Annotated in this window: 424 protein-coding genes, 4 tRNA genes, 3 rRNA genes and 1 riboswitch (2 of these 432 only partly in view); of the genes, 199 read left to right on the top strand and 232 right to left on the bottom strand. The window is 69.4% G+C overall.

Going from position 1 to position 453,832, the window contains the following annotated elements; all coding sequences use genetic code 11:
- From dqs_RS02360 to dqs_RS02340, 5 genes are all read right to left on the bottom strand, one after another.
- Positions 1-695 carry the 5' portion of an OmpP1/FadL family transporter gene (locus dqs_RS02360; protein ID WP_065339552.1) on the bottom strand. 589 nt of this gene lie to the left of the window's left edge, so only the first 695 of its 1,284 coding nucleotides appear in the window; its start codon is at positions 693-695; its stop codon lies beyond the left edge, outside the window.
- 101 nt (positions 696-796) lie between these two features.
- Positions 797-1,201, bottom strand: a complete 405-nt coding sequence (locus dqs_RS02355; RefSeq protein ID WP_011764201.1) for an acyl-CoA thioesterase — start codon at positions 1,199-1,201, stop codon at positions 797-799.
- Entirely contained in the window at positions 1,198-3,234 is a 2,037-nt protein-coding gene (locus dqs_RS02350; RefSeq protein ID WP_065339551.1) for a 3-hydroxyacyl-CoA dehydrogenase NAD-binding domain-containing protein, read from the bottom strand. Before dqs_RS02350 ends, dqs_RS02355 begins: the two co-directional genes overlap by 4 nt.
- Positions 3,231-4,541 carry an acetyl-CoA C-acetyltransferase gene (locus tag dqs_RS02345; protein ID WP_236778723.1) on the bottom strand — a complete coding sequence of 437 codons (1,311 nt, stop codon included), beginning with the start codon at positions 4,539-4,541 and terminating at the stop codon, positions 3,231-3,233. Before dqs_RS02345 ends, dqs_RS02350 begins: the two co-directional genes overlap by 4 nt.
- Positions 4,542-4,780: 239 nt before the next feature.
- Entirely contained in the window at positions 4,781-7,252 is a 2,472-nt protein-coding gene (locus dqs_RS02340; protein ID WP_065339550.1) for an acyl-CoA dehydrogenase, read from the bottom strand.
- 257 nt (positions 7,253-7,509) lie between these two features.
- On the opposite strand from dqs_RS02340, the gene dqs_RS02335 reads away from it, so the two are divergent.
- Positions 7,510-10,317 carry a choice-of-anchor I domain-containing protein gene (locus tag dqs_RS02335; protein WP_065339549.1) on the top strand — a complete coding sequence of 936 codons (2,808 nt, stop codon included), beginning with the start codon at positions 7,510-7,512 and terminating at the stop codon, positions 10,315-10,317.
- A 42-nt stretch (positions 10,318-10,359) separates the two neighbouring features.
- Here the strand turns inward: dqs_RS02335 and dqs_RS02330 are convergent, their stop codons facing one another.
- Positions 10,360-10,845 carry a hypothetical protein gene (locus tag dqs_RS02330; RefSeq protein WP_065339548.1) on the bottom strand — a complete coding sequence of 162 codons (486 nt, stop codon included), beginning with the start codon at positions 10,843-10,845 and terminating at the stop codon, positions 10,360-10,362.
- Positions 10,846-10,933: 88 nt separating this feature from the next.
- On the opposite strand from dqs_RS02330, the gene dqs_RS02325 reads away from it, so the two are divergent.
- On the top strand, positions 10,934-11,548 hold the full coding sequence (locus tag dqs_RS02325) for a Crp/Fnr family transcriptional regulator (protein WP_011764195.1): 615 nt from the start codon (positions 10,934-10,936) through the stop codon (positions 11,546-11,548).
- Positions 11,549-11,563: 15 nt separating this feature from the next.
- Here dqs_RS02325 and dqs_RS02320 read toward each other — a convergent pair whose 3' ends face one another.
- The 5 genes from dqs_RS02320 to dqs_RS02300 all read right to left on the bottom strand — a co-directional run bounded on the left by dqs_RS02320 (position 11,564) and on the right by dqs_RS02300 (position 16,607).
- Positions 11,564-12,766 (bottom strand): ammonium transporter, encoded by a 1,203-nt coding sequence (locus dqs_RS02320; protein WP_011764194.1) that lies wholly within the window; start codon positions 12,764-12,766, stop codon positions 11,564-11,566.
- A 185-nt stretch (positions 12,767-12,951) separates the two neighbouring features.
- Positions 12,952-14,340, bottom strand: coding sequence for a sensor histidine kinase (locus dqs_RS02315; protein ID WP_065341611.1), 1,389 nt, complete (start codon positions 14,338-14,340; stop codon positions 12,952-12,954).
- Positions 14,330-15,016 carry a winged helix-turn-helix domain-containing protein gene (locus dqs_RS02310; RefSeq protein ID WP_011764192.1) on the bottom strand — a complete coding sequence of 229 codons (687 nt, stop codon included), beginning with the start codon at positions 15,014-15,016 and terminating at the stop codon, positions 14,330-14,332. The genes dqs_RS02315 and dqs_RS02310 overlap by 11 nt, the downstream gene beginning before the upstream one ends.
- A 152-nt stretch (positions 15,017-15,168) precedes the next feature.
- Positions 15,169-15,369: a hypothetical protein gene (locus dqs_RS02305; protein WP_011764191.1), complete on the bottom strand. Its 201-nt coding sequence runs from the start codon at positions 15,367-15,369 to the stop codon at positions 15,169-15,171.
- Positions 15,370-15,488: 119 nt separating this feature from the next.
- Positions 15,489-16,607: a CobW family GTP-binding protein gene (locus dqs_RS02300; RefSeq protein ID WP_065339547.1), complete on the bottom strand. Its 1,119-nt coding sequence runs from the start codon at positions 16,605-16,607 to the stop codon at positions 15,489-15,491.
- 434 nt (positions 16,608-17,041) lie between these two features.
- Between dqs_RS02300 and dqs_RS02295 the strand changes: the two genes are divergently transcribed.
- The 4 genes from dqs_RS02295 (at position 17,042) to dqs_RS02280 (ending at position 21,111) form a co-directional block, all read left to right on the top strand.
- On the top strand, positions 17,042-17,677 hold the full coding sequence (locus dqs_RS02295) for a LysE family translocator (RefSeq protein WP_065339546.1): 636 nt from the start codon (positions 17,042-17,044) through the stop codon (positions 17,675-17,677).
- A 22-nt stretch (positions 17,678-17,699) separates the two neighbouring features.
- Positions 17,700-19,511 carry an ABCB family ABC transporter ATP-binding protein/permease gene (locus dqs_RS02290; RefSeq protein ID WP_011764188.1) on the top strand — a complete coding sequence of 604 codons (1,812 nt, stop codon included), beginning with the start codon at positions 17,700-17,702 and terminating at the stop codon, positions 19,509-19,511.
- An 81-nt stretch (positions 19,512-19,592) separates the two neighbouring features.
- Positions 19,593-20,489 carry an NAD(P)/FAD-dependent oxidoreductase gene (locus dqs_RS02285; RefSeq protein ID WP_065339545.1) on the top strand — a complete coding sequence of 299 codons (897 nt, stop codon included), beginning with the start codon at positions 19,593-19,595 and terminating at the stop codon, positions 20,487-20,489.
- Positions 20,490-20,550: 61 nt separating this feature from the next.
- Positions 20,551-21,111, top strand: a complete 561-nt coding sequence (locus dqs_RS02280; protein WP_011764186.1) for a hypothetical protein — start codon at positions 20,551-20,553, stop codon at positions 21,109-21,111.
- A 16-nt stretch (positions 21,112-21,127) separates the two neighbouring features.
- Here dqs_RS02280 and dqs_RS02275 read toward each other — a convergent pair whose 3' ends face one another.
- A complete protein-coding gene (locus dqs_RS02275) occupies positions 21,128-22,909 on the bottom strand; it encodes a sensor domain-containing diguanylate cyclase (protein WP_157108130.1) in 1,782 nt (593 codons plus the stop codon).
- A gap of 108 nt (positions 22,910-23,017) precedes the next feature.
- Between dqs_RS02275 and dqs_RS02270 the strand changes: the two genes are divergently transcribed.
- The 3 genes from dqs_RS02270 to dqs_RS02260 are packed head-to-tail and all read left to right on the top strand — an operon-like array spanning position 23,018 to position 28,042.
- A complete protein-coding gene (locus dqs_RS02270; protein WP_011764184.1) occupies positions 23,018-24,784 on the top strand; it encodes a cation:proton antiporter domain-containing protein in 1,767 nt (588 codons plus the stop codon).
- On the top strand, positions 24,750-26,711 hold the full coding sequence (locus tag dqs_RS02265) for a sensor histidine kinase (RefSeq protein ID WP_084018167.1): 1,962 nt from the start codon (positions 24,750-24,752) through the stop codon (positions 26,709-26,711). Before dqs_RS02270 ends, dqs_RS02265 begins: the two co-directional genes overlap by 35 nt.
- On the top strand, positions 26,708-28,042 hold the full coding sequence (locus dqs_RS02260) for a sigma-54-dependent transcriptional regulator (protein WP_065339543.1): 1,335 nt from the start codon (positions 26,708-26,710) through the stop codon (positions 28,040-28,042). Before dqs_RS02265 ends, dqs_RS02260 begins: the two co-directional genes overlap by 4 nt.
- A gap of 8 nt (positions 28,043-28,050) precedes the next feature.
- On the opposite strand, the gene pdeM is transcribed toward dqs_RS02260, so the two are convergent.
- From pdeM to dqs_RS02240, 4 genes are read right to left on the bottom strand one after another with little or no spacing between them, the layout of a single operon-like run.
- On the bottom strand, positions 28,051-28,719 hold the full coding sequence (pdeM, locus tag dqs_RS02255; protein ID WP_065339542.1) for a ligase-associated DNA damage response endonuclease PdeM: 669 nt from the start codon (positions 28,717-28,719) through the stop codon (positions 28,051-28,053).
- A 2-nt stretch (positions 28,720-28,721) separates the two neighbouring features.
- On the bottom strand, positions 28,722-31,484 hold the full coding sequence (locus dqs_RS02250; protein WP_065339541.1) for a ligase-associated DNA damage response DEXH box helicase: 2,763 nt from the start codon (positions 31,482-31,484) through the stop codon (positions 28,722-28,724).
- A gap of 52 nt (positions 31,485-31,536) precedes the next feature.
- Positions 31,537-33,180: an ATP-dependent DNA ligase gene (locus dqs_RS02245; RefSeq protein ID WP_065339540.1), complete on the bottom strand. Its 1,644-nt coding sequence runs from the start codon at positions 33,178-33,180 to the stop codon at positions 31,537-31,539.
- Positions 33,177-34,220 carry a ligase-associated DNA damage response exonuclease gene (locus tag dqs_RS02240; RefSeq protein ID WP_065339539.1) on the bottom strand — a complete coding sequence of 348 codons (1,044 nt, stop codon included), beginning with the start codon at positions 34,218-34,220 and terminating at the stop codon, positions 33,177-33,179. Before dqs_RS02240 ends, dqs_RS02245 begins: the two co-directional genes overlap by 4 nt.
- Before the next feature lie 296 nt (positions 34,221-34,516).
- On the opposite strand from dqs_RS02240, the gene dqs_RS02235 reads away from it, so the two are divergent.
- The 7 genes from dqs_RS02235 (at position 34,517) to dqs_RS02205 (ending at position 41,655) form a co-directional block, all read left to right on the top strand.
- Complete coding sequence (locus dqs_RS02235) at positions 34,517-35,416, top strand: transporter substrate-binding domain-containing protein (RefSeq protein WP_065339538.1); 900 nt, start codon at positions 34,517-34,519, stop codon at positions 35,414-35,416.
- 296 nt (positions 35,417-35,712) lie between these two features.
- Positions 35,713-36,450 carry an amino acid ABC transporter permease gene (locus dqs_RS02230; protein ID WP_011764176.1) on the top strand — a complete coding sequence of 246 codons (738 nt, stop codon included), beginning with the start codon at positions 35,713-35,715 and terminating at the stop codon, positions 36,448-36,450.
- A gap of 1 nt (position 36,451) precedes the next feature.
- The gene (locus tag dqs_RS02225) at positions 36,452-37,132 is read left to right on the top strand and encodes an amino acid ABC transporter permease (protein ID WP_011764175.1); all 681 of its coding nucleotides are present in this window, start codon (positions 36,452-36,454) and stop codon (positions 37,130-37,132) included.
- 31 nt (positions 37,133-37,163) lie between these two features.
- Positions 37,164-37,892, top strand: a complete 729-nt coding sequence (locus tag dqs_RS02220) for an amino acid ABC transporter ATP-binding protein (protein ID WP_011764174.1) — start codon at positions 37,164-37,166, stop codon at positions 37,890-37,892.
- 125 nt (positions 37,893-38,017) lie between these two features.
- Entirely contained in the window at positions 38,018-39,115 is a 1,098-nt protein-coding gene (locus dqs_RS02215; RefSeq protein ID WP_065339537.1) for a type II asparaginase, read from the top strand.
- A 136-nt stretch (positions 39,116-39,251) separates the two neighbouring features.
- Positions 39,252-40,652 carry an aspartate ammonia-lyase gene (gene aspA, locus dqs_RS02210; RefSeq protein WP_011764172.1) on the top strand — a complete coding sequence of 467 codons (1,401 nt, stop codon included), beginning with the start codon at positions 39,252-39,254 and terminating at the stop codon, positions 40,650-40,652.
- A gap of 28 nt (positions 40,653-40,680) precedes the next feature.
- Positions 40,681-41,655, top strand: a complete 975-nt coding sequence (locus dqs_RS02205) for an asparaginase (protein ID WP_065339536.1) — start codon at positions 40,681-40,683, stop codon at positions 41,653-41,655.
- A gap of 9 nt (positions 41,656-41,664) precedes the next feature.
- Here dqs_RS02205 and dqs_RS02200 read toward each other — a convergent pair whose 3' ends face one another.
- Positions 41,665-42,549: a PEP-CTERM sorting domain-containing protein gene (locus dqs_RS02200; RefSeq protein ID WP_011764170.1), complete on the bottom strand. Its 885-nt coding sequence runs from the start codon at positions 42,547-42,549 to the stop codon at positions 41,665-41,667.
- A gap of 144 nt (positions 42,550-42,693) precedes the next feature.
- Positions 42,694-43,635 carry an HTH-type transcriptional regulator CysB gene (cysB, locus tag dqs_RS02195; protein ID WP_011764169.1) on the bottom strand — a complete coding sequence of 314 codons (942 nt, stop codon included), beginning with the start codon at positions 43,633-43,635 and terminating at the stop codon, positions 42,694-42,696.
- 105 nt (positions 43,636-43,740) lie between these two features.
- Here cysB and dqs_RS02190 point away from each other — a divergent pair, with 105 nt between their 5' ends.
- The 8 genes from dqs_RS02190 to dqs_RS02155 all read left to right on the top strand — a co-directional run bounded on the left by dqs_RS02190 (position 43,741) and on the right by dqs_RS02155 (position 52,931).
- A complete protein-coding gene (locus tag dqs_RS02190) occupies positions 43,741-44,520 on the top strand; it encodes a sulfite exporter TauE/SafE family protein (RefSeq protein ID WP_011764168.1) in 780 nt (259 codons plus the stop codon).
- A 52-nt stretch (positions 44,521-44,572) separates the two neighbouring features.
- Complete coding sequence (locus dqs_RS02185) at positions 44,573-46,255, top strand: nitrite/sulfite reductase (protein WP_065339535.1); 1,683 nt, start codon at positions 44,573-44,575, stop codon at positions 46,253-46,255.
- Positions 46,248-46,778 carry a DUF934 domain-containing protein gene (locus dqs_RS02180; RefSeq protein ID WP_011764166.1) on the top strand — a complete coding sequence of 177 codons (531 nt, stop codon included), beginning with the start codon at positions 46,248-46,250 and terminating at the stop codon, positions 46,776-46,778. Before dqs_RS02185 ends, dqs_RS02180 begins: the two co-directional genes overlap by 8 nt.
- Positions 46,775-47,545: a phosphoadenylyl-sulfate reductase gene (locus dqs_RS02175; RefSeq protein WP_065339534.1), complete on the top strand. Its 771-nt coding sequence runs from the start codon at positions 46,775-46,777 to the stop codon at positions 47,543-47,545. Before dqs_RS02180 ends, dqs_RS02175 begins: the two co-directional genes overlap by 4 nt.
- Positions 47,546-47,672: 127 nt before the next feature.
- The gene (cysD, locus tag dqs_RS02170) at positions 47,673-48,587 is read left to right on the top strand and encodes a sulfate adenylyltransferase subunit CysD (protein WP_065339533.1); all 915 of its coding nucleotides are present in this window, start codon (positions 47,673-47,675) and stop codon (positions 48,585-48,587) included.
- A gap of 413 nt (positions 48,588-49,000) precedes the next feature.
- Positions 49,001-50,281 carry a sulfate adenylyltransferase subunit CysN gene (gene cysN / locus dqs_RS02165; RefSeq protein WP_011764163.1) on the top strand — a complete coding sequence of 427 codons (1,281 nt, stop codon included), beginning with the start codon at positions 49,001-49,003 and terminating at the stop codon, positions 50,279-50,281.
- A gap of 49 nt (positions 50,282-50,330) precedes the next feature.
- A complete protein-coding gene (locus dqs_RS02160; RefSeq protein WP_065339532.1) occupies positions 50,331-50,735 on the top strand; it encodes an RNA-binding S4 domain-containing protein in 405 nt (134 codons plus the stop codon).
- A 252-nt stretch (positions 50,736-50,987) separates the two neighbouring features.
- A complete protein-coding gene (locus dqs_RS02155; protein WP_065339531.1) occupies positions 50,988-52,931 on the top strand; it encodes a sensor domain-containing diguanylate cyclase in 1,944 nt (647 codons plus the stop codon).
- A 3-nt stretch (positions 52,932-52,934) separates the two neighbouring features.
- On the opposite strand, the gene dqs_RS02150 is transcribed toward dqs_RS02155, so the two are convergent.
- From dqs_RS02150 to dqs_RS02135, 4 genes are all read right to left on the bottom strand, one after another.
- Positions 52,935-53,807 (bottom strand): AEC family transporter, encoded by an 873-nt coding sequence (locus dqs_RS02150; protein WP_011764160.1) that lies wholly within the window; start codon positions 53,805-53,807, stop codon positions 52,935-52,937.
- A gap of 101 nt (positions 53,808-53,908) precedes the next feature.
- Complete coding sequence (hslU, locus tag dqs_RS02145) at positions 53,909-55,240, bottom strand: ATP-dependent protease ATPase subunit HslU (RefSeq protein WP_065339530.1); 1,332 nt, start codon at positions 55,238-55,240, stop codon at positions 53,909-53,911.
- A 34-nt stretch (positions 55,241-55,274) separates the two neighbouring features.
- Complete coding sequence (gene hslV / locus dqs_RS02140; protein ID WP_011764158.1) at positions 55,275-55,811, bottom strand: ATP-dependent protease subunit HslV; 537 nt, start codon at positions 55,809-55,811, stop codon at positions 55,275-55,277.
- A 31-nt stretch (positions 55,812-55,842) separates the two neighbouring features.
- On the bottom strand, positions 55,843-57,012 hold the full coding sequence (locus dqs_RS02135) for an STAS domain-containing protein (protein ID WP_041642225.1): 1,170 nt from the start codon (positions 57,010-57,012) through the stop codon (positions 55,843-55,845).
- Positions 57,013-57,213: 201 nt separating this feature from the next.
- Between dqs_RS02135 and ybgC the strand changes: the two genes are divergently transcribed.
- From ybgC to dqs_RS02035, 20 genes are all read left to right on the top strand, one after another.
- Positions 57,214-57,681: a tol-pal system-associated acyl-CoA thioesterase gene (gene ybgC, locus dqs_RS02130; protein ID WP_065339529.1), complete on the top strand. Its 468-nt coding sequence runs from the start codon at positions 57,214-57,216 to the stop codon at positions 57,679-57,681.
- Positions 57,678-58,352, top strand: coding sequence for a protein TolQ (gene tolQ / locus dqs_RS02125; protein ID WP_011764155.1), 675 nt, complete (start codon positions 57,678-57,680; stop codon positions 58,350-58,352). The genes ybgC and tolQ overlap by 4 nt, the downstream gene beginning before the upstream one ends.
- A gap of 18 nt (positions 58,353-58,370) precedes the next feature.
- Complete coding sequence (locus dqs_RS02120; RefSeq protein ID WP_011764154.1) at positions 58,371-58,784, top strand: ExbD/TolR family protein; 414 nt, start codon at positions 58,371-58,373, stop codon at positions 58,782-58,784.
- The gene (locus dqs_RS02115) at positions 58,781-59,623 is read left to right on the top strand and encodes an energy transducer TonB (protein WP_065339528.1); all 843 of its coding nucleotides are present in this window, start codon (positions 58,781-58,783) and stop codon (positions 59,621-59,623) included. The genes dqs_RS02120 and dqs_RS02115 overlap by 4 nt, the downstream gene beginning before the upstream one ends.
- A gap of 46 nt (positions 59,624-59,669) precedes the next feature.
- Positions 59,670-60,953 carry a Tol-Pal system beta propeller repeat protein TolB gene (gene tolB, locus dqs_RS02110; RefSeq protein ID WP_011764152.1) on the top strand — a complete coding sequence of 428 codons (1,284 nt, stop codon included), beginning with the start codon at positions 59,670-59,672 and terminating at the stop codon, positions 60,951-60,953.
- Between the two features lie 39 nt (positions 60,954-60,992).
- Positions 60,993-61,511: a peptidoglycan-associated lipoprotein Pal gene (gene pal / locus dqs_RS02105; RefSeq protein ID WP_011764151.1), complete on the top strand. Its 519-nt coding sequence runs from the start codon at positions 60,993-60,995 to the stop codon at positions 61,509-61,511.
- Positions 61,511-62,230 (top strand): tol-pal system protein YbgF, encoded by a 720-nt coding sequence (ybgF, locus tag dqs_RS02100; protein WP_065339527.1) that lies wholly within the window; start codon positions 61,511-61,513, stop codon positions 62,228-62,230. The genes pal and ybgF overlap by 1 nt, the downstream gene beginning before the upstream one ends.
- 10 nt (positions 62,231-62,240) lie before the next feature.
- On the top strand, positions 62,241-62,903 hold the full coding sequence (gene queE / locus dqs_RS02095) for a 7-carboxy-7-deazaguanine synthase QueE (RefSeq protein WP_065339526.1): 663 nt from the start codon (positions 62,241-62,243) through the stop codon (positions 62,901-62,903).
- A 28-nt stretch (positions 62,904-62,931) separates the two neighbouring features.
- A complete protein-coding gene (gene queC, locus dqs_RS02090; protein WP_065339525.1) occupies positions 62,932-63,618 on the top strand; it encodes a 7-cyano-7-deazaguanine synthase QueC in 687 nt (228 codons plus the stop codon).
- 14 nt (positions 63,619-63,632) lie between these two features.
- Positions 63,633-64,724 carry a YeeE/YedE family protein gene (locus tag dqs_RS02085; protein ID WP_065339524.1) on the top strand — a complete coding sequence of 364 codons (1,092 nt, stop codon included), beginning with the start codon at positions 63,633-63,635 and terminating at the stop codon, positions 64,722-64,724.
- A 60-nt stretch (positions 64,725-64,784) separates the two neighbouring features.
- A tRNA-Lys gene (locus tag dqs_RS02080) sits at positions 64,785-64,857 on the top strand.
- A gap of 316 nt (positions 64,858-65,173) precedes the next feature.
- Positions 65,174-65,539, top strand: coding sequence for a response regulator (locus tag dqs_RS02075; protein WP_011764146.1), 366 nt, complete (start codon positions 65,174-65,176; stop codon positions 65,537-65,539).
- 7 nt (positions 65,540-65,546) lie between these two features.
- Positions 65,547-66,815: a methyl-accepting chemotaxis protein gene (locus dqs_RS02070; protein ID WP_011764145.1), complete on the top strand. Its 1,269-nt coding sequence runs from the start codon at positions 65,547-65,549 to the stop codon at positions 66,813-66,815.
- Positions 66,816-66,817: 2 nt separating this feature from the next.
- A complete protein-coding gene (locus tag dqs_RS02065) occupies positions 66,818-67,126 on the top strand; it encodes an STAS domain-containing protein (RefSeq protein ID WP_011764144.1) in 309 nt (102 codons plus the stop codon).
- Positions 67,127-67,139: 13 nt separating this feature from the next.
- Positions 67,140-69,335, top strand: a complete 2,196-nt coding sequence (locus dqs_RS02060; protein ID WP_011764143.1) for a chemotaxis protein CheA — start codon at positions 67,140-67,142, stop codon at positions 69,333-69,335.
- Between the two features lie 37 nt (positions 69,336-69,372).
- Positions 69,373-71,547, top strand: coding sequence for a methyl-accepting chemotaxis protein (locus tag dqs_RS02055; protein WP_065339523.1), 2,175 nt, complete (start codon positions 69,373-69,375; stop codon positions 71,545-71,547).
- A gap of 21 nt (positions 71,548-71,568) precedes the next feature.
- Positions 71,569-72,111 carry a chemotaxis protein CheW gene (locus tag dqs_RS02050; protein ID WP_011764140.1) on the top strand — a complete coding sequence of 181 codons (543 nt, stop codon included), beginning with the start codon at positions 71,569-71,571 and terminating at the stop codon, positions 72,109-72,111.
- 66 nt (positions 72,112-72,177) lie between these two features.
- The gene (locus tag dqs_RS02045; protein ID WP_065339522.1) at positions 72,178-72,768 is read left to right on the top strand and encodes a chemotaxis protein CheD; all 591 of its coding nucleotides are present in this window, start codon (positions 72,178-72,180) and stop codon (positions 72,766-72,768) included.
- 5 nt (positions 72,769-72,773) lie between these two features.
- The gene (locus dqs_RS02040) at positions 72,774-73,598 is read left to right on the top strand and encodes a CheR family methyltransferase (protein ID WP_065339521.1); all 825 of its coding nucleotides are present in this window, start codon (positions 72,774-72,776) and stop codon (positions 73,596-73,598) included.
- A 26-nt stretch (positions 73,599-73,624) separates the two neighbouring features.
- Complete coding sequence (locus dqs_RS02035; protein ID WP_065339520.1) at positions 73,625-74,722, top strand: protein-glutamate methylesterase/protein-glutamine glutaminase; 1,098 nt, start codon at positions 73,625-73,627, stop codon at positions 74,720-74,722.
- A 7-nt stretch (positions 74,723-74,729) separates the two neighbouring features.
- Here the strand turns inward: dqs_RS02035 and dqs_RS02030 are convergent, their stop codons facing one another.
- The 11 genes from dqs_RS02030 to dqs_RS01985 form a co-directional block, all read right to left on the bottom strand.
- Positions 74,730-75,272 (bottom strand): Gx transporter family protein, encoded by a 543-nt coding sequence (locus tag dqs_RS02030; protein ID WP_011764136.1) that lies wholly within the window; start codon positions 75,270-75,272, stop codon positions 74,730-74,732.
- Positions 75,253-75,648, bottom strand: coding sequence for a NusG domain II-containing protein (locus tag dqs_RS02025; protein ID WP_011764135.1), 396 nt, complete (start codon positions 75,646-75,648; stop codon positions 75,253-75,255). The genes dqs_RS02030 and dqs_RS02025 overlap by 20 nt, the downstream gene beginning before the upstream one ends.
- Complete coding sequence (gene rapZ, locus dqs_RS02020) at positions 75,645-76,523, bottom strand: RNase adapter RapZ (RefSeq protein ID WP_065339519.1); 879 nt, start codon at positions 76,521-76,523, stop codon at positions 75,645-75,647. The genes dqs_RS02025 and rapZ overlap by 4 nt, the downstream gene beginning before the upstream one ends.
- A gap of 72 nt (positions 76,524-76,595) precedes the next feature.
- On the bottom strand, positions 76,596-77,513 hold the full coding sequence (locus dqs_RS02015) for an MBL fold metallo-hydrolase (protein WP_011764133.1): 918 nt from the start codon (positions 77,511-77,513) through the stop codon (positions 76,596-76,598).
- The gene (locus dqs_RS02010) at positions 77,510-77,695 is read right to left on the bottom strand and encodes a DUF1289 domain-containing protein (RefSeq protein ID WP_011764132.1); all 186 of its coding nucleotides are present in this window, start codon (positions 77,693-77,695) and stop codon (positions 77,510-77,512) included. The genes dqs_RS02015 and dqs_RS02010 overlap by 4 nt, the downstream gene beginning before the upstream one ends.
- On the bottom strand, positions 77,692-77,889 hold the full coding sequence (locus dqs_RS20400) for a DUF1289 domain-containing protein (RefSeq protein WP_084018165.1): 198 nt from the start codon (positions 77,887-77,889) through the stop codon (positions 77,692-77,694). The genes dqs_RS02010 and dqs_RS20400 overlap by 4 nt, the downstream gene beginning before the upstream one ends.
- A 50-nt stretch (positions 77,890-77,939) precedes the next feature.
- On the bottom strand, positions 77,940-78,557 hold the full coding sequence (locus dqs_RS02005) for a 2-hydroxychromene-2-carboxylate isomerase (RefSeq protein WP_084018163.1): 618 nt from the start codon (positions 78,555-78,557) through the stop codon (positions 77,940-77,942).
- A gap of 137 nt (positions 78,558-78,694) precedes the next feature.
- A complete protein-coding gene (locus dqs_RS02000) occupies positions 78,695-79,828 on the bottom strand; it encodes an acyl-CoA dehydrogenase (protein ID WP_065339518.1) in 1,134 nt (377 codons plus the stop codon).
- 192 nt (positions 79,829-80,020) lie between these two features.
- Positions 80,021-81,232 carry an acetyl-CoA C-acetyltransferase gene (locus tag dqs_RS01995; RefSeq protein ID WP_065339517.1) on the bottom strand — a complete coding sequence of 404 codons (1,212 nt, stop codon included), beginning with the start codon at positions 81,230-81,232 and terminating at the stop codon, positions 80,021-80,023.
- A gap of 76 nt (positions 81,233-81,308) precedes the next feature.
- Positions 81,309-81,776: a PaaI family thioesterase gene (locus dqs_RS01990; protein WP_065339516.1), complete on the bottom strand. Its 468-nt coding sequence runs from the start codon at positions 81,774-81,776 to the stop codon at positions 81,309-81,311.
- A 129-nt stretch (positions 81,777-81,905) separates the two neighbouring features.
- Positions 81,906-82,349, bottom strand: a complete 444-nt coding sequence (locus tag dqs_RS01985) for a MerR family transcriptional regulator (RefSeq protein ID WP_011764126.1) — start codon at positions 82,347-82,349, stop codon at positions 81,906-81,908.
- A 141-nt stretch (positions 82,350-82,490) separates the two neighbouring features.
- Here dqs_RS01985 and dqs_RS01980 point away from each other — a divergent pair, with 141 nt between their 5' ends.
- The 3 genes from dqs_RS01980 (at position 82,491) to dqs_RS01970 (ending at position 85,907) form a co-directional block, all read left to right on the top strand.
- The gene (locus tag dqs_RS01980; protein ID WP_011764125.1) at positions 82,491-83,519 is read left to right on the top strand and encodes an MBL fold metallo-hydrolase; all 1,029 of its coding nucleotides are present in this window, start codon (positions 82,491-82,493) and stop codon (positions 83,517-83,519) included.
- Positions 83,520-83,559: 40 nt separating this feature from the next.
- Positions 83,560-85,389 carry a PHA/PHB synthase family protein gene (locus dqs_RS01975; RefSeq protein ID WP_011764124.1) on the top strand — a complete coding sequence of 610 codons (1,830 nt, stop codon included), beginning with the start codon at positions 83,560-83,562 and terminating at the stop codon, positions 85,387-85,389.
- 68 nt (positions 85,390-85,457) lie between these two features.
- Entirely contained in the window at positions 85,458-85,907 is a 450-nt protein-coding gene (locus dqs_RS01970; RefSeq protein ID WP_065339515.1) for a putative toxin-antitoxin system toxin component, PIN family, read from the top strand.
- Positions 85,908-85,938: 31 nt separating this feature from the next.
- Here the strand turns inward: dqs_RS01970 and dqs_RS01965 are convergent, their stop codons facing one another.
- From dqs_RS01965 to argS, 7 genes are all read right to left on the bottom strand, one after another.
- Positions 85,939-86,820, bottom strand: coding sequence for a helical backbone metal receptor (locus tag dqs_RS01965; protein WP_157108127.1), 882 nt, complete (start codon positions 86,818-86,820; stop codon positions 85,939-85,941).
- An 8-nt stretch (positions 86,821-86,828) separates the two neighbouring features.
- On the bottom strand, positions 86,829-87,353 hold the full coding sequence (locus tag dqs_RS01960) for a hypothetical protein (protein ID WP_179948007.1): 525 nt from the start codon (positions 87,351-87,353) through the stop codon (positions 86,829-86,831).
- Positions 87,354-87,537: 184 nt separating this feature from the next.
- On the bottom strand, positions 87,538-87,957 hold the full coding sequence (locus dqs_RS01955; protein ID WP_011764119.1) for a PilZ domain-containing protein: 420 nt from the start codon (positions 87,955-87,957) through the stop codon (positions 87,538-87,540).
- Positions 87,958-88,040: 83 nt separating this feature from the next.
- Positions 88,041-88,829 carry an SDR family oxidoreductase gene (locus dqs_RS01950; protein ID WP_065339514.1) on the bottom strand — a complete coding sequence of 263 codons (789 nt, stop codon included), beginning with the start codon at positions 88,827-88,829 and terminating at the stop codon, positions 88,041-88,043.
- A gap of 28 nt (positions 88,830-88,857) precedes the next feature.
- Positions 88,858-89,505: a thiol:disulfide interchange protein DsbA/DsbL gene (locus dqs_RS01945; protein WP_011764117.1), complete on the bottom strand. Its 648-nt coding sequence runs from the start codon at positions 89,503-89,505 to the stop codon at positions 88,858-88,860.
- Between the two features lie 79 nt (positions 89,506-89,584).
- Entirely contained in the window at positions 89,585-90,169 is a 585-nt protein-coding gene (locus tag dqs_RS01940; RefSeq protein ID WP_065339513.1) for an SPOR domain-containing protein, read from the bottom strand.
- Positions 90,170-90,185: 16 nt separating this feature from the next.
- On the bottom strand, positions 90,186-91,949 hold the full coding sequence (gene argS, locus dqs_RS01935; RefSeq protein WP_065339512.1) for an arginine--tRNA ligase: 1,764 nt from the start codon (positions 91,947-91,949) through the stop codon (positions 90,186-90,188).
- A gap of 149 nt (positions 91,950-92,098) precedes the next feature.
- On the opposite strand from argS, the gene dqs_RS01930 reads away from it, so the two are divergent.
- The 8 genes from dqs_RS01930 (at position 92,099) to ubiT (ending at position 103,067) form a co-directional block, all read left to right on the top strand.
- The gene (locus dqs_RS01930; protein WP_148268705.1) at positions 92,099-92,518 is read left to right on the top strand and encodes a hypothetical protein; all 420 of its coding nucleotides are present in this window, start codon (positions 92,099-92,101) and stop codon (positions 92,516-92,518) included.
- Between the two features lie 181 nt (positions 92,519-92,699).
- Positions 92,700-94,769 (top strand): TonB-dependent receptor domain-containing protein, encoded by a 2,070-nt coding sequence (locus dqs_RS01925; RefSeq protein WP_065339511.1) that lies wholly within the window; start codon positions 92,700-92,702, stop codon positions 94,767-94,769.
- Positions 94,770-95,012: 243 nt separating this feature from the next.
- Positions 95,013-96,542 carry a ubiquinone biosynthesis regulatory protein kinase UbiB gene (ubiB, locus tag dqs_RS01920; RefSeq protein WP_065339510.1) on the top strand — a complete coding sequence of 510 codons (1,530 nt, stop codon included), beginning with the start codon at positions 95,013-95,015 and terminating at the stop codon, positions 96,540-96,542.
- A 96-nt stretch (positions 96,543-96,638) separates the two neighbouring features.
- Positions 96,639-98,759, top strand: a complete 2,121-nt coding sequence (rocD, locus tag dqs_RS21220) for an ornithine--oxo-acid transaminase (protein ID WP_065339509.1) — start codon at positions 96,639-96,641, stop codon at positions 98,757-98,759.
- A 196-nt stretch (positions 98,760-98,955) separates the two neighbouring features.
- Positions 98,956-100,419, top strand: a complete 1,464-nt coding sequence (locus tag dqs_RS01910; protein WP_065339508.1) for a high affinity choline transporter 1 — start codon at positions 98,956-98,958, stop codon at positions 100,417-100,419.
- Between the two features lie 190 nt (positions 100,420-100,609).
- Positions 100,610-101,623: a ubiquinone anaerobic biosynthesis protein UbiU gene (gene ubiU, locus dqs_RS01905; protein ID WP_065339507.1), complete on the top strand. Its 1,014-nt coding sequence runs from the start codon at positions 100,610-100,612 to the stop codon at positions 101,621-101,623.
- A gap of 14 nt (positions 101,624-101,637) precedes the next feature.
- Entirely contained in the window at positions 101,638-102,534 is an 897-nt protein-coding gene (locus tag dqs_RS01900; RefSeq protein WP_065341607.1) for a U32 family peptidase, read from the top strand.
- A 14-nt stretch (positions 102,535-102,548) separates the two neighbouring features.
- Positions 102,549-103,067, top strand: a complete 519-nt coding sequence (gene ubiT / locus dqs_RS01895; protein ID WP_065339506.1) for a ubiquinone anaerobic biosynthesis accessory factor UbiT — start codon at positions 102,549-102,551, stop codon at positions 103,065-103,067.
- Positions 103,068-103,098: 31 nt separating this feature from the next.
- On the opposite strand, the gene dqs_RS01890 is transcribed toward ubiT, so the two are convergent.
- The 7 genes from dqs_RS01890 to dqs_RS01860 all read right to left on the bottom strand — a co-directional run bounded on the left by dqs_RS01890 (position 103,099) and on the right by dqs_RS01860 (position 109,762).
- Positions 103,099-104,130 (bottom strand): hypothetical protein, encoded by a 1,032-nt coding sequence (locus dqs_RS01890; protein WP_169823500.1) that lies wholly within the window; start codon positions 104,128-104,130, stop codon positions 103,099-103,101.
- 179 nt (positions 104,131-104,309) lie between these two features.
- Positions 104,310-104,885, bottom strand: a complete 576-nt coding sequence (locus tag dqs_RS01885) for a TMEM165/GDT1 family protein (RefSeq protein WP_065339504.1) — start codon at positions 104,883-104,885, stop codon at positions 104,310-104,312.
- 8 nt (positions 104,886-104,893) lie between these two features.
- Positions 104,894-105,067, bottom strand: a riboswitch (yybP-ykoY riboswitch).
- Positions 105,068-105,141: 74 nt separating this feature from the next.
- A complete protein-coding gene (locus tag dqs_RS01880; protein WP_065339503.1) occupies positions 105,142-106,974 on the bottom strand; it encodes a family 2A encapsulin nanocompartment cargo protein cysteine desulfurase in 1,833 nt (610 codons plus the stop codon).
- Positions 106,949-107,875 (bottom strand): family 2A encapsulin nanocompartment shell protein, encoded by a 927-nt coding sequence (locus dqs_RS01875; RefSeq protein ID WP_011764103.1) that lies wholly within the window; start codon positions 107,873-107,875, stop codon positions 106,949-106,951. Before dqs_RS01875 ends, dqs_RS01880 begins: the two co-directional genes overlap by 26 nt.
- A 117-nt stretch (positions 107,876-107,992) precedes the next feature.
- On the bottom strand, positions 107,993-108,226 hold the full coding sequence (locus dqs_RS01870) for a helix-turn-helix domain-containing protein (protein WP_011764102.1): 234 nt from the start codon (positions 108,224-108,226) through the stop codon (positions 107,993-107,995).
- On the bottom strand, positions 108,223-109,185 hold the full coding sequence (gene epsC, locus dqs_RS01865) for a serine O-acetyltransferase EpsC (protein WP_065339502.1): 963 nt from the start codon (positions 109,183-109,185) through the stop codon (positions 108,223-108,225). Before epsC ends, dqs_RS01870 begins: the two co-directional genes overlap by 4 nt.
- Before the next feature lie 64 nt (positions 109,186-109,249).
- A complete protein-coding gene (locus dqs_RS01860) occupies positions 109,250-109,762 on the bottom strand; it encodes a rhodanese-like domain-containing protein (protein ID WP_084018161.1) in 513 nt (170 codons plus the stop codon).
- A 704-nt stretch (positions 109,763-110,466) separates the two neighbouring features.
- Here dqs_RS01860 and dqs_RS01855 point away from each other — a divergent pair.
- The 10 genes from dqs_RS01855 to dqs_RS20630 all read left to right on the top strand — a co-directional run bounded on the left by dqs_RS01855 (position 110,467) and on the right by dqs_RS20630 (position 118,551).
- Positions 110,467-111,552, top strand: coding sequence for a VanZ family protein (locus dqs_RS01855; RefSeq protein ID WP_065339501.1), 1,086 nt, complete (start codon positions 110,467-110,469; stop codon positions 111,550-111,552).
- Positions 111,553-111,574: 22 nt separating this feature from the next.
- Positions 111,575-111,895: a (2Fe-2S) ferredoxin domain-containing protein gene (locus tag dqs_RS01850; protein ID WP_011764098.1), complete on the top strand. Its 321-nt coding sequence runs from the start codon at positions 111,575-111,577 to the stop codon at positions 111,893-111,895.
- A 9-nt stretch (positions 111,896-111,904) separates the two neighbouring features.
- Positions 111,905-112,576, top strand: coding sequence for an alpha/beta hydrolase (locus dqs_RS01845; RefSeq protein WP_011764097.1), 672 nt, complete (start codon positions 111,905-111,907; stop codon positions 112,574-112,576).
- A 30-nt stretch (positions 112,577-112,606) separates the two neighbouring features.
- Positions 112,607-113,218: a glutathione S-transferase gene (locus dqs_RS01840; protein WP_041643092.1), complete on the top strand. Its 612-nt coding sequence runs from the start codon at positions 112,607-112,609 to the stop codon at positions 113,216-113,218.
- 70 nt (positions 113,219-113,288) lie between these two features.
- A complete protein-coding gene (locus dqs_RS01835; RefSeq protein WP_179948006.1) occupies positions 113,289-114,275 on the top strand; it encodes an ATP-binding cassette domain-containing protein in 987 nt (328 codons plus the stop codon).
- Positions 114,276-114,409: 134 nt separating this feature from the next.
- The gene (locus dqs_RS01830) at positions 114,410-115,165 is read left to right on the top strand and encodes a nuclease-related domain-containing protein (RefSeq protein WP_065339500.1); all 756 of its coding nucleotides are present in this window, start codon (positions 114,410-114,412) and stop codon (positions 115,163-115,165) included.
- A 336-nt stretch (positions 115,166-115,501) separates the two neighbouring features.
- Positions 115,502-115,765, top strand: a complete 264-nt coding sequence (locus tag dqs_RS21250) for a DUF4031 domain-containing protein (RefSeq protein WP_418202061.1) — start codon at positions 115,502-115,504, stop codon at positions 115,763-115,765.
- A gap of 58 nt (positions 115,766-115,823) precedes the next feature.
- Positions 115,824-116,795, top strand: a complete 972-nt coding sequence (locus tag dqs_RS20390) for a thymidylate synthase (RefSeq protein WP_084018157.1) — start codon at positions 115,824-115,826, stop codon at positions 116,793-116,795.
- 11 nt (positions 116,796-116,806) lie between these two features.
- On the top strand, positions 116,807-117,619 hold the full coding sequence (locus dqs_RS20635) for a hypothetical protein (RefSeq protein ID WP_157108126.1): 813 nt from the start codon (positions 116,807-116,809) through the stop codon (positions 117,617-117,619).
- Positions 117,616-118,551 carry an alpha-glutamyl/putrescinyl thymine pyrophosphorylase clade 3 protein gene (locus dqs_RS20630; protein WP_157108125.1) on the top strand — a complete coding sequence of 312 codons (936 nt, stop codon included), beginning with the start codon at positions 117,616-117,618 and terminating at the stop codon, positions 118,549-118,551. The genes dqs_RS20635 and dqs_RS20630 overlap by 4 nt, the downstream gene beginning before the upstream one ends.
- Before the next feature lie 4 nt (positions 118,552-118,555).
- On the opposite strand, the gene dqs_RS20385 is transcribed toward dqs_RS20630, so the two are convergent.
- From dqs_RS20385 to dqs_RS01820, 3 genes are all read right to left on the bottom strand, one after another.
- The gene (locus dqs_RS20385) at positions 118,556-119,644 is read right to left on the bottom strand and encodes an ImmA/IrrE family metallo-endopeptidase (protein ID WP_084018155.1); all 1,089 of its coding nucleotides are present in this window, start codon (positions 119,642-119,644) and stop codon (positions 118,556-118,558) included.
- Positions 119,645-120,174: 530 nt separating this feature from the next.
- Positions 120,175-120,531: a hypothetical protein gene (locus dqs_RS20625; protein WP_157108124.1), complete on the bottom strand. Its 357-nt coding sequence runs from the start codon at positions 120,529-120,531 to the stop codon at positions 120,175-120,177.
- A gap of 73 nt (positions 120,532-120,604) precedes the next feature.
- Positions 120,605-120,808, bottom strand: a complete 204-nt coding sequence (locus tag dqs_RS01820; RefSeq protein WP_065339498.1) for a hypothetical protein — start codon at positions 120,806-120,808, stop codon at positions 120,605-120,607.
- A gap of 108 nt (positions 120,809-120,916) precedes the next feature.
- On the opposite strand from dqs_RS01820, the gene dqs_RS01815 reads away from it, so the two are divergent.
- From dqs_RS01815 to dqs_RS01805, 3 genes are all read left to right on the top strand, one after another.
- Entirely contained in the window at positions 120,917-121,192 is a 276-nt protein-coding gene (locus tag dqs_RS01815) for a hypothetical protein (protein ID WP_065339497.1), read from the top strand.
- Between the two features lie 39 nt (positions 121,193-121,231).
- Positions 121,232-122,017, top strand: coding sequence for an ABC transporter permease (locus dqs_RS01810; RefSeq protein ID WP_065339496.1), 786 nt, complete (start codon positions 121,232-121,234; stop codon positions 122,015-122,017).
- A 124-nt stretch (positions 122,018-122,141) separates the two neighbouring features.
- The gene (locus tag dqs_RS01805) at positions 122,142-123,437 is read left to right on the top strand and encodes an esterase-like activity of phytase family protein (RefSeq protein ID WP_065339495.1); all 1,296 of its coding nucleotides are present in this window, start codon (positions 122,142-122,144) and stop codon (positions 123,435-123,437) included.
- Positions 123,438-123,497: 60 nt separating this feature from the next.
- Here dqs_RS01805 and dqs_RS01800 read toward each other — a convergent pair whose 3' ends face one another.
- On the bottom strand, positions 123,498-123,953 hold the full coding sequence (locus dqs_RS01800; protein WP_065339494.1) for a DUF4124 domain-containing protein: 456 nt from the start codon (positions 123,951-123,953) through the stop codon (positions 123,498-123,500).
- A 47-nt stretch (positions 123,954-124,000) separates the two neighbouring features.
- Complete coding sequence (locus dqs_RS01795; protein WP_065339493.1) at positions 124,001-125,641, bottom strand: Na+/H+ antiporter; 1,641 nt, start codon at positions 125,639-125,641, stop codon at positions 124,001-124,003.
- A gap of 99 nt (positions 125,642-125,740) precedes the next feature.
- On the opposite strand from dqs_RS01795, the gene dqs_RS01790 reads away from it, so the two are divergent.
- Positions 125,741-127,843 carry an ATP-dependent helicase gene (locus dqs_RS01790; RefSeq protein ID WP_065339492.1) on the top strand — a complete coding sequence of 701 codons (2,103 nt, stop codon included), beginning with the start codon at positions 125,741-125,743 and terminating at the stop codon, positions 127,841-127,843.
- 188 nt (positions 127,844-128,031) lie between these two features.
- Here dqs_RS01790 and dqs_RS21055 read toward each other — a convergent pair whose 3' ends face one another.
- Together dqs_RS21055 and parA are read right to left on the bottom strand one after the other, a co-directional pair.
- Positions 128,032-128,901, bottom strand: coding sequence for a hypothetical protein (locus dqs_RS21055; protein ID WP_236778722.1), 870 nt, complete (start codon positions 128,899-128,901; stop codon positions 128,032-128,034).
- On the bottom strand, positions 128,902-129,564 hold the full coding sequence (gene parA / locus dqs_RS01780; protein WP_065339491.1) for a ParA family partition ATPase: 663 nt from the start codon (positions 129,562-129,564) through the stop codon (positions 128,902-128,904).
- A 140-nt stretch (positions 129,565-129,704) separates the two neighbouring features.
- On the opposite strand from parA, the gene dqs_RS01775 reads away from it, so the two are divergent.
- Complete coding sequence (locus tag dqs_RS01775; protein WP_065339490.1) at positions 129,705-130,529, top strand: arylamine N-acetyltransferase family protein; 825 nt, start codon at positions 129,705-129,707, stop codon at positions 130,527-130,529.
- A 15-nt stretch (positions 130,530-130,544) separates the two neighbouring features.
- Here dqs_RS01775 and dqs_RS01770 read toward each other — a convergent pair whose 3' ends face one another.
- The gene (locus tag dqs_RS01770) at positions 130,545-130,991 is read right to left on the bottom strand and encodes a c-type cytochrome (RefSeq protein WP_084018153.1); all 447 of its coding nucleotides are present in this window, start codon (positions 130,989-130,991) and stop codon (positions 130,545-130,547) included.
- Positions 130,992-131,058: 67 nt separating this feature from the next.
- Between dqs_RS01770 and dqs_RS21000 the strand changes: the two genes are divergently transcribed.
- Positions 131,059-131,373, top strand: coding sequence for a hypothetical protein (locus dqs_RS21000; protein ID WP_065339488.1), 315 nt, complete (start codon positions 131,059-131,061; stop codon positions 131,371-131,373).
- Between the two features lie 90 nt (positions 131,374-131,463).
- Here dqs_RS21000 and pstS read toward each other — a convergent pair whose 3' ends face one another.
- Positions 131,464-132,507: a phosphate ABC transporter substrate-binding protein PstS gene (pstS, locus tag dqs_RS01760; protein ID WP_011764073.1), complete on the bottom strand. Its 1,044-nt coding sequence runs from the start codon at positions 132,505-132,507 to the stop codon at positions 131,464-131,466.
- A 293-nt stretch (positions 132,508-132,800) separates the two neighbouring features.
- Between pstS and dqs_RS01755 the strand changes: the two genes are divergently transcribed.
- Positions 132,801-133,373, top strand: a complete 573-nt coding sequence (locus dqs_RS01755) for a hypothetical protein (protein WP_011764072.1) — start codon at positions 132,801-132,803, stop codon at positions 133,371-133,373.
- Between the two features lie 35 nt (positions 133,374-133,408).
- On the opposite strand, the gene dqs_RS01750 is transcribed toward dqs_RS01755, so the two are convergent.
- Positions 133,409-134,671, bottom strand: a complete 1,263-nt coding sequence (locus dqs_RS01750; RefSeq protein WP_065339487.1) for a sensor domain-containing diguanylate cyclase — start codon at positions 134,669-134,671, stop codon at positions 133,409-133,411.
- On the bottom strand, positions 134,668-135,447 hold the full coding sequence (locus dqs_RS01745) for an EAL domain-containing protein (protein WP_011764070.1): 780 nt from the start codon (positions 135,445-135,447) through the stop codon (positions 134,668-134,670). Before dqs_RS01745 ends, dqs_RS01750 begins: the two co-directional genes overlap by 4 nt.
- 303 nt (positions 135,448-135,750) lie before the next feature.
- On the opposite strand from dqs_RS01745, the gene dqs_RS01740 reads away from it, so the two are divergent.
- The gene (locus dqs_RS01740) at positions 135,751-136,329 is read left to right on the top strand and encodes a DUF4142 domain-containing protein (protein WP_065339486.1); all 579 of its coding nucleotides are present in this window, start codon (positions 135,751-135,753) and stop codon (positions 136,327-136,329) included.
- A gap of 10 nt (positions 136,330-136,339) precedes the next feature.
- Here the strand turns inward: dqs_RS01740 and dqs_RS01735 are convergent, their stop codons facing one another.
- A complete protein-coding gene (locus dqs_RS01735) occupies positions 136,340-137,437 on the bottom strand; it encodes a patatin-like phospholipase family protein (RefSeq protein WP_065339485.1) in 1,098 nt (365 codons plus the stop codon).
- A gap of 94 nt (positions 137,438-137,531) precedes the next feature.
- Here dqs_RS01735 and dqs_RS01730 point away from each other — a divergent pair, with 94 nt between their 5' ends.
- On the top strand, positions 137,532-138,860 hold the full coding sequence (locus dqs_RS01730) for a patatin-like phospholipase family protein (protein WP_065339484.1): 1,329 nt from the start codon (positions 137,532-137,534) through the stop codon (positions 138,858-138,860).
- A 24-nt stretch (positions 138,861-138,884) separates the two neighbouring features.
- On the opposite strand, the gene dqs_RS01725 is transcribed toward dqs_RS01730, so the two are convergent.
- Positions 138,885-139,352 (bottom strand): hemerythrin domain-containing protein, encoded by a 468-nt coding sequence (locus tag dqs_RS01725; RefSeq protein ID WP_011764066.1) that lies wholly within the window; start codon positions 139,350-139,352, stop codon positions 138,885-138,887.
- Positions 139,353-139,567: 215 nt separating this feature from the next.
- On the opposite strand from dqs_RS01725, the gene gcvA reads away from it, so the two are divergent.
- Together gcvA and dqs_RS01715 are read left to right on the top strand one after the other, a co-directional pair.
- Positions 139,568-140,563, top strand: coding sequence for a transcriptional regulator GcvA (gcvA, locus tag dqs_RS01720; protein WP_065339483.1), 996 nt, complete (start codon positions 139,568-139,570; stop codon positions 140,561-140,563).
- A 70-nt stretch (positions 140,564-140,633) separates the two neighbouring features.
- On the top strand, positions 140,634-141,107 hold the full coding sequence (locus tag dqs_RS01715) for a DUF3291 domain-containing protein (protein ID WP_065339482.1): 474 nt from the start codon (positions 140,634-140,636) through the stop codon (positions 141,105-141,107).
- 56 nt (positions 141,108-141,163) lie between these two features.
- Here the strand turns inward: dqs_RS01715 and dqs_RS01710 are convergent, their stop codons facing one another.
- The gene (locus dqs_RS01710; protein WP_065339481.1) at positions 141,164-142,306 is read right to left on the bottom strand and encodes an ABC transporter substrate-binding protein; all 1,143 of its coding nucleotides are present in this window, start codon (positions 142,304-142,306) and stop codon (positions 141,164-141,166) included.
- Positions 142,307-142,481: 175 nt separating this feature from the next.
- Between dqs_RS01710 and dqs_RS01705 the strand changes: the two genes are divergently transcribed.
- Entirely contained in the window at positions 142,482-143,075 is a 594-nt protein-coding gene (locus dqs_RS01705; RefSeq protein ID WP_011764062.1) for a TetR/AcrR family transcriptional regulator, read from the top strand.
- Between the two features lie 31 nt (positions 143,076-143,106).
- Here dqs_RS01705 and dqs_RS01700 read toward each other — a convergent pair whose 3' ends face one another.
- The 3 genes from dqs_RS01700 to dqs_RS01690 all read right to left on the bottom strand — a co-directional run bounded on the left by dqs_RS01700 (position 143,107) and on the right by dqs_RS01690 (position 145,918).
- Entirely contained in the window at positions 143,107-143,910 is an 804-nt protein-coding gene (locus dqs_RS01700) for a DUF3025 domain-containing protein (protein WP_065339480.1), read from the bottom strand.
- A 247-nt stretch (positions 143,911-144,157) separates the two neighbouring features.
- On the bottom strand, positions 144,158-145,369 hold the full coding sequence (locus tag dqs_RS01695; RefSeq protein WP_472233782.1) for a ferredoxin reductase family protein: 1,212 nt from the start codon (positions 145,367-145,369) through the stop codon (positions 144,158-144,160).
- 237 nt (positions 145,370-145,606) lie between these two features.
- Entirely contained in the window at positions 145,607-145,918 is a 312-nt protein-coding gene (locus dqs_RS01690; RefSeq protein ID WP_065339479.1) for a DnaJ family domain-containing protein, read from the bottom strand.
- A gap of 207 nt (positions 145,919-146,125) precedes the next feature.
- On the opposite strand from dqs_RS01690, the gene dqs_RS01685 reads away from it, so the two are divergent.
- Genes dqs_RS01685 through nusB form a run of 7 tightly spaced genes read left to right on the top strand, consistent with a single transcriptional unit; the run spans position 146,126 to position 152,356 of the window.
- Positions 146,126-147,370 (top strand): nitronate monooxygenase, encoded by a 1,245-nt coding sequence (locus tag dqs_RS01685; protein WP_011764058.1) that lies wholly within the window; start codon positions 146,126-146,128, stop codon positions 147,368-147,370.
- 43 nt (positions 147,371-147,413) lie between these two features.
- Entirely contained in the window at positions 147,414-147,737 is a 324-nt protein-coding gene (gene cutA, locus dqs_RS01680; protein ID WP_011764057.1) for a divalent-cation tolerance protein CutA, read from the top strand.
- A gap of 54 nt (positions 147,738-147,791) precedes the next feature.
- Positions 147,792-149,609 (top strand): protein-disulfide reductase DsbD, encoded by a 1,818-nt coding sequence (dsbD, locus tag dqs_RS01675; RefSeq protein ID WP_041643068.1) that lies wholly within the window; start codon positions 147,792-147,794, stop codon positions 149,607-149,609.
- Positions 149,610-149,667: 58 nt separating this feature from the next.
- Positions 149,668-150,282 carry a riboflavin synthase gene (locus tag dqs_RS01670; RefSeq protein ID WP_065339478.1) on the top strand — a complete coding sequence of 205 codons (615 nt, stop codon included), beginning with the start codon at positions 149,668-149,670 and terminating at the stop codon, positions 150,280-150,282.
- A complete protein-coding gene (gene ribBA, locus dqs_RS01665) occupies positions 150,279-151,370 on the top strand; it encodes a bifunctional 3,4-dihydroxy-2-butanone-4-phosphate synthase/GTP cyclohydrolase II (RefSeq protein ID WP_011764054.1) in 1,092 nt (363 codons plus the stop codon). Before dqs_RS01670 ends, ribBA begins: the two co-directional genes overlap by 4 nt.
- A gap of 51 nt (positions 151,371-151,421) precedes the next feature.
- Complete coding sequence (gene ribH, locus dqs_RS01660) at positions 151,422-151,892, top strand: 6,7-dimethyl-8-ribityllumazine synthase (protein WP_011764053.1); 471 nt, start codon at positions 151,422-151,424, stop codon at positions 151,890-151,892.
- Positions 151,889-152,356 carry a transcription antitermination factor NusB gene (gene nusB / locus dqs_RS01655; protein WP_011764052.1) on the top strand — a complete coding sequence of 156 codons (468 nt, stop codon included), beginning with the start codon at positions 151,889-151,891 and terminating at the stop codon, positions 152,354-152,356. The genes ribH and nusB overlap by 4 nt, the downstream gene beginning before the upstream one ends.
- Before the next feature lie 84 nt (positions 152,357-152,440).
- Here nusB and dqs_RS01650 read toward each other — a convergent pair whose 3' ends face one another.
- From dqs_RS01650 to paaG, 17 genes are all read right to left on the bottom strand, one after another.
- Positions 152,441-153,784, bottom strand: coding sequence for a DEAD/DEAH box helicase (locus dqs_RS01650; protein ID WP_011764051.1), 1,344 nt, complete (start codon positions 153,782-153,784; stop codon positions 152,441-152,443).
- A gap of 443 nt (positions 153,785-154,227) precedes the next feature.
- Entirely contained in the window at positions 154,228-154,503 is a 276-nt protein-coding gene (locus dqs_RS01645) for an HU family DNA-binding protein (protein WP_011764050.1), read from the bottom strand.
- A 477-nt stretch (positions 154,504-154,980) separates the two neighbouring features.
- Entirely contained in the window at positions 154,981-155,742 is a 762-nt protein-coding gene (locus tag dqs_RS01640; protein WP_011764049.1) for an ABC transporter ATP-binding protein, read from the bottom strand.
- On the bottom strand, positions 155,742-157,535 hold the full coding sequence (locus dqs_RS01635) for a branched-chain amino acid ABC transporter ATP-binding protein/permease (RefSeq protein WP_065339477.1): 1,794 nt from the start codon (positions 157,533-157,535) through the stop codon (positions 155,742-155,744). The genes dqs_RS01640 and dqs_RS01635 overlap by 1 nt, the downstream gene beginning before the upstream one ends.
- A 65-nt stretch (positions 157,536-157,600) precedes the next feature.
- Complete coding sequence (locus tag dqs_RS01630) at positions 157,601-158,638, bottom strand: branched-chain amino acid ABC transporter permease (protein WP_011764047.1); 1,038 nt, start codon at positions 158,636-158,638, stop codon at positions 157,601-157,603.
- Positions 158,639-158,761: 123 nt separating this feature from the next.
- Entirely contained in the window at positions 158,762-159,907 is a 1,146-nt protein-coding gene (locus dqs_RS01625; RefSeq protein WP_011764046.1) for an ABC transporter substrate-binding protein, read from the bottom strand.
- 125 nt (positions 159,908-160,032) lie between these two features.
- Positions 160,033-161,235: a 3-oxoadipyl-CoA thiolase gene (gene pcaF / locus dqs_RS01620; protein ID WP_065339476.1), complete on the bottom strand. Its 1,203-nt coding sequence runs from the start codon at positions 161,233-161,235 to the stop codon at positions 160,033-160,035.
- Between the two features lie 46 nt (positions 161,236-161,281).
- On the bottom strand, positions 161,282-161,926 hold the full coding sequence (locus dqs_RS01615; RefSeq protein ID WP_011764044.1) for a TetR/AcrR family transcriptional regulator: 645 nt from the start codon (positions 161,924-161,926) through the stop codon (positions 161,282-161,284).
- A gap of 59 nt (positions 161,927-161,985) precedes the next feature.
- On the bottom strand, positions 161,986-163,053 hold the full coding sequence (gene paaE / locus dqs_RS01610; protein ID WP_011764043.1) for a 1,2-phenylacetyl-CoA epoxidase subunit PaaE: 1,068 nt from the start codon (positions 163,051-163,053) through the stop codon (positions 161,986-161,988).
- A 32-nt stretch (positions 163,054-163,085) separates the two neighbouring features.
- Positions 163,086-163,577 carry a 1,2-phenylacetyl-CoA epoxidase subunit PaaD gene (paaD, locus tag dqs_RS01605; RefSeq protein ID WP_065339475.1) on the bottom strand — a complete coding sequence of 164 codons (492 nt, stop codon included), beginning with the start codon at positions 163,575-163,577 and terminating at the stop codon, positions 163,086-163,088.
- 59 nt (positions 163,578-163,636) lie between these two features.
- On the bottom strand, positions 163,637-164,407 hold the full coding sequence (paaC, locus tag dqs_RS01600; RefSeq protein ID WP_011764041.1) for a 1,2-phenylacetyl-CoA epoxidase subunit PaaC: 771 nt from the start codon (positions 164,405-164,407) through the stop codon (positions 163,637-163,639).
- A gap of 11 nt (positions 164,408-164,418) precedes the next feature.
- Positions 164,419-164,706, bottom strand: a complete 288-nt coding sequence (gene paaB, locus dqs_RS01595; protein WP_011764040.1) for a 1,2-phenylacetyl-CoA epoxidase subunit PaaB — start codon at positions 164,704-164,706, stop codon at positions 164,419-164,421.
- A 101-nt stretch (positions 164,707-164,807) separates the two neighbouring features.
- Entirely contained in the window at positions 164,808-165,803 is a 996-nt protein-coding gene (paaA, locus tag dqs_RS01590; RefSeq protein ID WP_065339474.1) for a 1,2-phenylacetyl-CoA epoxidase subunit PaaA, read from the bottom strand.
- 57 nt (positions 165,804-165,860) lie between these two features.
- Positions 165,861-167,183, bottom strand: coding sequence for a phenylacetate--CoA ligase PaaK (gene paaK / locus dqs_RS01585; protein ID WP_011764038.1), 1,323 nt, complete (start codon positions 167,181-167,183; stop codon positions 165,861-165,863).
- Positions 167,184-167,258: 75 nt separating this feature from the next.
- Positions 167,259-167,729, bottom strand: coding sequence for a hydroxyphenylacetyl-CoA thioesterase PaaI (gene paaI / locus dqs_RS01580; protein WP_011764037.1), 471 nt, complete (start codon positions 167,727-167,729; stop codon positions 167,259-167,261).
- Positions 167,722-169,269: a 3-hydroxyacyl-CoA dehydrogenase PaaH gene (gene paaH, locus dqs_RS01575; RefSeq protein ID WP_011764036.1), complete on the bottom strand. Its 1,548-nt coding sequence runs from the start codon at positions 169,267-169,269 to the stop codon at positions 167,722-167,724. Before paaH ends, paaI begins: the two co-directional genes overlap by 8 nt.
- A 3-nt stretch (positions 169,270-169,272) precedes the next feature.
- Entirely contained in the window at positions 169,273-170,076 is an 804-nt protein-coding gene (gene paaG / locus dqs_RS01570; RefSeq protein WP_065339473.1) for a 2-(1,2-epoxy-1,2-dihydrophenyl)acetyl-CoA isomerase PaaG, read from the bottom strand.
- 288 nt (positions 170,077-170,364) lie between these two features.
- Between paaG and paaN the strand changes: the two genes are divergently transcribed.
- The 4 genes from paaN (at position 170,365) to dqs_RS01550 (ending at position 174,283) form a co-directional block, all read left to right on the top strand.
- Positions 170,365-172,029 (top strand): phenylacetic acid degradation protein PaaN, encoded by a 1,665-nt coding sequence (paaN, locus tag dqs_RS01565; RefSeq protein WP_065339472.1) that lies wholly within the window; start codon positions 170,365-170,367, stop codon positions 172,027-172,029.
- Between the two features lie 193 nt (positions 172,030-172,222).
- A complete protein-coding gene (paaY, locus tag dqs_RS01560; protein WP_065339471.1) occupies positions 172,223-172,831 on the top strand; it encodes a phenylacetic acid degradation protein PaaY in 609 nt (202 codons plus the stop codon).
- Positions 172,832-172,836: 5 nt separating this feature from the next.
- Positions 172,837-173,181: a cupin domain-containing protein gene (locus dqs_RS01555; protein ID WP_179948005.1), complete on the top strand. Its 345-nt coding sequence runs from the start codon at positions 172,837-172,839 to the stop codon at positions 173,179-173,181.
- A 121-nt stretch (positions 173,182-173,302) separates the two neighbouring features.
- A complete protein-coding gene (locus dqs_RS01550; protein WP_065339470.1) occupies positions 173,303-174,283 on the top strand; it encodes an MBL fold metallo-hydrolase in 981 nt (326 codons plus the stop codon).
- A 55-nt stretch (positions 174,284-174,338) separates the two neighbouring features.
- On the opposite strand, the gene dqs_RS01545 is transcribed toward dqs_RS01550, so the two are convergent.
- Positions 174,339-174,773: a hypothetical protein gene (locus dqs_RS01545; RefSeq protein ID WP_011764030.1), complete on the bottom strand. Its 435-nt coding sequence runs from the start codon at positions 174,771-174,773 to the stop codon at positions 174,339-174,341.
- Between the two features lie 279 nt (positions 174,774-175,052).
- Here dqs_RS01545 and dqs_RS01540 point away from each other — a divergent pair, with 279 nt between their 5' ends.
- From dqs_RS01540 to dqs_RS01485, 12 genes are all read left to right on the top strand, one after another.
- Positions 175,053-176,867 carry a serine hydrolase domain-containing protein gene (locus tag dqs_RS01540; protein ID WP_011764029.1) on the top strand — a complete coding sequence of 605 codons (1,815 nt, stop codon included), beginning with the start codon at positions 175,053-175,055 and terminating at the stop codon, positions 176,865-176,867.
- A gap of 13 nt (positions 176,868-176,880) precedes the next feature.
- Complete coding sequence (locus dqs_RS01535) at positions 176,881-177,822, top strand: hypothetical protein (RefSeq protein ID WP_065339469.1); 942 nt, start codon at positions 176,881-176,883, stop codon at positions 177,820-177,822.
- The gene (locus tag dqs_RS01530; RefSeq protein ID WP_065339468.1) at positions 177,815-178,969 is read left to right on the top strand and encodes a beta-ketoacyl-ACP synthase III; all 1,155 of its coding nucleotides are present in this window, start codon (positions 177,815-177,817) and stop codon (positions 178,967-178,969) included. Before dqs_RS01535 ends, dqs_RS01530 begins: the two co-directional genes overlap by 8 nt.
- A 12-nt stretch (positions 178,970-178,981) precedes the next feature.
- Entirely contained in the window at positions 178,982-179,377 is a 396-nt protein-coding gene (locus dqs_RS01525) for a DarG family dialkylresorcinol biosynthesis protein (RefSeq protein WP_065339467.1), read from the top strand.
- Positions 179,378-180,382: a BtrH-related acyltransferase DarH gene (gene darH, locus dqs_RS01520; protein WP_065339466.1), complete on the top strand. Its 1,005-nt coding sequence runs from the start codon at positions 179,378-179,380 to the stop codon at positions 180,380-180,382. It begins immediately after the preceding gene.
- A 7-nt stretch (positions 180,383-180,389) separates the two neighbouring features.
- The gene (locus dqs_RS01515) at positions 180,390-181,313 is read left to right on the top strand and encodes an ABC transporter ATP-binding protein (protein ID WP_065339465.1); all 924 of its coding nucleotides are present in this window, start codon (positions 180,390-180,392) and stop codon (positions 181,311-181,313) included.
- A gap of 102 nt (positions 181,314-181,415) precedes the next feature.
- The gene (locus dqs_RS01510; RefSeq protein WP_011764023.1) at positions 181,416-181,643 is read left to right on the top strand and encodes a type II toxin-antitoxin system Phd/YefM family antitoxin; all 228 of its coding nucleotides are present in this window, start codon (positions 181,416-181,418) and stop codon (positions 181,641-181,643) included.
- Positions 181,640-182,062 (top strand): type II toxin-antitoxin system VapC family toxin, encoded by a 423-nt coding sequence (locus tag dqs_RS01505; protein WP_065339464.1) that lies wholly within the window; start codon positions 181,640-181,642, stop codon positions 182,060-182,062. Before dqs_RS01510 ends, dqs_RS01505 begins: the two co-directional genes overlap by 4 nt.
- Entirely contained in the window at positions 182,059-183,315 is a 1,257-nt protein-coding gene (locus dqs_RS01500; protein WP_236778721.1) for an ABC transporter permease, read from the top strand. The genes dqs_RS01505 and dqs_RS01500 overlap by 4 nt, the downstream gene beginning before the upstream one ends.
- Positions 183,316-183,332: 17 nt before the next feature.
- Positions 183,333-183,605: a phosphopantetheine-binding protein gene (locus tag dqs_RS01495; protein WP_065339463.1), complete on the top strand. Its 273-nt coding sequence runs from the start codon at positions 183,333-183,335 to the stop codon at positions 183,603-183,605.
- Positions 183,602-184,669: a beta-ketoacyl synthase N-terminal-like domain-containing protein gene (locus dqs_RS01490; protein ID WP_065339462.1), complete on the top strand. Its 1,068-nt coding sequence runs from the start codon at positions 183,602-183,604 to the stop codon at positions 184,667-184,669. The genes dqs_RS01495 and dqs_RS01490 overlap by 4 nt, the downstream gene beginning before the upstream one ends.
- Positions 184,666-185,325: a hypothetical protein gene (locus dqs_RS01485; protein ID WP_065339461.1), complete on the top strand. Its 660-nt coding sequence runs from the start codon at positions 184,666-184,668 to the stop codon at positions 185,323-185,325. Before dqs_RS01490 ends, dqs_RS01485 begins: the two co-directional genes overlap by 4 nt.
- On the opposite strand, the gene dqs_RS01480 is transcribed toward dqs_RS01485, so the two are convergent.
- From dqs_RS01480 to dqs_RS01465, 4 genes are read right to left on the bottom strand one after another with little or no spacing between them, the layout of a single operon-like run.
- Positions 185,322-186,077: a DUF2894 domain-containing protein gene (locus tag dqs_RS01480; RefSeq protein ID WP_084018149.1), complete on the bottom strand. Its 756-nt coding sequence runs from the start codon at positions 186,075-186,077 to the stop codon at positions 185,322-185,324. The genes dqs_RS01485 and dqs_RS01480 overlap by 4 nt on opposite strands.
- Positions 186,070-186,714: an OmpA family protein gene (locus tag dqs_RS01475; protein ID WP_011764016.1), complete on the bottom strand. Its 645-nt coding sequence runs from the start codon at positions 186,712-186,714 to the stop codon at positions 186,070-186,072. Before dqs_RS01475 ends, dqs_RS01480 begins: the two co-directional genes overlap by 8 nt.
- A 2-nt stretch (positions 186,715-186,716) precedes the next feature.
- On the bottom strand, positions 186,717-188,921 hold the full coding sequence (locus tag dqs_RS01470) for a DUF802 domain-containing protein (RefSeq protein WP_065339460.1): 2,205 nt from the start codon (positions 188,919-188,921) through the stop codon (positions 186,717-186,719).
- A gap of 51 nt (positions 188,922-188,972) precedes the next feature.
- Complete coding sequence (locus tag dqs_RS01465) at positions 188,973-189,728, bottom strand: DUF3348 domain-containing protein (protein WP_065339459.1); 756 nt, start codon at positions 189,726-189,728, stop codon at positions 188,973-188,975.
- A gap of 204 nt (positions 189,729-189,932) precedes the next feature.
- On the opposite strand from dqs_RS01465, the gene dqs_RS01460 reads away from it, so the two are divergent.
- Positions 189,933-190,688 carry a hypothetical protein gene (locus dqs_RS01460; protein WP_065339458.1) on the top strand — a complete coding sequence of 252 codons (756 nt, stop codon included), beginning with the start codon at positions 189,933-189,935 and terminating at the stop codon, positions 190,686-190,688.
- On the opposite strand, the gene dqs_RS01455 is transcribed toward dqs_RS01460, so the two are convergent.
- The 3 genes from dqs_RS01455 to dqs_RS01445 form a co-directional block, all read right to left on the bottom strand.
- Positions 190,664-191,071, bottom strand: a complete 408-nt coding sequence (locus tag dqs_RS01455; protein WP_065339457.1) for a hypothetical protein — start codon at positions 191,069-191,071, stop codon at positions 190,664-190,666. The genes dqs_RS01460 and dqs_RS01455 overlap by 25 nt on opposite strands.
- Positions 191,072-191,157: 86 nt before the next feature.
- Positions 191,158-191,748: a hypothetical protein gene (locus dqs_RS01450; RefSeq protein ID WP_065339456.1), complete on the bottom strand. Its 591-nt coding sequence runs from the start codon at positions 191,746-191,748 to the stop codon at positions 191,158-191,160.
- Positions 191,749-191,873: 125 nt separating this feature from the next.
- Entirely contained in the window at positions 191,874-192,215 is a 342-nt protein-coding gene (locus dqs_RS01445; protein WP_065339455.1) for a hypothetical protein, read from the bottom strand.
- Between the two features lie 173 nt (positions 192,216-192,388).
- On the opposite strand from dqs_RS01445, the gene dqs_RS01440 reads away from it, so the two are divergent.
- The 4 genes from dqs_RS01440 to dqs_RS01425 all read left to right on the top strand — a co-directional run bounded on the left by dqs_RS01440 (position 192,389) and on the right by dqs_RS01425 (position 195,497).
- A complete protein-coding gene (locus dqs_RS01440) occupies positions 192,389-192,829 on the top strand; it encodes a DUF3106 domain-containing protein (protein ID WP_065339454.1) in 441 nt (146 codons plus the stop codon).
- A complete protein-coding gene (locus dqs_RS01435; RefSeq protein ID WP_065339453.1) occupies positions 192,826-193,452 on the top strand; it encodes an RNA polymerase sigma factor in 627 nt (208 codons plus the stop codon). The genes dqs_RS01440 and dqs_RS01435 overlap by 4 nt, the downstream gene beginning before the upstream one ends.
- On the top strand, positions 193,430-193,708 hold the full coding sequence (locus tag dqs_RS01430; protein WP_065339452.1) for a hypothetical protein: 279 nt from the start codon (positions 193,430-193,432) through the stop codon (positions 193,706-193,708). The genes dqs_RS01435 and dqs_RS01430 overlap by 23 nt, the downstream gene beginning before the upstream one ends.
- Before the next feature lie 163 nt (positions 193,709-193,871).
- Entirely contained in the window at positions 193,872-195,497 is a 1,626-nt protein-coding gene (locus tag dqs_RS01425) for a B12-binding domain-containing radical SAM protein (protein ID WP_065339451.1), read from the top strand.
- Positions 195,498-195,642: 145 nt separating this feature from the next.
- Here dqs_RS01425 and dqs_RS01420 read toward each other — a convergent pair whose 3' ends face one another.
- The 6 genes from dqs_RS01420 to dqs_RS01395 all read right to left on the bottom strand — a co-directional run bounded on the left by dqs_RS01420 (position 195,643) and on the right by dqs_RS01395 (position 202,311).
- A complete protein-coding gene (locus tag dqs_RS01420; protein ID WP_157108123.1) occupies positions 195,643-196,920 on the bottom strand; it encodes a TolC family protein in 1,278 nt (425 codons plus the stop codon).
- Positions 196,917-197,231 carry a DUF3240 family protein gene (locus dqs_RS01415; RefSeq protein WP_011764004.1) on the bottom strand — a complete coding sequence of 105 codons (315 nt, stop codon included), beginning with the start codon at positions 197,229-197,231 and terminating at the stop codon, positions 196,917-196,919. The genes dqs_RS01420 and dqs_RS01415 overlap by 4 nt, the downstream gene beginning before the upstream one ends.
- Positions 197,228-200,332, bottom strand: coding sequence for an efflux RND transporter permease subunit (locus tag dqs_RS01410; protein ID WP_236778720.1), 3,105 nt, complete (start codon positions 200,330-200,332; stop codon positions 197,228-197,230). The genes dqs_RS01415 and dqs_RS01410 overlap by 4 nt, the downstream gene beginning before the upstream one ends.
- Positions 200,329-201,432: an efflux RND transporter periplasmic adaptor subunit gene (locus dqs_RS01405; RefSeq protein ID WP_084018147.1), complete on the bottom strand. Its 1,104-nt coding sequence runs from the start codon at positions 201,430-201,432 to the stop codon at positions 200,329-200,331. The genes dqs_RS01410 and dqs_RS01405 overlap by 4 nt, the downstream gene beginning before the upstream one ends.
- A gap of 71 nt (positions 201,433-201,503) precedes the next feature.
- On the bottom strand, positions 201,504-202,025 hold the full coding sequence (locus dqs_RS01400) for a cytochrome b/b6 domain-containing protein (RefSeq protein ID WP_084018145.1): 522 nt from the start codon (positions 202,023-202,025) through the stop codon (positions 201,504-201,506).
- A 13-nt stretch (positions 202,026-202,038) separates the two neighbouring features.
- Positions 202,039-202,311: a PepSY domain-containing protein gene (locus tag dqs_RS01395; protein WP_011764000.1), complete on the bottom strand. Its 273-nt coding sequence runs from the start codon at positions 202,309-202,311 to the stop codon at positions 202,039-202,041.
- A 154-nt stretch (positions 202,312-202,465) separates the two neighbouring features.
- On the opposite strand from dqs_RS01395, the gene dqs_RS01390 reads away from it, so the two are divergent.
- The 12 genes from dqs_RS01390 to dqs_RS01335 all read left to right on the top strand — a co-directional run bounded on the left by dqs_RS01390 (position 202,466) and on the right by dqs_RS01335 (position 213,461).
- The gene (locus dqs_RS01390; protein ID WP_011763999.1) at positions 202,466-203,122 is read left to right on the top strand and encodes a response regulator; all 657 of its coding nucleotides are present in this window, start codon (positions 202,466-202,468) and stop codon (positions 203,120-203,122) included.
- A complete protein-coding gene (locus dqs_RS01385) occupies positions 203,119-204,510 on the top strand; it encodes an ATP-binding protein (protein ID WP_065339449.1) in 1,392 nt (463 codons plus the stop codon). The genes dqs_RS01390 and dqs_RS01385 overlap by 4 nt, the downstream gene beginning before the upstream one ends.
- A gap of 122 nt (positions 204,511-204,632) precedes the next feature.
- The gene (locus dqs_RS01380) at positions 204,633-204,917 is read left to right on the top strand and encodes a phosphopantetheine-binding protein (protein WP_011763997.1); all 285 of its coding nucleotides are present in this window, start codon (positions 204,633-204,635) and stop codon (positions 204,915-204,917) included.
- The gene (locus dqs_RS01375) at positions 204,917-205,570 is read left to right on the top strand and encodes a COG4648 family protein (protein WP_065339448.1); all 654 of its coding nucleotides are present in this window, start codon (positions 204,917-204,919) and stop codon (positions 205,568-205,570) included. The genes dqs_RS01380 and dqs_RS01375 overlap by 1 nt, the downstream gene beginning before the upstream one ends.
- A gap of 16 nt (positions 205,571-205,586) precedes the next feature.
- A complete protein-coding gene (locus tag dqs_RS01370) occupies positions 205,587-206,936 on the top strand; it encodes an AMP-binding protein (protein ID WP_065339447.1) in 1,350 nt (449 codons plus the stop codon).
- Positions 206,933-207,244: an ApeI family dehydratase gene (locus dqs_RS20995; RefSeq protein ID WP_011763994.1), complete on the top strand. Its 312-nt coding sequence runs from the start codon at positions 206,933-206,935 to the stop codon at positions 207,242-207,244. The genes dqs_RS01370 and dqs_RS20995 overlap by 4 nt, the downstream gene beginning before the upstream one ends.
- Positions 207,241-208,173 (top strand): LpxL/LpxP family acyltransferase, encoded by a 933-nt coding sequence (locus dqs_RS01360; RefSeq protein ID WP_065339446.1) that lies wholly within the window; start codon positions 207,241-207,243, stop codon positions 208,171-208,173. Before dqs_RS20995 ends, dqs_RS01360 begins: the two co-directional genes overlap by 4 nt.
- Complete coding sequence (locus dqs_RS01355) at positions 208,170-208,748, top strand: LolA-related protein (RefSeq protein ID WP_065339445.1); 579 nt, start codon at positions 208,170-208,172, stop codon at positions 208,746-208,748. The genes dqs_RS01360 and dqs_RS01355 overlap by 4 nt, the downstream gene beginning before the upstream one ends.
- Complete coding sequence (locus dqs_RS01350) at positions 208,745-211,156, top strand: MMPL family transporter (protein WP_065339444.1); 2,412 nt, start codon at positions 208,745-208,747, stop codon at positions 211,154-211,156. The genes dqs_RS01355 and dqs_RS01350 overlap by 4 nt, the downstream gene beginning before the upstream one ends.
- A complete protein-coding gene (locus dqs_RS01345; RefSeq protein ID WP_084018143.1) occupies positions 211,153-211,854 on the top strand; it encodes an alpha/beta hydrolase in 702 nt (233 codons plus the stop codon). The genes dqs_RS01350 and dqs_RS01345 overlap by 4 nt, the downstream gene beginning before the upstream one ends.
- 84 nt (positions 211,855-211,938) lie before the next feature.
- A complete protein-coding gene (locus dqs_RS01340) occupies positions 211,939-212,754 on the top strand; it encodes a polysaccharide deacetylase family protein (protein ID WP_065339443.1) in 816 nt (271 codons plus the stop codon).
- The gene (locus dqs_RS01335) at positions 212,751-213,461 is read left to right on the top strand and encodes a class I SAM-dependent methyltransferase (RefSeq protein WP_011763988.1); all 711 of its coding nucleotides are present in this window, start codon (positions 212,751-212,753) and stop codon (positions 213,459-213,461) included. Before dqs_RS01340 ends, dqs_RS01335 begins: the two co-directional genes overlap by 4 nt.
- Positions 213,462-213,483: 22 nt before the next feature.
- On the opposite strand, the gene dqs_RS01330 is transcribed toward dqs_RS01335, so the two are convergent.
- Both dqs_RS01330 and dqs_RS01325 read right to left on the bottom strand, forming a co-directional pair.
- A complete protein-coding gene (locus dqs_RS01330) occupies positions 213,484-214,839 on the bottom strand; it encodes a GTPase/DUF3482 domain-containing protein (RefSeq protein WP_065339442.1) in 1,356 nt (451 codons plus the stop codon).
- A 67-nt stretch (positions 214,840-214,906) separates the two neighbouring features.
- On the bottom strand, positions 214,907-216,385 hold the full coding sequence (locus tag dqs_RS01325; RefSeq protein ID WP_084018141.1) for a DUF2868 domain-containing protein: 1,479 nt from the start codon (positions 216,383-216,385) through the stop codon (positions 214,907-214,909).
- Positions 216,386-216,511: 126 nt separating this feature from the next.
- On the opposite strand from dqs_RS01325, the gene dqs_RS01320 reads away from it, so the two are divergent.
- Positions 216,512-217,240, top strand: coding sequence for a ferredoxin reductase (locus dqs_RS01320; protein ID WP_011763985.1), 729 nt, complete (start codon positions 216,512-216,514; stop codon positions 217,238-217,240).
- A 195-nt stretch (positions 217,241-217,435) separates the two neighbouring features.
- On the opposite strand, the gene dksA is transcribed toward dqs_RS01320, so the two are convergent.
- From dksA to dqs_RS01295, 5 genes are all read right to left on the bottom strand, one after another.
- Positions 217,436-217,861 (bottom strand): RNA polymerase-binding protein DksA, encoded by a 426-nt coding sequence (gene dksA / locus dqs_RS01315; RefSeq protein ID WP_041642196.1) that lies wholly within the window; start codon positions 217,859-217,861, stop codon positions 217,436-217,438.
- Positions 217,862-218,143: 282 nt separating this feature from the next.
- Positions 218,144-218,629 carry a bacterioferritin gene (gene bfr, locus dqs_RS01310; protein WP_011763982.1) on the bottom strand — a complete coding sequence of 162 codons (486 nt, stop codon included), beginning with the start codon at positions 218,627-218,629 and terminating at the stop codon, positions 218,144-218,146.
- 157 nt (positions 218,630-218,786) lie between these two features.
- On the bottom strand, positions 218,787-220,208 hold the full coding sequence (adeC, locus tag dqs_RS01305; RefSeq protein WP_269465818.1) for an AdeC/AdeK/OprM family multidrug efflux complex outer membrane factor: 1,422 nt from the start codon (positions 220,206-220,208) through the stop codon (positions 218,787-218,789).
- Positions 220,205-223,363, bottom strand: coding sequence for an efflux RND transporter permease subunit (locus dqs_RS01300; protein ID WP_011763980.1), 3,159 nt, complete (start codon positions 223,361-223,363; stop codon positions 220,205-220,207). The genes adeC and dqs_RS01300 overlap by 4 nt, the downstream gene beginning before the upstream one ends.
- 11 nt (positions 223,364-223,374) lie before the next feature.
- Positions 223,375-224,577 (bottom strand): efflux RND transporter periplasmic adaptor subunit, encoded by a 1,203-nt coding sequence (locus tag dqs_RS01295; protein ID WP_011763979.1) that lies wholly within the window; start codon positions 224,575-224,577, stop codon positions 223,375-223,377.
- 213 nt (positions 224,578-224,790) lie between these two features.
- Here dqs_RS01295 and dqs_RS01290 point away from each other — a divergent pair, with 213 nt between their 5' ends.
- Positions 224,791-225,435: a TetR/AcrR family transcriptional regulator gene (locus dqs_RS01290; RefSeq protein WP_065339441.1), complete on the top strand. Its 645-nt coding sequence runs from the start codon at positions 224,791-224,793 to the stop codon at positions 225,433-225,435.
- 28 nt (positions 225,436-225,463) lie between these two features.
- On the opposite strand, the gene dqs_RS01285 is transcribed toward dqs_RS01290, so the two are convergent.
- The 3 genes from dqs_RS01285 to dqs_RS01275 all read right to left on the bottom strand — a co-directional run bounded on the left by dqs_RS01285 (position 225,464) and on the right by dqs_RS01275 (position 228,360).
- Entirely contained in the window at positions 225,464-226,747 is a 1,284-nt protein-coding gene (locus tag dqs_RS01285; protein ID WP_011763977.1) for a TRAP transporter large permease, read from the bottom strand.
- Entirely contained in the window at positions 226,744-227,232 is a 489-nt protein-coding gene (locus tag dqs_RS01280) for a TRAP transporter small permease (RefSeq protein ID WP_065339440.1), read from the bottom strand. The genes dqs_RS01285 and dqs_RS01280 overlap by 4 nt, the downstream gene beginning before the upstream one ends.
- Positions 227,233-227,328: 96 nt before the next feature.
- Complete coding sequence (locus tag dqs_RS01275; protein WP_065339439.1) at positions 227,329-228,360, bottom strand: DctP family TRAP transporter solute-binding subunit; 1,032 nt, start codon at positions 228,358-228,360, stop codon at positions 227,329-227,331.
- 191 nt (positions 228,361-228,551) lie between these two features.
- Between dqs_RS01275 and dqs_RS20610 the strand changes: the two genes are divergently transcribed.
- The 4 genes from dqs_RS20610 (at position 228,552) to dqs_RS01255 (ending at position 232,919) form a co-directional block, all read left to right on the top strand.
- The gene (locus dqs_RS20610; protein WP_065339438.1) at positions 228,552-229,829 is read left to right on the top strand and encodes a zinc ribbon domain-containing protein; all 1,278 of its coding nucleotides are present in this window, start codon (positions 228,552-228,554) and stop codon (positions 229,827-229,829) included.
- 11 nt (positions 229,830-229,840) lie between these two features.
- On the top strand, positions 229,841-230,971 hold the full coding sequence (locus dqs_RS01265; protein WP_065339437.1) for a zinc ribbon domain-containing protein: 1,131 nt from the start codon (positions 229,841-229,843) through the stop codon (positions 230,969-230,971).
- Positions 230,968-231,825: an SIR2 family NAD-dependent protein deacylase gene (locus tag dqs_RS01260; protein ID WP_236778719.1), complete on the top strand. Its 858-nt coding sequence runs from the start codon at positions 230,968-230,970 to the stop codon at positions 231,823-231,825. The genes dqs_RS01265 and dqs_RS01260 overlap by 4 nt, the downstream gene beginning before the upstream one ends.
- 71 nt (positions 231,826-231,896) lie before the next feature.
- The gene (locus dqs_RS01255; protein WP_065339435.1) at positions 231,897-232,919 is read left to right on the top strand and encodes an adenosine deaminase; all 1,023 of its coding nucleotides are present in this window, start codon (positions 231,897-231,899) and stop codon (positions 232,917-232,919) included.
- A gap of 243 nt (positions 232,920-233,162) precedes the next feature.
- On the opposite strand, the gene dqs_RS01250 is transcribed toward dqs_RS01255, so the two are convergent.
- From dqs_RS01250 to dqs_RS01150, 21 genes are all read right to left on the bottom strand, one after another.
- Complete coding sequence (locus dqs_RS01250; RefSeq protein ID WP_065339434.1) at positions 233,163-233,810, bottom strand: energy transducer TonB; 648 nt, start codon at positions 233,808-233,810, stop codon at positions 233,163-233,165.
- A gap of 28 nt (positions 233,811-233,838) precedes the next feature.
- Complete coding sequence (locus dqs_RS01245) at positions 233,839-234,270, bottom strand: ExbD/TolR family protein (RefSeq protein WP_041642193.1); 432 nt, start codon at positions 234,268-234,270, stop codon at positions 233,839-233,841.
- Positions 234,271-234,285: 15 nt separating this feature from the next.
- Positions 234,286-234,714: an ExbD/TolR family protein gene (locus dqs_RS01240; RefSeq protein WP_011763968.1), complete on the bottom strand. Its 429-nt coding sequence runs from the start codon at positions 234,712-234,714 to the stop codon at positions 234,286-234,288.
- 25 nt (positions 234,715-234,739) lie between these two features.
- Positions 234,740-235,582 (bottom strand): MotA/TolQ/ExbB proton channel family protein, encoded by an 843-nt coding sequence (locus dqs_RS01235; RefSeq protein WP_065339433.1) that lies wholly within the window; start codon positions 235,580-235,582, stop codon positions 234,740-234,742.
- A 56-nt stretch (positions 235,583-235,638) separates the two neighbouring features.
- Positions 235,639-236,862 (bottom strand): acetyltransferase domain-containing protein, encoded by a 1,224-nt coding sequence (locus tag dqs_RS01230; RefSeq protein WP_084018139.1) that lies wholly within the window; start codon positions 236,860-236,862, stop codon positions 235,639-235,641.
- 614 nt (positions 236,863-237,476) lie between these two features.
- Entirely contained in the window at positions 237,477-238,223 is a 747-nt protein-coding gene (locus tag dqs_RS01225) for a DUF4198 domain-containing protein (protein ID WP_084018137.1), read from the bottom strand.
- Positions 238,224-238,243: 20 nt separating this feature from the next.
- A complete protein-coding gene (locus dqs_RS01220; RefSeq protein ID WP_065339432.1) occupies positions 238,244-240,415 on the bottom strand; it encodes a TonB-dependent siderophore receptor in 2,172 nt (723 codons plus the stop codon).
- A 257-nt stretch (positions 240,416-240,672) separates the two neighbouring features.
- On the bottom strand, positions 240,673-241,056 hold the full coding sequence (locus tag dqs_RS01215) for a hypothetical protein (protein WP_041642182.1): 384 nt from the start codon (positions 241,054-241,056) through the stop codon (positions 240,673-240,675).
- A gap of 107 nt (positions 241,057-241,163) precedes the next feature.
- Positions 241,164-244,295 carry an efflux RND transporter permease subunit gene (locus dqs_RS01210; RefSeq protein WP_065339431.1) on the bottom strand — a complete coding sequence of 1,044 codons (3,132 nt, stop codon included), beginning with the start codon at positions 244,293-244,295 and terminating at the stop codon, positions 241,164-241,166.
- A gap of 13 nt (positions 244,296-244,308) precedes the next feature.
- Positions 244,309-245,454, bottom strand: a complete 1,146-nt coding sequence (locus tag dqs_RS01205; protein WP_065339430.1) for an efflux RND transporter periplasmic adaptor subunit — start codon at positions 245,452-245,454, stop codon at positions 244,309-244,311.
- Entirely contained in the window at positions 245,451-246,047 is a 597-nt protein-coding gene (locus dqs_RS01200; RefSeq protein ID WP_065339429.1) for a hypothetical protein, read from the bottom strand. Before dqs_RS01200 ends, dqs_RS01205 begins: the two co-directional genes overlap by 4 nt.
- Positions 246,044-247,279 carry a TolC family protein gene (locus tag dqs_RS01195; RefSeq protein ID WP_084018135.1) on the bottom strand — a complete coding sequence of 412 codons (1,236 nt, stop codon included), beginning with the start codon at positions 247,277-247,279 and terminating at the stop codon, positions 246,044-246,046. The genes dqs_RS01200 and dqs_RS01195 overlap by 4 nt, the downstream gene beginning before the upstream one ends.
- A 112-nt stretch (positions 247,280-247,391) precedes the next feature.
- Positions 247,392-247,751, bottom strand: coding sequence for a hypothetical protein (locus dqs_RS01190; RefSeq protein ID WP_148268700.1), 360 nt, complete (start codon positions 247,749-247,751; stop codon positions 247,392-247,394).
- A gap of 215 nt (positions 247,752-247,966) precedes the next feature.
- Positions 247,967-249,439, bottom strand: a complete 1,473-nt coding sequence (locus dqs_RS01185; protein ID WP_065339427.1) for an NAD-dependent succinate-semialdehyde dehydrogenase — start codon at positions 249,437-249,439, stop codon at positions 247,967-247,969.
- Between the two features lie 275 nt (positions 249,440-249,714).
- Entirely contained in the window at positions 249,715-251,508 is a 1,794-nt protein-coding gene (locus tag dqs_RS01180) for an ABC transporter ATP-binding protein (RefSeq protein ID WP_065341590.1), read from the bottom strand.
- Between the two features lie 22 nt (positions 251,509-251,530).
- Positions 251,531-252,391, bottom strand: coding sequence for an ABC transporter permease (locus dqs_RS01175; protein ID WP_236778718.1), 861 nt, complete (start codon positions 252,389-252,391; stop codon positions 251,531-251,533).
- 11 nt (positions 252,392-252,402) lie between these two features.
- Positions 252,403-253,359 carry an ABC transporter permease gene (locus dqs_RS01170; RefSeq protein WP_011763954.1) on the bottom strand — a complete coding sequence of 319 codons (957 nt, stop codon included), beginning with the start codon at positions 253,357-253,359 and terminating at the stop codon, positions 252,403-252,405.
- Positions 253,360-253,363: 4 nt separating this feature from the next.
- On the bottom strand, positions 253,364-254,971 hold the full coding sequence (locus tag dqs_RS01165) for an ABC transporter substrate-binding protein (protein ID WP_065339426.1): 1,608 nt from the start codon (positions 254,969-254,971) through the stop codon (positions 253,364-253,366).
- 16 nt (positions 254,972-254,987) lie between these two features.
- Complete coding sequence (locus tag dqs_RS01160; RefSeq protein ID WP_065339425.1) at positions 254,988-256,280, bottom strand: NAD(P)/FAD-dependent oxidoreductase; 1,293 nt, start codon at positions 256,278-256,280, stop codon at positions 254,988-254,990.
- Between the two features lie 40 nt (positions 256,281-256,320).
- Entirely contained in the window at positions 256,321-256,986 is a 666-nt protein-coding gene (locus dqs_RS01155; RefSeq protein ID WP_011763951.1) for a haloacid dehalogenase type II, read from the bottom strand.
- Between the two features lie 197 nt (positions 256,987-257,183).
- Positions 257,184-258,668: an aldehyde dehydrogenase family protein gene (locus dqs_RS01150; protein ID WP_065339424.1), complete on the bottom strand. Its 1,485-nt coding sequence runs from the start codon at positions 258,666-258,668 to the stop codon at positions 257,184-257,186.
- Positions 258,669-258,886: 218 nt separating this feature from the next.
- Here dqs_RS01150 and dqs_RS01145 point away from each other — a divergent pair, with 218 nt between their 5' ends.
- The 7 genes from dqs_RS01145 to dqs_RS21050 all read left to right on the top strand — a co-directional run bounded on the left by dqs_RS01145 (position 258,887) and on the right by dqs_RS21050 (position 265,770).
- Complete coding sequence (locus tag dqs_RS01145) at positions 258,887-259,762, top strand: GNAT family N-acetyltransferase (protein ID WP_084018131.1); 876 nt, start codon at positions 258,887-258,889, stop codon at positions 259,760-259,762.
- 506 nt (positions 259,763-260,268) lie between these two features.
- A complete protein-coding gene (locus tag dqs_RS01140; protein ID WP_065339423.1) occupies positions 260,269-261,651 on the top strand; it encodes an aspartate aminotransferase family protein in 1,383 nt (460 codons plus the stop codon).
- A gap of 74 nt (positions 261,652-261,725) precedes the next feature.
- Positions 261,726-262,229: an Lrp/AsnC family transcriptional regulator gene (locus tag dqs_RS01135; protein ID WP_179948004.1), complete on the top strand. Its 504-nt coding sequence runs from the start codon at positions 261,726-261,728 to the stop codon at positions 262,227-262,229.
- 11 nt (positions 262,230-262,240) lie between these two features.
- On the top strand, positions 262,241-262,570 hold the full coding sequence (locus dqs_RS01130) for a (2Fe-2S)-binding protein (RefSeq protein WP_011763946.1): 330 nt from the start codon (positions 262,241-262,243) through the stop codon (positions 262,568-262,570).
- Positions 262,552-263,934 carry an FAD/NAD(P)-dependent oxidoreductase gene (locus dqs_RS01125; RefSeq protein ID WP_065339422.1) on the top strand — a complete coding sequence of 461 codons (1,383 nt, stop codon included), beginning with the start codon at positions 262,552-262,554 and terminating at the stop codon, positions 263,932-263,934. Before dqs_RS01130 ends, dqs_RS01125 begins: the two co-directional genes overlap by 19 nt.
- On the top strand, positions 263,931-265,127 hold the full coding sequence (locus dqs_RS01120; RefSeq protein WP_065339421.1) for an NAD(P)/FAD-dependent oxidoreductase: 1,197 nt from the start codon (positions 263,931-263,933) through the stop codon (positions 265,125-265,127). The genes dqs_RS01125 and dqs_RS01120 overlap by 4 nt, the downstream gene beginning before the upstream one ends.
- Before the next feature lie 439 nt (positions 265,128-265,566).
- A complete protein-coding gene (locus tag dqs_RS21050) occupies positions 265,567-265,770 on the top strand; it encodes a type II toxin-antitoxin system VapC family toxin (RefSeq protein ID WP_011763943.1) in 204 nt (67 codons plus the stop codon).
- Positions 265,771-265,777: 7 nt separating this feature from the next.
- Here the strand turns inward: dqs_RS21050 and dqs_RS01110 are convergent, their stop codons facing one another.
- Entirely contained in the window at positions 265,778-266,134 is a 357-nt protein-coding gene (locus tag dqs_RS01110) for a cupin domain-containing protein (RefSeq protein WP_011763942.1), read from the bottom strand.
- Between the two features lie 198 nt (positions 266,135-266,332).
- Here dqs_RS01110 and dqs_RS01105 point away from each other — a divergent pair, with 198 nt between their 5' ends.
- The 3 genes from dqs_RS01105 to dqs_RS01095 all read left to right on the top strand — a co-directional run bounded on the left by dqs_RS01105 (position 266,333) and on the right by dqs_RS01095 (position 269,240).
- Entirely contained in the window at positions 266,333-266,758 is a 426-nt protein-coding gene (locus dqs_RS01105; RefSeq protein ID WP_065339420.1) for a helix-turn-helix domain-containing protein, read from the top strand.
- On the top strand, positions 266,755-267,999 hold the full coding sequence (locus dqs_RS01100) for a M20 aminoacylase family protein (RefSeq protein ID WP_221405617.1): 1,245 nt from the start codon (positions 266,755-266,757) through the stop codon (positions 267,997-267,999). The genes dqs_RS01105 and dqs_RS01100 overlap by 4 nt, the downstream gene beginning before the upstream one ends.
- 143 nt (positions 268,000-268,142) lie before the next feature.
- Positions 268,143-269,240, top strand: a complete 1,098-nt coding sequence (locus dqs_RS01095) for a BMP family ABC transporter substrate-binding protein (RefSeq protein WP_065339419.1) — start codon at positions 268,143-268,145, stop codon at positions 269,238-269,240.
- 30 nt (positions 269,241-269,270) lie between these two features.
- Here the strand turns inward: dqs_RS01095 and dqs_RS01090 are convergent, their stop codons facing one another.
- Together dqs_RS01090 and dqs_RS01085 are read right to left on the bottom strand one after the other, a co-directional pair.
- Positions 269,271-270,338 (bottom strand): metal-dependent hydrolase, encoded by a 1,068-nt coding sequence (locus dqs_RS01090; protein WP_065341585.1) that lies wholly within the window; start codon positions 270,336-270,338, stop codon positions 269,271-269,273.
- 316 nt (positions 270,339-270,654) lie between these two features.
- Positions 270,655-271,374 (bottom strand): hypothetical protein, encoded by a 720-nt coding sequence (locus dqs_RS01085; protein ID WP_065339418.1) that lies wholly within the window; start codon positions 271,372-271,374, stop codon positions 270,655-270,657.
- 254 nt (positions 271,375-271,628) lie between these two features.
- On the opposite strand from dqs_RS01085, the gene dqs_RS01080 reads away from it, so the two are divergent.
- Positions 271,629-272,444 carry an alpha/beta fold hydrolase gene (locus dqs_RS01080; RefSeq protein WP_065339417.1) on the top strand — a complete coding sequence of 272 codons (816 nt, stop codon included), beginning with the start codon at positions 271,629-271,631 and terminating at the stop codon, positions 272,442-272,444.
- A gap of 368 nt (positions 272,445-272,812) precedes the next feature.
- Here the strand turns inward: dqs_RS01080 and dqs_RS01075 are convergent, their stop codons facing one another.
- Together dqs_RS01075 and dqs_RS01070 are read right to left on the bottom strand one after the other, a co-directional pair.
- Positions 272,813-275,884: an AAA family ATPase gene (locus tag dqs_RS01075; RefSeq protein WP_065339416.1), complete on the bottom strand. Its 3,072-nt coding sequence runs from the start codon at positions 275,882-275,884 to the stop codon at positions 272,813-272,815.
- Positions 275,881-277,026: an exonuclease SbcCD subunit D gene (locus dqs_RS01070; RefSeq protein WP_065339415.1), complete on the bottom strand. Its 1,146-nt coding sequence runs from the start codon at positions 277,024-277,026 to the stop codon at positions 275,881-275,883. The genes dqs_RS01075 and dqs_RS01070 overlap by 4 nt, the downstream gene beginning before the upstream one ends.
- Positions 277,027-277,111: 85 nt before the next feature.
- Here dqs_RS01070 and dqs_RS01065 point away from each other — a divergent pair, with 85 nt between their 5' ends.
- A complete protein-coding gene (locus dqs_RS01065) occupies positions 277,112-278,965 on the top strand; it encodes a chorismate-binding protein (protein WP_065339414.1) in 1,854 nt (617 codons plus the stop codon).
- Here the strand turns inward: dqs_RS01065 and dqs_RS01060 are convergent.
- Positions 278,953-279,237 (bottom strand): hypothetical protein, encoded by a 285-nt coding sequence (locus tag dqs_RS01060; RefSeq protein ID WP_011763932.1) that lies wholly within the window; start codon positions 279,235-279,237, stop codon positions 278,953-278,955. The genes dqs_RS01065 and dqs_RS01060 overlap by 13 nt on opposite strands.
- A 111-nt stretch (positions 279,238-279,348) precedes the next feature.
- Between dqs_RS01060 and dqs_RS01055 the strand changes: the two genes are divergently transcribed.
- Complete coding sequence (locus tag dqs_RS01055) at positions 279,349-280,389, top strand: helix-turn-helix transcriptional regulator (protein ID WP_065339413.1); 1,041 nt, start codon at positions 279,349-279,351, stop codon at positions 280,387-280,389.
- A gap of 61 nt (positions 280,390-280,450) precedes the next feature.
- Here the strand turns inward: dqs_RS01055 and dqs_RS01050 are convergent, their stop codons facing one another.
- Positions 280,451-280,699 carry a PsiF family protein gene (locus tag dqs_RS01050; protein WP_011763930.1) on the bottom strand — a complete coding sequence of 83 codons (249 nt, stop codon included), beginning with the start codon at positions 280,697-280,699 and terminating at the stop codon, positions 280,451-280,453.
- 44 nt (positions 280,700-280,743) lie between these two features.
- On the bottom strand, positions 280,744-281,142 hold the full coding sequence (locus dqs_RS01045) for an H-NS histone family protein (RefSeq protein ID WP_011763929.1): 399 nt from the start codon (positions 281,140-281,142) through the stop codon (positions 280,744-280,746).
- A 175-nt stretch (positions 281,143-281,317) separates the two neighbouring features.
- Between dqs_RS01045 and trxC the strand changes: the two genes are divergently transcribed.
- Entirely contained in the window at positions 281,318-281,758 is a 441-nt protein-coding gene (trxC, locus tag dqs_RS01040) for a thioredoxin TrxC (RefSeq protein WP_065341584.1), read from the top strand.
- A 5-nt stretch (positions 281,759-281,763) separates the two neighbouring features.
- On the opposite strand, the gene dqs_RS01035 is transcribed toward trxC, so the two are convergent.
- The 3 genes from dqs_RS01035 to dqs_RS01025 all read right to left on the bottom strand — a co-directional run bounded on the left by dqs_RS01035 (position 281,764) and on the right by dqs_RS01025 (position 284,240).
- Positions 281,764-282,675 (bottom strand): ketopantoate reductase family protein, encoded by a 912-nt coding sequence (locus dqs_RS01035; RefSeq protein WP_065339412.1) that lies wholly within the window; start codon positions 282,673-282,675, stop codon positions 281,764-281,766.
- The gene (locus dqs_RS01030) at positions 282,668-283,144 is read right to left on the bottom strand and encodes a MaoC family dehydratase (protein WP_065339411.1); all 477 of its coding nucleotides are present in this window, start codon (positions 283,142-283,144) and stop codon (positions 282,668-282,670) included. Before dqs_RS01030 ends, dqs_RS01035 begins: the two co-directional genes overlap by 8 nt.
- 76 nt (positions 283,145-283,220) lie before the next feature.
- Positions 283,221-284,240, bottom strand: coding sequence for a nucleoid-associated protein (locus tag dqs_RS01025; RefSeq protein ID WP_065339410.1), 1,020 nt, complete (start codon positions 284,238-284,240; stop codon positions 283,221-283,223).
- Positions 284,241-284,338: 98 nt separating this feature from the next.
- On the opposite strand from dqs_RS01025, the gene dqs_RS01020 reads away from it, so the two are divergent.
- Complete coding sequence (locus dqs_RS01020) at positions 284,339-285,064, top strand: SDR family oxidoreductase (RefSeq protein WP_084018730.1); 726 nt, start codon at positions 284,339-284,341, stop codon at positions 285,062-285,064.
- 53 nt (positions 285,065-285,117) lie between these two features.
- Here the strand turns inward: dqs_RS01020 and rrf are convergent.
- The 6 genes from rrf to dqs_RS00990 all read right to left on the bottom strand — a co-directional run bounded on the left by rrf (position 285,118) and on the right by dqs_RS00990 (position 290,628).
- Positions 285,118-285,230: ribosomal RNA gene (gene rrf / locus dqs_RS01015) — 5S ribosomal RNA — on the bottom strand.
- A 106-nt stretch (positions 285,231-285,336) separates the two neighbouring features.
- Positions 285,337-288,221 (bottom strand): 23S ribosomal RNA (locus dqs_RS01010).
- Between the two features lie 264 nt (positions 288,222-288,485).
- A tRNA-Ala gene (locus dqs_RS01005) sits at positions 288,486-288,561 on the bottom strand.
- A gap of 27 nt (positions 288,562-288,588) precedes the next feature.
- A tRNA-Ile gene (locus dqs_RS01000) sits at positions 288,589-288,665 on the bottom strand.
- 72 nt (positions 288,666-288,737) lie between these two features.
- Positions 288,738-290,273: ribosomal RNA gene (locus dqs_RS00995) — 16S ribosomal RNA — on the bottom strand.
- The 16S, 23S and 5S rRNA genes sit together here with 3 tRNA genes alongside, the layout of an rRNA operon.
- 278 nt (positions 290,274-290,551) lie before the next feature.
- Positions 290,552-290,628 (bottom strand) — tRNA-Arg (locus dqs_RS00990).
- 149 nt (positions 290,629-290,777) lie between these two features.
- Between dqs_RS00990 and dqs_RS00985 the strand changes: the two genes are divergently transcribed.
- Complete coding sequence (locus tag dqs_RS00985) at positions 290,778-291,239, top strand: c-type cytochrome (protein WP_065339408.1); 462 nt, start codon at positions 290,778-290,780, stop codon at positions 291,237-291,239.
- Between the two features lie 86 nt (positions 291,240-291,325).
- Here dqs_RS00985 and dqs_RS00980 read toward each other — a convergent pair whose 3' ends face one another.
- The 13 genes from dqs_RS00980 to dqs_RS00920 form a co-directional block, all read right to left on the bottom strand.
- Positions 291,326-293,320: a UvrD-helicase domain-containing protein gene (locus tag dqs_RS00980; RefSeq protein WP_065339407.1), complete on the bottom strand. Its 1,995-nt coding sequence runs from the start codon at positions 293,318-293,320 to the stop codon at positions 291,326-291,328.
- A gap of 73 nt (positions 293,321-293,393) precedes the next feature.
- Positions 293,394-294,071 (bottom strand): DUF4197 domain-containing protein, encoded by a 678-nt coding sequence (locus dqs_RS00975; protein WP_065339406.1) that lies wholly within the window; start codon positions 294,069-294,071, stop codon positions 293,394-293,396.
- A 68-nt stretch (positions 294,072-294,139) separates the two neighbouring features.
- The gene (lipA, locus tag dqs_RS00970; RefSeq protein WP_011763920.1) at positions 294,140-295,087 is read right to left on the bottom strand and encodes a lipoyl synthase; all 948 of its coding nucleotides are present in this window, start codon (positions 295,085-295,087) and stop codon (positions 294,140-294,142) included.
- A 41-nt stretch (positions 295,088-295,128) separates the two neighbouring features.
- On the bottom strand, positions 295,129-295,812 hold the full coding sequence (gene lipB / locus dqs_RS00965; RefSeq protein WP_011763919.1) for a lipoyl(octanoyl) transferase LipB: 684 nt from the start codon (positions 295,810-295,812) through the stop codon (positions 295,129-295,131).
- The gene (locus tag dqs_RS00960; RefSeq protein WP_011763918.1) at positions 295,809-296,090 is read right to left on the bottom strand and encodes a YbeD family protein; all 282 of its coding nucleotides are present in this window, start codon (positions 296,088-296,090) and stop codon (positions 295,809-295,811) included. Before dqs_RS00960 ends, lipB begins: the two co-directional genes overlap by 4 nt.
- On the bottom strand, positions 296,083-296,940 hold the full coding sequence (locus dqs_RS00955) for a D-amino acid aminotransferase (RefSeq protein ID WP_065339405.1): 858 nt from the start codon (positions 296,938-296,940) through the stop codon (positions 296,083-296,085). The genes dqs_RS00960 and dqs_RS00955 overlap by 8 nt, the downstream gene beginning before the upstream one ends.
- A gap of 39 nt (positions 296,941-296,979) precedes the next feature.
- Complete coding sequence (locus tag dqs_RS00950; RefSeq protein ID WP_065339404.1) at positions 296,980-298,110, bottom strand: D-alanyl-D-alanine carboxypeptidase family protein; 1,131 nt, start codon at positions 298,108-298,110, stop codon at positions 296,980-296,982.
- Between the two features lie 125 nt (positions 298,111-298,235).
- Positions 298,236-299,273: a septal ring lytic transglycosylase RlpA family protein gene (locus dqs_RS00945; RefSeq protein WP_236778717.1), complete on the bottom strand. Its 1,038-nt coding sequence runs from the start codon at positions 299,271-299,273 to the stop codon at positions 298,236-298,238.
- Between the two features lie 13 nt (positions 299,274-299,286).
- Positions 299,287-300,423, bottom strand: coding sequence for a rod shape-determining protein RodA (gene rodA, locus dqs_RS00940; protein WP_011763914.1), 1,137 nt, complete (start codon positions 300,421-300,423; stop codon positions 299,287-299,289).
- Positions 300,420-302,309, bottom strand: a complete 1,890-nt coding sequence (gene mrdA, locus dqs_RS00935) for a penicillin-binding protein 2 (protein WP_065339403.1) — start codon at positions 302,307-302,309, stop codon at positions 300,420-300,422. Before mrdA ends, rodA begins: the two co-directional genes overlap by 4 nt.
- A 9-nt stretch (positions 302,310-302,318) precedes the next feature.
- Entirely contained in the window at positions 302,319-302,840 is a 522-nt protein-coding gene (gene mreD, locus dqs_RS00930) for a rod shape-determining protein MreD (protein ID WP_011763912.1), read from the bottom strand.
- 3 nt (positions 302,841-302,843) lie between these two features.
- Positions 302,844-303,761 (bottom strand): rod shape-determining protein MreC, encoded by a 918-nt coding sequence (gene mreC, locus dqs_RS00925; RefSeq protein ID WP_011763911.1) that lies wholly within the window; start codon positions 303,759-303,761, stop codon positions 302,844-302,846.
- 45 nt (positions 303,762-303,806) lie between these two features.
- Entirely contained in the window at positions 303,807-304,850 is a 1,044-nt protein-coding gene (locus dqs_RS00920; RefSeq protein WP_011763910.1) for a rod shape-determining protein, read from the bottom strand.
- Positions 304,851-304,966: 116 nt separating this feature from the next.
- On the opposite strand from dqs_RS00920, the gene gatC reads away from it, so the two are divergent.
- The 8 genes from gatC to dqs_RS00880 all read left to right on the top strand — a co-directional run bounded on the left by gatC (position 304,967) and on the right by dqs_RS00880 (position 312,423).
- Positions 304,967-305,254 (top strand): Asp-tRNA(Asn)/Glu-tRNA(Gln) amidotransferase subunit GatC, encoded by a 288-nt coding sequence (gene gatC, locus dqs_RS00915; protein ID WP_011763909.1) that lies wholly within the window; start codon positions 304,967-304,969, stop codon positions 305,252-305,254.
- Between the two features lie 52 nt (positions 305,255-305,306).
- Positions 305,307-306,770: an Asp-tRNA(Asn)/Glu-tRNA(Gln) amidotransferase subunit GatA gene (gene gatA, locus dqs_RS00910; protein ID WP_011763908.1), complete on the top strand. Its 1,464-nt coding sequence runs from the start codon at positions 305,307-305,309 to the stop codon at positions 306,768-306,770.
- A 5-nt stretch (positions 306,771-306,775) separates the two neighbouring features.
- Positions 306,776-307,288, top strand: coding sequence for a hypothetical protein (locus dqs_RS00905; protein WP_065339402.1), 513 nt, complete (start codon positions 306,776-306,778; stop codon positions 307,286-307,288).
- A gap of 57 nt (positions 307,289-307,345) precedes the next feature.
- Positions 307,346-308,806 (top strand): Asp-tRNA(Asn)/Glu-tRNA(Gln) amidotransferase subunit GatB, encoded by a 1,461-nt coding sequence (gene gatB / locus dqs_RS00900; RefSeq protein WP_065339401.1) that lies wholly within the window; start codon positions 307,346-307,348, stop codon positions 308,804-308,806.
- Positions 308,807-308,898: 92 nt separating this feature from the next.
- Positions 308,899-309,417 (top strand): DUF3617 domain-containing protein, encoded by a 519-nt coding sequence (locus dqs_RS00895; RefSeq protein WP_065339400.1) that lies wholly within the window; start codon positions 308,899-308,901, stop codon positions 309,415-309,417.
- A gap of 63 nt (positions 309,418-309,480) precedes the next feature.
- Positions 309,481-310,305 carry a class II glutamine amidotransferase gene (locus tag dqs_RS00890; RefSeq protein ID WP_011763904.1) on the top strand — a complete coding sequence of 275 codons (825 nt, stop codon included), beginning with the start codon at positions 309,481-309,483 and terminating at the stop codon, positions 310,303-310,305.
- Positions 310,306-310,378: 73 nt separating this feature from the next.
- Positions 310,379-310,789, top strand: coding sequence for an HIT family protein (locus dqs_RS00885; RefSeq protein WP_041642988.1), 411 nt, complete (start codon positions 310,379-310,381; stop codon positions 310,787-310,789).
- Positions 310,790-310,818: 29 nt separating this feature from the next.
- On the top strand, positions 310,819-312,423 hold the full coding sequence (locus dqs_RS00880) for a hypothetical protein (RefSeq protein WP_011763902.1): 1,605 nt from the start codon (positions 310,819-310,821) through the stop codon (positions 312,421-312,423).
- Here dqs_RS00880 and phoR read toward each other — a convergent pair.
- Together phoR and phoB are read right to left on the bottom strand one after the other, a co-directional pair.
- Positions 312,389-313,660, bottom strand: coding sequence for a phosphate regulon sensor histidine kinase PhoR (gene phoR, locus dqs_RS00875; RefSeq protein WP_236778716.1), 1,272 nt, complete (start codon positions 313,658-313,660; stop codon positions 312,389-312,391). The genes dqs_RS00880 and phoR overlap by 35 nt on opposite strands.
- 91 nt (positions 313,661-313,751) lie before the next feature.
- Positions 313,752-314,462: a phosphate regulon transcriptional regulator PhoB gene (gene phoB / locus dqs_RS00870; protein ID WP_011763900.1), complete on the bottom strand. Its 711-nt coding sequence runs from the start codon at positions 314,460-314,462 to the stop codon at positions 313,752-313,754.
- A gap of 149 nt (positions 314,463-314,611) precedes the next feature.
- Here phoB and dqs_RS00865 point away from each other — a divergent pair, with 149 nt between their 5' ends.
- The 3 genes from dqs_RS00865 to dqs_RS00855 are packed head-to-tail and all read left to right on the top strand — an operon-like array spanning position 314,612 to position 316,401.
- Positions 314,612-315,034, top strand: a complete 423-nt coding sequence (locus dqs_RS00865; protein ID WP_011763899.1) for a gamma-butyrobetaine hydroxylase family protein — start codon at positions 314,612-314,614, stop codon at positions 315,032-315,034.
- A 7-nt stretch (positions 315,035-315,041) separates the two neighbouring features.
- The gene (ubiE, locus tag dqs_RS00860; protein WP_065339398.1) at positions 315,042-315,779 is read left to right on the top strand and encodes a bifunctional demethylmenaquinone methyltransferase/2-methoxy-6-polyprenyl-1,4-benzoquinol methylase UbiE; all 738 of its coding nucleotides are present in this window, start codon (positions 315,042-315,044) and stop codon (positions 315,777-315,779) included.
- 43 nt (positions 315,780-315,822) lie between these two features.
- A complete protein-coding gene (locus dqs_RS00855; RefSeq protein ID WP_065341582.1) occupies positions 315,823-316,401 on the top strand; it encodes a ubiquinone biosynthesis accessory factor UbiJ in 579 nt (192 codons plus the stop codon).
- A gap of 69 nt (positions 316,402-316,470) precedes the next feature.
- Here the strand turns inward: dqs_RS00855 and dqs_RS00850 are convergent, their stop codons facing one another.
- The 9 genes from dqs_RS00850 to dqs_RS00810 are packed head-to-tail and all read right to left on the bottom strand — an operon-like array spanning position 316,471 to position 323,359.
- A complete protein-coding gene (locus dqs_RS00850) occupies positions 316,471-316,896 on the bottom strand; it encodes a F0F1 ATP synthase subunit epsilon (RefSeq protein ID WP_011763896.1) in 426 nt (141 codons plus the stop codon).
- 52 nt (positions 316,897-316,948) lie between these two features.
- Positions 316,949-318,349, bottom strand: a complete 1,401-nt coding sequence (atpD, locus tag dqs_RS00845; protein WP_011763895.1) for a F0F1 ATP synthase subunit beta — start codon at positions 318,347-318,349, stop codon at positions 316,949-316,951.
- Between the two features lie 24 nt (positions 318,350-318,373).
- On the bottom strand, positions 318,374-319,243 hold the full coding sequence (gene atpG / locus dqs_RS00840; RefSeq protein WP_011763894.1) for a F0F1 ATP synthase subunit gamma: 870 nt from the start codon (positions 319,241-319,243) through the stop codon (positions 318,374-318,376).
- Between the two features lie 21 nt (positions 319,244-319,264).
- A complete protein-coding gene (atpA, locus tag dqs_RS00835) occupies positions 319,265-320,803 on the bottom strand; it encodes a F0F1 ATP synthase subunit alpha (protein ID WP_011763893.1) in 1,539 nt (512 codons plus the stop codon).
- Between the two features lie 13 nt (positions 320,804-320,816).
- Entirely contained in the window at positions 320,817-321,350 is a 534-nt protein-coding gene (locus dqs_RS00830; protein ID WP_011763892.1) for a F0F1 ATP synthase subunit delta, read from the bottom strand.
- A gap of 3 nt (positions 321,351-321,353) precedes the next feature.
- Entirely contained in the window at positions 321,354-321,827 is a 474-nt protein-coding gene (locus dqs_RS00825) for a F0F1 ATP synthase subunit B (protein ID WP_011763891.1), read from the bottom strand.
- 41 nt (positions 321,828-321,868) lie between these two features.
- Positions 321,869-322,114, bottom strand: a complete 246-nt coding sequence (atpE, locus tag dqs_RS00820) for a F0F1 ATP synthase subunit C (protein ID WP_002925444.1) — start codon at positions 322,112-322,114, stop codon at positions 321,869-321,871.
- A 55-nt stretch (positions 322,115-322,169) separates the two neighbouring features.
- Entirely contained in the window at positions 322,170-323,018 is an 849-nt protein-coding gene (gene atpB / locus dqs_RS00815) for a F0F1 ATP synthase subunit A (protein WP_011763890.1), read from the bottom strand.
- A 2-nt stretch (positions 323,019-323,020) separates the two neighbouring features.
- Complete coding sequence (locus tag dqs_RS00810) at positions 323,021-323,359, bottom strand: ATP synthase subunit I (RefSeq protein WP_065339397.1); 339 nt, start codon at positions 323,357-323,359, stop codon at positions 323,021-323,023.
- Positions 323,360-323,547: 188 nt separating this feature from the next.
- On the opposite strand from dqs_RS00810, the gene dqs_RS00805 reads away from it, so the two are divergent.
- From dqs_RS00805 to dqs_RS00785, 5 genes are all read left to right on the top strand, one after another.
- Positions 323,548-323,859, top strand: coding sequence for an ArsR/SmtB family transcription factor (locus dqs_RS00805; protein WP_011763888.1), 312 nt, complete (start codon positions 323,548-323,550; stop codon positions 323,857-323,859).
- Between the two features lie 80 nt (positions 323,860-323,939).
- Positions 323,940-326,078 (top strand): bifunctional acyl-ACP--phospholipid O-acyltransferase/long-chain-fatty-acid--ACP ligase, encoded by a 2,139-nt coding sequence (gene aas, locus dqs_RS00800; RefSeq protein WP_084018127.1) that lies wholly within the window; start codon positions 323,940-323,942, stop codon positions 326,076-326,078.
- Positions 326,075-327,325, top strand: a complete 1,251-nt coding sequence (locus dqs_RS00795) for an amidohydrolase family protein (protein WP_065339396.1) — start codon at positions 326,075-326,077, stop codon at positions 327,323-327,325. Before aas ends, dqs_RS00795 begins: the two co-directional genes overlap by 4 nt.
- Positions 327,322-329,205 (top strand): MFS transporter, encoded by a 1,884-nt coding sequence (locus dqs_RS00790; RefSeq protein ID WP_065339395.1) that lies wholly within the window; start codon positions 327,322-327,324, stop codon positions 329,203-329,205. The genes dqs_RS00795 and dqs_RS00790 overlap by 4 nt, the downstream gene beginning before the upstream one ends.
- A 21-nt stretch (positions 329,206-329,226) precedes the next feature.
- Positions 329,227-331,992, top strand: a complete 2,766-nt coding sequence (locus tag dqs_RS00785; protein WP_065339394.1) for a DUF2339 domain-containing protein — start codon at positions 329,227-329,229, stop codon at positions 331,990-331,992.
- Positions 331,993-332,092: 100 nt separating this feature from the next.
- Here the strand turns inward: dqs_RS00785 and dqs_RS00780 are convergent, their stop codons facing one another.
- The 6 genes from dqs_RS00780 to mnmG form a co-directional block, all read right to left on the bottom strand.
- The gene (locus dqs_RS00780) at positions 332,093-332,956 is read right to left on the bottom strand and encodes a ParB/RepB/Spo0J family partition protein (RefSeq protein WP_065339393.1); all 864 of its coding nucleotides are present in this window, start codon (positions 332,954-332,956) and stop codon (positions 332,093-332,095) included.
- A 1-nt stretch (position 332,957) separates the two neighbouring features.
- Positions 332,958-333,299, bottom strand: coding sequence for a HepT-like ribonuclease domain-containing protein (locus dqs_RS00775; RefSeq protein WP_148268699.1), 342 nt, complete (start codon positions 333,297-333,299; stop codon positions 332,958-332,960).
- A gap of 17 nt (positions 333,300-333,316) precedes the next feature.
- Positions 333,317-333,610: a nucleotidyltransferase family protein gene (locus dqs_RS00770; RefSeq protein ID WP_011763881.1), complete on the bottom strand. Its 294-nt coding sequence runs from the start codon at positions 333,608-333,610 to the stop codon at positions 333,317-333,319.
- A 9-nt stretch (positions 333,611-333,619) separates the two neighbouring features.
- On the bottom strand, positions 333,620-334,390 hold the full coding sequence (locus dqs_RS00765; RefSeq protein ID WP_011763880.1) for a ParA family protein: 771 nt from the start codon (positions 334,388-334,390) through the stop codon (positions 333,620-333,622).
- A gap of 131 nt (positions 334,391-334,521) precedes the next feature.
- On the bottom strand, positions 334,522-335,160 hold the full coding sequence (gene rsmG, locus dqs_RS00760; protein WP_065339392.1) for a 16S rRNA (guanine(527)-N(7))-methyltransferase RsmG: 639 nt from the start codon (positions 335,158-335,160) through the stop codon (positions 334,522-334,524).
- Positions 335,157-337,061 carry a tRNA uridine-5-carboxymethylaminomethyl(34) synthesis enzyme MnmG gene (mnmG, locus tag dqs_RS00755; protein ID WP_065339391.1) on the bottom strand — a complete coding sequence of 635 codons (1,905 nt, stop codon included), beginning with the start codon at positions 337,059-337,061 and terminating at the stop codon, positions 335,157-335,159. Before mnmG ends, rsmG begins: the two co-directional genes overlap by 4 nt.
- 183 nt (positions 337,062-337,244) lie before the next feature.
- Here mnmG and dqs_RS00750 point away from each other — a divergent pair, with 183 nt between their 5' ends.
- Positions 337,245-338,414, top strand: coding sequence for an FIST signal transduction protein (locus tag dqs_RS00750; protein WP_065339390.1), 1,170 nt, complete (start codon positions 337,245-337,247; stop codon positions 338,412-338,414).
- Here dqs_RS00750 and dqs_RS00745 read toward each other — a convergent pair.
- Together dqs_RS00745 and dqs_RS00740 are read right to left on the bottom strand one after the other, a co-directional pair.
- Positions 338,398-339,246: a metallophosphoesterase family protein gene (locus dqs_RS00745; protein WP_065339389.1), complete on the bottom strand. Its 849-nt coding sequence runs from the start codon at positions 339,244-339,246 to the stop codon at positions 338,398-338,400. The two genes, dqs_RS00750 and dqs_RS00745, sit on opposite strands and share 17 nt — an antisense overlap.
- A 13-nt stretch (positions 339,247-339,259) precedes the next feature.
- A complete protein-coding gene (locus tag dqs_RS00740) occupies positions 339,260-340,246 on the bottom strand; it encodes a diacylglycerol/lipid kinase family protein (protein WP_011763875.1) in 987 nt (328 codons plus the stop codon).
- Between the two features lie 158 nt (positions 340,247-340,404).
- Between dqs_RS00740 and urtA the strand changes: the two genes are divergently transcribed.
- The 4 genes from urtA to dqs_RS00720 are packed head-to-tail and all read left to right on the top strand — an operon-like array spanning position 340,405 to position 345,794.
- Positions 340,405-341,703, top strand: coding sequence for an urea ABC transporter substrate-binding protein (gene urtA / locus dqs_RS00735; protein ID WP_084018125.1), 1,299 nt, complete (start codon positions 340,405-340,407; stop codon positions 341,701-341,703).
- Positions 341,700-343,922 carry an ATP-binding protein gene (locus dqs_RS00730; RefSeq protein ID WP_065339388.1) on the top strand — a complete coding sequence of 741 codons (2,223 nt, stop codon included), beginning with the start codon at positions 341,700-341,702 and terminating at the stop codon, positions 343,920-343,922. The genes urtA and dqs_RS00730 overlap by 4 nt, the downstream gene beginning before the upstream one ends.
- A 34-nt stretch (positions 343,923-343,956) precedes the next feature.
- Positions 343,957-344,358, top strand: coding sequence for a response regulator (locus dqs_RS00725; protein ID WP_011763872.1), 402 nt, complete (start codon positions 343,957-343,959; stop codon positions 344,356-344,358).
- Positions 344,355-345,794, top strand: coding sequence for a diguanylate cyclase (locus tag dqs_RS00720; RefSeq protein WP_065339387.1), 1,440 nt, complete (start codon positions 344,355-344,357; stop codon positions 345,792-345,794). The genes dqs_RS00725 and dqs_RS00720 overlap by 4 nt, the downstream gene beginning before the upstream one ends.
- Here dqs_RS00720 and dqs_RS00715 read toward each other — a convergent pair.
- From dqs_RS00715 to dqs_RS00695, 5 genes are all read right to left on the bottom strand, one after another.
- Complete coding sequence (locus dqs_RS00715; RefSeq protein WP_065339386.1) at positions 345,791-346,711, bottom strand: branched-chain amino acid transaminase; 921 nt, start codon at positions 346,709-346,711, stop codon at positions 345,791-345,793. The genes dqs_RS00720 and dqs_RS00715 overlap by 4 nt on opposite strands.
- A 246-nt stretch (positions 346,712-346,957) precedes the next feature.
- Positions 346,958-347,839 (bottom strand): LysR substrate-binding domain-containing protein, encoded by an 882-nt coding sequence (locus dqs_RS00710; protein WP_065339385.1) that lies wholly within the window; start codon positions 347,837-347,839, stop codon positions 346,958-346,960.
- A gap of 181 nt (positions 347,840-348,020) precedes the next feature.
- Entirely contained in the window at positions 348,021-348,224 is a 204-nt protein-coding gene (locus tag dqs_RS00705) for a tautomerase family protein (protein WP_011763868.1), read from the bottom strand.
- A gap of 123 nt (positions 348,225-348,347) precedes the next feature.
- Positions 348,348-349,958, bottom strand: coding sequence for a methyl-accepting chemotaxis protein (locus dqs_RS00700; RefSeq protein ID WP_065339384.1), 1,611 nt, complete (start codon positions 349,956-349,958; stop codon positions 348,348-348,350).
- 245 nt (positions 349,959-350,203) lie between these two features.
- Entirely contained in the window at positions 350,204-351,817 is a 1,614-nt protein-coding gene (locus dqs_RS00695) for a methyl-accepting chemotaxis protein (RefSeq protein WP_065339383.1), read from the bottom strand.
- 187 nt (positions 351,818-352,004) lie between these two features.
- On the opposite strand from dqs_RS00695, the gene dqs_RS00690 reads away from it, so the two are divergent.
- On the top strand, positions 352,005-352,421 hold the full coding sequence (locus tag dqs_RS00690) for a DUF1622 domain-containing protein (protein ID WP_065339382.1): 417 nt from the start codon (positions 352,005-352,007) through the stop codon (positions 352,419-352,421).
- Between the two features lie 229 nt (positions 352,422-352,650).
- On the opposite strand, the gene dqs_RS00685 is transcribed toward dqs_RS00690, so the two are convergent.
- The 4 genes from dqs_RS00685 to dqs_RS00670 form a co-directional block, all read right to left on the bottom strand.
- Positions 352,651-352,962, bottom strand: a complete 312-nt coding sequence (locus dqs_RS00685) for a DUF1330 domain-containing protein (RefSeq protein ID WP_065339381.1) — start codon at positions 352,960-352,962, stop codon at positions 352,651-352,653.
- Positions 352,962-353,219 (bottom strand): TfoX/Sxy family protein, encoded by a 258-nt coding sequence (locus tag dqs_RS00680; protein WP_236778715.1) that lies wholly within the window; start codon positions 353,217-353,219, stop codon positions 352,962-352,964. The genes dqs_RS00685 and dqs_RS00680 overlap by 1 nt, the downstream gene beginning before the upstream one ends.
- Positions 353,220-353,277: 58 nt before the next feature.
- Positions 353,278-353,487 carry a hypothetical protein gene (locus tag dqs_RS00675; RefSeq protein ID WP_011763861.1) on the bottom strand — a complete coding sequence of 70 codons (210 nt, stop codon included), beginning with the start codon at positions 353,485-353,487 and terminating at the stop codon, positions 353,278-353,280.
- A gap of 69 nt (positions 353,488-353,556) precedes the next feature.
- A complete protein-coding gene (locus tag dqs_RS00670; protein ID WP_065339379.1) occupies positions 353,557-353,982 on the bottom strand; it encodes a DUF2784 domain-containing protein in 426 nt (141 codons plus the stop codon).
- A 75-nt stretch (positions 353,983-354,057) separates the two neighbouring features.
- On the opposite strand from dqs_RS00670, the gene dqs_RS00665 reads away from it, so the two are divergent.
- Complete coding sequence (locus tag dqs_RS00665; protein WP_065339378.1) at positions 354,058-355,101, top strand: RNA methyltransferase; 1,044 nt, start codon at positions 354,058-354,060, stop codon at positions 355,099-355,101.
- A gap of 155 nt (positions 355,102-355,256) precedes the next feature.
- Here dqs_RS00665 and dqs_RS00660 read toward each other — a convergent pair whose 3' ends face one another.
- Genes dqs_RS00660 through dqs_RS00640 form a run of 5 tightly spaced genes read right to left on the bottom strand, consistent with a single transcriptional unit; the run spans position 355,257 to position 359,934 of the window.
- A complete protein-coding gene (locus dqs_RS00660) occupies positions 355,257-356,213 on the bottom strand; it encodes a branched-chain amino acid ABC transporter permease (RefSeq protein ID WP_011763858.1) in 957 nt (318 codons plus the stop codon).
- Positions 356,214-356,237: 24 nt separating this feature from the next.
- Entirely contained in the window at positions 356,238-357,122 is an 885-nt protein-coding gene (locus tag dqs_RS00655) for a branched-chain amino acid ABC transporter permease (protein ID WP_011763857.1), read from the bottom strand.
- A gap of 56 nt (positions 357,123-357,178) precedes the next feature.
- Positions 357,179-358,393, bottom strand: a complete 1,215-nt coding sequence (locus tag dqs_RS00650; RefSeq protein ID WP_011763856.1) for an ABC transporter substrate-binding protein — start codon at positions 358,391-358,393, stop codon at positions 357,179-357,181.
- A gap of 34 nt (positions 358,394-358,427) precedes the next feature.
- Entirely contained in the window at positions 358,428-359,150 is a 723-nt protein-coding gene (locus dqs_RS00645) for an ABC transporter ATP-binding protein (RefSeq protein ID WP_011763855.1), read from the bottom strand.
- A 16-nt stretch (positions 359,151-359,166) separates the two neighbouring features.
- On the bottom strand, positions 359,167-359,934 hold the full coding sequence (locus dqs_RS00640; RefSeq protein ID WP_011763854.1) for an ABC transporter ATP-binding protein: 768 nt from the start codon (positions 359,932-359,934) through the stop codon (positions 359,167-359,169).
- Positions 359,935-360,146: 212 nt separating this feature from the next.
- Between dqs_RS00640 and dqs_RS00635 the strand changes: the two genes are divergently transcribed.
- Positions 360,147-361,643: an AMP nucleosidase gene (locus dqs_RS00635; RefSeq protein WP_011763853.1), complete on the top strand. Its 1,497-nt coding sequence runs from the start codon at positions 360,147-360,149 to the stop codon at positions 361,641-361,643.
- A gap of 17 nt (positions 361,644-361,660) precedes the next feature.
- Entirely contained in the window at positions 361,661-362,110 is a 450-nt protein-coding gene (locus tag dqs_RS00630; RefSeq protein WP_065339377.1) for a MaoC family dehydratase, read from the top strand.
- Positions 362,111-362,407: 297 nt separating this feature from the next.
- Here dqs_RS00630 and dqs_RS00625 read toward each other — a convergent pair whose 3' ends face one another.
- Complete coding sequence (locus tag dqs_RS00625) at positions 362,408-363,406, bottom strand: pyridoxamine 5'-phosphate oxidase family protein (protein WP_065339376.1); 999 nt, start codon at positions 363,404-363,406, stop codon at positions 362,408-362,410.
- 2 nt (positions 363,407-363,408) lie between these two features.
- Positions 363,409-364,056, bottom strand: coding sequence for a glutathione S-transferase family protein (locus dqs_RS00620; protein WP_065339375.1), 648 nt, complete (start codon positions 364,054-364,056; stop codon positions 363,409-363,411).
- Between the two features lie 104 nt (positions 364,057-364,160).
- Here dqs_RS00620 and dqs_RS00615 point away from each other — a divergent pair, with 104 nt between their 5' ends.
- Positions 364,161-365,057, top strand: coding sequence for a LysR family transcriptional regulator (locus tag dqs_RS00615; RefSeq protein ID WP_065339374.1), 897 nt, complete (start codon positions 364,161-364,163; stop codon positions 365,055-365,057).
- 16 nt (positions 365,058-365,073) lie between these two features.
- On the opposite strand, the gene dqs_RS00610 is transcribed toward dqs_RS00615, so the two are convergent.
- Entirely contained in the window at positions 365,074-366,060 is a 987-nt protein-coding gene (locus dqs_RS00610) for a zinc-dependent alcohol dehydrogenase family protein (protein WP_065341578.1), read from the bottom strand.
- A 134-nt stretch (positions 366,061-366,194) separates the two neighbouring features.
- On the opposite strand from dqs_RS00610, the gene dqs_RS00605 reads away from it, so the two are divergent.
- Positions 366,195-367,073, top strand: a complete 879-nt coding sequence (locus dqs_RS00605) for a pirin family protein (protein WP_011763847.1) — start codon at positions 366,195-366,197, stop codon at positions 367,071-367,073.
- A 12-nt stretch (positions 367,074-367,085) separates the two neighbouring features.
- Here the strand turns inward: dqs_RS00605 and dtd are convergent, their stop codons facing one another.
- Positions 367,086-367,541, bottom strand: coding sequence for a D-aminoacyl-tRNA deacylase (dtd, locus tag dqs_RS00600; RefSeq protein ID WP_065339373.1), 456 nt, complete (start codon positions 367,539-367,541; stop codon positions 367,086-367,088).
- 63 nt (positions 367,542-367,604) lie between these two features.
- On the bottom strand, positions 367,605-368,810 hold the full coding sequence (locus tag dqs_RS00595) for a glycoside hydrolase family 2 TIM barrel-domain containing protein (protein ID WP_065339372.1): 1,206 nt from the start codon (positions 368,808-368,810) through the stop codon (positions 367,605-367,607).
- A gap of 254 nt (positions 368,811-369,064) precedes the next feature.
- Between dqs_RS00595 and dqs_RS00590 the strand changes: the two genes are divergently transcribed.
- Complete coding sequence (locus tag dqs_RS00590) at positions 369,065-369,781, top strand: queuosine precursor transporter (protein ID WP_011763844.1); 717 nt, start codon at positions 369,065-369,067, stop codon at positions 369,779-369,781.
- Between the two features lie 12 nt (positions 369,782-369,793).
- Here dqs_RS00590 and dqs_RS00585 read toward each other — a convergent pair whose 3' ends face one another.
- From dqs_RS00585 to def, 8 genes are all read right to left on the bottom strand, one after another.
- Positions 369,794-370,681 carry a DMT family transporter gene (locus tag dqs_RS00585; RefSeq protein WP_065339371.1) on the bottom strand — a complete coding sequence of 296 codons (888 nt, stop codon included), beginning with the start codon at positions 370,679-370,681 and terminating at the stop codon, positions 369,794-369,796.
- 91 nt (positions 370,682-370,772) lie between these two features.
- Positions 370,773-371,273 (bottom strand): thiol peroxidase, encoded by a 501-nt coding sequence (gene tpx / locus dqs_RS00580; protein WP_011763842.1) that lies wholly within the window; start codon positions 371,271-371,273, stop codon positions 370,773-370,775.
- A 55-nt stretch (positions 371,274-371,328) separates the two neighbouring features.
- A complete protein-coding gene (locus dqs_RS00575) occupies positions 371,329-372,210 on the bottom strand; it encodes a cache domain-containing protein (protein WP_011763841.1) in 882 nt (293 codons plus the stop codon).
- Between the two features lie 92 nt (positions 372,211-372,302).
- Positions 372,303-373,415: a transglutaminase-like domain-containing protein gene (locus tag dqs_RS00570; protein ID WP_011763840.1), complete on the bottom strand. Its 1,113-nt coding sequence runs from the start codon at positions 373,413-373,415 to the stop codon at positions 372,303-372,305.
- Entirely contained in the window at positions 373,412-373,939 is a 528-nt protein-coding gene (locus dqs_RS00565) for a TlpA family protein disulfide reductase (RefSeq protein ID WP_065339370.1), read from the bottom strand. Before dqs_RS00565 ends, dqs_RS00570 begins: the two co-directional genes overlap by 4 nt.
- Before the next feature lie 13 nt (positions 373,940-373,952).
- The gene (gene htpX / locus dqs_RS00560) at positions 373,953-374,795 is read right to left on the bottom strand and encodes a zinc metalloprotease HtpX (protein ID WP_011763838.1); all 843 of its coding nucleotides are present in this window, start codon (positions 374,793-374,795) and stop codon (positions 373,953-373,955) included.
- A gap of 59 nt (positions 374,796-374,854) precedes the next feature.
- Positions 374,855-375,820: a methionyl-tRNA formyltransferase gene (fmt, locus tag dqs_RS00555; RefSeq protein WP_065339369.1), complete on the bottom strand. Its 966-nt coding sequence runs from the start codon at positions 375,818-375,820 to the stop codon at positions 374,855-374,857.
- A 45-nt stretch (positions 375,821-375,865) separates the two neighbouring features.
- The gene (def, locus tag dqs_RS00550) at positions 375,866-376,369 is read right to left on the bottom strand and encodes a peptide deformylase (RefSeq protein ID WP_065339368.1); all 504 of its coding nucleotides are present in this window, start codon (positions 376,367-376,369) and stop codon (positions 375,866-375,868) included.
- Between the two features lie 185 nt (positions 376,370-376,554).
- On the opposite strand from def, the gene dqs_RS00545 reads away from it, so the two are divergent.
- The 4 genes from dqs_RS00545 to dqs_RS00530 all read left to right on the top strand — a co-directional run bounded on the left by dqs_RS00545 (position 376,555) and on the right by dqs_RS00530 (position 381,918).
- Positions 376,555-377,583, top strand: coding sequence for a LysM peptidoglycan-binding domain-containing protein (locus tag dqs_RS00545; protein ID WP_041642155.1), 1,029 nt, complete (start codon positions 376,555-376,557; stop codon positions 377,581-377,583).
- Between the two features lie 3 nt (positions 377,584-377,586).
- A complete protein-coding gene (gene dprA / locus dqs_RS00540) occupies positions 377,587-378,705 on the top strand; it encodes a DNA-processing protein DprA (protein WP_065339367.1) in 1,119 nt (372 codons plus the stop codon).
- Between the two features lie 60 nt (positions 378,706-378,765).
- Complete coding sequence (locus dqs_RS00535) at positions 378,766-379,233, top strand: Smg family protein (RefSeq protein ID WP_011763833.1); 468 nt, start codon at positions 378,766-378,768, stop codon at positions 379,231-379,233.
- A 111-nt stretch (positions 379,234-379,344) separates the two neighbouring features.
- Complete coding sequence (locus tag dqs_RS00530; protein ID WP_065339366.1) at positions 379,345-381,918, top strand: DNA topoisomerase III; 2,574 nt, start codon at positions 379,345-379,347, stop codon at positions 381,916-381,918.
- A 67-nt stretch (positions 381,919-381,985) separates the two neighbouring features.
- Here dqs_RS00530 and dqs_RS00525 read toward each other — a convergent pair whose 3' ends face one another.
- Positions 381,986-382,924 (bottom strand): hydrogen peroxide-inducible genes activator, encoded by a 939-nt coding sequence (locus dqs_RS00525; RefSeq protein ID WP_011763831.1) that lies wholly within the window; start codon positions 382,922-382,924, stop codon positions 381,986-381,988.
- Between the two features lie 211 nt (positions 382,925-383,135).
- Here dqs_RS00525 and dqs_RS00520 point away from each other — a divergent pair, with 211 nt between their 5' ends.
- Both dqs_RS00520 and dqs_RS00515 read left to right on the top strand, forming a co-directional pair.
- A complete protein-coding gene (locus dqs_RS00520) occupies positions 383,136-385,121 on the top strand; it encodes a TonB-dependent receptor plug domain-containing protein (RefSeq protein ID WP_011763830.1) in 1,986 nt (661 codons plus the stop codon).
- Between the two features lie 131 nt (positions 385,122-385,252).
- Positions 385,253-386,692, top strand: coding sequence for a DegQ family serine endoprotease (locus dqs_RS00515; protein WP_065339365.1), 1,440 nt, complete (start codon positions 385,253-385,255; stop codon positions 386,690-386,692).
- A gap of 7 nt (positions 386,693-386,699) precedes the next feature.
- Here the strand turns inward: dqs_RS00515 and dqs_RS00510 are convergent, their stop codons facing one another.
- Positions 386,700-388,325 carry a methyl-accepting chemotaxis protein gene (locus tag dqs_RS00510; RefSeq protein WP_011763828.1) on the bottom strand — a complete coding sequence of 542 codons (1,626 nt, stop codon included), beginning with the start codon at positions 388,323-388,325 and terminating at the stop codon, positions 386,700-386,702.
- A gap of 259 nt (positions 388,326-388,584) precedes the next feature.
- Here dqs_RS00510 and dqs_RS00505 point away from each other — a divergent pair, with 259 nt between their 5' ends.
- Positions 388,585-389,046, top strand: coding sequence for a c-type cytochrome (locus dqs_RS00505; RefSeq protein ID WP_065339364.1), 462 nt, complete (start codon positions 388,585-388,587; stop codon positions 389,044-389,046).
- A 61-nt stretch (positions 389,047-389,107) separates the two neighbouring features.
- Here the strand turns inward: dqs_RS00505 and dqs_RS00500 are convergent, their stop codons facing one another.
- From dqs_RS00500 to dqs_RS00475, 6 genes are all read right to left on the bottom strand, one after another.
- Positions 389,108-389,806 (bottom strand): cytochrome b/b6 domain-containing protein, encoded by a 699-nt coding sequence (locus dqs_RS00500; RefSeq protein WP_065339363.1) that lies wholly within the window; start codon positions 389,804-389,806, stop codon positions 389,108-389,110.
- Between the two features lie 45 nt (positions 389,807-389,851).
- Positions 389,852-395,461, bottom strand: a complete 5,610-nt coding sequence (gene uvrA / locus dqs_RS00495) for an excinuclease ABC subunit UvrA (protein ID WP_065339362.1) — start codon at positions 395,459-395,461, stop codon at positions 389,852-389,854.
- Between the two features lie 75 nt (positions 395,462-395,536).
- Complete coding sequence (locus dqs_RS00490; protein WP_157108121.1) at positions 395,537-395,968, bottom strand: hypothetical protein; 432 nt, start codon at positions 395,966-395,968, stop codon at positions 395,537-395,539.
- 123 nt (positions 395,969-396,091) lie between these two features.
- Complete coding sequence (gene efp / locus dqs_RS00485; RefSeq protein WP_011763823.1) at positions 396,092-396,649, bottom strand: elongation factor P; 558 nt, start codon at positions 396,647-396,649, stop codon at positions 396,092-396,094.
- 60 nt (positions 396,650-396,709) lie between these two features.
- On the bottom strand, positions 396,710-397,876 hold the full coding sequence (gene earP, locus dqs_RS00480) for an elongation factor P maturation arginine rhamnosyltransferase EarP (protein WP_065339360.1): 1,167 nt from the start codon (positions 397,874-397,876) through the stop codon (positions 396,710-396,712).
- A 251-nt stretch (positions 397,877-398,127) separates the two neighbouring features.
- Positions 398,128-398,874: a 16S rRNA pseudouridine(516) synthase gene (locus dqs_RS00475; RefSeq protein ID WP_065339359.1), complete on the bottom strand. Its 747-nt coding sequence runs from the start codon at positions 398,872-398,874 to the stop codon at positions 398,128-398,130.
- A gap of 78 nt (positions 398,875-398,952) precedes the next feature.
- Here dqs_RS00475 and dqs_RS00470 point away from each other — a divergent pair, with 78 nt between their 5' ends.
- Complete coding sequence (locus tag dqs_RS00470; RefSeq protein ID WP_065339358.1) at positions 398,953-399,420, top strand: SRPBCC family protein; 468 nt, start codon at positions 398,953-398,955, stop codon at positions 399,418-399,420.
- Positions 399,421-399,490: 70 nt separating this feature from the next.
- Positions 399,491-400,465: a recombination-associated protein RdgC gene (locus dqs_RS00465; protein ID WP_011763819.1), complete on the top strand. Its 975-nt coding sequence runs from the start codon at positions 399,491-399,493 to the stop codon at positions 400,463-400,465.
- A gap of 454 nt (positions 400,466-400,919) precedes the next feature.
- Here dqs_RS00465 and dqs_RS00460 read toward each other — a convergent pair whose 3' ends face one another.
- Positions 400,920-401,447 carry a retropepsin-like aspartic protease family protein gene (locus tag dqs_RS00460; protein WP_011763818.1) on the bottom strand — a complete coding sequence of 176 codons (528 nt, stop codon included), beginning with the start codon at positions 401,445-401,447 and terminating at the stop codon, positions 400,920-400,922.
- Positions 401,448-401,466: 19 nt separating this feature from the next.
- A complete protein-coding gene (locus tag dqs_RS00455) occupies positions 401,467-403,089 on the bottom strand; it encodes a peptide chain release factor 3 (RefSeq protein ID WP_065339357.1) in 1,623 nt (540 codons plus the stop codon).
- A gap of 459 nt (positions 403,090-403,548) precedes the next feature.
- Here dqs_RS00455 and dqs_RS00450 point away from each other — a divergent pair, with 459 nt between their 5' ends.
- From dqs_RS00450 to dqs_RS00440, 3 genes are all read left to right on the top strand, one after another.
- A complete protein-coding gene (locus dqs_RS00450; RefSeq protein WP_065339356.1) occupies positions 403,549-404,757 on the top strand; it encodes an RtcB family protein in 1,209 nt (402 codons plus the stop codon).
- A gap of 177 nt (positions 404,758-404,934) precedes the next feature.
- A complete protein-coding gene (locus dqs_RS00445; RefSeq protein WP_065339355.1) occupies positions 404,935-405,897 on the top strand; it encodes a hypothetical protein in 963 nt (320 codons plus the stop codon).
- 10 nt (positions 405,898-405,907) lie between these two features.
- Positions 405,908-406,129 (top strand): hypothetical protein, encoded by a 222-nt coding sequence (locus dqs_RS00440; RefSeq protein ID WP_065339354.1) that lies wholly within the window; start codon positions 405,908-405,910, stop codon positions 406,127-406,129.
- A gap of 20 nt (positions 406,130-406,149) precedes the next feature.
- Here dqs_RS00440 and dqs_RS00435 read toward each other — a convergent pair whose 3' ends face one another.
- The 6 genes from dqs_RS00435 to dqs_RS00410 form a co-directional block, all read right to left on the bottom strand.
- Positions 406,150-406,929 carry a hypothetical protein gene (locus tag dqs_RS00435; protein WP_065339353.1) on the bottom strand — a complete coding sequence of 260 codons (780 nt, stop codon included), beginning with the start codon at positions 406,927-406,929 and terminating at the stop codon, positions 406,150-406,152.
- Positions 406,929-407,525, bottom strand: a complete 597-nt coding sequence (locus dqs_RS00430; protein ID WP_065339352.1) for an RNA polymerase sigma factor — start codon at positions 407,523-407,525, stop codon at positions 406,929-406,931. Before dqs_RS00430 ends, dqs_RS00435 begins: the two co-directional genes overlap by 1 nt.
- Complete coding sequence (locus dqs_RS00425; RefSeq protein WP_065339351.1) at positions 407,522-409,213, bottom strand: vWA domain-containing protein; 1,692 nt, start codon at positions 409,211-409,213, stop codon at positions 407,522-407,524. Before dqs_RS00425 ends, dqs_RS00430 begins: the two co-directional genes overlap by 4 nt.
- A 107-nt stretch (positions 409,214-409,320) precedes the next feature.
- A complete protein-coding gene (locus dqs_RS00420) occupies positions 409,321-410,532 on the bottom strand; it encodes an MFS transporter (protein WP_011763810.1) in 1,212 nt (403 codons plus the stop codon).
- A 27-nt stretch (positions 410,533-410,559) separates the two neighbouring features.
- On the bottom strand, positions 410,560-412,746 hold the full coding sequence (locus tag dqs_RS00415) for a cache domain-containing protein (protein WP_065339350.1): 2,187 nt from the start codon (positions 412,744-412,746) through the stop codon (positions 410,560-410,562).
- A gap of 18 nt (positions 412,747-412,764) precedes the next feature.
- Complete coding sequence (locus dqs_RS00410) at positions 412,765-414,120, bottom strand: sigma-54-dependent transcriptional regulator (protein ID WP_011763808.1); 1,356 nt, start codon at positions 414,118-414,120, stop codon at positions 412,765-412,767.
- A 138-nt stretch (positions 414,121-414,258) separates the two neighbouring features.
- Between dqs_RS00410 and dqs_RS00405 the strand changes: the two genes are divergently transcribed.
- Positions 414,259-414,507: a hypothetical protein gene (locus tag dqs_RS00405; RefSeq protein ID WP_011763807.1), complete on the top strand. Its 249-nt coding sequence runs from the start codon at positions 414,259-414,261 to the stop codon at positions 414,505-414,507.
- Positions 414,508-414,510: 3 nt separating this feature from the next.
- Here dqs_RS00405 and dqs_RS00400 read toward each other — a convergent pair whose 3' ends face one another.
- Complete coding sequence (locus tag dqs_RS00400; protein WP_065339349.1) at positions 414,511-414,891, bottom strand: group III truncated hemoglobin; 381 nt, start codon at positions 414,889-414,891, stop codon at positions 414,511-414,513.
- A 96-nt stretch (positions 414,892-414,987) separates the two neighbouring features.
- Between dqs_RS00400 and dqs_RS00395 the strand changes: the two genes are divergently transcribed.
- Positions 414,988-415,740 carry a 2'-5' RNA ligase family protein gene (locus tag dqs_RS00395; protein WP_011763805.1) on the top strand — a complete coding sequence of 251 codons (753 nt, stop codon included), beginning with the start codon at positions 414,988-414,990 and terminating at the stop codon, positions 415,738-415,740.
- Between the two features lie 7 nt (positions 415,741-415,747).
- Here dqs_RS00395 and dqs_RS00390 read toward each other — a convergent pair whose 3' ends face one another.
- Positions 415,748-416,362: a 3'-5' exonuclease gene (locus dqs_RS00390; protein ID WP_084018121.1), complete on the bottom strand. Its 615-nt coding sequence runs from the start codon at positions 416,360-416,362 to the stop codon at positions 415,748-415,750.
- Positions 416,363-416,502: 140 nt separating this feature from the next.
- On the opposite strand from dqs_RS00390, the gene dqs_RS00385 reads away from it, so the two are divergent.
- From dqs_RS00385 to dqs_RS00375, 3 genes are all read left to right on the top strand, one after another.
- A complete protein-coding gene (locus dqs_RS00385) occupies positions 416,503-417,621 on the top strand; it encodes an enoyl-CoA hydratase/isomerase family protein (protein WP_065339348.1) in 1,119 nt (372 codons plus the stop codon).
- Positions 417,618-418,154, top strand: a complete 537-nt coding sequence (locus dqs_RS00380) for a DUF2946 family protein (protein WP_065339347.1) — start codon at positions 417,618-417,620, stop codon at positions 418,152-418,154. The genes dqs_RS00385 and dqs_RS00380 overlap by 4 nt, the downstream gene beginning before the upstream one ends.
- Before the next feature lie 101 nt (positions 418,155-418,255).
- Positions 418,256-419,359 carry an AI-2E family transporter gene (locus tag dqs_RS00375; protein ID WP_011763801.1) on the top strand — a complete coding sequence of 368 codons (1,104 nt, stop codon included), beginning with the start codon at positions 418,256-418,258 and terminating at the stop codon, positions 419,357-419,359.
- Positions 419,360-419,369: 10 nt separating this feature from the next.
- Here the strand turns inward: dqs_RS00375 and dqs_RS00370 are convergent, their stop codons facing one another.
- Both dqs_RS00370 and dqs_RS00365 read right to left on the bottom strand, forming a co-directional pair.
- Positions 419,370-419,816 carry a hypothetical protein gene (locus tag dqs_RS00370; RefSeq protein ID WP_011763800.1) on the bottom strand — a complete coding sequence of 149 codons (447 nt, stop codon included), beginning with the start codon at positions 419,814-419,816 and terminating at the stop codon, positions 419,370-419,372.
- Between the two features lie 16 nt (positions 419,817-419,832).
- On the bottom strand, positions 419,833-421,182 hold the full coding sequence (locus dqs_RS00365) for a (Fe-S)-binding protein (protein ID WP_065339346.1): 1,350 nt from the start codon (positions 421,180-421,182) through the stop codon (positions 419,833-419,835).
- A gap of 283 nt (positions 421,183-421,465) precedes the next feature.
- Between dqs_RS00365 and dqs_RS00360 the strand changes: the two genes are divergently transcribed.
- The 3 genes from dqs_RS00360 to dqs_RS00350 are packed head-to-tail and all read left to right on the top strand — an operon-like array spanning position 421,466 to position 428,464.
- On the top strand, positions 421,466-423,160 hold the full coding sequence (locus dqs_RS00360) for a DUF2138 family protein (RefSeq protein WP_065339345.1): 1,695 nt from the start codon (positions 421,466-421,468) through the stop codon (positions 423,158-423,160).
- Entirely contained in the window at positions 423,157-423,840 is a 684-nt protein-coding gene (locus dqs_RS00355; protein WP_065339344.1) for a DUF1175 domain-containing protein, read from the top strand. The genes dqs_RS00360 and dqs_RS00355 overlap by 4 nt, the downstream gene beginning before the upstream one ends.
- A gap of 10 nt (positions 423,841-423,850) precedes the next feature.
- Positions 423,851-428,464, top strand: a complete 4,614-nt coding sequence (locus dqs_RS00350; protein WP_065339343.1) for an MG2 domain-containing protein — start codon at positions 423,851-423,853, stop codon at positions 428,462-428,464.
- A 90-nt stretch (positions 428,465-428,554) separates the two neighbouring features.
- Here the strand turns inward: dqs_RS00350 and dqs_RS00345 are convergent, their stop codons facing one another.
- From dqs_RS00345 to dqs_RS00330, 4 genes are read right to left on the bottom strand one after another with little or no spacing between them, the layout of a single operon-like run.
- Positions 428,555-429,736 carry a hypothetical protein gene (locus tag dqs_RS00345; RefSeq protein ID WP_065339342.1) on the bottom strand — a complete coding sequence of 394 codons (1,182 nt, stop codon included), beginning with the start codon at positions 429,734-429,736 and terminating at the stop codon, positions 428,555-428,557.
- Positions 429,733-430,542, bottom strand: coding sequence for an outer membrane lipoprotein-sorting protein (locus dqs_RS00340; RefSeq protein ID WP_065339341.1), 810 nt, complete (start codon positions 430,540-430,542; stop codon positions 429,733-429,735). The genes dqs_RS00345 and dqs_RS00340 overlap by 4 nt, the downstream gene beginning before the upstream one ends.
- Complete coding sequence (locus dqs_RS00335) at positions 430,535-431,932, bottom strand: ABC transporter permease (protein WP_065339340.1); 1,398 nt, start codon at positions 431,930-431,932, stop codon at positions 430,535-430,537. Before dqs_RS00335 ends, dqs_RS00340 begins: the two co-directional genes overlap by 8 nt.
- Positions 431,929-432,663, bottom strand: coding sequence for an ABC transporter ATP-binding protein (locus tag dqs_RS00330; RefSeq protein ID WP_065339339.1), 735 nt, complete (start codon positions 432,661-432,663; stop codon positions 431,929-431,931). Before dqs_RS00330 ends, dqs_RS00335 begins: the two co-directional genes overlap by 4 nt.
- Positions 432,664-432,849: 186 nt before the next feature.
- Here dqs_RS00330 and dqs_RS00325 point away from each other — a divergent pair, with 186 nt between their 5' ends.
- Together dqs_RS00325 and dqs_RS00320 are read left to right on the top strand one after the other, a co-directional pair.
- A complete protein-coding gene (locus tag dqs_RS00325) occupies positions 432,850-433,620 on the top strand; it encodes a response regulator (RefSeq protein ID WP_011763791.1) in 771 nt (256 codons plus the stop codon).
- Positions 433,617-434,930, top strand: coding sequence for an ATP-binding protein (locus dqs_RS00320; RefSeq protein WP_065339338.1), 1,314 nt, complete (start codon positions 433,617-433,619; stop codon positions 434,928-434,930). Before dqs_RS00325 ends, dqs_RS00320 begins: the two co-directional genes overlap by 4 nt.
- A 21-nt stretch (positions 434,931-434,951) precedes the next feature.
- On the opposite strand, the gene dqs_RS00315 is transcribed toward dqs_RS00320, so the two are convergent.
- On the bottom strand, positions 434,952-436,838 hold the full coding sequence (locus tag dqs_RS00315) for an alpha/beta fold hydrolase (RefSeq protein WP_065339337.1): 1,887 nt from the start codon (positions 436,836-436,838) through the stop codon (positions 434,952-434,954).
- A gap of 243 nt (positions 436,839-437,081) precedes the next feature.
- On the opposite strand from dqs_RS00315, the gene dqs_RS00310 reads away from it, so the two are divergent.
- The 9 genes from dqs_RS00310 (at position 437,082) to dqs_RS00270 (ending at position 446,096) form a co-directional block, all read left to right on the top strand.
- Complete coding sequence (locus dqs_RS00310; protein ID WP_041642139.1) at positions 437,082-437,636, top strand: mechanosensitive ion channel family protein; 555 nt, start codon at positions 437,082-437,084, stop codon at positions 437,634-437,636.
- A 105-nt stretch (positions 437,637-437,741) separates the two neighbouring features.
- Positions 437,742-438,854, top strand: coding sequence for an extracellular catalytic domain type 2 short-chain-length polyhydroxyalkanoate depolymerase (locus dqs_RS00305; RefSeq protein ID WP_065339336.1), 1,113 nt, complete (start codon positions 437,742-437,744; stop codon positions 438,852-438,854).
- Between the two features lie 49 nt (positions 438,855-438,903).
- Positions 438,904-440,619 carry a DUF2300 domain-containing protein gene (locus dqs_RS00300; RefSeq protein ID WP_065339335.1) on the top strand — a complete coding sequence of 572 codons (1,716 nt, stop codon included), beginning with the start codon at positions 438,904-438,906 and terminating at the stop codon, positions 440,617-440,619.
- 79 nt (positions 440,620-440,698) lie between these two features.
- Complete coding sequence (locus dqs_RS00295) at positions 440,699-441,589, top strand: YfaP family protein (RefSeq protein WP_236778714.1); 891 nt, start codon at positions 440,699-440,701, stop codon at positions 441,587-441,589.
- The gene (locus dqs_RS00290) at positions 441,567-442,322 is read left to right on the top strand and encodes a YfaP family protein (protein ID WP_065339333.1); all 756 of its coding nucleotides are present in this window, start codon (positions 441,567-441,569) and stop codon (positions 442,320-442,322) included. The genes dqs_RS00295 and dqs_RS00290 overlap by 23 nt, the downstream gene beginning before the upstream one ends.
- 65 nt (positions 442,323-442,387) lie before the next feature.
- Entirely contained in the window at positions 442,388-443,314 is a 927-nt protein-coding gene (locus dqs_RS00285; RefSeq protein WP_065339332.1) for an alpha/beta fold hydrolase, read from the top strand.
- 123 nt (positions 443,315-443,437) lie between these two features.
- Positions 443,438-444,232 (top strand): 5-oxoprolinase subunit PxpB, encoded by a 795-nt coding sequence (gene pxpB / locus dqs_RS00280; RefSeq protein WP_065339331.1) that lies wholly within the window; start codon positions 443,438-443,440, stop codon positions 444,230-444,232.
- Positions 444,229-445,329 (top strand): 5-oxoprolinase subunit C family protein, encoded by a 1,101-nt coding sequence (locus dqs_RS00275; RefSeq protein ID WP_065339330.1) that lies wholly within the window; start codon positions 444,229-444,231, stop codon positions 445,327-445,329. Before pxpB ends, dqs_RS00275 begins: the two co-directional genes overlap by 4 nt.
- On the top strand, positions 445,326-446,096 hold the full coding sequence (locus dqs_RS00270; protein WP_065339329.1) for a LamB/YcsF family protein: 771 nt from the start codon (positions 445,326-445,328) through the stop codon (positions 446,094-446,096). The genes dqs_RS00275 and dqs_RS00270 overlap by 4 nt, the downstream gene beginning before the upstream one ends.
- Before the next feature lie 309 nt (positions 446,097-446,405).
- Here the strand turns inward: dqs_RS00270 and dqs_RS00265 are convergent, their stop codons facing one another.
- Together dqs_RS00265 and dqs_RS00260 are read right to left on the bottom strand one after the other, a co-directional pair.
- A complete protein-coding gene (locus tag dqs_RS00265; protein WP_011763779.1) occupies positions 446,406-446,999 on the bottom strand; it encodes a DUF1134 domain-containing protein in 594 nt (197 codons plus the stop codon).
- A 351-nt stretch (positions 447,000-447,350) separates the two neighbouring features.
- On the bottom strand, positions 447,351-448,112 hold the full coding sequence (locus tag dqs_RS00260; protein WP_065339328.1) for a glucose 1-dehydrogenase: 762 nt from the start codon (positions 448,110-448,112) through the stop codon (positions 447,351-447,353).
- Positions 448,113-448,300: 188 nt separating this feature from the next.
- Here dqs_RS00260 and dqs_RS00255 point away from each other — a divergent pair, with 188 nt between their 5' ends.
- Positions 448,301-449,212: a helix-turn-helix domain-containing protein gene (locus dqs_RS00255; RefSeq protein ID WP_011763777.1), complete on the top strand. Its 912-nt coding sequence runs from the start codon at positions 448,301-448,303 to the stop codon at positions 449,210-449,212.
- A gap of 30 nt (positions 449,213-449,242) precedes the next feature.
- Here the strand turns inward: dqs_RS00255 and dqs_RS00250 are convergent, their stop codons facing one another.
- From dqs_RS00250 to dqs_RS00240, 3 genes are all read right to left on the bottom strand, one after another.
- A complete protein-coding gene (locus tag dqs_RS00250) occupies positions 449,243-451,447 on the bottom strand; it encodes an OsmC domain/YcaO domain-containing protein (RefSeq protein ID WP_065339327.1) in 2,205 nt (734 codons plus the stop codon).
- Positions 451,448-451,576: 129 nt separating this feature from the next.
- Entirely contained in the window at positions 451,577-452,386 is an 810-nt protein-coding gene (locus dqs_RS00245; protein ID WP_084018117.1) for an SDR family NAD(P)-dependent oxidoreductase, read from the bottom strand.
- Between the two features lie 5 nt (positions 452,387-452,391).
- Positions 452,392-453,832 carry the 3' portion of an efflux RND transporter permease subunit gene (locus dqs_RS00240; RefSeq protein ID WP_065339326.1) on the bottom strand. It continues 986 nt past the right edge of the window, so 1,441 of the gene's 2,427 nt are visible here — the last part of the coding sequence; its start codon lies beyond the right edge, outside the window — the gene reads right to left on this strand; its stop codon occupies positions 452,392-452,394.

The raw sequence follows: 453,832 nt of genomic DNA, 5'->3' as shown, positions 1-453,832 counted from the left end.
GCCGAGCGGTAGGACAGCCCCAGCCGCGTCGCCGGCGACAGCGTGATCAAGGCGCCCACGTTCCAGCCCCAGGCGTCGGAATCGGCGTCGAGGATCGCGCGCGTACTCGACAGCGGCAGCGGCGCCGGCAGCACCGCGGCGACGCGTTCGTACTCCACCTCCATCCGCTGCCAGCTCAGCCCGCCGCCCACCGACACCCGCTCGTTGACGCGCCAGGCGATCGACGGGTTGATGTTGTAGGTCTTGATGTCGAAGCTGACCGAGTGCGCGGCGCCCACCCAGTTGTCGTCGTATTCGGTGATCAGCCCGAACGGCGCGCCGAGGCCGACGCCCACGTAGAGATCCGGCCGCAGCGCCCACGACACGTAGGCGTTGGGCAGGTAGGCCCACGACCCCGCGTCGCCGCCGTCACCCCCGAGCGCGCCGGTGGCGGTGGAGCCGCGGTCGCTGAACTCGAAGCGCGGACGCACCGCGGCGAGACCGACCGACAGCTCGCGCTCGCGCAGCGCGGTCATGCCGGCGGGGTTGAAGAAGATGGTGCTGGCGTCCTCGGCCACCGCGGCGGAGCCGGCGTAGGCGTTGGCGATGCCGCTGGCGTTCTGCTCCAGCAGCTGGAAGCCGGCGGCGAAGGCCGGCGCCGGGCCGGCGGCGAGCGCAAGCGCCGCCGCTACCCGGGTCAGGGTCGTGGTTTGCATCGGTATCGTCTCCTCCTGTGCGGCCCCCGCCGCTCCGGCACACCGGGGTGTGCCCCCCGGTCGGTCAGCAAGCCAGGTGCCCGTGCCGGGGCACCCGCCAGTCACTCGGCCGGAATCGGCCGTTTGCCCCCCTTTTCGTCCATCGCGACGTAGGTCAGCTTGGCCTCGGTCACCTTCACCACGAAAGGATTGGCGTGGCCGCGTTCGGCATAGACCTCCACATCCACCGTCACCGAAGTGCGGCCGGTGGCGACCACGCGCGCGTAGAAGCTCACCAGATCGCCCACCGAGACCGGCTGCTTGAACACGAAGGAGTTCACCGCCACCGTGGCCACGCGCGACTTGGCGCGGCGGTTGGCGGGAATCGCGCCGGCGATGTCGACCATCGACATGATCCAGCCGCCGAACACGTCGCCGGAAGGATTGAGGTCGCCGGGCATCGGCACCACGCGCAGGGTGAGGAACTTGTCGTCGGGGAGGGAGATGTTCTCGACAGGAGGGGTCATCGCGATACCTGTTGTGTTGTAGGAGCCGGTCCAGTTTGCTGCTTTGCAGCAGAGGCGCCAATCCGGAAATCGCGCCCCTGCGCATGATGCAGCGGACCGCCCGTCCAGGGTGCGAAACCCGCCCCGAAGATGAGCCCCGCATCGGCGAGGTCGGCATCGGCCACCACGCCTTCGGCCACGCTGTGCCGCACCGCCGCCAGCAGCGGGGCGAGCACGCGCTCGGCCAGTCCCTCCGGCACCGCCTCCACCGGCGCGCGCCCGACGATGCGCGCCTCCCCGCCCGGCTGCGGCGCCCAGCGGTAATAGCCCTCGCCCGTCTTGCGCCCGAGCTTGCCTTCGGCCACCCGCGCCGCCAGTTGCGGCGGCACCTCGGCGCCCGCCGCCAGGGCCTTGCCGGCCGCCAGCGCCACGTCCAGCCCGACGGTGTCGACCAGTTCCACCGGGCCCATCGCCATGCCGAAGCGGGTCAGCGCCGCATCCACCACCGCGGGCGCCACGCCCTCTTCGACGCAGCGCAGGGCTTCCAGCATGTAGGGCGCCAGCGCGGCGTTGACCAGGAAGCCGGGCACATCGCGCACCGGCAGCGCCAGCTTGTCGAGCAGGCGGACGAAGGCGGCCGCGCGCGCCGCATCCTCCGCCGCGGTGGCCGCGGCGCTCACCACCTCCACCAGCGGCATCTTTGCCACCGGATTGAAAAAATGGATGCCCACCAGCCGCGCCGGCGTGCGCATGCCGGCGGCGATGTCGGCCAGCCGCAGGCTGGAGGTGTTGGTGGCGAGCAGCGCGTCCGGTCGGGCACGGGCTTCCAGGTCGGCGAACAGCGCACGCTTGGCATCGAGGTTTTCGCTGATCGCCTCGATCACGAGGTCGGCCGCGGCCACCCCGCGCCCCTGCGGATCGGGGATCAGCCGGTCCAGCGCCAGCCGCTGCGCGCGCGCGTCGCAGCGCAGGCGGCGCTCGAACAGCCGCGCGGCGCGCGCGATGGCCGGCGCAATCCGGTCCACGCCCTGGTCCTGCAGCGTCACCCGCAGCCCGGCCAGCGCGCACACCGCGGCAATGTCGCCGCCCATGATGCCGGCGCCCACCACATGCACCTGGCGCGGCGCGAACGCCGCCTGCCTGCCGAAGCCTTTCAACCGCTCGCGCAGGAAGAACACGCGCGCCAGGTTGTGCGCGGTGGGCGAGGCGAAGATCGTCTCCAGCGACGCCGGATCGCCCGCCGGCACGGCCAGCGCATTGCCGCCGTGGCGCGCCCAGATGTCGATGATCGCGAACGGCGCGGGGTAGTGCGCGCGGCTGACGCGGGCCGCCGTCTGGCGCTGCGCGCGCGCCGCGACCAGCGGCTTCAGCGGCCCGTTGAGCAGGCGCGCGAGCAGGCCGGGCGAGGCCGGACGCTGGCCCGAGCTGACCAGCACGCGGGCGGCGTTTTCCATCACCCGCGGCGGCACGCAGTCGTCCGCGAGGCCGAGCCGGCGCGCGCGGCGCGCATCGAGGCTGCGGCCGGTGAGCATCATGTCGAGCGCGGCCACCGGACCGATCAGCGCCGGCAGGCGGCGCATGCCGCCCCAGGCCGGAACGATGCCGAGCATTACCTCCGGCAGCGCGAGCCGGGTGGCGGGCTCATCCACCACCAGGCGGTAGCGGCAGGCCAGGGCCAGCTCCAGCCCGCCGCCCATGCAGTGGCCGCGGATCAGCGCCAGCGTCGGGCAGCGCAGCGCGGCGAGGCGGTCGAACAGGCGCCAGCCGCGTTCGACCAGCGCGCGCGCCGCATGCGGATCCGGCAGCGCGGAGAACTCCTCGATGTGGGCCCCGGCGACGAAGCCGGCCGGCTTGGCGGAAGCGATGACGAGCGCCGCCGGCAGGTTGGCCTCCAGCGCCGCCAGCACCACCTCGAATTCGTCCAGCACCGCGGCCGACAGGGTGTTGGCGCTGGCGCCGGCCCGGTCCAGCCACAGCCACAGGATCGCGTCCGGGCTGCGCTCGATGCGCCAGTGCTGCCAGTCACTGCGGGCGAGATCGGCCACCGCGTTCATGCCATTGCCTCCACCAGCATCGCCCCGCCCTGCCCGCCGCCGACGCACAGGCTGGCGATGCCGCGCGCGCCGGCCACGCCCTCGCGCCGCAGTACATGCAGCAGGTGCAGCACGATGCGCGCCCCGCTCGCGCCCACCGGATGCCCGAGCGCGACCGCGCCGCCGTCGACGTTGAGGCGGGCCGGGTCGGGCGCGCCGGGCGCGGGCAATCCGAAGTGGTCCTGGCAATAGCCGTCGTCGTCCAGCGCACGCAGGCAGGCGATGAGCTGGGCGGCGAAGGCTTCGTTGATCTCCCACGCGGCGAGGTCGCGCGTGGCCAGTTGATGGCGGGCGAGCAGCGGCATCGCCGCATGCACCGGGCCAAGGCCCATGTGTTCGGGCGGCAGCGCCGCCCACGCGCTGTCGACGATGCGGCCGAGCGGTTGCAGGCCGTGGCGCTCCACCGCGGCGGCCGAGGCCAGCAGCAGCCACGCGGCGCCGTCGCTGACCTGCGAGCTGTTGCCGGCGGTGACGCGGCCGTAGCGCTTGTCGAAGAAGGGTTTGAGCCGCGCGAGTGCGGCCGGCGTGGAGTCGCGCCGCACGCCGTCGTCGGCCGCGTACACCGTGCCGTCGCGCCCCACCAGCGGCGCCAGTTCGTCGGCAAAGCGGCCGCCGTCGTGCGCGGCGATCGCGCGGCGGTGGCTTTCGGCCGCATACACGTCCATCTCCTCGCGGCTGATGCGGAACTGCCAAGCGAGGTTCTCGGCGGTCTGGCCCATCATCTGCCCGACATAGGGGTCGGTGAGGCCGCGCACGATGCCGATCACCGGCGCGAGGTAGGCGGGGCGGAAGTGGCGCAGCGCGGCCAGCTTCTGCCCCGCGCCCTTGGCCGCGTACCAGCCGGCGAGCCAGCGCACCATCGCGTCGGAGAACAGCAGCGGCGCGCGCGACAGCGCATCGACGCCGCCCGCCAGCACCAGATCCGCGCGGCCGCCGCGGATGTTGGCGCAGGCGGAATCGAGCGCCTGCATGCCGCTGGCGCAGTTGCGCATCACCGTCCAGCCGGGCACCCGGGGCCCGCAGCCCATCCGCAGAGCCACCACGCGGCCGATGTTGACCTCGTCCGGCGACGGACTGGCGCAGCCGAGGATGACCTCGTCGAGCACATCGGGGGCGAAGGGCTGGCGCAGCAGCAGCGCGCTGCCGGCGGCGGTGGCGAGATCCGCCGCGGCAAACGGCCCGGGCGCGTTGCGCGCCTTCAGGAAGGGCGTGCGCGCGCCGTCGATGATGTACACGTCGCGTGCTTCCGGCATCGCATTCATGCTCATGCCACCGCCCTCCTGTCGCCGCGCGACATCCTCCCCGAGGGAGGACGCACCCGCTTCGGGCGGCCGGGCGCGGGTGCTCACGCCACCGCCCTCCTGTCGCTGCGCGACATCCTCCCCGAGGGAGGACGCACCCGCTTCGGGCGGCCGGGCGCGGGTGCTCATGCCACCGCCCTCCTGTCGCTGCGCGACATCCTCCCCGAGGGAGGACGCACCCGCTTCGGGCGGCCGGGCGCGGGTGCTCATGCCACCACCCGCATCTTCGGCGCCGCTTCGCTGCCGGTTTCGGCGGCGAGGTCGAAGGGGAAGTCGTCCACCCGGATCACCTTGTCGCGCAGTTCGGCGCGGCGCTGCAGCAGCGCGAATTCGGCGGCGTCGATGATGCCGTCGGTGTGGGCGCGGGCCCACAGCGCATCCACGCCGCCCGCCACCAGCGCGCCGGGGGCAAAGCGCCCCTCGCGCTGCGCGGCCTTCACCTTTGCTTCGACCGGCTCGGCCGCGATCGTGGCCGCCAGCGCCGCCTCCAGCGCCCCCAGCGGCTCGTCGAGGTCGGCCGGCAGATGCACCGCGGCGGTCAGGCGGTCGCGCGTGGCCGAGGGCGCGATCAGGCGGTCCGCAACGGCGTGCCCCAGCGCGTCCGACGGCACCACGTAAGGCCGGCCGAGCGGAAACACCAGCCGCCGCAGCAGCGTCGCGAGCACGGGGTTGGGGAAATTGGCGATCACGCCTTCGAAGGCGTTCTGGGCGCGGAACATGCAGTCCCAGATCGCCCAGTGCATCAGCGGCGCGTCCTCGGCCTGGCGGCCCTCGGCCTCGTAACGCTTGAGCACCGCGGTGGCCAGGTAGAGCAGCGAGAGGATGTCGCCGAGCCGCGCGGAGAGCTTTTCCTTGCGCTTCAGCGCGCCGCCCATGGTGCCCATGGAGATGTCGGCGATGAATGCGAAGGCCGCCGAGAAGCGGGTGAGCTGCTGGTAGTAGCGGCGGGTTTCCGGCGCCACGTCGATCGGCACCGCGACCACGTGCGAGCCGGTCAGTCCGGTCACCAGCGCGCGCGCGGCATTGCCCAGCGTGTAGCCGATGTGGCCCCAGAACGCGCGATCGAACGCGGTGAGATCACCCCGGCCCGCGGCGTGCATCTCGTCCAGCACGTGCGGGTGGCAGCGGATCGCGCCCTGGCCGAACAGGATCAGGCTGCGGGTGAGGATGTTGGCGCCTTCCACCGTGATCCCCACCGGCACCTGCTGGTAGGCGCGGCCGAGGAAGTTCTGCGGGCCGAGGCAGATGCCCTTGCCGCCGATCACGTCCATGCCGTCGTTCACCGTCTGGCGGGCGCGTTCGGTGACGTGGTACTTGACGATGGCGGACACCACCGCGGGCTTCTCGCCGAGGTCGATCGCGCCGGCGGTCATCACCCGCGCCGCGTCGCTGAGATAGGTGTTGGCGCCGATCCGGGTCAGCGCTTCCTCCACCCCCTCGAAGCGGCCGATCGCGGTCTTGAACTGGTGGCGCACGCGGGCGTAGGCGCCCACCGCGCGCGCGGTGAGTTGCTGCATGCCGGCATTGGAGCCGGGCAGCGAGATGCTGCGCCCGGCCGCCAGGCACTCCATCAGCATCCGCCAGCCCTGCCCGGCCATCTGTGGCCCGCCGATGATGAAATCGAGCGGCATGAACACGTCCTTGCCGCGGATCGGCCCGTTCATCCACACCGCGTTGAGCGGGACATGGCGGCGGCCGATCTCCACCCCGGGATGCTCGCGCGGCACCAGCGCGCAGGTGATGCCGAGATCGACCGTGTCGCCGAGCAGGTGGTCGGGGTCGTACAGGCGGAACGCAAGGCCGAACACCGTGCATACCGGCGCCAGCGTGATGTAGCGCTTGTCGAAGGACACCCGCATGCCGAGCACCTCGCGCCCCTGCCACTGGCCGGTGCACACCACCCCGGCATCGGGAATCGACGCCGCATCGGAACCCGCCCACGGGCTGGTCAGCGCGAAGGCGGGGATCTCCAGCCCCTGCGCCAGCCGCGGCAGGTAGTGCAGCTTCTGCGCCGGCGTGCCGTAGTGCAGCAGCAACTCGGCCGGGCCGAGCGAGTTCGGCACCATCACCGTCACCGCCGGGGCGGACGAGCGGGTGGACAGCTTGGTGATGACCTGCGAGTGGGCGTAGGCGGAAAAGCCCTTGCCGCCGTATTCCGCCGGGATGATCAGGCCGAGAAAGCCGCGTTCCTTGATGAACTGCCACACCGGCGCCGGCATGTCCTGCAGCCGGGTGGTGTCCCAGTCCTTGACCAGCCGGCACAGCGCCTCGGTGTCGTCATCGAGGAAGGCCTGCTCGGCGGCGCTGAGGCGCGGCCACGGAAAGCCGGCGAAGCGGCGCCAGTCCGGATCGCCGCGGAACAGTTCGCCCTCCCACCACACGGTGCCGGCTTCCAGCGCGTCGCGTTCGGTCTGCGACATCGCCGGCAGCGCGCGGCGGAAGGCGGCGAACACCGGCGCGGTGACCACGCGCCGCCGCAGGGGCGCCACCAGCAGCAGCGCCAGTGCCACGCCCAAGGCGAGCAATGCACCCACGGCCAGCATCGGCGGCCAGCCGCCCGCCCATGCGAGCGCGGCCAGCCAGGCGAGCACGGCCAGCGCGGATGCGACGGGCGGCACGCGCCGATAGGCGAGCGCGACCAGCAACGGGGGAAGGCCAAGCAGGATCCACCACACCATCGTCGTCTCCTCGTTGCGGGCGCCCCGATCTTGCGTCGTGTTCGCCGCGCGGTGTGCAACCGGACGTAGGCGTTCGGCATCGGCCCCGCCGGGTTGTTCCCCGCCGTTTCGTCATGCCAAGGCAACGCGGCCGCGCGCACCGGCGGCGCGGAGAGGAATTGCATCACGCCGGGCGTCGACCGGACTATGCCGGTTTCGCACGTTTGACATATGCGCTGCCGATCATCCGCGGTTTTCGTCCCCCGGAATCCGTCACCATGCTCCCGACCCGCCGCCTTTCCTGCCGTGTTGCGCGCCGCGCCAGCGCGGTCGCCGTGTCCCTCGCGCTGGCCGCCCTCGCCGGCGGCGCCGGTGCCGCGCCGCAGTTCGAACCCCTGGGCGCCTACGCCACCGGCCTCGCCCACCTCGAATCGTCCGGCGAAACCGCCGCGCTGCGCGGCGACCGCCTGTACGTGACCAATGCCAAGGACGTGTCGCTGGACATCGTCGATGTGGCCGACCCCACGGCGCCGAGGCTGCTGAAGCGGGTCGATCTGCGCGCCTGGGGCGCCGGCGTGAACAGCGTCGCGGTGTCGTCCAAGAACCTGATCGCGGTGGCGCTGCAGGCGCAGAAGAAGACCGACCCGGGCACCATCGTGTTCCTCACCCCGGACGGCACCGTCAAGCGCAGCGCCACCGTCGGCGCCCTGCCCGACATGGTCACCTTCACCCACGACGGTCGCCGCCTGCTGGTCGCCAACGAGGGCGAGCCGGACTGCTACGGGGCCGGCTGCACCGATCCGGAAGGCACGGTCAGCATCATCGACGTGATCCCGATGAAGCCGGAGCTGGAGGTGCGCACCGTGAGCTTCGCCGGCGTGCCGCTGCCGGCCGGCGTGCGCATCTTCGGGCCGGGCGCCAGCGCCGCGCAGGACCTGGAACCGGAATACATCACCGTCGGCGAAGACGACCGCACGGCCTACGTCACGCTGCAGGAGAACAACGCGATCGCGGTGATCGACATCGACAAGGCGCGCGTCACCGAGGTGCGTGCGCTCGGCTACAAGGATTTCAACGCCGCGCCCCAGCTCAGGATCCACGAGCTGAAGGACCTGCCGCTGGTCGGCACCACCGCCGCCGGCCAGAGCATCGCGCTGGGCGGCTTCTCCGGCCTGCACTTCGAAGGCCGCGGCGCCGACGGCAAGCTGCACTTCATCACCCACACCGACCGCGGCCCCAACGGCGAGCCCACCGGCATCAACCGCCCCTTCCTGCTGCCGGACTTCACCCCGCGCCTGGTGCGCCTGACGCTGGACCCGGCCACCGGCGCGGTCGAACTCGGCGAGCAGATCCTGCTGCGCCGCGGCGACGGCACCCCGCTCACCGGCCTGCCCAACACCGTGCTCTCGGGCGACACCAACGCTGCCTACAACGACGAAGTGCCGGTTGATCTGCGCGGCAAGGTGCTGCCGCTCGACCCGCTCGGCGGCGACTTCGAAGGCATCGCGGTCGACACCGACGGCTCGTTCTGGCTGGCCGACGAATACCGCCCGGCGATCTACCACTTCGACCCCAGCGGCCGCCTGCTCGACCGCTTCGTGCCGGTCGGCACCGCTGCCGCCGCGGGCAAGGCCGCCGGCACCTTCGGCACCGAAGCGCTGCCGGCGGTGCTCGCCCAGCGCCGCCAGAACCGCGGCTTCGAGGCCATCGTGCTGCAGGGCGGCAAGCTCTACGCCTTCGTGCAGAGCCCGCTGCGCAATCCGGCCGGCCTCGCCAACAGCGCGCTCAACGCGATGAAGAACGTGCGCGTGGTGGAGTTCGACCCGGTCACCCGCGCCACCCGCCAGTTCATCTACATCATGGACAACCCGGCGGCCACCGGCGCCGACGACACCCGCGCCGACAAGATCGGCGACGCCGCCGCGCTGCCCGGCGGAGGCTTCCTGGTGGTGGAACGCGACGACGACGCCCGCCCGGACGACGCGCTCTCCACCATCACCAAGAAGGTCTACGCCTTCAGCCTCACCGGCGCCACCGACATCAGCACCAAGGACACGCTCTACACCGTCGGCGGCGTCAGCAAGTCGCTCGACCAGATGACGGCGAGCGAACTCTCGTCCGTCGGCGTCAAGCCGGTCGCCAAGGTGCTGCATGTCGACCTCGCCAGCGCCGGCTACAACGCGGTGCAGAAGGTCGAAGGCCTGGCGGTGATCGACGCCGACACCATCGCGCTGATCAACGACAACGACTTCGGGGTCGCCCAGATCAACATCGACGCCGCCACCGGCAGCTACACCCTGGCGCCGGGCTACACGCCGGAACCGGTGCAGCTCGGCATCCTGCGCACCGGCGGGCTGGACGCGTCGGACAAGGACAACGTGGTGAACATCCGCAACTGGCCGCTGCGCGGCATGTACCAGCCGGATGCCATCGCCAGCTACACCGTCGGCGGCCAGCGCTACCTGGTCACCGCCAACGAGGGCGACGCCCGCGACTACCCCGGCTTTGCCGAGGAAGCGCGCGCGAAGAGCCTCAAGGCCAGCTACCCCAACCTGCCCGAAGTCGCCGACGACCTGCAGCTCGGCCGCCTGACCGTGACCAGCGTGCCGCCCGCAGGCGGCGTGCCCTACGTGTTCGGCACACGCTCGTTCTCGATCTGGAACGCCACCACCGGCGCCCAGGTGTGGGATTCCGGCAGCGAACTCGAAGTGCGCACCGCCGCCGCCTTCCCGAAGCACTTCAACAGCAACAACGACGAGAACAACTTCGACAACCGCTCCGACAACAAGGGGCCGGAACCCGAAGGCGTCGCGGTCGGCACCATCGGCAACAACACCTACGCCTTCGTCGGCCTGGAGCGCATCGGCGGCGTGATGGTGTATGACGTCACCCGCCCGGCCGCGCCCGCCTTCGTGCAATACCTGCACTCGCGCAACTTCGCCGGCAGCGCGGTCGGCCCCGACAGCGGCCCCGAAATCGTCCGCTTCATCGCCGCCAAGGACAGCCCGACCGGCAAGCCGATGGTGGTGGTGGCGAACGAGATCAGCGGCACGGTGAACCTGTGGGGGCTGGGCGCGGAGGACTGAGCAGCCCGCGTTGCACGCGGCCGGGGCCGGCCGCTGCCGGCCCTACTGCAGGCGGTAAGCGGCGTGGCAGCTCACGCACGCTGCGGTTACCTGCGCGAGCGACCTCAAGGCGGGCGCCAGGTCGCCGGTGGCGGCGGCGTCGCGCGCAGCGAGGCCGAAACGGCTGGCACTGCGGTGCATCGCGGTGCCGGCTTCCTGCATTCCGGCGGGCATGAACCTGGACGATTCGGCGGCACCGTGGCTGCGCAGCGCCGACAACCCCAGCCGTTGCTCGGCGATCTCCGCGGCATCGTCGTAGCGTGCTTCGCCCAGCGCGGACTGGATCTGCTGCAGCGCGAGCAGGTGGTCGCGCATGTTGGCGAGGGTGTGCGCCGTCATCGCCGGGGGAAAACGCACCCACTCGCGGGTGTCGGGCACCTCGGCCGCGCCCGCGGCGTGGTGGTGCCCGCCATGCATGGCGGGATCATGCTGGGCGGGGGCCGCCAGCGGGAGGACGAGCAACAGCAGCAGGGGCAGGTGACGGCGCACGGATGACTCCTTCAGGACGAGCCGGCAGGGCCCGGAAAGAGGCCGACGATAAGCGTCGCCACCCGCGATCGCCTATGATCGCGATCATATGGATATCCCCACGGCGCCCGACTGGCCGCAGCGGCCCGCGTTCGAAGCGATGCCGCCCGCCTTGCGCGCGGCGGCACGCCGGCGCGCCTTCCGGCGCGGTGAAACCCTGTTTGCGACGGGCGCGGCACCGCGCGAGATGTTCTTCATCCTGCGCGGCGAGGTGCGGCTGAGCCGCCTGTCGCCCGACGGCACCGAAACCGTCATGCAGCGCGCACGCGATGCCTTCCTGGCCGAAGCCAGCCTGGAATCGCACACCTACCACTGCAGTGCGATTGCCGGGGAGGACGGGCTGGCGCTGGTGTTTCCGCTGGCCGAATTCCGCCGCAGCCTGGCAGACAGCGCGGCCTTCCGCGCGCAATGGATGTCGCATCTGCTGCAGGAGGTGCGCAAACGCCGCGCGCAATGCGAACGGCTGGCGCTGCGCAGCGCGCGGGCGCGCATCCTGCACTACATCGAAGCGGAGGGCGCGGACGGCGAACTGCACCTGCCCGGCTCGCGCAAGGCGCTGGCGGCGGAGCTGGGCCTGACCCACGAGGCGCTGTACCGCGCCCTTGCGCGGCTCACGCGCGATGGCACCCTGGAGGTGGGCGCGGACTTCATCCGGCGGCGCTGACCGCCGCCGGACGCCCTACCACGCGGTTTCGCGTTCCGCGGTGGCCGAAATCTTGTGGATCGACAGGTCGGCGCCTTCGAACTCCGCTTCCGGATCGAGGCGCAGGCCGACCAGCAGCTTGAGCGCGCCATACACCGCAAAGCCGCCGCCCGCGGCGATCGCCACGCCGAGCACGGTGCCGGCAAGCTGGGGCAGGAAGGCCACCCCGCCCGCGCCACCCAGCGCGGTGCTGCCGAAGATGCCCGCGGCGATGCCGCCCCAGGCCCCGCACAGGCCGTGCAGCGGCCACACGCCGAGCACGTCGTCGATCTTCCAGCGGTTCTGGGTCAGCGTGAACATCTGCACGAACAGCGCCCCCGCGACCGCGCCGACCGCGAGCGCACCAAGCGGGTGCATCACGTCGGAGCCGGCGCAGACCGCGACCAGGCCGGCGAGCGGACCGTTATGCGCGAAGCCGGGGTCGTTGCGGCCGAGCGCGAGCGCGGCCAGCGTGCCGCCCACCATCGCCATCAACGAGTTGATCGCCACCAGCCCGCTGATCTTCTCCAGCGTCTGCGCGCTCATCACGTTGAAGCCGAACCAGCCGATGATGAGGATCCACGCGCCGAGCGCGAGGAAGGGAATCGACGACGGCGGGTGCGCGGCGATGGCGCCGTTGCTGTGGTAGCGGCCGCGGCGCGCGCCGAGCAGCAGCACCGCCGGCAGCGCGATCCAGCCGCCCACCGCGTGCACCACCACCGAGCCGGCGAAGTCGTGGAATTCGGCGCCGAAGCTGTCCTTCAGCCAGGCCTGGAAGCCGAAGTGCTGGTTCCAGGCGATGCCCTCGAAGAAGGGATAGACCAGCCCGACCAGCACGAAGGTGGCGATCAGCTGCGGGCCGAAGCGCGCGCGCTCGGCGATGCCGCCCGAGATGATGGCGGGAATCGCCGCGGCGAAGGTCAGCAGGAAGAAGAAGCGGGTCAGCTCGAAGCCGCTGCGTTCGAGCAGCACCTCGGCACCCGAGAAGAAGTGGATGCCGTAGGCGACGCCGTAACCGATGAAGAAATAGGCCAGCGCGGAGACCGAGAAGTCGCTGAGGATCTTGACCAGCGCGTTGACCTGGTTCTTCTTGCGTACCGTGCCAAGCTCCAGAAAGGCGAAGCCGGCGTGCATCGCGAGCACCATGATGGCGCCCAGCAGAATGAAGAGGACGTCGTTGTCCGGGTGATGGAGTTCCATTTTGGTTCCTGAATCAAGCCGACGCACCAAAAGCAAGCATCACGCCAACCCGGAGGGCTTGATTTTGTTGGCTTTGCGACGAACGCCAACGGAATAAGTGCATCAATACCGTGCCAGAAGCTGCGTTAATGCACTGCCGTTGTGCATTGATGCGCAAGGCACGCACCGGATTGAAACGGTGCGGCTCAGGACTTCTCGACCCCGCGCCTTCCCGGCGCGAGCAGGATTTCGACGCACAAGCCGGGGCGCGCGTCGGTGGCACGGATGCTGCCGCCGTGCGCCTCGGCGATGCCCCGCACCAGCGCAAGGCCGATGCCGGCGCCTTCGGCCGCACTGCGGCTGCTGTCGGCGCGGAAGAAGCGCTCGAACAGATGCGGCAGGTCGGCCGCCGCGACCGCCTCGCCGTGGTCGCGCACGGTGAGCCGCGCGCCGCCGTCGGGCAGGGTGTCTACGCCGATGTCGATATCGCCGGCACCATGCTTGAGCGCGTTCTCGATCAGGTTCTGCAGCACCTGGAACAGCAGATCGCGGTCGCCGCGCACGCAGGCGGGCGCGAGGCGGGGGTTGAGCGCGCGCCCCTGCGAAGCGGCGAGCGGTTCGTAGAGGTCGATCGCGTCGCGCACGATCTCGGTGAGGTTGACCGCCTGCAGCAGCGGCCCGAGCGCGCCGGCCTCGATGCGCGCCAGGCTGAGCAGCGCCGAGAAGGTCCGCAGCAGCTCTTCGGTCTGGTCGCGCAGCCCTTCGAGCTGGGTGCGCAGCGCGGGGTCGGCGCCGGGGCTGCGTCTGGCCTCGTCGATCGCGTTGCGCAGCGCGATCAGCGGCCGGCGCATGTCGTGCGCGATCGCGCTCGACACATGCTTGGCGGCGTCCACCAGACGCTCGATCTCGTCGAAGGCGCTGTTGAAGCGTTCGGCGAGCGCATCCAGCTCGTCGCCGCGCGCGCTCAGCGACAGGCGCTGCGCGAGGTGGCCTTCCTGGATGCGGCCCGCCTCGGCCGCCAGCCGCGCCAGGCGGCGGTGCAGGTGCTGCATGAAGCGGCCGCCGATGACCCCGGCGACAAGGATGATCAGCGCCGCCGACCACCACAGCCGCGCGGTCATGTTGCGCTGGAACGCCTCCAGCGGCGAGCGCCGCCCGACCAGCAGGCGTTCGCCGCCGAACAGGATGAAGACCCGCCCTTCCAGCGTCTCGCCGTCCGCTTCGGCGACGTGAAACCACGCCTCGTCGTTGGCGGACACCCCCGCCGGCCATTGCGACAAGTTGCCCGCCAGCGCGCGGCCGTCGCGGTCGGCGAGCAGGTAGACCGCGGCACGGTCGGGCGAAATCTCGATGCGCCGCTGCAGCGCGTCGCGCAGGCCGGCGAGGCCGCGTTCGTGGAAATGCGCCTCCAGCCCGGCGATCTCGAACTCGATCGCGGCCTGCACCTCCTCGCGGATGTGGGCCTCGGCCTCGATGAACAGCGGGTAGAACAGCGCGCCGACGATCAGCGCGATGGCCGCCGGCAGCGCGACCGCGAAGCGGTGGAAGGGGCTGGCGAACCAGGCCCGCAGCCCGCCAGCGCGCTCACGCGGCATCGCCGCCCAGCCGGTAGCCGGCACCACGCACGGTGTGGATCAGCGGCGGCAGCCCGGGCAGGTCGATCTTGGCGCGCAGGTTGGAGATGTGCACGTCGATGACGTTGGTCTGGGGATCGAAGTGGTAGTCCCACACCGCCTCCAGCAGCATGCTGCGGGTGACCACCTGACCGGAATGGCGCAGCAGGAATTCGAGCAGACGGAACTCCTTCGGCTTGAGTTCGATGCGGGTGGCGCCGCGGCTGACACTGCGCCGCAGCAGGTCCATCTCGAGGTCGGCGGTCTGCAGCCGGGTCTGCTCCGCTTCCGCGCGGCCGTTGCCGCGCCGCTGCAGCGCGTCCAGCCGCGCGAGCAGTTCGGACAGCGCGAAGGGCTTGACCAGATAGTCGTCGCTGCCAGCGCGCAGCCCGGCGACGCGGTCGTCCACCTCGCCGAGCGCGGACAGCACCACCACCGGGGTCGCTATCCGAGAGGCCCGCAGCGTGCGCAGCACGGTGAGGCCGTCCACGCGCGGCAGCATGCGGTCGAGCACGATCGCATCGAAGCTGGCGGTGGTGGCGAGAAAGAGCCCGTCGCGGCCGTCGGCGGCGACATCGACCGTGTGGCCGGCTTCCTGCAGGCCCTTGCGGATGTAGCCCGCCTGTTGGGCGTCGTCTTCGACGAGCAGGATCTTCATGCGGTCCTCCCGCGCCGGCTCCGGGCGTCGTGCGTGCCCGCGGCGAAGCCGCGGGACGGGGGTCGATGGGCAAGTCGCGGCGCGGCCATCGCGCCGCCTGCGCCAGTGTACGACGCCTGCCCGCGCCGCGCCGCGCGCGGGCCGCACGGGGCTTACTGGGCGTCGGCCGGCTTGGCCGCGGCCTTCTTGTGGCTGGTCTTCTTGTGGGTGGTCTTCTTCGCCGTGTGCTTCTTGGTCACGGCGGGCGCGGTGGCGTCGCCGGCGGGCGCGTCGGCGGCCTGCACGGCGGTGGCGGTCAGCGCCAGCGCGGCGGCGGCACCGGCAACGAGGGCTTTGATCTGGGTGGCGTTCATGGCAGTTCCTTTTCAGTGGCAACGACCGGCTTGTCGTCGAGCACCCAGTCTGCGCGGCCGCGCATTAAGCGCCCCTTCGCGGAACATTAAGGAAAATCAATCTTGCGCCACCGCCGGCGCTACTGCGGCATCACCGGCACCCCGGCCACGCCGAAGAAGATCTGCTCCAGCTCGCTGCGCGGCAGATCGCGCACGATGAAGACGAGCCGGCTGCGGCGGTCGTCGTAGGGCGGCCGGGTGGGCCAGGCGGGCAGGCTGGCGGGCGGATAGGCAACGTGCTGCACGCACTGCACCACCCGCGGCAGCGGGTCGCCGGCGATGTTCATCAGGCCCTTCACGCGCAGGATGCGGTCGCCATAGGCCTGCAGGATCACCCCGAGCGCATCGGAAAAGCCGTACCAGGTGAGCGGCGCGTCGAACACCAGCACGTGGCTGGCGATGCCTTCGTCGTGGCGCGCGGCGGCGCCGTGGCGCGGCGCCGCGCCGGGTTTGCGCCACGCCGGGGCGGCGGCCGCGGCCCGCGCCGCGGCCGCCCGGGCGCGCTCCTCGCCCAGCCACGCCGCCACGTCCGGGATCTTGCCCGCGGCATCGTAGAGGCCGCAGCCGAACAGCGCGTCGGGCGCGACCTCGCCGCGCACCACCTCGATCTGCTGCGCCGCCGGGTTGAGCTGCGCCAGCCGCGCCGACAGTCCGGCGCGCACCGCCGCGTCCGCCAGGTCGCACTTGGTGATCAACAGCCGGTCGGCCATCGCCACCTGACGCACCGCCTCGCGCTGGCGGTCGAGCTGGCCGTCGGCATGGGTCGCATCCACCGCGGTGACGACGCCGTCGCAACGGTAGCGTTCGGCAATGAAGGGCTCTTCCATCAGCGTGAAGATCACCGGCGCCGGGTCGGCCAGCCCGGTGGTCTCGATCAGCACCCGCCGCAGCGCGGGAATCTCGCGCCGCAGCGCGCGCATGAAGAGCCCCTTCAGCGCCTTCACCAGATCGCCCTGCACGCTGCAGCAGATGCAGCCGGAATCGAGCACGATCAGGGTCTCGTCGACCTTCTCGACGAGATGGTGATCGACCCCGACCTCGCCGAACTCGTTGATGAGCACCGCACATCCCTCCATGCCCGGCTGGCGCAGCAGGTGATTGAGCAGCGTGGTCTTGCCGGCGCCGAGGAAGCCGGTGAGGACGGTGACGGGGATGCGGCGGTCGGGAGTGTCGGGAGTGTCGGGGGTGTCGGGGGTCATGGGGACGGCGTGGTGAGGCGAAGTGAGTAATGAATGATACGGACGCGCGGTCCATGAGCGGTATCGCCCTTTCCCTTCCGTCCGAACCGGGCGCGGAGAGGGCGGCAAACCGGCGCGGCCGCGGCCTGCCAGTAAACGCGAAAGCTGCCAGGCCCGACGCTTTGCCCCCTCCCCTTCAAGGGGGTGAGGGCAGGGTTTCGGCAAGCGCTGCTTGCCGCTGATCGAACGACGGTGCCCTGCGGCACCGGCTGCCGGGCCGGGGTGGGGATGGGGTCAGGGGCGCGCTGCAAACCCCATCCCCCTCCCAGCCTCCCCTTGAAGGGGGAGGAGCAAGAACCCGACCGCCTGCTCCACCCCTCATGCAAGGGCCCCGCCCGGTTTGACGCCACCCCGCCCCCGCAACAGAATCCCCCCTCCCGCCGTACACCGCCGCCATGCCCAGCTTCGATACCCTCGCCGCCTTCATCGCCATCTCGGTGGCGATCACCTTTGCCCCCGGGCCGGACAACCTGATGGTGCTCGGGCACAGCCTGGCGCGTGGGCGGCTGGCGGGGTTCGGGATTGCGCTGGGCTGCGCGCTCGGCTGCTTCACCCACACGCTGTGGGCGGCGCTGGGGGTGAGTGCGGCGCTGGCCTCGTCGCCGCAGGTCTTCCTCGCGCTCAAGCTCGCGGGTGCCGCCTATCTCGCCTGGCTGGGCGTGCAGGCCCTGCGCTTTGCCGCGGCGCCGCGCCTGGACGGCGTTGCCGCGACGCGGGCACCCTGGCTGCGCGACGTGCGCCGCGGCTTCGTCGCCAATGCGATCAACCCCAAGGTGGCGCTGTTCTTCCTCGCCTTCCTGCCGCAGTTCGTCAGCGCCGACGGCGGCCATGCGACGCTGCAGATGGTGGCGCTCGGCAGCCTGTTCGCCGCGCAGACGGTGCTGGTGTTCGGCAGCTTCGCGCTGGCGGCCGGCACGCTCGGCCGCGTCATCGCGCGCCGCCCCGCGGCCGGCGCCTGGCTGGACCGCATCGCCGGGCTGATCTTCATCGGCCTCGCGCTGCGGCTCGCGACCGACGACCACACCCTATAAGAAACCAGAGAACCGCTCCCCGATGAGACGCGCCCCCGCCCCGCTACCCGCCCCGGCCAGCGGCGAACGCCACGACTGGCAGACGCTGAAGAGCCTCGTCCCCTTCATCTGGGCCTACAAGGGCCGGGTGATCTTCGCCCTCGGCTGCCTGCTCGCCGCCAAGGGCGCCAACGTCACCGTGCCGATCATCTTCAAGCACCTGGTCGACGCGCTCACGATCACGCCGCAGCAAGCCCTGATCGTGGTGCCGGCGGCGCTGCTGCTGGCCTACGGCGTGCTGCGCTTTTCCACCTCGCTGTTCACCGAGCTGCGCGAGATCGTGTTCGCGCGCGTCACCCAGCAGGCGGTGCGCGAGATCTCGCTGCGGGTGTTCCGCCACCTGCACGCGCTCAGCCTGCGCTTCCATCTCGAACGCCAGACCGGCGGGCTGACCCGCGACATCGAGCGCGGCACCCGGTCGATCGGCTCGCTGATCAGCTACACGCTGTACTCCATCCTGCCGACGCTGGTGGAGATCGGCCTCGTCGTGGGCATCCTGCTGGTGCAGTACGACGCGGTGTTCGCGCTGATCACGCTCGGCACGCTGGCCTTCTACATCGTGTTTACGGTGAAGGTGACCAACTGGCGCACCGCGCTGCGGCGCCAGGCCAACGAGCTGGATTCCGCCGCCAATGCGCGTGCGATCGACAGCCTGCTGAACTTCGAGACGGTGAAGTACTTCAACAACGAGGCCTTCGAGGCCCGCCGCTACGACGAGCAGCTGAAGCAGTGGACCCGCGCCCAGGTCCGCAACCAGTATTCGCTGTCGGCGCTCAACATCGGTCAGGCGGCCATCATCGCGGTCGGCGTCACCGCGATGATGTGGGCGGCGGCCAGCCGCGTCGCGGCCGGCAGCATGACGCTGGGCGACATCGTGCTGGTCAATGCCTTCCTGATCCAGCTCTACATCCCGCTCAACTTCCTCGGCGTGATCTACCGCGAGCTGCGCCAGGCGCTGACCGACATCGAACGCATGTTCGGGCTGATGCACGAGCACCGCGAGATCGCCGACCGGCCCGACGCGCGCGTGCTGCCGCCCGGCCCGGCCAGCGTGCGCTTCGAGCGCGTCGGCTTTGCCTACGATGCCAAGCGGCCGATCCTGTTCGAGGTCGATTTCGAGATTCCCGCCGGGCGCACGGTGGCGGTGGTCGGCCATTCGGGCTCGGGCAAATCGACGCTGGCGCGCCTGCTGTACCGCTTCTACGACGTGCAGTCGGGCGCGATCCGGGTCAACGGCCACGACGTGCGCGACCTCACCCAGGACAGCCTGCGTGCCGCGATCGGCATCGTTCCGCAGGACACCGTGCTGTTCAACGACACGCTGTTCTACAACATCCAGTACGGCCGCCCCGACGCCAGCCGCGACGAGGTGGAAGCCGCCGCGCGCGCCGCGCAGCTGGAGGACTTCATCCGCCGCCTGCCCGACGGCTACGAGACCCGCGTGGGCGAGCGCGGGCTCAAGCTCTCCGGCGGCGAGAAGCAGCGCGTGGCGATTGCGCGCGCGCTGCTGAAGAACCCGGCGATCCTGATCTTCGACGAAGCCACTTCGGCGCTCGATTCGCGCACCGAGAAGGCCATCCAGGCGCAGATCGAGCGCGCCGCCAGCGGCCGCACCGCGCTGGTGATCGCGCACCGGCTGTCCACCGTGATGGACGCCGACGAGATCATCGTGCTCGACCAGGGCCGCATCGCCGAACGTGGCCACCATCTCGACCTGCTCGCGCAGGAAGGGCTCTATACCCAGATGTGGCTGCTGCAACAGCAGGAAGCGGAGCGCGCCGAAGCGGCGACCTGAGCGTGCGAAACCGGCGCCGCGCGGCGGAGCTTTTGCCCGCACGCGCGGTCGCACCCTGGGAGGACTACCCGGGAGAGGGCGATGTCGCAGGATTTCGATGCGCTGGTGATAGGCGGCGGCCCCGCCGGGCTGACCGGGGCGCTCTACCTCGCGCGCTTCCGCCGCCGGGTGCGGCTGGTGGATGACGGTTGCAGCCGCGCCACCCGCATCCCGCGCTCGCACAACATGCCCGGCTACCCGGACGGCGTGCGCGGCGGCGAGCTGGTGGCGGCGATCCGGCTGCAGGCCACGCGCTACGGGGTCGATTTCGCCAGCGGCCGCGTCACCGCCCTCGAACGCGAGGGCACACGTTTTTCCGCGCGCCTTGCCGACGGCAGCACCACGCACGCTCGTGCGGTGCTGCTCGCCACCGGCGTCACCGACGTCGAGCCGCCGATGCCCTACCTGGCGGAGGCGGTGCGCAGCGGCGCGCTGCGCTACTGCCCGGTGTGCGACGGCTACGAGGTCTCCGGCCAGACCGTCGGCGTGCTCGCCGATGGCGACGCCGGCGCGCGCGAGGCGCTCTACCTGCGCGGCTTCACCGCCCGGCTGCACGTCTTCCCGCTGTCCGACACGGTTGAAATCTCGGCGCGCGAGCGCCAGCGCCTGCGCGACGCCGACATCATGCTGGCGGAGCACGCGGTGGCCAGCCTGCGGCTCGCCGACGGCGGCGTGGTGGTGCGCCACGGCGACGACGAAACCCGCTGCGACTCGGTGTACAGCGCGCTCGGCACCCGCATCCAGGCCGACCTCGCGCCCGATGCCGAGCGCGACGAGCAGGGCTATCTGCTGACCGACCGCCATCACATGACCAGCATCGAGGGCCTCTACGCCGCGGGTGACGTGGTGCAGGGCCTCAACCAGATCAGCGTCGCCACCGGCGGCGCCGCGATCGCGGCGGCTGCCATCCATCGCGCGCTGGGGCCCGCCTGGGCCTGAAAAGCCCTTACCGCCGCGCACCCGGCGGCTATAGTGCCGGCTTCCCGTCCGGAGTCCGCCGATGAAGCCGCTCGCCGCCCTATTCGCCGCCGTCCTCTGCGCCGCCGCCCCGGCGGTCCACGCCCAGTCAGGCGCAGGCTACGAAGCCGCCGTGGCGGGCTGGAGCCGCTATCAGGACGTGGCCGGCTGGCTGGAAGGCAACTTCAGCTTTGACCGCGGCCGGCTCGACACCATCCTGCAGCGCACGCGCCAGAACGGCCCCGCGGGGTTGCTCGCGCGCGCCGCCGACGGCACCTTCGCCCTGCGCTCCGGCTACTGCACCGATGCCGCGGCGTTCGCAATCCAGTCGCTCAACCGGATCAACCCCGGCTACCGCGCCCGCTACGTCTTCATCAAGAACCGCTACGGCCAGCCGCACCACTGGGTGGCGGGCTTCATGGACGGCGACAAGCTGATGGTGATGGACTACGGCGCCGGTCCCGAATGGAGTGCGATGCGCGGGGTGCACGGCCCCTATGCGTCGCTGGACGACTACGCCGCCTTCCTCGGTTCGCTGCGCATCGCCCGCTTCGCGCCCGAGAGCGTGGAGTGGCGCGACACCTTCCCCGGCCAGCAGGATTGAGCGGACGCCCGCCGCCTCAGGCGTCGATGACGCCGATGTGACCGCCCGCGGCGGCACTCTTTACCCGGTACATCGCGCGGTCCGCCGCGCGCAGCAGTTCGTCCAGCGAACCGCCGTGGTCCGGGAACACGCTGATGCCGATGCTGGCGCGCACCGAAAAGCGCTGTTCGCCCACCACCAGCGCCGGCGCCAGCACGTCCTGCACCTTCAGCGCCACCGCGCGCGCGTCATCCACCGACAGCACCTGGCCGAGCAGGATGACGAACTCGTCGCCCCCCACGCGCGCCACCGTGTCGCTCTCGCGCACGCTCAGTTGCAGGCGCTCGCCGATGCCGCACAGCACGCGGTCGCCGGTCTCGTGGCCATAGCCGTCGTTGATCGGCTTGAAGCCGTCCAGATCGAGGTAGAGCACCGCCATGCGGTGGCCCATGCGGCGGGCGAACTCCGCCGCCTGCTGGAAGCGGCTGGCGAGCAGCACGCGGTTTGCAAGCCCGGTCAGGCTGTCGTGCAGTGCCAGATGACGCACCCGCGCCTCCAGCCGTTCCTGCTCGGAAATATCCACCATGATGCCGACCACGCCTTCGACCGCGCCAGCGGGGTTGCGATGCACGCCGGCACGCACGACCAGCGTGCGCCGCGTGCCGTCGCAATCGGTCAGATGGACCCGCTCGTTCTGCAGGGCCGGCGTGTTGCCGCCGTCGTGACGGGCGTCGGACAGCAGCTTGGCGGTGCGCAGGCGCACGCCGTCGCCCGGTTCGACCTCGACCAGCTCGGTCCAGTGATAGCCCAGGCAGGTGCTGACCTCGCGCCCGGTGATCTGGGTCCACGCCGGGTTCAGGTAGATCACCCGCCCGGCCGCGTCGGTGCGGAACAGCACGTCGCGGATCTGCTCGGCCAGCTCGCGGTGCAGCGCTTCCGATTCGGTGAGGCGCAGATCCATGCTGCGCAGCCGCAGCACCATCGCCAGCGTCACCACCACCAGCAGCACCGCGGCCGCGCGCGCCGCCCACACGGTGTTGCCCACCGCCGGCTCGTCCAGCGGCAGCGCCGCCATGCGCCACGAGCCATTGAGCACCTGGATGTCGAGCGCGATCGCGTCGCGGTCGTCGAACAGCGCCGCGTCGCCCCAGAACACCGCGCCGTCGGCGCCCATCCCGTCCACGCCGCGCAGCGCGATGCGGAAGCGCAGGTGCGGATCGGTGAGGCCGGCCTGCGCGAGCAGCCCGTCGAAGTCGATCGGGGTGCTCATCAACCCCCAGTAGCTGCCGCTGCGCGGCGGCCCGTCGGGCGGAGAAAGGAAGATCGGCACCCGGTGGATCAGCGCCCGGCCGCCCTGCACCAGGTCTACCGGCCCGGCCAGCACCGGCCGGTTGAGCGCGAGCATGCGCCGCGTGGCCGCGCCCTGCACCGGATGGTTGAGCAGGTCGAGCCCGATTGCGCGCTCGTTGCCGCGCAGCGGATACACCATGCCGATGACGTTGCCCGGCGCCAGGGTGATGTTGCGCAGCAGGCTGCGCTCGACCATCAGCTCGGCCGCGAGGCGTTCGAATTCCTCCTCGCCGATGCCGCCGTGCACCGCGACGTGGGCCACCAGGCCCGCGGTGAGGTTGATCGCCCCGTTGAGCCGGCCTTCGAGCTGGGCGCGCAAGCCCGACAGCTCGGACAGGCGCTCGGCGCGCCAGCGCTCGTGCAGCCGCCCTTCGAGCAGGTCGCCGGTGAACAGCACCAGCCCTGCCGCGGCGACGCCGAGGGTCGCCAGCATCACGCTGGTCCAGGATCGACGGGTTCTGCGCTGCACGCGGAAGAAGCTCCTGCAAGGGGGTTCATGACATAGCCGTCATTTTAGGCATCGCAAGCTCCGCTTGTCTGCGACAGGCGCGAGCGCGGGTGCCGATCCATTACACTCATGCACCACTTCAGCGCGTCGCGCTACCGCATGGACCACGAAGCGTTTCCCTTCCTGAAAGAGACGATCCTCTTTCTCGCCCTCTCGGGGGTGCTGATTCCGCTGCTCGCCCGCCTGCGCATCAATCCGGTGCTCGGTTTTCTCGCCGTCGGCACCGCGCTCGGGCCATACGGGCTAGCGAGTTTCGTGCCGGCGCACCCGTGGCTGGCCTACGTCACTTTTCCGCGCCAGGAAGAGGTGGAAACGCTGGCCGAACTCGGCGTGATCTTCCTGATGTTCATGATCGGCCTCGAACTCTCGGTGGACCGGCTGTGGTCGCTGCGGCGCCAGGTGTTCGGGCTCGGCACGCTGCAGGTGGCGCTGACCGCGGCGCTGATCGGCGGCATCGCCCATCTGTTCGGCAACACCACCGAAGCCTCGGTGATCCTGGGCCTGGTGCTGTCCTTCTCGTCCACCGCCATCGTCATGCAGTTGCTGATCCAGCGCGGCGAGCTGGGCGGCCCGCTCGGCCAGGCGGCGTTCGCGATCCTGCTGCTGCAGGATCTGGCCGTGGTGCCGCTGCTGGTGCTGCTCAGCATCCTCGGCGCCGGCAACAGCGAGGGCAGCTTCGCGCTGCTGCTCGGCACCGCCGCGGCCAAGGGGCTGGTGACGGTGGGGCTGATCTACCTGATCGGGCGCCGCCTGGTGCGGCCGGTGTTCCACCAGATCACCGTCAGCCGCCAGCCCGACACCTTCATGGCGCTGACGCTGCTGACCACGCTCGGCGTCGCCGCGATGACCTGGGCGGCCGGCCTGTCGATGGCGCTCGGCGCGCTGCTGGCCGGCCTGATCATCGCCGAGACCGAGTTCCGCCACGAGGTCGAGGTCACGATCGAGCCCTTCAAGGGCCTGCTGATGGGGCTGTTCTTCCTGTCGGTGGGAATGGGCATCGACCTGCGCGCGCTGCTTGCCGAACCGCTGTGGATTCCGCTCGCGGTGGCCGGGCTGATGATCATCAAGGGCGCGGTCGTGTTCGCGCTGCTGCGCCTGTTCGGGCTGTCATGGGGGCGCGCGGTCGAAGGCGGCTTCCTGCTCGGCCAGGGGGGCGAGTTCGCCTTCATCGTGATCGGCCTCGCGCTGTCCTTCAAGCTGCTGCCGCGCGACGTCGGCCAGTTCATGCTGCTGGCGGTGGGTCTGTCGATGCTCGCAACGCCGGTGGTGGCGCGGCTCGGACGCGAGCTGGGGGCCGCGATGGACCGCCGCCAGCCGCCGGCGGCCCAGGAGGACGCCGAGTTCGGCACCCTGCGCGGCCATGTGCTGATCGCCGGCTATGGCCGCGTCGGCCAGATGGTGGGGCAGATGCTGGCCGAACAGGGCGTGCCGCACGTGGCCGTGGAAACCGATGCCAAGCTGGTGGCCGGCCAGCGCAAGACCGGCGCCGCGGTGATCTACGGCGACGCCAGCCGCCCAGAACTGCTGCGCAAGCTGCACCTCGACCGCGCGCTCGCGGTGGTGCTGACGATGGACCACACCGCCGCCGCGGTGCACGCGGTGAAGGGCATCCGCCAGAGCAATCCGCACGTCCGCATCATCGCCCGCGCGCGCGACGAGAAACACGCGCTGACCCTGCGCGAGGCCGGCGCCTCGGTGGTGGTGCCGGAAACCCTGGAATCCGGGCTCAAGCTCACCGGCTCGGTACTCGAAACCCTGGGCGTGCCCGCCGACGCCGCCAGCCGCCTGCTGGAGCAGGAACGTGACCGCCGCATCGTCGCCTTCCGCGAAAGCTGACTCCGCGGCCGAGGCGGTTCCCCGCCCGGCGCCGGAGCGTCCGCGGCCGGGCCACGGGCCGCTGCTCGCGGCGCTGGCGGTGCTGCTGGTCAGCCTGGCCGGCTTCGGCGGCTACCGCCTGGGCGAAGGGCTGGGCATGCGCGCGCTGCAGGTGGAAGCCAGCCACCGCCTCGACCTCGGCGCCGCCGCGATCGACGGCGTGGTCAACCGCTATGCCCACATCCCCGCCACCATCGAACTCTCGCCCGAGGTCCTCGCGTTGCTGCACGCGCCCGACAGCGAGGCGCGCGCAGCAGCCGCCAACCGCTATCTGGAACGGCTCAACGGCCACATCGGCAGCATCGCGCTGTTCGTGCTCGACCGCCGCGGCGAGGTGCGCGCGGCCAGCAACTGGGCCCACGGCGACAGCTTCATCGGCGAAGACCTCAGCTTCCGGCCGTATTTCCAGCGCGCGATCGCCGGCCAGGCCGGGCGCCACTTCGCGATCGGCACCACGCGCGGCGACCCGGGCTACTTCGTCTCGCATCCGATCCGCGACGGCAGCGAGATCATCGGCGTCGCGGTCATCAAGATTCCGCTGGGCGGGCTGGAGGAGACCTGGCTGTCGCTCGGCACCCCGGCGCTGATCAGCGACGAGAACGGCGTCGTCATCCTGACCGCGGTGCCGGGCTGGCTGTACCGCTCGCTGGCGCCGCTGTCCCCGGCTACGGTGGCCGAGATCGAAGCCAACCGGCTCTACAACGGCCGTCCGATCCAGCCGCTGACGATCGGGCCCGAGCCGGTGGCGGCGCAGCTGCCGATGGCGGATGAAGACGGCGTGGAACTGCGGCTGGACCGCCGCATCGCGCTGCCGCCCGAGCTGCCGCGCAACTCCGGCTACTACCTCGCGCAGGGCCGCACGCTGCCCGACACCGGCTGGCGCCTGCTGGTGTTCTCCGACCTCACCCCGGTGCGCCACCAGGCCGCCAGCCAGGCCGCGCTGGCGCTGGTGGCGGCCGCCTTCGTGGTGCTGCTGGCGATCTTCATCGCGCAGCGCCGCCGCATCCTGCGCCAGCGCCTGGAGGCGCAGCGCCTGCTCGAACGCTCCAATGCCGAGCTGGAAAACAAGGTCGCGCGCCGCACCCGCGCGCTCACCGAATCCATCGCCCGCCTGCGCAAGGAGATCGCCGAGCGCCAGCACGCCGAGCAAACCTTGCACGCCGCGCAGGACGAGCTGGTGCAGGCCGGCAAGCTGGCGGTGCTGGGCCAGCTCGCCACCAGCGTCACCCACGAGCTGACCCAGCCGCTGGGCGCGATGCGCACGCTCGCCGGCAATGCAGTGGAATTCATGCGCCGCGGCGACCAGGACACGGCCGCGAAGAACCTCGACATCGTCGGCCGCCTCGCCGACCAGATGGCGAGCATCATCACCCCGCTGAAGACCTTCGCGCGCAAATCGCCCGCGGTGCCGGCGGCGGTGGACGTGACGCACGCGGTGGGCAACGCGCTGTTCCTGCTCGAACAGCGGCTGAAGAGCGCCGACATCACGGTGGACAACGCCTGCGTGGCGGGCGAGGCGATCGCCTGGTGCGACCAGAACCGGCTGGAGCAGGTGCTGATCAACCTCATCGGCAACGCCATCGACGCGATGCGCGGCCAGCCGCGGCGCGAGCTTTCCATCCACGCGGTGCGCCACGCCGACGGTCGCATCCTGCTGCGCATCGGCGACACCGGCTGCGGCGTGCCGGAGGCGCTGCGCGGGCGGCTGTTCGAACCCTTCTTCACCACCAAGCCGGCCGGCGAAGGCCTCGGCCTCGGGTTGGCGATCTCGCGCGACATCGTGCGCGAATTCGGCGGCGACCTCGACGCCGACAACCGCGCCAGCGGCGGCACCTATTTCACCGTGTTCCTCAATCCCGCCCCAGCCCCGGAGTCCGCCGCGCCATGACCGCCCCACTCCACGTCCTTGTCATCGAAGACGACCCCAACGTGCGGCTCGGCTGCGAGCAGGCACTGCAGCTCGCGGGCATCGCGGTCGACGCGGTCGGCTCGGCCGAGGCCGGGCTGGCCAAGCTCGGCGCCGGCTTTCCCGGCATCGTCGTCACCGACATGCGCCTGCCCGGCGCCGACGGCCTCGCCGTGGTGCGGCGTGCGCGCGAACTCGACCCCGACCTGCCGGTGATCATGATCACCGGCCACGGCGACGTCACCCTGGCGGTGGAGGCGATGCGCAGCGGCGCCTACGACTTCATCCAGAAGCCCTTCGCGCCCGACCTGCTGGTCGAAGTGGTGCGGCGCGCGCTCGACAAGCGCGCCCTTGCGCTGGAAGTGGTGGAACTGCGCCGCCGCCTGGAGCAGCGCGACGGGCTGGACGCCGCGCTGATCGGCCGTTCGCCGCAGATGGAGCGGCTGCGCCGGCTGATCCTGGACGTCGCCGGGCAGACGGTGGACGTACTGATCCACGGCGAGACCGGCACCGGCAAGGAACTGGTGGCGCGCTGCCTGCACGACCGCGGCCCGCGCCGCAAGGCCAACTTCGTCGCGCTCAACTGCGGCGGCCTGCCCGACAACCTGCTCGACAGCGAACTCTTCGGCCACGAGGCCGGCGCCTTCACCGGCGCGCAGAAGCGCCGCGTCGGCAAGATCGAGCACGCCAGCGGCGGCACCCTGTTCCTCGACGAACTGGAGAGCATGCCGATGGGCGTGCAGATCAAGCTGCTGCGGGTGCTGCAGGAGCGCGTGATCGAACGCCTCGGCTCCAACCAGTTGCTGCCGGTCGATACCCGCGTCGTCGCCGCCACCAAGGACGACCTGCTCGAACTCGCCAACCAGGGAAAATTCCGCGCCGACCTCTACTACCGGCTCAACGTCGTCACCATCGAACTGCCGCCGCTGCGCGAACGGCGCGAGGACATCCCGCTGCTGCTCGAGCACTTCCTGCTGCAGGCCGCGCAGCGCTTCGAACGCCCGCTGCCGGCGGTGAGCCCGGAGCACATGAGCCGGCTGATGGCACACGGCTGGCCGGGCAACGTGCGTGAACTGCGTAACGTCGCCGACTGCCTGGTGCTGGGCGTCGCCAACGCGGTGCTCGGCACCGCCGGCAGCGTGGCCGCGTTGTCGCTGGCGGAGCAGGTGGAGCACTTCGAACGCAGCCTGATCGACGCCGAACTGCGCCGCCAGGCGGGCAACCTCAGCCGCGCCGCCGAGGCGCTGCACGTGGCCAAGACCACGCTGCACGACAAGATCCGCAAGTACGGCCTGGGCGCGCGCGACGCCTGAGGGCCGCGCTAGCCGGTGACGCGGAACACCTCGCCGTCGCCGACCACGCACACGGTGTCGAGCGGCCCGGGCCACACCTCCGCACTGCCCGTGAATGCGCCGAAAGCCGGCAGCACCCCCACCGCGGGGCCGAACAGGTAGCACGGCAGCCGCAGGCGTTCGTGGCGGGTGCGCAGCACGTAGGCCGGGTGCAGGTGGCCGCCGAGCGCGAAGCAGCCGGGCGGCACCCGCTCCGGCGGCGGGGGCGCGTGCCACAGCCTCAGCGGCCCCAGCGCCAGCGGCTCGTCGACCACCGCGATCCCCAGCGCCGGCGGCGGGTCGCCCGCGCGGTCGTCGTGGTTGCCGCGCACCAGCACGCAGTCGAGCCGCGGGTGGCGCTCGCGCCAGCGCTGCATCGCCGCCAGGGTGGCCGGCGCATGGGCTTCGGGCGCATGCAGGAAGTCGCCCAGCACCACCAGCCGCCGCGCCGGCCACTGCGCCAGCAGGCGATCGAGCCGCGCCAGCGTTTCGCCGGTGGTACCGCGCGGCACCGGCTGGCCGAGCGCGCGATAGGCGGCGGCCTTGCCGAAATGCGGGTCGGCGATGAACAGCGTGGCCTCGTCCGCCCACCACACCGCGCGCTCCGGCAGCAGGCGCAGGCACAGGCCGGCGCGCTCGAGGTCGACGTGGGCCGGCACGGTCAGCCCTCCCGCGCCGCCGACGGCGCCGCACGCCCGCGCACCGCACGCGAAACGGCCGGCGCGTCGGCCGCGCGCTCCAGTTCGTCGAGCATGCGGCGGATGCGGTCGGCCAGCTTTTCGGTGGAGAGCTTTTCGCGCATGCGCTCGACCAGCAGCGGAAACGCGAACGGGCTGGGGCGCCGCAGCGGCGCCCGCAGCAGGCGCGCGGCCCGCATCGCCGCCAGCGCCGCCTCGAGCCGGCCGAGTTCCAGCTCCTGCCGCAGCACCTCCTGCTCGGCCTGGTCCAGCAGCAGATTGGCGGGGTCGTGGTTGCGGAACACCTCGTAGAACAGGCCGGCGGAGGCCTGCAGCTGGCGGGTGCTGCGCGCCTCGCCCGGGTAGCCGGTAAACACCAGCCCCGACACCCGCGCAATCTCGCGGAAGCGGCGGCGTGCGAGTTCGCCGGCATTGAGGCTGGCGAGCACGTCGCCGAGCAGGTCGCCGGCCTCGAACAGGCCCGCGCCGAGCGCGGCATCCCAGTCCGGGTCCTCGGCGCACAGCAGCGTCAGGCCGTAGTCATTCACCGCGATCGAGAAACTCAGCGGCCGCGTGCGCGCCAGCCGCCACGCGAACAGGCTGGCGAGGCCGAGATGGACGGCGCGCCCGGCGAACGGGTACAGGAACAGGTGGTGGCCTTCGCGCGTCTTCAGCGTTTCGGCGAGCAGGGCACCGCGCCGCGGCAGCGCCGACCAGCGCGCCTGCAGCTCCAGCAGCGGCCGCGCGCGTTCGAGTTCGGGCGCGTCGAAGCGGCCTTCGGCGGCATCGTCGAGCGCCGCCACCACGGCCGCCGCCAGTTCGGACGAGAGCGGCATGCGGCCGCCGTTCCAGCGCGGCACCGCCGGGCGCGCGCCGCTCGCGCGGCGCACCCAGGCGGTCATCTCGTGCACGCGCACCAGTTCGAGCAGGCGGCCGGCGAACAGGAAGCAGTCGCCCGGGCGCAGGCGCGCGACGAAGCTCTCCTCCACCGTGCCCAGCCGCCCGCCGGCCGCGCCACGGCCGCCCCAGTAGCGCACGCTGATGCCGGCGTCACTGACGATGGTGCCGATGCCCATGCGGTGGCGGCGCGCCAGCCGCGCGTCCGGCACCCGCCACACGCCGCCCTCGTCCGGCGCCACGCGCCGGTAGTCGGGATAGGCCACCAGCGCTGCGCCGCCGCGCCCGACGAAATCCAGCGCCCACTGCCACGCGGCCTCGTCGAGCGCGCGGTAGGCGTGGCAGCCACGCACCTCGGCAAGCAGCGCGTCCGGGCGGAAGCCGCCGCCGAGCGCCACCGTCACCAGGTGCTGCACCAGCACGTCCATCGGCTGTTCGGGCGAACGGCGCGCCTCGACATGGCCGGCCTCGGCGGCCGCGCGCGCGGCGGCGGCCTCGACCAGTTCCAGGCTGTGGGTGGGCACCAGCGTCACCCGCGAGGGCCGCCCGGGCGCGTGACCGGAGCGCCCGGCGCGCTGCAGCAGACGCGCCACGCCCTTGGGCGAACCGATCTGCAGCACCCGTTCCACCGGCAGGAAATCGACCCCGAGATCGAGGCTGGAGGTGCACACCACTGCCTTCAGCGTGCCCGCCTTCAGCCCCGCCTCCACCCACGCGCGGCTGTCCGCATCGAGCGAACCGTGGTGCAGCGCGAGCAGGCCGGCCCAGTCGGGACGGGCGTCGAGCAGGGCCTGGTACCACAGCTCCGCCTGCGAACGCGTGTTGACGAACACCAGCGCGGTGGCGCTGGCGTCGATCTCCGCCACCACCTGCGGCAGCATCTGCATGCCCAGGTGGCCGGCCCACGGAAAGCGCGCCGGCGCGCTCGGCAGCAGGGTGTCGATCTGCAGCTGCTTGGGCACCTCGCCGCGCAGCAGGCGGCCCTGCGCGGCATGCGCGGGGCCGAGCAGCGCCGCGCGGGCGTGGTCGAGATTGCCGAGCGTGGCCGACAGCCCCCACACCACCAACGCCGGGTTCCAGCGCCGCAGCCGCGCGATCGCGAGCTGGACCTGCACGCCGCGCTTGTTGCCGAGCAGCTCGTGCCACTCGTCCACCACCACCATCGCGACCGCGCCCAGGGTCTGCGCCGCCTCGGCGCGCGACAGCAGCAGCGACAGGCTTTCCGGCGTGGTGACGAGCGCGGTCGGCAGGCGGCGGTCCTGCGCGGCGCGCTCGCTGGCCGCGGTGTCGCCGCTGCGCACGCCCACGCGCCAGTCGCAGCCGAGTTCGGCCAGCGGCGCCTGCAGCGCGCGCCCGGTGTCCGCGGCAAGCGCGCGCATCGGCGTCAGCCACAGCAGCGTGAGCGGCGGCGCCGGCGGCCCGCCGCGAGTCCCGGACGCCGATGGGGCGCCCGCCGCCGCCCAGCGTGCGAGCGCCGCGAACCAGGCGGCGTAGGTCTTGCCGGCGCCGGTAGTGGCATGCAGCAGCCCGCTTTCACCGGCCGCCACGGCCGTCGCCAGCGCGCGCTGAAAGTCGAACGGTGCCCAGCCGCGCGCGGCGTACCAGCGCTCGATGCGCGCCGCCATCGGCAGCGACGAACCCGGTTCGCAGCCGGGCAGCGGCGCACACTCGACCGTCGGTTCGGCGACACCGGCGCCCGCGGCCGCGGCGCGCGCGGCATCCACGGCCTCGATCGCGGCGGCGCGCGCTCGCGCGGCCGCGGCCGCTCCGCGCCGGGGCGCGAGGCGCGGCAGGCTGCCCGGCGGCCGGGGTGTGGCCCGGCGCGACGGCGGCTTGCGCGGCGGACTCACCGGCCCGCCCTCGCGTGGCGGTTTGCCGACAGCGGCACAGGACGGGCAGTGCTCACGGCGGCAGCAGCTCCGCCAGCGTCTGCAGGGTGTCGGCCTCGGCCGCCGGCTTGTCGTGCCGCCAGCGCAGGATGCGCGGAAAGCGCACCGCGATGCCGCTCTTGTGGCGGGCGCTGCGGGCGATGCCTTCGAAGCCGAGTTCGAACACCTGCTCCGGCGTCACGCTGCGCACCGGGCCGAACTTGTCCTGCGTGGTCTTGCGCACGATCGCATCCACCTGCCGGATCTCCGCATCGGTCAGGCCGGAATACGCCTTCGCGAACGGCACCAGCCGCCGCTGCGGCGCGTCGGGCGGGGCGTCCCACACCGCGAAGGTGTAGTCGGTGTAGAGGCTGGCGCGGCGGCCGTGGCCGCGCTGGGCATAGATCAGCACCGCGTCGATGCTGTAGGGGTCGATCTTCCATTTCCACCACACGCCGCCTTCCTTGCTGCGGCCCACGCCATAGGGCGCGTCGCGGCCCTTCAGCATCATGCCTTCGACGCCGCGCTCGCGGGCCTCCTCGCGCAGGCGCGCGAGCGCCGCCCAGTCCTCCCCGTGCAGCAGCGGCGACAGCTGCAGCGCGCGCTGGGGGTGATGCTGCGCCAGCCGTTCCAGCGCGGCGCGGCGGGCGTGTTGCGGCTGCGCGCGCAAGTCTTCGCCCTGCCACTCGAGCAGGTCGTAGGCGCACAGCACCACCGGCGCCTCGGCGAGCAGGCGGGTGCCCACGGTCTTGCGCCCGAGCCGCTTCTGCAGCGCGGCGAAGGGTTGCACCCGCCCCGCCTTCCACACCAGGATTTCGCCGTCGATCACGGTGCCTTCGGGCAGCTCGGCGCCGAGCGCGGCCAGCTCCGGAAAGCGTTCGGTGACGAGGTCCTCGCCACGCGACCACAGCCAGCTGCGGCCGCCGCGGCGCACCAGCTGGGCGCGGATGCCGTCCCATTTCCATTCGATCAGCCAGTTTTCCGGCGGCCCGAGGCGGTCCTCCAGCGCCTCCACCGGCGCCTGCAGCGGATGGGCGAGGAAGAAGGGATAGGGCAGGCCGTCGTCGCGCGCGCCCTCGGCCGGCGCGGGCGGCGCGAGCAGCGCGCGGTAGCTGGCGGCGTCGGGGCGCGCGCCGATGTCGGTGTAGCCGATCAGGCGTTCGGCGACGCGCCGGGTATCGACCCCGCCGGCCTCGCCCAGCGCGCGGGTGACGAGCAGGCGCGACACGCCGACGCGGAAGCTGCCGGTGATGAGCTTGGCGCAGACGAAGCGCTGCAGCGTCGACAGCGCGCCGAACAGCATCTCCAGCCGCGGCTGCAGCACGTCGGGCGGCAGCCCGCGCAGCGGCAGCAGGCGCGCCTCCACCCATTCGGCCAGCGGCGCATCGTCGCCCGCCACGCCTTCGGGCAGCAGCAGCGCCAGCGTCTCGGCGAGGTCGCCCACCGCCTGGTAGCTCTCCTCGAACAGCCATTCGGGCACGCCGGCGATGCGCATCGCGAATTCCCGCAGCTGGCGCACCGGCACCAGCTGGCGCGGTTTGCCGCCGGCGAGGAAGTAGGCCGCCCACGCCGCATCCGCCGCCGGCGCGGCGCGGAAGTAGGCCACCATCGCGGCGAGCTTGGCATTGCTGGAAGTGGTGGCGTCGAGTTCGGCGTAGAGGGCGGCAAAGGCCTTCATTGCGGGGGCTCCGCCGCATCGTCCGGGCGCGCGGAATCGCCCGCGCCGCCCTGGCCGGCGTCGTCCTCCTCGCCGTATTCGGTGGCAAAGGCCTGCGCCGCCAGCCCCTGCTCGCCCAGCCAGCGCACCAGCACCGCGACGCTGCCGTGGGTGACGAACACCCGCTGTGCGCCGGTGGCCTCGATCGCGCGCAGCAGGCCGGGCCAGTCGGCGTGGTCCGACAGCACGAAGCCGCGGTCCACCCCGCGCCGGCGGCGCGTGCCGCGAATGCGCATCCAGCCGCTGGCGAAGGCATCGGCGTAGTCGCCGAAACGGCGCAGCCACGGGCTGCCCTGGGCCGAGGGCGGCGCCAGCACCAGGGCGCGCCGCAGATCCTCCGCCGCCACCTCGCCGACCTTGCGCGTGGCCGGCAGCGCGACGCCCGCGGCGCGGTACACCGCGTTGAGCGGCTCCACCGCGCCGTGCACGACGATGGGGCCGATGGCGGGGTCGAGCAGATGCAGGATGCGCTGGGCCTTGCCGAAGGCGTAGCAGAACAGCACCGAAGCGCGCCCGGCCGCGGCATTGGCCTGCCACCAGGCATTGATCGCCGCGCCCAGCTCGGCCTGCGGCGGCCAGCGGTAGATCGGCAGGCCGAAGGTGGATTCGGTGATGAAGGTGTCGCAGCGCACCGGCTCGAACGCGTCGCAGGTGCCGTCCGCTTCCAGCTTGTAGTCGCCGGAGGCCACCCAGACTTCGCCCCGGTATTCGATCCGCACCTGGGCGGAGCCGAGCACGTGCCCCGCAGGGTGGAAGCGGATGCCGACGCCGTGGTGGCGGACCTCCTCGCCATAACCGAGCGTCTGCAGCGGAATTTCGCCCAGGCGCGCGCGCAGCACGCCCTCGCCCGGCGCGGCAGCGAGGTAATGACGGTGGCCGGGGCGGGCGTGGTCGCCATGGCCGTGGGTGATCACGGCGCGATCCACCGGGCGCCAGGGGTCGATGTAGAAATCCCCGGGCGGGCAGTACAGGCCTTCGGGGCGGGCGACGATGAGATCCATGTGCTCCAGCGGCGTGACGGACGGGGCGCGCCGGCCGGGCTTGGCTCCCCCCGCCGGCGCTGCACAAGGGACCGCCGCGGCGCCGGCGGTGTTCCCGCACCGGGCACCGTTCGGTTTTCCGAACGGCGACGCAGCGCTGCGACCGGATTTCCGAACGCCCGGCACGGGCCGCCGCCGCAGAACCCGCGCGGCGCCGGGCAATCACACCGTCGGGCGCGCTGGCACGGTCCCTGCACTGGTGGACCGCATCGGACGCCGGCGGCGTCCATCTTTCCTACCTCGTCTGGAGACTGGTCATGCGCACCTCCCTTTCCGTCCTCGCCCTCTGCTTCGCCGCTGCCGGCCTCGCCGCGCCCGCCCATGCCGCCGAACCGACCGGCACGCTGAAGAAGATCAAGGACAGCGGCACGATCACGGTCGGCCACCGCGAATCCTCGGTGCCCTTCTCCTACCTGGACGCGGACCAGAAGCCGGTGGGCTACGCGATGGACCTGTGTGCGAAGGTGGTCGAAGCGGTGAAGGACGAGCTGAAGCTGCCCAAGCTGGAGGTGAAGTACCAGGCGGTGACCTCGCAGAACCGCATCCCGCTGATGCAGAACGGCACCATCGACATCGAATGCGGCTCCACCACCAACAGCGTCCAGCGCCAGCAGCAGGTGGGCTTCTCGGTGAACTACTTCGTCACCAGCGTGCGCATGGCGGTGCGCAAGGATTCCGGCATCAAGGATATCGGCGACCTCAACGGCAAACCGGTCGCCACCACCACCGGCACCACCTCGGACGCGCTGATCAAGCAGAACGAAAAGGGCAAGTCGATCGACGTGCGCAACATCTACGGCAAGGACCATGCCGATTCCTTCCTGATGGTCGAGAGCGGTCGCGCCGCCGCCTTCGTGATGGACGACATCCTGCTCGCCGGCCTGATCGCCAGCTCCAAGAACCCTGCCGCCTACGAGATCGTCGGCCCCTCGCTGCGCGACGAGCCCTACGGCGTGATGCTGCGCAAGGACGACACCGAGTTCAAGGCGGTGGTCGACAAGGCGCTGACCGGGCTGATGAAGTCGGGCGAGGCCGAGAAGATGTACACCAAGTGGTTCACGCAGCCGAACCCGCCGCGCAACGTGAACCTGAACTTCCCGATGAGCGCCGCCACCAAGGCCGCGCTGACCAATCCGACCGACAAGGGCGTGGAGTAAGGGGGCGAAGCCAGGACGAGCGGTCAGGAGGGGCAGTTCCTGTTCCTGCCCCTTCAAGGGGGAGGCTAGGAGGGGGATGGGGTTGGGCTCAGCGCGGCGCTTCACCCCATCCCCACCCCAGCCCAGGAGCCGGTGCCGGCTGGCACCGTCGTTCGGCCGGCGGCGAGCAGTGCTCGCCGAAACCCCGTCCTCACCCCCTTGAAGGGGAGGGGGCACGACACCTTCCTTTTCGCGCTCCATCGTGCGCCTGACGGCCAGCCGGACGACCACACAAAACACCAACACGGGGATTTCCCATGAACTACCACTGGGATTGGGCCTTTTTCTTTCAGGAGACCGATGACGGTCTCAAATACATCGACTGGGTGATCTCCGGCATGGGCTGGACCACCGCGGTCTCGCTGTCCGCGCTGGCGATCGCGCTGCTGGTGGGCTCGGTGCTGGGCGTGATGCGCACCACGCCCAGCAAGCTGCTGGTGGCGATCGGCGACACCTATGTCGACATCTTCCGCAACGTGCCGCTGATCGTGCAGCTCTTCATGTGGTTCTTCGTGGTGCCCGAGCTGGTGCCGGAATCCATCGGGCTGTGGATGAAGCAGGACCTGCCCTACTTCGTCACCGCGGTGATCGGGCTGGGCCTCTACACCGCGGCGCGGATCGCCGAGCAGGTGAAGTCCGGCATCAACGCACTGGCACGCGGCCAGCGCTTCGCCGGGCTGGCGCTGGGCTTTACCGAGTGGCAGACCTACCGCTACGTGCGCCTGCCGATGGCCTACCGCATCGTGCTGCCGGCGCTGACCTCGGAGGCGATGAACATCTTCAAGAACTCGGCGGTGACCTACGCGGTGGGCATCCTCGAGCTTTACTTCCAGTACAAGCAGATCATCGAGAAGACCTCGCAAGTGCTGGAAATCACCATCGTGGTCACGCTCACCTACTTCGTGCTGGCGTTCGCGATGAACCGCCTGCTGGGCTTCATCGAGAAGCGCACGCGGGTGCCTGGCCTCATCACCGGCGGCAGCGGAGGACACTGAGATGGGTGATTTCGAATTCGGCGTCATCGCCGACAACTGGCGCTTCCTGGCCGAGGGCCTGCGCTACACGGTGCAGGTCACCCTGGTCGCCACCATCGGCGGCATCTTCCTCGGCACGCTGCTGGCGCTGATGCGGCTGTCGTCGGTGAAGCCGCTGCAGTGGTTCGCGGTGGGCTACATCAACTTCTTCCGCAGCGTGCCGCTGGTGCAGGTGATCCTGGCCTTCTACCTGATCATCCCGATGGTGCTGCAGATGTTCACCGGCAAGCCGATGCCGATCGGGGCGGAGAACTCGGCCTACTTCACCTTCACGGTGTTCGAGGCCGCCTACTTCGCCGAGATCATGCGCTCCGGCATCCAGTCCATCCCGCGCGGCCAGATCGGCGCCGGCTACGCGCTCGGCTTCACCTACGGCCAGACGATGCGGCTGGTGGTGCTGCCGCAGGCCTTCCGCAACATGCTGCCGGTGCTGCTGACGCAAACCATCGTGCTGTTCCAGGACGTGTCGCTGGTGTATGCGATCGGCGCCACCGACTTCTTCGGCGCGGCCGACAAGATCACCCAGCGCGACCTGCGCCCGGTGGAGATGTACACCACGGTGGCGGCGGTCTATTTCGTCCTCTGCTTCAGCCTCTCGCGGCTGGTGAAGCGGCTGCAGACCCGCATCGCCATCATCCGCTGACCCTCCCCCCGTATTCCCGGAGCATCCCGACATGATCGAGATCAACAACGTTTCCAAGTGGTATGGCGACTTCCAGGTGCTGACCGACTGCACCACGGGGGTCAAGAAGGGCGAGGTGGTGGTGGTGTGCGGCCCCTCCGGCTCGGGCAAATCGACGCTGATCAAGTGCGTCAACGCGCTCGAACCCTTCCAGCAGGGCAGCATCAAGGTCAATGGCATCGCGGTGGAAGATCCCAAGACCAACCTGCCCAAGCTGCGCTCGCACGTGGGCATGGTGTTCCAGCACTTCGAGCTGTTCCCCCACATGACGATCACCGACAACCTCGCGATCGCGCAGATCAAGGTGCTCGGCCGCAAGCGCGACGAAGCGGTGGAAAAGGGCCTCAAGCTGCTCGACCGCGTCGGCCTCAAGGCCCACGCGCACAAGTTCCCCGGCCAGCTCTCGGGCGGCCAGCAGCAGCGCGTGGCGATCGCCCGCGCGCTCGCGATGGACCCGATCTGCATGCTGTTCGACGAGCCGACCTCGGCGCTGGACCCCGAGATGATCAACGAGGTGCTCGACGTCATGGTCGAACTCGCGCGCGAGGGCATGACGATGATGTGCGTGACCCACGAGATGGGCTTCGCGCGCAAGGTGGCCCACCGGGTGATCTTCATGGACCGCGGCGCCATCGTCGAGGACGCCGCCAAGGACGAGTTCTTCGGCCAGCCGCGTTCGGAGCGGGCGCAGAGCTTTCTGGCGAAGATTCTGCAGCACTGAGCCGGGGCAGTCGGGGCGCGGTATCGCCCCGTGCGGCCGCCAGAGCCGTGGCCTGACTTGCTCCCTCCCCTTCAAGGGGGAGGGACTACCCCCACCACATCGCGCCAATACCCCCGGAGACCCAAATGCCCCTCTCCTCCCAACTCCGCCACCTGCTCCTCCCTGCCCTCGCCGCGGCGGCCTTGCTGCTGCCGCCCGCCGCCCACGCGCGTGAAGCCGCAGCGCCGGCACGCCTCGCCAAGGTGGTGATCCTCGCCACCGGCGGCACGATTGCCGGCGCCGGCGCCGACGCGGCCTCCAGCGCCACCTACCAGGCCGCCAAGGTGCCGGTCGAGAAACTCGTCGCCGGCATCCCGGAGCTGAAGAACCTTGCCGAAGTGCGCGGCGAGCAGGTGTTCCAGATCGCCTCCGAGAGCTTCACCAACGAGCACCTGCTGCAGCTCGGCCGCCGGGTCGCGGAGCTGAGCGCCAGCGCGGATGTGGACGGCATCGTGATCACCCACGGCACCGATACGCTGGAGGAGACGGCGTTCTTCCTCAACCTGGTGATCCGCAGCGACAAGCCGGTGGTGGTGGTCGGTTCGATGCGGCCGGGCACCGCGCTGTCGGCCGACGGCGCGCTCAACCTCTACGACGCGGTGGCGGTGGCGGCGAGCGCCGACGCGCGCGGCAAGGGCGTGCTGGTGACCATGAACGACGAGATCCACAGCGGCCGCGACGTCAGCAAGGCGGTGAACATCCGCCCGGACGCGTTCCGCAGTCCGTGGGGGCCGCTGGGCATGGTGGTGGAAGGCAAGCCCTACTGGTTCCGCCTGCCGGCCAAGCGCCACACGCTGAATTCCGAATTCGACATCGCCCGCATCCAGTCGCTGGCGCCGGTCGAGATCGCCTACGGCTACGGCAACGTAAGCGACACCGCCTACAAGGCCTTCGCCGCCGCGGGCGCCAAGGCCATCATCCATGCCGGCACCGGCAACGGCTCGGTGTCGAACCGGGTGGTGCCGGGGCTGCAGGCGCTGCGCGCGCAGGGCGTCCACATCGTGCGCTCGTCGCGGGTGGATGGCGGCGGCTTCGTGCTGCGCAATGCCGAACAGCCCGACGACAAGTACGACTGGGTCGCCGCGCACGACCTCAACCCGCAGAAGGCCCGCATCCTCGCCGCGGTGGCGCTGACCACCACCAGCGACAGCCGCGAGCTGCAGCGCATCTTCTGGGAATACTGAGCACGCGCCGCCCGGCGCCGAGCGGCGCCGTGGCAGCCGTCACACCGCTGCGCGCGGACGCGCCGCACCCTCTGCGCCGCGCGCGGTCGAACCCGACGAGCGGCGCATCCGACGCCGCACACCACGAGGAGACACCATGCAAACCACCCGCATCGAGCACGATCTGCTCGGCGAACGCGAAATCCCGGCCGACGTGTATTGGGGCATCCACAGCCTGCGCGCGCTGGAAAACTACCCGATCACCGGCAAGTCGATCGGCGCCTATCCGGAACTGGTGAAGGCGCTGGCGCTGGTGAAGCAGGCGGCGGCACGCACCAATCACCAGCTCGGCCAGCTCGACGAGGGCCGCTTCCACGCGATCGACGAAGCCTGCCGCGAGATCGCCGAGGGCCGGCTGCACAACCAGTTCGTCGTCGACGTGATCCAGGGCGGCGCCGGCACTTCGACCAACATGAACGCCAACGAGGTGATCGCCAACCTCGCGCTCGAAAAGCTCGGCTGGCCCAAGGGCCACTACAAGGAGCTGCACCCGATCAACCATGTGAACATGAGCCAGAGCACCAACGACGTCTATCCGACGGCGCTGAAGCTGGCGGTGGTGTTCGCGATCCAGGGCCTGCTCGACGCGATGGAGACCCTGCGCCTGGCCTATCTCGCCAAGGCGGAGGAATTCAAGGACATCCTCAAGATCGGCCGCACCCAGTTGCAGGACGCGGTGCCGATGACGCTGGGCCAGGAGTTCTCCACCTACGCGGTGATGATGAAGGAGGATGTCGCCCGCCTGCGCGAGGCGATCTGCCTGATCCAGGAGATCAACCTCGGCGCCACCGCGATCGGCACCGGCATCAACACCGACATCCGCTACGCCAAGATGGCGACCGAACACCTCGCCGAACTGTCCGGGGTGAAGCTGGTGCCGGCCGAGAACCTGATCGAGGCGACGCAGGACACCGGCGCCTTCGTGCAGCTCTCCGGCGTGCTGAAGCGCATCGCCTGCAAGCTCTCCAAGGTGTGCAACGACCTGCGCCTGCTCTCCTCCGGCCCGCAGGCCGGCTTCAACGAGATCAACCTGCCCGAGCGCGCGGCGGGGTCGTCCATCATGCCGGGCAAGGTGAATCCGATCATTCCGGAGGTGGTGAACCAGATCGCGTTCGAGGTGATCGGCAACGACGTCACGATCACGCTGGCGTCCGAGGGCGGCCAGTTGCAACTCAATGCCTTCGAGCCCATCATCGGCCACTCCCTGTTCAAGAGCATCGAGCACCTGGAAGCCGGCTGCCGCACGCTCACCGACAACTGCGTGCGCGGCATCACCGCCAACCGCGAGCTGCTCGCGGAGCGGGTGCGCACCTCGGCCGGGCTGGCCACCGCGCTCAATCCGCACATCGGTTACGAAAACGCCACCTGGGCTGCGCGCGAGGCGCTGAAGACCGGGCGCAGCGTGGCCGAACTGGTGCTGGAGCGCGGGCTGATGGACAAGGAGAGCCTGGAACGCACGCTGCGGCCGGAAGTGCTGACCGCGCCGCGCGCCGAATAAGCCGCCACCTCACCCGGAGCCCGACCTCTTGCCACGCCAGCCCGTCATCGCCCTCGTCGCCACCGGCGGCACCATCGCAGGTACCGCCGACACCCCGGGGGCGGTCACGGGCTATACCGCCGGCGTGCTCGGCGCCGAGGCCTTGCTCGCGGCCGTCCCCGGGCTGGGCGAGATCGCCGCGCTGCGGGCCGAGACCCTGTTCAACCTGGACAGCAAGGACATGGCGCCGGCGCACTGGCTGGCGCTGGCGCAACGGGTGCAGGTGCTGGCCGACGACCCGGCGATCGACGGTGTGGTGATCACGCACGGCACCGACACGCTGGAGGAATCGGCGTTCTTCGTGCATCTGACGGTGGCCACCGCCAAGCCGGTGGTGTTTACCGCGGCGATGCGGCCGGCGACCGCGCTGTCGGCCGACGGGCCGATGAACCTGCTCGCTGCGGTACGGGTTGCGGCGGCGCCCGCCTTCCACGGCCTCGGCACGCTGGTGGCGATCAACGACCGGGTCTATGCCGCGCGCGACGTGCAGAAGCAGCGCACCCACGGCCTGGATGCGTTTGGCGCGGGCGAAGGCGCCGCGGTGGGACGCAGCGACCCGGCGCGGCCCGGCCTGCTGGTGAATCGCGATGGCGGCAGTTGCGCGGCGGCGCTGGCCAGCGCTGCGCTGCCCGCGGTCGAGGTGCTTTACATTGCCGCCGGGGCATCGCCCGCGCTGCTCGACGCCGTGCGCGGCAGCGGGGCGGCGGGCGCGGTGCTCGCCTTTCCCGGCAACGGCAGCGTGCCCGAGGCCTGGAAGCCGGCGATCGACGCGGCGCTCCACGCCGGCATGGTGCTGGTGCGCGCCAGCCGGGTACCCGCCGGGCCGGTGGGCCACGACACCCGCCTGCCCGCGTCGTTGCTCAGCGCGGGCGACCTGCCGCCATCGAAGGCGCGGGTGGCGCTGATGCTGGCGCTGGCCTGCGACCGCCCGCAGCGCTTCTGCACCCTCGCCGCCCCGCACTGACGCGCCGCTTCAGGCCCCCCAGCGCCGGCGCAGCGCGAACAGCGCCAGCAGACCGCCGCCGATCAGCGCCAGCGCACCCGGTTCGGGGATGACCTGGCACTGCGGAGCGCTCGGGTTCTCGACGCAGATCGAGCCGGTGAAGCGGCCGGTCAGCGTGGCCTCCTCGCCGCCGTCATCCACCGACGAGAAGGTCCAGCTCACCTTGAAGATGTTGCCTTCGGCGTTGTAGTTGGTCAGGTCCATGGTCGGCGCGAACAGGATGTAGTCGAACGCGCCCGAGCCGACGTTGTTGCTGAAGCACTTCAGCGGCAGCGAGTCCGGATCCACGCACACCGTGCCCGGGGCCTCCACCGGATTGACGCCGTCGCCGAGGATCCAGTCTTCGAGCAGGTTGCCATCCTTGTCGAAGATCTCCACCTTGGCCATGGCGAACAGGCTGGGGTTGCCGCCGGTTTCATTCTGGTCGAAGGTGAATACCGGAATCGTGGCGTCGAAGGTGTCCTGCAGGTAACGATAGAGGTCCGACACCAGCATGGTGGTGGCGCTGGTGCCCCCCATGCCCCAGCTGCCGCTGGTGGGGTTCTCGTTAACGTTGGTGATGGGGTCGGGGATGTTGTACGGCGCCAACCCGCCGTTGGAGTTGCTCTGTCCGGCCGAGCGCGTGGTGATGATCACGTCCAGCGTGCCGGTGCCGGCCGACTTGTCCCAGCCGGCGTCGGGCTGGAGGTAGTCGAGTACGCGCGTGGAGTAGGAGTAGAAGTCGCCGTACTGGATGGACACGACGACGCCGTCGATGACCGTGTCGGGAAGCGGCAGCAGCGCGGCGGAGACGGACGGGCTGGCGATCGCGCAGCAGGCGGTTGCACAACCGAGCACAACTTTGCGGATTTCCATGACAACTCTCCGAAGACAGTCGTGCACGCTCTATCGCAAGAAAGAAGCCCGCTCCGGTAATGCTTTGAAAAATCTACACCTATGTCAAATGGCTTAGCCTTTTCGGACTAGTACTGTGAAATTTTCCGACATCTGTCCGAAGACCTAGAGTCCCGGATCGCTGCCGCCGCCCGCCAGCGCGGTCTCCACCATGCGGCGGGTCAGGTGCGGCGCAAACAGTTCGACGAAGGCGTACACATAACCGCGCAGCCACGCCCGGCGGCGCAGGCCGATACGGGTGGTGCTCGATTCGAACAGGTGGGCGGCGTCGATCATGCCGAGCTTGCGGTCTTCCTCCGGGTCGTAGGCCATGCGGGCGAGGATGCCGATACCAAGGTCCATCGCCACATAGGTCTTGATCACGTCGGAGTCGAGCGCGGTGAGCACCACGTTGGGCTTCAGGCCGCGGCCGAGAAAGGCCTTGTTGATCTGGCTGCGGCCGGTGAAGGCGTCGTCGTAGGTGATCAGCGGATAGCGCGCGATCGCCTCCAGCGTCAGCGGCTGCTCGCGCAGGATGGGATGGCGCGGCGACGCGACCACGCAGCGGTTCCACTGGTGGCAGGGCAGCATCACCAGCTCGTCGTATTCGGCAATTGCCTCGGTGGCGATCGCGATGTCCGCCGAGCCGTCCAGCACCATCTCGCACACCTGGTGCGGGCTGCCCTGGTGCAGCGACAGCTTGACCTGCGGGTAACGCCGCATGAATTCGCGCACCACCGGCGGCAGCGCGTAACGCGCCTGGGTGTGGGTGGTGGCGATCGAGAGTCCGCCGGCCGCTTCGTTGGAGAACTCGTCGCCCACCTGCAGCAGGTTGTCCATGTCGCGCAGCATGCGTTCGGCGATCGCGAGCACCGCGCGGCCCGGCTCGGTGACCGCCACCAGGCGCTTGCCGTGGCGGGCGAAGATCTCGATGCCAAGTTCCGCCTCGAGCAGGCGGATCTGCTTGGACACCCCCGGCTGGGACGTATACAGCGCGTCGGCGGCGTCGGAGACATTGAGTCCGCGGCGGGCCACTTCCTGGATGTATCTCAGTTGCTGCAGGTTCATCTCACAAACCTTAATAACCAATTCTTCTTAAAGTCTAACGCATAGGCTCTTTTTGAACTAAACAGGTCGGTCTACGATGCGCCGCAACATCAAGGAAGCCTGTCCATGGACTTTGCCTATACCGTCGCCGGATTCGCCGTCGGCGCCATCGTCGGTCTCACCGGCGTTGGCGGCGGCTCGCTGATGACGCCGCTGCTGGTGCTGCTGTTCGGCATCCACCCCTCGGTGGCGGTGGGTACCGACCTGCTTTACGCGGCGATCACCAAGGCGGGCGGCACCGTGGCCCACGGCCTCAAGGGCACGGTGGATTGGACCGTGACGCGCCGGCTCGCGAGCGGTAGCATCCCGGCCGCGGCGCTGACCCTGGTGCTGGTGGGCACCTTCGCCCCCGGCGGCATGGCCGGTGCCACCGGGCTGATCAAGGTCGCGCTGGGCGTGGCGCTGCTGCTCACTGCCGTCGCGCTGATCTTCCGCAAGCAGATCCAGGCGTACGCGGCGTCGCGTTTCGGCGACGAACCGAATCCGCAGCGCACCGCGTGGCTCACCGTCGTCGTCGGCGCGGTGCTTGGCGTGCTGGTGTCGATCTCGTCGGTGGGCGCCGGCGCGCTCGGCGTCACCGCGCTGTTCTTCCTGTACCCCAAGATGCCCGCGCTGCGCATCGTCGGTTCGGACATCGCCCACGCGGTGCCGCTGACGCTGGTGGCCGGCATCGGCCACTGGATCCTGGGCAGCGTCGACTGGTTCCTGCTCGGCAGCCTGATCGTCGGCTCCCTGCCCGGGATCTGGCTCGGCAGCCATATTTCGACCAAGGTGCCGGACCGGGTGCTGCGCCCCATCCTCGCCACCATGCTGGTGCTGGTGGGCGCCAAGCTGATCGGCCACTGAACATCCGCGGGCGGCATTGCCGTCCGCACCCGAACTCAACGAGAGAGACGCGATGTACCGATACGACGATTACGACCAGCGCCTGGTGGATGAACGGGTGGCGCAGTTCCGCGACCAGACCCGCCGCTACCTCGCCGGCGAGCTGTCCGAGGACGAGTTCCGCCCGCTGCGCCTGCAGAACGGCCTTTACGTGCAGCGCCACGCGCCGATGCTGCGCATCGCCGTGCCCTACGGCCTGTTCTCCAGCGCCCAGCTGCGCACGCTGGCCGACATCGCCCGCCGCTACGACCGCGGCTACGGCCACTTCACCACCCGCCAGAACATCCAGTTCAACTGGCCGGAGCTGGCCAAGGTGCCGGAAATCCTCGCCCAGCTCGCTACCGTGCAGATGCACGCGATCCAGACCTCGGGCAACTGCATCCGCAACATCACGTCGGACGCCTTCGCCGGCGTGGCCGCCGACGAGCTGATCGACCCGCGCCCCTGGTGCGAGATCCTGCGCCAGTGGAGCAGCTTCCACCCGGAATTCGCCCACCTGCCGCGCAAGTTCAAGTTCGCGGTCAATGGCGCCAAGGAAGACCGCGCGGTGATCCAGGCCCACGACATCGGCCTGGACGTGGTGAAGAACGACGCCGGTGAGATCGGCTTCCGCGTGCTGGTCGGCGGCGGCCTCGGCCGCACTCCGATCATCGGCGAGGAAATCGCCGCCTTCGTGCCGTGGCAGCACATCGTCACCTACTGTGAATCCATCCTGCGGGTGTACAACCTGCACGGCCGCCGCGACAACAAGTACAAGGCGCGCATCAAGATCCTGGTGAAGGCGCTCGGCATCGAGGAATTCCGCCGCCAGGTCGAGGCCGAATGGGCTTTCCACAAGAACGGTCCGTCGACGCTGACCGAAGCCGAAGTCGCGCGCGTCGCCGCCCACTTCGTCGATCCGGCCTACGAAAGCCTGCCGGCCACCGACGCCGGCTACGCCAGCCTGCTCGAAGAGAACAAGCCCTTCGCCGCCTGGGTGAAGCGCAATGTGCGCGCCCACAAGGTGCCGGGCTACGCCAGCGTCACCATTTCGCTGAAGAAGACCGGCGTGCCCCCGGGCGACATCACCGAATCGCAGATGGAGCTGGTCGCCGACCTCGCCGACGCCTACAGCTACGGCGGGGTGCGCGCCACCCACCAGCAGAACCTGGTGCTGGCCGACGTGCGCCAGTCCGACCTGTTCAAGGTGTGGCAGTCGCTGCGCGACGCCGGCCTGGCGACGCCCAACATCGGCCTGCTGACCGACATCATCTCGTGCCCGGGCGGCGACTACTGCGCGCTTGCCAACGCCAAGTCGATCCCGATCGCCAATGCGATCCAGGAGCGTTTCGACAACCTCGACTACCTGTACGACATCGGCGAGATCGAACTCAACATCTCCGGCTGCATGAACGCCTGCGGCCACCACCACGTCGGCCACATCGGCGTGCTCGGCGTCGATAAGAACGGCGAGGAGTGGTACCAGGTGACCATCGGCGGGGACCAGGGCAACAAGGCCGCGATCGGCAAGGTGATCGGCCCGTCCTTTGCCGCTGCCGAGATGCCGGACGTCGTCACCCACCTGATCGAAACCTATATCGCCAACCGCCATGAGGACGAACGCTTCGTCGATACCGTGCGCCGCATCGGCATCGAACCGTTCAAGGCCCATGTCTATGGCAATCGCCAGACCGAAAAGAAGGTGGCCCATGCCTAAAGTGATCCGCAACCGCCGCGTCGAGGACGACGCCCGCCAGATCGTCCGCCTTGCCGAAGGCGAAACCGCCGAAACCGTGGCGATTCCCGCCGGCCCGGTGCTGGTGCCGCTGGCCGTGTGGCAGGCGCGCGCCGAAGAACTCGCCGCGCGCGGCGACGTCGGCGTGTGGCTGGAGGCCGCCGAGGGCGCCGAGCTGATCGCCGCCGATTTGCCCAAGCTGGCCGCGGTGGCGGTCAACTTCCCCGCCTTCACCGACGGCCGCGGCTATTCCACCGCCGCGCTGCTGCGCACCCGCTACGGCTACAGCGGCGAGCTGCGCGCGATCGGCGACGTGCTGCGCGACCAGTTCCAGGCTTACGTGCGCTGCGGCTTCGACACCCTGCAGCCCAACGCCGGCCGCTACACCGATGCGCAGCTGGAAGCGGCGCTCGCCAGCCTCGGCGACTTCAGCGTGCCCTACCAGGGCGCGGTGGACGAGCCGCGCCCGCTGTGGGCACGTGCCCAACGCGGAGTGGCGGCGTGAGCGGCGCGGTGTCGATGCTGCGTCCGGCAGCCACGAATCCGGCCACCCGCCCCGAGCTGACCGAGGCGCTGCGCGCCAGCGTCAGCGCCAAGGCCGCGGCCGCGCGCGAGTTGCTGGCCGCCGCGGTGGCCGAACTCGGTGCCAATGGCGAGATCACCTTCGCCAACAGCTTCGGCGCCGAGGACATGGTGCTGACCGACCTGATCCTGGGCGGCAAGCTGCCGATCGAGATCTTCTCGCTCGACACCGGCCGCCTGCCGGCCGAAACCTATACGCTGATGGGCGCAGTCGAGCAGCGTTACGGCACGAAGCTGAAGGTGTTCTTCCCGGACGCGACCGCGGTCGAGCAGTTCGTCCGCAGCGAGGGCATCAATGCGTTCTACGATTCGGTGGAGCTGCGCAAGGCCTGTTGCGGCATCCGCAAGATGGAGCCGTTGCGCCGCGCGCTGGCCGGCAAGAAGGCGTGGGTGACCGGGCTGCGCGCCGCGCAGTCGGTGACGCGCACGGGCCTTGCGCTGCGCGAGTTCGACACCGGCAACGGGCTGGAGAAGTTCAACCCGCTGTCCGACTGGACGGAGGCCGAGGTATGGGCGTATATCCGGATCAACGAGGTGCCCTACAACGCGCTGCACGACCAGTTCTATCCGAGCATCGGCTGCGCACCCTGTACGCGCGCGATCGCGCTGGGCGAGGACATCCGCGCCGGCCGCTGGTGGTGGGAAGATCCCGCTTCCAAGGAATGCGGTCTGCACGTCAAGAAGACTTGAGCATGAAGACCGCGAAACGCGTAGCGCCCTCGTTCCTGCACCGCCTGCACGCGCTGCAGGCCGGGCTGCGCGCCGCGTTGCGGGGCTTGCGTGCCCACTGAAACACACTCGAAACGGTAACCTGAAGATGTCGACGCTGACCAAACAGACGCTTTCCCACCTGGACTGGCTCGAAGCCGAGGCCATCCACATCCTGCGCGAGGTCGCGGGCCAGTGTTCCAATCCGGCGCTGCTGTTCTCCGGCGGCAAGGATTCGCTGTGTCTGCTGCGGCTGGCGGAGAAGGCTTTCCGCCCCGGCCGCTTCCCCTTCCCGCTGCTGCATGTGGATACCGGCCACAACTATCCGGAAGTGATCGAGTTCCGCGACCGCCGCGCCGCCGAGCTGGGCGAGCGCCTGATCGTGCGTTCGGTGGAGGATTCGATGGCCCGTGGCACCGTGGTGCTGAAGTCGCCGGATGAGTCGCGCAACAAGCACCAGTCGGTGACGCTGCTGGAGGCCATTGAAGAGTTCGGCTTCGACGCGTGTATCGGCGGTGCCCGTCGCGACGAGGAAAAGGCGCGGGCGAAGGAGCGGATCATGAGTTTCCGCGACGAATTCGGCCAGTGGGACCCGAAGAACCAGCGCCCCGAGCTGTGGAACCTGTACAACGCGCGCTCGCACAAGGGCGAGAACATCCGCGCCTTCCCGATTTCGAACTGGACCGAGCTGGACGTGTGGCAGTACATCGAGCGCGAGAAGCTCGAACTGCCGTCGATCTACTTCGCCCACGTACGGCCGGTGGTGCGCAAGAACGGCCTGCTGCAGCCGGTGACCGAGCTGACCCCGGCCAAGCCGGGCGACGTCATCGAGGACGTGCTGGTGCGCTTCCGCACGGTCGGCGACATCACCTGCACAGCGCCGGTGGAATCCGACGCGGATACCGTGGCCAAGATCCTGGCCGAGACGGCGACCACCACGATCACCGAACGCGGAGCGACGCGGATGGACGACCAGACCTCCGAGGCGTCGATGGAGCAGCGGAAGAAGGAAGGGTATTTCTGATTTTTTGGGTGGGTCGGTTGTTTGTGGGTTGAAAACCGGGGATTCGGATTGGGCGTTGCGCGGGGTATTTGTTCCGGGGGGCTGCGGAACTCGCCCTTCGGGCTCAGACAGTCCTCGCCCCCCTCCACAAACACCCCGCTCATCCCGCTGAGGGTTGATCAAAGGCCGTAACAGCGAAAGGCAGCACCCAGGGAAGCTTCACGGTTTTTCCTGCCTTCGAGCAGCACCAACGGTAGCCGGGGACATCGGGGTATTTCTGGCGCGGGCGAGGACTGCCGAGCCCGCAGGGTGAGTTCCACAGCCTGCAGAAGAAATACCCCGGTGGCGCCGGCGGATCAAAACGCCAAGCGAACGAAGCAACCGATTAGCAAAGCAGCACCGAATTCTCGAAAGAAATCGAAGGAACGATGAACATGTCCGCCCCTGAACAACTGCCCGAAATCGACAACGGCCTGCTGCGCTTCCTCACCTGCGGCAGCGTGGATGACGGCAAGAGCACGCTGATCGGCCGCCTGCTGTTCGACACCAAGGCCATCCTCGCCGACACCATGAACGCCATCGAGAAGACCTCGGCCAAGCGCGGCATGAGCGCGGTCGACCTCTCGCTGCTCACCGACGGCCTGCAGGCCGAGCGCGAGCAGGGCATCACCATCGACGTCGCCTACCGCTACTTCTCCACCGGCACCCGCAAATACATCATCGCCGACGCGCCGGGCCACGAGCAGTACACCCGCAACATGGTCACCGCGGCCTCCACCGCCAACCTGGCCATCATCCTGGTCGACGCGCGTCGCGGCGTGCTCACCCAGACCCGCCGCCACTCCTACCTCGCCAGCCTGGTCGGCATTCCGCACCTGCTGGTGGCGGTGAACAAGATGGACCTGGTCGATTACGACCAGAAGGTGTTCGAGCAAATCCGCGCCGACTACCTCGCCTTCGCCGACAAGCTCGGCATCAAGGACGTGCGCTTCATCCCGATCTCGGCGCTGGCCGGCGACATGATCGTCGACCGCGGCGACCGCCTCGGCTGGTACGACGGCCCGACGCTGCTCGAAATCCTCGAAGCCGCGCCCGCCGCCCACACCGAAACCGCCGAGAACTTCCGCTTCCCGGTGCAGTTCGTGTGCCGCCCGCAAGATTCCGCCAACCCCGAACTGCACGACTACCGCGGCTTCATGGGCCGGGTGGAGTCGGGCGAAGTCGCGGTCGGCGACGCCATCACGGTGCTGCCTTCCGGCGCCACCAGCAAGGTCAAGGCGATCGAACTCGGCGGCGAGAAGCTGCAGCGCGCGATCCACGAGCAGTCGGTGACCCTGCTGCTGGAAGACGAGATCGACATCTCGCGCGGCGACATGATCGTCAAGTCGGCCGAAGCGCCGGAAGCGGTCAAGCAGATCGACGCCACCGTCTGCTGGCTGTCGGAGACGCCGATGTCCACCGCCCGCACCTACCTCGTGCGCCACACCACCCGCGAGGCCAAGGCCAAGGTCGCCAAGATCGACTACCGCCTCGATGTGAACACGCTGGAGCAGGAGCCGGCCACCAGCCTGGCGATGAACGACATCGCCCGTCTCACGCTGAAGCTGGCCCAGCCCATCGTGGCCGACGCCTACGCCGACAACCGTGCCACCGGCGCTTTCATCATCATCGACGAAAGCACCAACAACACCGTCGGCGCCGGCATGATCGGCTGACGATCCCGCTGCGCCCGGCGTCAAGGCCGGGCGCGGCAGTTCCCGCATCGTGACCACCTCCCCCTCCGGCAGCGACGACGCCCGCACCCGCATCGACAAGTGGCTGTGGGCGGCGCGCTTCTTCAAGCACCGCACCGGCGCCACCGACGCGGTCGACGGCGGCAAGGTCAAGCTCAATGGCAGCGCGGTGAAGCCCGCGCGCGACGTGAAGGTCGGCGACCGCCTCGACATCACCATCGGCGAGGAGCAGTTCACCGTGGTGGTGCGCGCGATCGCCGACAAGCGCGGCCCGGCCAGTGTGGCCCAGACGCTGTACGAAGAAACCCCGGACAGCGTCGAACGCCGCCAGGCCGGCCGCGAACAGCGCAAGCTCGCCGCCACCCCGGGCGCCGACCTGCACGGCCGCCCCACCAAGCGTGACCGCCGCCAGATCCGCCGCTTCACCGACTTCTGACCGGCGGCGTTGCCGACCGGCCACACGGACACCCGGACGCGTCCGGCTCTGCTAAGGTCCACCGCAGAACCTATCGCCCCGTCATGACCCGGGGCCAGCCCGAACCCGCGTGACCGGCATGGCACGGGACGGGTGTGCGCCGCGTGCGACGGCGGACGGTCATTGCGGAAGAAGGTCCGCCGCGCCATCGGCGCGCACGGCGGTCACCAAGCGAAGCGCCGGCCGCGGCGCCGGCAAAGGGAGCGAACAAGAATGAGTTTTCCGCCGCGCCAGCCCCTGATCGGCCGCGACGCCAGCCCCGCCGCGCGTGGTTTCCTCGTAACGATCGCCGTCGTCGTGCTGGTGGTCAGTATCGAATGGGCCGCGTGGCGCCAGTACCGCGCCTTCGAGCAGCGCCAGGCCACTGCCGAATTCGCCCGCATCGCGGACCAGGCCACGCTGTCGCTGATGCAGCAGACCGCGCACTACCGCAACGCCCTCCTCGCCCTGCGCGCCACCTGGCTCGCCTCGGAGCGTTTCGACCCGGACGAATTCGCCCGCTACGTGCGCGCCCTGTCGGCCCCGCAGAGCCTGCCCGGCTTGCGCGCCTTCGCCTTCAACCGTGCGGTGGAGGAGCGCGACCGGGCCGCCTACGTGCAACGCATCCGGCGCGAATACAGCGCCCACGACCCGATCTACAACCGCTTCGACATCTACCCGGACGGCATTCGCGAGCGCTACCACGTGGTCGAGATGATCCAGCCGCCGAGCGGCAACCAGCGTTCGCTGGGCTACGACCTCGGCACCAGCGAGGTGCGCCGGGTCACTGTGGAGCACGCGCTGCAGCACGGCTTCGCCGCCACGCCGCCGATCCAGCTGCAGCAGGCGCCGGGCGTGCTCGCGATCCTGATCCTGGCGCCCTTGCGCAATGTCGCCGACACCACCGCCAGCGCCGCCGACACCCGCGACACGGTCGCGGCCTCCTTCCTGGTCAACGAGATGGTCAACGCGGCGATCTCGCCGAGCCTGCGCAAGCAGTTCCATCTTCGGATCACCGACCTTGGCGCAACCGAGGCGGCCATCGACACTGCGACACCGCTGTACGCAGACAACACGCCGCCCGGCGTCGACAGCGACCCACGCACCGTCACGCGCGAGGAGAGTTTCGGCGGCCGGCGCTGGCAGTTGCGTTTCCAGCCCACCGAACCGGCGGCGCGCCCGCTGGCGGATACGGTGCTGTTCGGGCTGCTGGCCGCGGGTGCGCTGCTCGCGGGCCTGGTCAGCCACCTGGCCATGCAGCATGCGCGCCGGGTGGTCCGCCATCAGGCCCTGGTGCGACTGGGTTCGGACTGCATCCTCGAACTCGACGCCGGCGGCCGGGTGCGCGAAGCCGACAACGCCGCGCAACGCATCACCGGACTTCCGCCGCGGGAATGGGAAGGTGAGCCGCTGTGGCGCAAGGTGGCCGAAGAAGACGCGCTCGATGTCGAGCGCGCCGTGCGCCAGTGCATCGAACGCCGCGAACCGGTGGTGATCGAGTGCCGCGTCCCGGACGACAGCGGTGGTCCGCCGCGCTGGATCTCGATGCGGCTCGGCAACCACCTCGACCACCCCTACCTCGGCTGTCTGTTCGCGCAGATCTCCAACATCGATGCGCGCAAGGAGGTCGAGGCGGAGGTGGCACGGCTGGCGTTCTACGACCCGCTGACCGGACTGCCCAATCGCCGCCTGCTCGAAGCGCGCGCCGAACTCACCCTCGCCGCCGCACGCCGTCACAACGGCCACGCGGCGGTGATGGTGCTCGACCTCGACGGCTTCAAGGAAATCAACGACAGCGCCGGTCATGCCGTGGGAGATGAAGTGCTCGCCCAGCTCGCCACCCGCCTGCGCCATGTCGTGCGCGACAGCGACACCGTCGCCCGGCTGGGCGGCGACGAGTTCGTGATCCTGCTCGGCGAGCCGGCGGGCGAAGCCGAAGTCCGCACCGCGGCGGTACGCATCTCGCACGCGCTGACCGTGCCGCTCACGGCGGCCGGCCACAACTGGCTGGTCACCGCCAGCGTCGGCATCGCGCTGCACCCCGATCACGGCGACAACTTCGCCGACCTGCTCGGCGCGGCCGACACCGCGATGTACCGCAGCAAGCGCACCGGGCGCGGACTGACGACGGTGGCGAGCGGCCGCAGCGCCGGGGCGACGCCGCGCAGCACATATTGAGAACTACAGCGCCAGCGCCAGTGCCAGCGGCAGGAACAGCACCGCGGCGAGGTTGCCGATGAGCACCATGGACGCCACTTTCTCGGGCTCCTGGCGGTAGCGTTCGGCGAAGATGTAGTTCAGCACCGCCGGCGGCAGCGCGCCAAACACCAGCAACAGCGCCGCTTCGCGTGGCGGCAGCGGCACCAGTTGCAGCAGCACCCACACCAGCGCCATGCCGCTGAGCGGCCGCAACAGCGCGACGAAGACGCCGAGGCCGACCGAGGTCAGCCGCGCATCGGTCAGCCGCACGCCGAGCGCAAACAGCATCAACGGAATCGAGATATCGCCCACCATCTTGATCGCGGTCATCAGCGGCGGCCACACCTCGATGCCGGCGATGCCGACCGCAAGACCGGCGAAGGTGGCGGCCACCGAGGGCACCCGCCACAGGTTGACCAGCCGCGCACGGTGATCCAGCAGCCAGGCGCCGAACGAAAAGTGCAGCAGGTTGGACACCATGAACATCACCACCGCCGGCATCAACGCCGCGTCGCCGAAGGCAAGCACCGCCAGCGGCAGGCCGAGGTTGCCGCAGTTGTTGAACATCAGCGGCGGCACCAGGGTGCGCGGTTCGACCTTCAGCGCCCGCGCAGCCACCCAGCCGACAAGGCCGGAGCCCGCCACCAGCGCGAGCGTGAGCCCCAGCAACGGCAGGTATTCACCAATACGGAACTCGCGGTTGGCGAGTGCCGCGAACACCAGCGCCGGCACGAACACGTCCATGTTGAGCCGGTTCGCGTGCGATAGATCGGGCTTCAGGCGGCGGCCGATGAAGAAGCCCGCCGCGGTGATGGCGAACAGCGGAAACAGGATCGCGACGATACGGGTCAGCATGAAGACATCATGAATGGCGGCCGCACCCCGGCCCCGCAACGGATCGCGCCGCTACGGGCCGGGGCGGGCACGGGAAGAAGGGCCGGAAAGGCGGGCGAAACTCAGAGCACGTAGCGCGCGAGATCCTCGCGCTGCGCGAGGACTTCGAGACGGGTGTCCACGTAGGCCGCATCGACCGTGAGCTTGTCGACGCCGACCTTGCCGGCCTCGAAGGAGACCTCTTCGAGCAGTTTCTCCATCACCGTGTAGAGCCGGCGCGCGCCGATGTTCTCGGTCTTCTCGTTGACCTGGTAAGCAATCTCGGCCAGCCGCCGGATGCCCTCGGGCGTGAAGCTCAGGGTCACGCCGTCGGTGGCCAGCAGGGCCTCGTACTGGCGCGTCAGGCAGGCATCGGTGCTGGTCAGGATGCGCTCGAAGTCTTCCACCGACAGCGACTCCAGCTCCACGCGGATCGGGAAGCGCCCCTGCAGCTCCGGGATCAGGTCGCTCGGCTTGGAGAGATGGAAGGCGCCACTGGCGATGAACAGGATGTGATCGGTCTTGATCATGCCGTACTTGGTCGAGATCGTGGTGCCTTCCACCAGCGGCAGCAGGTCGCGCTGCACGCCCTGGCGCGACACGTCGGCCCCGTGGGCGTCGGCCCGGGCGGCGATCTTGTCGACCTCGTCGAGAAAGACGATGCCGTTCTGCTCCACCGCCCGCAACGCTTCGGTCTTCACTTCCTCGTCGTTGATCAGGCGCGCCGCTTCCTCATCGGCCAGCAGCTTGAGTGCCTCGCGGATCGGCAGCTTGCGCAGTTTCTTTCGGCTGTTGCCCAGGTTCTGGAACATGCCCTGAATCTGCTGCGTCAGCTCTTCCATGCCGGGCGGGGCGAAGATTTCGGCCTGCATCGGCGCACTTGCGACCTCGATCTCCACTTCCTTGTCGTCCAGCTCGCCTTCGCGCAGCTTCTTGCGGAATTTCTGCCGCGTGGCGGAATCCTGCGGCTGGGCCGGTTCGGAGAACCCGACCGGGCGGGCCGGCGGCAGCAGCGCATCGAGCACGCGGTCCTCGGCAGCGTCGAGGGCACGGTCGCGCACCACACGCATCGCCCGCTCGCGGCCATCCTTGATCGCGATTTCGACGAGGTCGCGGATGATGGTGTCCACGTCGCGCCCGACGTAACCCACTTCGGTGAACTTGGTGGCCTCGACCTTGATGAAGGGCGCGTTGGCGAGCCGTGCCAGGCGGCGGGCAATCTCGGTCTTGCCGACCCCGGTGGGGCCGATCATCAGGATGTTCTTGGGCGTGATCTCGCTGCGCAGCGGCTCGTCGATGCGCGCACGGCGCCAGCGGTTGCGCAGCGCGATCGCCACGGCCTTCTTGGCGCGGGCCTGGCCGACGATGTGCTTGTCGAGTTCGGAGACGATCTCCGGCGGGGTCATCTGGGTCATGGCGGTTCGCTCGAAACGGGTTACGACGGCGCGCTCAGTCCAGCACTTCGATCGTGTGGCACTGGTTGGTGTAGATGCAGAGGTCGCCGGCGATGGCGAGCGACTTGGCGATCACGTCGCGCGGCGACAGCTCGGTGTTTTCGATCAATGCCCGCGCGGCCGACTGGGCATAGGCCCCGCCGCTACCGATGGCGACGATGCCCTGCTCGGGCTCCAGCACGTCGCCATTGCCGGTGATAATCAGCGAATGCTCGCGGTCGGCCACCGCCAGCATGGCTTCGAGCCGGCGCAGCATGCGGTCGGTGCGCCAGTCCTTGGCGAGTTCCACCGCGCTGCGCAGCAGGTTGCCCTGGTGCTTGTCGAGCTTGGCCTCGAAGCGTTCGAACAGCGTGAAGGCATCGGCCGTACCGCCCGCGAAGCCGGCCAGGATCTGGCCCTGGTAGAGCGTGCGCACCTTGCGCGCCGACGCCTTGACGACGATGTTGCCGAGCGTGACCTGCCCGTCGCCACCGAGCGCGACGCTGTTGCCGCGGCGCACCGAGAGGATGGTGGTGCCGTGATACTGTTCCATGTCCGATTCCCGCAAGGAAGAGGCCGCAGCCTTATGCGCGCAGGGTAACCTGCGCGACCTGATCCACGCTCATGACGCGCAGCAGCGCGCCGACCATCGCATTGACGCCGCGAAGCTCGACCACCCTGCCCTGGGCCTGCAGCGTGGCGATGATGTTGAACAGCGTGCCGGCGCAGACGAAATCGATACGGCGCAGCCGGCTGCATTCGACCACCACCGACTTGCGCTCCGCCGCATGCGCGGCGAGTTTGCGCAGGATGTCGTTGGAGGCGCCGCCCAGCTCGCCATCGAGCACGAACTCACCCTTGGCGCCGACGAGCGGCGCGCTCGGTTCGGCAACCGGCGCGGCCGCCGCCGCGGACGCCTTCTTCTCCCACGACGGCGGCGACTCCTCGAACGTCACCGCGTAGTCGATCGCGAGCTGCTCGAAGCGCTCGCAATCGGCGGTGTACTGCAGCAGTTCGAGCACGAGCAGCCAGGTGTCGCGCTGCTCGGCGCGACCCGCTTCGATCTGCGCCGACAACGTATCGGCAAGGCCGCCGCCGTTGAGCAGCGACACCTTGACGCGATCCGCCGCCAGCTGGGCAAACACCTGGCGCAGCAACGCGCAGCCGGCATCATCCGCCCCGCGCACGCGTGCAAGATCGATCCGCACCGCGCCGCTCTTGCGGCCGATGATGCCGATCTGCTGGAACTGGGCCGCCGACTGCGCGTTGAGGGCACCGGACAGCGTCACCAGCGGCACGCTGTCGCTTCGCCGGCGCTCGCCGGCGGAAAGGTCGTACCAGGGCGGCGGAGAGCGTTCGAAGCGGGTGGCGTAGTCGAGCACGCGCGACTCGAACTTCTGCCGCTGGCCGGTAAGGCGGTAGAGGTCGAGCAGCATCATCCACAGCCCTTCGCCGGTGACGCTGCCCGGTTCGTCGAGCACCGCGACCAGCACCTTCTCCGCCTCGGCGTCGGCGCCATTGGCATACAGCACCGCCGCTTCCTCGAACACCGCGCCGATGCCGGTCTCGACCTCCTGGACTTCCACCATGCCGGCGAACTGCGCCAACGCACGGTTGGCGTCGCCCCGCGAGAAATCGAGACTGGAAAGCTCCGTCGGCGCCGGCTGCGGCGCCTTCGGCACATCTCCGCCGCCGGGCGCAGCCCGGTCCGGCGTCGCCGGGGGAGTTTTCTTGCCGAAGAAAGGAAGCGCCACGCTGTTTTTCGCCCCGCGAAAGAGAGGGGCACTGAATAAGGGGATGGGCAAGGATAGCACTTCCACCGCCAGCCGATGATGCGCCAAGGGGCGCCAGCAAAGGGCTTGCGCCCACTTCGGGGTGTAAGGAATCGTTGCCTTCGGACGCGTTTCGGACCGACCGACCTGACGCATCGGCGCGGACCCCGGTAAAATGCTGCGATGCAAACCCGCTCCCGCCCAGAGCCCGCAGGCGACGCCTTCGTCCTCCCGCTCCGCGTCTATTACGAGGACACCGACGCCGCCGGCATCGTCTACTACGCCAACTACCTGCGCTACTGCGAACGCGCCCGCACCGAATGGCTGCGCGCGCTCGGTTTCGAACAACAGCGCCTGCGCGCCGAGCGCGGCCTGGTCTTCGTGGTCAAGTCGGTGCACGCCGAATACATGTCACCCGCCTTGCTCGATGATGCGTTAGAGCTGAGGTCCGTCATTGAGACCCTGGGCCGCGCAAGCCTTGCGTTCCGTCAGCAGGTGCTGCGCAACGGCGTATGCCTGTTCGACGCCCGCGTGGTGATCGCCTGCGTGGACCTGGTGCGCAACCGCCCGGTGGCGATGCCCGCCGAGATCCGCGAACAATTCGAACACGTCCTGCCTTCCCCCCAACCCGAACCGCCCCAACCAGCATGACTGTCTCCCACGACCTTTCCATCATCAGCCTGATCACCCAGGCCAGCGTCCTCGTCCAGCTCGTCATGGCCATGCTGGCCGGCCTGTCCGTGATGTCCTGGTACTGGATCTTCCGCAAGTGGTTTCAGATCCGCGCGGCGCGCAGCAAGACCACCGAATTCGAACGCGACTTCTGGAGCGGCGGCGACCTCAACGCGCTGTTCCAGTCCGCCTCCGCGGCGCGCCACCACACCGGCGGCATGGAACGCATCTTCGAATCCGGCTACCGCGAATACAACAAGCTGCGGGCCAAGAGCCACGACCACGGCGCCACCATCGACGGCGCCCGCCGTGCCATGCGCGCCACCTTCCAGCGCGAGGTGGACGACCTCGAAGCCCACCTCGCCTTCCTCGCATCGGTCGGCTCGGTATCGCCCTACATCGGCCTGTTCGGCACCGTGTGGGGGATCATGAATGCCTTCCGCGGCCTGTCGAATGTCGGCACCGCCACCCTCACCCAGGTTGCCCCCGGCATTGCCGAAGCGCTGGTGGCGACCGCGATCGGCCTGTTCGCGGCGATCCCCGCGGTGGTCGCCTACAACCGCTTCGCGCACGACATCGACCGCATCGGCATCCGCTTCGAGAGCTTCATGGAAGAGTTCTCCAACATCCTGCAGCGCAACCTGCGCTAAGGCGGCGGGGACTCAGCCATGCGCCAACGCCGCCTGATGAACCAGATCAACGTCGTGCCCTACATCGACGTGATGCTGGTCCTGCTCGTCATCTTCATGGTCACCGCGCCGATGGTGCAGCCGGGCAACATCGACGTGCCGTCCGCCGGACCGATCTCGGCGCCGCCCGCCGAGGCCATCGTGATCGAGCTGGAAAAGCGCAACGCGATCGCGATCCGCAAGACCAGCAATGCTGCCTCGCGCCCGGTGTCCAGCATTGAATTCCAGCGCGTGGTCAAGGAAGCGCTGGCCGCCAACCCGGAGCAACCCTTCCTGGTGGCCGCCAACAAGAGCCTGCCCTACCAGGACGTCATCGACATCCTCGAAGCCGCGCGCCAGTTGGGGGTGAAGAAGATCAGCCTGCAGACCCAGTCGGGCGCCGCCGGTCGATGAACGAACGCGCACTTCCCCACGAACATCCGGGCAAGTGGGCTTCGCTCGCGCTGACCTTTGCGGTCCACATCGGGCTGGCGCTGTTCCTGTTCTTCGGCATCCGCTGGCAGAGCGAGCCGCCGGCCTCGCTCGAGGTCGAGCTGGCCGCGCCGCCACCCAGCCGCGCGCCCGAGCCGGTAGACGTCCGGCCCGAGCCCGAACCCAAGCCGGAGCCGCCCAAGCCGCCGCCGCCGCGCCCGGAACCGAAGCCCGAGCCCAAGCCCGAACCGCCGAAGGCGGCGGCCAAGCCCGAGATCGCCACCAAGGCGCCGGAGAAAAAGCCGGAACCGCCCAAGCCCGAGCCGAAGAAGCCCGAGCCGCCGAAACCGGAACCGAAGAAGCCGGAGCCGCCCAAGCCAGAGCCGAAAAAGCCGGAACCGCCGAAACCCGAGCCGAAGAAGCCGGTGGAGCCGCCCAAGGACAACTACATGGACAAGCTGCTCGAGCGCGAAACCGAAAGGGCCGAGCTCGACAAGATGATGCGCGCCGACGCCGCGCGGGCTGCGTCGGCCCGCAACAAGGCGGCCACCGAGGGCTACATCAACGCGATCCGCACCAAGGTGCGCGGCAACCTGCTGCGCCCACCCGGCCTGTCCGGCAACCCGGAGGCCGTGTTCGAGGTCGACCAGTTGCCGTCGGGCGAAGTCCTGAACGTGCGGCTGAAGCGCTCGTCCGGCATTCCCGCGCTGGACGAGGCCATCGAGCGCGCCATCCGCCGTTCGAGCCCGCTGCCGCTACCCGACAAAGGGGAACTTTTCGAACGAACCCTGGAACTGAAGTTCCGGCCGCTGGAAGAATGATGCGGTCACACGGCTATAATCCACTGCTTGTGCACCACGTCACGAAATGAAGACTTTCGCCCAACTCCGTCTGCTCCTCGCCGCCGCCGCACTGGCCTTGCTGTCCTTCTCCGCGCAGGCGCAACTGTCGATCGAGATCACCGGCGCGGGCGCTTCGCGCTTCCCGGTCATCATTCCGGTATTCGAGAACGAGGCCAGCCTGCCGCGCAGCGTGTCGGACATCGTGCGCGCCGACCTCGAACGCAGCGGCCTGTTCAGCCTGGTCGACATCGGGCCGCTCCCGCTGCCTGAAGGACAGATTCCCGATCTCGGCAGCCTGCGCAGCCGCGGCGCCGACGCGGCCCTGGCCGCCAGCGTGTTTCCGCAGGGCGACGGCCGCTACGAAATCCGCTTCCGCCTGTTCGACACCCAGAAGCAGACCGAACTCGGCGCCCTCGCGCTGCGCATGACGGCGGCCCAGAACCGCATCACCGCGCACCGCATCGCCGATTTCGTCTATGAAAAGCTCACCGGCCTGCCCGGCTACTTCGCCACCCGCATCGCCTACGTGGTCAAGACCGGGCCACGCTACGAACTGCAGGTGGCCGACGCCGACGGCATGAATGCCCAGGCCGCGCTGGTTTCGCGCGAGCCGATCATCTCGCCGGCGTGGTCGCCGGACGGCGGTCGCCTCGCCTACGTCTCGTTCGAGGCCAAGAAGCCGATCATCTATGTACACACGCTCGCCACCGGCCAGCGCCAGGTGGTGGCCAACTTCAAGGGTTCCAACTCGGCGCCGGCCTGGTCGCCCGACGGCCAGCAGCTCTCGGTGGTGCTCACCAAGGACGGCCTGTCGCAGCTCTACGTGCTCAATGCCGACGGCTCCGGCGTGCGCCGCCTGGCAAGCTCCTCCGGCATCGACACCGAGCCGGCCTGGTCGCCCGACGGCCAGTGGATCTATTTCACTTCCGATCGCGGCGGCAGCCCGCAGATCTACCGCATTCCGACCGCGGGCGGCGCCGCCCAGCGGGTGACTTTCGACGGCACCTACAACGTGACCGCCCGCCCCTCGGCGGACGGCCGGCTGCTTGCCTTCATCACCCGCAACAACGGTCGCTTCCAGGTGGCGGTCCAGGACCTCACCACCCGGCAAACCACGATCCTCACCGATTCGGCGCGTGACGAATCGCCCAGCTTCGCACCTAACGGCCGCATGATCCTCTACGCCACCGATGCCGGTGGCCGGGGTGTGCTTGCGGCGGTGTCGTCCGATGGCCGGGTCAAGCAACGCCTTTCGGTGCAGGCCGCCGATGTACGGGAACCCGCCTGGGGCCCCTTGCAAAAGCAATAACGCTGCTGTCCCCCTAAAAAACGACTTGGAGAAACATCCATGAAGAAGCTTGTCCTGCCCGCTCTGCTGTCCGCCGTTCTGGCTGCGTGCTCCAGCACCGGTCCCGAAGCGACCTCCGGCGCTGCCGTCACCGACCGCTCCGGCGCCGGCGTGGCCACCGTGACCGCCAACACCCCGTCCGGCTCCGGCATCGCCGCGCTGACCGACCCGAACAACATCCTGTCCAAGCGCAATGTGTTCTTCGACTTCGACAGCTATGTGATCAAGGCCGACGCCAAGCCGCTGGTCGAAGCCCACGGCCGCTTCCTCGCCCAGAACCCGCAGATGAAGATGCTGGTCCAGGGCAACGCCGACGAGCGCGGCAGCCGCGAATACAACCTGGCGCTGGGCCAGAAGCGCGCCGACGCCGTCAAGCAGGCCCTGCTGCTGCTGGGCGCCAAGGAAGCGCAGATCGAGTCCGTCAGCCTCGGCGAAGAAAAGCCGCGCTGCACCGAAAGCTCGGAAGCCTGCTTTGCCCAGAACCGCCGCGGCGACATGCTGTACTCGGGCGAGTTCTGATGAAGCGCCTCCTGCCGCTGGCGGCGCTTCTCGCACTGTCTTCGGCCGGGCCCGCCCACGCGGGCCTGTTCGACGACAACGAAGCGCGCCGCCAAATCTACGAGATGCGACAGGATCTGGAAAACCGCATCAACGCCAGCCAGGGCAGCCAGCTCGACCTCGCCAACCAGAACGAGCAGTTGCGCGGTGAAGTCGCCCGCCTGCGCGGCCAGATCGAAGTGCTGATGAACGAAGTCGAATCGCTCAAGCAACGCCAGCGCGACTTCTACGTCGACCTCGACAACCGCCTGCGCAAGCTCGAGACCGCGCCGGTGGCGGCCGAAAGCGCAGCCCCTGCCGCCGATCCGGTTGCCGAATCCACCGAATACGAAGCCGCGCTGAACCTGCTCAAGGGCGGCAAGCACCGCGATGCGCTGACCGCGTTCGAAGCCTTCCTCGCCAAGCATCCGGCGGGCAGCTTTGCGCCCAGCGCCCATTTCTGGGCCGGCAACGCGGCGCTGCAGGCCAAGGAAGTCGCGTCCGCGACCACGCATTTCAATGCCGTGCTGGGCAAGTGGCCCAACGACAGTGCCGCGCCGGATGCGATGCTCGGCCTCGCCAACAGCCAGCAGGCCATGGGCGACGCCAAGACCGCCCAGCGCACGCTGCAGTCGCTGGTGGAACGCTACCCGAGCAGCAACGCCGCGCAGGCGGCCAAGCAACGTCTCGGCAAGCGCTGAGGAAGCCGCCATGACCGAAGTAGTCCGCCAGCCGGTGAAGCTGCGGCTGACGGAAATCTTCGCCTCCATCCAGGGCGAATCGACCCGCGTCGGCCTGCCGACCACCTTCGTCCGCCTCACCGGCTGCCCGCTGCGCTGCAGCTGGTGCGATACCGCCTACGCCTTCACCGGCGGCGAAGCGCGCGCGCTGAGCGACGTCCTGGACGATGTCGCCGCGCTCGGACTGCGGCACGTCTGCGTCACCGGCGGCGAGCCGCTGGCGCAGAAGTACTGTCTCGCGCTGCTTACGGCACTGTGCGATGCCGGCTACTCGGTGTCGCTGGAAACCAGTGGCGCGCTCGATATCGGTGGGGTCGACCCCCGCGTTTCGCGCGTGATGGACCTGAAAGCACCCGGCTCGGCCGAGGTGGCGCGCAACCGGCTGGAGAACATCCCGCTGCTGCGGGCAAGCGACGAACTCAAGATCGTGCTCGCCGACCAAGCCGATTACGACTGGGCGCGCGCGATGATCGCGGACCACGACCTCGCCGCGCGCTGTCCGGTGCTGCTGTCACCGGTCGCCGGCACGCTGGACCCGGCGCAGCTCGCCGATTGGATCGTCCGCGACCGCCTGCCGGTCCGCTTTCAACTACAGTTGCACAAGATACTGTGGAACGACGCGCGCGGCCGCTGACCGTGCGCCAGCCTGCTCCGGAACTGCCATGACCGATCTCCCGCGCGCCGTCGTCCTGCTGTCGGGCGGACTCGACTCGGCGACCTGCCTCGCCATCGCCCGCGACATGGGGCTGGAAACCTATGCCCTGTCGGTCGCCTACGGCCAGCGCCACGCCGCGGAACTCGCGGCCTCGCGGCGCGTCGCCCACGCGCTCGGCGCCCGCGAACATCGCGTTGCCAGCGTCAGCCTCGGCGAGTTCGGCGGCTCGGCGCTGACCGATCCGGCGATCGCCGTGCCCGAAGATGCCGCGCCCGGCGGAATTCCGGTCACTTATGTACCGGCGCGCAACACCGTGATGCTGTCGATGGCGCTCGCGTGGGCCGAAGTGCTGGGCGCGCGCCACATCTTCGTCGGCGTCAACGCGGTGGATTATTCCGGCTATCCGGATTGCCGCCCGGCCTTCATCCAGGCCTTCGAGACCATGGCCAACCTCGCCACCAAGGCGGGCGTCGAGGGCCATCCGACCACGATCCACGCGCCGCTGATCGACCTGTCGAAGGCCGACATCATCCGTCGCGGGGTGGCGCTCGGGGTGGATTACGGCCTCACGGTGTCGTGCTACCAGGCCGACGACGACGGCCGCGCCTGCGGCCGCTGCGACGCCTGCCGGCTGCGCCGCGAGGGCTTCGCCGCGGCCGGCATCGCCGATCCCACGCGCTACCAGGCGCGCTGATCCCGCCCGGCGTCATGGAGGCGGCGCTCCCGGCCCCGGCCATCCTCGCCCTCGGCTTCATGCTCGGTGGCGGCTTCGGCGCGCTCTCCAGCCGCACCCACTTCTGCACCATGGGCGCCGTCGCCGACATTGTCGCGTTCGGCGACTGGAGCCGGATGCGGATGTGGCTGGCGGCGATCGCCACCGCGATGCTCGGCACCGCCCTGCTGCAGGCCGCCGGCCTCTTCGACCCCGCGCACAGCCTTTACGCCGGCGCGCGCGTGCCGTGGCTGTCGCACGCGGTGGGCGGGCTGTGCTTCGGCGCCGGGATGACGCTCGCTTCCGGCTGCGCCGGCAAGACCCTGGTGCGGCTCGGCGGCGGCAGCCTGAAGGCCCTGGTCGTCGCGACCTTCCTCGCGATCGGCGCCTCGATGACGCTGCGCGGCCTGTTCGCGGCCTGGCGCAGCAGCTGGCTCGATCCACACGTGCTCGTGCTGGACCATGCCCAGACGCTCCCCGCCTTTCTCGCCGCCGCCGACCTCCCGTCCGGCGCCCTGGTGGGACTGGTGGCGGGTCTGGCCCTGCTCATCGCCAGCCTGGCGCCAGCGGGCGCGCGGCGCGCCGATATCCTGTGGAGCGGCGCCGGCGTCGGCCTGCTGTGCGTGGCAGCGTGGTATGTCACCGGCCACCTCGGCTACGTGGCCGAAGACCCGCAGACGCTGGAGGAATCCTTCATCGCGACCAGCAGCGGACGGGCCGAATCGCTATCCTTCGTCGCCCCCCACGCCTACACGCTCGACCTGCTGCTGCTGTGGACCGATCGCTCGCGCGTGCTGAGTTTCAGCGTCGCCACGCTGGGCGGCGTCATTGCCGGTGCGCTGCTGTATCGACTAGCCACCCGCAGCCTGCGGCTGGAGAGCTTCGCCGACCCAGCCGACCTGCTGCGCCACGTTGCCGGCGGCTTGCTGATGGGCTTCGGCGGCGTCACCGCGCTCGGTTGCAGCATCGGCCAGGGGGTGGGCGGCCTGTCCACGCTGTCGCTCGGCGCCCTGATCACCACCGCGGCCATCATCGCGGGCGCAACCGCCACCCTCCGGCTGCAGCTGTGGCACCTGCAACGCAGCTGAGCGGAACATCCCTCTATTGACGGCAACAGCAAGCTTCCCTATAGTCGCGGGCTCTCCGCCGGGTCGGTAGCTCAGTCGGTAGAGCAGCGGACTTTTAATCCGTTGGTCGAGGGTTCGAGTCCCTCCCGACCCACTCGCGGCGCCCTGCTTCCCATGCACTGCCTGCGCCGCGCTGTTCCCCGCTTTCATCCGCTCCGCCCCGGTGTATCTGCGGCAACGTCTTCCGTGCCGCACGCCGCCAGCATCCGCCTTCGCGCCAGAGCGGCTTTCACCCGCGACCTCCCGTTCGCACAACAGCGGGCAAATTCCCCCTTTAATCGCAGGGGCTTCGCGCTTTCAACGCGCTAAAGTTGCTTCTATCTCTAGTCGTTAAGTGATATGAAGGTGAGGTGACGGCCCCTGCTGCAGACGCCGCACATCCCCCCAAACCTGCCTGGCTCCACGCAAAAATGAAGACGATCTTCCTGGTCGATGATTCGGCCACCATCCTGCTGTCCATCTCCAACATCCTCTCCAAGGCCGGCTACGGCGTGGAGAAAGCGGGCAACGCCGCCGAGGCGCTGTCGAAGTTCCAGTCCGGCGTGAAGGTCGACCTGCTGATCACCGACCTCAACATGCCGGGCATGAACGGCATCGACTTCATCAAGGAAGTGCGCAAGCTGCCGAACTACCGCTTCATGCCGATCCTGTTCCTCACCACCGAATCGCAGCAGTCGAAGAAGGCCGAGGCCAAGGCCGCCGGCGCCTCCGGCTGGATCGTGAAGCCCGCCTCGGCCGACGAACTGCTCAACACCATCAAACTGGTCATTCGCTGAGGCGAACATGCCCTTCAATACGCTCCTGCAACGTTCGCTGGTCGTTTTCGCCACGGTCGCAGTGCTGGCGGGAATCGCGGTCTTCTTCCTCAACGACTGGTTCCACGGCAGCTTCCTGCCGGCGCTGGGACTGGCCCAGCCGGTAGGCGACGCCGTCGGTTCGATGCTGATCGTCACGGTGGCCTACTTCGGCCAGCGCGTAGTGTCGCTCGCGTTCTTCCGCGACCACATGTACGGCCTCACCTCGTCGCAGGAGCAGATGCGCGACGCCTCCCACAACGTCGCTGCGGTGGGCGACGAAGTGGCGCACGAGCTGCGCGCGGTGCCCACCTACAACGACGTGCTGCGCCGCCAGCTCGACAGCGTGGTGCAGCAGACCGAGAAGGCCGCCTACGACATCACCGAGCGCCTGCAGTCGATCGACGGCGTGGTCAGCCACCTCAACACCTTCGTGGTCGAAAGCTCGTCCGAATCGGACCAGATGGCGCACGACTCCGAGGAACGGATCGCCGGCAACCAGAAGCTGATCGCGGAGATGCGGCAGTACATCGACTACCGCATCCAGGAAGCGCGCCAGGACCAGGAGCGCGTCGCGCAGGTGGTACATGAAGCGCGCTCGCTCGAATCGCTGACCCGGCTGATCAAGGACATTGCCGCGCAGACCAACCTGCTCGCGCTCAACGCGGCGATCGAAGCCGCGCGCGCGGGCGAAGCCGGGCGCGGCTTCGCGGTGGTCGCCGACGAGGTGCGCAAGCTGTCGGCCGAGACCGAGAAGGCAGTGCTGGCGATCAACCAGGGCATCCTCGGCGTCGCCAACACCATCGAGACCCAGCTGCAGGAAAAGCTGTCCTCGATCAACCTCGACCGCGAACAGGCCGCGCTCGGCCAGTTCGCCGACCAGCTGGGTGCGCTCGGCCACAGCTACGAGAGCATCCTCGACCACCAGGGCAAGGTCATGAGCACCGTGCGCGACAGCAGCCAGCAGCTGGCCGAGATGTTCATGGCGGCGCTCGCGAGCGTGCAGTTCCAGGACGTCACCCGCCAGCAGCTCGAACACACCGCGGACTCGCTGCGCCGGCTGGACGGCCACCTCGGTGTGCTGGCCGACCGCCTGGAGCAGAGCGAGAACGCCGACTTCCGCTACACCCCGCTGTCCGAACATCTCGAAGAAATCTACTCGCGCTACGTGATGGACCAGCAGCGCCACACCCACCACAACGCGCTGCAGCAGGCCGACGACGTCGGCGGCGGCGGCCCCAAGATCGAACTGTTCTGATCATGAGCACTCCCGCCACGGCCCCGCTGGCGATCGTCGAAGACATGACGATCTACCACGCCGCGGAACAGAAGCAGCAACTGGTCGCCGCGCTCGCCCAGGCCGACGAATTGCAGATCGACCTGTCGGCGGTGGCCGAGATCGACACCGCCGGTTTCCAGCTGCTGATCCTGGTCAAGCGCGAAGCGCAGCGGCTGGGCAAGCGCGCCCGCATCGTCGCCCACAGCGCCGCGGTGCGCGAAGTGGTGGACTTCTTCAACATGGCGGCGGAATTCGGCGATCCGATGCTGATGCCCGCGCCCGAGGCCTGAGCCGGCAGACCCCATGGACGAAATCATCTCCGTCTTCGTCACCGAGAGCCGCGAGCAGCTCGCCGCGCTGGAAGCCGCGCTGCTGCAGCTCGAGGACGCACCTGACGACAGCGACACCCTGAACGCGGTGTTCCGCTCGGCGCACACCATCAAGGGCGGCGCCGGGGTGGTGGAATGCGACTTCATCGTCGCCTTCACCCACGTGGTCGAAAACGTGCTCGACAAGCTGCGCAACGGCGAAATCAAGCTCAACGGCGACCTCGCCGCGCTGCTGCTGGCCTGCGGCGACCACATCGGCAACCTGCTCGGCGTGCTCGAAGCGGGTGCCAGCGCGCCCGATGCCGACCTTGCCGCCGAAGGCGATGCGCTGCTCGCACGCCTGCAGCGCGACTGGCTGGACGGCGGCGCCCACGGCGCGAGCCCGCATCCCGCCCCGGCCCCGGCCGCGGCGGTGGAAGTGAGCGGCGGCGGCGTGGTCGATACCGACTGCTGGCACATCTCGCTGCGCTTCGGCCCCGACGTGCTGAAGAACGGCATGGACCCGCTGTCCTTCCTGCGCTACCTCGCCACGCTCGGCACCATCGTGCGGATCGAAACCCTGGCCGACGCAATGCCGCCGGCCGACGAGATGGACGCCGAGAACTGCTATCTCGGCTTCGAGATCAGCTTCGCCTCCAGCGCCGACAAGGCCGCGATCGAGCGCGTGTTCGACTTCGTCCGCGACGACTGCACGCTGCACATCCTGCCGCCGCACAGCCGGCTGCACGACTACCTCGAGATGATCAAGGCGCTGCCCGAGGACAACATGCGGCTGGGCGAAATCCTCGTCCGCGTCGGCGCGCTGACCCAGGCCGAACTCGATGACGGGCTGCGCACCCAGCATCCACCGCACGAGGACGGTGCCGCCGAAGAGATCACCGCGCCGATCGGCGAGATCCTCGTCGAGCAGCACGTGGTGCAGCCCGAACTGGTGGAAGCCGCAGTCGTCAAGCAGAAGCAGGTCAGTGACAAGAAGGCCGCCGAGGCGCGCCTGATCCGTATCCAGGCCGACAAGCTCGACAAGCTGATCGACCTCGTCGGCGAACTCGTCATCGCCGGTGCCAGCGTCAACCTGCTGGCGGGCAAGAGCGGCCTGTCCGAACTGGTCGAGGCCACCTCGCTGACCGGGCGCCTGGTCGAGAGCATCCGCGATGCCGCGCTGCAGCTGCGCATGGTGCAGATCGGCGAGACCTTCAACCGCTTCAACCGCGTGGTGCGCGACGTTTCCAAGGAACTCGGCAAGGACATCGAGCTGGCGATTTCCGGCGGCGAGACCGAACTCGACAAGTCGATGGTGGAGAAGATCGGCGATCCGCTGATGCACCTGGTGCGCAACGCGATGGACCACGGCATCGAGGCCCCCGAGGTGCGCGTCGCCAACGGCAAGCCCGCGCGCGGCCGGCTGGAACTCAACGCCTATCACGACTCCGGCAGCATCATCATCGAGGTCGCCGACGATGGCGGCGGCCTCAAGCGCGAGCGCATCGTCGCCAAGGCTGTCGAGCGCGGACTGGTGCAGGCGGGCCAGCAGCTTTCCGACGCCGAAATCTACAACCTGATCTTCGAGGCTGGCTTCTCCACTGCCGCCCAGGTCAGCAATCTGTCCGGGCGCGGCGTGGGCATGGACGTGGTCCGCCGCAACATCCAGAGCCTGCGCGGCACCGTCGAGGTCAGCTCGGTCGAAGGCCAGGGCTCGCGCTTCGCGATCCGCCTGCCGCTGACGCTGGCCATCATCGACGGCTTCCTAGTCGGCGTGGGCCGCGCGGCCTACGTGATTCCGCTCGACACCGTAGTCGAGTGCATCGAACTCAACCAGGACGCCGGCGAGCGCGACTACATCAACCTGCGCGGCGAGGTGCTGCCCTTCGTGCGGCTGCGCGAGATGTTCGAGGTCGCGGGCGAAGCGCCGCCGCGGCAGAACGTCGTCGTCGTGCAGTACGCCGGCGTCAAGGCCGGCATCGTGGTCGACCAGCTGATGGGCGAATTCCAGACCGTCATCAAGCCGCTCGGCGCGATCTTCCGCCACATCAAGGGCATCGGCGGCTCCACCATCCTCGGCAGCGGCGAGGTCGCACTGATCCTCGACGTGCAGGCGCTGGTCCAGCGCTGCGCCAACCGCGAGGCGCACGGCATGCAGCCGCCGCGCGCACTCGCCGCCTCACTCGACTGAACCCACCTACCCCAGCACCGGTTGCTTGGAGGCAACAATGAAGAACCTGAAAATCGGCATCCGTCTCGGTCTCGGCTTCGGCGTCACGGTGCTGCTGCTGATCGTCATCGCCGGAATCGCGATGCTGCGGCTGGGCGCGCTCGACCAGGCCATCCGGCAGGTGGTCGACGACGCCTATCCCAAAACCGTGATTGCCAACCGGATCATCGACAACGTCAATATCTCGGCGATCGCCCTGCGCAACGCGGCACTGGTGAAGAACCCCGAAGCGGTCAACGCCGAGTTCGAGCGCATCGCCGAGGCGCGCCGCAACACCGCCGCCGACTTCGCCACGCTGGATCGCATCATCGTGCTGCCGGAAGGCAAGCGCCTCCTGCAGAAAGTCCTGGAAAGCCGCGCCACCACCGGCGCCGAACAGGACAAGTACATGGCGCTGCTGAAGGCCGGCCAGCGCGACCAGGCAGTGGACATGCTGATCACCAGCGTGCGCAGCACACAGGCCGCCTACATCGCCAACGTCAACGAAATGATCGACTTCCAGGCCAAGCGGATGACCGATTTCGGTCAGGACGCCAGCGCGCTGGCCAACAGCACAGAGACGCTGATCGGCGCGCTCGCGGTGGCCGCGGTGCTGCTCGCGCTCGGGTTCGCGGTCTTCGTCACCCGCTCGATCACCCGCCCGATCGACGAGGTGCTGGGCGCAGCGCGCAAGATGGCCGCCGGCGACTTCAAGTTCGTGCTCGAATCCACCGCCAGGGACGAGGTCGGCGAAGTCGTGCGCGCAGTCGCCAGCGTGCAGGCCAGCGTGCGCACCATGATCGACGACGCTGCCGTGCTCGCCACCGCGGCGGTGGAAGGCCGCCTCGCCACGCGCGCCGACGCCGCCCGCCACCAGGGCGACTTCCGCCGCATCGTGGAAGGCGTGAACGGTACGCTGGACGCGGTGATCGGGCCGCTGAACGTGGCGGCCGACTACGTCGACCGCATCGCCAAGGGCGCCATCCCGCCGAAGATCGCCGACAGCTACAACGGCGACTTCAACGCCATCAAGAACAACCTCAACACCGCCATCGACGCGATCAACGCGCTGGTGGCCGATGCCGCCATGCTCGCCCAGGCCGCCGTCGAGGGGCGTCTCGAGACCCGCGCCGATGCCAGCCGCCACCAGGGCGACTACCGCAAGATCGTCGAGGGCGTGAATCACACCCTCGATGCGGTGATCGACCCGATCAACGAGGTCAAGCGCGTGATGATCGCGCTCTCGCAGGGCGACCTCACCCAGAAGATCCACGCCGAGTACGCGGGCGACTTCCGCGTGCTGCAGGACGCGGTCAATGGCTCGCTCGACAAGCTCGGCGAGATCATCGAGCAGGTGCGCGGCGCCGCCGACGCGCTCTCGAACGCCGCCGCCCAGGTCTCGGCCACCGCGCAGAGCCTGTCGCAGGCTTCGTCCGAGCAGGCCGCCTCGGTCGAGGAGGTGTCCTCCACCATCGAGGAGGCCGCCGCCTCCATCAACCAGAACTCCGAGAACGCCAAGGTCACCGACGGCATGGCCACCAAGTCCGCCACCGAGGCGGCCGAGGGCGGCGAGGCGGTGCGCAACACCGTCGAGGCGATGAAGAACATCGCCGGCAAGATCGGCATCATCGACGACATCGCCTACCAGACCAACCTGCTCGCGCTCAACGCCGCCATCGAGGCCGCCCGTGCCGGCGAGCACGGCAAGGGCTTCGCCGTCGTCGCCGCCGAGGTGCGCAAGCTCGCCGAGCGCAGCCAGGTCGCCGCCCAGGAGATCGGCCAGCTCGCCGGCAATTCGGTCACCCTCGCCGAGCGCGCCGGCGCGCTGCTGGGCGAGATGGTGCCTTCGATCCGCAAGACCTCCGACCTCGTCCAGGAAATCGCCTCGGCCAGTCAGGAGCAGTCGGCCGGCGTCGTCCAGATCAACCACGCCATGGGCCAGCTCAACAAGGCCACCCAGCAGAACGCCTCCGCCTCCGAAGAACTCGCCGCCACCGCCGAAGAACTGGGCGGACAGGCCGGACAGCTCCAGCAGCTCATGGGCTTCTTCAGCGTCGGCGACGGCGCCGGGGCCGCGGCGGTGATCGCCACCGCCTCCGCCAGGAAAGCGCCGGCGCGCGCCGCGGCGACGCCCGCGCCCCGTGCCAGCCGGAAGCCGGTAAGCTTCTCCGAAGCCGACTTCGAACGATTCTGATCCACGCCGGGAGCGCAGACCATGAACCAGATTGTGGCCAGCGGCCAACGCAAGTCCGGCAGCCCGCAGGACGACGGGCCGCAGCAATACCTCACCTTCAGCCTCGGCGGCGAGGTGTTCGCGCTCGGCATCCTCAACGTCAAGGAGATCATCGAGTTCGGCAACGTGACCGAGATCCCGATGATGCCGTCCTTCATTCGCGGCGTGATCAACCTGCGCGGCGCGGTGGTGCCGGTGATCGACCTCTCGGCGCGCTTCGGCGGCAAGAACTCCACCATCTCGCGCCGCACCTGCATCGTCATCGTCGAGATCGACGGCGAGGACGGCAAGCAGGACCTCGGCGTGATCGTCGATGCGGTCAACGAAGTGCTGGAAATCCCGCGTGCCGACATCGAACCGCCGCCCGCCTTCGGCGCCAAGATCCGCGCCGACTTCATCCAGGGCATGGGCAAGGTGGATGGCCGCTTCGTCATCATCCTCAACGTCGAGCGCGTGCTCTCCACCGAAGAGATCGCAATGCTCACCCGCATGGGCGACGAGGACGGCGCGACCAGCGCCGCCTGACCCCGCCTTCACCCGCGCGCCGCGCCCTCCCGCAGGGCCGGCGCCTGCAGCTGCCCCACCCGTACCGTGACTGATTGGGACCAACTCTCGCCGCAGGAAGTCGAACGTCTGGCGCGCAACATCGGCCCCGGCGAATGGGCGGTGGACCGCCAGCGCCCGATCTCCACCCTGCTCGGCTCCTGCGTGGCCGTGTGCATGTTCGACCCGGTCAGCCGGGTGGGCGGCATGAACCACTTCATGCTGCCCAACATCCGCCGCAACGACCACCACGCCGACGACGACATGCTGCTGTCGGGCGACTATGCGATGGAGGCGCTGCTGAACGGCCTCCTCAACCAGGGCGCGGTGCGCCATCGCGTCCAGGCCAAGGCCTTTGGCGGCGGCACCATCATCCACGGCATGACCAACGCCGGCATCGGCGAGCGCAACGCCGCATTCGCCCGCGAGTGGCTGACGCGCGAGGGTATCTCGCTGCAGGCGGAAGACTTCCTCGGCCCGTGGTCGCGCAAGCTGCTGTTCATACCCGCGACCGGCACCGCGTGGTGCAAGCGCATGCCGACGACGATGACCACGGTGGAGCAGATCGCGCGCGAGGAAGCCGACTACGCCGCCTCGCTGCAGCGCAAGCCGCCCAAGGGCAACATCGAACTGTTCTGACGGCCATGGACAACCCCGGAATCACCGACCGCGAATTCGCGCTGTTCCAGCGCCTCATCTACCGCCTGGCCGGCATCAGCATGTCGGATGCCAAGAAGGTGCTGATGGTCGGCCGCCTCGGCAAGCGGCTGCGCCACTACGACCTTGCGAGCTTCGGCGACTACTACCGGCTGCTGGCGAGCGGCACGCACCCGGACGAGTTGCAGACCATGGTGGACCTGCTGACCACCAACGAAACCTATTTCTTCCGCGAGCCGGCGCATTTCGAGTTCCTGCGCGAGTTCGCCGCGAGCCGCAAGGGCGGCGCGCCGTTCCGCATCTGGAGCGGTGCCTGCTCGTCGGGCGAGGAGCCCTATACGATGGCGCTGGTGCTGGCCGAGACGCTGGGGCTGTCGACATCGTGGGAGATCGTCGCCTCCGACATCAGCATGACCGTGCTGGAGCGCGCCCGCGCGGGCCTGTACCCGCTGGAGCGCGCCGAAGGCATTCCGCAGCCGCTGCTGAAAAAGTACTGCCTGAAGGGGGTGCGCGAGCAACAGGGCAACTTCCTGATCTGCCCGGAGCTGCGCGAACGGATCGACTTCCGCCAGCTCAACCTGGTGGCGCTGGATGCACCCAACCTCGGCCATTTCGACGTGATCTTCCTGCGCAACGTCATGATCTACTTCGACACCGAGACCAAGGCGCGGGTGATCGCCAACATGCTGCCGCACCTCAAGCAGGACGGCCGCTTCATCGTCGGCCACTCCGAAACGCTGCACGGCGTTACCGATGAACTGGCCTCGCTGCGTCCCACGCTGTATAAACGGGCCTCCGTCCAATCAAGCTGAACGCATAACCCGAACGCGAGCCGCCCATGAGCAACAAGATCAAGGTGATGATCGTCGACGACTCCGCGCTGGTGCGCCAAGTGGTCAGCCAGGCGATCAGCCGCGACCCGGGGATCGAGGTCATCGGCACCGCGCAGGACCCGGTGTTCGCGCTCGCCAAGCTGAACAGCCTCGCGCCCGACGTGCTGGTGGTCGACATCGAGATGCCGCGCATGGACGGCCTCACCTTCCTCAAGCGCATCATGGCCGAGCGGCCGACGCCGGTGATCATCTGCTCCTCGCTCGCCGAAAAGGGCGCGCAGGTGACCATGGAGGCGCTGTCGGCGGGCGCGGTGGCGATCATCACCAAGCCCAAGATGGGGCTGAAGAACTTTCTCGAGGACTCCTCCAACGACATCGTGCAGGCAATCAAGGCCGCGGCGCGCGCCAACGTGCGTGCGCTCGGCCGCGCGGTCTCGCCCGCCGCGGTGGCGGCCGACGTGCGCCCCAAGCTTTCGGCCGACGCGGTGATCGCACCGGCCAGCGCGCACCAGGGCGCCGGCATGTACGGCACCACCGACCGCATCGTCGCCATCGGCACCTCCACCGGCGGCACCCAGGCCCTGGAAGCGGTGCTGACCCGGCTGCCGGCGGTCTCCCCGGGCATCGTCATCGTGCAGCACATGCCGGAGCGCTTCACCGCGATGTTCGCCGAACGCCTCAACGGCCTGTGCAAGATCGAGGTGCGCGAGGCGCGCCATGGCGACCGAGTGATACCCGGGCGGGCGCTGATCGCACCCGGCGGCAAGCACATGATGCTGGCGCGCAGCGGCGCCCAATACACGGTGGAAGTGGTCGATGGCCCGCTGGTGAACCGCCATCGCCCGTCGGTGGATGTGCTGTTCCGCTCCTGCGCCAAGTTCGCCGGCCGCAACGCCCTCGGCGTGATCATGACCGGCATGGGCGACGACGGCGCGCGCGGCCTGAAGGAAATGCGCGAGGCCGGCGCGCGCACGGTGGCGGAGGACGAATCCACTTGCGTGGTGTTCGGCATGCCGAAGGAAGCGATCCGGCTCGGCGGCGTCGACGAGATCCTGCCGCTCGACCGCATCCCCGCTGCCATCCTGCAGTCGGCGCGCGGCTGAAGCGGGTTCAGGCCGCGGAGCGGGTGCTGTCGGCGGCGTTCAGTTCAGTAAGCAAACGCGCCGCCACCAGACCGTTGATGGTGCCGAACACCACCGCCGCGGCGGCAAACACTGGAGTCAGGTAGAACACGCCGTCGTGCGGCACCAGCCACAGCCGCGCCACCACCAGTTGGGCGCCGATGTGGGCGAAGGCGGCGAGGATGCTCTGGCTGACCGGGCCGAACCAGCGCCGCGGCAAATGCATCGCCACCCCCAGCGTCAGCAGGCTCGCCAACGCCCCCGACAGGCTCAGGAAGAAGCCCGGCGCGAGGAACTGCCCGAGCAGCAGGCTGCCCGCCCCCACCCGAAGCAGCGCCACCCAAACCGCCTCGCGCCAGCCCCAGCGCGCCAGCACGATCAGCGTGACGATGTTGGCGAGCCCCGGTTTGACACCCGGCAGCGGCAGCGGGATCGCCGCCTCGGCCACGGTCAGCACGATGGCGGCGGCGGCGTGGCGCGCCACGCGGCGGTCCTCCGCGCTCGGCACCAGCTCAATAGTTGAGGGAGTCATAGTCCGCCCCCCGCCCGGTGAGGGCGAGGCTGACTTCATTGGGCGCGCAGATCGCCACCGCCCCGGCGCGCGACAGCCAGCCCTGGCGCACGCAGTACTGGCGCGGGCCGGGATCGGCCGCAACGCGCGCCCGGCCGGGGGCGATCTCGATCCGGGTGGTGCCGATCGGGCCCGGCACGTCGATGATGCGCGGCTGGCGCAGGTCCACCTCGGCAAACACCTTGCCGCCGGCGCGGATCACCGCCCCATCGGGCGCGCCGCCGCGCCACAGCGCCACCACCGAGCCGGCGCAGGCCAGCAGTCCGAGCGCGGCCACCAGCACGTCGCCCGGACGCAACAGCGCCAGCCAGGCGCGCGCGTCGCCCGCCAGTCTCACTTGCCGGACGCAGCCGGCGGTGCATCCTGCACCCGCCGCGCCGCGGAACGGTGGCGCACGATCACGCGCACGCGGTCCGCGAAGCGGCGCGCGAGCCATTCCGCCATGTACACCGAACGGTGCTGGCCCCCGGTACAGCCGATCGCCACGGTGAGATAGCTGCGGTTGTCGCGCATGTAGGCCGGCAGCCAGTCGGCGACGAAGCGGCGGATGTCCTCGGCCATGCGCCCGACTTCCGGCACTTTCTCGAGGTAGTCGATGACGCCCTGGTCGCGCCCGGTGAGCGGCCGCAGCAGCGGGTCGTAGTACGGATTGGGCAGGCAGCGCACGTCGAATACCAGGTCGGCGTCGAGCGGGATGCCGTACTTGAAGCCGAAGGACTGGAACATCAGCGTCAGCCCTTCGCTGGCGGCGGCGCCGATGAAATCCTTGATCCAGGCGCGCAGCGTGTTGGCGTGGATGTCGCTGGTGTCCATGCGGTGACCGAGTTCGGCCACGCTGGCGAGCGCGTCGCGCTCGCGCTGGATCGCCTCGTCGAGCGACACGTTCTCGTCGGCGAGCGGATGACGGCGGCGGGTTTCGGAGAAGCGCGCGATCAAGGTGTCGTCGCGCGCCTCGAGGAAGATGAAGCGCAGGTCGTCCACCATGCCGCGCAGCGACTCCACCTGCTCCGGCAGCGCGGCGATGCTGCTGCCGGAACGCATGTCCACCGCCACCGCGACGCGCTGATAGCCGGCCCCGCGCAGGTGCAGCACCAGCTGCAGCAGCAGGGCCGAAGGCAGGTTGTCGACGACGTAGTAGCCGGCGTCCTCCAGCACGTGGAGGGCGATGCTCTTGCCCGACCCGGAAAGGCCGCTGATGAGTACGATCTGCATGGCTGCGCGCTAACGAGAAGTGTTACCAACTATAGCGCGAGCGCACCGTCGCGGGCAGTCCGCCACGCGGGCTCAGGCCGGTACCAGCGTTTCACCTTCACGCCGCGCCACGCCGGCGCGCAGCAGTTCGGCCACCAGCCAGTCGGCGAGCGCCTGCGCCTCCAGACCGAGGAAGCGCGCGTTCGCGCTGCGGTACAGCGGGGTGGCGTCGAGATGGGCGGCGAGGTCGTCGAGCGCGAGGCGCCGGTGTTCGAGCAGGCGGAAGGTGATGCAGGCGCGGATCGCGTTGCGCGCCATCCGGGCGCCGTCGGCCTCGAACGCGGCAAGGCGCGCAAAGGCGCGTTCGAGCGCGCCATCGACGTCGGCGAAGGGTGCGCCGTGCCCCGGAATCACCACGTCGACCGCAAGCCGGCCGAAGGCTTCGAGCGTTTCGCGCGCCGCGCCGAGGGCATCGCCGCGGCCGAGCACGTCGGCGAACAGGATGCCGAAGCCGTCGCGCCACAGCGCATCGCCCGACACCAGGATGCGGCGTTCCGCGTTGTAGAACGCGAGCGCGTCCATGTCGTGGCCTGCGGCGGGGAGCGCCTGCCATTCCAGCCCGCCGGCGATGAAGCGGTCGCCCGCGGTGAGCACCGCGTCGTGGGCGAAACGCTCGCCGCGCTGGTCGGCGGTGCGCAGCAGCAGCGCATCCTCGTCCCAGCGTTCAACCGCGTCCGCCATGCCGGCCGGCACCACGATGCGGCCACCGAACGCGCGCTGCACGGCGGCGTTGCCGCCGATGTGGTCCGAATGCGAGTGGGTGTTGATCAACTGCGCCAGCCGCCGGCCGCCGAGCGCGCCGGCCACCAGCGCGAGCGTCTGCGCGGCGTGGGTGACGTAGCCGGAGTCGATCAGCGTGACCTCGCCGCCATCGTCCAGCACCACATTGTTTGCCGACAGCCAGCCGCGCTCGAACACCTGCACGCTGGCGGGCAGACGCGGCGCGCTCAATCGCTGCCTTCGCCGACCTGGGCGGCGACGTTGGGTGGCAGCGGCACCGCCTCGGGCATCGTCTCGGCCGGCGACGGCACCGGCACGCCCTCGATTTCTTCCGGCGTGCGGCCGCAGCCGAGGCAGATGCCGGCGTCCCAGTCGATCATGCAGACGCCGACGCAGAGCGCATCGCTACTCATGCGGCGGCCTCACGCGGGTGGGGAACGGCGGCGGTCGCGCGGCGTTCGGCAACCGCGGCCAGGATGCGGCGCTTGTCGTCGTCGCTGGCGCGGCCCCAGCGGGCGATCTCGTCCAGCGTGCGCAGGCAGCCTTCGCACCAGCCGGTGGCGGCATCCATGCGACAGACGTTGATGCAAGGGGAGACGGGGCTCATGTCGGGGGTCGGGAGGCGAATATCGTTATCTGGCGCTGACAGCGCTTTGGTCAGCGGCCCGCGGCGGAACGTTCCGCGAGCCAGGCTTCGATCTGCGGCAGACGGTCCACGCCCCAGAACGGTTCGCCGTCGATGATGACATAGGGCGAACCGAAAACGCCGGCGGCGATCGCCTCCGCCGACGCGGCGCGCAGACGCTCCTTCACCGCCGCGTCGCCCAGGGCAGCGCCCAGCGCCGCGCCGTCCGCCCCCAGCGCGGCGGCGATCGACACCACCTCCGCCTGCTGCGAGATGTCACGCCCCTCGATGAAATAGGCGCGGTAGGCCGCGTGGGCGAAACGCCGCGCGAGCGCCTCATCGTCCGCCTGCAGCCAGTAGAAGCAGCGCGCCGCATGCTGGGTTGCCACTGGAAACGGCGACGGCAGCGCGAACGGCAGATCGAGGAAACGCGCAGTCCGTAGCAGGTCGCGCCGGGTGTACTCGCCTTTCAGCGGCACCTCAGTGAGCGGCCGCGACCCGATCTCCTTGTAGACCACACCGAGCAGGAAGGGCCGCCAGTGCACGTCACGGCCGTGGTGGCGCGCGACGGCGTCGATCTTCTCGCTCATGAAATAGCCGTAGGGCGAGGAGAAATCGAACCAGAAGTCGATCGTCTTCGGCAGTGTCACGCGGCGGCCTCCGAGGCCAGCACCACGCCCGGGGGCGCAGCGCAAGGCGATGTAAAAAAGATCCCGCGGGCGCGGCGGTCGAACGGGGGAGGGAAAGCGGGAAAACCGCCGCGACCCGTCCGCAGGATCGCGAAAGACTACTGCGCCAGCGCGCGCCCAATCACCAGCTTCTGGATATCGGAAGCGCCCTCGTAGATCTGGCACACCCGCACGTCGCGGTAGATGCGCTCGACCGGAAAGTCGCTGACGTAGCCGTAACCGCCGTGGATCTGGATCGCATCCGAGCACACCTTCTCCGCCATCTCGGAGGCGAACAGCTTGGCCATCGACGCCTCCTTCAGGCAGGGCCGGCCGGCGTCCTTCAGGCTGGCGGCGTGCCACACCAGCTGGCGCGCGGCCTCCAGTTGCGTCGCCATGTCGGCGAGGCGGAAGTTCACCGCCTGGTGTTCGAAGATGGGCTTGCCGAAGGTCTCGCGCTCCTGCGCGTATTTCACCGCGGCCTCGAGCGCGGCGCGCGCCATGCCCAGGCACTGCGAGGCGATGCCGATGCGGCCGGCTTCGAGGTTGGAGAGCGCGATGCGGTAGCCGTCGCCTTCCGCACCGAGCAGCGCGTCGGCCGGCACGCGACAGTTCTCGAACAGGATCTGCGCGGTGTCGGAGGCCTTCTGGCCCATCTTCTCCTCGATGCGGGCGACGATGTAGCCGGGCGTCGCGGTCGGCACGATGAAGCAGGAAATCCCCTTCTTGCCGGCCGCCTTGTCGGTGACCGCGAACACGATGGCGACATCGGCCTCGCGCCCGGTGGTGATGAACTGCTTGACGCCGTTGAGCACCCAGTCGTCACCGTCGCGCACCGCGGTAGTCCGCAGCGCCGAGGCGTCGGAGCCGACGTGCGGCTCGGTCAGGCAGAAGCAGCCCAGCATCTCGCCGCGCGCCAGCGGCTTGAGCCAGCGCTCCTTCTGCGCATCGGTGCCGTACTTGGCCGGGATGCCGCAGGCGAGCGAGTTCTGCACGCTGACGATGGTGGAGGTGGCGCCATCGCCGGCGGCGATCTCTTCGAGCGCCAGCACCAGGCTCATGTAGTCCATGCCGGCGCCGCCCCATTCTTCCGGCACCACCATGCCGAGCGCGCCGAGTTCGGCGAGTTCCTTCAGCGCCTGGCGCGGAAAGGTGTGGTTGCGGTCCCATTCGGCGGCGAAGGGGGCGAGGCGCTCCTGCGCGAAGGCGCGGATGGAGTCGCGGATGAGTTCCTGTTCGGAGGTCAGAATCATGGGATTTCCGTGGGAAGGCAAAGCCTTCCATAACAAGGGTTCAGCAAGCCCCCGCGTCGAGCCGGACGTGTCGGGTGCTTGTGGAGCGTGCGAGGACTGTCCGAGCCCGGAGGGCGAGTTCCGCAGCACGCGGAACAAGCACCCGGCGCGGCCGGCGGTTCAACACTCAAACCGCCGGGAACATACGAACGATCAACCGCCGCAGGCCACCGATGCGTTGAGTTCGATCGCCATCGCCGTGGCCTCGCCGCCGCCGATGCACAAGCTGGCCACGCCGCGCTTCAGCCCGCGCCGGCGCAGCGCGCCGATCAGCGTCACCAGGATGCGGGCACCGGACGCGCCGATCGGATGGCCGAGCGCACACGCGCCGCCATTCACATTGACCTTGTCGTGCGGCAGGTTCAGTTCCTTCATCGCCGCCATCGTCACCACCGCGAAGGCCTCGTTGATCTCCCACAGATCGACGTCGCCCACGCCCCAGCCCGCCTTCGCCAGCACCTTCTGCATCGCCCCCACCGGCGCGGTGGTGAACCACTGCGGCTCCTGCGCGTGGGTGGCGTGGCCGACGATGGTCGCCAGCGGCGCCAGCCCCAGCTTGTCGGCCGTCGACTTGCGCATCAGCACCAGCGCCGCCGCACCATCCGAAATCGACGACGAATTCGCCGCGGTCACCGTGCCATCCTTCTTGAACGCCGGCTTCAGCGTGCCGATCTTGTCGAGCTGCGCCTTCAGCGGCTGCTCGTCCTTGTCGACCACCACATCGCCCTTGCGCCCGGCCACCGTCACCGGCACCACTTCCCAGCTGAAGGCGCCTTCGGTGATCGCCGCCTGCGCGCGCTCGGTGGAGGCCACCGCGAACGCGTCCTGCGCGCTGCGGCTGAAATCGAAATGGCCGGCGCAATCCTCGGCAAAGGTGCCCATCAGCCGGCCCTTGTTCTCCTTCGAATAGCTGTCTTCCAGCCCGTCGAGGAACATGTGGTCGAGCAACTGGCCGTGGCCCAGGCGATAACCGCCGCGCGCCTTCGGCAACAGATACGGCGCGTTCGACATCGACTCCATGCCGCCCGCCACCATCACCTCGTTGGTGCCCGCCAACAGCAGGTCGTGGGCCAGCATCGTCGCCTTCATGCCGGACCCGCAGACCTTGTTGATCGTCGTGCAGCCCGCGCCCAGCGGCAGCCCGGCGCCCAGCGCTGCCTGACGCGCCGGCGCCTGGCCGACGCCGGCCGGCAGCACGCAACCCATGATCACCTCCTGCACCTGCTCGGGCGCAAGACGCGCGCGCTCCACCGCCGACTTGATCGCGATGGCGCCGAGCTGCGGCCCGGTGAGGCCGGAAAGATCGCCCTGGAAGCCGCCCATCGGCGTGCGGGCGACGGAAACGATGACTACGGGATCGGACATGCTGCTCTCCTGTTGCGGTCTGTGGGTTCTTGCGCCGCGCCGCCGGAACGGGCGCGGCGGGGGTGCCGGCGAATACTCAGCCGGCGAGTTCCTTCTTGCCGTGCATCGCCATGATGGTCTGCTGCATGACGGCGCACAGCGTCCATTTCTCGTCGCGCACCGCGTACACCTCGGCGCGCGTGATCAGCAGCGTGCGCCCGGGCTTGATCACCTCGCCGCGTGCCACCAAGCGTTGACCGTCCGCGGGGGCCACCAGGTTCAGCTTGTATTCCACGGTCAGCACGCTGGTTTCCGCCGGGGTCAGCGTATTGGCGGCATAGCCGGCGGCGGAATCGGCAATCATCCCGACCACCCCGCCGTGGATGTAGCCGTGCTGCTGGGTCACCTCGGCGCGGTGCGGCAGATGGATTTCGGTATAGCCGGGCTCCACCGCCACCAGTTCGGCACCGATCAGCGCCATCGCGCGCTGCTGGGCGAAGCTGGCGCGCACGCGGGCGGCGTAGTCGGGGTCCCGCGGCTGGAAGGGCGGGCTTTCGTGTCGCATCGACTTGTCTCCTCCACCGCCAGATCGGCTCCCGCCTGCTGCGCAGGTCATCGCCGGCAGGGTATTCCGCTTGCCGGCGGGGAATCTTTTGATTACGTTGACGTCAACGTAAACCAACGGCGAAAAAAATCAAGCCGTCCCGGCATTGTCGAGACGGCGGACGAGTTCGGCGCGCGCGGCCGCGGCCCCTTCCGCGTTGTGGCCCAGCAGCGCCCGGCACTGGTCTTCGAGCACGTCGATTTCCTGCAGGACGGCTTCGATGTCCAGCCGTTGCTGCTCCAGCGCGGCGCGGCGGGCGCCAAGGCCGGTGAGGAAGCGCTCGAGCTGCGGCGCCGAGTTGCGCACGCCGTCGTACATGTCGAGCAGTTCCTTGATGTCGGCGAGCGAAAAGCCGAGCCGCTTGCCGCGCAGCGTGAGCTTGAGGCGGGTACGGTCGCTGCGGGTATAGACGCGGGCGCGGCCGGCGCGAGCCGGGGTCAGCAGACCCTGGTCCTCGTAGAAGCGGATTGCCCGCGGGGTGATGTCGAACTCGCGTGCCAGCTCGGTAATCGTGTAGGTTTGTTCGCGGGCCATGGCTGCCGAATGATCGCCGGTGCGTCGCCGGCTGTTGTCGATGTCCGTCTGCGACCGGGGTGGCCGCAGCGGGAATTATTAACCAAACAAGGAGCACAGCGCCCCCGCCTCATCCGCGAGCCCGGCGCCCGTCCCCAACCGATGAGCACAGAACAGCAGATCGAATATCCGGTGGCCGACCTGCCGGCCCCGGGCACCGCCGTCGAAATCGCCCCCGGCATCCGCTGGATCCGGATGCCCTTGCCCTTCGCGCTGGACCACATCAACCTGTGGCTGCTGGACGACGGCGACGAGGTCGCCGTGATCGACACCGGTTTCGGGCTCGAGCCGATCCAGGCCAACTGGGAGGCGGTGCTGGCCGCCGAACCGCGTCCGCTGAGCCGCGTTTTCGTCACCCACCACCATCCGGATCACCTTGGCCTGGCCAGTTGGCTGATGCAGCGCAACGGCGCCACGCTGCACATGTCGCTGGGAGAGTTTCTCGGCGGTCAGGCCGTCTGGCACCAGTTGCCCGGCTATTCGGTGGCCGACATGGTCGCACAGTTCCGCATCCACGGGCTCGACGACGCGCGCCTGTCCGCACTCGCCGAACGCGGCAACGCCTACCGCCGCGGCATCCCGGAGATTCCCCAGCAATACAGCCGTCTTTTCGATGGCGACCAGGTCGAGATCGGCGGCCAGCGCTGGGAAGTCATCGTCGGCTACGGCCACGCGCCCGAACATGTGAGTCTGTATTGCGAGCGTCTCGGCGTGCTCGTTTCGGGTGACATGCTGCTGCCACGAATCTCCACCAACATCAGCGTCTATGCCGCCACGCCGGACGACGATCCGCTCGGCTGGTTCCTGGATTCGCTGCGCCGCATCAGTCACTTGCCTGACAATACGCTCGTGCTACCATCCCACGGCAGACCTTTCAAGGGCATCAGGGCGCGGGTGGCGCAACTCATCGCCCACCACCGCGAACGCTGCGACGCACTCGTCGCCGCCTGTACCCAGCCGCGCTCGGCGGCCGACCTGCTCGGCACCCTGTTTGCACGCGCGCTCGATACCCATCAGGTCATGTTCGCCATGGGGGAGGCGATCGCCCATCTCAACTACCTGGTGAAGCGGGGAGAGCTATGCCGGGTGGGCAATCCTGAGACGGGCATCCGACACACCATAACCAGATAGCAGTCCGCCCCGGACTGCGGGAACGAGGAGTGGAACACCAATGGCTGCACCCGAGACCCAGCACATGCATCCCGAACTGCCCGACCCCAAGGAAGTGGCACGGACCTACGCAGAAGTCGCCCAGCGTGCCTCGCACCTGATCAGCGAACACGTGCAGCGCCAGCTGAAGAAGGGCGTCTCCGCTCCTGCCGACGAACTTGGCATCGCCCAGGCCTTCATGGACATGATGGCCAAGCTGCTCGCCAACCCGTACAAGCTCGCCCAGGCGCAGATGAACCTGGTGTGGGACTACTTCTCGCTGTGGCAGCACTCCATGCTGCGCTTCATGGGCGTCAACGCCGCGCCGGTGGCCGCGCCGGAAAAGTCCGACAAGCGCTTCAAGGACGAGGAGTGGCAGGAACACTTCATGTTCGACTTCATCAAGCAGTCGTACCTGATCGCCGCGCGCCACATCCACGACACCGTGTGCTGCGTCGAGGGCCTGGAAGAGCAGACGCAAAAGAAGGTCAACTTCTACACCCGCCAGTACATCGACGCGCTGTCGCCGTCCAACTTCGCGGTGACCAACCCCGAAGTCTTCCGCGAAACCGTCAAGAGCCACGGCCAGAACCTGCTGAAGGGGCTGAACAACCTGCTGCGCGACGTCGAAGAAGGCGGCGGCAACCTGCGCGTCAAGATGACCGACACCACGGCCTTCGAGCTGGGCAAGAACGTCGCCACCACGCCGGGCAAGGTCGTGTTCCAGACCGACATGATGCAGCTGATCCAGTACTCGCCGAGCACCGAGAACGTGCTCAAGCGTCCGCTGCTGATCATCCCGCCGTGGATCAACAAGTTCTACATCCTCGACCTGCGCGAGAAGAACTCCTACATCAAGTGGTGCGTGGACCAGGGCCACACGGTGTTCGTGATCTCGTGGGTGAACCCGGACGAGCGCCAGGCCGAGAAGACCTTCGAATCCTATGTCAAGGAAGGCGTGGTCGCCGCGCTCGACGCGATCGAGAAGCAGACCGGCGAAAAGGAAGTGAACGCGGCCGGCTATTGCCTCGGCGGCACACTGCTCTCGACCACGCTCGCCTACCTCGCCGCAAAGAAGGACAAGCGCATCGCGTCGGCCACCTTCTTCACGACCATGACCGACTTCTCGGAGCCGGGCGAACTCGGGGTGTTCATCGACGAAGGCCAGGTTTCCAGCCTCGAAAAGAAGATGTTCGAGCGCGGCTATCTGGAAGGCTCGGAAATGGCCGGCACCTTCAACATGATGCGCGCCAACGACCTGATCTGGTCCTTCGTGGTCAATAACTACCTGATGGGCAAGGATCCGTTCCCGTTCGACCTGCTGTACTGGAACTCCGATTCCACGCGCATGCCGGCGAAGATGCACAGCTTCTACCTGCGCAAGATGTACATGGAAAACCGCCTGGTCCAGCCGGGTGGGGTCGAGATCGACGGGGTGCCGATCGACCTCGGCAAGATCAAGGTCCCGTGCTATTTCATCTCGGCGATCGAAGACCATATCGCACCGTGGAAGAGCACCTACATGGGCGCGCGCAACTTCGGCGGCCCGGTGCGCTTCGTGCTCGGCGGCTCGGGCCACATCGCCGGCATCGTCAATCCGCCGGCGGCCAACAAGTACGGCTACTGGCTCAACCCGGTTGCGAAGCTGCCCGCCACGGCGGATGCGTGGTTTGAAGGCGCGCAGCAACAGCCGGGTTCGTGGTGGACCGACTGGCAGGCCTGGGTCAGCGCACACGACACCGAGCAGGTGGCGCCGCGCGATCCGGCCAAGGGCAAGCTGAAGGCGCTGGAAGACGCGCCCGGCTCCTTCGTCAAGATCCGTCTGGACGCGCACAAGGCACTCGCCTCCTGAGTACAGGACCCACCTGAGCCTCAACCCGGGGGAAGGACGACGTCCTTCCCCTTTTTCATGCGCTGCCGATGAGTTTCCCCCGCCGCCTGGTGCTCGACACCAACACCGTGATGGCCCTGTGGCTGTTCCGCGATCCACGCCTTGCCGCACTCGACGCCGCGATCGCCGCGGCACGCTTCCAGCCCTGCTGCCGCCCGGACGCGGTGGAAGAACTGCGGCGGGTGCTGGCCTACACGCATTTCGGAATCGACGCCGATGAACAGCAGCGCCTGATCGCCGGCTACAGCGAACGGGTGACGCTGGTCGATGGCCTCGGCGATGCGGCCGACGCCTTGCCCCTGCCGCTGTGCCGCGACCGCGACGATCAGAAGTTCCTCGAGATCAGCCGCGACGCGCAAGCCGAATTCCTGCTGACGCGCGACAAGGCCTTGCTGCGGCTGGCGCGCCACCGCCTCGTGCGCGAGCGCTTCTCCATCCTGACCCCGGAACGTTTCGTCTCTGACGGCTGGTGCCAGTAGACGGACCGCACCGCGCACCACGGAAGCGCGCTCAGCCCTTAGCCAGGCGCCGCCGCAAGGCGGTGAGGTAACGCACCCCGGCAATCGCCCGGCTGCCGTACCAGGAGCACATCTCGCCATCGATCAGCATCGCCGGCCGGCTCGCCAGCGCGCCGACCTCGCCCACATGGGCCGGACCGAAGCGATAGGGTTCCGACGACAGGAACACGCGCGCGACGTCCGCCATCGACGCGTCCTCCCAGTCCACCACCGGATAGCGCGGCTCGGGCGCCCGCGGCATGCTCTCCCAGCCCACCGCGGCGAGCATCGCGGCGATGTAGGTGGCGCTTGAAACCGTCATCCAGGGCTCGCGCCAGATCAGGTAAAGCACGCGCTCCGGCACCAGCGCCGCACGCAGTTCCGCCGCCTCGGCAAGCGCCGTCTGCAAGCTGACGCTGAGCGAGGTGGCGGCCGCCTCGCAGTCGAATATCCCGCCAAGCAGCGCGTACAGCGCCAGATTGTCTTCCGGGGCGCACGGATGGGTGACGATCACGTTGGGCACGAAACGCGAGATGTCCTCCACCGTGTCGCGCCGGTTCTCGTCGATATTGACGATGACGTGCGTGGGCGCGAGCCCGCGCAGCGCGTCGAGCTTCACGTCCTTCGTCCCACCCAGCTTGGGCAGCGCGCGCACCCGGTCACGCGGGTGAATGCAGAACCCGGTGCGTCCGACGAGCCGATCGCCCACGCCAAGGTCGAACAGCAGCTCGGTGATGGACGGAACCAGGCACACAATGCGCGCGCCCGCGTCCGCCCGACCGTGACGGGCGCCCACCGCATCTGCCCACCCCGCCGCGTCCGGCGGCGGGCCTGCGGGCCGCGGGCCACCGCCCGCCCCACCGGTATGCTCTTCCACGTCGCGCGACACGTCCATGCCGCCGTTCAGCCCCGGCTTGCCAACGCCACCGGCTCGCTCGGGAACACCCTGCGAACGACCAGCGCCGCCGGAACGCACACCACCGCCAGTTCCCGGGCGGCACTCCCCGACAGGGCAAGCGGGCCGAACCACACCCCGCAGACAACACCGGTACTCAGCGCCGGACGGCTCGCCAGCCGTGACGCGCACCCCGCTGCTGCTGCCACGCAGTAGCACAGCACCACCGAAACCGCACCCAGCACGGCATTGGCGAGTTGCACCACCCGGACACTGTCGCCAAACAGCCATGACACGGGCGCGATCACGAACAGCGGATAGCCGACGTTGTACATCGCCCGGTTGCCCATGTTGTCTACGATGCCCTCGCCGGCCAGCAGGCTGGCGGCCATGGCGCGGTAGGCGAGTTCATCGCTTTCCGGGGTGTGGCCGACAAACAGCATCGCCGCCACGCGCAGTGCCAGGCCAATCGCCACAACCGCCGCGAGCAGCAGCCTTTCGTCCGCACCGGAAAACGCGCGCAAGGGATTCATGCCGCCCACTCCTGCGCGAGCGTCCGGGGAACAACCGCCGCCCGGCGCGCATCCGGGACACGGACGAGTTGGCGCCAGACGACACCGATCCGGACCCAGCGCCCGCCGGGAGGGCCCACCGGCCCATGTTCAGTTTCGGTCATCCCCCGCCCTCCGCGTTGCGCCGCGACCGTGCCGCGGCGTGCTAGATGAGACTGCCGCCGCGCACGATCGCGATTGCATCCTTTTCGGTGATCCGCACCGTAGCGTTCATGATGACATGCGCGACCAGCCAGTCCTGCAGCAGCGCCGCCTCCGCGTTACCCAGACTGGTGAAACGGCAACCGAGCAGCGCGTCGTCGCCGCTGCCGCCCACATTCACCACCGAGGCGCGGGCGTGGATTTCGTCGGGCACCCCGGCCCGGTGCAGCACGACGGCGAACGGCTCGGTCGCCGTTGTCGCCGGGCCAACGAAGGCGAAACCTTCGATCGACAGATCGACCAAGGCCACGCGGCGCCCGGCAACGCTCGCCCAGAAGCAGGGTTCACCGCGCCGCAAGGCGAGGAAGCGCTGACGCGTACGGCGTTCCGGGGATTCGGGCGGCAAGCCGCTTTTCATATCCATCTTCGCTATCACCATGCGGGGAAAATGCCCGCATGATAAACGAAGGAACCCGCGCACCCATCGTGCGCGGCAGTGGAATCGTGCTACAGCGGCAGCCCGCGCGGCTTGCGGCCGGCGTGCGCGAACAGGCGGTCAAACAGCGCATCCGGCAGCACGCGCAGCAGCTTGGCAACCAGCGCCATCTGCCATGGCACCACCGCGTAGCGTCGCCCGGTGTCGATATGGCGCGCGATGCGGGCCGCAGCCTCCGCCGCCGGCAACATGAACGGCATCGGATACGGATTGACCGCGGTCATCGGTGTGGCGACGTAGCCGGGCGCGATGGTGGTGACGGTGACACCGCTGCCGTGCAGTTCGACGCGCAGACTTTCGAGGTAGGTGATCGCGGCCGCCTTGGAGGCGCTGTAGGCGCCCGCCCCCGGCAGGCCGCGGATGCCGGCCACCGAAGCGATGCCGGCGAGCCGTCCGCGACCGCGCGCGCGCATGGCTTCGACGAAAGGCTGGAACGTGGCCGCCATGCCGAGCAGGTTGGTGCGCAGCACGCGCTCGAAGGCGTCGAGGTCCTCGGCGTACTCGGTCAGCGTGCCGACCGAAACGCCCGCGTTGGCGATGACGATGTCCGGCACGCCGAACGCGGCCTCGAACCGCGCCGCTGCCGAGCGCAGCGCAGCAGGATCGGCGACGTCGGCGACGAGGGCAAGATGGCGCCCCGGCAGGCTGGCGACCAGTTCATCGAGCGCATCGGCCCGGCGCGCGACCAAGGCGAGGCTGGCGCCGCGTGCTGCGTAGTGGCGCGCGAGCGCGGCACCGAGCCCGCTGGAGGCGCCGGTGAGGAATACCCGTGGAGACCCTGCGGCGGCGGCCGTCAGCATGCCGCCGGAGTCCTGACGCTGCGGGAAATCAACCGCGGCGCGGCTGGCTGCGGGCGCGGGCGATGAGATCGTCCACCACCTTCAGCGTCGCCTCGTGGCTGCCGGTCATCGACGCCGAGGTCAGGAAGCGGCCGTCGACCGCCATCGTCGGCACGCCCTGGATCTTGTAGTCGCGCGCGCGCTGGTCCGCCTGCTTGAGCAGCGCCTGCATGCCGAACGACTTGTAGGCATCCATGAAGGCCTTCGTGTCCACGCCCTGCTTGGCGACCCATTCGCGCACGCCCTCTTCGGTATGCAGCGGCACCTTGTCGTCCTGCACCGCCACGAACACCTTGCCGTGCAACGGCTCCACCTTGCCGCTCAGCTCGATCGCGTAATACAGCTGGGCGAGCTTGCCGAGCTGAGCATTGCCCCAGATCGCCGGCACGCGGAGGAAGGCGACGTCGGTCGGCAGGCGCTTGAGCCAGGACTCCAGCAGCGGATCGAAGGCGCGGCAGTGCGGGCAGCCGTAGTGGAAGAACTCGATCACCTCGACCTTGCCCTTGCTGTCGGTGGCGACGACCGTATCGAGTTCGACGAAGGGCGCGGCAGCGGCGCGCTGGGCGACGACGGGACCGGCGGCGCCGGCGAGGACGGCAAGACCGGCGAGCTGCTTGAGGGCGATGCGGCGATTCATTCGGGACTCCTGGACAGTGACGAGGCTCAGACGCGGTTTGCTGCGCCGCGTTCCTCGGTGCGGCCGAATTGCAGGCGCTTCAGGGCGCCGACTTGGTGACGCTGGCCTCGAACCCGGCCGAGGCCAGGCGGGCGCGGATGGAATTCATGTCTTCCGGCTTGTCGAACGGACCGATGCGGACCCGCTGCACCACCCGCCCGTCGGCCAGCTGCGCGCGCTGCGAACTGGCCTGGATGCCGGACAGCGCAAGACGGGCCTTGAGGTTCTCGGCCTCGTCCGCGGCGCCAAACGCGCCGACCTGCAGCCACAGCTTCTCGGCCGGCTTCTCCGGCGCCTTTTCGACCGGCTTCGGCGGCTCGACCGCGGCGTGGGTGCCACCATCACCCTGAGGCAGGATCTTGTAGAACTCGAAGTCCTGCTTCACCACCGGGCGGTCGCCCGGCTTGCCGGGCAGCGCCGCCGGCGGCTGATCGACCGCGACCGGCGCGCGCGCGGGCGCCGGCGCAGCAGCCTGGAAGGGATTGGCACGGGTGAAGTACCACGCCGCGCCGGCAGCGATCACCGCCCCCATGACCAGTCCGATGAAGATGCCGACCAGCGTGCCGCCGCCGCTACGGGCGGGCGAGCGGGCAGGCTTGCGGGTGGGTTTGCGATCGCGGCTCACAACGGGCTCCGTAGGCTTACATCGATTCGGGCGCGGACACGCCCAGCACCGCCAGCCCGCCGCGCAGCACGCTGCGCACCGCCGCGGCCAGCGCGAGGCGGGCGAGCTTCACCGCCTCGTCGTCGACCAGCATGCGCTCGGCGTTGTACCAGCTGTGGAAATCGGCGGCGAGGTCCTTCAGGTAGAAGGCGATCTGGTGCGGCGCGTAGTCGGCGGCGGCGCCCTGCACCACCTCCGGAAAGCCGGCGAGGCGGGCGCACAGTGCGAGTTCGCGCTCGTTCTCCAGCTTGCCGAGATCGGCCGCCTGCAGTTCGGCGGGTTCACCGCCCCACTGGTTGAGCACCGAGCACACGCGGGCATGGGCGTACTGGATGTAGTACACCGGGTTCTCGTTGCTCTGGCTCTTGGCGAGGTCGAGGTCGAAATCCAGGTGTTGGTCGGACTTGCGCAGCACGTAGAAGAACCGGCAGGCGTCGTTGCCGACTTCGCGGCGCAGCTCGCGCAGCGTGACGAATTCGCCCGAGCGCGTGGACATCGAGGTCTTCTGGCCGTCGCGGTAGAGCACCGCGAACTGCACCAGCGCCACTTCCAGCTTTTCCGGCGGCAGGCCGAGCGCGGCGATGGCGCCCTTCACCCGCGGGATGTAGCCGTGGTGGTCGGCACCCCAGATGTCGATGATGCGGTCGAAGCCGCGCTCGTACTTGTTGAGGTGGTAGGCGATGTCGGAGGCGAAGTAGGTGTAAAGGCCGTTCTCGCGCTGCACGACGCGGTCCTTCTCGTCGCCGAAATCGGTGGAACGGAACCACTTGGCGCCGTCCTGCAGGTAGATGTGGCCGCGCTTTTCCAGCTCGGCCACCGCGCGCTCGACCAGGCCGGTGTCGAACAGGCTCTTCTCCGAGAACCACTTGTCGAAATGGACGCCGAATTCCTGCAGGTCGTCGCGGCCGTCGCCGAGCTGCTCGTTGAGCGCGAAGCCATGCACGAAGGCGTAGTCCTCGCCGAGCAGGCGTTTGGCGTTGGCGATCAGGCCGTCGAGGTGCAGCTCGCGTTGCTGCTTGGCCTCGTCGTCCTTGCGCTCGGCAACCGGCAGACCGGGCGTGCCTTCCAGCACCTGCGCCAGCGTGACGCCGGCGTAGCGGCCCTGGTGGGCGTCGCGCAGGCCGCGCGCCATGTCGATCACGTAATCGCCCTGGTAGGCGTTGGGCGGGAAGGGCACGTCGATGCCGAACAGCGCGAGGTAGCGCAGCCAGGTCGACAGCGCCAGGATGTCCATCTGGCGGCCGGCGTCATTCACGTAGTACTCGCGGGTGACGTCGTAGCCGGCAAAGCTCAGCACGTCCGACAGCGAGGCGCCATAGGCGGCGCCGCGGCCGTGGCCCACGTGCAGCGGGCCGGTGGGGTTGGCGGAGACGAACTCCACCTGCACCTTCACGTTCTTCTTCGCGCCGCGACCGAAGTCGGCGCCCTTCGCCAGCACCTCGCCCACCACCGCGGTCTTGGCGGCGGCGGCCAGGGTGAAGTTGATGAAACCGGCACCGGCCACCTCGGTCTTCGCCACCAGGTTTGATGCGGGCAGCTCGGCCAGCAGCAGCGCGGCCAGTTCGCGCGGATTGCGCTTCAGCGGCTTGGCCAGCTGCAGCGCCACGTTGGTGGCGAAATCGCCATGGCTCGCCTGCTTCGGGCGCTCCAGCAGGATGGCGGTGTCGGCATGCTCCGGCGCCACGCTCTTGAGGGCGGTTTTGATCAGATCGGTCAGCAGGACTTTGGGATCGGCGCTCATGGCACTCGGCGGAAGATCGAAACGCGCAATTATAGCGGATGCACCCCACGCCCCGGCCGCTGCCGTGGGCGCTCCGCCCCTGCGCGCGTCACTGCAATAGAATCGCAACAGCGTTGCATTAACCTTCGCGCGAAATCTAGAATCCTGCCGTGACCGCCGTTTCCGCCTCCCTCCCCGCGTCTTTCCGCAGCGCCTGCCGGCGTGGCGCGGTGGCGCTCGCGCGTCGGGCGGAACCGGTGCGAACGCCGCTGTTGCGCGCCGTGCTCGCGCTGGTGCTGGTGCTGGCGCAGACCGGCGCCCTGACTCACCTGCTCGGCCATGCCGCCGAGGTGCCGCAGGCCAGGTCTGCTTCGACCCGCATCGCCAGCGACGACCGCGCACCGGTCGACGCCTTCGGGGTCTGCCTGCAGTGCCTCGCGCTCGGCGGGCTCGACCTGCCGCTGGGCGCTGGCAGCGCGGCGCTCGACCCGGGCCGGCCCGGCGTCGCCCACGCGACGCACGCGCTGCCGCTGCCGCCCTCCTCCGCCCCCGCCCTTCCGCGCTGCCGCGCCCCGCCCGCGCTCGCCTGAGCGCCCTGCCGCGTTGTCCGCGCCGCCACCGGGTGGCGCCGGACGCCCTCGCCCACCTCCCCACACCGCATCTTGAAATCCGCTGCCGGTGCGCCACGCTTGCGTGCGCGCCGCCCGAGGCCGTGCGCCGATACGCGCCTGTCTCCCGCACCTGTGCCGGCAGCCCGCCAGGACAATGACAATGCTGCCCCGCCTTTCCCCGCTCTCGCTCGCCCTCCTTTGCGCGCTCGGCACCGCCCACGCTGCCGCCCAATCGGCAGCCCCCAACGACCCCACCGCCGCGCCGCCGGTCCAGCTCGAAGCCGTCACCGTTTCGGCCAGCGGGCTCGACGTCGACAGCGGCGCGATGAGCACGCCGGCCACCGTGCTCGGCGGCGACGAACTCGTACGCCGGCGCGCGGCGACGCTGGGTGAAACCCTCGCCACCGAGCCCGGCATCCACGCCACCGAATTCGGCGCCGGCGCCAGCCGCCCGGTGATCCGCGGCATGGACGGGGCGCGCGTGCGGCTGCTGAGCGACGGCGCGGAGATCATGGACGCCTCCACCATCAGCCCGGACCACGCGGTGGCGGCCGAGCCGCTGCTCAGCGAGCGCATCGAGGTGCTGCGCGGCCCGTCCGCGCTCGCCTACGGCGGTGGGGCGGTGGGCGGCGTGGTGAATGTGCTCGATCGCCGTATCCCCACCGCGATTCCGGAGCGCGGCGTGGAGGGCAGCGTGGAACTGCGCGGCAACACCGCCGCGCGCGAAGCCGCCGGCGCGTTCGAAGTGACCGCCGGCGCCGGCAACATCGCGATCCACGCGGAAGGCCTCAAGCGCGACGCGCGCGACTACCGCGTCGGCGACGGTTGGGCGGGCGGACGCCGGGTGGACGGCAGCTACAACGAAACCGAAACCGGCAGCCTTGGCCTGTCATGGATCGGCGAGCGCGGCTACCTCGGCGTCGCCTGGACCCGTCAGCGCAACGAATACGGCCTGCCCGGCCACGCCCACGACCTGGAGGACTGCCACACCCACGGCAACAGCCTGCACTGCGGCGGCCACGACGGCGACGACGAGGACGACCACGACCACGCCGACGAAGGCGGCGGCGTGCCCTACGTGAAGCTCGACAGCGAACGCTGGGATCTGCGCGGGGAATACCTCGACCCCTTCGCCGGCATCAGCCGGCTGCGCCTGCGCGCCAGCCACACCCGCTACCGCCACGACGAGATCGAAGACGGCGCGGTCTCCACCCGCTTCCGCAACAACGCCAGCGAAGGCCGGGTGGAACTGCAGCACGCGCCGCTGGGCGGCTGGCGCGGGGTGTTCGGGCTGCAGACCACGCGGCGCGACTTCTCCGCCATCGGCGAGGAGGCCTATGTGCCGCCCACGCTCACCCGCCGCCACGGCGCCTTCCTGATCGAGGAGTACATCACCGGCGACTGGCGTTTCGAAGCCGGCCTGCGCCACGAATGGCAGCAGGTGGAGGTCGATGCCGACGCGCGCGACCGCAGCCATCGCGGCAACTCGCTGTCGCTCGGCGCGGTGTGGAACTTCGCCCCCGATTACGCGCTGGGCCTGTCGCTGGCGCGCGCGCAACGGCTGCCCACCGCCGAGGAGTTGTACGCCGATGGCCTGCACATGGCGACGCGCACGATCGAACGCGGCAACGCCGACCTGAAGGCCGAGACTTCGCACAATATCGACCTCAGCCTGAAGAAGCTGGCCGGCGCCACCACCTTCAACCTCAGCGTGTTCCACAACCGGGTGAACGACTTCATCTACGCCCACACGCTGGATGCGCTGGAGGGCGTGCAACTGATCGAATACGCCCAGCGCGACGCCATCTTCACCGGCGTGGAAGGCCAGGTCCGCCAGCAGCTCGACCGCGTGTTCGGGCTCACGCTGTTCGGCGACTACGTGCGCGCACGCCTCGCCGGCGGCGACGGCGACCGCGACCTGCCGCGCATCCCGGCGCACCGCGTCGGCCTGCGGCTGGACGCGCGCCAGGGCGCGTGGCAGGGCGAACTGGAGGTCTATCGCGTCGGCCGCCAGCGCCAGGTCGCCGAGTTCGAGAGCAGCACGCCGGGCTACAACATGGTCAACCTCGGCGCCAGCTACGCCGGCCGCATCGCCAGCGTGCCCTACCTGTTCTACGTGAAGGCGGCCAACCTCACCGACGAACTCGCCTACAGCCACACCTCCTTCATCAAGGACGCCGCCCCGCTGATGGGCCGCAACCTGACCATGGGGGTGAAAGTGACGTTCTGACCGGGAACAGTGGGCGCTCCCCGGGCGGGATTCGCCGAGCAGCGCGCTGGCGCGGTGGAGCGGACCACGAGCGTCCCGGACCGGGATGGGGATGAGGTCACGCTGCCCCGGTGAAACCCCATCCCCCTTCCAACCTCCCCCTTGAAGGGGGAGGCGCAACCCCGCGCCCCGCCCCGCCCTTTCCCCGCCCCCCGCTTTCCGGCTAAAGTCCGCGCTTCTCCGCCGTCCGTTCCCCGCCCTCTCGTGCGCCTCCTCCGCCTCGCCAAGATCATCACCGTCAGCCTGCGTTTCGGCCTCGATCGCATGATCCTCGACGCCGACGCCAGCGGCCGCCTCGGTCGCATCTGGCACCGGGTGTTCTTCTGGCGGCGTTTCTCGGAGCCGCGCGCGGTGCGCTTGCGCAAGGCACTCGAATCGCTCGGGCCGATCTTCGTCAAGTTCGGCCAGATGCTGTCCACCCGGCGCGACCTGCTGCCGCCTGACCTCGCCGACGAACTCGCGCTGCTCCAGGACCGCGTGCCGCCCTTCCCCACCGAGCAGGCGCTGGCAGTGCTGGAAGGCTTCTACGGCCGGCCGGTGGACGCGGTGTTCCGCGACTTCGAGCGCACGCCGGTGGCCTCGGCCTCCGTCGCACAGGTGCATTTCGCCCGCCTGCCCGACGGCACCGAGGTGGCGGTCAAGATCCTGCGGCCCGGCATCGAACGCGTGATCGCGCACGACCTCGCGCTGATGGAAGTCGGCGCGATGCTGCTGGACAAGGCCTGGCCGGAAGGCCGGCGGCTGAAACCGCGCGAGGTAGTCGCCGAGTTCAGCAAATACCTGCGCGACGAACTCGACCTGATGCGCGAGGCCGCCAACTGCTCGCAGCTGCGGCGCAACTTCAAGGATTCGCCGCTGCTGCTGGTGCCCGAGGTGTATTGGGACTGGTGCGGGCGCAGCGTGATGGTGATGGAGCGCATGCACGGCGTACCGATCTCGCAGACCGCCGCGGTCACCGCCCAGGGCACCGACCTCAAGGCCCTGTCGCGCGCCGGTGTCGAGATCTTCTTCACCCAGGTGTTCCGCGACGGCTTCTTCCACGCCGACATGCACCCGGGCAACATCTTCGTGCATGCCGACGGCCGCTACATCGCGCTCGACTTCGGCATCATGGGCACGCTCAACGAGGTGGACAAGAACTACCTCGCGCAGAACTTCCTCGCCTTCTTCAAGCGCGACTACAAGCGCGTGGCGATGGCCCACATCGAAGCGGGCTGGGTGCCGGCCAAGACCCGCGTCGATGAATTCGAGGCCGCGATCCGCACCGTGTGCGAGCCGATCTTCGACAAACCGCTGAAGGACATCTCCTTCGGCAAGACCCTGCTGCGCCTGTTCCAGACCGCGCGCCGCTTCGAAATGGAAGTGCAGCCGCAGCTGGTGCTGCTGCAGAAGACCCTGCTCAACATCGAAGGCCTCGGCCGCCAGCTCGACCCCGAGCTGGACCTGTGGAAGACCGCCAAGCCCTTCCTCGAGCGCTGGATGAACGAGCAGATGGGCTGGCGCGCCCTCGTGCGCGGCATCAAGGAAGAAGCGCCCGCCTGGGCCGGCACGCTGCCGCAGCTGCCGCGCCTGGTGCATCACAACCTGGTCGAATCCAGCCATCACCACGTCGTTCAGCAGGCTGCTCTCGCCAGCCTGGCGGTCACCCAACGCCGCCAGGGCCGACTGCTCGCGCTGCTGGTGATTGCCGCCGCGGCGCTGGTCGCGCTCGAACTCCACCGCCTGCTCGGCTGAACGTTTCCGCCGCCCCCCGGCTCCAAGCCTTACGCTCAATGCTTATTCGCCCGCGCTAGCGCAACCCGCCGGCAAGGGCTCGACGGGAGGCACGCCATGAACGTTCCCACCCCGCTGCCCTCCGGGCCGCATGATCGCGTCCACATCGTCGGCGCCGCGTTCGCGCTCGGCGCGCCGCATGGCGGCAGCGCCGACGGACCGGAAGCGCTGCGCCACGCGATGCTGCCCGAACGGCTGCGGACCACCGGCATCACCGGCACCTGGCTGGAACCCCTGCGCCCGCTGCGCACCCCGCCACCCGACGCGCCGATGGAAGAACGCCTCGCCGCGGTGGGCGAGTACTGCGCCCGGCTGGCCGAGCAGATCGCCGGGCTGCCGGAGGACGGCTTTCCGCTCGTGCTCGGTGGCGACCACGCGGTGGCGATCGGCACCTGGCGCGGCGTTGCCCGCCGCCAGGGCGGCGCGCCGGGGCTGATCTGGATTGATGCCCATCTGGACAGCCACACCGACCAATCCACCTGGTCCGGCAACATTCACGGCATGCCGCTGGCCGCGCTACTGGGCGAAGGCGCCCCCGCGCTGACCGCGATCCCCGGCCCGCGACTCGACCCCGCGCGCGTCTGCATCATCGGCGCGCGCGACTGGGAGCCGGCCGAGCGCGAACGGCTGGACCGGCTCGGCGTGCGCGTGTTCGACATCGCCGAGGTGCGCGAGCGCGGGCTGCCCACGGTGTTCTGCGAGGCGCTGACGCTCGCGCGCAGCGGCCACGGCCGCGACGGCGGCTTCGGCGTCACGCTCGACCTCGACGCACTCGACCCGCTCGCGGTGCCGGCGGTGACCTGCCCCACGCCGGACGGCATCGACCCGCAGCAACTGGTCGATGTCTTCCATACGCTGCGCAGCTGCGGCGACTTCGTCGGGCTGGAGATCGTCGAATACCGCCCCGACCTCGACCCCGACGGCCACTCCGCCGCGCTCACCGCGCGCCTCGTCGCCGCCGCGCTCGGCCCGGCGACCTACTGGCTGCGCGAGAAGGAGCGCCGCTTCGGCGCCACCAACTACGCGCCGATGCCGGTGGTGTTCCACCGCGGCGAAGGCGTATGGCTGTGGGACGTCGAGGGCACGCGCTACCTCGACATGATGAGCGCCTATTCGGCGGTCAGCTTCGGCCACGCCAACCCGCGCCTGCTGCGCGCGCTGCAGGACCAGGCGCAGTTGCTGACGCTGACTTCGCGCTCGTTCTCCAACGACCGCCTGCCGCTGCTGCTGGAAAGGCTGTGCTCGCTGCTCGGCTTCGAGCGCGCGCTGCCGGTCAATACCGGGCTGGAGGCGGTGGAAACCGCGCTGAAGGCGGCGCGCAAATGGGCTTACATCGTCAAGGGCGTGCCGCCCGACCGGGCCGAGATCATCGCCTGCGAGGGCAATTTCCACGGCCGCTCGATCACCATCGTCGGGCTTTCTTCGAAGGAGCAGTACCGCGACGGCTTCGGCCCCTTCCCGCCCGGGCTGCGGCGGGTGCCGTTCGGCGACCCGACCGCACTCGAAGCGGCGATCACCCCCCACACCGCGGCCTTCCTGGTCGAACCCATCCAGGGCGAAGGCGGCATCATCGTGCCGCCGCCGGGGTATCTGGCCCACTGCGCCGAAATCTGCCGCCGCCACAACGTGCTGCTGATCGCCGACGAGGTGCAGACCGGCCTTGGCCGCACCGGCCGCCTGCTCGCCTGCGACCACGACGGCGTGCGGCCCGACGGGCTGATCCTGGGCAAGGCGCTGGGCGGTGGGCTATTGCCGGTGTCGGCCTTCCTGGCCGACCGCGAGGTGATGGACGTGTTCCGCCCCGGCGACCACGGCTCCACCTTCGGCGGCAACCCGCTGGGCGCCGCGGTGGCGCTGGAAGTGCTCGACCTGCTCGCCGAAACCCGGCCGTGGGAAGCCGCCGAGCGCCTCGGCCGGCGCCTGCGCGCGGAGCTGGAAGCCGCCGAGCTGCCCTGCGTGCGCGAAGTGCGCGGGCGCGGGCTGCTGATCGGGGTGGCGCTGGACCCGGTGAAGGCGCCCGCGCAGCTGGTTGCCGAGTTGCTGCTGGCGCGCGGCATCGCCACCCGCGACACCAATGGCAACGTGATCCGGCTGGCGCCGCCGCTGACCATCGACGAAGGCACGCTGGACCGCGCCGCCGCGATCATCATCGACACCCTCAACCCGCTAGGCCGCTGAGCGCTGCCACCCGCTGTCGCACAGCTGACAATTCCACCCTCATATGCGCTGCCGGACGCACCACCACGGTGCGCCGGCTGCGCCATATTGTTCCGCCCAATCAGGTGCTTAGAGGCGATTTTTCGGGCTGCCGGCACGATTCGTTGTTACACTGCCGCGCTCCGGAACCCGCCGGCCCCGCGCCGGAAAGCTCGCCATGCTGATCGGCTTCGTCACCGCCTACCTCGTCCTCTCCATCGCCATCGGCCTGTACGCCGCCACGCGGGTCAAGAACTCCACCGACTATGTCGCCGCCGGCCGCAACCTGCCGCTGTACATCGTCACCGCCACGGTGTTCGCCACCTGGTTCGGCTCCGAAACCGTGCTCGGCATCTCAGCCACCTTCATCGACGAAGGCTTGCGCGGGCTGTGGTCCGACCCCTTTGGCGCCTCGCTGTGCCTGATCCTGGCGGGCCTGTTCTTCGCCCGCCCGCTGTACCGCATGAACCTGCTGACGCTGGGCGACTACTACCGCACACGCTACGGCCGCACGGTGGAAGTGCTGTGCTCGCTGGCGATCGTGGTGTCCTACCTCGGCTGGGTGTCGGCGCAGATCAGTGCGCTCGGGCTGGTGTTCAACATCCTGTCCGAAGGATCGATCTCCGCCGAAACCGGCATGCTGGTCGGCGCGGGCATCGTGCTGGCCTACACCCTGTTCGGCGGCATGTGGTCGGTGGCACTGACCGACTTCATGCAGATGGCGATCATCATCGTCGGCCTCGCCTACATCGCTTGGCTGGTGGGCGACATGGCGGGTGGTGTGGGCGCGGTGGTCGCCCACACCGACGAGGCCGGCAAGCTCAACTTCCTGCCCGCCTTCGACGCCAAGGACATCATCGCCTTCACTGCCGGCATCCTGACCATGGGCTTCGGCTCCATCCCGCAGCAGGACGTGTTCCAGCGCTTCAACGCCGCGCGTAACGAGCGCATCGCGGTGCAGGGCACGCTGCTCGGCGGCAGCGGGTATTTCCTGTTCGCCTTCATCCCGCTGTTCATCGCCTACTCCGCCACGCTGATCGACCCCGCGCTGGTAGCCAACTACCAGGAAAGCGACAGCCAACAGATCCTGCCCCAGCTGATCCTGGAGCACACGCCCCTGTTCGCGCAGGTGCTGTTCTTCGGCGCGCTGCTGTCCGCGATCATGAGTACCGCGTCGGGCACGCTGCTGGCGCCCTCGGTGACCTTCTCCGAGAACATTCTGCGCAGCACCTTCCGCGGCATGAACGACCGCCAGTTCCTGGTGATGACTCGCGTCGTCGTCGTGCTGTTCGCGCTGCTGGTCACCTGGTACGCGATCCACACGGACGAGAGCATCCACGGGATGGTGGAGAACGCCTACAAGGTCACGCTGGCCACCGCCTTCGTGCCGCTCGCCTTCGGCCTGTACTGGAAGCGCGCGAGCACCCAGGGCGCGCTGGTATCGATCGTGGCGGGCCTGGCGGTGTGGGTGCTGCTGGAGATCGTCGCCCCCGAGGCCGACGTGCCGCCGCACTTTGCCGGCATGCTGGCCGGCGTGGTCGGCATGGTGGTGGGCTCGCTCGCGCCGCAGACCCTGGTGCGCCAAAGCCACGGCCACAGCGCGCACCTCAACATCGGGGCGCACCCGCAGTCGCGCAACTGAGCGCGCCCCTTGGGCACGGAAGGCCGGGCCAAGCCCGGCCTTTTTCGTTCACGGCTGCGGCGCCCTCCCCTTGCATGAGGGTGGAATCGGCGCCGGCGCCGCCACCCCACCTTTGACCCGTGTCAAAGCACGGCTCGCGCCCGCGCACTAAGGTGGCGCCGCTCCGCCCCCGGGCCTTCGCGACGACCCCATGACCTCCTCCCAGCGCATCGAACTCGTCTGCCCCGCCGGCTCGCTGCCGGCGCTCAAGACGGCCATCGACCACGGCGCCGACTGCGTCTATCTCGGCTTCAAGGACGCCACCAACGCACGCAACTTCACCGGGCTCAACTTCGATCCGGCGCAGATGCGCGAAGGCATCGCCTACGCCCATGCGCGCCGGCGCAAGGTGCTGCTGGCGCTCAACACCTACCCCCAGACCGCCAACTGGGCGGGCTGGACCGCCGCGGTAGACCGCGCCGCCGAATTCGGTATCGACGCGGTGATCCTCGCCGACCCCGGCCTGATGGCCTACGCGGCCAAGACCCATCCGCAACTGCGGCTGCACCTCTCGGTACAGGGTTCGGCCACCAGCTACGAGGCGATCAACTTCTATCACGAGCGCTTCGGCATCCAGCGCGCGGTGCTGCCGCGGGTGCTGTCGATGGCGCAGGTCGAGCAGGTGGTCGGCCGCACGCCGGTGGAAATCGAGGTCTTCGGCTTCGGCGGCCTGTGCGTGATGGTGGAAGGCCGCTGCGCGCTCTCCGCCTATGCCACCGGCGAATCGCCCAACTGCAACGGCGCCTGCTCGCCGGGCAAGCACGTGCGCTGGGAACAGACGCCGCAGGGCATGGAGACGCGGCTCAACGGCATCCTGATCGACCGCTTCGGCGAACACGAGCGCGCCGGCTACCCGACGCTGTGCAAGGGCCGCTTCGAGGTGAACGACGAGACCTACTACGCAATCGAGGAGCCGACCAGCCTCAACACCCTGGAGATGCTGCCGGAACTCGCCCGCGTCGGCGTCGCCGCGATCAAGATCGAGGGCCGCCAACGCAGCCCGGCCTACGTCGCCCAGGTCACCAAGGTGTGGCGCGCCGCGCTCGACCGCGTCGCCGTCGACCCCGCCGGCTTCCATGCGCTGCCCGCGTGGATGGCCGAACTCAACAAGGTCTCCGAAGGCCAGAGCCACACCCTCGGCGCCTACTACCGCCCCTGGAAATGAGGATGCAGACCGCCATGAAGCTGTCCCTCGGCCCCCTGCTCTACTACTGGCCGCGCCAGAGCGTGCTCGACTTCTACGCGGAGATCGCCGACAGCCCGGTCGACATCGTCCATCTCGGCGAAACCGTGTGCTCGCGCCGCCACGAACTGCGCCTGGACGACTGGATCGAGGTCGCGGCGATGCTGGCCGATGCCGGCAAGGAGGCGGTGCTGTCCTCGCAGTCGCTGATCGAATCGGAATCCGACCTCAAGACCCTGCGCCGCGTCGTCGGCCAGCAGCGCTTCCGCGTCGAAGCCAACGACATGGCGGCGGTGCGCCTGCTCGCCGAAGCCGGCCGCCGCGACTGGATCGCCGGGCCCACGCTGAATGTCTTCAACCCGCACACGCTCGGCCTGCTGGTCGAGGCCGGCGCCAGCCGCTGGGTGGTGGCCCCGGAAATGTCGGGCGCCGCGCTCGCCGAAGTGCGCTCAACGTTGCCCGCACCGATCGAAACCGAAGTCTTCGCCTACGGCCGCCTGCCGCTGGCGCATTCGGCGCGCTGCTTCACCGCCCGCCACTACAACCTGCAGAAGGACGGCTGCGAATTCCGCTGTCTCGGCATCGCCGACGGCCTGGTGCTGCGCACCCGCGAAGGCGAACCCTTCCTGACGCTGAACGGGGTGCAGACGCAGTCCGCCAAGGTGCACACCCTGCTCGGTGACCTGTCGGCGCTCGACGGGCGCGCCGAAGTCCTGCGTATCAGCCCGCAGGGCGCCCACACCCGCGACATCATCGAACGCTTCCGCGCCGCGCTCGACGGTCGCCAGACGCCGGCCGAGGCGCTCGCCGCCAGCAGCGCCCACATGCCCGCCGCGCCCTGCAATGGCTTCTGGCACGGCCGCCCGGGTGTCGAGCAGTTCGTCCCCGCCTGAACCCGGAGCCCCGCATGCATGTTCCCGCCCTGCCCGCATTGCCATTGACCGAGATGCTGCCGCACAGCCTGCGCCAGCGCGTCGCGCAGCAGTTCGAACAACGCCTCGCCAGCCTGCGCATCCCGGCCTTCACTGTGCCCGCGCCACTCGCCCGCATCGCCGCCCGGCTGCCGCAGCAGATTCCGACTCAGGCGCTGGTCACCGCCCTCAACCTCGCGCTCGGCCGCATCCTGCCGCGCGATCAGCTCGAAGCGCTCAGCGGCCGCGGCCTGCGCATCCGCGTCACCGACGCCGGCCTGACACTGGACTTCACGCTGGGCGACAAGGGCTTCCGCCGCGCCGCTGGCAGCAGCACGCCCGACCTCATCATTTCGGCCAGCACCCGCGACTTCCTCGCGCTGGCCCTGCGCGAGGAAGACGCCGACACCCTGTTCTTCAGCCGCCGCCTGCTAATGGAAGGCGACACCGAACTCGGGCTGCTGGTGAAGAACACGCTGGATGCGGTGGACTGGAGCGCGCTGAGGCCGGTCTGATTCGCCAGCTCAGCGAGGAGCACGCCCTGCTTCAGCCTCGTTCACCGGCGGCGGCCTGCACATGGACCGGCAGACCGGCCGCCTTCATCCGGGCCAACGCCTCTCGTGCATCGGCGTCGGAACGACCGGCCAAGGTAGTAACAATCTGGCCCAAGGCGCGCAGGCGTACCGGTCGCGCTTTCAAGCTTTCCTGAGTGAGGTGCGGCACGATGAAATTCAGGAAGATGGCACTGGAGGTGGCAGCCAACGGGTCTTCGCTCGGTTTGCCATCACCGTGGTAGGTGAGCAAGACCTTACCCAGCTCCCACCATTGGGAAACACCTTTGTCGTCACGCGGTACTTGCCCCGCCTCGAGCAAACTGCGCAACTCCTGGAGACTCTCACCGTGGATCTTGGCATAGGCACCTTTCGCGTAATAGCTATCTACAGACTGGACCAGATCCTGGCCGCACATCCGCTCGGTCCGTCTCTCTAAAGGCTGCCCCTCCTGTATGTTGTCTTTCATGTACTTCGGCAGGGCGTCGTACGACGCCTGCGTCAGGTCTGGCGCACGATCTCCAGGGCACCGCATGACGCCGGCCACGGCCCGCTCGGGAGACGGCTCCACCCGGGGTTCCGCCGCCCCGGTGTGATCCGCCAGCGGAAACAGATCGAACACCGAAATGCTGAACCCCTGCGGAATCACCATCAGAAACCCGGTCAGCGCATAACCGACCTCGTGCCCATTCTCCGCCGGGTTGTCGGCAAGGCGGGCGCCACCGACGGCGGTCTTGACGAACACGCCCCCACCGCCGCCCAGACCGCACTCCACATCCGGCACGAGCCCCTTCAACTCGTCGAGCGGAACCTCCTGCAGGGCCTCGAGCTGCTCCCTCCATTGCCCGCGGCCATCGTCCAGACGTACGAAATAGCGGCCGTCGCTGCGCTCGATGCGGAGCTGGATCTCCTCCTTGCCGAACTCCATGAGGAATTCGCCTACCAGCGGATCGCATGGCGCAGCAGCCGCCTCCCCTATCAGCCCAATCAACCCAGCCCAAAGCACATGACGCAGCGGTCGCAACACGATCGTCCTCCAAGAGATCAACGGGAAAGGCACCGTGGGACCGCCAGGAAGACGCGTCTCTACACGCCGGGCGCCGCAGGTGCAGCGCGATGATATTTCTTTGTCATTTAAAATGACAAAGAAATATTCAGGACCATGCTCCGGGCAGGGAAACTGAGCGGCGGGGCCGGCCCTGCGGCCTACAGCCCCAGGCTTTCCCCCGCCCCCAGCAGCGTCGCCAGGCCCAGTACCGCGAAGATCGCCGCGGCGATGCCGTGCACCAGCTTCACCGGGATGCGGTTGGCGATGCGGTCGCCGAGCAGCACCGCCGGCACGTTGGCGATCATCATGCCCAGCGTGGTGCCCATCACCACCGCCACCAGCGCTTGGTACTGCGCCGCCAGCGCCACCGTGGCGACCTGGGTCTTGTCGCCCATTTCGGCGAGGAAGAAGGCGATCAGCGTGGTGCCGAACACGCCGAAGCGGGCGAAGGTGGCGTCGTCTTCCTCGAACTTGTCGGGAATCAGCGTCCAGATCGCCATGCCGATGAAGGACAGGCCGAGCACCCAGCGCATGACTTCCGGCGACACCAGCGAGGTGACGAAACTGCCGAGCGCACCGGCGCCGGCGTGGTTGGCCAGCGTGGCAACCAGGATGCCGAGCACGATGGGCCAGGGCTTGCGGAACTTGGCGGCGAGGATGAAGGCGAGCAGTTGCGTCTTGTCGCCGATCTCGGCGAGCGCAACGATGCTGGTGGAGACGAGGAAAGCTTCCATGCAGTGATGATCCCTGGCCGGTACAACCGATGACCACGCGCCTCCCCGGCCATACCAGAGGCATCGTGATCAAAGGTCTTGCCAAGTCCAGGAACCGCCTGCGCCATGGCCGGACGGCCAAGTGTGTTGACGCAAGCCCCTTCACCACGGTGAAGGGCGGCTACTCCCCAATGAAGGCGCGGATATTAGCGATGACGCGGTGCAGCGTCCAGCACCCGTGCGCAGCGGCCGGCGTGGCGCCGCGCACGGGCGGGCCTCAGGCGCCCACCCGGCCCTTGCCGCGCGCCAGACGGCGCACCACCGCGAGCATGCGGTCGATTTCCTCGCAGGTGTTGTAGAACGCCAGCGACGGCCGCACCGTGGTTTCGACCCCGAAGCGGCGCAGGATGGGCTGCGCGCAGTGGTGGCCGGAGCGCACCGCAATGCCTTCCTCGTTGAGGGCGCGGCCCACTTCCTCGGTGGAATACCCGGCGAGCACGAAGGACGCCACGCTGGCCTTGTCCGCGGCGGTGCCGATCAGGCGTACCCCGGCGATCGACGACAGCCCGCGCGTCGCATAGACCAGCAGGTCGTGCTCGTAGCTCGCGATATTCTCCAGCCCGATGCGCTCCACGTAGTCCAGCGCCGCCCCCAGTCCGACCGCGTCGGCGATGTTGCCGGTGCCGGCCTCGAACTTGTTGGGCGCGGGCTGGAACAGCGTGCGCTCGAAGGTGACGTCCGCGATCATGTTGCCGCCGCCCTGCCAAGGGGGCATCTGCTCCAGCAGCGCGGCCTTGCCGTACACCACGCCGATGCCCGTCGGGCCGAAGATCTTGTGGCCCGAGAACACGAAGAAGTCCGCATCCAGCGCCTGCACGTTCACCCGCATGTGCGACACCGATTGCGCTCCATCCACCAGCACCCTGGCGCCGGCAGCATGGGCCATGTCGATGACCTGCTTGATCGGCGTCACGGTGCCGAGCGCGTTCGACACCTGCGTCACCGACACCAGCCGGGTGCGCGGATTGAGCAGCTTCTGCAACTCGTCGAGCTTCAGCTGGCCATTGTCGTCTACCGGAATCACTCGGATCGTGGCGCCGACCTGGGCTGCAAGCTGCTGCCACGGCACGATGTTGGCGTGGTGTTCGAGCAGCGACACCACGATTTCGTCGCCCTCGCCGATGTTCTGCACGCCCCAGGTCTTCGCCACCAGGTTGATCGCTTCGGTGGCGCCGCGCACGAAGATGATCTCGTCCGCCGAACCCGCGCCAAGGAAGCGCTGCACCTTCTGCCGCGCCGCCTCGTAGGCGTCGGTGGCGCGCGCCGCCAGTTCGTGCGCGGCACGGTGGATATTGGAGTTTTCGTGGGCGTAGAAATGGGCCAGCCGGTCGATCACCGCCTGCGGCTTGTGGGTGGTCGCGGCGTTGTCGAACCACACCAGCGGCTTGCCGTTCACCCGCTCCTGCAGGATGGGAAAGTCGCGCCGCACCGCATTGACGTCGAACGGCGCCCGCGCGCTCGGCTCCGCCGCCGGCACCTTCGCCGCGTCGATGAAGTAGAAGCGGCCGCCCGGGTCCGCCTCCGGCGCATCCGCCAAGGGCCGTCCGGCGGCAATCTCCGCCAGCAGCGCCTTCAGCTCGCCCTCGCCCGGCAGCCCGAAGCTGCGCGCCACGACGCGGTTTTCCGGTAACGCGGGGGCCGCGCCGGCCTGCAGATACGGGCTCGCCTCTCCGATGAAGTAATACGGCGAACCCGGCACCGCCAGCGGCAGCCCCTCGGCCACACCGGCCGGCACCTGCGGCGGCGCAACCTGCGGCAGCGCGGCAGCATAGGCTTGCGGCACACCGAAGGCCCCCGCGCCGCCAACCGGGTCGACCGGATCGGACGCCACCGGGGCCGGCGCCAACCGCGAGCCGCCCTGGGCAAGGCTCAGTTCGGGCGCCGACGCCACCTGCGCCCGCACGGGGTCGGCCGGCGGCAGCGCGGCACCGGGCAGCGCGCGAAAGAACGCCGAGGCGAGCGCGCCGAGCGTGGCCTCGTCGGGCAGATCCGGCAGCGGCGCGCCGGACAGACCCTCGGCGCCCTTACTTGTAGGTGTCGGGATAGTCATGGTACTTGCCGACCTCCACGTCATCGAGAACCGCCAGGGCATCCGGCACCAGCACGGCCAGCGAGCAGTAGAGCGAGATCAGGTAGGACGCGATGGCGTTGCGGTTGATGCCCATGAAGCGGACCGACAGCCCGGGCGACTGCTCGCCCACCAGCCCCGGCTGGAACAGGCCCACCACGCCCTGGCGCTTCTCGCCCACACGCAGCAGCAGGATCTTGGTCTTGCCGCCATCGACCGGCACCTTGTCCGACGGGATCAGCGGAATGCCGCGCCAGGTGAGGAACTGCGCGCCGAACAGCGACACCGTGGGCGGCGGCACGCCGCGGCGGGTGCATTCACGGCCGAAGGCGGCGATCGCCAGCGGGTGGGTCAGGAAGAAGGCCGGCTCCTTCCACACCTTGGTCAGCAACTCGTCGAGGTCGTCCGGCGTCGGCGCGCCGGTCAGCGTCGAGATGATCTGCTCGTCGGCCACATTCGCCAGCAGGCCGTAGTCCGGGTTGTTGATCAGCTCGGACTCCTGGCGCTCCTTGATGGTCTCGATCGTGAGCCGGAGCTGTTCCTTGATCTGGTCGTGCGGGCTGGAATAGAGATCGGAGACGCGCGTATGCACGTCGAGGATGGTGGTGACCGCGTTGAGGAAGTATTCGCGCGGCGCCTCGTCGTAATCGACGAAGGTCTGCGGCAGCTCGGATTCGTCGCGCTGCGAGCACGCGACCCGCACGTCGCGCGGATTCTTGACGGTGTTGAGGCGGTAGATACCGGCTTCGACCGGCAGCCACTGCAGCAGGTGGGTCAGCCAGCGCGGGCTGATCGTGGACAGCTGGGCGGTGGTCTTGGTCGCGTTGGCCAACTGCCGCGCGGCGGCATCGCCGAGCGCGGTCGGTTCGGGAAGGGTGGACATGCGGGGCTCCGTGGTCGGTCGTGAAATGCAATGCAGGAAATCTGCGTTGGATTGTCGTGACCGGGGCGGGGCCGCTTCAACATGCTATAGCCATCATCCCGGTCCGCGCGTGGAACTTCAGGAGCGGCCGTTCTCGCAGTGCGACAGCAGGTTGGAGAGCGGAATGTCGAGCGCCGCGGCCAGCTTGACCGCCGTGGCTAGCGAAGGCACCACGGTGCCGCGCTCGACCTCGCCGAGATAGGACCGGTTGAGGTCCGCGCGCTCGGCCAGCAGTTCCTGCGACCAGCCGTGGCGCTCGCGGAACTGCCGTACCGCCGCGCCGAACGAAGCAATCACGCTGGCGGGGCTCACGATGCGGCCACCCGCTGCGCGGCCGACTCGTGCTGCAGGCTGGCCTGTGACACGTGGCTGCCGGGCGGCACGCTGCGCGTCAGCCACACATTGCCGCCGATGCTGGAACCGCGCCCGATGGTGACGCGGCCGAGGATGGTGGCGCCGGCATAGACCACCACATCGTCCTCCAGCACCGGATGGCGCGCGGCGCCCTTCTCCAGCGCACCGTTCTCATCGACCGCAAAGCGCCGCGCACCCAGCGTGACCGCCTGGTACAGCCGCACCCGGTTGCCGATGACCGTGGTTTCGCCGATCACGACGCCCGTGCCGTGGTCGATGAAAAAGCCCGAACCGATCTGCGCGCCGGGATGGATGTCGATGCCGGTCGCCGAGTGGGCGATCTCGGCGATGATGCGGGCCACCAGGCGCGCGCCCAGCGCGTGCAGGCTGTGCGCGAGGCGATGGTGGATGATGGCGAGCGTGCCCGGATAGCACAGCAGCACTTCGTCCACGCTGCGCGCGGCGGGATCGCCGGTATAGGCGGCCTCCACGTCGCTGTCGAGCAGGGTGCGCAGCGTGGGCAGACCGCCGGCAAAGCGCTTCACGATGCGCGCGGCGTCGGCGTCGATGTCCGCCTCGATACCGCGATGGCGCGCGAGGTAGCCGAGTTCCAGCCGGACCTGGTGGAAGAGCGCATTCAGTGTGCTATCCAGCGTGTGGCCAACGTAGTAGTCCTCGCCTTCCTGGTGCAGCTCGGGCGGCCCCAGCCGCATCGGGAACAGCACCCCGCACAGGTCGGCGGCGATCTGGCGCAGCGCATCGCGCGACGGGAACTCGCGCACTGCGAACTCGCGGTTGCGTTGTTGCGCCGCGCGCCAGCGCTCGCGCGCGGCGCGCAATTCGGCCACCACCTGGCTCACGCCCCAGCCACCCACGTCCTCGTAAGCGGCCTCCACCGCACCCGTGCTCGCGCTCATGATGCCCTCGCGGTATGGACGCCATGCGTCCTGCAGCCTTGCGACATGGAATTCCCCGTCCGACTCAGTCCTGGATCCAAGGCAAGCCGGCGTGGCGCCAGCCGTTGAAGGCGCCGCGGCGCTGGCGGTCGTCCAGGTCGCCCTCGAAACCTTCGAGCACGTTGAAGACGTGGGTGAAACCGGCTTTCGCCGCGGCCTCCGCCGCCGCCGCCGAGCGCTTGCCGCTGCGGCACAGCAGCAGCACCACGCGGTCCTTGCCGGCCTTGCCCTCCAGCTCGCGCACGAAGCGCGGGTTGCGCGACAAGGACAGCCCGGTCATCCACGCCACGTGCAGGGAATCCGGCACGTGGCCGACAAAGCGGCGCTCCTCGGCGCTGCGCACGTCGACCAGCAGGGCTGCGCCGGCCTCGACCAGCGCCCACGCATCCACCGGGGCAAGGCTGCCGGCATAGGGGAGGCCTTCCTCGCGGGCACGGCGCCGCGCCGCCTCCAGAACCGCGGGCGCCGTGGGAACGGCGTCGGCAATCGAGCGCGGTGCGCTCGCCACGTCCGGTGCTTCGATGCTTGCTTCGCTCATGGCAAACCCTTCGATGCGTTGGGGTCGCGCACGGCGACCGGAATCGGGGCGCCAACCGGGAACCACTGCGTTGGCGTCTATCGCCGCTAATCTAGTCGCCGCGACAAATTCCAAGAACGAATAAAACTTCAGATTGATATAGCAGACGAGGAAATGCCAAAGGCATCACCAGCGAGGCACGGAAGGGGCGTGCCGCACGGAGGGCCAGCAGACGTATCGGCAGACGTTCGGGTAAAACCCGTTGGAGACGTTGCGGCGGCGGGGGCAGGAGGTGTCGGCGGTTCCTTACAGAGCCGCCCGCATGCGCGATGACACAGGCCTCACCTCCGACGTTTCAGGCATGCGGCGCTCGCTTGGGTAATGACGAAGAAAACTTCCAACGAAGAAGACTTCCGGCTGAAATGGTTTTCTCCCTCCCCTTCAAGGGGGTGAAGCTGGGGTTTCGACACGGAGCGAAGCGGAGGCTACCGGGTCGGAGGGGGGGGATGGGGTCAGGCTCAGCGCGCGCCCACCCCCATCCCCTCCTCACCGCCCCCTTGAAGGGGGAGGAAGTGGAAGCCACCTCCTGACGAGAAGCCCCGGTTTCACCTCGCCGCCACGCAGGCGGTAAGCAATGCTCGCCAAAAGCCGTACTCCGCCCTCCCACGGCGCAATCCCCCCACCTCCGCTAAACTCCCCCGCTCCCGCCCCAGCCCTCCAACCCGATGCCCCCGCGTCCCGCATCTTCCCTGCCGCGCAATCTCGCCCTGGCCTATGCGGTGCTCGTCATTTACGCCTGCCTGCATCCCTTTGCCGGGTGGAAAGCCAGCGGGTTGCCGCTGTTCGATTTCCTGGTGGCGCCGTGGCCCAAGTACTTCCAGCCGATCGATCTGGTGCTGAACATGCTCGGCTACCTGCCGCTGGGTTTCGTTACCGTCGCGGCGCTGCCGCGTGGGTGGCCGCGCTGGCGGTGGGTGGTGGTGGCGGCGCTGCTTGGCGCCGGCCTCAGCTTCGGCCTGGAAACGGTGCAGAACCTGCTGCCGTCGCGGGTTTCCAGCAATGTGGATCTGGGCGCCAACGCGGCCGGCGCGCTGGCCGGTGCGCTGCTTGGCGCGCGCTGGGCGCATCCCTTGTTCGACCACCGCGGCGGGCTGCATCGCTGGCGGGCGGAGCGCATCGTGGGCGGGCACACGGGCGACGCCGGGTTGATCCTGCTCGGGTTGTGGCTGCTGGCGCAATTGACGCCCGACGGGCTGCTGTTCGGCAGCGGCGACCTGCGCGGCCTGCTCGGGCTGCCTGCCCCGCTGTTGTTCAGCCCGGAGCGTTTCATCGGCTTCGAAACCGGGCTGATCGCGGCCTCGGTGCTGGCGCTGGGGCTGCTGGCGCGCTGCATGATGCGCGTGCCGCGGCCATGGCCGGTGGTGGTGCTGTTCCTGCTGGGGCTGGGCGCCAAGTCGATCGCCACCTCCACCTTCTTCGTGCCCGGCGAGCCGCTGGCCTGGCTGACGCCGGGCGCCGCGCGCGGGCTGGCGCTGGGCAGCGTGCTGCTGGCGCTGGCGCTGCTGCTGCCGCGGGTGCTGCAGCACGCGCTAGCCGGTTCCGCGCTGCTGGCCGCCACCGCGCTGATCAACCTGATGCCCGAGAACCCCTATCTGTTCCTCGGCCGCCGTCTGCTCAACCAGGGCAACTTCCTCAATTTCCACGGTCTCACCCAGCTTGTCGCCAGCCTGTGGCCCTTTGCCGCGCTGGCCTACCTGTCGGCGCTGGGGCTGTGGCGCGGCGAGCATCTGGCCGGCGAACGACGCCTATAATCGGCCGACCCACGGAGAACCCATGAGCTACTTCAAACACCACGTTTTCTTCTGCTGCAACCAGCGCCAGGGCGGCGAAACCAGTTGCAACGACCACGGCGCCAGCGCGATGCAGGTCTATGCCAAGGAACGCACCGCCGAACTCGGCCTCAAGGGCAAGGGCAGCGTGCGCATCAACAAGGCCGGCTGCCTCGGCCGCTGCGACGACGGCCCGGTGCTGGTCGTCTATCCGGACAACGTCTGGTACACCTACGTCGACAAGGACGACATCGACGAGATCATCAACGAACACCTCGCGCACGGCCGCATCGTCGAACGCCTGCGCCTGGCCGACCCCGCCTGAGGTGCGCGGATGACGAATCGTCCCCTGGCCACCGAATCCGCGCTGCTGCGCGGCGGCGCCGGCGCCATCGAGGTGCTGATCGACGCCCCCGAACACGTGCGCGGCATCGCGCTGATTTGCCACCCGCACCCGCTGTACGGCGGCGCCAACACCAACAAGGTGGCCCACACGCTGGCGCGCACCTTCCGCGACCTGGGTTACGCCGCAGTGCGGCCCAACTTCCGCGGCGTGGGCAAGAGCGAAGGCACGCACGACCTGGGCAACGGCGAAACCGAAGACATGCTGTCGGTGATCGCGTGGATGCAGTCGCGCTGGGGGCAGTTGCCGCTGGCGCTGGGCGGCTTCTCGTTCGGCGGCTTCGTGCAGACGCGGGTGGCCAACCGGCTGGCCGAAGGCGTGGCCCCGCCGCGCCAGATCGTGCTGGTGGGCATGGCGGCCGGCACTGCCGCCGACGGCGCGCGCCACTACGAAACACCCGAGCTGGCCAAGAACGTGCCGGCGCTCATCATCCACGGCGAAGCCGACGACACCGTGCCGCTGGACAACGTGTTCGACTGGGCACGGCCGCAGGAACTGCCGGTCATCGTCATTCCCGGCGCCGACCACTTCTTCCACGCCCGCCTGCACCTGATCCGCGACCTGATGCTGCGCAACGTGCCGCCCGCCGGCCAGGCTGCCTGACGCCCCTCCCGCCCGGAACCCGCCATGACCATGAAACTGCTCGCCTCGCTCACCAGCCCCTACGCCCGCAAGATCCGCATCGCGCTGGCGGAAAAGAACATCCCGTTCGAGCTGGTCGTCGATTCCCCGTGGGAAGCCGCCACCCGCGTGCCGGACGTCAATCCGCTGGGCAAGGTGCCCGCGCTGGTGCTGGACGACGGCGAAGTGTTCTTCGACTCCCCGGTGATCGCCGGCTACATCGAAACCCTGGGCCACGCCCCCGCGCTGCTGCCGGCCGGCGGCATCGAGCGCGTGCGCGTGCGCCAGAGCGAGGCGCTGGTCGATGGCATCCTGGACGCCGCCGTCACCGCCTATCTGGAAGGCCGCCGCCCGGAGGCGCAGCAAAGCGCGCCCAATCTCGACCGCCAGTACGACAAGATCCAGCGCAGCCTGGACCTTCTGGAAGAGCGCCTTGCCGGCCGCAACTGGCTGGACGGCGACAGCATGCAGCTCGGCGACATCGCGCTCGGCGTTGCGCTGGGCTACCTCGACCTGCGCCTTGGCTATCTCGAGTGGCGCGCCGGCCGCCCGGTGCTGGAAGCGTTCGCGCAGCGCATGTTCGCCCGCCCCAGCTTTGCCGCCACGGTGCCGCCCGCGGGCTGATGAAGGCGCCGGCCCGTCCCGCCGCGGAGATGGCACCGCGCATCCCCGGCCGCGCCCGGAGCAGCGCGCGGTGAGCGCCGCCCTGCCTGTCGGCAGCGACACCTCCGGCGAGGTGCGCCCCTCGCCGCTGGTCATCCGCGGCCTGGTCAAACGCTACGGCGACAACGAGGTCGTGCGCGGCATCGACCTCGAACTCGCCGCCGGCGAATGCTTCACCCTGCTCGGCCCCAACGGCGCCGGCAAGACCACCACCCTGCGCTGCGCCCTGGGCCTTACCGCCCCCACCGCCGGCGACATCCGCCTGTGCGGCGAACCCGTGCCGGCGCGCGCCCGCGAAGCACGCATGCGGGTCGGCATCGTGCCGCAGATCGACAACCTCGATCCCGACTTCACCTGCACCGAAAACCTGCTGGTGTACGGCCGCTACTTCGGCATCAAGGACGCCGACATCCGCGTCCGCATCCCCGAACTGCTCGCCTTCGCCGGCCTGGAAAACAAGGCCGACGCCCGCATCCAGTCGCTTTCCGGCGGCATGAAGCGGCGCCTGACGCTGGCACGCGCGCTGGTCAACCGCCCCGAACTGCTGGTGCTGGACGAACCCACCACCGGGCTGGACCCGCAAGCCCGCCACCTCATCTGGGACCGCCTCAAGCAGCTCATCCGCAACGGCACCACCGTGCTGCTCACCACCCACTTCATGGACGAGGCCGAACGCCTCTCCGACCAGCTCGCCATCCTCGACGCCGGCCGCATGCTCGCCGGCGGCAGCCCGCGCGACGTGATCGCCCAGCACATCGAACCGCAGGTGGTGGAAGTGTTCGGCGAATGGGGCAACGGCGGCAACGGCACCGCCGGCGCCCCCACCTGGGCCGCCCAGCACGCCGCCACGCTGTCCGACCGCTTCGAAATCAGCGGCGAAACCGCCTTCTGCTACGTCCGCGACCCGGCACCGCTGCTGGCGCATCTGGCGGCGCAGCCGGGGCTGAGGTATCTGCACCGGCCGGCGAATCTGGAGGATGTGTTTTTGAAGCTGACGGGTAGGGAGTTGCGGGACTAAACGCCGCCTCCCCGCGGCTGGGCAGCACCACCGCCACAACGCAAGTCGCATACCCCTTCATCGTGAAGGAGTCGGCAGACTTCTCGCCCTACGCAGCCGTACTATGACGTACGACCGGTTCGAGAAGCTGCGAAATGACGGAAATCCTAGGCGCCGCCTACAACGGCATGTTGCTGCTGTTCTTGCTGGCTGTAGTCGCCGCGCTACTGCGCAGCCCGCTGGTGAAAGGCTGGTTCGGCGAGGCCCAGAGCGCCCTGGCGCAAGAGCTCTTGCTCGACAAGGCGATCTACACCGCCATCAACGACATCACCCTGCCCACAGCCAACGGCACCACCCAGATCGACCATGTAGTGGTTTCGCGTTACGGCATCTTCGTCGTCGAAACGAAGAACATGAAGGGCTGGATCTACGGCAGCGAGAAGGGCGCCACCTGGACTCAGAACCTGTACGGCCGGAAGTACCGCTTCCAGAACCCCCTGCATCAGAACTACCGCCACGTTCGCGCCCTGGCCGAATTCCTCAAGCTGGATGACAGCCATTTTCATTCGGTGGTGATGTTCTGGGGCGACGCCACCCTTAAGAACCCGCTGCCGCCCAACGTCCTGACCCACGGCTACGCGAGCTACATCAAGAGCAAGCAGCACGTGCTGTTCTCTGACGAAGAGGTCGGCGCCCTCATCACCGCGATCCAGACCGGTCACCTGCCGCGCACCTGGGCGACGCGGACCGCGCATGTGGAATCCCTGAAAGCACGGCATTCCAGTACCGATACCTGCCCGAAGTGTTCGAGTCCGCTGGTGTTGCGGACGGTGAAATCGGGGGAGAAGGCGGGTAGGCAGTTTTATGGATGCTCGACTTTTCCGGCGTGTCGGTTTATGCGGTGGGGTTGAGTTGTTTTGTTGGGGCTATTTGGTCCGCTAGGGCCTACGACACACGGTCTGTGTCGATGACTGCCAGAGCGTCTGTTCGACGGCCAAAGCGGCCAGCGAGGCAGAATCTCACAAACGGCTGTTAAGAGGCGGTTTGAAGCGGGTTTCTCGGTTGTTACAGGAGAGGCCAAGACGCTAGTTCAGGCTTAGCGCCAGGATGTCAAGACTCGAAAGAGTTGACTGCAACCCATAATCGACGGAACGTCAATAGCACAACCCTGATAAGATGTATCGAATAGAAAATGGATTGCATATCAGCGAAAATAAGGGGGAATAGTGGTTTACGTCGACGATGCAATGGTATCCAAGCATGGTCGCCATTGGTGTCACCTCGTTGCAGACAGCCTTGAGGAACTCCATAAGTTTGCTGCAGAAATTGGCATTCATCCGCACGCCTTCCATCGCCAAGCACGCCACCCTCACTACGACATAAGTACCTCACAGAGGGAAAGAGCGATACACCACGGCGCGCAAAGCATATCTCCGCGTTACGCAATTCGCGTCGTAAGGGCGATGGAAATTTCAATACACGCTCCGATACAGCAAGAGCTATTTGCCTAACGACGTCTTTTCGGCCATCACCTCACGCCCCCAATCATCGACCTGCTAGCGAGAAAAAATGTACATTGCACGCAGCACTCTGGATGATTTATTGAATGATGTACTGAATGAGTTGCTCAAAGCTCATCCGTCGATTACGGCAACCCGCGGGGAATTCTCCGAACTCATCGGCTGCTGCTTGCATTTGACCAATCCAAGGGCCCGGCTGAGTCGAAGCGAAGGCAAGGGGAAAATATTCAGCGCTTTGGGAGAGTTTCTTTGGTACATGTCCGGCGATACCAAGCTGGACTTTATCGACTACTACGTTCCCAATAGATTTCAAGAAGAATCTGAAGACCAGGTCAGAGTTCGAAGCGGCTATGGCGACCGTCTCTTTTCTTTCCGGGGCCTGAATCAAGTCGCCAACGTACAGGCGCTGCTCAAAGCTCATCCAGGCTCCCGAAGAGGAGTTATTCAGCTTTTCGATGCGGCCGACTTGGCCGAACACTATCCGTCGATTCCCTGTACATGTACATTGCAGTTTCTTGTTCGCGATGGACGTCTCCATCTTGTAGTCAGCATGCGATCAAACGACGCGTACATTGGGTTGCCCCATGATGTATTTGCATTTACATTACTGCAAGAAATTCTGGCCCGAAGTTTGGAGCTTGAGCTGGGGGAATATAAGCACATTGCCGGAAGCTTGCACCTATACGACACCAACAGACCAGCAGCGCAGAGGTATTTAAGCGAAGGATGGCATTCAACAATCGCAATGCCAGAAATGCCAGAAGGTGACCCTTGGCCAGCGATTGGCGAGCTTCAGGCTATTGAATCATCCCTGCGTGGTGGTGACGCAATTGACTTCGACCAATGTCACTTAGACCCATATTGGCAGGATTTGGCATACCTGCTCGTTGTGCTGCGTGCTGGGCGAGAGTCAGACTCCGCATCCATCGCCGAGGTGATGAAACGAATCAACTCAGGCGTATACAAAATGTTCGTACAGGCCAAGCTCGATAGCGTAGTTGCAGTACCCGCAGGCGCATAGTCGAGGGCATCTTGGGCGAAAGAAGGCTATTAGACGAAATCGGCTCTCTCGTCGACATATTGCGAAGCGGCTGCCTAGATGAGGCCGGAGTTATCCCTTGGGCTTCACCCGTTATTTCATTTGGAAGCCCTGTCAACGCAAAGCTGGCGACGCTTGGCCTGAATCCAAGCAATCTTGAATTTCAAGGGCGAGGGGGTGTGCCACTTAATCCGCCGCTCAACCGCTTCGAAACGCTCTACACCTTGCAAGCGGTCAACTGGGGAGCTGTCGGCGATTCCGACATAGAGCGGATATGGAAGGCGTGTGAAAACTACTTTGACCGTAATCCGTATGGACGATGGTTCAATAGGTTGGAACGCCTACTGGTGGACACAAGCGCCTCATATTATTCCAAGCTCGCTGACTCAGCATGTCACCTTGACCTCTCGCCCTTTGCCACCGAGCGCAAATGGTCCGCACTGACATCATCTCAACGCGCTGCACTCGTGAACGCGGGGACGCCGGCGCTGGTACGCACCATTCGAGCCTCTGACATCCGGGTTCTCGTGTTGAACGGGAGCGCCGTGATTCGCGAATTCAACCGCCTTAGCATCGATAGCTCGATAAGTTCCGCAATTGTTCCCGAGTGGTCTTTGCAGGGAGGAAAGGTGGCTGGGATTTCATATTTCGGGAGGCTGTCCGAGTTAAGCGGGATGAAGTTGGACAGAGAACTGGTTGTTCTAGGGTACAACCACAATATTCAAAGCACCTTCGGCGTAACATCAAAAGTTACTGCATCTATCGCCAACTGGATTGCTGAAAAGACCGCGGAGGCCCTTGCATGAGGTTGAAAGTTTCCCAGCTTTATCACGAAATCGATGCTCGGTTGACGGCGTGCCATGAGCGAGCCGTCCCGCTACCCGGCGTTCAAAACCCGACACGTCGAGACACGTACATAAGGCAATTAATCGACAGCATCCGCAGAGTACAGTTCGTATCGGCCGTCGCTAATCGCGACATACACGCTGACAGGGCAAACGGTTCGAGCTCATTGTTCGACCCAATTCGAGCAGCAATTTTGAAGCGCCGCGCGGGACATTTTGACGACGCTTGTTGGCTTGTTTTTCTGTTTGTCCACTTCGGCCGTCATCCTCGGTCTGGTTATCGGTATACCCGCGACGTGTATGGTGCTCTTGGGCAAAGAGGGCCGTGGACGTTTGAACAGGTATCCAGTCACCCGGATGAACTGAGGGCTTGGCTAGATGCTAATGAAGCGCACCTGAAGCGGGGATCCAACCGGGGATTTGGCAATCACAGAAAATACTTGAGCATGTCGGGGTCGAAGCCCAACGGCACAGGCGACGCTTTTGTCACGTATGCTCAGTGGGTTAACGCGCACGGCGGCCATCAGAATCTCTTCGATTTGGCACTGCATTTCTCGGACGGCTCTCCCGAGGCAGCCTTCGAATGGCTGTATAGGTCAATGCGGTCCGTAGCGTCATTCGGGCGAATCGGCAGATTCGATTACCTGACGATGATACAGAAGCTGCATTTCGCCAACATTCGGCCTGGGCGGCCATATTTCGACGGCTCAACCAAAGGCCCAAATTCTGGAGCCCGCAAACTTCTTGAATCTGGCGCGACGTTGAGTATTGCTGAGCTGGAACGAAGAACCACCCTCGTCGGCTCTGCACTCTCCGTTGGCATGCAGGAGATGGAAGACTCACTCTGCAATTGGGGGAAAGACCCCAATTCATATACCTACTTTAAAGGCTGACGAGTCAATCACTCCACGAATAGCGCACCTTCAAATAGTTGAAATGCTCGTACGGAACTCGGCCTCTTTCTTGCAATTGACCGACTACAATCCCGGGGGAGATGCCAGCTTTGCGGGCAAGCCGCGCAATGCCTAAATCGGAGAGCGGAACCACATTAAGAGCGTCTTTGCCTACCTTGGCGAGCAAGTACTCCTCGGCAAATTGGTTGGCTTCTCGTTCCGCGTCAGAGTTGCGATTCTCTAGACCCTCAAGAAACAAGTCGTCATGGGAGTGAAGCAGCAAATGCCCTATCTCATGGAACACTGTAAACCAGAATTGGTCATCCACGAGATAACGAAAACTCAGCTGGATTGACGCTTTATCGGCACTAAGAAATCGACTCGCGCCGCTTGCTCGACACCCTTGAGGCGTTCTGGCTACAACCAACGCAACGCCACATCTCGACAAAATAATCTCTAGTGCCGGGAGAAAGTCCCCGGGAGCTTTTACGCGCGTGAGTTCCCGAATATCATCCAACGAGGCTCTTAGCATCTTGCTGCTCCAGGGGGCGCAGTCAATTGCGGCGGCGGCAATCTCCCCTTGTCTCAGCCACGCAGCCACTGCCGATGGCCTCGTTTCGAATGCATCGCTTTTTCGGTAAGCGGCGGTTGACAATAGTCGATGATATTTGCGCTCAAATTCGTCGGGCGTAGTCGTGCCAAAGAAAGCACATGCATTGAAAATGGTCTCTTGTTGCGTGCCTCCCTCGGCAATCCAACCAAACCGCACCATATCTTTCAGTGGAAGACTGTCAAACCAGTGAGCAGTGTTATTTCTCGCGGTATTTTCGACTAGCCGCTTCAAGTCGGCGCGATACATTTCCTCTCTCTTCAACCAAAAATCAGGTGAAGCCCCCAATGCGCTGGAGAGCCGTTCAGCCATGTCGTTGGTAAGAGGTTCAACACCAAACAGAAGCCGGGAAAGGCTTGCAATGCTCGAATCGATAGAGCTGGCAAAATCCCGAATCGGCTGACCTCGCTCTTCAAGCAGGTCGGCAATCGTGGCTCCGGGAGGGTTGGCCCACATTGGTTGGAACGTGGTCATAGCTGTCATTGATGCTCCACAGAGATGACGCGAACTCGGCGAATGCGCTCCCAGTCAGGAGCACCGTCTGCCTTTAGCCGCGGTTCGACGTGATTAGGGACGACCCGCAAAACAAGTTCGAGGGACAGCTGAAACTGACGGCATTCAACGCCGTTTGCTGTGACGGTCTGAGGGCGCCCTGCCAGCACTTCATATATAGCATCCGCAGCCCGGATGTCCGAGAGGCGACGTTTCAGTGCTTCCGCCGCCGGCGCGCCGATAGCCTCTATTGCGAGCGAATCGATTTCGCACATATCACGGAGTGACTTCGTCTCGAAGCTAATTTCCACGGCGGGGAATGCTGGCATATGGGCTTAGCAGATTCTACCAGTTTCGAATCACCGACTGCGCTCTTCTTGAATGCAGGCGAGCCATGTTTTGATATCGTCAAATTGACCCTGTAAGCAGTCGTTCTCGGCGCATGTCTCGACAGGCCGCTTTGGCCGAGCATTGGTCGCTCGACTGAAAATTCAGGCGCCCACTCATCCTCTGCACGATCATCATGCCCCCTTCCCTAGGTGACGTTGCAGAGTTGCGTTCAACGGCAGCGGACGCCCATAGACATCCAACAGATCCAACACAGCTTCTGATAACTGGAGGCGGACAACACCTGGTAGCTGAATAGCAGGCGCGTTCGGATCACTCAAACAAAACCAGTAGTGCCACTCCGCCTCGCTCTCCGGCTCCGCGTAACTGAGTTCGAACCCACCCCGCAGCCCCGCCCGCCGGCGGGCGAGCACCGCCAGCGAGTGATTGCCTTCGCTACACCAATCCAGACTCCAACACTCCAGATGCGGCGGATGCCCCGTAATGCCGGCAACACGCTCCACGATCTTTACCGCTAGGGCGAGATTCATCCGGCGCCTCCTTTCTGCGCTTGAGCCGCCTGACCCCAATGGGCGGAGTCACGAGTGCGAGCCTCCCCGCCCATCAGTCCGCCACCTCAATCATGCAGTCCGCGGTAGGCCGGGCAAGATTGATGAAGCGATGCCGGCCAAAGTGAGTGACCGGCAGATGCCCTTTCTCGCACAGCCCCCGCACGACGCCTTCGTCGACGCCCACCTGCTGCGCGAAGAATCGCCAATGCATGATCGGAACCGGGTAGAGCTGGACCAGCTTGATGGATTCGGACATGTCGACCACTATTCACCACTGTTGACCACTATCTGGATTAACGAACAATTTTTGTTCATTTGAGCTATTTTTTCTCATGAACAAAATTTGTTCAAATGATCATTCTTTATGGTTTTTGAGCGCCTGATAAAGATCATCAATGCCCGCCTGCCGCGGCACGGGGCATTCGCTTTGCTTGAAGAGAAAACGGGTATCAGCGCGCGGGCCTGGGCGCACGTGTGGCATGGGCGGACGAGGCCGAGCGCGGATCACCTGGAACAGATCTGCCTGCTCTACCCGGAATACACCTTGTGGCTGATGACCGGGCGAACTGCGCTGGACGCCGAACAGACGAGCCCCGACCTGGAACAACTGGAAGAACTGAAAAAGTCGATCGGTCCCTGACCGTTGCCTACCGTTCCTCTCCCGGCCCGAAACCCCACCATGACCCCCAACCCCTGGCGCCCGCCCGCCCTCTCCCGCCGCTTCATCCCCGTCTGGCAGCGCAACTTCCTGGTCTGGCGCAAGCTGGCCCTGCCCTCGGTGCTGGGCAACCTCGCCGACCCGGTGATCTACCTCTTCGGCCTCGGCTTCGGCATCGGCCTGCTGGTGCCGGAGGTGGGCGGGGTGTCGTACATCAGTTTTCTGGCGGCCGGCATGGTGTGCTATTCGACGATGAACAGCGCCACCTTCGAGGTGCTGTATTCCAGCTTTTCGCGCATGCATGTGCAGCGCACCTGGGATGCGATCCTCAATGCGCCGGTGGCACTGGACGACGTGGTGTTCGCCGAGCTGGTGTGGGCGGCGTCCAAGGCGCTGCTGTCGGGCGCGGCGATCCTGCTGGTGACGACGCTGTTCGGGCTGGTGGAGGTGCGCTACGCGCTGTGGGTGCTGCCGCTGATCTTCCTGGTGGGGCTCACGTTCGCCGCGCTCGGGCTGATCATGACCGCGCTGGCGCCGAGCTACGACTTCTTCATGTACTACTTCACCCTGTTCGTCACGCCGATGATGCTGGTGTCCGGGGTGTTCTTTCCGGCAGACCAGTTGCCGCCGCTGCTGCATGCGGCGACGCGCGCGCTGCCGCTGACGCATGCGGTGGAGATTGCGCGGCCGCTGCTGCTTGGGCGGGTGCCGGAGAGCGTCGGGCTGCATCTGGCGGTGCTGGCCAGCTACGCGGTGGTGGCGTTCTGGGTGGCGCTGGCGCTGACGCGGCGTCGCCTGCAGAAGTAGCTGCACTGGGTGGGGGCATGGTCCGATAGGACCATCCCCCGCTTCACCGTCATGCAAATGGCGGGCTTTAGCCTCCTCGGGTTTCCGGCCGAACCGGTCGGCCACCCGCCCTTACGGAGGCACCATGCCCGCTGCACCTACCCGCATCGCCCTTGCGCTTGCCCTCGCCGCCGCCGCGGCTGCCGCCCATGCCGATACCAGCACGCTGGTGGGCTGGGCGCGGCTGCCGGCCGCCACTTTCTCCGACGGCCCCACCTCGGGCCAGTTCGCCGCTGCCAACCCCTATGGCAGCAACCTGCCGCCCTATGTGGCGCAACAGCCGGTGCAGGGCTTTTCCGGCGTGCTGCGCGGCCCCGGCCACAGCATCCGGGTGATTGCGGACAACGGCTTTGGCGCGCAGACCAATTCGGCCGATACGCTGCTGCGCGCCTACGCACTGGTGCCGGACTTCAAGACCGCGCGCGGCGGCAGCGGCACGGTGTCGGCGGCGGACTGGAAGACCGGCCGTCCGCTGGCCGCCTTCACCGAGGCCAGCCGCATCACGCTGCACGACCCGGACAACCTGCTCGGCAACCGCATCCAGGCGGATTACACCCATTACTACAACAACCCGGCCAATCCGGAAGTGGACCCGGCGATCCGCGCCGGCCGCCTGCTGACCGGGGCGGATTTCGACATTGAATCGGTGCGCGAGGACCAATTCGGCCGGCTGTGGTTTGGCGACGAGTTCGGCCCCTACCTGATCCAGACCGATGCCGACGGCAAGGTGCTGCGCCGCGAGGTGGCGCTGCCCGGCGTGTTCGCGCCGCAAAACCCGGCGGTGACCAGCGGCGCGGTGACGGCCAACCTGGGCAGCTCGGGCGGCTTTGAAGGCATGGCGATCAACAAGCGCGGCGACCGCCTGTACACCCTGCTGGAAAAGACCGTGACCGGCGACGCGGCGAAGACGCTGCGCATCAACGAGTTCGACATCCGCAAGGGCGCCTACACCGGGGTCAATTACCGCTACCGGCTGGAGGCGGACGGCACCGCAATCGGCGACATGACCGCGATCGACGACGAGCGCTTCATCGTCATCGAGCGCAACGGCTGCACCGCCACCAGCGCGTGCGCGCCGTTCAAGAAGCTGTTCCTGGCGGATGTCTCCGGCGTGGCGAACGGCGGCGAGGTGGTGAAGACCGAGCTGGTGAACCTGATGGACGTCGCCGACCCGGACGATCTCAACGGCGACGGCCAGACCCGTTTCAGCTTCCCCTACACCACCATCGAGGACGTGCTGATCCTGGACGCCAACTCGCTGCTGGTGATCAACGACAACAACTTCCCGTACGGCGGCGGCCGCGAACTGGCGTCGGACGACACCGAGTTCCTGAAGATCCGGCTCCCGCGCCCGATCCGCGATCCGCACGTAGGGAAGTAAGCGGGGCGGCAGTGTGAAACCAGTGCCCGCCCCGCTGACGCGACACCAGGGCCAGACGCATCACTCCTCGCACTGCGGTTGCGGCAGGTTCTCGCAGTGCTGGAAGGCTTCGGGTTTGACGGCGCCGGTGACGGTGACATAGGGCGCGAAGCATTCCTGGCTCGCACGGTAGCGGCGATGCTGGGCGGCGCAGGAGTCGTCCTCGGCTTCGGCTTCGGCTTCGGCTTGCGGCGCGCTTCGCTCGCCGTCGGTGCCGGTGGGCTCGGGGGGTGGGGATGGAGGCAGGGACTGCAGGCGGGCGCGGGCGCGTTCCGCGCGTTCGGCGGCGGCGTCGCGGTCTGCCTGGGTGGGCTCGGGCACGCTCAGTTCCTCGCGCGGGGTGGCCGGCACGCCGGGGGCGGGGCGGTCGCCGTAGTGCACGCGGCCCTGCTGATCCACCCATTGGTAGACCTCGGCGGACGCGGCCGGCGCGGCAAGCAGCAGGATCAGCAGGACGGCGAGACGGGAGGGGGACATGACGGGCCTCCGGACGGCAGGGTGCGACGCGCCGGGTTCCCGGCAGGTCAGCGGTAGCGCGCTTCCATCAGATCGATCTGGCGCACCAGCTTGCGCGAGGTCTCGTCCGACAGTTCGTAGTCGCGCGCGAGGCGGAAGATGGCTTCGCGCTCGGCCTGCAGCGCCGCCAGCCACAGCGCCATCTCGGCGCGGTCCGCCGCCCGCAGGCGGTCTGCGGCGACGCTGCCGGGCATGGCGCTGTCGGCCAGCCGGCGCTGGTAGTTGGCCATCACGCGCACGGCGGCATTGGTATAGAGATCGGCGTCGGCGGCGCCGGGTTCCGACAATGCGTGGCGCGCCTTCTCGATCGCGGCGATCGCGGCCGCCGCGGCCTCGCGCCGGGCGCGGTCTTCCTCCCGCCGTTCGGCAGGTTCGTCCGGCAGCGCCAGCCCGCGCAGCAGGCGCGGCAGGCCCACGCTGGCGAGCAGCAGCGACACCAGGATGACCGCCGCGGCGAGGAAGATCACCAGATCACGCGCGGGGAAATCGCGCCCGTCGGGCAGCAGCAGCGGCAAGGTCAGCACGCCGGCCAGCGTGATCGCGCCACGCACCCCGGCGAGCGACACCGCGGCGACGATGCGCCAGTCCGGACGCTGCAGCGGCTCGCCCGCTTCGCGCGCCTTGAACAAGGTGACCCGCAGCGACACCCACACCCAGGCGAAACGCAGCGCGGCGAGGATGGCGCTGATCGCCAGCGCATACACCAGCAGCCACCAGCGCGAAACATGGCCGCTGTCTTCCACCGCCGCGGCCGCGCGCTGCACGATGCCCGGCAGTTGTTCGCCCAGCAGCACGAACATGATGCCGTTGAGCGAGAACTGCACCGTGTCCCACACCGCGGCGCGCTGCACACGGGTGGTGGCAAGCGCGCGGCCGCTGAGTTCGACGTAGCTCATCGTCACCCCGGCGGCCACCGCGGCGAGGATGCCGGAGGCGTCCAGGTGTTCCGCCACCAGGTAGGCGCCGAAAGGAATCAGCAGATTGACCAGGATCGGCGAGCCGGCCTCCTCGCCCAGGTGGCGCGACAGCCAGCGCTGCGCGAGGCTGATGCCCCAGGTGACGATGACGCCCACCGCCAGCCCCGCAAACGCCACCCACAGGAAGGTGAGCGAGGCCGCCGCGAGCGAGAAGCCGCCGGTCATCACCGCGGCCACCGCAAAGCGGAAGCACACCAGGCCGGAGGCGTCGTTGAGCAGGGATTCGCCTTCCAGGATGTGCATCAGCCGCTTCGGAATCGGCACCCGCGCGGCAATCGACGACACCGCCACGGGGTCGGTGGGCGAGACGATGGCGGCAAGCGCGAAGGCCACCGCCAGCGGCATCGCCGGAATCATCCAGTGGATCAGCAGCCCGGCGCCGAGCACGGTGAACACCACCAGCCCGAAGGCGAGTTCGAGGATGGTGCCCTTGTCGCGGAACAGGCCGACCTTGGGAATGCGCCAGCCATCCAGGAACAGCAGCGGCGGCAGGAACAGCAGGAAGAAGATTTCCGGGTCCAGCCGCACGCCGTGGCCGGAGATGGCGGCGATGCCGGCGCCGAGGGCGATCTGCACCAGCGGCAGCGGCAGCGACACCGGCACCACCCGCACCAGATAGCCGCTGGCTACCACTGCCAGCAGCATTGCCAGCACCACTTCGATCGATTGCATAGACCCCGCTCTCCCCGGACGGGCGCCAGTTTAGCGCCGCCGCCCGCCGCCTGCCGCGCGGCTACCGTAGGCGGGGGTGGACTGGATAGAATTACAGGCATGAACAGCCCCGCTCCTGCCGCCTGCGCGCCGGCCCCCGCCTATCTCGACCGTCTCAATGCCGCGCAGCGCGAGGCGGTGGAATATGGTGTGCGCGGCAACGCCGGGCGCGACATCCCCGGCCCGCTGCTGGTCATCGCCGGCGCCGGCTCGGGCAAGACCAACACGCTCGCGCACCGTGTCGCCCACCTGATCGCCAACGGCGCCGATCCCGGCCGCATCCTGCTGCTCACCTTCTCGCGCCGCGCGGCCGACGAAATGGGCCGGCGGGTACAGCGCATCCTCGCCCAGGTGGCGGTCGATACCCCCTGGCTGGCGCAGGCCACGCTGCAGTGGTCCGGCACCTTCCACGGCATCGGCGCGCGGCTGCTGCGCGAATACGCCGGCCGCATCGGCCTGGACCCCGCCTTCACCATCCACGACCGCGAGGATTCCGCCGACCTGATGAACCTCGCGCGCCACGAGGCCGGGCTGTCCACCCGCAACAAGCGCTTTCCGCTCAAGGGCACCTGCCTGGCGATCTACTCGGCGGCGGTGAACACGCGCGCGCCGCTGGCCGAGGTGCTGCAGACCACCTTCCCGTGGTGCGCCGAATGGGAAGCCGAGCTGAAGACGCTGTTCCGCGCCTATGTGCAGGCCAAGCAGGCGCAGCAGGTGCTGGATTACGACGACCTGCTGCTGTACTGGGCGCACATGGTGGCGGAGCCGGCGCTGGGGGCGGAGATCGGCGGCCTCTTCCAGCATGTGCTGGTCGACGAATACCAGGACACCAACCACCTGCAGGCCGAGATCCTGCTGGCGATGAAGCCGGACGGCCGCGGCCTCACCGTGGTGGGCGACGACGCCCAGTCGATCTACGCCTTCCGCGGCGCCACCATCCGCAACATCCTGGATTTTCCCGCCCGCTTCGAACCACCCGCGCACCGGGTGACGCTGGAGCAGAACTACCGCTCGACGCGGCCCATCCTCGACGCCGCCAACGCGGTGATCGCGCAGGCCGCCGAGCGCTACAGCAAGGACCTGTGGTCGCTGCGCGAATCCACCGCGCGCCCTCAATTGGTGTCGGTGCGCGACGACGCCGACCAGTCCGCCTTCGTGGTGGAACGCGTGCTGGCCCGCCGCGAGCAGGGCATCAAGCTCAAGCAGCAGGCGGTGCTGTTCCGCGCCGCCAGCCACAGCGCGCGGCTGGAGATGGAGCTGACCCGGCGCAACATTCCGTTCGTGAAGTTCGGCGGACTCAAGTTCCTCGAGGCCGCGCATGTGAAGGACATGCTGGCGGTGCTGCGCTGGGTGGAAAACCTGCGCGACCGGGTGTCCGGCTTCCGCGTGGTGCAACTGCTCGCCGGCATTGGCCCCAAGACCGCCGGCAAGGTGCTGGACCACGTGGTTGCGGCGCCGGAAGGCTGCGAACTGCTCGCCGAGCAGCCGGTGCCGGAAGCCGCACGCGCCGACTGGCAGGCATTTTCCACGCTGATCGAACACCTGCGCCGGCCCGATGCGCCGTGGCCGGCGAGCTTCGAACTCGCCTGCCGCTGGTACGAGGGCCAGATGCCGCGGCTATACGACGACGCGGTGGTGCGCCAGGGCGACATCCAGCAGCTCGGCCGCATCGCCGCCACCTACCCGAGCCGCCAGCGCTTCCTCACCGAACTCACGCTCGATCCACCCAGCGCCACCAGCGACGAGGCCGGCGTGCCGCTGCTCGACGAGGACTATCTGATCCTGTCGACCATGCATTCGGCCAAGGGCCAGGAATGGAATTCGGTGAGCGTGCTCAACGTGGTGGACGGCTGCGTGCCCTCCGACATCGCCACCCGCAGCAGCGCGGAAATCGAGGAAGAACGCCGCCTGCTCTACGTGGCGATGACGCGCGCCAAGGACCATCTGGAGCTGCTGGTGCCGCAGCGCTTCTACGTGTCGCAGCAGCAGGGCATGGGCGACCGCCATGTGTACGCCGGCCGCACCCGCTTCATCCCCAACCGGCTGCTGCCGCAGTTCGAACAGGTGTCGTGGCCGGAGCCGCCGCCGGAATTCCGCGGCACGCCACAGTCGCGTCAGGCCGCGCTGGATCTGGCGGCGAAGATGCGCGGCATGTGGGATTAAGGGCGAAGCGACGGCCGGGCTGAGCCGCACCCCACCCCGTTCGGGCCCGGACACCCCGACCACCGTCGGGGCTGAGCGTGTCGAAGCCCGCTTGCCGCGCAAGAGACAAAACCCGCGCGGGTCGGATGGTCGCCAGGTAAGGTCCAGGATGCGGAGCCGACCTCCGGCCCCGCCCCCGCAACCCGCGCTCAGTGCTTCTTGCTGCGCTTGCCCTTGACCACCGGCGGCAGCGCGTCGAACAGTGCCGCCAGCTCGTCGGCGCTGCGCTCGCCGAGTGCGACCAGCGCCGCGCGCAGCACTTCCGACTTGCTGACCAGGCGGCCGCTCTTACCCAGCTGCTCGCGCACCGACTTGATCCGGCGGTGCTCGCTGGCCGGCAGCGAGAACGAGTCGCGCACAACCTTTTCCACCTTGTCCGCCTTGTCGGTTTTTTCGGCCTTTTCGGCCTTTTCGGCTTTCTCCACCTTGGCCTTGGTCTTGGCTGCGGCCTCCGGCGCCACGGCAAGCTCGGCGGCCGGGGCAGCGGCCGCCTTGCTCACGGCCGCACCGCCATTCCTGACCGCCTTGGCCTTCTTCGCGGCCGCGGGCGCCGGCGTCACGGCGGGTTCGACCGCAGGTGCCGCGGCAGCCGCCGCCGGGCGGGTCTTGACCGGTGCGGCCTTTGCCTTCGCCTTGGCCGCGCCGGCGGGCGATCCGGCCGCAGTTTCAGCCACCGGAGCGGGCGCCGCGGCCGCCTTGCTTGCTGCACTACCCTTGGCAGCCGTGCTCTTCGCCTTCGTCTTGCCGGCGGCGGGCGCGGCTTGCTTCTTCGTCGCAGCCGGCTTGGCCGGTCCGGCCGCGGCCGCCGGCTTCGCCTTCGCCGCCCCATCGCCCTCCGCCGGCGGCACGATGAGGGCGTCCGCAAGCTTGCCCTGCTCCGCCACAACCGGCTTCGCCGCCGTGGCCTTCGCAGCCTTGGGCCTGGCCGGCGCCCCGGCGGCCGGCAGGCGCTCGGTCAGCGCGGCGTCTTCCTGCTTGAGCGCGGCGCGCAGCGCGGATTGGGTCTTGGTACTGGCCATTTACGACTCCTCGAATTGGTTGAGAACGGCGGCGACGAGCCGATCGACTTCTGCCTGCGCGGGCTGCGCGCTGCGGCCGAGTTCATAGACGGAGGCCCCCTGCACCGCGCTTTGCGCATAGGCGCTGCGCTGTGTCAGCGCGGCATCGAGCACCGGCAGGGAAAAATCGCCCAGCACTTCGAGCACGTCGGCCGCGAGCGCGGTGCGCATCACGCGGTTGGGCAGCAGCGCGGCACGCAGCGGCGTGCGGGTGGCCATCTGGTTGAGGATCAGCTTTTCCATGCCGCGCGTCGCCCACAGGTCGGTGGGGCTGGGCACCACCGGCACCAGCGCCAGGTCGCACAGCGCCAGCGCACTGCCGGTGTGGGGATGGTCGATCGACGGCGGGCAGTCGAAGACGACGAAATCCGCCCGGTTGGCGGCAGCCCGCAGCGCCTGCCGCATGTCCTCCGCGCTGCCGCGCAGCCGCATCACCGGCGCGGGAAACGGCGCCTCGGCGGCCGCGGCGTCCGCCCAGCGCGAGGCGCTTTCCTGCGGATCGAGATCCGCGACCACCACCCGGTAGCCCGCCAGCGCCAGCCCGGCGGCAAGCTGCATCGCCACCGTGGTCTTTCCCGACCCGCCCTTCTGCGAGAGCAGTGCAACGATCCTTGTGCCGCCCATTCGTCCTAAAGGTAATACTGTAATAACTTATTATTGCATCGCCGCGCACGGGCCGGCAACCTGACCCCGGTCATCCGGTGGTCATACGCGGCAGCTCCTCGATGTGCGACCATGCACGCCCACCCCGGGAGACCCCTCCGATGACGCCGCCCCTCGACCTCGACGCCTACCTCGCCCGCATCGGCGGCCTCGCCGCAGCGCCCGACACCACGCTGACCACGCTCAATGCGCTGATCGCGCAGCATGTGGCGGCGATTCCCTTCGAAAACCTGTCGCCGCTGCTGGGCGAGCCGGTGGATATCAGCCCCGCCGCCGTGCAGGCCAAGCTGGTGGCGGGCGGGCGCGGCGGCTACTGCTACGAGCACAACCGGCTCTTCGCCGACGTGCTGCGCCATCTCGGCTTCACCGTGCATGAACTCGGCGCGCGCGTGGTGTGGAACCAGCCGCCCGGGGCGATCACGCCGCGCTCGCACATGCTGCTGGAAGTGGATACCGCGGATGGCCCGCGCCTGGTCGATGTGGGCTTCGGCGGCCTGACGCTGACCAGCGCGCTGCGCCTGCAGGCGGATATCGAGCAGATCACGCCGCACGAACCCTTCCGCCTGCTGCGCGATGGCGACGACTGGACGCTGCAGGCCCGTCTGGGCGAGGCCTGGAAGCCGCTCTACCGCTTCGACCGCGTGCGCCACCACGCCTGCGACTACATCGCGCCCAACTACTTCCTCGCCACCCACCCGGATTCGGTCTTCACCGCCAACCTGATGCTGGCCCGCGCCGGCCGCAACCAGCGCTGGACGCTGTTCAACCGCGACTACGCCGAATACCACGGCGACGGCCGCACCGTGCGCCGCACGCTGGCCGACCTGGCGGAGCTGACGGAGGTTTTGCAGCGCGCGTTCGGCATCCCGCCTGCGCTCTGCGCCACAGCGCAGCCGCGGCTCGCGCGCCTGTTCGACGCCGGCTGAGCGCCGGCGGGTCGCTTACTTTTCCTTGAAGCGGTCGTGGCAGCTCTTGCAGCTGCCGTAGACCTTCTCGTACGCCGCCTTGGCCTGCGCCTGATCGCGGGTCTGGGCGGCGGCGAACAGCGCATCAGTGGCGGCCACGAAGGCGAGCCGTTCGCGCTCGAAGGTTTCACCCTCGCTCCACACCGCCGCCTTGGCCTTGGTCGGCGGGTAATTCGTGTCGGGCCCGAAGTGCGACCACGGCGCATCGCGCTTGGCGACCAGTTCGCCGGCGAGCGAAGCAAACTTGTCAGCCTGATACTTGTTGTCGCGCAGCATCACGCCCATCGGCTCGAAGCTGCGCAGGATGGACTTGAACGCCTCCTGGCGCTGCTTCACCGGCTGCCCCGGGCGGGTGTCTTCCACCGGACCACAGCCGGCAAGCGTAAGCAGGATCAACAAGGCAGGCAGCAGCGGGCGGGGCATGGGCGGCATCCGGAAACAGGGTGGAAGGCGGGGACTGGCGGCGGATTATAGGGCGCGCCGCGCACGCGTGCTGACGGGCGACCCGCTGCTGCTGCGGGCCCGCGACGCTGGACACGGCAGGGATCAAGACGACTGCATAGAATTGCCCTCCGCCGTCACCTTTCCCTTCCGCCCGCGCATGTTGGAAGTCCTGCTGATACTCGCCCAGGCCTTGTTGGAATTCCTGTTCCACACCGTGCTCTACGGGGCCGGCTGGCTCATGCTGCGCGCGCTGACGCTGGGTCGTTATCCCCCGCCCCGCCCTATCGAGCACAACCACGATCTCGTTGCCCTGCTTCCACTGGTCACTGTGCTGGTGACGATCGCTTTCGCCTACGCCTAGAGGGTGTCGAGGGTGCGCCGACTGCTTAGCGTGAACTGACCGCGACTCCCGGCCACCCGACCGGTCGCCGGTTCGCAACTTCAAGGCCTTCTAGCGCGCCAACCCCCCGAAACCGATCGGCGTGCCATTCGCGTCCGTCACGGCAGCGAGGCTGCGGAAGGCCTTGGCCTGCACGCGGTCGGGCAGGCGGACGAAGTGGCTGCTGCGGATGAGCTCGTCGCCGTGGAGGTAGGCCCAAGTGAAGAACGCCAGCGCGCGGCGCACGCCGTCTCCGCCGCCGTGGCGCGGCACCAGGATGAAGGTGCCCATCGTGATCGGCCAGCTGCGGGCGCCGGGCTGGTCGGTCAGCGTGGCGGTGAAGTCGCCGCTGCGCGGCCAGGGGCTGGCGGACAGCGCGGCCGCGAAGCCGTCGGTGCCGGCCTGCACGAAGGCGCCGTCGCGGTTCTGCAGCGTCACCGCCTGCAGGCCGTGGCGCACCACGTAGTTGTAATCCACATAGCCGATCGCGCCCGGCGTGCGCGCCACCGCTTCGGCCACGCCACCGCTGCCCTTGGCCGCAATCACGCCTTCGCCCCAGTCGAAGCGCGCCGCCACGCCGAATTCGGCACGCCAGCGCGGGCTGAGCTTGGCGAGGTAGTCAGCGAAGTTCCAGGTGGTGCCCGAACTGTCGCTGCGGACCACACGCTCGATCGCGCGCTCGGGCAAGGTCAGGCCGGGGTTGAGACGGCGAATCGCGGCGTCGTCCCAGCGCCGGATGCGGCCCGCGAATATCTCCGCCAGCGTTGCGCCGTCCAGCCGCAGCGCGCCGCGCAGGCCCGGCAGGTTGATCACCGGCACTGCGCCGGTAACCGCGGTGGGCACCACCACGATGTCGCGCCCCTGCAGCGCGGCCGCGTCGGGCACCAGGTCCGAAGCGCCGAAATCGACCTCGGCCGCGAGCAGCTTCTTGATGCCGGCGCCGGAGCCCGCGGGGTCGTATTCCAGCACCGTGCCATGCGTGGCGGCGTAGGCCGCGGCCCACGCGGCATACACCGGCTGGGCGGCCGACGAGCCCGCCCCGCGCAGCACATCGGGGGCGGCCGCGACGCAGGCACTCCAGGCAAGGCTCAACAGCAGCAGGAAACGGATCGCCATCGGCGCAGACCAGCGGAAAACACAGGGGCGGCGATGCTGCCCGCGATCTGTTACCGCGGCGTTACAGCGCGGCGGTCCACGCCGGCCCGCGGGCCGTCGCCTGCCGTGCCGGCACGCCCCGCAGCCGGCGCAAACGGCGCGATGGCGGGCTATTTCGTAACCCGCTAATGCAAAGCCGCAGACAGCCGGAAAAGTGCACGCGAATCTCCTATTCTTGAAACGCGATGCCTCTGCGCCCGGTTTGGGCAAGGACAGCGGCATCGACACATAAACCCAGACGAGGAGACCACACCATGCGCGCAACGAGCAACCCGCCCGGGCTCGAACACCAGGGCTACGAGTTCTTCCCGCCTTACGACGAGACCGGCGCGACCGTGATCTCGTGGGAAATCCAGGTACAGACCGCGCAGGACTTCCACGAGGCCTGCCCGCGCGACGACGAAGCCTGCCAGTGGCGTGACCCGCTCGAAGCCAGCGGCGACTTCCGCCCCACGATGCAGACCGTGGTGCGGATCAACACGCTCAACGTGGCGCTGCGCGAACGCCTGCTGCGCCTGACCAACGACATGTCCAACCTGGCGATCGCCGAGATGGGCATGCGCAAGTCCACCGACGCGGGCGGCGCGGAGATGGCCGCCGGCCCCGAACCGCTGTCGGAGGACAGCGCGCAGCGGCTGATGGCACTGACGCGGGCGTGGTTCGACATCATCGGCATGGCGCAGGCGAGCATGGGCACGCTCACCGGCTACATGCCCCGTACCGCGGACAGGACCGCGGCCAGTGCCGACTATGCGGACCGCCCGCTGGTCGAGCGCCGCCAGAACGTGCGCCATATCGACTTCGCCGACCGCCGCCGCGCCGGCTGATCCTGTCTTGCCCAGGGGCGGCACCGCCGCCCCGCTCAATCCAGCGCGGCTGCGGTCTCCACCCGGTCGCGCCCGCCGTGCTTGGCGCGGTACAGCGCGCGGTCGGCGCGCATCACCAGGCCCGCCGCGGTTTCGCCCGCGACCAGCGTGGCCAGCCCGAGCGACATCGTCACCCGGCCGACGGCGGGAAACTGCAAGCCCGCCACGCTGCTGCGCAGTCGCTCCGCCAGTTCCAGCGCGCGCGCCGCGCCACACTCGGGCACCAGCACCACGAATTCCTCCCCGCCCCAGCGCACCGCCAGATCGCGCGACCGCACCGCGCCCCGCAGCGCCTCGCCCACGCCGGCCAGCACACGGTCGCCCGCCGGATGGCCGTGACGGTCGTTGATCGACTTGAAGTGGTCGATGTCACCGATGATGAGGCTGAGCGCCGTGCCCTCCGCATGGGCGGCCTGCACCTGGAGTTCCAGCGCCTGTTCGCCGGCGCGGCGGTTGTAGAGCCCGGTGAGCGGATCGCGGCTGGCGATCTCCTGCAGCGCGCGCTCGCGCTCGATGCGCTCGGTGAGGTCCTTGCTGACGCTGACGAAATGGGTGACCTCGCCTTCGCCGTCGCACAGCGGGGCGATGCTCTGCTCGGCATGGAACAGCGAGCCGTCCTTGCGCCGGTTGGTGAAGGTGGCGCGGAACGGCCGTCCGCGCGCGAGGGCGGCATACAGCCCGCTGTAGAAGGCCGCGTCGTGCGCGCCCGAGCGCAGCACTGCGGGCGTGCGGCCGAGCATCTCGTCGGCGGGGTAGCCGGTCAGGCGCTCGAACGCCTGATTGACGAAGACGATGGCGCCGCCGCGGTCGGTGACGATGATCGGATCGCTTGCGACGTTGAGCGCCTGCGCGAGCAGGTCGCGCTCGCGCCGCATCCGCATCTTGTCGCTGATGTTGTGCTGCACCGAGACGAAGTGGCTCAGCTCACCGCCGTCGTCACGCACCGGCGAGATGTTCCACTCCACGTCGTAGGCCGAACCGTCGCGCCGGTAATTCACCGTCGCGCCCTCGAAGAAGCTGCCGCTGCGCAGCGCCGTGCGCAGGCGGTCGATCACCTCGGGGTCGGTGTCCGGTCCCTGCAGGATGCGCGGCGACTGGCCGATCAGGTCCTCCGCCGCATAGCCGGTCATCTCGCAGAAGGCGCGATTCACATAGACGATGTGGGGGCCGCCGCCATCCAGGCGGGCGTCGGTGATCACGACCGCGTTGAACGACTGTGCAACCGCGGCTTCGAGCAGTTTCTCGCGCTGGCTGCTCACTGCCGTCCTCCGGCCTGCGGCGCAAGCGCGGGCCACGCGAGCGTGGCGGCCTCGCCCACGCCTTCGAACAAGGGACGGCAGAACAGGAAGCCCTGCATCAACCGGATGCCGGCGTCGCTGAGGCAGCGCGCCTCATCGAGTTCCTCCACGCCCTCGGCCACCACCGGGATGTCGAGTTCCTCGCAGATCCGCGCGACGCCGCGCACGATGGCCTGGCGCGCCGGATGACGGTGCACCGCGCGCACCAGCCCCATGTCGAGCTTGACCAGGTCGGGCTGGAAATCGGCCAGCAGGTTGAGGCCGGCGTAGCCGGCGCCGAAATCGTCGATCGCGGTCAGAAAGCCGTGGTGCTGCCATTCGCGGAACACCTCGGCCAACCAGCGCGCGTCGGCGATGCGCTCGCCCTCCACGCTCTCGAAGATGATGCGCTCCAGCGGAAAGCCGTGAAGGCGCGCCGCCTCCAGCGTCGAACGGATGCACAGGTCGGGACGCTGGATGGCGTTGGGCAGGAAGTTGATCGACAGCCGCGACTGCATGCCCAGCCGCGCCGCGGTTTCGATCGCCCGCACCCGGCAGGCCTGGTCGAAGCGGTAGCGGTTGTCGGCATTGACCTGCGCCAGCACGGTGCCCGCGCCCTCGCCGGCCGGGCCGCGCACCAGCGCCTCGTGGGCAAAGATCTGGCGCGCCGCAAGATCGACGATCGGCTGGTAGGCGTAGCTGAATCCGAACGCCAGCGGCTGGCCGCTGCAGCCGGCACATGGCGGGTGGTCGCTCATCGTGGCGCGCTCCTGATCGCAGGGTTGAGGATGCCGGGGTCGGCTGGCCGCCGACGGGTGCTTGCGCAAGACACGCCAGTCTACCCGCGCGGGCGGGGATGGCGCAGCGCGCGATGTAGCGCTTACGTGGCCCCTGCAAGTTGTACACGCACCGCGCGCCGCCGCCAAGGCCGCGCCAGGTCTGCGCTGCGGCGCGATTTCCGGGGTGCGCGGCGGCGGGCATGGCGCTTGCCGGCAAGGGCGCACGGCACCGACCACTTGCGGCGGTGCCCATCCCTGTCCCACCTCATCACGGAGGAGACCATGAGCGCAACCCGACTCACCCGTCACGCCCTCGTCGCCTGTGCCGCGCTGTTCGCCACCGGCGCGCTGGCCCAGAGCAGCTATCCCCCCGCCCCCACCGGCGACAAGAGCAGCGAACGGCGCATGGACAACAGGCTCGCCAGCGAGGACCGCGATTTCCTCGAAAACGCCTCGCAGGCCGGGCAGGTGGAAATCGAGGGCAGCCGGCTGGCCGAGGAAAAGGCCACCAGCGCGGAAGTGAAGACCTTTGCGAAGCAGATGATCGAGGATCACACCAAGGCGCACCGCGAGTTGGTGACGCTGGCCACGCGCAAGGGGTTCACGCTGCCGGACGAGGGCTCGATCATGCAGCGCACCGAGCTGACCGCGTTGAAGGCCGTCAGCGGCGAGACCTTCGACAAGATGTATGCGTCGCGCATCGGTGTGAATGCCCACGAGAAGACGCTGGAGCTGTTCCGCGAGGCCGCCAGCAAGGCGAAGGACCCGGAGATCAAGGCCTACGCCGCCAAGTACGTGCCGGCCCTGGAAAAACACCTGGGCATGGCGCGCACGCTGCGCGATCGCGTGGGCAAGGAATGACGGCCCCGCGCTAGCGCACCCAGGCGCCGCAGCGGTGGATGCGCAGCCCCGGCTGCGCCCCCGCCGCCGGCGCCACCGCCGCCACCATCCGCAGCACCTCGGCGGCATCGTCCTCGCCCCGCTGCCAGCGGTCGGCCAGTGTGGGGCGCGAGAAGTCGTACTGCTTTTCCGAACCCGCGTCGTGCGCCAGCGGCCGGTAGCTGAGATAGATCAGCTCGGTGCCGGGCGCCGCGCCTGCCGGCCCCTCGTCCGCCGCGTCCGCCGCCGGCAGTGCGAGCGCCGCCTCCAGGCTGCGTTCGCGTTCGATCGCCTCCAGCCGCAGGCGGGTCTGCGCGGCAAATTTCAGGTCGCTGCCGCGCGCCATCGCGGCTTCCAGCGTGCGCGGCGGGGGCGACTGCGGCGCGAACAGGTCGATCAGGATGCACAGCGGCGGCAGCGGCCCCACCCGCGCCGACGACAGGAACAGCTCCAGTGGCGCGTTCGCTGCGAGCCCGCCGTCCGCGTACAGGCGGCCGTCGATCGCCACCGGGGCGAAGGACGGCATCAGGGCGGAGGACGCGAGCAGGTGCGGAATGCCGATGCGGACGCCGGCGGCGGTGTCGAACGGCACCGCCGCCGCGGTTTCGACGTCGGTCGCCACCGCGCAGTAGCGCACCGCGCCGCCGTTGAGCACGTCGAAATCCACCAGCTGCGCCAGCGTCGCCGCGGCGAGCGAGGAATCATAGAAGCTCGGCACCGCGCTCGGCCCGCTATCGAAAAAGATGCGCGGGCGATACAGCCCGCGTGCGCCGGCCAGATGCGTGCCCAGCGTGTTCACCCAGTTGCGGGCGTGGCGAAAGGGGCCGGTGCGCCCGGCGGGTTCTAACCAGCCGGGCGCAAGGTCGGTCGTCACCCGGTCCCAGAAGCCGCGCAGGCGGTTCACCCGCTCGGCCGGCCGGTTGCCGGCCAGCAGGGCGCCGTTGATGGCGCCGATCGAGGCCCCGGTAACGGCGACGATGCGCACCTCGCGCGAGGTTTCGAGCGCGGCGAGCACGCCGGCCTGGTAGGCGCCGAGGGCGAGGCCACCGCCCAGGATCAGCGCGACGGGGAGCGGTTCGGTGTGGTTCATGACTTCCATCCTCCGGTTGCCTTCCGGCTGCCCGGGTCTATGTTGAACGGGTAAGGCGCCGGCACCCGCCGGCCCCCTGGGGAGGGAGACGAAGATGAACGCAGCAGACTTTCACCGCGCGGCGGACGCGGCGCTGGCGGCAATGACCGCCGAAGGGCTGGACCGCCGCCGCTACAGCGACACGCTGGACGGCGAGGGCTACCAGTACGTCGACCTGGTGATGGAGGGCGGCGGCGTGCTCGGTGTCGCGCTGCTCGGCTACATCCACGTGCTGGAAAAGGCCGGGCTGCGCTTCGTCGGCCTCGGCGGCGCGTCGGCCGGCTCGATCACCGCGCTGGCGCTGGCCGCGCTCGACGTGCCCGCCGCCGCCAAGAGCGACCGCCTGATCGAGATCGTCGCCAACATGCCGATGGCGGATTTCATCGACGGCAAGGACGACGACGACGAGGATGCGGCCGACTTCATCGACACCCTGCTCAAGCGCCCGGGGCTGGCCAAGCTGGCGTGGAAGGGCATGCAGATCCTCGACAACCTGGACGAGATGATCGGGCTGAACCGCGGCGACCGCTTCCACCGCTGGCTGACCGAGGACGTGCTGCGGGCCCACGGCGTCCACACCACCGCGCAGCTGCGCGCGCGGATGGCGACCACGCCGGCCGGCTGGCACCTGCGCGAGGACAGCCCGCAGCGCGAGTCCCAGCTGCGCGGCGAAGCGCGGCTGGCGCCGCTCGATCCGGCGGCGGACTACCTGTGCGTGGTGGCGGCCGACGTGGCGACCGAGACCAAGGTGGAATTTCCCTGCATGGCCGCGCTGTACTGGGACGAGCCGGACCAGGTGAACCCGGCCGACTACGTGCGCTGCTCGATGTCGATCCCGGTGTTCTTCAAGCCGGTGACCAGGCCGATCCGCATCCGCGACGCCGCCCACGAGGCGCTGTGGCGCGACCTCGCGGGGATGGGCGACGACGATCTGAAGCCCGCACGCTTTCCGCCGCCGCGCGCGGTGTTCGTCGATGGCGGCGTGCTGTCCAACTTCCCGATCGACGTGTTCCACCGCCCCAACAAGGTGCCGGCACGGCCCACCTTCGGCGTGAAGCTGCAGTGGGACGAACGCAGCCACGATGTGAACAAGCTCGCCAAGCTGATCACGCAGACCTTCAACTCCGCGCGCCACTGCCTGGACTACGAGTTCATCCGCCGCAACCCCGACTTCAAGCAACTGGTGGCCTGCATCGACACCGCGGACCACGACTGGCTGAAGTTCGAGATGCCCGACGAGGCCAAGCTCGACCTGTTCCGGCGCGGCGCGGAAGCCGCCGTCGGCTTCCTGCGCCGCTTCGACTGGGCGCGCTACAAGGAGACGCGCGCCCATCTGGCAGCGGCCTACACCACGGCGCAGCAGCCTCAGATCGTCCATCTCTGAACCCCGGCGGGCAGGAACGGGCGGTCAGTGCGCGACCAGCTCGTTCCGCTTTTCCTCCATCGCCGCGCCCACCTCGCGCAGGTCCACCTTCTCCTCGACAAGCTTGGGGAACAACTCCTCTTCTTCCTCGCGGATGTGGTGGCTGACGTACTCGCCCAGCACGGTCACCTTGGCCTCGAACAGCGCATCGTCGGCACCGATGCCTTCGATCTGCTGGATCAGCTCCTTCGCCGAAGCGTGCTCCACCTCGGCCTCGTCCAGCAGCGCCTTGATCGAGTCGGACTCGAGTTCGCGCACCGCCGGGTAGAAGAACTCCTCCTCCAGCTGGGTATGCAGCGTCAGCGCCTCACAGACGGTGCGCGCGATCTCTTCCTTTTCCTCGCTGCTCTTGGCCTTTTCGAAGTCCTTGAACAGCTTCTTGGCCTCGCGGTGGTCTTCCAGCAGGGCACCCAGCACATCCTTCAGTCCGGTCGGCAAACTGGATTTGTTCATCTCGCTTCTCCTGTCGAAAACGGCGGCGCATCGACCGCACCTCGGACAGCGGTGCAAAAGCCGCTCCCGCGCTGCCGGCGCGGCCGCGCCGTCGCACGGGGCATCCGGCAGGAAAATGACGACACCGCAGGGAAAAACCTTCCGTCTGCGCGTGGGCATCGTCCCGCGCTTTCCGGCGAAAATGCCGTCTCGCTACGCTTGCGCCAGCCCCGCCCATGGAAGCTCCAGGAAAACTCCCGCCCCTGCCCGCGCTGCGCAGCTTCGAGGCCGCCGCGCGGCTGCTCAGCTTCAGCCGCGCCGCCGACGAGCTGCACGTCACCCACGGCGCGGTCAGCCACCAGATCCGCGCGCTCGAAGCGCAGCTCGGACTCGCGCTGTTCGCGCGCGATGCGCGCGGGCTGCGCCTGACGCCCGCTGGCGAGGCGCTGCTGCAGGCCACCAACGGCGCGCTGCGCGGCATCGCCGACGCCGTCGCGGGGCTGCGCCGCCACCTGCGCCCGGACCGGCTCTCGGTCAGCGTGATGCCGTCCTTCGCCGGACGCTGGCTAGCGCCGCGCCTGGCGGCCTTTCTCGACGCCAATCCCGGCTGCGAACTCAACGTGCTGTCGTCCGACGCGATCACCGATTTCGCCCGCGACGGCACCGACCTCGCGATCCGCTGGGGTTTCGGCGGCTACAGCGGGGTGCATAGCGAGCTGTTGATGGACGACGTGATGTTCCCGGTGGTGAGCCCGCACTTTGCCGGCGGCGTGCCGCGCACCCCGGCCGGGCTGGCGGGGCTGCCGCTGCTGCGTTCGGTGGGCGAGGACTGGCTGCCGTGGTTCCGCGCCGCCGGGCTGGACTGGCCGGAGCCCTCGCGCGGGCTGGTGCTGAGCGACTCCGGCCTGCTGGTGCAGGCAGCCATCGACGGCCAGGGCGTGGCGCTGGCGCGCCGCAGCCTGGCGATGCGCGCCGTGCGCGAAGGCCGCCTGCTGAAACCCTTCGATATCGAGGTGCCACTGCTTTACGGACCGGGCCAGGGCAAGCCGCCCTCGCTCGGGCTGGCGCCCGACGGCACGCCCAAGCGCTGGCGGTTCTGGCTGGTGTGGCCGCTCACCCCGGCGCCCACCCCGCTGTTGCAGCGCTTTGTGGCCTGGCTGCACGCCGAGGTGGCGGCCGAGCTGGACGCCGCCGCGGCGACCCCCGCCTCAAGCGCGCTCACAGGGCTGTGAAAAATGCTCGTTTGATCGCCCGCGCGCCGCGCGCCACCATTGCCCCGTCATCCACTGCCCGCACCCCGCCATGCAACTCGCCGAACTCAACGTCGCCCGCCTGCTCGCCCCGATCGACTCGCCGCAACTGGCGGGTTTCGTCAATCAGCTCGACGAGATCAACGCCCTCGCCGAAGCCAGCCCCGGTTTCGTGTGGCGCTTCGACGGCGACGCGCGGCTAGGCACCACCAGCGTGCCGGACGATCCGCTGCTGCTGATCAACCTGTCGGTCTGGCAGGACGTCGATGCGCTGTTCGCGTTCACCTACCAGTCGCTGCACAAGCGCCCGCTCGGCGGCCGCCGCGACTGGTTCGAGCGCCCGACCGAGGCGCATCTGGTGATGTGGTGGGTGGAAGACGGCCACCGCCCCGGCGTGGACGAAGCACTCGCCCGGCTGGCGCTGCTGCGCCGCGACGGCCCGAGCCCGCTGGCCTTCGACTTCCGCCGCCGCTTCGACGCGGACGGACGCGAGCGCACGGAAAAACCGGGCACGGTGACGGCGTAAGCCGGGCTTCCTCACCCGCGCGCCGCGCAACGCACGGCCGCGCGCGGGCTGCGCGCCTAGTGCACCACCCGGCCGCCATCGCCCAGCATGGCGAAATCGACATAGCTGGAACCGGGCCGCCCCGGTTGCCCGAAGTCCAGCGTGTAACCGCCGAGATCGACCTTGCGCATGGCCTGCAGGCTCTTCAGCACCGCGCCGCTGCCCGGCGCGCCCTCGGCACTGCGCAGCGCATGGACCAGCGCCTTGGCGGCGATGAAGCCTTCGATGGAGCGGGCCGAGAGGTCGGGGTCGGCGCTGGCGGCGCGCAGGCGCAGGTACTCGCGGTTCACCTCGATGGTCTGCTGGCCTTCCAGCGGCAACACCACCGAGAACGCAAAGCCGCGCGCACCGGCGGGGCCGAGCTGGGCCACCAGCTGTCGGGTGTCGATGATCGACAGCCCGTACAGCGTGGCGTCGCCGCCGCGCGCACGGTACTGGCGCACGAACTCGATCGCCGCGGCGGTGGTGGCGCCGAGGAAGACCACCTGCGGATTGGCCTTCAGCATGGCTTCCACCGCCTGCTCCACCTTCACCGTGTTGCGCTCGTAGCCGGCGCGCGCGATCAGGCTGATGCCGGCGCGCGGCGCCGCGGCGTCGGCCCCGGCGATGACGTCCTGGCCGAGCGCGTCGTCCTGATACACCAGCCCGACGCGCTTCATGCCGAGGCCGGAAAGGCTGGTGAATAGCCGGTTCACCTCATCGTGGTAGCTGGCCTTGGTGACGAACACGTTGCGCCCGCCGATCGCGCTCGACGCGCCGGACACCGCGCCCACCAGCGGCAGGCCGGCGCGCACCAGCACGCCATCGGCGACCAGCGCATCGACGTTGGTGGTGCCGACGGTGCCGATCAGCGCCACCGGCGCTTCCTGCTGGATCAGCTCGCGGGCGAGCGCAACCGTCTGCTCCGGCTTCTGCGCGTCGTCACGGGTGACCAGGCGCAGGCGCGCGCCCTTGACCCCGCCCTGCGCATTCACCTGGTCGAAGTAGAGCCGGATGCCGGCGTGGATCGCCTTGCCGGTGACCGCCTGCGGTCCGGAAAACGGCGCCACCTGGCCGATCACCAGTTCGCGCGTCTGCGCGGCAGCACCGGACGGCGCCAGCGGAACGAGCAGCGCCAGCAGGCCGGCGGCGAGACGGAAAGGGTGTAACAGGCTGGGCATGGCGATCGTCCTGGCGGGCGGAATACGAGCGGACGATTGTTCGGCGCGTGGCCGGCGGCGGGCAATTACGGTTGTCCACAATACAGGCCGCCGTGGCGGCGGCCCGGCCGCGGGGCGCTCCTTTAAATTACGACCATACTCTATACTGCAAGCACAGCGGCGAGCGGAGCAGGTCATGAGGGTCAGCAGGGAACAGGCGGCGGAGAACCGCGAACGGGTCGTGCAGGAAGCCTCGCGGCTGTTCCGCGAGCACGGTTTCGACGGCATCGGCGTGGCCGAGCTGATGAAGCAGGCGGGGCTGACCCACGGCGCGTTCTACGGCCAGTTCGGCTCCAAGGACGCGCTGATGGCCGAGGCCAGCGCGCGCGCGTTGGCGGATTCGCTGAGCTACTGGAAGCGGCGCGTCGCCGCGGCGGGTGAGGACGGGCTGACGAGCATCGTGAACAAGTATCTGTCGCCCGCCCACCGTGACCACCCCGGGCGTGGCTGCGCCTTTGCCGCCCTCGGCGCCGAGGCCCACCGCCGCAACCCGGCCGTCCGCCAGGCAATGAGCGCGGGCTTGCTGCCGCTGGTCGACGAACTCGCCCGCCTGTTGCCGGACTCGCCCGGCGCCGACCGCCGCCAGCAGGCGCTGGCCGCGTTTTCCGCCATGGTCGGCGCGCTGGTGCTGGCACGCGCAGTGGACGACGCCGCGCTGTCGGAAGAGATCCTGCGCGCCACCGCGGCATCGATTACGGCCGGCGCGACACCCGCCCAGCCCGAACGCTGAAGCCACGGCGCCCGCCAGGGCGCAAGGCGGCTCAACGGCGGCGTGGGCGGAACTGGCGGGTGTCGCGGTAGTAGCCAGCGTGCTCGCTGTCGGGCGTCACCCCGGGGATGCCGAACAGCGGCAAGGGCGAAAAGGCGCGCGGCGTCAGCGTCGGCAGGCTGGCGAGATGGGCCGCCAGCCAGGCGTCGACCTCGGCCTGCTGCGCGGCGGGCGGCAATTGCAGCCAGTCCGGTTCGACCACGCGGTGGATGGCCTTGGCGCACAGGCCGAAGAAGGGCCGCCGCAGTTGGTCCCAGCTGCCGTGGCCGAACACGAGGAAGCGGGTGCTCGCCTGCAGGCGCGCGCGCCGCTGCCAGAACACCGCCTCCCACTGGTGGTCGGCCAGCAGCACGGGGATGTCCGCATCGGCCGACACCACCACCACGCCGCATTCGTCGAACTGGGTCAGCGCGTCGCGGCGGGGGCCGCGGCCTTGCGCCCCGCTGACTTCGCGCGCGGCGATCTCCTGCAGGTGCAGTGCGTTGCAGGCCGCCTTGGCGCGCGGCCACACACACCACGCGAGCGCGTTGAAGAAGTCGTGCCAGTCGCCGGCGCGGGTGGGCACCTCGCCGCTGGCGTGGATGCGCACCTCGTAGGCGGGCCGGGAGTCGTCCGGCAACACGAAGCGGAGCGGCCGGCCGCCGCCGCTCACCGCCTCCGGCGCAGCCTGTTCAAGCAGGCGCTGCAGGCCGGCATGATCCGGCAGCCCGGCGGGAAAGGCGGCGAGCAGCGTGGCGATGGGCTCGAACAGCGGGCGGTCGGCGTAGGTGGCGGGGGATTCGGCGGCGGAACTCATGCGGCGAAGCGGGCGATAAGCGCGGGCCGCAGCATAGCAGCGCGCGCCGCCGGGGCCTCGGTGGCGCCCGGCCGCCCTCCCCGCCTCAACGGCGAAAAGACCGCGGCGCACGGGTCTGGCCTAAAGCTACAAGCGCCGCCGCTGGGCACGAGACCAGGGTTGCGCAGCGCACGCTGCCCTGCCGTCCGAGCGGGTTGGCCGTACCCCGCCGACGCTCCCCGAACGCGGTCAGCGTGGCGGGCCCATCTCAGCGCATCTCGAACAGTTCCTGGTGGAAGTCGCCGGCGCCGAGGCCGGCCGCGGTGAGTTCGGCGCGCAGCGTGTTGCCGAACGCGGCCGGGCCGCAGAACCAGAAGTCGGCCTCCTTCCACGCCGGCACCTCGGCACGGATGCGGCCGGCGTCGAGCCTGCCCTGGGTCGGCGTTACCTGCACATGCAGCGCGACGCCGGCGCGCTCGGCGTGCTGACGCAGGCGGGCGATGAAGCCTTCGTCGGGCGCGGCGGTGCTGTAGAACAGGTCGACCGGCCTGCCGTCGTGCTGGCCGGCGAGCGCCTGCAGCCGCGCAACGAAGGGCGTGATGCCGATGCCGCCGGCCACCCACACCTGGCGCGGCCGGGCGCCAGCGAAGTCGAAGCGGCCGTAGGGGCCTTCCACCCGCACCGGGTCGCCCACCTTCAGCGTGTCCGGCAGGCGCGCGGTGTAGTCGCCGAGGCCCTTGATCATGAATACCAGGCGGCCATCGCCGGTCCACGCGGAGCAGATCGTGAATGGATGCGGCCCTTCGGTGGCGTCGAAGCTGACGAAGGCGAACTGCCCCGCCTGGTGTCCCGGCCAGCGCCCGCGCAGGCGCACGCCCACGCGCAGCACGCCGTTGTCCGGATGGCGTACCAGTTCTTCGATCTCGCCGCTCACCTGACGGCTGCGGCCGACCCGGCGGAACAGCGAGGCCAGCGCCGCCAGCGTGCCGCCGGCCATCAGCAGCGCCATCAGCGGGCCGAGCGGCTCGCTCCAGTAGCTGAACTTCATCAGCACCACTGCGTGGAAGACCAGCGCGAGATACACCACCGCCAGCAGGTGATGGGTCCGCACGAAGCGTCGGTAGGGAAAGCGCTTGATCAGCGCCAGTGCGATCAGCACCAGCGCGGCATGGAAGGCCCACTCGCCCACGGTTTCGGCAAGCCCGCGCTGTTCCTGGAAAAAGCGGAAGATCGCCACCGACTGCTCCGCCCGCGGCCCGCGCACCGGCCGTTCCAGCCAGCCCCATCCCACCATCCACTTCGGCAGCTTGGCCAGCGCCCAGTGGAGGGTCGCGATCACCAGCCCCGCAATGCCCAGCCACTTGTGCAGCCGATACCCCTTGTCGAGGCCGCCGAGCCGTGCATCCGCCCAAGCCGGCCGCGCCGCCAGCATCACGCCCACGCTCATCGCCGCAATGCCGAGGATGCCTGTGTAGTTCATCAGCGCGGCACGCAGCGGAAAAAAAGCGGATCTCGCCCCACAACACCGGATCCGCCGCGAGCCACAGCAGCGTGAGGACGACGGGCGGAACGAGAAAGGCGAGCTTGATGTTCTTCACGGCGGCGGGGCAGAGGGCGATCGGCCTTCCGGCAGGATATCGGTGGACAGTGCCACTGTTGCACTGCGGAGGGGCTGGCCGTGTATCGCTTCGTAGGCAGCGCGGGCGGAAACCACCGCTCAGCGCTGCTGCAGTTCCGCCAGACGCAGCACCAGCTGCCCGAGTTCGCGCCGGGCCCGGGCGCGGGCCTCGCCGTCCAGGGTCTCAAGCCGGGCGCGCAGTGCGGCGATCTCGCGGCGCAGGCCGATCTCCGGCGGGGTGACGCCGGCGTTCTTCAGGATATGGTTGGCCATGCGCTGCTCGGGCGACAGCAGCGGTTCGTCGTCGAACACCAGCGGCCGCCCCGCCCCGGGCAGGTGGTCGAATTCACCGCGGCGCAGCGCATCGGCGATGCGTTGTTCGGCGAGAATGTCGAAAACGGAAAGCGACATGGCGGCGGCCGGCAGGGTGGAGCGGACAGCGCGAGCTTACGCCGATCCGTTCGCGCCGGATGTCAGCGCGCAGGGTGAGGACGCGGATTCTTTTGCGCCGCATCAACGAAAGGCGTAATTGCACCGCGGCTGCGGACGATAAAGCTCCCTCTCCCCTGTCCGGCGAGCGATAATGTCGGATTGCGGAAAAAACGGAAGCAGAAGCACATGAAGCGCGTCGATGATTTTCGCCTGCGGCTGGGCTCGAAGGAACTGGTGCCGATCATGGTGGGGGGCATGGGGGTCGATATCTCGACCGCCGAACTCTCGCTCGAAGCCGCCCGGCTGGGCGGCATCGGCCACATCTCCGACGCCATGGTGCCCACGGTGTCCGACCGCCGCTTCAACACCAAGTACGTCAAGAACAAGCTCCAGCAGTACAAGTTCAACGTCGCCAATCCGGACAAGTCGGTGGTGCAGTTCGACCTCGGCCTGCTCGCCGAAGCCACCGCGCTGCACGTCGGCAAGACCATGGAAGCCAAGCGCGGCGACGGCCTGGTGTTCATCAACTGCATGGAAAAGCTGACCATGAACGGCCCCAAGGAGACCCTGCGGGTGCGCCTGCAGGCCGCCATGGACGCCGGCATCGACGGCATCACGCTGGCCGCCGGCCTGCACCTCGGCTCGTTCGCGCTGATCCAGGACCACCCGCGCTTCAATGACGTCAAGCTCGGCATCATCGTCTCGTCGCTGCGCGCGCTGCAGCTGTTCCTGAAGAAGAACGGCCGCACCGGGCGACTGCCGGACTACGTGGTGGTGGAAGGCCCGCTCGCCGGCGGCCACCTCGGTTTCGGCATGGACTGGGCCAAGTACGACCTCGCCACCATCGTCGCCGAGATCCGCGACTGGCTGCACGCCGAGCAGCTCGACATCCCGTTGATCCCGGCCGGTGGCATCTTCACCGGCAGCGACGCGGTGCGCTTCCTCGAAATGGGCGCGGGTGCGGTGCAGGTGGCCACCCGCTTCACGGTCACGCAAGAGTGCGGGCTGCCGGAAGATGTGCAGCAGGAGTACTTCAAGGCGGGTGAGGACGACATCGAGGTCAACCAGATTTCGCCCACCGGCTATCCGATGCGGATGCTGAAGAACAGCCCGGCGATCGGCGACGGCATCCGCCCGAACTGCGAGGCCTACGGCTATCTGCTCGATGCCTCGGGCAACTGCCAGTACATCGACGCCTACAATCGCGAGGTGGCGGCGCACCCCGAAGCGCGCAAGGTGAAGGTGTGGGACAAGACCTGTCTGTGCACCCACATGCGCAATTTCGAGTGCTGGACCTGCGGCCAGTACACCTACCGGCTGAAGGACACCACGCGGCGCAACGAAGACGGCACCTATCGCGTGCTGAGTGCGGAACACGTCTTCCACGACTACCAGTTCAGCACCGACGACCGGATCGCCCTGCCCGACTGAGCGCCGCGGCGGCGCGGGCGGTCTGCCGACACGGGAGCCTGCCATGAGCGAAATCCTCCTCGTCCTCACCACCCTGCCGGACGCCGACTCCGCCGCGGCGCTCGGCGCGCGGCTGGTGGAAGAGCGCCTTGCCGCCTGCGTGAACATCCTCGCGCCCTGCGCCTCGGTCTATCGCTGGCAGGGCCGGGTGGAAACCGCCACCGAAGTTCCGCTGCTGATCAAGACCAGCGCCGCGCGCTACGCGGCGCTGGAAACCGCCATCCTTGCCGAACACCCGTACGAACTTCCCGAGATCGTCGCGGTCCCTGTGCAGCGCGGCCTGCCGGGCTATCTCGACTGGGTGAGCACGGAGACCGCGCCGGGCTGATGCCGCCCCGCCGCCCGCCTCCCTTCAGCCCCCAACCCGGACCGTCCCTCCGTGATCCACCGCCTGTTCGCCCTGCTCGCCATCCTCGCCTGCCTCCTCGCCCACCCCGCACGCGCCAGCGAGCCGATCGAGCCGGAAAAGGCATTTGCGATGCAGGCGCGCGCGCTCGACGCGCAAACGGTGGAGGTGGTGTTCGAGATCGCCAAGGACTACTACCTGTACGGCAGCAAGTTCCGCTTCTCTGCCCAGCCCGCAGGGGTGACGCTGGGCGAGGTCCAGCGTCCGCCGGGCAAGCTCAAGCACGACGAGTTCTTCGGCGAGGTGGAAACCTACCGCGGCACCTTGCGTATGCTGGTGCCGGTCGCCGCCCCCGCCGGGGTCGATGCGATCGAGCTGACGGTCAGCAGTCAGGGCTGCTGGGACGGCGGCGTCTGCTACCCGCCGCTGCCGCAGCAGGCGCGCGTCGCGCTGGTCGCGGCCTCACCGGCCGCCGGCGCCAGCCTGCTCGACGGCGCGCTCGCGCGCGGCGACGTGCTGGCCTCCGACGCCGTGGCGCCGCCGGCCGCGGTCTCGCTCGATGAAAGCGGCCGCATCGCCGGTCTGCTGCGCGACGCCAGCGTGCCGCTGGTGCTGGCGAGCTTCTTCGGCTTCGGCCTGCTGCTCGCATTCACGCCCTGCCATTTCCCGATGATCCCGATCCTGTCCGGCATCATCGTCGGCGGTGGCGGCCAGCATCTGTCGCGCACCCGCACCTTTGCGCTATCGCTCGCCTACGTGCTGGGGATGGCGGTCACCTATGCGCTGGCCGGGGTCGGCGCCGGGCTCTCGGGCACGCTGCTGGTGGCGGCGCTGCAGAACGTGTGGGTGCTGTCCGCCTTCGCGCTGGTGTTCGTGGCGCTGGCGCTGTCGATGTTCGGCTTCTACGAACTGCAACTGCCGAGCGCGCTGCAAAGCCGCATTGCCGACACCGCCAGCCACAACAAGGGTGGCCATTTGGGCGGCGTCGCCGCGATGGGCGCGCTGTCGGCGCTGATCGTCGGCCCCTGCCTCGCCGCGCCGCTGGCGGGGGCGCTGCTCTACATCGCCCGCAGCGGCGATGCCGCGCTGGGCGGCGGCGCGCTGTTCGCGATGGGCCTGGGGCTGGGCGCCCCGCTGCTGGCGGTGGGCATGGCCACGCGCTCGGTGCTGCCCAAGGTCGGACCGTGGATGGACGGGGTCAAGAAGGCGTTCGGCGTGATCCTGCTCGGCGTTGCGATCTGGCTGCTGATGCCGGTGCTGCCGCCGCTTGCCGGCATGCTGGCGTGGGCGGCGCTGCTGCTGTTCTCCGGCATCTTCCTGCACGCGCTCGACCCGCTTCCGCCGCACGCGCATGGCTGGCAGCGCTTCTGGAAGGGCGTGGGCGTGGTGCTGGCCATCGGTGGCGCGGCGATGCTGGTGGGCGCGCTTGCAGGTTCGCGCGATCCGCTGCAGCCGCTCGCGGTGCTGCGCGCCGAGGCCTCGCCGGCCGCCGAGACGGTGCGCTTCGAGCGCGTCGGCTCGCTGGCCGAGCTGGAAAGCCGCCTCGCCGCCGCCGAGCGCCCGGTGATGCTCGACTTCTATGCCGACTGGTGCGTGTCGTGCAAGGAAATGGAGCGCTATACCTTTCCCGATCCGCAGGTGGCGCAGCGGCTGGCACAGATGACGCTGCTGAAGGCCGACGTGACCGCCAACAGCGAGGAGCACAAGGCGCTGCTCAAGCGCTTCGGCCTGTTCGGCCCGCCCGGCATCATCTTCTTCGACGGCGCCGGCCGCGAACGCACCGACCTGCGCGTGGTGGGCTTCCAGAAGCCCGAAGCCTTCGCCGGCGTGCTCGACAGCGCCCTGCGCCGATAGGAAACCCACCGCGGTTTTCGCCTACAATCCCGCTTTCCCCTTTTCCGTCAGTCCCTTCATGTTCTCCGGCATTGTGGCCGCTTGCGGCCGTATTGAACGCATCGAACCGCTGGCCGACGGCCTGCGGCTCACGGTAGACACCGCCGGCCTCGACCTCGCCGACGTGCAGATCGGCGACAGCATCGCCAACAGCGGCGTCTGCCTCACCGTGATCGAGCGCGATGGCCCGCGCGTCCGCTTCGACGTCTCGCGCGAGACGCTCAACTGCACCGTCGGCCTCGACGTCGAGGGCAGCGAAGTCAATCTGGAAAAGGCGCTGCAGCTGTCGGACCGCCTCGGCGGCCACCTCGTCACCGGCCATGTGGACGGCGTGGGCGAAGTGCTGAAGTTCGCCCCGATCGGCGAAAGCCATGAGCTGGTGATCCGCGCCCCGGGCGCCATCGCCGGTTACATCGCCAAGAAGGGCTCGGTCACCGTCAACGGCGTCAGCCTTACGGTCAATCGCGTCGAAGGGCCGGACTTCTCGATCAACCTGATCCCGCACACCGTGGCGGTGACCAACCTCAAGCATCTCAAGGCGGGCAGCCGGGTCAATCTCGAGATCGACCTGATCGCCCGCTACGTCGAACGCATGCTCGCCTGGCGCGAAGAAGAATCCAAGGACAAGCCATGAGCGCACTTTCCCCCATCAGCGAGATCATCGCCGACATCCGTGCCGGCAAGATGGTCATCCTCGTCGACGAGGAAGACCGCGAAAACGAGGGCGATGTGGTCCTCGCCGCCGAATTCGTCACCCCGGAAGCGATCAACTTCATGGTCACGCACTGCCGTGGCCTCGTGTGCCTGACGCTGACCGACGAACGCTGCCGCCAGCTCGGCCTGGAGCAGATGGTGCGCAACAACCGCACCCCGCACGGCACCGCCTTCACCGCGTCGATCGAAGCCGCCACCGGCGTCACCACCGGCATCTCGGCGCACGACCGCTCGCGCACCGTGCAGGTGGCGGTCGCCCGCCACGCCAAGCCGGACGACATCGTGATGCCCGGCCACATCTTCCCGCTTACCGCGCAGAAGGGCGGCGTGCTGATCCGCGCCGGCCACACCGAAGCCGGCTGCGACCTCGCCCAGCTCGCCGGACTGGAACCCGCCGCGGTGATCTGCGAGATCCTCAAGGACGACGGCACCATGGCGCGGCTGCCCGACCTGATCGAGTTCGCTGCCCAGCACGGCCTCAAGATCGGCGCGATCCGCGACCTGATCGAGTACCGCGCGGCCACCGAACACCTGGTCGAGAAGGTCACCGAAAAGGATGTGGACACGCCGCACGGCCGCTTCCGTCTGTCCGCCTTCGAAGACCGTACCTCGGGCGACATCCACTTCGCGCTGACGCGCGGCGAAATCAGCCCGGACCGCGAAACCCTGGTGCGGGTGCACGAGCCGATCTCGGTGGTCGACTTCCTCGACCCCGCCAGCGGCAAGCACAGCTTCCCGGTGAACGACGCGCTGGCCGCGATCGCGAAGGCCGAAGCCGGCGCCATCGTGCTGTTGTACCGCCCGCAGTCCGGCACCGACCTGCTCGCCAGCCTCACCGGCACCACGGTCGAACGTCCGGTGAAATGGGACCCGCGCCTGTTCGGCGTCGGCGCCCAGATCCTCCGGGCGCTCGGCGTGGGGCGCATGCGCCTGCTCGCCAATCCGCGCAAAATCCCCAGCATGGCCGGCTTCGGCCTCGAAATCACCGGCTTCGTCGAAAAGCCCTGACAACAACGGCGCCCTGCGCGGCGCCTCTCCACCCACAGAACACTTCACACCATGGCCCGTTACGACAACATCGCTGAATTCGAATCCGACCTCAACGGCAAAGGCCTGCGCGTCGGCATCGTCATGAGCCGCTTCAATCAGGACGTCTGCGAAGGGCTGCTGTCCGCCTGTACCGAAGAGCTGCAGAAGCTCGGCGTGTCGCCCGAACTGATCCGCATCGCCACCGTGCCCGGCGCGCTGGAAATCCCGCTGGTGCTGCAGAAGATGGGGCAGAGCGGCAAGTTCGACGCGCTGATCGCGCTCGGCGCGGTGATCCGCGGCGAGACCTACCACTTCGAACTCGTCTCCAACGAAATGGGCGCCGGCATCACCCGCATCGGCCTGGACACCGGCATTCCGATCGCCAACGGCGTGCTGACCACCGAAGACGACGACCAGGCGCTGGCCCGCATGCAGGAAAAAGGCAGCGACTGCGCGCGCGCCGCGGTGGAGATGGCCAACCTGCTGAAGGTCCTGCAATGAGCAGCCGGATGGCGCGCCGGCGCGCGCGCGAACTAGCGCTGCAGGGCGTTTACCAGTGGCTGCTGTCGGGCAATTCGCCCCAGGTGGTCGAAGCCCACGTGGAAGCGGAAGCGGCCGATTTCGACAAGGTGGATCGCGAACTCTTCGTGATGCTGCTGCGCGGCACGCTGGATAACGTCGGCGCGCTGCAGGACGAGTTCTCGCCCTTCATCCATCGCCCGATCGAGGAGCTGTCGCCGATCGAACGCGCGATCCTGCTGCTCGGCACCCACGAACTCAAGCACAACATCGAGACGCCCTACCGGGTCGTGATCAACGAGGCGATCGAACTCGCCAAGGCCTACGGCGGCACCGACGGCCACCGCTTCGTCAATGGCGTGCTCGACAAGCTCGCGGCGCGCCTGCGCAGCATCGAGGTAGAAGCCGCGCGCGCCAAGAAGGACGCGGGCGACGGCCAGGCCTGAAGCCGGTTCCGCGCTGCCATTCGGCGCCTGCCCAAGAAAAAAGCCCGCTACACAGCGGGCTTTTTTCATTCAACCAGGCAGTGCTCAGCCGCGCGGACCGCGGTCACGCCGGTCGCCGTGGCTGCGCTCATTGCGGGTCGCATGGCCGTCGCGGCCATAAGCGCCACGACCACCTTCACCGCGACCGCCGTAGCCACCCTCACTGCGGCCACCAAAGCCGCCACCCGGCTTGCCGCCGCTGCCGAAGCGACGACCCGGGCCACCGGGACGCGGCGCGGACGGGCGCCGCGGCGCCGGCTCCAGACCGGGGATGGTGTGGACCGCGAGACGGTCGCCGGTGAAACGCTCGATCGCACGGATCAGCCCGGTTTCGCGCGGACCCGACAGCGTGATCGCGATGCCGTCGCGGCCGGCACGGCCGGTACGGCCGATGCGGTGCACATAGTCTTCCACTTGGCGCGGCGGGTCGAAGTTGATGACGTGGCTGATGCCGGCGACGTCGATGCCGCGCGCCGCGACGTCGGTGGCCACCAGCACGCCGATACGGCCCTGGCGCAGGCGCTGCAGCGTGCGGTTACGCACCGTCTGGTGCATGTCGCCATGCAGCGCAGCGGCGGAGAAACCCTTTTCCTGCAGGCTCAGCGACAGCTCGTCGGCACTCTTCTTGGTGGCGGTGAACACCACCGCCTGCTGCAGGCCGTCGGTGCCGAGCAGGGCTTCGAGCAGGCGGCTCTTGTGGCCCATGTCGTCCGCAAACATCAGGCGCTGCTCGATGTTGCCGCGCTTGGCTTCGGTGCTGGCGATCTCGATGCGCTGCGGGTTGCGGGTGAGCTTGTTGGCGAGCGCGCCGACCACGCCGTCCAGCGTGGCCGAGAACAGCAGGGTCTGGCGGCTGGCCGGAATCGCGCCGACGATGGCCTCGATGTCCTCGGCAAAACCCATGTCGAGCATGCGGTCGGCTTCGTCCAGCACCAGGGTTTCGACGTCCGACAGCTTGAGCTTGCGGCGGTTGAGGTGGTCGAGCAGACGGCCCGGCGTGGCGACGACCACGTCGACCGGACGGCTGAGCTGCTTGACCTGGGCAAAGAAGGGCGCACCGCCGACCAGGCAGGCGGTGTTCAGCCAGCGCAGCGCGCGGCCGTAGGTCTTCACCGCCTCTTCAACTTGCTGGGCGAGTTCGCGGGTGGGCGTAAGCACCAGCACGCGGGGGCCGCTGTTCGGCGCCGGGCGGCGGCCGACCAGGCGGTGCAGCGAGGGCAGCGTGAACGCGGCCGTCTTGCCGCTGCCGGTGTGCGAGGACACCAGCAGGTCGCCACCGGCGATGGCGGCCGGAATGGCCTGTTCCTGCACCGGGGTCGGCGTGGTGTAGCCGCTCTGTTCAACGGCGGCAATGAGTTCTTCGGCGAGGCCGAGAGCGTGGAAAGTCATCTGTCTTCCTAATTTCGGACCGACTTGTGGCCGGGCCGGGTTGGGATCCGCGGAAGCGGACCGCAAGACATCGCACCGCCCGTGCTCGGTTCACGAGGACGGACGCAAAGGCGACAAGCGCGCGATGGGCGTGGGCCGGTCGACTACGACATGGAGAACACACATGCCGGCTCGACCGCGCATCGGCACCAACCGGTTGTCACGATGCCAGACGATCGGGAGAACGAATGGAGTTCGGCGGGAGGTCGGGGGCGATGGGGCTGTGGATACAGTCCCTGGGGCCGGAGCGGCGGGATTTGCCCGCTGCTGGATCTGGATGGCCCTGCTGCTGCATTGCACAACGCGGCGGATTATACCCGCTTTTCAGCCGCGAGGCCGAAAAAATGCAAACGGCCCGGCAACTTAGGTTGCGAGGGCCGTCCGAAAACGAGGAACAGGCGGTATTACTTGTTGACTGCAGCCTTCAGCGTGGCACCGGCCGTGAACTTCGGCACGCTGGACGCCGCGATGTCGATGGTTGCGCCGGTCTGCGGGTTGCGACCGGTACGCGCTGCACGCTCGGAAACCTCGAAAGAGCCGAAGCCGGTAAACGCCACTTTTTCACCCTTGCCGAGTTGCTCGGAGATGATGTCGAGCACGGCGGACAGGGCGCGGTCAGCTTGAGCGCGGGATACGTCCAGACGGTCGGCCAGGGCTTCGACGAATTCACCTTTGTTCATGCTTTTCCTCGATTGGTATTAGGGAAGTGATGTGGTTCTACGCGCCGGATTCTAGCACCGTCGCGGGATTCGGGGCAGGCGGTAACATCCGGTCGTGGCATTCTGCATACAAGTACGGCGCGTGTGGAAAAGAGTTGAAAGAGAAGTCGCTGCTACCGCTTTCGTCGGAGTGATTCCGACCCGTCCTCCTTTGATCGAATTGGGTGCCGGACGACGGCCTCGCGGGGCCACGTGCCCAGTTGGGCCGAACAGGGCCGAATATCGCCGAACGCTGGTCCAACGGTGACTGGGCCGGTCTACTGCCTCCCCGTCGGGGGTAAGGGCGGGGTTTCGGCGAGCACTGCTCACCGGCGGAGAAGCGGCGAGGCGAAGCCGAGACTACTGGTTAGGAGGGGGATGGGGTTGGGTTCAGCGAACAGCAGAGCGAAACCCCATCCCCACCCCAGCCCTCCCCTTGAAGGGGAGGGAGCAAACCCATCAAGTCGCCAACATCTCCTGATGCTTGCCCCCCAGCCCCAGGTACGCCTCGATCACCCGCGGGTCATCCTTCAGCTGCGCCGCCGGCCCTTCCATCGCGATCTGCCCGGTCTCGAGCACGTACGCGTAGTCCGCCACCTGCAGCGCCGCCCGTGCGTTCTGCTCCACCAGCAGGATCGACACGCCGCGCTTTCTCAGCTCCGCGATGATCCGGAAGATTTCCCGCACGATCAGTGGCGCCAGGCCCAGGCTCGGTTCGTCCAGCATCAAGAGCTTGGGCTTGGCCATCAGCGCGCGGCCCACGGCCAGCATCTGGCGCTCGCCGCCGGAGAGCGTGCCGGCGAGCTGGCTGCGTCGTTCTTTGAGGCGCGGGAAGAGGTGATACACCTCTTCCATCGTCTGACCGTGGTCGCGCTTGCCCATGCGGTAGCGCTGGAAGGCGCCCAGCGTCAGGTTGTCTTCCACGGTCATCTCGCCGAAGAGTTCGCGCTTCTCGGGCACGAGGTTCATGCCGCGCGCGACCATCCGCTCGACTTCCGGCACCGCTTCGATGCTGCCGTCGAAAGCGACTTTGCCCTTGGAGTTGAGCACCCCCATGATCGCGGACAGCATCGTCGTCTTGCCCGCGCCGTTGGGGCCGATCACGGTGACGATCTGGCCTTCGCCCACGGTGAGGTTGGCGTTGGTCAAGGCTTCGACCTTGCCGTAGGCCACGCACAGGTCCTGGATCTCCAGCACCTTGTTCTTCGTTTCGTTCGCCATCACTCCACCCCGCCCAGGTAGGCTTCGAGCACCTTCGGATCCTTCTGCACGTCCTCCGGCAGGCCCTCGGCGATCTTCTCGCCGAACTCCATCACCACCACCCGATCGACCAGCCCCATCACGAAGTCCATGTCGTGTTCGACCAAGAGGATCGCCATGCCTTCGGCTTTGAGTTTCTTCAGCAGCTCGCCGAGCGCTTCCTTCTCCTTGAAGCGCAGCCCCGCGGCGGGCTCATCGAGCAGCAGCAGGCAGGGGTCGGAGCAGAGCGCTCTTGCGATCTCGAGGATGCGCTGCTGGCCGAGCGCGAGGCTGCCGGCTTCGTCGAACATGTGTTCGGCCAAGCCCACGCGTTCGATCTGGCGGGCGGCTTCTGCGAGCAGGCGCGCTTCTTCTTCGCGGTCCATGCGCCAGGCGGCGCTGAGCACGCCCTTGTCGCCGCGCAGGTGGCCGCCGATGGCGACGTTCTCGAGCACACTCATGGTCGGGAGCAGCTTCACGTGCTGGAAGCTGCGGCTCATGCCCATCCGTGCGATCTCGCGCGAGTCGTGACCGGCCACCGGCTTGCCGCGGAAGAGGACCTCGCCCGAGGTCGGGGTGTCGACGCCCGAGATCTGGTTGAACATGGTGCTCTTGCCCGCGCCGTTGGGGCCGATCAGCGCGAGGATCTCGCCCGCCTTCACTTCCAGGCTCATGTTGTTGTTGGCGATGAGCCCGCCGAACTTGCGGGTGACGTTCTTCGCTTCGAGGATCAGCTCGCCTTTGCCCGGGAGTTCGCGGCGCGGCAGTTCCTTGGCGGCGGCGTCCAGCGTCTTGCGCCTGGCCTTGACCGGCACCAGCTTGGTGAGGATGGGCCACAGGCCGTCGCGGGCGCGTTGCAGCACGATCACCATCATCAGGCCGAAGACGATGACTTCGAAGTTGCCCGACTGGCCGAAGAGGCGCGGCAGGAGGTCCTGCAGCCACTGCTTCAACACGGTGATGACGCCGGCGCCGACCAGCGCGCCCCAGACGTGACCGGCGCCGCCGACCACCGCCATGAAGAGGTACTCGATGCCGATGTGCAGCCCGAACGGGGTCGGATTGACGAAGCGCTGCATGTGGGCGTAGAGCCAGCCCGAGGCGCAGGCGTGCAGCGCGGCGATCACGAAGATGATCATGCGCGAGCGCGAGGTATCGACGCCCATCGCTTCGGCCATCACCATGCCGCCCTTCAAGGCGCGGATCGCGCGGCCTTCGCGGGAATCGAGCAGGTTCTGGGTGGTGAAGACCGCGGCGAGCAGGAAGACCCAGATGAGGTAGTAGATCTCTTCGCCCTGGTCGAGCACCCATCCGAAGATCGAGATCGGCGGAATGCCGGTGAGGCCGGTGTGGCCGCCCAGGCTTTCCATGGTGCCGAAGAGGAAGTACAGCGAAATCCCCCAGGCGATGGTGCCCAGCGGCAGGTAGTGGCCGGAGAGCTTGAGGGTGAGCGAACCGAGCACCACCGCCACCACGGCGGTGAAGGCGAGGCCGACGACCAGCGCGAGCCAGGGTGAGCCGCCCGCCCAGGCGAGCCAGGCGGGCAGATCGGTGGCGGTGCACAGCAGCGCCGTGGTGTAGGCGCCCAGCCCCACGAAGGCGGCCTGGCCGAAGCTGGTGAGGCCGCCGACGCCGGTCAAGAGCACCAGGCCGAGCGCGACCATGGCGTACAGACCGATGTAGTTCAAGAGCGTCACGTAGAACGGCGGCAGCACCAGCGGGGCCACGGCCAGCAGCGCGAGAAAGACGCCGAGCACGAGGCGGGGCGAAAGCATGGTGGAGGCTCCCGGGGTGGAGGCGGAGGGGGTCGCGGACGACGGCTCGATCGGAAGACGGGCGGTCATTCTTCTTCCTCCAGGTGATGGCTGGTGAGCGAGCGCCACAGCAGCACCGGGATGATCAGCGTGAAGACGATCACTTCCTTGTAGGCGCTGGCCCAGAACGAGGAGAAGGCTTCGAGCAGCCCCACCAGCACGGCGCCGATGGCGGCGATCGGGTAGCTGCCGAGCCCGCCGATGATGGCGGCGACGAACCCCTTCAGGCCGATCAGGAAGCCGGTGTCGTAGTAGATGGTGGTGATCGGGGCGATCAGCACGCCCGACAGCGCGCCGATGAAGGCGGCGAGCACGAAGGTGAGCTTGCCGGCGAGCGCGGGCGAGATGCCCATCAGCTGGGCGCCGACGCGGTTGATCGCGGTCGCGCGCAGCGCCTTGCCGTACAGCGTGCGCTCGAAGAACTGGTACAGCGCGGCGATCAGCGCGATCGAGGCGACGATCACCCAGATCGTCTGGCCGGACACCAGCAGCGGGCCGACTTCGAAGCGCGCATCCGAGAACGCCGGGGTGCGCTGGCCTTCGGCGCCGAAGAAGAGCAGGCCGAGGCCGACCATGCCGACGTGCACCGCGACCGAGACGATCAGCAGGATCAGCACCGGCGCGGCGGCGATCGGCTGATACACCACGCGGTACAGGTAGGGGCCCATCGGCACCACCACCGCGAGCGCAAGCAGCACCTGCACCGCCAGCGGCAGCTCCTTGACCGGCAGCGCCATCAGCACGCCCGCGAGCGCCAGCGGATAGGCAAGGTTCCAGCCAACGATGCCGGGCAGCTTCTTCGCGTTACCCGACTGCAGCGCGCCGCGCCCGTCCAGCACCGCCGCCACCGCACCCAGCCCGGCCAGCAGCCACACCGTCGCCGGCACCGCGCCCGCCTGCAGCATCGCCAGCGTCAACGCCCCGTAGGCAACGAACTCCCCTTGCGGGATGAAGATCACCCGCGTCACCGCAAACACCAGCACCAGTGCCAGTGCCAGCAGCGCGTAGATCGCTCCGTTGGTGATGCCGTCCTGGCCAAGCAACAGCGCTATCTGAAAATCCATGGCGTACCCCTGCGACACTGCCTCCCGCGCGGGATGACGTGTCCTGTATTTCTGTCTCTGTCGGGAAATGCAGCGCGGGGGCCGCGGGCCCCCGCTCCAGTCTGCTGGACCGGAAGGCCCGGCTTACTGCACCAGCTTCCAGCCGCCGTTCTGGATCTGCACCATCACGCGGGCGCGCTGGTCGAAGCCGAGGTGGTCGGTGGCGCTCATGTTGAAGATGCCGTGCGCACCGGCGGTTTCCTTGACGCCTTCGAGCGCGTCACGCAGCGCGGCGCGGAACTCCTTGGTGCCCGGCTTGGCCTTCTTCAGTGCCACCGGCACCGCGGCCTGCAGCAGCACGCCGGCATCCCAGGCGTGGGCGCCGAAGGTGGACACCGAACCCTTGCCGTGGGCGGCTTCGTACTTGTTGATGTACTCGAGCGCAGCCTTCTTCACCGGGTTGCTGTCGGGCAGCTGGGCGGCGACCAGCACCGGGCCGGCAGGCAGGAAGGTGCCTTCGCAATCCTTGCCGCAGACGCGCAGGAAGTCGTTGTTGGCGACGCCGTGGGTCTGGTAGTACTTGCCGGCATAGCCACGCTCCTTCAGCGTCTTCTGCGGCAGTGCCGACGGGGTGCCGGAACCGGCGATCAGCACCGCGTCCGGCTTGGCGGCCATGACCTTGAGCACCTGGCCGGTCACCGAGGTGTCGGTGCGGTTGAAGCGTTCGTTGGCGACGATCTGCAGCTTGCGCGCTTCGGCCACCGACTTGAACTGCTCGTACCAGCCTTCGCCGTAGGCGTCGGCAAAGCCGATGAAGGCCACGGTCTTCACGCCGTTGCTGGTCATGTGCTCGATGATCGCGGTCGACATCTGGGCGTCGTTCTGCGGCGTCTTGAACACCCAGCGCTTCTTGTCGTCGATCGGTTCGACGATGCGCGCCGAGGCGGCCATCGAGATCATCGGCGTCGCGGCTTCAGCGGTCACGTCGATCATCGCCAGCGAGTTCGGCGTGATCGTGGAGCCGACCACCACATCCACCTTGTCCTCGGACAGCAGCTTGCGGATGTTCTTGACCGCGGTGGTGGTGTCGGAGGCGTCGTCGAGGACGATGTAGTTGACCTTCTCGCCGCCGATCGTGGCCGGCATCAGCGCGATGGTGTTCTTCTCCGGAATGCCGAGCGAGGCCGCCGGGCCGGTGGCCGACACGACCACGCCGACATTGAGGTCGGCGTGGGCGGCGGCGGCAAAGGCGAGGCCGATCGCGGCCAGCAGGGTGTGCTTGAGCTTCATGGTGTCTCCTCCGTGGTGTTGTTCGCGCCGCCGGCTTGAATGTTGTTGTCCGGACGGCGCAGGGAAATTATCACATCACTAATTCATTTGAAAATATCAAACTCCACTGCCGGTGAAAGATGTGTTCAGACGCGTTCGATGATCATCGCGATGCCCTGGCCGACGCCGATGCACATGGTGCACAGGCCGTAGCGGCCGCCGGTGGCTTCGAGCTGGCGCAGCGCGGTGAGCACCAGGCGCGCGCCCGAGGCGCCGAGAGGATGACCGAGCGAGATTGCACCGCCATTGGGATTGACGCGCGCGTCGTCGTCGGCGAGGCCGAGCTGGCGGGTCACCGCCAGCGCCTGCGCGGCGAAGGCCTCGTTGAGTTCGATGACGTCCATCTGGTCGAGGCTGAGGCCGGTCAGTGCCAGCAGCTTGCGCGAGGCCGGCGCCGGGCCGATGCCCATGATGCGCGGCTCGACGCCCGCGGTGGCCATCGCGACGATGCGGGCACGCGGCTTGAGGCCGTGCTTCGCGGCGGCGGCTTCGGAGGCAAGCAGCAGCGCCACGGAGCCGTCATTGACGCCGGACGCGTTGCCGGCGGTAACAGTACCGTCCGGGCGCACCACGCCCTTCAGCTTGGCGAGCGCGTCCAGCGTGGTCACACGCGGATGCTCGTCGGCGGTGACGCGCAGCGGATCGCCCTTCTTCTGCGCAATCTCCACCGGCACCAGTTCGCCGTCATAGAAGCCACGCTCGGCCGCGGCGGCGTAGCGCAGCTGGCTGCGCAGCGCGAAGGCGTCCTGGTCGGCGCGGTTGATGTTGAAGTCGGTGGCCACGTTCTCGGCGGTCTCGGGCATCGAGTCGATGCCGTACTTGGCCTTCATCAGCGGATTGACGAAGCGCCAGCCGATCGTGGTGTCCTCGATCTTCGCGCTGCGCGAGAACGCGGTATCGGCCTTGCCCATGACGAAGGGCGCGCGGCTCATGCTCTCGACGCCGCCGGCGATCATCAGCTGGGTCTCGCCGGTGCGGATCGCGCGCGCGGCGGTACCCACCGCGTCCATGCCCGAGCCGCACAGGCGGTTGATCGTGGAGCCGGGCACGTCGATCGGCAGCCCGGCGAGCAGGCCGGCCATGCGCGCGACGTCGCGGTTGTCTTCGCCGGCCTGGTTGGCGCAGCCGTAGTAGATGTCGTCGGCGGCCGCCCAATCCACGCCGCTGTTGCGGGCGATCAGGGCCTTGATCGGCAGCGCGGCGAGATCGTCGGTGCGCACGCCGGACAGCGCGCCGCCGTAGCGGCCGATCGGGGTGCGGATGCCGTCGCAGATGAAGACTTCGGTCACGGGCTGTTCTCCTTGTGTTTTCTCTATGTGCGGGGTTGGAACGGAATCAGGCCGCATCGGCCTCGGCCGGCGGCTTGCGGCCGCGCGCCGGCAGCTGCGCGAGCAGGCCCTTCACGCCGTTGAGCAGGATGGCGGTGACCACCGGCGCCATGTCGGCGTAGGTGAGGCGGCCATCGGCGCGCAGCCAGGTGAAGGTCCAGTTGATCATGCCGAACAGGATCATCGCGACCGGCTTGTCGAGCTTGCGCTTCTTCAGGCCGGGTTCGACCGCTTCGATCGCGGCCGCGAACGCGGCCACGACCTTGCGCTGCTTGCCCACCACCTGCTCGGACTGCTCGGCCTGCAGGAACTTCACGTCCTGCACCAGCACCATGTGCTGGCTCTGCGAATGGGCGTACTCGGCCATGAAGCGCATCACCAGCTCGGCCAGCTGCGGCTGCGGTTCGAGATCCTGCGCCTCCACGCCCGCGACGATCGCCAGCAGCCGGTCCATGTAGCTGTCGGCGATGTCGAACAGGATGTGTTCCTTGTCGCGGTAGTAGTGGTACAGCAGCGGCTTGGAGACGCCGCAGGCGGCGGCGAGTTCGGCCATCGAGGCGTTGTGGAAGCCCTTGTCGGCAAACAGCCGCGCCGCCTCCTGCAGGATGGCTTCGCGTTGCAGTTCGAAGGTGGGAGATTTGCCCCTGGCCATGTGTCGTCCGTATTCCGCAGGCGAACAGCGGCTTCGCGCCGGAAACCGGTTCGGCCGCCTTATCTGTCGTCGTAGCTGATCACCACGCGCTCGGTCAGCGGGTGGGCCTGGCAGGTAAGCACATAGCCCGCGTCGATGTCCGGCTGCTCCAGCGTGTAGTTCTTGTCCATGCGGACCTTGCCTTCGAGCACCTTGGCGCGGCAGGTGCAGCATACCCCACCCTTGCACGAGTACGGCAGGTCCAGCCCGGCGCGCAGCGCGACGTCGAGGATGGAGGGGTCCTGCGCGCGGAATTCCATCTCGCGCTTGAGGCCGTCCACGATCACGGTGATGCGCGCCTGCGGTGCGTCGCCCGCCTCCACGTGGTGGCGCGGTGCGCTCGCGGGCACGCCGAAGCGTTCGAGGTGGATGCGGTCGGCCGGCACGCCGGCGCCCTTCAGCGCGGCCTCGACCTCGTCGATCATGCCGCCGGGGCCGCAGATGAAGGCGGCGTCGATGTCGGCGGCGGGGATCAGGGTGTCGAGGAAGGCGGCGACGCGGGCCTGGTCGAGGCGGCCGTTGAACAGCGGCACCTCCTGCTCCTCGCGCGAGAACACGTTGTAGAGCGCGAAGCGGGTCAGGTAGCGGTCCTTCAGGTCTTCCAGCGCCTCGGCGAACATCGCGCTGTTCTGATTGCGGTTGCCGTACACCAGCGTGAAGCGGCTCTTCGGCTCGGCGCGCAGCGTGGTCTTGATCAGCGACAGGATGGGGGTGATGCCGCTGCCCGCGGCGAAGGCGACGTAGTGGTGCGCGTTGGCGGGGTCGAGCTGGGTGGAGAAGCGGCCTTCGGGCGTCATCACCTCGAACACGTCGCCCACGCGCACTGCGTCCACCGCCCAGCTGGAGAAGCGGCCGCCATCGACCTTGCGGATCGCCACCCGCAGCTCGCCGTCATCGACGCCGGAGCAGATGGAGTACGAGCGGCGCACTTCCTCGCCGTTCACCACGGCCTTGAGGTTGAGATGCTGGCCCTGCACGAAGCGGTAGTCGGCGGCGAGGTCGGCCGGCACCTCGAAGCGCAGGCTCACCGAGTCGGCGGTTTCGCGGCGCACTTCGGCGACCTTGAGCGGGTGGAATCGTGGCGTCATGTCTGTCTCCGTGTCCGGGTCGATCGCCCGGATCAGATCGGTTTGAAGTATTCGAACGGTTCGAGGCAGGCGCGGCAGCGCCAGGTGGCCTTGCACGCGGTCGAGCCGAATTCGGTCAATCGTTCGGTGTCGGTCGAGCCGCAGCGCGGGCAGGCGAGCGTGCGGCGCATGAAGCGGATCGGCTGCACTGCGGCGGGCGCGGCGCGCCCCTCGGGCGGGACGATGCCGTAGGCGCGCAGCTTCTCGCGCGCGGCCTCGCCGATCCAGTCGCTGGTCCACGCCGGGTGCAGCCGCGTTTCCATCGCCACCTCGCGCGCGCCGGCGGCGAGCAGCGCGTCGCGCACCGCGAGCCCGATCACCTCGGTGGCGGGGCAGCCGGAGTAGGTGGGCGTCACCACCACGGTGACGGCGCCGTCGTTGCAGCGCACTTCGCGGATGATGCCCAGCTCGGTCACCGAGACCACCGGGATCTCGGGATCGGGCACGGCGTCCAGTGCCTGCCAGGCCTCGGTTTCGGTCAGCATGCCTGCTCTCCCTCGCAAGGCACGGAAGGGCCGCCAGGCGGCCGTATCCATGTCCCGTCTCACCACTGCGCGCCCGGATAGGTGCGCTGCATGTACTGCATGGTCGCCAGCAGATGGCCCATGTGCTCGGAGTGGCGGCCGAACTTGCCGAAGGTCTTGAACGGCGTGCGCGCGGGCGCCACCAGCGTGGCCTGCGCGAGCACCGGCAGCACCGCGTTCTCCCAGTCCGCTTCCAGCGTGTTCGACGCCGGACCGATGCCCGCGGCAGCGGCGGCGGCATCGGTTTCGTCCGAGGCGAAGAATTCGTTGGTGTAGGGCCACAGTTCGTCGAGCGCGGCCTGCACCTTGTCGTGCGACAGCGCGGTGCCGTCGCCCAGGCGCACCACCCATTCGGCGGCGTGGCTGAAGTGGTAGCGCGCTTCCTTCAGGCTCTTCGCGGCGATCGCGGCCAGTTCGCTGTCGGCCGAGGCGGTCAGCCTTTCCCACAGCACGACCTGGAAGGCGCCGAACAGCATGTTGCGCACCACGGTGCGGCCGAAGTCCTGGTTGGGCACCTCGACCAGGGTCAGGTTGCGGTAGTCGCGCTCGACGCGCAGGAAGGCGAGCTGGTCCTCGTCGCGGCCGCGCCCTTCGAGGCGGCCGGCGTGGGTCAGCAGCAGGCGGGCCTGGCCGATGAGGTCGAGCGCCATGTTGGAGAGCGCGAGGTCTTCCTCGATCACCGGGGCGTGGCCGCACCACTCGGAGATGCGCTGGCCGAGGATGAGCACGTTGTCGGCGAGGCGCAGCACGTATTCCAGGTGCGCCGGATTGGCGGAGTTGGCTTGAGTCATCGTGGCCGCCCTCACATGTGGTTCACTTCTTCAGGCAGCTGATAGAAGGTCGGGTGACGATAGATCTTGTCCTCAGCCGGATCGAACAGCTCCGGCTTGGCGTCCGGGTCGGACGCGACGATGTCGCTCGCCTTCACCACCCAGATCGACACGCCTTCCAGGCGACGGGTATAGACGTCGCGCGCGGTCTGCAGCGCAAGCCGCGCGTCGGGCGCGTGCACGCTGCCACAGTGCTTGTGATCCAGACCATTACGGCTGCGGATGAAGACTTCCCACAGCGGCCATTCTTTGCGTTCCATGTTTTTGTCTCCTTGCCCCGATGTTCTTCCCCTCCCCTTGAAGGGGAGGGAGTAACGTGCCGCTGCTCACATTCCAGCGCGGCGCCTTTTTTCCGTTCCGCTCAGGCCGCGGCCTTGTTCCGCACGGCCTGCTTTTCCGCGTGCGCCACGGCGGCCTCGCGCACCCAGGCGCCGTCCTCCCAGGCCTTGCGGCGGGCGGCGATGCGGTCCACGTTGCACTGGCCGTGGCCACCGACGACGGCGCGGAATTCATCCCAGTCGATCGCGCCGAAGTCGTAGTGGCCGCGCGCCTCGTTCCACTTCAGCGCGGGGTCGGGCAGGGTCACGCCCAGCACCTCGGCCTGCTTCACGGTGGCGTCGACGAACTTCTGCCGCAGGTCGTCGTTGGAGATGCGCTTGATGCCCCAGCGCGTGGTTTCGGTGTGCACGCTGTCGCTGTCGTGCGGGCCGAACATCATGATCGACGGCCACCACCAGCGATTGACCGCGTCCTGCACCATCTCCTGCTGCTCCGGCGTGCCGCGCATCATCGTCAGCAGCAGGTCGTAGCCCTGGCGCTGGTGGAAGGACTCTTCCTTGCACACGCGGATCATGGCGCGCGCATACGGGCCGTAGCTGCACTTGCACAGCGGGATCTGGTTCATGATCGCGGCGCCGTCGACCAGCCAGCCGATCACGCCGATGTCCGCCCAGTTCAGCGTCGGGTAGTTGAAGATCGAGCTGTACTTGGCGCGGCCGGCGAGCAGCGCTTCGTAAAGTTCGTCGCGCGACACGCCCAGGGTTTCGGCGGCGGCGTACAGGTAAAGGCCGTGGCCGCCCTCGTCCTGCACCTTGGCCAGCAGGATGGCCTTGCGCTTGAGGCTGGGCGCGCGGGTGATCCAGTTGCCTTCGGGCAGCATGCCGACGATTTCCGAGTGGGCGTGCTGGCTGATCTGCCGCACCAGGGTCTTGCGGTAGGCCTCGGGCATCCAGTCCTTGGGTTCGATGAAGTCGCCGGCGTCGATGCGCGCATCGAACTCGGCCTGGTAGGCCGGGTTCTCCACCGCGCGCAGCGGCGCGGCGTCGGCCTGGGGTATGTCCAGCGCTTGGGTGTACATGCTGCGCTCCTCCTTGTGGTGTCAAACGCGGCGGCTACACGGGCCGCCGTCGGAAATTCAGTCCTTGGGCCGGCGGTCGATGACGCGCTTGGCCTTGCCCACCGTGACCCGCTCGATCGAGAACGGCTCGCCGACCAGCACCTTTGCGGACACCCCGATCAGGCTCTTGATCGAGTGCGTCAGCTCGCGCGCCAGCGCTTCCTTGTGCTCGGGGTGACGGCCCACCTCGGCCTCGGCGTTGATCTCCACCTTCACCGTCAGCGTGTCCATGTGGCCCTGCTTGTCGACCTCCAGCAGGTAGTGCGGCGCGAGCTTGGGGATCTTGCAGATCAGTTCCTCGATCTGGGTCGGGAACACGTTCACGCCGCGGATGATCAGCATGTCGTCCGAACGGCCGGTGATCTTGGCCATGCGCCGCATGCTGCGCGCGCTGGGCGGCAGCAGCCGGGTGAGGTCGCGGGTGCGGTAGCGGATCACCGGCATCGCTTCCTTGGAGAGCGAGGTGAACACCAGCTCGCCTTCGGAACCGTCCGGCAGCACCTCGCCGGTATTGGGGTCGATGATCTCGGGGTAGAAGTGGTCTTCCCAGATGGTCGGGCCGTCCTTGGTCTCGACGCATTCATTGGCCACGCCCGGCCCCATCACTTCGGACAGGCCGTAGATGTCCACCGCGTCGATGCCGGCGCGCTGCTCCATCGCGACGCGCATCGCCGGCGTCCACGGCTCGGCGCCGAAGATGCCGATGCGCAGCGAGGTGGATTTCGGGTCGATGCCCATGCGTTCCATCTCGTCGAGGATGGTCAGCATGTAGGAGGGCGTCACCATGATGATCTTGGGCTTGAAGTCCTGGATGATCTGGATCTGCTTCTCGGTCTGGCCGCCGGACATCGGCACCACGGTGCAGCCCAGCTTCTCGGCGCCGTAGTGCGCCCCCAGGCCGCCGGTGAAGAGGCCATAGCCGTAGGACACGTGCACCATGTCACCGGGGCGCCCGCCCGCCGCGCGGATCGAGCGCGCCACCACGGTGGCCCAGGTGTCGATGTCCTTCAGCGTGTAGCCCACCACGGTCGGCTTGCCGGTGGTGCCGGACGAGGCATGGACGCGGGCGATCCTGTCCATCGGCACCGCGAACATGCCGAAGGGGTAGTTGTCGCGCAGGTCGTACTTGCTGGTGAAGGGGAACTTGGCGAGGTCGGCGAGAGACTTGAGGTCGTCCGGATGGACGCCCTTCTCGTCGAACTTCTTGCGGTAGTGCGGCACGTTCTCGTAGGCGTGGCGCACGCTCCACTTCAGGCGCTCGAGCTGCAGCGCGCGCAGCTCGTCGATGCTCGCGGTCTCGATCGGTTCGAGCTGCGGGGGTGCATAGCTGTTGATGGGCATGGTTGTCTCCTCTGTCCCTCTGCTGGTTCTGGAGCCGCCCGGCAGGCTGTTTTTTGTTGTCCGGGCGGCGGCCGTTCAGGCCTGTATTTCTACGACCGGCCTCCCTTTGAGGCGGTAGGACTTGCCACGCATGACCGCGATCAGCTCGCCCTGCTGGTTGGTGACGGTGATGTCGTACACGCCGGTGCGGCCGGCTTCGAAGACCTGCTGCGCCTCGGCGGTCAGCACGTCGCCCGGCTTGCCCGGCGCCATGAAATCCACGCTGATGCCGGACGCCACGGTCTGCTCGTTGCCGCTGTTGCAGGCGTAGGCAAAGGCGGTGTCGGCCAAGGTGGTGATGAAGCCGCCGTGGCAGATGCGGAAACCGTTCAGCATGTCCTCGCGCACCTTCATCGCGATGGTGGCGCGGCCGGGGCCGACGGCGGTGATCTCCATCGCCAGGCTGCGCGCGGCCTGGTCGCGTTCGAACATGCCGTCGCGCACCTTTTCGGCCAGGGCTTGCGGATCGAGGCCGGCAGTGACGTCCCGGTAGGCGGCTTCACTCATGGAATGCGGCTCCACTGAAGGTCTTGCGCTGGATCAGCGGCGACACGCGGTAGCGTTCCTCGCCGTAGTGCTCGCGCAGGTTGGCCAGCACGCGGGCGACGAAGGCCACGCCGAGCTGGTCGGCCCAGGCGAGCGGCCCCTTGGGATAGTTGGTGCCGAAGCGCATCGCGGTGTCGATGTCGGCCGCGGTGCCAATGCCCTGCAGCACCGCGTCGGCGGCTTCGTTGGCCAGCATCGCCACGGTGCGCAGGCCCACCAGGCCGGCGACGTCGTCGATGCGCGACACCGCCAGGCCGGCCCGCTGCAGCGTGCCCACCGCGGCGCCCCAGGCGCCGTGGCCGCACTGGTCGGCGCGCGCCAGCGTCAGGCGCGGCGTGGTGGCGTAATCCAGGCAGAGGTCGAACAGCACCAGGTTGGGCACGCCCTCTTCCACCGCGCGGCGGGTGGCGGTGCGGCCGTCGGACAGCGCCACGCGGGCGCCGCCGATCTCCAGCCAGCCCTGGGCGTCGCTGCCGCCCGCGCCAGCCGTGCGGCGCACCTCGATGCCGGCGGCCTCGAAGCGGCCGATCAGCGCCGCGGCCACGCCCAGCCCGCCGACCACGGTGATCGCGGCTTCGGCCTCGTGCGGCTCCTCGGTCTGCGGCGCCGGCCGGGCAGCGCCCGCGGCGTAGCTGTAGAAGCCGTGGCCGCTCTTGCGGCCCAGCCGGCCGGCGGCAACCAGTTCCTGCTGCAGCAGGCTGGGCGTGAAGCGCTTGTCGCCGAAGTAGGCGTCGAACACCGAGTTGGTCACGGCGAAATTGACGTCGTGGCCGATCAGGTCCATCAGCTCGAACGGCCCCATCGGGAAGCCGCAACCTTCGCGCATTGCCGCATCAAGCGTAGCCGGCTCGGCAGCGCATTCGGCCAGCACGCGCTGGGCCTCCGCGTAGTACGGGCGGGCGACGCGATTGACGATGAAGCCCGGCGTCGACTTCGCATGCACCGGCACCTTGCCCCACGCCTTGGCGGTGGCGTGCATGCGTTCGGCGAGTTCGCGCGGCGTGGCCAGACCCGAGACGATCTCGACCAGCTTCATGCGCGGCGCCGGGTTGAAGAAATGCAGCCCGACCAGGCGTTCCGGGCGCGCCAGCGCGGCGCCCATCGCGGTGATCGACAGCGAGGAGGTGTTGGAGGCCAGCACCGCGTCCTCCGCCAGCAGGGCTTCGAGTTCGCGGAAGAGCTTCTGCTTGATGTCGAGGTTCTCGACGATGGCTTCGATCGCGAGGCCCGCGTCCTTCGCGTCGGCCAGCTGGGTGATGCCGCTGATGCGGGCGAGCACCGCGTCGCGCTCCGCGCCGGCGAGCTTGCCCTTTTCGACCAGGAAGGCGAGATCCTTGGCGATGCCGCCGATGCCCTTGTCGATCGCTTCCGCGCGGGTGTCGTACAGATACACCGGATGACCGGCCAGCGCCGCCACGTGGGCAATGCCGCTGCCCATCGCGCCGGCACCGATCACCAGCACCTTCACCTGCTTGTCGAGCGCCTTGTCTGCTGCAGTCACGCCTTAATTCCCCTTGAATTGAGGAGCGCGTTTTTCCATGAAGGCGGCCACGCCTTCGCGGTAGTCATGCGAGCGGCCGCAGGCCCGCATGGCATCGCGCTCGAGGTCGAGTTGGGTATCGAAATCGTTGGTGGAGCTGGCCCAGATCGCCTTCTTGGTCTGGGCGTAGCCAAAGGTGGGACCGTTGGCGAGCGTGGCCGCGACCTGCTGCACGGTGGCCTGCAGGGCGTCGTCATCCACGCATTTCCAGATCAGGCCCCATTGTTCGGCCTGTTCGGCCGGCAGCTTGTCGCCGAGCAGCGCCAGCCCCAGCGCGCGGGCCGGACCGAGCAGGCGCGGCAGGATCCAGGAGCCGCCGGTGTCGGGAACCAGGCCGAGCTTGGCGAAGGACTGGATGAAGCTCGCCGAGCGCGCCGCGAACACCAGGTCGCAGGCCAGCGCCAGGTTGGCGCCGGCGCCGGCGGCCACGCCATTCACCGCGGCGATCACCGGCAGGTCGAGGTTGCGCAGCGTCGTCACCAGCGGCTTGTAGTTCTTCTCGATCGATGCGCCGAGGTCGGGCGCTTCGGCACCGGCCGACACGTTGCGGTCGGACAGATCCTGCCCGGCGCAGAAGCCGCGGCCGGCGGCGGCGATCACCAGCACCCGCACCGAACCGTCGGCGCGACCGGCCTGCACCTGGGCGAGCGCTTCGCGCACTTCGCGGTGCATCTGGTCGTTGAAGCTGTTGAGGCGGTCCGGGCGGTTCAAGGTCAGCGTGGCGACGCCGGCGGCGACCTCGTAGCGGATGGTTTCGAAGCTGCTCATCTGTCTCCTCCTGCTGGCACGCCGGCCGTCCCGCAATGGGCGACGGGAACCGACCGGGCGCTGCTTGTCCTTGGTTCGAGCGTCTTTTGGGATTCGAAGGTCTGGATCGCCGGAGCGATTGTTTGACCGACTGGTCAATCAATAGTAATCTTGATCCAGATCAAAAGACAAGCGCTTTCTAGTTGACGTTTTCACGCCGCGGCGACGCCCGCGACTGTCGCGGCTAGAGGCGCGGAGCGCGTGCCGCGAAGGCTGCGGCCGCACCGCCTACAACAGAGGAGACAACCGATGACCCACCCGCTCTACGCCAAGCACCAGGCGACGCTCGAGGCCGCGCTGGCCGCCATCCACACCCGCGGCTACTGGACGCCGTATGCGGAAATGCCCAGTCCCAAGGTCTATGGCGAAACCGCTGCGGACGACGGCAAGCGCGCCTTCGAGGCCTGCCTCGGCAAGGATTTCGAGCTGGATCAACCGGGCCGCAGCGGCTGGGCTGCGTCGGAACGTTCACCGTATGGCATCGCGCTCGACGTGCGCTATCCGGTTTGCGAGCCGAGCGCGCTGATCGCCGCCGCCGAAGCGGCGATGCCCGGCTGGCGCAAGATCGGCGCCGAAGGCCGGGTCGGCGTCTGCCTGGAAATCCTCGATCGCCTGAACAAGCGCAGCTTCGAGATCGCCCATGCGGTGATGATGACCACCGGCCAGGGCTGGATGATGGCCTTCCAGGCCGGCGGCCCGCATGCGCAGGACCGCGGCCTCGAAGCCGTCGCCTACGCCTGGGACGCGATGCGCGGCGTGCCGGCCACCACCGTGTGGGAAAAGCCGCAGGGCAAGAACCCGCCGCTGAAGATGCAGAAGCACTACGAGATCGTCGGCCGCGGCGTCGCGCTGGTGGTCGGCTGCGGCACCTTCCCGACCTGGAACACCTACCCCGGCCTGTTCGCCGCGCTTGCCACCGGCAACCCGGTGATCGTCAAGCCGCACAGCAACGCCATCCTGCCCGCGGCAATGACGGTGAAGATCGCCCGCGAGGTGCTGGCCGAGGCCGGCCTCGACCCCAACGTCGTCAGCCTGGCGGTGGTCGAGAAGCGCAGCGACACCCAGGCGCTCGCCACCCATCCGGCGGTGAAGTCGATCGATTTCACCGGCAGCAACGTCTTCGGCCAGTGGCTGATCGACAACGCCAGACAGGCCCAGGTGTATGCCGAACTCGCCGGCGTGAACAACGTGGTGATCGAATCCACCGACAACTACAAGGCGATGCTGCGCAACCTCGCGTTCACGCTGTGCCTGTACTCCGGCCAGATGTGCACCACCACCCAGGCCATCCTCATCCCGGCCGGCGGCATCGATACCGACCAGGGCCACAAGCGCTACGACGAAGTCGCCGCCGACCTCGGCGCCGCGATCGACAAGTTCCTGTCCGACCCGGCGGTCGCCACCGCGGTGCTGGGCGCGATCCAGTCCGACGCCACGCTCGCCCGCATCAACGAAGCCGGCCAATACGGTGACATCGTGCTGGCCTCGAAGAAGATCGAGCACCCGGAATTCCCCCAGGCCGAAGTGCGCACCCCGGTGCTGCTTGCCTGCGACGCCGCCGCCGAGAAGAGCTATATGGAAGAGCGCTTCGGCCCGATCGCCTTCGTGGTCAAGGTTGCCGACGGCGCCGCCGCGGTGGCACTGTCCGAGCGCATCGTCCGCGAGCACGGCGCACTGACCGTGGGCTTGTACTCGACCAAGGCGGAAGTCATCGACGCGATGACCGAGGCCACGCTGCGCGCCGGCGTCGCGCTGTCGATCAACCTCACCGGCGGCGTGTTCGTGAACCAGTCGGCGGCCTTCTCCGACTACCACGGCGTCGGCATGAACCCGGCAGCCAACGCCAGCTACTCGGATGCCGCCTTCGTCGCCAACCGCTTCCGCGTGGTGCAGCGGCGCTATCACGTCGAGTAAGCTGGAACGCCCCGACCACGTTTGAGGCGGCAGACGGTTTTCTCCCTCCCCTTCAAGGGGAGGGCTGGGGTGGGGATGGGGTTGGGCGCAGCGCTCACTTGAACCCCATCCCCCTCCCAACCTCCCCCTTGAAGGGGGAGGAGCAAGAAACTACGCGCACTCGACCGCCAGCCTCCCGCCGCAAGGATCCCCCATGCCCTGCTACGAAATCGACGGCCTCAAACCCGTCATCCACCCCACCGCCTACGTCCACCCCGACGCCGTGCTGATCGGCGACGTCATCATCGGGCCGCGCTGCTATGTCGCGCCGCTCGCCAGCCTGCGCGGCGACTTCGGCCGCATCGTCATGGAGGAAGGCAGCAACATCCAGGACAGCTGCGTGATGCACGGCTTTCCCGGCACCGACACGGTGGTCGGGGTCGATGGCCACATCGGCCACGGCGCCATCCTGCACGGCTGCCAGGTCGGCCGTAACGCGCTCATCGGCATGAACGCGGTGGTGATGGACAACGCGGTGATCGGCGACTCTGCCATCGTCGCCGCCTCCGCCTTCGTCAAGGCCGGCATGGAAGTGCCGCCGCGCACGCTGGTGGCCGGCATGCCCGCCAAGGTGGTGCGCGAACTGTCCGACCAGGAGGTGAGCTGGAAGATGGACGGCACCCGCACCTACCAGGACCTGACCGTGCGCAGCCTTGCCACGCTGAAGCCGTGCGAGCCGCTGGCCGAGATGGAGCCGGGCCGCAAGCGCTTCGAGATGCCGGGCGTGGTGCCGCTGGTCGACGCCAAGAAGAACGCGGGCTGAGCGCGATGGCGCTGCCACCCCACGGCACGCTCCTCGGCGCGCTGCCGCCCGCAGGCGCCGAGGAGCGCTTCGAACGCCTGCTGCAGACCGATGCCGCCTGCATCGAACGCATCGTCTCCAACGGCCAGGCCAGCCCGCCCGGCTTCTGGTACGACCAGCCCGACGACGAATGGGTGACGCTGGTGGCCGGGCAGGCGGAGCTGCTGTTCGACGACGCCGGCGCCCACACCCGGCTCGCGCTGCGGGCCGGAGACTGGGTCACCATTCCGGCGCGCCTTCGCCACCGCGTCGAATCCACCTCGGCCGATGCGGTGTGGCTGGCGGTGCATCTGCGCACCGCGCCGCGCTGACGTCCCGCACCACCGCGCCGCCCATCGCGCCCCGCTTTCGCGGCGGAGCGCGATGCCGTGCGCGTGAGAACTGCTATACAGTTCGCATTCCATGCTTCGCGTCCAACACAGGAGAGCCCCGATGCACCTGCCCCGTGCCCGCCACTGGATCCTCGCCGCCGCCATTGCCACCGCCGCGCCGCTGCTGTCGCTGTCCGCCGCCCACGCGGAAGCGCCCCAGGTCAAGACCCAGGCCCCCGGCTTCTACCGCATGGCGCTCGGCCAGTTCGAGATCACCGCGCTGTACGACGGCTATGTGGATCTCGATCCCAAGCTGCTGAAGAACGCCAGCCAGCGCGACATCCAGCGCCTGCTCGCGCACCGCTTCCAGGACGGTCCCAAGATGCAGACCGCGGTCAACGCCTACGTCATCAACACCGGCAGCAAGCTGGTGCTGGTCGACGCCGGCGCCGCCAAGGTCTTCGGCCCCTCGCTCGGCTACATCGCCGACAACCTCAAGGCGGCCGGCTACGACCCCGCGCAGATCGACGCGGTGCTGCTGACCCACCTCCACGGCGACCATGCCAACGGCGTGGTCGGCGCGGACGGCAAGGCCGTGTTCCCGAAGGCGGTGGTGTATGCGGCGCAGAACGACGCCGACTTCTGGCTCGCCGAGGGTGCGCTCGAAAAAGCGCCCGAATCCGGCAAGCCCTTCTTCCAGATAGCGCAGGCCGCGGTGGCACCCTACCGCGCCGACAACCGCTTCAAGACGCTGCAGGACGGCGACGAGATCGTCCCCGGCATCAAGGCGGTCGCGGCCTACGGCCACACCCCGGGCCATTCCGGCTTTCTGGTGGAATCGGGCGACAAGCGCCTGCTGATCTGGGGCGACATCGTGCATAACGCCGCGGTGCAGTTCGCGAAGCCCGAGGTCGCGATCGAGTTCGACGTCGATTCCAAGCAGGCGGTGCGCACCCGCGAAGCCGTGTTCAAGCGCGTCGCGCGCGAGAAGCTGCTGGTGGCCGGCATGCACCTGCCCTTCCCCGGCATCGGCCACGTGCGCCGCGCCGAAAAGGGCAGCTACGAGTGGGTGCCGGTGGATTACAGCCCGGTCCGCGAATAAGCCCTCACCGTCCCGCGGCCCCGGCCGGCTCCGTGCCCGCCGGGGCCGTGCCCGTTCACGACGCCGCGTCGGCCGCGATCGCCTCCAGCGACAGCCCCCAGCGCGTCAGCGCATGGCGCAGCAGGGTCTGCTCCGGGAGCGTGATGCGGCCATCGGCCTTCGACAGCACCAGCATCGCGCGGCAGGCCAGCGCGCGCAGCGCCGGGTCGGTGATGCTGTCCAGCATGCGCTCGGTGCGCTCCAGGTCCAGCACCCGCAGCGTGCCCGGCGCCTCGCCCGCGCGCAGCGTGCGGCAGTGGTCGATCACGGTCTGGATCAGCAGGTCGCGCGGCACCCCGACGAGTTCGGCGATGCGATGGCGGTCGAGCGCCTCCAGCTCGCGGCTGGCGAGGTCGCCGTCGGCAATCAAGGTCAGCGCGATCAGGCGCGCGATGGTCAGGCGTTGAGGATCGGGCGCGGCGGGCGCCGCGTCCGGCGTGGCATCGGTCATTGCGTTCTCCTGGAAACCGCGGTTGTGACCACGCCCGGCGGGCGGGGTTTCCGCGCGCCCGGCCCGCATTGCCGCCACGCTGGCCGCTGGGGGGCGCAGTCCTTATAATCGCGCCCGCTTTCCAGTCTTGTGCAGCGCCGCACGCCCCCTCCCGCCGGAGCGGGGCGCGCGGCCCTGCGCGCGCGAGGAATCAGCGCACGGCGCCGACTTTCACACGGCGCCGTGCGGCCCCGTCACGTAACATCGCCGCCGCCCCGATTCATCCGACGTTCCAGCGCCATGCCCGCCTCGCCCCGCCCCGCCGCCCGCATCGCCCACCCCGTCGCCGCGCTGGCCCGCCGCCTGCTCGCCCCGGCCGCGATCCTGCTGCTGGGCGCCTGCGCGGCCATCCAGCCGCCGCCGCGACCCGCCCACGTCGGCTCCGGCGACTACGCCTACACGCGCGACTACCTGCGCTGGCTGATCGGGCAGGAGATGGAAGAGAACCGCATCACCGGACTGTCGATCGCGCTGGTCGACGATCAGCGCGTGGTGTGGGCGGAAGGCTTCGGCAAGGAAGACGCCGAGCGCGACGTCGCCGCCGGCCCGCACACGCGCTACCGCATGGGTTCGATCGCGAAGGTGCTGACCGCGACCGCGGCGATGCAGATGGCCGAGCGCGGCGAGATCGACATCGACCGCCCGCTGGCCGACTACCTGCCCGGCTTTTCGGTGCGCTCGCGCTTTGACGACCGCACCCCGATCACGCCGCGCAACATCATGCACCACCACTCCGGGCTGCCGGCGAACTACCTGAAGGGCATGATGGGCGGGGATCCGCCGCCCTTCACCACGCTGGTGGAGGCCGTGCGCGAGGAATACGTCGCCTACCCGCCGGAATTCATCTTCGGCTACTCCAACCTGGCCGTCACGCTGCTCGGCGCGGCGCTCGAACAGCGCGCCGGCCTGCCCTTCGCCGACCACATGGCGAAAAGCCTGATCGAACCGCTGGGCATGACCGAGACCCGCTTCGAATCCAACCCTGCGCTGCGGGTGTACGACGCGCGCGGGCAGATCGAGGCGCTGCCGCTGCGCGACCTGCCCTCGGGCGGGCTGGTTTCCAGCGTGGCCGACATGAGCCGCTTCATGCGCATGGTGTTCGCCGGCGGACGCAGCGGAAACACCCAGCTGCTGCGCCCCGAAACCCTGCACGAGATGCTGCGCGCGCAGAACGAACACATCGCGCTCGACCTCGGTTTCCGCGTCGGCCTGGGCTGGCTGCTGTCGGGCATCGAGATCCGCAACGCCGGCCTCGTCGCCAGCCACGGCGGCACCCTGTTCGATTCGCACAGCATGATGGTGGTGCTGCCCGAGCACAAACTCGGCGTCATCGTCGCCTCCAACTCGGGCACCTCGCAGGGCACGGTCAAGAAGATCGCCACCGAGGCGCTGATCCACGCGCTCGAAGCCAAGGCCGGCATCCGCCAGCCGGAGGCCGCCGCGATCGCGCAGCCCGAAGTGCGGCTGGCGCCGGAGCAGCTGGCGTCCTATTCGGCCTGGTACGACTCCATGGTCGGCCTCATCCGGGTCAAGCCGCGCGCGGGCGCGCTCGATGCCGACGTGATGGGCCACACGCTGCAGCTGCGCGCCCAGCCGGGCGGCCAGTTCGGCCTGCGCTACAAGCTGTTCGGCCTGATTCCGGTGCAGGTCGGCGCGTTCGACGGCGTGCGCATCTCGGCGGCGGCGATCGGCGGCCACGAAGTGCTGGTGGGCCACTTCGGCGACGACACCATGCTGGTCGGCGAAAAGCTCGCGCCGCGCCCGATCCCGCGCACCATGCTCGACTACGTCGGCGAATACGAGATCGTCGGCAAACCGCCCGGCCTCGCGCCGGACCGCCTCGCGCTGCGCGTGGAAGACGGCATGCTGATCGGCGAATGCAGCTTCTCGGAGTTGCCCGGCTTCATGCTGCGGATCGCGCTCAACCCGATCTCGCCGACCGAGGCGGTCATCTCCGGCCTGGGCACCGGCAAGGGCGAAACCATCCGCATCCTGCCGGGTGAAGGCCGCCGCCTGCTGTTCTCCGGCCTCGAACTGCGCCAGAAGACCAACTGAGGCCCCTCGCCCCGTGAAGAAAGTCCTCGTCGTCCATTACTCGCAGACCGGCCAGCTCGCCGACATCGTCGGCACGCTGCTGCAGCCGCTGTGCGCGGCGGGTGTGGCCATCCACGAAGAGGTGCTGCGCCCGGCACAGCCGCATCCCTTTCCGTGGCCGTTCTTCGAATTCCTCGACGTCTTCCCCGAATCCGTCAGGCTGGATGCGGCGCCCAACCTGCCGCTGACGGTGCCGGCCGATGCCGACTTCGACCTCGTGATCCTGGCCTGGCAGGTGTGGTACCTGTCGCCCTCGCTGCCGGTCACCGCCTTCCTCAAGAGTGCCGAGGGCCGCCGGCTGCTGGCCGGCAAGCCGGTCGTCAGCGTGGTGGCCTGCCGCAACATGTGGATGACCGCGCACGAAAAACTCGCCGCGCTGCTCGCCGACGCCGGCGCGCGGCTGGTGGACCACGTCGCGCTGACCGACGGCGCCCACCCGCTCGCCACCTTCATCACCACCCCGCGCTGGATGTTCACCGGCCGCCGCGACCGCTTTCTCGGCCTGCCGCGCGCCGGCGTGGCGGGCGAGGACGTGGCCGGCGCGGCGCGCTTCGGCAGCGCACTGGCGGCGGCACTGGCGGCGGACCGCGAACGCAGTGGCGAACCGATGCTCGCCGGCCTGCGCGCGGCCGTGGTCAACCCGCGGCTGGTCATCAGCGAGCGCGCCGGGCAGCGTGCCTTCAAGGTCTGGTCGGCGCTCGTGCGCGCCTGCGGCCGCCCCGGCCAACGCCGCCGCCGCCCGGCGCTGGCGCTGTTCGCGCTCTATCTGGTCACGCTGATCATCACCGTGGTGCCGGCCAGCCTCGCGCTGCAGACGCTGTTCGCGCCGCTGCTGCGGGCGCGCCTGGAGCGCCTGCGCGCGCAGTACGAGCAACCCTCCGGCTCCGCGGATTTCCGCCTGACCCGCAATGGCTGAGGCGCGCGCGGTCTACATCACCGCCACCGCGGCCTTCCTGCCCAACGCGCCGGTCGGCAACGACGACATCGAGGCGGTGCTGGGCCGCATCGGCGGGCGGCCGTCGCGCGCGCGCCGCCTGGTGCTGCGCAACAACGGCATCGAAAGCCGCCACTACGCGATCGACCCCGCGAGCGGCGCCGCCACCCACACCAACGCCCAGCTCACCGCCGCCGCCATCCGCGCGCTGGAAGCGCCCGGCTTTGCGCTCGACACGCTGGAATGCCTTGCCACCGGCACCTCGCTGCCGGACCAGCTGATGCCCAATCATGGCGTGATGGTGCACGGCGAACTCGGCACCCCGGCGTGCGAAGTCGTCTCCACCGCCGGCATCTGCCTCGCCGGCATGACCGCCCTGAAGTACGCCTGGCTGTCGGTGCTGGCGGGCAACAGCCGCAACGCGGTCGCGAGCGGTTCCGAACTCGCCTCGGCGGTGATGCGTGCGGCGCACTTCGAGGCCGAGAACGAGGCTCGCGTCGATGCGCTGGAGACGCACCCCGAGATCGCCTTCGAGAAGGACTTCCTGCGCTGGATGCTGTCCGACGGCGCCGGTGCCTTCCTGCTGCAGGACGCGCCGCGGCCGGATGCGCCCTCGCTGCGCATCGACTGGTTCGAGCTGTCCTCGCAGGCCCACGCCCAGCCCGCGTGCATGTACGCCGGCGCCGACAAGGACGCCGACGGCAGCCTGCGCGGGTGGGCGCGCTTCAGCGCCGCCGAATGGGGCCGGCGCTCGATCTTCGCGGTCAAGCAGGACGTCCGCCAGCTCAACGAACAGGTGGTGCGGCAGACCCTGGAAATCCCGCTCGCCAGCCTGATCGCGCGCCGCGGGCTGAAGGCGGACGCGATCGACTGGTTCCTGCCGCACATGTCGTCCGCTTATTTCCGCCAACCGGTGGCAGACTGTCTGGCCCGGCTCGGCTGCGCGATCCCGCCCGAGCGCTGGTTCACCAACCTCGCGCAGCGCGGCAACACCGGCTCGGCGTCCATCTTCATCATGCTCGACGAGCTGGTGCGCAGCGGCCGCCTGCGCCGCGGCCAGCGCCTGCTGTGCTTCGTGCCGGAAAGCGGCCGCTTTTCCAGCGGCTTCCTCCACCTCACCGTGGTGTAAACGAGGGCCGCGATGGATATCGACGACGTTCCGCAGGAAGGCAACCGCAGCCTCGGCGGCCACCGCAAGGCGCTCTACGCGCGCGGCGCCGACGGCCAGCTCGCGCTGGTGCCGTCGCGCGGCTGGGAGGCGGAAGAGATCGTCACCCGCCAGGCGGTGGAAGAACTCGACCGCCTCGCCGCGGAGGCGCAGGAGCGCGCGCGCGCCGGGACCGGCTCCGCGCTCGAATACCACATGTACAAAGCGCGCATGGACAGCCTGATGCTGGCCCAGGTGACCCGGCTGTGGCACTGGCGGGTGCGCCGCCACCTGCGCCCCGAGGTGTTCCGCAGGCTGCGCCCGGCGCTGCTCGCGCGCTACGCGGAGGCGCTCGGGCTCGACCTCGCCACCCTGACACGGATTCCCTGAATGGCGGACTTCCAGCACCAGCACGCCTCGCACTGCGAAAGCGGGGTCATGAGCGCGATCGTGCGCCACTACGGCCTGCCGTTCTCCGAACCGATGGCCTTCGGCCTCGCCTCGGCGCTGTCCTTCGCCTGGCTGCCCTTCGTCAAGCTCGGCGGCCTGCCGCTGGTGGCCTACCGCATGCCGCCCAAGGCCATCATCCGCGGGCTCAGAAAGCCGCTTGCGCTCGACATGCGCTTCGAAACCTTCCGCGACCCGGCGCGCGGGATGGCGCGGCTGGACGAACTGCTGGCCCAAGGCAAGGTGGTCGGGCTGCAGACCTCGGTGTTCTGGCTGCCCTACATGCCCGAAGACCTGCGCTTTCACTTCAACGCCCACAACGTGCTGGTGTACGGCCGCGACGCCGCCAGCGGCGACTACCTCTTGTCCGACCCGGTGTTCGAGCACCCGGTGCGCTGCACCGCCGAAGACCTCTCCCGCGCGCGCTTCGCCCGCGGCGTGCTGGCGCCCAAGGGCCTGCTCTACTACCCGGCCAACCGGCCGAGCGCGCCCGACTGGGGCAAGGCCATCCCGGCGGCGATCCGCAAGACCGAACGCATCATGCTGAAGGCGCCGCTGCCGCTGATCGGCGCGCGCGGCATTGAACGCGCGGCGCGCGCGGTCGGCCGCCTGCCGGCGCAGGACAAGGACGGCGACGTTCGCCACAGCAAGCTCTTCATCGGCCACCTCGTGCGCATGCAGGAAGAAATCGGCACCGGCGGCGCCGGCTTCCGCTACCTCTACGCCTCCTTCCTCGAAGAAGGCGCGGAACTCGCGCAGCGCCCGGCGCTGAAGGAGTTCTCGGGCCGGCTGGTGGAGATCGGCGACCGCTGGCGCGAATTCGCGCTCGCCGCCGCGCGCATGATCCGCGACCGCGATCCGCTCGACCCGCCCCGGCTGGCGGCGATGCTGTCCGAGCGCGCCGCCGAGGAGCGTGCCTTCTTCACCGACCTCGGCCGCGCGCTCTAGCCGCGCCATGCTGCGCGCCCGCGACCTCACCTACCGCTACCGGCCGGAGCAGCCGCCGGCGCTGGACGGCGTGTCGCTGGACGTCCCGGCCGGCAGCCTGTTCGGCCTGCTCGGCCCCAACGGCGCCGGCAAGACCACGCTGATCTCGCTGGTGGCCGGCCTGCTCGCGCCGCAGGGCGGCAGCCTGGAATACGACGGCCGGCCGCTCGCCGGGGCACGCCGCGCCCAGCCCAACGCCATCGCACTGGTGCCGCAGGACCATGCCTTTTACCCGACGCTGACCGTCGCCGAGAACCTCGACTTCTTCGCCGGCGTGCAGGGGCTGGGCGGCGCGCTCGCGCGCCAGCGGGTCGGCGCGGCGCTCGCGTTCGGCCAGCTCGACAGCTATGCGAAGCGGCGCGCCGGCGAACTCTCCGGCGGCCTCAAGCGCCGCCTTAACCTCGCCATCGGCCTGCTTGCCGACCCGCAGCTGCTGCTGCTCGACGAGCCCACCGTCGGCGTCGACCCGCAGTCGCGCCACTTCCTGCTCGACGCCATCCGCGAACTGCGCACCGCCGGCAAGACGGTGATCTACACCAGCCACTACATGGACGAGGTGGAGGCGCTGTGCGAACAGGTCGCCATCGTCGACCACGGCCGGGTGCTGGTGCAGGGCACGCTCGCCGAGGTGCTGCGCGACACCGAGCCGGTGCTGACCCTGCAGCTCGACCGCCCGCTCCCTGCGGCGCTCGCCGCCGCCTGGACCGCACGCCACCCCGGGCTGGAAATCGACGCCGCCGCGGTACGCGTGCCCGGCGCCACCGCCGCCGAACTGCCCGCCCTGCTCGCCGAACTCGCCACCGCCGGCTGCACCCCGCACAGCCTGGGCTATGGCGAGCAGAACCTGGAGCAGGTGTTCATGCGGCTGACCCAGCGCTCGCTGCGCGACTGAGGAACGGCTGCCCACCCGGCGGGCCCTCGAAAGCAGTTTACAAAATGACCATCTGACTGAAGAATTCAGTCATCAGTTGACCACATCCAACCGAGGCACGTGATGAAAACCGCCACCATTGCCGACGCCAAAACCCACCTCTCCTCGCTGATCGCCGATATCGAAGCGGGCGAAGACGTCGTGATCACCCGCCGCGGCAGGGCGGTCGCCCGCCTGGTGGCTGAGCCTGCTGCGGAAGAATTCGGCTGGGCGGCGCTCAAGTCCTGGGTGGCGGAAGAGGCCACGACGGGATTGAGCGTGGCCGACATGCGCGAACGCGACCTGCTGTGATCTATCTCGACACCTCGGTGCTGGGCGCCATCTTCTTCCGCGAGCCCGGCGCGGCCGCCCTGGTCGAGCAACTGGAGCGCGTACGCGCCGACGGCCTGCTGATCTCCGCCTGGACGCTGACCGAAATGGCCAGCGTAGGCGCCATCAAGCAACGGACCGGCAGCATCGACGCCGCTCTGCGCCAGCAGGCGCTGTCGAATTTCCAGCGTTTCGCCTCGGCGGAACTCCGCACCGTCGAAGTCGAGCCCGCGGACTTCCGGACCGCCGCGGTATTCATCAACTGCCCGGTGGCATTGCGCGCCGGCGATGCCGTGCACCTGGCCGTCACCCGCCGCAGCGGCGCACGCATTGCCAGTCTGGATCGACGTCTGGGCGATGCGGCGGATGCGCTCGGCATCCCCCGATTCCAGCTGGCGTGAGCACCCCCACCGCCGTGGCCGGCGCGCGCCTCCCCCTCACCCGCTTGCGCGCCCTGTGGCGCAAGGAAACGCTCACCCTGCTGCGCGACCGCCACGCGCTGGCGGCGCTGTTCCTGATGCCGGCGATCTTCATCCTGGTGATGTCGCTCGCGCTGCGCGACGCCTTCGTGCCCGGCGTGCAGTCCGAACTCGCCTACGCGGTGGTGGACCTCGACCGCAGCCCCGCGTCGCAGGAGCTGGTCGAGCGCCTCGACCGCATCGCGGTGCTGCGGGCGCAGGGCGTGCTGGACGACGAGGCCGCCGGCCGCAGCGCGGTCGCCGACGGCCGGCTGGCCTTTGCGCTGGTGGTGCCGGCCGGCTTCGGCGAGCGGCTTGCCGCACGGCAGGGCGACGAGGGCGCGCCGCCGCTGCGCGTGCTCGCCGACCCGACGGTGCCGCGCGCAGTGCAATCCGGCTTCGAGCAGCAGGTGGCCGCCGAGGCGGCGCGACTGCGCGTGCTGACCCTGCTCGACGGCCTCGGCCGCAAGCTGATGGTGCCGGAGCTGCGCCGCCAGGTGGGCATCGACGCCAGCCCGCGTGTCATCAGCGAAGCGGTGCGCAGCGATGCCGGCGCCGCCGCGCCGCCGGCGGTGGTGCCGTCCTCGGTGCAGCAGAGCGTGCCGGCCTGGCTGATCTTCTCGATGTTCTTCGTCGTGGTGCCGTTGTCGGCGGTGTTCATCGCCGAGCGCCAGCAGGGCACGCTGCAGCGGCTGGCCACCCAGCAGGTGCCGTTCGGCCTCGTCCTCGCCGGCAAGCTGCTGCCGTACTTCGTCGTCAACCAGGTGCAGGCGGTGGTGATGGTGATGGTCGGACGCTGGCTGGTGCCGCTCGCGGGCGGCGAGGCGCTGACGCTGCCGGCGGGTGCCGCCAGCCTCGTCGCGCTGTGGCTGATGGCGGCGGCGGTCAGCGTCGCCGCGGTGGCGTGGGCGCTGCTGATCGCCAGCCTCACCCGCAGCTCGGAACAGGCCACCATCGTCGGCGGCGTCGGCAACATCCTGATGGGCGCGCTCGGCGGCATCATGGTGCCCAAGTTCCTGATGCCGCCGGAGATGCAGACGCTGACCCAGCTGTCGCCGATGGCGTGGGCGCTGGACGGCTTTCACCGCGTGATGCTGCTCGGCGACGGCGTCGCCGGCATCCTGCCGCAGGCCGCCACGCTGCTATGCTTCGGGCTCGCCGCGCTCGCCGCCGCGATTCTCCGAACCGGGCGCTGAGCCCGCCCTACGCATCCATGACTGCACTGACACACGAACTCAAGGTGCTGATCGTCGACGCCTGCGACAAGGCCTGCGATCCCGCCACGATCAGCGACGACGAAATCCTGTTCGGCCCCGAGGCCCCGCTTGCGCTCGACTCGCTCGATGCGCTGCAGGTCTCGATGGCGCTGCAGAAGAAGTACGGCGTGCGCCTGACCGACAGCAAGGAAACCCGCCGCATCCTCGCCAGCGTCGCCAACCTCGCCGCCTTCCTGCAGGCGCAGGGCAAGACGGGCACGTCGGCGTGAATCCGGCCGCGCCGCCGCGGCGCGCGGTCCATGTCGCGCGCCTCGGCCATTGCTCCGCGCGCGGGCACGACGCCCCCAGCGCCGCCGAGGCGCTGCTTGCCGGCGCGGACGACACGGCCACGCGCGAGCTGCTCGACGCCCGTCACCCCTGGTTTGCGCTGCCGCTGGCGGAAAAAAACGGCTGGACCGCGCGCGCCCGCGCCGCGGTCACGGCGGTCGGCGCCCAGCTCACCGCCGGCATGGACCCGGCGCGTGTCGCCGCGCTGCCGCTCTTCATCGGCTCGTCCTCGCTGCAGGCCGGCGCGATCGAGGCCGCCGCGCGCGCCGGAGGCTGCGTCGAGATGCCGCCCGATGCCGCCGCCTTTGCGGCGGACGTGGCGGCATGGCTGGGCGTCGGCAGCGTTCCGTGGACCTTCTCCACCAGTTGCACCTCCGGCCTCGCCGCGCTGGACGCCGCCGCGACGCTGATCGCGGCCGGCTTGATCGACGAGGCGCTGGTGCTCGGCTTCGAGTTCGCCAACGACACCACGCTGGCGGGCTTCGCCGGGCTCGGCATTCTCGCCACCACGCCGGAGGCCGACGGCCTGGTGCTGGGCGAGGCGGTCGGCGGCGTGCTGCTCAGCGCCACCCCCGGCGCTGCCGGATGGCGCGTGGCGGCGTGCCGGCTGGGGGTGGACGGCCACTCGCCCACCGCGCCGGCGCCGGACGGCGGCGTGATCGCGCAGGTCATCGCTGCCGCGCTCGCCGACGCCGGGCTGCAAAGCACCGACATCGCGCTGCTGAAGCCGCACCGCGGACAGCTCGCCAGCACGGACGCCGCGGAGGCCGCCGCACTGCAGCGCGTGTTCGGCGCCGCGCCGCCGCCCGCGGTCGCACTCAAGCGCCAGCTCGGCCACACCCTGGGGGCGAGCGGGCTGGTCGAACTCGGCGCGCTGCTCGCCATGCTGGACGCCCCCGCGGGCCGCGCGCGACACGGCAGCGCGCGCCACCTGCTGCTCAACCTGATCGGCTTCGGCGGCAGCATCGCCGCGCTGGTGCTCAGCCGCAGCGGAGGCCAGCCGTGATCGCGCTGGCTGCCTTCTACCGCCAGCGCTACGACGCGGCCGCGCTGTCGGCCGCGGCGCGCACCTGCTGCGCGGTGCCGCTGCGGCGCGCCGGGGCGATGACCGAGCTGGTCCTGACCGGGGTGCACGCCTGCCTCGACAGCCAACCGCCGCGGCCGACCGCGCTGATCTGGGGTTCGCGCACCGGCATCCGCCACGCCACCGCGCGCGTCGTCGGCGACCTCTGCATCAGCGGCGAAGCGCCGATGCCCTTCGACTTTCTCGCCACCCAGCCGGCGCTGGCGGCAGTGCCGGTGCAGCAGACGTTTCCGTGCGTCGTCAACGCGGTGTACCAGCCCTGGCAGGCGGAGGCCGACGCCCATTGGGCGCGCATGCTGCATCTGGCGATCGCGTGGCTGCAGAGCGGCCGCCACGAGCGCGTGCTGTGCGCCCAGGTGGAGCCCGCGACCGAACACCTGCGCGGCGACTGGCTGGTACTGCAGCGCGGCGACGGCGCTGCGTGGCCGGAGGTGCAGGTCGGCCTCGCCGACGGCACGCACGGCGCGGGCAGCGCCGCGCTGTTCGACTGGCTGGGGGCCGGTACCGGCAAGGGGTTCGTGCTGCGCGGGGCAGACGCGCTGCCGGCGCTCCGCTTTTACCGCGCCGGCGCGCGCTAGGACGCGCCCCCCGCCGCGGGCTTGCGCTTGCGGCCGCGCTCGGCGCGCGCGCCCGGCTTCTGCGCCGCGGCGCGGCCGGCCTCCACCTGTTCCAGCCACAGCAAGGTGTTGGCGTAGGAGACGAACTGCTCCAGATAGGCCGGAGCGAGGTCGCGCATGCGGGTCAGTGCGCGCAGCACGAGGAAATGGGCATTGAGCGGCCCCGCGTTCTCCGGCGCCTGGGCAAAGGCCCCGGCCAGTTGCTGTTCGGTGCTGAGGCGCGACCAGGTACGGCGGAAGCGGCGCAGCGAACGCAGCTCGGCGGGCGCTCCGCCCGGCTCGGTGGCGGCCTCCGGCGCATCGGCCGCGGGGCGCTGCAGCCGTGCCACCAGTTCGCCAAGCGGGCCGGGGGCCGGCCCGGCTTCCAGCGCGGCAATGCGCCGCCGCAGCGCGGTGAAATCGCCCGCCGCCAGGTCCTCCGCGAGCGCGGCCGCCGCGGCCGGGAAGCGCGCCGCCGCGGCCGCGCAGCAGGCCTCGGCCTCGCGCGCAGCGGCATCCATCCGCTCGCCCAGTGCCGCCGCGGCTTCCGCCAGGCGGCTTTCCAGCCGCTGCCTGGCGGCGCCGTCCAGCCCCGCCAGGCGCGCCGCCAGCGCGTCAAGGAAACGGAATCCGACCGCGTCGAAGCGCGCCGCGCCACGCGCGCGCAGCGCTTCGATCAGGGTCTGCGCGCTGGCGCCGTCCGCCGCCACGGTAGTGGTTTCGGCCTCAGCCACGGTCCGCGCCAGCCGCCTTGGCCGAGCGGGGCACCGGCGCCATCTCCACCCGGCGGTTGCGCGCGCGGCCGTCGGCGTCGGCGTTGGAAGCCACCGGCTGCTCCTGCCCGAACGCCGCCGCAAAGACCGCGGCCGACGGTACGCCCTCCTCCACCAGCACCCGTGTCACCGTCAGCGCGCGCTGGGCCGAGAGTTCCCAGTTGTCGGCAAACTGGCGGTTGCTGTCGCGCACCGGGCGGTCGTCGGTGAAGCCGCTCACCATCAGCATCTCGTCATGGCTGGCGAGGTAGGCCGCCAGCGGCGGGGCCAGGCTCTTCAGCAGCTGGCGTCCGTCCGGCTGCAGTTCGTCGGAGTTGAGCGCGAACAGCACGCTGCCGCTGATGCCGATGCGGCCGTTGGCCAGCGTGACGCGGCCCGAGGCGAGCGGCACCGCGAGCGCCTTCTCCAGCGCCTCGCGCCGCTGCTCCTCCACGCGGCGCTTCTGCACCTCGGCTTCCAGGCTGCTCGCCAGCTCCATCTGCACCCCGAGCACGCCCACCAGGATCAGCACGAAGGCGCCCAGCAGGCCCGACATCAGATCGGCGAACACCGCCCACACCGGGGCGGCGTGCTCGATGCCGCCGTCGATCTCGTCCATGCTCACACCCCGCCGGCCAGCGCGGGCGCCGACAGGCGGCGCAGGTCATCGACGATCTGCTGCTGCGAGCCGATCGACAGGTCGATGATCTCGCGCGCCTGGGCGACGTAGTAGGCCAGCTGCTCGTCGCTGCGCGCCATCGACTTGTCGAGCGCGCCCTCGATGCGCTGCAGGCTTTCCATCAGTTGCGTGCTGGATTCGCCGAACAGCCGCAGCGCGAGCTGGAAGGCCTCGCCAAGGCTGGCAACCTCGGCCGCGCCGCCCGCGAGCAGCCCGGCCGCGTCCGCCATGCGGCTGGATTCGGTGGCCACGGTGTCGCCGAAGCGGGTGCCCGCCTGTTCCAGCGCCGCGGCGGAGGACGCCACCAGCGCGTCGATCGCGCTGCGCTGTTCGGTGGAAGCGTGGTTGATCGCGTCGAGCAGCGCGCGCAGGGTTTCCATGATGCGGCTGCGCTCGGCAAGCAGTTCGTTGTCGCGCGCGACGCTGGCGGACAGCTCCTTGCGCAGTTCGCCGATCACCTCGGCGGCGGCACGCGGCGCCTCCGCGGCCCGTTCCATCAGCGCCCCCACTTCGGCGAGGGTGCCGCTCGCCTGCGCCTTGGTCTCCGCCACCAGCGCGCGCGCGGTGTCGTCGAGCGTCTGGCAGATCCGCTGCTGGCGTGCTTCGCTGTCGGCGCCGGCCTCGGCCCAACGCTGCTGCAGGGATCCGGCCAGCTCCGCAAGCGCCGCGCGTTGCGCCGCCAGGCGGGCTTCCTCCTGGCTGGCGAGCGCGGCCTGCAGGCTGGCGCTGCGTTCGGCCACCTCCGCCAGCAGCGCGCCGGCGCGGTCATCGAAGCGGCCGGCGAAGGCGCCCAGGGCGCCGTCCAGCCGCTCGATCAGCGCACTGCCGCTGCGCTCGTGGTCCGCCAGCGCGCGTGTCCAGGTTTCGCTGACCGCGCTCACCGCCGCGTCGAAGCGGGTGGCGAGAGCATCGAGATGTCGCTCGGTGCCCGCCGCGAGCCGCGCGTGCAGCGCGGCGGTATCGTCGGTGAGGCGCGCCGCGGTGGTGGCGAGTTCGCCGCGCAGCGCGTCGTGGGCCTGCGCCACCGAGGCCAGCAGCGCGGCGCTGTGCTGGTCGACGCGCTCGGCATGGGCGCCGAGCGCGGCCTCGATCTGCGTGCCGACCGCGGCATTGGCGCGCTGGTGCTGCTCCAGCGCGGCGGTCCAGCTGGCGGTCACGCGGGTCACCGCACTGTCGAAGCGGGCGCCCGCGCCGTCGAGCTGGGCCTGGACGGCATCGGCCACGCGTGCCTGCAGCGCGGCGGTTTCGCGCGCGATGCCGGCCATCGTGGTGTCGACCACCGGCTTGATCGTCTCGCCCGCCAGCCGCGCGCTCTCGCTCAGGCTGGCCTGCAGGCTGCGGCCGACCGCGGCCGCCAGCTCGGTGTAGGCCTCGCGCGCCTCGCGGTGAAAGCGCGCCTGCTCGGCCGCCAGGCGCTGCTCCGCTTCGCCGCTGCGGCGCTCCAGCTGTGCCATCAGCGTGCCGAGCGCGTCGACCAGTTCGGGCAGCAGGCGAGCCTGCTGCTGCATCGCCTTGAAGCCCTCGTCGCGCTGATGGGCGCGCGAGAACGGCCGCAGCGCGGTGGCGATGCGCGCATCGAGCAGATGCGCGGCCTGCTGGCGCGCGCGCCGGCACAGCGTGGTGATCAGCCCCAGCATCGCGGACGCCGCGACCCCGGCCACCGAGGTGCCGAAGGCCACGCCCAGCCCCTTCACCGGCGCGGCCAGCGCGGCACGGATGGTCTGCAGGTCGGTGGTGCTCTCGAGCGCGACGACCGCGCCGTTGAGCGTGACCACCATGCCGAGGAAGGTGCCGAGCATGCCGAGCAGCACCAGCAGGCCGATCAGGTAGGGCGTGACGGTGGGGCCGGGCAGCGCGACGCGCTCACCCTCCAGCCGCAGCCGCACCGCGTTGTGCAACCTGGGCGGCAGCGTGGCGATCCACGCCGCGGGGTCGGCGACTTGCGGCGGGATGTCGGCCAGGGCCCGCTGCAGCGCCGCGGTGGCGCGCTGGAAGCGCAGCATCTCCGTCGCGCCCGCCACGTATACGGCGGCGATCAGCGCGGTCATCGTCAGCGCCAGCGGACTGCCGCCGAGGTAGCCGTATCCGACCCAGCCGACGACCACCAGACCCACGACAAAGGCCGCCGCGCAGGCGGTTCTGTTCATTGCCACGATTACCTCATCTACAAATATCGAGCGCGGGCGGACGTGGGGGCTTCACGCACCGACCGCCGGCGCGCCCTCCAGCGCTTCCACCAGGCCGCTGACCGGCTGCAGACGCAGCGCCAGCTCGGCGAGCAGCACGGTGCGCAGATCGGCCCGGAACGTCGCCAGCCAGCCGCCCGGCCGGCTCCAGCCCGCCGGGTCGTCCGCCGTGCCGGCGGGTTGTGCCGCGCGATGTGCGGCCAGCAACTGCTCGAAACGCTGCGCCAGCAGGGCGGGGATGGTGGCGAGCAAGGCGCGTTCGCGCACGGCCAGCCCCTGCTCCAGCACCGCATCGAGCGCCGCCAGCCGCGCCAGCGCCGCGGAATGGCGGGCGAGGGCGGCGCGGGCATCGCCCCGCAGTGTCGCGATCGTCGCCTGCATGTCGCGCTGGCGGGCGAGACAGTAGCGCTGGTAGGGCGCGAAATCAGCCAGCGCCTCGGGACCGCCGTCCAGCGGCGGCAGCGGCGCCGCGATGCGCCCCACGCCCGGCGCGGAGGCGCCGTCGGCGCCGATCGCCTGCACCAGCGTGCTGCGCACGCGCGCCAGCTCCGCCCCCAGCGGGGATGCGGCAGCCGCAGCGGTGGCCGCCTCGCCCGGGCGCGCGTCGAGCACCGAGAACAGCGCCAGCGCATCCTTGAAGTCGAGCCACTGCCCCAGCCGCTCGGCAAAGGGCTGGCGGGATTCGCCCGGCTCTTCGACCACCAGCCCGGCCAGTGCCCGCTGCAGCGCGGAAGTGTTGAAACGCGTACGCGGCAGTCCTTGCGCCATACCCGGAACCGACGCCTGCCCGGCGAAAAAGCGGCAAGGCTACTACAAGGCGGCGAGCGGGTGAGTGCGAAAAAGGTAACGGCGCCGGCGCGCCGCTGTCGGCCGGCTTGACAGTCGTTCCGTGGAGCGCGGCCATGCCCGCGCCACTGCTGGAGGAACGCGGATTGCTACGGCCCCGCGCCACCCTTGCGCGAGGAATCCCCCATGTCGCTTCCGGTCCTGACGTCTGCCCGCTGCCTTCGCCCGGCCCTGGTGGCCGCCGCGCTCACCTGCACCGCCTTGCCCGCGCACGCGCTGGTGGTGCCGGGTGCGCTCGAGGCCGTCGAAGGCAACATCAACAACGCCTTTCCGTTCATCCCCGACCCGCTGCGCGCGCAGCAGGTGTATGACGCGAGCGCATTCGCCGGGGTGGGCGGACCGCTGCTGCTGACCGGCCTCGCCTTCCGTCCGGACGCGGTGGATGGCGCGCCGCAGGCCTGGGTGGTGCCGGACGTGCGCATCCATCTGTCGACCACGAGCGCGGGGCCGGACCGGCTGTCGACCACCTTCGCCGACAACGTCGGCAGCGACGACACCGAGGTGCTGCGCGGTGCGCTGTCGCTATCGACCGCCGACCTGCCGGGACCGGGTGGCACCCGGCTGTTCGACATCGTGATCCGGTTCACCACCCCGTTCCGCTACGACCCCGCGCGCGGCAACCTGCTGCTCGACATCTTCAGCGCCGGCGGCAGCCCGGTTGTGTCCTACGACGCCCACAACCTCGCCGGCGACGCGATCTCGCGGGTGATCGGCGACCTCGACGCCGCGCGCGGCATTGCCGACAGCAGCGGCCTCGTCACCGCGTTCGACTTTGTCGCGCTGGCGGTGCCGGCGCCCGGAACCCTGGCCCTGCTGCTGGCCGCGGCGCTCGCGCTGCCCGCGGCGCGGCGCCGACCTCAGGTGTTGGTCGCAGCGCGGTAGAAGGCTTCGGCGAAGGCGTCGATGTCCTGCCAGTTGTCGCGCGAGATTTCCTCGGCCTCGGCCAGCGCCATGTCGGTGAAGCCCTTGCGCGTCATGTTGTTGAACGTCACCACGCCGTTCCTGATCGTGTAGTTGAAGCGCGCGTTCTTGCCCGATCTGGACAAGGGGTAGCTGACGTGGAAGCCCACCCATTCGCCGTTCTTGGCCACTTCCCAGACTTCGTTGAATGCGAGCGTGATGTGCGGATAGTTGGTCAGGCGGTTGTTGCCGTCCTTGTACCAGGTCCAGTTGGGGGAGTTGTACTCGTTGTTCGAGGTGTATTTGCCCTTCCAGTTGGCCGGCCCGATCAGGTCGTACGACACCTGCAATTGCGCAGCTTTCATTGCTCACTCCCCTTGGTTCGGTTCATGGGATCAGGGCTTCGCCCGGCACGCAGGTGCGGCGCCCGCAGGAAATCCGGCTCCTCCGGCTAGCCGTACAGCCACGGCGCCAGCCCCCGCGTCGCGTAGTACGCCTTCATCAGCGCCTGAGTCTCGCAGCGGTCGATGCCCCCGGTTTCATCGATCGCGATGAAGCGCTCGCCGATCGCCCTGTTGCGGGCGTTGCCGGCTTCGTCGAGGTAGTCGTCGTTGGCGCCGTGCTGCAGCGGAAACAGCAGCTGGCGGTTGATGCGCTTGAGGAATTCGGCGGTCTGGCGGCTGTCGGCGCCCAGCTCGAAGCGGCTGTAGCCGTTGCCCGTGCGCTGCCAGGCCGACAGCAGGTCCCAGTCGCTGGTGTAGAGGCGGCCGTCCTGCACGATCCAGCGGCCGTGCGTCTTCTGCTTCATCGCCGCCGGCTTGGGGAGGATCTCCACGCCCAGGCCGCGCACCTGGCGGCCGAGCCCGCCGGGGGCGCGGAAGATCAGCAGCTTGCGCTCGGCGCGGCAGAATTCCTGCAGCGTCTCGAGATCGATGGCATCCATGCCGGACCACTGCGCATGGCCGACCAGTTCGGGAGACGAACCCCAGGCCTTTTCGAGGTTGGCGATGCCGGGCTTGAATCCGGGCGGGACGCTGGCCATGACGATGCCTCGCGGATACGGGAAGTAGCGGACACTAATTCATCGTATGCATATCGGCAATCGAAAGCGCCTGTCCCGACGCTGCCGGGCTCGCGGGGCGGCGGCCGCGGCCCCGCGACATCCTGTTAGCGGCTGACCTGGCGGTCGTGCTTCTGCACCGCGATGTGCCGGCTGGTGCGATCCTGCAGGCGTTCCATGTGCACGGCTTCCCGGCGGCTGAGCGTGCCGTCGGCCAGCGCTCGGTCCTCGACCCGGTCCACATGGCCCTGCTGGCGCTCCATACGAGCCGCTTCGCGCGCGGTCAGCGCGCCGCTGGCCACGCCCTTGTCGATGCGCTGCTCCTGGCGCGCCTGGCGATTGTCGATGCGTTGCGCCATGCGCTCGGCGGGCGTCTCGGCGTGGACCAGCGACGGCGCCACGACAAGGGCGGCGAGCAGGGCGAACAGGCTGGAACGGAAGGCGTACATGTCGATATCCTCGGTAGCGGAGCCGGCCGGATGCCGGCGCCATGCCGCTTCAACTGCCCGGCGCCGGTTTTCTTATGCCGAACTTACAAACGCTTGCAAGCACGGCGCCGCGTAAGACCGCGCGCCGGGCGGCGTTTACCCCAGGACAACGTTCATCCGCCCGGAAGCCTTCGATGACTTCGCCCTTGCACCGCCTGCTGTTCGCCGCATGCCTGCTCGCCGCCTGGCCGGCCGCCCATGCCGCCGCCCCCGCGGTGCCCGAACTCGGCCAATGGTTCACGCTGGAACCGGCGGTGCGCCGCGAGCGCGCCCACCAGATCCGCGAACAGCTCGCCGACGCCAGCCCGGCCGAGCGCCAGGCCTTCCGCGCGGCGCTGCGCGAACGCCTGGCCGCGCTGCCGCCGGAGCGCCGCCGCAGCGTCGCCGACCAGCTGCAGCAGGAATGGCGCGAACTCAGCCCGCAGGAACGCGATGCCATGCGCGCCGAACGCCGCGCCTACCTGCGTTCGCTCAGCCGCGAAGAACGCCGCCAGCTGCTGGAAGACCGCCGCGCGATGCTGCAGCGCCTGAGCCCCGAAGAGCGCCAGCGCTGGCAGCAGGGGCTGGAACGGTGAGCCTGGCCGCACTACTGCCGGCCAGCTGGCGCGCGGACGCGACCCTGCTCGCCGCCGCCCTCGATGGCGACCGCCGCGCGGTGGCGGCGCTGGTGGACCGGCTGGCGCCGCAGGGCCATGCGCTGGCGTGGCGACTGACCGGCTCGCGCGCCGAAGCCGAGGACGCGGTGCAGGAAGCCTTCCTGCGGCTGTGGCGCGACGGTGGCCGGCTGGAAGCCCGCGCACAGATCTCGACGTGGTTCCTCACCGTGGTGCGCAACCTCTGCTTCGACCGGCTGCGCCGTCGCGACGACCCGCTCGACGACGAAACCCGCGACACGCTGGTGGACGACGGCCCCACGCCGGAAGACAGGCTGCTGCTCACCGCCGCTGCCGGCGAACTGCACGCCGCGCTCGAACGCCTGCCGCCGCGCCAGCGCCATGCGCTGATGCTGTGGGCGTGGCAGGACCATGATGTGGGGCAGATCGCCGACGCGCTGGACATCGCCCCGAATGCCGCGCACCAGCTGCTGTTCCGCGCCCGCCGTTCGCTGCGCCAGGCCGTCGAGGCCATTCGCGCAGCATCTACCCATCCCGTTTCCGCCGTGAAGGATATCGGCCATGAATACCCCCAGCCCCGCTGATCCCCTGCGCAAAAGGCTGCGCGCGCTGCCGCCGCCGGCGGCCGGCACCTCGCTGCGCGCCCGCCTGCTGGCCGACGCCGACGCCCGCCTGCCGCACCCCGCCGCCTGGTGGCAACCACTATGGCGCACCGGACTGGCCGCGATGGCGGTGGTCGCGGTATGCGCCTTCGGCGTCAATGAATACCTGGCCTGGCAGGAAATCCAGGAGCTGGCCGAGCTCGACACGCTGTCCACCGCGACCATGCTGCTGCTGTGAGGAGCACCGGCGCTGCGTTGTCATCCTGATGAATTCGCAGCGATTTTTTTCGCACCCCGCATGGAAATACGCTTATCGGCGGCTTCGAAATACCGCACAATCGGGGCAAAACAGATCCATCCACAACACGCCCCATCAAGCCCAACTTGAGAGAACCCCGACCATGCGCGTAACCCTCGTCCATCCAGCCGGGTTCAATTTCGTGCCCGGCCAGCCCGACTTCACGCTGCTGGCCAACCGCATGGCGCCGATCGGCATCCTGCAGCTGGCGTCCTGGCTGGAAAAGCACGGCCACCCCACCCAGCTGCACGACTGCATGGGCCCCTACGCCCCCGCCTCGCTGGAAGCCAACGTGGCCCAGATCATCGCCACCAAGCCGGAACTGGTCGGCTTCTCCGCCACCACCTCGGGCTTCATGGACGCGGTGGACATGGCCGAACAGATCAAGCAGAAGCTGCCGCACGTGAAGACCTTCTTCGGCAACGTGCATACCTCCTCGATCGGCGCGCCGCTGCTGGAGCATTTCCCCGAGATCGACTACCTCTGCATCGGCGAGGGCGAAGGCGCCATCCTCGATGTCGCCAACGGCATGGCGCCGAAGGACATCGCCAACATCATCTACCGCGACGATGCCGGGCGCGCCGTCATCAACGAGCGCCGCACCCGCATCCTCGATCTCGACGAGCTGCCCTTCCCCGCCTACGAAAAGCTGGCCGGCTTTCCGCACGGCTACCACCTGCCGCTGTTCTCCTACGAGAAGCGCTGGGGCGCGACCATGATCACCTCGCGCGGCTGTCCCTACACCTGCTCGTTCTGCGACCGCACGGTGTACGAGCGGCTCTACAAGTACAACTCGGCGCAATACGTGCACGACCACATCCGCCACCTGCGCGATACCTTCGGCGTGCATCACATCAACATCTACGACGACCTCTTCACCGCGCACAAGAAGCGCATCCACGAGCTGTGCGAACTGCTGATCGCCAAGCCGCTGGGGGTGGATTTCAACTGCGCGATCCGCACCGGCCACACCTCGGACGAAATGCTGGCCCTGCTCAAGCGCGCCGGCGCGCTGATGGTGTCGATGGGCATCGAATCGGCCGACCCCGGCATGATGGAACGCCACAAGACCGGCGTGACGCTGGAGGCGGTGAAGAAGACGGTGGAGCAGATCCACGCCGCCGGCCTGCGCGCCAAGGGCCTGTTCATCTTCGGCCTGCCCGGCGAAACGCCGGAAACGCTGAAGAAGACCAGCGACTTCATCCTCGAGCTGGACCTCGACGAGATGAACATGACCAAGTTCAGCCCGATGTACGGCGCGCCGATCTGGGACGAATGCGTCTCCGGCAAGGAAGGCGACTTCAACGAAGACTGGCGCCTGATGAACTGCCTCAACTTCGTCTTCAAGCCCAACGGCTTCGAATCGCGCGAGCAGATGGACGCGCTCTACAACTGGCACGTGCGCCGCTACTACGACAGCAAGGCCTACCGCCGCCGCTTTTCCAAGCGCATCTGGCAGCACCGCTGGAGCCTGTGGCATCTGCTGAAGAACGCCCCGCGCGTGATCCAGGCCGCGCGCTACTTCAGCGCCAACAAGGCCCAGATCGAAGCCGCGGCGCGCGACTTCGCCCCCCATCCGCGCCAGCCGCGCGGCCTGCAACCCTTCCTCAGCCCGGAACTGCAGGCCGACGCGCTGGCGGCGATGTCGCCAGTGAAGATCTCGCGCAAACCCAAGCCCAAGGTGGAAGACGCCACCGCGATCGCCGCGCCGCGCATCCAGGCGGCCTGAGTGCGGAGTGAGTCCGCGGGCTACTCCTCCCCCTTCAAGGGGGAGGCTGGGAGGGGGATGGGGTTCAAGTGAGCGCTGCGCCCAACCCCATCCCCACCCCAGCCCTCCCCTTGAAGGGGAGGGAGCCACCGCACCCACGCTCCGCTCACTCGCCGTGGTCTTCCCCGTCCGCCCACAGCCGATGCGCGGCCAGGCGCAGACTGGCCTGCTCCGCCAGCGCATCGACACGCGCGCCGCTCGCCTGCAAGGCGGCCTCCAGCGCCTGGCGGCGGGCCAGCAGCACCTCGGCCAGCGGCGCTTCCCCCAGGCGCTGCGCCAGCGCCAGCCTTTCCGCCGCGGCCGCCAGCCGGGCGGCGCTGTCTTCGGCGAGGCGCCAGTGGTCGTGGGTGGCGATGACCATCTCGTGACGCGCGCGTAGTTCCCCCGCCAGCCGCCGCTCGGCGGCGTTGGCCTGTTCCGCCGCCGCCGCAGCGCTGGCACGGGCCATGTCCGCGGTGGCGTTGCGGTAGCTGCCGCCCAGCGGAATCGCCACATAGGCGCCCACCATGTGCTCGGCGCTGTCGCGTTCGCGGCCGTAGCGCACGCCGAAGGTGGGGTCCGGCCGGCGCTGGGCGGCGGCGCGCTGGCTTTCGGCCTCGGCACGGGCGGCGGCGCTGCGCGCGAGCAGCAGGCCGTGGTCGTGTTCCAGGGCAAGCTCCACCAGTTCCTGCATGTCGGCCCCCGGCGGCGCGGGGTCGGGCAACGGCGGCCGCGCGGGCAGGGCGAGCTGCGGATAGCGCTGGCGCAGGGCGGCGGCCGCCGCTGCGGCGCGGCCTTCGCCCAGGCGGGCGGCGGCCGCGGCCTGGGCCGCGGCGGCTTCGGCCTGCATCGCGTCCAGCCGCGAGGCATCGCCCAGCTCGGCGCGGCGCGTTACCGCGGCAGCCTCGCGCGCGGCGGCCTCGGCCTGCGCACGCAGCACGCCCGCGCCGGCCTGCTCGCGCAGCCAGTCGTACCACGCCGCCAGCAGCGCGCGCGCGGTCTCATGGCGGGCGTCGGCAAGGCCGAGTTCGGCGGCTTTCACCTTCAGGTCGCCCAGCCGCTCGTCGAGGCCGGCCTTGCCCGGCAGGCGCAGCGGCCGCTCGAGCGCCACCTCCCATTCGCCGGTGCGCGCGGTGACACCCGCCTCACGCGTGCGGCGGCGGCCGTAGTCGGCGTTGAGGGTCCACTCGTAGGGGCCGGCGGCCAGCTGTCGCCGCTCGGCCTCGCCGCCTTCGCGCAGGGCCTCGGCCGCGCGCACCTCGGGCGCGGCCTCGATCGCCGCCTGCAGCATCGGCAGCGGCGGCAGCTCCGCCGGATAGTCGGCGGCGCGGGCGGGCAGCGCGAGCACCAGCGCGGCGAGCGGCGCGAGCACCGCGCCACGGCGGGACAGGAAGGCGGCCATCACGACACCCTCCCGCAGTCGAGCAAGGGCGTCACCCAGTAGAAGATGTTGGCGTCGGGCAAGGCGGCGCGCACCTCGCCCAGCAGCGGCTGCAGCGCCGCCGACTGCAGCGCGAGCCGCACGCAGACGCGCGCGCCGCGGCCGCGCACGTTCTCGTTGGCGCCGACCAGCGCGATCTCGCGCCCGTGCCCGGACGCCGGATGGGTGGTGAAGCCGCTCGCCATGCCGGGGAGCGCAAGCAGCAGATCCACCAGCTTGTCTTCGAGCGCGGCAGGGGCAACCAGGGTCAGCAGGGTGTCGGGGGTGGCGGTCATGGCAGCAGGGCCTCCGGCGCGGACAGCGCGGGCGCGCGGTCCATGCCGAAACGGCGGAACAGGATGGGCAACAGCAGCAGCGTGAGCAGCGTGGAGCTGATCAGGCCGCCGATCACGACGATGGCGAGCGGGCGCTGGATCTCCGAGCCGGGTCCGGTGGCAAACAGCAGCGGCACCAGGCCGAAGGCGGCGATCGAGGCGGTCATCAGCACCGGGCGCAGACGGCGGCGGGCGCCTTCGACCACCACCCGGGCGAGCGGCATGCCCTGCTCGATGAGCTGGTTGAAGTAGGTGACCATGACCACGCCGTTGAGCACCGCGATGCCGAGCAGCGCGATGAAGCCGACCGAAGCCGGCACCGACAGGTATTCCCCCGCCAGCAACAGCGCGAACACGCCGCCGACCAGTGCGAACGGCACGTTGGCCAGCACCAGCGCGGCCTGGCGCACCGAGCCGAAGGTGGAGAACAGCAGCAGGAAGATCAGCAGCAGCGCCACCGGCACCACCACCGCCAGCCGCGCCGCGGCGCGCTGCTGGTTCTCGAACTGGCCGCTCCATTCCAGCCGGTAGCCGGCCGGCAGCTTGACGGTGGCGGCCACCCTGGCCTGCGCCTCCTCGACGAAGCCGACCAGGTCGCGCCCGCGCACATTGGACTGGACGGTGACGTAGCGGCTGCCGTTCTCGCGGTCCACCTTGACCGGCCCGGCGACGCGCTCCAGCCGGGCCACCGCCGACAGCGGCACCGCGCCGCCGCCCGGCAGCGCGAGGCGCAGGTCGGCAAAGCGGCTGGCGCTGGCGCGCACCCCTTCGTCGGCGCGGATCAGGATCGGCACGCGGCGCCCGGCCTCGATCACCGCGCCCGCCTGCTCGCCCTCGACCAGGCTGCGCAGCGCCGACTGCACGTCGTCCACCGAGAGCCCGAGCCGGCCCGCCGCGAGGTGGTCGATCTCGACGCGCAGGTATTGCACGCCCTCGTTCTTGGCGGTGAACACGTCCTCGGCCCCGTCCATCGCCGCCAGCAGCGCCTCGATCGCGCCGGCCGCGCGGCCGAGCGCGGCGAGGTCTGTGCCGAAGACCTTGATCGCGATGTCGCCGCGCACGCCGGTCAGCATCTCCGACACGCGCATGTCGATCGGCTGGGTGAAGGTGACGTCGATGCCGGGGAATTCCGCCACCACGCGGCGCAGCTCGTCGGTCAGCCAGGCCTTGTCGGGCTGGCGCCATTCGGCCACCGGTTTGAGCACCAGGAAGCTGTCGGTCTGGTTGAGCCCCATCGGGTCCAGGCCCAGCTCGTCGGAGCCGGAGCGCGCCACCACGCTCTTCACCTCGGGCACCTGTTCCAGGATTGTGCGCTGCACGCGCGAATCCACCGCGATCGTCTGCTCCAGCCCGATAGAGGGCAGTTTCTCCAGCTGCATGATCAGGTCGCCTTCATCCATGGTCGGCATGAAGGTCTTGCCGACGAAGGCGTAGCCCGCCGCTGCCAGCGCCAGTGACAGCAGCGCCACGGCGATCACCGTGCGGGCGTTGGCCAGCGCCCAGTCCAGCGCCGGCGCGTAGGCCGCATCGAGCCGGCGCACCAGCCAGGGCGTGTGCGCTTCGCCGCGCTTGAGCAGCAGCGAGGCCAGCACCGGGATCACCGTCAGCGCCAGCACCAGCGACGACGCCAGCGCATACACGATGGACAGCGCCACCGGCACGAAGAGCTTGCCTTCCAGCCCCTGCAGGGTCAGCAGCGGCACGAACACGATGATGATGATCGCGATGCCCGAAGCCACCGGCAGCGCAACCTCGCGCACCGCGCGGTACACCACGTGCAGCAGCGGCAGGCGCGCCTGCACGCCGTCGGCGGCAAGCTGGGTTTCCACGTTCTCCACCACCACCACGGCGGCGTCCACCAGCATGCCGATCGCGATCGCGAGCCCGCCCAGGCTCATCAGGTTGGCGGACACGCCGGTGTAACGCATCAGGATGAAGGTGCCGAGCGCAGCCAGCGGCAGCGTCAGCGCCACCACCAGCGCCGCGCGCAGGTTGCCGAGGAAGGCGAGCAGCAGCACGACGACCAGCGCGATCGCCTCGAACAGGGCTTTCGACACCGTGCCGACCGCGCGATCGACCAGCGCCGAGCGGTCGTAGAAAGGCACGATGCTGACGCCGGGCGGCAGCGAGGGGGCGAGTTCCGCCAGCCGCGCCTTCACCCCGGCGATCACCGCCTGCGCGTTGGCGCCGCGCAGGCCGAGCACCAGACCCTGCACGGTTTCGCCGGCACCGTCGCGCGTTACCGCGCCGTAGCGGGTGAGGCTCCCGATGCGCACCTCGGCGACGTCGCCCAGCCGTACTGGCACGCCGTCGCGGGTGGCCACCACCACCGCGGCGAGATCGGCAGGCTCGTTCACCGCGCCCTCGGCGCGCACGATCAGCGTTTCCTCGCCGTCGCCGAGGCGGCCGGCGCCGTCGTTGCGGTTGTTGCGCTCGATCGCCTCGCGCAGCAGGTTGAGGCCGAGGCCGCGCGCCGCCAGCAGTTGCGGGTTGGGCACCACCTCGTAGCTGCGCACATGCCCGCCCAGGCTGTTCACATCGGCCACGCCGCGGATGGTGCGCAGCTGCGGGCGGATCACGCGGTCGAGCAGCGTGCGCTTTTCCTCCAGCGACAGCGGCCCCTCGATCGTGAACATGAACATCTCGCCCAGCGGCGTGGTGATCGGCGCGAGTCCGCCGCTGGCCTGCGCCGGCAGCCCGCTCATCGCCGCGTCCAGGCGTTCGCTCACCTGCTGGCGCGCCCAGTAGATGTCGGTGCCGTCGTCGAAATCCACCGTGATGTCGGTGATGCCGTACTTGGACACCGCGCGCAGCATGCGCTGGGCGGGAATGCCAAGCAGTTCCTGCTCGATCGGCACCGTGATGCGCGCCTCCACCTCTTCCGGCGTCATGCCGGGCGCCTTCACGATGATCTTGACCTGGGTGGTGGACACGTCGGGAAAGGCGTCGATCGGCAGGCTGCGCAACGCCATCGCGCCGGCGCCCACCAGCAGCGCGGTCAGCACCAGCACCAGCAGGCGCTGGGTCAGCGAGAATTCGACCAGTCGGGCGAGCACGCTCATTCCCCCTTGCCGATGCCCATCGCCGCCGCCTTCAGCAGGCTGGCGCCGCGCACCGCGACCCGCTCGTCGGCGTGCAGCTCGCCGCGCAGCACCGCGTTGCCGCCCTGCTCGCCGAGCACGCTCACCGGCACCGGCACGAAGGCGTCGCCCCGACGCACGAACACCGCGCTGCCGCCGCCGTCCTCGCCCAGCGGCACCAGCGCGCTGGCGGGCACCGCCCACACCGGCGCCGCGCCGGCCGCCGCGTCGCCGCCGCGCTCGATCTCCACCTCCACGTTCTGCCCCGGGCCGAGCGCGCCCAGGCCGCGATCGAGCAGCGCGCGCACGGTCACGGTCTGGGCGCCACTCACCGCGCGGCCCACCGCCACCACCCGGCCCTCGGCGCCGCCCGCCGGCACCCGCACCCGCAGCCCGGGTTTCAGTTGCGCGGCCAGCGCCGGCGGCAGATCGACCTCGAGCGCGAGCGGATCGAGGCGGGCGATATGGAACAGCGGCGCCGCAGCCTCCACCCGCATCCCCGGCTGGGCCGGCTGCGCCAGCACCACGCCGGCGATCGGCGCCACGATCGTGAGTTGGCCGCCGCCCTCGCTGGCGCCACCGCTCAACCCGAGCAGCGCGCGGCGCTCGGCCAGTGCGGCGCCTGCCTGGGCCGCCGCCGCGCGCGTGGCCTCCAGGCGCGCGGCAGGAATCAGGCCTTCGGCGTGGAGTTGCTGGTCGCGCTGCAAGGCAAGGCGGGCGCGTTCCTGTTCGGCGCCGGCCTGGGTCAGGTCGCGGCGCAGCGCGAGCAGCTCGGGGCTGGCGATGCGCGCCAGCGGCTGGCCGGCACGGACCGTCTCGCCGCTGCCCACCAGCACCGCCGCCACCAGTCCGGCGACCGGCGCGGCAACGAAGCGTTGCTGTGCGCTGGGCACGACCACGCGCGCCGGCAGGTGCGCCAGGCTGGCGGCGCCGGCCGCCTGCACCGGCGCCAGTTCGATGCCGGCGGCGGTCAGGCGCGCGGCATCCAGCACCACCGCCTCGGCGGCCGCGGCGGGCGCCGCAACGGAGAAGGACATCAGCAGCGCGGGGACCAGCCGGCGCCACGGCAGTTGGATCGGCATGATTGGAGGGCGTAAACGATGAAGCCGCCATGCTGGCGGCCCATCCTTAAGCGTCGCTTAACCGGCGCGGCCTACAAGCGCTTGTAGCCATCCACCATCGCGCGCACCAGGTTCTCGCGGTGACGCCAGCTCTCGTAGATCGCCGCGGCCACATGCACCGCCACCGCGGCAAGGGTGAGGTGGGCGGCGGCTTCATGAATCTCCTCCAGCCAGTCCGCGCCCCATCCCCAGTCGGTCGTCATCGCCCAGCCGGTGGCGCCGATCACCCCGACCATCGCCAGCAGGAACAGGATCATCACCGCCGCGGCCGGATTGTGGCCGCGGTAGCGCGGCTCCTGCCCCCGCAGCGCCGCGCGCAGGTAGCCGAACAGACCCTGCGGGCTGGGAACGAAGTCGACGAAGCGCGCATGGCGGCAGCCGACGAAGCCCCACAGCACGCGAAAAGCCACCAGGCCGAGGGCGCAATAGCCGGCGCCCTGATGCAGCGTTTCCGCGTCGTCGGCGCTGAGCCACGCGGTCAGGAAGGCCGCCACCAGACTCCAGTGGAACAGCCGCACCGGCAGGTCCCACACCTTCACGCGCTCGATGCCCATGGCGCGCTCCCGCTCAGCCGCGCTTTTCGCGCGCGACGCTGCCGTCCACCGGGTTGTAGTAGATCTCGACCTTCTTGCCGTCCTTGTCCTTGCCGTAGATCTCGTAGCAGTTGCCGCTGGTGACCTTGAACTTGTCGACCGTGTAGCCGGCGGCACTGATCTTCTGCTTCATCGCCTCCTCGGGCAGCCACTGGCTCTTCGGCGCCTCGGTACACTGCGGCCCGGCGAGCGCCACGGTGGACAGCGTGCAGGCGGCGAGCACGACGAATGCGGAACGGGTCTTCATGATGATCTCCTCGTAAGCGGCGATGTGCCGGTTGCGCGGCCATTCTCGGCAGCGCTTGATTAATGGCCGCTTAAGCCGGCGCGGGGCAAAGTGTCGATGTGTAAGCGCCGGCGCGGACCGCCGGGCGCTTGAAGCGGGCGGCATGAGGACGGAGATGCGGATACTGCTGGTGGAAGACGATGCCCTGCTGGGCGACGGCCTGCAGGCGGGCCTGCGGCTGGCCGGCTTCAATGCGGACTGGGTACGCAGCGCGGAGGCCGCGGAGACGGCGCTGGCGCTGGAGCATTTCTCGGCAGTGGTGCTCGACCTCGGCCTGCCGGGGCGCGACGGCAACAGCCTGCTCGCGGCGCTGCGCCAGCGCCATGACGACATCCCGGTGCTGATCCTGACCGCGCGCGACGCCGTCGCCGACAAGGTGCGCGGGCTGGACCTCGGCGCCGACGACTACATGGTGAAGCCGGTCGATCTCGACGAACTCGCGGCCCGCCTGCGCGCGGCGCTGCGGCGCGCCGGAGGCCGCGCCAGCGGAGTCATCCGCCACGGCGAGGTCGAACTCGACCCCGCGGCGCGCCGGGTCCGCCGCGCGGGCGCGGAGGTGGCGCTGACCAGCCGCGAATTCGACCTGCTCTACGTGCTGCTGTCGCGCGCCGGCACCGTGCTGACGCGGCGCATGCTGGACGAGCAGCTGTATGCCTGGGATGAAGGCGCCGAGAGCAACACCCTGGAGGTCCACATCCACCACCTGCGGCGCAAGCTCGGCGCCGACCTCATCCACACCGTGCGCGGCGTGGGCTACACGGTGCCGGCATGAGCGCGGACGCGCTGCCGCTGCCCGGCTGGTCGCTGAAGCGGCGGCTGCTCGGCCTGCTGCTGCTAGTGGCCGGCGGCGTGTCGGCGCTGACCATCGTGCTCGCCTACCGCGCGGCCCACACCGAGGCCGAGCACGCCTTCGATGCGCAGCTGGTGGTCGTGGCCGAAACCCTCATGGCGATCGCCGCCGACGCCGGGGTGGATTACGCCGAACACGAACTCTCGGAGCACGCCTACCCCGACACCCTGCCGGTGGCCTACCAGGTCTGGGGCCGCCAGGATGGCCGCGTCAGCCTGCTGCTACGTTCCGCCAGCGCGCCCGCCACGGCGATGACGGTGCACGAAGGCCTCAGCGACGGCGAGCGCGATGGCCGCCGTTGGCGCCATTACCTGCTGCGGCGCGGCGACTTCGCGGTCATCGCGGGTCAGGACCATGCCGGGCGCGATGCGCTCGCGCGCGAACTCACGCTGCGCATCCTGCTGCCCTTCCTCCTTGCGCTGCCGCTGCTCGCCGCGGCGATCTGGCTGACCGTGGGCCGCGCGCTGCAGCCGGTCGCCGCGCTCGCGGCGGAAGTGGAAGCGATGAAGCCCGACGGGCTGAACCCGGTGGGCCTCGCCGATCCGCCGCCGCAGGAGATCGCCCCGCTGCTGCAGGCGCTCAACCGGCTAATCGGGCGAATGGCGGCCGCGCTCGCCGGCGAGCAGCGCTTCACCGCCGACGCCGCCCACGAGCTGCGCACCCCGCTTGCCGCGCTGCGCATCCAGGCCCAGGTGGCCGCCCGTGCCGGCGAGGACAGTGCGGCGCGCGAGCGCGCGCTCGACCAGGTCATTGCCGGCGTGGACCGCATGACCCATCTGGTCGACCAGCTGCTGACGCTGGCCCGGCTCGAACCCGCAGCCGCGCAGCCCGCCTTCGCCCCGGTCGACCTCGCGGCGGTGGCGGAGGCCGCGGTTGCAGCGCTCGCCCCGCGCAGCGCCGCGCGCAAGCAACAGGTGGAGTGCGCGCTGGCCCCCGCCACCGTCAGCGGCAACGCCGTGTGGCTCGACATCCTCGCCCGCAACCTCATCGACAACGCGCTGCGCTACGCGCCGCCGGGCAGCCACATCCGCGTGCGCACCGCGCGCGAAGGCATGCGCTGCGTGCTGGAAGTGAGCGACGACGGCCCCGGCCTGGAGCCCGGTGCGCGCGACAGCCTGCGTGCGCGCTTTGCGCGCGGGGTGGCGGCGGACGGCGAAGGCTGCGGCCTCGGGCTGTCCATCGTCGGCCGCATCGTCGAGCTGCACGGCGGCGAATTCCGCCTCGGCGACGGCCTGCCGCGCAGCGCGCCGGCCGGGGTGGGACTGGCCGCCACGGTGGTGCTGGCCGCGGCAAGTCCCTCCCCACGCTAGGGAAACTTTGCCGCAGGCGTTCAAAAATGCCGCCCGCCCGGTTAACATTGCGGGTTCCAGTCGTCGGTCCGCGTTAGCATGGACGGACGTTTCCGGCCTACGTACCGCGCTTCACCCCGATCATGACCCACACCGCCCCCGCATCCGCCGATGCCGCCCTGCTCGCCGAAGTCGCCGCGCTGATCGTCACCGCGCTCAATCTCGAAGTCCGCGCGGAGGACATCGAACCGGATGCGCCGCTCTACGGCGAAGGCCTGGGACTGGACTCCATCGACATCCTCGAGGTGGCGCTGGTGGTGTCCAAGCGCTACGGCTTCTCGCTGCGCGCCGACAACGAGGACAACCTGAAGATCTTCGCCTCGCTGCGCAGCCTGGGCGACTACATCGCCACCCACCGGGTGCAGTGATGACCACGCCGCTGCGCTTCGGCCGCGCCGCCCTGGCCGCCGTCGCGTTCGCTGCCTACCTGCTGCTCGCGCATCACACCACCGCGTCCGGCCAGCACCCCACGCTGGGCGCGCTGCTTGCGGTCGTGCCTTACATGGCGGCCGCGCTGGCGATGGCGGCGCGCGCCCGCCACCGCGGCTTCGCGCTCGCGCTGTGGGCACTGGGCGCCGCGCTGCTGTGGCGCCAGTGGCCGGTGGTCGAGGCCCGCTTCGAGTGGGTGTATTTGATCCAGCACGTCGGCACCTTCGGCCTGCTCGCGATCGGCTTCGGCCGCAGCCTCGGCGGCGAGCCGATGATCACCCGCTTCGCCCGCCTGGTGCACGGCGCCGAACTGGCACCGCCGCTGGTGCGTTATACCCGCGGCGCCACCGCCGCCTGGGCGCTGTTCTTCACCGCGATGACCACCGCCTCGCTGCTGCTGTTCTTCGGCGGCCCGCTGCCGCTGTGGTCGCTGCTGGTCAACATCCTCACCCCGCTGCTGGTGGCGCTGATGTTCGCCGCCGAGTTCCTGGTGCGCCGCCTGCTGCTGCCGCCGGGCCTGCGCACCGGCCTGGTGGAGTCCGTGCGCGCCTGCATGCACGCCGGCCGCCGCGCCAGCCCGCCCGCGGCCTGAACACCCACTGCCCATCGTGCTGCCCCTCGTCACGCATACCTCCCCGGACGCGGTCGTCGCGCGCCGCCACGGCGAGGCGATCACCGTCCGCCACTTTCTCGCCGACGTGCGCAAGGTCGCCGCGGCGCTGCCGGCAGGCCGCCACGTGCTCAATGCCTGCACCGACCGCTACCGCTTCGCGGTGGGCTTCGCCGCGGGCATGGTGGCGGGCAAGATCAGCCTGCTGCCCTCCACCTACACGCCCGACACGCTGCGCCACCTCGCCGCGTTCGCGCCCGACACCACGGTGCTGACCGACGGAGACGTGGCCGACCTGCCGCTGCCGGCGATGCCCTTCCCGGCCCTGCTCGACGCCGCCGCGGTGCCGGCCGGTGCGTGCGACATCCCCTGCATCGCCAGCGAACAGCTGGTGGCCTGGGTGTTCACCTCCGGCTCCACCGGCAGCCCGGTGCCGCATCCCAAGACCTGGGGCCGGCTGGTGGTGAACGTGCAGGCCGAAGGCATCGCGCTCGGGCTCGACCCCGCGCACCCGGCGACGCTGGTCGGCACGGTGCCGCCGCAGCACATGTACGGTTTCGAATCGACCGTGCTGGTCGCGCTGCAGAGCGGCGCGGCGTTCGACGCCGGGCGCCCGTTCTATCCGGCGGACATCGTCGCCGCGCTGCAACGCGCCCCGGCCCCCGCAGCGCTGGTGACGACCCCGTTCCACCTGCGCACGCTGCTCGACGAAGGCATCCCCGTGCCGCCCGCCGCGCTGGTGGTCTCGGCCACCGCGCCGCTGCCGGTCGAGCTGGCGGTGGCGGCCGAAGCCGCGTTCGGCGCGCCGCTGCTGGAAATCTACGGCAGCACCGAAACCGGCCAGATCGCCACCCGGCGCTCGGCGCAGGGCGAAGCGTGGACGCTGTTCCCCGGCATCGAACTCGCGCCGCGCGACGACGGCCACACCTGGGCCAGCGGCGGCCACATCGAGCGCGCGGTGCCGATGTCCGACGTCATCGAACAGGTGGACGCGCGTCGTTTCCTGCTCCGCGGCCGCAATGCCGACCTGGTGAACATCGCCGGCAAGCGCACCTCGCTCGGCTATCTCAACCAGCAGCTGCTGTCGATTCCGGGCGTGCGCGACGGCGCCTTCTACCTGCCGGACGACAGCGGCGGCGCCCACATCGTGCGCCTGGCCGCGTTCGTGGTGGCACCCACGCTCGACGCCGCCACCCTGCAGGCCGCACTGCGCGAGCGCATCGACGCGGTCTTCCTGCCGCGCCCGGTGGTGTGGCTGGATGCGCTGCCGCGCAACGCCACCGGCAAGCTGCCGCGCGAAACCTGCGCCGCGCTGCTCGCCGCCCACGCGGAGCGGCGCGCGCGATGAGCGGCAGCCGCACCCTGGCGATCGCCGCCGACCATCCCGCGTTCGCCGGCCATTTCCCGGGGCGTCCGATCGTGCCCGGGGTCGTGCTGCTCGACGAGGCGGTGCAGGCGCTGGAAGCGGAATTCGCGCTGCCGCCCACCTGCTGGAAGCTCGCCAGCGCCAAGTTCCTCAGCCCGGTCGGCCCCGGCGACGTGGTGACGCTGAGCTGGCAGGCCCCTGCCGCCAGCGGCGCGATCGCCTTCCGCCTCGCCTGCGGCGAGCGCGCCGTGGCCAGCGGCACGCTGGCGCCGCCGGACGCCGCGCGATGAGCGTCCATTCCACCCCCGGGCAGGGCAGCACCGGCACCGAATGGGCGCAGCGGCCGGAGCGCAGCAACATGCTGCTGCTGCGCTTGATGGCGTGGATCTCGCTGCGTCTCGGGCGCCCGGCCGGACGCCTCGTGCTGCACCTCATCACCACCTACTTCGTGCTGTTCACGCCCAGCGCGCGGCGCGCCTCGCGCGCCTATCTCGGGCGCGCGCTCGGCCGCCCGGCGCGGCTCGCCGATGGCTACCGCCATGTGCACTGCTTCGCCTCCACCATCCACGACCGCCTCTATCTGCTGAAAGACCGCTTCGACCTGTTCGACATCCGCATCGAGGGCGAGGCGCTGATCGAGGAGGTGGTCGCCTCCGGCCGCGGCGCGCTGCTGTTCGGCGCCCACCTCGGCAGCTTCGAGGTCATCCGCGCGGTCGGCCGCCACCAGCCCGACCTGCGCATCGCGCTGGCGATGTACGAGGACAACGCGCGCCGCATCAACACCCTGCTGGCGGCGATCAATCCGGCGGCGCGCCCCGAGGTGATCGCGCTCGGCCGGCTGGACGCGATGCTCAAGGTGCGCGCGCGGCTCGCCCAGGGCGCGCTGGTCGGCGTGCTCGCCGACCGCAGCCTCGAAAGCGAGGACCGCGTCAGCCTGCCGCTGCTCGGCAGCCCCGCCGCGCTGCCGGCCGGGCCGTTCCGCATGGCGGCGATGCTGGAAGCGCGGGTGGTGTTCATGGCCGGGCTCTACCACGGCGGCAACCGCTACACGATCCGCTTCCTGCCGATCGCCGACTTTGCCGGGGTGGCGCGCGACGGGCGCGAGGCCGCGATCGCCGCCGCGATGCGGCGCTACGCCGACGCGCTCGAAACCTGTTGCCGCGAAGCGCCGTCGAACTGGTTCAATTTCTTCGACTTCTGGGGCGACGCCGACCGATGAGCCGCTTCCTGTCCGCCGCGCTGCTGGCGCTCGCCTTCGCGTTCACCCCGCCGCCCGTGGCCGCGGCGGCGTGGGACGTGCCGCAGCTGATGACGCTGCTCGCCGCCAATGGCGGCGGCCGCGTGCGCTTCACCGAAACCCGCCACCTGGCGATGCTGGACGCGCCGCTGGTGGCCACCGGCGAGCTGGTCTATGTGCCGCCGGCGCGGCTGGAGCGCCACACCGAGACCCCGGTGCGCGAGACCATGGTGCTCGACGGCGACACCCTCAGCCTCACCCGCGAGGGCCGCAACCACAGCCTCAAGCTGCGCGACTACCCCGAAGCCGCGGCGCTGATCGAGAGCATCCGTGCCACCCTCGCCGGCGACCGCAAGGCGCTGGAACGCACCTACGCGCTCAGCCTGTCGGGCAGCGCGGCGCAGTGGGCGCTCGACCTGCTGCCGTCCGATCCGGCGGTGACCAAGGTGGTGCTGCGCATCCGCGTCAGCGGCAGCCGCGGCGAGGTACGCGGCGTGGAGATCCAGCAGGCCGACGGCGACCGTTCGGTGATGCGCATCGAGCCGCCCGCGCGATGAGCCGGCGCCCGCGCCTCGCGGCACTGACGATCTGGCTGGCGGTGATGGCGGTGCTTGCGCTGATCATCGCGCGCAGCCAGTTCACCGCCGACATGTCGGTGTTCCTGCCGCGCAACCCCACGCCGGAGCAGCGCCTGCTGGTGGACCAGCTGCGCGACGGCATGGTGTCGCGGCTGATCCTGGTCGGCATTTCCGGCGGCGACGCCGAGACCCGCGGGCGGGTGTCGCAGGCGATGGCCGCGGCGCTGCACGGCGACGCCCGCTTCGTCTCGGTCAACAACGGCGAAAGCGGCGCGCTGCAGGAAGAACAGCGCTGGCTGTTCGACAACCGCTACCTGCTCAGCCCGGCGGTGACGCCCGCCCGCTTCAGCACCGACGGCCTGCGCGCCGCGCTCACCGACACCCTCAACCTGCTCGCCTCGCCGGCCGGCATGCTGGTCAAGCCCTTGGTCACCCGCGACCCCACCGGCGAACTGATGCAGCTGCTGCAACGACTCGACCCCGGCACCCAGCCGGCGCGCGACCCCGCCCACGGGGTGTGGATCACCCGCGACGGCGAGACCGCGCTGATGCTGGCGCTGACGCGCGCCGCCGGCTCCGACATCGACGCCCAGGAAGCGGCGATGGGCGCGCTGCAGCGCGAGTTCGAGACCGCGCGCGGCAGCGCCGCCGCGGCGACGCCGCTGCGGCTGGAGATGACCGGCCCCGGCGTGTTCGCGGTCGAGTCGCGCGCCACCATCAAGCGCGAGGTCGAGCGCATCGCCGTGCTCGGCGCGGTGCTGACGGTCGGCTTCCTGCTCGCGGTGTATCGCTCGCTGACGGTGCTGCTGCTCGGCATGCTGCCGGTCGTCACCGGCACGCTCGCCGGCGTCGCCGCGGTCAGCCTCGGCTTCGGCGTGGTGCACGGGCTCACGCTCGGCTTCGGCACCACGCTGATCGGCGAAGCGGTGGACTACGCGATCTATCTCTTCGTGCGCGCCGGGCGCGGACCCGGCACCGCCGCGGAGGACGACGACCCGGATGAGGGCCGCGACGGCTTCTGGGCGACGATACGGCTCGGCCTGCTGACCTCGGTCGCGGGCTTCGCCGCGCTGTTCGCGTCCGGCTTTCCCGGCCTTGCGCAGCTCGGGCTGTATTCCATCGCCGGCCTGATCGCCGCGGTGCTGGTCACCCGCTATCTGCTGCCCACGCTGCTGCCGGCGGACTTCCGCCTGCGCGACGTCCGCCCCCTCGGCCTGCGCCTGGCCGCGCTCGCCAACGCCGCTGGCCGTCTGCCCTGGCTGGTGGTGGCGCTCGCGGCCGGTGCCGCGGCCGTGCTCGCGCTGCGCCACGACGGTCTGTGGAACAGCGAGCTGCTGGCGCTGAGCCCGGTGCCGATGCGCCAGCAGGAACTGGACATGCGGCTGCGCACCGAGATGGGCGCGCCCGACGTGCGCTATCTGGTGGTGGTCGATGGGGCCGATACCGAAACCACGCTGCGTGCGGTCGAGGCGCTCGCGCCGCGGCTGGACGCGCTGCAGGCCGACGGCGTCATCGCCGGCTGGGACGCGCCCACGCGCTACCTGCCCAGCCTCGCCACCCAGGCGGCGCGCCGCGCCGCGCTGCCGGCGCGTGAGGAGCTCGCCGCGCGGCTCCACGCCGCCACCGCCGAGCTGCCGCTGCGAGCCGAACGCCTGACGCCCTTCCTCGACGAGATCGACGCCGCCCGCCAGCGCCCGCCGCTGACGCCGGAGAGCATGGCCGGCAGCTCGCTCGGGCTGCCGGTGCAGGCGATGCTGATCCACACCGAAGGCGGCGTGCGCGCGCTGCTGCCGCTGCGCGCGCCGGAAGACGGCACCGACCTGATCGACGCCGGCCGCGTGCGCGCCGCGCTCGCCGGTGCCGGCGACGGCAGCGCGCCGCTGTTCCTCGACCTCAAGCAGGAGTCCGACGCGCTGTACGCCAACTACCTGCGCGAGGCGATCCGCCTCGCGCTCGGCGGCGTCGCCGCCGTCGTCGTGCTGCTGCTGGTGTTCCTGCGCAGCCCGCGACAGGTGCTGCGCGTGGTCACCCCGCTCGCCGCCGCGGTGCTGGTGGTCACCGCCGGGCTGGCGCTGGCCGGCAAGCAGCTCATCCTGCTGCACCTGGTCGGCATGCTGCTGATCGTTGCGGTCGGCTCCAACTACACCTTGTTCTTCAACCGCGCCGACGGCCGCATGGCCGCGCCGCGCACGCTGGCCTCGCTGTTCTTCGCCAACTGCACCACGGTATGCGCATTCGGCCTGCTGGCCTTCTCCGAGGTGCCGGTGCTGCAGGCGATCGGCATCACCGTGGGGCCGGGCGCCGTGCTCGCGCTGGTGTTCTCCGCCATGCTCGGCAGCCGGGGCGACGCCCGCGCCGTGCTGCCGGCACCCGCCTGCGGACGATGAGCACGCCGCGGCCGCCTGCTCCGCCGCCACCGCGCGCCCGCCTCGACCAGCACATCGTGCGCGCCGGGGCCGACCCTGCGGCGGACGTCTTGGTGCTGCTGGCCGGCGCCTACGACGGCCCGGCCGACTTCATCGCCGCCGGCTTTGCCGATGCGCGCGCCGCGCGCGGCCTTGCGCTCGATCTGGTCCTGGTCGAGAGCGATCTCGCCGCGGTGTGCGACGGCAGCCTGGCGCACCGCCTGCAGCACGAGGTGATCGCGCCCGCGCGCGCCGCCGGCGCCACCCGCGTCCACACCGGCGGCATCTCGATCGGCGCGCTGACGGCGCTGATGCACGCCGACGCCTGCCCGGACGAGGCGGCCAGCCTGGTGCTGCTGGCGCCCTACCCCGGCAACCGCGCGATCAGCGGCGAGATCGCCGGCGCCGGCGGACTCGCGCAGTGGACACCGGCCGCCGACTACCCGCCCAACGACGAGCGCCGCGGCTGGCGCGCGCTGCAGCGCATCGCCGCCGCCGGTGCGCCGCCGGTATGGCTGGGGTACGGCAGCGAAGACCGCTTTGCGCGCGGCCACGCGCTGATGGGCGCGATGCTGCCGGCGGGCGCGCACTGCCGGCACCCCGGCGGGCACGACTGGCCGACCTGGACCGCACTGTGGGACCACGCCCTGACGTGGCTGGCGCCGCGCCTGCACCGCTGAGGCGCGCGAAGCGCCGTCGATCAAGCACTTGAAGACGCCGCCGGTCATCGCGCCGTCGCCCAGCAAAGTTACAATCCCGCCGTTATGCACGCCCTTCCCGCCGTCCGCCGCTGGCGCCCCACCCCGCTGATCACCGCCACGCTGGCGCTCCACCTTGGCGCGCTCGGCGGGCTGGCGGCCGCGCCGGCGTGGTGGGGATGGGTGCTCGCCGCGCTGGCGCTGAACCACGCCGCGCTGACCGCGGCCGGGCTGTGGCCGCGCAGCCGCCTGCTCGGCCCCAACTGGACGCGGCTGCCCGCCGCGGCGGCTGCACGCGGCGAAATCGCACTGACCATCGACGACGGCCCCGACCCCGAGGTGACGCCGCAGGTGCTCGCCCAGCTTGCGGCCTCCGGCGCCCGTGCCACCTTCTTCCTGATCGGCGAGAACGCCGCCCGCCACCCCCAGCTGGTGGCCGACATCCTGCGCGCCGGCCACGAGGTGCAGAACCACTCGCAATGGCACCGCAAGACCTTCTCGCTGTTCGGCCCGCGCCGCATGGAACGCGACGTGGCCGCGGCGCAGCACACACTCGCCGGTCTGGGCGCACCGCTGCCGCGCTTCTTCCGCGCCCCCGCCGGACTGCGCAACCCGTTCCTGGAGCCGGTGCTCGCGCGCCACGGCCTGACGCTGGCGAGCTGGACGCGCCGCGCCTTCGACACCCGCGAGGGCGAGCCGGCGGCGGTGCTCGCGCGCCTTACGCGCGAGCTCGGCCCCGGCGACATCCTGCTGCTGCACGACGGCCATGCCGCGCGCAGCCCCGGCGGGCGCGCGGTGATCCTGGAGGTACTGCCACGCCTGCTCGATGCCGTCCGCACCGCCGGCCTGCACCCCGTGACCCTGACTGCTGCCCTTCGATGAGTTCCGCCTTCCGCAAACGGCTGCTCGACGCCGCCACCGCCCCCTATCGCCCCGCCGGGCATTTCGCCTGGCATTTCGCCCGCGGCAAGCTCGGTCGCGACCCGATCTTCTTCAGCCTGCTGCGCCACGGCCTGATTCCCGACCCGGCCACGGTGCTCGACCTCGGCTGCGGGCAGGGCCTGTTGTCGAACTGGATCACCGCCGCCGCGCGCCTGCACGACGAAGGCCGCTGGCCGGCGGACTGGCCGCCGCCGCCGCGGCTGCAGGGCTACCGCGGCATCGAGCTGATGCAGAACGACGTCGACCGCGCACTGCCGGCGCTGCCGCCGGGTGCGGTCGTGGAGCAGGGCGACATGCGCCACGCCGACTATGGCGAAGCCAACGTGGTGTTCATCCTCGACTGCCTGCACTACGTGGATATCGCGGCGCAGGACGCGGTGCTGGCGCGCGTGCGTGACACCCTGGCCCCGCGCGGCCGCCTGATCATGCGCGTCGGCGACGCCGGCGCCGGCCTGCCCTTCCATCTGTGCAGCTGGGTGGACCGCGTCGTCACCTTCGTGCGCGGCCATCGCCTGGGCACGCTGCACTGCCGCCCGGTGACCGCGTGGCAGGCGACGCTGGAAGGGCTGGGCTTCCGCGTCCAGACGATGCCGATGGATGCCGGCACGCCCTTCGCCAACACCATGCTGGTGGGCTCGCTCGACTGAGCGCCGCCGGCGCGTCGCACCTTCAGCCGGGCGCGGCCTCCGCGTCCGCCAGGGCCTGCACCGCAGCCTCGTAACCCGGCCCTTCGCCGCGCGCCCATTCCGGGTGCGAACGGGCCCGCCGCAGCTCGGCCGGCAAGGCCGCCTCGCGCCAGCGCCGGGCGCCCGGATCGGCGAGACGGATCGGATCGAGCGCGGCATGGCCGCGCCCTTCCAGCGCCTCGACCAGCGCATGCAGGCGCAACGCGAGCAGGCGCAGAACGGCGTCGTCCACCGTCAGCTCACGCTGACCGCGCACGCGGGCGAGCAGACGTTCGCGATATCCCCCCGCCACCTGCAGCACGCTGCCCGCAAGCGCGCCCAGCGCCGCCGCGGCGCCGAGCGTGAGGCCGCCGGCCAGCAGATCGACGCCCACACCCGCCGCGGCCCCCGCCGCCGCGCCGCCGCCCACGCGGACGCCGAACTGACGCAGCGACTCCGGATTGAACAGATCGCTTGCCCAGCGCCCCGCCACCAAGGGCAGCGCAGGGGCGCTGAGGTCGTCCGAGCGGAAGCGGTAGAGCGCGAGCAGTGCCTCCACGCAGGCCTGCTCGCGCGCCCGCACCGCGGCTTGCAGCGTCTCCGTCGCGGCGGCGATGGCGGTCGGGTCCGCCGCCACGGTGACGCGCAGCGCCGCGAGCTGCACCAGCAGGGCCGCCCCCAGCCGCCGCGCCGCGTGCTGCCGCGCCAGCGCTTCGCGAGCGCGCGCGGCGAGCAGGCGCGCGAGCGGAGCGCGCCCACCGTGCAGCAGCGTCGCCAGCGCCTCGAACAACAGGCGCTCGCCGTCGCGCGCGGGCGCCACGGTGTCGAAGCTCACCACCGCGTGCAGCCCCAGCCGCGCCAGCGCCTCGCGCCAGGCTTGCGGACGGGCGTCCGCCGCGCGCACGAAGTTGAGCACCGGCAGCAGCGGGCGGGCGCAGCCGGCCAGGATGGCGAGTTCGTCGCGGTGCTTGGGCAGCACCGGGTCGCGCGCGTCCACCACGTAGAGGCCGGCATCGCTCGCGAGCAGCTGGCGCAACACCTTGGCCTCCTGCTCGTAACGGCCGGCCGCTTCGGCGCCGGCCAGGAAGCGCGCCACCCGCTCGGGGCCGTCGATGCGCTCGCCCGGCCCAGCCAGGCCTTCCAGGTGCTCCAGCAGCGCAATCGCGTCCTCCATGCCGGGGGTGTCGAACAGTTCGATCACCGCTTCGCCGTCGGCGAACAGGCGCAGGCCCTCGACATGGCGCGTGCTACCAGCCCGATCCGACACCTCGCCGAACCCGGCGTCCCGCGCCAGGGTGCGCAGCAGCGAGGTCTTGCCGGTGTTGGTGTGGCCGACCACGGCGATACGCAGCAGGCTCATGCCCTGGTCCTCGTCGCGCACGGCGAGGCGGGCGCGCCGCCGCGCGGGCTCAGGCGCAGACCGCCGCTCATGCGCCCGTCTCCAGCCAGCGCCGCGCGGCATCGGCATCGGTCAGCACGGCGCGATCCGCGGTGGCGAGGTCACGCTCCGCGAGCGCCGTCCGCCACTGCGCGAGCCGCCCGGCCGCGCTCCTCGGCAGCGTCCACACCCGCAGGCAGCCGGCACAGGCCGCCAGCTCCACCAGCGTGCCGAGGCTGCCGCGATCCGGCGTCTGGCGCGCGTCCACCGCGACCAGCAAACGCTGCGGCGGCCGCGCACGCACTGCCGCCAGCCAGGCCTGGCGTTGTTCGCGGCTGTCGAGCCGGCGCGGCGCGCAGCGCGGGTCCGCCGCGCTGGCGATGTCGCCGGCGCCAAACGGCGGCGGCCAGTCGAGGTCGTCGCCCAGCTCCAGCGCCAGGGCAAGCGTACCCTCGCCACCGGCCGGCGCGGCCGGCGCGCGCGGCGGTGCGCCACTGTGATCGGCGTCATGGATGCCGAGCCGTTCGCTGTCGGGCAGCAGGCGGGCCCGCAGCGCCGCATGGCCGGGTTGGTCCTCGTCGAGGCGCACGGCCGCGGCGGCGCGCCGCAGCAGCGCTGCGCACAGCCCCGCCAGCAACAGCCGCGGCAGCACCCCGTAGAGCAGCACGCAGCCGATCAGCCAGCCGGCCCAACCGCGTCCGGCCGCACCGTCGCCCACTGCGGACGCGGGCACGCCGGCGGCCGCGAGCGCGGTGGAATCCGGCACCGGAAAACCCAGCGCCGCCGGCAGGCGGCCGAGTGCGGAACCGAGTTCGACGAAGAGGCCGACCGGCAGGATCGTGGTCTCCCACACGAAGCCGTAGCGGCGGGTGGCGAACAGCAACAGCATGCTGCCCGCCGCCCCGCCCAGCGCGGCCGCCCACAGCAGGTGATTGAGCAGCCCGGCGGCCCACGGCAGGCCGCCCCCCCGCCCCAGCAGCCCGAACAATGCGGCCGCCGCCGGCCCCGCGCGAGCGCCGTGGTCGAGCAGGTTCGCCGCCGCACGCCCGGCGCGCGCCAGCCAGGCGCCGCCGCCCTGGCCCCGCCGCAAGCCGAAAGCGACCGCGCCCAGCCACACCAGCAGCCCGACCAGATGGGCGCCGAGCACGCCCCCCAGCGCCCAGACGACATTCACCGCCCGGCCGCCGTCGCCCAACACAGCGGCTCCCGCGGCCCAGCCGACGACGAAAGCGGCGACAAGCGCCGCCGCCGCGCCGACGCGCAGCCGCTGCGCCAGCCGGGCGAGGTCGGCGTCCCACCCCTCGCGTGCCGCGAGCAGCCGGGCCCGCGCCAGCAGCCGGTCCTCGAAGCGCGGCGGGGCGCGCCGCGCCGCCGTCAGCTCCGCCTCGTCCGGCAGTGCGCCGTGAGCTTCCTCGTGGCGCCGCACCACCTCGGCAAGCCAGCGCGCATGAAAGGACGCGCGCGCGGCGGCGTCGACCGCGTCGGGGGCGGCCGGGGATTGGGACAGGGAGGGTGGTCGGACGCTCATCGCCGCAGCATAGCCTCGCCCGGAGCAGAACGCATCGCCGCCCCTTCGTGGATGGGTCCGCGATTTGCTTGGCATTGGCCCAGCCGCATCGTCACACCACCAACAAGAACACCGAGGAGACTCCCCATGTCCGCCTCCATGCCCAGCCGACCGCCGCCGTCCGACCGCATTCCGGTACGGGTGCGCAGCGTGCGGGACGAGGCCCGCGACATCCGCAGCCTGGAGTTCGAAGCCGTGCGCGGCGGCGATCTGCCGCCGTGGCCGCCGGGTGCGCATGTTCTCGTCTATCCACCCGCGTGCCCGCCGCGCGCCTATGCCTTGTGCAGCCTGCCGGGCGAAGCTGCCACCTACCGCATCGCGGTGCGGCGCGACGCCGGCACGGGTAACACGCCGGCCCAGCTACATGCGCTGCACCCGGGCGACCAGCTGGCGGTATCGGCGCCGCACAGCAGCTTTGCGCTGGATGAGGGGGCGGAGCGTCACCTGCTCGTCGCCGGCGGCATCGGCATCGCGCCGCTGCTGTCGATGTTCCGCGCACTCGAACGGGGCGGCGCCGAAGCGGAACTGCACTATTTTGCGCGCAGCGAGGACGACGCGGCCTTTCTCGCCGAACTCGAAGGCGCCCGCGCGCGCGGTACGCTGCACTGTCACTTCGGCCTCAGCGGCGGGGCAACGGCGGCGCGGCTGCAGGATCTGTTCGCCACCGCGGCGCAGCGGCCGGGCGCGGGCGCCGGACTGGCGATCTACACCTGCGGCCCCGCCGGGCTCATGCGGGCGGTGGATGTGGCCGCGGCGGCCAACCTGCATGCGGCGCAGTTGCGCCAGCAGCATTTCGGACCCACGCTGGATCAGTAGGGACGCCGGACGGGCTCGCGCGGAACAGCGCGATTCAGGGCGAAAGACGGGAGCAGGGACAGGGCGCCGCGATCACGGGCCGGGATGTTCAACACGATGCGACGGCCAGGCAGAAGGCGCTGCGGGAGCAGACGCGCCGGCGCGCATCGCACGCCCGGCCGCCCGTGGGGGCGGCGCGGACGCGGAGGGCGGCGTTCAGCCGCCGTGCATCTTCTTGAGCTTTTCGCGGCGCTCCTGGGCTTCCAGGCTCAGCGTCGCGGTCGGGCGGGCGAGCAGGCGGCCGATGCCGATCGGTTCGCCGGTTTCTTCGCACCAGCCATAGCTACCGTCGTCGATGCGGGCGATCGCTTCTTCGATCTTCTTCAGCAGCTTGCGCTCGCGGTCGCGCACCCGCAGTTCGAGGGTGTGCTCTTCTTCCACGCTGGCGCGGTCGGCCGGATCGGGCGTTGCCGCGTTTTCCTGCAGGTGGGTGGTCGTCTCGTGCGCCGCCTCGAGCAGGGTCTTCATTTCCTTTTCCAGCAGGGCACGGAAGAAGGCGAGCTGGCGCGGCGACATGTAGTCGTCTTCCGGAGCCGCCCGCAGTTCGGCTTCCGTCATCAGGGGGGTCAGCACGTCGTTCATGGAGAAGTCCTCACGCTTGCTTCCGGCGGGCTGATGAAACCACGCCGGAATGAAATTCCCGAACACCGCCGGCAATGCGGCCCTGGCGTTCACGTCGTTGAGCGATCCGGCACGATGGCCGGTGCTGGGCTGGCGGGACGCCGCTGCTCCTGCCGGGGGCAGGGCGATGGGCGTCCACCAGCGGGATACTCCCAGTGATGGCGCTTTATAGCAAGTCATACGTGCTGAGCGCCCCCGCCGGGGAATGCGACGACAGCCCGCGGGCCGCCGCCGCGCCGGGCATCAGCTGCCCGGGGTGCCGGTCTTCATCTGCGACTGCAGGTAGTTCTGCAGGCCGACGAGGCTGATCAGGCGCAGCTGCTGTTCGAGCCAGTGGGCATGGTCTTCCTCGGTATCGGCCAGCATCTTCAGCAGGATGTCGCGGGTGACGTAGTCCTGCTCGGCCTCGCACAGCGCCATGGCGGCACGCAGGTTGTCGACCACCTTGTATTCGACCGCGAGGTCCTTCGCGAAGATGTCGGGCAGGTCGGCGCCGACCGTGATCGCGGCCGGCGTCATCGCCGGGATGCCTTCGAGGAAGAGGATGCGGCAGATGAGGTCGGAGGCGTGCTGGGTCTCGTCCTCCATCTCGTGCGCAATGCGCTCGGCGGCGTGGTGCAGGCCCCATTCGGCGAGCATGCGGCTGTGGATGAAGTACTGGTCGCGCGCGGCGAGTTCATCGACCAGCAGGGCGTTGAGTGCGGAGATGACCGGGGTTTTTCCCTTCATGGCGAGGCTCCGATGGCTATTCAGGATGTGGAGGGTAGCCGGCGCCTCCAGGCGGGGCCGGCATGCGCGGCATTCTAGCAGCGGCGCGAACGGCGCCGCCCAAAACAAACAGGGGCGCCGGCTTGCGCGCGACGCCCCTGTTCCTGGGCCGGCGGCCTTACTGCGCGCCGCCGCCCAGCACGCGGTAGAGCGCGACGCGGTTGGCGGCGTCCGCCAGCCGCACCGAGATCAGGCCCTGCTCCGCGCTGTACAGCGTGCGCTGCGCGTCGAGCAGGCCGAGGTAGCTGTCGACCCCGCTGCGGTAGCGCGCCTCGGACAGGCGGTAGGTTTCGGCGGTGGCCTCCACCAGCGCCCGCCGCGCGTCGAGTTCCTCGCCCACATTGGCGCGTTCGGCCAGCGCATCGGCAACCTCGCGGAAGGCGCTCTGGATCGCCTTCTCGTAGTCCGCCACCGCGATCTCGCGGTCCACCTTGGCCACCTGCAGGCTGGCGAGCAGGCGCCCGCCCTGGAAGATCGGCAGGTTGATCTGCGGCGCGAAACTCCAGGTGCCGGAGCCGGCCTTGAACAAGCCTTCGAGCGACGCGCTCGCGGTGCCGGCGGCGGCAGTCAGCGTGATGCTGGGGAAGAAGGCGGCGCGCGCGGCGCCGATGTTGGCGTAGGCCGCGCGCAGCTGGCGTTCGGCGGCGAGGATGTCCGGCCGGCTGACCAGCACCTCGGACGGCAGCCCGGCGGGCAGGTCGCCGACCGCGCTGACCTTGTCCGTCAGCGCGGTGGGCAGCAGTTCGTCGGGCACGGCGGCGCCCGCCACCAGGTTGAGCGCGTTGATGTCGCGTGCGACCTGGGTGGTGTAGGCGGCGAGGTCCGCCCGGGCGCTCTCGCGCGCGGTCTGCGCCTGACGCAGGTCGATCGCCGATACCGCGCCGAAGTCGAAGCTCTTCTTGGTCAGCTCGTAGGACTGCTGCTGGGTTTCGTAGGTACGGCGGGCAAGATCCAGCCGCTCGCGGTCGGCGGCCAGCGTCAGCCACGCGTTGGCGGCCTCCGCCACCAGGCTGATCTGGGCGCTGCGGCGGGCGTCCTCGGTGGCGAGGTATTGCTCCAGCGCCGCGTCACGCAGGCTGCGGATGCGACCGAAGAAGTCCAGCTCGTAGGAGGAGAAGCCGACGGTGGCGCTGTACTGGCGGCTGATCGTGGGCTCGCCACGCTGGGTCAGGTCGGCGGGCAGGCGCTGCGCGCTCTGGCCGCCGCCAACGCCGATCCACGGCACCAGCTCGGCGCGCTGGATCTGGTACAGCGCGCGGGCGCGCTCGATGTTGAGGGCGGACACGCGCAGGTCGCGGTTGTTGGCCAGCGCCAGATCCACCACCTGGCGCAGGCGCTCGTCGGCGAAGAAGCTGCGCCACGCCACCGCGTCGGCCGAGGGCGTGCCGGCCGCGGGTTGCGCCGGCTCGGCCGGCCACGCGGCGGCCACCGGCGCCGCCGGGCGTTCGTAATCCGGCGCCAGCGTGGAGCAGGCACCGAGGGACGCCGCGGCGAGCGCGACCGCGAGGGTCTTGAGCGGCATGGGGTAAGACATGGTCATCGTGCCTCCTGGACGGCGAGCGGCGCCGCATCGGCGGCCGGCTTGTCCTTGAAGATGCGCTTGATCGCGACGTAGAACAACGGGATGAAGAAGATGCCGAGCACGGTGGCGAAGATGGTACCGCCGAGCACGCCGGTGCCGATCGCGTTCTGGCTGCCCGAGCCCGCGCCGGTGGCCACCGCCAGCGGCAGCACGCCGAGGCCGAACGCGAGCGAGGTCATCAGGATCGGGCGCAGACGCATCCGCACCGCCTCCAGCGTGGCGTCGATCAGCGCCTTGCCTTCCTTCTCCATCTGCTCCTTGGCGAACTCCACGATCAGGATCGCGTTCTTGGCCGACAGGCCGATGGTGGCGAGCAGGCCGACCTGGAAGTAGACGTCGTTCGACAGTCCGCGTCCGGTGGCGGCCACGATGGCGCCGAGCACGCCGAGCGGTACCACCAGCATCACCGCGAACGGCACCGACCAGCTCTCGTACAGCGCGGCGAGACACAGGAAGACCACGATCAGCGACAACGCGTACAGCGCCGGTGCCTGCGAGCCGGAACGGCGTTCCTCGTAAGAGGTGCCGGTCCATTCGTAGCCGATCCCCGGCGGCAGCTTGGCGATGATCTCCTCCACCGCGGCCATCGCGTCGCCTGACGACACCCCCGGCGCGCCCTGGCCGAGGACTTCCACCGAGGACTGGCCGTTGTAGCGCTCCAGCCGCGGCGAGCCGAAGGCCCAGTGGCCGGACGCGAACGCGGACAGCGGCACCATCTCGCCGGCCTTGTTGCGCACGTACCACTTGGTCAGGTCTTCCGGCCGCATGCGGCCCTCGGCCTGCGACTGCAGATAGACCTTCTTGATCCGGCCGCGGTCGAGGAAGTCATTGACGTACACGCCGCCCCACGCGGTGGACAGCGTCGCGTTGATGTCGCTGACCGACACCCCGAGCGCGCCGGCCTTGGCATGGTCGATGTCGAGCACGTACTCCTGCATGTCTTCCTGGCCGTTGGGACGTACCGCCACCAGGCGCTTGTCCTGCGCGGCCATGCCGAGGAACTGGTTGCGGGCCGCGATCAGCGCGTCGTGGCCGAGGCCGGAGCGATCCTGCAGCTGCACGTCGAAACCGTTCGAGGTGCCCAGTTCCAGCACCGCCGGCGGCACGAAGGCGAACACCATCGCTTCGCGGATCTGCGAGAACGCGGCCATCGCCCGCCCTGCCACCGCCTTGACGTTGCCGGCCGGGCCCTTGCGCTCGTCCCAGTCGCGCAGATGGACGAAGCCGATCGCCATGTTCTGGCCGCTACCGGCAAAGCTGAAGCCGGCCACGGTGAAGATGGACTTGGCGTAGTCCTTCTCGCCTTCCAGGAAGTGGTTCTCGACCTTCTTCAGCACCTCGATCGTGCGCTCCTGCGTGGCGCCGGCCGGCAGCATGACCTGGGTGAACATCACCCCCTGGTCTTCTTCCGGCAGGAAGGAGGTGGGCATGCGCAGGAACAGGAAGGCGAGCACGCCCACGATGAGCGCGTAGATCAGCAGGAAGCGGCCGCTGCGGCGCAGGATGCCGCCCACCGCCGATTCGTAGCGCGTGGTGTTGCGCGCGAACATGCGGTTGAACCAGCGGAAGAAGCCGGAGAACCAGCCCCCTTCGGAGTGGTCGTGGCCCTTTTCGACCGGCTTCAGCATGGTGGCGCACAGCGCCGGGGTGAATACGATCGCCACCAGCACCGACAGCGCCATCGCCGAGACGATGGTGATCGAGAACTGGCGGTAGATGACCCCGGTGGAGCCGCCGAAGAAGGCCATCGGCACGAACACCGCCGACAGCACCAGACCGATGCCGATCAGCGCGCCGGTGATCTGGCCCATCGACTTGCGCGTCGCCTCGCGCGGCGACAGGCCTTCCTCGGTCATGATGCGCTCGACGTTCTCGACCACGACGATGGCGTCATCCACCAGCAGGCCGATCGCGAGCACCACGCCGAACATCGTCAGCGTGTTGATCGAGAAGCCGAACGCCGCCATCAGGCCGAAGGTGCCGAGCAGCACCACCGGCACCGCGATCGTCGGGATCAGCGTCGCACGCAGGTTCTGCAGGAACAGGAACATCACCAGGAAGACCAGCACGATGGCTTCCACCAGCGTCTTCACCACTTCCTCGATCGAGAGGCGGACAAAGGGCGTGGTGTCGTACGGCGTGACCACCTCGACCCCGGCGGGGAAGTAGCGCGACATGCCGTCGATCGCCTTGCGCACCGCCTTCGCGGTGTCGAGCGCGTTGGAACCGGCGGCCAGCTTGATGCCGATGCCGGCGGCCGGCTTGCCGTTGTAGCGCGCGGTGAAGCCGTAGTCCTGCGCGCCGACCTCGACCCGCGCGACGTCGCGCAGCCGCACCTCGCCGCCCTGCGCGGACGACTTCAGCAGGATGTTCTCGAACTGTTCGGCGGTCTGCAGGCGGCTCTGCGCGGTGATCGAGGCGGTGAAGCCCTGCCCCGGCAGCGCCGGCGTGCCGCCCAGCTGGCCGGCCGACACCTGGGTGTTCTGCGCTTCGAGCGCGCTGCGCACGTCCGAGGGCATCAACTTGTAGTTGTTGAGCTTGGCCGGGTCGAGCCACACCCGCATCGCGTACTGCGAGCCGAACACCTGCACCTCGCCCACGCCGGTGACGCGCGACAGCGGGTCCTGCACGGTGGAGGCAAGGAAGTCCGACAGGTCGTTCGCGCTCTGGCTGCCGTCCCTGGAGACGAAGCCGAGCACCATCAGGAAGTTGCGGGTGGATTTCGCCACCTGCACGCCCTGCTGCTGCACCGCCTGCGGCAGCAGCGGCAGCGCCGTCTGCAGCTTGTTCTGAACCTGCACCTGGGCGATGTCGGGGTTGGTGCCGGCGTTGAACGTGAGCGTGACGGTGACGCGACCGTAGGAGTCGGAGGTCGAGTTCATGTACAGCAGGTTGTCCAGCCCGGTCATCTTCTGTTCGATGACCTGGGTCACGGAGTCCTCCACCGCCTTCGCGGTGGCACCCGGATAGGTGGCGTTGATCGCGATCTGTGGCGGCGCGATCGCGGGGTACTGCGACACCGGCAGGCTCAGGATGGAGAGCGCGCCGGCGAGCATGATGACGATCGCGACCACCCACGCGAAGATGGGGCGGTCGATGAAGAAACGGGCCATGGCTCAGCTCCTCACTTGGCGGCCGCGGCGGTCGGCGCGGCCGCAGCGGCTTGCGGCGCGGCGGCACCGACCTCCTGAACCTGCACGTCCGCCCCCGGCCGCACCTTCTGCAGCCCTTCGACGATCACGCGGTCGCCGGCGGCGAGGCCTTCGCTCACCACCCACTTGTCGGCCAGCGCCTGCTCGGCGCGCACCTGGCGGGCCTCGACCTTGTTGTCGCCGTTGACCACCATCACCACCGCGTTGCCGCGCGCGTCGCGGGTCACACCAGCGTGCGGCACCAGCACCGCGTCCTGGCGCACGCCCTGGGCGAAGCGGGCGCGCACGTACATGCCGGGCAGCAGGTCGTTCTTGGGGTTGGGGAACACCGCGCGCAGGACCACGCTGCCGGTGCCGGTATCGACCGAGACTTCGGAGAACTCGAGCTTGCCTTCGGCCGGATAGAGGCTGCCGTCTTCCATCACCAGCTGCACGCGGGCGGCGTTGTCGCCGGCGCGCTGCAGCTTGCCTTCGGCCAGGCTGCGGCGCAGCGCGAGCAGTTCGGCGCTGGACTGGGTGACGTCCACATAGATCGGATCGAGCTGCTGCACGGTGGCGAGCGGATCGGCCTGATTGGCGGTGACGAGGGCGCCGGCGGTCACCGACGAACGCCCGATGCGGCCCGGGATGGGGGCGCTGACGCGCGTGAACTCGAGGTCGATACGGGCCTTGTCCACCGCCGCGCGCGCCGCCGCCACGTCGGCCTCGGCCTGCTTCAGCGCGGCCACCGCGTCGTCGTTGGCCTGCTTGCTGATCGCGTTGATCTGGCTCAGGTCGGCATAGCGCTCGCCCTTCAGCTTGGCGGTGTACAGATTGGCTTCGGCACGCGCCAGGCTGGCCTTGGCGCTGTCGTAAGCAGCCTGATAGGTGGCGGGGTCGATCTGGTACAGCAGCTCGCCGCCCTTGACCTCGCTGCCTTCACGGAAAGCGCGCTTCTTGACGATGCCGGTGACCTGCGGGCGCACTTCGGCGATCTGGTAAGGCGCGGTGCGGCCCGGCAACTCGGTGGTCAGCGCCACCGCCTCGGATTGCACCTTCACCACGCCCACGGTGGGCGCGCCGCCGCCCGGCGGGGCACCGGCCGGTGCCTGCTGACCGCCGCAGGCGGTGAGCAGCAGCGCGGCGGCGACGAGGACGGCGAGTGGCTTTAACAGCAGGGAGGGAGGGGTCTGCATCGATAGCCTCTGTCGGTTGGATGGCCGGGGCAGGCGCTTCCGCGGCAACGGAAACACCCGCACACGACGGGTTGTTCTGCGTCCGGCGCGCCGCGAAGCTCACCGGACTATTTACTTTTGAAATAGAACGTTCGTTCTAGATTGAACGCTCATTCTATGTTAGGCTCTATTGCAGTGCAAGATCGTCATCGCACCCGCATTACGGAGACCCTCATGACCGCCGACCGCAGCCCTGTTGACGCACCGCGCGCCGAGGCGCGCCGCGCCCAGATCCTGGACGCCGCCGTGGCCTGTTTCCGCGCCCATGGCTTTCACGGCGCCAGCATCGCGCAGATTTCCAAGGCGGCCGGCATGAGCGCCGGGCACATTTATCACTACTTTGATAACAAGGAAGCGATCATCGCGGCGATCGTCGAGCAGGATCTCGAACGTCTGCTGACCCTGACCGCCGAAATGCGTTCCGCGCGCGACGTGCTGGAAGCGATGATCGAGCGCGCGGCCGAAGGCGTGCGCGACAACCTCGACCCCGCCAGCGTGGGCCTGAAGCTGGAAATCGTGGCCGAAGCCTCGCGCAATCCGCGCGTGGCCGAGATCGTGCGTCAGGCCGACGCGACGTGCCGCGACAGCCTGGCCGAAACCCTGCGTGCGATGCGCGCCAACTGCGGCCACCGCGACGACGAGGCGGCCATCGCCGGGCTCACCGAAGTCCTCGCCGCGATGTTCGGCGGGCTGATGATCCGCAGCGTGCGCAACCCCGAGCTCGAGCAGGACACGGTGATCCGCATGTTCCAGCGCGTGATCCGCTTCATCATCACCGACGCGCTGGTTGCACCTGCACCGGGCGAGGCGCCGCACTGAGCGCCCCGTCCGCTTCGATCCGCCGCGCCTACACGTAGCCCAGCCGGCGCGGCAACCACAGCGCCAGTTCCGGAAACACCACCATCGCCGCCAGCCCGGCGCCCATCGCCAGCACGAACCAGATCACCCAGCGGAAGGTCTGCTCGATGCCGATGCCGGCGATGCGCGAGGTGATCATCAGCGACAGCGCCATCGGCGGCGTGAACTGGCCGATGGCGAGGTTGATCGTCATCATCACGCCGAACCACACCAGGTCCCAGCCCATCGCGAGCGCAATCGGCACCAGCAGCGGCAGCAGGATCAGGAAGATCGACACCGCGTCGAGGAACATCCCCGCCACCAGCAGCAGCAGGTTGACCGACAGCAGCATCCCCCAGTGTCCCGGGTGCATCTCCACCAGCGCCTTGGCCGCCGCATCGAAGATGCCGAGCGTGTTGCCCGCCCACGCGAACACCGACGCCACGCCGATGATCATCATCACCACCGCCGACAGCTCGCCGGCATCCACCAGCAGGCGGAACAGCGTTTTCGGCGTGATCGTGCGGTACACCACCATGCCGACGAAGATGCCGTAGGCCACCGCCACCACCGCGGCCTCGGTGGGGGTGAAGATGCCGGCGCGCAGGCCGCCGAGGATGATGACCGGCGCCAGCAGGCCCCAGATTGCATCGACGAAGCTCTTGCCCAGCGGCGGCCGCTCGGCGCGGTAATCGCGCCCGAAACCGTACTTGCGGCTGATGAGCACCGCCGGAATCAGCAGGCACAGCGCGGCGATCATGCCCGGGAAGAGCCCCGCGGCGAACAGCGCCGGCACCGTCGCCGCCGGCACCATCACGCTATAGACGATGAAGGCGACCGAAGGCGGGATCACGATCGCGGTCGAACCGGCGGCGGCGATCAACCCCGCCGAGAAGCCCTTGGGATAGCCGCGCGCCACCATCGACGGCAGCATCACCGCCGCCACCGCCGCCGCATCGGCGGGGCCGGAGCCGGAGATGCCGCCCAGCAGCATCGACACCAGCACCGCCACCACCGCCAGCGAGCCGGTCCATTCGCCCACCATCGCAGTGACGAAGCGCACCAGTCGCAACGCGACGCCGGACCGCTCGAAAATCATGCCGGCGAGGATGAACATCGGGATCGCGAGCAAGGGGTACTTGGCGATGCCGGCGTAGATGTTGGTGGGCACCGCGAGCTGGTCGAAGCCGGCCAGCGCGAGCACCGCGATGCTGGCGACCCCGAGGCCCACGGCGAGCGGCAGCCCGGCCACCAGCGCAAGCAGGAACAGGCCGATCAGTACGACGCCGGTCATGAGCGCGCTCCCAGCCGGGTGACCACGAGGCGCAGCACGATCACCACCGCCAGCGCCGGCATCCACACGGTGTACCACCACTGCGGCAGCCCGAGCGCCGGCGAGGTCTCCTCGAAGCGGTACTGGTCCCAGGTCAGCCGCCCGGCGTAGAAGGCGATGAAGCCGAACAGCGCCGCGGTGACGACGAAGCTGAGCCATTCCGCGCCCTGGCGCCAGCGCGGCGGCAGGCGTTCGATGAAGAAGGTCACGCGGATATGGCGGTCGAACGCGAACGCGGTGGAGGAGCCGAGGAAGGACAGGATCAGCAGCAGCGCGATCGAGAATTCCTCCGTCGCCGCGAAGGACTGCGAGGTGAGATAGCGCGCGACGACGTTGCCGAGCGAAATCAGCACGATCAGCGCCATCGCGATGCCGCACAGGATTTGTTCGGGCGACAGCGGCGCGGGCGCCTCGGCCGCCGTGTCGGCGGAAGGATCGGGATTCATGGTCAGGGGTGTTCCAAAACGAAGCCGGGCAGACCGCTCACGGCACTGCCCGGCATGGGGACGGCGGCGCCGGCGCGGGGGCCGGCCCGAGACCGCTCAGCGCTTGGCGATGTCTTCCTCGGCCTGCCTGACCAGCTCGGCACCGACCTTGCCCGCCCATTCCTTGTAGACCCCGGCAGTGGCCTTGCGGAAGCCCTCGCGTTCGGCCTCGGTCAGCGTCGTCACCGTCACGCCGTTGGCCGCGATCTCCTTCAGCAGCGCATCGTCGCCGGCCGAAATGCCGGCGCGGGCGCGGGCGATTTCTTCCCGGGCGGCCTGCTGGGCCGCTTCGGCCACGGCCTTCTGGTCTTCGGGCGTCCAGCTGTTCCAGACGTTCTTGTTCACCACGAAGATCAGCGGATCGGCGACGTAGCCCCACAGCGTCAGGTGCTTCTGGCCGACGGTATGCAGCTTGGCGGCGCTGAACACGCCGAGCGGGTTCTCCTGGCCATCGACCGCGCCGGTCGCCATCGCGGGCTGGGCGTCGGCCCAGCTCATCTGGGTGGGATTGGCGCCGAGCGCGCTGAAGGTGGCGAGGAACAGCGGCGAACCGACCACGCGCATCTTCAGGCCCTTCAGGTCGTCCGGGGTGCGGATCGGCTTCTTCGAGTTGGAAACCTCGCGGAAGCCGTTCTCGCCCCAGGCCAGCGGCACCACGTCGCGCTCGGCCAGCAGTTCGAACATCTTCTTGCCGACGCGGCCGTGGGTCAGCGCGTCGATCGCCTTGTGGTCGGGCATCAGGAAGGGCAGCGCGAACAGGTTGAGTTCCTTCACCTGCGGCGACCAGTTGATCGTGGAGCCGACCGCGATGTCGATGATGCCCTGGCGCAGCGCCGTGAACTCCTTGGTCTGGTCGCCCGACACCAGCGAGGTGCCCGGATAGACCTTGATCTTGATCCGGCCCTGGGTCTTCTCGGCCACGAGGTCGGCCCAGCGCTTGGCGCCCCAGCCCCACGGGAAGGCTTCGCCCAGCACCGTCGACAGCTTGTACTCGTCCTTGTACGGCGCGGCCGCGGCGGGCAGCGGCAGGCCGAGGGCGACGCTGGCGCAAAGACCGGCGAGCAAGGCGCTGAATTGGCGTTTTTTCATGGGAGTCTCCGTAGAAGGGTCCAGCACGGGCCGAAACCGCGGGATGCGGCGCGAAAAGCCCACGATTCTACAAACACGCCGCCGGCATCCCAAGCGCAAGGTGGCGAGCGTCCGCCGGGTCCGGCACAATGTCATGACATTGCGCTGTGCCGCACGGCACCGTTGTCGACAGTCAGCCATGGAGAGTCCGGATGGATTGCCCCGCCTGCGGACACCCCAATCGCACGTCCGCCCACTTCTGTTCCGCCTGCGGCCAGCACCTGGACGGCCCGGTGCCGCCTGCGCTGCAGGTGTGCCCGTCCTGCGGCCGCAGCTGCCGTGGCGACGCGCACTTCTGCCCGGCCTGCGGTTTCCATCTGGCCGGCCCGCTGCCCGACATGTCGGACATCGACTTCAGCCAGCTCGACCCGGCGCGCCCGGAGCCCGGCCCTGCCGCCCAGCCCTTCCCGCCAATGGGCGAGCCCGATGCCACGGTGATCCTGCCGCCCGGCTGGACCGCCACCCGCCCACCTGCGCCAGACCCCGCGCCGGCGCCCGCGTCGGAAGCGCGCCCCGGCGCGGATGCCCAGGCGGCCGCCGGTGGCGATGAACCCGCCGCCGGTCCCACCGCCGCACCACCGCCGCCGGCGGACAGCGCCGGCCGGCGCCCGCTCGCGCTGGCGCTCGGGTTCGTGCTGGTCGTGGTCGCCGGGCTGGCGGCATGGTGGACCACCACGGCCCCGCACGACGAACCGCCTCCGCCGCCCCCCGTCGCCGTAGACGACGCCGCGGCACGTGCCGAACGCGCCCTTGCGCTGGCCGAACGCGCACTGGCCGAACGCGCCCAGCTCGATACCGCGCCCGCTGCGGGCAGCGCCGCGACGCCTGACACCGCCGCGCCAACCCCCGTCGCGGAGGTGGACACGGCCGCGGCGAACGCCAGCACGCAGCCGGTCGCCGCCGTGGCCCCTGCCGCCGCGCCGCGGCCGGTCCGCACCCTGTATGCGCGCGGCTGTGCTGCCTGCCACGAACGCGGCGCCAACGGCGCCCCCCGCACGGCCGACCCCGAGCAGTGGCAGGACCTGCTGCAGGGAAGCCCGCACGATCAGAGCCAGCGCGTGCTCGCCGGCCACGGCGGCGCGCCGGCCGGCGCCGGCCTGGGGCTGACGCCGGTTGAATCCGAGCGCCTCGTCGCCCATGTGGGCGAGCTAGTCGGGCAGGCCCGCACCCGCGAAGCCGCCGCCGAGCGCAGCCGCGCCGCCGAACGCAGTGCGCGCGCCACCACGGCATCGGCCGAACGCCCCGCGGCTCCAGCCGCGCCGCGGCAGGACGACTGGCAACGCAGCCTGAAGAGCGAACTCGCGCGCTGTGGGCAACTCGGCTTCTTCGAGCGCGTGGCCTGCACCGAGAAAGCCCGCTGGACCTACTGCAACAACCGCTGGAACAGCGTGCCGGAATGCGCGGTCCGCAACCACCAGTCCGCCCCCTGAGGACGTCCGCCATGGAACATGCCCTTCGCCCCGCCCTCTTGCCCACCCTGCCGCAGCTCGTGCTGCGCGGCGTGGATGCGCGCCACAACATGCCGGCGGTGATCATGCTCGCGGCTGCCGGTGGCCTGTTCGTGCTCAGCTGGGCGGCCGCATCGGTCGGCAGCGGCGACCAGTTCCCGCTGTTCCTGATCGGCAATCTGATCGGGCTGGCGCTGCTGCTCACCGGCTATTCCGCCGCCGGCGTGATGCTGATGGACCAGGCACGCGGCCGCCCGCCGCGCAGCGTCGGCGACACCCTGCGCGCCGGCGCGGTGTGCGCGCTGCGTCACGCGGTGCTCGCGTTCTTCGCCGCGGTGGGGCTGGCGCTGTTCGCGCTGTGCGTGGCGATGGCGCTGCTGCTGGCGCGCATCCCCGGGCTGGGGGTGCTGTTCTACCTGCTGCTGTTTCCGCTCGCCTCGCTCGGCTCGGCTGCACTGTTCGGGCTCGGCGGCTACGCCTTCCTGCTGCTCGGCCCGGCGCTATGGTGCGGCGCCGGCGTGCGGCAGGCCGCGCTGCATGTCTGGGCGGTGTTCCAGCACAAACCCAAGCAGGTGCTGATTGCGTGCACGCTGCTCACCGTGCTGACCGCGGTGCTGGTGCTGGCGGGCGGGGCTGTGGCGGCCGCCGGCACCGTATTCGTCGGCGGGCTGAGCGTGCCGATGCTGGGCGAGGTGGACGACTTTTCCGGGCTGTTCGCCACCCCTGCGCAGCACCTGGCGAGCGGCGTCACCGCGCTCAGCTGGGCAGGCGTGGTGGGCGCGGGCCTGGTGTACGCCGCGATCGGCGCCTTCGTCGCCGCGGTGATGATCCTCGGCACCAGTCACGCGTGGCTGCATCTGACCCGCGACCTCGATCTGGAACAGGCCGGCCGCGCGTTCGACGATCCCGCCTTCGACGACGCGGGCGAGGAACGCGGCAGCCTGCTTGCCGCGCCCTCGGCGGCGCACGCGCTGGTCGCCGCCGGCAGCATTCTTGCGCACGCCGCACACACCGCCGCCGGCCTGCCCCCGCCGGCCGAAGGCAGCTGCCACCGCTGTGGCGCCGGACCTGAGCCGGGCGATCGCTTCTGCACCGCCTGCGGCTGCCTGCTGACCCGCCCGTGACCGCCCCGCCGCCCTCCACGTTGCACGCCGCCGCGCAGGACGCCGCCGCGGCGCTGGCGGGCGCCGATGCGCTGCTCGTGACTGCGGGCGCCGGCATGGGCGTGGATTCCGGCCTGCCCGACTTTCGCGGCGCGGAAGGCTTCTGGCGCGCCTACCCGGCGCTGCGCCAGACCGGCCTGCGCTTCGAGGAAATCGCCGATCCGGTCCATTTCGAGCGCGATCCCGCGCTGGCCTGGGGCTTCTACGGCCACCGCCTGGCGCTCTACCGCCGCACCGTGCCGCATGCCGGCTTCGGCCTGCTGCGCGAACTCGGCCGGGGGCTGACGCAGGGCGTCTTCGTATTCACCAGCAATGTCGATGGCCAGTTCCAGCGCGCCGGCTTCGACGCGGACCGCATCGTCGAGGTGCACGGCTCGATCCACCACCTGCAATGCATCCACGGCTGCCGCGACGCGATCTGGCCCGCCGACGCCTTTGCGCCAGACGTGAACGAAGCCACCTGCCGGCTGCGCAACCCGCCCCCGCGCTGTCCGCATTGCGGCGCGGTGGCACGGCCCAACATCCTGATGTTCGGCGACTGGGGCTGGCTGGAAGAGCGCAGCGCCGCGCAGCAGGCACGCCTTGCGGACTGGCTGGATCGCGTGCAGCGGTCGCTGGTCGTGGAGATCGGCGCCGGGACCGCCATCCCCACCGTGCGCCGCGTGGGCGAACGCGCCGGCGCCACGCTGGTGCGGATCAACCCGCAGGCGGACCGCGACCCGCCCCCGGGCAGCATCGCGCTGCACTGCGGCGGCCTGGCCGGCATCCGCGCGTTGCACGCCGCGGCCGCGGCAGCCGGCCTCGTCGGCGCATAATGGCAGGCCGCGCGCGGGGCGCCAGCGCGCGGCCAAGACGATCTTCCCCCTGACCGGACACGGAGGTGGCAATGGATCCTTCCCGTCTCACCGACCTGCACGCCTACATCCGCGCCTTGCCCAAGGCCGAACTCCACCTGCACATCGAAGGCACCCTGGAACCCGAACTGATGTTCGCGCTCGCCGCGCGTAACGGCGTGGCGCTGCCCTGGGACAGCGTCGAGGCCACCCGCGCCGCCTATGCCTTCAGCGACCTGCAGAGTTTTCTCGATCTCTACTACGCAGGCGCCGCCGCGCTGATCCACGAGCAGGATTTCCACGACCTCGCGCTCGCCTATTTCGAGCGCGCCCATGAGGATGGCGTGGTCCATGCCGAACTCTTCTTCGACCCGCAAACCCACACCGCGCGCGGCATCGCCTTCGACACCGTGCTCGACGGCCTAGAACGCGCCTGCATCGAGGCGCAGGAACGCTGGGGCATCAGCTCGCGGCTGATCCTGTGCTTCCTGCGCCACCTGTCGGAAGAGGACGGCTTCGCGACGCTGGAGCAGGCGCTGCCCCACCTCGCCCGCATCCACGGCGTCGGCCTGGATTCGTCGGAAAAGGGCCATCCGCCGGCCAAGTTCGCGCGCCTGTTCGCGCGCTGCCGCGAACTCGGCCTGCACATCGTCGCCCACGCCGGCGAGGAAGGGCCGCCGGCCTACATCGAGGAGGCGCTCGACATCCTGCAGGTGGAGCGCATCGACCACGGCGTGCGCGCCGCGGAAAGCCCCGCGCTGATGGAACGCCTCGCGCGCGAGCAGGTGCCGCTCACGGTGTGCCCGCTGTCCAACGTCAAGCTGTGCGTGTTCGAGCGCCTGCAGGACCACAACCTCAAGCAGCTGCTGGACGCGGGGCTGAAGGTGACGATCAATTCCGACGATCCCGCGTATTTCGGCGGCTACGTCGGGCAGAACTACCAGCAGACCGCGGAGGCGCTGGGTCTCAGCCGCGCCGAACTGAAGCAGCTGGCGAAGAACAGCCTGGAGGCGAGCTTCGTGCCGCAGGCGGTGCTGGACCCGTGGCTGCTGCGGCTGGCGGCGGTGCCGGACTGAGTGCCGCCCCGGACCGGGGTGAACCCCATCCCCACCCCAACCCTCCCCTTGAAGGGGAGGGAGTAAACAGGCCAACCCGGGAGCCTCCGCTACGCTCCGTCGTTCGGCCCAGGGCGAGCGATGCTCGCCGAAACCCCACCCTCCCCCTAGAAGGAACACCCGTAGCCGCCTGCTCCGCTGTGTTCGTCGCTGAAAAACAAAAAGGGCCGGCTGAACAGCCGGCCCTTCCCATTACCGCGAAGCTCAGCCCTCGACCTTGAAGTCGAAGTCCTGGCTCGCCACGGTGCCGTCGGGCGCAGTGCAGCGGTACTGCTGCATCGCCGTTTTCACCGCTGCGTGGAACACCCGCGGCCCGGAGAGGATGCGTACCTCCTGCACCACGCCGCCGCGGATCACCGCCTCCGCGCGCACCACACCCGCAATCCCGCTGTTGATCGCCTTTTCCGGCATTTCCGGCTTGGCCTGCACCGGGCAGGCGACGCCGATGTCGGACTTGGCGGCCACCGGCGCGGGTGGCGCCGGAGGAGCGGGCGGCGCGATCACCGGCGGAGCCGGCGGCGGCGTATGCACCGCCTCGATCGCCGGGGCCGCACTCGGCGCTACCGCGACTTCCGGCGGCGGCACGAAGGGTGGCGGCGGCGGCGCCTGCACCTTGGGCGCCACCACTTGCTTGGGCGGCTGCACGATTTTCGGCGGCGGCGGGGGTGGCGGGGGCGGCGGCAGCGTGACCTCCTGAATGACCACCGCCTCGAGCGGCTTCTTGATCACCTCGACTGCCTTGCGCGCCATGCCCGAAGCCAGCGCCCAGCCGATCACGACGTGCAGGCCGACGACGATGCCGATGCCGACATAGCGCCCCGACGTTTTCTTGGGTTGAAAGCTGTAATCCATGACTTGCCCGTGCTGTTGGTCGTGCGTGCTACTGCACGAACTGTTCGCTGCCGATGACGCCGATCTTGGTCAGCCCCAGGCGCTTGGTGTCGGCCAGCACCCGCGCCACCACCGCATAGCGCGCCGCCTTGTCGGGGCGCAGGTGGAGGTCGGGCGCTACCGGCCGCGCCGCGATCTCGCGCAGCCTGGTCTCCAGCTCGCCCATGTCGGCGAGCGCCACGCCCTGCCAATACACCGTGCTCTTGTCGTCGATGTCGATCTTGACGATCTCCGGCTTGATGTCGCTCGCCGGCGGCGTGCCCACCGGCAGGTCGAGATTCACCGAATGCAGCTGGATCGGGATGGTGATGATCAGCATGATCAGCAACACCAGCATCACGTCGATCAGCGGCGTGGTGTTGATGTCGACCATCACTTCCGGCTCGCTCGAAGCGCCGGCACTGCCTACGTTCATTCCCATGCGCGTCTCCCGCCCTCAGCCACCGCGAGCCGGCGGCTCGGTGATGAAGGCGACCTTGGTGATGCCTGCGCGCTGGCAGGCGTAGAGGATGCGGCCGACGCCGTCGTAGGCGGCATCGAGGTCGCCACGGATCTGCACTTCCGGCTGCGGCTGCTGCACCGACACCTTCTTCAGCCGCTCGACCAGCGCATCGACGTTGGCGACGCGGACGTCGTGCCAGAACAGCGCGCCGCCCTTGTCCACCGACAGGATCACGTTCTCGGGCTTGGTCTCGCGCGCCTCGATGGTTTCCTTGGGCAGCTCGACCGGCACCGAGACGGTGGCCACCGGGATGGTGAGCAGGAAGATGATCAGCAGCACCAGCATCACGTCGACCAGCGGCGTGGTGTTGATCGCCGACATGACGCCATCGTCTTCGTCCGCCGAGCCTACGTTCATGGCCATGGTGGCGCTCCTTCCGGCGCGGCGCTCAGGCGCGCTTGGCCGACGACAGGATGACGGTGTGCAGTTCGTTGCCGAAGCCGCGGACCTGGTCCATCACGCCCTTGTTGCGGCGGACCAGCCAGTTGTAGCCGAGCACCGCCGGCACCGCGACGGCGAGGCCGATGGCGGTCATGATCAGCGCCTCGCCCACCGGGCCGGCAACCTTGTCGATCGAGGCCTGGCCGGCGATGCCGATCGCGGTCAGCGCGTGATAGATGCCCCACACGGTGCCGAAGAGGCCGACGAAAGGCGCGGTGGAACCGACCGTGGCGAGGAAGGCCAGGCCGTTCTGCATGCGGCTCTGCACCTTCTCGATGGCGCGGTGAATGCTGAGCGTGACCCAGTCATTGAGGTCGACGTGCTCGAGCAGGCTGTCGTGGCGGTTGGTGGCTTCCAGGCCGGCTTCGGCGATGAAGCGGAACGGGCTGCCGTTCTCCAGGTTCTCGGCGCCGTGCTTGATCGTGGCCGACTTCCACACGCCGTCCACCGCCTTGGCCTGGCGATACATGCGGGTCTGCTCGATCAGCTTGACGATGATGATGTACCAGCTGCCCGCGCTCATGATGATCATCAGCACCAGCACCACCTTGGCAACCGCGTCGCTGCCGGCCCACAGCGCTTCGAGGCCGTAGGGGTTCTCCACCTTGGCTGCAGCCGCGGCGGCCGGCTTGGCCGTCGGCGCAGCGTCGATGGTACCGGTCACGGCGGGCGCGCTGTCGGCGCCGGCGGTGGTGGCGGGAGCGGACTGCGCGACGGCCGGGGCGGAGACGGCGCCGCAGGCGATGGCGAAGGCCAGGGAAAGGGACGAGAAGAAGCGCCGAAGTTTCATTTACGACTCCTGTGGTACTGGACGGATTGCGGTGAAGACCGGATGAAGAGGGAAAGTCAGAAGTAGCGGACCCAAGTGCACTTGCTGGTGCGCTTGTAGCGGGCGAAGGCGCGGCAGGGGAAATACAGCACCGGGATCAGCGCCACGGTGGACACCCACACCACCCAGAACTGGTCGGGATTCACGCCGAAACGGGTGCCCTGGTTGGGTCCGAACACCGCGAGCAGGATCTTGTAGAGCACGAGCAGCAACAGCAGGTGGCCGATGTAATAGAACATCGGCGCGCCGCCGAAGGTGGCGAGGAAGCGGCCGACGCGGTTGTCGGCACGCTCAAAGGCGGCCAGCAGCAGGAAGGCGGTGCCCAGCGTGGTCAGCAGGAAATCCAGCGAGGGCGGGTACTTGGTGAAGTTGAGGAAGGACATCACCGTGTGCACCGTGGTGGCGCCGTATTCCCACGGCGCGTTCTCGCCGTAGATGTTGAAGCCGCGCAGCACGAGCAGCAGCCCCAGGCAGGCGAGGCCGAGCGCCAGCAGCAGCTTGATGCGGCGCGCGGCACCGACCGTGTGGGCGTACAGCGGCCCCGCCACCCAGCCGAGCAGGATCACGCCGATCCACGGCAATACCGGGTAAGTCAGCTTGATCTGCAACGCGCCTTCGGCAATCACCGGGCCGCGGTGCAGCAGCAGCGTCCAGGGCAGGTAGAGCGGGCTGTCCGGCGCAAAGCTGAGGCCGGCAAGCGCGTTGTGGCCGAACACGATGATGAAGCCGATCGCGGCCAGCAGCTTGCGCGGCAGCCCGGACATCAGCGCCAGCACGACCATCGCCAGACCGATCGCCCAGATCACCTGCAGGTAGATCACCCTGGGCGGCAGGTCACCGCTCCAGGCAAAGGTGATCACCGTGGCTTCGAGGAACAGCAGCAGGAAGCCGCGCTTCATCAGGAAGCTCTTCACCGGCCGCGGCGTACCCGCTGGCGGGTTGGCGTACAGCCAGGCCGACAGCCCGGTGAGGAAGACGAAGGCCGGCGCGCAGAAGTGCGCCGCGAAGCGCGAGAAGAACAGCGCCGCCGGCGTGGTGGCGATGGTCATCGGGTCGGTCACCTGCAGATGCAGGTAGAGCGTCTCGCGCACATGGTCGAGCAGCATCACCAGCATCACGAGGCCACGCAGGATGTCGATCGAGACGATGCGCGGCGCGCGCACCGCCGCCAGCGGCATGATGCCCGCGGCGGCGGCCGGACCGAAGCCGACGGTGGAGGAAAGGCTTGCTGTAGAGGACATCAAGTCACCCGCATAAAGTTTCGTTGGAGGCGGCGGGAACACCCTCCCGCCGCTGTCTGGCGCGCCCCGCACCGGGGCGGACGCGCCGCTTTCCTGTACTTCCGTGTTGCAGTAATCGCGCCTAAGTCCTGGTCCTGCGGGGCAGCAGGGGCGAATTCGCGCGAATATCGTCCGCGGCGACGGAGGCGCAGCACAAAATTCCGTCCTTCCCCGCGCACCGCAATCTTTGCCGGTCGCGGCGGCCGCCGCAGTCGCCCCGTTCAAGCCCGTAGAGGCGCTTTGTCGGGGCGAGATGCACCAAGAGTGTTCGGGGTGCTACACGGTGGTGCATGGGGTTGGGGCGGAAGCCGGAGCTGCCGCCCGACCGCCCGGAAAACCGCGCTTCAGAGCGCACAAAGCCCGCGACGGAGGGAGCCCGTCGCGGGCTTTGTGACGAGGAGTCGAACTGGCGAGGCAGTGTGATGGTCGCCGGTTGTGCTCCTCACCCTTCAAGGGGGAGGCTGGGAGGGGGAGGGGGCTGGGCTCCGCGCTGCGATAACCCCATCCCCACCCCAGCCCTCCCCTTGAAGGGGAGGGAGCAGAGCCTGCTTCCGGCGCAACTCAGCGCCTAAAGCTCAGTGCTTCCCGCCCGGCAGCGTCTGCGCTGCCGTCGCCAGCGGCGCCAGCCCCTTTGCCAGGTTGAACGACACCGAGGTGTTGTAGCCCTCCAGCTGGTACTTCTCGTCGCCGCGCACGCCTTCGATCTCGTCGGTGTAATACACGCCGAGCACGTAGTTGCCCTTCCACGGCAGCGCGAAGGCGACCTTGCCGTCGGCGTCGGTAGTGGCGTACTTGACCCAGCCCGAAGGCGTGGCCAGCTTCACCTTTTCGCCGGCGAGCGGCTCGCCCTTGTACACCAGCTGGAACTCCACCGCGTCGCCGCGCTTGACGCCGGTGGGCACGAAATCCAGCGGCAGCTCGGCCTTGCGCGCCGAGAAGTCGCCAACCCAGCGCGTCGCCGGCACCCACCAGGTGCGCAACAGCTTGCCGTCGCGCCTGGTGTCGAACATCGGGTAGTTGTTGTCGATGGCGAGCAGCGATTCACCGGCGGCGGTGCGCGCCGGCACCGCGTAGCCGTCCTGCAGTTTCTGCATCGCCAGCGGCGCGGTGCCCTGGGCCTTGACCCAGCGCGCTTCGAGCGCGCGAAAGCGATCCAGGCCGCCGGGCGAGACTTCGTGCAGGTTCTCGTCGAGTTCGCCGTAGCGGAAGGTGATGCTGTTGCCGGCCTGCTCGAACCAGATCTGGTGGGCGTGAGCGGCGCTGGCCGCGGCCGCCAGCGCGAGGCCGGCGGCGATGCTGCGGAACATCGGTTTCAGGTTCATCGTTCGGCTCTCGCAGGCAATCAGAAGCGGTGCTGCAGCGTGGCCTTGAAGGCGCGCGGGCTGCCCGGATAGACCCAGGCCTGGCTGTAGGAGCTGGTGTAGTACTCCTTGTCGAAGAGGTTATCGACCTCCAGCATCAGCTTGGTCTGCTTGTCGAAGTTGTACGAGCCGGTGAGCTTGACCGTGGTGTAGCCGGGCAGCTTGAAGTCGTCGGCGGCAACCAGCGGTGCCACCGCGCCTTCGCGTTCGCCGACATAGTTCAGGCCGACGCCGACGGTCGCCGGCTTGTCGTTCAGCGACAGGCTCTTGACCAGCATCAGGTTGGCGCTGTGCAGCGGCACGTTGGCCAGCTCTCGGCCTTGCAGCAGCTTGTTGTTGTCCTTGGTGACCTCGGTCTTGGTGTAGGCGTAGGCGAAGGACAGGCGGACGGTCGGCATGATCTCGCCGGACAGGTCGAACTCCAGGCCCTTGCTTTCCACTTCGCCGGCGGTCACGTAGAAGTTGTTCGGATCGACCGGGTCCGGGCTCAGCACGTTTTCCTTGGTGATGTGGAACAGCGCAACAGTGCTGGTGATGCGCTGGTCGGCGGAATCCCACTTGGCGCCCAGTTCATACGAGCGGCCCTCTTCCGGATCGAAGGCGGTGAAGTCGCGGCTCACCCCGCCGTTGGGGCGGAAGCTCTTGCCCGCCTGGGCATACAGCGAAACCTGCTTGGTCGGCTGATATACCAGGCCGACGCGCGGGCTGGTGGCGGCGAGCGACTTCTTCACCACGATGCCGTTGCGGTTGTTGGTCAGCTTCTGGTCGTAGTCGTCGAAGCGCACGCCCAGCAGCAGCTTCCACTGCTCGGTCAGGTCGATCTGGTCCTGCGCATAGAGGCTGCGCGAATCCTGCTCTTCCTTGGTGTCGGTGTTGCGGTTGGCGGGCGTGAAGCCCCACACCACATTGCCGTACACCGGCTCGAAGATGTTGATGTCGCCGGCGTTGGCGATACGGTACTGCAGGCGCTCGTCGACGAACTTGTAGGCATCGACGCCGAACAGCACGTTGTGCCTGAGCGGGCCGGTCCTGAAGCTGCCGAGCAGCTCGGCGCGCGCGGACAGATCGGAGGCCTCGTTGTCGCGGGTGCGGCGCTGGCGTGCCGCGTTCTCGCCGTCGGCGCGCAGGAAGCGCACTTCGGTCGAGGTGCCCTTGATCGAGCTTTCGCGGAAGCTGAAGCCCCCCTGCAGCTGCCAGTCGTCGTTGAGGTAGTGCTGCAGGAAGACCTGGTGGCCGACGGTCTCGGTGTCGTGATCGCCATCGCCCGGTTCGCCGAGGAAGCGCTTGCGCGACAGCACGCCGAGCTTGCCGTTGATCGCCATCACGCCGCGGTCGAAGGTGGCCTTCTGGCGCGACACTTCCAGCTCGTACGACAGCGTGGTGTCGTACGACAGCATCCACAGGAAGGACGGCGAGATCAGCGAGCGTTCCGACGAGACGTGGTCGCGATAGCTGCCGGCCTTCTCGTAAGCGCCGTTGAGGCGGTAGGCCATGCGGTCGGAGATCGGGCCGGTGAGGTCGATCGCGGTGCGGAAGGCGTCGAAGCTGCCGTAGGAGATGTCCACCTGGCCTTCGCGCTGGAACAACGGCTTCTTGGTGGTGATGTTCACCGTGCCGCCGGGTTCACCGCGGCCGTACAGCGCGGCCGACGGCCCCTTCAGCACTTCCACCGAGCCGGTGTTGGCGGCGTCGCGCACGCCGTTGTAGCCGCGGCTGTAGTTGAAGCCGTTCACCAGGTAGTCGGAGCCGAAGCTGGGGTCGCCGGTGAAGCCGCGCATCGCGTAGCTGTCCCACAGGCCGCCGAGGTTGCTCTGGCGCGACACGCCGCTGGAAAGGTCCAGCGCGCCGGCGAGGTTGGTGACGCCGGCGTCTTCCAGCAGGTCCTCGGTCAGCACGCGCACGCTCTGCGGCAGATCCTTCAGCAGGGTGTCGGTCTTGGTGGCGCCGGTGGCGGTGAGCTTGCGGTAGGGCTGCTTCTTGCCGGTGACGCTGACGGTGTCGAGCGTGCTGGCGGAGGCGGTCGCGGCAGCGGGCGTGGTGTCGGCGGCGTCCTGGGTGTCGGCGGGTTCGGCGGCAAACACCGAGGCACAGCTGAGGGCGGCGGCCGCGGGTACGAGCACGCGGCGGAGGCGACGCTTGGTCCTGGTAGTCATGTCGATCTACTCCTGATGGCAGACGGGGATGGGGGTGCGGCAAGACATCGTGTCGGCATCAAGGATCGGCCATGCGCTGCGTCCGGTCTTGTACGAAAAACGTGATTCGCAACAAGGGCCACGGATATTTCCGTAGCACCGCATTTATGCCTTTCGGCATAAGCGCGAACGCCCCCGCGAAGGGGGCCGTACAACCGCTTTGCCGGGACCGGGCGGGGCAGCGGCGCGGCCCCGGAGCCCGGTTCGGCGCTACCCGCTCAGGGCAGGTTGAAGCGTACCGAGGCGGTCTTGTTCTGGGCAGTCGTGATCACCGCAACCACCTTGGCGCCGGCCGGCAGCCTGGCACCGGCGGCGAGCAGCTTGTTGCCGCCAGCGGGTTTCAACTCCACTGCGGTCTTGTCGCTGCCGGCGAGCACGGTGAGCTTGCCGCTGGCGCCGGCGGTGTCGAAGGCCGAACCGTGGTCGTCGATATAGAGCGCAGCGTCGCCGCCTTCGGCCACCAACTCGAAGGACAGGTCGTTGGCGGACTTGACGATGCCGCCGTGCTTGGGGGCGCTGTCGCCGTGGGCGAGCACCGGCGCGGCGGCAAGGGAGGCGGCGCCGAAGGCGACGGCGACGAGGAGGGTCTTGAGGGCTGTCATCGGAATATCTCCATCGAAGGTGCGGCGCACTTTGCAGGCGGCGCCGCGCGGGCCTCGGATTTCATTGCGCGCGGGTGCGCGAACGGGCGGAATGGTAGCGGTGGCGGTCAATAGGCCTCCTGCGGCAAGCCCTGCACCGCGCCCTCCTCGCCGCCTTCGAGCAGGCGGCGGGTGGGCTTCTCGCCGACCAGGCGGAAGATCACCGGGGTCAGCAGGGTGTCGAGCAGCGTGGAGCTGACCAGCCCGCCGAAGATCACCACCGCCACCGGATGCAGGATCTCCTTGCCCGGGGCATCGGCGGCCAGCAGCAGCGGGGTCAGCGCGAAGGCCGCCACCAGCGCGGTCATCAGCACCGGCGTCAGCCGCTCCAGCGAGCCGCGCACGATCATCGCGTCGCCGAAGCTCTCGCCTTCGAAGCGGCACAGGTTGATGTAGTGGCTGACCTTGAGGATGCCGTTGCGGGTGGCGATGCCGGCGAGCGTGATGAAGCCCACCATCGACGCCACCGACAGCGTGACGCCGGCCAGCCACATCGCCACCACGCTGCCGATCAGCGCCAGCGGGATGTTGGCCATGATGACCCCGGCCAGCACCGCCGACTTGTAGCGCGAATACAGCACCAGGAAGATCATTGCCAGCGACACCAGCGACAGCCCGGCGATCAGGCGGGTGGCCTGCTCCTGGGCCTGGAACTGGCCTTCGAGGGTGACGAAGTTTCCGGCCGGCATCGGCGTGCGGGCGATCACCGCGCGCACGTCCGCGATCACCCGGCCCATGTCGGAGCCGTCGGTGTTGGCATACACCACGATGCGGCGGCGGCCGTTCTCGCGCCCGACCTGGTTGGGGCCGTCGGTCTCCTGCACGCTGGCGATCGCCGACACCGGCAGGCGGCCGGCCGGCGTGTCGATCAGCGTGCGCGCGAGGTCCTGCGGACTGCGGCGCGCATCGGCCAGCCGCAGCACCAGGTCGTAGCGGCGCGGGCCGTCGACGATCTCGGCACTGTGGGCACCGTCGGTCAGCGCCTGCAGCAACCGCACCGCCTCGCCCGGGGTCAGGCCGGCCTGCGCCGCCTTGCGGTGGTCCAGCCGCACCGTGATCTGCGGGATCAGCACCTGCTTTTCGACGGTGAGGTCGACCAGACCTGGCACGCTGGCCAGGCCCTGGCGCATTTGCTCCGCCAGCCCGCGCAGGGTGTCGATGTCGTCACCGAAGATCTTCACCGCCACCTGGGCGCGCACGCCCGACAGCAGGTGATCCAGCCGGTGCGAGATCGGCTGGCCGATGGCGACCTGCGCCGGCAGCACCGACAGCTTGTCGCGGATGTCGGCCATCACCGCCTCGCGGCCGCGCTCGGAAGGATGCAGATCGACGTCGATCTCGGCGGCATGCACGCCTTCGGCGTGCTCGTCGAGCTCGGCGCGGCCGGTGCGGCGACCCACCAGGGTGACTTCCGGCACTTCGCGGATCAGCGTTTCGGCAAGCGCGCCGAGGCGGTTGGCCTCTTCCAGCGAGGTGCCGGGGTTGAGCACCATGCCCAGCACCAGCGAGCCCTCGTTGAAGGCCGGCAGGAAGGCGCGCGGGAAGAAGGGCACGCTCGCCGCCGCGGCCGCCACCGCCAGCGCGGCGATGCCGATCAGCAGCTTGGCGCGCGGGAAGGACCAGGTCAGCAGCTTGGCGTCCCAGACCTTGAGCTTCGCCACCAGCGGGCTGTCGCCGTGGTCCAGCCGTTTCATGCGCGGCAGCAGGAAGCTCGACAGCGCCGGCGTCACCGTCATCGACACCAGCATCGAAGCCAGAATCGACACGATGTAGGCCATGCCCAGCGGCGAGAACAGCCGGCCCTCGATGCCCGGCAGCGCGAACAGCGGCACGAACACCAGGCAGACAATGACGGTGGCGTAGACGATGCCGGAGCGCACCTCCACGCTCGCCGCCGCCACCACCTCCAGCACCGGCGCCGGGTTCGGCAGCGCGCGGTTCTGCTTGAGGCGGCGCAGGATGTTCTCGACGTCCACCACCGCGTCGTCCACCAGTTCGCCGATCGCGATCGCCAGCCCGCCCAGCGTCATCACGTTGATCGACTGGCCGAGCAGCTGGAACACCAGCGCGGTCACCGCCAGCGACAGCGGGATCGCCACCAGCGAGATCAGCGTGGTGCGCGCCGACATCAGGAAGGCGAACAGCACGATCGCCACCATGATGGCGCCGTCACGCAGCGCCTCGCTGACGTTGCCGATCGAGGCCTCGATGAAGTTGGCCTGGCGGAACAGCACCTTGGGCGCCGCCAGCCCGGCCGGGCGGCCGTGGTCGAGCTCGGCGAGCGCGGCCTCGATCTGGCCGGTGAGCTTCACGGTGTCGGCATCGGGCTGCTTCTGCACGCTGACGATCACCGCCGGCCCGCCGTTGTAGCCGGCGTCGCCGCGCTTGAGGCTGGGCGCGAAGCGCACCGTGGCGACCTGCTCCAGCAGCACCGGGCGGCCGTCCTTCCACGCCACCGCGAGACCGGCCAGATCCTCGACGTTGTTGCCGCGGCCGAGGTGGCGGATCAGGTATTCGCGCCGGTTGAGGTCGATGAAGCCGCCGCCGGCATTGCTGGCGAAACCGCGCAGCGCCTCTTCCACCTGGGTCAGGCTGACGCCGACCTGGGCCATGCGCGCCGTATCCGGCTCGACGCGCAACTGCCGCACCTCGCCGCCGATCGGAATCACCTGCGACACCCCGGCAATCGACAGCAGCCGCGGCCGCAGCACGAAGTCCGCGTACTCGCGCGCCTGCATGGCACTGACCTTGCCATCGGCCGCCAGCGGCAGCCCGATCAGCATCACCTCGCCCATGATCGAGGACACCGGCCCCATCATCGGCGTGATGCCGGTCGGCAATTGCTCGCGCACCAGCGACAGGCGTTCGGACACCAGCTGACGGTTGCGGTAGATGTCGGTGCCCCAGTCGAACTCGGCATAGACGATGGACAGGCCGACGCCCGACACCGAGCGCACCCGGGTCACGCCCGGCATGCCGCCGAGCGCGGTTTCCAGCGGGAAGGTGACGAGCTGCTCGACTTCCTCCGGCGCCATGCCGCCGGCCTCGGTCAGCACGGTGACCACCGGCTTGTTGAGGTCGGGGAAGACGTCCACCGGCGTCTTCCACGCGGTATAGGCGCCGTAGGCCATCATCAGCAGCGCGAGCGCGAGCACGAATAGCCGGTTGGCCAGGCTGTAGCGAACGATCCAGTTGAACATGATCGTTCTCCGCTCAGCGGATCTGCGCGATCAGCGGTGCGCCCTGCACCACCACGCGGTTGTCGGCGCCGAGGCCGTGGGTCACCACCACCCGGGCGGCATCCAGCGCGCGGTACTGCACCGGCTGCGGGATGTAGCGCTCGGCGCCGGACTTGATCCACACGATGGGCTCGTTGGCGCTGTTGCGCACCACCGCCTCGGCCGGCAGCACGAAGCCCCTGGCGCGCTCGGCAAGCGCCGCCACCACCGTCACCGGCTGGCCCACCGCCAGCGGCAGCGCCGCCACTTTGGCCTTGGGATCGGGCACCGCGCGGAAGGTCAGCGGCAGCACGCCGTCGCGCAGGCTGCGCGCCGCGCCGACCAGCTTGAAGGCGACCTGCGGCGCTTCCACCACGCGCGCTTCGGCGATGCCGGTGGCCAGCGCCGGGTCGGCCACCGTAGCCTCGACCAGCACCCGCGCCGGGTCGATGATCTCGTAGAGCACGTCGCGCGCTTCCACGACCTGACCGGCGACCGCGTCGGCGCGGGCGATCACGCCGTCGACCGGCGCCAGCAATGCCTCGCGCGCACCGAGCGCGGCGCCGATGCGCTGCTCGCGCGCCTTCAGGGTGTCGAGTTCGGCGCGCGCGGCGTCCATCTCCTTGCGCGGGATGCTGCCTTCCAGCCCCTGCAGGCGCTCGACGCGCTGTTCGGCGAGCTTGCGGTTGTTGCGCACCTCGGCAAGCTGGGCCTGCTGCTCGGCCTGGGCGTAAGGCTCGGCCTGGTAGCGCAGGTAAGCGAGCACTTCGCCGCGCTTCACCGCCTGGCCGGCTACCGGCAGGCCCTTGGGGCCGGCTTCGACGCGGCCGGCGTACATCGGCTGCACGCGGCCGCCAGCGTTGGGGTCCATCACGACACGGCCGGCGAGTTCCACCGTGGCTGCAGCTTCGCTTTCCACCGAGAAGCGGGTGAGCACGCCCATGCGGCGCTGCGCCGCCATCGGCACGTTGACGCTGCCGTCGGGCAGGCGGGCGAGGCCGGAGGCGATTACCGCCGCGCCCGGCGCATCGAGGTGTTCACCGTTGGGGCCGTGGGCGCCGGGCGAGGCGGACGCGAGCGGGCTACCGAGCACGGCGAGGGCGAGCGCCAGCGCGCTCAGGCTGAATGACTTGCGGTTCATGCGCGGCCTCCGCGGGCGGATTGGTTCGGGGCCGACTTGCGCCGGCGCAGGGCGACGGTGCCGACCGCGGCAAGGCCGAGCACGCCGGCGGCGGTCCAGGCCAGCGGCAGGCCGCGCTTGCCACCTTCGTGAGCGACGGCGTGGTCGTCGGCCACCGTCAGGCTGGCGTCGAGCAGGTCGCTGTCGTCGGCGGTTTCCACGGTGAACAGCAGGGCGTGGGCGCCGGGCTTGGCGAGCGCGGCCACCACCGCGGCGTCGCTCACCAGGTAGTCGCCCGATTCCGCGCGGAAGGCGGCGATGGACTTGAGGCCGTCGGCTTCGAGTTCGACCGTGGCGCCGAGCACCGCTTCGTTGGTCTCGTAGCGGCCGATGAAGAAGCTGAACTGCCCGTGATCGAGCTTGCCGACCAGTTCGAAGGCTTCAGAGTGTGCCTCGACGCGCGGCGTCGCGGACACGGCGACAGCGCCGGACGGGGTATCGAGATGCTCGCCGTTAGGGCCGTGCGCGCCGGGCGAAGCGAAGGCGGCGCCGGCGGCGGCCAGCGCGAGCACGGCAAAGCCGCGCCGCAGCGGGAAGGAGGAAATCGGGGTCATGGCAGGATTCCGGAAACTTGTTGGAGACGGGCGCGGGCTAGGCCGAGCGCGGCGTCCTGGCGGGCGCGGCCGGCTTCGCCCTGGGTGGCGGCGGACGCGGCGAGCAGCAGCTCGGGCAGCGCGGCCTCGCCGGCACGGAAGGCCTTGTCGATGAGCTGGGCGCGTTCGCGCAACAGGCCGGCGCGTTCGCGGGCGGCCTCGGCCTGGGCCTGCGCGGCTTGGAGTGCGCCGCGCGCCACCAGCAGGTCGCCGGCGAGTTGCTGGCGCAGGCGCAGCTCGGCGACTTGGGCCTGCGCCAGCTCGCCCTGTGCCGCGGCGGCCAGCGGTCGGTTGCGGGCGTCAGTGCCGAAGGGTACGCGCAGGCCGACGGTGATGCTGCGCTCGGCCGCGGCGCCACTTTCGCCGACTTCGCGGCGGTAGCTCAGCGTCAGCTCGGGTGGCGCGGCACGGTCGGTGCGCGCCACCTCGACGCCGCGACGGGCATGCTCCACTGCCTGCGCGGCCAGGCGCAGGCCGGGGTGGGTGGCGGGCAGGCCGTCGTCGCCGGCAGCGGCCGGGACAGTGTCGGGCTCGCGCGGATCGGCCGGCGCATCCAGGCCGGTCAGCGTCTGCCAGCGCGTCATCGCGGCGTGGCGGCGTTCGCGCGCTTCGCTGAACGCGGCCTGCGCCGCGAGCGCCTCGGCACGCGCCGCGATCGCATCGGTCCGCGCCAATTCGCCCGCTTGGACGCGGCGCTCGACATCGGCGGCCAGTGCGCGCAGGTAGCGCAGCTGGGCCTCGGCCACCGCCGCTTCGGCGTCCAGCCCGGCCAGCGCCCACGCGGCCTCGCGCACTTCCCCCGCGAGGCGCAGGCGGTCGGCGTCTTCACCGACGTGGGCCAGCGCCCGGCCGGCCTCGGCTGCGGCCTGGCGTGCCGAGCGCTGGCCCGGCAGCCACAGCGGCAGCGCGAGGCCGACTTCGTTTTCGCGCGCGCCCTTGTTGTCGTGCCAGCGGTCGGAGCGGTGGCTCAGTTCGAGCGCCGGCGGCTCGGCCAGCAGGCTGTCGGCCGCGGCCTGCTCGGCCTCGGCGCGCGCCAGCGCCACCTGCGCTTCGGTGCCGGCCTGGGTGCGTTGCCAGGCGGCGTCGAGCGCGCGCGCCAGGCCGACCCGCGGCGCTGTGGTCTGCGCCAGTGCGGCGCAGCAGATCATGCTGCCGGCGATCGCGCAGGCAGCCATCCAGGGTTGGGTTCTCAAGTTGTCCTCGCCAACGAGCGGTGTGCCGCCGGAACGCGGGGTTCCACGCGGTCACGCGGTGGATCTGCCCCGCCGGAGCGCAACGCGCCGGCCGGGAATGCAGGGGCTCAGATCAGGCGGCGGATCGGGGAGGTCGCTTGAGGCGTTCGAGGAAGGGAACGGGCGGTTCGAGCACGGTGGCGACGAACAGCGTGGCGTCGGGCAGGCGCGGCAGGTCTGCAAGCCCGGCTGAAAGGAGCGCGACGGCATGCACCGCGCAGTCGAAATTCACGTGCTTGAGCGATTCCGGCGATGTGTCGTGATGGATGTGGGTGCCGTCCACGCCGCGGTGATGGTGAGCCGCGCCCTGCCAGTGCAGCGCCGCGTGCGAGGCCTTGGGCGAGGAGCCCGCCGCAGCCCAGCCCCCCTGCGCCACGACGGCGTGGAACAGGACGGCAAGCATCAGCAGGAAGTGGATAACGCGGTGCACCATGGGAAACATTATGAAAGCGGCGCCACGAACACTGTGCGGTTCGGCAAGGCACGGACGCAATATCGTAGCGAAGTTTGCGGCGATGAGAGCGGCAATCATTTGCACAGGCGGCGTCGACGTTCGATCGTCGCCTGAGGCCCCGGCTCCGGGCCGTGCCGGACAGCCGGAGCGCGGGAAGCAGGCCCGGAGCGGCCCGCTGCGCCGAGGTGCCCCCTTCAGCCCAGCCCGCCCTGGCACAGGTACTTCATCTGCGTGTAGTCGTCCAGGCCATGGCGCGAGCCCTCTCGACCGTAGCCAGACTCCTTGATGCCGCCGAAGGGCGCGACCTCGGCGGCGAGCGCGCCTTCGTTGATGCCGACGATGCCGCTTTCCAGCCGGTCGGCCACACGCCAGGCGCGCGCCATGTCGCGGGTGTAGAAGTAGGCGGCGAGCCCGAACGGGGTGTCGTTGGCGGCGGCGACGACCTCGTCTTCATGCTCGAAGCGGGTCACGGGCACCACCGGACCGAAGGTTTCTTCCTGCGTACAACGCATGCCGGCATCCACCCCGACCAGGATGGTGGGCGCGAAGTAGTTGGCGCCAAGCGCGGCGAGCCGCTCGCCGCCGGTCACGACGCAGGCGCCCCGCTCCACCGCGTCGGCGACGTGGGCGGCGATCTTGTCCACCGCGCGAGCGTTGATCATCGGCCCGATCTGGCTGTCCGGCGCGCTCGCCGGCCCGACCTTGAGCGCGGCCACCCGCGCCGACAGGCGGGCGACGAAGTCGTAATGCACCGCGTCGTGCACGAACACCCGGTTGGGGCAGACGCAGGTCTGGCCGCCGTTGCGGAACTTGGCCGCCATCAGGCCGGCGACCGCGGCGTCGAGGTCGGCATCCTCGAACACGATGAAGGGCGCGTTGCCGCCCAGCTCCATCGACACCCGCTTCAGCGTGGCCGCCGATTCGCGCACCAGGTGCTTGCCCACCGGCGTGGAGCCGGTGAAGGTGATCTTGCGCACCCGGCTGTCGGCCAGCCACACGTCGACCACCTCGGCCGCGCGCTCGCGCGAGGCGGTGACCATGTTGAGCACGCCGGCCGGCAGCCCGGCCTCCTCCGCCAGCCGTACCAGCGCCAGCGAGGTCAGCGGCGTGTCCTCGGCCGGCTTGGCAACCACGGTGCAGCCGGCGGCCAGCGCCGGCGCGATCTTGCGCGCGATCATCGCCGCCGGGAAATTCCACGGCGTGATCGCCGCGACCACGCCCACCGGCTCCTTCACCATCAGCATCTTGCGCCCGCGCACCGGCTCGGGGATGACCTCGCCGTGGCTGCGCGCAGCCTCCTCGGCGAACCATTCGACATAGCTCGCCGCGTACAGCACCTCGCCCCGGCCTTCGGCCAGCGGCTTGCCCTGCTCGCGCGAGATCAGCCGGCCGAGGTCGTCCTGGTGGGCAAGGATCAGCGCATGCCAGCGTTTCAGGTACTGCGCGCGCTCGCGGCCGGTGAGCGCGCGCCACGCGGGAAAGGCGGCGTGGGCGGCATCGACCGCTGCACGCGCGTCGGCGGCGGTGCTGTCGGGGACGTGGGCGAAGACGGTGTCGGTGGCGGGATCGCTGACCGGCAGCAAGCGGCCGTCGGTGCCATCGCGCCAGGCGTTGGCGATGAAGTTCTGTTGGCGCTGGAGGTCGGGGTGGGTGAGGGTGAGAGGCATGGGGGCTCCTGGGGGGCGGCGCTGACTGGCGCTGCGAACAATGTAGGAAGTGGCGTCAGGGCACATCCTCCCTCCCCTTCAAGGGGGTGAGGACGGGGTTTCGGCGAGCACTGCTCGCCGCCGGCCGAACGACGGTGCCTCCTGGCACCGGCTACCGGGCTGGGGTGGGGATGGGGTGCAGCCTTGCGCGGCGCCGGCTCCGGCCAACCCCATCCCCCTCCTAACCTCCCCCTTGAAGGGGGAGGAACAGTCAGCAGGCAGCTGGACGGCTCTGATCACACCGCCGCAGCCAGCTCCGCCTCACTGCGATGACACAGAATCTCGCTCCCGCCCGCCAGCCGCTGGCGCGGCGGCGGCGCGCTGTCGCACAAGCCCTCCACCCGCAGCGGGCAACGGTCGAGGAACACGCAACCGCCCGGCGTGCGCGCCACCGGCGGGACTTCGTTGCGGGCGACGTCGTCCAGCCAGCCGAGGCGCATTTCCGGCACCGAGCGCGCGAGCAGGTCGAAATAGGGATGGCGCACCGCGCTGCCGAAGCGTTCGCGCGGCACCGCTTCCACCTTGCGGCCGGCGTAGAGCACCACCACCTCGTCGCACACCGCGCGCACGGTGTTGAGGTCGTGGCTGATGAACAGGTAGGACAGGCCCAGCTCGCGCCGCAGCTCGGCCATCAGGTCGAGCACCGCGGCGCCGACCACGGTGTCCAGCGCCGAGGTCACTTCGTCGGCGAGGATGATGTCCGGCTCGGCGGCGAGCGCACGGGCGAGGTTGATGCGCTGCTTCTGCCCGCCCGACAAGCCGCCGGGCAGGCGACCGGCGACGGCGGCGGGCAGCTGCACCAGGTCGAGCAGTTTGGCGATGCGCGCCTGCAGTGCCGCGCCGGAGAGACCGTGGTAGAGCTGCAGCGGGCGGGCGAGGATGCGTTCCACCGTGTGCGCCGGGTTGAGCGCGGTGTCGGCGATCTGGAACACGATCTGGATGCGGCGCAATTGCTCGCGGCTGCGCTCCGCCAGCGTCGCCGGCAGCGGCGCGCCGTCCAGCAGCACCTGGCCGCGCGCCGGCCCCACCAGGCCGGCGACGACGCGGGCCAGCGTGGTCTTGCCGGAGCCGGATTCGCCGATCACGCCGATGGCCTGACCACGGTGCAGCGCGAGATCGATGTCGGCGAGGATGGGCACCGCCGGTATGCCGTCGGCACCGCGCGGGCCGTAGCCGGCGGCGAGATCGCGCACTTCGAGCAGCGGCGTGGAACCCGCCGCTGCCGCCGCGCCGCCCTCGCGCGCCGCCGGATGGGCGGCAGCGAGCAGGCTGCGGGTGTAGTCGTCCTGCGGCGCCTCGATGATCTGGCGGGTGTCGCCGAGTTCGCGCGCGGCGCCGTGGCGCAGCACCAGGATGCGGTCGGCCATCTGCGCCACCACGGCGAGGTCGTGGGTGACGTACACCGCGCTGGTGCCGCGCTCCCGCACCACGCGGCGGAAGGCGCGCAGCACCTCGATCTGGGTGGTGACGTCGAGCGCGGTGGTGGGCTCGTCGAGGATGACCAGCGCCGGGTCGGTGATCAGCGCCATCGCCGCCATCAGCCGCTGCAGCTGGCCGCCGGAAACCTGGTGCGGGTAGCGCGCGCCGATGGTGTCGGGCTTGGGCAAGGCGAGTTCGCGGAACAACGCCACCGCCTTGCGCTCGGCCTCGGCGCGCGGCATCAGGCCGTGGATCAGCGCCGGCTCCACCACTTGGTCCATGATGGTGCGCGAGGGGTTGAAGGAGGCTGCGGCGCTCTGCGCGATGTAGGCCACGCTGCGCCCGCGGAGTCTGCGGCGACCGGCATCGTCGAGCCCCAGCACCTCGATGTCGCCGACGCGCACGCTGCCACCGACGATCTCGCAGCCTTGGCGCGCATAGCCCATCAGCGCGAGCGCGGTGGTGGTCTTGCCCGAGCCGGATTCGCCGATCAGCGCCAGCACTTCGCCGGGCGCGATGTCGAAATCCAGCCCGTGCACGATGGGCTTGCCGCCGGCGGCGATGCGCAGGCCGCGCACCGCGACCGCGGCGCCCGCCTTGTCTGCGCGCATGGCGATCTCCTTGTCGGCGCGGTCATTCACGGTGGGCGCGCCCCGGCAGGTTGTCGATGAAGAGGTTGACCGCTATGGTGAGACTGGCGATGGCGAGCGCCGGCACGATCACCGCCGGCGCGCCTTCCGGCAGGCCGCCCAGGTTCTCCCGCACCAGCGAGCCCCAGTCCGCCTCCGGCGGCTGCACGCCGAGGCCGAGGAAGGACAGGCCGGCGAGCAGCAGCACCACATAGACGAAGCGCAGGCCGAGGTCGGCCAGCATGGGGCCGAGCATGTTGGGCAGGATCTCGTGGCGCATGATGTAGAGGTCGCGTTCACCACGGCTGCGCGCCACCGCCACGTAGTCCATGGCGTTGATGTTCACCGCCAGCGAGCGGGCGATACGGAACACGCCGGGCACGTAGATCAGCGCCGCGGTGAGCGCCAGCAGCGTCACCGAGGAGCCGAAGGCGGCCACCATGATGAGCGCGAAGAGCTTGCTGGGAATGGAGATCAGCGTGTCCATCAGGCGGCTCAGGGCGCCGTCCGTCCAGCCGCCGCGCACCGCCGCCAGCAGCGCCAGCGCAGTGCCGCCGGCGCTGGCCAGCAGGGTGGCGACGATGGCCACGCCAACGGTGTAGCCGGCGCCCAGCACCAGGCGGGCGAGCATGTCGCGGCCGAGGTAGTCGGTGCCTAGCGGATGGGCGGCGCTGAGGCGGCCGAATACCACGTCGACGCCGGGCTCATTGGCTTCGGGCGCCAGCATCCAGGGGCCGGCGATGGCGGTGGCCAGCCAGAACAGGATCACCGCCAGGCCGAGCAGGCCCGGCAGCGGCAGCCGTGGCAGCCGGCGCCGGGGCGGCTCGGCCGGCAGCGCCGGCGCGGGGGCGGAGGAAGCGGGCATGGGCTGGTCGCTCATCGGTGGCGCAGCTTGGGGTTGGAGACGATGCCGAGCACGTCGGCCACGGTGACCAACAGCAGGTAGGCAGCACAGAACAGCATGGCGCAGGTCTGCACCAGGGGCATGTCGCGCTGGGTCACGCCGTCCACCATCAGCTTGGCGACGCCGGGGTAGTTGAAAATGGTCTCGACGATGATGACGCCGCCCAGCAGGTAGGACAGCGACAGCGCCACCGCATTGGCGATGGGCCCGAGCGCGTTCGGCAGCGCGTGGCGCAGCACCATGCGCAGCGGCGAGGCGCCCTTCAGCCGCACCATCTCGATGTAGGGCGCGCGCAACTGGTCCACCACCGCGGCGCGGGTCATGCGCAGCATCTGCGAGATGATCACGCAGCACAGGCTGAACACCGGCAGCGCGTAGGCGCGCGCCAGTTCGGCGAGGTCGGCGTCCGGCCCGGTGTAGGCCAGCGCCGGCAGCCAGCGCAGCTGCACCGCGAACAGCAGCACCGCCAGCGTGGCGATGAGGAATTCCGGCACCGACACCACCGCCACCGCGCCCATGCTGACGGCGCGGTCGAAGCGGGAGCCGCGCCACATCGCCGCGGCGATGCCCAGCGCCAGTGCCAGCGGCACCGAGATGGCGGCGGTGAGGCCGGCGAGCAGCAGCGAGTTGGGCAGGCGGCTGGCGATGAGCTGGCCGACCGGCGCGCCGCTCACCACCGAGCGGCCGGGGTCGCCGCCGGCCATGCCGGCCAGCCAGTCGCCGTAGCGCACCAGCGCCGGGCGATCCAGGCCCATCTCGTGGCGCAGCGCCGCCAGGGTTTCGGCGGTGGCTTCCAGCCCCAGCTTTTCCTCGGCGGCGTCGCCCGGCAGCAGCGCGGTGATGGCGAACACAACCGCTGACACCAGCAGCAGCGACACCAGCGCGAGGCCGATGCGGGCGGCGATCAGGCGGAGCACGAGCGCATTCATGGCCTCAGCCCTCCAGCCACACGTTTTCGGCGAAGGAGTAGCCCATCAGCCCGCCCAGCGGGATCTGCGACAGGCCCTTCACCCGGCTGCTGAGGCCGTCGATGGAGGCGATGAACAGGGGGATGCCGCTGCCGCATTCGTCGTGCACCAGCGCCTGCATATCGGCGTAGAGCGCGCGGCGGCGATGCTCGTCCAGCTCGGAACGGGCGGCCACCAGCAATTGGTCGAAGCGCGGGTTCTTCCAGCCGGTGGCGTTCCAGGCCGAGCTGGACTGGTAGAACTGGGTGAACACCGCGTCCGCGCTCGCGCGCGGGTTGATGTTGCCGAAGGACAGCGGATGCTTCATCCAGTGGTTGGACCAGTAACCGTCCACCGGCATGCGCTTCACCTCCAGGTTGAGGCCGGCGCGGGCGGCGGCGTGCTGCAGCACCAGCGCGATCTCCACCGAATAGGTGGCGGCGGGCGAAGCCACGATGGGCAGCCGCGCGCCTTCCATGCCGGCCTTGCGCAGGTGGAAGCGGGCGCGCTCCGGGTCGTAGGCGCGCTGCGGCAGGCCGGGGGCGTAGAAGGTGTGGGTCGGGTCGATGGGCTGGTCGTTGCCGACCATGGCGTGGCCTTGGGCGATGACTTTCATCATCAGCTCGCGGTCCATCAGGTACTTCAGCGCCAGCACGAAATCCGCGTTGGCGCCGGGGCCGCGGTCCTGCCGCATCACCAGGTCGCTGTACTGGCCGGACTGGGTGGTCATGAACGTGAAACCCGGTGTCGCGGCGATGCGCAGCGCCGAGCGCGGATTCACCGCGCTGACGAGGTCGATATCGCCGGACAGCAGCGCATTCACCCGCGCCACTTCATCGACGATGCCGACGCATTCGATGGTGTCCACGTAGGGCCGGCCGGGCTTCCAGTAATTCGGATTGCGGACCGCGATGGAGCGCACGCCGGGGCGGAATTCCTGGCAGCGGTAGGCGCCGGTGCCGTTGGCGAGGCGAAAGTCGGTGGTGCCGTCGGCGACGATGTGGAAGTGGAAGGTGCCCATCAGCACCGGCAGGTCGGCGTTGGGCGCCTTCAGGCGGACCTTCACCGCCTGCGGACCGTCGGCGGTGACGCTGTCGATCTGGGCGGCGATGGCGTTGGCCTTGGAGCCGACCGCCGGGTCCTTGTGGCGCATCAGCGAATACACCACGTCGGCCGGCGTCAGCGGCTTGCCGTCGTGAAAGACCACGCCGCGGCGCAGGCGGAAGGTCCATTCCTGCGCGTCTTCGCTGGCGAAGGATTCGGCCAGTGCCGGCAGCGGGTTCAGGTGGGCATCCAGCTCAGTCAGCCCGTTGTAGAACATCTTGCCGCGGATGTAATCGGTCTGGTTCGACTGCCTCGCCGGGTCCAGCGTGTCGGTGATCGCGGCGGCGGCGGCGGCCACCCGCAGGTAGCCACCGTGCCGCGGCGGCGGCGCCGTCATGGCCGCGAGACTGGCAAAGGCGGGGCCGGGAAGACCGAGGCCGGGCAGCGCACAGCCCCCGGCCAGCAGCCGGCCCAGCGCGGCGCGCCGGCTCAGGCCGGGCGTGGCGGGGGCGACGCCGGGGAGCGACGAGGTAAGAGTGGAAGAAGACATGGCAGCGGCCTCGACGTCAGACCAGTGTGTCTTTGAGGCGGTAGTACAGGCCGACCGCCGGCAGGAACCAGGGCGGGCCGAAGTGGCCGGGTATCGCCGGCCAGGGCAGATCGCGCCAGGGGTTGGCGGCGGCGTTGCCGGCCATCACCTCGGCCATGATCCCGCCCATGTGCACCGACATCTGGGTGCCGTGGCCGCTGTAGCCGAGCGAGTAGAACAGGCCGTCGCGCTCGCCGGCGCGCGGCAGGCGGTCGCGGCTCATGTCCACCAGCCCGCCCCAGCAGTAGTCGATGCCGACATCGGCCAGCTGCGGGAAGGTGCGCACCAGCGCTGCCTGCAGGATGTGGCCGCTCTTGAGGTCGGACTGCGGGCTGGAGATCGCGAAGCGCGCCCGGCCGCCGAACACCAGCCGGTTGTCCGGGGTCAGGCGGAAGTAGTTGTGGATGTTCTCGGTGGTCGTGTAGGTGCGCCGGCGCGGCAGCAGCGCGGCGGCCCGTTCGGCGCCGAGCGGCGCGGTGACGACGATGAAGCTGCCCACCGGCACGATGCGCCGCCGCAGCCAGCCGAAGCTGCCGAAGCCGCCGTGGCGGGTTGCACCACTGGCGACCAGCACCTGGGCGGCGTCGAAACTGCCGGCACTGGTGTGCACGCGGTGGGCATGCACGCCCTCGCTGCGGCGGCGCTCCAGCCGCGTCACCGTGGTGCTCGTATGGATGCGCGCGCCGTGGCGCTGCGCCGCTTCGGCCAGGCCGACGGCGAAGCGCCCCATGTGCATCTGCGCGCTCTTCTTGATCAGGATGCCGCCGCAATAGCGTTCGCTGGCGAGTTCGTCGCGCACCCCGGCGGCATCGACCAGTTCGACATCGGGATCCACCTCGTTCTTCAGCTGCTCGAAGCCGCGCGCCAGCGCCTCGAAGTGGGCGGGACGCGCCGCCAGCTTGAGCTTGCCGTTGCGGGCGAAATCGCAAGCGATGCCCTCTTCTTCCACCACCCGCGCCACGCTGTCCACCGCGGCGTCGTAGGCGTGATACCAGGCGCGGGCCTGGTCGCGGCCGACCTTGTCGGCGAGCGCGGCGTAATCCACCGCGAGGCCGTTGTTCACATGGCCGCCGTTGCGCCCCGAGGCTTCGCCGGCGAGCGCGCCCGCTTCCAGCACCACTACCGAGGCGCCGCGTTTGGCGAACGCGAGCGCCGCCGACAGGCCGGTGAAGCCGCCGCCGACGATGGCGACGTCGGCCCGCTTGGGCAGGGGGGTATCGGCGCCGGCAAATGCCGGCGCGCTGTCCGTCCAGTAGGACTCGAGTTTCATCGCGGCTCGTTCGGGGTGGCGGTGGAAGGAGACAGCAGGATCAGAGGCCGACCAGCGCGGGCAGGCCGCCGATGTCCTTGATCTCGGTGTAGTTGTAGGCGGCGCAGGCGGGATCGTGGCCGCGGTTCACGAAGACCTTGTTCTTGATACCGAGGTCGTCGGCCGACATCAGGTCGTAGCGCAGGCTGGAGGACACGTGGAGGATGTCTTCCGGGCCGCAGCCGAGCTGGTCCAGCATGTATTCGAAGGCTTGCAGGCGCGGCTTGTAGGCGCGGGCCTGTTCGGCGGTATAGACGGCGTGGAAAGGCGCGCCGAGCTTTTCAACGTTGGTCATGATCTGTTCGTTGGCGGCGTTCGATAGGATCACCAGCGGGATTTCCTTGGCGATCACCGCGAGCGGTTCCGGCACGTCCGGGTTGGGGCCCCAGGTCGGCACCAGGTCGTAGTACTTCTGGCCTTCTTCCTCGAGGTACTTCACGCCGTGGCGCTTGCAGGTGCGCTCCAGCGCGCTCTTGAGGATGTCGACGTAGGGCTTCCAGTCGCCCATCACTTCATCGAGGCGGTAGGCATTGAAGTCGTGCACGAAGCGTTCCAGCTGTTCCGGCGGCAGGCGGTCGGCGTACATGGCGCGCGCGGTGTCGCCCATGCGGAAGCGGATCAGGGTGCCGTAGCAGTCGAAGGTGATGTACTTGGGGCGGAAGGTCATGGTCGAAATTTCCTGTCGTTCGTGCCGCCGGCCGGGGGAGTGGCGACCTTTGGCGGAGGGGTTGCGTGAATCGATTAGAGCATGGGGTCCGGGATGAAATATGGCGTTCGGGGCCGTGCGCGAGGTGAAAACCGTTCTTTTGCGGGCGCCGCACGAAATGCTGTGCGGTGCGCCGGAACGCCCTCGCGCGAGGCACTTTATTGGGGCGAGCCGATGTCCATCAGCACGCTTTTGAAGCGCAGGTTGGCCTCCACCGCCTGGCGGCCGAGGTCCTTGCCGATGCCCGACTGGTGGTAGCCGCCGGTGGGGATGACGAAGTCGGCGGAGCGGCCGTAGCGGTTCACCCACACGGTGCCGGCCTCGATGCGGCGCACCGCTCGCATCGCGCGGCCGACATCGCTGGTGTGCACCCCGGCGGCCAGCCCGTAGCTGTCGTGCGAGGCGAGCGCGAAGCCTTCTTCCTCGTCGTCGAAGGTCTGCACGGTGAGTACCGGACCGAAGATTTCCTCGCTTACCGCCGAGTTGGCTGCATCGACGCCATCGATCAGCGTCGGCAGGTAATAGGCGCCGCCGCAGCCGCCATCGACGATGCGGCCGCCGCACTGCACCCGGCCGCCGGCGGCCTGCGCGCGCTCGACGATGGCGGCTATGCGCGCCGCCTGCTGCGCCGAGATGATGGGCGGCAGGGTGGCGTCCTCGTCCCAGGTGGCGCCCGGCCGGTGGGCGGCGAAGATCGCGCGGATGCGTTCCACCAGCGCGCCGGCGACGCGGCGCTGCACTATCAGCCGCGAGCCGGCGACGCAGACCTGGCCGGCGTTGCCGGTGATGGCGCCGGCGATGATGGCGGCGAGCTTGTCGAGATCGCGCACGTCGTCGAACACCAGCTGCGGGCTCTTGCCGCCCAGCTCCAGCGTCACCGGCTTGGGGCCGTGCAGCGCACACGCCGACATGATCGCGGCGCCGGTGCGGGTGGAGCCGGTGAAGGTCATCTTGGACACCCGCGGATGGCGGGTGATGGCTTCGCCGGTGGTGCGCCCGTCGCCCTGCACGATATTGAAGATGCCGGCCGGCACGCCGGCCTGGATGGCCAGCTCGGCCAGCCGCAGCGCGCTGAAAGGCGTCAGCTCGGAAGGCTTCAGCAGCACCGCGTTGCCGGCGGCGAGCGCCGCGCCCACCTTCCACGAAACCATCACCAGCGGAAAATTCCACGGCGTGATCGCGCCGATCAGGCCGTAGGGTTCGGCGATCACCATGCCGAGGTGGTCGTGGCGGGTGGCGGCGACCTCGCCGCCCAGCTTGTCGGCGTATTCGGCGAAGAAGCGCAGGCCCTCGGCGGTGAAGGGCACGTCCCAGGCGATGGCGTCGCGCACCGGGCGGGTGGAACCGAGCGCTTCGAGCACACCCAGGCGCGGCGCCTCGGCTTCGACCAGATCGGCCCAGCGCCGCAGCACGCGGGCGCGGTCGCGCGGCGCACAGCGCGCCCAGTCGCTCTCCTTCCAGGCCGTCCAGGCATTTTCTGCGGCGATATCCACCAACGCCTCGTCGGCCACCGGCAATGCGGCATACACCTTGCCGTCGGACGGGCGCTGCACTTCAAGCGCAGCGCCGGCAGGGGTTTGCAGACGCCCGCCTATGAAATGGCCGACGGGCACCTGGATCTGGTCGGGATCAAAAATCGGCATCGCACACCTCGTCTTTCTTGATGCAACGATGCTAGTGGCGGGGCCGCCGCATATGCTGCGGTAGTCCCGCCGCCGGCGGCAGCTTGCTGCGCTTGTGGTGGCGCCGGCAAACGAAGATGCTTTGTGTGCTTCAGTGCGCCACAACGGCAAGAATGTCCTAGCGCGCACGCCCGGCGGTTGACGATGATCGGGGCGGCCCCACTGCTGGAGAACGAACCTTGATCGGAGAAATTGCGCTGCGCGAGACCAGCGCGGACGGCGTAACGCTGCGCCCCCTCGAAGCCGCCGACCTCGACGCCGCGCATGGGCTGTCGGTGGCGGTGCGCTGGCCGCACCGGCTGGAAGACTGGCGCTTCGTCGCCGCGCTCGGCCAGGGTCTGGTGGCGGCGCGCGACGGCGAGGTCGTCGGCACCGCGCTCGGCTGGCACTGGGACAACAGCCAGGCGATATTCGGCATGGTGATCGTGGCGCCGCAGGTGCAGGGCCGCCGCATCGGCCAGCGCCTGATGCAGGGCCTGCTCGACAGCGCCGGCCAGCGCGCGGTGATGCTGCACGCCACCGCCGAAGGCCGCGGCCTGTATGAACGCCTCGGCTTCGTCCGCCACGGCGAGATCCGCCAGCACCAGGGCCAGGCGCGCCAGGCGCCGCTACTGATGCCCGGCGCCGGCGAACGCCTGCGCCCGCTCGGCCGCGGCGACAGCGACCGCCTGGTCGAACTCGACGCCCAGGCCAGCGGCATGCCGCGCGGCGCAGCGATCCGCGCCCTGCTCGATACCGCGGAAACGGTAGTCCTGGACCGCGACGGCGAGGCGGTGGGCTTCGCGGTGCTGCGCCGCTTCGGCCGCGGCCACGCCATCGGCCCGGTGGTGGCGCCCAGCCTCGCCAGCGCCAAGGCGCTGATCGCCCACTGGTCCAACCTGTGCGCGGGCAAATTCCTGCGCATCGACGTCGAAGCCGGCGGCGGGCTGGTCGAATGGCTGGAAGAGATCGGCCTGCGCCGCGTGGGGATGGTGGCGATCATGAGCCGCGGCGAGATGCCCCGGCGCGGGACGGACACGGGCCTGTATGCGATCTTGAGCCAGGCATTGGGGTGATTGATCGGGCCGTTAGAGCGGTCCGGTTTCCTGGTTTTTCACTTCTTCCCCGACTCGGGTCGCCACTCCTTTCCTGTTCCCCGCCAAACATCCCCATCGAACTTGGCGACACTCACCGCTTGCCGTGACGACACCGGAAGCAGCTGACCGGGGAGGGTTTTAGTTCCTCCCCCTTCAAGGGGGAGGCTAGGAGGGGGATGGGGCTGGGCTCCGCGCCACGTCTAACCCCATCCCCACCCTGGCCCGGGAGTCTCCGCTTCGCTCCGCCGCTCCGGCGGCGCAGAGCGGTGCTCTGCGAAACCCCGCCTACGCCCCCTTGAAGGGGAGGGGAACAAACCCCCAACCCCGCGCCCGCCAAGCCCTCCAGCCCCACCGCCGCACGATATGCCGCCGGCCCCCGCACAACGGCACAGCACTTCGCCGCACCGGGCCAAAGCCGCAGCACCCGCTGCGGGGCCAACCCTAAACTGGACCCATCGAATCCAGAACAACGCCCCGCCCCGATCATGACCACCGACGCCCTGCTCGACCTCGACCGCAAACACCTCATCCACCCTGTCGCCGCCTGGCGCGGCCACGAGCAGCGCGGCACCACCGTGCTTGCCAGCGGCCACGACGGCGTGTGGCTGCGCGACATCCACGGCAAGGAGGTGCTCGACGCCTTCGCCGGGCTGTGGTGCGTGAATATCGGCTACGGCCACGAGAGCGTGGTGCAGGCGGCGGCCAAGCAGATGCGCAAGCTGCCCTACGCCACCGGCTACTTCGGCTTCGGCAGCGAACCGGCGATCCGGCTGGCGGCCAAGCTCGCGGAGATCGCGCCGAAGTCGCTGCGCCACACCTATCTGACCCTGGGCGGCTCGGAAGCGGTGGATGCGGCGATCCGCCTGATCACCCACTACTACAACGCCACCGGCCGGCCGCAGAAGAAGCAGTTCATCGCCATCGAGCGCGGCTACCACGGCTCGTCCTCGGTCGGCTCGGGGCTGACCGCGCTGCCGGCCTTCCACCGCGGCTTCGACGTGCCGCTGCCCAACCAGCACTACATCGCCTCGCCCTACCCCTACCGCAGCGCGGTCGGCGACGACCCGCAGGCGGTGATCGCGGCCTCGGTGGCGGCGCTGCGCGCCAAGGTGGCCGAACTCGGCGCCGACAACGTCGCCGCCTTCTTCTGCGAGCCGGTGCAGGGCTCCGGCGGCGTGATCGTGCCGCCCAAGGGCTGGCTGAAAGCGATGCGCGAGGCCAGCCGCGAGCTGGGTATCCTGTTCGTGGTGGACGAGGTCATCACCGGTTTCGGCCGCACCGGGCCGATGTTCGCCTGCCTCGCCGAGGACGTCGAACCCGACCTGATGACCATGGCCAAGGGCCTGACCTCCGGCTATGTGCCGATGGGTGCGCTGATGATCTCGGACGAGGTGTACAACGGCATCGCCGACGGCGCCGCCCCCAACGTGCTGGTGGGCCACGGCGCCACCTACTCCGGCCATCCGGTCTCGGCCGCGGTGGCGCTGGAGGTGATCCGGCTGTACGAGGAAGGCGGCATCCTCGCCCATGCGCAAGCGATGGAACCGGTGTTCGCCGCCGGCCTCGGCGAGATGCTCGACCACCCGCTGGTCGGCGACGTCCGCCATCGCGGCCTGCTCGGCGCGGTCGAGCTGGTGGCCGACAAGGCCAGCAAGCGCGCCTTCGACCCGGCGCTGGGCTTGGCCGACCGGCTGTTCCGCAGCGGCTACCAGAACGGGCTGATCTTCCGTTCCTTCGGCGACCATATCCTCGGCTTCGCACCAGCGCTGTGCTTCACCGAGGACAATTTCGCCCAGCTCTTCGCCCGCCTCAAGCGCACCCTGGACGAAGTGCTGGACGCCCCCGACGTGCGCCGCGCGCTGGCCTGAGGATCAGCGGCATGCATCTTGCTGGACACTGCCCGACTCCATCACCTCCGCTCCAGTGCGGAAAGTAGTTCGCAATGACCATCACGACCGCCATGCCCAAACTCGACCGGCTCGACCTGCGCATCCTGTGCCAGCTCCAGCGCAACGGCCGCATCACCAACGTGGACCTGGCCGATGCCGTCGGCCTGTCGCCCAGCCCCTGCCTGATCCGGGTCAAGCGCCTGGAGCAGGCCGGCTACATCGCCGGCTACGGCGCGCAGGTGAAGCTCGACAAGCTCGGCGAGATGCTGACCGTGTTCACCGAGGTGACGCTCGCCGACCACCGCCGCGAGGACTTCATGCGTTTCGAGTCGGCCGTCCGCAACATCGACGAGATCCTCGAATGCCATCTGGTCAGCGGCGGCTACGACTACCTGCTGAAGTTCATGACCCAGGGCGTGAACCACTACCAGAGCATCATCGAAGGCCTGCTCGAACGCAGCATCGGCATCGAGAAGTACTTCAGCTACATCGTCATCAAGTCGCCCTTCATCAAGAACTACTACCCGATCGAACGGGTGGTCGACACCAGCAAATAGCGCCTTCCGCCGTGCCCGCCTCCACGCCCCCGCGTTCCCCGCGCTTCGTCCGCCTCGCCGAAACCGGCCGCCGCCCCGTCGGTCTGAGGGTGGATGGCCGCCCCGCCACAGCCCTTGAAGGCGACACGCTGCTGGTGGCGGTGCTCGCCAACGGCGGCCGCCTGCGCCAGTCCGAATTCGGCGACGGCGCGCGCGCCGGCTTCTGCCTGATGGGCGCCTGCCAGGACTGCTGGGTGCGCGGCGCCCAGGGCGAACGCTGGCGCGCCTGCTCGACGCCGGTGGAAGACGGCATGGACATCCTCACCCAGCCGCAGGAGGCGACATGGCCGCGCCGCGGGTGATCGTGGTCGGTGCCGGCCCCGCCGGGGTGCGCGCCTCCGAAGCGCTGGTGGAAGCCGGGCTGCGACCGGTGGTCGTCGACGAAGGCCGCCGCGACGGCGGCCAGATCTACCGCCGCCAGCCGCCCAACTTCAGCCGACCCTACGCGACGCTATACGGCAGCGAGGCGGCCAAGGCCGAAGCCCTGCACCGCGCCTTCGACGCGCTCCGCCCGCATATCGACTACCGCGCCGAGACGCTCGCCTGGAACATTGCCAACGGCCAACTCCACACGGTCTGCGGCAAGCGCGCCGAAGCGCTGCCCTTCGATGCGCTCATCGTCTGCAGCGGCGCCACCGACCGCCTGCTGCCGCTGCCGGGCTGGAACCGCGCCGGCTGCTACAGCCTGGGCGCGGCGCAGATCGCGCTGAAGGCGCAGGCCTGCGCCATCGGCAGCCGCACCGTGTTCTGCGGCACCGGCCCGCTGCTCTACCTGGTCGCCAGCCAGTACCTCAAGGCCGGTGCCCGCATCGAGGCGGTGATCGATACCTCGCCGCAGCCCGCGCTGAACGCAATCTGCGGCCTGCTCGCGCGCCCCGCGCTGCTGCTGCGCGGCCTCGGCCTGATCGCCACGTTGCACCGCGCCGGCGTGCCGTTGCTGCGCGGCGCCACCCCGCTCGCCATCGACGGCGACGACGAAAGCGGCGTCAGCGGCATCACCGTGCGCGACGCCAGGGGCCGCGAACGCCGCTTCGATTGCGACGCGGTCGCGCTCGGCTACCACCTGCGCGCCGAAACCCAGCTCGCCGACCTCGCGCGCTGCGAATTCCGCTTCGACGATGCCAGCCGCCAGTGGCTGCCGGCGATCGACGAGGACGGCCGCGCCAGCAGCGCCGGCATCTACCTTGCCGGGGACGGGGTGCGCCTGGCCGGTGCCGACGGCGCCGAAACGGCCGGGCGGCTGGCGGCGCTGGCGGCGCTGCACGACCTCGGCGTGGCCCCCGGCATCGCCCGGTACATCTCAGAGCACAAAATACTGCGCGCCACGCTGGCCACTATGGAGCGCTTCCGCCGCGGCCTTGCCGCCGCCTTTCCGTGGCCGCACGCGCAGGCCGCCGCGCTGCCGGACGACGCCGTGGTGTGCCGCTGCGAGACCATCACCGCCGGCGAACTGCGCCGCACCGCCACCGAACTTGGCGGCTGCGAACTCAACCGAGCCAAGGCCTTCAGCCGCGTCGGCATGGGCCGCTGCCAGGGCCGCTACTGCGGCCATGCCGCCGCCGAGATCGTCGCCGCTGCCACCGGAATCCCGGTGCAGCAGGTCGGCCGCCTGCGCGGCCAGGCGCCGGTGAAACCGCTGCCGCTGGACGTGGAGGTGGTGCAATGAAGGCGCCGGTAACCGCCACGCCGATCGCCGCCACGTCGGAAACCCTCCGCGCCGACGTCATCGTCGTCGGCGGCGGCCTGGTCGGAGCTTCCGCCGCGTTCTTCCTGCGCAAGCGCGGGCTGTCGGTGATCCTGCTCGAACGCGGGCTGGTCGGCCAGCAGGCCAGCGGCACCAACTTCGGCAACGTGCGCCGCCAGGGCCGCGCGCTGGCGCAACTGCCGCTGGCCGCCCGCGCCCGCGACATCTGGGGCCAGTTGCCGGCACTACTGGGCGAGGATGCCGAGTTCCTCGACAGCGGCCATCTGCGGGTGTGCTTCAGCGAGGCGCAGGCGGAGGACTTCGCCCGCTACGCCGTCGACGCCAAGCCCTACGGCCTGAACCTGGAAGTGATGGGCGCCGCTGAGCTGCGCCGCCGCTACGGCCTGTTCGGGCCGGAGGTGCTGGCCGGTTCGCTGTCGGCGGTGGACGGCCACGCCAACCCGCGCCTGGCCGGCCCCGCCTTCGGCCGCGGTGCCCGCCGCGCCGGCGCCACCGTGCTGGAGCACACCGAGGTGCTGCGGGTGGAGCGCGAGGGCGGCGACTTCCTGGTGCATACCCAGCATCCGGCCGGGGGCGAAGGTCCGCGCTGCCGCGCGCCGCAGCTGCTGGTCGCCACCGGCGCCTGGGGCAACCGCATCGCCAGCGCCTTCGGCGAGCCGGTGCCCATCGTCGCCCACGGCCCGCAGATGGGCGTCACCGAACCGCTGCCCTATGCCATCGGCCCGGCCATCGGCGTCACCACCAGGAACGTCACCGAGGGCATGTACTTCCGCCAGGTGAAGCGCGGCAACATCGTCTTCGGCGGCGGCCCCAAGGGCCCCGCCTACGCCGACCGCCTGCGCGCCGATGTCGAGCCGACGAACACCCTCAACCAGCTGCAGCAGCTGCGCCGCCTCGCGCCTGCACTCGGCGGCCTGCAGCTGATCCGCACCTGGAGCGGCATCGAGGGTTATCTGCAGGACAGCAAACCGGTGCTCGGGCCGAGCGCGAAGGTGGACGGCCTCTACTACGCCTTCGGCTTCTGCGGCGAAGGCTTCGCGATCGGCCCCGGCATCGGCGATTCGATGGCCGAGCTGATCGCCACCGGGCAGACCGCGACGCCGTATCCGGACAGCCACATCGGGCGGTTTGCGGTGGCGGAAGCGGCGGCCTGAAAGTCCTCCGCTATTGGTACTGAGTCGGCAGCCTGTGCCGAAAGACCTGCCAACCCGACTAACCAGACTTCGTTCAAGAACGCTGTCGATTCAGGAACGTCCATCCCACCCCCGTCAAGGGGGGCGGAACAGGGGTTTCGACGAGCACTGCTCTACGCCTGTGTAGCGGCGAGGCGCAGCCGAGACTAGTGGTTAGGAGGGGGATGGGGTCGAGCTTCACGCCAGTTCTAACCCCATCCCCACCCCAGCCCAGGAGTCTCCGCTTCGCTCCGCCGCTCCGGCGGCGCAGAGCGGTGCTCTGCGAAACCCCGCCTACGCCCCCTTGAAGGGGAGGGAGCAGGGGCCACCTCGGTCGGCATGCGAGTGACCATGAAGCACCCGGCGACCAGCCCTGCTTCAGCCCGGCCTCGGCCGCGCCGGTTTTCAGGTGGATGCGCGGATGCTGCGGCGCGGCCTGCTCGACAACGGCTATCTGGAACTGCCGATCCTGCGCGAACACGCGGTCTCGGTCGAGTCGCTGCCGCCGATCCACAAGGATCCCTTCGATCGCATCCTGGTGGCACAGGCCACCGTCGAGGGCATCCTGCTGCTGACCCGGGATGCGCTGGTCGCACAGTACCCGGGCCCGATCCAGCTGGTGTAGCGACCGCTTACCGCAGCGCGAACACCACATACACCTTGCGCAGCGTCTCGCTGATCTCCCACACGCCGACGGTGTGCGAGGGGAAGAACAGCGTGTCGCCGGCAGCGATCTGCAGCGGCTCGCCGCCTTCCGGGGTGAAGGTGCAGGCGCCCGACAGGATGTGCATCACCTCGGCGTTGTCGATCTGGCGGCGGAAGCGGCCGGGTGTGCATTCCCAGATGCCGCAGTCGTTGCTGCCGGCGCCGGCCAGCGCGACATCCACCCCGCACATCTGCGCCACCGGTTCGCCCAGCGGGCGGCCCACCGGCCCCTGCGCCTCCAGCCCCTGCAAGTCCTCGCTCTGCTTGATGATCCTGATGCCCACAGTCGTCGCTCCTGATAGAAAACCGGGCGGACGATAGCAATGCGGCGGGCACCAGGATTGCACGTTCCTGCCGTGGCGCGCACGGCCGCGGTGCATGCGCAAGGTCGTGCTGCGCGGCCGTGCAAATCGACATTTGCTGTTGCGGCGACGGGGCATTGCAGCGCCATCGTCGGGGGCATCGCTCCTAAGCTTTTCCCCATGGAAACCAAGCCCTTGCCCACCTGTCGCGGCGCCCGGCGCCCCCCCCGCGGCATCGACAACGCCCTCGCCTACATCCACCGCCACTTCGACGAGCAGCTATCGCTCGAAGAGCTGGCGGAGATCGCCGGCCTCAGCGTGTGCCGCTTCGCCACCGTGTTCCGCGAACGCATGGGCATCCCGCCGCACCGCTACATCTGCATCCTGCGCGTGCGCCACGCCCAGGCCCTGCTGCGCAGCGGCATGCCGGCGGCCAATGTCGCCAGCGAGGCCGGTTTCTACGACCAGAGCCATCTGTCGCGGCACTTCAAGAACATCTGCGGCATGACGCCCAAGCAGTACCTGCGCGAAGCCGGGCCGCTGCCGGAAGGCGCCTACATCGGCGCGCTGCGCCAGCCCGCCGCCTTTGCGGCCCACGCCGCATGAGCGCCGCCGCCCGGCCGTCCGCTGGGGGTGCCTCCTCCCCTGGTGAGGATGTCGCGCAGCGACAGGAGGGCAGTTCGGAGAACATCGCCGACGACGCGCTCGCCGGCCTGCTGCCCGCGCTGGTCCGCCTGCGCCACGACCTCCACGCTCATCCCGAACTCGGCTTCGCCGAGCATCGCACCGCGGCCGTGGTGGCCGCCGAACTGCGCGCCATCGGCCTCGCAGTGCACGAAGGCATCGGCGGCACCGGCGTGGTCGGCGTGCTGCGCAGGGGCAGCAGCGGCGCCAGCGTCGGCCTGCGCGCCGACATGGATGCACTGCCGATGGACGAATGCAGCGGTGTCGCCTACGCCAGCACTCACGCCGGCGCCCACCACGGCTGCGGCCACGACGGCCACACCAGCATGCTGCTCGGCGCGGCGCGCCTGCTCGCCGCGCGCGACTTCGACGGCACGGTGAACTTCATCTTCCAGCCCGCCGAGGAAGGCCTGGGCGGCGCCCGCGCGATGGTGGAGGACGGCCTCTTCGAGCGCTTCCCCTGCGATGCGGTGTACGCCCTTCACAACTGGCCGGCGCTGCCGCTGGGCACGGCGCAGACGCGGCCGGGGCCGATCATGGCGGCGGCCGACCGCTTCGACATCGTCATCCGCGGCCGCGGCGGCCATGCGGCGCAACCGCACACCACGCCGGACGCCATCCTCGCCGCCGGCCATCTGGTCAGCCAGCTGCACGCCATCGTGTCGCGCCGCATCGACCCGGTGGAATCCGCGGTGCTGTCGATCACCCGCATCGAGGGCGGCCACACCCACAACGTGCTGCCGGCCGAGGTGAAGCTGACCGGCACGGTGCGCAGCTTCGACCCGGCGGCGCAGGACACGATCGAGGCCGCGCTGCACCAGATCGCCGACGGCGTGGCGCTGGCGAGCGGCACCACCATCGCCATCGACTACCTGCGTTACTACCCGGCAACCATCAACCACGCCGCCGAAGCACAGGTGGCGCTGGAAGCCGCAGCCAACGCCGGTCTGCAGGTGAAAACCGCGCCGGCGCCCGCCTTCACCTCGGAAGACTTCGCCTTCATGCTGCAGGCCCGGCCCGGCGCCTACCTGTGGCTGGGCCAGGGCCGCGGCGGCGACGACAAGCCGCTGCATCATCCCGCGTACGACTTCAACGACGCCGCGCTGCCGCACGGGGTGCGCTGGCTGGTGGCGGTGGCGGAACGGCAATTGCAGCGCCGCTGACGCCCGGGCGCGAGGCGGCGTGCCGCTTATGGTGGCTATTCACGAATCGTGATCGCCCTGCGTGAGTGCGCGGCTAAGATGGCGGCATCCCCCGCGCGCCGCCGGGCGCGCACATCTGCCTTCACCCCGTGGAGACCCGCGTCATGAGCACTCGCCGCACCGCCCTCAAATGGACCGCAGCGCTCGCCGCCGCCGCAGCGCTGCCGGCACCGCTCGCCGCCTTCGCCGCCGATCCGGTCAAGGTCGGCTTCGTCTATGTCGGCCCGGTCGGCGAGGCGGGCTGGACCTACGCCCACGACCTCGGCCGCCGCGCGCTCGAGGCCGCTTTTCCCGGTCAGGTGAAGACCACCTTCATCGAGCGCGTGCCGGAAGGCGCCGATGCCGAACGGGTGATCCGCAGCCTCGCCCAGGACGGCCACCAGATCATCTTCACCACCTCCTTCGGCTACATGGACGCCACGCTGAAGGTGGCGCGCCAGTTCCCCAAGGTGGTGTTCCAGCACGCCACCGGTTTCAAGACCGCGGCCAACATGGGCACCTACGACGTGCGCACCTACGAGGGCGCCTACCTCGCCGGCGTGCTGGCCGGCAAGATGAGCAAGAGCGGCAACCTCGGCGTGGTCGGCTCGCATCCGATCCCCGAGGTGATCCGCAACATCAACGCCTACACCATCGGTGCGCGCAGCGTGAATCCCACCGCGACCACGCGCGTGATCTGGGTGAATTCCTGGTTCGATCCGGGCAAGGAACGCCAGGCCGCGCTGACGCTGATCGCCCAGGGCGCCGACGTGCTGATGCAGAACACCGACTCCCCCGCGGTGCTGCAGGCGGCGCAGGAAAAAGGCGTGTATGCCTTCGGCTGGGATTCCGACATGACCTCCTTCGGTCCCAAGGCCCAGCTCGCCGCCAGCGAGATCGACTGGGGGGTCTGGTACAAGAAGGTGGTGGGCGAGGTCATGGCCGGTACGTTCGACGCAAAGCAGCAGGTCTGGTACGGGCTCAAGGAAGGCGCGATCGACCTCGGCCACCTCGCCGCCAGCCTGCCAGCGGATGCGAAGAAGCTGGTCGCCGAGCGCCGCCAGGGCATCCTCGACGGCAAGCGCCCGGTGTTCGCCGGCCCGCTGCGCAACCAGGCCGGCAAGGAAGTGGTCGCCGCCGGCCAGGAACTCGCCGACAAGGACAAGCTGGCAATGAACTACTACGTCGAGGGCGTGCAGGGCGCGGTGCCCGGCGGAAAGTAAGCCTGCGCGGCCAGGTGGGCGGCGCCGTGTTCAGCCGCCTGCCACCCAGCGCAGCCCCCCGTCGTCGCGGCGTTCGAAGAGCCGCCAGCCCTGGCCATTGCCGGTGCCGCACAGGCCGTAGCGGAACGGCGTCCCGTCGCGGCCGGGCGTCTCGAAGCGCAGGTCGCGAAAGCTCGCGCAGGGCCCCGCCGGCGTGGCGGGATCAACCTGGTCAAGCACCGGAAACATCGCGAACCAGCGATAGAAGGCGAACTCGCCCGCATTCCACACCGCGCGCGCCAGTTCGCCCTCGCCGCCGCCGAACATCGGCTTCACCTCCCACTTCGCCAGCGCCACCGGCTGGTAGGGCGCGGAGAAGCGGCGGATGAAGTTGTCTCCCTCGTGCAGTTCCAGCGGCTGGCTGCGGCGGGTGTTGAGGTGGGCGTAGTGGTAGCGCTCGCCGTCGAACACGATCGCCGTCCAGTTGAAGGGCGACGCCGGCCGCGGCGCCGCATCGATCGCCACCACCGGAATCCGCTTGGCGACGGCATAGGCGCGGGCCGCCTCGATCGCCTCGCCGCGGCCGACCCAGCCCACCCCCACCCAGCCGGTAAGCGCCACCAAGGCCAGCGCCGCCGGCACACGGCTGCGGCGGAACACCGCACTGGCTGCCAGCCCGGCGAGGATGATGCCGGTGAACACCAGGTCGATGATGAAGGTGGTGCCGATGCCGAAGCGGCGGTCGGACAAGGGTGCGAGGATCATCGTGCCGAACTGCGTGATCAGGTCGCCGGCAATATGGATGGCGATGCCGGCGCAGGCCAGCCCGTAGAACGCCGGCCAGTCCGGCCCGCGGCGGTCGCGCAGCCGTGCCAGCCGCGCGAACAGCCCGGCCAGCAACGCGCCCCACAGCGGCAACAGCAGCACGGAGTGGGTGACCCCGCGGTGGCCACGCAGATAGGTCAGCTCGGACACATAGCCGAGCAGGTAGTCGATGTCGGGAAAGGCCGCGGCGGTCGCGCCGGCCGCGATGGCGGCTGCGGGGCGCAGGCCGCCGCGACCGGAGCTGAACAGACGCCCGAGCAGGGCGCCGGAAAGGGCATGGGTGACGGTATCCATGCGGCCTTCGAACCGCAACGGCGGCGGTCGTTCCGGCCATCACCCCGGTTCGCCGCGGCCGCGGGAAGGTCTCAGCCCCGGCGCACGCCGAGATAGCGCGCCGACAGTTCGAGGAAGCGGTGAAGGGTGTCCTGGCTCATGGAAGTCTCCTTTCTTGTGTTTTGGGCTGGGATGGACCTGCCCGCTTTGCCGGCGTTCTCCCGCAAATGAAACAAAGGTTTGTCTTATCAAGGGGATGACGACGCGAGGCGGGCGCCGGCAAACCGCGCAGGATACGCCGCGCATGTTTCAGCCCGATGAGACGGTGCGCCCCGCGTCAGCCGCGGAAGTAGCGGTCGAGCGCGCCGAGCGAGGCGCCGTAGGTGTGGCGCAGGTGGTCCGCTTCGTAGCGATGGACCTGCCCCACCGGGCAGGCATCGCGCGCGGCGCAGCGGTACGCGCAGTCCGAATCGGGCTGGAGGCGGTGGGCCGCGCAACGGTCCAGCGCGAAGTCGCCGCCCGCCATCGCCTCGGCCGGACAGGCGGCGATACAGGGCCGTGCCGCGCACGACAGACAGGGCGACTCCACCTGCAGCGGCGGTGTCGGCGGCAGCGCGGTGTCGGCGAGCAGCGCGACCCGGTATCCAAACCAGCTGCCCCAGGCGGGCAGGATGCCGACCTTGAACGGGGTGGCGTGGTGCCAGCCGGCCAGGCGGCCGAGGGCCTGCAGGCCGACCGGCGCCTCGCCCGGGTAAAGCAGCGTGTAGCGATGGCCCGGCAACTGCCGGGCGAACCACTGCGCCACCGCGCGCACGCTGAATTCGTCGATCGGATCGGCGGCGCTGAAACCGGAAGCCCGCAGCGCCGCCCACAGCGCGCGGCCGGCGTTGCCGATCAGGATGAGCTGGCGGCAGGCGTGCGGCGTGCAGACGTCGCGCTGCAGTTGCGCACGCACGTCGGCGGGCAGGCTGGCGAAATCGAATACGGCATGCAGGTTGAGGCCCGCGTCGTCGAGCGCGGCGAAATCGGGGGCGGCAGGATCGGAAGTCGGGGGCATCGTGGCTCCGCCAGTGCACGGTCGGGGAATGGAGCGCCGCATCATGGCCTGGGACGCAGGCGGCACCCCGGCGGGCGGGATGGTCGCCTTGGTTGACGTGCACGTCAACGTGCACAAGAATCCGGTGGTCGTTGCCTGACGGTGGATACGGATGAAACGCCGCGCGGAGCCAGCGTTTGCGCTCGCTCCGCCAGACGCCACCGGCCCGACACGACTCATAACTATATCCAGCACGCCCACCAGGAGAACACACCATGTCGGACCTCAATCCGCCCAGCATCCTCACTCACGACCACAGCGTGGCGCACCCCGAAGGCCGCATCTTCGCGCGATCATGGACGCCCGCGGGCGGTGCCGCATCGTCCGAGCCGCCGATCGTGCTGCTGCACGACTCGCTCGGCTGCGTCGAGCTGTGGCGCGACTTTCCGGCGGAACTCAGCGCCGCCACCGGCCGCCGCGTGATCGCCTACGACCGCCTCGGCTTCGGCAAGTCGGATGCGCGCGAAGGGCGCCCGGCCGCGCTCGACTTCTTCGGCGAGGAAGCCCGCCGCTATTTCCCGGCAGTGCGCGAACAGCTCGGCCTCGACCGCTTCATCGTCTTCGGCCACAGCGTCGGCGGCTGCATGGCGATCCATTGCGCGGCCGAGTTCGGCGCCGATTGCGTGGCGCTGATCACCGAGTCGGCTCAGACCTTCCCCGAAGACCTCACGCTGACGAACATCGCCGCCGCCAAGGCGCAGTTCGCCGACGAAGCCCAGTTGCAGCGCCTGCAGAAGTACCACGGCGACAAGGCGCGCTGGGTGCTGGAGGCATGGACCGACAACTGGCTGGACCCGGCATTCGCCGCCTGGACGCTGGCCCCGGTGCTGCCGCGGGTGAGCTGTCCGGTACTGGCGATCCACGGCCAGCAGGACGAATACGGCACGACCCGGCACCCGCAGATGATCGGCGAACTCAGCAGCGGCCCGGCGCGCGTGGAGATCCTGCCGGACACCCACCATGTGCCGCACCGCGAGCGGCCGGCGGTAGTGCTGGAGTTGGTTGCGGGGTTCGTGCGGGCGTTGGTTTGAGGGGGGCGGGGCCAGGGGTTTCGGCGAGCACCGCTCACAGCCGGCGGAGCGGTGAGGCGAAGCCGAGACTGCTGGCTAGGTGGTCCCCAGTTCCTCCCCCTTCAAGGGGGGCGGAGCAGGGGTTTCGGCGAGCACTGCTCGCCGCCTGCGGAGCGGTGAGGCAAAGCCGAGACTACTGGCCAGGGGATGGGGTGGATTCGGCGAGCGCTGAACGAAACCCCATCCCCACCCCAGCCCGGTAGCCAGTGCTAGGAGGCACTGTCGTTCGGCCGGCGGCGAGCAATGCTTGCCGAAACCCCGTCCTCACCCCCTTGAAGGGGAGGGAGCAAAACGGGCCAGCCGGCGGGAGCCATACTCGCCTTCGCTACTCACCCCCGCACCCGCACCCGGCTCCCCCTCACTCCCTGCACCACCTCGATCGCGACGTCGATCTGCTGCTTCATCTCCTCGACGTGCGAGATCACCCCCACCATCCGGCCCTGGCGCTGCAGGTCGATCAGGGTACGCATTGCCATGTCGAGCGATTCCGGGTCGAGGCTGCCGAAGCCTTCGTCGATGAACAGGGTGTCGAGCTGCACCCCGCCGGCGTAGGCCTGCACCACGTCCGAGAGCCCGAGCGCGAGCGATAGCGAGGCCATGAAGCCTTCGCCGCCGGAGAGCGTGGCAACCGGGCGGGCGCGACCGGTGTAGTCGTCCAGCACTTCGAGATCGAGCCCGGCGGCGCGGCGGGCGTCGGCGACTTCCTCGCGCCGCTGCAGCAGGTAGCGGCCGCGGCTCATCGCCTTCAGCCGCAGCGAGGCGGCGCGCAGCACGTCGTCCAGCAGCGCGGCGAGCACGTAGCGCTGGAAGGTGAGGTTGCGGCCGTTGTCGCCGTTGGCGATCGCCGCGAGTTCGCCGGTGATGCGGTAGCGCGCCTCGATGTCTGCATTGCGGGCCGCGAGTTCGTCGAGCAGGGCCAGGGTGTAGCGGGTTTTCTCCAGCGCACCGCGCAGGTCGGCGCTGCGCGCCAGCACCGCGTCGATCGCGGCACGGGCGGCCTGGGCGGAGGTTTCCAGCTCGGCAAGCTGCGGCGGGGTACGGCCGGCGACGGCCTGGTCGGCGCGGGCGAGGCGTTCGCGCGCGGCGGCGGCATCCTCGTCGTGCTGGCGCAGGCTGGCGGCGAGGCGGTCGATGTCGGCGGCGGCGAGCCGGGCAGCGCGGTAGCCCGCCTCGTCATCGAAAGCGGCGGCGGCGAGCGCGCGGGCGAACACCACCTGCGCCTGCTCCAGCGCCGCCGCTTGCTCGGTTTCAGCCTGCGCCAGCGTGTCGCGCTGGGCGTGGGCGGCCGCGAGCGCGGCCTCCGCGCCGGCATGCGCGGCCTGCGCCTGCTGCGAGGCGGCGAGCAGCGTGTCGAGCGCGCTGCGGGCGGTCTTCAAGGCCGCGGCAAGCGCGCCGGCGGGACGCAGTGCGGCCGGCACCGCCTCGCGCCGGGCCTCGACCACCCGCTCCGCGCCGTGCAGCGCGCTCGCGGCGGACTGGGCGGCGGTGGCCGCCTGCTCCTGCGCGGCAAGAGCATTGCGCTGCGCCTGCTCCAGCGCTTGCAGCCGGTCGCGCGCCGCGGTCAATTCCGCCCCCGCCTGGCGCGCGACCGCGAGGCGCTGACGCAGGTCGGCCGCGGTTTCGACCAGCATGTCGGCCTGCACGCCGTCGTCGCCCGCCGCGCGCAAGGCGCCGGCGAGGGCGCCGACCTCGGCCTCCACCGCGGTGCGGGCCTGCGCGGCGCGGTCGAAGGCGGCGCGGCGGGCCTCGAAACCCTGCTCCGCTTCGCGGCTGCGCGCCGCGGCTTCGCGCAGCGCGCTCTCGGAAGGCAGCTCGCCGGCGTGGGTGGCGGGGCCGGGATGGACGGCGCTGCCGCACACCGGGCAGGGCGCGCCATCGTGCAGGTGACGGGCGAGGATGGCGGCCTGCGCCTCGCGCCACAGACCATCGAGCGCCTGCTGGGCGTCGCGGGCGGCATCGAGCGCGGCGCGCGCCGCATCCATCGCCTGCCGCGCCTGCGCTTCCGCCGCCGTGGCCTCGGCCAGCGCCTTGCGGCGGGCAGCAAGGCGCTGGGCATCCGCTTCGCGCTGTTCGGCCTGGGCCACGCGCAGCGCCAGCGCTTCCGCCTCGGCCGCGCGCGGCGCGAGCTGGTCGACGCGGACGACGAGCGCGGCGCGGCCCTGTTCGGCCTCGGCGGCGGCGTGGCGCGCCTGCGCCAGCGCCTGCTCGGCGGCGGCGGCCTGGCTTCGGCGGGCGGCGAGTTCGCGTTCGGCGGTGGCGAGTTGCTCCACCTGGGCGGCGAGCGCTTCCAGCTGCAGCAGCTCGCGCTGGGCGGTGTCGCGCTGCGGCGCGCGCGCCTTGTCGGCCTCCAGCCCGGCCCTCGCCTGCTGCATCGCCGCCGCGGCGGTGGCGACGCGCTCGCCGGCTTCGGCCGCGCGCTGCCGGGCAAGCGCGAGCTGGCGCCCGGCACCCGCGCAGGCCTCATCGGCCGGCACCACCTGCAGCGCGCGGCGCGCGGCGGCTTCGCGCTGGCGCAGCGCGGCGATCTCGCCGGCGCGCGCCTCGACCGCGGCGAGCGCGGCGCCGGCGGTGTGCTGCTCGGCAAACTGGGCGGCAAGCGCCCGCCCCTGCTGCAACGCCGCCTGCGCGGCGGTGTCGGCGCTGCGCGCGGCGCTTTCCTCGCCCGCCAGCCGCGTCAGTTCAGCGTCCAGCGCTTCCGCCTGGCCGCGCAGGCCCTCGACCGACTCGGCGGCCGCCTGCTGCAGCAAGGTGTCGCGCCGCAGGCGGGTTTCGTCGGCGGCCTTCTGCAGCGCCTGCGCCTCCTGCTTGAGCGCGTCCTGCAGCCGCTTGTAGGCGGCCGTACCGAACAGGGTTTCGAGGATCTTCTCGCGCTCGCCGGAGCTGGCGGTGAGCAGCTTGCGGAACTGGCCCTGCGGCAGCAGCACCACCTGGCGGAACTGTTCCGCCTGGCAGCCGAGCAGCGCCGTCAGTTCGCTGGTGACCTCGGTGGTCTTGTGCGCCAGCGGCAGCCAGGTGACGCCGTCATCGTCCAGACGGTGGAGTTCGGCACGCGCCAGCACCTTCACCAGGCCGTCGCCCGACTTGGTGGCGCGCTGCGCGGCGCGTTCCTGCTCGGGCACGCGGCGCACGCGGTAGCGGCGGGCGCCGAGCGCGAACTCGAATTCCACCTCGGTGAGCAGCGCGGCGTCGGCGTGATGGCTGCGCATCTCGCGCGCGCTGCGCTCGCCGCCGGAGGTGTCGCCATACAGCGCGTAGGTGATGCCGTCGAGGATGGAGGTCTTGCCGGCGCCGGTGGGGCCGGAGATCAGGAACAGCGCCCCTTCCGGCAACAGCGTGAAGTCGATCTCCTCGCGCCCGGCGAAGGGGCCGAAGGCTTGCAGGCTGAGCTTGAGCGGCTTCATGCGTGGCGCGCCTCCTGCTCGATGGCGCCGACGATGCGCTGCACGGTGGCGATGGCCTCGGCTTCCAGCGGGTGGCCGGCGGTTTCGGCGTAGAAGCTGGCGAAGAGGTCTTCGATGCGGATGCGGCGGTGGTCGGCCGCCGCGCGGCCGGGGCCGTCGCCCGCGTGCAACGGGCGTTCGATGGCGAGCGCGTTGGGATAGGCGGTGCGCAGCTTGCCCATGGCGTCGAGCAGCGCGCCGCTGTCGCTGAGGCGGGCGAGCAGGTAGTCGTCGCGGCCGGGGTCGGCGGCGGCGCCGGCGATGATGTCCGCCAGCGTGCCTTCGACGATCCGCAGGTCGCGGCGCGGCGCGAGCGCGACGCGCTCCACCGTGCAGCGGCCAGCGGCGTCCATCTCCACCAGGTTCACCGACTTGGCGTGGCCGGCCTCGGCGAAGCTGTACTTGAGCAGCGAGCCGGAATAATGGATGTGCTCGCCGCCCGCCTGCTGCGGACGGTGCAGGTGGCCGAGGGCGACGTAATCGAAGCCTGCGAAAAGTTCGGCGCCGACCGCGCCGCTGCCGCCGACCGACAGCGGCCGTTCCGATTCCGATTCGCTGCCGCCGAGCACGAAGGCGTGCGCCACCACGACGGAGCGGGTGCCGGCCGCGTGCGCGGCGCGAATCGCCCGCAACTGCGCGCCCAGCGCGGCATGGTGATCGGCCAGCGCTTCCTCGCCGAACGCGCTGCGCACCAGCGCCGGTTCGGCGTAGGGCAGCGGGTAGATCGCGACCTCGCCGTGGGCATCACGCAGCCTCACCGGGGCGACACTGGCATCCACCGGCCCGCGCACGGTAAGGCCGGCGCGGCCCAGCAGGCTGGCGCCGAAGGCGAGGCGGTCGGGGCCGTCGTGGTTGCCGGCGATCAGCACCACCGGGATGGCGAGGCCGACCACCAGTTCGGTCAGCGTCTCGTCGAGCAGGCGCACCGCGTCGGCGGGCGGCACCGAGCGGTCGTAGACGTCGCCGGCAATCAGGATGGCGTCGGGCCGGGTTTCGCCGGCAAGGCGGACGAAATCGCGCAGCACATGGGCCTGGTCCTCGAGCAGCGACACGCCGTGATAGACGCGGCCGAGATGCCAGTCGGCAGTGTGGAGAAAACGCATGCGGGAATCCTCAGGCGCGGAAGCGGAAAAACGGTGGAGTGTCGCACGGCGCGGCCGCGCACCGGCCCGCCGCTAGAATGCCGCGATGGAAAGCTTTGCCCTGCTCGATGACAGCCAGGCCGCCGTGGAGACCCCCGCGAGCCGCCTCTATACCGGTTTTTGCGGCGAGATCCGCTGTACCGACCCGGACCGCCTGGAGGCGGACTGGGCTCGGGTGGAAGCGGAGCTGGCAGCGGGCCGTCACGCGGTGATCGTGGCCGACTACGAATGGGGCGTGCGCCTGGCCGGCGTGACCACCGCCAAGCCGGGCGGGATGCTGCGGGTGCTGCTGTATGCGACGCTGCAGCGGCTGGACGGCGCCGGCGTGGCGCACTGGCTGGCGCAGCAGGAAGGCCGGGACGAGCCGGACGCCGCCGGCGTCGCGGAGTGGCAGGCTTCGCTCGAGCGGCCGGCGTTCGACGCGGCGATCGAGGCGATCCATGCCGCGATCCGCGCCGGAGAAACCTATCAGATCAACTTCAGCTACCGTCTGGGCGGGCGCGTCTACGGGTCGCCGCTGGCGCTCTACCGCCGCCTGCGCGCCGCGCAGCCGGTGCCCTTCGGCGCGCTGATCCGGCTGCCGGCGCCGACGGGAGACGGCGACGCCGGCTACCTGCTGTCGTGCTCGCCCGAGTTGTTCCTGCGCCACCGGGACGGCGTGCTGGAGGCGCGGCCGATGAAGGGCACCGCCGCACGCCGCGGCGATCCCGCCGCCGACGCGCAGGCCGCGGGCGACCTTGCCGCGGACCCGAAGAACCGCGCCGAGAACCTGATGATCGTCGACTTGCTGCGCAACGACCTCGGCCGCATCGCCGAAACCGGCAGCGTGCAGGTGCCGGCGCTGTTCGCGGTCGAGCCCTATGCGACAGTGCTGCAGATGACGTCCACCGTCAGCGCGCGCCTTGCCGCCCGGCACGCGTTTCCCGCGGTGCTGCGGGCGCTCTTTCCCTGCGGTTCGATCACCGGCGCGCCCAAGCACCGCAGCATGCAGCTGATCGACACGCTCGAGGACCGACCGCGCGGCACCTACACCGGCGCGGTCGGCTGGATGGACGCCCCCCGCGCCGGGCACCGCTGCGGTGACTTCTGCCTGTCGGTGGCGATCCGCACGCTGGCAGTGGGCGCGGAGCGCGACGGCCGCCGCACCGCCGAGCTGGGCGTCGGCGCCGGCATCGTCATCGACAGCAGGGCGGCGGACGAATACGCGGAATGCCAGCTGAAGGCGCGCTTCGTCACCGCGCTCGACCCCGGCTTCCAGCTGATCGAAACGATGCGCGCGGGCCCTGCCGGAAGCGGTGGCGCGCCCGGGATTCCCCTGCTGGCGCGCCACCTCGCGCGGCTCGCCGCAAGCGCCGCGGCGCTCGGCTTCCGTTACGACGACGCGCAGGTACGCGCGGCGCTGGCGCGGCATCTCGCGACGCTGGCGGGCGGGATGCACCGCGTGCGCCTGCTGCTGCACAAGGACGGCCGCATCGACGTGAGCGGCGGCCCGCTGCCAGCGCTGCCGCCGGGCCCGGTGCGCGTGCTGCTGGCCGACGCGCCGATCGACGGCCGCGACTACCTGCTGCGCCACAAGACCACCCGGCGCGCAAGCTACGACGCGGCGATCCGCGCAGCGGAGGCCGCCGGTGCGTTCGACACCCTGTTCTTCAACCACACCGGCGCGTTGACCGAGGGCGGGCGCAGCAACGTATTCGTGCGCCTGGACGGGCAATGGCTGACGCCGCCGGTGGAGGCGGGCGTACTGCCCGGCGTGATGCGCGCGGCGCTGCTCGACGACCCCGCGTGGCAGGCGCACGAAGCTGCACTGACGCGCGCGGACCTGGCGCGCGCCGAGGCGGTGGTGCTGTGCAATGCGTTGCGCGGCGTGCTTCACGTGCGCTTCGATCAACGCGGGTAGGCGCGCCAAGCCGGCATCCCGCCTTGACGCAGGCGGCGCAGCGCCCGGCACAGCGCCCACACCAGCGCGCCGGCGCTCAGTTCCAGCACGACGAGCGTCGCCCACACGCTGAATGCGAGTACGATCCGCATCGCCTCCGGCACCGGCACGATCGCGGCCTCGGCAAACTGGAAGGCGAGCGGCAGGCTCAGCAGCGCGAGGCTGAATACCAGCCGGCGGCGGTTGGCCAGGACATCATCGGGCGGCGGCAGAACAGGACGGGACGACTTCATCGCGGCTTCTCCGGTAAGCGAGGCGCCCAGTGTGCGCCGGCCTCAGGCTCATCCAGTGAGCCTGCAGAAAGCCGATAATTCCGCATCATCCAGCCCGAACCGTGAGAATCCGTGAGCCAGACCGAACGCCTGTACCAGATCGTGCGCATGCTCGAGGACGCGCGCCAGCCGGTGCCGCTGGCCCGCTTCCTCGAAACGCTGGAAATCTCCCGCGCAAGCTTCAAGCGCGACCTCGACTACCTGCGCGACCGCCTCGGCGCGCCCATCGTGTGGCGCCGCGGCAGCGCTGGCGATCCTGAAGGCTATGTGCTGGAAGGCGAACGCGGCGAGGCCGGCAAGCGCTTCGGCATCCACGGCATGTGGTTCAACCCCTCGGAAATCCATGCGCTGCTGATGATGCAGCAGCTCGCCACCGCGATGGAGCCGGGCCTGCTCGCCGGCCAGGTGGACGGGCTGATGACGCGCATCGGCCTGATGCTGGGCAGCGCCAACGACGACCCGGCGGAAGTCGGCCGCCGCGTGCGCATCCTGCATTCTGCCAACCGGCGCGCCACGCCGGCCGCTTTTGACACCGTGGCGCAGGCGACGATGAAACGCCGCCGGCTCGCGCTGCGCTACTACACCCGCAGCCGCAATGCCGAATCGGACCGCGTAGTATCGCCACAGCAACTGCTGCACTACCGGGAGAACTGGTATCTGCTCGGCTATTGCCACCAGGCGCGCGCCCTGCGGCTGTTCGCCCTGGATGCGATCCGTAGCGCGAGCGTGCGGCCCGGCAGCGCGCGCGAGGTCGGCGAACGCCGCCTGAAAGAAGCGACCGGCGCGGCCTTCGGCATCTTCGCGGGCGCGCCGCGCGAGCGGGCGGAACTGCGTTTCTCCGCCGAGGTGGCCCCCTGGGTCGCGAGCGAGATCTGGCATCCGGCGCAGACCAGTGCGCCGCAGGCGGACGGCAGCCTGCTGCTCGGCGTACCCTATGCCGACAGCCGCGAACTGGTGATGGAAATCCTGCGTTACGGCGCCGACGTGGAGGTGCTCGCCCCGCCCGCCCTGCGCGCCGCGGTGGCGGACAGGCTACGCCGCGCCGCAGCGCAATACGAAGGCGCGGGCGCGGGCGCCACGTCCGGCCCGGACACGACGCAGCCGCGGGACTGAGCCGGCCACCGCCGCGGTGACGGTGGCATCGGGCGCGTCGACGGATGCGCCCGGCGGTCGATCAGGGCGCGCCGACCGCGTCCTTCACGCACTTCTTGGTGAAGCTCCCCTTTGCCGCACCAGCCAGCTTCTTCTCGGCTGCGGCAGCCTCGCAGCTCGCCGCGGCGTCCTTCTCGCACTTCTTCAGGAAGCTGGTCTTGGCGGCGCCGACGAGCTTCTTCTCCGCGGCGCTCGCGTTGCAGGTGGGGCCTTCGGCATGGGCCGACAGCGCGAAGGTCGAGATCAGGGCGGCGACGATGATCTTGTTCATGGACAGGCTCCTCCTAGTGGAACAAAGGCCGGGCGCGCCAGCGCTCAGCCGGAAATGCCCCGCGGAATACGGGGCGCAAGCTTTTCGGCAGCGGTGGCGAGCGCGTCCATCGACCCCCCGTTGGCAAGCCAGGCCGCGACCCAGTGCGGCTGGCGACCGCGCCCCGACCACGCCAGCGCGCGGTTGCTGGGATGCCGGTACTTCACCGGCAGCGGCTGCCGCGGGGTGGTACGCGGGTGCTTGCGTGGCCGCTCGGCGCCCTTCATTGCCGCCGCATCCTCTGCCAGTTCGGCCAGCGTCAGCCCTTCGGCCCGGGCAAGGGCGGACAGCCGCCGCAGCAGGGTTTCGCGCTGGCTGCGCTGAAGGCGGTCGATCGCCCGCGCGGTCTGTTCCCGCAGGGCACGAAGCTGCGGCAGGGTGTAGCTTTTGAGATCGATTTCCATGATCCTCTTGTCGATCGGTCGACGCGTGAAGCCCGTGTGAATGATGCCACGGGCGCATGCGGGGAAGTGCTTTGAAATATTACTAAAGTTGCATTGCGCGCGCCTGCCGCGGGTTGCTCCGGCGGTCGGCCGGCAGCCGGCGGAAAATTGGCGCATGCATGCCGAGGAGGCCCACATGAATCCATCAATCCATCTGGTTTGCCCGCACTGCGACGCCGTGAATCGGCTGCCCACGGAGCGCATGGCGGAGCATCCTGCCTGTGGCCAGTGCCACCGCCCGCTCTTCATCGGGGAGCCGCTGGCACTGGACGGTGCGCGGTTCGAGCGCCATCTGACGCGCAACGACCTTCCGGTGCTGATCGATTTCTGGGCCCCGTGGTGCGGCCCGTGCCGGATGATGGCGTCGGCCTTCGCCGCCGCAGCGGCCCAACTCGAACCGCAACTGCGGCTCGCGAAGGTGAATACCGAGGCGGAACCCGCCCTCGCGCAGCGCTTCGGCATCCGCAGCATCCCCACGATCGCGCTGTTCCAGGGCGGCCGCGAAGTGACGCGGCAGGCGGGCGCGATGAACACCGAGCAGCTGGTGCGCTGGGTGCGCGGGCAACTCGGCAGGTGAGGGATTCAGCAGCGGTCGGCGTCGATCTGCCCGAGGAGGGTATGAAGCGCGCGGTGGGTGGGAACGGCGGCCCCATTCCCGTCGGCAAGACGCAGGAAGGCGCCGGTGATGGCCTCACGCTCGGTACGCCGACCAGCGAGGACGTCCTGCAGCATGCTGGTGCGGTTGTCGGCGGTACTGCGAACCACACTCCAGACCTTCGCCCGGGCCTCGTCGAACTCCAGCATCAGGCCCGCTGCCCTCAATACCGGCCAGGCTTCGGCGACCAAGGCCTCGACATGGTTCATATACGGTGCAGCCAGTAGCTCGCCCGTGCGCACCCGGAACACTGCCGTCAGCGGGTTGAGAACCACGTTCACCAGCAGTTTCGCCAGACGTGCGGCCTGCATGGCCACTTCGATGCGCGCGGGAAGCCCGGCCTGCTGGAACAGCGCGGCAAGCGGTTCGAAGCCCTGCGGCATCAAGGTTTCCCCGTCGCTCACCGGCATCACGCCCTCATCGGTGCGAAACGCTCCCATGGTCGTGACGCCCTGGGCAACGCAGGTGCCCGTTCCCGCCGGTTCGAGGTCGAGCAATCCGTTCTGCAGCGAAAGCACACCACGCGGCCGCATGGCCAAGGCCGAACGCAGCGCGTCGCGGGTGTCGCCTGCCTTGACCACCACGACGACCCAGTCGGCCTGCGGCAGCCGTGGCGCCGCGAAGCCGTCGAAACGCTCGACGACGGCGCCCACTCGCACGCCGGCGCGAAGCCGCTGCGCGGCATCCGCATTGGAAGCGACGAGCGCCACCGGACCAGAGCGGATGAGGCGGGACGCCAGTGACAGGCCGAGCGCTCCGGCGCCGATGATGGCAACCGGGTAGGGCGCCGCCCGCAGCACGTCGGTGGAGAAGGCCTCCCGCTGTCGCGAGCTATCCATTCAGCGGACGACGTGGCACGACCAGGCGGGAGGTCAGCACCTGCAGGATTTCGCCGCGCTGGTTGCGGGTTTCGCTACGGAGCGTGACGATGCCCCTGTCCGGCTTGGATCGCGACGGGGTGATTTCGAGCACTTCGCTGTCGACCTGCAGCACATCCCCGGGACGCGTCGGCCTCGGCCAGGTGACCTCTGCCCCGGCGCCGATGATGCCGCCGGCAATCGGCAGCCCACCCTCCACGAGCAAGCGCATGGTGATCGCGGCCGTGTGCCAGCCACTTGCCGCAAGTCCCCCGAACAAGGTGTCCTGCGCGGCCTCGTGATCCAGATGGAAAGGCTGCGGATCGAAGCTGTCCGCGAAAGCGGTGATCTGCTGGGCGTCAATCGGATGGGTGCCGCTGCCGAAGCGCAGACCAACCTGCAGGTCGTCCAGATACAGCGGCGCTCCTCGCTGCGGTGGGGTCTCGGTCATGGTGGCTTTCCAGTTGGGGACGCTTTTTATATTACAGTCGTAATTTAAGCTGTCAAGCCAGCCCTTCCGAACGGTCTTACGAGGACGCATCCCCGTCGTCGATCAACATCTGCTTCAGATAGGGCGGGAGGTTCGACAGCACCAGGGTATCGGACACCACGTCGTAGCTGACCGCGCCCGACCGCAAGCCGGCGCGTTCGAACTCCACGCGCCACTGGTCCGCGCTGGCGCTAAGGCGTACAAGCGGTTTCAATGCCCGGCGGTTGGGCACGAACGCAGGTGCCAAGGCCCTCGCCGGCGTCTGAAGTGTCGTCCCGAGTCGCGCTGGCGCGCTAGGCCATAGCTCGCTGGCCAATGCGTCAAGCTCAACCGGCGCCCCCGCCTCGCCGAGATCATCCAGATAGCGATGCGCGCGCTCCATCATTTCGTCGCGTACAGGCGGATCCAGTCGCTCAGAATCGGCGAAGTCGGTAAGCGCTTGCACCAGCTTGCGGGTTTCCTGCAAGGCCACGACGACATCCTTGCAGCCCAGGAAGCGCCGAAAGCACTGGGCGGTCGGCCCGCGGCCGCTGAGGAACGCCACACAACGTTCGTCGCCCCGCCGCCATCCGGTCAAGTCGATCCGCGCCACCGCCTGGGTCGCATGAACGTCCAGGTGCGTATGTTCGTGCAGGTTCAGGTCCTTATCGACGGCAGTGGTTACCGTTTCAGGCACTAGCGCGATCCACAACCAGTCCACCGCCTGTTCACGAACGCGGGCGAGAAGAAATGCCCCACCGTTATCCAACCCAACCAAATCCGCACAGTTGCGAAGATGATCTGAAAGGTGGGCACCGAGGTCGATGAAACCACGCTCGTCATCGCCCGAAAATTCGCGCAGAAAGCGGGCGACCGGAAACTCCTCCTCGTCGTCTTCGAACGTACCGTGGCACTTGCCCGAGCGTTGGGTAAAGGTCGATATCAGTTGGGTGACCAATCCGATGGCCGCGGCGTCGGGCGAATTCAATCGGTCGCGCTGCACGATACGCGCGGCTGCATCACCGGCCTTTACCAGACGGTGAATCAACAGCTGAGTAATAATTTGATCGGTGGACATGTTCCAATCCCTGATAGACGGGAAAACCCGGGCGGTTCTGAATGCACTTCCGGTCCGTTTCAGCCCCCACGCCTATTCTCACTGCGCTGGAGAAACTCGTGAAAGCAATCGTCACAGGACACAGCCGAGGACTCGGCGAAGCGCTCGCCATCGGCCTGCTCGAGCGCGGTTTGGAGGTGCTCGGTGTCTCCCGCCACAGCCATGCGGAAATGGCCGCCCGCTTTCCGCGATTCTCCGAATCCAGGGTCGATCTGGCAGACGTAGCGGCGGTCTGCCGCTTCATCGAGAGCCCCGTATTCCAAGCGTTCGGCAATGCTCGCGAACCTGTCATCCTGATCAACAACGCCGCAATGCTACAGCCGGTCGGGAGAAGCGGAAGTTTGGCGGCAGCTGAAATTCAGCAGGCAGTGAACGTCAATGTCCTCGGGCCCTTGCTGCTGGCAAACGCCGTCCTTCAATGCGCGGCCCCCGATCTATCCCGCCGGATTCTCCACATTTCCAGCGGCGCTGCGCGTACGGCCTATTCAGGTTGGAGCATCTACGGAGCGACCAAAGCAGCCCTGGACCATCATGCCCGTTGCGTCAGCGAGGAGGGGCGTGCCCATGTCCGCATTTGCAGCGTCGCTCCCGGGGTGTTGGATACCAGGATGCAAACCGACGTCCGCCAACTCGAAACCGGTCAGTTTCCCGCGCGTGAGAGGTTCATTTCGCTGAAGGACAGTGGGCAACTTGTCCCGCCGGCAGAGGCGGCGGCCAAATTGTTGGCGTTTCTATTCGCGCCTGCATTCGGAGACACGCCGACAGCTGACGTTCGTACTTTCTAGTTCCAATAAAAAAAGCCCGCACGATAGATCGTGCGGGCTTTTTTTTGTAGTTAGTCTGACGATGACCTACTTTCACGAGCGCGGGCTCACTATCATCGGCGCGGTCTTGTTTCACGGTCCTGTTCGGGATGGGAAGGGGTGGTACCAAGACGCTATGGTCGTCAGACTTTGACTTGTTGCCTGGCAGGGGGTGGTCTGCCTGGCCAAATTGGGAAGAAGCGTTATGGTTGCGTGACTGCGTCGTCGAGTTTGACGCTGTGTATCAAGGTTATAGGATCAAGCCTCACGGGCAATTAGTATCGGTTAGCTTAACGCATTACTGCGCTTCCACACCCGACCTATCAACGTGGTGGTCTTCCACGACCCTTCAGGGGGATCGAGTCCCCAGGGAAGTCTCATCTTGAGGCGAGTTTCCCGCTTAGATGCTTTCAGCGGTTATCTCTTCCGCACTTAGCTACCCGGCGATGCGACTGGCGTCACAACCGGTACACCAGAGGTGCGTCCACTCCGGTCCTCTCGTACTAGGAGCAGGTCCCCTCAAACTTCCAGCGCCCACGGCAGATAGGGACCAAACTGTCTCACGACGTTTTAAACCCAGCTCACGTACCACTTTAAATGGCGAACAGCCATACCCTTGGGACCGGCTACAGCCCCAGGATGTGATGAGCCGACATCGAGGTGCCAAACTCCGCCGTCGATGTGAACTCTTGGGCGGAATCAGCCTGTTATCCCCAGAGTACCTTTTATCCGTTGAGCGATGGCCCTTCCATACAGAACCACCGGATCACTATGTCCTGCTTTCGCACCTGCTCGACTTGTCGGTCTCGCAGTCAAGCCTCCTTTTGCCATTGCACTATCAGTACGATGTCCGACCGTACCTAGGAGACCTTCGAACTCCTCCGTTACCTTTTGGGAGGAGACCGCCCCAGTCAAACTGCCTACCATGCACTGTTCCCGACCCGGATTCACGGGCCTGGGTTAGAACCTCAACGACACCAGGGTGGTATTTCAAGGACGGCTCCACCAGAACTAGCGTCCTGGCTTCAAAGCCTCCCACCTATCCTACACAAGTCCCGTCAAAGTCCAATGCAAAGCTACAGTAAAGGTTCATGGGGTCTTTCCGTCTAGCCGCGGGGAGATTGCATCTTCACAAACATTTCAACTTCGCTGAGTCTCAGGAGGAGACAGTGTGGCCATCGTTACGCCATTCGTGCAGGTCGGAACTTACCCGACAAGGAATTTCGCTACCTTAGGACCGTTATAGTTACGGCCGCCGTTTACCGGGGCTTCGATCAAGAGCTTGCACCCCATCACTTAACCTTCCGGCACCGGGCAGGCGTCACACCCTATACGTCCACTTTCGTGTTTGCAGAGTGCTGTGTTTTTAATAAACAGTCGCAGCCACCGATTCTCTGCGGCCCCTTCGCCCTTCGGATGTACTCCTACAAGCTAATGGGGCATACCTTCTCCCGAAGTTACGGTATCAATTTGCCGAGTTCCTTCTCCTGAGTTCTCTCAAGCGCCTTGGTATTTTCAACCTGCCCACCTGTGTCGGTTTGCGGTACGGTCGATTCTAGACTGAAGCTTAGAGGCTTTTCCTGGAAGCAGGGTATCAACCACTTCGCGAACAAGTTCGCTCGTCATCACGCCTCAGCTCAGCTCTCCGGATTTGCCTAGAGAGCACGCCTACACGCTTAAACCGGGACGTCCAACACCCGGCCGGCCTAACCTTCTCCGTCCCCCCATCGCATCTAGAACCGGTACAGGAATATTGACCTGTTTCCCATCGACTACGCATTTCTGCCTCGCCTTAGGGGCCGACTCACCCTGCGCCGATGAACGTTGCGCAGGAAACCTTGGGCTTTCGGCGAGGGTGCTTTTCACACCCTTTATCGCTACTCATGTCAGCATTCGCACTTCCGATACCTCCAGCATCCCTTACGAGACACCTTCGCAGGCTTACGGAACGCTCCCCTACCACGTGTCAAAGACACATCCGCAGCTTCGGTTCATGGCTTGAGCCCCGTTACATCTTCCGCGCAGGACGACTCGACTAGTGAGCTATTACGCTTTCTTTAAAGGGTGGCTGCTTCTAAGCCAACCTCCTAGCTGTCTATGCCTTCCCACCTCGTTTGCCACTTAGCCATGCATTTGGGACCTTAGCTGGCGGTCTGGGTTGTTTCCCTCTTGACACCGGACGTTAGCACCCGATGTCTGTCTGCCGTATATCACTTTGCGGTATTCGGAGTTTGCTATCGCGGGGTAGATCGCAGTGACCCCCCCAACGATTACAGTGCTCTACCCCCGCAAGTGTCCGTACGACGCACTACCTAAATAGTTTTCGGGGAGAACCAGCTATTTCCGGATTTGTTTAGCCTTTCACCCCTATCCACAGCTCATCCCCTAGTTTTTCAACACTAGTGGGTTCGGACCTCCAGTGCGTGTTACCGCACCTTCATCCTGGCCATGGATAGATCATCCGGTTTCGGGTCTACGCCCAGCGACTATGTCGCCCTTATCAGACTCGCTTTCGCTACGCCTCCCCTATTCGGTTAAGCTCGCCACTGAACGTAAGTCGCTGACCCATTATACAAAAGGTACGCAGTCACCCGTTTCCAGGCTCCCACTGTTTGTATGCATGCGGTTTCAGGATCTATTTCACTCCCCTCCCGGGGTTCTTTTCGCCTTTCCCTCACGGTACTGGTTCACTATCGGTCGATCACGAGTATTTAGCCTTGGAGGATGGTCCCCCCATCTTCAGACAGGATTACACGTGTCCCGCCCTACTTGTCGCACGCTCAGACCCGCCACCGGCTTTTCGCATACGGGACTATCACCCTGTATCGTCGGACTTTCCAGACCGTTTTGCTAAGCTGATGGTTTAGTCGTGCAGGCTCTTCCCCGTTCGCTCGCCACTACTTGGGGAATCTCGGTTGATTTCTTTTCCTACGGCTACTTAGATGTTTCAGTTCGCCGCGTTCGCTTCCACGTACCTATGGATTCAGTACGGGATGACCCTTGCGGGCCGGGTTTCCCCATTCGGATATCGGGGGATCAAAGCTCCATTGCCAGCTCCCCCCCGCTTTTCGCAGGCTTGCACGTCCTTCATCGCCTGTGATCGCCAAGGCATCCACCACATGCACTTAGTCGCTTGATCCTATAACCTTGGACCCTCGACTCACTGGCGTGAGCTGAAGATCCGGTCACAGGTCGAACTCGTTTGTGCGATCAGGACTGTGCTGACTACGCAGCCCTGATCAATGCAATCACACAACCCGTGCAACACATCGTTGATGTGCTGCACTAACTTCTTCCAATTTGTTAAAGAGCGAACCTCTGGCGTTGGCCAAGAGGTCAGGCATGCTCACGCGTTCGATGCGCATGACTGACGTCTCGGATGAAGCACGGTACTGCGGGCGACTGGTGGAGCTGGTCGGGATCGAACCGACGACCTACGGCTTGCAAAGCCGCCGCTCTCCCAGCTGAGCTACAGCCCCTTGTCTGACTTGTGCCTGGACAAGGACTGGTGGGTCTGGTTGGGTTCGAACCAACGACCCCCGCCTTATCAAGACGGTGCTCTAACCAGCTGAGCTACAGACCCTCGTGCTTCGAGGCTCTTCGCTTGAACAACCGATAAGGTGTGGATACTTGGCCGAAGATGGCTTTTCTCTTGAAAGGAGGTGATCCAGCCGCACCTTCCGATACGGCTACCTTGTTACGACTTCACCCCAGTCATGAATCTCACCGTGGTAAGCGCCCTCCCGAAGGTTAAGCTACCTACTTCTGGTGAAACCCACTCCCATGGTGTGACGGGCGGTGTGTACAAGACCCGGGAACGTATTCACCGCAGCATGCTGATCTGCGATTACTAGCGATTCCGACTTCACGCAGTCGAGTTGCAGACTACGATCCGGACTACGATCGGCTTTAAGGGATTAGCTCCACCTCGCGGTTTGGCAACCCTCTGTACCGACCATTGTATGACGTGTGAAGCCCTACCCATAAGGGCCATGAGGACTTGACGTCATCCCCACCTTCCTCCGGTTTGTCACCGGCAGTCTCATTAAAGTGCCCAACTGAATGATGGCAATTAATGACAAGGGTTGCGCTCGTTGCGGGACTTAACCCAACATCTCACGACACGAGCTGACGACAGCCATGCAGCACCTGTGTCCTGGTTCCCGAAGGCACCCTCGGCTCTCACCAAGGTTCCAGGCATGTCAAGGGTAGGTAAGGTTTTTCGCGTTGCATCGAATTAATCCACATCATCCACCGCTTGTGCGGGTCCCCGTCAATTCCTTTGAGTTTTAACCTTGCGGCCGTACTCCCCAGGCGGTCAACTTCACGCGTTAGCTGCGTTACTCACAGAGTTACCTCTACGAACAACTAGTTGACATCGTTTAGGGCGTGGACTACCAGGGTATCTAATCCTGTTTGCTCCCCACGCTTTCGTGCATGAGCGTCAGTACAGGCCCAGGGGGCTGCCTTCGCCATCGGTGTTCCTCCACATCTCTACGCATTTCACTGCTACACGTGGAATTCCACCCCCCTCTGCCGTACTCTAGCCTTGCAGTCACAAGCGCAGTTCCCAGGTTAAGCCCGGGGATTTCACACCTGTCTTACAAAACCGCCTGCGCACGCTTTACGCCCAGTAATTCCGATTAACGCTCGCACCCTACGTATTACCGCGGCTGCTGGCACGTAGTTAGCCGGTGCTTCTTCTTACGGTACCGTCATCCACGCGGGATATTAGCCCGCGCGATTTCTTTCCGTCCGAAAGAGCTTTACAACCCGAAGGCCTTCTTCACTCACGCGGCATGGCTGGATCAGGCTTTCGCCCATTGTCCAAAATTCCCCACTGCTGCCTCCCGTAGGAGTCTGGGCCGTGTCTCAGTCCCAGTGTGGCGGATCATCCTCTCAGACCCGCTACAGATCGTCGCCTTGGTGAGCCTTTACCTCACCAACTAGCTAATCTGACATCGGCCGCTCCAATCACGTGAGGTCTTGCGATCCCCCACTTTCCCCCTCAGGGCGTATGCGGTATTAGCTACGCTTTCGCGTAGTTATCCCCCATGACTGGGCACGTTCCGATGCATTACTCACCCGTTCGCCACTCGCCGGCGGGCCGAAGCCCCCGCTGCCGTTCGACTTGCATGTGTAAAGCATGCCGCCAGCGTTCAATCTGAGCCAGGATCAAACTCTTAAGTTCAATCCATACAAAGCACTCAAAGTCATTACTGACATGAGCACCTAATCATTGCGAAACAAAACCGCCGAAGCGGCTCGCCACACAACAACCAAGCACCCACACTTATCGGTTGTTCAACTTTTTAAAGAGCGCTGCAATCGCTGCAGCAGAGAAACGAGATTATGGACACCCAACACAAAGTCGTCAACCCCTCGCAGCAAGAAACTTATCTAGAACCACAGCACGATCAAACCAAGCTGCGCTTCCGAATGAGCGAGACTCACTGCGCGGGCGAAAACTGGCGCGCCCGAGACGATTCGAACGTCCGACCCCTGCCTTCGGAGGGCAGTACTCTATCCAGCTGAGCTACGGGCGCACTGTCTTGCCTCACCGGAACACCTGCTACCGGTGCAAGGCGCGAAAGGATATAGGTATTCGGGGCCGAAGTCCATGCCGCACTGCCACAATGGTTATTTCCGGAGATATAATCCGGGCTTTGCCCAGCGCCAGTCAAAGGATCCAAGCATGTCGGAACATCGCGCCTCCCGTCGCGCCCAGCGCCCCCTACGCCCTGCCCTGTCCCTCGCCATGGCCGCAGCAATCGTGCTGGCTGGCTGCGGCAAGGACAATGGCAAGGTCGACCCCGAAGTCACCGCGTCCCTCATTCAACCCGTGGCCAAGGTGGAGCTGAAGGTTGTGACCGTGGCGCCGGGTAGCCGCACCGGTGAACAGATCTATAAGAGCATCTGTTCCAGCTGCCACGACGCAGGGATGCTCGGAGCCCCCAAGACGGGCGACAGTGGCGCGTGGGGTCTCCGTCTGGCACAGGGTTTCGACGGTTTGACGAAGTCGGCGATCGCCGGCAAGAACGCGATGCCGCCGCGCGGGGGTGGCTCCGACCTGACCGACACGGAGGTCAAGCGCGCCGTGGCCTTCCTTGCCAACAAGGCCGGGGCGGGCTACACGGAACCACCGGTTGCGCAGTAAGTCGGCAGCGATGCGGATGAAAGGCGGCCCACGGGCCGCCTTTTTTGTTGCCTGTGTTGTCCGAACCCGCGGCACGGGCGGGACCTCTAGCTCCCTTCGTCGCGCCTCTCGAACATGGCCTTCAGGTTGGCGAGCCGCGCGCGCCCCTCTTCGCGCGACACGGGGGCGTTCCGCTTGCGGTCGCCGATGTTCAGGTCACCGCCCATCTCGGCGATGAAGCGGGAAATTTCGCACGGGCGGAACTCCTTGCCCGCCTTGCGGCGTTCGCACCAGGTGATGTTCAGACTGCGCTGCGCGCGCGTGATCCCGACATACATCAGCCGGCGCTCCTCTTCGACCTTGTCTTCGTCGATGCTGCTTTGATGTGGCAGCAGGCCTTCTTCCACGCCGACGAGGAACACATGGGGAAACTCAAGACCCTTGGATGCATGCAGCGTCGCAAGCTGCACGCCGTCGAAGTCGGCGTCCTCCTTGTCGAGCATCGAGATCAGCGCGATCGTCTGGGTCAGTTCGATGAGATTCTTGCCATCCTCCTCACCCTTGCGCCCCAGCCAGCCGACGAAGTCGCGCACATTGCTCCACTTTGACTCCGCCTCGCGGGAGTCGAAATGCTCGAAGAGCCAGGCTTCGTAGCGAATGGCTGCAAGCAGGTCTTCCAGCACCTGCGCCGCAGGCTCATGACGGGCGCGATGCTGTATCCGGTTGATGAAGGCGGTGAACTGCTGGACGGCCTCAAGCTGGCGCGCGCCGAGGTGGAGCGCGACGCCTTCCTCGAAGCTGGCGGCGAAGAGGCTGATGTGGCGCCCGCCCGCGTAGTGGCCGAGCGCTTCAATGGTGCTCGGTCCGATGCCACGGCGCGGCATCGTGATCGCGCGGATGAACGCGAGATCGTCGTCCTCGTTCATCAATAGCCGCAGGTAGGCGATCAGGTCCTTGATTTCGGGCTTCTCGAAGAAGCTCTGGCCCCCAGACATCACGTAGGGAATGCGTTGATTGCGCAACTGCTGCTCGATGATGCGGGCCTGATGGTTGCCGCGGTAGAGGATCGCGTAGTCCTTGAACCGGGTACGGTTCTCGAACTTGTGGGCGGAGATCTTCATCGCCACCCACTCGGCCTCGTGGTCGGCGTCCCGGCAGCTGGTCACCGCGATCTGTTCGCCCGGACCGTGTTCGGACCACAGGCGCTTGTCGAACAGCTTCTCGTTATTGGCGATCAGCACGTTGGCCGCCTCGAGAATCCGCCGCGAGGACCGGTAGTTCTGTTCAAGCTTGATGACGCGCAGCTTGGGATAGTCGCGTTGCAGCAGCTTCAGGTTTTCCACATCGGCGCCACGCCAGGCGTAGATGGCCTGATCGTCGTCGCCCACGGCAGTGAAGGCGCCCCGCACCCCGGCGAGCTGACGCAGCAGGCGGTATTGCGCACGGTTCGTATCCTGGTACTCATCCACGAGCAGGTAGCGGAGGCGGTTCTGCCACCGCTCGCGCACCTCGTCGTTTTCCTCGAATAGTCGGACGGGCAGCGAAATGAGGTCGTCGAAATCCACCGCCTGGTAGGCCCGCAACGTCCGCTCGTAGTCGGCAAACGCCTTGGCCGCGGCGGCCGACAGCTCGTTGTCCGCCAGTTGCGCCGCTTCGGCGGGGGAGATCATGGCGTTCTTCCACGACGAGATCTGCCACTGCATCTGCTTGGCGATGCCTTTGTCCTGGTCGCCGGCGACGTCGGCCACGATTTGCACCGCATCCGAGGCGTCGAGGATGGAAAACTGGGGCTTCAGTCCGCAATGCAGCGCTTCCTGCCGGATGATGCGCACGCCGAGCGCGTGAAAGGTGCACACCGTCAGCCCGCCGGGCGCCCGCCCGCCCATCAGATGCGCGACGCGCTCCTGCATCTCCTTCGCCGCCTTGTTGGTGAAGGTGATCGCGCCGACATTGGTGGGGCTCAGCCCACACTCGTTGATCAGATGCGCGATCTTGTGGGTGATGACGCGGGTCTTCCCGCTGCCGGCTCCGGCCAGGACCAGACAGGGGCCATTCAGGTAGTGGATGGCTTCGCGTTGCGGCGGATTGAGCAGGGCGGACATGGGAACGGGCGCAAGGGGAACCCCGCCGGCGCGACGGGAGGCGGCAGTTTACCGGACGCGCCCGTGCGCGTCGTCAGAGCGCGCCGAAGACCTTCTTTGCCAGCCCGCCCACCGCGGCGACCGGGTCTTTGCGGATCGCCCGTTCCTCTTCCGCGATCATCAGGTAGAGGCCGTCGAGCGCCTTGCGCGTCACGTAGTTCTCGATCTGCGCGTCCTCCGACTTCACCAGTCCCAGCCCCGAAGCCTGCCCCACCAGGGCGTTGTACTGCCCGGCCAGCGCCAGCTTGTCGGTGTTCTGTTTTACCGTCGGCAGGAACATGCGGGTCAGCTGCGCCTCGGTCTTGTCGCGGAAGTAGCGCGTCACCGAATCGTCCCCACCGGTGAGAATCTTCTTGGCATCGGCCACGCTCATCTGCTTCACCGCGCCGACGAGCAGGTTCTTCGCCCCGGGCACCGCGGCCTCGGCGGCCCGGTTCATCGAGGTCACCAACTGGTCCAGGTCTTCGCCACGTCCGCTCATGCGCAGCAAGGGTTCGGCCTGCTTGAGTACGCCGGGCAGCGGAATCTTGACCTTGGGGTTGGACAGAAAACCATCCTTGCGGCCCAGCACCTCCACCGCGTGGCCCGCGCCCTGGGTAAGGGCCTCCTTGAGTCCTCCACTGACTTCAGCGTCGGAAAGGTCGACCAGGCTGGCCGCCCATGCCGAGGAACAGAGCGCAAACAGGATCAGGGTTTTCTGCAGGAATTTCATGATGGCTCCGGGAGCAGAACGCCGCCGCACCCGTCGTACGGCGGCAACGGGGGCACGGCGCGCTGCGGCTACACGACGCCCGCGCCGTGGGCCTGCTGATCCGCCCAGTAGGACGAGCGCACCATCGGACCGCAGGCCGCGTTGCGGAAACCCATCCGCAGCGCCTCGGTTTCGAACATCTTGAAGGTATCGGGATGGACGTAGCGCAGCACCGGCAGGTGACCGCCGGACGGTTGCAGGTACTGGCCGATGGTCAGCATGTCCACGTCGTGGGCGCGCAGGTCGCGCATCACGTCGAGGATTTCGTCATCGGTTTCCCCCAGCCCCACCATGAGGCCGGACTTGGTGAGCACGTCGGGATGACCCGCCTTGAATTCCTTCAGCAGGCGCAGGGAATAGGCATAGTCGGCCCCCGGGCGCGCCTGTTTGTACAGCCGCGGCACCGTTTCCATGTTGTGGTTCATCACGTCGGGCGGCGCCTGGTTGAAGATCTCCAGCGCGATCTCCATGCGGCCGCGGAAATCGGGCACCAGCACCTCGATCGTGGTGGACGGCGAGGCGGCGCGGGTTTCGCGGATGCAGTCGACGAAGTGCTGGGCACCGCCGTCGCGCAGATCATCCCGGTCGACCGAGGTGATCACGACATAGTTGAGCCGCATCGCCGCGATCGTGCGGGCTAGATCCGTCGGTTCGTTGGGATTGAGCGGCTCCGGACGGCCATGCCCGACATCGCAGAACGGGCAGCGCCGGGTGCAGATGTCGCCCATGATCATGAAGGTGGCCGTTCCCTTGCCGAAACACTCGTGGATGTTGGGGCAGGAGGCTTCTTCGCACACCGTATGCAGCTTGTGCTCGCGCAGGGTCTGCTTGATTTCGTTGAAACGCTCGGCCTCGGCGCCCGCACCGAGGCGGATCCGGATCCAGTCCGGCTTCTTCAGCCGTTCGGCAGGAACGATCTTGATCGGGATGCGCGCGGTCTTCTCGGCGCCGCGCTGCTTGCGTGCGGGGTTATCCATGGATGCTCTGTCTCTCTTTGGTATGGGTGGCGGGTGACCGCTCAGCGCGACGGTACCACGCCGGGCGGCAAAAGCCGCAGCAGGTGTTGCAACAGGCGCTCGCCCACCGCCGCAACGTCGTCGCCTACGCCGAAATCCTTCAGCCGTATCGTCTGCAGGCCTTCATAGCCGCAGGGGTTGATCCAGCCGAATGGGGCAAGGTCGGCATCCACGTTGAGCGCCAGGCCGTGGTAGCTGCAGCCGTTGCGCACCCGCAGGCCGAGCGCCGCGATCTTGGCGCCGTCAATGTAGACGCCGGGGGCGCCGTCCTTGCGTTCGGCATGCAAGCCATACTCGGCAAGGCAGTCGATGACCGCCTGCTCCATCAACGCCACCAGCTCGCGCACCTTCAGGTGACGTCGGCGCAAGTCCAGCAGCAGATAGGCAACGAGCTGGCCCGGACCGTGATAGGTGATCTGGCCGCCGCGGTCGATCTTCACCAGGGGAATGCCTGCGTCGTTGCGCAGCAGATGTTCAGGCCGGCCGGCCTGGCCCAGCGTATAGACCGGCGGATGCTCCAGCAGCCAGATCTCGTCGGCGGTGTCCTCGCCACGGCTGGCCGTGAAGTGCTGCATTGCCTCCCATGCCGGGGCGTAGTCCACCCGGCCGAGACGCTTGACCAGCAACGGAACGGAAACGGCGGCGGCCGGCCCCTCGTGCCCGGCGAGGACGGCGGCAGCCGTCACAGCACCACCTTCACCATCGGATGCGAGGTCAGCTCCATGTACAGCGCGTCGACCTGCTGCTGCGAGATGGCGCGGAAGGTGCAGGTGACGGCGAGGTAGTTGCCCTTGCTCGACGGCCGCATTTCGGCCCCGGCGGGGTCGAAGTCCGGCGCATGGCGCAGCACGACCTCGATCACCGCCTGCGCGAAACCGTCCACGCGCGCGCCCATGATCTTGATCGGGAAGTCGCACGGAAACTCGAGCAGGGTTTGTCTGGGTTGGGGAGTCTGATCAGCCACTACGCATCACCGTGTTCTTGAATTCCTGATACCAGGCGTACATCTGCCGCCCCAGCGGCCCGGGCGCACCGCTGCCGACCGGACGGCCGTCGAGCCGCGTGATCGCCAGCACTTCCTTGGTCGACGAGGTCATCCACAGTTCGTCGGCGCTGCGGACCTCGGCGTCGAGGATTTCGCGCACCTCCACTGGCAGCCCGTGCGCGGCGGCCAGTTCCAGCACGACGTCGTAGGTAATGCCGGCGAGCATCAGGTGGCTCTTCGGCGGCGCCAGCAGCCGTCCGTCCCGCACGACGAAGATGTTGGAGGCCGAACCCTCGGTCAGGAAGCCATCGCGAAAGAGCACCGTCTCAGCGCACCCCTGGTCGAAGCCGTACTGCCGCAGCAGGCAGTTGGCAAGCAGGGAAACGCTCTTCAGGTCGCACCGCAGCCAGCGGAAGTCGGCCGCGCTCACCGCCGCGACCCCGCTGGCGAGCAGTTCGGGCGCCGGTGTCAGCAAGGGTTCGCTGAGCATGAAGACCGTGGGCCGGACGTCCTTCGGGAAAGCGTGGTTGCGCACCGCATCGGCACCACGGGTGACCTGCAGGTAGATCGACTGGTCCTCCCACGGGTTGCCCGCCACCAGGGTCGTCACCCGGTCCGCCCATTCTTCGTCCGAGTGAGGGTTGGGCAGCCGCATTGCCGCCAGCGTGCGGGCAAGGCGGCCGAGATGCTCGGCGAGCCGGAACGGACGGCGCGAATAGACGGGGACGACCTCATAGGCGCCGTCCCCGAACAGGAAACCGCGATCCATCGGCGACACCCGCGCTTCATCGAGCGGCAGGTAGCGCCCATCCAGGTAGCACAGACTCATGCGTGCGTCCTTCAGTCCCGCCGGCGCGGGTGCGCCGTCTTACAGGCTCTTGATCCACAGCACCAGGGCGTCCCACAGGCGGCCGAAGAAGCCCGCCACCGGCACGTCCTGCAACGCCACCACAGGATATTCGCCGAGCGGCCTGCCGTCGAGGCTGAGCTTGAGCGTGCCGATCTCCTGGCCCTTCTGCAGCGGTGCCAGCACCGGCTGCCGACTTTCCAGCGTCGCCGTGATCTTGTCGGCCTGGCCCTTCGGCAGCGAAATCACGAAGTCGCTGGTAAAACCGGCGGCCACCTCATTGGCCTGCCCCTTCCAGACGCGGAACTGCGACAGCGCCTGATCAGCCGAGTAGAGCTTCACGGTGTCGAAGAACTGGAAGCCGAAGTTGAGCAGCTTGAGCGACTCCTGCGCGCGCACGGTATCGGACTCCGCCCCCAGCACCACCGAAACCAGCCGGCGCGGACCCCGCAGCGCCGAGGAGATCAGGCAGTAGCCGGCACTGCTGGTGTGGCCGGTCTTCATGCCGTCGACCGTGCTGTCCATCCACAGCAGGCGGTTGCGGTTGGGCTGGGTGATGTTGTTGTAGCGGTATTCCTTCAGCGAGTAGAGGCTGGCGTAGTAGTCGGGGAAGTCACGGATGATCGCCGACGCGAGCAGCGCAAGGTCCTTCGCCGTGGTGTACAGCTGCGGGTCAGGCAGGCCGGTGGAGTTGGTGAAGTGGGTATTGCTCATGCCGAGGCGCTGGGCTTCGCGATTCATCATCGCGGCGAAGGCTTCCTCGGTGCCGGCAATCAGCTCGGCAAGCGCGACGCAGGCGTCGTTGCCGGACTGCACGATCACGCCGCGGATGAGTTCCTGCACTGCCACCGGCTTCTGCGGCTCGATGAACATCCGCGAACCTTCCTGCCGCCAGGCGCGCTCGGACACCGGAACCGGCTGGTCGAGCGCGATGGTGCCGGCCTTCAGCGCCGAGAAGGTGAGGTAGGCGGTCATCAACTTGGTCAGCGAAGCGGGTTCGATCCGCGCATCGGGATCGTTGGCGGCCAGCACCTGCCCGGTGTTGTGGTCCACCAGCACCCACGCCTTCGCCGCGAGGGCGGGAGCGGGAATCGACTGGGCGGCGGCAAGCAGCGAAAAGAGCGACAGCAGTAAGGCGAAGACGAAACGCATGGAGAAAAACCTGGGATGAATGGGGAAGGACGGGGATGACGCGCGGGGAGCGGAATTATAGGACGCAGCCCAGGGCACAGACCGGCGGGGACAGGGTTTGTTTCATCCTTGGCCCCGCGTCCTTATCAACGCGCCACGACGAAGGGTTTGAGCTTGAGCGTGGCGGCAATGCGCTCGGCCGCGACCCGGGCCTCGTTCTCGCTGGCGTAGGGGCCGGCGTGCAGGCGGAACCGTCCGCCCTCGGCGAGCAGATCGACCCGCTGTGCGAACGCAGCGAGGTCACGCTGGACGGTGGCGCGGAAGCCTTCCGCGTTGTCGCGCGAGGCGAACGCGCCGAGCTGCAGGAAGAAGGCACCCGCGCCGGCCGATGGCGACGCGGGTGCAGCGGTGGCGGGTGCGGCGGTGGCGGGTGCGGCGGTGGCGGGCGCGGGGTCCGGCGCTGCGGCTGCCAGCGCCGGCGGCACCCTGCGACCGGGCAGCGGTGGCACCGGGGGCGACATCGCCTCCATCGGCACTTCGTCGGGCAGGATCTGCTCCACCTCGACCTCGGCGCTGCCGCCGTTCACATAGCCAAGACGGTAGGCCGCGGTATAGGAGAGGTCCATGATGCGGCCCTTGTGGAAGGGACCGCGGTCGTTGATGCGCACCACTACCGACCGCCCGGTGGCGACGTTGGTGACGCGCGCATAGCTCGGGATCGGCAGCGTGGGATGGGCGGCCGTCATCGCGTACATGTCGTAGGGCTCGCCGCTCGAGGTGTTCCCGCCATGGAAGCGGCGGCCGTACCAGCTGGCGAGGCCGCGTTCGCGGAACGGGGCGAGGCGGGTGGCGGGGACATAGTCCTGGCCAAAGACGTTGTACGGGCGGTTGGCGAAGCGGTGCAGCGGTTCGAGCCGCGGCTGGGCGTCCGGCACCGCGTCGAGGTTGTCCGGCGGGTTGTCACCGGGGCCGTCGTCCTTGTAGTAAGCGCCACCGCGCTTGGCGGGTGCCGGCGCGGGAGAGGCCACCGGCGGAGGCGGGGACGGACGGGCGCCCGATGTGCTCGACTCCTGCACCGGCGCGGTGCTGCAGCCCGCCAACCAGGCGGCGCAACAGCTCGCCACCACGAGCGTCAGCGGGCGGGCACGGAGGGTGAAGGCGGCGAGGACGGACTTCATCATCATGACGGCAGGCAGATCAGGACGCGGGACGGCCACGGCGGATGCCCATCAGGATACCCACCCCGAGGCACAAGGTGACCAGTGCCGTCCCACCATAGCTGATGAATGGCAAGGGCACACCCACCACCGGCAGGATTCCGCTGACCATGCCCATGTTCACGAACGCATAGGTGAAGAAGATCATCGCCATCGCCCCGCCCAGCAGCTTGGTCGCCAGCGTCGGCGCCTGCGTGGCGATCTGGAAGCTGCGCGCGAGCAAGGCCAGATAGGTGACGAGCAGCACCAGCGTGCCGACCAGGCCGAACTCCTCGGCGAGCACCGCGAAGATGAAATCGGTATGCCGCTCGGGCAGGAAGGCGAGGTGGGTCTGGGTGCCGTCCATCCAGCCTTTGCCGACCACGCCGCCGGAGCCGATCGCGATCGTGGACTGGATGATGTGGAAGCCCTTGCCCAGCGGGTCGCGCGTGGGATCGAGCAGGGTGCATACCCGCTGCTTCTGGTATTCGCGCAGGCCGAACCAATCGACGTCGGGCTGGCACAGGGTGTCGCCGAAGGCGACGATGGAGCCGATGCCTATGATGCCGACGAGGCCGACCGGGACGATCAGCTTCCACGACAGGCCGGCGAAGAAAATCACGTAGAAGCCCGCGGCGGTCACCAGCAGGCTGGTGCCCAGATCGGGCTGGATCAGGATCAGGCCTACCGGCACCACCAGCAGCAGGCCGGCGACGATGAACTCGCGCAGGCCGATCTTGGCCTCGCGCTGCTGGAAGTACCACGCCAGCATCAGCGGCATCGCGATCTTCATCAGCTCCGAGGGCTGGATGCGGGTCACGCCGACGTGCAGCCAGCGCTGCGCGCCCTTCGAGACCTCGCCGAACAGTTCGACCGCGACCAGCAGTACCACGCCCAGCGCATACAAGGGCAGCGCGAAACTCAGCAAGCGCTGGCTGGGCAGCCAGGCCGCCACCCACATCGCCAGCAGCGCCACGGTGGTGTTGACCAGTTGCGAGTCCAGCCGGTCTGGCGACGCGCTCGCCATCAGCACAAAGGCGTAGCCGAGCAACATCATCAGCACCAGCATCAGCACCGGGTCGATCGGACGCAGCACCGCGCGCAGCAACAGCAGCGGATTGAAGCGGTGATCGCTCATTCGGTGCTCTCCGGTGCATCCGCATCCTCGCCGGCGGGCTGGTTGGGCCGCTTGCCGAGCAGGTGGTAGTCGATCACCTGGCGTGCGATCGGGGCCGCCGACTGGGCGCCGAAGCCGCCGTTTTCGACCAGTACCGCGAGCGCGATCTTGGGGTTGTCGGCCGGCGCGTAAGCGATGAACCAGGAGTGGTCGCGCAGGCGCTCGCTGACGCGCCCCTCGACGTACTTGGCGCCCTTCAACGAGAACACCTGCGCGGTGCCGGTCTTGCCGCCGACCTCGTAGGGCGCGCCGGCGAACGCGCGTGCCCCGGTGCCGCTCTTGTTGACGTCCACCATCGCGCGCCGCACGAGCGCGAGGTGCTCCGGCTTGAAGTTGAGCTGGCGCAGCGGCTCCGGCTCGATTACGCGGCGGTTGTCGCGCGCGTCGACCACGTGCCGGACGAGGTGGGGGCGGAACACCTTGCCGTCGCTCACGACGGTGGCCAGTGCGTTGGCAAGCTGGAGCGGGGTGTAGGCGTTGTAGCCCTGGCCGATGCCGACCGAAATCGTCTCGCCACCGAACCAGCGCTGCTGCTCGGGACGACGGAAGCGCTTCTTCTTCCAGGCCGGCGACGGCAGCACGCCTTCCGCCTCGCCCGGCACGTCGATGCCGGTGCGCGAGCCGAAGCCGAGCGGACGCATGAAGTCGGCGATGCCGTCGATGCCCATGTCGTTGGCCAGCTGGTAGTAGAAGGTGTTGCAGGACACGACGATGGACTTGTGCAGATCCACCATGCCGTGGCCGCCGACCTTGTCGTCCATGAAGCGGTGGCCGCCCGACACGAAGTAGCCCGGATCGGCCATCACGTAGCCCGGCGTGCGCTTGCCGGTGGTCAGCGCGCCGAGCGCCATGAAGGGCTTGAAGGTGGAGCCGGGCGGGTAGGCGCTGAAGATGGCGCGGTTGAGCAGCGGGTGGTCGGGCGAATCGTTGAGCTGCTTCCAGTCCTGCGCGGAGATGCCCTCGACGAACAGGTTGGGATCGAAGGTGGGCTTGGACACCAGCGCGAGCACGCCACCGGTGCCGGGCTCGATCGCGACCAGCGCGCCGCGCCGGTTGCCGAACGCGTTTTCGGCGATCTTCTGCAGTTCGATGTCCAGCGTCAGCTCGAGGTTGTTGCCGACCATCGCCGCGGTGCGCGACAGCCGCCGCACGGCGCGCCCGCCGGCGTTCACTTCCACCTGCTCGAAACCGGTCTGGCCGTGGAGTTCGGCCTCGTAGGACTGCTCCAGCCCGGCCTTGCCGATGTACTCGGAGCCGCGGTAGTTGGCAGTCTGGCCGCGCTCCTCGATGCGCTCCACGTCGCGATCGTTGATGCGGCCGATGTAGCCGATCACGTGCGACGCGACCTCGCCCTCGGGATAGTCGCGGAACAGCCGCGCCTGGACCTCCACGCCGGGGAAGCGGTAACGCTGCGCGGTAAAGCGCGCCACCTCCTCGTCGGTCAGCCGGGTGCGAATCGGCACGCTCTCGAAGTTGCGGCTTTCCTCCAGCACCTTGCGGAACCGGCGGCGGTCGCGCGGCTCGATGGTGACGACTTCGGCGAGGCCGTCGATCGTCGCCTCCAGGTCGCCCGCTTTGGACGGTGTGATCTCGAGCGTGTAGGCGGCATAGTTGCGCGCCAGCACGACGCCGTTGCGGTCGGTGATGGTGCCGCGGTTGGGCACGACCGGCAGCAGTGCGATGCGGTTGTCCTCGGCGCGGGTGTGGAAATACGCGTGCCGCGTCACCTGCAGGTAGTAGAAGCGCATCGCCAGCAGCGCGAAGCAGGCGAGGATGAACAGCGCTGCCACCACCACACGGTTGCGGAAGCGCGATTTTTCCTGGGCCGGGGTGCGAAACTCGGTCATGGGCGCGGATCAGATCGGCCGGTTGTCGTCCCGGTCGACCGGCTGGTATTGCGGCAGCAGCAGCAGGTAGTTCAGCGGCACCCACAGCGCGACGGCAGTGAAACTCGACAGGAAATACGCCCAGCCGGGGAACTCGGCCCCCGCGATCAGCCGCACCGCCACCATCAGCATCTGCGACGCCAGCAGCATCGGCAACACATGCAGCGCCTGCAGCAGCGGCGGAAACCACATCACCCGGCGCGCCAGGCCGGTGGCCAGATAGGCAAGCACGACGTAGGCGAGCGCATGCTGCCCCATCGCCGCCCCCTGACCGATATCGACGAGCACGCCGAACAGGAAACCCGCGCCCATGCCGATGCGCAGCGGTTCGCGGATGCACCAGAAGGCCAGCACCAGCGCCACCCAGTCGGGCACGCCCGGAAACCGGCCCGTGGGGACGTAAGCGAGCGCGAGCGCGACCATCAGGCTGAAATAGATGAAGCCGAGCCGGACCGGCAGCAGGATGCGACTCGAACGATTTGTCGGCTGCATGGGTCAGTGTCCTCCATCGCCACGGCGGGCCCGCCGCCCTTCGGCCGGCGGCGCCGGCGCAGGATCGACCGGAATGGGCGGCGGAGGTTCGGCGCGGCCCAGCACCAGCACCTGGCTGCTGCGCTCGACGCCCGCCACCGGCTTGCAGACGATGCGCGCAAAGGCCTCCGCCTCGCGGTCGACCGACAGCACTTCGGCCACCGGCAAACCGGGCAGGAACACGCCGTCCAGCCCCGAGGTGACCAGCATGTCGCCCACCTGGATATCGGCGCCCGCGATCACGAACCTCAGCTCGATGCGTCCCTGGCCGGTACCGAACAGCACCCCGCGCAAGCCGTTGCGCAGCACGCGCACCGGGATCGCCTGGTTGCGGTCGGTCAGCAGCGTGACTTCGGACTGGATCGGATAGACGCGCGTCACCTGGCCGATGACGCCGTCGGAATCGACCACCGCCAGGCCGGCCTCGACCCCCTGCTGCGCGCCGCGGTCGAGGATGACCTTGCGCGCGAAGGGATCGGGCGCGTTATAGAGGATTTCGGCGGCGACACTCTTTACCTGCACCCGCTCGGCCATCTGCATCAGACCGCGCAGCTGCTTGTATTCCTGCTCGAGCTGCTCGTAGCGCAGCAGCCGTTCGGCCGCGCCGAGCTGCTGGCGGCGCAGGTCGGCGTTTTCGAGCTGGACCTCGATCAGCGTGGCGAAATAGCGCGAGGCGTTGCGCACGAAATCGGCCGGCGTCGCCGCGGCCATCTGCAGCGGGTAGGTCACCACCGACAGCCCCTGGCGGAAGACCTCCAGGTAGCGGAAGCGCAGGTCGGCCACCAGCATCGCCAGGCAGACCGAGACGAGCAGGAACAGGCGCGCCAGCGGTGCGAGGCCGCGCCGGAAAATAGGAGGCGGCTGATGGCCGGCGAGGGACATCCTGGGATTTCCGGATCAGCAGGAAAAACGCCGTGACTGCGCGGATCAGTCCGACGTGAAGATGGAGCCGAGCTTGTCCATCTTGTCGAGCGCCAGGCCGCAGCCGCGCGCCACGCAGGTCAGCGGCTCCTCGGCCACGATCACCGGCAGGCCGGTCTCCTCCATCAGCAGGCGGTCGAGGTCGCGCAGCAGCGCACCGCCGCCGGTTAGCACCATGCCGCGGTCGGCGATGTCGGCGCCGAGTTCGGGCGGGGTCTGTTCCAGCGCGATCTTGACCGCGGAGACGATCTGGTTGAGCGGTTCGGTGAGCGCTTCCAGGATTTCGTTGGACGAGATGGTGAAGCTGCGCGGGATGCCTTCGGCCAGGTTGCGGCCCTTGACTTCCATTTCGCGCACTTCGGAGCCGGGGAAGGCCGAGCCGATGTTCTTCTTGATGTTCTCGGCGGTGGTGTCGCCGATCAGCATGCCGTAGTTGCGGCGGATGTAATTGACGATGGCATCGTCGAACTTGTCGCCGCCGACGCGCACGCTGCCGGCATAGACCATGCCGCCGAGCGAGATCACGCCGACTTCGGTGGTGCCCCCGCCGATGTCGACCACCATGGAGCCGGTGGCATCCGACACCGGCAGGCCGGCGCCGATCGCCGCGGCCATCGGTTCCTCGATCAGATACACCTGCGAGGCGCCTGCGGCGAGGGCCGCGTCACGGATCGCGCGGCGTTCGACCTGGGTGGAGCCGCAGGGCACGCAGATGATGATGCGCGGGCTGGGCGACAGCAGGCGGGAATCGTGCACCTTCTTGATGAACTGCTTGATCATCTGCTCGGTGACGACGAAATCGGCGATGACACCGTCCTTCATCGGGCGAATCGCGGTGATGTTGCCCGGGGTCTTGCCAAGCATCTGCTTGGCCGCGTGGCCCACCGCCTGGATGGTGCGCTTGGCGTTGGGACCGCCCTCGGTGCGGATGGCGACCACGGAGGGTTCGTCGAGCACGATGCCCTTGCCGCGCACGTAGATCAGCGTGTTCGCAGTGCCAAGGTCGATGGCGAGATCGTTGGAAAAATAAGAGCGCAGAAAACCAAACATGAGGGATTCCGAAACCGGTGGGGAAGAAGCGCCGCGGAGGGGCGGGCCCGGAGCCAGGCCAAAGGCGGATATGATAACCTACAAACCTTTGTCGATTCAGCAGGTTTTGTTTCCCCATGTCGTTGTCCAATGAACAGGTGGGCCGCATTGCCCGCCTCGCCCGCCTGGCGATTTCCGAGGGTGAAATCGACGCCGTTCGCGCCAAGCTCGACGGCATTTTCGGCCTGATCGAGCAGATGCAGGCGGTCGACACCGCCGGGGTCGAGCCGATGAGCCATCCGCAGGAGCTGGCCACCCGCCTGCGCGACGACGTGGTCACCGAAACCGACCGCCGCAGCGCCTTCCAGTCCGTCGCCCCGCAGACCGAGGCCGGCCTGTATCTGGTGCCCAAGGTCATCGAATGAACCCGCGGCCGGCACCCCTGTGCTGCCGGCCGCGCCCACACGCTTCCCGCCCATGATCAACGCTTCCGTTTCCGAGCTGCGCCGCGCGCTCGACACCCGGCAGGTTTCCAGCGTCGAGCTGGCCACGCTCTTCCTCGACCGCATCGCGGAACGCAATCCGGCCCTCAACGCCTTCATCACGATCGACCGCGAAGGCGCGCTCGCCGCCGCGCGCGCGGCCGACGCCCGCATCGCCGCCGGCACTGCCGGTCCGCTCACCGGCATCCCGCTCGCGCACAAGGACCTGTTCTGCACCGAAGGCGTGCTGACCACCTGTGGCTCGAAGATGCTGGCCGACTTCGTCAGCCCCTATGACGCCCACGTCGTCAGCCGGCTGAAGGACGCCGGCGCCGTCAGCCTGGGCAAGACCAACATGGACGAGTTCGCGATGGGCTCGTCGAACGAGTCCTCGCACTACGGCGCGGTGCGCAATCCGTGGGACACCACCCGCATTCCCGGCGGCTCGTCGGGCGGCTCGGCGGCCGCGGTGGCCGCCCGCCTGGTGCCGCTTGCCACCGGCTCCGACACCGGCGGCTCGGTGCGCCAGCCCGCCTCGCACACCGGCGTCACCGGCATCAAGCCCACCTACGGCGTCGTCAGCCGCTACGGCATGATCGCCTACGCCTCCTCGCTCGATCAGGGCGGCGCCTTCGGCGCTTCGGCGGAAGACTGCGCGCTGCTGCTCACGGCCATGGCCGGCTTCGATCCGCGCGACTCCACCTGCCTCGACCGCCCGGCCGAGGACTACGCGGCCGCACTCGCGCCCACCGCCGGCGGCAAGCCGCTCGCCGGCCTGCGCATTGGCCTGCCGCGCGAGTTCTTCGCCGAAGGCATGGCGGACGACGTGCGCGCAGCGGTGGACGCCGCGCTCGACCAGTACCGCGCGCTCGGCGCCGTCACCGTCGAGGTCAGCCTGCCCAACGCCAAACTGGCCGTGCCCGCCTACTACGTGATCGCGCCGGCCGAGGCGTCGAGCAACCTGTCCCGTTTCGACGGCGTGCGCTACGGCCACCGCGCCGCGGAATACGGCGACCTCAACGACATGTACTGCAAGAGCCGCGCGGAAGGCTTCGGCGCCGAGGTCAAGCGCCGCATCCTGGTCGGTACCTATGTGCTGTCGCACGGCTACTACGACGCCTACTACCTGCAGGCGCAGAAGCTGCGCCGCCTGATCGCGCAGGACTTCCAGGCCGCCTTCGCGCAGTGCGACGTCATTGCCGGCCCCACCAGCCCGACCACGGCGTGGGCGATTGGCGAGAAGGCGGACGACCCGGTGCAGATGTACCTGTCGGACATCTACACGATCGCGGTCAACCTCGCCGGCTTGCCCGGCCTGTCCCACCCCTGCGGTTTCGGCGCCGGGCGCCTGCCGGTGGGCCTGCAGCTGATCGGCAACTACTTCGGCGAAAGCCGCCTGCTGGCCACTGCACACCAGTACCAGCAGGCAAGCGACTGGCATCTGCAGCGCCCCGAGTAACGCCCATGGCCCGCTTCGCCCTCCGCCTCGCCGGCCGCATCGCCGCAGCCGGGTTAGCGCTGTGGCTGGCGGCCTGCGCGACGCCCCCGGCCGGAACCGAGCCGGCCACCCGGCAGGAAGCCGAAGAGATGGAAGAAGCGCCGACAGCCGCCCGCGGCCGCCTGAAGCCGATGCCGATCCGGCCGCTCACGGTGCAGGCCGACTGCACCTTCCGCGACGAAGCCGGCTACGCGGCCTCCACCCGGCTCGACGTCAGCGCGTCGCAGGTGCGCGGCTTCGCCGCCAATGTCGAGGTGCCACGCCGCGGCAGCTGCCATTTCGATCTGGCGGACTTCCGCCAGGTGCCGGCCGAAACCCATGTGGAACTGCGGGCCCGCGACGGTTGCACGGTGCGCATGTGGGAACAGGGCGACCAGGTCACGGTCGCCTTCACCCAGTGCGCCAACCGCTGCAGCAAGGGCACTTTCGAGTACGTGTGGCCCATCCTGGTGGACCGCCCGAGCGGACAATGCAATTGACGCGCAACGTGCCGGCCCGACCCTGGCCGTGCACCGCCTGAAACAACGGAAACGAACATGAGCAGATCGGATTGGGAAGTCGTCATCGGGCTGGAGGTCCATGCCCAGCTCAACACCGCGTCGAAGATTTTCTCCGGCGCCAGCACCGCCTTCGGCGCGGAACCCAACGTCCAGGCGAGCGCGGTCGATATCGCGCTGCCGGGCGTGCTGCCGGTGCTCAACCGCGGCGCGGTCGAACGCGCGATCCGCTTCGGCCTCGCGATCGGCGCCACGGTGGCGCCGACCAGCGTGTTCGCGCGCAAGAACTACTTCTACCCCGACCTCCCCAAGGGTTACCAGATCAGCCAGTTCGAGCTGCCGGTGGTGCAGGGCGGCACCATCACCATCCGCGTCGGCGAAGGTGAGAACGCCTACGAGAAGACGGTGAACCTGACCCGCGCCCATCTGGAAGAAGACGCCGGCAAGAGCCTGCACGAAGACTTCCACGGCATGAGCGGCATCGACCTCAACCGCGCCGGCACGCCGCTGCTCGAGATCGTCTCCGAACCCGACATGCGCTCGTCGGCGGAAGCCGTGGCCTACGCCCGCACGCTGCATGCGCTGGTGCGCTGGATCGACATCTGCGACGGCAACATGCAGGAAGGCTCGTTCCGCTGCGACGCCAACGTCTCGGTGCGCAAAAAGGGCGCAGAGCAGTTCGGCACCCGGCGCGAGATCAAGAACCTCAACTCCTTCCGCTTCCTGCAGCAGGCGATCGACTACGAGGTGCAGTGGCAGATCGACACCATCGAGGACGGCGGCACCATCCAGCAGGCCACCGTGCTGTTCGATCCGGACACCGGCGAGACGCGCATGATGCGCTCCAAGGAAGACGCCCACGACTACCGCTACTTCCCCGACCCGGACCTGCTGCCGCTGGTGATTTCGCCGGAATGGAAGGCGCGGGTGCAGGGCGAGATGCCGGAACTGCCGGAAGCGATGAAGGCCCGCTTCATCGAGCAGCTCGGCCTCTCCGCCTACGACGCCACCACGCTCACCGCGTCCAAGGAAGTCGCCACGTATTACCAGGCCACCGTGGACGCCGCCGGCGCCGCGCTCGCCAAGCCCTGCGCCAACTGGGTGATGGGCGACCTCGCCGCGCGCCTCAACAAGGCCGAACTCGACATCGCCGTGTCGCCGGTATCGCCAGCCCAGCTCGCCGGCCTGGTGGCGCGCATCGCCGACAACACCATCTCCAACGCGATCGCCAAGAAGGTGTTCGAGGCGTTGTGGAACGGCGAAGGCGTCAGTGCTGACGAAATCATCGACAAGCAGGGCCTCAAGCAGGTCACCGACAGCGGCGCGATCGAAGCGATGATCGACGAAGTGCTCGCCGCCAACCAGAAGTCGGTCGAGGAATTCCGCGCCGGCAAGGACAAGGCCTTCAACGCCCTGGTCGGCCAGGTCATGAAGGCGAGCAAGGGCAAGGCCAGCCCGGCCCAGGTCAACGAACTGCTGAAGAAGAAGCTGGCCGGCTGAGCGCTGGCGGCCGAAACCTGCGCTTACCCCGGCGCGGTTTCCTTGCCTGGCCGCACTGCTTATCCTGCCGGCTTGTGCACCGGAGCCGTCCCATGCAACGCCGACTTTCCATCCTCGCCGGCGCGCTCGCCGCGCTCGTCGCCGCACCCACCCTGGCCGAGCCGCCGGCCGACATGCCGCGCCGCAAGCCCGGCCTGTGGGAAATGAAGACCACGCTGGTGGAACTCGGCGGCCTCACCCAGATGCTGCAGATGTGCGTCGGCCCCAACACCGACGACATCCTGTACCAGCGCGGCGGCAAGCAGGGCGGCTGCGAGCAGCAGACCTGGCGCCGCGAAGGCGAACGCAGCACCTTCAGCGCGGTGTGCCGCATCGAAGGCAGCCTCGCCAACCTGCGCGGCAGCTTCACCGGCGACTTCACCACCCGCTACAGCGGTGAGCTGTACAGCACCTACAACCCGCCGCTGCAAGGCATGGCCAGCATGACGATGCGGCAGGATTCGCGCTGGCTGGGCGAATGCCAGCCCGGCCAGAAACCCGGCGACATCGTGCGCCAGGGCGTCGGCGGCATCGATCTCGACGCGATGATGAAGGGCATGCAGCGCCGCTGAGGGACACGGCGGCAGCCAGCCCGGCGCCTATAATCGAACTCCCGTTCGCCGCCGGAGCCCGCCATGTGCCAGCTGCTGGGCATGAACTGCAATGTGCCCACCGACATCTGCTTTTCCTTCACCGGCTTTCGCGCCCGCGGCGGCCTGACCGACCACCACCGTGACGGCTGGGGCATCGCGTTCTTCGAAGGCAAGGGCGTGCGCCTGTTCCTCGATCCCTGCGCCAGCGCCGACTCCGCCGTCGCCGAGCTGGTGCGGCAATACCCGATCCGCTCGCTCAACGTCATCGCCCACATCCGCAAGGCGACCCAGGGCGAGATCCGGCTTGAAAACACCCACCCGTTCCAGCGCGAGCTGTGGGGGCGCTACTGGATATTCGCCCATAACGGCAACCTGCTGAACTACGCGCCGGCCTTGTCCGGCCGCTTTCAGCCGGTCGGCGGCACCGACTCCGAAACCGCGTTCTGCCACATCCTCGACGAACTCGCCCGCCGTTTCGGCGACCGCCCGCCGCCGGCGCCCGCGCTGCACGCCTGCCTGGCCGAACTGGCAACCGCGATCGGCCGCCACGGCGAATTCAACTTCCTGCTGTCGGACGGCGAGCGCCTGTTTGCCCATTGCTCCTCGCGCCTCGCCTACGTGCTGCGACAAGCGCCGTTTGCGCTGGCCCATCTGGCGGACGAAGACCTGGCGGTGGACTTCAGCGAGGTCACCACGCCCAACGACCGGGTGGCGGTGATTGCGACCATTCCGCTGACCGACAACGAGACCTGGCACCGGATGCCGTCCGGCACCCTGATGTCGTTCCGCCACGGCGTGCCCGACGAACTCGGGATGCTGCCCACGGTGGCCGCCCCGCCCTGCGCCACCCCCATCCGAAGTGCGTAAATTTTCCTTATCCACGCCGATGCCGGCGCGTTAAAGTTGGCATCCCCTCCGGCCAGGTTTGCCCGCCATGCAAGTGGATTGCCCGCTGTGCCAGATCGACCGTGCCAAGCTCGTCTGGCAGGATGAACGCTGTAGCGTGATCCGCGTCGACGATGCCGCCCATCCAGGATTCTGTCGCGTGGTGTGGCGCGACCATGTGGCCGAGATGACCGACCTGGCGGCCGCCGACCGGCGCCACCTGATGGACGTGGTCTTCGCCACCGAAGCGGCGCTGCGGCAGCTGATGCAACCGGCCAAGATCAACCTGGCCAGCTTCGGCAACATGGTGCCCCACCTGCACTGGCATGTGATCCCGCGCTTTGCCGACGACCGCCACTTCCCCGAATCCGTGTGGGGGCCGGCCCAGCGCGAGGGCGTGGCCCACCCCGGCCCGGACACCGCTGTGCTTGCGCGTGCAGTCCAGGCCGCCCTCGACGCGCGCTGACGCTCCACCCCGCCACGATCGGAGCCTCCATGGATTATCGCAACGCGGCCGAATGCCTCAACCTGCTGCACCGCCTGCATGCCTCCAACGTCGACGAAACCCACGCGGCCCTGTCGACGGTCGTGTTCGGCATGCTCGACGCACTGCCGCCGCCCAACCAGCACCTCGAGGTGCTCGAGGCGGCACGACCGATGATTGCGCGCGTGCAGGCGGAGATGTCCCGTCGCTACACCGCGCAGCCGCTGCCGCCGGACAGCCTCGAGAACGAGATCCTGCTGCGGGTGGTGACCCTATGGCGCAACCTGGCACGCTCGTACGCCCGCATCGTGCGGCACGACGCGCGCGACGGTACGCTGGACGACCAGCGCGCGCTGCTCTTCCAGCGTCGCATGCATTACGCAGGTCAGGGCGTCGTCGAGTATTTCCGCGCCCATCGCGCAGTACCGGCGGGGCAATGGGCAGAGGCGCACGAATGCTTCGCGGCCGCCGAAGAGGCCGATCTCGCCCAGATCAGGGTGGCGGATTCGCTCAACGAGGTGTGGAAGGCGCAAAGCACGCTCGAAGCCTATGTCGCGGTCCTGCTGGTGGACCTCGCCAATCCGTTTGGACGCACCGAGCGTGAGCTGGCCTGGATATGCCGCTGGGCACAGCGCTTCGCGCCCTACTGCGCGCTGGGGACGCCGGAGAGCCAGAAACCCACCCTCTACGGCGTGGACCTCGGCGCCGACCACGGTCTTCGCCCCCTCGGCCTGCTGCCGGCCTCGCCGCGCCTGCGCCGCTTCGACGGCAGCACGCTAGCCGGCCAGATTCGCGCGGTGCTGGCGCAGTTCAAGCAGGGCCTGAAGCCGGCGTCGCTCGGGCTGGGCGAAGATTGCACCGTGGAAGCGGGCAACCGCCTGTTGCTCTCGCTGTACCGCCCCTGGGGGCTGGCCTCGGCCGGGCGCCGCTTTCCTCGCCGTGGCAGCCGCGGCCAGGTCGAACTGACCGGCGACTGGCTCGCCATCGGGTTTCACGTCGACGGCAAGGTTTTCACCCAGCCGCGCACCTATGGCGTCGCGTCCAGCCTGAACAGCGACATGAACTTGCTGACGTTCGGCGAGCGCGCGCCGCAGGCCGACGATCCTGCCCGGCGCGAGGCGTTGCGCCAGCACGAGGCCGAGCAGCTCGGCTTCGTCTGCGAGCAGTGGGAGATCCTCGATCAGTCCGTGGGTGGCTTCCGGCTGCAGCAGCGACCGCGGGCGGAAAGACTGGAACACCATCAGCTGGTCGGCGTGCGCCCGCAGGACGGCGATCGCTTCCTGCTCGGCCACGTCAGCTGGTTGATGTATCGCGCCGACGGTCTGCTCGAAGCGGGCGTGCACGTCCTGCCCGGTGTGCCGTCCCTGGTGGCCGCCCGTCCGGTGTCCCTGCACAGCGGGCGCTCACCGTTCCATCAGGCTTTTCTGCTTCCCGCGACCCCGGCGCTGAAAACCGGCCCGTCGCTGGTGCTGCCCAGCCGCTGGTACCACCCGAGCGCGGTCATCGAAATCCACGTCGAGGGCAAGTCCAGCCAGGTCCGGCTCGAACAACTGGTGCTGCGCGGGGCGAACTTCGATCAGGTCAGCTTCGAAGCGCTGCCACCTTCGGTTGCGTAAGCCGCGCGCGCGGAAAACGCACGCTGAAGCGGCTACCGGCGCCAGGAGTGCTCACCACGTGCAGTTCGGCCTGGTGGCGCGTGAGGATGTGCTTGACGATGGCCAGCCCCAGCCCGGTACCACCGGTTTCGCGTGAGCGGCCGCGGTCGACGCGGTAGAAGCGTTCGGTCAGACGCGGAATGTGCTGGGCATCGATGCCGATGCCGTCGTCGCGCACCCAGAATTCGCCACCGGCGTCGTCCTGCCGCCAGCCGACTTCGATCCTGCCCCCGTCCGGCGTGTAGCGCACGGCGTTGCTGCAGAGGTTGGCGAATGCGCTGCGCAGTTCCTTGTGGCTACCCAGCAGCACCGCGTCGGTGTCGAGCACCAGGCTGAGCTGATGACGCCCGGACGACAGCGCCTCGGCCTCGGCATAGACGTCGCGGACCAGCATCGCCACCGCGACCCTTTCTTCGGCAGGTGCCGGCGCGCCGGTCTCGAGCGCGGACAGCGTCAGCAAGTCCTCGATCAGGTGACGCATCCGGTTCGACTGTTCGAGCGCGAGCCGGAGGTAGCGTTGCACGTCGTCCGGCTCGAAATCGCCCGCGCCGTCGATCAGGGTCTCGAGAAAGCCGCCGACAACCGTCAGTGGCGTCCGCAACTCGTGCGACACATTGGCGACGAAGTCCTGCCGCATGGTTTCCAGCCGCTCCAGCTGCGAAATGTCACGCGACAGCACCATCTTCTGACCATCGCCGAACGGAATCACCTGGACCTGCAGCGTGAGTCCGCCCGGGCGGGTCGAGGGCAGCACGAGCGACTCTTCGTAATGCCCGCCATGCAGGTACTGCACGAAGGCCGGCTGGCGGACCAGATTGGTCACCGGCGCGCCGATGTCGCGCGTGTGGTCGAGTCCGAAATGCTGCTCGGCCTTCAGGTTCATCCATTCGATCGTGTCGCTTTCGGCGAGGTACATCACCCCGTCCGGCATTGCCTGACTGGCGTCGCGAAAGCGATCCAGCGTTGCCGCCAGCCGCTCGCGCATGTCGTAGGCAAGACGCGAGCGCCGGCTCATGTCGGCGAATACCTTGCCCCAGGTTCCGGCGGCGCGTGGCAGCGGGGTGCCGACGGGTTCGCGCGTCCATTGCACGAGCCGGTACAGGTTGACGAGGTGGTACCAGCCGGCCGCCAGCAGCCCCACGAGCGCAGCCAGCAGGGCCGCGAGGCTGCCGCCGACAAGCGCGGCGAGTCCGGCCACGGCCAGCAGCGCGAGCAGCAGGGACAGCGCGCCGGTCCAGATGTAGGTGGTGGAACGGATGGCGTGAACTCCGAAGAATGCTGACGACGGCTCAGCGTGTCGCCGAGGTGACGTCTACCTGGGCCGAGAAACGGTAGCCGCTGCCGCGGACCGTCTGGATCAGCGCGTCGTGGGCGGACGGCTCGAGCGCGCAGCGCAGGCGGCGGATGTGGACATCGACCGTGCGCTCCTCGACGAAGACGTGGTCGCCCCACACCTGGTCGAGCAGTTGGGCGCGCGAATGGACCCGTTCGGCGTGCGTCATCAGGAAGTGCAGCAGGCGGAATTCGGTGGGCCCGAGCGACAACGCCCGCTCACCCGCGGTGACGCGATGAGTGGCGGGATCAAGGCGCAGGCCGCCGAGTTCGACCGCATCCTCGGTCGCCTGGGGAGCCCGGCGGCGCAGCACCGCCTTGATCCGTGCCACGAGTTCGCGCGGGCTGAACGGCTTGGTGATGTAGTCGTCCGCACCGGTCTCGAGGCCGGCGACCTTGTCCTGCTCCTCGCCGCGGGCGGTGAGCATGATGATCGGAATCTCGCGGGTGCGTTCCTCCGCGCGCAGGCGGCGCGCGAAGTCGATACCCGACATGCCAGGCAGCATCCAGTCCAGCAGCACGAGGTCCGGCAAGGCGTCGCGCACGAGGCGCTGGGCGGCCTCCGCATCAGCCGCACGCACCACATGGTGGCCGGCGCGGCTGAGGTTGGCGGCTATCAGTTCCTGGATGGCCGGCTCGTCCTCGACCAGAAGAATGTTGGCAGGCATTTTTTTCGCTCCGATTGACCGCGAACGAATGTATGTCAGTACTTTGAAAGTTTGATGACACGTCATCGCGCTGCAACAGGTCCGGTCGGCGGGGCGTGGCGGCAGACGATTCGGGTATGATGGTTGCCCCTCTTCAGGAGGCTGCTGCCATGGCCGGACTCGACAAGGATACCCCGCTTCCCACCGACATCACGCTGCACCGTCAATCGCGCGTGCTCGAGATCGGCTTCGAGGATGGACGCAGCTTCCGGCTGCCGTTCGAGTTTCTGCGCGTGTACTCGCCCTCGGCCGAGGTGCGCGGTCACGGCCCCGGCCAGGAAACGCTTCAGCAGGGCAAGCGCGATGTCGACATCACCGGCCTCGAACCGGTCGGCAACTACGCGATCAAGCCGGTGTTTTCCGACGGCCACGACAGCGGACTGTACTCCTGGGACTATCTTTACGAACTCGGGCTGCAGCACGACGAGCTGTGGCAACAGTATCTCGACCGCCTCGCCGCAGCCGGCGGCAGCCGCGAAGCCGGCGCCGTCCCGCCCGCCGCACCCAAGTCCGGCTGCGGACATCACCACTGAATCGCCGATGAACGACAAGACCACCCACTTCGGCTTCGAGACCGTCGCCGAAAATCAGAAGCAGCGCCGCGTCGCCGAAGTCTTTTCCTCGGTCGCGTCGCGCTACGACGTGATGAACGATCTGATGTCCTTCGGTCTGCACAGACTGTGGAAGGCGTTCACGATCCAGGTCTCGGGCGTGCGCAGCGGTGACCGGGTGCTCGACGTGGCCGGAGGCACCGCAGACCTGTCGCTGGCGTTTGCGCGCAAGGTCGGTCCGACCGGCCAGGTCTGGCTTACCGACATCAACCACGCCATGTTGAGCCGGGGGCGCGACCGCGTGCTGGACCACGGTTTCGCGCTGCCGGTGGCGCAATGCAACGCCGAACGGCTTCCGTTCCCGGACGACTGGTTCGACTGTGTCACCGTCGCTTTCGGGCTGCGCAACATGACTCACAAGGACGTCGCGCTGACCGAGATGCGCCGCGTGCTGCGGCCCGGCGGGCGGCTGCTGGTGCTGGAGTTCTCCAAGGTATGGAAGCCGCTCGCGCCGCTCTACGACCTTTACTCGTTCAAGCTCCTGCCGTGGATGGGCGACAAGGTGGCCAAGGACGCAGACAGCTACCGCTACCTCGCGGAATCGATCCGCATGCATCCGGGCCAGGATGAGTTGCGGGACATGATGGAGCAGGCCGGCCTCGCCCGGGTCGATTACTTCAACCTGAGCGCCGGCGTGGTCGCACTGCACCGCGGCTACAAGACCTGAGCGGCTCGCCCTTGCGCCACGCCCGTTGCTGCGCCTTCCGCCGATGATCGAACAAGCCGTCCTGGCCACCATCAATCACCTGCTGGCTCAGTCCGGCTGGGCGCGGACGCGCCTTGTCCCTCACGCCGGCCGTACCGCTCACCTGGACCTGGCTCCGGTACACGTCGGCTTTTCAGTCGCAAACGACGGCTATCTGGCGCAGTGGGCGCACGAGGGCGAGCAGCCCGACGTGCGGCTGCGCTTCGCCGCAACGGAGTTGCTGCCGGATCTGGTTGCACGTGGCCCGGCAGGCGTGATGCAGCGCGTTCACCTCGAAGGCAACGCCGAATTCGCCGATGCGCTCGGCTTTGTCTTCCGCAATCTGCGCTGGGACGCTGAGGAAGACCTGTCCCGCGTGGTCGGCGACATCCTCGCCCATCGCGCCGTCACGACAGCCCGGGCGCTGGTCGCCGGGCAACAGCGCGCGGCGGCCAACGCCGCCGCCAACGTCGCGGAATTCCTGACGGCTGAGGAGCGGCTGCTGCTGGGCCGTCCCGCGCTCGGCGGATTTACCGCCGAGATCGTAGACATCCGTGACCAACTCGGTCGTCTGGACAAGCGCATCACCAAGCTCGGCGGTTAATCCGGCGGCGAAAAAAACAAGGGCAACCCTGCGGTTGCCCTTGTCCTTTTCACTTCGCGTCGATGCCGCTTAGTGAATACCCTTCTTCAGACGCTGGATCGCGGCGATCTGCGCGATCGCTTCGGCCAGTTCGGCCTGCGCCTTCGCGTAGTCGAGCTGCGAACTCTGGTTTGCCAGGGCTTCCTCAGCCTTGCGCTTGGCTTCCAGCGCCTTGGCTTCGTCCAGGTCCTTGCCGCGGATCGCGGTGTCGGCGAGAACGGTCACCAAGCCCGGTTGCACTTCGAGCAGGCCGCCGGCCACGAACACGACCTCTTCTTCGGCCTGGTTCTGCACCTTCACGCGCACGGCGCCCGGCTTGATCCGGGTCATCAGCGGCATGTGGCCCGGCAGAATGCCGAGTTCGCCGGCTTCGCCCGGCAGCGCAACGAATTCCGCCAGGCCGGAGAAGATCTGCTCTTCCGCGCTGACGATATCGACATGAACCGTCATTGCCATGGTATGTCCTTTTCAAAGCCGCGCCGGCCGGAACCGGCGCGGGCATGGCGGATTACTGCAGCTTCTTCGCCTTCTCGAGCACTTCCTCGATGCCGCCGACCATGTAGAAGGCCTGTTCCGGCAGGTGGTCGTATTCGCCGTTCACGATCGCCTTGAAGCCGGCGATGGTGTCCTTCAGCGAAACGTACTTGCCCGGCGAACCGGTGAACACTTCGGCAACGTGGAAGGGCTGCGACAGGAAGCGCTGGATTTTACGCGCACGGGCCACGGCGAGCTTGTCGTCCGGCGACAGTTCGTCCATACCCAGAATCGCGATGATGTCACGCAGTTCCTTGTACTTCTGCAGGGTCTGCTGCACGGCGCGAGCGACCGAGTAGTGCTCTTCACCGACGACCAGCGGATCGAGCTGGCGGCTGGTGGAGTCGAGCGGATCGACGGCGGGGTAGATACCCAGCGCAGCGATGTCACGCGACAGCACGACGGTGGAGTCGAGGTGCAGGAAGGTGGTGGCAGGCGACGGGTCGGTCAAGTCATCCGCCGGCACATACACGGCCTGGATCGAGGTGATCGAGCCCACCTTGGTCGAGGTGATGCGTTCCTGCAGACGGCCCATTTCTTCGGCCAGCGTCGGCTGGTAACCCACCGCGGAAGGCATACGACCCAGCAGCGCGGACACTTCGGTACCGGCCAGGGTGTAGCGGTAGATGTTATCCACGAAGAACAGGATGTCGCGGCCTTCGTCGCGGAAACGCTCCGCCATGGTCAGACCGGTCAGCGCGACGCGCAGACGGTTGCCCGGGGGTTCGTTCATCTGACCGAACACCATCGCGACCTTGTCGAGAACGTTGGAGTCCTTCATTTCGTGGTAGAAGTCGTTGCCCTCACGGGTACGCTCGCCCACGCCAGCGAACACCGACAAGCCCGAGTGCTGCTTGGCGATGTTGTTGATCAGCTCCATCATGTTCACGGTCTTGCCCACACCGGCGCCGCCGAACAGGCCGACCTTGCCGCCCTTCGCGAACGGGCAGATCAGGTCAATAACCTTGATGCCGGTTTCGAGCAGTTCCACGGACGGGGACAGCTCGTCGAACTTCGGCGCCTTCTGGTGGATCGCGCGCAGCTCGTCGGTTTCAACCGGACCCGCTTCGTCGATCGGGCGGCCGAGCACGTCCATGATGCGGCCCAGCGTGCCGTGGCCGACAGGCACCGAGATCGGCTTGCCGGTGTTGGACACCTTCATGCCGCGGCGCAGGCCGTCGGAGGAACCCAGCGCAATCGTACGCACCACGCCGTCGCCGAGTTGCTGCTGGACCTCGAAGGTCAGGCCAGCTTCGGCGAAGGAGTCGGCGGCGTCCTCAAGCTTCAGGGCGTCATACACCTTGGGCATCGAATCGCGCGGGAACTGGATGTCCACCACCGCGCCGATGCACTGAACGATAGTACCGTTACTCATCGTCTTTCCTTAATCAATAATCCGTTAGACCGCGGCGGCGCCACCGACGATTTCCGACAGCTCCTTGGTGATCGCGGCCTGGCGGGTCTTGTTGTAGACCAGCTGCAGTTCGCCAATCACGTTCTTGGCATTGTCGGATGCGGCCTTCATTGCCACCATGCGCGCGCTCTGTTCGGAAGCCATGTTCTCGGCTACGGCCTGATAGACCAGCGCCTCGACGTAACGCACCAGCAGCTCGTCGATCACCACCTGCGGATCCGGCTCGTAGAGGTAGTCCCAGGAGTTGTCCGGGGTACCGAGCTTTTCACCGGTGAGCGGAAGCAGCTGCTCCAGCTGCGGTTCCTGCTTCATGGTGTTGATGAAGCGCGTGTAGGCGACGTAAACCGCGTCGAGCTCACCGTTCTGGAACGCGTCGAGCATCACCTTGACCGGGCCGATCAGCTTTTCGAGGTGCGGGGTGTCGCCGAGTTGCGTCACATGCGATACCACTTTGGCACCGATGCGCTGCATGAAGCCGAAACCCTTGTTGCCGATGCAGCAGGCGCGGATCTCGGTGGCCCCGGCGGCCTCCCATTCCTTCATCGCATTGACTGCGACGCGCTGAACGTTGGTGTTCAAGCCACCACACAGACCCTTGTCGGTCGTGACCAGGATCAGGCCCACCCGCTTGACCTGGTCCTTGCGGACCAGGAAGGGGTGCTTGTAGTCGGTGACGTTGGCCTGGGACAGGTTCGCGGCGAGTCGGCGGATCTTGTCGGCGTAGGGGCGGGCAGCACGCATCCGGTCCTGCGCCTTGCGCATTTTGGACGCGGCCACCATTTCCATGGCCTTGGTGATCTTTCGCGTGTTTTGCACGCTCTTGATCTTGGTACGGATTTCCTTACCGCTAGCCATATTCCGTCTCCGTCCGCGGCCTTAGGCCCAGCTCTTCTTGAACTCGGCGATCGCGGCAACCAGGGTCTTCTCGCCGTCGGCGTCGAGTTCCTTGGTGTCGGTGATCTTGGCGACGAGTTCAGGCGCCTTGGCCTTGACGAACTGCTGCAGACCGGATTCGAAGGCCAGCACGCGAGCCACTTCGACGTCGTCGAAGTAGCCGTTGTTCACCGCGTACAGGGTGATGGCCATTTCGGCGACCGACAGCGGCGCGTATTGCGGCTGCTTCATCAGTTCGGTAACGCGGCGGCCGCGCTCGAGCTGCTTGCGGGTTGCATCGTCCAGGTCGGAGGCGAACTGGGCGAACGCGGCGAGTTCGCGGTACTGCGCGAGGTCGGTACGGATACCGCCGGAGAGCTTCTTGACGACCTTGGTCTGCGCGGCACCACCGACGCGGGACACCGAGATACCGGCGTTGATCGCGGGACGGATACCAGCGTTGAAGAGGTCGGTTTCCAGGAAGATCTGACCGTCGGTAATCGAGATCACGTTGGTCGGCACGAACGCGGACACGTCGCCGGCCTGGGTTTCGATGACCGGCAGGGCGGTCAGCGAACCGGTCTTGCCCTTGACTTCGCCGTTGGTGAACTTCTCGACGTAGTCGGCGTTCACGCGGGCGGCGCGCTCGAGCAGGCGGGAGTGCAGGTAGAACACGTCGCCCGGGTAGGCTTCGCGGCCCGGCGGACGGCGCAGCAGCAGGGAGACCTGACGGTAGGCCCAGGCTTGCTTGGTCAGATCGTCATAGACGATCAGCGCGTCTTGACCACGGTCGCGGAAGTACTCGCCCATGGTGCAGCCGGCGTACGCCGACAGGTACTGCATGGCGGCGGATTCGGAAGCGGTTGCGGCGACGACGATGGTGTATTCCATCGCGCCGTTTTCTTCCAGCTTGCGCACGACGTTGGCGATGGTCGAAGCCTTCTGGCCGATCGCAACGTAGACGCAGAACATGTTCTGGCCTTTCTGGTTGATGATGGCATCAACCGCGACGGCCGTCTTGCCGGTCTGGCGGTCGCCGATGATCAGCTCGCGCTGGCCACGGCCGATCGGCACCATGGAGTCGACCGACTTCAGACCGGTCTGCACCGGCTGCGAAACGGACTGGCGGGCGATGACGCCCGGCGCGACCTTTTCGATCTTGTCGGTGAGCTTGGCATTGATCGGGCCCTTGCCGTCGATCGGCTGACCCAGCGCATTGACGACGCGGCCGATCAGCTCGGGGCCGACGGGCACTTCGAGAATGCGGCCGGTGGCCTTGACGGTGTCGCCTTCGGTGATGTGCTCGTATTCGCCGAGCACGACCGCGCCGACGGAATCACGCTCGAGGTTGAGTGCGAGGCCGAAGGTGTTGCCGGGGAACTCCAGCATTTCGCCCTGCATGACGTCGGTGAGGCCGTGGATGCGGGTGATACCGTCGGTGACGGAAACCACCGTACCCTCGTTGCGCGACGTGGCGGCGAGCTGCAGGTTCTGAATCCGGCTCTTAATCAGATCACTGATTTCAGAGGGGTTGAGTTGCATTTTGCGATAACTCCTAGTTCTTGAGCGCAGCGGCCATGTTCGCGAGCTTGCCGCGGACCGAGGCGTCGATCACTTCGTCGCCGACGGCGATGCGGACCCCACCGATGAGTTCGGGGTCGATGCTGACGGTCACGTTCAGGCGGGCCTGGAAGCGGGCTTCCAGGTCGGCCTTCAGTGCAGCCAGCGCGGCATCGTCGAGGGGGAAGGCGGAGGCGATTTCAGCCTCCAGGACGCCTTCGTGTTCGTTCTTCAGAGCAACGAACAGGTCACGGATCTCCGGAAGCACCTGCAGACGTTCGTTATCCACGAGGACGCGGACGAAGTTCTGCTGCTCGGCGGTCAGGTTCCCACCGACTTCCTGCACCAGCGTGTTGAGCTGGTCAGCGGAAAGCTTGGGATCGTTGATACACGCCCGCATGGAAGAATCGGCCGCCACAGCGGCGAGCCGATCCAGTGCTTCCGACCAAGGCCCCAGCGCACCTGCCCCGCGGGCCAGCTCGAAGGCGGCATCCGCATAAGGGCGCGCGATGGTGACGTTCTCGGCCATGACTTATTGCAGTTCCTGTTTCAGGTTGGCAAGCAGCTCGGCGTGCACCTGGGCGTTGATTTCGCGACGCAGGATCTTTTCCGCGCCGGCAACAGCCAGATGAGCGACCTGGTCGCGCAGGGCTTCCTTGGCACGCTGGGCAGCGGCGCCGGCTTCGGCTTCCGCGGCTTCACGAGCCTGGGCGATGATGCGGCTGGCTTCGGCACGGGCTTCGTCGACCAGTTGGCTCGCCTGCTTTTCAGCGGAGGCACGCACATCGCCCGCGGATTCGCGAGCCTTGCGCAGTTCCTCGACGACCTTCTTCTCGGCGAGAGCCAGATCGGCCTTGGCCTTGTCCGCAGCTGCCAGCCCGTCAGCGATTTTCTTCGCGCGCTCGTCCAGTGCCTTCACGATGGGCGGCCACACGAATTTCATCGTGAACCACGCCAGGATGAAGAACACAACGAGCTGGGCTATCAGGGTTGCGTTCAGATTCACTGTTCTAGGTCCTCAGTGAGTTTGAGAGGAACTCGAACCGATCAGAGCTGGAACGGGTTGGCGAAGGCGAACATCATCGCGATACCGACACCGATCAGGAACGCGGCGTCGATCAGACCGGCCAGCAGGAACATCTTGGTTTGCAGCGCGTTCATCAGTTCGGGCTGACGGGCGGAGGCTTCGAGGTACTTGGAACCCATGATGCCGATACCGATACACGCACCGATAGCACCCAGACCGATGATCAGACCAGCAGCCAGCGCAACAAAACCCAGAACGTTTTCCATGACGACTCCTTAGTTAAAGATGATTGAGTTTAAAAATGGGTACTGCGAAAAAAGCTTAGTGACCTTCGTGCGCCTGGCCGATGTACACCAGGGTCAGCATCATGAAGATGAAGGCCTGCAGGGTGATGATCAGGATGTGGAAGATGGCCCAGATGGAACCCGCGACGATGTGGCCGACGAAACCGAACACGGTGGCGGTGGAGCCGAGCAGCGCGATCAGGATGAAGATCAGTTCGCCGGCGTACATGTTGCCAAACAGTCGCATGCCGTGGGACACGGTCTTGGCGACGAATTCGATGATCTGCATCGCGAAGTTGATCGGGTAGAGCAGCGGGTGGCTGCCGAACGGCGCGGTGAAGAGCTCGTGCACCCAGCCCGAGACGCCCTTGATCTTGACGTTGTAGTACAGGCAGAGCAGCAGCACGCCGCAGGACATGCCCAGCGTGGCCGACAGGTCGGCGGTCGGCACCACACGCATGTAGGCGTGATGCGGATCACCCCCGGCAGAGGCGTAGACGCCTTCCCAGATGCGCGGCAGCAGATCGACCGGCAGCATGTCCATCGCGTTCATCAGGAAAATCCAGACGAACACGGTGAGCGCGAGCGGAGCAACGAACTTGCGCGATTCGGCGCTGTGGATGATGCCCTTGGCCTGGTCTGCGACCATTTCAACGAGCAGCTCGACAAAGCCCTGGAAGCGCCCCGGCACACCGGCGGTTGCCTTGCGGGCGGCCAGCCACAGCAAGAAGACCGTCAGCAGCCCGAGCAGCACCGAATAGAACATCGAGTCGACGTTGATGACGCTGAAGTCGACGATGCTGGTCTGCGCATGACCGGTGCTGTTGAGGTGGGTAAGGTGGTGGACGACGTATTCTGATGCGGTTGGTGCGTGCTCTGTAGCCATAGTCAGTTTCTTACCAAGAATGCAAACAAATTCGCCTTGAGCGCCAGAATCAGGCCGATCAGCAGCGCGCCCCAATGGACGCCCGGATACAAGGCCGGAAACAGCACCAACAATCCAACTATCGACGCGATCTTCACGAACTCGCCGACCACAAATGCGGTTACGGTTGCACCGCTGCGCCTGGCCAGCGCACCCAGCCGTAGCGCAAAAATCGCCGCCGGCACAATGCAGGCCAAAGCCCCGTACGCCGCCGATATCGCCCCGCGAGGGCCGAAAAAAACGGCCGCAATGGCCGTGGCGACGAGGCCGGCGCCTAACTGCAGCAGCACTGATCTGAGCATCGGTGACGTCACTGTGCCGCAGCGGTGGGCAACCGTATAAAAATCCCGTCAATACTAAGGGTTAACCGTAGGGAAGTCAAACCTTGCCCGCGCTGCAACAACGTCGCGCCGCCGCGCGATATCTTTTAGCTTATACACGACCCAAATGAAGGATTGACGGCGGGCGGCACGCTGGCGAACATGGCCTCATGAATCCTGACTACTCCCGCGAGATCCCGCAGCCCTGGCGGCAGATGTCACGCGTTTTCACCGCACTGGGGGATGAACATCGACAGCGCATCCTGCTGACCTTCGAGCGTGACGAGCGCCTCAACGTCAGTCAGATCGCCGGCGTATCGACGCTGTCACGACCGGCAGTCTCGCATCACCTCAAGATCCTGCGCGAAGCGGGCGTGCTGTCGTCCGAGAAGGTCGGCAAGGAGATCTACTTCTGGGTCAACACGTCCTTCCTGACCGAAACTTTCGACAACGTGCGCGACTATCTTGCCAGCCGCCTGTGAATGTCATGTCGAAATGTCTGGACGCGTAATCACTTTGACGGCATGATCCGGGTTCCCCTCGCCCGAATAGGTAAGCGGTCATGCCTGTGATCAGATTCGTGCTGCGCCTGCTGCTCGGCACTCTCTTCAGCGTTCGCGTCCGCGGCGACAACGCGTCGCTCTCGGCGCGCCGTCTGCTCATCGTCGCCAATCACGAGTCCTTCCTCGACGGCCTTCTGCTGGGTCTGTTCCTGCCGGCGGACCCCGTGTTCGTGGTTCACACCGGCGTCACCCGCCGCTTCTGGTTCAGGCTCGCGTTGAGGCTGGTCGATCATCTTGCGGTCGACCCGACCAACCCGATGGCGATGAAGCGCGTCATCCGGCTGCTGGAAGAAGGCCGCCCGGTGGTCATCTTCCCGGAGGGGCGCATCACCATCACCGGCAGCCTGATGAAGGTGTACGAGGGCCCCGCCTTCGTGGCCGCGAAGACCGGGGCGACCATCGTGCCGGTGCGCCTCGACGGCGCCGCCCGCAGCTACTTCTCGCGCGTTGCCGGCCGCCATCCCCGCCGCCTGCTGCCGCGCATCACATTGAGCATCCAGCCGCCGACCCGGATCGAGATGCCGGAAGCGCCCACCGCGAAGGCGCGCCGCCAGAAGGCGGGCGAGGCGATGCGCCGCCTGATGCAGGAGATGCTGTTCGCCTCGCGGCCGTCACAGACGCTGTTCGACGCGCTGCTCGACACCGCGGCGCTGCACGGGCGGCAACGCGCCGTGGTGGAGGACGTCAAGCAGGTGGAATACAGCTACGGCGACCTGATCAAGATGTCGCTCGCACTCGGTCGGCTCGGCAGCCGACTGGGCGAGCCGGGCGAGCGCATCGGCGTCCTGCTGCCCAATCTGGCGCCCACGCTCGGACTGGTTTTCGGTCTCAATGCCTTCGGCCGCACGCCGGCGATGCTGAACTACACCGCTGGAACCGAAGGGCTGCAGGCGGCCTGCACCGCGGCGTGCCTGCGCACGGTCATCACCTCACGTGCCTTCCTGGAGCAGGCCCGGCTTACGGAGCGCGTCACGGCGCTCGAAGGCGTGCGCATCGTCTATCTCGAAGACCTCCGCGCAAGCCTGGGGCTGGCCGACAAGCTGTGGCTGATGCTGTGGGCGCTCCACTTCCCGCGGCTCGCCACCTGCCGCCAGCAGCCGGGCGATCCCGCGGTGGTGTTGTTCACATCGGGATCGGAAGGCAAGCCGAAGGGCGTCGTACTGTCGCATCAGGCGCTGCTGGCCAACGTCGCCCAGATCCGCGCGGTGGTGGATATCTCGCCCGACGACAAGATCCTCAACGCCTTGCCGCTGTTTCATTCGTTCGGGTTGACGGCGGGTTCGTTGCTGCCGGTGCTGTCCGGTGCCGATGTCTTCCTCTACCCCTCGCCGTTGCATTACCGGGTGATTCCGGAACTCGCCTACGACCGCGGTTGCACCGTGCTCCTGGGCACCAGCACCTTCCTCGGCAATTACGCCAGGTTTGCCCACCCCTACGACTTCTTCCGCTTGCGCTACGTCATCGCCGGAGCCGAAAAGCTGTCTGAAGCGGTGCGCACCAGCTGGTTCGAGAAGTTCGGCATCCGCATCTTCGAAGGTTACGGCGCCACCGAGACCGCGCCCGTGCTGGCGGTGAATACGCCGATGGCCTACCGCAGCGGCACCGTCGGGCAACTGCTTCCCGGTCTGCACGCCAAGTTGCTCGCGGTGCCCGGTATCGACCGCGGAGGCATACTCCACGTCAGCGGGCCCAACCTCATGTCCGGCTACCTGCGGGTCGAACAACCCGGCGTGCTGCAGCCGCCGTCGTCCGCAGCCGGCGAAGGGTGGTACGAAACCGGCGACGTGGTCGATATCGACGACGACGGCTTCCTGCGCATCGTCGGCCGTGTAAAGCGCTTCGCCAAGGTCGCGGGTGAAATGGTGTCGCTCGAATCCGTCGAGAAACTGGCCGTGCAGACCGCGCCGGAGTTCGCCCATGCGGCCTCTACCCAGCCCGACCCGGCACGCGGCGAAAGCATCGTGCTGTTCTCCACCGACCCGGCCCTGACCCGCGAACGCCTGCAGGCCGCGGCGCGCGACGGCGGCTGGCCGGAGATTGCGGTCCCCCGGCGCATTGTCCCCGTCGACGCGCTGCCGCTGCTGGGCACCGGCAAGATCGACTACGTGACGCTCAAACGGTGGGCGGAAGCAGCGTGAGCCGCTCGACCTGCAACACCCGCCGTCGCCTGCTGCTGGCTGCGGGCGGGGTCGCGTTGGCGGGCACCGCGGCCGGCTTCGCAGCGGCGCGCCCGCTGCTGATGAACGAATGCCGCGCCCAGTTGCCGGCCGATCCCGCAGTGCAGGCCTTGCTGACGGCGGCGTGGGCGGACCTCGATCCAGCCAGGGTATGGGATGTCCACGTCCACCTCGCCGGCACCGGCGACTCTGGTCGCGGCATCGAGCTGTCGGAACGGATGCAGACACCGTTGCGCCCTTTCGACTATGCGCAGCGGCTGTTCTACCTCAACGCGGGCTGCGCCCACCGCGCCCCCGGCCAGGTTGACGAGAGCTACATCGCCCGCCTGCAGAACCTGTGCGCGGATGCTCCGGCAGGCTTCAAGCTGATGCTGTTCGCGTTCGACCGCGCATACGACGAGCACGGCCGCGTGCTGCCGCTCGAAGGCAGCATGTACATCCCCAACGACTATGCCAGCGAGGTCGCGCGGCGGGCACCCGAACGCTTCGAATGGGTGTGCTCGATCCACCCGTGGCGCACGGACGCTGTGGCGCAGCTGCAAGCCGCCGCGGAGCAGGGCGCGCGCGCGGTGAAATGGCTGCCGCCGGCGATGGGCATCGACCCCGCCTCGCAGCGCTGCGACGCGTTCTACGACGCGCTGGCGCGACTCGACCTGCCGCTGCTGACCCACGTCGGCGAAGAAAAGGCAGTGCACGGCCCTGGCCTGCCGGAGTGGGGCAATCCCTTGCGGCTGCGGCGGGCGCTGGAGCGCGGCGTACGTGTCATCGCGGCCCACTGCGGCAGCCTGGGCAGCGACGTCGACACCGACCGGGCAAGCCGCCCGCGCGTCCCGACCTTCGACCTCTTCGCGCGGTTGATGGACGACGAAGCCCATGCCAGCCGCCTGCTCGGCGACGTGTCCGCGATCACGCTGATCAACCGCGACCCCGAAGTCATCCGTACCATCGTCGAACGGCGCGAGTGGCACGAGCGCCTGCTGTTCGGCAGCGACTACCCGCTGCCGGGCATCGTCCCGCTGATTCCGCTGGCCAAGCTGGTGCGCGAACGACTGCTCGACGCCGGAGCCGTACCTGCGCTGGACGCCTTGCGCCACCACAACCCCATCCTGTTCGACTTCGCCCTGAAGCGGCAGCTGGCCTCGCGCGGCAGGCGGCTTCCGGCGAGCGTCTTCGAAACCCGTCGTCATTTCGACCGGAGCGTGGCATGAGCCAGCAATTCGAACTGATGAAGCAGCGCCGCTTCCTGCCCTTCTTCCTGACCCAGTTCCTCGGCGCGTTCAACGACAACGTCTACAAGAACGCGCTGGTGGTGCTGCTGACCTTCCAGGCGGCGCGCTACACCACGCTCGCGCCGGGCGTGCTGGTCAATCTGTGCGCCGGCCTGTTCATCCTGCCGTTCTTCCTGTTCTCGGCCACGGCCGGTCAGATTGCCGACAAATACGAGAAGAGCCGCCTGATCCGCTTCACCAAGCTGCTCGAAATCGGCGTGATGTTGCTCGGCTGCGTCGCCTTCGCGGCGGAGTCGCTCGTCCTGATGCTGGCCACGCTGTTCCTGATGGGTGCGCAGTCGACGCTGTTCGGTCCGGTCAAGTACGCCATCCTGCCGCAGCACCTGCAGGAAAACGAGCTGGTCGGCGGCAATGCGCTGGTCGAATCGGGCACCTTCGTCGCCATCCTCATCGGCACCCTCGCGGGGGGTGTGATGGTCAGCATGCCGGACGGCACCCTGTGGGTCTCCGCCGCGATCGTCACGCTCGCGCTTGCGGGTTACCTCAGCAGCCGCGGCATTCCCACCGCACCCGCCGCGGCGCCCGAGTTGCGGATCAACTGGAATCCGGTCACCGAAACCTGGCGCAACCTCGCGTTCACCCGCGGCAACCGCAGCGTGTTCCTGGCAGTGCTCGGCATCTCCTGGTTCTGGTTCTATGGCGCGGTGTTCCTGTCACAGTTCCCGGCCTACGCCAAGGACGTGCTCGGCGGCGACGAACACGCCGTCGTGCTGCTGCTGGCGGTGTTCTCGGTCGGTATCGGCATCGGCTCGCTGCTGTGCGAACGCCTGTCCACCGGCCACATCGAGATCGGCCTGGTGCCGTTCGGCTCGCTTGGGCTGTCGCTGTTCGCACTCGACCTGTGGTGGGCCAGCCCCGCCGCCGTGGTGCCGGGCACGCCCGCCGCCCCGCTATCGGCCCTGCTCGCGCAGCCGGCCAACTGGCGCGTCGTCGCCGACCTCGTCGCGATCGGCATCTTCGGCGGTTTCTACATCGTGCCGCTGTACGCACTGATCCAGAGCCGCAGCGAGCCGGGCCACCGTTCGCGCATCATTGCCGGCAACAACATCCTCAACGCGGCCTTCATGGTGGTCGCTGCCGGCATGGGCGCCGCGCTGCTGGCGGCAGGACTGGACGTCACCGCGCTGTTCCTCGTCACCGCGCTGCTCAACGCCGTGGTGGCTATCTACATCTACACCCTGGTACCGGAATTCCTGCTGCGCTTCCTCGTGTGGCTGCTGGTGCACAGCGTCTATCGCCTGCAGGTGCGCGGCGTTCAGCACATTCCGGAGCAGGGTGCCGCGGTATTGGTGTGCAACCACGTCAGCTTCGTCGATGCGCTGGTGATCATGGCCGCCAGCCGGCGGCCGATCCGCTTCGTGATGCACCACCAGATCTTCCGTTTGCCGCTGCTGCGCTTCGTATTCCGCGAGGGGCGGGCGATTCCGATCGCATCGGCAAAGGAAGACCCGGCGATGATGGAACGCGCCTTCGACGAGATCGCGCGCGCGCTCGAGGCTGGTGAGTTGATCGCGATCTTCCCTGAAGGCCATATCACCGAAGACGGCGATATCTCCCCCTTCCGTCCCGGCATCCGCCGCATCCTCGAACGCAACCCGGTGCCGGTGGTGCCGCTGGCGCTGCGCGGTCTGTGGGGCAGCTTCTTCTCGCGCAAGGACGGCCGGCCGATGTCGCGGCCGCTGCGGCGGGGGCTGTTCAGCCGCATCGAACTGGTCGCCGGCGAACCGCTCGCCGCGGCGGCCGCCAGCCCGGAAGCGCTGCAGGGCCGGGTGGCCGAGCTGCGGGCCGACTGGCGCTGAACGAAGCTCGCGGAGGCGTCCATGGCGATGGTGATCTGGATCGCGGCCGGCGCCCTCGTCGGTCTGATTGGCGGCCCAGCCGGGATTCTGGCCGGTGCCGTGCTTGGGGGCTTGGTCGCACAGCTGCGCAAGGACGGGCAGCAGACGGCCTCGCGGCATGATCGGCGCATCGCCGCACTCGAACGTGAAGTGGCGACCCTTTCGCGCCGCGTTGCCGCCATCACTGCGCCGCCGGCCTCCGCAGGCGCCGCACCCGCCGGGCCGGTGGAAGAACCCGCCCCGCTCCATCTCGACCTCGACCTTCCGCCGCTGCAGACCGCGTCCGCCGACGTGGCGGCACCCGCTGGCAGCCCACCGGCGGACGACGCCCTCGTCCCCACCAAAGCCGGCCCGGCCCTACCCCCAAGGTCGCCGTCTGTCGCCCCGCTCGACGCGGACGCGCCGGATCTCGACGCCCTGTATTTGCGCTGCCGCGACTGGCTGCTCGGCGGCAACACGCTGGTGCGGGTCGGCATCCTGGTGCTGTTCTTCGGGCTGGCCTTCCTCGCCCGCTACGCGGTGGAACACGCCTTGCTGCCGCCTGCGCTGCGGCTGGCCGGCATCGGCGGCGGCGGGCTGGCGCTCGCCGCGCTCGGCTGGCGGCTGCGCCGCCGCCGCCCCGGCTATGCGCTGACCCTGCAGGGCGGCGGCGTGGCGGTGCTCTACCTGACGGTGTTCGCCGCCTTCCGCCTGTATGCGCTGCTGCCCGCCAGCGCCGCCTTCGCGCTGATGCTGCTGATCGTCGCCGCCGCGGCCTGGTTCGCGGTGCGCCAGGGCGCGCCGGCGCTGGCGGTGATCGGCACCGCCGGCGGCTTTGCCGCCCCCATCCTCGCCTCCACCGGCGGCGGCACCCACGTCGAACTGTTCACCTATTACGCGCTGCTCAACACCGGCGTGCTTGCGCTGGCGTGGTGGCGGGCGTGGCGCTCGCTCAACCTCACCGGCTTCCTGTTCACCTTCGCGATCGGCCTCGCCTGGGGCGCCGCCGACTATCACCCCTGGCATTTCGCCACCACCGAACCCTTCCTGGTCCTGTTCTTCCTGATGTACGTCGCCGCCGCGGTGGCCTATGCCTGGAAGCGCGCACCGGCGCTCGGCGACCCCGTGGATGGCACGCTGGTGTTCGGCGTGCCGGTGGTCGGCTTCGGCCTGCAGGCTGCGCTGGTGCACGGCATGCCCGATGCGCTCGCCTGGAGCGCTGCCGCGGTTGGCGTCTTCTATCTGGTGCTCGCCGCCGCGCTGCACCGCCTGCGCAAGCCGGCGCTCGAACTGCTGGTGGCGAGCTTCACCGCGCTCGGCATCGCCTTCCTGACGCTGGCGATTCCGCTCGCGTTCGACGGCCGCTGGAGCGCCGCGGCGTGGGCACTGGAAGGCGCGGCGCTGTGGTGGGTGGGGCTGCGTCAGCAGCGTCGGCTCGCCGCCGCCTGCGGCCTGCTGCTGCAGGCGGGCGCCGGACTGCTGTTCGCCGCCGACCTTGCCCAGCACCCCGGGCTGCGCGATCTTGCCGTGCTCAACAGCGCCTTCCTCGGTACCACGATGATCGCTGGAGCCGGCTTCGTCAGCGCCTGGCTGGCGGCACGCGAGACCCGCTGGCCCGCATGGCTGCAGGCCGTGGGCCATGCGCTGCTCGCCTGGGCCTGGCTGTGGTGGCTCGGCGGCGGCTGGGCGGAGATCGACGCCCAGGTATTCACCGGCACCCGGCCGGCGGCGCATCTGCTGCTGTTCGCCGCCAGCGGCGCCGTCGCGGTGGGGCTGGCGGCACGCCTGCGCTGGGCGGATCTGCAATCGGCAGTGGCCTTGCCCGCGGCGGGCATGCTGCTCGCCATCGCCCAGGTGATGAACTACGGCGTGCCGCCGTCCGGCCACGGCGGCTGGCTGGCGTGGCCCGCCGCGCTCGCGCTGCATGCGTTCGCGCTGTATCGCGCCGACGCGCATCCGGCACGCGGTCTGCTGGGCTGGACGCACGCCGCCGGCGTATGGCTGTTGGCGCTGGCCGCAGCGCAAGAGGTCGGCCAGCGCGTCGCCACGCTGGGCTGGGGCAATGGCTGGGAGACCGCGGCCTTCGCACTGCCGCCGGTGCTGGTGCTCGCACTGCTGACGCGCATGGCGAGTGGCGCACGCTGGCCGTTCGCCACCTGGCGCCCGGCCTATCTGGTTGCGGGCGCTGTCCCGCTGGCGATCGGGCTGGTGCTGTGGTCGCTGGTAGTCCTGCCGCTGGCCGATGGCAGCACGCGGCCCTACGGCTATGTGCCGTTGGCGAACCCGCTGGATCTCACCGTGATCGCGGCGCTGGGGACGATCGCCGGGTGGTTGCGGCGCGCGCGCCCGCAACTCGAGGCGCGATTCGGCCCGCTGCAGCCGCTACAGGCCGGCCTCGCGCTGGTTGCCTTCATCGCCGCCAATGGCTCGCTGCTGCGCGCGGTGCATCACGCCACCGGGCTGCCGTGGGAACTGCCGCGACTGCTCGCCGCCGACACCACCCAGACCGCGCTGTCGCTGATGTGGGCCGTGCTCGGCCTCGGCCTGATGCTGCTCGCCAACCGCCGCGCCAGCCGCCCGACCTGGCTGGCCGGCGCGGCGCTGATGGCGGCGGTGGTGGCCAAGCTCTTCCTGGTGGACATGGCGGCGAGCGGTACGCTCACCCGCATCGTGTCCTTCATCGGCGCCGGGCTGCTGTTGCTGGTGGTGGGCTATTTTTCGCCGCTGCCGCCGAAGCAGACGGTGCCTGCGGAACGCGCCCCCGAGTGAAGCGGAGGGCTCGCCGCACGACGGCACGCGGTTTCAGCGCAGCCCCGCTGAGGACGCGGTAAGCCCGATCGTCGGGCATGCCTGCCCGCCGGGCTCTTTCTCAGCGCAGGCGGCCGAGCAGGCCGTCGAGCTGGTCGAGGCTGCCGAAGCGGATGGTGACCTCACCAGCGCCCTTCTTGTTGGCCTTGATCTTCACGGTGGCGCCGATGGCGTCGGCGATTTCCTCTTCGAGGCGCACCAGATCGCGGTCGGGCGCCGCCGCCGCCTTCTTCTGGCGCGGGTTCAGCGTGTGCTGCACCAGACGCTCGGTCTCGCGCACCGACAGCTGACGCGCCGCCACGACATTGGCGAGCTGGATCTGGCTGGCGCCGTCGAGCGGCAGCAGCGCGCGCGCGTGGCCCATGTCGATGTCGCCCGCCATCAGCAGTTCCTGCACCGGCTTGGCGAGGTTGAGCAGGCGCAGCAGGTTGCTCGCCGCCGGCCGCGAACGGCCGACCGCATCGGCGGCCTGCTGGTGGGTCATCGCGAATTCGTCGATCAGGCGCTGGATGCCGCCGGCTTCTTCAAGCGGGTTGAGGTCCTCGCGCTGGATGTTCTCGATCAGCGACATCGCCAGCGCGGCTTCGTCGGGGATCTCGCGTACCAGGCAGGGCAGTTCGGCCAGGCCGGCGATCTGCGAGGCGCGCCAGCGCCGTTCGCCGGCGATGATCTCGTAGCGCGGCGCCCCGTTGAGCTGGGGCAGCGGCCGCACCAGCACGGGCTGCATCACGCCCTGCGCCTTGATCGACGCCGCCAGCTCTTCCAGCGAGCCGGGGTCCATGCGGGTGCGCGGCTGGTACTTGCCGGGCTGCAGCGCCGCGGTGGCGAGCGTCTGCAGCTCGCCCTTCTCGGCTTCGTCGTCGCGGTTGGCGGCCAGCAGGGCATCGAGGCCGCGGCCGAGGCCTTTGAGTTTGGGTGGTGTCATTTCAGTCGCCGGGCTGTTCGCCCCGTATCAATGTTTGAGCCTGTTCCAGGCTTGCGCGCAGACCAGGCAGGTCACGGACGATGGTTTGCCAGACCCGCGCCGGCTCTATCGAGGCGTAACCGTGGATCAGGCGGTTACGGTGATCGATGACGACGCGCCACGGCACCTCGGCATAGCGCGCCCGCAACTCCGTCGAAAGCTGGCTGGCCGCTTCGCCCAGGATCTCGAAACTGCGCTCGATCGCGCGTTGCGTCCGCAGATCGGCCATGAACGCCGCCTCACCCACCTGCGCGAACGATTCGATTTCCGCCAACGCAGCGAGCATGTCACCGACCAGCAGCAAGGCGTCCCGCTCGCGGGTCACAGTGTGCGGGCCTCGGCCAGCACCCGCACGCGCAGCGCCGGATGCAGTTCATCCTCGATCACCAGGTCCACCCGGTGGGCCAGCATGTCGTCGAGTTCCTGATTGAGCCGTACCACCTCGAACGAGGAGATGTCGCGCGGCAGATCCACCAGCAGATCGATATCGCTGTCCGCCCCTTCCTCACCCCGCGCCACCGAGCCGAACACGCGCGGATTGGACGCACGGTGGCGGGCGAGGCAGGCCAGCACTTCCTCGCGGCGGGCGATCAGCTGTTCGAACAATCGGCCCATGGTCGCGTCCTAGAAAGCCTTGGCGCGTTCGATCATTTCGCCGGCGAAGGCCATGTAGGCCTGCGCGCCCTTGGCGGCCTTGTCGAACACCACGCCGGGCATGCCGTGGCTGGGCGCTTCGGCCAGGCGCACGTTGCGCGGCACGATGGCGGAGAACACCTTGTCGCCGAAGTGGCCTTCGAGCTGGGCGGAGACCTGCTGCTGCAATGTGACCCGCGGGTCGAACATTACCCGCAGCAGGCCGATGATCTTGAGGTCGCGGTTGAGGTTGGCGTGCACCTTCTTGATGGTGTTCACCAGGTCGGACAGGCCTTCCAGCGCGTAGTACTCGCACTGCATCGGGATGATGACGCCGTGGGCGGCGCACAGGCCGTTCAGCGTCAGCATCGACAGCGAGGGCGGGCAGTCGATCAGCACGAAGTCGTAGTCGGCGTCGAACTGCTGCAGCGCCTCGCGCAGGCGGTTTTCGCGGTTTTCGAGGCTGACCAGCTCGACCTCGGCGCCGGCGAGGTCACGGTTGGCCGGCAGCACGTCGTAACCGCCGGTGGGCGACGTCACCCGCGCCTCGGCCAGCCCGGTGAGGCCGACCAGCAGGTGATACACCGACTGTTCCAGGCTGCGCTTGTCCACCCCGCTGCCCATGGTGGCGTTGCCCTGCGGGTCGAGATCGACCAGCAGGGTGCGCTGGCCGCACTGGTGCAGCGCGGCGGCGAGGTTGACGCAGGTGGTGGTCTTGCCCACCCCGCCTTTCTGGTTGGCGACACAGAAGATACGGGCCATGGTCCGGTTATGCAGTTAGCCTGGGGAAGGCCCGCGCGCGGCAGGCTTCCCGGAGTTTAGTCGATTGCGGCGGCGGTCCGCCGGCGCCGGCGACAGGCTGCGCCGCCATGATGACGGCGATGCGTACGGCCTCAGCCACGCGCGATCACCAGCAGGTGGCGTTCGGCGTCGAGGCCGGGCACCGCCAGCGGATGGGTGGCACGCACGGTCCAGCCGGCGGGCAGCGCGGCGACCTCGTCGTCCGGGCGCACGCCCTTCATCGCGTACAGCGCGCCGCCGTCGCCGACGAGGTGGCCGGACAGCTCGACGAAATCCTTCAGGCTGGAGAAGGCGCGCGAGATCACGCCGTCGCAGGGCTGCTCCGGCTTCAGGTTCTCGACCCGCGCATTGAGCGGCTGGAAGTTGCCGAGGCCAAGTTCAATTTTCGCCTGCTGCTGGAAGGTCGCCTTCTTGTTCACCGTCTCGACCGAGATCACGCTCAGCTCCGGGCGCACGATGGCCAGCGGAATCCCCGGCAGGCCGCCACCGGAGCCGATGTCGGCCAGCCGCGTCACCGCGGACAGATACGGCAGCACCGCGAGCGAATCGAGCAGGTGATGGGTGATGACCTCCTGCGGCGCACGGATCGCGGTGAGGTTGTAGACCTTGTTCCACTTCAGCAGCAGCTCGCCGAAGGCGATCAGCCGCGCCTGGGTCGCGGCGGGGATGTCGAGGCCGAGCGCGGCGATGCCGTCGGCCAGCTGGCCGGCGTAAGGCGTCAATACACTCATGCGGACCTGCGCTCGCTGCGCGCCGCCAGGTCGCGGCGCTTCAACCACACCAGCAGCAGCGAGATCGCCGCCGGGGTGATGCCCTGGATGCGGCCGGCCTGGCCGATGGTTTCCGGCTTGTGCAGGTTGAGCTTCTGCTGCACTTCCTTGGACAGGCCGCGCACCTCGGCGTAATCGAGGTCGGCCGGCAGGCGGGTGGATTCGGCCTGCAGCTGCTTGGCCACTTCATCCTGCTGGCGGTCGATGTAGCCCTGGTACTTGGCGGCGATCTCCAGCTGCTCGACCACCTGCGGATCGGTCTCGGGCTGCTCGGGGGCGCCGGGCAGGCTCATCAGGCTGGCGTAGGTGGTCTCGGGCCGGCGCAGCAGCTCGAAGTAGCGCGCCTCGCGCTCCAGCGTCTTGCCGAGCACGCGCTCCTGGTCCGCCACCGGAATCAGCTCCGGCCGAGCCAGACTGGTCTTTAGCCGCGCGGTCTCGCGCTCGATCGCCTCGCGCTTGGCGCAGAACGCCGCCCAGCGCACGTCATCCACCAGGCCCAGCTCGCGGCCCTTCTCGGTGAGGCGCAGGTCGGCGTTGTCCTCGCGCAGCTGCAGGCGGTATTCGGCGCGCGACGTGAACATGCGGTAGGGCTCGGACACGCCGCGGGTGATGAGGTCGTCCACCAGCACGCCGAGATAGGCCTCGTCGCGGCGCGGACACCACGCCTCGCGACCCTGCACCTGCAGCGCGGCGTTGGCGCCGGCGAGCAGGCCCTGCGCGGCGGCTTCCTCGTAGCCGGTGGTGCCGTTGATCTGGCCGGCGAAGAAGAGCCCGCCGATCGACTTGGTTTCGAGCGAGGACTTGAGGTTGCGCGGATCGAAGTAGTCGTACTCGATGGCGTAGCCCGGACGCAGGATGTGGGCGTTCTCCAGGCCGCGGATGCTGCGCACGATCTCCAGCTGCACGTCGAAGGGCAGCGAGGTGGAAATGCCGTTGGGGTAGATCTCGTGCGTCGTCAGGCCTTCCGGCTCGAGGAAGATGTTGTGGCTGTCCTTGTCGGCGAAGCGGTGGATCTTGTCCTCGATCGACGGGCAGTAGCGCGGCCCGACGCCTTCGATCACGCCGGAATACATCGGCGAGCGGTCGAGGTTGGCGCGGATGACGTCGTGGGTGCGGGTATTGGTGTGCGTCATCCAGCACGGCAGCTGGGCCGGGTGCTGGGCGGCCGAGCCGAGGAAGCTGAACACCGGCACCGGATCGTCGCCCGGCTGCACCGTCATCACCGAAAAGTCGATGCTGCGCGCGTCCAGCCGCGGCGGCGTGCCGGTCTTGAGCCGGCCCTGCGGCAGCGCGAGTTCCTTCAGGCGCTGGCCGAGCGAGATCGCCGGCGGGTCGCCGGCGCGGCCGGCGGAGTAGTGTTCGAGGCCGACGTGGATCAGGCCGTTGAGGAAGGTGCCGGCGGTCAGCACCACCGCCGGCGCCTCGAAGCGCAGGCCGATCTGGGTGACCACGCCGGTGACGCGGTCGCCGGCCACGGTGAGGTCGTCCACCGCCTGCTGGAACAGCCACAGGTTGGGCTGGTTCTCCAGCCGCTTGCGGATCGCCGCCTTGTACAGCACACGGTCGGCCTGGGCGCGGGTGGCGCGCACCGCCGGCCCCTTGGAGGCGTTGAGGATGCGGAACTGGATGCCGCCCTCGTCGGTGGCCGCCGCCATCGCGCCGCCGAGCGCGTCGACTTCCTTCACCAGGTGGCCCTTGCCGATGCCGCCGATCGACGGGTTGCAGCTCATCTGCCCGAGGGTTTCGATGTTGTGGCTGAGCAGCAGGGTGCGGCAGCCCATGCGCGCGGCGGCGAGGGCGGCCTCGGTGCCGGCATGACCGCCGCCAACCACGATGACATCGAAACGGGTGGGATAGAGCATGGGACGCTCCGCGCTGCGAAACCTGGGGAAAGGCCGCGGATTCTACGCCGTTGCAGCGCAAAATCCTAGCGGGAAACAACCCTGTTTCACGAAATTCCGACGGCGAAACATGGGCTTATCTCGCCCAAAACCGCGCCGCCGGGGCGCTGTCCAACTTGCGTCGCCACCACGGACAGCGCCGCCATGACCGCCCCCACCTTCCTCGCCGCCCACGCCGCCGCACCCCAGTGGCGACGTGCCCTCGATGTGTGCCTTGCCCGTCTCGAGCACGGCGCCCGCAACGCCGGCCGCCCCTTGGGCGACTACACGCTGGGCTGGTGCTATTTCACCGATGCCTACACCGCAGCGGCCGAGCCGCTGCTCGCCGAGTTGCAGCGCCGGGTGCCCGGCGCGAGCTGGGTCGGCACCGCGGGTAGCGGCGTCGCCGCCAGCGGCGTCGAGTACATCGACCAGCCGGCGCTGGTGCTGATGCTGGCCCCGCTGCCGCGCAGCGCGTTCCGCGTCTTCTCCGGGCGCCAGCCCCTGCACCCCGAGCGCGACGGTTTTCCTGCCCACGCGGCGCTGGTGCACGCCGACGGCAACACGCCCGACCTGCAGGAGCTGCTGCCCGAACTCGCCGCGCGCACCGCCAGCGGCTACCTGTTCGGCGGCCTCTCGTCGGCCAGCCGCCACCTGCAACTCGCCGACGCGGTACTCAGCGGCGGGCTCTCGGGGGTCGCGTTCAGCGACGAAGTCGGCCTCATCTCGCGTGTCACCCAGGGCTGCCAGCCGATCGGCCCGCTGCGCACCGCCACCCGGGTGGACGACAACGTGCTGCTGACGCTGGATGGCCTGCCGGCGCTGGCCTGCGTGCTGCAGGACCTCGGTCTCGCCAACGACATCCCGGTGGCCGAGATGGCCGACGCGCTGTCCGGCACGCTGGTCGGTCTGCGCGCCCCGGGCGAGGCGCAACCCGGCGCACCCGGCCGCTTCGGCGCCGACACCGTGGTGCGCCATATCGTCGGCGTCGATCCGCGCGCCCGCGTGCTGGTGGTGGCCGACGAAGTCGCGGCGGGCAGCCGGCTCGCGTTCTGCCATCGCAATCCGGACGCGGCCATGGCCGACCTGCACCGCATCGCGGGCGAAATCCGCGACGAGCTGGCGACCCGCGGACAGCGCGCCGCGGGCGCGGTCTACGCCAGCTGCATCGGCCGCGGCGGGCCGCACTTCGGCCGTCCCAACGCCGAGCTGGCGGCGATCCGCGAGGTGCTCGGCGACATGCCGCTGGCCGGTTTCTTCGCCGGCGGCGAGATCGCGCGCGACCGCCTGTACGGCTACACCGGGGTGCTCACGGTGTTCACGATGCCCGAGTAGTCGCCTCCGCCGGCCCGCATTCGAGCGCCAGCGGCGTCTGCGCACGGCAGGCGAAGCGGTGCTCGGCCTCGTCGTAGTCCCAGCGTTCGACCACGCAAGCGGAGGCGCCGGCGCCGTGACGGATCAGGTTGAAGGAGTTGCCGGCCTCGTGGCGGATGCGGTGCGACAGCGCGGTGCCGGCCTGCACCACCCACAGCGGTCGCGGCGCGCCGTCCGGCCCGGGCAGCGCGAGCGGTTGCACGTAGGGCAGGTGGATATGACCGCCGAGCAGCAGGTCGGCCCCCGCTGCCGCCCAGCGCCGCAGCGCCCGCTCGCGGCCGCGCAGCAGATCAGACGCGTCCTGCGGCCGGACCACCGCCGCCGGCTGATGGGTGACGATGACGCGCAGCTGACCGGGGCGGGCGGCTTCGAGCCGGCGCGCCACGCGTTCGACCTGGTCCGCACGCACCACCCCGTCGGTGTGGCGCCAGCGGCTGACCGTATTCACCAGCTGCAGCTGCAGGCTGTCGTCCTCATGGCAGGCTTCGAGCTGCGGCCCGAACACGCGCCGGAAGCCGGCGAAAGGGCGCAGCAGCCGGCGTTGCAGCGCATACAGCGGGATGTCGTGGTTGCCCGGCAGCACCAGCACCGGCGCCCCGTTCAGGCCGGCGCGCAGGCGCTCGATGAAGGCGCGCGCGGCGTCGAACTGGTGGCGGCGCGCGCGCTGGGTGATGTCACCGGAGATCACCGCGACATCGATGGTCTGGCGCGCGACGCAATGCAACAGCGCCTCCACCACCGGCGCCCGTTCGGTGCCGAAGTGCGGATCGGACAGATGGAGCAGGGCCGCCACGGGCGTTCCGCCCTTACGGCGCCGGTGGCGGGCACAGCAGCTGCAGGCGCGCCGGCGCCACGCGGAACTGCAGCGGCAGCCGCATCCACAGCACTTCGCCATCGGTCGCCACCTTCACGCGCGGCGGCCGGCGCCCGCCACCGGCGCTGACGAAGAGCGCCGCGCACGGAAAGCTGAACACGTTGTCGGCGTCGCCCAGCCGTCCGAGCGTGCCACGCAGCGCCAGCGCCAGCATGCCCAGCGGGCTCACCGGCCGCAGTCCGATCACCGCGAGCGCGCCGGCGTCCACGCACGCCGCTTCGGCCATGCCGATCTGCTCCAGCTGCAGGCGGTTGTTGCCGACGAACAGTGTGGGCGTCTCGACCCGCCCGGTGGCGTCGTCGCAGCGCAGCCACAGGCGCAGCACACGGTGGTTGCGCAACAGGGTGTACAGCGCGGACACGAAGGCCACCGCACGGCTGCGGCCGAACTGGCGCTTCGCCGTCTCGCGCTCTTCCAGCAGTTGCGGATACATGCCCACGCTGGCATTGACGAGGAAGATGCGGCCGTTGACCTCGCCGACCTGCACCGGCCGCAGCTCGCCCTCCACCAGCACGCGCGCGGCGGCTTCGAGATCCTCGGGAATGTGGTGGGTGCGGCCGAAGTAGTTGAAGGTGCCCATCGGCAGCACGCCGAAGCGGCAACCGGCCTCGAGCACCGCGTGCGCCACTGCGTTGATGGTGCCGTCACCGCCCGCCGCAACTACCGCGCCGCCGCTGGCCGCGGCCCGCAGCGCGCAGTCGGCCGCGATGCCACCGAGTTGCGCCGGGTCCTCCACCGCGATGAACTCGTGGGCCCGCCCCGCCGCATCCAGCACCGCGGCGATGCGGCGCCGCGCGTCGTCGGCATCCTGCGCACCCGACCCCGGGTTGAGCACGATCAGCAGGGGCCCGTCGATCGCGCCCTCCGCGACGGATTGCACGCTGTCGGCCGGCAACGCTGGCTTAGCATCAGCATTCATCTTCGGTCGCACCGCAGGATGAAACTGCGACTCTACGGCGGACGCCAGCGGGCGTCCACGCCACCCGCGCCGCCGGCGCGGGTTAGAATTACACCTATTGTTATAGTGGTTATTCCCGCACCGGCCTTCCGGCGCGCGGTATCGGAGTGGAACAAGCCTTGAAATCGCGCATCCTCGCGGCGGTCGCCGTGCTGCTGGTAGCCGGCATCGCGGCCGCGGTGGCGATATGGCCTTCGGCCGGGCCGGCGCGTGCCGGGCAGGTCCAGCCCATCCGCGTCGGCGTGCTGCATTCCCTGTCCGGCACCATGGCGATCAGCGAGCGCAGCGTCGCGGCCGCCACCCGGCTCGCGATCGACCACATCAACGCGGCCGGCGGGGTGCTCGGCCGCCCGCTCGAAGCGGTGGTGCGCGACGGCGCCTCCGACTGGAGCACCTTCGCGCGCGAGGCCGACGCGCTGATCGCCCGCGAGAAGGTCGAGGTCGTCTTCGGCTGCTGGACCTCCGCCTCGCGCAAGACCGTGAAGCCGGTGTTCGAGCGCCACGACCACCTGCTGTTCTACCCGGTGCAGTACGAGGGGCTGGAGAGTTCGCCCAACATCGTCTACACCGGCGCCGCGCCCAACCAGCAGATCATTCCGGCGGTGAAGTGGGCGCTCGACAATATCGGCCGGCGCTTCTTCCTGGTCGGCTCCGACTACGTCTTTCCGCATTCGGCCAACGCGATCATGAAGGACCAGATCCGCTCGCTGCGCGGCGAGGTGGTGGGCGAACACTACGTGCTGCTGGGCAGCAGCGCGGTGGAGGCGGCGGTGGAGGCGATCGCCGCGACCCGCCCGGACGTGATCCTCAACACCCTCAACGGCGACAGCAACGTCGCCTTCTTCAAGGCGCTGCGGGCGTACGGCATCACCCCGCAGGTGATCCCGACGATCTCGTTCAGCATCGCCGAGGCCGAGCTGCAGGCGATGGGCAGTGCCGACTTCGCCGGCGACTACGCGGCGTGGAACTACTTCCAGAGCCTGCCGGGCGAGGCCAATGCCGACTTCGTCGCCGCCTACAAGGCCCGCTACGGCGAGCAGGAGGTCGTGACCGACCCGATGGAGGCGGCCTGGATCGGCGTGCACCTGTGGGCGCGCGCGGTGGAATCGGCCGGCAGCGCCGACCCGCGTGCGGTGCGGCTGGCGCTGCAGGGCAAGTCGATGGCGGCGCCGGAAGGCGCGGTCAGCATCGACCCGCACAGCCAGCACCTGTGGAAATCGGTCCGCATCGGCCGCATCCTGCCCGGCGGCCAGTTCGAGGTGGTGTGGAGCACGCCCAAACCGGTGCGCCCGCTGCCCTACCCGGGTTACCGGCCGCCGCATGAATGGGACGCCTTCCTGCGCCGCCTCAACGAGCGCTGGAACGGCCACTGGGCCAATCCGGGCGCCACGCCCTCCACCGTGGAAGCGCGCTCGTGAGCCGGCTGAAGTCGATCGGCGCGGAGCTGGGCCTGCTCTTCCTGGTCGTGGCGCTGGCCCCTATCGTCACCGCCTACTACGTCGCCAACGACATCTTCGGCGAGGCCATCCGCCAGGAAAAACGCGAGGCCCTGACCGCGATCGCCGACGCCGCGCACGGTCGCATCGAGTCCTACGTGCGCACGCTGATCTCCGACACCACCACGCTGGCGAAATCGCCCAAGGTCGGCGAACTGCTCAGTGCGCTCGAGCATCTGCCCGGCCCCTCGCCGGCCACCGCCGAATTCCTGCGCGCCTACCGCGAGGAAAAGGGCTACTACGACGTGATGCTGGTCGACCACCTCGGCAACATCCGGCTGTCGCTGTCGCAGCCCGAAGTGGTCGGGCAGAGCATCCAGGGCGAACTGCTGCGCGGCAGCGCGCTCGCGCGCACCATCGACACCGCCAATACCTTGCTGCAGACCGAGGTCTCCAACTTCGCGCATTTCCCGCCCAGCAAGGGCCACGCCGCCTTCCTCGCGGCGCCGGTGTTCGCCGGCGGCGTCATCATCGGCAACGCGGTGCTGCAGATCGACAACCGCGAGCTGGACGGCATCATCAACCGCTTCGGCGGGCTGGGCGAAAGCGGCGAGGTGCTGGTGGGCACCATCGAGAACGCGCAGTTGCTGATCACCGCGCCGCCGCGCCACGACGCGACCTTGCGCAACCGCCAGGTGGACGCCGCCCGCTTCGCCCCGCTGCGCGCCGCGCTCGAAGGCAGCCAGGGCACCGGCGGCTACACCGACTATCGCGGCCACGACACGCTGGCGGTGTGGCGCTACCTGCCGTCGCTCAACTGGGGAATGCTGGTCAAGATCGACACCGCCGAGCTGTACGCGCCCATCCGCCGCTTCGAGGCGATCTCGCTGATGGTGATGGTGGCCTCGGTGCTGCTGGTGCTGTTCGGCGTGGCGCTGTCCAACCGGCTGGTGTCGCGTCCGCTGGTGCGCTTCGCGCAGACGGTGAAGGCGCTGGACGAGGAATCGCTGCCGGCGGCGGTGAATATCGACGCCCGCCACGAAATCCGCGACCTCGTCACCGCCTTCAATACGCTGATCGGCAGCGTTCGCTCCCACCAACACCAGCTCGAAGCGCGGGTCAGCGAACGCACCGCCGAGCTTGCCACCGCCAACGCCGGGCTGGCCCGCGCCAACCTCGACCTGCAGGAGAGCAACGCCGAACTGGCGGTGACGCTGGACGAGCTGCAGCGCACCCACCGCCAGCTGGTCGAATCGGAAAAGCTCGCGACGCTCGGCCAGCTCATCGCCGGCATCGCGCACGAGATCAACACCCCGCTCGGCTCGATCGCGTCGTCGATCGACACCATCATCGCCGGCGGCCAGCAGCAGACGGCCTTCCTCGCGCTCTACGCCGGGCTGGGCGAAGACCACCGCGCGCTGGTGTGCAGCCTGCTGGACGTGGCCGCAACCGGCTCCAGCCTCAGCCTGAAGGAAAAGCGCGCGCTGAAGAAGGACTACGAGACACGGCTGGCCGAGCACCCGGCGGTGGATGCGCGCAAGGCCGCCGAGCTGCTGTCCCACCTGCCGCCGCTGGACCTCGAGCGCTACCTGCCGCTGCTGACCCACCCCGAGGCGGGCGCGATCCTCGATCAGGTCAAGCACGCGATGAACCTGCACCGCGCCAGCCACAACATCAAGCTCGCGTCCGAAAAGGCGCGCAAGGTGGTGTTCGCGCTGAAGAACTTCGCCCGCTTCGGCGACCACGGCAGCAAGACGCCCACCCGGCTGCGCGACAGCATCGACACCGTGCTGACGCTGTACCACAACCAGATCAAGCAGGCAGTGGACCTGCGCGCCGAGCTGCCCGACCTGCCGCCCATTCCCGCCTACGCCGACGAACTGGGCCAGGTGTGGATGAACCTGATCCACAACGCGCTGCAGGCGATGGACTACTGCGGCCGGCTCGACATCACGCTGGAACAGGACGCCGAACGCGCGGTGGTACGCATCAGCGACACCGGCTGCGGCATCCCGGAGGAGATCCGCGAGCGCATCTTCCAGCCCTTCTTCACCACCAAGCCCGCCGGCGAAGGCAGCGGCCTCGGGCTCGACATCGTGCGCAAGATCCTCGACAAGCACGGCGGTTCGATCCGGGTCGAATCCGCCGTCGGCCGCGGCAGCACCTTCGAAGTCACGCTGCCTGCCACGGAGACCGCATGAACCGCCCCCCATCCGCCCGCGCCGGAGAAGCACGATGACCGACGGCGTGATCCTCTGCGTCGATGACGAGGAAACCATCCTCACCGCGCTCGAGATGCAGCTCGACGAACTGTTCGACGCCCGCTTCATCGTCGAACTGGCGCAGGGCGCGGCCGAAGCCTACGAGGTGCTGGAAAGCTACGAAGCCGGCGAGCTGCCGCTGCTGGTGATCATCTCCGACTGGCAGATGCCGCAGATCAAGGGCGACGAGTTCCTGATCGAAGCCCACCGCCGCTTTCCGCACGTGGTCAAGATCATGCTGTCGGGCCACGCCGACCCGGCCGCGGTGGACAACGCACGCGAACACGCCGACCTCTACTGCTTCCTGTCCAAACCCTGGGACAAGGACGAGCTGCGCAACGCCATCCTCGACGGCATCCGGGACAAACGCCCATGAGCGGGCGCTACGCGATCGTCTGCATCGACGACGAGGAAACCATCCTCGAAAGCCTGTCGATGGAACTCGCCGGGCGCTTCCCCGGCGTCGACCTCGAACTGCTGCAGGACAACGCCGACGCCGAGGGCCTGATCGGCGGCCTGCTCGCCGCCGGGGTCGAGGTGCCGGTGGTGGTGTGCGACTACATCATGCCGGGGCGCCGCGGCGATGCCGTGCTGGCCGCGGTGCACCGGCTGGCGCCCGCCGCGCGCACGATCATGCTGACCGGCCAGAGCAACCTCGAAGGCGTCACCCACGCGATCAACCACGCCAACCTGTACCGCTACATCGCCAAGCCCTGGAACAAGGAAGACCTCGCGCTGACGCTGCAGGGCGCGCTCGAAAGCTACATCCAGGAAGCCACCATCCAGCGCCAGAACCAGGCCCTGGTCGCGCTCAATGACGGCCTCGAGCGCAAGGTGGCCGAGCGCACCGAGGCGCTGCGCGCGGCCAACGCCAATCTCACCGAGGCCAACCGCAAGATCGGCGAATACCTGGAGATCATCGACCGCCAGGTGCTGATCTGCCGCATCAACCGCGCCGGCCTGGTCACCTACGCGTCCGAAGCCTTCTGCCGCCGCAGCGGCTACACCCGCGCCGACCTGATCGGCCTCAACTACTGGCACGCGCTGTATTCCGCCACCACCGAAACGCTGATGCGCGAAATCCTCGCCCGCATCGAGGCCGGCGCCGGCTGGGAAGGCGAAATCCTGCACCAGTGCCGCAACGGCGAGTACTACTGGGCGCGCGAAACCATCGCCCCCGACGTCGGCGAGCACGGCGCCGTCATCGGTTTCACCAGCATCCGGCAGGACATCACCGACAAGAAGGCGGTGGAAGCGCTCAGCGTCACCGACCCGCTCACCGGGCTCGCCAACCGGCGCCAGTTCCAGCAGGTGCTGGAAGGCGAGATCGCCCGCGCCAGCCGCGGCGCGCGCGCGCTCGCGTTCTGCCTGGTCGATGTCGACCACTTCAAGGCCTACAACGACCACTACGGCCACGCCGCCGGCGACAAGGTGTTGCAGCGCCTGGGGCGGCTGCTCACCGACACCTTCCGCCGCAGCACCGACTTCACCTTCCGCATCGGCGGCGAAGAATTCGCGCTGCTGTTTCCGGTGCGCGACAGCGCCGAAGCCGCCACCACTGCCGCCGAGCTGGTAGCGCTGGTGGAGGCGCAGGCCATCGTGCACGCCTTCGGCAGCCCCGGCCCGCACCTGACGATTTCGATGGGGGTGCGGGTCATCAGCCCGCGCGAGCAGCCGTTGGACGTGGACCGCATCTTCCAGGAAGCCGATGCGCTGCTGTACCAGGCCAAGCACGAAGGCCGCAACCGCTACGTACTGGGCGGCGAGGCGGTGGCCGCACCCGCGGCGCCCGCCTCGTCCGGCGACGCCTAGGCGGGGGCCAGCCAGTCGGCGTGGGCCGGGTCCTCGCCGCGCACGCAGGCGAAGAAGCGGCGCTGCAGCGCCTGCGTCACCGGCCCCGGCCTGCCGCTGCCGACGCGGCGCCTATCCACCTCCACCACCGGGGTGATCTCCGCCGCGGTGCCGGTGAAGAACACCTCGTCGGCGATGTACAGCTCGTCGCGGGTGATGCGGCGGGCGCGGATCTCGTAGCCGGCCTCGGTGGCCAGGGTCTGCAGCGTGCGCCGGGTGATGCCGTCCAGCGCGGAGGTGATCTCCGGCTCGTAGATCACGCCGCGCTTGACCACGAACACGTTCTCGCCCGGCCCCTCGGCAACGAAGCCGTCGGTGTCGAGCAGCAGCGCCTCGTCATAGCCTTCGGCGCGCGCCTCGCGGCAGGCGAGGATGGAGTTGGTGTAGGTCGACACCGACTTGGCGCGGCACATCTGCACGTTCACATGATGGCGGGCGAAGCTCGCGACCTTGACGCGGATACCGCGCTCGAGCGCTTGCGCGCCGAGGTAGGCGCCCCACTGCCACGCCGCCACCATCACATGGGTGGCCGCCCCGGCGGGGTCGACGCCCACTTTTTCCGCGCCCAGAAACACCAGCGGGCGGATATAGCCGCCGTCCAGCCCGTTGCGCCGCACCGCTTCGAGACAGGCCGCGCGGACTTCCGCCGGCGTGCAAGGCATGGCCAGCCCGAGGATGTGCGCCGAATCGAACAGGCGCTCGATGTGATCGTCCAGCCGGAACACGGCCGGGCCGTGGGCGGTGGGGTAGGCGCGGATGCCTTCGAAACAGCCCAGCCCGTAGTGCAGCGTGTGGGTCAGCGCGTGCACTTTGGCCTCGCGCCAGGGCAGCCATTGCCCGTCCATCCAGATCCAGCCGTCGCGGTCTTCCATGCTCATGATGTGCTCCAGGTTTGCGTAGGAAACGGCTCCGCGGGGCGCGGAACCGGGGCACACCGGCGGTCGCCGGCATGGGCCGTCGGCGCGGAAGAAGCGGGGGTGGGCTTCGGCGGTGGCGCAGCGGTAGCTGCGCCGCCGGCGCGCGAACGGCAACAGCGGGTGGGACACAGCGTGCCGTCCGCGCGACAGGCGGACAAACGAAAGCAAGGGCTTTCAGATGAAATGGATTCAACCGGGCGCCGGCCCTCAGGCGGCGGTGTCGCGGCGCGCGCGCGCCTGCAGCCAGCGCACGAAGCGGCGCACCCAGGGCCGGCCGTAGGCATCGGCACGCAGCACGGCATGGAAGGCCTTGCCCGGCACGGCGACGGAGAACGGGCGCTGCAGCGCGCCGCTGGCGAGATAGGGGCGCGCCAGCAGTTCCACGGTCAAGGCCACGCCCACGCCGGCGCTGGCCGCTTCCAGCATCATCATCGCGTCCTCGAACAGCGGCCCCTCGGCCGGCTCGGCGCGATCCAGCCCGACCGCGGCGAACCACGGCCGCCACGCGAGCAGCGGGTGGCGCAACAAGGGCAGCGCCCCCAGCGCAGCGGCTGCGGGCGGTTCTCCCAGACGCGCCGCGAGCGCCGGGCTGCACACCGGAAACACGGTCTCGCGGCGCAGTTCGTAGGCTTCCAGCCCGGGCCACGGCGGTTCGCCGTAGCACAGGCCCACGTCGGCCTTGCCGGCCGCGACCGGCGCCATCGTCGACGCGGTGGAGAGCACGAATTCGAGCCCGGGATCGACCTCGCGGTAGGCAGCCAGCTGGCCGACGAACCATTTCGCACCGATCGCCGGCGCCACCGACAGCCGCAGCACGCGGCTGTGCGGCGCCTGCATCGCGGCGCTGGCGGTTTCGATGTCGGCGAGCGCGGGCTGGATCTGTGCGAGGTAATCGCGCCCCGCCTCGGTCAGCACCACGAGGCGCTGGCGGCGTTCGAACAGCGCCCTGCCCAGCCAGTCTTCCAGCGCCTTGATGCGGTGGCTGACGGCCGACGGCGTCAGGTGCAGTTCCGCGGCCGCGGCAAGAAAACTGCCCGCGCGGGCAGCGGCTTCGAAGGCGACGAGGGCATGCAGCGGGGGCAGACGCATCGGGGAAATCCGGACGGGTTCAGTGCGGGCGCGGTCCGCCCGGCCCCGCATACTATTGACCGCGCCGTCGAAAGGGCAATGCCGTCCGCCGCATGACGCCCGGGCGCCGGGCGGACAACGCGGCCTGCCCGACCCGGGGTGGCGCCCCCGGAGGCGCGCGCCACGATGACCGCGACGCCGCCTAGCTCCCCTGCTGGCGCCGCCAGTCGTCGGTCAGCATGCCGGCGTAGCCCCAGTTCTCCTCGTCGATTTCCTGGATCACCACGTGGGTGTGCTCGGGCTTCTTGCCCAGTACGCGCACCAGCGCGTCGGTGACTTCCCGCACCAGCTGCGCCTTCTGCGCGCGCGTCACGCCCGCGGTCACCTGGATGTTCACATACGGCATGGCCTGCTCCCGCCTGAGGATGGACGCCGATGGTAACGCCATCCCGACGGCGCCCGCGCCATCGGCCCGGGCCCGCAGGCATCCGTGACGGCGGCGAGGCATTGCCGCGCGCCGCCGCCGGCGCTACACCCGGTAGCGCGAGACCTCGCTCTGCATGTCGCGCGCGAGGCCGTTGAGCGCGGCCGCGGTGTCGGAGGTGCTGGCGGCGGCGCTGTTCTCGTCGGTCATCTGCGCCACCCGTTCGACCTGGCGCGCGATGTTGGAGCTGGCCTCGCTCTGCTCGCGGATCGCGTCCGAAATCTCCGCCACCCGCTCCACGGTACGGCGCGACCCCGCCTCGATCTGGCGGATCGACTCCTCCGCCTGCTGCGCATGGCCCACGCCGCGCGCGACCTGCTCCACCGCCTCGGTCATGCCGCTGACCGCGTTGCGCGCGCCGCTCTGCATCGCTTCCATCGTGGAGGAGATCTCCTGCGTGGACTGCGCGGTACGTTCGGCCAGCTTGCGCACCTCGTCGGCCACCACGGCGAAGCCCCGGCCCTGTTCGCCGGCGCGCGCGGCCTCGATCGCGGCGTTGAGCGCGAGCAGGTTGGTCTGGTCGGCCACGTCCTTGATCACCGCCACCACTGCGCTGACGCGCGCGCTGTCGGCATCCAGCTGCTGTACGCGCTCCGCGGCCTGCCGCACCGAGGCGTCGATGCGGCGGATGTCGGCGAGCGTCTTGCCGATCACCTCGGCGCCGGCGTGGGCATCGCGACCGGCGCTGGCCGCGAGTTCGCTCGCTTCGGAGGCGCGGTCGGCAACGTGGTTGACGCTGACGGTCATCTCTTCCACCGCCGCCGCCATCGCGCCCGCGGCCTCGCTCTGCTCGCTGGAGCCGGCCGAAACCTGCTGCGCCGAAGCGGCCAGGCTGGTGCCGGCCGCGAACACGCTGGAGGCATGCTGCGACATCTGGCGCAGGCTCTGCTGCACCCGTTCGAGCAGGGCATTGAAGGCGCGCGCGGTCTGCGCGACCTCGTCGCGGCCTTCCACCGGCACGCGGCGACTGAAGTCCAGCGTGGTGGACACGTCCTGCACGGCACCGCTCATCGCCACCAGCGAACCAACGACGCGGCGATAGGTCGCAAAGCCGAGCAGGGCACCGCCGGCGATCGCCACCAGCGTCATGCCCACCGACAGCACGAGGCCGTTACGGAAGGAACGCTCAGCTTCGTGCTCGAACCGCTCGGCAAGTTCGCGGTTGTACTCCGCCAGCCGTTCGAGCGCGCCGATCAGCTCGGCCGAATGCTTCGCACCTTCGGTCGCGATCATGCGGCGCGCCTCTTCATTGCGGTTCTGGCGCGACAATTCGATCTCGTGATCCGCCAAGGTCAGATAGCCGCGCAGCGCCGCGCTCACCGCCGCCAGCCGGCGCCCGTCTTCTTCGTCGGACACCAGCGTCTGGTACTTCACCAGACCTTCCTCGATGCCCTGGCGCACCTTCCCCAGTTCAACTTCGATCTCGGCCATTTCCTTGGCCTCCGTCGCCAGCACATGGCTGAGCACGATCGAACGGAAACGCATCACCTGGAGCTGCAGGTCGCCAATGCGCGCCAGGCTGGGGAGGATGTTGCTGGTCTGGTAGAGCAAGCCCTGATTGAGGCTACGGACCTGAAGGACGCCGGTGGCGCCTACTGTCAGGAGCGCGAGGATGAACAGCGCTAGCAGCAGCGCGATGCGTTTGGCGATGGTCACGGCGGCGGTCTCCGGTGGCTCACCCCGGAACCGCGCAGCTTGGAACCCGCGCCGTTCGCCCGGACAATCGACGTGTGCCGCCCGGACTGGAGTGTTTTATTACTTACGGTTTATATGGCCTTCATCTGAATCGTATTTTCGGCGTAAAAATACGCACATACGACAGATCGACGCCCGCCAATACTACACCATAAGTTATAGCCATCAAGCCGCCGCGACGTGCCCCCCCGCGACGGGGGTCACGCCTACACGCGATAGCGCGCCACCTCGCCCTGCATCTCCTGCGCCAACCCCTCCAGTCCCACCGCGGTGTCGGAGGTGCTGGCGGCAGCGGCGCTGTTCTCGTCGGTCATCTGCGCCACCCGCTCCACCTGCTGTGCAATGCTGGAACTGGCCACGCTCTGCTCGCGGATCGCATCCGAGATTTCGGCCACGATGTCCACCGTGCGCCGCGCGCCGTCCTCGATCTGGCGCACCGATGCCTCCGCCTGCTGGGCGTGAGCGACGCCGACGCCGACCAGCTCGACTGCCGCGCTCATGCCGCCCGTGGCATTGCGCGCGCCGGCCTGCATCGCCTCCATGGTCGACGAAATCTCCTGCGTCGACTGCGCGGTACGCTCGGCCAGCTTGCGCACCTCGTCCGCCACCACCGCGAAACCCCGCCCCTGCTCACCCGCGCGCGCCGCCTCGATCGCGGCGTTGAGCGCGAGCAGGTTGGTCTGGTCGGCCACCTCCTTGATCACGGTGACGACCGCGCTGACGCGCGCGCTGTCCTCGTCGAGCTGCTGCACGCGCTCGGCCGCCTGCCGTACCGAAACGTCGATGCGGCGGATGTCGGCCAGCGTCAGACCGATCACCTCGGCCCCGCCCCGCGCCTCGTCGCCGGCCAGCACCGCCAGCCGGCGGGCCTCGCCGGCGCGGTCGGCCACATGGTTGATGCTGACGGTCATCTGCTCGACGGCGGCCGCCATCGCCGCCGCGGCCTCGCTCTGCGCGCTCGATCCGATCGACACCTGGCGCGCCGACGAGGCCAGCTGGGAACCTGCCGCCGAGACTTCGCCGGCATGGGTCGACATCTTGCGCAGGCTCTGCTGCACGCGTTCGAGCAGCGCGTTGAACGCGCGCCCGGTCTGCGCCACCTCGTCCTTGCCGTCGGCCGGCACGCGGCGGCTGAAGTCCAGCGTGCTCGACACCCCTTCCACCGCGGCGCTCATCGCCACCAGCGCCCCGACGATGCGCCGGTAGGCGAGAAAGCCGAAGCCCCCGCCGGCCGCCAGCGCCAGCACCACCAGCGCCACGGTCAGCGCGCGGCTGCTGCGGAAGGTCTCCTCGGCGCCTGTCGCAAAGGCTTCGTTCAGCTCGCGGTTGTAGCGCGCGTGCGCATCCAGCGCGGCAATCAGCGCGTTGCCGCGCTCGGCGGCTTCGCCGTTGGCCAGCGCCGAGGCTTCCTCGTTGCGGTTGGCGCGCGAGTGCGCGAGCGAGCGTTCCGCCACCGCAGCGTAGGCCGTCAGCGCTTCGCGGTCGGCCCGCAGCAGACGGCGGTCCTCGTCGCTGTCGGTCATCGACTCGTACTTGCGCAGATCAGCGTCGATCTCGCTGGCGAGCTGACGCAAGGGCGCTTCGGCCGCCTCCATCGCGCGCGCGTCGGTGGTCAAGACGTGGCGCAACACCAGCAAGCGGTACGTGATGGCGCGCCGCTGGGTCGCGGCGATCAGGTCGAGCTTGGGCAGGATCTTCTCGTTCTGATAGACGAGCCCCTCGTTGACGCGGCTCATCTGCACCACGCCCATCGTCCCCAGCGCCACCAGCGCCCCGATCAATATCGCCAGCAACAGCGCGATTCGCCTGGCAATGCTCATGCTCATTCCTCCGGCAAGGTCGGCCATGCCCGGCCGTCACCGCGGCGCAGGCCGGGGACGATCGCGGACGAAAGTTCGCAGCAAGACGCTCTCCTGACCGCGCCAACGCGCAATCGTTCGGCATGTCGCGGGTCAGGCCGGGGAACGCGTCTTGCTCGACGGCGCCAACGGAGTGCTCGGGTAGGTCATGTTCAGCGAAGCCGAAGAATGGGTGCGGATGGGGGTGGAATGGCTGCGCCTGCTGGTGGAGACCATTGGCGCGGCCATCATCGCCGTCGGCATCGTGGTCGCGCTGCACGGTCTTGCGCGCCACTGGCTGCACCACTGCCACGACGAGTTCAATCCGGTGCGGCTGGCGTTTGCGCGCTACCTGGCGATGGCGCTCGAGTTCCAGCTCGCGGCGGACATCCTCAGCACCGCGGTGGCGCCCAGCTGGGAACAGCTGGGCAAGCTGGCCACCGTGGCGGTGATCCGCACCGGGCTCAATTTCTTCCTGATGCGCGAAATCCGCGACGAACACCGCGGCACGGCCGAGGACGCCGGCGCGGAACACCCACGCCCGGGGCGGCCTCCGCCGGGCACGGAAAAATCGGCAAGCGCGTGAAGTTTGTGCACGCGCCGCAATGGATGCGACTCAGGTATAGCCTTCCTTCCACTGCCCGGGCACGAAGCGGATCACGGGCAAAGGAGGATGCCGGGACGAGCGCAGCGCATCCCCGCCTCGACAAATACCGCATGAACGCTCTCCTTCGGCGCGATCCTGAGGGCATCGCGGCGCTAGGGCCGCCCCCGAGCCGCGCCGCCCGGCGCCCGGGAACCTTGGGCGCGACGCTTCACAACTGGCCCGGCTGCACCCCGTCGAAACCTTCGATCACCACGATATCCACCTCGGCGGCGCCGAGACGCAGCTGGCGGGCGGCCTGGTATTCCGGTGAATGCCAGCAATCGAGCGCTGCCTGGTAGGACGGAAACTCCACCACCGTGTTGCGCGAACGCGCCGCGCCCTCGATCACCGTGTGAGGGCCGACGCGCGCGAGAAATCGCGCGCCGTACAGCTTCAAGGCCGGCCCCGCCAACTGTGCATAGTTCATGAATCGCTCGCTGTCGGCGACATCCACGCGCACGATCCAGTATCCCTTCATCATCAGTTACTCCTTCGTCCGTCGTGATTTCCAGCCAATCCAGCGGATGCACCGCGGTCTTCGTCCTCCAGCGCCAGCAACAGGCTGGTGCGATGCTCGCGGGCAACGATCTGCCAGGGTATTCCGCTCAAGGCGCCCTCCAGCGCCCACAGCAGGTTGAGCCCCGGCCGCGCGCCGCTGCGCTTGACCCGGGCGTAGGCCGCCACCGCACCAAGAGCACGCAGTTCCGCCTCCGAGTGGATGCCGGCAGCGTCGAGCATGGACGCCGAACGCACGCCAAGGTTGGGGAGCGCGGCCAGCCCCCGGGCCGCGGCGCCACTACTGCGCCTTGCGCGCGCGCTCATAGTCCTCGTAGCGCTGGGTATTCACCCGCGCCATGCATTCCTCCGCCGCGCTGCCGGGCTGCCGGCGGCATTCGTTCTCGGCATGGACGCGCGCGCCTTCATACCAGCTTTGGGTGGAGCATGCGGTCAGCAGCGCCGGGGCGCACGCCACGACGGCCAGACGTAACAGGGTGGAAGTGTTCATGGGGGTCACTCCTGATCAGGGAGACGGCGCGACGGCGGACCGTCGGCGCACATTCCGCCTGAATTTACCCTAGTTGCCATCGTCCTGCGCGGGCCGGCGGGGCCGGCGCGGCGGGTACCGCCACCATGCCAGCAGCACCAGCGCCGCGAACCCCGTGTAGGCGAGCACGAATACCCAGCCGGGGGCGTCGAAGAACAGCAGCCGGCGCAGCCAGAACGCAACGAAATCGCCTTCGTAGCCGATCTGCCCGCCCAGCCGCCGCAGCCACAGCTCCAGCGTGGTCAGCGGGCACACGACTCCAAGCCAGGATTCGGCCACCACCACGCCGATCGCCGCCAGATGCAGCACGCGCAGGCGCACGTCACGCACCCAGCGCCAGTCGAGGGCGCCGCCGACGAGGATCAACACCAGCCCGGCCACCACGAAGAGCACGAAGCCCGCGTGGAGGACCAGGACCGCGTTGGCGAGCAGGCGGAAAACGGCCGCGGATTCCATCCGGCGATCGTAGCGGCTTCGGCCGCGCAGCGGCACAGCGCGCGGCCGCCGGTTCGCGCTACCATCCACCCCCTGATGCGGATCGACGACCTGACCCAACGCCTGCGCGCACTCGGCGCCAAACCTGCCCACGAGCAACGGGTGCTGCGCGCCTGGGTGCAACGCAGCTCGATGGATAACCGCCGCCAGGCGGCCAAGGATTTCCTGCCGCTGGCGCTGCGCGAGGCGCTGCCCGCGCTGACCGCCGAGCTGGAAGGGCTGGCGCGGCTGCGCTCGCAGCACCCCGGCGAGGATGGCTCGGCCCGCCTGCTGGTGGAACTGGCCGACGGCCAGACGGTGGAGAGCGTGCTGCTGCTGCGCGACGGTCTGTGCGTATCCACCCAGCTCGGCTGCGCGGTCGGCTGCGTGTTCTGCATGACCGGGCGCGAGGGCCTGCTGCGCCAGCTCGGCAGCGCGGAGATCGTCGCCCAGGTGGTGCTGGCGCGCAGCCTGCGGCCGGTGAAGAAAGTGGTGTTCATGGGCATGGGCGAACCGGCCCACAACCTCGACAACGTGCTCGAGGCGATCGACCTGCTCGGCACCGCCGGCGGCATCGGCCACAAGAATCTGGTGTTCTCCACGGTGGGCGACTACCGGGTGTTCGAGCGCCTGCCCCGGCAGCGCGTGAAGCCGGCACTGGCGCTGTCGCTGCACACCACCCGCGCCGACTTGCGCGCGCAACTGCTGCCGCGCGCTCCGCAGATCGCGCCCGAGGAACTGGTGGAACTCGGCGAGCGCTATGCGCGCAGCACCGGTTATCCGATCCAGTACCAATGGACGCTGATCGAAGGCGTGAACGACAGCCCGGAAGAAATGGACGGCATCGTCCGGCTGTTGCGGGGCAAGTACGCGCTGATGAACCTGATCCCCTACAACAGCGTGCCCGAACTCGACTTCCGCCGGCCGGGCCGGGAGGCGGCGGTGGCGCTTGCGGCCTACCTGCACCGCCACGGCGTGCTCGCCAAGCTGCGCCAGTCGGCCGGGCAGGACGTCGAAGGCGGCTGCGGCCAGCTGCGCGCGCGGGTGGTGAAGATGGACCGCCGGCCCCGCACGGCGCGGGCGACGCCGCCCACCGCATGAAACCGTAATCGCGGAGCCGGCGGCTGCCGGCTTGAATGAAAAGGGCCGGCTCCAGGCCGGCCCATACTGCCCGCGGCGGTCGGGCGAAGACGCCCGCCGCGCGTGTTGTGGGCGAGGCGGCAATGCCGCGCCCGCCTGTCTCCTCCTCGCCTTGTCTAGTTGATGCCGCTGCGCCGGATCAGCGCCTGCAGCTCGCCGACGATGCCGCGGCGGAACAGCAGCACGCACAGCACGAAGATCACGCCCATGATCACCGTCACCCAGGAGCCGACCTTGTCGGCAAGTTCGCTCTGCAGGCTGACGATGACCGAGGCGCCGACCAGCGGGCCGAGGATGGTGCCGAGACCGCCGAGCAGGGTCATCAGCACCACCTCGCCCGACATGTGCCAATGCACGTCGGTCAGCGAGGCGAGCTGGAACACCAGCGTCTTGGTGGCACCGGCCAGCCCGGCAAGCGCGGCCGACAGCACGAAGGCGAGCAGCTTGTACTTGCTGACGTCGTAGCCGAGCGAGATCGCGCGCGGCTCGTTCTCGCGGATCGCCTTCAGGATCTGGCCGAAGGGCGAGTGGATGGCGCGGTAGATGATGAAGAAGCCGGCGCAGAACACGGCGAACACCAGGTAATACATCGCCAGGTTGTTGCTGAGGTCGATCAGCCCGAACAGGTGGCCGCGCGGCACACCCTGCAGGCCGTCCTCGCCCCCGGTCGCCTTCCACTGCAGCGCGAAGAAGAACACCATCTGCGACAGCGCCAGCGTGATCATCGCGAAGTAGATGCCGCTGCGCCGGATCGCCAGCACGCCGAACACCCAGCCCAGCACGCCGGCGGCCAGCGTGCCGCCGATGATGCCGACTTCGGGGGTGACGCCAAGGTCGCGCACCAGCATGCCGCAGACGTAGCCGGCGCTGCCGAGGAAGGCGGCGTGGCCGAACGAGAGCAGGCCGGCAAAGCCGAGCAGCAGGTTGAACGCGCAGGCGAACAGCCCGAAACACAGGATCTTCATCAGGAAGGTGGGATAGACCGCGAACGGCGCCACCAGCCCGATGATGAAGAGCGCGCCGAACAGCACCGGCGTGGCCCGGTCGAACAGCGACTTGTCGTTGTAGCTCATGAGCGCTTTTCCTTGTCGCACGCCTCAGGCGGCCTTGCCGAACAGTCCGGCCGGGCGCACCAGCAGCACGATGACCATGATGAAGAACACCACCACCGCCGAGGCTTCGGGGTAGAACACCCGCGTCAGGCCCTCGATCAGGCCGAGGCCGAGGCCGGTGACGATGGAGCCCATGATCGAGCCCATGCCGCCGATCACCACCACCGCGAACACCACGATGATGAGGTTGGCGCCCATCTGCGGGCTCACCTGGTAGATCGGCGCGGCGAGCACGCCGGCGAAGGCGGCAAGCGCAACGCCGTAGCCGTAGGTGAAGGTGATCAGCAGCGGCACGTTGATGCCGAGCGCCTGCACGATCTGCGGGTTTTCGGTGCCGGCGCGCAGGTAGGCGCCGAGCTTGGTCTTTTCGATCATGAACCAGGTGCCGAAGCACACCGCGAGCGCGGCGACGACGACCCAGCCGCGGTAGATCGGCATGAACATGAAGCCCAGATTGACGCCGCCCTTGAGCGCATCGGGCACCTCGTAGGCCTGGCCGGAAATACCGTACTGGTCGCGGAAGATGCCTTCGAAGATCAGCGCGAGGCCGAAGGTGAGCAGCAATCCGTAAAGGTGATCGAGCTTGTAGAGCTTTCTCAGCATCGTGCGTTCGAGCACCACGCCGAGTGCGCCGATCAGGATCGGCGACAGCAGCAGCGCCACCCAGTAGTTGACGCCGAACTTGGTCAGCGCGATCCAGGCCACGAAGGCGCCCATCATGTACTGCGCGCCATGCGCGAAGTTGATGATGTTGAGCAGGCCGAAGATGATCGCCAGCCCGAGGCTGAGGATGGCGTAGAAGGAACCGTTGATCAGGCCGATCAGCAGCTGGCTGCCGAACAGCGCACTCGGCACTCCGAAGATTTCCATGGGTGGCTCCCGAGCGGGGGCGGCGCTGGCCGCCCCGCGCGTCGTGGTGGATCAGATCACTTCTTGACCAGCGGGCAGCGCGACAGCGACAGCGGCTGGAAGGCTTCGGCGCCCGGAATCACCTGCTTCACGTGGTAGTAGTCCCACGGGTACTTGGATTCTTCCGGCTTCTTGACCTGCACCAGGTACATGTCGTGCACCATGCGGCCGTCCTCGCGGATCTGGCCGTTCTTGGCGAAGAAGTCGTTGATCGGGGTCTTCTTCATCTGCGCCATCACCTTGGTGGTGTCGTCGGTGCCGGCAGCCTTCACCGCCTTCAGGTAGTGCATCACCGAGGAATACTGGCCGGCCTGCACCATGGTCGGCATGCGCTTCTGCTTGTCGAAGAAGCGCTTGGACCAGGCGCGGGTTTCGTCATTGAGATCCCAGTAGAAGCCGGTGGTCAGGAACATGCCCTGGGCGTTCTTGAGGCCGAGCGAATGGACGTCGGAGATGAACATCAGCAGGCCGGCGAGCTGCTGCTTGGGCGTGATGCCGAATTCGGCCGCCTGCTTGATCGCGTTGGTGGTGTCGGCGCCGGCATTGGCGAGACCGATGATCTGGGCGTTGGAAGCCTGCGCCTGCAGCAGGAAAGACGAGAAGTCCGAGGCCGGGAAGGGGTGGCGCACCGAGCCGACCACCTTGCCGCCGTTGGCGGTGACGACCGCCGACGAGTCCTTTTCCAGCGCCTGGCCGAAGGCGTAGTCGGCGGTGAGGAAGAACCAGTTCTTGCCGCCCTGCTGGGTCACCGCCTTGGCGGTGCCGTTGGCAAGCGCATAGGTGTCGTAGGTGTAGTGCACGCTGACGTCGTTGCACTGCTCGTTGGTGATCGGGGTGGAGCCGGGGCCGTTCATCAGCACGACCTTGTTCATCTCCTTGGCCACCTTCATCACCGCCAGCGCGGTGGAAGTGGTGACCAGCTCGGTGGCGGTATCGACGCCTTCACGCTCGAACCACTCGCGCGCCTTGTTGGAGGCGATGTCGGCCTTGTTCTGGTGGTCGGCGGACACCATCTCCACCTTGAAGCCCGGCTTTTCCTTCGCGACGAAGTCCTCGATCGCCATCTGGGTGGCGACGACCGCGCCCTGGCCGGCGAGGTCGGAATAGGTGCCCGACATGTCGGTCAGCACGCCGATCTTCACAGTGTTGCCGGAAAACTGCGCGTGCGCGCCGGTGGCCAGCATCGCCAGGGCCGCGGTGCAGGCGGCGGTCAACAGCTTCTTCGTATGCATGTCTCGTCTCCGTTCGTTGTGGTGGCGCACCGGGTCAGACCCCGAGCGTCTGGTGCAGCCAGTCCATCCGTCCTGGCAGTTCGTCCTTCTGGATGGTGGCGATGATCTCGCCGTGCTCGAGCACGTAGTGGCGGTCGGCCAGCGGCGCGGCAAAGCGGAAGTTCTGCTCCACCAGCACGATGGTGAAACCGCGCGATTTCAGTTCGGTGATGACCTCGCCGAGCTTCTTGACGATGACCGGTGCGAGGCCTTCGGTGATCTCGTCGAGCAGCAGCAGCTTGGCCCCGGTACGCAGCACGCGCGCCATCGCCAGCATCTGCTGTTCGCCGCCGGACAGCTTGGTACCCGGGCTGTTGCGGCGTTCGAGCAGGTTGGGGAACATCCCGTAGATCTCGTCCACGCTCATGCCGCCGCTGGATACCTGCGGCGGCAGCAGCAGGTTCTCCTCGGCCGTCAGCGAGGCGAAGATCGCGCGTTCCTCCGGCACGTAGCCGACGCCGTGGCGCGCCATGCGGTGGGTGGGCTCGGCGATGACCTCGTTGCCATTCACCATGATCGAGCCGCTGCGGCGGCCGACCAGGCCGAGGATGGACTTCAGCGTGGTCGAGCGGCCGGAGCCGTTACGCCCGAGCAAGGTGACGCATTCGCCGCGCGCGACCTGCAGGTCGATGCCGTGCAGGATGTGGGATTCGCCGTAGAAGGCGTGCAGATCGCTGATCCGCAGCATTTCGGCATGGGATTCAAAGGCGCTGGTCATGGATCGTGGCCTCGGCCTAGTGATGGGCGTCGGCCATGTCGTCGGAACCGACGTAGGCTTCGAGCACCTTGGGATTCTTCGACACTTCTTCGTAGCTGCCTTCGGCGAGGATGCTGCCGCGCGTGAGCACCGTGATGCGGTCGCACAGGTTGGCGACCACCGACAGGTTGTGCTCCACCATCAGGATGGTGCGGTTCTCGGCCACCTTGCGGATCAGCGCGACGACGCGCTCGATGTCCTCGTGGCCCATGCCCTGGGTCGGCTCGTCGAGCAGCATCATCGTCGGCTCGAGCGCCAGCGTGGTGGCGATCTCCAGCGCGCGCTTGCGGCCGTAGGGCATCTCGCCGGTGATCGTATCGGCGAACTTGCCGAGATCCACCGATTCCAGCAGCGCCATCGCGCGGTCGTTGAGCACGTTCAGCGACTTCTCCGAACGCCAGAAGTGGAAGCCGGTGCCGAGCTTGCGCTGCAGGCCGATGCGCACGTTCTCCAGCACGGTGAGCTTGGGGAAGGTGGCGGAAATCTGGAACGAGCGGATCAACCCCCGGCGCGCGGTGACCGCCGGCGCCTCGCGGGTGATGTCCTCACCCTCGAAACGGATCGTGCCGGCGGTGGGCGGCAGGAACTTGGTCAGCAGGTTGAAGACCGTGGTCTTGCCGGCGCCATTGGGGCCGATCAGCGCATGGATGTGGCCGCGCTGGACTTTGAGGTCCACGCCGGACACGGCGACGAAGCCCTTGAACTCCTTGGTGAGCCCCGTGGTTTCGAGAATGAACTCGCTCATGATCGGTCCTGTTCTTGTTCTGGATCCGGACGCAATGCGCCTGGAATCTCCCCCAACGGCATACGCAACCGAGGCTAAGGCAGCACTTTTGCATGAGCATTGCTGAAATGTATCGAATCTTACGTGCGGTGGCGTATGCCGCCGGCACCGCGGAAGGCGCAGGGCGCGCCGTGTAACATGGCAGCACAACGACGACCGACACGGGAGATGCCGTGAGCCCGGATGCCCCCTATTTCGCCCCCGAACGCTTTGACGACGCGGCCGCCGCGCTGGCCCGCGTCGCCACCATCTACGATGCCAGCGTCAACCATCTGCGCACCACCTTGCAGCGCTTCGTCGCCGGCGAGGACATCGGCCGCCATGTGCGCGCCTGCTACCCCTTCGTGCGGGTGCGCACCGGCACCGTGGCGCGCGCGGATTCGCGCCTGTCCTATGGTTTCGTCGCCGGGCCCGGCACCTACGAGACCACGCTGACGCGGCCCGACCTCTTCGCCGACTACTACCTCGAACAGTTCCGCCTGCTGCTGCAGAACCACGGCGTGGCGCTGGAGATCGGCACCGGCACCCAGCCGATTCCGCTGCATTTCTCGGTGGGCGCGCACGACCACATCGAAGGCGAACTCGGCCTGGCGCGGCGCGAACAGCTGCGCGACCTGTTCGACCTGCCTGACCTCAACGCGATGGACGACGGCATCGCCAACGGCACCCACGAACCCCGCCCCGGCGAGGCACACCCGCTGGCGCTGTTCACCGCCCCGCGGGTGGATTACTCGCTGCACCGGCTGCGCCACTACACCGGCACGGTGCCGGAGCACTTCCAGAACTTCGTGCTGTTCACCAACTACCAGTTCTACATCGACGAATTCATCAAGCTCGGCCATGCCCTCATGGCCGAAGGCGGCAGTCACGGCTACGAGGCCTTCGTCGAACCGGGCAACGTCGTCACCCGCCCGGCGGACCAGCCGCCGCGCCCCGGCGACGAACTCGGCAGCGCGCCGCCGCGGCTGCCGCAGATGCCGGCCTACCATCTGGTGCGCGGCGACCGCGCCGGCATCACGATGGTGAACATCGGCGTCGGTCCGGCCAACGCCAAGACCATCACCGACCATATCGCGGTGCTGCGCCCGCATGCCTGGATCATGCTCGGCCACTGCGCCGGGCTGCGCAACACGCAGCAGCTCGGCGACTACGTGCTCGCCCACGGCTATGTGCGCGAAGACCACGTGCTCGACGAGGAGCTGCCGCTGTGGGTGCCGATCCCGCCGCTGGCCGAGGTGCAGCTCGCGCTCGAAGCCGCGGTGGAGGACGTCACCCGGCTGAGCGGCTACGAGCTGAAGCGGCTGATGCGCACCGGCACCGTCGCCACCACCGACAACCGCAACTGGGAGCTGCTGCCCTCGCACGGCATGGCGAGTTCGCCCGAGCGCCGCTTCAGCCAGAGCCGCGCGGTGGCGCTCGACATGGAGTCGGCCACCATCGCCGCCAACGGCTTCCGCTTCCGCGTGCCCTACGGCACCCTGTTGTGCGTCAGCGACAAGCCGCTGCATGGCGAGATCAAACTGCCCGGCATGGCCAACCACTTCTACCGCGAACGGGTGGACCAGCACCTGCGCATCGGCATCCGCGCGCTCGAACGCCTGCGCGATCAGGGCGTGGACCGGCTCCATAGCCGCAAGCTGCGCAGCTTCGCCGAAGTGGCCTTCCAGTAGTCCCCAGGAGAAACGCGATGGACACCCGCTACCTCGACGACCTGCAGCCCGGCCAGACCTTTCGCACCGGCGGCGTGACGCTGACCGAGGCGGAGATCATCGACTTTGCCTGGCGCTACGACCCGCAGCCCTTCCACCTCGACACCGGCGCCGCGGAACAATCGCCCTACGGCGGCCTGATCGCCAGCGGCTTCCAGAGCCTGGCGCTGTGCTTCCGCCTGTTCATCCAGACCGGCGTGCTGGCGCAGTCCAGCCTGGGTTCGCCGGGCATTGACGAACTGCGCTGGCTCGCACCGGTACGCCCGGGCGACACCCTGCATTGCGAAGTCGAAGTGCTGGAGACCCGACCGTCGTCATCCAAGCCGGACCGCGGGATCGCGCGGCTGCGGTACGCGGCGCTGAATCAGCGCGGGGAGACGGTGATGACCTTTGTCATCGCACATTTGCTGAGGCGGCGGATGGGGTGAGGGGGCTGTTCTTCCCCCTCCTAGAGTGGTTAGAAACCCTGTTCCTCCCCTTCAAGGGGGAGGTTAGGAGGGGGATGGGGTTGGGCTGAGCGGCCGCGTACCCCATCCCCACCCCAACCCTCCCCTTGAAGGGGAGGGAGCAAATCGGGCCAACCCGATAGCCTCCGCTTCACTCCGTCGTTCGACCGGCGGCGAGCAGTGCTCGCCGAAACCCCTGCCTCACCCCCTCGAAGGAAAGGGAGCAGAACGACGAGCCCGGGAGCCTCTGCTTCTGCAGCGCCTGCGCCCCTGCGGGCCTTACCAGACCCCCGTCCCCTCCAGAAACGGCGAAAACTCGACCTCCGCGCCCCACCGCAGCGGCAACGCCTTTGGCCGCCGCAACACCGCATCGACACGCACCCGCAGCAGCCGCAGCGCGCCGGCAAAGGCCGCCACCGCCGCCGCGTCCTCGACGATCTCCGCGTGGCCGGCGACATGGAAGAGGTCGGCCACGCCGTCCTCCGCCGCGCCGGTGATATCGACGAACACCAGCCCCACGCGCGGGTCGAGCACGATGTTGCCGAAGGTGTTGAAGAAGTTGTTGCCGGCGAAGTCGGGCAGGGTCAGCGTCACCGTGCCGTCGGCGGCTGCGTCCCAGCGCACGAAGCCTGGCTTGCCGCCGCGGTGGGAGACGTCGGCGCCGTAGCGCGCCGCCGGGTCGTCGCCACCGGGCGGGTGGGCGGTGGCGATGAACAGGGTGTCGGCGGCGGCCACCACGCGGCGCAGGCTGTCATCCGCCGGTTCCAGCGTCTGCGGCGGAGCGGACGCCCGCGCGCCGGCCACGAATTCCGCACTGCGCGCCTGGATGTACTTCGGGCAGTTGCCGAAGCTCTCGCGCACCTCGACGCTGAAGCCCGCGGCATCTGCGGCCTCGACGCGGCCGTTCATGCGGTTGCGCCGGCGCGTCGGCGGTTCCAGGCCGAGCAGCGCCACCGTGGCGCCAACGCGGATCGCCCCGGCCAGCGGATCGCCCGCACCCGGTCGCGTGTCGATGCGCAGGGTGTGGCTATCCGGCGAGCTGACGAAGCCCGGCGGCCCGGCCAGCAGGGTCGCCCACGGTCGCCCTTCGGCGTCGGCGGCGCCGAGCACCACAAAGGGCAGTTGCGCGAAGAAGCTGCGGTGCTGCTCCGGCATATAGTCGCGGATCACGCGCGCGCCGATCTCCGCCATCTGCGCGGCCTTGCCGACGCGCTCCTGCAGCAGGCGTTCGCCGGCGTGGAAGGCGGCAGTGCCGGCAACGGGTTCGACCGGCGCCATGATCACGCTCCCGCGGGCAGCGCCGAGCGCGGCATGCCGACGAAGCCGGGTAGCGCCTCGACGCGGGCCAGCCAGGCGCGGATGTGCGGATAGGGCTGCAGAGAGATGCCGCCTTCCGGTGCGTGCGCGGTGTAGCTGTAGAGCGCGATGTCGGCCAGCGTCGGCGCGTCCGCCGCGAGATACGGCCGGTGCGCCAGTTCGGCCTCCATCACCGGCAGCAGACGGTTGGCGAGTTCGACCGCGGCGTCGTAGTCGATCGGCGCGCCGAACACATGTTTGAGCCGCGCCCGCGCCGGGCCGAAGGCGAGCAGGCCGGCGGCAGCGGAGAACCAGCGCTGCACCTCGGCGGCGGCCACCGGCTCGTCCGGCAGCCAGTCGATCTCCTCGCCGCCGCCGTAGCGCCGCGCGAGATACACCAGGATGGCGTTGGAATCGGCGATGACCTGCTCGCCGTCCTTCAGCACCGGGATCTGGCCGAAGGGATTGAGCGCGAGGAAGTCCGGCCGGCGATGCGCGCCGCCGGCGAGATCCACGTTTTCGTAGCGGTAGGGCAGGCGCAGCAGCGACAGGAACAGCGCGACGCGGTGGCAGTGGCCGGACAGCGGCAGGCCGTACAGCACCAGTTCGCCTTGGGGGATGGAGCGGGTCATCGGAGTCTCCTTCGGAATGGGTGAGTCCATTGTCAGTAATCCGTACTGCGCAATAAATGATGGCCACGGATTAGACTCCTTTCATTTCCGCAGCAATCAAACCCATGGACAAGCTCAAGGCGATGCAGATCGCGGTGGCGATCGCCGACGGTGGCAGCCTGACCGCGGCCGCCGACAGCCTCGACATCTCGCTGCCGGTGGTGGTGCGCACGCTGGCCGCGCTCGAGGCCGGACTGGGGGTGCGGCTGTTCAACCGCAGCACCCGCCGGCTGTCGCTGACCGACGAAGGCCGCGACTACCTTGCGCGCTGCCGCCAGATCCTCGCCGACATCCATGACGCGGAAGCCGCGCTGGCGAGCGACGCGGTGGTGCCGAGCGGACGGGTGGTGGTGACCGCGCCGGTGATGTTCGGCCAGCAGCACGTCGCGCCGGCGCTCACCCGCTTCGTCCAGCACTACGGACAGATGCGGGTGGAGCTGCGCCTGCACGACCGGGTGGTGAACCTGCTCGAAGAACACATCGACGTGGCGGTTCGCATCGGCGCGATCGAGGACCAGTCGCTGGTCGCCCATGCGCTGGGCACCCTGCGCCGCATCGTCGTCGCCGCCCCCGCCTACCTCGCCGCCCGCGGCACGCCGCAGCATCCGCGCGAACTCGCGGCGCACGAGTGCATCGTGTTCAACGGCAACAGCGCCGGCTGGTGGCGCTTCATCGATGACGGCCACGAATTCGGCATGACGGTGGACGGCCGCCTCACCTACAACCATGTGGCCCCGGCGCTGGACGCCTGCCGCGCCGGCATGGGACTGGGCACCTTCATCGCCTACCAGATCGCCGACGACCTGCACGCCGGCCGCCTGCTGCCGGTGCTGGAAGCCTTCGAGCTGCCGCCGCGGCCGGTGCACGTGGCCTTTCCGCACGCCCGCCTGCTGCCGACCCGCACGCGGGTGCTGGTGGACTGGCTGCGCCGCGACCTCGGCGAGCAACTCGCCGCGCTGTAGGCCGGGTGCGCGAAGCTCACTCCGGCACCAGCACCGCCGCCCCTTCGATCCGCCCCAGCCGCAGCGCGTCGAGCGCTTCGTTGGCCTGGTCCAGCCGATAGACCTGCACGTGGCTGCGCACCGGGTTGTCGGCCACGATCCGGAGGAAGCGTTCGCCGTCCGCGCGGGTGAGGTTGGCGACGGACCGCAGCACGCGCTCGCCCCACAGGATGTCGTACGGGAAGGCGGGGATATCGCTCATGTGGATGCCGGCGCAGACCACGGTGCCGCCCTTGCGCACCGCCCGCAGCGCGGCCGGCACCAGCGGGCCGGCGGGGGCGAAGATCAGCGCCGCGTCCAGCGCCTGGTCAGGCGCCTCGTCGCTGCCGCCGGCCCAGGCGGCACCGAGACGGCGGGCAAAGCCCTGGCCGGCGAGATCGCCCGGACGGGTGAAGGCATAGAAGGCGCGCCCTTGATGCACCAGCACCTGGGCGAGGATGTGGGCCGCGGCGCCGAAGCCGTAGATGCCGATGCGCTCAGCGTCGCCCGCCATCGCCAGCGCGCGGTAGCCGATCAGGCCGGCGCACAGCAGCGGCGCCAGTTCCACCGCCGGCAGCGGGTCGGGCAGCGGAAAGCAGTAACGCTGGTCGGCCACGGTGTATTCCGCGTAGCCGCCGTCCAGCGTGTAGCCGGTGAAGCGTGCGGCGTCACACAGGTTCTCGTGGCCGCCGCGGCAATAGCTGCATTCGCCGCAGGTCCAGCCCAGCCACGGCACGCCGGCGCGCTGGCCGATGCGCAGTGCGGTGACACCGGGCCCGGTGGCGACGACGCGGCCGACGATCTCGTGGCCCGGCACCACCGGCAGGCGCGGCTCGGGCAATTCGCCGTCGACCAGGTGCAGATCGGTGCGACACACGCCGCAGGCTTCCACCTTCAGCAGTACCTGGCCCGGGCCGGGCGTCGGCTGCGGCAGCACCGCGGGCCGCAGCGGCTGGCCGGGGGTATCCAACACCATCGCGCGCATCGCGTCCTCCTTGCTGCGTTGGCTGATCCGGAACAACGCTACGCCGCCGACACCCCCGCGGCAAGCAATCGCGCTGGCGAAAGCAGTGGCGACCGGCCATATTGGACTCTATCCCCGCGCTGACAGAGGCCGCCATGCCCGAACTCCTGATCGAACCGCGCCGCGCCGATCTCGGCCACGGCCTTGTCGTGCAGCGCATCCTGCCGTACGCGCGGCGGCGCATGGTCGGCCCCTTCATCTTCCTGGACCATGCCGGCCCGGTGCGGCTGCCGCCGGAACTCGCCCGCCTTGCCGACGTGCGCCCCCATCCGCATATCGGCCTGGCCACGGTGAGCTACCTGCTCGGCGGCGAGATCACCCACCGCGACAGCCTGGGCATGGAGCAGCCGATCCGGCCGGGCGAGGTGAACTGGATGACGGCGGGGCGCGGCATCGTGCATTCGGAACGCTTCGACAGCCCGGCCGCGTTCGCCGGCACCGGGCTGGAGCTGCTGCAGTCCTGGGTGGCGCTGCCGGCCGAGCACGAGGAGACAGCGCCCGCGTTCGACCACTATCCGGCGGCGCTGCTGCCCACCGCCACCGAAGGGGGACTGTGGCTGCGGGTGATCGCCGGAAAGGCGTTCGGCCTCGCAAGCCCGGTACGCACGCTGTCGCCGATGTTCTACCTGCACGTGAAGCTGACCGCGGGCAGCGCGGTGGCGCTGCCGGGCGACTACAGCGAACGCGCCGCCTATGTGGTGGACGGCCGCATCGAGATCGACGGCACAGCCTACGGCGCCGGCCGCATGCTGGTGTTCGGGCAGGCCGAGGCGCCCACGCTGCGCGCGCTCGACGATGCCACGGTGATGCTGCTGGGCGGCGAGCCGGTGGGCGAACGCCACATCTGGTGGAACTTCGTGTCGTCGCGCAAGGACCGCATCGAACAGGCCAAGGCCGACTGGCGCGCGGGACGCATTCCGCTGCCGCCCAACGACAACGCCGAGTTCATCCCGCTGCCCGAAACCGTGGCCTGAAGCGGCCTTGCGTCAACCCGCGCTTGCGGGCGGGATGCGCAGCGGGATCGTAACCGGACCGTCATTGACCAGCTCGACCTGCATCATCGCGCCGAAGCGGCCGGTGGCAACCTCGCCATGCTGCGCGCGCGCACGGGCGACGAAATGCTCGTACAGCGCCCGTCCGGTGTCGGCGGGCGCGGCGTTGGCGAAGCTCGGCCGGTTGCCGCCGCTGGTATCGGCCGCGAGCGTGAACTGGCTGACGACCAGCAGACCGCCGCCGACCTCGTGCAGCGAGCGGTTCATGCGTCCGCCCTCGTCGGCAAAGATGCGCAGCTTGAGGAGCTTGGCGAGCAGCTTGTCGGCCTCGGCTTCGGTGTCGCCCTGCTCGGCGCACACCAGCGCCAGCAGGCCGGTACCGATCTCGCCGGTGGTCGCGCCGTCCACCGTCACCCGGGCGCGCGTCACGCGCTGCAGCAAGGCCATCATCGCAAGCGTTCTCCTCGGCAAAGCCGGCGACGCTACGTCAGCACCGGGCCGGCGGCAAGCGCTTCAGCGCACCAGGAAGGGCAGGTTGGCGGTGGCGACCTTGCCGCGGCCGTCGCGCACGGTGAGGAAGAGGCGGTAGGCACCGGGGGCCTGTGGCGCGACGAAGCGCACGCTGGCGGCATCGGCATGGCGCAGTTGCACCGCCACGCGCGGCGGCGCGGTCTCGACATCGCCGCCCTTGCGCAGATCGGTGGCCTCGGCGAAAACCGCCCAGTCGGTGACCAGCGGTGCACCGTCGGGCGCGATCGCATCCACCCCGGCGGAGATCTCCTGCCCGGGCGCGAATTCGTCGGCGGCGATGCCGATGCCGCGAATCACCGGCGCGGCATGCGTCTCCGGCCGGCCCCAGGCGGCCGCGAGCGCATCGCTCATCGCGGTGGCGCTGCCGTCGGCCAGCAGCAGGCCGTGCCAGGTGGCGGTCTGCTCCTGCTTGGCGCCCCACAGGAACGGAAACACGCCGGCGATCTGCGGCTGCTGGCGCAGGAAGGCGAGCGCATCGCGGTAGAACGCGGCCTTCTGGCTGCTGGTGAGTTCCACCGGCGCACCCCAGGGCTTGCGCCCCGCCTGCCACTGGCCGAGCGGACCGAGTTCGGCCACCACCACCGGCTTGGCAATGCCGGCCTCGGCCAGCCGTTGCGGCAGGTCGAACACCGCGCCGGCATAGACGTTGATGCCGAGCATGTCGACATGGGCGCAGCAATCGGCCAGTTGCCGGAGCTGCGCCATGCCGGTGTCCGCCACCACCATCAGCGTCGGGTGGCGCGGGTCGGCGGCCTTCACCACGCCGGCGAGGCGGTCGATGCGGCGCCACACGGCAAGGTGGTCGGCGGTGCCGGTCTCGACCTCGTTGCCCACGCCCCAGGCCAGCAGCGCCGGATGGTCGCGGTGGCGCGTCACGAAGTCGCGCAGCGCGGCCTCGTGGGCGCGCAGCACCGTCTCGTCCTCCAGCCGCACGCCGTGGCGCGGATGACCGACCCACAAGCCCATCACCACCTTCAGCCCCAGTTGCTGCGCGGCATCCAGCACCCAGGCGTCGGATTCCCGATAGACCCGGATCACCCGCGCCCCGGCCCGCGCCAGTCGCTCCAGCGCGGCGCGGTCGCCTTCGAACGCGGCGCCCTGCCATTGCGCACCGGCCGCCGGCAGCGCAGCGGCAGAGACAGCCAGCCATCCGAGCAGCGCCAGCCGGCGCAGTCCTCCACGTTCCATTCCGTACTCCCCAACGAAGGCGCGATTGTGACCGGCCGCGGCCGCAGATGTTCGCCCGGCCGCGCGGTGCGTTGAAAGCGCGCGTGCGCGCTGCGACACTGGCGCCCTTGCCGCAGCCCGACGCCCGACGCGCCGCCTCGCCCGTCCACGGAAAGGCTGCGGTGGCCGTCGAACCCGTCCCACACCCCCGCCTCGCCTTGAAGGGGAGGGAAAACCGGAACCCCAGCGCAGCACCCGCCTCCCCCGGAGCCCGCATGAACCCCACGCCCGCCGCGCCGCGGCAGTACCGCTACTACGAGTTCGTGATGGCGGCCTTCGTTGCCGTCTATCTGTGCTCCAACCTCATCGGCCCGGCCAAGGCGGCGCAGATCGAACTGCCGCTGATCGGCGCGGTGACCTTCGGCGCCGGCGTGCTGTTCTTCCCGATCTCCTACATCTTTGGCGACGTGCTGACCGAGGTCTATGGCTACGCCCGCGCGCGGCGGGTGATCTGGGCCGGTTTCGGCGCGATGATCTTCGCCTCGCTGATGGCCTGGGTGGTGGTGAAACTGCCGCCGGCCCCGGGCTGGCAGAACCAGGCGGCCTACGAGATCGCCTACGGCTCCACCTGGCGCATCGTCGCGGCGTCGCTCACGGCCTTCTTCTGCGGCGAGTTCGTCAATTCCTTCGTGCTGGCGAAGATGAAGGTCTGGACCGAGGGCCGCCATCTGTGGGCGCGCACGATCGGCTCCACGGTGGTGGGCGAAGGCGTCGATTCGCTGCTGTTCTACCCGCTCGCGTTCTGGAACTCCGGGCTGATCCCCAACGAGTTGCTGCCCGCCGTCATGGTCGGCCAGTTTGTCTCCAAGGTGATGGTCGAAGTGGTGTTCACGCCGCTCACCTACCGCATCGTGGCCTTCCTGAAGCGCGCCGAGCGCGAGGACTACTACGACCGCGACACCGACTTCACGCCGTTCTCGATCCGCGCCTGAACCGGCGGGCGCTCAGCCCGCGCGGCGCGGCAACAGCGCTGCCGACAGCGCCAGCATGATCAGCACCGCCGCAGCGAGGTCTTGCGGATGCGGTCGTTCGCCGGTGATCGGCATCGCCGACGCTAGCCCGATCACCGGAATCATCATCACCGACAGCGCGCTGGCCACCGGCGGCAGGCTGCGCGCGATCGAGAACCACAGCACCTGGGCCGCGGCGCAGGCGATGACGACGCCGTAGCCCACCGCCACCCACATCGGCAACGAGAACTGCAGCGTCGGCACCGGCTCCTTCAGCACCGCCAGTACCCATAGCACGGGCAGCGCGCACACCAGCATGCCGACCGTGAGCGCCTCGGTGGAGACCGCCGGGGCGAGCCGTTTCAGCAACAGCGTGCCCAGCGCCCACGACGCGGCCGCCGCCAGCATCCACGCCATGCCGAGCGGGCGCCCGGAGAGCTGCCCCAGCTCGTGCCACAGCAGCAACAGCACCGCCGCGGCGGCGCAGGCGGTGGCCAGCCACAGACGCGGGTTCATGCGTTCGCGAAAGAACAGCACGCCCAGCAGCACGGTCCAGATCGGCATCGTGAAGCCCAGGATGGCGGCGCGGCCGGACGCGAGCGCCTGCACGCCGAAGATCGAGAAGCAGTACCAGCCGGCGATGTTGGGCAGGGCGAGCAGCATCACCCGTCCCCACTCCCGCCGCGGTACGCGCAGGCTGACGCCGCGCAGACGGAACCACGCGATCAGCAGCAGCAGGCCGCCGCTGACCGTGAGGGCGCGGAAGTACAGGGGCGTGATCTCGCGCAGCGAGAACTTCATGACCGGCCAGTTCACCCCCCAGAACAGGGTGAGCAGGACGAGCGCGAGCAGGGTGCGGGGAGGAATTCGGGCAGGCTGCAAGGGCAACTCCGGAGGGACGCGGGAAAAGCACGCGCAAAAACAAAGGCGGCGGGCCCGCAGGCCCGCCGCCGCAGTGCCGGCGCCGCCGGAATTACTTCAGCACCGCGAGCGCGGCGGCGTAGTCCGGTTCGTTCTTGATCTCCGACACCAGCTCGGCATGGATGACCTTGTCGTTCTCGTCGACCACGACCACCGCGCGCGCGGTGAGGCCGGCGAGCGGACCGGAGCTGATCGCGACGCCGTAGTCACGGGCAAAACCGGGGTTGCGGAAGGTCGACAGCGTCTTGACGTTGTCGAGCCCCTCGGCCGCGCAGAAGCGCTTGGCGGCAAAGGGCAGGTCGCCCGAGATCACCAGCACCACGGTGTTGGCCAGCGCGCCGGCCTCGGCGTTGAAGCGCCGGGTGGAGGTCGCGCAGGTCGGGGTGTCGAGGCTGGGCACGATGTTGAGCACCTTGCGCTTGCCGGCCCAGGTGTCGAGGCCGACATCGGCCAGCTCCGGGGTGGTCAGCGCAAAGGCCGGGGCGCTTTCGCCCACTTGCGGAAAGCGGCCGGCGATGGAAATCGGGTTGCCGCCCAGGGTGACGGTAGCCATGGGGTAAATCTCCTCTATGTCAGGGTGATGACGCCGCCGGGCTCTGGGGCACCGGTCAGCGGGTGTAGTAGCCTACACCGAGCAGCTTGCCGTCGACCACGCGGAAATACGTGTGCTTGCTTTCCAGCTTGGCCGTCACCGGGTTTTGCCAGGCGTAGTCGAGTTCGCCTTCACCCTTCTTGCGCGCGACATTGATCATGTCGGTGATCAGTGCCTTGCCCTTGGGATCGCGCAGTTCGCGCGCGTCGCGGCCCACCAGCGCGGGGGTGGCGCCGTGGGCGAGAAAGCGCCCGTCGCCCATGTCGACGACGAACACATACAGGTCGTCCTGGATGAAGCGGCCGCCCACCTGCTGGAATTCGCCCAGCGCGGCGCCGCTGTCGCGGGCCAGCGCGGCCGCAGCCTGATCCAGCAGCGCACGCGCCTGCGCCGGGGTGGCGCGCGGGGTATAGAAGCCCACCGCGACGATGATTCCGCCCACCTTGCGGAACAGCGTGACCTTGGGTTCCTCGCGCTGGTCCGCGGGGTTCAGCCAGCGATACTCGATGCGGCCTTCGCCACGGCTCGCCGCCGTATCCAGCATCTCGCGGAAGAAGGGCTTGCCCGCGGCGTCGGTGGTGGCGGCAACGTTCTGCCCGATCAGTGCGGCCGAGGAGCCGCCGCTGGCGAGAAAGCGCCCGTCGCTGCCCAGCGCATACACATAGAGGTCGCGGTCGACGAAGGGCCCCTGGCGGCTGAAGTCGGCGACGCCGGCTTCGCCCTTCGCTTCGATGTGCTTGACCGCCCGGTCCAGCAGGCGCGCCGCGCGCTTTTCGTCCCAGCGTTCCGACAGACGTGCCGGTTCGGGAGTGGCCGCGCGCAGCACGGACGATTGCAGCGATGCGGCCGCACACAGGGCGGTAGCGAGGCCAAGGACGCGACGGCGCGAAACGGGCATGGTGTGTCTCCTGTCTTTTTGAACGAATGTACAAAAAGATAGAAACTTTTCCCCGGCTTGTCGAGCGCCGCGGCATCCGCGGCCCTGCTGCCTCAGGCGCGCACGACTTCGCGCGCCGTCAGCGTGTAGCGGAAACTGTCCGGATCCAGGCTGTCGAAGCGGCCCTGCGCGCTTTCACCCTGCGGGTACATCAGGAAGGGCACCGGCGCGCCGCCGCTGCCGGGCAGTTCCAGGTCGTGGGCGACGTTGTAGGCCAGCCAGTTCATCTCCCATGCGCCGAACAACTGCTTGCGCGCCGCGCGCACCTTGGCGTCGTCCAGCGCAAGGTTGCCCGGCGGCTCCTCCAGCACCACCTTGCGCACGTCGGCGGGATCGACCGGCACCCAGCCGAAGCGGGCGAGGAACACTTCGGCGCGGCAATGCTGGGCCTTGGAGATGTTGCCGCTCTTGCCCAGGCTCTTGTAGCCGAAGCGCGAGTCGGCCACGCGCACGCCGTAGACGTCGCGCGCAGGAATGCCGGCGGCTCTCGCCAGGCCGACGTAGAGCGCGTTGAGGTCGGCACACTTGCCCGACAGGTTGCCGGTTTCCAGCATCGCCTTGATGTCGCCGATGCCGCAGCCGCGCGTCTTGGGATTGCGGAAGGTGTTGTCCACCACCCATTCGTAGATCGCGCGCGCCTTGTCCTCGTCGGTCTTCGCGCCGGCAGTGATCTGCAGCGCGGTGTCGCGCACGATGCCGTCGGTGGGCAGCAATTCGGTGGCGCCGGTGTAGAGGGCGTGCTCGGCGGCGCTCAACGCCAGCGGACGGGCCGCCGGGCGGCTGAAGTCCACCGCGCGGTCGCGGGTGGCGAAGCGGCTGGTGATCTCCAGCTCGGGCACGCCGGCATCGGCCGCCCATTCCGCGTACAGCATCGCCGCGCCGTAGCGCGGATCGCGCACCACGCGGGCGAGACCGGCATTGCCCTGCCAGGCGTTGCCGAGCGGGCGGAACCAGTCGGTTTCCTCGGTGTAAGGCAGCGGCAGCCAGGCGCGCACCACACCTGCGGCCTGCACCGGCTCGATGCGGGTGACGACTTCGAATTCACGCCAGCCTGCCGCCGGCGAGGGCGCGAACAGCGGCGCGGCAGTATCGGCAGCGCGCGCCCAGGCCGGCAGTGCCAGGCCGGCGGCGAGCGCGGAGGTCTTGAGGAAGTCGCGGCGTTTCACGGTGTCTTTCCTTTCGGGATAGGGGTGGATTCGGAAGCGGTCAGCGCACGCAGCCGGGCGCGCAGCTCGGGCGCGCGCCAGTCGGCCTCGCCGCGCACGCGAAAACGCGGGCGATGGGCGGCGTCGAGCATGATGGTGGTGGGCAGCAGGCGCGCACCCCAGGCACGGGCGATCAGTTGTTCCGGGTCGTTGATCAGCACGACGTTGTCGAGCAGGTAGTCGTCGAGAAAGCGCCGGCTGTCGGCGGCACGGTCGGCCACCGCGACGGTGATCAGCGCGATCCCCGGCTCCTGCTCGTCCAGCTCGACCAGCGCGGGCATCTCGTCGCGGCAGGGCTCGCACCAGCTCGCCCAGAAGTTGATCAGCACCGCACGCCCCTGCACGCGCGCCAGTTCTGCATGCAGCGCCGCGGGCGCGGGCGGCAGCGTGGCAAGCGGCTCGAGGTCGACGGCAAACGCGCTTGCCGGTGCGAGGCACACGGCAAGCGCGCAGAAGAAACGCCGCAGCAGGCGGCGGCTGGTCATGCCCCCATTCCCGTCATCCCATCGCGCGCAGGCGGGCGATGCGCTCCTCGGTGGAGGGGTGGGTGGAGAACAGCCCGCGCAGGCTGCCGCCGGACAGCGGATTCATGATCATCATCTGCGCGGTTTCCGGATGGGCCTCGGCGGTGTGCATCGGGATGCCGCGCGCGTAGGCGTCGATCTTCGCGAGCGCGCTGGCGAGCGCCTGCGGATCGCCGGAGATCTCGGCGCCACCACGGTCGGCTCCGAATTCGCGGGTGCGGCTGATCGCCATCTGGATCAGCATGCCGGCGATCGGCGCGAGGATCATGACGATGATGGAGACAACCGGGTTGGGCCGGTCCTCGCCATCGCGCGAGCCGCCAAAGAACATGCCGAACTGCGCGAGCGACGAAATCGCCCCGGCGACGGTGGCCGAGATCGTGGAGATCAGGATGTCGCGGTTCTTCACGTGCGCCAGCTCGTGCGCCATCACGCCGCGCAGCTCGCGCTCGGACAGCATCCGCATGATGCCGGTGGTGGCCGCTACCGCGGCATGCTCGGGATTGCGCCCGGTGGCGAAGGCGTTGGGCTGGTCCTCGTCAATGATGTAGACCTTGGGCATCGGCAGCCCGGCGCGCTGGGCGAGGCCGCGCACCATGTTGTACAGATAGGGCGAGGTGGCCTCGTCGACCTCGCGCGCGTTGTACATCTTCAACACCATCTTGTCGGAGAACCAGTAGGCCCACAGGTTCATCGCGCCACCCAGCACCAGCGCCAGCAGCATGCCCTGCTTGCCGCCGATGACGCCGCCGACCGCGCCGAACAGCGCGACGATGCCGGCCATGAGTATCGAAGTCTTGATCCAGTTACCGAACATGGGGGTGATCCTTGCTAGCTGATTCCTTGCGGCGGTAGATGGGGCCGGTGGCCCCGCTTTCAACCGGCTTGCGCTCCGCCAACCGCGAACCGTTCCCCGGCACAGACCGGGAAGCCGCGCAGGAATTCCCCGGCCGCAAGGCGCCGGCTGCCAGGGCGCTGCAGTTCGCGCAGCCGCAAGGCCTGCGCCCCGCATGCGACCACCACGCCCTCGGCATCCGCCGCCAGCACGGTGCCCGGGGCCGCGTCCGGCGCGGGGACCGCGACGACCTCCGCCGCCCACACCTTGATCACGGTATCGCGCAGGCTGCCCACCGCCACCGGGAAGGGGTTGAAAGCGCGGACCGCGCGCTCGATGTCCGCCGCCGGGCGGGTCCAGTCGATGGCCGCTTCGTCGCGATGGATCTTGTTCGCGTAGGTCACCCCGGCCGCAGGCTGGGGCGTGCGGGACAGGGTGCCGCCGGGCAGCGCCGCGAGGGCCTCGACGATGCATTCGGCACCGAGCGCGGCGAGCTTGTCGTGCAGGGTGCCGGTGGTGTCGTCGGGGCGGATCGGGATCGCCCGCCGCAACAGCATGTCGCCGGTATCGAGCCCTTCGTCCATCTGCATGATGGTGATTCCGGTCTCGGCGTCGCCCGCCTCCACGGCGCGGTGGATGGGGGCGGCACCGCGCCAGCGGGGCAACAGCGAGGCGTGGATGTTGATGCAACCGTAGCGCGGCAGCTGCAGCACCGCCGCGGGCAGGATCAGGCCGTAGGCCGCCACCACCAGCACGTCGGGCTCACAGGCGGCGAGGCGCTGACGCTGTTCATCGGTACGCAGCTTCTCCGGCTGGTCGACGTCCAGCCCGCGCGCCAGCGCAAGCTGCTTGACCGGGCTGGGCGTCAGCTTCATGCCGCGCCCGGCGGGGCGGTCGGGCTGGGTCAGCACCAAGGGCACGGAGTAGCCCGCATCGAGGATGGCGGCGAGTGCGCTGGCAGCGAATTCTGGCGTGCCGGCGAAGGCGACACGGAGCGGAAGGGACATGGGCGGAACCGGGAAAAGCGGGGCGGCGACGGGCGCCGCCGTGGATCAGGCGGTGATGCGCGCCTTCTTGGCCAGCTTGCTCTTGATGCGGCCGAGCTTGAGCGGCGACAGGTACTCGACGAAGACCTTGCCGTCGAGGTGGTCGATTTCGTGCTGGATGCACACCGCGAGCAGGCCTTCGGCAGCCAGTTCGAACGGGTGGCCGTTGCGGTCGAGCGCACGCACCGTGACGCGTTCGGCACGGGTGACCTTTTCGTAAACACCGGGCACCGACAGGCAGCCTTCCTCGCACACCTGCTCGCCGTCGCGTTCGACGATCTGGGGATTGATCAGCGCCATCAGGCCGGACTTGTCCTCGGAGATGTCGATCACGACGACGCGCCGGTGCACGTCCACCTGGGTCGCGGCCAGGCCGATGCCGGGCGCCTCGTACATGGTCTCGGCCATGTCGTCGATCAGCTTGCGTACGTCATCGTCGACCGTGTCGACGGGCGCGGCGCGCCGATGAAGCCGTGGATCGGGGTAGCGCAGGATGGGGAGAAGAGCCATAAATGCTTGCCGGGATAAGCCTTTAAGTGCAGAATTTCAAGCGATTTGACATGCATGCCCACGTGCTGTGCCGGGCAGGGTTCCGACGGCGCTGGGGTGGTTTGCGATCACCCTGTTTCGACCCTTGGCGGCAAAGCGGCGTTCCTGGACGGCGAGAGCCTTCCCGCACTTACCGGAAGCGAGCAATGATCCGAATTATATTCCCACTCCTCGTCAGCATTGCGACCCTGTTTGCCGGCGCCGCCGCGGCCCAGGGCGTCCAGCTTGCGGACGACGCGCCCGACTCCTACACGGTGGTCAAGGGCGACACGCTGTGGGGCATTTCCGGCCGCTTCCTCAAGCAGCCCTGGCGCTGGCCCGAGGTGTGGCGTTTCAACCGCGACCAGATCCGCAATCCGCACCTCATCTATCCCGGCCAGGTGATCCTGCTCGACCGCAGCGGCCCGTGGCTGACGGTCGGCCGCCGGGTCGGCAGCCGCGACGAAAAACTGTTCCCGCAGGTCTATTCCGAAAGCGGTACGCAGCCGGTGCCGAGCATTCCGCTGCATGTCATCGATCCTTTCCTGACCCGCCCGCTGATCGTCGACGGCGCCCGCATCGCCAATTCGGCCACCATCGTCGCCACCGAAACCAGCCGCGTCTATACGGGCACCGGCGACACGGTGTTCGCCAAGAACGTGCGTGAAGGGGTCGACAGCTGGCAGATCTACCGCCCGGCGCGCGCGCTGCACGACCCGGTCACCCAGGAACTGCTCGGCTATGAAGCCGAATACCTCGGGAGCGCCCGCGTCACCGAGCGCGGCAACCCGACCACGCTGGAAATCCTCAACGCCAACGAGGAGATCGGCGTCGGCGACCTGATGGTGCCCAGCGAGCCGCCGTCGGTGTTCTCCTATGCTCCCCATGCGCCCGAGCAGGCCGTGGAAGGGCGCGTCGTGTCGATCTACCGCGGCGTGACCGAAACCGGTCGCCTGCACGTGGTCGCCCTCGGCGCCGGTGCCCAGCAAGGCGTGGAACGTGGCCACGTGCTGGCGCTGTACCGCAATCGTGGCGTGGCTGAATACAAGGACGACCAGGGGCGCGAATCCTTCCAGCTGCCGGAGAAGCGCTATGGCCTGGTGTTCGTGTTCCGCGTCTTCGACCGCATCTCGTACGGCCTGATCATGGAAACCGACGGTCAGGTCAGCATCGGCGACAGCATCCGCAAGCCCTGAGCAGTGCCACCGGGCAAGGATCTGGCCGGCTGGCTGCGGCTGGCACTGGCGCCCGGCCTCGGCCCGGAACGACAGCGCCGGCTGCTCGCCGCCTTCGGGCTGCCGGAGGCCGTGTTCCAGAGCAGCCGCGGCGCGATCGCCAGCGTCGTCGGCAATGAGGCCGCGGACCGGCTGCTGGCACCGCCGGACGGCAAAGCCATCGACGCTGCCCTGGCCTGGGCGGACGAATCCGGCAACCACATCCTCACGCTCGCCGACGCCGACTATCCGCCGGCGCTGCTCGAGATTTCCGACCCGCCCACGCTGCTGTATCTCAAGGGCGAACCCGCACTGCTGCAGCGCCCCGCGCTCGCCGTCGTCGGGGCCCGTTCGGCCACCGCCAACGGTGAAGCCAATGCCGCGGCCTTCGCCCGCGCGCTCGGCGAAGCGGGACTCGTGATCGTCAGCGGACTGGCGGCGGGCATCGATGCAGCAGCCCACCGCGGAGCACTCGCCGCCAGCGGGGGCGCAGGCACCGTGGCGGTGATCGGCACTGGCGCGGATCGCATCTACCCCGCCAGCAACGCCGAGCTTGCGCGCCAGATTGCGCAGGCCGGCGCCATCCTCAGCGAGTTCCCGCTGGGCGCGCCCGCGCTGCGTCACCATTTTCCACGCCGCAACCGCCTCATCGCCGGACTCTCGCTCGGCGTGCTGGTGGTGGAAGCGGCGGTCGGCAGCGGCTCGCTGATCACCGCGCGGCTGGCCACCGAGACCGGCCGCGAGGTGTTCGCGATCCCGGGCTCCATCCACTCGCCGCTGGCGCGCGGCTGTCACCGGCTGATCCGTGACGGCGCCAAGCTGGTCGAAACCGCGGAGGATGTACTGGAAGAGCTGCGCGGACGCTTTTCGCCTGCGCAGCACGCCCCTTCCACCGCCGCCGCGGGGCCGGATTCCGCCCCGCCTCCGCCCGCCGATCCCGCCGCCGCCGTGGTGCTTGCGCTGATCGGCCACGAGCCCGTGGACATCGAGCTTCTGGTGCAGCGCAGCGGCTTGACGGTCGACGCGCTGTACGCCATTCTCCTTCCCATGGAACTGGACGGTCGCATCGGCCGTTGTGCAGGCAGCCGGTTCCAGCGCCTCTAACACTCAAGGCCGAACGCAAGGCGGTCGCCCTGGCGCTGCCGGTCATTCGCGAGGTTTCCTTTGTTCGACATCCTTGTCTATCTCTTCGAGAGCTATATCCACGCCAATGCCTGCCCGGCGTCCGACCAGCTCGCGCGCAAGCTCTCCGCGGCCGGTTTCGAAGACGAGGAAATCAACGAGGCGCTCGACTGGCTGGCGGGGCTGCGCCGTGTCGCGGCCGAAACCCATCCCTGCGTGGCGCCCTCCCGCAGTGCGGTGCGGCTGTATTCCGACTACGAGTGCACCCGCCTCAGCGCCGCCTGCCGGGGTTTCCTCACCTTCCTGGAAGGTGCGGGGGTGCTGGACGCCGTCAGCCGCGAACTGATCGTCGAGCGCGCGGTGGCTTTGAGCAACTTCACGATCACCCTCGGCCGCCTCAAGGTCATCGTGCTGATGGTGCTGTGGCAGCGCGAACAGCCGGTCGACACCCTGATCATCGACGAGCTGCTGTCCTCCGACGACGACGAAGGCGCGCCCCTGCTGCACTGACCCTCGCCGCCATCTGGCTTGCACGGCGGGCGCGCGGCTCTTTATCATCCGCCGCTTCACAACCCTAACGGACGGACAGCCGGAAACGGCCCTCCGCACCTGCCCCCCGGCATGAGCAAGCAACTGATCATCGCGGAGAAGCCCTCCGTCGCGCAGGACATCGCCCGTGCGCTGGGCGGCTTCACCAAGGAGAAGGACTACTTCGAGTCCGACGATTACGTGTTGTCGTCGGCCGTCGGCCACCTTCTCGAGCTTGCCGTCCCCGAGGAATTCGAGGTCAAGCGCGGCAAATGGACCTTCGCCCACCTGCCGGTGATTCCGCCGCATTTCGCGCTGAAGCCGATCGAAAAGACGGACGACCGCCTGAAACTGCTGACCCGGCTGATCAAGCGCAAGGACGTCACCGGCCTGATCAACGCCTGTGACGCGGGCCGCGAAGGCGAGCTGATCTTCAACTTCATCGCCCAGCACGCGGGCACCAACAAGCCGATGCAGCGGCTGTGGCTGCAGTCGATGACGCCGGCGGCGATCCGCGACGGCTTTGCCCACCTGCGCGCCGCACGCGACGTCGAAGGCTTGCGCAATGCCGCGATCTGCCGCGCCGAGTCCGACTGGCTGATCGGCATCAACGGCACCCGCGCGATGACCGCGTTCAACTCCAAGACCGGCGGCTTCCACCTCACCACGGTCGGTCGGGTGCAGACACCCACGCTCGCCATCGTGGTCGAGCGCGAGGACAAGATCCGCAAATTCAAGCCGCGCGACTACTGGGAGCTGGAAGCCACCTTCGGCTGCGCCGCCGGCGAGTACACCGGGCGCTGGCTGGACGAGAACTTCAGGAAGCCCGAAGGCGACGAACACGCCAACGCCCACCGGCTGTGGGACAAGGCCAGGGCGGAAGCCATCCGCGCGAAGTGCGAGGGCAAACCGGGCGTCGTCACCGAGGAAGCCAAACCCTCCACCCAGCTCTCGCCGCTGCTGTTCGACCTCACCAGCTTGCAGCGCGAAGCCAACGGCCGCTTCGGCTTCTCCGCCCGCGTCACGCTGCAGCTGGCGCAGGCGCTGTACGAAAAGCACAAGGTGCTGACCTATCCGCGTACCGACGCGCGCGCGCTGCCCGAGGACTACCTCGGCACCGTGAAGGACGTGATGGCCGGCCTGCCCGACACCTACGCGCCCTTCGCCAACGAGATCGCCAAGCAGGGCTGGGTCAGGCCCAACAAGCGCATCTTCAATAACGCCAAGATCTCCGACCACTTCGCGATCATCCCCACCGGGACGCTGCCGAAGAGCCTGTCGGAAGCCGAGCACAAGATCTACGACCTGGTGACCCGCCGCTTCCTGTCGGTGTTCTACCCGGCCGCCGAATACCAGATCACCACCCGCATCACCCGCGTCGAGGGCGAAGCCTTCAAGACCGAGGGCAAGGTGCTGGTCAACGCCGGCTGGCTGGCGGTGTATGGCAAGGAGGCTGCGAACGAGGACGGTGAGGGCAAGGAAGCCGGCAAGGACAGCGGGCGCCAGCTGGTGGCGGTCAAGCCGGGCGAGACGGTGTCCACCGACGATATCCTGGTCAAGGCGCTGCAGACCAAGCCGCCGGCCCGCTTCAACGAAGCCACGCTGCTGTCGGCAATGGAAGGCGCCGGCAAGATGGTGGACGACGAGGAACTGCGCGCGGCAATGGCGGAACGCGGCCTCGGCACCCCGGCCACGCGGGCGCAGATCATCGAAGGTCTGATCGCCGAGCAGTACATCCACCGCGAAGGCCGCGAGCTGATCCCCAGCGCCAAGGCCTTCTCGCTGATCACGCTGCTGACCGGCCTCGGCGTCAATGCGCTGACTTCGCCCGAACTCACCGGCGGCTGGGAATACAAGCTGTCGCGCATGGAACGCGGCGAACTCTCGCGCGAAGCCTTCATGCACGAGATCGCCGAGATGGCGCGCGAGGTGGTGGAACGCGCCAAACGCTACGAATCGGACACCGTGCCGGGCGACTTCGTCACGCTGAAGACGCCGTGCCCGAAGTGCGGCGGCACCGTGAAGGAGAATTACAAGAAGTTCGCCTGCCAGGCCTGCGACTGGAGCACCTGGAAGATCGTCGCCGGGCGCCAGTTCGAGATCGACGAGATCGAGACCCTGCTGCGCGACGGCAAGGTCGGCCCGCTGCTCGGCTTCCGCAACAAGATGGGGCGGCTGTTCAACGCCGAGATCAAGCTCAACGACGACAAGCAGCCGGAGTTCGACTTCGGTCAGCCCAAGGAAGGCGAGGAAGGCGGCGAAGCGGTCGATTTCTCCGGCCAGCAGTCCATCGGCGCCTGCCCCAAGTGCGGCGCCAACGTGTTCGAGCACGGCCTCGCCTATGTCTGCGAGAAGTCCGTCGGCCCCGGCAAGAACTGCGACTTCCGCTCCGGCAAGATCATCCTGCAGCAACCGATCGAACGCGAGCAGATGGCCAAGCTGCTGACCGACGGCAAGACTGATCTGCTGAAGGGTTTCGTGTCGGCACGCACGCGGCGCAAGTTCTCCGCCTTCCTGGTGCGCGGCAAAGATGGCAAGGTCGGCTTCGAGTTCGAGGCCAAGACCCCCAAGGCGGGCGGCAAGAGCACGCCCGCCAAGGCCGCGGCCAACGAGGAAACAGGCAAGCCCGCGCCCCGCAAGCGCGCGGGTGGCAAGACCGCCGGCTGAGTTTTCGCCGCGGTGCAGCCAGCAAAACGGCCCGTGAGGGCCGTTTTGCGTGTTGGAGGATCCGACCTCAGGCCGCTTCCACCGCGGGCACCCGCCCGATCGGCCGCACGCCGGGAAGTTCGCTTTCCAGGATGGCGGTACGCAGGATGTCGATCGCGCCGCTGCGGGGATAGGTGACGCGCCAGGCCAGCGCCACGCGGCGCGATGGCTCGGGGGCGGTGAAGGGACGCACGGCAACCAGCGGATTCTGGATCGTGAGTTCGTCCGCCGCCGAACTCGGCAGCACCGTCACCCCCAGCCCGGTGGCCACCATATGCCGGATCGTCTCCAGCGAGCTGCCTTCCAGCGTGCGTTGCAGGCCGCCGACGTTGCGGCAGTGCGGGCACACTTCCAGCACCTGCTCGCGGAAGCAGTTGCCCGAGCCGAGCAGCAGCAGCTGGTCTTCGGCAAGATGCTCGGGGTCGATGCTGTCCAACGCGGTCCACGGATGGGCCGCCGGCAGCAGCACGCGAAACGGCTCGTCGTACACCGGCTGCGCGACGATGCCCGCCTCCTCGAACGGCAGGCTGATGATGATCACGTCGAGTTCGCCGCGCTTGAGCGCTTCGGCCAGCCGCGTGGTGTAGTTCTCCTGGATGATCAGCGGCATTCGCGGCGCCAGCTGGTGCACCCGCGGAATCAGCCGCGGCAGCAGGTAGGGGCCGATGGTGTAGATCACCCCCACCCGCAGCGGTCCCGCCAGCGGGTCCTTGCCGGCGGCGGCGATCTCGTGGATCTGGCTGGCCTCGACCAGCACCTTTTCCGCCTGCGCGACGATGCGGCGGCCCGTCTCGGTGATCTTCACTTCCGAGGCGCTGCGCTCGAACAGCGCGATGCCCAGCTCGTCCTCGACCTTCTTGATCGCCACCGACAGCGTCGGCTGCGAGACGTGGCATTTTTCGGCGGCACGGCCGAAATGGCGTTCGTGGGCGAGCGCGACGAGGTAGCGGAGATCGGTCAGGGTCATGGATTCGAGGACGGCGCGGATGCCGCCCGGGCGGTAAGCGACCTGTCGATGTTACCCCGACCGCGCCGCCACCGCTCAAGCCGGCGCGCGGGGTTATACTTTCGCCAGTAAACCAACATCATGAGAACCCGCGGCCAGGATGTATCGTCGAACCTGTGACACACGCGTCCTGCCGGTCGTTCTCGCCTGCCTCGCCCTCGGCGGGGGTGCCATGTCGGCGCATGCCGAAGAGGGCTACTTCGAAACCCTGCCGGTCGTGCTCAGCGTGTCCAGGCTGCCCCAGGCCATGGAAGACACGCCCGGCGCCGTCACGGTCATCGACAGCGAACTGATCGCCGCCACCGGTTACCGCGACCTCGCGCGCCTGTTCCGGCTCGTTCCGGGCATGCAGGTCGGGCAGGAGCGCGCCAACCATCACTGGGTCACCTACCACGGGCTGGGGTCCGACTATCCCAACCAGATGCAGGTGCTGGTCGATGGGCGCTCGGTGTATTCGCCCTACTTCTTCGGCGGTGCGGATTGGGGGTCGCTGCCGATCGCGCTCGAAGACATCGACCGCATCGAGGTCGTGCGCGGCTCGGATTCGGCCGCCTACGGCTCCAACGCCTTCCTCGGCGTGGTCAATATCCTCACCCGCCACACCGGGGCCGAAACCGGCAACTCGGTGTCCTTGCGCGGCGGCACCAACGGCATCGCGGACGCGACCGGACGCGCGGTACTCCACGACGGTGCGATGGGCCTGCGGGTCACCGCACAGCACATCGAAGACCGCGGCATGGCCGATCTGCACGACAGCCAGCGCATCGACGTGCTGAACCTGCGTGCCGACCTGCGCGTGAGCGCGGTGGATGAAGTGACCGTCACCGCCGGCATGAGCAGCGGCGCGCGCTCGGCCGGTTACGAGGGCACCCAGTTCGACGTCGTCGCCCCGCGTACCGCCCGCCACGAGGACGGCGCGGTGCACCTGAAATGGCGCCGCACGCTGAGCCCCGACGACGAATGGTCGCTGTCGTGGTACCGCAACCGCGAGCAGTCGCGCGAAGACTGGCTGCTCGATTCGCACAAGAACCTGCGCCCCGAGGTGGCCTACCTGCGCAATCTCCCGCGGCTGGTCGTCACTGTCGACAACGACCGCGACAGCCTGCGCGACAACATCGAGTTCAGCCAGCGACTGCGCCCGCTGGACGACCTGCGTTTGTTGTGGGGCACCGAATGGCGCCGCGACTGGCTGCGCGCGCCGATGCTGTTCTACGGCGGCGACTCGCACAGCCAGCAGGAATGGCGGCTGTTCGGCAATGCCGAATGGCGGATGGCGCCACGCTGGCTGTGGAACATCGGCGCGATGGCCGAGCAGATCGAGGGCGACCGGCTGCGCCTCGCGCCGCGGGTGTTCCTCAACTGGCAGCCCAGCCCGACCCAGACCTGGCGCGCCGGCTATTCGCGCGCCTGGCGCCAGCCGACGCTGTTCGAGCGCTCGGCGGACATCCGCGTGGTGCATCCGCAGCTCGGGCTGATCATGCTCGACCACCTGCCCAATCCGGACATCCGGCCGCAGCGCATCGACGCGTGGGAGGTCGGTTTCCTCGGCCAGCTGCCGCAACAGGGCAGTTTCGACCTGCGCCTGTTCCACGAGCGCATCGAGGACTTCATCGTGCGGCGCGCGGTCGACCCCGCCGAACTGCCGGACAACGACATCCAGCGCGCGGCCGGCGCCACGCGCTGGGTGAACAGCGGTGACGGCGTACGCCTGGTGGGCCTGGAATACCAGCTGCGCACGCGCCCCTGGTCCGGCGGCCAGCTCGTGCTCAGCCACTCACTGATCCGCGCCCATAGCGACGACGACGCGGTGCGCCGCAGCGTGGCCCCCTACACCGCCAGCCTCACCTGGCTGCAGCGCTACGGCCCGTGGCAATCCACGCTGAGCCTGCTGCGCATGGGCGCAAGCGACTCCGGCAGCGGCTACGTGCCGGGCTACCGCTACAAGGTGCCGGCCTATACCACGCTGGACTGGAGCATCGCGCGCACGCTGCAGGTGGGCCCCAACCCGGTGGAGCTGCGGCTCACCGGCATCAACCTGCTCGGCAAGCACCAGGAACTGGTGCTGCGCCCGCTGCAGTCCATGCCCGGCTACGGCGACGACCGCCCGGCCAACGAACTCGATCGCCAGCTCCATCTGTCGGTCCGCGTCGGATTCTGAACGCCGCCGCGGTGTTGATTTTGCAGCGCCCGCCCCGATCTATGCCGGGCTTGCGTCCGGGAACGCACGGCCCGGCCGCGGCGTCCACCCACGCATCCCGTCCCACACGTTTCCGCCACAGGATACCGTCCATGCGCCACCCGCTTGCCGTGACCGCCCTTGCGCTCAGCCTCGCCGGCTGGATTCCCGCCGCTTCGCTGTCCTCCTCCGCCCACGCCGCGCTGTTCGGCGACAGTTCGCCCGCCTCCAATCGCTATGGCCTGCCGGACTTCGGCGACCTGGTCGAGCAGGTCGGCCCGGCGGTGGTCAACATCAGCGTGGTACAGCAGCAAGCCGGCGGCGACGGCGGGCTGGCCAACGATCCCTTCTACGACTTCCTGCGCCGCTTCGGCGTACCCACGCCGGAGATGCCCGGCCAGGGCGCGCCGCGGATCAGCCGCGGCATCGGCTCTGGCTTCATCGTCAGCGCCGACGGCTATGTGCTGACCAACGCCCACGTGGTGGGCGAGTCCGGGGCCGAAGTCACGGTCACGCTGGTGGACAAGCGTGAATTCAAGGCCAGGGTGGTGGGGACGGACAAACGCACCGACGTCGCGGTGATCAAGATCGACGCGCGCAACCTGCCGACGGTGAAGATCGGCGATGCCGAACGCTCGCGCGTCGGCGAATGGGTGATCGCGGTCGGCTCGCCCTTCGGCTTCGATCACTCGGTGACCGCCGGCATCATCTCCGCCAAGGCGCGGCGGTTGCCCGACGAGAACTACGTGCCTTTCCTGCAGACCGACGTCGCGATCAACCCCGGCAACTCGGGCGGGCCGCTGTTCAACCTGGGCGGCGAGGTCATCGGCATCAACTCGCAGATCTACTCGCGTTCGGGCGGCTTCATGGGGATCTCGTTCGCAATCCCGATCGACGTCGCGATGAAGGTCAAGGACCAGCTGGTGACGCATGGCCGGGTGCAGCGCGGCCGCCTCGGCATCGCCATCCAGGGCGTGGACAAGGAGCTGGCGCAGTCCTTTGGCCTGCCCGACGCGCGCGGCGCGCTGGTCGCCAATGTGGAACCGGACAGCGCCGCGGACAAGGCGGGCGTCAAGGCGGGCGACGTGGTGCTGGCAGTGGATGGAACGCGGATCAACGATTCAGCCGACCTGCCGCGCATCATCGGCGACAAGCGCCCGGGCACCCGGGTACGGCTGGAAGTGTGGCGCGACGGCCGCAGCCGCGAGGTGAGCGCGACGCTGGACGAACTGGGTGCCGAAACCGCCGCGGCGGCGCCGGCGCGCCCCGGCCGGGGCGAGAGCACCGGCGGCAAGCTCGGCCTCACGGCACGGCCGCTCAGCAGCCAGGAAGCCGCCCAGCTCGGCATCAACGGCGGGCTGGTGGTCGAAGCCGCCAGCGGTCCGGCGGCCAAGGCCGGGCTGGAGCGCGGTGACATCGTGCTGGCGATCAACAACCAGCCGGTCACTACGGTCGCCCAGTTCCGCCAGTTGGCGGAAAAGGCGGGCAACCGCTTTGCGCTGCTGGTCCAGCGCGGCAGCGCCCGCATCTTCGTGCCGATACGGCTGGACTGAGCCCCGCCTAGACGCGGAAGCGCGACACCGAATCCTGCAGGCGCGCCGCGAGCTGCTCCAGCTCGCGCGCGGCCGCCACGGTCTCCTCGATCGCGGCGTTGTTGTCGCGCGCCATGCCGGCAATGGCCTCGATGCTGGCCGTCACCGACTCGCTGGAACGGCGCTGCTCGGCGGTGGTGGCGGCGATGTGATCCAGCCCCTCGCCGACTTCGCTGACCGCCGCATTGGCGGCATCGAGCACGCCCGACACCACGTCGGCCGCGCGCCGGCTCGACGCCAGGTGTTCGAGCCCGCGCGCAATCGCCTGGTTCACCGAATCCGACTGCTGGCCGATCTCGCGCGTGATGGCGTCGATACCGCCGGCCGAATGGGCCGACTTCTCGGCCAGCTTGCGCACCTCGTCGGCCACGACCGCGAAGCCGCGGCCCTGCTCGCCGGCGCGGGCAGCTTCGATCGCCGCGTTGAGCGCGAGCAGATTGGTCTGCTCGGCGATCTCGCGCACCTCCTGCGTCATCCGCGTGATCGCGCTGGTGGATTGCATGAAGGCATCCACCGCGGTCGCCATGTGCTGCACCGCGCCTTCCACATGTCCGACTTCGCCGATGAGCTGCGCCAGGCTGTGCTGTCCCTCCAGCGAGCGCGCAAGGCTCTCGCGCGAACGCTCCCGTACCCGTTCGGTGCTCTCCGCGATGCGGGCGATGTCGACCGTCAGCGCCTCAACCGCACCGGCGGCGGACAGCGAGCGGTCGTTCTGCCGGTGCGAACTCTCGGCCACGCGTGCCGCGCCGCTTGCGAGGCTGGCCGCCGACCCGGTGACCTGGCTGGCGGATTCACCCACCTGGCGGACCAGACCGGCGAGCGTCGCCAGCATGCGGTTGAACACCTCCGCGGTGCGCCCGATCTCGTCGTCGCCGTCGCGCGCCAGGCGCCGCGTCAGGTCGCCTTCGCCCTGCGCGATTTCCGCCATGCCGGCACCCAGGTGATCGAGCGGCCGGATCACGAAGCGGCGGATGAACAGGAACACCACCGCCAGCAGGGGCAGCGACACCAGCACCGCGAACACGATGCTCTGGTTGCGGAAGCTCGTGACCGCGGCATTCACCTTGTCGAGCGAGATGCGCATGCTGACCGCGCCGAGCGGCGTGCCCTCGGCAACCTGATGGCACAGGATGCAGTCCTTGCCGAGGTAGTTGTGCGACGCGCGCGCGGCAATCACCACCCGCAGGTGTTCGCCGTTCTGCGCGTCGTTCTCGACCCGCATCACCGGCTCGCCGCCGGCCAGCACTTCGCGCTCGACCGCGTCGGGCGGTTCCGAAGCGGCCCCGGCGCCGGGGCCGAACAGCTTGCTGACCGCTTCGCCGCGGATCACTTCGAGGTCGCGGACCGCGGACAGCTCCTTGATCTGATCGAGGAAGACATCGCGCTGGGCGACGGTGCCGGTGATCATCATCCCGGTCAGACCCGCCATCGTCATCTCATTGACGGAACGGGCGAAGTCCTTCGCCTGCTCGATCGCGATGTCGCGGTTGGCGCGGGTCTCCCACGCGATCATGCTGCCCCAGGCGAGCACCAGCATGAGCCAGATCGCGCCGGTCAGCCGCAGCCAGATCGGTGTGTTGGCGAGTCGTCCCATTTTTGTTCTCCCTCCCCGGCACTCCGGGTGACAGTGCTGCGCTCCAGTTCGATCTACGGCTGGAGGATGGTCTGACTTTAGTACTTTCGGGGTATGTTCGGCTGCATTGTCATGCTGCCTGCAACTCCGTTCAAGCAGGTTTTGAACCTATCGTCGCGGGTGAAGGTCCGAGAACCCGTTGTACTATCCCGCTCCGCTGTCCGCGCCCTCACGGGCGCGGCCGGCTGCAGCCCCAGACTTCAACGACAACGAGGAAAACATGAAGAAAATCATCGCCCGCATCGCGTTCGGCATGGCCGCCTTCGCGCTCGCCAGCGCCGCTTCCGCGCAGGTCAAGCCGGAAGACCAGATCAAGTACCGCAAGGCGGGCTACAGCTACATGAGCTGGAACATGGGCAAGATCAAGGCCAACCTGGAAGGCAGCTACAACAAGGATCAGGTCGCCGCCGCCGCCAATGCGATCGCCGGCATCGCCAACTCCGGCATGGGCGCGCTGTACGGGCCGGGCACCGAGAAGGCCGTCGGCGGCCAGACCACGCGGGTCAAGCCGGCGATGTTCACCGACAAGGAAGGCGTGACCAAGGTCGCAGTGGACTTCAACAAGGCCGCCAACAACCTCGCCAAGGTGGCCGCCGACGGCGACGCCGCCGCGGTGAAGGTCGCGTTCGGCGAAGTGGGCAAGACCTGCAAGGCCTGTCACGACCAGTACCGCGAAGAGTAAGTCCGCGGTCACAAACAAGAAGCGCCGGGCATCCCCCGGCGCTTTTTTTATGGTTGGACGCTCACCAGGCCGGCGCGGCCTCCGCCGGGGCGGGCGGCGGCGGAGGCGGCACCAGCCCACCCGCGGTAACCCAGACCACCGCTGCGGCCACCGCCAGCGCGATCACGAAGGGAATCACCCCGCCGCCTTCGGCCGACTTGACGCCGCCGTCGGCGACTTCCTTCATCCCGGTGATCATCGGCGTGACCAGGTTGTCCTTCTTCGCGCGCACATAGAACACGATGGCGCCGACGTGCAGGCCGACCAGCGCAAGGATCACCCACATGTTCTGGCGATGCAGGCCGGTAAGCCAGGCCCCGACCTCCTCGGACACCAGCGGCGCAAGCGGGCCGCTGAAGGCGATGTCGTCGTTGGCGACCAGCCCGCTGCCCACCTGGAACGCGAGCACGCCGAGCAGCGCCAGCACCGACAGCGCACCGAGCGGATTGTGGCCGACGCCGCGCCAGTGGCCGCGCAGATAGGCGAGGATGCGCTGCGGGCCGGGCACGAAGTGCGCGAAACGCGCATAGGTGGAACCGACCAGCCCCCAGGTCAGGCGGAAGGCCAGCAGGCCGGAGATGGCGATGCCCAGCCAGCCGTGCCAGACGATGAAGTTGCCGCCGATCATCCCGGTGACGAAGGCAGCCACTACGAGCGCGAGCAGCAGCCAGTGGAACAGACGGGTGGGCAGGTCCCACACCCGGATCAGCTTCTTGTTCATTGATGCATTCCAGTCGGACAAAGGCAAAACGCAGCACAGACCGGCCTAGGCCGGGTTAGGTTCCGCAGCCGCCGCGCGGCTGGCGAGGAATTCGCGCAGATGGCGGCCGGTGTGCGACGCGGCGGTGGCGATGGCGACCTCGGGCGGACCCTCGGCCACCACCGCACCGCCGCCGTCGCCGCCTTCGGGACCGAGGTCGATCAGCCAGTCGGCCTCGGCCATCACGTCGAGGTCGTGTTCGATGACGAGCACCGTGTGGCCGGCGTCGGTCAGGCGGTGCAGCACGCGGATCAGCTTGTCGACGTCGGCCATGTGCAGGCCGACGGTGGGTTCGTCGAGCACGTAGAGGCTGTGCTTGTCCGCCGGCAAGGGCAGGCCGCCGGTGTCGTCGGCATCGCCCGGACGCTTCCTGACCTTGGCCAGTTCGGTGACCAGCTTGATGCGCTGCGCCTCGCCGCCGGACAACGTTGGGCTGGGCTGGCCGAGCGTGAGGTAGCCCAGGCCGACATCCTGCAGCAGCTGCAGCGGATGCGCGATCGCGGGGTGGGCGGCGAAGAACGCCACCGCTTCGTCCACCGGCATCGCCAGGACCTCGGCCACGGTCTTGCCGCGCCAGCGCACCGACAGGGTTTCCGGATTGAAGCGGGCGCCGCCGCAGGCTTCGCACGGCGTCTTCACGTCGGGCAGGAAGTTCATCTCCACCGTGGTCTGGCCGGCGCCATCGCATACCGGGCAGCGTCCCGCACCGGTGTTGAAGGAGAAGCGCGAGGCGTTCCAGCCGTGGGTGCGGGCATCGAAGGTGTCGGCGAAGAGCTTGCGGATCGCATCCCAGAAACCGACGTAGGTAGCGGGGCAGGAACGCGGCGTCTTGCCGATCGGGGTCTGGTCGACCTCCAGCACCCGGCCGACCTGCTGCCAGCCGCTGATGCTGCGGCAGCCGGCCAGCGCGTGTGCGCTTTCCGCCGGCTGCGCCTGACCGCGCCGGCGTGCGCGCACCGCGTCCGGATCGCCGAGCAGGCCGCGCAGGTTGGCGTGGATCACGTCGCGGGCGAGCGAGGACTTGCCGGAGCCGGACACGCCGGTCACCACGGTCAGGCGTGCGAGCGGAATGCGCACCGCGATGTCGCGCAGGTTGTGCAGGTGCGCACCCTCCACGTGGATGGCGGGATGCCCCGCCGGCACCGCGCGCCGCGGCCGCAGCGGGTGCTGCAGCGGCGCGCGCAGGCAGGCGCCGGTGGCCGACGCGGGCGCCGCGATCAGGTCGGGCAGGCGGCCTTCGGCCACCACCTGGCCGCCGCGCACGCCGGCGCCCGGACCGAGGTCGATGACGTGGTCGGCGCGGCGGATGGTGTCCTCGTCGTGTTCGACCACCAGCAGCGTGTTGCCGCGGTCGCGCAGCGCTTCCAGCGTGCCGAGCAGCAGGTGGTTGTCGCGCGGGTGCAGGCCGATGGTGGGCTCGTCGAGGATGTAGCAGACGCCGCGCAGGTTGGAGCCGAGCTGCGCCGCCAGCCGGATGCGCTGCGCTTCGCCGCCGGACAAGGTGGGTGCGGCGCGGTCGAGAGCGAGGTAGCCGAGCCCGACGTGGTGCAGGAAGTCGAGCCGGCCGCGAATCTCGGCGACGAGGTCGCGGGCGATGTCGGCCTCGCGCGGTGCGAGTTCCAGCGCGGCAAAGAAGTCCGCCGCCTTGTCCACCGCGAGCGCGGCAAGCTGGTGCAGGCCGCGCTCGCGGAAGCGCACCGCGCGCGCCACCGGGTTGAGGCGGGCGCCGTCGCAGCTCGGGCACACCTCGTCGCCGGCGATGGTTTCCTCGCTATCGCCGAGGTCGAGCGCATCCGGGTCCTCGACCTTGCCCGCCACCTTCAGCCCGGTGCCGTAGCAGCCCGGACACCAGCCGTGCTTGGCGTTGTAAGAGAACAGACGCGGGTCCGGCTCGGGGAAGCCGGTGCCGCAGCTCGGGCAGGCACGCAGCGTGGAGAAGGTGACCGGGGTGGCGCCGAGCTTGCCGAGTTCGATCACCTTGAGCACGCCCTTGCCGTGCTCCAGCGCCTCTCCGACCTGCTGGCGCAGCGCAGCTTCGTTGTCCGGCTCCACCACCACCATGCCCACCGGCAGCTCGATGTTGTGTTCCTTGTAGCGGTCCAGCCGCGGCCACTTGGCGGTCGGCAGGTAGTCGCCATCGACGCGCAGCTGCGCGTAGCCCTTGCCGCGCGCCCATTTGGCGAGGTCGGTGTAGAGGCCCTTGCGATTGACGACCAGCGGCGCCAGCACCTCGATCGAGGCGCCGCGGTAGTCGCGCATCAGCTGGGCGACGATCGCCTCGAAGCTCTGTGGCGTCACCGGCACGTCGCAGGTCGGGCAGTACTGGGTGCCCAGCTTGACGTAGAGCAGGCGCAGGAAGGGGTGGATCTCGGTCAGCGTGGCCACCGTGCTCTTGCGCCCGCCACGGCTGGTGCGCTGCTCGATCGCCACCGTGGGCGGAATGCCGAACAGGCCGTCCACGTCCGGCCGGCTGGCCGGCTGCACGAACTGGCGCGCATAGGCGTTGAGCGATTCGAGGTAGCGGCGCTGGCCCTCGCCGAACACGATGTCGAACGCGAGCGTGGACTTGCCCGACCCCGACAGACCGGTGATCACGGTGAACTGGTCGCGCGGGATCTGCAGGCTGACGTTCTTCAGGTTGTGCTCGCGCGCGTGGCGGATCTCGATCGCCGGCGCGGCAACCGGCCGGTAGGCCGCGCGCGGTTCCGCCGCGGCAAGCGCCGCCGGCGTCGCCGCACGGCGGGTCCGCGCGAGCGCGGCAGCGTAGTCGCGCAGCGCCAGTCCGGTGTGCGAGGCGGGGTGCTGCTGCACCGCGGCCGGCGGCCCTTCGGCAACGATCTCGCCGCCACCGTCGCCGCCTTCCGGGCCGAGGTCGATGATCCAGTCCGCCGCGGCGATGACATCCAGGTTGTGTTCGATGACGACCAGCGAGTGGCCGGCCTCGAGCAGCTTGCCGAATGCGCCGAGCAGGGTCGCGACGTCCTCGAAGTGCAGCCCGGTGGTGGGTTCGTCGAACAGGAACAGCAGGCCGGGCGCCGCCTCGTCCGCGCTGCGCCCGCGCGCCGGCTTCTTCTGCGCCGCTTCGGCGAGGTGGCCGGCGAGCTTGAGCCGTTGCGCTTCGCCGCCGGACAGCGTGGGCACCGGCTGGCCGAGGCGCAGGTAGTCGAGGCCGACATCCGCCAGCGGCGCCAAGGCCGCCAGCACCTTGGGCTGGTCGATGAAGAACAGCAGTGCCTCGCGCACCGTCATGTCGAGCACATCCGCTACCGAGCGGCCATGCCAGCTCAGTTCCAGCACCTCCGGGCGATAGCGTTTGCCTTCGCAATCGGGGCAGCGCAACCAGACATCGGACAGGAACTGCATCTCGACGTGTTCGAAGCCGGAACCGGTGCAGGTGGGGCAGCGCCCGTTGCCCGAGTTGAAGCTGAAGGTGCCCGGCGTGTAGCCGCGCTGGCGCGCTTCCGGCAACGCGGCGAACAGGTTGCGGATCGGGTCCCAGGCGCCGACGTAGCTGACCGGGTTGGAGCGCGAACTCTTGCCGATCGGCGTCTGGTCGACCATCACCACGCCGCGCAGCGTTTCGGTGCCGGTCAGGCGCTCGAACGCGCCGGCGGGATTGGCGGCGGACTCGGTGGCTTCGCCGAAGTGCTTGGCGAGGGCGGGATGGAGCACGTCCTGGATCAGCGTGGATTTGCCCGAGCCGGAGACGCCGGTGAGGCAGACCAGCCGCTGCAGCGGAAAACCGACCGTCAGCGACTTCAGGTTGTGTTCGCGCGCGCTGTGCAGCACCAGCCGCGGCGTCGCCGTGTCGACCGGCAGCGGCGGGCGCGCGACCGTGATCGTCTTGCGCCCGGCGAGCCAGGGCCCGGTGATCGAATCCGGGTTGGCGGCGAGTTCGGCCGGGGTGCCGCGCGCGACGATGGCGCCGCCGCGTTCGCCGGGGCCGGGGCCGATTTCAAGCAGTTCGTCGGCGGCCACGATCAGCTGCGGATCGTGCTCGACGACCACCAGCGTGTTGCCGGCATCGCGCAGCCGCGTCATCACCCCCAGGATGCGGCCGATGTCGCGCGGATGCAGGCCGATCGAGGGTTCATCGAGCACGAACAGGGTGTTGACCAACGAGGTGCCGAGCGCGGTGGTGAGATTGATGCGCTGCACCTCGCCGCCCGACAGCGTGCGCGACTGGCGGTCCAGCGTCAGGTAGCCGAGGCCGACGTCGGCGAGATAGTCGAGCCGGCTGCGGATTTCGCCGAGCACCAGCTCGGTGGCCTCGTCGGCGAGGCCAGGCAGTTCGAGCGCGGCGATCAGCGCCCGCACTTTATCCACAGGCAGGTTGAACAAGCTGTGGATAGGCAGGCCGCCCTCCGCGGTCGGCAGCCGCCACAGCAGGGCTTCGGGCTTGAGGCGCGCGCCATGGCAGGCGGGACATTCGGTGTAGCTGCGGTAGCGCGACAGCAGCACCCGGATGTGCATCTTGTAGGCCTTGGTCTCCAGCCATTCGAAGAAGTGGCGCACGCCGTAGAAGTAGCGCGGCCAGGACGAATCCCAGCTCTTCCACTTCTCGTCGCCTTCCAGCACCCAGCGCCGGTGCTCCTCCGGCAGGTCGCGGAAGGGCACGTCCATCGCCACGCCGTGCTTCTTCGCCATCTTCGCGAGGTCGTCCTGGCACTCTCGGAAGCTCTGCGTCTGCCAGGGCTTGACCGCGCCTTCGGCCAGGGTCTTGGATTCGTCCGGGATCACCAGGCCGAAATCCACGCCGATCACGCGGCCGAAGCCCCGGCAGGTGTCGCAGGCGCCGATCGGCGAATTGAAGGAGAACAGCGCCGGCGTCGGCTCGGCGTAGTGAATGTCGCAGGGCGCGCAGTGCAGGTCGCTGGAATAGCGCCACACCGCCTCGCCGCCGGGCACGGCGTCGCCCGAGGCGTACACCGCCAGCCGGCCGTGGCCGCGCTGCAGCGCGGCTTCGAGCGCTTCGGCCAGCCGCGCCGGTTCCACGTTCGACAGCCGGAAACGGTCCTGCACCACCTGCAGCAGGTCGCCGTCGGCGGCCTCGATGCGCTGCTGGATGCGGGTGTAGCCCTGCGCGTTGAGCAGCGCGGTGACCTCGGCCTCGCTGAAGTTCTTCGGCACCGTCACCGGGAAACACACGACCAGGCGCGGGTCGCCCGTCGCCGCTGCGCGCTGCGCGAGGTCGGCGGCGATGCTGGCCGGCGTGTCGCGCCGCACCGGCTCGCCGCACTGGCGGCAATGCAGGTGCGCCGCGCGGGCGTACAGCAGCTTGAAGTGGTCGGCCAGCTCGGTCATGGTGCCGACGGTGGAACGCGAGGTGCGCACCGGGTTGGTCTGGTCGATCGCGATCGCGGGCGGCACGCCTTCGATGCGGTCCACCTGCGGCTTGTCCATGCGGTCGAGAAACTGGCGCGCGTAGGGCGAGAAGGTTTCGACGTAGCGCCGCTGGCCTTCGGCGTAGAGCGTGTCGAACACCAGCGAAGACTTGCCGGAGCCGGACACGCCGGTTACCACGGTCAGGCGGTTCAGCGGCAGGTCGAGCGAGAGGTTGCGCAGATTGTTTTGACGCGCACCGCGGATGCGGATGCTGTCTTTGGGCTCGGACATGGCGGACTGCGGGGAGGGCAGAAAGGCGTGATTGTAGGGCGCTTCGCGCTGTGGCCGAGTCCGCGCCGCGGAGGGTCAGCGCGGCCCCGTCTCGCCCTGATCAGGCCGGCGCACCGCCTCCACTGCGTCACGCCCGGCTGTGGCGAGCCTGCGCGCGGCGTCGCGGGTGGCGTCGGCGATGCGCTGGGCGGCCCGCTCGGCCGCCTCCTGCGCGTCCCGCGCATGCTCGCCGGTGGCGTCGGTCAGCGCTTCCAGCTTTTCGCCGCCGCGCTCGGTGCCCGCGCGCGTGCCCTGCTCGACCGCCTCGAGCGCGGCCTTGCCCGCCTCGCCGGCCTTCTGCGCAGCCTCGCCCGCCTTGTCGAGGGCTTCGCGCGCGGCACTCGCCGCTTCCTGCGCCGAACGCCGGGCTTCACTGCCAGGGCCGTCGCTACAGGCGGGCAGCAGCGCAAGCATCGTCAGCGCAAGGGACAGGGCAACAACACGGGTGGGGGAAGACCGGACGGACATGGCGGCAGCAAGGGGAGTCGGAATGCCGCTTCGGACCCGGCGGCGGCCGCCGATATCCCGCCGGCAACAATCGGAAAACAAAGGGGCCCACGCGGGGCCCCTTGGCTTGAGAACGCGCGCGGCTTACTTGACGCGGTTCTTGTACTCGTCGGTACGGGTGTCGATTTCGATCTTGTCGCCGATTTCAACGAAGGCGGGAACCGGCAGTTCGAAGCCGGTGGCGATCTTGGCCGGCTTCATGACCTTGCCGGAGGTGTCGCCCTTGACCGCGGGTTCGGTATAGACCACTTCACGCACCACGGTGGTGGGCAGTTCGACCGAGATGGCCTTGCCGTTGTAGAACACGACTTCGCACTGCAGGCCGTCTTCGAGGTACTTGAGCGCGTCGGTCATGTTCTCGGCTTCGACCTCGAACTGCTCGTAGTCGGCGTCCATGAACACGTACATCGGATCGGCGAAGTAGGAGTAGGTCACTTCCTTGCGGTCGAGCTGCACGACTTCGAACTTGTCGTCGGCCTTGTACACCGATTCGGACGGCGCGCCGGTCAGCAGGTTCTTGAGCTTCATCTTCACGACCGCGGCGTTGCGGCCGGACTTGTTGTATTCGGCCTTCTGCACCACCAGCGGGTCGCTGCCGACCATGATGACGTTGCCGGAGCGGAGTTCCTGTGCGGTTTTCATGCTGTGTCCTGAGCTGGGGCGCGGCCAGGCCGCGGTCCACGTGAATCGAAACGCGCGATTCTAACCTGCCGGCTGGCGGATGTGGTTGCAGAATCGCTTCAACTGGGTCGCCAGGTCGTCCTGCGCCGCCAGGGCCGCGCTCCAGCGCGCGGTGTGGTCCGCCAGCAGCGGCAGCGCGGCGGCAAAGTCCGGCCACGCCGCGGCAGCGCTCCCTTCGCCGTTCCAGGCTTTCCAGAACCTGCCCAGCGCGGTCCGCGGCGCTTCGTCCAGCCCCGCCGCGTAGCGCGCGAGAAAGGCGTCGAGCTTGTCGGCATGGGCGTCGTCGGGCTGGCGGTAGATCTGCCAGACGAAGGGGGCCGCGGCCCATTGCGCGCGCACGAAGGAGTCTTCGCCGCGAACGAAGTTGAGGTCGCAGCTCCACAGCAAGCGGTCGTAACCGTCCTGGTCGGAAAAGGGCAGCACCGCCACCTGCAGCGCATCGAGCCGGCGGCGTTCGCCCACCGCCAGCGGACCGCCGCCCAGCGCCCCGGCGAGATCGGCGAGCACCCGCCCCTCCGGCACCAGCAGCACCAGCGGCCGCGGCGAACGCCGCCATGCCCCAAGCAGTTCGGCCAGCGCCGGCTGCTCATAGGCGAAAAGCGAGACCACCAGCGCGTCGGCCGTGTCCGCGCCCAAACCCAGCGCTTGGAGCAGCGCCGCCCGCCCGCCGCCGGCACGGTAGCGGTCACGCGCGGCGAGCAGCCCGGGTTCGCGCAGCAGGCCGCCGCTTCCGCCGTCGAAACCGGGGAAGAAGAAGTGCTTGACCAGGCCGAGGGCGGGGTGCGGCGACGCGAGCCGGTGGCAGCCTGCCACCCAGTCCTCGGCGGAGAGGTATTCGAGGTTGATCCACGCCGGCGGCAGACTGCAGCGTGCCATCGCATGGACCTGGGACGACGGCAGTTCGCACGCAAAGGCTTCGATCACGTTGGCGCCGGGCGCAGGTGCGGGGAAAGGACTGCTCCATTGCCTCAGCTCCACCCCTGCCAGCAGCGCGGCGCCGGTTGCGTCCGCCACCGCGGGACACAGCCGGCCCAGCGCGCTCCAGTCGTCCACCCACAGCCTTACGGTGGTGCCGGTCGCGGCCAGCATCCGGGCGAGCCGCCAGCAGACGCCGATATCCCCATAGTTATCCACAACACGGCAGAAAATCTCCCAGTCGGGCGGCGTTTGCGGGGCGATCGGGTTCATGGACGTGGACAAGCAGGGGAGAGAAGCCGGGACAGGATGTGGACAAAGCGGATAAGCGACGGGGACAAGAAAATCATGGACATTTCGTGCACAACTGACTCCGGGGCTTATCTACGACCTTGTCCCCGGCTGGATTCCTTTCCGGCACGGGGTTTCATCCGGTTATCCACAGATTTTCGTCCCCTGTTAACTTCTTTATTTCTTTAATAATTAAAAAAACAAGATAAAACCTACCCCTGCTGGCTGGCGCTTCAATCGCCGTCGGCCGCACCCGCGGCCAACGCAGCGATATCGGCCGCTTCGAGCCAGCGCCATTCGCCGGGCTTCAAGGCCGGATCCAGCGTCAGGCCGCCGACGCGGCTGCGATGCAGGGTTTCCACCCGGTTGCCCGCCGCGGCCACCATGCGCTTGACCTGGTGATACTTGCCTTCGGTAATCGTCAGCCGCAGCGCGTGGCTGGCGGTGATCTCGCACGCAGCGGCCGCGATCGGCGCCGGTTCGTCGTGGAGTTCGACACCGGCCAGCAGCGCCGCCACCAGGGCGTCGTCGGCTGCGTGCTTGAGGCCGATCTCGTACACCTTGGGCGTGCGCTTCTTGCCCGAGCTCCACTGGTGGATGAACTGCCCGTCGTCCGACAGCAGCAACAGCCCGGTGGTGTCCTGGTCCAGCCGGCCGATGCATTGCACGCCACGGTTGAGCAACTGCGGCGGCAACAGCGTGAACACCGAGGGATGGAAGGTGGGCTTGTGCGAACACTCGTAGCCCGCGGGCTTGTGCAGCATCAGATAGGCCTGCGCGCGGAAGTGCCAGATCTCGTCATCGACGGTGAATTCGAGCCCCGGACTGCCGTCCTTGCTGCCGGGGTCGAATTCGGCGCGGGGGTCGTCGCAGGGCACGCCGGCGACGCTGACGTAGCCGGCACGAAGGAGGGCGCGGCAGTCCTTGCGGCTGCCGAAGCCCTGGGAATGGAGGAGGCGTTCGATTTGCATGGCCGGCATGGTAGCCCGGATGCCCGGACCTGCGAGTGCGCCCCGGCTCGCGGTAAACTGCGAAGCCGACCCGCGAGGGAGAAGTCCGTGAAGTTCGAACACCTGGTCGAGGTCAATGATCTCGCCGATCCCCACACCACCCGGCTGACGCGGGAAGAACTCTGGTTCGGCCTGCTGTGCCGCGCCGAGGACGCTCGCCCCTTTCTGCCCGGGCTGGAATCCTGCCGCATCGTCGAGCGCAGCCCCAACGAGCTGGTGCGCGACCTGCACTTCGGCGCCGCGGTCATCCGTGACCGGGTCCGCTTCGCCGAACTCGAATGGATCAGCTTCGAATCCGAAGCCAATGCCGAGCACGCCGGCGGCAGCCTGACGATACGCATCGAGGAGCCGCAACCCGGCGCGCTCTTCCTGCGCTTCACCTATGCCACCACGTTGCCGGATGTCGGCGGCGAGGACGCGAAGTACGCCGATATCGTGCGCTCGGCCTACCATCAGTCCGATCTCGACACGCTGAAGATGATCCGGATGATCGCGGAATCCGGCCGCCTGCAGTAAAGCCCTTCAATCCCGCGCCCGTGGCCGTACGCTGCGGGCGTGCTTCGTTCACGTCCAGGAAAAAATCATCATGTGGTTCAAGAATCTACAGCTCTACCGCCTGCCCGCCCCGTGGGACATCAGCCTCGAACGTTTCGAGGAACAGCTCGCCAAGCGCCGCTTCCAGCCCTGCGGCAGCCAGGACATGGAAAGCCGCGGCTGGGTGGCGCCGGTGGCCGACGACGTGCTGGTGCATCCGGTGGGCGACCAGTGGCTGATCGCGCTCGGCGTCGAGGGCAAGCTGCTGCCGTCCTCGGTGGTCAAGCAGGTTGCCGACGAGCGCGCCGAGGAGATCGCCGAGCAGCAGGGCTACAAGCTCGGCCGCAAGCAGTTGAAGGAGTTGCGTGAGCAGGTCACGCAGGAACTGCTGCCGCGCGCCTTCACCCGCCGCCGCCGCATCCACGCCTGGATCGACCCGGTCCATGGCTGGCTGGCGGTGGATGCCTCGAGCGCGGCCCGCGCCGAAGACGTGCTCGAACACCTGCGCCAGACCCTGGACAGCCTGCCGCTGGCCCTGCTGCGCACCGAACGCTCGCCGTCGTCCGCGATGGCCGACTGGCTGGCCGGCGGCGAAGCCCCCGCCAACTTCACGATCGACCAGGATTGCGAGCTGCGCTCGGTGACCGAGGACAAGGCGGCGGTGCGCTACGTGCGCCACACGCTGGAAGGCGACGAGATCAAGGGCCACCTGACCGCCGGCAAGCTGCCCACCCGGCTGGCGATGACCTTCGACGATCGCGTCAGCTTCGTGCTGACCGAGAAGCTGGAAATCAAGCGGCTGGACTTCCTCGATGTCGTGCGTGACCAGATCGACGGCGAAGCCGAGGACGCGATCGCCTTGTTCAACGCCGAGTTCGCATTGATGACCGGCGAGCTGCAGAAGCTGCTGCCGGCGGTGGTGGATGCGCTGGGTGGCGAGCTGGCCACGCCGGAGGTGCAGCCCGCGGTCACCGCATTCGACAGGCCGGCGGTGGAACCCGCCCTCGCAGGCGATCCGCCGTTCTGAGCCGTCGAAGTCCGACCGCGCTTCAGGAAGGGGTGTACACAGGTTTTATAGAAGTAAACAAACCTTAAAGATTATGTACGCCCCGTTTCTGTGGATAAGCCCGTTTATTCCAGCTGAATCAGTACATTAAGACCAGGGAAAAATCGTGTACAAGGGCGGGGAAAGAACGGGATGATTTGTTGATGGAAAACGGCGCTTCTCCGCAGCGGCCGGTTGTCCACAACTTTTCCGGTTCCCGCAACACAGCTTTTCAACAGCGCTGCGGCGGGCGGGAAGGCGGGCGCCCGAGGCGGAAAATCACTTGGGAAAACGGGTCTTGCCGGCCGGGGCCGCGCGGTTTGCCGCTCTTCGCGCCTGTGGGATCGGGAGGAGGCTGGATGGCGCCCTGACGGGGCGGCCGGGCGCTTCCTGCGGCTCCCCAGGGCCTCAGGGCCTCAGGGCCGCGGCGCACGGGTCAGGGGGTGGGGGCGCGCAGGATCAGCGTGTCGCCGCGCTGGGTGAATTCCAGCGCCTTCAGCACGCTCATGCCGAGCAGGATTTCGTCGTGCGCGTTCATGCCCGGGTTGAGATGACCCTGCACGCCGCGTACGCGGAAAGGGCCGAGAACGAGTTCGTCGATGCGGGTCAGTCGCACCTGGACCGCGCCGTTGGCGGTCATGACCTGCGCCGGCGCGCCGGGCTTGAGGTCGAGCTGGTCGGCCAGCCGGGCGGGCACCGAGACCTGGCTGGCGCCGGTGTCGAGCAGGAAGGTGACCGGGCGGCCGTTGATCGTGCCCGGCGCCACGTAGTGGCCGGCGCGGTTGCGCTTGAGCACCAGCTCGGCGCCACCACCCGGATCCGCGACGAGGCCGCGGTTGGGGTTGTTGCGGTGTTCGAGTTCGTTTTCGAAATACAGCCACAGCAGGCCGAGCAGCGCCAGCGCCGCCAGCCAGGCCATGACGCGGCCCAGGCGGCGGGTGTCGGCGTGGTCGGTGTTGCTCATCGCGTCGTGGAGCGCCGGCTCAGGCGATCACCTGGCCGTGCTCGCGGGTGGCGTGGAAGCCCACCGTGGGCCATTTTTCGCGCGTCACTTCCAGGTTGTAGCGGCTGCTGGCCAGGTACACCAGGTTGCCATCCACATCCTTGCCCAGCCGCAGCGCCTGTTCGCGCTCGAAATTGCGGCGGGTGAGGTCGTCGGGGAAGGTCAGCCAGCGCGCGGTGTGGATGTCCGCGGTTTCGAAGATCGCATCGACCTTGTATTCGTCCTTCAGACGCTGGGCGACGACTTCGAACTGCAGCTGCCCGACCGCGCCGAGCAGCATCTGCCCGCCGTCCTGTTCGAACACCTGGATGGCGCCTTCTTCGCCCAGCTCCTGCAAACCCTTCTGCAACTGCTTGGATTTGAGGGGGTCGCGCAGGCGCGCGGCGCGGAACATTTCCGGCGAGAAGTAGGGGATGCCCTTGAAGCCGAGGATCTCGCCTTCGGTCAGGGTGTCGCCGATCTGCAGCTGGCCGTGGTTGTGGATGCCGATGATGTCGCCGGCGACGCCGTCGTCCTTCAGCACCCGTTCGTTGGCCATGAAGGTGAGCGCGTTGGCGAGCTTCATCTCGCGCCCTGCGCGCACGTGCTTGACCTTCATGCCCGACTGGTAGCGGCCGGAGCAGATGCGGAAGAAGGCGATGCGGTCGCGGTGTTTCGGGTCCATGTTGGCCTGGATCTTGAACACGAAGCCGGTGAAGGCGGGTTCGGCCGGCTGCACCATGCGGGTGTCGTTGCCCTTGGTGCCGGCGATGCGCTGCTGCGGCGGCGGCGCCCAGTCGATCAGGGCCTGCAGGATCTCCTGCACACCGAAGTTGTTGATACCGGAACCGAAGAACACCGGGCTCTGCTTGCCGGCGAGGAATTCGTCGAGGTCGAAGGGCGGCGAGGCGTCGTTGAGCAGGCCGACGTCGTCGCGCACCTGGCCGATCTCCATCGGGAAGCGGGCGTCGAGTTCCGGGTTGCCGATGCCGGACAGCACCTCGGCGTCGCTGCGGCGCTCCTCGCCGGGGGTGAAGGTGAGCACGTGGTCCTGCAGCAGGTGATAGACGCCGCGGAAGGCCTTGCCCATGCCGATCGGCCAGGTCACCGGCGCGCAGCTGATCTTGAGCACGTCCTCGATCTCGGCGAGCAGCTCGAAGGGCTCGCGCACCTCGCGGTCCATCTTGTTCACGAAGGTGATGATGGGGGTGTTGCGCAGGCGGCAGACCTCGAGCAGCTTGATGGTCTGCGCTTCCACGCCCTTGGCGGCGTCGATCACCATCACCGCGGCATCCACCGCGGTGAGCACGCGGTAGGTGTCCTCGGAGAAGTCCTCGTGGCCCGGGGTGTCGAGCAGGTTGATGGTGTGGTCCTGGTATTCGAACTGCATCACCGAGCTGGTCACCGAGATGCCGCGCTGCTTTTCCACCTCCATCCAGTCGGAGGTGGCGTGGCGGGCGGACTTGCGCGCCTTCACCGTGCCGGCGAGCTGGATCGCGCCGCCGAACAGCAGCAGCTTTTCGGTCAGCGTGGTCTTGCCCGCGTCGGGGTGGGAAATGATCGCGAAGGTGCGGCGTTTGTCGACGTCGCGGAGCAGCTCGGGCGGAAAAGGCGTGGAGGACAAGGGAAGAGGGCCATCAAGGGTTGCGGAGGGCGCTGCCGGGCGGCAGCGCGCAGTGGCCGGATTCTACCAAGCAATCAGGGCCTTCCGTGCGCCGGGAGGCTGTGGATAAAGTTTTTGACAGCGTGCCGCGCGGGCGCGTAAAGTCCGCCGTATCCCATGCGCAAGGCATTGCCGCGCAGATCCGCCCGGCGGATTCCCGATCAACCCCTCGCGTTCACACGCCGAATTCCAGGAGGCCCCCATGCCAGCAGCGAACCACAAGGAGCACACCACGCGCTGAAGCGCCTGCTGCCGCATGAAACGGCTCGGGCGCCAGCCGCCCCGAGCCAGGACAGCCTCCGATGGCCCCACCCGCAGCGGTGCCGCCATTGCCTGAAGCCCTGGTCTTCCCGGCCGGGGCTTTTTGTTTATCCGTCCGCCGCGCGATCGCGCCGGCGGCAGGCAATGGAAAAGGCAGCAATGGCCATACAACTCACCCTCAACAAGGGCCGCGTCCCGATCAAGCTGTGGACGCGGGATATCGAACACGAAGCGCTGCAGCAGCTGGTGAATCTGTCGCAGCTGCCCATCGTGGATCACCCGATCGCGGCGATGTCGGATGTGCACGCCGGCATCGGCGCCACCATCGGGTCGGTGATTCCGACCGCGCACGCCATCATTCCGGCGGCGGTCGGCGTCGACATCGGCTGCGGCATGAACGCGCTGCGGCTGTCGCTGGATGCCGGCCGGCTGCCGGACAACCTTGGCCGCCTGCGCTCGGCGATCGAGGCGGCGGTGCCGGTGGGCTTCGAGCAGCACGATGAAAGCCGGGTGCGCGGCAGCGCTCACGCCCGCCAGGCGCGCCGGCTCGGAGACCGCCTGGACGGGATCGTCGGCCGCCATCCCGGGCTGATGAAGATGCAGCGCCGCTTCAACACCACCTGGATCTGCCAGCTCGGCAGTCTGGGCGGCGGCAACCACTTCATCGAGCTGTGCGTGGACGAGGCCGACCAGCTGTGGGTGATGCTGCATTCCGGCAGCCGCGGCATCGGCAACGTCATCGGCCGCTACTTCATCGCCGCGGCCAAGAAGGACATGGGCCGTCACCTGCATGCGCTGCCGGACAAGGACCTCGCCTACTTCAGCGAGGGCAGCGCGCTGTTCGACGACTACGTGGACGCGGTGCACTGGGCGCAGGACTACGCGATGGAGAACCGCCGCATGATGATGGCGCTGGTGGTGGAGGCGATCCGCCCGCTGCTGCCGGCCTTCAGCATCACCGAGGAGGCGATCAACTGCCACCACAACTACGTGGCGCGCGAGACCCACTTCGGCGAGTCGCTCTACGTCACCCGCAAGGGCGCGATCCGCGCCGGCGCCGGCGAGCTGGGCATCATCCCCGGCAGCATGGGGGCGAAGAGCTACATCGTGCGCGGGCTGGGCAATGCCGCGTCGTACTGCTCGTGCTCGCACGGCGCCGGCCGCCGCATGAGCCGCAGCGAGGCCAAGCGGCGCTTCAGCCGCTTCGACCTCGAAGCCCAGACCGCCGGCGTGGAATGCCGCAAGGACGGCGGCGTGATCGACGAGATTCCCGCCGCCTACAAGAACATCGACGAGGTCATGGCCAACCAGACCGATCTCGTCGAAGTGGTGCACACCCTCAAGCAGGTGCTCTGCGTCAAAGGCTGAAGCCGGCGCCGCGCACTGTTGTGACCGAAACATCCGGCGGGCGGGTTATCCACAGCCGTCCGCCCCTACCGACCAGGAGAACCGACATGTCTGCACTCACCTTTCCGCTGTTCCCGGCCGCTGCCATGCACCGGCCGACGCCGATATTCCCAAGCGATCAACGGAAGCGAAAACACCATGCAGATGCAGGAAATCGACAGCCTGCGCGCCCTGCTCCCCCGCGGGCGCACGCTGTTTCCCTACTTCAAGGATAAGTACAGCCTTCAACTGCTGCGCTACGCGCTGCCGCGGCCGACCGCGGTGGCGGCGCTGCGCGGCCACGCCGCCGCGCAACTGCTGCAGAAGCCGGCGCTGCGTGCGCTGCTGGCCGGCTGCGGCGGCATGCTCGACCGCGCCACCGTGGATGCCGCCTGGCTGCCCGGCATGCTGCAGCCGGAGCACTACACGCTCAGCCTGGGCGTGTGGGGCAACGGCCGCTGGCGCGCCGCGCAGACCAGCCGCCGTGGCGCCAACCTGGTGCTGCAACTCAATTTCAACCACGGCCACAACCGCGCCTTCGGCCGGCTGGTGCGCCCCCACGGCGGCGAGGACCCGTTCAACGCCTGGGGCCATCCGGCGCTGCGCGACCCGACTGCGCCCGAACCGCGCTACACCCTGGCGTGGGCGCGGCTGGACGTGGATTTCGAACGCGGCGAGGCGCTGATCGAGGAGTTGCAGACCGACTGGCTGCGGCGCGCAGCGCGGGTGCGCGACAACGCGCTGCGCCTGGACGATGCCACCTTCGCCCGCCGCTATCAGCGCAGCTTCGGCGGCAGCCGCGCCGACGTGGTTGCCTACCACGACCGCCATCTCGCTCCGCACCGCCCGCTGTGGGACGAGGCGCTGCTGGCGGCGACGCTGTTCTTCCTGCGTGAGGAACTCGGCATCGCCGACATCTGGATGCACACGCCGCGGTCGGGCGTGCTGCTGAAGGACATCCGCCACGGCGCGGCGCCGCCGGTGTCGGTCTACAGCAGCCTGCCGCAGCGCTTCTGTTTCCGCCCCGGCACCACCCTGCCCGCCTTCCTCGCCGCCGACCGCAGCGTTCTCCGCCGGTTGCGTCGTGCCGAGGGCGTGCAATTGCTCAAGTTCAGTCTGTGAGGACGCCGCGATGAGCCGCAAACACAAGCAACGACGCGACCTGCCGCTGGTGGTGCCGCCTTCGCCGCCGCCGCGCAACCCGCTGGCGACCGCGCCCAAGATGCGGCGCGGGGTGCAGGTACACGACAAAAGCCGTGGTGCGCTCCGCCGTGCCGAGCACATGGCGCTCCGTCGTCTGGCGGTCCCTGCCGTCCACGGCGAGGAGGAAGATGACAGCGACGAGGACGGATAGTCACCCTCGCCACCGTCGCGTCATGGCGCTGCCGCCAGTGCCGCGAGATCGGGCGGCAGCACCGCGTCCGGCCAGCGTCGGCGGAAGTCCTGCAGGCGTTCGCGGGCTTCGTCCGGGCGCCCGGCGGCGAGCAGGCGGCGGATGGTGGTGATCGCGGCTTCGCGCTCGGCCTCGGCGCCGTCGGTATGGTCGGCACGGGCGCGCTGCGCGGCGATTGCCGGTGCCATCGCCTTGGCTGCGGGGGCGGCTGCGTCGGCGGTGGCTTCGGCTGCGGCCGGCGCCGCCAGCGGGGGCGCGGCTGGGGCAGTTGCCGCCGGTGGTGGTGGCGCTGCGACAGGCGGGGCGGCTTCCGCTGCCGCTTGCGGTTCCGCCCGCGGGGCCGGCGCTGCGGCGGATTCCGCACGTCGCGCCGGTGCCGGGGCAGCGGGTTTGGCCGCGCGTTGTTCCGCTTCGGTGGCGGGCGGCGTCGGCAGCGCGGCAGGGGCTTCCTGCTCGACCGGCGCGGCAACGGGTGCGGGCGCCGGCGCCGGCAGGCCGTGGTCGGCGCTGTCGCGCAGTTGCCAGCTCACACCCACCGCCAGCACCAGCGTGGCGGCGAGCGCCAGCCGGCGCCGGGTTTCGCGGCGGCGGCGGGGAAAGGCCACGACCTCGGCCGACGGTGGCGCTTCCTCCACCGCGGCGCGCGCGGCAGCGAGGATGGCGGCATCGAGTGCCGGCGGCGGTTCGGGCGTGTCGAGGCCGCGGAAGGCGGCGCTGACGGCGGCGTCCTGCGGTTCGTGTTCGGGGGTGGGGCGCGTCATCAGGCGACCTCCTCGGCAAGTGCGGCGCGCAGCCGGGCGATGGCGTAGCGCAGCCGGCTTTTGGCGGTTTCCAGCGGCACGCCGACCAGCGCGGCGATCTCCGTAAGGCTCATGTCGGCCTGTTCGCGCAGCAGGAAGACCTCGCGCTGCGGCGCCGGCAGCGTGCGCAGCGCGGCGTGCAGGGCGTCGCCGTCGCGGCGGCGGGCAAGCAGTTGCGCCGGGTCGTGCCCGGCATCGGCGCCGAGGCGGTCGAGCAGTTCGCCGTCGTCGCCATCGTCGGCGAGGAAGTCGCTCAGCAGCACCGCGTCACTGCGGCGGATGCGGTCGATCAGCTTGTTGCGGGCGATGCCGTACAGCCAGGTGCGGAACGCGGCGCTGGGGCGGTAGCCGGCGCGGGCGCCGATCACCGCCAGCCAGGTTTCCTGGAACAGGTCGTCCACCCACCCGGGGCGCGGCGCTTGGCGCTGCAGGTAGGCGTACAGCCCGCGGCGGTGGCGGGCGTAGAGCTGTTCGAAGGCGGTGGCGTCGCCGGCGGCATAGGCCAGCATCAGCGCACCGTCGTCGGCTGCGCCGCCGGAGAGCCCGCCGTCGTTCATTCGCGGGCCGCAGCCTGCGGGGCGCTCGCCAGCGAGCCGGCGAGGCGCACGAGGTTGAGGAATTCGCCGCGGTGGCCGTAGCGGTCCTCGCCGCGGGCGGCGGCGGCGAGGGCGCCGATGGCGGCGAAGTCGAAGTCGCCGAGGTAGCGGCCGCCGTCGCCGAGGCGCTGGCCGAAGGCGGCCACCGCGGCGGCGAAGCGGAAGTCATCGCTGCCCTGGGAGCGGATCTGGCTGCGCGCCAGCGGCACTTCGAGCAGGCGGCTGGCGGCGCCGTGGGCCGGCTTGTAGCGCAGCCGCAGGAAGGCGAGTTCGCCGCTGGCGGCACGCTCAGGCGTCGCCACGCGCTGGCCGTAGCGCAGCGGTTCGATCGCGCCGGGCTGGCCGGCCAGGGTGATCTCGTAGAGCGCGGTGACGCGGTGGCCGGCACCGATCTCGCCGGCATCGACCTTGTCGTTGGCGAAGTCCTCGCGCCGCAGCTTGCGGTTCTCGAAGCCGATCTGGCGGTACTCGGCGACCTGCGCCGGGTTGAATTCGAGCTGGATCTTGACGTCGCTCGCCACGGTGGCCAGCGTCGAGGTGAATTCATCCACCAGCACCTTCTGCGCTTCGGCGAGGCTGTCGATGTAGCGGTAGGCGCCGTCGCCGGCGTCGGCGAGCTGCTCCATCAACTGATCGTTGTAGTTGCCGCCGCCGAAGCCGAGCGTGGACAGCGCGATGCCCGACTTGCGGCGCTCGGCGACGCGGTCCTTGAGGGTTTCGAAGCGGGTGATGCCGACGTTGAAGTCGCCGTCGGTGGCCAGCAGGATGCGGTTGATGCCGTGCTCGACGAAGCCCTGCTCGGCCATGCGGTAGGCGAGGTCGATGCCGGCCGCGCCGGCGGTGGCGCCGCCGGGAACGAGGCCGTCGATGGCGGCGGTGATCGCCGCCTTGCGGTCGCCGGCGGTGGGTTCGAGCACTACCCGGGTGCCGCTGGCATAGGTCACCAGCGCCACCCGGTCCTGCGGGCGCAACTTGGCGACGAAGAGCTTGAGCGCGTTCTGCAGCAGCGGCAGCTTGTCGGGCGAATTCATCGAACCGGAGACATCCACCAGGAACACCAGGTTGGCCGGCGGCAGTGCCTGCTTGGCGGGGTCGGCAGCCTGGATGCCGACGCGCAGCAGCAGGCTGCGCGGGTTCCACGGCGTCGGCGCGATTTCGGTGTCGACCGCGAAGGGGGCGTCGCCTTGCGGCAGCGAGTAGCGGTAGGGGAAGTAATTGACCAGCTCCTCCACCCGCAGCGCGTCGCGCGGCGGCAACTGGCCGGCGTTGAGCATCCGGCGCAGGTTGCTGTAGCTGCCGGTGTCGACGTCGATGCTGAAGGTGGATACCGGCGCTTCGGCGACGCGCTGGATGCCGTGGCGCTCGATCGCCTGGTAGCGCTCGCGGTCGGCCGGTTCGGCCAGCGGCAGCGGAGCCACCGCCGGCGGCGCGATCTTGGCGGCGCCCATGGCGTCGTGGCGCTGCACGCGGGCGGGCGCGACGGGCGGCGGCGCAGCCGGAGCGGCCGCTTCGGCCGCGCGGTCGGCCTGCTCTCCGGATGCGGATGCGGCGGCGGGTTCCTGGACCAGGGGCCGGAGCGGCTCCTGGGCGCTGCAGGCGAACAGCAGCGGCAGGGCGAGCAGGACGATGCGGTGGCGGGCGGTGTTCATGGCGGACTCGCGGTGACGGGATGCTCGCTTGAACGGACCAGCCTGCCAATCCGGGTTATGCCGGCAGGAAGAAATCCGTAAGCGGACGTAAGCCCGCCCCGTGCGCGTCAGGCCGCGGCGGGCGCCACCGCCACCGGCGCCTCGCGGATCGGCAGGTTCACCAGCGCAGCGGCGGCGGCCAGTGCCATGTCCGCGTACCACATCCACGTGTAGTCGCCCTGCAGGCTGACCGCGATGCCGCCCAGCCAGGCGCCGAGGAAGCCGCCGATCTGATGGCTGAGCAGGGTCAGGCCGAACAGGGTGCCGAGATGGCGCACGCCGAACAGCTTGCCGACGATGGCGGCGGTGGGCGGCACCGTCGCCAGCCAGGTGAAGCCCAGCCCGGCGGCGAACAGGTAGAAGGTCATCGCGGTCTTGGGCGCCATCAGGTAGAGCGCCACCAGCACCGCGCGCGAGGCGTACATCCAGAACAGGATGTGCTTGCTGCGGTAGCGCGCGACGCAGCCGCCGGCATAGATGCTGCCGGCGATGTTGGCCAGGCCGATGATCGCCAGCGACCAGCTCGCGACGTCGGCCGGCAGCCCGCACAGTGCCACTTCGCCCGGCAGGTGGGTGACCAGGAAGGCGATGTGGAAGCCGCAGGTGAAGAAGCCGAGGTGCAGCAGGCGGTAGCTGCGGTCGCGCAGCGCCTCGCCGAGCGCGCGGCGCAGGCTGCCGTCGCTCGCCGTGTGGCGCGGATGGCTGCCCGGCGGCACCAGCTTTCTCACCAGCGGCAGCGCCGCCAGCGTCAGCAGCGCCAGCCCCCACATCGCGCCCATCCAGCCCACGCCCTGGATCAGCTTCTGGGCGATCGGTGCGAACACGAACTGGCCGAAGGAGCCGCCGGCATTGACCACGCCCGAGGCGGCGCCGCGCGCTTCGAGCGGCAGGCGCTGGGCGGCGGCGCCGATCAGCACCGAGAAGCTGGCCGCGCCCGAGCCCATGGCCGACAGCAGGCCGAGGCTGACGACGAGGCCGAAGCTGCTCTGCATGAAGGGGGTGAGTGCGCTGCCCAGCGCCAGCAGCAGGATGCCGCCGGCCAGCACCGGGCCGGGGCCGTAGCGGTCGGCGGCGGCGCCGGCCAGCGGCTGCACCGCACCCCAGGTGAATTGCGCGATCGCCAGCGCGAAGCTGATCGTGGTGATGCCCAGGCCGGTGGCGCTGTTCAGCGGCGAGACGAACAGTCCGGTGGACTGGCGCACGCCCATGGTCACCATCAGGATGCCGGCCGCGGTCAGCGTGATCAGCCACAGGCCGGGTTGGTTCAGGGTGCGCAGCATGATCGCGGACTCGCCGAGTGAGGGCTTTTAATCATGATGACCATCATTTAAGTTGTCAATGCCCGCGCTGCGGAAGAAGCGGCTGGCGAAGCCGGGGGCGCTCGGTTCGCCGTCGAAGCGGGCCTCGCGGCGCAGGCACACGGTGAAGCGGGTGCCCTGCCCCGGCTGGCTGTCGACGTTGAGGTGGCCGCCGTAGCGGGTGACGATGGCATAGCTGATCGACAGCCCGAGGCCGGTGCCTTCCTGCTTCTTGGTGGTGAAGAAGGGGTCGAAGATGCGGTCGAGATCGTCGGCGGCGATGCCGCAGCCGGTGTCCTCGACGCGGATGCAGACGCCGGCAAAGCCGTGCCGGTGTTCGCTCTTGCCGTTGCGTCCGGCGCCGTGTCCGGCATCGTCGTCTTCCCCGCCTTCGTCGATGTCGGCGGTGCTCAGCCGCAGCCTGCCGCCGTCCGGCATCGCCTGCATGGCGTTGACGATCAGGTTGATCAGCACCTGCTGCAATTCGCCGCGGTTGATCTCCACCGTGCCGCGGGCGTCGAGCGCGGTGCTCACCTCGATGCGGCCGCGGCTGAGGTTGTGGCGCGTCAGCAGCAGGCAGTCGCCGACCAGGCCGGAGGCGTCCACCTGCTCGGTGTAGCCGGCGAAATCGCCCGGGCGGGCGAACTGCAGCAGCTTGGTGACGATGCCGTGGATGCGGCCGACCTGGGCGTCGATCTGCGCCAGCTCGTCGGCCACCGGCGCGCTGTCGCCGCCCAGCAGCTCGCGCACCAATTCGAGGTTGCCCTGGATCACCGCCACCGGGTTGTTGATCTCGTGAGCGACGCCGGCGGTGAGTTCGCCGATTGCGGTGAGCTTTTCGTTCATCACCAGTTGCTGGTGGGCGCGGCGCAGCGTGGCGTTGGCGGCTTCCAGCTCGGCGGTGCGGGCGGCGACCTTGCTGTCGAGTTCCTGGCCCCAGCGCTGCAGCTCGGCGCGGCGGGCGGCGAGCAGGTCGAGCAGGCGGTCGAAGCTGCGCGCCAGACCGCCGAGTTCGTCGTCGCGCACCACCGCGCCGACGCGCGCCTGCTCCTCGCCGGATTCGATCCGCCCCATCACCGCCGCCATTCGTTCGATCGGCTGGAAGATCGAGCGCGCCCAGCGCACCGCGGCCAGCGTGCCGAGCCCGGACAGCAGCAGGAACACCAGGAACAGCCCGCCGAGCGCGAGGTAGAGCGCCTGCTGCAGCGGCGCCTGCAGGAAGCCGACGTAGAGCATGCCGACCGCCTTGCCGTCGCCGTCGAACAGCGGGGCATAGCCGGAGATGTAGTCGGCGTTGACCACGAAGGCGGAGCCGAGCCAGGTTTCGCCGCGGCCGAGCACCTTGTCCCGCACCGCCGCCGACACCCGGGTGCCGAGCGCGCGCGACCCTTCGAACAGGCGCACGTTGGTGGCGATGCGGATGTCGTCGAGGAAGAGCGTCGCGGTGCCCTGGCTGTCGAGCGGCAGCGAGCTGTCCTGGTACACCGCGGCGTTGATGCGGTCGACGATGCCGAGGTTGCGGTTGAGCATCACGCCGCCTTCGAGCACGCCGAGCAGCCGACCGCCGAGGTCGGTCACCGGCACCGCCACCTGCACCATCAGCCCGCGTTCCTCGCGCGGGCGCGGATCCGGCGCGGCGCGCTGTGTAGGCACCAGGCCGAGAGCGGCATGGGCCCGCAGCGCCGGATCGAGCGCTTCGAGGTGTTCGGGCGGGAACACCGCCAGCGTGTGCTCTGCGCGACCCTGCAACGCGCTGCGCACCGCCGGCCAGTTGCCGCGCTCGGCCAGCGCCGCGGGCAGCGGGGCCGAGGGCACGGTGACGCGGCCCTGCGGGTCGAGGAACAGCAGGTAGTCCAGCCCCAGCCGGGAGGCCGAGGTATCGAGCAGCACCTCCACGGAATCCGGGCCCTGGCCCTGCAGCGCGAGTGCCAGCGCGTGCGAGCTGGCGACCGCGGCGAGGTCGCCGGCCACGCCCTGCTGCACCCGCTCGAAATACTGGCGCGCGGTCAGCAGGTCGGCGCTGACCTTGTTCACCAGCAGGCGGTCGTAGCCGTGCGTGCCCCACACCCAGACGATGCCGAGCAGCACCGGCACGCCGATCAGCAGCGGCGCGAGCACCAGCAGCAGCAGCCGCGCCCGCACCGAGCGCGGCACCGGCCAGCGTTTGCGCCAGCGGCGCAAGGCGCGCTCAGCCATCGCGGCGTGCCGCCGGGGTCATACCGACCACTCCGCGCACTTGCGTTCCAACGTTTTGCGCGACACGCCGAGCAGTTCCGCGGCGCGCGTCTTGTTGCCGCCGCACTGGTCGAGCACCGCGAGGATGTGGCGCTTCTCCACCTCTTCGAGCAGCAGCGGCGCGGCGGAGGCGGGCGGCGGCGGTGCCACCGCGCCGGCCAGGCTGGCGAGCGGAAAATCGCCGAACAGCAGTGAACGTTCGACGAAATTGCGCAGTTCGCGCACATTGCCCGGCCAGGGGTGCGCCATCAGCCGCGCCGACACCTCGGGCGAGATCAGCAGCGGCGGCAGGCCGAGCTGCATCGCCAGCTGCTGCATGAAGGCCGCCGCCAGCGCCGGTACGTCCTCCGCGCGCTCGCGCAGCGGCGGCACCGTCAGCGTGATCACTTCGAGGCGGTAGAACAGGTCCTCACGGAAGCGGCACGCCGCCACCTCGGCACGCAGGTCGCGGTTGGTGGCGGCGAGCACGCGCACATCCACCGGCACTTCCTGTTCGGTGCCCACCGGGCGCACCTTGCGTTCTTCCAGCACGCGCAGCAGGCGGGATTGCAGGGCCAGCGGCAACTCGCCGATCTCGTCCAGGAACAGGGTGCCGCCGTGGGCGTAGTGGAACAGGCCGTTGCGCGCCTCGCGCGCGCCGGTGAAGGCACCCTTCACGTGGCCGAAGAGTTCGGACTCGATCAGCTCGGCCGAGATCGCCGCGCAATTGACCGCGACGAAAGGTTGTTCGGCGCGCGGCGAGAGCTGATGCAGCGCGCGCGCCACCACTTCCTTGCCGACCCCGGATTCGCCCTGGATCAGCACGGTGGAGGGCGTCGGCGCGATGCGGTGCAGGATCTGGCGCAACTGGCCGATCGCCGGCGAGGCGCCGATCATGCCGTCGCTCGCGCTGCCGCTGCCGGCTACCTGGCGGCGCAGCAGGAAGTTCTCGCGCGCGAGGCGGGCGCGTTCGGTGGAGCGGTGGATGGAGTTGAGGATCTGGTCGATGCGGAAGGGCTTCAGGATGAAGTCCGCGGCGCCGGCGCGCAGCGCGTCGATCGCGGTCTGCATGTCGGCGAACGCGGTGATCAGGATCACTTCGCCGGCAAAGCCCGCCGCGGTGAGATCCTGCAGCCATTCGATGCCGGCCTTGCCGGGCAGCGCGATGTCCAGGATCACCAGGTCGAAGCGCGTGGCAGCGAGTTTTTCGGCGCCTTCTTCGGCGGATTCGGCGGTGTCCACCACGAAGCCGCGCAAGGCCAGCGCACGGCTGAGGAAGTTGCGCATGCCCTGTTCGTCATCGACCACCAGGACGGACTGCTGGGGCGCGCTGGCGGGAGCGGATTCCGGGTTCATGCGAAGGGCGGGTTGGCGGCGGGAGCGGCATTGTCGCACCGCAACATGAACGAGACCAGCGCCCGGGCGCCGGGGCGATTCGCTAGACTGCAGCCCCTGTGCGGCGCACCGCCGCCGCTTCGAACGAGCCCGTCCGCCATGCCCAGAGCCACCCCCACGCTGCGCCAGCGCAAGATCTTCGCCCTCACCCGCATCCTCGGCGGTCTCGTCGCCGCGCTTTATCTCGGCTACGTGGTCGTCGCCAACCTCGCCGCCGGCGCGCCCTTCGACCGCACGCTGATGTTCACCGCGGCGGTGGCGGCCGCCGGCTTCGGCTACGCGGCCTGGTATCTGCGCGACCTGCAGGCAGTGGCGCGCGAGGAGCGCGCGGCCGCGAACAAGGAGTGAGCCTCAGCCCGCGAGCGGCCGGCCCGGCGGATCGAGCGGGAACAGCCCGGCGCGAAAGCTCTCGGCCATGAACTCGGCACGGCCGATCGCGGCGCGGGCGGCCTCTTCCGGCAGCGTCTCGCGCGCCGCCTCGCGGAACAGTTCCAGCCACTGGCCGAAGTGCTCGCGCTTGATCGGCAGGTTCATGTGCACCGGAAAGGCATGGCCCTTGTAGCGCTGCGTGTGCAGCAGGCTGTTGGACCAGAAGTCGACGATGACGCCGAGGTGGTGGTCCCAGTCGCTGACGGCGGCGTTGAACACCGGCCCCAGCGAGGGATGCTGGCGCGCGCGGCTGTAGAAGGTGTGCACCAGGTTGCGGATGTGCTGCTCGGTCAGTTCGGTCATGACGGTCTCCCGGATTCGATCGCCCCATATTAACCGCGTCACGCCAAGGGGAATCGACCGTGCATCGCGGGCGGATGCCGCCGTTAAGATGCCGGCATGATCGAGAGCGCTCCCCCCTCCCCGCGCCCCGGCTCGCTGGCCGCCGTGCGCGCGCAGTTCGTCGCCGCCGGCCGCACGCTGCGCAATGTCCGCCGCGATTTCGCCGAGTGGCACGGCGGACGCCCGCGCTACGCGTTGTGGGCGATTCCCCTTGACCTGCCCGCGGTGGCGGCGCGGGTGGCGGCGGCCGATGCCCACCTCGCCGGTCTGCTGCTGACCGGCTACCGCCGCCAGCCCCACGTCACGCTCGCGCTCTGCGGTTTTCCGCAACGCCAGCCACGGCGCCGCGACGACTACGGCCCGGCCGCGCTGGCGGCGCAACTCGGCAGCCTGCGCAGCGCGCCGCCGGGCCCGTTCGAGATCGAGATCGGGGGGTTGGCCACCTTCGGTTCCGCGCCCTTTCTGACGGTGCACGACAGCGGTGGCGGCCTGGCCATGGTGCGCGCGCGGCTGGCGGCGGCCGACCTGAACCGCCCCGACGGTCCGTACACGCCGCACGTCACCGTCGGCCTGTACGCCGGCGCGTGGCCCGCCGCCGAGGTGCTGTGCCGGATCGACGGCTTCGTCGCACCGCCGCCGCTGCGGCTGCGCGTCGACCGCATCGCGCTGCTGACCTACGACACCCGCGACATCGCCGGGCCGCTGCTGCAGGCGGCCGAGTTCGACCTGCGCGACGGCGCGCTGCTGCCCGGCGGGGCGGCAGCGGCGGGCTTCGACGAGGCCTTCTTCGCGCCGGCCGAGATCGACTGAGCCCGGCTCAGGCGGCTGCGCGGTGGCGGGCGATGCAGCCGTCGAGCGCGCCCCGGGCGGTCTTCTGGATCTTCATCAGCAGCGCGTGGTCCAGCGCCGCCAGCGCATAGCGCTCGCACAGCGTGTCGGCGATGCGGGCGAACAGCTGCGCGGTTGCCTCGGCGTCGGCGAGCGCGCGGTGGAAGCGCCCGCTGGCCGGCAAGCCGAGGGTGCGCACCAGGGTGCCGAGCTTGTGGTTGGGAGAGTCCGGAAAGACGCGGCGCGACAGCAGCAGCGAGCACACGAAATCGGCTTCGCGCCGACGCCCCAGGCGGTCCAGCTCGGCGTCCCAGAACTTGCGGTCGAACGCGGCGTTGTGCGCAACCAGCGCGTGGCTGCCGACGAAATCGGCCGCTTGCGCCATCACCTGCGCCAGCGGCGGCGCCGCGCGCACCATCGCGTTGGTGATGCCGGTCAGCGCCTGGATTTCGTAGGGCACGTGCACGCCGGCGTTCATCAGGCTCTGGTAGCGGTCGATCACGCAGCCGTTGCGCACCAGCACCACGGCGATCTCGGTCGGGCGGGCGCCATGCTCGGGGGCCATGCCGGTGGTTTCGAAGTCGATGACGGCGTAGGTGTCCAAGTGATCTTCCGCGGCGACGAGGGTGAGGGAAATCCAGCGCAGGGCGCGAACGATAGCGCGTCGCCGAAGCCCGTGGTGCACCGCGGGCCGGCTCTGGGCCACAATTCCGGCTCCCCGACACGATTCCACGGAGACACGTGATGACCGCCGCCGTCCTGCTGCGCGAGATTCCCACTGCCTGCGGCCGCCGCTTCGGCCATGCCACGCTCAATGCCGAGCGCGCGTTGAACGCGCTGTCGCTGGAGATGATCGACCTGCTTGCGCCGCAGCTGGACGCCTGGGCGGCCGATCCCGATATCGTCGGCGTGGTGCTCGACGGCAGCGGCGACAAGGCCTTCTGCGCCGGAGGTGACGTCGCCGCCTTGTACCGCGCGCTGCGTGCTCACGATGGCGATGCGCCGCCGCAGGCGGTCACCGACTTCTTCGAGCGCGAATACCGCCTCGATTACCGCATCCACACCTACCCCAAGCCGCTGCTGTGCTGGGGCCACGGCATCGTGATGGGCGGCGGCATCGGCCTGCTCGCCGGGGCCTCGCACCGGGTGGCGACGCTGCAGACGCGGATGGCGATGCCTGAGATCACGATCGGCCTGTATCCGGACGTCGGCGGCTCGTGGTTCCTGCCGCGCATGCCCGGGCGCGCGGGGCTGTTCCTCGCGCTCACCGGCGCGCCGCTCAACGCCGCCGACGCGCGCTTTGCCGGGCTGGCGGATTTCGTCCTCGACCACGGCGCCCGCGGCGGCGTGCTGGCCGCGCTCGGTGCCACCCGCTGGGCGGGCGACGCCGCCGCCGACCGCCTGCGGCTGGACCATCTGCTGGGCGAATTCAGCGCGCGCGAGAGCATGCCGGCCGCGCCGCTGCGCACCCACCTCGACCGCATCGAGGCCGTCGTCGGGCGCGGCAGCCTGGCCGAGATCGCGGTGCGACTGCACGCGCTCGCCGCCGACCCCGACCCCTGGCTGGCGGCCGCGGCGGGCAGCTTCGTGCGCGGCGCGCCGAGTTCGGCGGCGCTGTCGCTCGAACTGTGGCGGCGTGCCCGCCACCTGTCGCTGGCCGAGGTGTTCCGGCTGGAATACATCGTCTCGGTGGCCGCCACCGGGCGCGCCGATTTCGTCGAAGGCGTGCGCGCGCTGCTGATCGACAAGGACCGCAAGCCGCGCTGGCAGCCCGCCGACGTGGGCGCGGTCGACGCTGCCTTTATCGCCGACAACTTCCGCCCCCGCTTCGACGGCGCGCACCCGCTGGCGGACCTGGCATGAGCACCGACGGAACCGCCTGTTCGCCCCGGCCCTGGCCGCAGGTGCCGGCCTGCTACGGCTGGCTGTCGCTCGACCGCCGCGGGCGCTGGCGCCTGCAGGGAGAGCCGGTGACGCACCGCGGCCTGCTCGCCTTCCTCAACCAGCATTACGCCAGCGAAGAGGACGGCGCGTGGTTCGTGCAGAACGGCCCGCAGCGCGTGTTCGTGCGGCTGGACTACACGCCGTTCGTGCTGCGGATGGGCGCGGATGGCGGACTCCTGACCCATACCGAGGTCGCGGCCGGGCCGGCGAGCGCGGTGCATGTCGATGACGAGGGCAGCGTGCTGATCGCCACCGCAGCCGGCATCGGCCTGCTCGACGACCGCGAGCTGCCCGCCTTCGTCGATGAGTGCCGCGGCGCGGACGGCGCTGCGGCCGAGATCGAAGCGGTGCTTGCCTGCGCCGGGGTGAGCTGGCGCGGCCTGCCGCTGCAGCCGATCGGGCGTGCCGAGGTGGCGGCGCGCTACGGCTTTCGCGCCGATCCGCAGCCCTGAGCCGGCGTGTGCGGCGCGGCGGCCACGGCTGCCATCGTCGCGACGCCGCAACGCGGTATAGTCCGGCGGTCCGTCACGCCCGGCCCGCCTCCGTCCCGTCCATGCCGTCCATCTTTCCCGCCCATCTCGTCGCCCGCTGGCTGCTGTTCCTGCTGCTGCTCGCAGGGGTGTATTTCCTCAGCGGTTTCATCGTGCCGGTGCTGGCCGCGCTGATCATCGGCTTTGCCAGCTGGCCGCTGTACGAGCGCCTGCTGCGGCGCTGCGGCGGGCGCAGCGCGGTGGCCGCCAGCCTCGCGCTGATGACCGTGATCCTGGTGCTGGTGGTGCCGCTGTCGCTCGCCGGCTCGTACGCGATGCGCGAAGCCGACACGCTGATCGAATGGCTGCTGGCGGCCAACCGCAACGGCATGGCGCCACCGCGCTGGGTGGAGGCGCTACCGCTGGTCGGCGGCCGGCTGGCGGCGCTGTGGCAGGAATACCTCGGCGCGCCGCAGGCCCTCGGCGAGTGGGTGCAGATCCTCAGCGGGCAGCACCTCGGCAACATCTACCGCATCCTGCTCGCGGCCACCGGCGATCTGCTGCACGCGGTGCTGACGCTGCTGTTCATGCTGATCACGCTGTTCTTCATCTACAAGGACGGTGACCGCATCGCGGCCCAGCTCGACCGCGTCGGCGAGCAGGTGCTGCCGGCGCGCTGGCAGCGCTTCTCGCGCGTGGTGCCGGCCACCGTCAGCGCCACCGTTACCGGCATGGGCCTGATCGCAATTGGCGAGGGCGTGGTGCTGGGGCTGGCCTACTGGATCGCCGGCGTACCGTCGCCGGTGCTGCTGGGGGTGGCGACCGCCTTCATGGCGTTGATCCCCGGCGGCGCGCCGCTCGCATTCACGCTGGTGTCGCTCTACCTGGTGGGCTCGGGCGACCCGATGGCGGGCCTCGCACTGTTCACCTGGGGCACCTGCGAACTCTTCATCGTGGACAAGACCCTGCGCCCGCGGCTGGTGGGCGGGCCGGTCAAGCTACCCTTCCTGCCGACCTTCTTCGGCCTGGTCGGCGGGGTCAAGACGATGGGGCTGGTGGGGCTCTTCGTCGGCCCGGTGCTGATGGCGCTGCTGGTGGCGATCTGGCGCGAGTGGCTGCATCACACCGAGGAAGAGGCCGCCGCCGCCGTCGGCATCGAGGACGGACGCCCCGCCAGCGACGCCTGAGCGCGCCGCCTTACAGCGAGAACTCGAACAACTGCGGCATCTGGCGGCGGTAGCGGCGCAGCTCGATGACCGTGGCCGGCACCAGGGTGCCGATCGCGTACCACAGGCGGTCGCGTTCGTCCGCGGTGCGCGCCTTCAGCACCGCGCGCAGTGCTTCCCACGCCAGCCAGTCGATGCGGCCGAGGCGGGCAGTGACCGCGTCGGGCAGGTCGCGCGCGCTATCCACCATCACGTTGAGGCATTGCAGGGCCTTCTTGCGCGCGGCGCGCGATTCGAAGAAGGCGGCCTGGTCCCAGCCGGAGGTGCACAGCGAGATCGCCACCCCGGCGTCGTGCAGGTTGCCGAGCAGGCCGGCGCACCACAGCGCGCGGCCGATGTCGGCGGCCGGTACCGCGGCCGTGGCGGGATGGATAGGAAGGGCGCCGGCGGCGCGGAAGGCATCGGACGAATCGGACATGGGCGGGATCTCCGGATCAGGCGAGGGCGGCCTGCAGCAGCAGGGCCACGTGCCGGGGTTGGCGCGCCACGCCTTCGCGGATCTGGTGGCGACAGGAAAAGCCGTTGGCGAGCACCGGCGCGTCGGGCGCCGCGCGCAGCGCCGGCAGCAGGTCGAGTTCGGCCATCCGGCGCGAGATTTCGGCGTGCTCGGCCTCGAGGCCGAAATGCCCGGCCATGCCGCAGCAGCTGGCCTCGACGAATTCGAAGTCGAATTCGGGGATCAGGCGCAGCACCTTGCGCAGCGACTTCATCGCACCCACCGCCTTCTGGTGGCAGTGCCCATGCACCAGGGTCTTGCCGCCGGCGAGGGGCTTGAGCTTGAGCTGGAGGCGCTTGCGGTCGTGCTCGCGGGCGATGAATTCCTCGAACAGGTAGACCTGCTTCGCGAGCGCCTCGGCTTCGGCGCCAAGGCCGAGCTTGAGGTGGTCGTCGCGCAGCGACAGGATGCAGGACGGTTCCAGTCCCACCACCGGCCAGCCCTTTTCCAGCGCCGGCCGCAGCGCCGCCTGCATCCGGCGCGCCTCGGCGCGGGCCGCGTCGACCTGGCCGAGCGACAGCCAAGTGCGGCCGCAGCACAGTGGGCGCTGCTCGCCGTCGGCGGCGGCCGGCGCCAGTACCTCGACCTGGTAGCCGGCGGCGTCGAGCACCGCGTGGGCGGCGGCGGCGATTTCGGGTTCGAAGTGGCGTGCGAAGGTGTCGATGAAGAGGATCACGCGGCGGTCATCGGCCGTGTCCGCCGGGGCGGTGGCGCGTGCCGCGGGGGCCGCGTAGGGCTGGGCAGCGGGTTCCGGCAGCGCCCGCCCGGCGGCGATGCCCAGCCAGCGTTCGCCCAGCCGCGCGAGCCAGGGGCTGCGGTTGCGCCAGCGCACCAAGCTGGCGAGCCAGCGCCGTTCGCCGAGCAGACGCGGCAGGCTGGCGAACAGGCGGTCGCGCGGGCTGACTCCGAGCGCGGCGTTGCGCTGGGCGAGCACCTCGATCTTGATCGCCGCCATGTCCACCTGGTTGGCGCACTCGCGCTTGCAGCCCTTGCAGCCGACGCACAGTTCCAGCGCATCACGGATGCGCGGGTCGGCAAACGGGTTGTCGCCGAATTCGCCGTTCAGGGCGTCCTTCAGCACCTTCACCCGCTCACCGGGCGAGTGCGCTGCCTCGTCGGTGGCGCGAAAGCTCGGGCACATCACGCCCTTCGGCTTCTTCAGGCAGCTGCGGTCGCTGATGCACACCGCCACCGCCTTGGCGAAGTCGCCCCCGGTCGCGGGAATGCCGGCATAGGCATCGCCCTGCCCGGCGGTTTCGTAGGACGACCAGTCGAGTTGATGTTTCATGTGCGCGCGTCGAATGCGGTCCGGCTCGGGCGCCGGGGGCGGAACAGGCAAGGCGGTAAACCGCAGGGATACGAAGCAAGCGCAGTGCCATTCATAGGAATCAAAGGCTTGATCGGCTGGCGCCGGGCGGATTGGAGCAAAGCCGACAGCCCACTGCGGGTTTTGGCGTCGGATGTGCGCCCAGCCCTGCCGCGTCGCGCAGCCCTGGGGCATAATCGCGCGGCCTATCCGCTTCGCATTACGCCGGCGGTCGATCCAACCCTGTCCAGACGGTGTCCGCTCCATGACTTCCGCATCCCGCTCGCCGCGGCGCAAGCTGCTGTTCGGCGTAATCGTCCTCGCGCTGGTCGTCGGCGCCGTCGCGCTGTTCTGGTTCAAGCGCTTCGACGGCCACGTCAATGCGCTCGCGCTCGACCTCGCCCGTCCGGACGCGCTGATCCGCACCCGCAGCCTCGCCCGTCTGCCGGCCGACCTGCTGCGGGTGCCGCTGGCGCGCGACGTGCTGACCGAGGACTTCGTCGATTACTACGAGCGCCACGAGCAGCGCCTGGCGCTGTCCGGCACGCTGCGCCGCATCGCCTTCGAACACCGCCTGAGCCTGCCCGAGCGGGTGCTCGAATCGGTGTTCGACGAACCTGCCGAGGTGGCGCTGTGGCGCGGCGCTGACGGCTCGCTCAAGCATTTCGCGGTGGCGATGACGCGCAACGGCCTTGCCCGTGCGCTGCAGATGGCGCTGCCGGTGTTGCCTGACACCCAGCTCGAAAGCGCCGGCACGCTGCGCGGCGGCAAGGCCCGCCTGCTGGTGCTGCAGTACGGCTACGGCCGCCAGCTGCTGCTCGCGGTGGAAGGCGATCGCGTGGTCGCGCTGTCCGACCCCGGCATGCTGCTGGTGGCCGACGACGGCGACGAGCACGCCGGCGAGGAGGGTGCCGAACCGGTGCAGGATGCGCGCGCGGCGGCGCTGGTGGCGCGCCTGCTCGAGTCCGATGCCGAGCGCGATTCGCCTTTCGGCGCGCACTTCGCCCTCGCCCCGGCGGGCGCGGACGAAGGCCATCAGCTCGTGGTGTCGTCCGCTTTCTACACCTTCGGCTATGGCGCCTTCGCGCCCGGCGTCGAGGCCTTGTCGTTCGCCTTCGACGACAAGGGCGGCTGGCGCACCGCGGCGCTGATCGACGGCGCCCGTCTGCCCGCCGGTGGGCTCGATGGCGCGGGGCTGTGGCCCGCGCTGCCCCACGGCCCCAGCCTGTGCGCGCTGCTGCCGGCCGACTGGGGTGCGCTGGCGCCGCTCGCGGCCCGCATCGGCGCGGGTGCGGGGGGTGAAAGCGCCCGCGCCGGCGTCGGCGAACTCGCGCGCGAACTGTTCGGCGGCCCGGCTGCGGTGTGTTGGTATGGCGAATCGCGCCACTACACGCCCTTGTTCGCCACCACGCTGCGGCGCGATGTCGATGAGGCCTGGGCCAAGGAGCTGGCGGCGCTGTTCGATAGCGCGATCGGCAAGGGCGAACCGGCCCAGCGCGCGCCGGTGGAAGCCGGCCAGCGCGGCAGCGCGCGGCTGTGGCGGCGGACCGTGGAGACGCCTTATGGCGTGCGCCGCGGCGAGGACGAACCGGCGCTGGCGCCGACGCTCGCGGTGAGCGGCCGCACGCTGGTGTTCTCGCCCGACGCCGCGCTGGTGGACAAAGCGCTCGATGTCGGCGCCAAGCTCTATCCCGCGGTGGGCGACAGCCTGCCGGATGGCGCGCGCACGCTTGCGCTGCTGGAACCGGCGGCGCTGGCGAAGCTGGTGCGCAAGGAAGTGTTCGCGGCGCTGCCGCGTGACGAGGAAGCGGTGCTGCGCAACGCCGCCGACGCCAACCTGCTGCCGCGCCTGGAGGCGCTGGCCAAGTATCCGCCGCTGCGCCTGGTGCGCGCCGAAGGGGCGCTGGAAGGGCGTGGCTGGCACGCGCTGCAGTGGGAAAGCGCGGGGAACCGTCCGTGAGCGTCCGTCTCGCGGCACGCCGGCGCGCACTCGGCGCGGGGCTGCTGCTGCTCGGCGCCGCCACTCCGCTGCGCGCGCTGATGCCGGTGGCACCGGGGCGCGCTGCCGAGCCGGTGGCGCAGCTGGATGCCGAACAGAGCCGCGCGCTGCGTGCCTGGGTGGTGCGGATCGCCGAGGCGCAGATCCGGCGCGGCCCGACCCCGCGCTGGACCCATCGCGACTGCGCCGGGCTGGTGCGCTTCGCGGTGGCCGAGGCGCTGGCCGAGCACGACGCACGCTGGCGCCAGGCGATGGGCATTTCCGGTCGCCTGCCGCCTGATACCGTGCCCGCGGCCGTGCGCGCCGAACTGCGCCACCGCTGGAAGCGGCCCGACGGCAGCACTGGCGCCTACGTGAATGCGATCGGCCTCGTGCAGGAAAACAGCCGCCCGGTCGGGCGCGACCTGCGCCTTGCCCGCCCGGCCGATCTGCTGTTCTTCGACCAGGGCGACGCCCAGCACCTGATGCTGTGGACCGGCTACCGCATCGTCTATCACAACGGCGCCGAGCCCCGCCCCGGCGACGACGGCCTGCGCGCGGTAACGCCGCGCGAACTGCTGCAATGGACCGACACGCGCTGGCGGCCCGACGCTACCAACCCGAATTTCGCCGGCGTGCACACGCTGGCCTTCCTTGCCTGATCCACGCGCCATGACGACCCTACTCCGCCCGTCCCTCCCGCGTCTGCTTTCCGCCGCGCTGCTCGCGCTTGCCTGCACGGTGGCGCCGCCGCCGGCCGCGGCGCAGTCCGAGCTCGGGCTGTCGAGCGGCTACGTGCCGTTCGAGAGCATGCCCTTCTTCATCCTCGCCGACCGCCAGTTCGGCAGCGGCGACGAGGCCCTGCTGCGGGTCGAGGTGCCGGCGCGCGACGGCGGCCGCCAGATGCTGGAAGCCTACGGCGGCGTCGACGTGGTGCTGTACCGGGTGCCGAAGCCGCTCGATTTCCTGAAGGCGCAGAAGAACCTGCACCGCGTCGACGTGCGCGCGCGGCCGCGCGACGAAGGCCTGCCCAACACCCTGTCCTACCTGTGGGACAACGCCTGGAAGAAGTCGCGCTTCGCATGGCGCGACCTGTTCGATCCGCGCACCCGCAGCACCGTCACCGCCGCGGCCCCGGCGCTGCAGAGCCGGCGCGCTTTGCTGGAGCCAACCGAGTTCCGCGCGCCGCAGCGCTTCAAGGCGCTGGAGGGCTATGAGCTGGTCGACCGCTTCCGCTATCCGGTGTGGCAGGCGCAGCCGATCAAGCCGCCCGAGGTGAAGCTGCAGGGGTCGAGCAGCGACTTCATCCCCGCGAGCGAGGGCAACATCCATGTGCCGCTCGGCAAGCTCAAGCCCGGCCTGTACCTGGTGGAAGCGATCATCGGCACCCATCGCGCGCTGACGCTGCTGTTCGTCTCAGACACCGTCGCGGTGACCAAGATCGCCGCCGGCGCGCTGACCGTGTGGACCGCCAACCGCAACGACGGCCGCCCGGTGGCCGACAGCCGGCTGCTGTGGACCGACGGCGTCGGCACGCTGAAGTCCGCCACCACCGCCGCCGACGGCCTCGCGACGCTCGCCCACGCCAGCCCGGAACGCACCTACCTGCTCGGCGAGGATGCCGCCGGCGGGGTGTTCGTGTCGGAAAACTTCTACTACGACAGCGAGATCCACGACACCAAGCTGTACGCGGTGACCGACCGGCCGCTGTACCGCCCGGGCGACCTGGTGCGGATCAAGTTCCTCGGCCGCGACTTCCAGTCCGCCAGCCGTTCGCGCCCGGCGCGCGCCGGCGAGCTGCGCATCGAGGTGCATGACCCCAACGGCACCCCGGTGCTCACCACCAGCGCGCCGCTGGTGCCCGACAGCGGCGCCGACACCGCCTTCCGCCTGCCCGACAACGCGGTCGCCGGCGGTTACGACATCCGCATCGGCTACGAGGACAAGCAGTACGGTGCCGCCTTCCGCGTCGCCGAATACGTCAAGCCGCACTTCGAGATCGAGCTGCTGGCCGACCAGAAGAGCTACAAGACCGGCGAGCCGGTAAGCGGCAAGGTCCGCCTTGCCTATCCCGACGGCAAGCCGGTGAAGAACGCCGCCGTGGAACTCACGCTGCGCGCGCAGACCCTCACCATGGTGCAGGGCGAGCTGCGCTACAGCGGCCTGTTCCCGGTGCAGTTGTCCACCGCCAGCCTCACCACCGACGGCAGCGGCGAGGCGAAATTCACGCTGCCGGCGGCGAAGGAGCCGTCGCGCCTGATCCTCACCCTGCTCGCCACCGACGGCGCCGCCTACCGCGTGCGCAGCTCGCGCGAACTGCTGGTGGAGCGCGCCGCGGCGAGCTGGAAGCTGGCGAGCACCCGCAGCTTCACGATGGCGGGCGACAAGCCGGCCTTCCGCCTCGAAGCCGAGGGCGAGAACGCCGCGGCGCCGGTCAAGTGGGAGATCGTGCGGCTGGAGGATCAATCCCGCAGCGGCGGCGATTTCGACCCGGCGCAGCGCGAGTGGAAGCCGGCGCTCGACCGCCCCGGCTCCTATTCGCTGATGCTGCGCGACGCCGCCGGCAATATCGTCGCCGCCACCGCGCACTGGGTGGGCGGCGCCACCGACAAGGACAGCCTCAAGGTCGCGCCCGGCTCGATCGAGATGGTCACCGACAAGGTCAGCTACCAGCCGGGCGACACCGCCGAGGTGCTGATCTCCTTCCCCGAGCCGGTGGATGAAGCGCTGCTGACCCTGGAGCGCGACGGCGTGGACGCCACCGCGCTGCTGAGCCGCCCCGGAAGCTGGCTGCGCACCGAGCGCCTCGCCCCCAACCAGTGGCGCGCGCGCATCCCGGTCAGCGAGGCGCATGCGCCCAACATCACCTTCTCTGCGGTGTATGTGAAGCACGGCGACTACGTGTTCCAGAACGCCGGCCTGGTGGTGGAGCCGCCGCGCATCGCGCTGGACATCCGCAGCGACCATGAAACCGTGCAGCCCGGCGACACCGTGACGGTGGACATCCAGGCCATGCTGCGCGGCAAGCCGGCGCCGGCGCTGCTCACGGTCTCGGTGGTGGACGAGATGGTCTATGCGCTTCAGCCGGAGATTGCGCCCAGCCTGCCGGAATTCCTCCAGCACATCCGTCGCAACAACGTGCGCACCAGCGCCAGCCTCAACTTCATCGCCTATGACGAGGCCGCCGACTGGTCCGCCGCCGCGTCGCGCCAGCCGCCCGCGCGCCACCAGTACAACGAGCGCGGCGTGAAGGTGCTGGAACGCCCGCGCCGCGACGACACCGACACCGCCGCCTGGCTGCCGGCGCTGAAGACCGACGCCCAGGGCCGCGCGCGCTTCTCCTTCCGCATGCCGGACGCGCTGTCGCGCTGGCGCATCACGGTGCGCGCGGTCGGACTGGACGCCGCCGACGGCGTGCCCGGCCAGCGTACCGCCTACGTCCGTTCCGACAAGCCGCTGTATGCCAAATGGACTTCGCCCGACTGGCTGCGTGAAGGCGACAAGCCGCAGGCGGCGCTGGCGGTGTTCAACAACGCGGCCGAGGACCGCAAGGCCGAGGTGGTGCTGACGCTGGCCGGCAAGGAGGTCAAACAGGAGGCCAGCCTGCACCGCGGCGTGAATTACCTGCAGTTCGCGCTGCCGGACTTCAAGGGCCGCGAAACCGCCCGCGTCGAAGTGAAGGAGGGCGGCAAGACGGTGGACGCGCTGGAGACGCCGCTCGACGCGCGCGGCGCGAAGTGGCGCGGTCCGCGCGAACAGATCCTTGCGCTGCACGGCGACGCGCCGGCCGCCTTCACGCTGCCGGCCGATGCGCGCGACCTGCGCCTGCGCCTGGTGGCGGGCGGCGGCGAGCACTTCCTGCGCATCGCGGACGACCTCATCGACTACCCCTGGGGCTGCACCGAGCAGACCGCCAGCCGGCTGATTCCGCTGGCGCTGGTGACGCCGCTGCTCGCGCCCGACCGCCGCGCCGAAGGCGAGGGCGGCCGCCTGTGGCAGACGCTCTACAGCCAGCGCCTGCGCCTGGCCGCGCTTGCCGGCCCGCAGGCGGTGTTCGGCTGGTGGGGCGACGGCACCGAGAACAGCGCGCTGATGACGGCCTACGCCTACTACGCCGACTGGTACGCCGCGCGCACGCTCGGCATCACGCTGCCCGCGGCGCACTGGGAACGCGTGCTGACCGCCTACCGCAACCACGCCAACCACGAGCCGCTGCTGCACCGCGCGCTGGCGCTATGGTTTGCGCAGGAGATCGGGCTGCCGGTGCGTACCCAGAGCGAAGGCCTGCTGCAGGCGCTGGCCGAGGCCAAGGCGCCGGAGGACGGCCGCACCGGCGGCGAGAGCTGGAGCCCCTTCCTTGCCGCGCCCGACAGCGCGCTCGGCATCGCCCACGCCCGCGTGCTCGCCGCGGTGGTCGCGCAGCGTGCGCAGGCGCCGCTGCCGGCAGGCTTCGACGCCACGGTCGCCGAGGCCCAAGCCCAGCTTGCCGCCAGCAACCGGCCGGCGGCGCGCGCGCTGCTGCTGCTCGCCGGCAAGGAGGCCAGGACCGCCGCGGCCGACATCCTCGCGAGTGCCGGCAGCGCCGCGCCGACGCTGGACCGCGCGCTGACGCTGGTGTGGACGCGCAAGGCGCTGGGCGAGATCGCGCCCGGGGCCTCCGCCGCGCATCCGGCGGGCGCGTGGCAGGCCGCGCGCGCCGCGTTCGGTCTGGCCGAATGGCGCTGGCCTTCGTCCAGCCCGCTGCCCAACGGCCTGCAGGTCGAAGGCGGTCGCGGCGGCGAGGCGCTGACCGCGGTGCTGCGCTACGAGGCCGAGGAGGGCGCCGGTCCCGGCACGCTGCCGGTTACCGTGGAGCGCCGCCTGTACCGGCTCGAACGCACGGACAAGGGCTATACCCGCACGCCGGTGAAGCCGGCCGACGGCCTCTCGGTGCAGTCGCTCTACCTCGACGAGATCGTGCTGAAGTCCGACGCCGGCTACCGCCGCGGCCTGCTCGAGGCCGCGCTGCCGCCGGGCGCCGCGGTGGAGCGCGGCACCTGGGGCATCGCGCTGGCCGACGACGGCCCCCAGCCGGTGGCGCTGGAGCGCGCCCGGGCCGAGGAACGCAGCGGCAGCTATGGCGTGCCGGTGGACCGGCTGGAAGGCACGGTCACCATCCGCCACCTGCTGCGCGTTGCCCAACCTGGCCGCTTCGTGCTGCCGCCCGCGCGCTACTACCGCATGTACCAGCCGGAGGAGAAGGCGCTGGCGGACAAGGGCGAGAGCGGGGTGTGGGTGGTGAAGTAAGCGCCGGCGCGGGCGGCGGTCCGCGTCTGGTCAGCGGCGTGAGCAGGCTGCGCTTCGCCTACCGCACGCCGGCGGAGGGGCGGCGCGGCGCTAGAACGCATGCAGCCACGCCAGATTGAGGCTGTGGCGCGGCGTGGGCGTGGCGGGGTCGGTGGTGCCGTCGCTGCCGGCCCAGCGCAGGCGGAGGTCGTCGCGGTCGCCGGCCGCCCAGCCGAGTTCGATCTGCCAGCGCCGCGCGCGGCTGTCGAGTGTGCGGCGCACGAAGGCGGACACATCCACGCCGGCGAGGCCGAAGGCGTCGTCCCACGCCAGGCGGGCGAACAGCGCGCGCTGGCGGGCGCCGCCATCGTGCTGGTGCTCCAGCGTCAGCACCGCGCCTGGCGGCGTGGTCCAGGCCAGGCCGATGGCGCTGTCGTCGGCCTGGCGTAGCGGCGCGCCCGGCGCGGCCGCGCGGCGGCCGCGCGAGAATTCCGCATGCAGCACCCAGGCGTCGCCGAGCAGGCGGGTGAGGTTGGCACCGACCTGCGGCGCGTCGCCGGCGCGGGTGTAGGCGAGCAGGTCCAGGCTGGTGCGTTCGTCCACCGTCGGCGCCAGCTTGAGCAGCGCGGCGCGCTCGCGGTTGGTGCGCGACCAGCCGGGGGCGGTCAGGCTGCTTTCGGGGCCGTCGGCCAGCGCCGGGATCAGCGCGAGCTGGGCCGAGCCGGCGGCGCCGACCCACTGCTGGCGCAGCATCACGGTGCCGAGCCGGTTTTCGCGCTGGGCTCGCGGGTCGAGGCTGCCCTGCTCGATGTCGGCACCGCGCTTGAGGTAGTCGGTGGGGTTGTAGCCGCTGCCGACGCCGTTGCGCCAGTTGATGCGGCCGAAATCCACATACCAGCCCGGCGCTGCCGCGAGGCTGGCATAGGCTTCGCGCAGGGCATTGCGGTTGCGCGCGGCGTCGCCGCCGATGCGGCGCTCGTAGCGGTCGGAGAGCGCCAGCCGCAGGCCCGCCCCTGTTCGCCATTCGCCACGGAAATCGAGCACGACGCTGCTGTAGCCCTGCGATCCGCCCCCGGCGCGATCCTGCTGCTCGCGGGCGAGTTCCAGCCGCAGGCCGGGGCCGCTGCCGTGCCAGGGGGGAGGCGCGGTGGCGGTGTCGTCGGCGGGGGTCTCCGGCTGCAGCGCGAGGGGGTCGAAGGCCGCCGCCGCGGGCGCGCCGGCGGCGCCGAGCAGCAGCGGCAACGCCGCCCCCAGCACGCGCAGCATGCGCGCGGGCCGCGCGGCGGCGCTCATTCGCCGCTGAAGCGCGGCAGGTAGTCGCGCTGCAGCCAGGCCTCGGGTACCTCGCGCGCGGTGTGGCGGGAGAGCTGCATCAGCGTCACCCAGTCGGGATCGAGGCCGTCGATGATCACCGTCTCGGTCGGCCGTAACACCCCCAGCACCTCGCGGTACTTGCGGAAGTAGGCGGTCTTCAGCAGGCGGCCTTCGGCGCTGTGGTAGCGCGCCATCAGCGGATGGTGGCTGCCGGGTTCGATCCAGTAGTCGGCGAGCGGATAGGGCACGTCGTCGCGCAGCGCGGTGAGGCGCAGGCGGGCGGCCTCGCGCGGCTGGCCCTCGCCGTCGCGCAGGCTTTCGCGGCCGAGCAGCTCGGCGCGGTAGTCGCGTGCGAGATTGGTGCTCATCACGTCGCCGTTGCTGGCCTGGCCGAGCAGGCGCTGTTGCGGCGAGATGCGCACGCTGGCGCCGCTGGCGGGGTCGTGGAACCAGAGGTCCAGCCCGCGCCGCAGCATCAGCTTGCCGGCATCGCGCGCCGGGGCGACGAAGCGCACCAGGTTGTTGTACTGGCCGCTGTCGGGCGCCGGGCGCGAATACACCGTGAGCACCGAGCTGCCGGTCTGCTTGCCGTGGCGGAATTCGGTCAGCGCGATCTGCACCGAGAAGCTGCCGGGCAGGTTGCGCACGCGGTCGCTGCCGGCGAGTAGCGCGAGCGCCTCGTCGTCGGCGCGCACCCAACCCGGCAGCGCGGCGCCGGCGGCGAGGCAGCAGGCTGCGAGCAGCAGGCGGCGGCGCCCGCCGCGGGGGAAGGGGACGTCACGCATGGCGCAGGGCCTCCACGATTTCGAGACGGGCGGCGCGGCGGGCCGGCCACCACGACGAGATGCAGGCGATCAGGGTCATCGCCAGCACGGTGCCGAGGCACAGCCGCGCGCTGCCCTGCACGTCGATGGTGATCGGCACCGGGGTGATGTTGCCGGGCGGCGTCCAGCTGAAGCCGGCGTGGTTGATCAGCCCGCCCGCCAGCACGACCGCCAGCGCCACCCCCAGCACCGCGCCGAAGGCGCCGACCAGCCCGCCTTCCAGCACGAACATGCGGCGGATGCGCGCCCGCGGCAGGCCGATCGCGCGCAGCGAGCCGATTTCGCCGGTGCGTTCGCTGACCGCCATGTTCACCGTGTTGGCGACCGCGAACAGCGTCACCACCGCCATCAGCAGCGAGACGAAGCCGAACAGCGTGCGGAACATGCGGACGACCTGGTTGTAGCTCGGCGACACCTCGGCAAAGGTCCGTACCTCCAGCGTGTCGCCGGCGTAGTCGTGCACCAGCGCCGCGACCCGCGCCCGCGCCTCGTCCAGGCGGGCGCTGTCTTCCAGCTGCAGCACCAGCGCCGAGGCGCCGGCCGCGCCGGTGCCGAACACCAGCCGCTGCGCCAGCGCCAGCGGCAGGCCGACGTGCACCATGTCGAGTTCGCGCACGCCCTGGCGCTCGGCGCGTGTCGCTGTCATGCGCACGATGTTGGGCGCGCCGCTGGCACCGGCGGCGAGCAGATCCACCACCACCGCGCCGGCGGCGGGTGCGGCGGGCCCCGCTTCGCGCGCTTGCCGGCTGAGGGCGGCGAGGTCGGCGTCGATCGCGGCGGCGGCCGCCGGCACCGCTGCCGGTGCGCGCACGCAATCGGCAATGGCCAGCGCGTCGCACAGGTCGAGCAACTGGGCGAGGCCGACGCCGATCACGCCGTCGTCCGGGCGGTCGGCGCGCAGCGCGGTCGGCAGCGGCGGCGTGCCCAGCCGCAGGCCGTCCCACGCCAGCATGCGGGCGCGATCGTCCGCCACCCAGCCGGCGGCGCTGAAGGTGCTGGAGCTGGCGCTGGCGAAGTGGCCGGCGACGCCCTGCACCTGCAGCGTCGGCGTCACCACGTGCAGCAGCGGCGCCAGTTGCGGATCGGCGCGCAGGCGCCCGGCGAGCGGGGCGTAGTCGCGCAGGGCGTGGCGGGCGGGGTTGGCGCGGCCGAATTCGAGGTAGCCGCGGCTCATGACCTGCAGGTGGCCCACCTGACGCACGGTGAGCGTTTCCAGCCCCTTGATGGTGGCGGCGACGTAGCCGCCGAGCATCACGACGGCCATTGCCGCGACCGCGATGGTGGCGAGCGTGATCGCGCTGCGGCGGCGGTTGCGCAGCACGTTGCGCCAGGCGAGGAAGAGCGTGCTCATGCCGCCACCTCCGCCCCGGTTTCCAGCCGGGCGACGCGGCCGTCGACCAGGGTCACGCGCAGGTCGGCGGCATCGAGCACCGCCGCGTCGTGGGAGGAGAACACCACGCTGGTGCCGGTTTCGCGCTGCAGCCGGCGCAGCAGCGCGATGATGCCGGCGCCGGTGGCGCGGTCGAGGTTGGCGGTGGGCTCGTCGGCCAGCAGCAGACGGGGCGAATTGGCCAGCGCGCGGGCAATCGCTACCCGCTGGCGCTGGCCGCCGGAGAGTTCCGCCGGGCGGTGGCGCGCCTTGTCGGCCAGGCCGACCGCGCCGAGCAGATCCAGCGCGCGGGCGCGGCGCGCGGCGGCGGACAGCGTGCCGAGGCGCAGCGGGTATTCGACGTTCTCCAGCGCGGTCAGCACCGGCAGCAGGTTGAAGCTCTGGAACACGAAGCCGATGTGGCGCGCGCGGAAGGCCGACAGCGCGTCGTCGTCGAGGCGGGCGAGGTCGCGGCCGTCGACGTGGAGGGTGCCGGCGTCGGCGCGGTCGAGCGCGCCGAGCAGGTGCAGCAGGGTGCTCTTGCCGCTGCCCGACGGGCCGGTGATGACGGTGAAGCGGGCGGGCGGGATGTCGAGATCGACGCCGTCGAGGGCGAGGACCGCGGTGTTGTCCAGGCGATAGCGCTTGCGGATGCCGCGCAACACGGCGACCGGCTCGGTGCGCACGGCGGCCGCGGGGGGGGCGGTGTTCATGACGGGTGCTCCGGCAGGGCGGGCGCCGGCTGGCTCCCGCGATGGCGCTATTGGGCGCCCGCAGGTGTCGCCGCGATGTGTCCGCCCGGCCGCGGTTTTGTATCGCGCGCTGGCCGCGCGTTGCGCCGATACACGCCGGCGAGGCGCGGATACACGGCGACACATCCATGACGGCACAATACGGCCATGAACCGCCCCGACCACGTCCTCATCGTCGACGACGACCCCGATATCCGCGACCTGCTCGCCGACTACCTCGGCAAGCAGGCGCTGCAGGTATCCGCCGCGGCCGACGGCCGCCAGATGCGCGCCGCGCTGCTGGCGGGGCCGGTCGATGTGGTGGTGCTGGACCTGATGCTGCCGGGCGAGGACGGCATGGCGCTGTTCCGCTGGCTGCGTGAGACCCCGGCCCATGCGCAGATTCCGGTGGTGATGCTGACCGCGCGCGCCGACGACGTCGATCGCATCATCGGGCTGGAGATGGGCGCCGACGACTATCTCGGCAAGCCCTTCGTCGCACGCGAACTGCTGGCGCGCGTGCGCGCGGTGCTGCGCCGCGCGCGCATGCTGCCCCCGGGCACGGTGCGCACCGAAGTGGCGCGCTACCTTGCCTTTGGCGACTGGCTGCTCGACACCGTCGAACGCCACCTGGTCGCGCGCGGCGGCACGGTCACCTTGCTGCAGGCGGCCGAATACACCCTGCTGCGCTTCCTGCTCGACCATCCGCAGTGCGTGGTGAACCGCGACCAGCTGCTGGTCGGCCTGGCCGGGCGCGAGGCCGACGTGTTCGACCGCTCCATCGATCTGCGCGTCAGCCGCCTGCGCAAGCGCCTGGGCGACGATGCGCGCGAGCCGGCCTACATCAAGACGGTGCGCAACGAGGGCTACGTGCTGTGCAAGACGGTCGCCGCGCACGTGACGCGCCCCCCCGGCTTTGGCGACGGAGATGGCGCGTGAAGTCGCTTGCCGGGCGGGTGTTCCTGATCCTGGTGGTGGCCACGGTGCTGATCCAGGTGCTGAGCTTCGGCGGCGCGCTGGCGGTGAGCGCGCGCGATTCGCGGCGCCAGATGTTCGAGTTCATGGGCGCCGACATCGCCTTCCTGCACCGCCTGCTCGGGCGCATGCCGCCCGCCGAGCGCGAGACGTGGATACCGGCGCTCGACCGCGGCTTCTACCAGCCCGCGCTGGAACCGGCCGGACGGACCCACCCCCCGGCCGATACGCCGCATCTGCGCGAATCGATGGTGCCGATGCGGCGCCTGCTCGGTCCCGCGATCGATGTGCGCGCGGTGATGCTCGCGCCGCCGGTGCCGGGCGAAGACGGCATCCCCGCGCTGGCGGTGGCGCTGGACGAGGCCCACACCCTGCTGGTGCGCTTTCCCACCCGCAAGGCGCCGCTCGCGCCGCCGCCGCTGGGCGTGATCGCCGCCTATGTGGCGGCCGTCAGCCTGGCGGTGATGCTGGCGGCGTGGGGCGCGGTGCGGCTGGCGACGCGGCCGCTGCGCCGGCTGGCCGACGCCGCGCGGGCGCTCGGCCGCAACCTCGACGCGCCGGCGCTGCCCGAGCGCGGCGCGAGCGAGCTGGTCGAAGCCAGCCGCGCCTTCAACGCGATGCAGGCCGCGCTGCAGAAGAACCTGGCCGAACGCACCCAGATCCTCGCGGCGATTTCCCACGACCTCAAGACCCCGCTCACCCGCCTGCGCCTGCGCGTCGGCGCCTTGCCCGCCGATGAGCAGGCGCGCGCGCGCATCGAGGCCGACATCGACGCGATGAGCCATCTCGTCGAGGAAGGGCTGGACTACGCCCGCAGCGCGCGCCCGAGCGAGGCGAGCACGCGGGTGGACCTGCAGGCGCTGGTGGAGTCGCTTGCCGAGCAGGCCGCCGACCTGGGCCAGGCGGTACGCATCGAGGGCCGCCTGGCGGCGCCGGTGCGCTGTGCCCCGCGCGCGTTGCAGCGCGCGCTGCAGAACCTGCTCGACAACGCGCTGAAGTACGGCGGCGGCGCCACCACGCTGCGGCTCGCGCATGAGGGCGACGGGGTCGAGATCCGCATCGAGGACGACGGCCCCGGGCTGCCGCCGGCGCTGCTGGAGCAGGTGTTCGAACCCTTCTTCCGCGCCGAGGATTCGCGCAGCCGCCAGACAGGCGGCACCGGCCTCGGCCTGGCGATTGCGCGCAACCTGCTGCGCGCGCAGGGCGGCGACATCCGGCTGGAGAACCGCGGCGGCGGCGGGCTGGCCGCCATCGTCAGCCTGCCCCAGGGCTGATGCGGCGCCACGCCGCCGCGCTCAGCGCCGCGGCTGCAGCACGATCGGCGCCATCGGGCCGCCCTGTCCCGGCACCACGGTATGGCGCGACCGATGGGTTTCGTAGCCGTCGGCCCGGATGGTGAGTTCGTAGTCGCCCGCGGCGAGGTCGAAGAAGGCGAAGTGCGCCCGCTCGGCACTGTCTTCGCCGCGCAGGTGAAGGGCGAGCGCGTCGTCCGCCGCGGTGTCGAGCGGCCGCAGCGTGCGCTGCACGCCCGCGCCGCGCAGGTCGACCTCACGGATGCGCACGGTGTCGAGCGGCCGCCGGTAGCTGCCGGCCGGGTTGCCCACCGCGTCGGCCTCGTCGCCCACGTAGCCGGCGAGTTCGCCGCGCGGCAGCAGGCGGAAGCGGGCGGTCGCGGCCGCGCCGTCGCCGATGTGCAGCGGCTGGCGCGCCGGTTCGGCGCGGTAACCCTGCACCAGCAGGCTGGCGGCGTAGTCGCCGGGCGGGAAGGGGCCGAGGCTGCGGCCGCTGTCGGTGGCGGCGAGCGGCACCGTGATCGGCGCCACGCGCGCGCCCTCGCCCAGCGGCTGCAGCACCAGCAGCGGCACCCCGGCGGGGAGCACGCCGTCCGCGGTGGTGAACGCAGCGCGCAGCTGTCCCCCGGAAGCGGTGTCGGCACGGGGGCCACCGGCGTGGCTGTCGAGCAGCGCCTGCACCTGGGCGAGCACCTGCGGCGAGGACAGGATGCCGACATGGTCCTCGTCGAAACCGTAGATCATCCGCGCTTCCGCCTGCGCCGCCTGGCGCAGCTGGCTGGCCAGGGTCACCGTGCCGTCGTGGTTGGGGCGCAGCAGGCTGTAGCCGCCGCGGTGGCCGAACAGCAGGTAGTAGTCCAGCCCTGCCGGCAGCGGGCGCGCGAACAGCGCCCGCATGAAGCTGCCGCCGGGGGCCATGTCGTGCCACGACGGCACCACCGCCGGGGCGTGCTTCACCCCCAGCGCGGCGGTGGGCTCGCCCGCCCACGGCGTCGAGATCGAGATGAACAGGCCCAGCCCGCGCACCTGGCTGCCGTGGTTGATCAGGAAGCTGCGCGCCACCAGCCCGCCCATGCTGTGGGCGACGATGTGCAGGCGCTCGAAGCGGTGGCGCAGCTGCAGGTTGAAGAGCTTCCAGTACAGCAGGTAGGCCATCGAATCGACCGCCGCACCCGAGGGGTACTGGAAGATCCAGGCCTGGTAGCGGCTGCGGTCGAGGTGCTCGTAGAAGTAGCGCCAGTCCTGCGCCGAACCGGCGGCGCCATGCACGAACAGCACCGGGATGCGCGCCGGGTCATAGGGTTCGAGGAAATACACGTTGCCGCCGCTGGCGCGGAAGAAGGCCATCGGCGCCCAGTAGCCGTCGACGCCGTTGGCGGCGGAGAAGGCGGGCGCATCCAGTTCTGCGAGGGCGCCGGCCTGGGTGCTGTGGCGGCTGTCCAACGGCGGCCAGCCTGCGGCGCGGCGGGCTGCGGCACCTGCCGCGGCGGCGTCGCCGAGGGCGAAATCGAGCAGCGCGATCACCCCGCTGCCGGAGGCCGCCACCGGCTTGCCGCCGCCATATTCGCCCGCCGGTTCGCCGGCGTCGAAGCGGCCGTTGCGGTTGGTGTCGCCGAAGGCGAACAGGCGGTAGTCGCCCGCCGGCACGATCAGCTCGAAGCCGCCGGCTTCGTGCAGCAGGGTGCGATGGGCGGGCGGCGCATCGCCGTCCTCTTCGCGATGAGCGGCCACGATCACCGGCCCGCTCCAGCCGGCCGGCGCGGCCACGCGCCCGACCAGCACGGTCGAGGTGTAGAAGGCCTGGGCCTCGTCGCCGAGGCGGATCAGCGTGCAGCCGGCCAGCGCCAGGCAGGCGCCGGCCAGGCCGAGCAGACGAAGCCAGCGCGGCATGCGGATGTCCTCGTTGTCGATACGCCGCGCGGTCTGGCGGCGCGGGTGGAATTAGCGCACCAGCGGCGATGTCGATGCAAGAGGGGTATGCCGTCCGACATGCACCGGGGCCGCGGGGCGGCGCCCCAGGGTCCGGCGGCGGCGGGACTGCGGTGGCGCCGGGCCACCGTGCCGCCGCCCGTCATGACACCGCCTTACAATCACGGCCTTGCGGCGTTCCCGCCGGCTTTTCGTGAGTGCGTCATGAAGCAACTGCTGCCCGCCTGGGCCGACCCCTGGCTGGACCTGATCCACCTCGGCCTGCAGATCGCGCTGATCCTGTTCGGCGCGGCGCTGCTGCGGATGGTGCTGCGGCGGCTGCTGCGGCGGCTGGGTGAGCATTACAACCTGCCGCCCGAACTGGTGATCGGCGCGCGGCGGACGATCAGCTTCGTCATCTACAGCGGTGCGCTGCTGCTGGTGCTGGACCGCTTCGGGGTGTCGGGCACGGTGCTGTGGACCGCCTTCACCGGTTTTGCCGCAGTCGCCGCGGTGGCCTTCTTCGCGGCCTGGAGCGTGCTCTCCAACATCTTCTGCACGCTGCTGATCTTCACCACGCGGCCGTTCCGCCTCTACGACCACATCGAACTGCTGGAGAACGGCGAAAAGCCGGGGCTGAAGGGCCAGGTGGTGGACATCAACCTGATCTACACCACGCTGCAGGAAAGCGCCGGCGAGCACGGCGACACGGTGCTGCAGGTGCCCAACAGCCTGTTCTTCCAGCGCTGCCTGCGGCGCTGGCGCGGCAATCCCGGCTGAGGCGGGCGGCCGCGGCCCGCCACGGGCGATTTTCTCCGCTGCGCTGGCTATGCTTATGACAATGCGTTTCGCATTTTGCGCATTGCATCCGGGCAGGAGGAGACCATGAAGAAGACCGTCCGCATCATCGCCGGCGCCGCCCTCGCGGCGGCGTTCCAGGCCACCGCCGCGCCGCCGCTGCCGGCGTTCAACATCGACATCGCCGAAACCTCGATCTCGGGCATTTCGTCCGGTGCGTTCATGGCGGTGCAGTTCCAGGTCGCGCACTCGTCCATCATCAAGGGCGCGGGGATCATCGCCGGCGGGCCGTATTACTGCGCACGCGACGACTTCTTCCGTGCCACCACCACGTGCTCCTGCACCGGCGAGCCCTTCCTGGACTGCAAGGTGACCGATGCCAGCGCCGAGGTGCCGGCACTGGTGGAAGCCACGCGGCGCTTCCACGCCGAGCGGCGCATCGACGACCCGGCCAACCTTGCGCGCCAGCGCGTGGTGACGGTGGTGGGCACCGCCGACGGGCTGGTGCCGCCGACCATCACCGCGCAGCTGCATGCCTACTATGCCGCCAGCGGCATGCCGTGGAGCAGCGTGTCGCCGGTCGTGGTCGACGGCGCCGGCCATACGCTGCCCACGCTGGATTTCGGCCGCGACTGCGGCCTGACCGAGACGCCCTACATCGGCCGATGCCGCTTCGACAGCGCAAAGGCAATCCTCGACTGGATCTACGGCCAGGGCGTGCCGTTGCCGCCCGCGCCGGTGCGCGCGCCGCGTCGCCCCACAGGGCGCTTCGTGGAGTTCGACCAACGCCCTTATCTGCCGGCCGACGCGCCCTCGCCCTTCACCTGGGGCAACGGGCTGGACAACAGCGGCTGGCTGTACGTGCCGGCGGCGTGCGCGCGCGGCGAGCGCTGCCGGCTGCATATCGCGCTGCACGGCTGCAAGCAGGGCCAGAACTTCCTGCCGCTGCGCCCGCCACCGGGCGGCGGGCTGTACTACGGCACCACCTTCGTGAAGAACGCCGGCTACCACCGCTGGGCGGACGACAACCGGCTGGTGGTCCTGTATCCGCAGGCGGTGTCGATCCCCGGCAGGAACCCCAACGGCTGCTGGGACTGGTGGGGCTACACCGGCGCACATTACGCCGACCGCGACGGCGTGCAGATCCGCACGATCCGCGCGATGGTGGACCGGCTGGCGAGCGGCCGGCGCGACAACTGACGCGATTGGCTTGCCAGCGGGCGCAGGCTGCCGACATCATGCCGCGGCCATGTTTCCGCACCTGTCCTCCGCGTTCCGCCTCCGCCTGCTGGTTGCGCTTGCCTGCGCGCTGCTCATCCGTCCTGCGGCCGCCGCGCTCGATCTCGCCTATCGCGACCCGGCCAGCGGCGAACTGGTGCTGCAGCGCGTGGATGGCGAGGGACGGCCGTTGGCGGGCGCGCAGCCGCCGGCCGCGGTGCCGCTCGGCAGCGTGTGGAAGCTGTTCGTGTTCGCGTGGCTGGTCGAGCACGGGGTGCCGGCCCCGGATTACGCCTGCCGCGCGGGCCGCGGCAGCGACGCCGCCAGCCGTCGCCTGCGCGAGGAGGAAAGCTACTGCTGCGAATCCGGCGGCAGCATCGGCCGCGATGCCGCGTTGGTGGCGTCCTGCGGGCTGTTCTTCGAGCCCGCACGACTGGGCATAGACGCTGCCGATTGGCGCGCGTTCTGGACGGCGCGCGCACCCGCGCTGCCATGGCTGGCGGACCTCGGGGCGCTCGTGCCGGATACCGTGGTGTCCCCCGCCGCGCTGATCGGGGCGCTGGAAGCGGTGCCGCCGCGCGCCCGCGCCGAGGCCGCCAGCGTGCTGCTGGCGCGCGCCTTCGCCCCCGGCGGCGAGGCCGGCGCGGTGGGCGCGCTCGGCGGCCGGCTGCGGGTCAAGACCTTCTCCTGGTACCTGCCCGGCACGCGGACCCGCTATGGCGGCGGCGCCGGCTGGCTGGCGGACGGCACGCCGCTGTGGTTCGGCGGCGCGGGCACCGGGCAGCAGGTGCTGGCGCGCGACGCGGCGGCGCTCGCGGCGGCCTTGCCGGCGGGCGCGGGCAGCCTTGCGCCCGGGTGCGTGGACGTGGCGTTCTTCAGCCGTTATCCGCTGCGGCGGGTTGATGGGGCGGACGGCCGACCGGCGCGCGCGGGCGCGCTGCGCGGCCGCCACGTCGCGGTGTTCGCCAATGGCGTCAGCCTGCCGTTTCGCGCCAGCGGCCAGATGCGGTTGGATCTCGCGGACGGCGCGCCGCGGGTGTACGGCCGCTTCGGTGTGGATGAATATGTGGCCCGCGTGCTCGACCGCGAGGCCGATGCCGGGGAGACCGAGGCCGCGCGCGCGCTGGCGGTGGTGGCGCGCAGCTACCTGTTCAACGAAGCGCGCCGCGCCGGTAACTGCCTGGCGATCGCCGACAGCAGCCGCACCCAGCGCGTGTCGCCCAATCCACCCAGCGCGGCGGCGCTCGCGGTGGCAGGCTTTACCACCGAACTGGTGCTGCGCGGCGCGCCGGTGGGCTACCACCTCGACACGCCGGGGCCGGACCGGCTGGTGTGGCGCGAGGCGGTGGCCGAGGCGCGCGCCGGCGCGCGCTGGGATGCGATGCTGCGCCGCGCCTTTCCCGCCGCCGACCTGGTGGCCGCGCGCGACCCCGCCGGGCTGCCGTGCGAGCGCCTGGAGGTGGCCGAGCGCTGGCTGGCCGAGCAGGTGCCGCGCTGGCGCCCGCAACTGGCCGCGCTGCCCGGCTTCGAGGCCCCGGCGGCGCCACGGGTGTGCCGGCTGGCGTGGGGCACGCCCTTTTCCGAACTGGACCGCGGCCGCATCCACGTGCGCGCGCTGCACAGCGTGGAGGACCGCATCACGCTCGCCCACGAGTACCTGCACCTCGGCCTGCGCCATCACCCGGCCAGCGGCGACGAGAACTGGGTGGAAGGCTGGGCGCGGCGCCTGGTGCTGGGCACCCCGTAATTTGCGGCGACCGGTGCGTGGCGCTTGTCGGCAGCGGCGGCGGGCCGGACAATCGCGCTTTCATTCATTCGATCCGCGTATGACGACAGCCGTATCCGGCGCTGCGGTGCGCGATCTCGCGGGGGCTTCGACCATGACCGCCTTTCCTTCGCCTCCCTGGTGGCGCCTGTGCGTTGCGCTGTGGGCCGTCGCCGCTGCAGGCGCCGCGGCCGCGATGCCGCCGGCCACGCTGGAGGCGCCCAGCGGCGGCTGGAACCGCGGCACGCTCACCGACCACAGCGGCGATGGCGCGGTGGCGTATCCCAATCCGCCAATCGACCGCGGCGTCCAGGCCGGACGCACGCTGATCCGCGGCCGGCTCGCCGCCGAGCATCGCGCGCGCGACGCCAACCGCCGCCCGCGCACGCCGCCCACGCTGGTCGTCAATGGCAATCCGATGCCGCTCTACAGCGACGCCGACGGCCACTTCGCCCGCCCTTACGCCTTCGGCCCCGGCTCCAACAGCGTCGAGATCCGCAGCGCGGACGGGCAGCCGCTGCGCCGCCTGCAGTTCTTCGAGGCCGACCCGGGGCGCCCGCGCGCCCAGTTGCGCGCGATCCTGGCCTGGGACGATGATCAGGCCGAGGTCGATCTGCATGTGCTGACGCCCGACGGCCAGCACGCCTTCTGGGCGCACCCGGTGCTCGCCAACGGCGGCGGCATGGATGTCGACAGCGTCGATGGCGCCGGTCCGGAGATGTTCTCGATGACCGCGCCGCTGCGCGGCCCCTATCAGCTCTACGTGAACTACTGGGGCAACTTTGGCGACGCCGGCTACCACTTCGACGAAAGCACGCGGCAGAAGAAGATCATCACCTGCCGCATCACCCTCGTCTTCCACGAAAACACCCCGCAGGAACGGCGCGAGAGCTTCGTCGTGCCGCTGCGCAAGATCGGCGACCTCACCCATGTCAAAACCGTCATGTTCTGAACGTGCCCTGTCCGCGCTGCTGCTGGCGCTCGCCGCCGCCCCCGCGCTGGCCGAGATCGAGATGCCGGTGGGCGGCTGGCGCCAGGGCAACGCCGAGGCGCCGTACTCGCAGGAGGTGAACTACCCCGCCTCGCGTCCCGCGATCGACGCCGGGGTGCCGGGCGTCGCGCAGATCCGCGGCCGCATCGCCAGACACACCAAGGGTCCGGCCACGCTGGTCGTCAATGGCAACGCGATGCCGCTGGAGGTGGACGAAGAGGGCCGCTATGGCCGCGCCTACAGCTTTGCCACCGGTTCCAACAGCGTGGAAGTGCGCGCCGGCGACGGCCGCCCGCAGCGCGTGCAGTTCTACCAGACCGCCGCCGGCCAAGCCGAAGCGCGCCTGCGCGTGGTACTGAGCTGGGACACCGACGGCACCGACCTCGACCTGCACCTGATCACCCCAGACGGCGAGCACGCCTGGTATGGCAACCGCGCGGTGAAGGGCGGCGCGATCGATGTGGACGTCACCACCGGCTACGGCCCGGAGATCTTCGCGTCGCCGGCGCCGCTGAAAGGGCCGTACCAGATCTGGGTGAACTACTACGGCGGCGGCCGCGGCGAGATGCTGACCACCGCCCGCGTCGCGGTGATCTCCAACGAGGGCACGCCGTCCGAACGGCGGCAGGAGTTCGACGTGCCGATGCGCGCCGCGGGCGAACTGACCCTGGTGCGGCAGTTCGTCTATCCGTGAGCGCTTTGCGGCGGCCGGCGCGGAGGCGATACTCGGCCTCCGTCCCCCGCCGCGAGGATTCGCCAATGTCTGCAGTCACCGAGGTCGCCGCCGCAGCCGATGCCGTGCTGTTTCCCGGCTTTGCCCGTCGCCGGATCGAGGTCGGCGCGGGCGTCTCGATTCCCTGCGTGAGCGGCGGCGACGGCCCGCCGCTGTTGCTGCTGCACGGCCACCCGCAGACGCACGCCATCTGGCACAAGGTGGCGGCCCAACTCGCGCGCCACTTCACCGTGGTGGCGAGCGATCTGCGCGGCTACGGTGACGCCAGCCGTCCGGCGAGCACCGGCGATCACGCCCGTTATTCCAAGCGCGAAATGGCGGCCGATCAGGTGGCGCTGATGCGCGCGCTCGGCCACGACCGTTTCCGCGTGCTGGCCCACGACCGTGGCGCGCGCGTCGCACATCGCCTCGCCGCCGACCATCCACAAGCGGTGAGCCGCATGGTGCTGCTCGACATCGCCCCCACGCTGGCGATGTACGAGCAGACCACCGAGACCTTTGCGCGCGCCTACTGGCACTGGTTCTTCCTGATCCAGCGCGCGCCACTGCCGGAACGCCTGATCGAAGCCGACCCCACTGCCTACCTGCGTGACGTGATGGGCAGCCGCCACGCCGGGCTCGCCGCCTTCGACCCGACCGCCTTTGCCGAATACGCGCGCTGCCTGTCGCAGCCCGGCGCCGCGCACAGCCTGTGCGAGGACTACCGCGCCGCCGCCACGATCGACCTCGAACACGACCGCGCCGACCGCGACGCCGGGCGCCGGCTGGCGATGCCGCTGCAGGTGCTGTGGGGAGAGAGCGGCATCGTGCAGCGCTGCTTCCGCCCGCTGGACGAATGGCGCCGCGTCGCGGACGACGTGCGCGGCGGCACCCTGCCCTGCGGCCACTACATTCCCGAGGAAGCGCCGGCGGAACTGCTGGCCGCGGCGCTGCCCTTTCTGCTGGCGGATTGAGCACCGCCGCTTGCCGGCAGGGCGCCAGGCCGATAAGTTCCGGCGGGTGTCCGTCCCGCGTGTCCTGCTTCCCGTGAATCTCCGTCTTTCCGCCGCCGTCGGCCCGCCACAGGGGAGGCCGCAATGAAGCCGCGCGTGCTCGATGCGGGCGATGCGGCGTTCACGGTCGAGTTCGGCGACGCGATCGAGCCGCGCCTGCTCGCGGCGGTCAATGCGCTGGATGCCGCGATCGCCCGCCTGCAGGCCGATGGTGGCCTGCCGGGGCTGGTCGAGACCATGCCTACCTTCCGCTCGCTGACGGTGTTCTTCGATCCGCTGGTGACCGGCCGCGCTGCGCTGCTGGCGGCGCTGCAGCCCTTGCTGGCGGGCGATGCGGACAGGGCGGCGGCGCCGGGCCGGCGCTGGCGGCTGCCGGTGTGCTACGAGGGTGAGGCGGCGCCCGACCTTGCCGCCACCGCGCGTGCCACCGGGCTGGACGAGGCCGCGGTGGTCGCGCTGCACAGCGGCACCGAATACCGGGTCTACATGCTGGGCTTTCTGCCCGGTTTTCCGTTCATGGGCGACCTGCCGGAACCGCTGCGTCTGCCGCGCCGGGCCGAGCCGCGGCTGCGCGTGCCGTCCGGCAGCGTCGCCATCGCCACCGGCCTTACCGCGATCTACCCATGGGAAAGCCCCGGCGGCTGGCATCTGCTCGGGCGCTGCCCGGTGCCGCTGTTCGATGTCCGGCGTGCCGCGCCCGCGCTGCTCGCGGCGGGTGACCGGGTGGTCTTTGCGCCAGTGTCGGGCGCGGAATATGTCCGCCTGGCTGCCGCGCTGCAGGGCGGCGAAATCGACCCGCAGGAATGGCTGTGTTCCGGAGTGGCCGAGGGGGACGGAACCGCGGCCCCTTCGGCCGCGCCGGAGGGTGGGGCGCGATGAGCGCGGTGCAGCTCGAAGTGCTCGCGCCCGGCGCCTACGCCTCGCTGCAGGACGGTGGGCGGCGTGGCTATCGCCGTATCGGCGTGCCCTGGGCGGGTGTGCTCGACACCCGCCTGATGCGGATCGCCAATGTGCTCGTCGGCAATGCCGAGGGTGCGCCGGTGATCGAGTGCTTCGACGGCGGCCTGCTGCTCGCCGCGCGCGGCGGACCGCTGCGGCTGGCGGTGGCCGGGGACGCGGTGCTGGAGATCGAGCGCGGCGGCGAACGCAGTGCGCTGGCGCCGTGGCGTTCGCTGACGCTGGGCGACGGCGAGTTGCTGCGGCTGCGCCGCATGAGCGGTGGGCGCATCGCCGTGGTTGCGGTGGAAGGCTTGGTGCTGACTCCGGTGCTCGGCAGCGTTTCCACCTATGCGCGCGCCGCGCTGGGCGGCCTGGATGGACCGCTCGCCGGGCGCGCGCTGACCACCGGAATGCTGCTGCCGGTGCAGGCGGCGCGCGCCGGTGGGGAACGCATGCTGCCCCGTCCGCCGTATGTGGAAGAGGGCCCGATCCGCGTCGTGCCGGGCCCGCAGGCGGATCACTTCAGCGCCGCCGCGTTCGCCACCCTGCTGGGCGAGGAATACCGCGTCAGCGCCGAAGCCGACCGCATGGGCCTGCGGCTGGAAGGTCCGGCGCTGGAACATGCCGGTGCGCGCGAGATCGTTTCCGACGCCACCGTGCCGGGCGCGATCCAGGTGCCCGGCAACGGTCAGCCCATCGTGCTGCTGGCCGATGCGCAGACGGCGGGCGGCTACCCCAAGATCGCCACCGTGATCGGCGCCGACCTCGGCCGCCTGGCGGCGCTGCGGCCGGGGCAGGTGCTGCGCTTTGCCGCGGTGACGGCCGGGGAAGGCGAACACCTTGCCCGTGCCGCCGAGGCCGGAACCCGCGCGCTACTCGCCAGCGTGCGCCCGCTCGCGGCCGACGGCATCGACCTCGCCGCGCTGCAGGCGGCCAACCTGGTGAGCGGCGTGGTGCATGCGCTCGCCGCCGAATATCGCCCGCTCACCGCCGCCGCTGACCAGGCCGCTGCGCCAACGCCTCCGGAACCACGATGATGAAGATCAACCTCAACGCCGACCTCGGCGAATCCTTCGGCGCCTGGAAGATGGGCGAGGACGACGCGCTGCTGCAGGTGGTGCGCTCGGCCAACATCGCCTGCGGCTTCCATGCCGGCGACCCGCTGGTGATGCGCAACACGGTGCGGATGGCGCTCGCCGCCGGCGTCAGCCTGGGCGCCCATCCGGCCTATCCCGACCTGCAGGGCTTCGGCCGTCGGCCGATGAAGATGGCACCGGCCGAACTGGAAGCGGCGGTGATCTACCAGCTCGGCGCACTCGCCGGCATCGCCGCCGCCGAAGGCGGCCGGCTGAGCCATGTGAAGCCGCACGGTGCGCTCAGCAATCAGGCCTGCGAGGACGCCGAACTCGCCGCCACCGTGGTGCGCGCGGTGCGTGCCTTCGACCGCGAGCTGATCCTGCTGGCCCCGGCCTTATCCGAACTGCACGCCGTCGGCGAGCGTGCCGGGCTGCGGGTAGCGGCAGAGATCTTTGCCGACCGCGCCTATACCGACGCCGCCACGCTCGCTGCGCGCACCCAGCCGGGCGCGGTTATCCACGACCACGACGAGGTCATCGCCCACGTGCTGCGGATGCTGGACGCGGGCGGCATCGTCGCGCAGAGCGGCAAGGTGATGAAGACGGCGATGCACAGCGTCTGCGTGCATGGCGACACCCCCGGCGCGGTGCAGAGCGCGCGGCGACTGGCGGAGACCTTGGCAGCGAAGGGGTGGGAGTTGGTGGGCCTGCCGGAGATGGGGGAATGAGTGGTGCGGTCCCCGCCTCTTCAGCGGCCGAGGCGAGGGGCTGAGCGGTCCGCTGAGGTGTAGCCAACGCCAGGGGGCAGGAGGAGGCGCGAGCGCCGCACCTGGCCCCATCCCACGCCCCGACAACTCCGCTTCGCTCCACCGCTGCGGCGGCGCCGAGCCAGCTCGGCCAAGCCCGCCAGCCACCCCTTGAAGAGCGGGGGCGACCGGCGGGCGGTGACGTCCGCGCTTCGCTGCCGCCGTACCGGGGCAGAGCAGGACTCACCGGGCGGCCGGCGGCTCCACAGGGCGCCGGTCAGGCCGCACGTCCTAGAGCGGATTCAGGGTCTTGGTGGGCGTGTAGTGCATGTAACCCACGCTTGCTCCGGTGCGCAGTCCCACCCCCACGCGGATCGGTGCCAGTACGATGTTGTCGCGCTGCTGGTAATTGATGCCGGCGCCGGCCACGTAGTACACGCTGCCGTCGATGCCAGGGAAGCGCTGGTAGATGTCCTGCGTACGGGGCAGGTTATAGACCAGGATGAACACTTTCGAGGCGTTCGCGCCGACGTCGAAGCCGATCGACGGACCCTGCCAGTACACCTTGGCGGAGCCGCCCTTCTTGAGAGTCAGTGTGCCGTCGCCGTAGCGCAGGCCGACGCCCACTGCGCCGGCGATTTCCTCGCCCTTGATGTAGCCGTTGGGGCGTCCCTGTTCGTTGAACGCCTTCTCGATGACCTTGGCGAGGCCCTCGGTGGTTTCGCCGAAGAACTCCGCAGCATCCTTGATGATGGAGTCCTTGTCGTAGGTGCTCGCGTCGTCGCCCGCGGCGACGGCAGGAACTGCGAAGGCCAGACCCAGCGCCGCAATCAGCGCCAGAACCCAAGAATGACCGGACCGGACAGGATGCGTGGGCGTGAACATTCTCGTCTCCTTGCTTGTTGGTCGAGGCTGCACTCCGGGCCACCGGCTCCAGGTGCGGCCCGTCTGGCGGCCCGTCTGGCAGGTCGACCGGGCGTGTGCAGCGGTGTTCACTGCGGGATGTGGCCGAATGTTTCTGTGGGCGCGGCATCGCGGGATACGCTCCGCATGGCCGGTGCTAGCCGTGCCGGCATCGAAGTCACCCGACCCGCTCCAGCGCCCAAAAAAACGCCCGGTGACAACCGGGCGAAGTGGAGGGGGCACCAGACCCCTGATCACCATTGAAGACAGCCGGCCATCCCCGGGTGCGATGCGCGCGATACCCGGGTGTCGACCTCCGTCCGATCCAGACGCTTACGCCACCGTCAGTCCGCCGTCGGCCACCAGCGCGTGGCCATGCACCAGCGAGGCCCGCGGCGACATCAGCCACGCCACCGTTTCGGCCAGTTCCTCCGGCGTGCCCATGCGGCCGATCGGCTGCAGCCTGTTCCATTCTTCCTCCGCGCCCGGCTGGCCGGCGATCACCTGGTCCACCATCGGCGTGCGGATCACCCCCGGACACACCGCATTCACCCGCACGCCGCGGCTGCCGTATTCCAGCGCCGCGGTCTTGGTGAGGCCGATCACCGCGTGCTTGGTGGCGCAATACACCGACAGCCCCGGCTTGCCGACGATGCCGCCGACCGAGGCGGTATTGACGATGGCGCCGCCGCCGCGCGGCAGCATCAACTCGATCTGGCGCTTCATGCCGTACCACACCGCCTTCAGGTTGATCGCGATCAGCGCGTCGAAGGCGGCTTCCTCGTGATCGGCGAGCGCCACGCCCGGCCCCGGAATGCCGGCGTTGTTGAAGGCGCCGTCCAGCCGGCCGAATTCGGCGATGGCGAGGTCGTGCAGCGCGTCCAGTTCGGCCAGCTTCGCCACGTCGGTGCGCACCGCCAGCGCGCGGCCACCGGCCAGGGTGATGCGGTGCGCGGTGTCTTCCACCGTGTCCAGCTTGAGGTCGCTGGCGATCACGATCGCGCCTTCGCGCGCCATCAGCTCGGCCGCCGCGCGGCCGATGCCGGAGCCGGCGCCGGTGACGATCACCACCTTCTGTTCGAGCATGCCCTGCATCTGTGTCTCCTGTCCTTGTGCGGCCCGCGCGGGGGCCTTGTGGTGCTGCGCACTGTAGCCGGGCGGCGCGGCGCGGGCGCCGGCGGCGGATAACTTTAGCGATATCTGCAAAGTCGCCCGCTGTAATTGGAAAACGGCGCGCCTACAATGGCTTGCATAACAAAAGCGGTACCCCTACGGAGGAGACAATGACGGGAGTGTTTGCATCGACCCCGCAGCTCATCGCGCGCGCCACCGCCTCTGCGCCGGACTACGTGATGGAAGGCCACAACGGCGACATCTTCGGCGCGCGCTGGAACCACCCCGCCGGCGAATCCCAGCTGCGCCGCAACGCCGAGCATGTGCTGGTCTATCACCTGTCGGGCAACACCGACGTCGAGCGCCTGCAGCAGGGCGTGGTCACCGGCTTCCGTTCGCGCGTGGGCTCGGTCACCTTCATGCCGCGCGATTCCGAATCCGACTGGCGGCTGGGCGGCAACACCCAGGTCATCCACCTCTACCTGTCGCAGGACCTCATGGACGCCTTCGCCCGCGACACGCTGGAGCGCGACGCCTGTCCGGAAATCGACGATTTCTTCGCGGTGAACGACACCTGGCTGGACGGCTTCTTCCGCATGCTGGCCAGCGAGGCGCCGCCCTCCGCCGGCGCCGGCACCCGTCTGGAAACCCTGGTGCTCGACCAGATCCAGAGCCTCTTGGTGCGCCACCTCGTCACCCGCTACGCGCGCGAGCGCCGCGCCGACACCGAACGCGCGCTGGTGCGCGGCGGCAGCGGCAGCCAGCTGCGCCAGAGCGTGCTGAAGAAGATCACCGCGCTGATCCACGAACGCCTGCACGAGGACATCTGCCTGCAGGACCTGGCCGACCTCGCTTGCATCTCCAAGGACCACTTCCTGCGCGCCTTCCGCGACACCGTCGGCCAGACGCCCTACCACTACGTGCTGTCGCAGCGGCTGGAACGGGCGCGGGCGCTGCTAAGGGAAGAGCCGAACCTGCCGGTGGCGGAGATTGCGCGACGCTGCGGGTTCAAGAACCTGAGCCACTTTTCGGCCACGTTCAGGCGGATGACGGGCGTGAGCCCGAAGGGCTATCGGGGCTGAGCGCGGGGCGGGCGGGTGCCCGCCCGACGCTCAAGCGGGGGCGGACGCCCGCCGGGCCCGCGCGGTGTGCAGCTTGCGGTAACTGTCGATCAGGCGCTGGTGGCGGTCGAGCCCTTCCAGTTTCATGCTGGTCGGGGTCAGGCCGAAGAAGCGGACGCTGCCGTCCACCGAGCCGAGTACCGCATCCATGCGCGCGTCGCCGAACATCCGGCGGAAATTGACGACGTAGTCGTCCAGTTCCAGCGCGTCGTCCAGCACCACCTCCAGCACCGCATCCAGCGCCTGGTAGAACAGGACGCGCTCGACCGTGTTCTCGTTGTACTGCAGGAAGGCCTCCACCCCCTCCTTTGCCGCCTCGAATTGCTGCAGGGCCAGATGAATCAGCAGCTTTAGCTCCAGGATCGTCAGCTGACCCCAGACGGTGTTCTCGTCGAACTCGATCCCGATCAGGGTGATGATGTCGGTGTAGTCGTCGAGTTCGCTGTCTTCCAGGCGTTCAAGCAGGGCTTCCAGGCCCGCGTCGTCGAGCCGGTGCAGGTTCAGGATGTCGGCGCGGAACGCCAGCGCCTTGTTGGTGTTGTCCCAGATCAGGTCTTCCACCGGATAGATCTCGGAATAATCCGGCACCAGGATGCGGCAGGCGATGGCACCGAGCTGGTCATACACCGCCATGTACACCTCCTTGCCCATGTCTTCGAGAATGCCCAACAGCCGCGCGGCTTCCTCGGCATTGGCGTTCTGGCCCTGGCTGGAGAAGTCCCATTCGACAAAATCGAAATCGGCGCGGGCGCTGAAGAAGCGCCACGACACCACGCCGCTGGAGTCGATGAAGTGCTCGACGAAGTTGTTCGGCTCGGTCACGGCGTTGCTGTTGAAGGTCGGCCGGGGCAGATCGTTGAGGCCTTCGAAACTGCGACCCTGCAGCAATTCGGTCAGGCTGCGTTCGAGCGCCACCTCCAGGCTGGGATGGGCGCCGAACGAGGCGAACACGCCGCCCGTATGCGGGTTCATCAGGGTGACGCACATCACCGGATAGGTTCCACCCAGCGACGCATCCTTCACCAGGACCGGAAAGCCCTGTTTCTCCAGCGCCTCGATGCCGGCCAGGATGCCCGGATATTTCGCCAGCACCTCGGGCGGCACATCCGGCAGCGCCAGCTCGCCTTCCAGGATTTCGCGTTTCACCGCCCGCTCGAAGATTTCGGACAGGCATTGCACCTGCGCCTCGGCCAGGGTATTGCCGGCACTCATGCCATTGCTGAGGAACAGATTGTCGATCAGGTTGGACGGGAAATAGACCACCGCGCCGTCCGACTGGCGCACATAGGGCAGCGCGCAGATGCCGCGCCGGACGTTGCCGGAATTGGTGTCGTACAGGTGCGACCCGCGCAGATCGCCGTCGGGGTTGTAGATCTGCAGACAGTAGTCGTCCAGCAGCCCGGCCGGCAGCGCATCGGCCGGACCCGGCTTGAACCAGCGTTCATCCGGGTAGTGGACGAAGGGCGCGTTGGCGATGTCCTCTCCCCAGAACTGGTCGTTGTAGAAATGATTGCAGTTCAGGCGCTCGATGTACTCGCCCAGCGCCGAGGCCAGTGCGCTTTCCTTGCTGGCCCCCTTGCCATTGGTGAAACACATCGGCGAGTGCGCATCGCGGATATGCAGCGACCACACGTTGGGAACCAGATTGCGCCACGACGCGATCTCGATCTTGATGCCCAGGCCCGCGAGCACCTCGGACATATTGGCGATGGTCTGCTCCAGGGGCAGATCCTTGCCCGCGATATAGGTGCGGTGGGCCGGGTCCGGCCTCAGGGTCAGCAGGGCCTGGGCATCGGCATCCAGGTTTTCCACCTCTTCGATCACGAACTCCGGCCCGGTCTGCACCACCTTCTTCACGGTGCAACGTTCGATCGAGCGCAGGATGCCCAGACGGTCTTTGGCGGAGATGTCCTCGGGCAGCTCGACCTGAATCTTGAAGGTCTGCTGATAGCGGTTTTCCGGATCGACGATGTTGTTCTGGGACAGACGGATGTTGTCGGTGGGAATGTTGCGCGTGTTGCAGTAAAGCTTCACGAAGTACGCCGCGCACAAAGCGGAGGACGCCAGAAAGTAATCGAACGGCCCCGGCGCCGAGCCGTCGCCCTTGTAGCGGATGGGCTGGTCGGCGATTACCGTGAAGTCATCGAACTTGGCTTCGAGACGAAGCTTGTCGAGAAAATTAACCTTGATTTCCATGGGGTAATTCCGGCGCCGTGTTCAAAACGAGTGGGCGCCATTATCGTTGTTTCGCGCCGTGATCGCCGACCGGCGGTGTGCGCGCCGGCCGCGGTCGAAACCCCATGGCCCTGTAGCACGCGCCGCCCCTCACCCGAAATGCGACGGCGCAATCCCCGCCGTCTGCCCGCCGTCGACGAACAGTTCCGTCCCGGTCACCATCGCCGCCGCGTCCGACGCCAGATACACCACCGCCGCCGCGACATCCGCCGGCTTGGCCAACCTTCCCACCGGCACCAGCCGCGCCATCGCCTGCACCATCGCTTCCCGGCTCCCATACAGCGCCGCGATCGGGTCCAGCATTTCGCTATCCACATAGGTGGGATGCACCGCGTTGCAGCGGATCGGGTAGCCCTTGTGGGCGCAGTACAGCGCTACCGATTTGCTGAGCATGCGCAGCGCGCCCTTGCTGGCGCAGTAGCCGCCAAGGTCGGGCGCGGCGTGGGTGGCGGCGATGGAGCCGACGTTGATGATGGCGCCGGGGCGGCCGCTGCCGGCCATGGCGCGGATGGCGTGCTTGCAGCCGAGGAAGGGACCGGTGGCGTTGACCGCCATGAGGCGGTTCCAGTCGGCCAGCGCCAGGTCCTCGAAGTCGCCACCCAGGCCGATGCCGGCGACGTTGGCGAGGATGTCGAGGCGGCCTTCGGTGGAGATGACGTAGTCGAGCGCGCGGCACCACGCCGTTTCTTCGGTGACGTCCAGGTGCACGAAGCCGGCGGCGGCGCCGATGGCGTCGGCGGTTTCCCAGCCGCCGGTTTCGTTGATGTCGGCGACGATGACGCGGGCGCCCTGCGCCGCGAGCGCGTGCGCGGTGGCGCGGCCGATGCCGGAGGCGCCGCCGGTGACGAAGGCGACGCGGCCGGTGAGGTCCATCAGACGGGTTTCGATCGTATTGGTCATGGTGTTCAGCTCCTTTGCGCGTCGGCAAGGCGAAGATGGGGTTCGGGGTGTCGGGGGGTAGCGGTTGCCGCTGCCGGCCCGGCGGCGGGCAGCAGCAGGCGGGCGAGCGCGGGCAGCAGGACCAGTGCGCCGACCATGTTCCACAGGAACATGAAGGTGAGCAGCAGGCCCATGTCGGCCTGGAACTTGATGTCCGAGCCGATCCAGGTGAGCACGCCCACCGCGAGGGTGAGGCCGGTGAAGGCGACGGCGCGGCCGGTGGTGGCGACGGTGAGCAAATAGGCTTCGGCCAGCGGCAGGCCGCGGTCGAGGCAGGACTGCAGGCGGTTGTAGATGTAGATGCCGTAGTCCACGCCGATGCCGACGCCGAGCGCGATCACAGGCAGGGTGGCCACCTTCACCCCCAGACCCATCCACGCCATGATCGCCTCGCACAGCACCGAGGTGATGTAGAGCGGCACCACGATGCAGATGGTCACGCGCAGCGAGCGGAATTCGATCAGCAGCAGCAGCGCGACGATGGCATAGACCAGCATCAGCATGGTGCGCTCGGCGTCGCGGATGACCTCGTTGGTGGCGGCCTCGATGCCGGCGTTGCCGCCGACCAGGGTGAAGCGCACCTTGTCGGAGTCGTGGCGCGCGGCGAAGTCGCGCACGGTGGCCATCACCGCCGACAGCGTGGCGGCCTTGTGGTCGTTCAGGTACACCACGAAGGGCGTCATCGCGCAGCCGTTGCCGATGTATTCCTTGGGCGTTTTCTGGAAGGCGCCGCCGAGCGCGTACTTGTTGCGGCTGATGGCGTACCACTTGGGATTGCCTTCGTTGTTGCCGGCCAGCACGCGGTAGGCGAAGTCGGACATCGACACCGTGCGCTGCACGCCGGGCACCCGCTCCAGTTCGGCGGCGAGCAGGTCCATGCCGGCCAGCACCTGGTAGTCGCGGCAGCCCTGCGGCGGGGTTTCGGCCATGACGACGAACACGTCGGTGCTGGTGGCGTAGTGCTCCACCAGGAAGGCGGCGTCGCGGTTGTAGCGCGAATCGGTGCGCAATTCGGGCGCGCCGGGGTCGAGGTCGCCGATCTGCAGGTCGCGCGCGCCCCAGTAGCCGAGCGCCAGCAGCGCCGCGCCGGCCAGCGTCACCACCACCGCCGGGCGCGGCTGGGCGCAGCGCGCCACCTGCTGCCACAACCAGGGCAGGTGATCGCGGCGGCGGCGGGCGTGGGCGACCGCGGCGGGCGACACGCCGGTCCACGACATCAGCACCGGCAGCAGGAACATCTTGCTGAAGATGATGACCGCCACGCCGATGCTGGCCGAGATCGCCAGTTCCTGGATGACGCCGATGCGGATGACGAGCAGCGTGGCGAAGCCGACCGCGTCGCACAGCAGCGCCACCGTGCCGGCGACGAAGAGGCTGCGGAAGGAACGCTTGGCGGCTTCCACCTTG

Origin of the sequence: Azoarcus olearius (assembly GCF_001682385.1) — a bacterium.
GTDB classification, from domain to species: domain Bacteria; phylum Pseudomonadota; class Gammaproteobacteria; order Burkholderiales; family Rhodocyclaceae; genus Azoarcus; species Azoarcus olearius.
The sequence above is the reverse complement of the archived record's forward strand: the minus strand, read 5'-3'. Positions and strand labels throughout refer to the sequence as shown.

Coding starts and splice junctions, on each gene's coding strand:
- aas (WP_084018127.1), top strand. CDS start 323,940: ATGCCTGTGATCAGATTCGTGCTGCGCCTGCTGCTCGGCACTCTCTTC.
- paaY (WP_065339471.1), top strand. CDS start 172,223: ATGCCCTGCTACGAAATCGACGGCCTCAAACCCGTCATCCACCCCACC.
- dqs_RS02310 (WP_011764192.1), bottom strand. CDS start 15,016: ATGAAGATCCTGCTCGTCGAAGACGACGCCCAACAGGCGGGCTACATC.
- dqs_RS00360 (WP_065339345.1), top strand. CDS start 421,466: ATGACTTCCGCATCCCGCTCGCCGCGGCGCAAGCTGCTGTTCGGCGTA.
- dqs_RS01160 (WP_065339425.1), bottom strand. CDS start 256,280: ATGAAACTCGAGTCCTACTGGACGGACAGCGCGCCGGCATTTGCCGGC.
- dqs_RS02290 (WP_011764188.1), top strand. CDS start 17,700: ATGAGACGCGCCCCCGCCCCGCTACCCGCCCCGGCCAGCGGCGAACGC.
- dqs_RS02085 (WP_065339524.1), top strand. CDS start 63,633: ATGGAGGCGGCGCTCCCGGCCCCGGCCATCCTCGCCCTCGGCTTCATG.
- dqs_RS00260 (WP_065339328.1), bottom strand. CDS start 448,112: ATGCAGGGCATGCTCGAACAGAAGGTGGTGATCGTCACCGGCGCCGGC.
- dqs_RS00980 (WP_065339407.1), bottom strand. CDS start 293,320: ATGTCCGCCCTGCTCAATCCGCCGCAACGCGAAGCCATCCACTACCTG.
- dqs_RS01150 (WP_065339424.1), bottom strand. CDS start 258,668: ATGCCGATTTTTGATCCCGACCAGATCCAGGTGCCCGTCGGCCATTTC.
- bfr (WP_011763982.1), bottom strand. CDS start 218,629: ATGAAGGGAAAAACCCCGGTCATCTCCGCACTCAACGCCCTGCTGGTC.
- dqs_RS02240 (WP_065339539.1), bottom strand. CDS start 34,220: ATGGATCTCATCGTCGCCCGCCCCGAAGGCCTGTACTGCCCGCCCGGG.
- dqs_RS01460 (WP_065339458.1), top strand. CDS start 189,933: ATGTCGCTTCCGGTCCTGACGTCTGCCCGCTGCCTTCGCCCGGCCCTG.
- dqs_RS01710 (WP_065339481.1), bottom strand. CDS start 142,306: ATGCCCAGCCTGTTACACCCTTTCCGTCTCGCCGCCGGCCTGCTGGCG.
- dqs_RS00440 (WP_065339354.1), top strand. CDS start 405,908: ATGAGCCGCAAACACAAGCAACGACGCGACCTGCCGCTGGTGGTGCCG.
- parA (WP_065339491.1), bottom strand. CDS start 129,564: ATGGGCGGCACAAGGATCGTTGCACTGCTCTCGCAGAAGGGCGGGTCG.
- dqs_RS01735 (WP_065339485.1), bottom strand. CDS start 137,437: ATGAACCACACCGAACCGCTCCCCGTCGCGCTGATCCTGGGCGGTGGC.
- dqs_RS00750 (WP_065339390.1), top strand. CDS start 337,245: ATGACCGCCCCCACCTTCCTCGCCGCCCACGCCGCCGCACCCCAGTGG.
- dqs_RS00620 (WP_065339375.1), bottom strand. CDS start 364,056: ATGACCCGCTCCATCCCCCAAGGCGAACTGGTGCTGTACGGCCTGCCG.
- dqs_RS21055 (WP_236778722.1), bottom strand. CDS start 128,901: ATGGCCAGTACCAAGACCCAATCCGCGCTGCGCGCCGCGCTCAAGCAG.
- dqs_RS01625 (WP_011764046.1), bottom strand. CDS start 159,907: ATGAAGCTCAAGCACACCCTGCTGGCCGCGATCGGCCTCGCCTTTGCC.
- dqs_RS20610 (WP_065339438.1), top strand. CDS start 228,552: ATGGATTGCCCCGCCTGCGGACACCCCAATCGCACGTCCGCCCACTTC.
- dqs_RS01840 (WP_041643092.1), top strand. CDS start 112,607: ATGAAACTGCTCGCCTCGCTCACCAGCCCCTACGCCCGCAAGATCCGC.
- hslU (WP_065339530.1), bottom strand. CDS start 55,240: ATGACCCAGATGACCCCGCCGGAGATCGTCTCCGAACTCGACAAGCAC.
- dqs_RS01910 (WP_065339508.1), top strand. CDS start 98,956: ATGCTGATCGGCTTCGTCACCGCCTACCTCGTCCTCTCCATCGCCATC.
- dqs_RS01770 (WP_084018153.1), bottom strand. CDS start 130,991: ATGCCCCGCCCGCTGCTGCCTGCCTTGTTGATCCTGCTTACGCTTGCC.
- dqs_RS01180 (WP_065341590.1), bottom strand. CDS start 251,508: ATGCGCGCAGACAAGGCGGGCGCCGCGGTCGCGGTGCGCGGCCTGCGC.
- dqs_RS01140 (WP_065339423.1), top strand. CDS start 260,269: ATGACCACCGACGCCCTGCTCGACCTCGACCGCAAACACCTCATCCAC.
- dqs_RS01965 (WP_157108127.1), bottom strand. CDS start 86,820: ATGGACGTGTCGCGCGACGTGGAAGAGCATACCGGTGGGGCGGGCGGT.
- dqs_RS00725 (WP_011763872.1), top strand. CDS start 343,957: ATGACCGACGGCGTGATCCTCTGCGTCGATGACGAGGAAACCATCCTC.
- dqs_RS00345 (WP_065339342.1), bottom strand. CDS start 429,736: ATGAGCGCCGCCGCGCGGCCCGCGCGCATGCTGCGCGTGCTGGGGGCG.
- dqs_RS00780 (WP_065339393.1), bottom strand. CDS start 332,956: ATGACACCACCCAAACTCAAAGGCCTCGGCCGCGGCCTCGATGCCCTG.
- tpx (WP_011763842.1), bottom strand. CDS start 371,273: ATGGCTACCGTCACCCTGGGCGGCAACCCGATTTCCATCGCCGGCCGC.
- cysB (WP_011764169.1), bottom strand. CDS start 43,635: ATGAACCTGCAGCAACTGAGATACATCCAGGAAGTGGCCCGCCGCGGA.
- dqs_RS01990 (WP_065339516.1), bottom strand. CDS start 81,776: ATGCGACACGAAAGCCCGCCCTTCCAGCCGCGGGACCCCGACTACGCC.
- gatB (WP_065339401.1), top strand. CDS start 307,346: ATGAGCAGATCGGATTGGGAAGTCGTCATCGGGCTGGAGGTCCATGCC.
- dqs_RS00770 (WP_011763881.1), bottom strand. CDS start 333,610: ATGGGCCGATTGTTCGAACAGCTGATCGCCCGCCGCGAGGAAGTGCTG.
- def (WP_065339368.1), bottom strand. CDS start 376,369: ATGGCTCTTCTCCCCATCCTGCGCTACCCCGATCCACGGCTTCATCGG.
- nusB (WP_011764052.1), top strand. CDS start 151,889: ATGAGCAGCCGGATGGCGCGCCGGCGCGCGCGCGAACTAGCGCTGCAG.
- dqs_RS00350 (WP_065339343.1), top strand. CDS start 423,851: ATGACGACCCTACTCCGCCCGTCCCTCCCGCGTCTGCTTTCCGCCGCG.
- paaC (WP_011764041.1), bottom strand. CDS start 164,407: ATGACTCAAGCCAACTCCGCCAATCCGGCGCACCTGGAATACGTGCTG.
- dqs_RS01210 (WP_065339431.1), bottom strand. CDS start 244,295: ATGTTCAACTGGATCGTTCGCTACAGCCTGGCCAACCGGCTATTCGTG.
- dqs_RS02070 (WP_011764145.1), top strand. CDS start 65,547: ATGCCCTTCAATACGCTCCTGCAACGTTCGCTGGTCGTTTTCGCCACG.
- paaA (WP_065339474.1), bottom strand. CDS start 165,803: ATGTACACCCAAGCGCTGGACATACCCCAGGCCGACGCCGCGCCGCTG.
- dqs_RS20390 (WP_084018157.1), top strand. CDS start 115,824: ATGTACATTGCACGCAGCACTCTGGATGATTTATTGAATGATGTACTG.
- dqs_RS02000 (WP_065339518.1), bottom strand. CDS start 79,828: ATGATTCTGACCTCCGAACAGGAACTCATCCGCGACTCCATCCGCGCC.
- dqs_RS01320 (WP_011763985.1), top strand. CDS start 216,512: ATGTCCGCCTCCATGCCCAGCCGACCGCCGCCGTCCGACCGCATTCCG.
- dqs_RS00520 (WP_011763830.1), top strand. CDS start 383,136: ATGTCGGCGCATGCCGAAGAGGGCTACTTCGAAACCCTGCCGGTCGTG.
- dqs_RS02155 (WP_065339531.1), top strand. CDS start 50,988: ATGAGTTTTCCGCCGCGCCAGCCCCTGATCGGCCGCGACGCCAGCCCC.
- dqs_RS21050 (WP_011763943.1), top strand. CDS start 265,567: ATGCTGCGGCGCGGCCTGCTCGACAACGGCTATCTGGAACTGCCGATC.
- dqs_RS01280 (WP_065339440.1), bottom strand. CDS start 227,232: ATGAATCCCGATCCTTCCGCCGACACGGCGGCCGAGGCGCCCGCGCCG.
- dqs_RS00830 (WP_011763892.1), bottom strand. CDS start 321,350: ATGGCCGAGAACGTCACCATCGCGCGCCCTTATGCGGATGCCGCCTTC.
- atpD (WP_011763895.1), bottom strand. CDS start 318,349: ATGAGTAACGGTACTATCGTTCAGTGCATCGGCGCGGTGGTGGACATC.
- dqs_RS01085 (WP_065339418.1), bottom strand. CDS start 271,374: ATGCCCCCGACTTCCGATCCTGCCGCCCCCGATTTCGCCGCGCTCGAC.
- dqs_RS01450 (WP_065339456.1), bottom strand. CDS start 191,748: ATGGCCAGCGTCCCGCCCGGATTCAAGCCCGGCATCGCCAACCTCGAA.
- dqs_RS00515 (WP_065339365.1), top strand. CDS start 385,253: ATGCGCCACCCGCTTGCCGTGACCGCCCTTGCGCTCAGCCTCGCCGGC.
- dqs_RS00270 (WP_065339329.1), top strand. CDS start 445,326: ATGATGAAGATCAACCTCAACGCCGACCTCGGCGAATCCTTCGGCGCC.
- dqs_RS02335 (WP_065339549.1), top strand. CDS start 7,510: ATGCTCCCGACCCGCCGCCTTTCCTGCCGTGTTGCGCGCCGCGCCAGC.
- dqs_RS01960 (WP_179948007.1), bottom strand. CDS start 87,353: ATGAATCCCTTGCGCGCGTTTTCCGGTGCGGACGAAAGGCTGCTGCTC.
- dqs_RS00505 (WP_065339364.1), top strand. CDS start 388,585: ATGAAGAAAATCATCGCCCGCATCGCGTTCGGCATGGCCGCCTTCGCG.
- ubiT (WP_065339506.1), top strand. CDS start 102,549: ATGCATGTTCCCGCCCTGCCCGCATTGCCATTGACCGAGATGCTGCCG.
- dqs_RS02010 (WP_011764132.1), bottom strand. CDS start 77,695: ATGAGTAGCGATGCGCTCTGCGTCGGCGTCTGCATGATCGACTGGGAC.
- rapZ (WP_065339519.1), bottom strand. CDS start 76,523: ATGCAGATCGTACTCATCAGCGGCCTTTCCGGGTCGGGCAAGAGCATC.
- dqs_RS01105 (WP_065339420.1), top strand. CDS start 266,333: ATGGAAACCAAGCCCTTGCCCACCTGTCGCGGCGCCCGGCGCCCCCCC.
- dqs_RS00315 (WP_065339337.1), bottom strand. CDS start 436,838: ATGCCGCGCTGGCTTCGTCTGCTCGGCCTGGCCGGCGCCTGCCTGGCG.
- dqs_RS00255 (WP_011763777.1), top strand. CDS start 448,301: ATGACGGGAGTGTTTGCATCGACCCCGCAGCTCATCGCGCGCGCCACC.
- dqs_RS02065 (WP_011764144.1), top strand. CDS start 66,818: ATGAGCACTCCCGCCACGGCCCCGCTGGCGATCGTCGAAGACATGACG.
- dqs_RS01815 (WP_065339497.1), top strand. CDS start 120,917: ATGGTTTTTGAGCGCCTGATAAAGATCATCAATGCCCGCCTGCCGCGG.
- dqs_RS01985 (WP_011764126.1), bottom strand. CDS start 82,349: ATGGCCCGCGAACAAACCTACACGATTACCGAGCTGGCACGCGAGTTC.
- dqs_RS01155 (WP_011763951.1), bottom strand. CDS start 256,986: ATGACCTTCCGCCCCAAGTACATCACCTTCGACTGCTACGGCACCCTG.
- dqs_RS01525 (WP_065339467.1), top strand. CDS start 178,982: ATGGATATCGACGACGTTCCGCAGGAAGGCAACCGCAGCCTCGGCGGC.
- dqs_RS02215 (WP_065339537.1), top strand. CDS start 38,018: ATGCCCCTCTCCTCCCAACTCCGCCACCTGCTCCTCCCTGCCCTCGCC.
- gcvA (WP_065339483.1), top strand. CDS start 139,568: ATGGAAGCTCCAGGAAAACTCCCGCCCCTGCCCGCGCTGCGCAGCTTC.
- dqs_RS01030 (WP_065339411.1), bottom strand. CDS start 283,144: ATGACCGAGACCCCACCGCAGCGAGGAGCGCCGCTGTATCTGGACGAC.
- dqs_RS00605 (WP_011763847.1), top strand. CDS start 366,195: ATGCCCGAACTCCTGATCGAACCGCGCCGCGCCGATCTCGGCCACGGC.
- dqs_RS01550 (WP_065339470.1), top strand. CDS start 173,303: ATGCACCTGCCCCGTGCCCGCCACTGGATCCTCGCCGCCGCCATTGCC.
- dqs_RS02305 (WP_011764191.1), bottom strand. CDS start 15,369: ATGAACGCCACCCAGATCAAAGCCCTCGTTGCCGGTGCCGCCGCCGCG.
- dqs_RS00630 (WP_065339377.1), top strand. CDS start 361,661: ATGGACACCCGCTACCTCGACGACCTGCAGCCCGGCCAGACCTTTCGC.
- dqs_RS00975 (WP_065339406.1), bottom strand. CDS start 294,071: ATGAAATTCCTGCAGAAAACCCTGATCCTGTTTGCGCTCTGTTCCTCG.
- dqs_RS01425 (WP_065339451.1), top strand. CDS start 193,872: ATGCGCGTAACCCTCGTCCATCCAGCCGGGTTCAATTTCGTGCCCGGC.
- dqs_RS00340 (WP_065339341.1), bottom strand. CDS start 430,542: ATGCGTGACGTCCCCTTCCCCCGCGGCGGGCGCCGCCGCCTGCTGCTC.
- dqs_RS00680 (WP_236778715.1), bottom strand. CDS start 353,219: ATGCTCGACGCTGCCGGCATCCACTCGGAGGCGGAACTGCGTGCTCTT.
- dqs_RS01035 (WP_065339412.1), bottom strand. CDS start 282,675: ATGGATAGCTCGCGACAGCGGGAGGCCTTCTCCACCGACGTGCTGCGG.
- hslV (WP_011764158.1), bottom strand. CDS start 55,811: ATGGAACAGTATCACGGCACCACCATCCTCTCGGTGCGCCGCGGCAAC.
- dqs_RS01540 (WP_011764029.1), top strand. CDS start 175,053: ATGCCCGCCTCGCCCCGCCCCGCCGCCCGCATCGCCCACCCCGTCGCC.
- dqs_RS01740 (WP_065339486.1), top strand. CDS start 135,751: ATGAGCGCAACCCGACTCACCCGTCACGCCCTCGTCGCCTGTGCCGCG.
- dqs_RS00595 (WP_065339372.1), bottom strand. CDS start 368,810: ATGGAACGTGGAGGACTGCGCCGGCTGGCGCTGCTCGGATGGCTGGCT.
- atpE (WP_002925444.1), bottom strand. CDS start 322,114: ATGGAAAACGTTCTGGGTTTTGTTGCGCTGGCTGCTGGTCTGATCATC.
- dqs_RS02340 (WP_065339550.1), bottom strand. CDS start 7,252: ATGGTGTGGTGGATCCTGCTTGGCCTTCCCCCGTTGCTGGTCGCGCTC.
- dqs_RS00945 (WP_236778717.1), bottom strand. CDS start 299,273: ATGATGATGAAGTCCGTCCTCGCCGCCTTCACCCTCCGTGCCCGCCCG.
- pal (WP_011764151.1), top strand. CDS start 60,993: ATGAAGAAGCTTGTCCTGCCCGCTCTGCTGTCCGCCGTTCTGGCTGCG.
- dqs_RS01050 (WP_011763930.1), bottom strand. CDS start 280,699: ATGAACAAGATCATCGTCGCCGCCCTGATCTCGACCTTCGCGCTGTCG.
- dqs_RS01255 (WP_065339435.1), top strand. CDS start 231,897: ATGGATCCTTCCCGTCTCACCGACCTGCACGCCTACATCCGCGCCTTG.
- dqs_RS01175 (WP_236778718.1), bottom strand. CDS start 252,391: ATGCCCGCTTCCTCCGCCCCCGCGCCGGCGCTGCCGGCCGAGCCGCCC.
- dqs_RS00385 (WP_065339348.1), top strand. CDS start 416,503: ATGACCGCCGCCGTCCTGCTGCGCGAGATTCCCACTGCCTGCGGCCGC.
- ribBA (WP_011764054.1), top strand. CDS start 150,279: ATGAGCGCACTTTCCCCCATCAGCGAGATCATCGCCGACATCCGTGCC.
- dqs_RS00415 (WP_065339350.1), bottom strand. CDS start 412,746: ATGGCTGAGCGCGCCTTGCGCCGCTGGCGCAAACGCTGGCCGGTGCCG.
- dqs_RS01205 (WP_065339430.1), bottom strand. CDS start 245,454: ATGAACCGCAAGTCATTCAGCCTGAGCGCGCTGGCGCTCGCCCTCGCC.
- dqs_RS00655 (WP_011763857.1), bottom strand. CDS start 357,122: ATGGAAATCTTCGGAGTGCCGAGTGCGCTGTTCGGCAGCCAGCTGCTG.
- dqs_RS00435 (WP_065339353.1), bottom strand. CDS start 406,929: ATGACGCGCCCCACCCCCGAACACGAACCGCAGGACGCCGCCGTCAGC.
- argS (WP_065339512.1), bottom strand. CDS start 91,949: ATGAGCGCCGATCCCAAAGTCCTGCTGACCGATCTGATCAAAACCGCC.
- dqs_RS00420 (WP_011763810.1), bottom strand. CDS start 410,532: ATGCTGCGCACCCTGAACCAACCCGGCCTGTGGCTGATCACGCTGACC.
- dqs_RS00865 (WP_011763899.1), top strand. CDS start 314,612: ATGGCCGGACTCGACAAGGATACCCCGCTTCCCACCGACATCACGCTG.
- dqs_RS01730 (WP_065339484.1), top strand. CDS start 137,532: ATGAACGCAGCAGACTTTCACCGCGCGGCGGACGCGGCGCTGGCGGCA.
- dqs_RS00785 (WP_065339394.1), top strand. CDS start 329,227: ATGGCGATGGTGATCTGGATCGCGGCCGGCGCCCTCGTCGGTCTGATT.
- dqs_RS01700 (WP_065339480.1), bottom strand. CDS start 143,910: ATGAGTTCCGCCGCCGAATCCCCCGCCACCTACGCCGACCGCCCGCTG.
- dqs_RS01630 (WP_011764047.1), bottom strand. CDS start 158,638: ATGGATTTTCAGATAGCGCTGTTGCTTGGCCAGGACGGCATCACCAAC.
- dqs_RS00565 (WP_065339370.1), bottom strand. CDS start 373,939: ATGACCAGCCGCCGCCTGCTGCGGCGTTTCTTCTGCGCGCTTGCCGTG.
- dqs_RS01900 (WP_065341607.1), top strand. CDS start 101,638: ATGAAGCTGTCCCTCGGCCCCCTGCTCTACTACTGGCCGCGCCAGAGC.
- earP (WP_065339360.1), bottom strand. CDS start 397,876: ATGAACCCGATCGCCCCGCAAACGCCGCCCGACTGGGAGATTTTCTGC.
- dqs_RS00290 (WP_065339333.1), top strand. CDS start 441,567: ATGTCAAAACCGTCATGTTCTGAACGTGCCCTGTCCGCGCTGCTGCTG.
- dqs_RS00275 (WP_065339330.1), top strand. CDS start 444,229: ATGAGCGCGGTGCAGCTCGAAGTGCTCGCGCCCGGCGCCTACGCCTCG.
- dqs_RS00985 (WP_065339408.1), top strand. CDS start 290,778: ATGTCGGAACATCGCGCCTCCCGTCGCGCCCAGCGCCCCCTACGCCCT.
- dqs_RS02280 (WP_011764186.1), top strand. CDS start 20,551: ATGAAGCCGCTCGCCGCCCTATTCGCCGCCGTCCTCTGCGCCGCCGCC.
- dqs_RS02150 (WP_011764160.1), bottom strand. CDS start 53,807: ATGCTGACCCGTATCGTCGCGATCCTGTTTCCGCTGTTCGCCATCACC.
- dqs_RS01360 (WP_065339446.1), top strand. CDS start 207,241: ATGAGCGTCCATTCCACCCCCGGGCAGGGCAGCACCGGCACCGAATGG.
- dqs_RS00375 (WP_011763801.1), top strand. CDS start 418,256: ATGCCGTCCATCTTTCCCGCCCATCTCGTCGCCCGCTGGCTGCTGTTC.
- dqs_RS01065 (WP_065339414.1), top strand. CDS start 277,112: ATGGAAAGCTTTGCCCTGCTCGATGACAGCCAGGCCGCCGTGGAGACC.
- dqs_RS01250 (WP_065339434.1), bottom strand. CDS start 233,810: ATGGATTACAGCTTTCAACCCAAGAAAACGTCGGGGCGCTATGTCGGC.
- dqs_RS00510 (WP_011763828.1), bottom strand. CDS start 388,325: ATGGGACGACTCGCCAACACACCGATCTGGCTGCGGCTGACCGGCGCG.
- dqs_RS01530 (WP_065339468.1), top strand. CDS start 177,815: ATGGCTGAGGCGCGCGCGGTCTACATCACCGCCACCGCGGCCTTCCTG.
- ubiU (WP_065339507.1), top strand. CDS start 100,610: ATGACCTCCTCCCAGCGCATCGAACTCGTCTGCCCCGCCGGCTCGCTG.
- dqs_RS00665 (WP_065339378.1), top strand. CDS start 354,058: ATGCGGATCGACGACCTGACCCAACGCCTGCGCGCACTCGGCGCCAAA.
- dqs_RS21250 (WP_418202061.1), top strand. CDS start 115,502: ATGGTATCCAAGCATGGTCGCCATTGGTGTCACCTCGTTGCAGACAGC.
- epsC (WP_065339502.1), bottom strand. CDS start 109,185: ATGAGCGCGAGCACGGGTGCGGTGGAGGCCGCTTACGAGGACGTGGGT.
- darH (WP_065339466.1), top strand. CDS start 179,378: ATGGCGGACTTCCAGCACCAGCACGCCTCGCACTGCGAAAGCGGGGTC.
- paaI (WP_011764037.1), bottom strand. CDS start 167,729: ATGAGTGAAGCCGCCTACCGGGACGTCACTGCCGGCCTCGATCCGCAA.
- dqs_RS00245 (WP_084018117.1), bottom strand. CDS start 452,386: ATGACCAATACGATCGAAACCCGTCTGATGGACCTCACCGGCCGCGTC.
- dqs_RS00250 (WP_065339327.1), bottom strand. CDS start 451,447: ATGGAAATCAAGGTTAATTTTCTCGACAAGCTTCGTCTCGAAGCCAAG.
- dqs_RS00430 (WP_065339352.1), bottom strand. CDS start 407,525: ATGAACGACGGCGGGCTCTCCGGCGGCGCAGCCGACGACGGTGCGCTG.
- dqs_RS01495 (WP_065339463.1), top strand. CDS start 183,333: ATGACTGCACTGACACACGAACTCAAGGTGCTGATCGTCGACGCCTGC.
- dqs_RS01980 (WP_011764125.1), top strand. CDS start 82,491: ATGAGCACAGAACAGCAGATCGAATATCCGGTGGCCGACCTGCCGGCC.
- dqs_RS02200 (WP_011764170.1), bottom strand. CDS start 42,549: ATGGAAATCCGCAAAGTTGTGCTCGGTTGTGCAACCGCCTGCTGCGCG.
- dqs_RS01470 (WP_065339460.1), bottom strand. CDS start 188,921: ATGAACAGAACCGCCTGCGCGGCGGCCTTTGTCGTGGGTCTGGTGGTC.
- dqs_RS01185 (WP_065339427.1), bottom strand. CDS start 249,439: ATGCCTCTCACCCTCACCCACCCCGACCTCCAGCGCCAACAGAACTTC.
- dqs_RS01125 (WP_065339422.1), top strand. CDS start 262,552: ATGGCCGCGCCGCGGGTGATCGTGGTCGGTGCCGGCCCCGCCGGGGTG.
- dqs_RS01555 (WP_179948005.1), top strand. CDS start 172,837: ATGGCGCTGCCACCCCACGGCACGCTCCTCGGCGCGCTGCCGCCCGCA.
- cutA (WP_011764057.1), top strand. CDS start 147,414: ATGAGCGAAATCCTCCTCGTCCTCACCACCCTGCCGGACGCCGACTCC.
- queC (WP_065339525.1), top strand. CDS start 62,932: ATGACCGATCTCCCGCGCGCCGTCGTCCTGCTGTCGGGCGGACTCGAC.
- dqs_RS01745 (WP_011764070.1), bottom strand. CDS start 135,447: ATGAGCGACCACCCGCCATGTGCCGGCTGCAGCGGCCAGCCGCTGGCG.
- dqs_RS01795 (WP_065339493.1), bottom strand. CDS start 125,641: ATGCAATCGATCGAAGTGGTGCTGGCAATGCTGCTGGCAGTGGTAGCC.
- dqs_RS00950 (WP_065339404.1), bottom strand. CDS start 298,110: ATGCGTTTCGTCTTCGCCTTACTGCTGTCGCTCTTTTCGCTGCTTGCC.
- dqs_RS01135 (WP_179948004.1), top strand. CDS start 261,726: ATGACCATCACGACCGCCATGCCCAAACTCGACCGGCTCGACCTGCGC.
- dqs_RS01880 (WP_065339503.1), bottom strand. CDS start 106,974: ATGACTATCCCGACACCTACAAGTAAGGGCGCCGAGGGTCTGTCCGGC.
- atpG (WP_011763894.1), bottom strand. CDS start 319,243: ATGGCTAGCGGTAAGGAAATCCGTACCAAGATCAAGAGCGTGCAAAAC.
- dqs_RS00295 (WP_236778714.1), top strand. CDS start 440,699: ATGACGACAGCCGTATCCGGCGCTGCGGTGCGCGATCTCGCGGGGGCT.
- dqs_RS00525 (WP_011763831.1), bottom strand. CDS start 382,924: ATGACCCTGACCGATCTCCGCTACCTCGTCGCGCTCGCCCACGAACGC.
- dqs_RS01245 (WP_041642193.1), bottom strand. CDS start 234,270: ATGGGAATGAACGTAGGCAGTGCCGGCGCTTCGAGCGAGCCGGAAGTG.
- tolB (WP_011764152.1), top strand. CDS start 59,670: ATGAAGACTTTCGCCCAACTCCGTCTGCTCCTCGCCGCCGCCGCACTG.
- dqs_RS01820 (WP_065339498.1), bottom strand. CDS start 120,808: ATGTCCGAATCCATCAAGCTGGTCCAGCTCTACCCGGTTCCGATCATG.
- dqs_RS02320 (WP_011764194.1), bottom strand. CDS start 12,766: ATGGAACTCCATCACCCGGACAACGACGTCCTCTTCATTCTGCTGGGC.
- dqs_RS02270 (WP_011764184.1), top strand. CDS start 23,018: ATGCACCACTTCAGCGCGTCGCGCTACCGCATGGACCACGAAGCGTTT.
- dksA (WP_041642196.1), bottom strand. CDS start 217,861: ATGAACGACGTGCTGACCCCCCTGATGACGGAAGCCGAACTGCGGGCG.
- dqs_RS20625 (WP_157108124.1), bottom strand. CDS start 120,531: ATGAATCTCGCCCTAGCGGTAAAGATCGTGGAGCGTGTTGCCGGCATT.
- dqs_RS00850 (WP_011763896.1), bottom strand. CDS start 316,896: ATGGCAATGACGGTTCATGTCGATATCGTCAGCGCGGAAGAGCAGATC.
- dqs_RS01025 (WP_065339410.1), bottom strand. CDS start 284,240: ATGTCCACCGATCAAATTATTACTCAGCTGTTGATTCACCGTCTGGTA.
- uvrA (WP_065339362.1), bottom strand. CDS start 395,461: ATGTCCGAGCCCAAAGACAGCATCCGCATCCGCGGTGCGCGTCAAAAC.
- dqs_RS01190 (WP_148268700.1), bottom strand. CDS start 247,751: ATGGTGCACCGCGTTATCCACTTCCTGCTGATGCTTGCCGTCCTGTTC.
- rocD (WP_065339509.1), top strand. CDS start 96,639: ATGAACGTTCCCACCCCGCTGCCCTCCGGGCCGCATGATCGCGTCCAC.
- dqs_RS01330 (WP_065339442.1), bottom strand. CDS start 214,839: ATGAGCCTGCTGCGTATCGCCGTGGTCGGCCACACCAACACCGGCAAG.
- dqs_RS01670 (WP_065339478.1), top strand. CDS start 149,668: ATGTTCTCCGGCATTGTGGCCGCTTGCGGCCGTATTGAACGCATCGAA.
- adeC (WP_269465818.1), bottom strand. CDS start 220,208: ATGACCATGTCTTACCCCATGCCGCTCAAGACCCTCGCGGTCGCGCTC.
- dqs_RS00625 (WP_065339376.1), bottom strand. CDS start 363,406: ATGGCGCCGGTCGAACCCGTTGCCGGCACTGCCGCCTTCCACGCCGGC.
- dqs_RS02060 (WP_011764143.1), top strand. CDS start 67,140: ATGGACGAAATCATCTCCGTCTTCGTCACCGAGAGCCGCGAGCAGCTC.
- ybgC (WP_065339529.1), top strand. CDS start 57,214: ATGCAAACCCGCTCCCGCCCAGAGCCCGCAGGCGACGCCTTCGTCCTC.
- dqs_RS02235 (WP_065339538.1), top strand. CDS start 34,517: ATGCGCACCTCCCTTTCCGTCCTCGCCCTCTGCTTCGCCGCTGCCGGC.
- dqs_RS00305 (WP_065339336.1), top strand. CDS start 437,742: ATGAAGAAGACCGTCCGCATCATCGCCGGCGCCGCCCTCGCGGCGGCG.
- dqs_RS00955 (WP_065339405.1), bottom strand. CDS start 296,940: ATGAGTCTGTGCTACCTGGATGGGCGCTACCTGCCGCTCGATGAAGCG.
- dqs_RS01755 (WP_011764072.1), top strand. CDS start 132,801: ATGCGCGCAACGAGCAACCCGCCCGGGCTCGAACACCAGGGCTACGAG.
- paaK (WP_011764038.1), bottom strand. CDS start 167,183: ATGCCCATCAACAGCTATGCACCCCCGCAGCTCGAACCGATCGAGACC.
- dqs_RS00890 (WP_011763904.1), top strand. CDS start 309,481: ATGTGCCAGCTGCTGGGCATGAACTGCAATGTGCCCACCGACATCTGC.
- dqs_RS02285 (WP_065339545.1), top strand. CDS start 19,593: ATGTCGCAGGATTTCGATGCGCTGGTGATAGGCGGCGGCCCCGCCGGG.
- dqs_RS00920 (WP_011763910.1), bottom strand. CDS start 304,850: ATGTTTGGTTTTCTGCGCTCTTATTTTTCCAACGATCTCGCCATCGAC.
- dqs_RS01415 (WP_011764004.1), bottom strand. CDS start 197,231: ATGACCGCCACCCCCGACACCCTGCTGACCCTGGTTGCCCCTGCCGCG.
- dqs_RS02055 (WP_065339523.1), top strand. CDS start 69,373: ATGAAGAACCTGAAAATCGGCATCCGTCTCGGTCTCGGCTTCGGCGTC.
- dqs_RS00490 (WP_157108121.1), bottom strand. CDS start 395,968: ATGTCCGTCCGGTCTTCCCCCACCCGTGTTGTTGCCCTGTCCCTTGCG.
- dqs_RS01725 (WP_011764066.1), bottom strand. CDS start 139,352: ATGAACAAATCCAGTTTGCCGACCGGACTGAAGGATGTGCTGGGTGCC.
- dqs_RS02230 (WP_011764176.1), top strand. CDS start 35,713: ATGAACTACCACTGGGATTGGGCCTTTTTCTTTCAGGAGACCGATGAC.
- dqs_RS00425 (WP_065339351.1), bottom strand. CDS start 409,213: ATGAACACCGCCCGCCACCGCATCGTCCTGCTCGCCCTGCCGCTGCTG.
- dqs_RS00645 (WP_011763855.1), bottom strand. CDS start 359,150: ATGACCAGCGCCTTTGAATCCCATGCCGAAATGCTGCGGATCAGCGAT.
- dqs_RS01650 (WP_011764051.1), bottom strand. CDS start 153,784: ATGACTTTCCACGCTCTCGGCCTCGCCGAAGAACTCATTGCCGCCGTT.
- dqs_RS01635 (WP_065339477.1), bottom strand. CDS start 157,535: ATGCTTTCGCCCCGCCTCGTGCTCGGCGTCTTTCTCGCGCTGCTGGCC.
- dqs_RS01810 (WP_065339496.1), top strand. CDS start 121,232: ATGACCCCCAACCCCTGGCGCCCGCCCGCCCTCTCCCGCCGCTTCATC.
- dqs_RS01995 (WP_065339517.1), bottom strand. CDS start 81,232: ATGTCCGATCCCGTAGTCATCGTTTCCGTCGCCCGCACGCCGATGGGC.
- dqs_RS00905 (WP_065339402.1), top strand. CDS start 306,776: ATGGCCCGCTTCGCCCTCCGCCTCGCCGGCCGCATCGCCGCAGCCGGG.
- dqs_RS00400 (WP_065339349.1), bottom strand. CDS start 414,891: ATGACCGAACTGACCGAGCAGCACATCCGCAACCTGGTGCACACCTTC.
- dqs_RS01850 (WP_011764098.1), top strand. CDS start 111,575: ATGAGCTACTTCAAACACCACGTTTTCTTCTGCTGCAACCAGCGCCAG.
- dqs_RS01080 (WP_065339417.1), top strand. CDS start 271,629: ATGTCGGACCTCAATCCGCCCAGCATCCTCACTCACGACCACAGCGTG.
- dqs_RS00660 (WP_011763858.1), bottom strand. CDS start 356,213: ATGAGCTACAACGACAAGTCGCTGTTCGACCGGGCCACGCCGGTGCTG.
- dqs_RS01075 (WP_065339416.1), bottom strand. CDS start 275,884: ATGAAGCCGCTCAAGCTCAGCCTGCAAGCCTTCGGCCCCTTCGCCGGG.
- dqs_RS02030 (WP_011764136.1), bottom strand. CDS start 75,272: ATGACTCCCTCAACTATTGAGCTGGTGCCGAGCGCGGAGGACCGCCGC.
- gatC (WP_011763909.1), top strand. CDS start 304,967: ATGTCGTTGTCCAATGAACAGGTGGGCCGCATTGCCCGCCTCGCCCGC.
- dqs_RS01355 (WP_065339445.1), top strand. CDS start 208,170: ATGAGCCGCTTCCTGTCCGCCGCGCTGCTGGCGCTCGCCTTCGCGTTC.
- cysD (WP_065339533.1), top strand. CDS start 47,673: ATGTCGACGCTGACCAAACAGACGCTTTCCCACCTGGACTGGCTCGAA.
- dqs_RS02035 (WP_065339520.1), top strand. CDS start 73,625: ATGAGCAACAAGATCAAGGTGATGATCGTCGACGACTCCGCGCTGGTG.
- dqs_RS01640 (WP_011764049.1), bottom strand. CDS start 155,742: ATGGCGAACGAAACGAAGAACAAGGTGCTGGAGATCCAGGACCTGTGC.
- dqs_RS00685 (WP_065339381.1), bottom strand. CDS start 352,962: ATGATGAAGGGATACTGGATCGTGCGCGTGGATGTCGCCGACAGCGAG.
- phoB (WP_011763900.1), bottom strand. CDS start 314,462: ATGCCTGCCAACATTCTTCTGGTCGAGGACGAGCCGGCCATCCAGGAA.
- dqs_RS01390 (WP_011763999.1), top strand. CDS start 202,466: ATGCGGATACTGCTGGTGGAAGACGATGCCCTGCTGGGCGACGGCCTG.
- dqs_RS00895 (WP_065339400.1), top strand. CDS start 308,899: ATGCAACGCCGACTTTCCATCCTCGCCGGCGCGCTCGCCGCGCTCGTC.
- dqs_RS01295 (WP_011763979.1), bottom strand. CDS start 224,577: ATGCAGACCCCTCCCTCCCTGCTGTTAAAGCCACTCGCCGTCCTCGTC.
- paaG (WP_065339473.1), bottom strand. CDS start 170,076: ATGAGCAGCTTCGAAACCATCCGCTACGAGGTCGCCGCCGGCGTCGCC.
- dqs_RS00650 (WP_011763856.1), bottom strand. CDS start 358,393: ATGCATACGAAGAAGCTGTTGACCGCCGCCTGCACCGCGGCCCTGGCG.
- dqs_RS00720 (WP_065339387.1), top strand. CDS start 344,355: ATGAGCGGGCGCTACGCGATCGTCTGCATCGACGACGAGGAAACCATC.
- dqs_RS01240 (WP_011763968.1), bottom strand. CDS start 234,714: ATGGCCATGAACGTAGGCTCGGCGGACGAAGACGATGGCGTCATGTCG.
- dqs_RS01380 (WP_011763997.1), top strand. CDS start 204,633: ATGACCCACACCGCCCCCGCATCCGCCGATGCCGCCCTGCTCGCCGAA.
- dqs_RS01325 (WP_084018141.1), bottom strand. CDS start 216,385: ATGAGCGTCCGACCACCCTCCCTGTCCCAATCCCCGGCCGCCCCCGAC.
- dqs_RS01300 (WP_011763980.1), bottom strand. CDS start 223,363: ATGGCCCGTTTCTTCATCGACCGCCCCATCTTCGCGTGGGTGGTCGCG.
- dqs_RS01445 (WP_065339455.1), bottom strand. CDS start 192,215: ATGTACGCCTTCCGTTCCAGCCTGTTCGCCCTGCTCGCCGCCCTTGTC.
- dqs_RS01615 (WP_011764044.1), bottom strand. CDS start 161,926: ATGGCCAGGGGCAAATCTCCCACCTTCGAACTGCAACGCGAAGCCATC.
- dqs_RS02245 (WP_065339540.1), bottom strand. CDS start 33,180: ATGAAGGCCTTTGCCGCCCTCTACGCCGAACTCGACGCCACCACTTCC.
- dqs_RS20995 (WP_011763994.1), top strand. CDS start 206,933: ATGAGCGGCAGCCGCACCCTGGCGATCGCCGCCGACCATCCCGCGTTC.
- dqs_RS00615 (WP_065339374.1), top strand. CDS start 364,161: ATGGACAAGCTCAAGGCGATGCAGATCGCGGTGGCGATCGCCGACGGT.
- dqs_RS00410 (WP_011763808.1), bottom strand. CDS start 414,120: ATGAACCCGGAATCCGCTCCCGCCAGCGCGCCCCAGCAGTCCGTCCTG.
- dqs_RS01120 (WP_065339421.1), top strand. CDS start 263,931: ATGAAGGCGCCGGTAACCGCCACGCCGATCGCCGCCACGTCGGAAACC.
- dqs_RS02075 (WP_011764146.1), top strand. CDS start 65,174: ATGAAGACGATCTTCCTGGTCGATGATTCGGCCACCATCCTGCTGTCC.
- dqs_RS01345 (WP_084018143.1), top strand. CDS start 211,153: ATGAGCACGCCGCGGCCGCCTGCTCCGCCGCCACCGCGCGCCCGCCTC.
- pstS (WP_011764073.1), bottom strand. CDS start 132,507: ATGGCGATCCGTTTCCTGCTGCTGTTGAGCCTTGCCTGGAGTGCCTGC.
- dqs_RS00740 (WP_011763875.1), bottom strand. CDS start 340,246: ATGAATGCTGATGCTAAGCCAGCGTTGCCGGCCGACAGCGTGCAATCC.
- rsmG (WP_065339392.1), bottom strand. CDS start 335,160: ATGAGTGTATTGACGCCTTACGCCGGCCAGCTGGCCGACGGCATCGCC.
- dqs_RS01070 (WP_065339415.1), bottom strand. CDS start 277,026: ATGCGTTTTCTCCACACTGCCGACTGGCATCTCGGCCGCGTCTATCAC.
- paaN (WP_065339472.1), top strand. CDS start 170,365: ATGACCCACCCGCTCTACGCCAAGCACCAGGCGACGCTCGAGGCCGCG.
- dtd (WP_065339373.1), bottom strand. CDS start 367,541: ATGATGGCCTTGCTGCAGCGCGTGACGCGCGCCCGGGTGACGGTGGAC.
- dqs_RS02315 (WP_065341611.1), bottom strand. CDS start 14,340: ATGCCGCGTGAGCGCGCTGGCGGGCTGCGGGCCTGGTTCGCCAGCCCC.
- dqs_RS01830 (WP_065339500.1), top strand. CDS start 114,410: ATGACGGAAATCCTAGGCGCCGCCTACAACGGCATGTTGCTGCTGTTC.
- dqs_RS01095 (WP_065339419.1), top strand. CDS start 268,143: ATGAGCACTCGCCGCACCGCCCTCAAATGGACCGCAGCGCTCGCCGCC.
- dqs_RS01510 (WP_011764023.1), top strand. CDS start 181,416: ATGAAAACCGCCACCATTGCCGACGCCAAAACCCACCTCTCCTCGCTG.
- dqs_RS01945 (WP_011764117.1), bottom strand. CDS start 89,505: ATGAATCGCCGCATCGCCCTCAAGCAGCTCGCCGGTCTTGCCGTCCTC.
- dqs_RS00855 (WP_065341582.1), top strand. CDS start 315,823: ATGATCGAACAAGCCGTCCTGGCCACCATCAATCACCTGCTGGCTCAG.
- dqs_RS01860 (WP_084018161.1), bottom strand. CDS start 109,762: ATGAGCGAAGCAAGCATCGAAGCACCGGACGTGGCGAGCGCACCGCGC.
- dqs_RS02350 (WP_065339551.1), bottom strand. CDS start 3,234: ATGAACGCGGTGGCCGATCTCGCCCGCAGTGACTGGCAGCACTGGCGC.
- dqs_RS00380 (WP_065339347.1), top strand. CDS start 417,618: ATGAGCACCGACGGAACCGCCTGTTCGCCCCGGCCCTGGCCGCAGGTG.
- htpX (WP_011763838.1), bottom strand. CDS start 374,795: ATGTTCGGTAACTGGATCAAGACTTCGATACTCATGGCCGGCATCGTC.
- dqs_RS01290 (WP_065339441.1), top strand. CDS start 224,791: ATGACCGCCGACCGCAGCCCTGTTGACGCACCGCGCGCCGAGGCGCGC.
- dqs_RS01950 (WP_065339514.1), bottom strand. CDS start 88,829: ATGCTGACGGCCGCCGCCGCAGGGTCTCCACGGGTATTCCTCACCGGC.
- dqs_RS01885 (WP_065339504.1), bottom strand. CDS start 104,885: ATGGAAGCTTTCCTCGTCTCCACCAGCATCGTTGCGCTCGCCGAGATC.
- dqs_RS01465 (WP_065339459.1), bottom strand. CDS start 189,728: ATGGCGCAAGGACTGCCGCGTACGCGTTTCAACACTTCCGCGCTGCAG.
- dqs_RS01375 (WP_065339448.1), top strand. CDS start 204,917: ATGACCACGCCGCTGCGCTTCGGCCGCGCCGCCCTGGCCGCCGTCGCG.
- dqs_RS01335 (WP_011763988.1), top strand. CDS start 212,751: ATGAGTTCCGCCTTCCGCAAACGGCTGCTCGACGCCGCCACCGCCCCC.
- dqs_RS00705 (WP_011763868.1), bottom strand. CDS start 348,224: ATGCCGTATGTGAACATCCAGGTGACCGCGGGCGTGACGCGCGCGCAG.
- dqs_RS01405 (WP_084018147.1), bottom strand. CDS start 201,432: ATGCCGATCCAACTGCCGTGGCGCCGGCTGGTCCCCGCGCTGCTGATG.
- dqs_RS02190 (WP_011764168.1), top strand. CDS start 43,741: ATGGACTTTGCCTATACCGTCGCCGGATTCGCCGTCGGCGCCATCGTC.
- dqs_RS01215 (WP_041642182.1), bottom strand. CDS start 241,056: ATGACAGCCCTCAAGACCCTCCTCGTCGCCGTCGCCTTCGGCGCCGCC.
- dqs_RS00310 (WP_041642139.1), top strand. CDS start 437,082: ATGAAGCAACTGCTGCCCGCCTGGGCCGACCCCTGGCTGGACCTGATC.
- dqs_RS00370 (WP_011763800.1), bottom strand. CDS start 419,816: ATGTCCGATTCGTCCGATGCCTTCCGCGCCGCCGGCGCCCTTCCTATC.
- atpA (WP_011763893.1), bottom strand. CDS start 320,803: ATGCAACTCAACCCCTCTGAAATCAGTGATCTGATTAAGAGCCGGATT.
- dqs_RS02355 (WP_011764201.1), bottom strand. CDS start 1,201: ATGACCCCTCCTGTCGAGAACATCTCCCTCCCCGACGACAAGTTCCTC.
- dqs_RS01925 (WP_065339511.1), top strand. CDS start 92,700: ATGCTGCCCCGCCTTTCCCCGCTCTCGCTCGCCCTCCTTTGCGCGCTC.
- dqs_RS00590 (WP_011763844.1), top strand. CDS start 369,065: ATGAACCCCACGCCCGCCGCGCCGCGGCAGTACCGCTACTACGAGTTC.
- dqs_RS01515 (WP_065339465.1), top strand. CDS start 180,390: ATGCTGCGCGCCCGCGACCTCACCTACCGCTACCGGCCGGAGCAGCCG.
- dqs_RS02050 (WP_011764140.1), top strand. CDS start 71,569: ATGAACCAGATTGTGGCCAGCGGCCAACGCAAGTCCGGCAGCCCGCAG.
- dqs_RS01170 (WP_011763954.1), bottom strand. CDS start 253,359: ATGAATGCGCTCGTGCTCCGCCTGATCGCCGCCCGCATCGGCCTCGCG.
- dqs_RS00765 (WP_011763880.1), bottom strand. CDS start 334,390: ATGGCCCGTATCTTCTGTGTCGCCAACCAGAAAGGCGGGGTGGGCAAG.
- dqs_RS00475 (WP_065339359.1), bottom strand. CDS start 398,874: ATGCCGGCCATGCAAATCGAACGCCTCCTCCATTCCCAGGGCTTCGGC.
- dqs_RS00330 (WP_065339339.1), bottom strand. CDS start 432,663: ATGAACACCGCCCCCCCCGCGGCCGCCGTGCGCACCGAGCCGGTCGCC.
- dqs_RS00545 (WP_041642155.1), top strand. CDS start 376,555: ATGATCCGAATTATATTCCCACTCCTCGTCAGCATTGCGACCCTGTTT.
- dqs_RS00395 (WP_011763805.1), top strand. CDS start 414,988: ATGATCGAGAGCGCTCCCCCCTCCCCGCGCCCCGGCTCGCTGGCCGCC.
- dqs_RS20400 (WP_084018165.1), bottom strand. CDS start 77,889: ATGAGCCCCGTCTCCCCTTGCATCAACGTCTGTCGCATGGATGCCGCC.
- ybgF (WP_065339527.1), top strand. CDS start 61,511: ATGAAGCGCCTCCTGCCGCTGGCGGCGCTTCTCGCACTGTCTTCGGCC.
- dqs_RS01200 (WP_065339429.1), bottom strand. CDS start 246,047: ATGACCCCGATTTCCTCCTTCCCGCTGCGGCGCGGCTTTGCCGTGCTC.
- dqs_RS20630 (WP_157108125.1), top strand. CDS start 117,616: ATGAGGTTGAAAGTTTCCCAGCTTTATCACGAAATCGATGCTCGGTTG.
- dqs_RS01800 (WP_065339494.1), bottom strand. CDS start 123,953: ATGTCCCCCTCCCGTCTCGCCGTCCTGCTGATCCTGCTGCTTGCCGCG.
- dqs_RS01045 (WP_011763929.1), bottom strand. CDS start 281,142: ATGGAAATCGATCTCAAAAGCTACACCCTGCCGCAGCTTCGTGCCCTG.
- dqs_RS00285 (WP_065339332.1), top strand. CDS start 442,388: ATGTCTGCAGTCACCGAGGTCGCCGCCGCAGCCGATGCCGTGCTGTTT.
- dqs_RS00500 (WP_065339363.1), bottom strand. CDS start 389,806: ATGAACAAGAAGCTGATCCGGGTGTGGGACCTGCCCACCCGTCTGTTC.
- dqs_RS01695 (WP_472233782.1), bottom strand. CDS start 145,369: ATGAACTACACAGGCATCCTCGGCATTGCGGCGATGAGCGTGGGCGTG.
- dqs_RS01690 (WP_065339479.1), bottom strand. CDS start 145,918: ATGTCGCTTTCCGTTTTCGACATTCTCGCCGAACAACGCATCGCCGAT.
- cysN (WP_011764163.1), top strand. CDS start 49,001: ATGTCCGCCCCTGAACAACTGCCCGAAATCGACAACGGCCTGCTGCGC.
- dqs_RS00675 (WP_011763861.1), bottom strand. CDS start 353,487: ATGAACACTTCCACCCTGTTACGTCTGGCCGTCGTGGCGTGCGCCCCG.
- dqs_RS00610 (WP_065341578.1), bottom strand. CDS start 366,060: ATGCGCGCGATGGTGTTGGATACCCCCGGCCAGCCGCTGCGGCCCGCG.
- dqs_RS01285 (WP_011763977.1), bottom strand. CDS start 226,747: ATGACCGGCGTCGTACTGATCGGCCTGTTCCTGCTTGCGCTGGTGGCC.
- atpB (WP_011763890.1), bottom strand. CDS start 323,018: ATGGCTACAGAGCACGCACCAACCGCATCAGAATACGTCGTCCACCAC.
- dqs_RS01430 (WP_065339452.1), top strand. CDS start 193,430: ATGAATACCCCCAGCCCCGCTGATCCCCTGCGCAAAAGGCTGCGCGCG.
- dqs_RS01275 (WP_065339439.1), bottom strand. CDS start 228,360: ATGAAAAAACGCCAATTCAGCGCCTTGCTCGCCGGTCTTTGCGCCAGC.
- dqs_RS01090 (WP_065341585.1), bottom strand. CDS start 270,338: ATGGATACCGTCACCCATGCCCTTTCCGGCGCCCTGCTCGGGCGTCTG.
- dqs_RS02260 (WP_065339543.1), top strand. CDS start 26,708: ATGACCGCCCCACTCCACGTCCTTGTCATCGAAGACGACCCCAACGTG.
- dqs_RS01790 (WP_065339492.1), top strand. CDS start 125,741: ATGAACAGCCCCGCTCCTGCCGCCTGCGCGCCGGCCCCCGCCTATCTC.
- dqs_RS02180 (WP_011764166.1), top strand. CDS start 46,248: ATGCCTAAAGTGATCCGCAACCGCCGCGTCGAGGACGACGCCCGCCAG.
- dqs_RS00880 (WP_011763902.1), top strand. CDS start 310,819: ATGGATTATCGCAACGCGGCCGAATGCCTCAACCTGCTGCACCGCCTG.
- dqs_RS02115 (WP_065339528.1), top strand. CDS start 58,781: ATGAACGAACGCGCACTTCCCCACGAACATCCGGGCAAGTGGGCTTCG.
- mreC (WP_011763911.1), bottom strand. CDS start 303,761: ATGTCCCTCGCCGGCCATCAGCCGCCTCCTATTTTCCGGCGCGGCCTC.
- mnmG (WP_065339391.1), bottom strand. CDS start 337,061: ATGCTCTATCCCACCCGTTTCGATGTCATCGTGGTTGGCGGCGGTCAT.
- dqs_RS01440 (WP_065339454.1), top strand. CDS start 192,389: ATGACTTCGCCCTTGCACCGCCTGCTGTTCGCCGCATGCCTGCTCGCC.
- dqs_RS00715 (WP_065339386.1), bottom strand. CDS start 346,711: ATGAGCATGGAAGACCGCGACGGCTGGATCTGGATGGACGGGCAATGG.
- dqs_RS00805 (WP_011763888.1), top strand. CDS start 323,548: ATGAATCCTGACTACTCCCGCGAGATCCCGCAGCCCTGGCGGCAGATG.
- dqs_RS00335 (WP_065339340.1), bottom strand. CDS start 431,932: ATGAGCACGCTCTTCCTCGCCTGGCGCAACGTGCTGCGCAACCGCCGC.
- dqs_RS00445 (WP_065339355.1), top strand. CDS start 404,935: ATGCAGATGCAGGAAATCGACAGCCTGCGCGCCCTGCTCCCCCGCGGG.
- pxpB (WP_065339331.1), top strand. CDS start 443,438: ATGAAGCCGCGCGTGCTCGATGCGGGCGATGCGGCGTTCACGGTCGAG.
- dqs_RS02185 (WP_065339535.1), top strand. CDS start 44,573: ATGTACCGATACGACGATTACGACCAGCGCCTGGTGGATGAACGGGTG.
- dqs_RS00640 (WP_011763854.1), bottom strand. CDS start 359,934: ATGAGCGAGTTCATTCTCGAAACCACGGGGCTCACCAAGGAGTTCAAG.
- dqs_RS00450 (WP_065339356.1), top strand. CDS start 403,549: ATGGCCATACAACTCACCCTCAACAAGGGCCGCGTCCCGATCAAGCTG.
- dqs_RS01385 (WP_065339449.1), top strand. CDS start 203,119: ATGAGCGCGGACGCGCTGCCGCTGCCCGGCTGGTCGCTGAAGCGGCGG.
- dqs_RS01235 (WP_065339433.1), bottom strand. CDS start 235,582: ATGAAACTTCGGCGCTTCTTCTCGTCCCTTTCCCTGGCCTTCGCCATC.
- ribH (WP_011764053.1), top strand. CDS start 151,422: ATGGCCCGTTACGACAACATCGCTGAATTCGAATCCGACCTCAACGGC.
- paaE (WP_011764043.1), bottom strand. CDS start 163,053: ATGACGCCACGATTCCACCCGCTCAAGGTCGCCGAAGTGCGCCGCGAA.
- dqs_RS20385 (WP_084018155.1), bottom strand. CDS start 119,644: ATGACAGCTATGACCACGTTCCAACCAATGTGGGCCAACCCTCCCGGA.
- dqs_RS01545 (WP_011764030.1), bottom strand. CDS start 174,773: ATGACCGATGCCACGCCGGACGCGGCGCCCGCCGCGCCCGATCCTCAA.
- dqs_RS02225 (WP_011764175.1), top strand. CDS start 36,452: ATGGGTGATTTCGAATTCGGCGTCATCGCCGACAACTGGCGCTTCCTG.
- ubiE (WP_065339398.1), top strand. CDS start 315,042: ATGAACGACAAGACCACCCACTTCGGCTTCGAGACCGTCGCCGAAAAT.
- dqs_RS00265 (WP_011763779.1), bottom strand. CDS start 446,999: ATGTTCACGCCCACGCATCCTGTCCGGTCCGGTCATTCTTGGGTTCTG.
- dqs_RS01685 (WP_011764058.1), top strand. CDS start 146,126: ATGAAGCGCGTCGATGATTTTCGCCTGCGGCTGGGCTCGAAGGAACTG.
- gatA (WP_011763908.1), top strand. CDS start 305,307: ATGATCAACGCTTCCGTTTCCGAGCTGCGCCGCGCGCTCGACACCCGG.
- mreD (WP_011763912.1), bottom strand. CDS start 302,840: ATGCAGCCGACAAATCGTTCGAGTCGCATCCTGCTGCCGGTCCGGCTC.
- dqs_RS00300 (WP_065339335.1), top strand. CDS start 438,904: ATGTTTCCGCACCTGTCCTCCGCGTTCCGCCTCCGCCTGCTGGTTGCG.
- dqs_RS01340 (WP_065339443.1), top strand. CDS start 211,939: ATGCACGCCCTTCCCGCCGTCCGCCGCTGGCGCCCCACCCCGCTGATC.
- tolQ (WP_011764155.1), top strand. CDS start 57,678: ATGACTGTCTCCCACGACCTTTCCATCATCAGCCTGATCACCCAGGCC.
- aspA (WP_011764172.1), top strand. CDS start 39,252: ATGCAAACCACCCGCATCGAGCACGATCTGCTCGGCGAACGCGAAATC.
- dqs_RS00670 (WP_065339379.1), bottom strand. CDS start 353,982: ATGGAATCCGCGGCCGTTTTCCGCCTGCTCGCCAACGCGGTCCTGGTC.
- dqs_RS00690 (WP_065339382.1), top strand. CDS start 352,005: ATGTTCAGCGAAGCCGAAGAATGGGTGCGGATGGGGGTGGAATGGCTG.
- dqs_RS00325 (WP_011763791.1), top strand. CDS start 432,850: ATGAACCGCCCCGACCACGTCCTCATCGTCGACGACGACCCCGATATC.
- dqs_RS01705 (WP_011764062.1), top strand. CDS start 142,482: ATGAGGGTCAGCAGGGAACAGGCGGCGGAGAACCGCGAACGGGTCGTG.
- dqs_RS01645 (WP_011764050.1), bottom strand. CDS start 154,503: ATGAACAAAGGTGAATTCGTCGAAGCCCTGGCCGACCGTCTGGACGTA.
- dqs_RS01265 (WP_065339437.1), top strand. CDS start 229,841: ATGGAACATGCCCTTCGCCCCGCCCTCTTGCCCACCCTGCCGCAGCTC.
- rodA (WP_011763914.1), bottom strand. CDS start 300,423: ATGAGCGATCACCGCTTCAATCCGCTGCTGTTGCTGCGCGCGGTGCTG.
- mrdA (WP_065339403.1), bottom strand. CDS start 302,309: ATGACCGAGTTTCGCACCCCGGCCCAGGAAAAATCGCGCTTCCGCAAC.
- dqs_RS02325 (WP_011764195.1), top strand. CDS start 10,934: ATGGATATCCCCACGGCGCCCGACTGGCCGCAGCGGCCCGCGTTCGAA.
- dqs_RS01775 (WP_065339490.1), top strand. CDS start 129,705: ATGACGCCGCCCCTCGACCTCGACGCCTACCTCGCCCGCATCGGCGGC.
- efp (WP_011763823.1), bottom strand. CDS start 396,649: ATGAAAACCGCACAGGAACTCCGCTCCGGCAACGTCATCATGGTCGGC.
- trxC (WP_065341584.1), top strand. CDS start 281,318: ATGAATCCATCAATCCATCTGGTTTGCCCGCACTGCGACGCCGTGAAT.
- dqs_RS01970 (WP_065339515.1), top strand. CDS start 85,458: ATGAGTTTCCCCCGCCGCCTGGTGCTCGACACCAACACCGTGATGGCC.
- dqs_RS00365 (WP_065339346.1), bottom strand. CDS start 421,182: ATGAAACATCAACTCGACTGGTCGTCCTACGAAACCGCCGGGCAGGGC.
- paaD (WP_065339475.1), bottom strand. CDS start 163,577: ATGCTGACCGAAACCGAGGCCTGGCAGGCACTGGACGCCGTGCCCGAT.
- dqs_RS02120 (WP_011764154.1), top strand. CDS start 58,371: ATGCGCCAACGCCGCCTGATGAACCAGATCAACGTCGTGCCCTACATC.
- dqs_RS00695 (WP_065339383.1), bottom strand. CDS start 351,817: ATGAGCATTGCCAGGCGAATCGCGCTGTTGCTGGCGATATTGATCGGG.
- dqs_RS02345 (WP_236778723.1), bottom strand. CDS start 4,541: ATGAGCATGAATGCGATGCCGGAAGCACGCGACGTGTACATCATCGAC.
- dqs_RS00530 (WP_065339366.1), top strand. CDS start 379,345: ATGAGCAAGCAACTGATCATCGCGGAGAAGCCCTCCGTCGCGCAGGAC.
- dqs_RS01350 (WP_065339444.1), top strand. CDS start 208,745: ATGAGCCGGCGCCCGCGCCTCGCGGCACTGACGATCTGGCTGGCGGTG.
- dqs_RS00575 (WP_011763841.1), bottom strand. CDS start 372,210: ATGCCCGTTTCGCGCCGTCGCGTCCTTGGCCTCGCTACCGCCCTGTGT.
- dqs_RS01845 (WP_011764097.1), top strand. CDS start 111,905: ATGACGAATCGTCCCCTGGCCACCGAATCCGCGCTGCTGCGCGGCGGC.
- dqs_RS00460 (WP_011763818.1), bottom strand. CDS start 401,447: ATGAGCAACACCGACCACGCCGACACCCGCCGCCTGGGCCGCGTCATG.
- paaB (WP_011764040.1), bottom strand. CDS start 164,706: ATGGAACGCAAAGAATGGCCGCTGTGGGAAGTCTTCATCCGCAGCCGT.
- dqs_RS01165 (WP_065339426.1), bottom strand. CDS start 254,971: ATGTCTTCTTCCACTCTTACCTCGTCGCTCCCCGGCGTCGCCCCCGCC.
- dqs_RS00790 (WP_065339395.1), top strand. CDS start 327,322: ATGAGCCAGCAATTCGAACTGATGAAGCAGCGCCGCTTCCTGCCCTTC.
- dqs_RS01975 (WP_011764124.1), top strand. CDS start 83,560: ATGGCTGCACCCGAGACCCAGCACATGCATCCCGAACTGCCCGACCCC.
- dqs_RS00710 (WP_065339385.1), bottom strand. CDS start 347,839: ATGCGTCTGCCCCCGCTGCATGCCCTCGTCGCCTTCGAAGCCGCTGCC.
- dqs_RS01395 (WP_011764000.1), bottom strand. CDS start 202,311: ATGAAGACCCGTTCCGCATTCGTCGTGCTCGCCGCCTGCACGCTGTCC.
- dqs_RS01410 (WP_236778720.1), bottom strand. CDS start 200,332: ATGAGCGTGCTCGCCCGACTGGTCGAATTCTCGCTGACCCAGCGCCTG.
- dqs_RS02295 (WP_065339546.1), top strand. CDS start 17,042: ATGCCCAGCTTCGATACCCTCGCCGCCTTCATCGCCATCTCGGTGGCG.
- dqs_RS01475 (WP_011764016.1), bottom strand. CDS start 186,714: ATGGACGAGATCGACGGCGGCATCGAGCACGCCGCCCCGGTGTGGGCG.
- dqs_RS01955 (WP_011764119.1), bottom strand. CDS start 87,957: ATGGATATGAAAAGCGGCTTGCCGCCCGAATCCCCGGAACGCCGTACG.
- dqs_RS01715 (WP_065339482.1), top strand. CDS start 140,634: ATGCAACTCGCCGAACTCAACGTCGCCCGCCTGCTCGCCCCGATCGAC.
- dqs_RS01875 (WP_011764103.1), bottom strand. CDS start 107,875: ATGTCCACCCTTCCCGAACCGACCGCGCTCGGCGATGCCGCCGCGCGG.
- dqs_RS02040 (WP_065339521.1), top strand. CDS start 72,774: ATGGACAACCCCGGAATCACCGACCGCGAATTCGCGCTGTTCCAGCGC.
- dqs_RS00465 (WP_011763819.1), top strand. CDS start 399,491: ATGTGGTTCAAGAATCTACAGCTCTACCGCCTGCCCGCCCCGTGGGAC.
- dqs_RS01100 (WP_221405617.1), top strand. CDS start 266,755: ATGAGCGCCGCCGCCCGGCCGTCCGCTGGGGGTGCCTCCTCCCCTGGT.
- fmt (WP_065339369.1), bottom strand. CDS start 375,820: ATGTCCCTTCCGCTCCGTGTCGCCTTCGCCGGCACGCCAGAATTCGCT.
- lipA (WP_011763920.1), bottom strand. CDS start 295,087: ATGGATAACCCCGCACGCAAGCAGCGCGGCGCCGAGAAGACCGCGCGC.
- dqs_RS01230 (WP_084018139.1), bottom strand. CDS start 236,862: ATGTCCTCTACAGCAAGCCTTTCCTCCACCGTCGGCTTCGGTCCGGCC.
- dqs_RS01855 (WP_065339501.1), top strand. CDS start 110,467: ATGCCCCCGCGTCCCGCATCTTCCCTGCCGCGCAATCTCGCCCTGGCC.
- dqs_RS02300 (WP_065339547.1), bottom strand. CDS start 16,607: ATGACCCCCGACACCCCCGACACTCCCGACACTCCCGACCGCCGCATC.
- dqs_RS01805 (WP_065339495.1), top strand. CDS start 122,142: ATGCCCGCTGCACCTACCCGCATCGCCCTTGCGCTTGCCCTCGCCGCC.
- dqs_RS01400 (WP_084018145.1), bottom strand. CDS start 202,025: ATGGGCATCGAGCGCGTGAAGGTGTGGGACCTGCCGGTGCGGCTGTTC.
- dqs_RS01220 (WP_065339432.1), bottom strand. CDS start 240,415: ATGACTACCAGGACCAAGCGTCGCCTCCGCCGCGTGCTCGTACCCGCG.
- dqs_RS00810 (WP_065339397.1), bottom strand. CDS start 323,359: ATGCTCAGATCAGTGCTGCTGCAGTTAGGCGCCGGCCTCGTCGCCACG.
- dqs_RS00405 (WP_011763807.1), top strand. CDS start 414,259: ATGCCCAGAGCCACCCCCACGCTGCGCCAGCGCAAGATCTTCGCCCTC.
- dqs_RS01225 (WP_084018137.1), bottom strand. CDS start 238,223: ATGAACCTGAAACCGATGTTCCGCAGCATCGCCGCCGGCCTCGCGCTG.
- dqs_RS01455 (WP_065339457.1), bottom strand. CDS start 191,071: ATGAAAGCTGCGCAATTGCAGGTGTCGTACGACCTGATCGGGCCGGCC.
- dqs_RS01060 (WP_011763932.1), bottom strand. CDS start 279,237: ATGAAGTCGTCCCGTCCTGTTCTGCCGCCGCCCGATGATGTCCTGGCC.
- dqs_RS02220 (WP_011764174.1), top strand. CDS start 37,164: ATGATCGAGATCAACAACGTTTCCAAGTGGTATGGCGACTTCCAGGTG.
- queE (WP_065339526.1), top strand. CDS start 62,241: ATGACCGAAGTAGTCCGCCAGCCGGTGAAGCTGCGGCTGACGGAAATC.